At 75.3% G+C, this 459,251-nt stretch carries 401 protein-coding genes, 11 tRNA genes, 3 rRNA genes, 13 pseudogenes and 2 riboswitches (2 of these 430 running past the window's edge); of the genes and pseudogenes, 144 read left to right on the top strand and 284 right to left on the bottom strand.

Annotation, left to right across the window (positions count from 1 at the left end; all coding sequences use genetic code 11):
- Both FKM96_RS17395 and FKM96_RS17390 read right to left on the bottom strand, forming a co-directional pair.
- On the bottom strand, nt 1-1,542 hold the 5' portion of the coding sequence (locus tag FKM96_RS17395) for an AlkA N-terminal domain-containing protein (protein ID WP_147796300.1). It extends 174 nt beyond the left edge of the window; only the first 1,542 of its 1,716 coding nucleotides appear in the window; its start codon is at nt 1,540-1,542; the stop codon falls past the left edge of the window.
- Nucleotides 1,539-2,432 (bottom strand): isocitrate lyase/phosphoenolpyruvate mutase family protein, encoded by an 894-nt coding sequence (locus FKM96_RS17390; protein ID WP_147796299.1) that lies wholly within the window; start codon nt 2,430-2,432, stop codon nt 1,539-1,541. Before FKM96_RS17390 ends, FKM96_RS17395 begins: the two co-directional genes overlap by 4 nt.
- A 202-nt stretch (nt 2,433-2,634) precedes the next feature.
- Between FKM96_RS17390 and FKM96_RS17385 the strand changes: the two genes are divergently transcribed.
- The 3 genes from FKM96_RS17385 to FKM96_RS17375 are packed head-to-tail and all read left to right on the top strand — an operon-like array spanning nt 2,635 to nt 6,276.
- Nucleotides 2,635-3,459 (top strand): ATP-binding cassette domain-containing protein, encoded by an 825-nt coding sequence (locus tag FKM96_RS17385; RefSeq protein ID WP_147796298.1) that lies wholly within the window; start codon nt 2,635-2,637, stop codon nt 3,457-3,459.
- Nucleotides 3,460-3,491: 32 nt separating this feature from the next.
- Nucleotides 3,492-5,648, top strand: coding sequence for a YhgE/Pip domain-containing protein (locus FKM96_RS17380; RefSeq protein ID WP_147796297.1), 2,157 nt, complete (start codon nt 3,492-3,494; stop codon nt 5,646-5,648).
- A gap of 13 nt (nt 5,649-5,661) precedes the next feature.
- Nucleotides 5,662-6,276 (top strand): TetR/AcrR family transcriptional regulator, encoded by a 615-nt coding sequence (locus FKM96_RS17375; RefSeq protein WP_147796296.1) that lies wholly within the window; start codon nt 5,662-5,664, stop codon nt 6,274-6,276.
- A 162-nt stretch (nt 6,277-6,438) separates the two neighbouring features.
- On the opposite strand, the gene FKM96_RS17370 is transcribed toward FKM96_RS17375, so the two are convergent.
- The 6 genes from FKM96_RS17370 to FKM96_RS17345 form a co-directional block, all read right to left on the bottom strand.
- A complete protein-coding gene (locus tag FKM96_RS17370) occupies nt 6,439-6,663 on the bottom strand; it encodes a BldC family transcriptional regulator (protein WP_147796295.1) in 225 nt (74 codons plus the stop codon).
- Between the two features lie 16 nt (nt 6,664-6,679).
- A riboswitch (cyclic di-GMP riboswitch) is annotated at nt 6,680-6,754 on the bottom strand.
- A 412-nt stretch (nt 6,755-7,166) separates the two neighbouring features.
- Nucleotides 7,167-7,889, bottom strand: coding sequence for a response regulator (locus FKM96_RS17365; RefSeq protein WP_147796294.1), 723 nt, complete (start codon nt 7,887-7,889; stop codon nt 7,167-7,169).
- Nucleotides 7,886-10,423, bottom strand: coding sequence for a DUF4118 domain-containing protein (locus FKM96_RS17360; protein ID WP_147796293.1), 2,538 nt, complete (start codon nt 10,421-10,423; stop codon nt 7,886-7,888). Before FKM96_RS17360 ends, FKM96_RS17365 begins: the two co-directional genes overlap by 4 nt.
- Before the next feature lie 434 nt (nt 10,424-10,857).
- Nucleotides 10,858-13,539, bottom strand: coding sequence for a hypothetical protein (locus FKM96_RS17355; protein ID WP_147796292.1), 2,682 nt, complete (start codon nt 13,537-13,539; stop codon nt 10,858-10,860).
- 142 nt (nt 13,540-13,681) lie between these two features.
- Nucleotides 13,682-14,596 carry a hypothetical protein gene (locus FKM96_RS17350; protein WP_147796291.1) on the bottom strand — a complete coding sequence of 305 codons (915 nt, stop codon included), beginning with the start codon at nt 14,594-14,596 and terminating at the stop codon, nt 13,682-13,684.
- Nucleotides 14,597-14,876: 280 nt separating this feature from the next.
- Complete coding sequence (locus FKM96_RS17345; protein WP_147796290.1) at nt 14,877-15,383, bottom strand: hypothetical protein; 507 nt, start codon at nt 15,381-15,383, stop codon at nt 14,877-14,879.
- A gap of 416 nt (nt 15,384-15,799) precedes the next feature.
- Here FKM96_RS17345 and FKM96_RS17340 point away from each other — a divergent pair, with 416 nt between their 5' ends.
- Both FKM96_RS17340 and FKM96_RS17335 read left to right on the top strand, forming a co-directional pair.
- A complete protein-coding gene (locus tag FKM96_RS17340; protein WP_147796289.1) occupies nt 15,800-16,426 on the top strand; it encodes an Lsr2 family protein in 627 nt (208 codons plus the stop codon).
- Between the two features lie 137 nt (nt 16,427-16,563).
- Nucleotides 16,564-17,355, top strand: coding sequence for an A24 family peptidase (locus FKM96_RS17335; protein WP_147796288.1), 792 nt, complete (start codon nt 16,564-16,566; stop codon nt 17,353-17,355).
- Between the two features lie 165 nt (nt 17,356-17,520).
- Here the strand turns inward: FKM96_RS17335 and FKM96_RS17330 are convergent, their stop codons facing one another.
- The 16 genes from FKM96_RS17330 to FKM96_RS17260 all read right to left on the bottom strand — a co-directional run bounded on the left by FKM96_RS17330 (nt 17,521) and on the right by FKM96_RS17260 (nt 34,747).
- Nucleotides 17,521-19,527 carry a hypothetical protein gene (locus FKM96_RS17330; protein WP_147796287.1) on the bottom strand — a complete coding sequence of 669 codons (2,007 nt, stop codon included), beginning with the start codon at nt 19,525-19,527 and terminating at the stop codon, nt 17,521-17,523.
- Nucleotides 19,524-20,180, bottom strand: a complete 657-nt coding sequence (locus tag FKM96_RS20840) for a type II secretion system protein J (RefSeq protein WP_168217029.1) — start codon at nt 20,178-20,180, stop codon at nt 19,524-19,526. Before FKM96_RS20840 ends, FKM96_RS17330 begins: the two co-directional genes overlap by 4 nt.
- On the bottom strand, nt 20,177-22,045 hold the full coding sequence (locus FKM96_RS20835; protein ID WP_168217028.1) for a prepilin-type N-terminal cleavage/methylation domain-containing protein: 1,869 nt from the start codon (nt 22,043-22,045) through the stop codon (nt 20,177-20,179). The genes FKM96_RS20840 and FKM96_RS20835 overlap by 4 nt, the downstream gene beginning before the upstream one ends.
- Nucleotides 22,042-22,647, bottom strand: a complete 606-nt coding sequence (locus FKM96_RS17320) for a hypothetical protein (protein ID WP_147796286.1) — start codon at nt 22,645-22,647, stop codon at nt 22,042-22,044. Before FKM96_RS17320 ends, FKM96_RS20835 begins: the two co-directional genes overlap by 4 nt.
- On the bottom strand, nt 22,644-23,366 hold the full coding sequence (locus FKM96_RS17315) for a hypothetical protein (protein WP_147796285.1): 723 nt from the start codon (nt 23,364-23,366) through the stop codon (nt 22,644-22,646). Before FKM96_RS17315 ends, FKM96_RS17320 begins: the two co-directional genes overlap by 4 nt.
- On the bottom strand, nt 23,363-24,373 hold the full coding sequence (gene pilM, locus FKM96_RS17310) for a pilus assembly protein PilM (RefSeq protein ID WP_168217027.1): 1,011 nt from the start codon (nt 24,371-24,373) through the stop codon (nt 23,363-23,365). The genes FKM96_RS17315 and pilM overlap by 4 nt, the downstream gene beginning before the upstream one ends.
- Before the next feature lie 127 nt (nt 24,374-24,500).
- Nucleotides 24,501-25,013 (bottom strand): type IV pilin protein, encoded by a 513-nt coding sequence (locus FKM96_RS17305; RefSeq protein ID WP_147796283.1) that lies wholly within the window; start codon nt 25,011-25,013, stop codon nt 24,501-24,503.
- A 133-nt stretch (nt 25,014-25,146) separates the two neighbouring features.
- Nucleotides 25,147-25,710, bottom strand: a complete 564-nt coding sequence (locus FKM96_RS17300; protein ID WP_246855048.1) for a prepilin-type N-terminal cleavage/methylation domain-containing protein — start codon at nt 25,708-25,710, stop codon at nt 25,147-25,149.
- A 26-nt stretch (nt 25,711-25,736) separates the two neighbouring features.
- Complete coding sequence (locus FKM96_RS17295; RefSeq protein ID WP_246855047.1) at nt 25,737-26,945, bottom strand: type II secretion system F family protein; 1,209 nt, start codon at nt 26,943-26,945, stop codon at nt 25,737-25,739.
- 11 nt (nt 26,946-26,956) lie between these two features.
- Complete coding sequence (locus FKM96_RS17290; protein ID WP_168217026.1) at nt 26,957-28,168, bottom strand: type IV pilus twitching motility protein PilT; 1,212 nt, start codon at nt 28,166-28,168, stop codon at nt 26,957-26,959.
- Nucleotides 28,165-29,835, bottom strand: coding sequence for a GspE/PulE family protein (locus tag FKM96_RS17285; protein ID WP_147796279.1), 1,671 nt, complete (start codon nt 29,833-29,835; stop codon nt 28,165-28,167). Before FKM96_RS17285 ends, FKM96_RS17290 begins: the two co-directional genes overlap by 4 nt.
- The gene (locus FKM96_RS17280; protein ID WP_147796278.1) at nt 29,832-31,223 is read right to left on the bottom strand and encodes a PAS domain-containing protein; all 1,392 of its coding nucleotides are present in this window, start codon (nt 31,221-31,223) and stop codon (nt 29,832-29,834) included. Before FKM96_RS17280 ends, FKM96_RS17285 begins: the two co-directional genes overlap by 4 nt.
- A complete protein-coding gene (locus FKM96_RS17275) occupies nt 31,216-31,905 on the bottom strand; it encodes an ATP/GTP-binding protein (RefSeq protein WP_246855046.1) in 690 nt (229 codons plus the stop codon). The genes FKM96_RS17280 and FKM96_RS17275 overlap by 8 nt, the downstream gene beginning before the upstream one ends.
- Complete coding sequence (locus FKM96_RS17270; protein WP_147796277.1) at nt 31,886-32,278, bottom strand: DUF742 domain-containing protein; 393 nt, start codon at nt 32,276-32,278, stop codon at nt 31,886-31,888. The genes FKM96_RS17275 and FKM96_RS17270 overlap by 20 nt, the downstream gene beginning before the upstream one ends.
- 4 nt (nt 32,279-32,282) lie before the next feature.
- On the bottom strand, nt 32,283-32,729 hold the full coding sequence (locus tag FKM96_RS17265) for a roadblock/LC7 domain-containing protein (protein WP_147796276.1): 447 nt from the start codon (nt 32,727-32,729) through the stop codon (nt 32,283-32,285).
- Complete coding sequence (locus FKM96_RS17260) at nt 32,726-34,747, bottom strand: ATP-binding protein (protein WP_168217025.1); 2,022 nt, start codon at nt 34,745-34,747, stop codon at nt 32,726-32,728. The genes FKM96_RS17265 and FKM96_RS17260 overlap by 4 nt, the downstream gene beginning before the upstream one ends.
- Before the next feature lie 520 nt (nt 34,748-35,267).
- Between FKM96_RS17260 and efeU the strand changes: the two genes are divergently transcribed.
- The 3 genes from efeU to efeB all read left to right on the top strand — a co-directional run bounded on the left by efeU (nt 35,268) and on the right by efeB (nt 38,847).
- Entirely contained in the window at nt 35,268-36,146 is an 879-nt protein-coding gene (efeU, locus tag FKM96_RS17255; RefSeq protein WP_147796274.1) for an iron uptake transporter permease EfeU, read from the top strand.
- Between the two features lie 72 nt (nt 36,147-36,218).
- The gene (efeO, locus tag FKM96_RS17250; RefSeq protein ID WP_147796273.1) at nt 36,219-37,418 is read left to right on the top strand and encodes an iron uptake system protein EfeO; all 1,200 of its coding nucleotides are present in this window, start codon (nt 36,219-36,221) and stop codon (nt 37,416-37,418) included.
- 91 nt (nt 37,419-37,509) lie between these two features.
- Nucleotides 37,510-38,847, top strand: coding sequence for an iron uptake transporter deferrochelatase/peroxidase subunit (gene efeB / locus FKM96_RS17245; protein WP_147796272.1), 1,338 nt, complete (start codon nt 37,510-37,512; stop codon nt 38,845-38,847).
- A gap of 57 nt (nt 38,848-38,904) precedes the next feature.
- On the opposite strand, the gene FKM96_RS17240 is transcribed toward efeB, so the two are convergent.
- A complete protein-coding gene (locus FKM96_RS17240; RefSeq protein WP_147796271.1) occupies nt 38,905-39,477 on the bottom strand; it encodes a hypothetical protein in 573 nt (190 codons plus the stop codon).
- Between the two features lie 178 nt (nt 39,478-39,655).
- Between FKM96_RS17240 and FKM96_RS17235 the strand changes: the two genes are divergently transcribed.
- Nucleotides 39,656-40,165, top strand: a complete 510-nt coding sequence (locus FKM96_RS17235) for an ASCH domain-containing protein (RefSeq protein ID WP_147796270.1) — start codon at nt 39,656-39,658, stop codon at nt 40,163-40,165.
- Nucleotides 40,166-40,180: 15 nt separating this feature from the next.
- Here the strand turns inward: FKM96_RS17235 and FKM96_RS20830 are convergent, their stop codons facing one another.
- Entirely contained in the window at nt 40,181-40,318 is a 138-nt protein-coding gene (locus tag FKM96_RS20830) for a hypothetical protein (RefSeq protein WP_168217024.1), read from the bottom strand.
- A gap of 104 nt (nt 40,319-40,422) precedes the next feature.
- Nucleotides 40,423-41,301: an SseB family protein gene (locus tag FKM96_RS17230; protein ID WP_168217023.1), complete on the bottom strand. Its 879-nt coding sequence runs from the start codon at nt 41,299-41,301 to the stop codon at nt 40,423-40,425.
- 77 nt (nt 41,302-41,378) lie between these two features.
- Here FKM96_RS17230 and FKM96_RS17225 point away from each other — a divergent pair, with 77 nt between their 5' ends.
- On the top strand, nt 41,379-41,591 hold the full coding sequence (locus FKM96_RS17225; RefSeq protein WP_168217022.1) for an ANTAR domain-containing protein: 213 nt from the start codon (nt 41,379-41,381) through the stop codon (nt 41,589-41,591).
- 77 nt (nt 41,592-41,668) lie between these two features.
- Here the strand turns inward: FKM96_RS17225 and FKM96_RS17220 are convergent, their stop codons facing one another.
- Nucleotides 41,669-42,145 carry an ATP-binding protein gene (locus FKM96_RS17220; protein WP_168217021.1) on the bottom strand — a complete coding sequence of 159 codons (477 nt, stop codon included), beginning with the start codon at nt 42,143-42,145 and terminating at the stop codon, nt 41,669-41,671.
- 249 nt (nt 42,146-42,394) lie between these two features.
- On the opposite strand from FKM96_RS17220, the gene FKM96_RS20825 reads away from it, so the two are divergent.
- A complete protein-coding gene (locus FKM96_RS20825; protein WP_168217020.1) occupies nt 42,395-42,820 on the top strand; it encodes a GAF domain-containing protein in 426 nt (141 codons plus the stop codon).
- 90 nt (nt 42,821-42,910) lie between these two features.
- Here FKM96_RS20825 and FKM96_RS17210 read toward each other — a convergent pair.
- The 7 genes from FKM96_RS17210 to FKM96_RS17180 all read right to left on the bottom strand — a co-directional run bounded on the left by FKM96_RS17210 (nt 42,911) and on the right by FKM96_RS17180 (nt 50,358).
- A tRNA-Asn gene (locus tag FKM96_RS17210) sits at nt 42,911-42,983 on the bottom strand.
- A 75-nt stretch (nt 42,984-43,058) separates the two neighbouring features.
- Entirely contained in the window at nt 43,059-43,574 is a 516-nt protein-coding gene (locus tag FKM96_RS17205) for a hypothetical protein (RefSeq protein WP_147796266.1), read from the bottom strand.
- Nucleotides 43,575-43,642: 68 nt separating this feature from the next.
- Complete coding sequence (locus tag FKM96_RS17200; protein ID WP_371300445.1) at nt 43,643-44,767, bottom strand: LacI family DNA-binding transcriptional regulator; 1,125 nt, start codon at nt 44,765-44,767, stop codon at nt 43,643-43,645.
- An 18-nt stretch (nt 44,768-44,785) separates the two neighbouring features.
- Nucleotides 44,786-47,107, bottom strand: a complete 2,322-nt coding sequence (locus FKM96_RS17195; RefSeq protein ID WP_147796265.1) for a hypothetical protein — start codon at nt 47,105-47,107, stop codon at nt 44,786-44,788.
- An 86-nt stretch (nt 47,108-47,193) separates the two neighbouring features.
- Nucleotides 47,194-48,060 carry a carbohydrate ABC transporter permease gene (locus tag FKM96_RS17190; protein WP_147796264.1) on the bottom strand — a complete coding sequence of 289 codons (867 nt, stop codon included), beginning with the start codon at nt 48,058-48,060 and terminating at the stop codon, nt 47,194-47,196.
- Entirely contained in the window at nt 48,057-48,986 is a 930-nt protein-coding gene (locus FKM96_RS17185; protein WP_168217019.1) for a carbohydrate ABC transporter permease, read from the bottom strand. Before FKM96_RS17185 ends, FKM96_RS17190 begins: the two co-directional genes overlap by 4 nt.
- Nucleotides 48,987-49,044: 58 nt before the next feature.
- Nucleotides 49,045-50,358: a sugar ABC transporter substrate-binding protein gene (locus tag FKM96_RS17180; RefSeq protein ID WP_147796262.1), complete on the bottom strand. Its 1,314-nt coding sequence runs from the start codon at nt 50,356-50,358 to the stop codon at nt 49,045-49,047.
- Between the two features lie 139 nt (nt 50,359-50,497).
- On the opposite strand from FKM96_RS17180, the gene FKM96_RS17175 reads away from it, so the two are divergent.
- A tRNA-Ile gene (locus tag FKM96_RS17175) sits at nt 50,498-50,571 on the top strand.
- On the opposite strand, the gene FKM96_RS17170 is transcribed toward FKM96_RS17175, so the two are convergent.
- Nucleotides 50,569-51,372, bottom strand: coding sequence for a hypothetical protein (locus FKM96_RS17170; RefSeq protein ID WP_147796261.1), 804 nt, complete (start codon nt 51,370-51,372; stop codon nt 50,569-50,571). The two genes, FKM96_RS17175 and FKM96_RS17170, sit on opposite strands and share 3 nt — an antisense overlap.
- Nucleotides 51,369-52,781 (bottom strand): glutamate decarboxylase, encoded by a 1,413-nt coding sequence (locus FKM96_RS17165; protein ID WP_147796260.1) that lies wholly within the window; start codon nt 52,779-52,781, stop codon nt 51,369-51,371. The genes FKM96_RS17170 and FKM96_RS17165 overlap by 4 nt, the downstream gene beginning before the upstream one ends.
- 219 nt (nt 52,782-53,000) lie before the next feature.
- Here FKM96_RS17165 and FKM96_RS17160 point away from each other — a divergent pair, with 219 nt between their 5' ends.
- The gene (locus tag FKM96_RS17160) at nt 53,001-54,521 is read left to right on the top strand and encodes a peptide MFS transporter (protein ID WP_147796259.1); all 1,521 of its coding nucleotides are present in this window, start codon (nt 53,001-53,003) and stop codon (nt 54,519-54,521) included.
- 63 nt (nt 54,522-54,584) lie between these two features.
- Here the strand turns inward: FKM96_RS17160 and FKM96_RS17155 are convergent, their stop codons facing one another.
- The 9 genes from FKM96_RS17155 to FKM96_RS17115 all read right to left on the bottom strand — a co-directional run bounded on the left by FKM96_RS17155 (nt 54,585) and on the right by FKM96_RS17115 (nt 64,168).
- Entirely contained in the window at nt 54,585-55,343 is a 759-nt protein-coding gene (locus FKM96_RS17155; RefSeq protein WP_147796258.1) for an SDR family oxidoreductase, read from the bottom strand.
- Between the two features lie 194 nt (nt 55,344-55,537).
- Nucleotides 55,538-56,857 (bottom strand): aspartate aminotransferase family protein, encoded by a 1,320-nt coding sequence (locus FKM96_RS17150; protein ID WP_147796257.1) that lies wholly within the window; start codon nt 56,855-56,857, stop codon nt 55,538-55,540.
- A gap of 74 nt (nt 56,858-56,931) precedes the next feature.
- On the bottom strand, nt 56,932-58,092 hold the full coding sequence (locus FKM96_RS17145; protein ID WP_147796256.1) for an ABC transporter substrate-binding protein: 1,161 nt from the start codon (nt 58,090-58,092) through the stop codon (nt 56,932-56,934).
- Between the two features lie 110 nt (nt 58,093-58,202).
- Nucleotides 58,203-58,967, bottom strand: a complete 765-nt coding sequence (locus FKM96_RS17140) for an ABC transporter permease (RefSeq protein WP_147796255.1) — start codon at nt 58,965-58,967, stop codon at nt 58,203-58,205.
- Complete coding sequence (locus FKM96_RS17135) at nt 58,964-59,821, bottom strand: ABC transporter ATP-binding protein (protein ID WP_147796254.1); 858 nt, start codon at nt 59,819-59,821, stop codon at nt 58,964-58,966. Before FKM96_RS17135 ends, FKM96_RS17140 begins: the two co-directional genes overlap by 4 nt.
- Nucleotides 59,818-60,801 carry an ABC transporter permease gene (locus tag FKM96_RS17130; protein ID WP_147796253.1) on the bottom strand — a complete coding sequence of 328 codons (984 nt, stop codon included), beginning with the start codon at nt 60,799-60,801 and terminating at the stop codon, nt 59,818-59,820. The genes FKM96_RS17135 and FKM96_RS17130 overlap by 4 nt, the downstream gene beginning before the upstream one ends.
- Nucleotides 60,798-61,829, bottom strand: coding sequence for a TIGR03842 family LLM class F420-dependent oxidoreductase (locus FKM96_RS17125; protein ID WP_147796252.1), 1,032 nt, complete (start codon nt 61,827-61,829; stop codon nt 60,798-60,800). Before FKM96_RS17125 ends, FKM96_RS17130 begins: the two co-directional genes overlap by 4 nt.
- A 43-nt stretch (nt 61,830-61,872) precedes the next feature.
- Nucleotides 61,873-63,306, bottom strand: a complete 1,434-nt coding sequence (hydA, locus tag FKM96_RS17120) for a dihydropyrimidinase (protein WP_147796251.1) — start codon at nt 63,304-63,306, stop codon at nt 61,873-61,875.
- A gap of 13 nt (nt 63,307-63,319) precedes the next feature.
- Nucleotides 63,320-64,168 (bottom strand): nitrilase-related carbon-nitrogen hydrolase, encoded by an 849-nt coding sequence (locus tag FKM96_RS17115; protein WP_147796250.1) that lies wholly within the window; start codon nt 64,166-64,168, stop codon nt 63,320-63,322.
- Nucleotides 64,169-64,371: 203 nt separating this feature from the next.
- Between FKM96_RS17115 and FKM96_RS17110 the strand changes: the two genes are divergently transcribed.
- From FKM96_RS17110 to FKM96_RS17085, 6 genes are all read left to right on the top strand, one after another.
- A complete protein-coding gene (locus FKM96_RS17110) occupies nt 64,372-65,829 on the top strand; it encodes a PLP-dependent aminotransferase family protein (RefSeq protein WP_147796249.1) in 1,458 nt (485 codons plus the stop codon).
- A 499-nt stretch (nt 65,830-66,328) separates the two neighbouring features.
- Nucleotides 66,329-67,393: a putative F420-0 ABC transporter substrate-binding protein gene (locus tag FKM96_RS21710; protein WP_371300444.1), complete on the top strand. Its 1,065-nt coding sequence runs from the start codon at nt 66,329-66,331 to the stop codon at nt 67,391-67,393.
- 8 nt (nt 67,394-67,401) lie between these two features.
- The gene (locus FKM96_RS17100) at nt 67,402-68,538 is read left to right on the top strand and encodes a putative F420-0 ABC transporter permease subunit (protein ID WP_147796247.1); all 1,137 of its coding nucleotides are present in this window, start codon (nt 67,402-67,404) and stop codon (nt 68,536-68,538) included.
- Nucleotides 68,529-69,344, top strand: a complete 816-nt coding sequence (locus FKM96_RS17095) for a putative F420-0 ABC transporter ATP-binding protein (protein WP_147796246.1) — start codon at nt 68,529-68,531, stop codon at nt 69,342-69,344. Before FKM96_RS17100 ends, FKM96_RS17095 begins: the two co-directional genes overlap by 10 nt.
- Nucleotides 69,341-70,372 (top strand): 2-phospho-L-lactate transferase, encoded by a 1,032-nt coding sequence (gene cofD, locus FKM96_RS17090; RefSeq protein WP_147796245.1) that lies wholly within the window; start codon nt 69,341-69,343, stop codon nt 70,370-70,372. Before FKM96_RS17095 ends, cofD begins: the two co-directional genes overlap by 4 nt.
- 140 nt (nt 70,373-70,512) lie before the next feature.
- On the top strand, nt 70,513-70,848 hold the full coding sequence (locus FKM96_RS17085; RefSeq protein ID WP_147796244.1) for a hypothetical protein: 336 nt from the start codon (nt 70,513-70,515) through the stop codon (nt 70,846-70,848).
- 11 nt (nt 70,849-70,859) lie between these two features.
- Here FKM96_RS17085 and cofC read toward each other — a convergent pair whose 3' ends face one another.
- Nucleotides 70,860-71,534: a 2-phospho-L-lactate guanylyltransferase gene (gene cofC, locus FKM96_RS17080; protein ID WP_168217018.1), complete on the bottom strand. Its 675-nt coding sequence runs from the start codon at nt 71,532-71,534 to the stop codon at nt 70,860-70,862.
- A gap of 62 nt (nt 71,535-71,596) precedes the next feature.
- Nucleotides 71,597-71,962 carry an iron chaperone gene (locus FKM96_RS17075; RefSeq protein ID WP_210417293.1) on the bottom strand — a complete coding sequence of 122 codons (366 nt, stop codon included), beginning with the start codon at nt 71,960-71,962 and terminating at the stop codon, nt 71,597-71,599.
- A gap of 163 nt (nt 71,963-72,125) precedes the next feature.
- Between FKM96_RS17075 and FKM96_RS17070 the strand changes: the two genes are divergently transcribed.
- Nucleotides 72,126-72,344: a hypothetical protein gene (locus tag FKM96_RS17070; protein WP_147796243.1), complete on the top strand. Its 219-nt coding sequence runs from the start codon at nt 72,126-72,128 to the stop codon at nt 72,342-72,344.
- Nucleotides 72,345-72,350: 6 nt separating this feature from the next.
- Here the strand turns inward: FKM96_RS17070 and FKM96_RS17065 are convergent, their stop codons facing one another.
- The gene (locus tag FKM96_RS17065) at nt 72,351-72,914 is read right to left on the bottom strand and encodes a hypothetical protein (RefSeq protein ID WP_147796242.1); all 564 of its coding nucleotides are present in this window, start codon (nt 72,912-72,914) and stop codon (nt 72,351-72,353) included.
- A gap of 116 nt (nt 72,915-73,030) precedes the next feature.
- Between FKM96_RS17065 and FKM96_RS17060 the strand changes: the two genes are divergently transcribed.
- On the top strand, nt 73,031-73,603 hold the full coding sequence (locus tag FKM96_RS17060) for an HhH-GPD-type base excision DNA repair protein (protein WP_147796241.1): 573 nt from the start codon (nt 73,031-73,033) through the stop codon (nt 73,601-73,603).
- 123 nt (nt 73,604-73,726) lie between these two features.
- Here the strand turns inward: FKM96_RS17060 and FKM96_RS17055 are convergent, their stop codons facing one another.
- The 3 genes from FKM96_RS17055 to FKM96_RS17045 all read right to left on the bottom strand — a co-directional run bounded on the left by FKM96_RS17055 (nt 73,727) and on the right by FKM96_RS17045 (nt 75,492).
- Nucleotides 73,727-73,969: a DUF4190 domain-containing protein gene (locus FKM96_RS17055; protein ID WP_168217017.1), complete on the bottom strand. Its 243-nt coding sequence runs from the start codon at nt 73,967-73,969 to the stop codon at nt 73,727-73,729.
- 273 nt (nt 73,970-74,242) lie between these two features.
- Entirely contained in the window at nt 74,243-75,001 is a 759-nt protein-coding gene (locus FKM96_RS17050; RefSeq protein WP_147796239.1) for an SDR family oxidoreductase, read from the bottom strand.
- A 98-nt stretch (nt 75,002-75,099) separates the two neighbouring features.
- Complete coding sequence (locus FKM96_RS17045; protein ID WP_147796238.1) at nt 75,100-75,492, bottom strand: hypothetical protein; 393 nt, start codon at nt 75,490-75,492, stop codon at nt 75,100-75,102.
- A 139-nt stretch (nt 75,493-75,631) separates the two neighbouring features.
- Between FKM96_RS17045 and FKM96_RS17040 the strand changes: the two genes are divergently transcribed.
- On the top strand, nt 75,632-76,012 hold the full coding sequence (locus FKM96_RS17040; RefSeq protein WP_147796237.1) for a YbjQ family protein: 381 nt from the start codon (nt 75,632-75,634) through the stop codon (nt 76,010-76,012).
- 31 nt (nt 76,013-76,043) lie between these two features.
- On the opposite strand, the gene FKM96_RS17035 is transcribed toward FKM96_RS17040, so the two are convergent.
- The 5 genes from FKM96_RS17035 to FKM96_RS17015 form a co-directional block, all read right to left on the bottom strand.
- A complete protein-coding gene (locus FKM96_RS17035; protein WP_147796236.1) occupies nt 76,044-76,634 on the bottom strand; it encodes a GTP cyclohydrolase II in 591 nt (196 codons plus the stop codon).
- Entirely contained in the window at nt 76,631-77,818 is a 1,188-nt protein-coding gene (locus tag FKM96_RS17030; RefSeq protein ID WP_168217016.1) for an MFS transporter, read from the bottom strand. The genes FKM96_RS17035 and FKM96_RS17030 overlap by 4 nt, the downstream gene beginning before the upstream one ends.
- Nucleotides 77,819-77,874: 56 nt before the next feature.
- The gene (locus FKM96_RS17025) at nt 77,875-78,576 is read right to left on the bottom strand and encodes a 7-cyano-7-deazaguanine synthase (RefSeq protein WP_256375958.1); all 702 of its coding nucleotides are present in this window, start codon (nt 78,574-78,576) and stop codon (nt 77,875-77,877) included.
- Between the two features lie 251 nt (nt 78,577-78,827).
- Nucleotides 78,828-79,661 (bottom strand): coenzyme F420-0:L-glutamate ligase, encoded by an 834-nt coding sequence (locus FKM96_RS17020; protein WP_371300443.1) that lies wholly within the window; start codon nt 79,659-79,661, stop codon nt 78,828-78,830.
- Between the two features lie 2 nt (nt 79,662-79,663).
- Nucleotides 79,664-80,635, bottom strand: coding sequence for a TIGR03557 family F420-dependent LLM class oxidoreductase (locus FKM96_RS17015; RefSeq protein WP_147797194.1), 972 nt, complete (start codon nt 80,633-80,635; stop codon nt 79,664-79,666).
- A gap of 209 nt (nt 80,636-80,844) precedes the next feature.
- Here FKM96_RS17015 and FKM96_RS17010 point away from each other — a divergent pair, with 209 nt between their 5' ends.
- Nucleotides 80,845-81,789 (top strand): nucleoside hydrolase, encoded by a 945-nt coding sequence (locus tag FKM96_RS17010; RefSeq protein ID WP_147796233.1) that lies wholly within the window; start codon nt 80,845-80,847, stop codon nt 81,787-81,789.
- 74 nt (nt 81,790-81,863) lie between these two features.
- Complete coding sequence (locus tag FKM96_RS17005) at nt 81,864-82,505, top strand: hypothetical protein (protein WP_147796232.1); 642 nt, start codon at nt 81,864-81,866, stop codon at nt 82,503-82,505.
- A gap of 1 nt (nt 82,506) precedes the next feature.
- On the opposite strand, the gene FKM96_RS17000 is transcribed toward FKM96_RS17005, so the two are convergent.
- A complete protein-coding gene (locus FKM96_RS17000; protein WP_147796231.1) occupies nt 82,507-83,355 on the bottom strand; it encodes a LysR family transcriptional regulator in 849 nt (282 codons plus the stop codon).
- Nucleotides 83,356-83,549: 194 nt separating this feature from the next.
- Between FKM96_RS17000 and FKM96_RS16995 the strand changes: the two genes are divergently transcribed.
- Both FKM96_RS16995 and FKM96_RS16990 read left to right on the top strand, forming a co-directional pair.
- The gene (locus FKM96_RS16995) at nt 83,550-85,022 is read left to right on the top strand and encodes an MFS transporter (protein ID WP_147796230.1); all 1,473 of its coding nucleotides are present in this window, start codon (nt 83,550-83,552) and stop codon (nt 85,020-85,022) included.
- Nucleotides 85,023-85,371: 349 nt separating this feature from the next.
- The gene (locus tag FKM96_RS16990) at nt 85,372-86,073 is read left to right on the top strand and encodes a 4'-phosphopantetheinyl transferase superfamily protein (protein ID WP_147796229.1); all 702 of its coding nucleotides are present in this window, start codon (nt 85,372-85,374) and stop codon (nt 86,071-86,073) included.
- Between the two features lie 45 nt (nt 86,074-86,118).
- Here the strand turns inward: FKM96_RS16990 and FKM96_RS16985 are convergent, their stop codons facing one another.
- Together FKM96_RS16985 and FKM96_RS16980 are read right to left on the bottom strand one after the other, a co-directional pair.
- Entirely contained in the window at nt 86,119-87,462 is a 1,344-nt protein-coding gene (locus FKM96_RS16985) for a M1 family metallopeptidase (protein WP_147796228.1), read from the bottom strand.
- On the bottom strand, nt 87,459-91,355 hold the full coding sequence (locus FKM96_RS16980) for a Pls/PosA family non-ribosomal peptide synthetase (protein WP_246855045.1): 3,897 nt from the start codon (nt 91,353-91,355) through the stop codon (nt 87,459-87,461). Before FKM96_RS16980 ends, FKM96_RS16985 begins: the two co-directional genes overlap by 4 nt.
- A 180-nt stretch (nt 91,356-91,535) precedes the next feature.
- On the opposite strand from FKM96_RS16980, the gene valS reads away from it, so the two are divergent.
- From valS to FKM96_RS16955, 5 genes and pseudogenes are all read left to right on the top strand, one after another.
- Nucleotides 91,536-94,244, top strand: coding sequence for a valine--tRNA ligase (gene valS / locus FKM96_RS16975; RefSeq protein ID WP_147796226.1), 2,709 nt, complete (start codon nt 91,536-91,538; stop codon nt 94,242-94,244).
- Nucleotides 94,245-94,535: 291 nt separating this feature from the next.
- Entirely contained in the window at nt 94,536-95,360 is an 825-nt protein-coding gene (locus tag FKM96_RS16970) for a transporter substrate-binding domain-containing protein (RefSeq protein ID WP_147796225.1), read from the top strand.
- 1 nt (nt 95,361) lies between these two features.
- Entirely contained in the window at nt 95,362-96,204 is an 843-nt protein-coding gene (locus FKM96_RS16965) for an amino acid ABC transporter permease (RefSeq protein WP_147796224.1), read from the top strand.
- Nucleotides 96,201-96,977 (top strand): amino acid ABC transporter ATP-binding protein, encoded by a 777-nt coding sequence (locus FKM96_RS16960; protein ID WP_147796223.1) that lies wholly within the window; start codon nt 96,201-96,203, stop codon nt 96,975-96,977. Before FKM96_RS16965 ends, FKM96_RS16960 begins: the two co-directional genes overlap by 4 nt.
- Nucleotides 96,978-97,168: 191 nt before the next feature.
- Nucleotides 97,169-98,984 (top strand): annotated as a pseudogene (locus tag FKM96_RS16955) (long-chain fatty acid--CoA ligase).
- A 92-nt stretch (nt 98,985-99,076) separates the two neighbouring features.
- Here FKM96_RS16955 and FKM96_RS16950 read toward each other — a convergent pair.
- The 8 genes from FKM96_RS16950 to FKM96_RS16915 form a co-directional block, all read right to left on the bottom strand.
- Entirely contained in the window at nt 99,077-100,279 is a 1,203-nt protein-coding gene (locus tag FKM96_RS16950; RefSeq protein WP_147796222.1) for a hypothetical protein, read from the bottom strand.
- Nucleotides 100,280-100,443: 164 nt separating this feature from the next.
- On the bottom strand, nt 100,444-100,809 hold the full coding sequence (locus FKM96_RS16945; RefSeq protein ID WP_147796221.1) for a chorismate mutase: 366 nt from the start codon (nt 100,807-100,809) through the stop codon (nt 100,444-100,446).
- A 31-nt stretch (nt 100,810-100,840) separates the two neighbouring features.
- Entirely contained in the window at nt 100,841-102,127 is a 1,287-nt protein-coding gene (clpX, locus tag FKM96_RS16940) for an ATP-dependent Clp protease ATP-binding subunit ClpX (RefSeq protein ID WP_147796220.1), read from the bottom strand.
- Nucleotides 102,128-102,384: 257 nt separating this feature from the next.
- Nucleotides 102,385-103,095: an ATP-dependent Clp protease proteolytic subunit gene (locus FKM96_RS16935; protein WP_147796219.1), complete on the bottom strand. Its 711-nt coding sequence runs from the start codon at nt 103,093-103,095 to the stop codon at nt 102,385-102,387.
- Nucleotides 103,096-103,136: 41 nt separating this feature from the next.
- On the bottom strand, nt 103,137-103,757 hold the full coding sequence (locus tag FKM96_RS16930; protein ID WP_147796218.1) for an ATP-dependent Clp protease proteolytic subunit: 621 nt from the start codon (nt 103,755-103,757) through the stop codon (nt 103,137-103,139).
- A gap of 180 nt (nt 103,758-103,937) precedes the next feature.
- Nucleotides 103,938-105,329 (bottom strand): trigger factor, encoded by a 1,392-nt coding sequence (tig, locus tag FKM96_RS16925; protein WP_147796217.1) that lies wholly within the window; start codon nt 105,327-105,329, stop codon nt 103,938-103,940.
- Between the two features lie 185 nt (nt 105,330-105,514).
- Entirely contained in the window at nt 105,515-105,952 is a 438-nt protein-coding gene (locus FKM96_RS16920; RefSeq protein ID WP_147796216.1) for a hypothetical protein, read from the bottom strand.
- Between the two features lie 31 nt (nt 105,953-105,983).
- Nucleotides 105,984-106,802, bottom strand: coding sequence for a TetR/AcrR family transcriptional regulator (locus FKM96_RS16915; RefSeq protein WP_147796215.1), 819 nt, complete (start codon nt 106,800-106,802; stop codon nt 105,984-105,986).
- A 121-nt stretch (nt 106,803-106,923) separates the two neighbouring features.
- Between FKM96_RS16915 and FKM96_RS16910 the strand changes: the two genes are divergently transcribed.
- Nucleotides 106,924-107,880, top strand: coding sequence for an NAD-dependent epimerase/dehydratase family protein (locus FKM96_RS16910; protein ID WP_147796214.1), 957 nt, complete (start codon nt 106,924-106,926; stop codon nt 107,878-107,880).
- Between the two features lie 103 nt (nt 107,881-107,983).
- Here FKM96_RS16910 and FKM96_RS16905 read toward each other — a convergent pair whose 3' ends face one another.
- The 5 genes from FKM96_RS16905 to FKM96_RS16885 form a co-directional block, all read right to left on the bottom strand.
- Nucleotides 107,984-110,191 carry an MMPL family transporter gene (locus tag FKM96_RS16905; protein WP_147796213.1) on the bottom strand — a complete coding sequence of 736 codons (2,208 nt, stop codon included), beginning with the start codon at nt 110,189-110,191 and terminating at the stop codon, nt 107,984-107,986.
- A 176-nt stretch (nt 110,192-110,367) separates the two neighbouring features.
- Nucleotides 110,368-111,006, bottom strand: a complete 639-nt coding sequence (locus FKM96_RS16900) for a hypothetical protein (RefSeq protein ID WP_147796212.1) — start codon at nt 111,004-111,006, stop codon at nt 110,368-110,370.
- Nucleotides 111,007-111,031: 25 nt separating this feature from the next.
- Nucleotides 111,032-113,434 (bottom strand): glycoside hydrolase family 3 C-terminal domain-containing protein, encoded by a 2,403-nt coding sequence (locus FKM96_RS16895; protein WP_147796211.1) that lies wholly within the window; start codon nt 113,432-113,434, stop codon nt 111,032-111,034.
- 84 nt (nt 113,435-113,518) lie between these two features.
- On the bottom strand, nt 113,519-116,467 hold the full coding sequence (locus FKM96_RS16890; RefSeq protein WP_147796210.1) for a glycoside hydrolase family 3 protein: 2,949 nt from the start codon (nt 116,465-116,467) through the stop codon (nt 113,519-113,521).
- 205 nt (nt 116,468-116,672) lie between these two features.
- A complete protein-coding gene (locus FKM96_RS16885; RefSeq protein ID WP_147796209.1) occupies nt 116,673-117,380 on the bottom strand; it encodes a LytTR family DNA-binding domain-containing protein in 708 nt (235 codons plus the stop codon).
- A 106-nt stretch (nt 117,381-117,486) separates the two neighbouring features.
- On the opposite strand from FKM96_RS16885, the gene FKM96_RS16880 reads away from it, so the two are divergent.
- On the top strand, nt 117,487-118,122 hold the full coding sequence (locus FKM96_RS16880) for a TetR/AcrR family transcriptional regulator (RefSeq protein ID WP_147796208.1): 636 nt from the start codon (nt 117,487-117,489) through the stop codon (nt 118,120-118,122).
- 15 nt (nt 118,123-118,137) lie between these two features.
- Here FKM96_RS16880 and FKM96_RS16875 read toward each other — a convergent pair whose 3' ends face one another.
- The 4 genes from FKM96_RS16875 to FKM96_RS16860 all read right to left on the bottom strand — a co-directional run bounded on the left by FKM96_RS16875 (nt 118,138) and on the right by FKM96_RS16860 (nt 121,833).
- A complete protein-coding gene (locus tag FKM96_RS16875) occupies nt 118,138-118,551 on the bottom strand; it encodes a hypothetical protein (RefSeq protein ID WP_147796207.1) in 414 nt (137 codons plus the stop codon).
- A 167-nt stretch (nt 118,552-118,718) separates the two neighbouring features.
- Complete coding sequence (locus FKM96_RS16870; protein WP_147796206.1) at nt 118,719-119,387, bottom strand: response regulator transcription factor; 669 nt, start codon at nt 119,385-119,387, stop codon at nt 118,719-118,721.
- A gap of 39 nt (nt 119,388-119,426) precedes the next feature.
- The gene (locus tag FKM96_RS16865; RefSeq protein WP_147796205.1) at nt 119,427-120,440 is read right to left on the bottom strand and encodes an SDR family NAD(P)-dependent oxidoreductase; all 1,014 of its coding nucleotides are present in this window, start codon (nt 120,438-120,440) and stop codon (nt 119,427-119,429) included.
- Nucleotides 120,441-120,576: 136 nt separating this feature from the next.
- Nucleotides 120,577-121,833, bottom strand: a complete 1,257-nt coding sequence (locus FKM96_RS16860) for a sensor histidine kinase (protein WP_168217014.1) — start codon at nt 121,831-121,833, stop codon at nt 120,577-120,579.
- 311 nt (nt 121,834-122,144) lie between these two features.
- On the opposite strand from FKM96_RS16860, the gene FKM96_RS21875 reads away from it, so the two are divergent.
- From FKM96_RS21875 to FKM96_RS16850, 3 genes are read left to right on the top strand one after another with little or no spacing between them, the layout of a single operon-like run.
- Nucleotides 122,145-122,270, top strand: a complete 126-nt coding sequence (locus FKM96_RS21875) for a hypothetical protein (protein WP_256375928.1) — start codon at nt 122,145-122,147, stop codon at nt 122,268-122,270.
- The gene (locus FKM96_RS20820) at nt 122,267-122,818 is read left to right on the top strand and encodes a hypothetical protein (RefSeq protein WP_168217013.1); all 552 of its coding nucleotides are present in this window, start codon (nt 122,267-122,269) and stop codon (nt 122,816-122,818) included. The genes FKM96_RS21875 and FKM96_RS20820 overlap by 4 nt, the downstream gene beginning before the upstream one ends.
- Nucleotides 122,819-122,820: 2 nt before the next feature.
- On the top strand, nt 122,821-124,530 hold the full coding sequence (locus tag FKM96_RS16850) for an Mbeg1-like protein (RefSeq protein WP_168217012.1): 1,710 nt from the start codon (nt 122,821-122,823) through the stop codon (nt 124,528-124,530).
- Nucleotides 124,531-124,573: 43 nt separating this feature from the next.
- Here the strand turns inward: FKM96_RS16850 and FKM96_RS16845 are convergent, their stop codons facing one another.
- The 7 genes from FKM96_RS16845 to FKM96_RS16815 form a co-directional block, all read right to left on the bottom strand.
- Nucleotides 124,574-125,962, bottom strand: a complete 1,389-nt coding sequence (locus FKM96_RS16845; protein ID WP_147796201.1) for a GH1 family beta-glucosidase — start codon at nt 125,960-125,962, stop codon at nt 124,574-124,576.
- A 30-nt stretch (nt 125,963-125,992) separates the two neighbouring features.
- Nucleotides 125,993-127,516 carry a glycoside hydrolase family 43 protein gene (locus FKM96_RS16840; protein ID WP_210417292.1) on the bottom strand — a complete coding sequence of 508 codons (1,524 nt, stop codon included), beginning with the start codon at nt 127,514-127,516 and terminating at the stop codon, nt 125,993-125,995.
- On the bottom strand, nt 127,513-128,427 hold the full coding sequence (locus FKM96_RS16835) for a carbohydrate ABC transporter permease (RefSeq protein WP_147796200.1): 915 nt from the start codon (nt 128,425-128,427) through the stop codon (nt 127,513-127,515). Before FKM96_RS16835 ends, FKM96_RS16840 begins: the two co-directional genes overlap by 4 nt.
- A complete protein-coding gene (locus FKM96_RS16830) occupies nt 128,424-129,362 on the bottom strand; it encodes a carbohydrate ABC transporter permease (RefSeq protein WP_147796199.1) in 939 nt (312 codons plus the stop codon). The genes FKM96_RS16835 and FKM96_RS16830 overlap by 4 nt, the downstream gene beginning before the upstream one ends.
- On the bottom strand, nt 129,359-130,642 hold the full coding sequence (locus tag FKM96_RS16825) for a sugar ABC transporter substrate-binding protein (protein ID WP_147796198.1): 1,284 nt from the start codon (nt 130,640-130,642) through the stop codon (nt 129,359-129,361). Before FKM96_RS16825 ends, FKM96_RS16830 begins: the two co-directional genes overlap by 4 nt.
- A 121-nt stretch (nt 130,643-130,763) precedes the next feature.
- Nucleotides 130,764-131,810 (bottom strand): LacI family DNA-binding transcriptional regulator, encoded by a 1,047-nt coding sequence (locus FKM96_RS16820; protein WP_147796197.1) that lies wholly within the window; start codon nt 131,808-131,810, stop codon nt 130,764-130,766.
- A 116-nt stretch (nt 131,811-131,926) separates the two neighbouring features.
- A tRNA-Pro gene (locus tag FKM96_RS16815) sits at nt 131,927-132,000 on the bottom strand.
- A 136-nt stretch (nt 132,001-132,136) separates the two neighbouring features.
- Here FKM96_RS16815 and FKM96_RS16810 point away from each other — a divergent pair.
- Nucleotides 132,137-132,210 (top strand) — tRNA-Gly (locus FKM96_RS16810).
- Here FKM96_RS16810 and FKM96_RS16805 read toward each other — a convergent pair.
- Nucleotides 132,199-132,621 carry a hypothetical protein gene (locus FKM96_RS16805; protein WP_147796196.1) on the bottom strand — a complete coding sequence of 141 codons (423 nt, stop codon included), beginning with the start codon at nt 132,619-132,621 and terminating at the stop codon, nt 132,199-132,201. The two genes, FKM96_RS16810 and FKM96_RS16805, sit on opposite strands and share 12 nt — an antisense overlap.
- Nucleotides 132,622-132,673: 52 nt before the next feature.
- Nucleotides 132,674-133,906, bottom strand: coding sequence for a TIGR03862 family flavoprotein (locus tag FKM96_RS16800; protein WP_246855043.1), 1,233 nt, complete (start codon nt 133,904-133,906; stop codon nt 132,674-132,676).
- An 81-nt stretch (nt 133,907-133,987) separates the two neighbouring features.
- Here FKM96_RS16800 and FKM96_RS16795 point away from each other — a divergent pair, with 81 nt between their 5' ends.
- The 4 genes from FKM96_RS16795 to FKM96_RS16780 all read left to right on the top strand — a co-directional run bounded on the left by FKM96_RS16795 (nt 133,988) and on the right by FKM96_RS16780 (nt 136,638).
- On the top strand, nt 133,988-134,707 hold the full coding sequence (locus FKM96_RS16795) for an MSMEG_4193 family putative phosphomutase (RefSeq protein WP_147796195.1): 720 nt from the start codon (nt 133,988-133,990) through the stop codon (nt 134,705-134,707).
- Nucleotides 134,708-134,716: 9 nt separating this feature from the next.
- Nucleotides 134,717-135,277 (top strand): DUF3090 domain-containing protein, encoded by a 561-nt coding sequence (locus FKM96_RS16790; RefSeq protein ID WP_147796194.1) that lies wholly within the window; start codon nt 134,717-134,719, stop codon nt 135,275-135,277.
- Between the two features lie 122 nt (nt 135,278-135,399).
- A complete protein-coding gene (locus FKM96_RS16785) occupies nt 135,400-135,798 on the top strand; it encodes a hypothetical protein (RefSeq protein WP_147796193.1) in 399 nt (132 codons plus the stop codon).
- Nucleotides 135,799-135,864: 66 nt separating this feature from the next.
- A complete protein-coding gene (locus tag FKM96_RS16780; protein ID WP_147796192.1) occupies nt 135,865-136,638 on the top strand; it encodes an SCO1664 family protein in 774 nt (257 codons plus the stop codon).
- A 28-nt stretch (nt 136,639-136,666) separates the two neighbouring features.
- Here the strand turns inward: FKM96_RS16780 and FKM96_RS16775 are convergent, their stop codons facing one another.
- Both FKM96_RS16775 and FKM96_RS16770 read right to left on the bottom strand, forming a co-directional pair.
- Nucleotides 136,667-137,395 carry a tyrosine-protein phosphatase gene (locus tag FKM96_RS16775; RefSeq protein ID WP_147796191.1) on the bottom strand — a complete coding sequence of 243 codons (729 nt, stop codon included), beginning with the start codon at nt 137,393-137,395 and terminating at the stop codon, nt 136,667-136,669.
- A gap of 84 nt (nt 137,396-137,479) precedes the next feature.
- Nucleotides 137,480-138,445 carry an alpha/beta hydrolase gene (locus FKM96_RS16770; RefSeq protein WP_147796190.1) on the bottom strand — a complete coding sequence of 322 codons (966 nt, stop codon included), beginning with the start codon at nt 138,443-138,445 and terminating at the stop codon, nt 137,480-137,482.
- A 468-nt stretch (nt 138,446-138,913) separates the two neighbouring features.
- Between FKM96_RS16770 and cysK the strand changes: the two genes are divergently transcribed.
- Nucleotides 138,914-139,849: a cysteine synthase A gene (gene cysK, locus FKM96_RS16765; protein WP_147796189.1), complete on the top strand. Its 936-nt coding sequence runs from the start codon at nt 138,914-138,916 to the stop codon at nt 139,847-139,849.
- Nucleotides 139,850-139,854: 5 nt separating this feature from the next.
- The gene (epsC, locus tag FKM96_RS16760; protein WP_147796188.1) at nt 139,855-140,568 is read left to right on the top strand and encodes a serine O-acetyltransferase EpsC; all 714 of its coding nucleotides are present in this window, start codon (nt 139,855-139,857) and stop codon (nt 140,566-140,568) included.
- Between the two features lie 122 nt (nt 140,569-140,690).
- Here epsC and FKM96_RS16755 read toward each other — a convergent pair whose 3' ends face one another.
- The gene (locus FKM96_RS16755; protein WP_147796187.1) at nt 140,691-141,137 is read right to left on the bottom strand and encodes a methylglyoxal synthase; all 447 of its coding nucleotides are present in this window, start codon (nt 141,135-141,137) and stop codon (nt 140,691-140,693) included.
- A 297-nt stretch (nt 141,138-141,434) separates the two neighbouring features.
- Between FKM96_RS16755 and FKM96_RS16750 the strand changes: the two genes are divergently transcribed.
- The 10 genes from FKM96_RS16750 (at nt 141,435) to FKM96_RS16710 (ending at nt 152,460) form a co-directional block, all read left to right on the top strand.
- Nucleotides 141,435-142,226 carry a class E sortase gene (locus tag FKM96_RS16750; RefSeq protein ID WP_246855042.1) on the top strand — a complete coding sequence of 264 codons (792 nt, stop codon included), beginning with the start codon at nt 141,435-141,437 and terminating at the stop codon, nt 142,224-142,226.
- A complete protein-coding gene (locus tag FKM96_RS20815) occupies nt 142,226-142,387 on the top strand; it encodes a hypothetical protein (protein WP_168217011.1) in 162 nt (53 codons plus the stop codon). The genes FKM96_RS16750 and FKM96_RS20815 overlap by 1 nt, the downstream gene beginning before the upstream one ends.
- 93 nt (nt 142,388-142,480) lie before the next feature.
- A complete protein-coding gene (locus tag FKM96_RS16745; RefSeq protein ID WP_147796186.1) occupies nt 142,481-143,515 on the top strand; it encodes an LLM class F420-dependent oxidoreductase in 1,035 nt (344 codons plus the stop codon).
- Between the two features lie 156 nt (nt 143,516-143,671).
- Nucleotides 143,672-144,889 carry a benzoate/H(+) symporter BenE family transporter gene (locus FKM96_RS16740; protein WP_147796185.1) on the top strand — a complete coding sequence of 406 codons (1,218 nt, stop codon included), beginning with the start codon at nt 143,672-143,674 and terminating at the stop codon, nt 144,887-144,889.
- Nucleotides 144,890-145,476: 587 nt separating this feature from the next.
- Nucleotides 145,477-146,394 carry an ABC transporter ATP-binding protein gene (locus FKM96_RS16735; RefSeq protein WP_147796184.1) on the top strand — a complete coding sequence of 306 codons (918 nt, stop codon included), beginning with the start codon at nt 145,477-145,479 and terminating at the stop codon, nt 146,392-146,394.
- 35 nt (nt 146,395-146,429) lie between these two features.
- Nucleotides 146,430-147,506 carry an aliphatic sulfonate ABC transporter substrate-binding protein gene (locus FKM96_RS16730; protein WP_147796183.1) on the top strand — a complete coding sequence of 359 codons (1,077 nt, stop codon included), beginning with the start codon at nt 146,430-146,432 and terminating at the stop codon, nt 147,504-147,506.
- Nucleotides 147,507-147,585: 79 nt separating this feature from the next.
- The gene (locus FKM96_RS16725) at nt 147,586-148,464 is read left to right on the top strand and encodes an ABC transporter permease (protein ID WP_147796182.1); all 879 of its coding nucleotides are present in this window, start codon (nt 147,586-147,588) and stop codon (nt 148,462-148,464) included.
- The gene (acs, locus tag FKM96_RS16720; RefSeq protein WP_147796181.1) at nt 148,461-150,527 is read left to right on the top strand and encodes an acetate--CoA ligase; all 2,067 of its coding nucleotides are present in this window, start codon (nt 148,461-148,463) and stop codon (nt 150,525-150,527) included. Before FKM96_RS16725 ends, acs begins: the two co-directional genes overlap by 4 nt.
- Nucleotides 150,524-151,966, top strand: coding sequence for an O-acetylhomoserine aminocarboxypropyltransferase/cysteine synthase family protein (locus FKM96_RS16715; RefSeq protein WP_147796180.1), 1,443 nt, complete (start codon nt 150,524-150,526; stop codon nt 151,964-151,966). The genes acs and FKM96_RS16715 overlap by 4 nt, the downstream gene beginning before the upstream one ends.
- Entirely contained in the window at nt 151,966-152,460 is a 495-nt protein-coding gene (locus FKM96_RS16710; RefSeq protein WP_147796179.1) for a CoA-binding protein, read from the top strand. Before FKM96_RS16715 ends, FKM96_RS16710 begins: the two co-directional genes overlap by 1 nt.
- A gap of 240 nt (nt 152,461-152,700) precedes the next feature.
- Here FKM96_RS16710 and FKM96_RS16705 read toward each other — a convergent pair whose 3' ends face one another.
- The gene (locus tag FKM96_RS16705; RefSeq protein WP_147796178.1) at nt 152,701-153,381 is read right to left on the bottom strand and encodes a TetR/AcrR family transcriptional regulator; all 681 of its coding nucleotides are present in this window, start codon (nt 153,379-153,381) and stop codon (nt 152,701-152,703) included.
- 138 nt (nt 153,382-153,519) lie between these two features.
- Between FKM96_RS16705 and FKM96_RS16700 the strand changes: the two genes are divergently transcribed.
- Nucleotides 153,520-155,055 (top strand): MFS transporter, encoded by a 1,536-nt coding sequence (locus FKM96_RS16700; RefSeq protein ID WP_147796177.1) that lies wholly within the window; start codon nt 153,520-153,522, stop codon nt 155,053-155,055.
- Between the two features lie 36 nt (nt 155,056-155,091).
- Here the strand turns inward: FKM96_RS16700 and FKM96_RS16695 are convergent, their stop codons facing one another.
- Both FKM96_RS16695 and FKM96_RS16690 read right to left on the bottom strand, forming a co-directional pair.
- Nucleotides 155,092-155,421, bottom strand: coding sequence for an MGMT family protein (locus tag FKM96_RS16695; RefSeq protein WP_147796176.1), 330 nt, complete (start codon nt 155,419-155,421; stop codon nt 155,092-155,094).
- A gap of 3 nt (nt 155,422-155,424) precedes the next feature.
- Nucleotides 155,425-156,522, bottom strand: a complete 1,098-nt coding sequence (locus FKM96_RS16690; protein WP_246855041.1) for a PP2C family protein-serine/threonine phosphatase — start codon at nt 156,520-156,522, stop codon at nt 155,425-155,427.
- 108 nt (nt 156,523-156,630) lie between these two features.
- On the opposite strand from FKM96_RS16690, the gene FKM96_RS16685 reads away from it, so the two are divergent.
- The gene (locus FKM96_RS16685) at nt 156,631-157,908 is read left to right on the top strand and encodes a GNAT family N-acetyltransferase (protein ID WP_246855040.1); all 1,278 of its coding nucleotides are present in this window, start codon (nt 156,631-156,633) and stop codon (nt 157,906-157,908) included.
- 129 nt (nt 157,909-158,037) lie between these two features.
- On the opposite strand, the gene FKM96_RS16680 is transcribed toward FKM96_RS16685, so the two are convergent.
- Entirely contained in the window at nt 158,038-158,490 is a 453-nt protein-coding gene (locus FKM96_RS16680) for a ribose-5-phosphate isomerase (protein ID WP_147796174.1), read from the bottom strand.
- A 160-nt stretch (nt 158,491-158,650) separates the two neighbouring features.
- On the opposite strand from FKM96_RS16680, the gene FKM96_RS16675 reads away from it, so the two are divergent.
- Complete coding sequence (locus FKM96_RS16675; protein ID WP_147796173.1) at nt 158,651-160,627, top strand: M13 family metallopeptidase; 1,977 nt, start codon at nt 158,651-158,653, stop codon at nt 160,625-160,627.
- A gap of 70 nt (nt 160,628-160,697) precedes the next feature.
- Here FKM96_RS16675 and FKM96_RS20810 read toward each other — a convergent pair whose 3' ends face one another.
- Together FKM96_RS20810 and FKM96_RS16660 are read right to left on the bottom strand one after the other, a co-directional pair.
- Nucleotides 160,698-161,255 carry a hypothetical protein gene (locus FKM96_RS20810; RefSeq protein WP_168217010.1) on the bottom strand — a complete coding sequence of 186 codons (558 nt, stop codon included), beginning with the start codon at nt 161,253-161,255 and terminating at the stop codon, nt 160,698-160,700.
- 62 nt (nt 161,256-161,317) lie between these two features.
- Entirely contained in the window at nt 161,318-161,869 is a 552-nt protein-coding gene (locus FKM96_RS16660) for a DsbA family protein (protein WP_147797189.1), read from the bottom strand.
- Nucleotides 161,870-162,178: 309 nt separating this feature from the next.
- Here FKM96_RS16660 and pepN point away from each other — a divergent pair.
- A pseudogene (gene pepN, locus FKM96_RS16655) lies at nt 162,179-164,820 on the top strand (aminopeptidase N).
- 254 nt (nt 164,821-165,074) lie between these two features.
- On the opposite strand, the gene FKM96_RS16650 reads toward pepN, so the two are convergent.
- The gene (locus FKM96_RS16650) at nt 165,075-165,656 is read right to left on the bottom strand and encodes a toxin (RefSeq protein ID WP_147796170.1); all 582 of its coding nucleotides are present in this window, start codon (nt 165,654-165,656) and stop codon (nt 165,075-165,077) included.
- Nucleotides 165,657-165,732: 76 nt separating this feature from the next.
- Complete coding sequence (malQ, locus tag FKM96_RS16645) at nt 165,733-167,886, bottom strand: 4-alpha-glucanotransferase (RefSeq protein WP_246855039.1); 2,154 nt, start codon at nt 167,884-167,886, stop codon at nt 165,733-165,735.
- Between the two features lie 130 nt (nt 167,887-168,016).
- Here malQ and FKM96_RS16640 point away from each other — a divergent pair, with 130 nt between their 5' ends.
- Complete coding sequence (locus FKM96_RS16640) at nt 168,017-170,245, top strand: prolyl oligopeptidase family protein (RefSeq protein ID WP_147796169.1); 2,229 nt, start codon at nt 168,017-168,019, stop codon at nt 170,243-170,245.
- A 113-nt stretch (nt 170,246-170,358) separates the two neighbouring features.
- Complete coding sequence (locus FKM96_RS16635; RefSeq protein ID WP_246855038.1) at nt 170,359-171,366, top strand: mechanosensitive ion channel family protein; 1,008 nt, start codon at nt 170,359-170,361, stop codon at nt 171,364-171,366.
- A gap of 87 nt (nt 171,367-171,453) precedes the next feature.
- Here the strand turns inward: FKM96_RS16635 and FKM96_RS21870 are convergent, their stop codons facing one another.
- Entirely contained in the window at nt 171,454-171,831 is a 378-nt protein-coding gene (locus tag FKM96_RS21870; RefSeq protein ID WP_147796168.1) for a glucose PTS transporter subunit EIIB, read from the bottom strand.
- A 154-nt stretch (nt 171,832-171,985) separates the two neighbouring features.
- Here FKM96_RS21870 and FKM96_RS16625 point away from each other — a divergent pair, with 154 nt between their 5' ends.
- From FKM96_RS16625 to FKM96_RS16615, 3 genes are all read left to right on the top strand, one after another.
- Nucleotides 171,986-172,330, top strand: coding sequence for a globin (locus tag FKM96_RS16625; RefSeq protein WP_246855408.1), 345 nt, complete (start codon nt 171,986-171,988; stop codon nt 172,328-172,330).
- 75 nt (nt 172,331-172,405) lie between these two features.
- Nucleotides 172,406-173,293: an acyl-CoA thioesterase II gene (locus FKM96_RS16620; protein WP_147796166.1), complete on the top strand. Its 888-nt coding sequence runs from the start codon at nt 172,406-172,408 to the stop codon at nt 173,291-173,293.
- A gap of 87 nt (nt 173,294-173,380) precedes the next feature.
- Nucleotides 173,381-174,376 carry a DNA topoisomerase IB gene (locus FKM96_RS16615; RefSeq protein WP_147796165.1) on the top strand — a complete coding sequence of 332 codons (996 nt, stop codon included), beginning with the start codon at nt 173,381-173,383 and terminating at the stop codon, nt 174,374-174,376.
- 5 nt (nt 174,377-174,381) lie between these two features.
- Here FKM96_RS16615 and FKM96_RS22335 read toward each other — a convergent pair whose 3' ends face one another.
- Nucleotides 174,382-174,639, bottom strand: a complete 258-nt coding sequence (locus tag FKM96_RS22335) for an O-methyltransferase (protein ID WP_371300537.1) — start codon at nt 174,637-174,639, stop codon at nt 174,382-174,384.
- Nucleotides 174,640-174,757: 118 nt separating this feature from the next.
- Nucleotides 174,758-175,066, bottom strand: a pseudogene (locus tag FKM96_RS22330) (O-methyltransferase); the annotation flags it as partial.
- 95 nt (nt 175,067-175,161) lie between these two features.
- On the opposite strand from FKM96_RS22330, the gene FKM96_RS16605 reads away from it, so the two are divergent.
- Nucleotides 175,162-176,862 (top strand): SDR family oxidoreductase, encoded by a 1,701-nt coding sequence (locus FKM96_RS16605; RefSeq protein ID WP_371300442.1) that lies wholly within the window; start codon nt 175,162-175,164, stop codon nt 176,860-176,862.
- Nucleotides 176,863-177,085: 223 nt separating this feature from the next.
- Here the strand turns inward: FKM96_RS16605 and FKM96_RS16600 are convergent, their stop codons facing one another.
- The 7 genes from FKM96_RS16600 to FKM96_RS16570 form a co-directional block, all read right to left on the bottom strand.
- A complete protein-coding gene (locus tag FKM96_RS16600; protein WP_147796164.1) occupies nt 177,086-177,619 on the bottom strand; it encodes a thioesterase family protein in 534 nt (177 codons plus the stop codon).
- 224 nt (nt 177,620-177,843) lie between these two features.
- The gene (locus FKM96_RS16595; RefSeq protein WP_147796163.1) at nt 177,844-179,481 is read right to left on the bottom strand and encodes a GTPase; all 1,638 of its coding nucleotides are present in this window, start codon (nt 179,479-179,481) and stop codon (nt 177,844-177,846) included.
- Nucleotides 179,478-181,619 (bottom strand): GTPase domain-containing protein, encoded by a 2,142-nt coding sequence (locus tag FKM96_RS16590; protein ID WP_147796162.1) that lies wholly within the window; start codon nt 181,617-181,619, stop codon nt 179,478-179,480. Before FKM96_RS16590 ends, FKM96_RS16595 begins: the two co-directional genes overlap by 4 nt.
- 176 nt (nt 181,620-181,795) lie before the next feature.
- Nucleotides 181,796-183,478, bottom strand: coding sequence for an energy-dependent translational throttle protein EttA (ettA, locus tag FKM96_RS16585; RefSeq protein WP_147796161.1), 1,683 nt, complete (start codon nt 183,476-183,478; stop codon nt 181,796-181,798).
- A gap of 150 nt (nt 183,479-183,628) precedes the next feature.
- On the bottom strand, nt 183,629-184,204 hold the full coding sequence (locus FKM96_RS16580; RefSeq protein ID WP_147796160.1) for a single-stranded DNA-binding protein: 576 nt from the start codon (nt 184,202-184,204) through the stop codon (nt 183,629-183,631).
- 288 nt (nt 184,205-184,492) lie between these two features.
- Nucleotides 184,493-185,977, bottom strand: coding sequence for a GTPase (locus FKM96_RS16575; protein ID WP_147796159.1), 1,485 nt, complete (start codon nt 185,975-185,977; stop codon nt 184,493-184,495).
- The gene (locus FKM96_RS16570) at nt 185,974-187,665 is read right to left on the bottom strand and encodes a dynamin family protein (RefSeq protein ID WP_246855037.1); all 1,692 of its coding nucleotides are present in this window, start codon (nt 187,663-187,665) and stop codon (nt 185,974-185,976) included. The genes FKM96_RS16575 and FKM96_RS16570 overlap by 4 nt, the downstream gene beginning before the upstream one ends.
- 164 nt (nt 187,666-187,829) lie before the next feature.
- On the opposite strand from FKM96_RS16570, the gene FKM96_RS16565 reads away from it, so the two are divergent.
- Nucleotides 187,830-187,902: transfer RNA gene (locus FKM96_RS16565), tRNA-Arg, on the top strand.
- Nucleotides 187,903-188,173: 271 nt separating this feature from the next.
- Here FKM96_RS16565 and FKM96_RS16560 read toward each other — a convergent pair.
- The 7 genes from FKM96_RS16560 to FKM96_RS16530 form a co-directional block, all read right to left on the bottom strand.
- Nucleotides 188,174-188,554: a hypothetical protein gene (locus tag FKM96_RS16560; RefSeq protein ID WP_147796157.1), complete on the bottom strand. Its 381-nt coding sequence runs from the start codon at nt 188,552-188,554 to the stop codon at nt 188,174-188,176.
- 220 nt (nt 188,555-188,774) lie between these two features.
- Entirely contained in the window at nt 188,775-191,117 is a 2,343-nt protein-coding gene (locus tag FKM96_RS16555; protein WP_147796156.1) for a glycoside hydrolase family 3 N-terminal domain-containing protein, read from the bottom strand.
- The gene (locus FKM96_RS16550; RefSeq protein WP_147796155.1) at nt 191,114-192,091 is read right to left on the bottom strand and encodes an ABC transporter permease; all 978 of its coding nucleotides are present in this window, start codon (nt 192,089-192,091) and stop codon (nt 191,114-191,116) included. The genes FKM96_RS16555 and FKM96_RS16550 overlap by 4 nt, the downstream gene beginning before the upstream one ends.
- 3 nt (nt 192,092-192,094) lie before the next feature.
- Nucleotides 192,095-193,162 carry an ABC transporter permease gene (locus FKM96_RS16545; RefSeq protein ID WP_147796154.1) on the bottom strand — a complete coding sequence of 356 codons (1,068 nt, stop codon included), beginning with the start codon at nt 193,160-193,162 and terminating at the stop codon, nt 192,095-192,097.
- On the bottom strand, nt 193,159-193,956 hold the full coding sequence (locus tag FKM96_RS16540) for an ABC transporter ATP-binding protein (RefSeq protein WP_147796153.1): 798 nt from the start codon (nt 193,954-193,956) through the stop codon (nt 193,159-193,161). The genes FKM96_RS16545 and FKM96_RS16540 overlap by 4 nt, the downstream gene beginning before the upstream one ends.
- Nucleotides 193,953-194,774: an ABC transporter ATP-binding protein gene (locus FKM96_RS16535; RefSeq protein ID WP_147796152.1), complete on the bottom strand. Its 822-nt coding sequence runs from the start codon at nt 194,772-194,774 to the stop codon at nt 193,953-193,955. The genes FKM96_RS16540 and FKM96_RS16535 overlap by 4 nt, the downstream gene beginning before the upstream one ends.
- A gap of 62 nt (nt 194,775-194,836) precedes the next feature.
- Nucleotides 194,837-196,510, bottom strand: coding sequence for an ABC transporter substrate-binding protein (locus tag FKM96_RS16530; protein WP_147796151.1), 1,674 nt, complete (start codon nt 196,508-196,510; stop codon nt 194,837-194,839).
- Between the two features lie 219 nt (nt 196,511-196,729).
- On the opposite strand from FKM96_RS16530, the gene FKM96_RS16525 reads away from it, so the two are divergent.
- Both FKM96_RS16525 and FKM96_RS16520 read left to right on the top strand, forming a co-directional pair.
- Nucleotides 196,730-197,404 carry a TetR/AcrR family transcriptional regulator gene (locus FKM96_RS16525; RefSeq protein ID WP_147796150.1) on the top strand — a complete coding sequence of 225 codons (675 nt, stop codon included), beginning with the start codon at nt 196,730-196,732 and terminating at the stop codon, nt 197,402-197,404.
- 82 nt (nt 197,405-197,486) lie between these two features.
- Complete coding sequence (locus tag FKM96_RS16520) at nt 197,487-197,888, top strand: PGPGW domain-containing protein (protein ID WP_147796149.1); 402 nt, start codon at nt 197,487-197,489, stop codon at nt 197,886-197,888.
- A 164-nt stretch (nt 197,889-198,052) separates the two neighbouring features.
- Here the strand turns inward: FKM96_RS16520 and FKM96_RS16515 are convergent, their stop codons facing one another.
- The gene (locus tag FKM96_RS16515; protein ID WP_147796148.1) at nt 198,053-198,577 is read right to left on the bottom strand and encodes a MarR family winged helix-turn-helix transcriptional regulator; all 525 of its coding nucleotides are present in this window, start codon (nt 198,575-198,577) and stop codon (nt 198,053-198,055) included.
- 102 nt (nt 198,578-198,679) lie between these two features.
- Between FKM96_RS16515 and FKM96_RS16510 the strand changes: the two genes are divergently transcribed.
- The 5 genes from FKM96_RS16510 (at nt 198,680) to FKM96_RS16490 (ending at nt 201,253) form a co-directional block, all read left to right on the top strand.
- Complete coding sequence (locus FKM96_RS16510; protein WP_147796147.1) at nt 198,680-199,297, top strand: NADPH-dependent F420 reductase; 618 nt, start codon at nt 198,680-198,682, stop codon at nt 199,295-199,297.
- A 2-nt stretch (nt 199,298-199,299) separates the two neighbouring features.
- Entirely contained in the window at nt 199,300-199,962 is a 663-nt protein-coding gene (locus FKM96_RS16505) for an alpha/beta hydrolase (RefSeq protein ID WP_147796146.1), read from the top strand.
- 187 nt (nt 199,963-200,149) lie between these two features.
- A complete protein-coding gene (locus FKM96_RS16500) occupies nt 200,150-200,353 on the top strand; it encodes a hypothetical protein (protein WP_147796145.1) in 204 nt (67 codons plus the stop codon).
- 167 nt (nt 200,354-200,520) lie between these two features.
- Nucleotides 200,521-201,123 carry an oligoribonuclease gene (gene orn, locus FKM96_RS16495; protein WP_147797185.1) on the top strand — a complete coding sequence of 201 codons (603 nt, stop codon included), beginning with the start codon at nt 200,521-200,523 and terminating at the stop codon, nt 201,121-201,123.
- Between the two features lie 54 nt (nt 201,124-201,177).
- A tRNA-His gene (locus FKM96_RS16490) sits at nt 201,178-201,253 on the top strand.
- Nucleotides 201,254-201,401: 148 nt separating this feature from the next.
- On the opposite strand, the gene FKM96_RS16485 is transcribed toward FKM96_RS16490, so the two are convergent.
- Nucleotides 201,402-202,319: a RimK family alpha-L-glutamate ligase gene (locus FKM96_RS16485; protein ID WP_371300441.1), complete on the bottom strand. Its 918-nt coding sequence runs from the start codon at nt 202,317-202,319 to the stop codon at nt 201,402-201,404.
- A gap of 10 nt (nt 202,320-202,329) precedes the next feature.
- Nucleotides 202,330-203,379: an ABC transporter ATP-binding protein gene (locus tag FKM96_RS16480; protein ID WP_147796144.1), complete on the bottom strand. Its 1,050-nt coding sequence runs from the start codon at nt 203,377-203,379 to the stop codon at nt 202,330-202,332.
- A gap of 155 nt (nt 203,380-203,534) precedes the next feature.
- On the opposite strand from FKM96_RS16480, the gene FKM96_RS16475 reads away from it, so the two are divergent.
- The 3 genes from FKM96_RS16475 to FKM96_RS16465 all read left to right on the top strand — a co-directional run bounded on the left by FKM96_RS16475 (nt 203,535) and on the right by FKM96_RS16465 (nt 206,081).
- A complete protein-coding gene (locus FKM96_RS16475) occupies nt 203,535-204,179 on the top strand; it encodes an ABC transporter permease (protein WP_246855406.1) in 645 nt (214 codons plus the stop codon).
- Nucleotides 204,180-204,182: 3 nt separating this feature from the next.
- Nucleotides 204,183-204,935, top strand: a complete 753-nt coding sequence (locus FKM96_RS16470; protein ID WP_147796142.1) for an ABC transporter permease — start codon at nt 204,183-204,185, stop codon at nt 204,933-204,935.
- 144 nt (nt 204,936-205,079) lie between these two features.
- Entirely contained in the window at nt 205,080-206,081 is a 1,002-nt protein-coding gene (locus tag FKM96_RS16465; RefSeq protein WP_147796141.1) for a glycine betaine ABC transporter substrate-binding protein, read from the top strand.
- Nucleotides 206,082-206,165: 84 nt separating this feature from the next.
- On the opposite strand, the gene FKM96_RS16460 is transcribed toward FKM96_RS16465, so the two are convergent.
- Nucleotides 206,166-207,680, bottom strand: coding sequence for an NAD(P)/FAD-dependent oxidoreductase (locus tag FKM96_RS16460; RefSeq protein ID WP_147796140.1), 1,515 nt, complete (start codon nt 207,678-207,680; stop codon nt 206,166-206,168).
- 229 nt (nt 207,681-207,909) lie between these two features.
- Between FKM96_RS16460 and FKM96_RS16455 the strand changes: the two genes are divergently transcribed.
- Nucleotides 207,910-208,122: a hypothetical protein gene (locus FKM96_RS16455; RefSeq protein ID WP_147796139.1), complete on the top strand. Its 213-nt coding sequence runs from the start codon at nt 207,910-207,912 to the stop codon at nt 208,120-208,122.
- 118 nt (nt 208,123-208,240) lie between these two features.
- Here the strand turns inward: FKM96_RS16455 and FKM96_RS16450 are convergent, their stop codons facing one another.
- The 5 genes from FKM96_RS16450 to FKM96_RS16430 form a co-directional block, all read right to left on the bottom strand.
- Complete coding sequence (locus FKM96_RS16450; RefSeq protein WP_147796138.1) at nt 208,241-209,857, bottom strand: methyl-accepting chemotaxis protein; 1,617 nt, start codon at nt 209,855-209,857, stop codon at nt 208,241-208,243.
- 127 nt (nt 209,858-209,984) lie between these two features.
- Nucleotides 209,985-210,356, bottom strand: coding sequence for an STAS domain-containing protein (locus FKM96_RS16445; RefSeq protein ID WP_168217008.1), 372 nt, complete (start codon nt 210,354-210,356; stop codon nt 209,985-209,987).
- Nucleotides 210,357-210,486: 130 nt separating this feature from the next.
- Nucleotides 210,487-210,559, bottom strand: a tRNA-Lys gene (locus FKM96_RS16440).
- A gap of 78 nt (nt 210,560-210,637) precedes the next feature.
- Nucleotides 210,638-210,958: a hypothetical protein gene (locus FKM96_RS16435; protein WP_147796136.1), complete on the bottom strand. Its 321-nt coding sequence runs from the start codon at nt 210,956-210,958 to the stop codon at nt 210,638-210,640.
- 80 nt (nt 210,959-211,038) lie between these two features.
- Complete coding sequence (locus FKM96_RS16430; protein ID WP_246855405.1) at nt 211,039-211,335, bottom strand: co-chaperone GroES; 297 nt, start codon at nt 211,333-211,335, stop codon at nt 211,039-211,041.
- Between the two features lie 133 nt (nt 211,336-211,468).
- Between FKM96_RS16430 and bcp the strand changes: the two genes are divergently transcribed.
- The 3 genes from bcp (at nt 211,469) to FKM96_RS16415 (ending at nt 213,877) form a co-directional block, all read left to right on the top strand.
- Nucleotides 211,469-211,939, top strand: coding sequence for a thioredoxin-dependent thiol peroxidase (bcp, locus tag FKM96_RS16425; RefSeq protein ID WP_147796134.1), 471 nt, complete (start codon nt 211,469-211,471; stop codon nt 211,937-211,939).
- 34 nt (nt 211,940-211,973) lie between these two features.
- A tRNA-Leu gene (locus tag FKM96_RS16420) sits at nt 211,974-212,056 on the top strand.
- Between the two features lie 210 nt (nt 212,057-212,266).
- Nucleotides 212,267-213,877 (top strand): methyl-accepting chemotaxis protein, encoded by a 1,611-nt coding sequence (locus FKM96_RS16415; protein ID WP_246855036.1) that lies wholly within the window; start codon nt 212,267-212,269, stop codon nt 213,875-213,877.
- Between the two features lie 69 nt (nt 213,878-213,946).
- On the opposite strand, the gene trxA is transcribed toward FKM96_RS16415, so the two are convergent.
- Nucleotides 213,947-214,318 (bottom strand): thioredoxin, encoded by a 372-nt coding sequence (gene trxA / locus FKM96_RS16410; RefSeq protein WP_147796133.1) that lies wholly within the window; start codon nt 214,316-214,318, stop codon nt 213,947-213,949.
- Between the two features lie 144 nt (nt 214,319-214,462).
- On the opposite strand from trxA, the gene FKM96_RS16405 reads away from it, so the two are divergent.
- Nucleotides 214,463-215,017 carry an NUDIX hydrolase family protein gene (locus FKM96_RS16405; RefSeq protein ID WP_147796132.1) on the top strand — a complete coding sequence of 185 codons (555 nt, stop codon included), beginning with the start codon at nt 214,463-214,465 and terminating at the stop codon, nt 215,015-215,017.
- 10 nt (nt 215,018-215,027) lie between these two features.
- Complete coding sequence (locus FKM96_RS16400; protein WP_147796131.1) at nt 215,028-215,720, top strand: Pr6Pr family membrane protein; 693 nt, start codon at nt 215,028-215,030, stop codon at nt 215,718-215,720.
- Between the two features lie 132 nt (nt 215,721-215,852).
- Here the strand turns inward: FKM96_RS16400 and FKM96_RS16395 are convergent, their stop codons facing one another.
- From FKM96_RS16395 to clpS, 7 genes are all read right to left on the bottom strand, one after another.
- A complete protein-coding gene (locus FKM96_RS16395; RefSeq protein WP_147796130.1) occupies nt 215,853-217,469 on the bottom strand; it encodes an ABC-F family ATP-binding cassette domain-containing protein in 1,617 nt (538 codons plus the stop codon).
- Nucleotides 217,462-218,094, bottom strand: a complete 633-nt coding sequence (gene rdgB, locus FKM96_RS16390; protein ID WP_147796129.1) for an RdgB/HAM1 family non-canonical purine NTP pyrophosphatase — start codon at nt 218,092-218,094, stop codon at nt 217,462-217,464. The genes FKM96_RS16395 and rdgB overlap by 8 nt, the downstream gene beginning before the upstream one ends.
- Nucleotides 218,091-218,924: a ribonuclease PH gene (rph, locus tag FKM96_RS16385; RefSeq protein ID WP_147796128.1), complete on the bottom strand. Its 834-nt coding sequence runs from the start codon at nt 218,922-218,924 to the stop codon at nt 218,091-218,093. Before rph ends, rdgB begins: the two co-directional genes overlap by 4 nt.
- A gap of 29 nt (nt 218,925-218,953) precedes the next feature.
- On the bottom strand, nt 218,954-219,757 hold the full coding sequence (locus FKM96_RS16380; protein WP_147796127.1) for an MBL fold metallo-hydrolase: 804 nt from the start codon (nt 219,755-219,757) through the stop codon (nt 218,954-218,956).
- 168 nt (nt 219,758-219,925) lie between these two features.
- The gene (murI, locus tag FKM96_RS16375) at nt 219,926-220,741 is read right to left on the bottom strand and encodes a glutamate racemase (RefSeq protein ID WP_147796126.1); all 816 of its coding nucleotides are present in this window, start codon (nt 220,739-220,741) and stop codon (nt 219,926-219,928) included.
- Nucleotides 220,742-220,751: 10 nt separating this feature from the next.
- Entirely contained in the window at nt 220,752-221,477 is a 726-nt protein-coding gene (locus FKM96_RS16370) for a DUF2017 family protein (protein ID WP_147796125.1), read from the bottom strand.
- Entirely contained in the window at nt 221,478-221,765 is a 288-nt protein-coding gene (clpS, locus tag FKM96_RS16365; protein WP_371300440.1) for an ATP-dependent Clp protease adapter ClpS, read from the bottom strand. It abuts the gene before it with no gap.
- 59 nt (nt 221,766-221,824) lie between these two features.
- Between clpS and FKM96_RS16360 the strand changes: the two genes are divergently transcribed.
- Complete coding sequence (locus FKM96_RS16360) at nt 221,825-223,162, top strand: nicotinate phosphoribosyltransferase (protein WP_147796123.1); 1,338 nt, start codon at nt 221,825-221,827, stop codon at nt 223,160-223,162.
- Between the two features lie 109 nt (nt 223,163-223,271).
- On the opposite strand, the gene FKM96_RS20805 is transcribed toward FKM96_RS16360, so the two are convergent.
- From FKM96_RS20805 to FKM96_RS16310, 11 genes are all read right to left on the bottom strand, one after another.
- Complete coding sequence (locus FKM96_RS20805; RefSeq protein WP_168217007.1) at nt 223,272-223,427, bottom strand: hypothetical protein; 156 nt, start codon at nt 223,425-223,427, stop codon at nt 223,272-223,274.
- A 187-nt stretch (nt 223,428-223,614) separates the two neighbouring features.
- Nucleotides 223,615-225,420, bottom strand: a complete 1,806-nt coding sequence (locus tag FKM96_RS16355) for a DEAD/DEAH box helicase (RefSeq protein ID WP_147796122.1) — start codon at nt 225,418-225,420, stop codon at nt 223,615-223,617.
- On the bottom strand, nt 225,417-225,800 hold the full coding sequence (locus FKM96_RS16350; protein ID WP_210417289.1) for a DUF3039 domain-containing protein: 384 nt from the start codon (nt 225,798-225,800) through the stop codon (nt 225,417-225,419). The genes FKM96_RS16355 and FKM96_RS16350 overlap by 4 nt, the downstream gene beginning before the upstream one ends.
- Before the next feature lie 57 nt (nt 225,801-225,857).
- Nucleotides 225,858-226,640, bottom strand: a complete 783-nt coding sequence (locus FKM96_RS16345; protein WP_147796121.1) for a hypothetical protein — start codon at nt 226,638-226,640, stop codon at nt 225,858-225,860.
- 328 nt (nt 226,641-226,968) lie between these two features.
- Complete coding sequence (locus tag FKM96_RS16340; protein ID WP_246855403.1) at nt 226,969-227,307, bottom strand: DUF2200 domain-containing protein; 339 nt, start codon at nt 227,305-227,307, stop codon at nt 226,969-226,971.
- A 71-nt stretch (nt 227,308-227,378) separates the two neighbouring features.
- Complete coding sequence (gene nagB, locus FKM96_RS16335) at nt 227,379-228,173, bottom strand: glucosamine-6-phosphate deaminase (RefSeq protein ID WP_147796119.1); 795 nt, start codon at nt 228,171-228,173, stop codon at nt 227,379-227,381.
- Nucleotides 228,173-229,267, bottom strand: a complete 1,095-nt coding sequence (locus FKM96_RS16330; protein WP_246855035.1) for an ROK family protein — start codon at nt 229,265-229,267, stop codon at nt 228,173-228,175. Before FKM96_RS16330 ends, nagB begins: the two co-directional genes overlap by 1 nt.
- 1 nt (nt 229,268) lies before the next feature.
- Entirely contained in the window at nt 229,269-230,240 is a 972-nt protein-coding gene (locus FKM96_RS16325) for a carbohydrate ABC transporter permease (RefSeq protein WP_147796118.1), read from the bottom strand.
- The gene (locus FKM96_RS16320) at nt 230,237-231,208 is read right to left on the bottom strand and encodes a carbohydrate ABC transporter permease (protein WP_147796117.1); all 972 of its coding nucleotides are present in this window, start codon (nt 231,206-231,208) and stop codon (nt 230,237-230,239) included. The genes FKM96_RS16325 and FKM96_RS16320 overlap by 4 nt, the downstream gene beginning before the upstream one ends.
- Before the next feature lie 71 nt (nt 231,209-231,279).
- The gene (locus tag FKM96_RS16315; RefSeq protein ID WP_147796116.1) at nt 231,280-232,575 is read right to left on the bottom strand and encodes an extracellular solute-binding protein; all 1,296 of its coding nucleotides are present in this window, start codon (nt 232,573-232,575) and stop codon (nt 231,280-231,282) included.
- 103 nt (nt 232,576-232,678) lie between these two features.
- Nucleotides 232,679-233,866: an ROK family transcriptional regulator gene (locus FKM96_RS16310; protein ID WP_147796115.1), complete on the bottom strand. Its 1,188-nt coding sequence runs from the start codon at nt 233,864-233,866 to the stop codon at nt 232,679-232,681.
- Between the two features lie 375 nt (nt 233,867-234,241).
- On the opposite strand from FKM96_RS16310, the gene FKM96_RS16305 reads away from it, so the two are divergent.
- The 3 genes from FKM96_RS16305 to pgi all read left to right on the top strand — a co-directional run bounded on the left by FKM96_RS16305 (nt 234,242) and on the right by pgi (nt 237,324).
- Nucleotides 234,242-234,442, top strand: coding sequence for a hypothetical protein (locus tag FKM96_RS16305; protein WP_147796114.1), 201 nt, complete (start codon nt 234,242-234,244; stop codon nt 234,440-234,442).
- A gap of 64 nt (nt 234,443-234,506) precedes the next feature.
- Nucleotides 234,507-235,553, top strand: a complete 1,047-nt coding sequence (locus FKM96_RS16300) for an LLM class flavin-dependent oxidoreductase (RefSeq protein ID WP_147796113.1) — start codon at nt 234,507-234,509, stop codon at nt 235,551-235,553.
- Between the two features lie 88 nt (nt 235,554-235,641).
- Nucleotides 235,642-237,324 carry a glucose-6-phosphate isomerase gene (gene pgi, locus FKM96_RS16295; protein WP_147796112.1) on the top strand — a complete coding sequence of 561 codons (1,683 nt, stop codon included), beginning with the start codon at nt 235,642-235,644 and terminating at the stop codon, nt 237,322-237,324.
- A gap of 238 nt (nt 237,325-237,562) precedes the next feature.
- On the opposite strand, the gene FKM96_RS16290 is transcribed toward pgi, so the two are convergent.
- The 7 genes from FKM96_RS16290 to FKM96_RS16260 all read right to left on the bottom strand — a co-directional run bounded on the left by FKM96_RS16290 (nt 237,563) and on the right by FKM96_RS16260 (nt 246,490).
- Complete coding sequence (locus FKM96_RS16290) at nt 237,563-237,919, bottom strand: hypothetical protein (protein ID WP_147796111.1); 357 nt, start codon at nt 237,917-237,919, stop codon at nt 237,563-237,565.
- A gap of 116 nt (nt 237,920-238,035) precedes the next feature.
- Nucleotides 238,036-239,112 carry a glycosyltransferase family 1 protein gene (locus tag FKM96_RS16285; RefSeq protein ID WP_246855034.1) on the bottom strand — a complete coding sequence of 359 codons (1,077 nt, stop codon included), beginning with the start codon at nt 239,110-239,112 and terminating at the stop codon, nt 238,036-238,038.
- Nucleotides 239,109-241,766: a sodium-translocating pyrophosphatase gene (locus FKM96_RS16280; protein ID WP_210417288.1), complete on the bottom strand. Its 2,658-nt coding sequence runs from the start codon at nt 241,764-241,766 to the stop codon at nt 239,109-239,111. The genes FKM96_RS16285 and FKM96_RS16280 overlap by 4 nt, the downstream gene beginning before the upstream one ends.
- A 105-nt stretch (nt 241,767-241,871) precedes the next feature.
- On the bottom strand, nt 241,872-242,639 hold the full coding sequence (locus FKM96_RS16275) for a 16S rRNA (uracil(1498)-N(3))-methyltransferase (RefSeq protein WP_147796109.1): 768 nt from the start codon (nt 242,637-242,639) through the stop codon (nt 241,872-241,874).
- Between the two features lie 2 nt (nt 242,640-242,641).
- Nucleotides 242,642-243,775 carry a molecular chaperone DnaJ gene (gene dnaJ / locus FKM96_RS16270; protein WP_147796108.1) on the bottom strand — a complete coding sequence of 378 codons (1,134 nt, stop codon included), beginning with the start codon at nt 243,773-243,775 and terminating at the stop codon, nt 242,642-242,644.
- A 95-nt stretch (nt 243,776-243,870) separates the two neighbouring features.
- Entirely contained in the window at nt 243,871-244,902 is a 1,032-nt protein-coding gene (hrcA, locus tag FKM96_RS16265; RefSeq protein WP_147797179.1) for a heat-inducible transcriptional repressor HrcA, read from the bottom strand.
- Nucleotides 244,903-244,948: 46 nt separating this feature from the next.
- Complete coding sequence (locus FKM96_RS16260; RefSeq protein WP_246855033.1) at nt 244,949-246,490, bottom strand: MFS transporter; 1,542 nt, start codon at nt 246,488-246,490, stop codon at nt 244,949-244,951.
- Between the two features lie 49 nt (nt 246,491-246,539).
- Here FKM96_RS16260 and FKM96_RS16255 point away from each other — a divergent pair, with 49 nt between their 5' ends.
- Nucleotides 246,540-247,391, top strand: coding sequence for a DUF3097 domain-containing protein (locus FKM96_RS16255; RefSeq protein WP_246855032.1), 852 nt, complete (start codon nt 246,540-246,542; stop codon nt 247,389-247,391).
- A 25-nt stretch (nt 247,392-247,416) separates the two neighbouring features.
- Here the strand turns inward: FKM96_RS16255 and FKM96_RS16250 are convergent, their stop codons facing one another.
- Together FKM96_RS16250 and FKM96_RS16245 are read right to left on the bottom strand one after the other, a co-directional pair.
- Nucleotides 247,417-247,890: a hypothetical protein gene (locus tag FKM96_RS16250; protein WP_147796106.1), complete on the bottom strand. Its 474-nt coding sequence runs from the start codon at nt 247,888-247,890 to the stop codon at nt 247,417-247,419.
- Nucleotides 247,824-248,300, bottom strand: a complete 477-nt coding sequence (locus FKM96_RS16245; protein ID WP_147796105.1) for a hypothetical protein — start codon at nt 248,298-248,300, stop codon at nt 247,824-247,826. Before FKM96_RS16245 ends, FKM96_RS16250 begins: the two co-directional genes overlap by 67 nt.
- A 63-nt stretch (nt 248,301-248,363) precedes the next feature.
- On the opposite strand from FKM96_RS16245, the gene FKM96_RS21700 reads away from it, so the two are divergent.
- Nucleotides 248,364-248,912 carry a DUF4870 domain-containing protein gene (locus FKM96_RS21700; protein ID WP_246855031.1) on the top strand — a complete coding sequence of 183 codons (549 nt, stop codon included), beginning with the start codon at nt 248,364-248,366 and terminating at the stop codon, nt 248,910-248,912.
- A 90-nt stretch (nt 248,913-249,002) separates the two neighbouring features.
- Here the strand turns inward: FKM96_RS21700 and hemW are convergent.
- From hemW to FKM96_RS16225, 3 genes and pseudogenes are all read right to left on the bottom strand, one after another.
- Nucleotides 249,003-250,249 (bottom strand): annotated as a pseudogene (gene hemW / locus FKM96_RS16235) (radical SAM family heme chaperone HemW).
- On the bottom strand, nt 250,246-252,126 hold the full coding sequence (gene lepA, locus FKM96_RS16230; RefSeq protein ID WP_246855030.1) for a translation elongation factor 4: 1,881 nt from the start codon (nt 252,124-252,126) through the stop codon (nt 250,246-250,248). The pseudogene hemW and the gene lepA overlap by 4 nt, the downstream one beginning before the upstream one ends.
- A 112-nt stretch (nt 252,127-252,238) precedes the next feature.
- Nucleotides 252,239-253,072: a bifunctional 2-polyprenyl-6-hydroxyphenol methylase/3-demethylubiquinol 3-O-methyltransferase UbiG gene (locus FKM96_RS16225; protein ID WP_147796103.1), complete on the bottom strand. Its 834-nt coding sequence runs from the start codon at nt 253,070-253,072 to the stop codon at nt 252,239-252,241.
- 282 nt (nt 253,073-253,354) lie between these two features.
- Here FKM96_RS16225 and rpsT point away from each other — a divergent pair, with 282 nt between their 5' ends.
- Nucleotides 253,355-253,615 (top strand): 30S ribosomal protein S20, encoded by a 261-nt coding sequence (gene rpsT, locus FKM96_RS16220; RefSeq protein WP_147796102.1) that lies wholly within the window; start codon nt 253,355-253,357, stop codon nt 253,613-253,615.
- Between the two features lie 297 nt (nt 253,616-253,912).
- On the opposite strand, the gene FKM96_RS16215 is transcribed toward rpsT, so the two are convergent.
- Both FKM96_RS16215 and FKM96_RS20800 read right to left on the bottom strand, forming a co-directional pair.
- Nucleotides 253,913-255,244, bottom strand: a complete 1,332-nt coding sequence (locus FKM96_RS16215) for a helix-turn-helix transcriptional regulator (RefSeq protein ID WP_147796101.1) — start codon at nt 255,242-255,244, stop codon at nt 253,913-253,915.
- Nucleotides 255,245-255,366: 122 nt separating this feature from the next.
- On the bottom strand, nt 255,367-255,504 hold the full coding sequence (locus FKM96_RS20800) for a hypothetical protein (protein ID WP_168217006.1): 138 nt from the start codon (nt 255,502-255,504) through the stop codon (nt 255,367-255,369).
- Between the two features lie 209 nt (nt 255,505-255,713).
- Between FKM96_RS20800 and FKM96_RS16210 the strand changes: the two genes are divergently transcribed.
- On the top strand, nt 255,714-256,466 hold the full coding sequence (locus FKM96_RS16210; protein ID WP_147796100.1) for an EAL domain-containing protein: 753 nt from the start codon (nt 255,714-255,716) through the stop codon (nt 256,464-256,466).
- 102 nt (nt 256,467-256,568) lie between these two features.
- Here FKM96_RS16210 and holA read toward each other — a convergent pair whose 3' ends face one another.
- From holA to FKM96_RS16170, 9 genes and pseudogenes are all read right to left on the bottom strand, one after another.
- Nucleotides 256,569-257,606: a DNA polymerase III subunit delta gene (gene holA / locus FKM96_RS16205; protein WP_147796099.1), complete on the bottom strand. Its 1,038-nt coding sequence runs from the start codon at nt 257,604-257,606 to the stop codon at nt 256,569-256,571.
- A gap of 4 nt (nt 257,607-257,610) precedes the next feature.
- On the bottom strand, nt 257,611-259,242 hold the full coding sequence (locus FKM96_RS16200; protein ID WP_147796098.1) for a ComEC/Rec2 family competence protein: 1,632 nt from the start codon (nt 259,240-259,242) through the stop codon (nt 257,611-257,613).
- A complete protein-coding gene (locus FKM96_RS16195) occupies nt 259,239-260,138 on the bottom strand; it encodes a ComEA family DNA-binding protein (RefSeq protein ID WP_246855029.1) in 900 nt (299 codons plus the stop codon). Before FKM96_RS16195 ends, FKM96_RS16200 begins: the two co-directional genes overlap by 4 nt.
- A gap of 150 nt (nt 260,139-260,288) precedes the next feature.
- Nucleotides 260,289-260,969 (bottom strand): DegV family protein, encoded by a 681-nt coding sequence (locus FKM96_RS16190; RefSeq protein ID WP_256375926.1) that lies wholly within the window; start codon nt 260,967-260,969, stop codon nt 260,289-260,291.
- Between the two features lie 103 nt (nt 260,970-261,072).
- Nucleotides 261,073-261,210, bottom strand: a pseudogene (locus FKM96_RS21865) (DegV family protein); the annotation flags it as partial.
- A 191-nt stretch (nt 261,211-261,401) separates the two neighbouring features.
- A complete protein-coding gene (gene leuS / locus FKM96_RS16185) occupies nt 261,402-264,365 on the bottom strand; it encodes a leucine--tRNA ligase (protein ID WP_371300439.1) in 2,964 nt (987 codons plus the stop codon).
- A gap of 63 nt (nt 264,366-264,428) precedes the next feature.
- A complete protein-coding gene (locus FKM96_RS16180; RefSeq protein ID WP_147796097.1) occupies nt 264,429-265,661 on the bottom strand; it encodes an MFS transporter in 1,233 nt (410 codons plus the stop codon).
- 151 nt (nt 265,662-265,812) lie between these two features.
- The gene (locus FKM96_RS16175; RefSeq protein WP_246855028.1) at nt 265,813-266,550 is read right to left on the bottom strand and encodes a metal-dependent transcriptional regulator; all 738 of its coding nucleotides are present in this window, start codon (nt 266,548-266,550) and stop codon (nt 265,813-265,815) included.
- 128 nt (nt 266,551-266,678) lie between these two features.
- A complete protein-coding gene (locus FKM96_RS16170; RefSeq protein ID WP_147796096.1) occupies nt 266,679-267,455 on the bottom strand; it encodes an LLM class F420-dependent oxidoreductase in 777 nt (258 codons plus the stop codon).
- A gap of 117 nt (nt 267,456-267,572) precedes the next feature.
- On the opposite strand from FKM96_RS16170, the gene FKM96_RS16165 reads away from it, so the two are divergent.
- The 3 genes from FKM96_RS16165 (at nt 267,573) to FKM96_RS16155 (ending at nt 270,589) form a co-directional block, all read left to right on the top strand.
- Complete coding sequence (locus FKM96_RS16165) at nt 267,573-268,625, top strand: hydroxymethylglutaryl-CoA reductase (protein WP_147796095.1); 1,053 nt, start codon at nt 267,573-267,575, stop codon at nt 268,623-268,625.
- A 22-nt stretch (nt 268,626-268,647) separates the two neighbouring features.
- The gene (locus tag FKM96_RS16160; protein ID WP_147796094.1) at nt 268,648-269,175 is read left to right on the top strand and encodes a hypothetical protein; all 528 of its coding nucleotides are present in this window, start codon (nt 268,648-268,650) and stop codon (nt 269,173-269,175) included.
- 214 nt (nt 269,176-269,389) lie between these two features.
- Entirely contained in the window at nt 269,390-270,589 is a 1,200-nt protein-coding gene (locus tag FKM96_RS16155) for a hydroxymethylglutaryl-CoA synthase (RefSeq protein ID WP_147796093.1), read from the top strand.
- Between the two features lie 43 nt (nt 270,590-270,632).
- On the opposite strand, the gene FKM96_RS21130 is transcribed toward FKM96_RS16155, so the two are convergent.
- On the bottom strand, nt 270,633-272,435 hold the full coding sequence (locus FKM96_RS21130; protein WP_246855027.1) for a hypothetical protein: 1,803 nt from the start codon (nt 272,433-272,435) through the stop codon (nt 270,633-270,635).
- 129 nt (nt 272,436-272,564) lie between these two features.
- On the opposite strand from FKM96_RS21130, the gene FKM96_RS16145 reads away from it, so the two are divergent.
- Entirely contained in the window at nt 272,565-273,620 is a 1,056-nt protein-coding gene (locus FKM96_RS16145; protein ID WP_147796092.1) for a glutathione S-transferase family protein, read from the top strand.
- 20 nt (nt 273,621-273,640) lie between these two features.
- On the opposite strand, the gene FKM96_RS16140 is transcribed toward FKM96_RS16145, so the two are convergent.
- The 4 genes from FKM96_RS16140 to FKM96_RS16125 form a co-directional block, all read right to left on the bottom strand.
- Nucleotides 273,641-274,552, bottom strand: a complete 912-nt coding sequence (locus FKM96_RS16140) for a VOC family protein (RefSeq protein WP_147796091.1) — start codon at nt 274,550-274,552, stop codon at nt 273,641-273,643.
- Nucleotides 274,553-274,657: 105 nt separating this feature from the next.
- Nucleotides 274,658-275,296 carry a hypothetical protein gene (locus tag FKM96_RS16135; protein ID WP_147796090.1) on the bottom strand — a complete coding sequence of 213 codons (639 nt, stop codon included), beginning with the start codon at nt 275,294-275,296 and terminating at the stop codon, nt 274,658-274,660.
- A gap of 119 nt (nt 275,297-275,415) precedes the next feature.
- On the bottom strand, nt 275,416-275,982 hold the full coding sequence (locus FKM96_RS16130) for an N-acetyltransferase (protein ID WP_246855026.1): 567 nt from the start codon (nt 275,980-275,982) through the stop codon (nt 275,416-275,418).
- Entirely contained in the window at nt 275,942-276,946 is a 1,005-nt protein-coding gene (locus FKM96_RS16125) for a DMT family transporter (protein WP_246855025.1), read from the bottom strand. Before FKM96_RS16125 ends, FKM96_RS16130 begins: the two co-directional genes overlap by 41 nt.
- Before the next feature lie 69 nt (nt 276,947-277,015).
- Between FKM96_RS16125 and FKM96_RS16120 the strand changes: the two genes are divergently transcribed.
- Together FKM96_RS16120 and FKM96_RS16115 are read left to right on the top strand one after the other, a co-directional pair.
- Nucleotides 277,016-278,017 (top strand): GGDEF domain-containing protein, encoded by a 1,002-nt coding sequence (locus tag FKM96_RS16120; RefSeq protein ID WP_147796088.1) that lies wholly within the window; start codon nt 277,016-277,018, stop codon nt 278,015-278,017.
- 84 nt (nt 278,018-278,101) lie between these two features.
- Nucleotides 278,102-279,067 carry a glycosyltransferase family 2 protein gene (locus FKM96_RS16115; protein WP_147796087.1) on the top strand — a complete coding sequence of 322 codons (966 nt, stop codon included), beginning with the start codon at nt 278,102-278,104 and terminating at the stop codon, nt 279,065-279,067.
- Nucleotides 279,068-279,146: 79 nt separating this feature from the next.
- Here the strand turns inward: FKM96_RS16115 and FKM96_RS16110 are convergent, their stop codons facing one another.
- Nucleotides 279,147-279,629: an NUDIX domain-containing protein gene (locus tag FKM96_RS16110; RefSeq protein WP_147796086.1), complete on the bottom strand. Its 483-nt coding sequence runs from the start codon at nt 279,627-279,629 to the stop codon at nt 279,147-279,149.
- A 94-nt stretch (nt 279,630-279,723) separates the two neighbouring features.
- On the opposite strand from FKM96_RS16110, the gene FKM96_RS16105 reads away from it, so the two are divergent.
- On the top strand, nt 279,724-281,652 hold the full coding sequence (locus tag FKM96_RS16105; protein WP_147796085.1) for a M48 family metallopeptidase: 1,929 nt from the start codon (nt 279,724-279,726) through the stop codon (nt 281,650-281,652).
- A gap of 213 nt (nt 281,653-281,865) precedes the next feature.
- Here FKM96_RS16105 and FKM96_RS16100 read toward each other — a convergent pair whose 3' ends face one another.
- From FKM96_RS16100 to FKM96_RS16085, 4 genes are all read right to left on the bottom strand, one after another.
- Nucleotides 281,866-282,720 carry an NAD(P)-dependent oxidoreductase gene (locus tag FKM96_RS16100; RefSeq protein ID WP_147796084.1) on the bottom strand — a complete coding sequence of 285 codons (855 nt, stop codon included), beginning with the start codon at nt 282,718-282,720 and terminating at the stop codon, nt 281,866-281,868.
- 63 nt (nt 282,721-282,783) lie between these two features.
- Nucleotides 282,784-283,320 (bottom strand): GNAT family N-acetyltransferase, encoded by a 537-nt coding sequence (locus FKM96_RS16095; protein WP_147796083.1) that lies wholly within the window; start codon nt 283,318-283,320, stop codon nt 282,784-282,786.
- A gap of 32 nt (nt 283,321-283,352) precedes the next feature.
- Entirely contained in the window at nt 283,353-284,213 is an 861-nt protein-coding gene (locus FKM96_RS16090; RefSeq protein ID WP_147796082.1) for a hypothetical protein, read from the bottom strand.
- Between the two features lie 54 nt (nt 284,214-284,267).
- Entirely contained in the window at nt 284,268-285,485 is a 1,218-nt protein-coding gene (locus tag FKM96_RS16085) for an amidohydrolase family protein (protein ID WP_210417287.1), read from the bottom strand.
- A gap of 176 nt (nt 285,486-285,661) precedes the next feature.
- On the opposite strand from FKM96_RS16085, the gene FKM96_RS16080 reads away from it, so the two are divergent.
- Both FKM96_RS16080 and FKM96_RS21690 read left to right on the top strand, forming a co-directional pair.
- Nucleotides 285,662-286,384, top strand: a complete 723-nt coding sequence (locus FKM96_RS16080; RefSeq protein ID WP_147796081.1) for a hypothetical protein — start codon at nt 285,662-285,664, stop codon at nt 286,382-286,384.
- An 824-nt stretch (nt 286,385-287,208) separates the two neighbouring features.
- Nucleotides 287,209-287,418: a hypothetical protein gene (locus FKM96_RS21690; RefSeq protein WP_246855426.1), complete on the top strand. Its 210-nt coding sequence runs from the start codon at nt 287,209-287,211 to the stop codon at nt 287,416-287,418.
- Here the strand turns inward: FKM96_RS21690 and FKM96_RS16070 are convergent.
- Genes FKM96_RS16070 through FKM96_RS16055 form a run of 4 tightly spaced genes read right to left on the bottom strand, consistent with a single transcriptional unit; the run spans nt 287,361 to nt 292,538 of the window.
- Entirely contained in the window at nt 287,361-288,413 is a 1,053-nt protein-coding gene (locus FKM96_RS16070) for a carbohydrate ABC transporter permease (RefSeq protein ID WP_371300438.1), read from the bottom strand. The genes FKM96_RS21690 and FKM96_RS16070 overlap by 58 nt on opposite strands.
- Nucleotides 288,410-289,549, bottom strand: coding sequence for a carbohydrate ABC transporter permease (locus tag FKM96_RS16065; RefSeq protein ID WP_147796080.1), 1,140 nt, complete (start codon nt 289,547-289,549; stop codon nt 288,410-288,412). The genes FKM96_RS16070 and FKM96_RS16065 overlap by 4 nt, the downstream gene beginning before the upstream one ends.
- 10 nt (nt 289,550-289,559) lie before the next feature.
- Nucleotides 289,560-290,870: an extracellular solute-binding protein gene (locus FKM96_RS16060; RefSeq protein ID WP_147796079.1), complete on the bottom strand. Its 1,311-nt coding sequence runs from the start codon at nt 290,868-290,870 to the stop codon at nt 289,560-289,562.
- A gap of 27 nt (nt 290,871-290,897) precedes the next feature.
- Nucleotides 290,898-292,538, bottom strand: coding sequence for a beta-xylosidase (locus FKM96_RS16055; protein ID WP_147796078.1), 1,641 nt, complete (start codon nt 292,536-292,538; stop codon nt 290,898-290,900).
- 188 nt (nt 292,539-292,726) lie between these two features.
- Between FKM96_RS16055 and FKM96_RS16050 the strand changes: the two genes are divergently transcribed.
- Nucleotides 292,727-293,764, top strand: coding sequence for a LacI family DNA-binding transcriptional regulator (locus FKM96_RS16050; protein WP_147796077.1), 1,038 nt, complete (start codon nt 292,727-292,729; stop codon nt 293,762-293,764).
- A 30-nt stretch (nt 293,765-293,794) separates the two neighbouring features.
- Here FKM96_RS16050 and FKM96_RS16045 read toward each other — a convergent pair whose 3' ends face one another.
- Complete coding sequence (locus tag FKM96_RS16045; protein ID WP_147796076.1) at nt 293,795-294,835, bottom strand: LacI family DNA-binding transcriptional regulator; 1,041 nt, start codon at nt 294,833-294,835, stop codon at nt 293,795-293,797.
- A 155-nt stretch (nt 294,836-294,990) separates the two neighbouring features.
- Here FKM96_RS16045 and FKM96_RS16040 point away from each other — a divergent pair, with 155 nt between their 5' ends.
- From FKM96_RS16040 to FKM96_RS16030, 3 genes are read left to right on the top strand one after another with little or no spacing between them, the layout of a single operon-like run.
- Complete coding sequence (locus tag FKM96_RS16040; RefSeq protein WP_168217005.1) at nt 294,991-296,967, top strand: right-handed parallel beta-helix repeat-containing protein; 1,977 nt, start codon at nt 294,991-294,993, stop codon at nt 296,965-296,967.
- Between the two features lie 5 nt (nt 296,968-296,972).
- Complete coding sequence (locus FKM96_RS16035; RefSeq protein WP_147796075.1) at nt 296,973-297,866, top strand: dihydrodipicolinate synthase family protein; 894 nt, start codon at nt 296,973-296,975, stop codon at nt 297,864-297,866.
- Entirely contained in the window at nt 297,863-299,830 is a 1,968-nt protein-coding gene (locus FKM96_RS16030) for a YjhG/YagF family D-xylonate dehydratase (protein ID WP_147796074.1), read from the top strand. Before FKM96_RS16035 ends, FKM96_RS16030 begins: the two co-directional genes overlap by 4 nt.
- Before the next feature lie 85 nt (nt 299,831-299,915).
- Here the strand turns inward: FKM96_RS16030 and FKM96_RS16025 are convergent.
- From FKM96_RS16025 to FKM96_RS15975, 12 genes are all read right to left on the bottom strand, one after another.
- A tRNA-Ala gene (locus FKM96_RS16025) sits at nt 299,916-299,988 on the bottom strand.
- 87 nt (nt 299,989-300,075) lie between these two features.
- Nucleotides 300,076-300,771: a histidine phosphatase family protein gene (locus FKM96_RS16020; protein ID WP_147796073.1), complete on the bottom strand. Its 696-nt coding sequence runs from the start codon at nt 300,769-300,771 to the stop codon at nt 300,076-300,078.
- The gene (gene rsfS / locus FKM96_RS16015; protein ID WP_147796072.1) at nt 300,768-301,163 is read right to left on the bottom strand and encodes a ribosome silencing factor; all 396 of its coding nucleotides are present in this window, start codon (nt 301,161-301,163) and stop codon (nt 300,768-300,770) included. Before rsfS ends, FKM96_RS16020 begins: the two co-directional genes overlap by 4 nt.
- Before the next feature lie 41 nt (nt 301,164-301,204).
- Entirely contained in the window at nt 301,205-301,933 is a 729-nt protein-coding gene (locus FKM96_RS16010) for a hypothetical protein (protein ID WP_147796071.1), read from the bottom strand.
- Between the two features lie 1,045 nt (nt 301,934-302,978).
- Nucleotides 302,979-303,581: a nicotinate-nucleotide adenylyltransferase gene (gene nadD, locus FKM96_RS16005; RefSeq protein WP_147796070.1), complete on the bottom strand. Its 603-nt coding sequence runs from the start codon at nt 303,579-303,581 to the stop codon at nt 302,979-302,981.
- A 28-nt stretch (nt 303,582-303,609) separates the two neighbouring features.
- Nucleotides 303,610-303,765, bottom strand: coding sequence for a hypothetical protein (locus FKM96_RS20795; protein WP_168217004.1), 156 nt, complete (start codon nt 303,763-303,765; stop codon nt 303,610-303,612).
- Between the two features lie 72 nt (nt 303,766-303,837).
- Nucleotides 303,838-305,175, bottom strand: coding sequence for a glutamate-5-semialdehyde dehydrogenase (locus FKM96_RS16000; protein WP_147796069.1), 1,338 nt, complete (start codon nt 305,173-305,175; stop codon nt 303,838-303,840).
- A gap of 63 nt (nt 305,176-305,238) precedes the next feature.
- On the bottom strand, nt 305,239-306,387 hold the full coding sequence (gene proB / locus FKM96_RS15995; RefSeq protein ID WP_147796068.1) for a glutamate 5-kinase: 1,149 nt from the start codon (nt 306,385-306,387) through the stop codon (nt 305,239-305,241).
- A 151-nt stretch (nt 306,388-306,538) separates the two neighbouring features.
- Nucleotides 306,539-308,050, bottom strand: a complete 1,512-nt coding sequence (gene obgE, locus FKM96_RS15990) for a GTPase ObgE (protein ID WP_147796067.1) — start codon at nt 308,048-308,050, stop codon at nt 306,539-306,541.
- An 88-nt stretch (nt 308,051-308,138) separates the two neighbouring features.
- Nucleotides 308,139-308,393: a 50S ribosomal protein L27 gene (rpmA, locus tag FKM96_RS15985; RefSeq protein WP_147796066.1), complete on the bottom strand. Its 255-nt coding sequence runs from the start codon at nt 308,391-308,393 to the stop codon at nt 308,139-308,141.
- Nucleotides 308,394-308,456: 63 nt separating this feature from the next.
- Complete coding sequence (rplU, locus tag FKM96_RS15980; RefSeq protein WP_203670265.1) at nt 308,457-308,765, bottom strand: 50S ribosomal protein L21; 309 nt, start codon at nt 308,763-308,765, stop codon at nt 308,457-308,459.
- A 266-nt stretch (nt 308,766-309,031) separates the two neighbouring features.
- Nucleotides 309,032-312,658 (bottom strand): Rne/Rng family ribonuclease, encoded by a 3,627-nt coding sequence (locus FKM96_RS15975; protein ID WP_246855024.1) that lies wholly within the window; start codon nt 312,656-312,658, stop codon nt 309,032-309,034.
- 447 nt (nt 312,659-313,105) lie between these two features.
- Between FKM96_RS15975 and FKM96_RS15970 the strand changes: the two genes are divergently transcribed.
- The 7 genes and pseudogenes from FKM96_RS15970 (at nt 313,106) to FKM96_RS15940 (ending at nt 323,606) form a co-directional block, all read left to right on the top strand.
- Complete coding sequence (locus FKM96_RS15970; protein WP_147796063.1) at nt 313,106-314,590, top strand: cytochrome ubiquinol oxidase subunit I; 1,485 nt, start codon at nt 313,106-313,108, stop codon at nt 314,588-314,590.
- 12 nt (nt 314,591-314,602) lie between these two features.
- A complete protein-coding gene (cydB, locus tag FKM96_RS15965; protein ID WP_147796062.1) occupies nt 314,603-315,685 on the top strand; it encodes a cytochrome d ubiquinol oxidase subunit II in 1,083 nt (360 codons plus the stop codon).
- 15 nt (nt 315,686-315,700) lie between these two features.
- A complete protein-coding gene (gene cydD / locus FKM96_RS15960) occupies nt 315,701-317,581 on the top strand; it encodes a thiol reductant ABC exporter subunit CydD (protein ID WP_147796061.1) in 1,881 nt (626 codons plus the stop codon).
- Entirely contained in the window at nt 317,578-319,626 is a 2,049-nt protein-coding gene (gene cydC / locus FKM96_RS15955) for a thiol reductant ABC exporter subunit CydC (RefSeq protein ID WP_147796060.1), read from the top strand. The genes cydD and cydC overlap by 4 nt, the downstream gene beginning before the upstream one ends.
- Complete coding sequence (locus FKM96_RS15950) at nt 319,611-321,548, top strand: GAF domain-containing sensor histidine kinase (RefSeq protein WP_147796059.1); 1,938 nt, start codon at nt 319,611-319,613, stop codon at nt 321,546-321,548. Before cydC ends, FKM96_RS15950 begins: the two co-directional genes overlap by 16 nt.
- A 137-nt stretch (nt 321,549-321,685) precedes the next feature.
- Nucleotides 321,686-322,477: pseudogene (locus tag FKM96_RS22325) on the top strand (DUF222 domain-containing protein); the annotation flags it as partial.
- A gap of 43 nt (nt 322,478-322,520) precedes the next feature.
- The gene (locus tag FKM96_RS15940; RefSeq protein WP_147796058.1) at nt 322,521-323,606 is read left to right on the top strand and encodes an HNH endonuclease signature motif containing protein; all 1,086 of its coding nucleotides are present in this window, start codon (nt 322,521-322,523) and stop codon (nt 323,604-323,606) included.
- Between the two features lie 90 nt (nt 323,607-323,696).
- Here the strand turns inward: FKM96_RS15940 and FKM96_RS15935 are convergent, their stop codons facing one another.
- Nucleotides 323,697-324,326 carry a response regulator transcription factor gene (locus FKM96_RS15935; protein WP_147797172.1) on the bottom strand — a complete coding sequence of 210 codons (630 nt, stop codon included), beginning with the start codon at nt 324,324-324,326 and terminating at the stop codon, nt 323,697-323,699.
- 197 nt (nt 324,327-324,523) lie between these two features.
- Here FKM96_RS15935 and FKM96_RS15930 point away from each other — a divergent pair, with 197 nt between their 5' ends.
- Both FKM96_RS15930 and FKM96_RS15925 read left to right on the top strand, forming a co-directional pair.
- Entirely contained in the window at nt 324,524-325,471 is a 948-nt protein-coding gene (locus FKM96_RS15930; protein ID WP_147796057.1) for a phosphoglycerate dehydrogenase, read from the top strand.
- A gap of 84 nt (nt 325,472-325,555) precedes the next feature.
- Nucleotides 325,556-326,305: a hypothetical protein gene (locus FKM96_RS15925; protein ID WP_147796056.1), complete on the top strand. Its 750-nt coding sequence runs from the start codon at nt 325,556-325,558 to the stop codon at nt 326,303-326,305.
- 30 nt (nt 326,306-326,335) lie between these two features.
- On the opposite strand, the gene mutM is transcribed toward FKM96_RS15925, so the two are convergent.
- The 11 genes from mutM to FKM96_RS15870 all read right to left on the bottom strand — a co-directional run bounded on the left by mutM (nt 326,336) and on the right by FKM96_RS15870 (nt 336,645).
- Nucleotides 326,336-327,259, bottom strand: a complete 924-nt coding sequence (mutM, locus tag FKM96_RS15920) for a bifunctional DNA-formamidopyrimidine glycosylase/DNA-(apurinic or apyrimidinic site) lyase (RefSeq protein WP_147796055.1) — start codon at nt 327,257-327,259, stop codon at nt 326,336-326,338.
- Between the two features lie 7 nt (nt 327,260-327,266).
- Nucleotides 327,267-328,064 carry a ribonuclease III gene (gene rnc, locus FKM96_RS15915; RefSeq protein ID WP_147796054.1) on the bottom strand — a complete coding sequence of 266 codons (798 nt, stop codon included), beginning with the start codon at nt 328,062-328,064 and terminating at the stop codon, nt 327,267-327,269.
- Between the two features lie 60 nt (nt 328,065-328,124).
- Entirely contained in the window at nt 328,125-328,319 is a 195-nt protein-coding gene (rpmF, locus tag FKM96_RS15910) for a 50S ribosomal protein L32 (RefSeq protein ID WP_147796053.1), read from the bottom strand.
- A 2-nt stretch (nt 328,320-328,321) separates the two neighbouring features.
- Entirely contained in the window at nt 328,322-328,900 is a 579-nt protein-coding gene (locus FKM96_RS15905; RefSeq protein ID WP_147796052.1) for a DUF177 domain-containing protein, read from the bottom strand.
- Between the two features lie 127 nt (nt 328,901-329,027).
- Nucleotides 329,028-329,528 carry a hypothetical protein gene (locus FKM96_RS15900; protein ID WP_147796051.1) on the bottom strand — a complete coding sequence of 167 codons (501 nt, stop codon included), beginning with the start codon at nt 329,526-329,528 and terminating at the stop codon, nt 329,028-329,030.
- The gene (gene coaD / locus FKM96_RS15895; protein WP_147796050.1) at nt 329,525-330,028 is read right to left on the bottom strand and encodes a pantetheine-phosphate adenylyltransferase; all 504 of its coding nucleotides are present in this window, start codon (nt 330,026-330,028) and stop codon (nt 329,525-329,527) included. Before coaD ends, FKM96_RS15900 begins: the two co-directional genes overlap by 4 nt.
- An 18-nt stretch (nt 330,029-330,046) precedes the next feature.
- The gene (gene rsmD / locus FKM96_RS15890) at nt 330,047-330,655 is read right to left on the bottom strand and encodes a 16S rRNA (guanine(966)-N(2))-methyltransferase RsmD (RefSeq protein ID WP_147796049.1); all 609 of its coding nucleotides are present in this window, start codon (nt 330,653-330,655) and stop codon (nt 330,047-330,049) included.
- Complete coding sequence (locus FKM96_RS15885; protein WP_246855023.1) at nt 330,652-332,322, bottom strand: DUF6297 family protein; 1,671 nt, start codon at nt 332,320-332,322, stop codon at nt 330,652-330,654. The genes rsmD and FKM96_RS15885 overlap by 4 nt, the downstream gene beginning before the upstream one ends.
- The gene (locus tag FKM96_RS15880) at nt 332,319-333,011 is read right to left on the bottom strand and encodes an ABC transporter ATP-binding protein (RefSeq protein ID WP_147796048.1); all 693 of its coding nucleotides are present in this window, start codon (nt 333,009-333,011) and stop codon (nt 332,319-332,321) included. Before FKM96_RS15880 ends, FKM96_RS15885 begins: the two co-directional genes overlap by 4 nt.
- 55 nt (nt 333,012-333,066) lie before the next feature.
- The gene (locus FKM96_RS15875) at nt 333,067-335,037 is read right to left on the bottom strand and encodes an ATP-dependent DNA helicase RecG (protein ID WP_371300437.1); all 1,971 of its coding nucleotides are present in this window, start codon (nt 335,035-335,037) and stop codon (nt 333,067-333,069) included.
- A gap of 273 nt (nt 335,038-335,310) precedes the next feature.
- Nucleotides 335,311-336,645: a DAK2 domain-containing protein gene (locus tag FKM96_RS15870; protein ID WP_168217003.1), complete on the bottom strand. Its 1,335-nt coding sequence runs from the start codon at nt 336,643-336,645 to the stop codon at nt 335,311-335,313.
- Nucleotides 336,646-336,998: 353 nt separating this feature from the next.
- On the opposite strand from FKM96_RS15870, the gene rpmB reads away from it, so the two are divergent.
- Both rpmB and FKM96_RS15860 read left to right on the top strand, forming a co-directional pair.
- The gene (gene rpmB, locus FKM96_RS15865; RefSeq protein WP_135974635.1) at nt 336,999-337,190 is read left to right on the top strand and encodes a 50S ribosomal protein L28; all 192 of its coding nucleotides are present in this window, start codon (nt 336,999-337,001) and stop codon (nt 337,188-337,190) included.
- A gap of 132 nt (nt 337,191-337,322) precedes the next feature.
- Nucleotides 337,323-337,844: a GNAT family N-acetyltransferase gene (locus tag FKM96_RS15860; protein ID WP_147796046.1), complete on the top strand. Its 522-nt coding sequence runs from the start codon at nt 337,323-337,325 to the stop codon at nt 337,842-337,844.
- 61 nt (nt 337,845-337,905) lie between these two features.
- On the opposite strand, the gene FKM96_RS15855 is transcribed toward FKM96_RS15860, so the two are convergent.
- On the bottom strand, nt 337,906-338,925 hold the full coding sequence (locus FKM96_RS15855; protein ID WP_246855022.1) for a thiamine-phosphate kinase: 1,020 nt from the start codon (nt 338,923-338,925) through the stop codon (nt 337,906-337,908).
- Nucleotides 338,926-339,174: 249 nt separating this feature from the next.
- Here FKM96_RS15855 and FKM96_RS15850 point away from each other — a divergent pair, with 249 nt between their 5' ends.
- Complete coding sequence (locus FKM96_RS15850) at nt 339,175-339,837, top strand: DUF3515 family protein (protein ID WP_246855021.1); 663 nt, start codon at nt 339,175-339,177, stop codon at nt 339,835-339,837.
- Between the two features lie 33 nt (nt 339,838-339,870).
- Here FKM96_RS15850 and FKM96_RS15845 read toward each other — a convergent pair whose 3' ends face one another.
- The gene (locus tag FKM96_RS15845) at nt 339,871-341,025 is read right to left on the bottom strand and encodes a D-alanine--D-alanine ligase family protein (RefSeq protein ID WP_147796044.1); all 1,155 of its coding nucleotides are present in this window, start codon (nt 341,023-341,025) and stop codon (nt 339,871-339,873) included.
- Between the two features lie 70 nt (nt 341,026-341,095).
- On the opposite strand from FKM96_RS15845, the gene FKM96_RS15840 reads away from it, so the two are divergent.
- Nucleotides 341,096-342,262, top strand: a complete 1,167-nt coding sequence (locus FKM96_RS15840) for a PLP-dependent aspartate aminotransferase family protein (protein WP_246855020.1) — start codon at nt 341,096-341,098, stop codon at nt 342,260-342,262.
- A 4-nt stretch (nt 342,263-342,266) separates the two neighbouring features.
- On the opposite strand, the gene FKM96_RS15835 is transcribed toward FKM96_RS15840, so the two are convergent.
- On the bottom strand, nt 342,267-343,268 hold the full coding sequence (locus tag FKM96_RS15835; protein ID WP_147796043.1) for an NAD(P)H-dependent glycerol-3-phosphate dehydrogenase: 1,002 nt from the start codon (nt 343,266-343,268) through the stop codon (nt 342,267-342,269).
- On the bottom strand, nt 343,265-343,993 hold the full coding sequence (locus FKM96_RS15830) for a 1-acyl-sn-glycerol-3-phosphate acyltransferase (RefSeq protein WP_147796042.1): 729 nt from the start codon (nt 343,991-343,993) through the stop codon (nt 343,265-343,267). Before FKM96_RS15830 ends, FKM96_RS15835 begins: the two co-directional genes overlap by 4 nt.
- Before the next feature lie 718 nt (nt 343,994-344,711).
- On the opposite strand from FKM96_RS15830, the pseudogene FKM96_RS22320 reads away from it, so the two are divergent.
- The 4 genes and pseudogenes from FKM96_RS22320 to FKM96_RS15815 all read left to right on the top strand — a co-directional run.
- Nucleotides 344,712-344,867 (top strand): annotated as a pseudogene (locus FKM96_RS22320) (ANTAR domain-containing protein); the annotation flags it as partial.
- Nucleotides 344,868-345,096: 229 nt separating this feature from the next.
- Complete coding sequence (locus FKM96_RS15820) at nt 345,097-345,360, top strand: STAS domain-containing protein (RefSeq protein WP_168217002.1); 264 nt, start codon at nt 345,097-345,099, stop codon at nt 345,358-345,360.
- 25 nt (nt 345,361-345,385) lie between these two features.
- On the top strand, nt 345,386-345,562 hold the full coding sequence (locus FKM96_RS20790) for a hypothetical protein (RefSeq protein WP_168217001.1): 177 nt from the start codon (nt 345,386-345,388) through the stop codon (nt 345,560-345,562).
- A gap of 3 nt (nt 345,563-345,565) precedes the next feature.
- Nucleotides 345,566-346,360, top strand: a complete 795-nt coding sequence (locus FKM96_RS15815) for an ANTAR domain-containing protein (protein WP_147796040.1) — start codon at nt 345,566-345,568, stop codon at nt 346,358-346,360.
- A 239-nt stretch (nt 346,361-346,599) separates the two neighbouring features.
- On the opposite strand, the gene FKM96_RS21125 is transcribed toward FKM96_RS15815, so the two are convergent.
- The 10 genes and pseudogenes from FKM96_RS21125 to leuC all read right to left on the bottom strand — a co-directional run bounded on the left by FKM96_RS21125 (nt 346,600) and on the right by leuC (nt 355,690).
- Nucleotides 346,600-346,809, bottom strand: coding sequence for a substrate-binding domain-containing protein (locus FKM96_RS21125; RefSeq protein ID WP_210417462.1), 210 nt, complete (start codon nt 346,807-346,809; stop codon nt 346,600-346,602).
- 64 nt (nt 346,810-346,873) lie between these two features.
- Nucleotides 346,874-347,521: pseudogene (locus tag FKM96_RS22315) on the bottom strand (LacI family DNA-binding transcriptional regulator); the annotation flags it as partial.
- 65 nt (nt 347,522-347,586) lie between these two features.
- Nucleotides 347,587-347,946 carry a family 43 glycosylhydrolase gene (locus FKM96_RS21860; RefSeq protein WP_256375924.1) on the bottom strand — a complete coding sequence of 120 codons (360 nt, stop codon included), beginning with the start codon at nt 347,944-347,946 and terminating at the stop codon, nt 347,587-347,589.
- A 91-nt stretch (nt 347,947-348,037) separates the two neighbouring features.
- A pseudogene (locus FKM96_RS21855) lies at nt 348,038-348,451 on the bottom strand (family 43 glycosylhydrolase); the annotation flags it as partial.
- A 203-nt stretch (nt 348,452-348,654) separates the two neighbouring features.
- The gene (locus FKM96_RS20785) at nt 348,655-349,224 is read right to left on the bottom strand and encodes a carbohydrate ABC transporter permease (RefSeq protein ID WP_168216821.1); all 570 of its coding nucleotides are present in this window, start codon (nt 349,222-349,224) and stop codon (nt 348,655-348,657) included.
- A 442-nt stretch (nt 349,225-349,666) separates the two neighbouring features.
- Nucleotides 349,667-350,194: pseudogene (locus FKM96_RS21685) on the bottom strand (carbohydrate ABC transporter permease); the annotation flags it as partial.
- Between the two features lie 311 nt (nt 350,195-350,505).
- Complete coding sequence (locus FKM96_RS15795; protein WP_246855019.1) at nt 350,506-351,855, bottom strand: ABC transporter substrate-binding protein; 1,350 nt, start codon at nt 351,853-351,855, stop codon at nt 350,506-350,508.
- 192 nt (nt 351,856-352,047) lie between these two features.
- A complete protein-coding gene (murA, locus tag FKM96_RS15790) occupies nt 352,048-353,364 on the bottom strand; it encodes a UDP-N-acetylglucosamine 1-carboxyvinyltransferase (protein WP_147796039.1) in 1,317 nt (438 codons plus the stop codon).
- A 155-nt stretch (nt 353,365-353,519) separates the two neighbouring features.
- Nucleotides 353,520-354,185 carry a 3-isopropylmalate dehydratase small subunit gene (gene leuD / locus FKM96_RS15785; protein ID WP_147796038.1) on the bottom strand — a complete coding sequence of 222 codons (666 nt, stop codon included), beginning with the start codon at nt 354,183-354,185 and terminating at the stop codon, nt 353,520-353,522.
- A 52-nt stretch (nt 354,186-354,237) separates the two neighbouring features.
- Nucleotides 354,238-355,690: pseudogene (gene leuC / locus FKM96_RS15780) on the bottom strand (3-isopropylmalate dehydratase large subunit).
- 97 nt (nt 355,691-355,787) lie between these two features.
- Here leuC and FKM96_RS15775 point away from each other — a divergent pair.
- On the top strand, nt 355,788-356,507 hold the full coding sequence (locus FKM96_RS15775; protein ID WP_147796036.1) for an IclR family transcriptional regulator: 720 nt from the start codon (nt 355,788-355,790) through the stop codon (nt 356,505-356,507).
- 243 nt (nt 356,508-356,750) lie between these two features.
- On the opposite strand, the gene FKM96_RS15770 is transcribed toward FKM96_RS15775, so the two are convergent.
- The 6 genes from FKM96_RS15770 to FKM96_RS15745 form a co-directional block, all read right to left on the bottom strand.
- Nucleotides 356,751-356,823 (bottom strand) — tRNA-Glu (locus FKM96_RS15770).
- Between the two features lie 102 nt (nt 356,824-356,925).
- A tRNA-Gln gene (locus FKM96_RS15765) sits at nt 356,926-356,997 on the bottom strand.
- A 186-nt stretch (nt 356,998-357,183) separates the two neighbouring features.
- Nucleotides 357,184-357,927 (bottom strand): HAD family hydrolase, encoded by a 744-nt coding sequence (locus FKM96_RS15760; protein WP_147796035.1) that lies wholly within the window; start codon nt 357,925-357,927, stop codon nt 357,184-357,186.
- On the bottom strand, nt 357,924-359,429 hold the full coding sequence (gltX, locus tag FKM96_RS15755) for a glutamate--tRNA ligase (protein ID WP_147796034.1): 1,506 nt from the start codon (nt 359,427-359,429) through the stop codon (nt 357,924-357,926). Before gltX ends, FKM96_RS15760 begins: the two co-directional genes overlap by 4 nt.
- A 57-nt stretch (nt 359,430-359,486) precedes the next feature.
- A complete protein-coding gene (locus tag FKM96_RS15750) occupies nt 359,487-360,269 on the bottom strand; it encodes a fumarylacetoacetate hydrolase family protein (protein ID WP_147796033.1) in 783 nt (260 codons plus the stop codon).
- Nucleotides 360,270-360,283: 14 nt separating this feature from the next.
- Nucleotides 360,284-361,105, bottom strand: coding sequence for a methyltransferase domain-containing protein (locus FKM96_RS15745; protein ID WP_147796032.1), 822 nt, complete (start codon nt 361,103-361,105; stop codon nt 360,284-360,286).
- 135 nt (nt 361,106-361,240) lie between these two features.
- On the opposite strand from FKM96_RS15745, the gene FKM96_RS15740 reads away from it, so the two are divergent.
- The gene (locus FKM96_RS15740; RefSeq protein ID WP_147796031.1) at nt 361,241-362,296 is read left to right on the top strand and encodes a heparan-alpha-glucosaminide N-acetyltransferase domain-containing protein; all 1,056 of its coding nucleotides are present in this window, start codon (nt 361,241-361,243) and stop codon (nt 362,294-362,296) included.
- 6 nt (nt 362,297-362,302) lie between these two features.
- Here FKM96_RS15740 and FKM96_RS15735 read toward each other — a convergent pair whose 3' ends face one another.
- The 5 genes from FKM96_RS15735 to FKM96_RS15715 form a co-directional block, all read right to left on the bottom strand.
- Nucleotides 362,303-362,965 (bottom strand): pyridoxal 5'-phosphate synthase, encoded by a 663-nt coding sequence (locus tag FKM96_RS15735; RefSeq protein ID WP_147796030.1) that lies wholly within the window; start codon nt 362,963-362,965, stop codon nt 362,303-362,305.
- 82 nt (nt 362,966-363,047) lie between these two features.
- Nucleotides 363,048-363,512, bottom strand: coding sequence for a PTS glucose transporter subunit IIA (locus FKM96_RS15730; protein ID WP_147796029.1), 465 nt, complete (start codon nt 363,510-363,512; stop codon nt 363,048-363,050).
- Nucleotides 363,512-363,742, bottom strand: coding sequence for a PTS transporter subunit EIIB (locus tag FKM96_RS15725; protein WP_147796028.1), 231 nt, complete (start codon nt 363,740-363,742; stop codon nt 363,512-363,514). Before FKM96_RS15725 ends, FKM96_RS15730 begins: the two co-directional genes overlap by 1 nt.
- Before the next feature lie 82 nt (nt 363,743-363,824).
- Nucleotides 363,825-364,070: a glucose PTS transporter subunit EIIB gene (locus FKM96_RS15720; RefSeq protein ID WP_147796027.1), complete on the bottom strand. Its 246-nt coding sequence runs from the start codon at nt 364,068-364,070 to the stop codon at nt 363,825-363,827.
- Nucleotides 364,067-364,888 carry a GntR family transcriptional regulator gene (locus FKM96_RS15715; RefSeq protein WP_246855018.1) on the bottom strand — a complete coding sequence of 274 codons (822 nt, stop codon included), beginning with the start codon at nt 364,886-364,888 and terminating at the stop codon, nt 364,067-364,069. Before FKM96_RS15715 ends, FKM96_RS15720 begins: the two co-directional genes overlap by 4 nt.
- Before the next feature lie 255 nt (nt 364,889-365,143).
- Here FKM96_RS15715 and FKM96_RS15710 point away from each other — a divergent pair, with 255 nt between their 5' ends.
- The gene (locus FKM96_RS15710; protein ID WP_147796025.1) at nt 365,144-366,526 is read left to right on the top strand and encodes a PTS transporter subunit EIIC; all 1,383 of its coding nucleotides are present in this window, start codon (nt 365,144-365,146) and stop codon (nt 366,524-366,526) included.
- Nucleotides 366,527-366,621: 95 nt separating this feature from the next.
- Here FKM96_RS15710 and FKM96_RS15705 read toward each other — a convergent pair whose 3' ends face one another.
- Nucleotides 366,622-366,891 (bottom strand): HPr family phosphocarrier protein, encoded by a 270-nt coding sequence (locus FKM96_RS15705; protein WP_147796024.1) that lies wholly within the window; start codon nt 366,889-366,891, stop codon nt 366,622-366,624.
- Nucleotides 366,892-366,994: 103 nt separating this feature from the next.
- The gene (gene rnhA / locus FKM96_RS15700) at nt 366,995-367,459 is read right to left on the bottom strand and encodes a ribonuclease HI (RefSeq protein ID WP_147796023.1); all 465 of its coding nucleotides are present in this window, start codon (nt 367,457-367,459) and stop codon (nt 366,995-366,997) included.
- Here rnhA and FKM96_RS15695 point away from each other — a divergent pair.
- Nucleotides 367,458-370,098, top strand: a pseudogene (locus tag FKM96_RS15695) (DEAD/DEAH box helicase). The gene rnhA and the pseudogene FKM96_RS15695 overlap by 2 nt on opposite strands.
- Before the next feature lie 115 nt (nt 370,099-370,213).
- Nucleotides 370,214-370,870 carry a VIT1/CCC1 transporter family protein gene (locus tag FKM96_RS15690; RefSeq protein WP_147796022.1) on the top strand — a complete coding sequence of 219 codons (657 nt, stop codon included), beginning with the start codon at nt 370,214-370,216 and terminating at the stop codon, nt 370,868-370,870.
- Nucleotides 370,871-370,976: 106 nt separating this feature from the next.
- Here the strand turns inward: FKM96_RS15690 and FKM96_RS15685 are convergent, their stop codons facing one another.
- Genes FKM96_RS15685 through FKM96_RS15670 form a run of 4 tightly spaced genes read right to left on the bottom strand, consistent with a single transcriptional unit; the run spans nt 370,977 to nt 374,730 of the window.
- The gene (locus FKM96_RS15685) at nt 370,977-371,717 is read right to left on the bottom strand and encodes an energy-coupling factor transporter transmembrane protein EcfT (protein WP_147796021.1); all 741 of its coding nucleotides are present in this window, start codon (nt 371,715-371,717) and stop codon (nt 370,977-370,979) included.
- The gene (locus FKM96_RS15680; RefSeq protein WP_147796020.1) at nt 371,714-373,453 is read right to left on the bottom strand and encodes an ABC transporter ATP-binding protein; all 1,740 of its coding nucleotides are present in this window, start codon (nt 373,451-373,453) and stop codon (nt 371,714-371,716) included. The genes FKM96_RS15685 and FKM96_RS15680 overlap by 4 nt, the downstream gene beginning before the upstream one ends.
- The gene (locus tag FKM96_RS15675; protein ID WP_246855017.1) at nt 373,446-374,075 is read right to left on the bottom strand and encodes an ECF transporter S component; all 630 of its coding nucleotides are present in this window, start codon (nt 374,073-374,075) and stop codon (nt 373,446-373,448) included. The genes FKM96_RS15680 and FKM96_RS15675 overlap by 8 nt, the downstream gene beginning before the upstream one ends.
- Entirely contained in the window at nt 374,068-374,730 is a 663-nt protein-coding gene (locus FKM96_RS15670; protein WP_147796019.1) for a YkoF family thiamine/hydroxymethylpyrimidine-binding protein, read from the bottom strand. Before FKM96_RS15670 ends, FKM96_RS15675 begins: the two co-directional genes overlap by 8 nt.
- Before the next feature lie 55 nt (nt 374,731-374,785).
- Nucleotides 374,786-374,894, bottom strand: a riboswitch (TPP riboswitch).
- Between the two features lie 46 nt (nt 374,895-374,940).
- Between FKM96_RS15670 and ybaK the strand changes: the two genes are divergently transcribed.
- Nucleotides 374,941-375,438 carry a Cys-tRNA(Pro) deacylase gene (ybaK, locus tag FKM96_RS15665; RefSeq protein WP_147796018.1) on the top strand — a complete coding sequence of 166 codons (498 nt, stop codon included), beginning with the start codon at nt 374,941-374,943 and terminating at the stop codon, nt 375,436-375,438.
- Between the two features lie 29 nt (nt 375,439-375,467).
- Here ybaK and FKM96_RS15660 read toward each other — a convergent pair whose 3' ends face one another.
- Nucleotides 375,468-376,289 (bottom strand): ABC transporter permease, encoded by an 822-nt coding sequence (locus tag FKM96_RS15660; RefSeq protein WP_147796017.1) that lies wholly within the window; start codon nt 376,287-376,289, stop codon nt 375,468-375,470.
- The gene (locus FKM96_RS15655) at nt 376,286-377,278 is read right to left on the bottom strand and encodes an ABC transporter ATP-binding protein (RefSeq protein ID WP_147797166.1); all 993 of its coding nucleotides are present in this window, start codon (nt 377,276-377,278) and stop codon (nt 376,286-376,288) included. Before FKM96_RS15655 ends, FKM96_RS15660 begins: the two co-directional genes overlap by 4 nt.
- Nucleotides 377,279-377,364: 86 nt before the next feature.
- On the opposite strand from FKM96_RS15655, the gene FKM96_RS15650 reads away from it, so the two are divergent.
- From FKM96_RS15650 to FKM96_RS15635, 4 genes are read left to right on the top strand one after another with little or no spacing between them, the layout of a single operon-like run.
- Complete coding sequence (locus tag FKM96_RS15650) at nt 377,365-378,411, top strand: YafY family protein (protein ID WP_210417286.1); 1,047 nt, start codon at nt 377,365-377,367, stop codon at nt 378,409-378,411.
- 50 nt (nt 378,412-378,461) lie between these two features.
- Nucleotides 378,462-379,235, top strand: a complete 774-nt coding sequence (locus tag FKM96_RS15645) for a YggS family pyridoxal phosphate-dependent enzyme (protein ID WP_147796016.1) — start codon at nt 378,462-378,464, stop codon at nt 379,233-379,235.
- Complete coding sequence (locus tag FKM96_RS15640; protein ID WP_147796015.1) at nt 379,232-379,603, top strand: YidH family protein; 372 nt, start codon at nt 379,232-379,234, stop codon at nt 379,601-379,603. The genes FKM96_RS15645 and FKM96_RS15640 overlap by 4 nt, the downstream gene beginning before the upstream one ends.
- Nucleotides 379,600-379,983, top strand: a complete 384-nt coding sequence (locus tag FKM96_RS15635; protein ID WP_147796014.1) for a DUF202 domain-containing protein — start codon at nt 379,600-379,602, stop codon at nt 379,981-379,983. Before FKM96_RS15640 ends, FKM96_RS15635 begins: the two co-directional genes overlap by 4 nt.
- 21 nt (nt 379,984-380,004) lie before the next feature.
- Here the strand turns inward: FKM96_RS15635 and FKM96_RS15630 are convergent, their stop codons facing one another.
- The 15 genes and pseudogenes from FKM96_RS15630 to FKM96_RS15560 all read right to left on the bottom strand — a co-directional run bounded on the left by FKM96_RS15630 (nt 380,005) and on the right by FKM96_RS15560 (nt 394,799).
- The gene (locus FKM96_RS15630) at nt 380,005-380,403 is read right to left on the bottom strand and encodes a YccF domain-containing protein (RefSeq protein WP_147796013.1); all 399 of its coding nucleotides are present in this window, start codon (nt 380,401-380,403) and stop codon (nt 380,005-380,007) included.
- 99 nt (nt 380,404-380,502) lie between these two features.
- Nucleotides 380,503-381,578, bottom strand: a pseudogene (locus tag FKM96_RS15625) (biotin/lipoate A/B protein ligase family protein).
- Between the two features lie 10 nt (nt 381,579-381,588).
- Complete coding sequence (gene erm, locus FKM96_RS15620; protein ID WP_147796012.1) at nt 381,589-382,398, bottom strand: 23S ribosomal RNA methyltransferase Erm; 810 nt, start codon at nt 382,396-382,398, stop codon at nt 381,589-381,591.
- Between the two features lie 220 nt (nt 382,399-382,618).
- A complete protein-coding gene (locus FKM96_RS15615; RefSeq protein ID WP_147796011.1) occupies nt 382,619-382,879 on the bottom strand; it encodes a type II toxin-antitoxin system RelE/ParE family toxin in 261 nt (86 codons plus the stop codon).
- A 4-nt stretch (nt 382,880-382,883) separates the two neighbouring features.
- Nucleotides 382,884-383,156 (bottom strand): type II toxin-antitoxin system Phd/YefM family antitoxin, encoded by a 273-nt coding sequence (locus FKM96_RS15610; RefSeq protein ID WP_147796010.1) that lies wholly within the window; start codon nt 383,154-383,156, stop codon nt 382,884-382,886.
- 126 nt (nt 383,157-383,282) lie between these two features.
- Complete coding sequence (locus tag FKM96_RS15605; protein ID WP_147796009.1) at nt 383,283-384,161, bottom strand: NAD(P)-dependent oxidoreductase; 879 nt, start codon at nt 384,159-384,161, stop codon at nt 383,283-383,285.
- A gap of 74 nt (nt 384,162-384,235) precedes the next feature.
- Nucleotides 384,236-385,108: a sensor domain-containing protein gene (locus FKM96_RS15600; protein WP_147796008.1), complete on the bottom strand. Its 873-nt coding sequence runs from the start codon at nt 385,106-385,108 to the stop codon at nt 384,236-384,238.
- A 39-nt stretch (nt 385,109-385,147) separates the two neighbouring features.
- Entirely contained in the window at nt 385,148-386,308 is a 1,161-nt protein-coding gene (locus tag FKM96_RS15595) for a glycerate kinase (protein WP_147796007.1), read from the bottom strand.
- Nucleotides 386,309-386,412: 104 nt separating this feature from the next.
- Entirely contained in the window at nt 386,413-388,068 is a 1,656-nt protein-coding gene (cimA, locus tag FKM96_RS15590; RefSeq protein WP_147797164.1) for a citramalate synthase, read from the bottom strand.
- A gap of 268 nt (nt 388,069-388,336) precedes the next feature.
- Complete coding sequence (locus tag FKM96_RS15585) at nt 388,337-389,446, bottom strand: branched-chain amino acid aminotransferase (RefSeq protein ID WP_147796006.1); 1,110 nt, start codon at nt 389,444-389,446, stop codon at nt 388,337-388,339.
- A 102-nt stretch (nt 389,447-389,548) separates the two neighbouring features.
- Nucleotides 389,549-390,592 (bottom strand): 3-isopropylmalate dehydrogenase, encoded by a 1,044-nt coding sequence (locus tag FKM96_RS15580; protein ID WP_147796005.1) that lies wholly within the window; start codon nt 390,590-390,592, stop codon nt 389,549-389,551.
- A gap of 44 nt (nt 390,593-390,636) precedes the next feature.
- Nucleotides 390,637-391,206 (bottom strand): ASCH domain-containing protein, encoded by a 570-nt coding sequence (locus FKM96_RS15575; protein ID WP_147796004.1) that lies wholly within the window; start codon nt 391,204-391,206, stop codon nt 390,637-390,639.
- Between the two features lie 109 nt (nt 391,207-391,315).
- Nucleotides 391,316-392,344 (bottom strand): ketol-acid reductoisomerase, encoded by a 1,029-nt coding sequence (gene ilvC / locus FKM96_RS15570; RefSeq protein ID WP_147796003.1) that lies wholly within the window; start codon nt 392,342-392,344, stop codon nt 391,316-391,318.
- 42 nt (nt 392,345-392,386) lie between these two features.
- The gene (ilvN, locus tag FKM96_RS15565) at nt 392,387-392,911 is read right to left on the bottom strand and encodes an acetolactate synthase small subunit (protein ID WP_147796002.1); all 525 of its coding nucleotides are present in this window, start codon (nt 392,909-392,911) and stop codon (nt 392,387-392,389) included.
- A gap of 10 nt (nt 392,912-392,921) precedes the next feature.
- Nucleotides 392,922-394,799 carry an acetolactate synthase large subunit gene (locus FKM96_RS15560; RefSeq protein ID WP_147796001.1) on the bottom strand — a complete coding sequence of 626 codons (1,878 nt, stop codon included), beginning with the start codon at nt 394,797-394,799 and terminating at the stop codon, nt 392,922-392,924.
- Nucleotides 394,800-395,162: 363 nt separating this feature from the next.
- Between FKM96_RS15560 and FKM96_RS15555 the strand changes: the two genes are divergently transcribed.
- On the top strand, nt 395,163-395,834 hold the full coding sequence (locus FKM96_RS15555; RefSeq protein WP_147796000.1) for a hypothetical protein: 672 nt from the start codon (nt 395,163-395,165) through the stop codon (nt 395,832-395,834).
- A gap of 15 nt (nt 395,835-395,849) precedes the next feature.
- Here the strand turns inward: FKM96_RS15555 and FKM96_RS15550 are convergent, their stop codons facing one another.
- From FKM96_RS15550 to FKM96_RS15525, 6 genes are all read right to left on the bottom strand, one after another.
- A complete protein-coding gene (locus FKM96_RS15550) occupies nt 395,850-397,571 on the bottom strand; it encodes an alpha-glucosidase (RefSeq protein WP_147795999.1) in 1,722 nt (573 codons plus the stop codon).
- A gap of 41 nt (nt 397,572-397,612) precedes the next feature.
- Entirely contained in the window at nt 397,613-398,689 is a 1,077-nt protein-coding gene (locus tag FKM96_RS15545) for an ABC transporter permease subunit (RefSeq protein WP_147795998.1), read from the bottom strand.
- Nucleotides 398,686-399,681 (bottom strand): ABC transporter ATP-binding protein, encoded by a 996-nt coding sequence (locus FKM96_RS15540; RefSeq protein ID WP_246855016.1) that lies wholly within the window; start codon nt 399,679-399,681, stop codon nt 398,686-398,688. Before FKM96_RS15540 ends, FKM96_RS15545 begins: the two co-directional genes overlap by 4 nt.
- A 114-nt stretch (nt 399,682-399,795) precedes the next feature.
- Entirely contained in the window at nt 399,796-401,511 is a 1,716-nt protein-coding gene (gene ilvD, locus FKM96_RS15535; RefSeq protein WP_147795997.1) for a dihydroxy-acid dehydratase, read from the bottom strand.
- A gap of 78 nt (nt 401,512-401,589) precedes the next feature.
- Nucleotides 401,590-403,407: a dihydroxy-acid dehydratase gene (ilvD, locus tag FKM96_RS15530; protein WP_246855015.1), complete on the bottom strand. Its 1,818-nt coding sequence runs from the start codon at nt 403,405-403,407 to the stop codon at nt 401,590-401,592.
- Nucleotides 403,408-403,595: 188 nt separating this feature from the next.
- Nucleotides 403,596-404,279 carry a VOC family protein gene (locus FKM96_RS15525; RefSeq protein ID WP_147795995.1) on the bottom strand — a complete coding sequence of 228 codons (684 nt, stop codon included), beginning with the start codon at nt 404,277-404,279 and terminating at the stop codon, nt 403,596-403,598.
- A 116-nt stretch (nt 404,280-404,395) separates the two neighbouring features.
- On the opposite strand from FKM96_RS15525, the gene FKM96_RS15520 reads away from it, so the two are divergent.
- From FKM96_RS15520 to FKM96_RS15505, 4 genes are all read left to right on the top strand, one after another.
- On the top strand, nt 404,396-405,199 hold the full coding sequence (locus FKM96_RS15520) for a MerR family transcriptional regulator (protein WP_147795994.1): 804 nt from the start codon (nt 404,396-404,398) through the stop codon (nt 405,197-405,199).
- 259 nt (nt 405,200-405,458) lie between these two features.
- On the top strand, nt 405,459-406,820 hold the full coding sequence (locus tag FKM96_RS15515) for a deoxyribodipyrimidine photo-lyase (protein ID WP_147795993.1): 1,362 nt from the start codon (nt 405,459-405,461) through the stop codon (nt 406,818-406,820).
- 276 nt (nt 406,821-407,096) lie between these two features.
- Nucleotides 407,097-407,663 (top strand): DoxX family protein, encoded by a 567-nt coding sequence (locus tag FKM96_RS15510; protein ID WP_147795992.1) that lies wholly within the window; start codon nt 407,097-407,099, stop codon nt 407,661-407,663.
- Between the two features lie 321 nt (nt 407,664-407,984).
- Nucleotides 407,985-408,548, top strand: coding sequence for a DoxX family protein (locus FKM96_RS15505; protein WP_147795991.1), 564 nt, complete (start codon nt 407,985-407,987; stop codon nt 408,546-408,548).
- Nucleotides 408,549-408,662: 114 nt separating this feature from the next.
- Here FKM96_RS15505 and FKM96_RS15500 read toward each other — a convergent pair whose 3' ends face one another.
- The 6 genes from FKM96_RS15500 to ligA form a co-directional block, all read right to left on the bottom strand.
- The gene (locus FKM96_RS15500; RefSeq protein WP_147795990.1) at nt 408,663-409,208 is read right to left on the bottom strand and encodes a GNAT family N-acetyltransferase; all 546 of its coding nucleotides are present in this window, start codon (nt 409,206-409,208) and stop codon (nt 408,663-408,665) included.
- A gap of 163 nt (nt 409,209-409,371) precedes the next feature.
- Nucleotides 409,372-410,880, bottom strand: coding sequence for an Asp-tRNA(Asn)/Glu-tRNA(Gln) amidotransferase subunit GatB (gene gatB / locus FKM96_RS15495; RefSeq protein ID WP_147795989.1), 1,509 nt, complete (start codon nt 410,878-410,880; stop codon nt 409,372-409,374).
- Nucleotides 410,877-412,391 carry an Asp-tRNA(Asn)/Glu-tRNA(Gln) amidotransferase subunit GatA gene (gene gatA / locus FKM96_RS15490; protein WP_147795988.1) on the bottom strand — a complete coding sequence of 505 codons (1,515 nt, stop codon included), beginning with the start codon at nt 412,389-412,391 and terminating at the stop codon, nt 410,877-410,879. The genes gatB and gatA overlap by 4 nt, the downstream gene beginning before the upstream one ends.
- 1 nt (nt 412,392) lies before the next feature.
- Nucleotides 412,393-412,689 (bottom strand): Asp-tRNA(Asn)/Glu-tRNA(Gln) amidotransferase subunit GatC, encoded by a 297-nt coding sequence (gene gatC / locus FKM96_RS15485; protein WP_147795987.1) that lies wholly within the window; start codon nt 412,687-412,689, stop codon nt 412,393-412,395.
- Between the two features lie 242 nt (nt 412,690-412,931).
- The gene (locus FKM96_RS22310; RefSeq protein WP_371300436.1) at nt 412,932-414,710 is read right to left on the bottom strand and encodes a GNAT family N-acetyltransferase; all 1,779 of its coding nucleotides are present in this window, start codon (nt 414,708-414,710) and stop codon (nt 412,932-412,934) included.
- Nucleotides 414,707-417,160 carry an NAD-dependent DNA ligase LigA gene (gene ligA / locus FKM96_RS15470; protein ID WP_147795986.1) on the bottom strand — a complete coding sequence of 818 codons (2,454 nt, stop codon included), beginning with the start codon at nt 417,158-417,160 and terminating at the stop codon, nt 414,707-414,709. Before ligA ends, FKM96_RS22310 begins: the two co-directional genes overlap by 4 nt.
- Before the next feature lie 141 nt (nt 417,161-417,301).
- Between ligA and FKM96_RS15465 the strand changes: the two genes are divergently transcribed.
- Both FKM96_RS15465 and FKM96_RS15460 read left to right on the top strand, forming a co-directional pair.
- Nucleotides 417,302-417,526 carry a helix-turn-helix domain-containing protein gene (locus tag FKM96_RS15465; protein ID WP_147795985.1) on the top strand — a complete coding sequence of 75 codons (225 nt, stop codon included), beginning with the start codon at nt 417,302-417,304 and terminating at the stop codon, nt 417,524-417,526.
- 114 nt (nt 417,527-417,640) lie between these two features.
- Complete coding sequence (locus FKM96_RS15460) at nt 417,641-418,027, top strand: hypothetical protein (protein ID WP_147795984.1); 387 nt, start codon at nt 417,641-417,643, stop codon at nt 418,025-418,027.
- A gap of 51 nt (nt 418,028-418,078) precedes the next feature.
- Here FKM96_RS15460 and FKM96_RS15455 read toward each other — a convergent pair whose 3' ends face one another.
- The 5 genes from FKM96_RS15455 to FKM96_RS15435 are packed head-to-tail and all read right to left on the bottom strand — an operon-like array spanning nt 418,079 to nt 422,324.
- Nucleotides 418,079-418,408, bottom strand: coding sequence for a helix-turn-helix domain-containing protein (locus FKM96_RS15455; RefSeq protein WP_147795983.1), 330 nt, complete (start codon nt 418,406-418,408; stop codon nt 418,079-418,081).
- A 58-nt stretch (nt 418,409-418,466) separates the two neighbouring features.
- Nucleotides 418,467-418,916 carry a hypothetical protein gene (locus FKM96_RS15450; RefSeq protein ID WP_147795982.1) on the bottom strand — a complete coding sequence of 150 codons (450 nt, stop codon included), beginning with the start codon at nt 418,914-418,916 and terminating at the stop codon, nt 418,467-418,469.
- Nucleotides 418,913-419,947 (bottom strand): hypothetical protein, encoded by a 1,035-nt coding sequence (locus tag FKM96_RS15445; RefSeq protein WP_371300435.1) that lies wholly within the window; start codon nt 419,945-419,947, stop codon nt 418,913-418,915. The genes FKM96_RS15450 and FKM96_RS15445 overlap by 4 nt, the downstream gene beginning before the upstream one ends.
- Nucleotides 419,948-419,952: 5 nt before the next feature.
- A complete protein-coding gene (mnmA, locus tag FKM96_RS15440) occupies nt 419,953-421,098 on the bottom strand; it encodes a tRNA 2-thiouridine(34) synthase MnmA (protein WP_147795980.1) in 1,146 nt (381 codons plus the stop codon).
- Complete coding sequence (locus FKM96_RS15435; protein WP_147795979.1) at nt 421,098-422,324, bottom strand: cysteine desulfurase family protein; 1,227 nt, start codon at nt 422,322-422,324, stop codon at nt 421,098-421,100. The genes mnmA and FKM96_RS15435 overlap by 1 nt, the downstream gene beginning before the upstream one ends.
- A 39-nt stretch (nt 422,325-422,363) precedes the next feature.
- Here FKM96_RS15435 and FKM96_RS15430 point away from each other — a divergent pair, with 39 nt between their 5' ends.
- Nucleotides 422,364-423,359 (top strand): phosphotransferase family protein, encoded by a 996-nt coding sequence (locus FKM96_RS15430; RefSeq protein WP_147795978.1) that lies wholly within the window; start codon nt 422,364-422,366, stop codon nt 423,357-423,359.
- 29 nt (nt 423,360-423,388) lie between these two features.
- On the opposite strand, the gene FKM96_RS15425 is transcribed toward FKM96_RS15430, so the two are convergent.
- Together FKM96_RS15425 and FKM96_RS15420 are read right to left on the bottom strand one after the other, a co-directional pair.
- The gene (locus FKM96_RS15425) at nt 423,389-424,378 is read right to left on the bottom strand and encodes an electron transfer flavoprotein subunit alpha/FixB family protein (RefSeq protein WP_147795977.1); all 990 of its coding nucleotides are present in this window, start codon (nt 424,376-424,378) and stop codon (nt 423,389-423,391) included.
- Entirely contained in the window at nt 424,378-425,211 is an 834-nt protein-coding gene (locus tag FKM96_RS15420) for an electron transfer flavoprotein subunit beta/FixA family protein (protein ID WP_147795976.1), read from the bottom strand. The genes FKM96_RS15425 and FKM96_RS15420 overlap by 1 nt, the downstream gene beginning before the upstream one ends.
- 122 nt (nt 425,212-425,333) lie before the next feature.
- Between FKM96_RS15420 and glgX the strand changes: the two genes are divergently transcribed.
- Nucleotides 425,334-427,571 (top strand): glycogen debranching protein GlgX, encoded by a 2,238-nt coding sequence (glgX, locus tag FKM96_RS15415; RefSeq protein WP_147795975.1) that lies wholly within the window; start codon nt 425,334-425,336, stop codon nt 427,569-427,571.
- A gap of 187 nt (nt 427,572-427,758) precedes the next feature.
- On the opposite strand, the gene glgP is transcribed toward glgX, so the two are convergent.
- The gene (gene glgP / locus FKM96_RS15410) at nt 427,759-430,341 is read right to left on the bottom strand and encodes an alpha-glucan family phosphorylase (protein WP_147795974.1); all 2,583 of its coding nucleotides are present in this window, start codon (nt 430,339-430,341) and stop codon (nt 427,759-427,761) included.
- A gap of 122 nt (nt 430,342-430,463) precedes the next feature.
- Between glgP and FKM96_RS15405 the strand changes: the two genes are divergently transcribed.
- The 5 genes from FKM96_RS15405 (at nt 430,464) to glgB (ending at nt 438,938) form a co-directional block, all read left to right on the top strand.
- Entirely contained in the window at nt 430,464-432,710 is a 2,247-nt protein-coding gene (locus FKM96_RS15405) for a maltotransferase domain-containing protein (protein ID WP_371300434.1), read from the top strand.
- Nucleotides 432,711-432,766: 56 nt separating this feature from the next.
- Nucleotides 432,767-434,539 (top strand): maltose alpha-D-glucosyltransferase, encoded by a 1,773-nt coding sequence (gene treS, locus FKM96_RS15400; protein WP_147797160.1) that lies wholly within the window; start codon nt 432,767-432,769, stop codon nt 434,537-434,539.
- On the top strand, nt 434,536-435,966 hold the full coding sequence (locus tag FKM96_RS15395) for a phosphotransferase (protein ID WP_147795973.1): 1,431 nt from the start codon (nt 434,536-434,538) through the stop codon (nt 435,964-435,966). Before treS ends, FKM96_RS15395 begins: the two co-directional genes overlap by 4 nt.
- 67 nt (nt 435,967-436,033) lie before the next feature.
- Nucleotides 436,034-436,690 (top strand): GDSL-type esterase/lipase family protein, encoded by a 657-nt coding sequence (locus FKM96_RS15390; protein WP_246855013.1) that lies wholly within the window; start codon nt 436,034-436,036, stop codon nt 436,688-436,690.
- A 64-nt stretch (nt 436,691-436,754) separates the two neighbouring features.
- Nucleotides 436,755-438,938: a 1,4-alpha-glucan branching protein GlgB gene (glgB, locus tag FKM96_RS15385; RefSeq protein WP_147795971.1), complete on the top strand. Its 2,184-nt coding sequence runs from the start codon at nt 436,755-436,757 to the stop codon at nt 438,936-438,938.
- A gap of 988 nt (nt 438,939-439,926) precedes the next feature.
- On the opposite strand, the gene rrf is transcribed toward glgB, so the two are convergent.
- From rrf to FKM96_RS15355, 6 genes are all read right to left on the bottom strand, one after another.
- A 5S ribosomal RNA gene (rrf, locus tag FKM96_RS15380) occupies nt 439,927-440,043 on the bottom strand.
- A 98-nt stretch (nt 440,044-440,141) separates the two neighbouring features.
- Nucleotides 440,142-443,250: ribosomal RNA gene (locus FKM96_RS15375) — 23S ribosomal RNA — on the bottom strand.
- A gap of 372 nt (nt 443,251-443,622) precedes the next feature.
- Nucleotides 443,623-445,142, bottom strand: a 16S ribosomal RNA gene (locus FKM96_RS15370).
- Together the 16S, 23S and 5S rRNA genes form the textbook arrangement of a ribosomal RNA operon.
- A 694-nt stretch (nt 445,143-445,836) precedes the next feature.
- A complete protein-coding gene (locus FKM96_RS15365) occupies nt 445,837-446,775 on the bottom strand; it encodes a tetratricopeptide repeat protein (protein ID WP_147795970.1) in 939 nt (312 codons plus the stop codon).
- Between the two features lie 36 nt (nt 446,776-446,811).
- Nucleotides 446,812-447,846 (bottom strand): hypothetical protein, encoded by a 1,035-nt coding sequence (locus FKM96_RS15360; RefSeq protein WP_246855012.1) that lies wholly within the window; start codon nt 447,844-447,846, stop codon nt 446,812-446,814.
- A complete protein-coding gene (locus FKM96_RS15355) occupies nt 447,843-449,603 on the bottom strand; it encodes a hypothetical protein (protein WP_147795969.1) in 1,761 nt (586 codons plus the stop codon). The genes FKM96_RS15360 and FKM96_RS15355 overlap by 4 nt, the downstream gene beginning before the upstream one ends.
- A 220-nt stretch (nt 449,604-449,823) precedes the next feature.
- Between FKM96_RS15355 and FKM96_RS15350 the strand changes: the two genes are divergently transcribed.
- On the top strand, nt 449,824-452,001 hold the full coding sequence (locus tag FKM96_RS15350; RefSeq protein ID WP_210417285.1) for a hypothetical protein: 2,178 nt from the start codon (nt 449,824-449,826) through the stop codon (nt 451,999-452,001).
- On the top strand, nt 451,998-452,486 hold the full coding sequence (locus FKM96_RS15345; protein ID WP_246855011.1) for a hypothetical protein: 489 nt from the start codon (nt 451,998-452,000) through the stop codon (nt 452,484-452,486). The genes FKM96_RS15350 and FKM96_RS15345 overlap by 4 nt, the downstream gene beginning before the upstream one ends.
- Before the next feature lie 11 nt (nt 452,487-452,497).
- On the opposite strand, the gene FKM96_RS15340 is transcribed toward FKM96_RS15345, so the two are convergent.
- The 6 genes from FKM96_RS15340 to FKM96_RS15315 all read right to left on the bottom strand — a co-directional run.
- Nucleotides 452,498-453,274, bottom strand: coding sequence for an alpha/beta fold hydrolase (locus FKM96_RS15340; RefSeq protein WP_147795968.1), 777 nt, complete (start codon nt 453,272-453,274; stop codon nt 452,498-452,500).
- A complete protein-coding gene (locus FKM96_RS15335; RefSeq protein WP_147795967.1) occupies nt 453,271-454,101 on the bottom strand; it encodes an alpha/beta hydrolase in 831 nt (276 codons plus the stop codon). Before FKM96_RS15335 ends, FKM96_RS15340 begins: the two co-directional genes overlap by 4 nt.
- 24 nt (nt 454,102-454,125) lie before the next feature.
- Nucleotides 454,126-454,437: a hypothetical protein gene (locus FKM96_RS15330; protein WP_147795966.1), complete on the bottom strand. Its 312-nt coding sequence runs from the start codon at nt 454,435-454,437 to the stop codon at nt 454,126-454,128.
- 100 nt (nt 454,438-454,537) lie between these two features.
- Entirely contained in the window at nt 454,538-455,992 is a 1,455-nt protein-coding gene (locus FKM96_RS15325; protein ID WP_147795965.1) for a glycoside hydrolase family 1 protein, read from the bottom strand.
- A 208-nt stretch (nt 455,993-456,200) separates the two neighbouring features.
- A complete protein-coding gene (gene yicI / locus FKM96_RS15320; RefSeq protein ID WP_147795964.1) occupies nt 456,201-458,474 on the bottom strand; it encodes an alpha-xylosidase in 2,274 nt (757 codons plus the stop codon).
- 16 nt (nt 458,475-458,490) lie between these two features.
- Nucleotides 458,491-459,251, bottom strand: the 3' portion of a protein-coding gene (locus FKM96_RS15315; RefSeq protein WP_147795963.1) for a carbohydrate ABC transporter permease. The gene runs 163 nt beyond the window's last position; 761 of the gene's 924 nt are visible here — the last part of the coding sequence; its start codon lies off the right edge, out of view — the gene reads right to left on this strand; its stop codon occupies nt 458,491-458,493.

Below are 459,251 nucleotides of genomic sequence, written 5' to 3'. Positions count from 1 at the left end.
GTCCGGGTCCCCGAGCACCCGCATCGCCACGTACGCCGCGGTCCACGGGCCGACGCCCGGCAGCGCGACCAGCCGCTCCCGCAGCGTCACCGGGTCGGCGCCGACGTGCGCGGGCAGCGACCCGTCGACCAGCGCCTCCGCCGCCGCGAGCACCGCGGCCACCTGGCGCGCGGGGAGCCGCAGCGGCCGGTCCGGGTCGGGGTCGGCGCCCGGGACCGGCACCGGGACGGCGGCGAGCACCTCCTTCGACGTCGGGAACAGCCGCTCCAGCCCGGGGATCGCCGACGCGTACGGGGCGCCCGCGACGGCGGCGAGCCGCCCGAGGTGGCCCCGCGCGGCGGCGACGGAGATCTGCTGCCCGACGATCGCCCGGACGACGAGCTCGGCGGGGTCGACGGTGCCCGGCACCCGGATCCCCGGCGTCGCGGCGACCATCGGGGCGAGCACCGGGTCCAGCCCCAGGGCGGCGTCGACCGCCGTCGGGTCCGCGTCCAGGTCGAGCAGCCGGCGCACCCGCGCCACCGCCGTCCCGACGTCGGCGAGCGAGGCGAGCTCCAGCCGCGCGGACAGCCGCCACCCGCCGCGGCGGTCGGGCGTCGCCACGACCTCGACCGCGCCGGGGCCGTGCGGCAGCGACAGCGTGCGGGCGTACCGCAGCGGGCCGCCGTCGGGCAGGTCCGCCACCTCGACGCCGTCGACGGCGCGCACCGCGAGGAAGCCGAGGACCCCGCGCGCGTCGTACGGCTGCCGGACCGGCAGCGCGAGGTCGAGCCGCACCTGCGGGGCGACCCCGAGCGCACGGGCGGACTCGTCCGACGCACCGGCCCGCTCACCCGGTGCGCGGCCGGGGCCACCCGGCGACCCGGCGGCGCCCGCGGACCCCGACGACCCCTCGGCCCCGGCCCGTGCCCGGGCCGCACCCGCGGGCAGTGCCGCGCCCTCCGCCCGCCGCGCCCGGGCGCGGAGCTCGGTCGGTTGCACCGCGAACACCTCGCGGATCGTGTCGTTGAACTGCCGGACGGAGCCGAACCCCGCCGCGAACGCCACGTCGGTCACCGGCAGCGTCGTCCCGACCAGCAGCGCCCGCGCGGTCTGCGCGCGGCGCGCCCGCGCGAGCGCCTGCGGTCCGGCCCCGAGCTCGGCGACCAGCATCCGGTGCACGTGCCGCGGCGTGTACCCGAGCTCGGCGGCGAGCGCGTCCACCCCGCCGCGGTCGAGCAGGCCGTCGCCGATCAGCCGCATGGCGCGGCCCACCGCATCGCGGCGCAGGTCCCACTCCGGCGTGCCGGGCGTGGCCTCAGGGAGGCAGCGCTTGCAGGCGCGGTAGCCCGCCTCGTGCGCCGCCGCGGACGTCCGGTAGAAGGTCACGTGCTCCCGCCGCGGGGTGCGGGCGGGGCAGGACGGGCGGCAGTAGATGCCCGTCGACGACACCGCGGTGACGAACTGCCCGTCGAACCGGGTGTCCCGCGCGTCGATCGCCCGGTACCGCTCCTCGAAGCCGGGATCGCCGGGGGCCCAGCGCGCGTGCGCGGCCTCGGTCACGGCCGGTCCGCCCCGCCCGACGACGCCGCGCCCGACGACCGGTCCGACGACGCCGCGCCGGCGGCGACCAGCGCGTCGAGCTCCCGGTAGTCGACGCCGTCCGCGAGCACGCCGTAGGTGCCCGGCCCCGCGAGCTCGACGGCGGCCCGGCGCGCGACCGCGTAGGCCGCCTCGGCGACGGACGACCCGAGGCTGACCCTGGCGACGCCGAGCCGGCCGAGCTCCGCGACCGGTGGCAGGCCCGGCACCGCCATCACGTTGAGCGGCACCGGGATCGCGGCGGCGAGCTCGGCGATCGTCGCGGGGTCGGCGACCCCGGGCACGAAGATCCCGTTCGCGCCCGCCTCGACGTACCGCCGGGCCCGGGCCACGGCCTCGGCCCCGCGGCCCTCCGGAGCCCCGAGCCCGCGCAGGAACACGTCCGTGCGGGCGTTGACGAACAGCGCGACGCCGGCCCGGTCCGCGGCCGCGCGGGCCGCCGCGACGCGAGCGGCGAGCTCCTCCGGCGCGCGCCCGCCGTCCTCGATGTTCATGCCGACCGCCCCCGCGTCGAGCAGCCCGGCGACGGTCGTCGCGACGTCGGCCGCCTCGGCGGCGAACCCGCCCTCCGCGTCCACCGTCACGGGCACCGCGACCGCGCCGGCGATCCGGGCGACGGCGGCCAGGAGCGCGTCGCGGTCGAGCCGGTCCCCGTCCGGCAGGCCGAGCGACCACGCGACGCCCGCGCTCGTCGTGGCGACCGCGGGGGCGCCCGCCGCCTCCACCACCCGGGCGCTGGCGACGTCCCACGCGTTGGCGAGGGCGAGCGGCGCGGCCGGGTCGTGCAGCGCGTGCAGCCGGCGGGCCCGGGCGTCGAGGACGGGCGCGGCGGGGTGCGAGGTGCTGGTCATGGACCCATCCCACCCCTGGGCGGTGTGGGAGTCCAGCGGCGATCGGACATGGCCGTCCGGCTCCGGTCGCCGCTCCGCCGTCCTGCCGCCCGCCCGCGCCGGGCGCGGTGTGACGCGCGAGACGCCGGTGCCGGCGTGACGCCACGCGGCGGCCGTCCTATCTTTGTACTGACCAGTCAGTGCGAAACGATCAGAGGCGACAGTGTCTTCGGAGCCCACCCCGACCCGCGAGGCCGAGCAGCAGCGCGTCGCGCACCCGCACGCCGAGCAGCAGGCCGGCGCCCGGCCCGACGCCGCCGCGCCGGACCCCGAGGTCGCGCCCACCCCGCCCCCGTCGGCCGTCCGCGCCCGCGGCCTCGTGCTCACCGGCACCCGCGGCCCGGTCTACGGCCCGGTCGACCTCGACCTGCCGACCGGCGCGCTCACCGTCGTCCAGGGCCCGCAGGGCGCCGGCCGGTCCAGCCTGCTGCTCACGCTCGCCGGCCGGATGGTCCCCGACCGCGGCACCGAGCTCACCGTGCTCGGCGAGGACCTGCCCCGCCGCCGGTCCGTCGTGCAGCGCCGCGCCGCCGTGGCCGGCTTCGCCGGGGTCGACGAGCTCGACGACTCCGTGACGGTCGGCGACGTCGTCCGCGAGCGGTTCGCCTGGCTGTCACCCTGGTACCGCTGGACCGGCCGCGTCTCCCAGGAGCGGTTTGCCGACCTGGCCGGGCCGGTGTTCGGCGAGCGCCCGCTCCCCCGCGTGCAGACCGTGATCTGGGACCTGGACGAGGTCGACGCGATGCTGCTGCGGGTCACCCTCGCCCTGGCCCAGGAGCCCGACCTGCTCGTCGTCGACGACGTCGACCAGGTGCACGACTCCGGCCGCCGGCAGACGGTGTGGACCCGGCTCGAGGCGCTCGCCGCCGCCGGCACCACCGTGATCGCGTCGGTCGCCTCGCTGGACGAGGTCGCCCGGATGCGCTGGTGGGCCGCCCCCGAGGTCGTGAACCTCGCCACCGGCCCGCACGCCGTGCCCGCCGCCTGAATTCTCCCGCTTCTCCTTCCCGAGGACCCCGAATGCTCTCCTCCCTGTCGACCGGCACCGAGCTGCGCCGGTTCCGCCGCGGCGTGCTGCCGAAGCTCGCCGTCGTGGCGATGCTCGCCATCCCGCTGCTCTACGGCGCGCTCTACCTCTGGGCCTACTGGGACCCGACCGGCAACCTCGACCGGCTGCCCGTCGCCCTGGTGAACGCCGACGAGGGGGCGACCCGGGACGGCGAGCCGCTGCGCGCCGGCGACGACGTCGTGGACGAGCTCCTCGGCTCCGACGCCCTCGACTGGCGGCAGGTCGACGCCGACCAGGCCGCCGCGGGCGTCACCGACGGCACCTACTACTTCGCGGTGACGCTGCCCGGGGACTTCTCGACCGACATCGCGTCGATCGGCGGCGACGCCCCGACGTCCGCGGAGATCGACGTCACCTACAACGACGCCAACTCCTACCTGGCCTCGACCCTGGGCCGCAGCGCGATGACGCAGATCCGCGCCGCGGTGTCCGCCACCATCGGCGAGCAGGCCGCGGACCAGGTGCTCGTCGGGCTCGGCTCGGCGCGGGACGGCTTCGCCCAGGCGTCCGACGGCGCCCTGACGCTCACCGCCGCGAGCGGCGACCTGTCGACCGGCGCGCACCAGGTCGCCGACGGGGCCACCTCGGCCGCCGACGGCGCGGCCCGGCTGTCGTCGGGGGCCGCGGACCTCGCGAGCGGCGCCGGCCGGCTGGACTCGGGGGCCGCGACGCTGGCGAGCGGCGCGGGCACGCTGTCGTCGGGCGCGGGCACCGCGGCCTCGGGCGCGGCGGACCTGGCGGACGGCGCGCAGCGGCTGGCCGCGGGCGCGTCCGACGCGGCGACGAAGTCGGGGCTGCTGGCGGCGGGCGCGCAGCAGCTGAGCGACGGCGTCGACAAGGCGGCCACGACCCTCGGCCGCCTGTCCGGCGCGAGCACGGGGCTCGGGTCCGTCGCCACGAACCTGACCGCGCTCGCGCAGGAGCAGGCCGCCGCGGGCGACACCGACGCCGCGCATCGGATCCAGGCCCAGCTCCAGGCGATGCAGACGACCCTCGCCGACCTCGGCCTGCCCACGACCGCCGACGGCCAGACGAAGGCCGCGGCCGACCTCCAGGCGCTCGTCACCGGCGCCCACGACCTCCGGGACGGCTCCGCCGCCCTGTCGTCCGGCCTCGGCACGCTGTCCTCGTCGACGGCGGAGCTCGCGTCCGGCGCCGGCACCCTCGCGTCCGGGACCGCGCAGGTCGCCGCCGGCGCGTCCGACCTCGCGGGCGGCGCGGGCACCCTCGCCTCCGGCGCGTCCGACCTCGACTCCGGCGCGCGCACGCTCGCGTCCGGCGCCGCCGACCTCGCGTCCGGCACCGGCACCCTCGCCTCGGGCGCGACCCAGGTCGCCGACGGCTCCGACCAGCTCGGCGACGGCAGCCAGGAGCTCGCCGACAAGCTGGCCGACGGCGCCGCGCAGATCCCGGACGACTCCGACGCGACCCGGTCCGACCGGGCGAGCGCCCTGAGCACCCCCGTCGGGCTGTCGAGCACCGACGTCGCCGCGGCCGACGGCTACGGCGAGGGCTTCGCGCCCTTCTTCGTGCCGCTCGCGCTGTTCGTCGGCGGGCTGATCACGTGGCTGCTGCTCCGCCCGCTGCCGCCGCGCGGCCTCGCGACCCCCGCCCGCGGCTGGCGGATCGCGCTCGCCGGCTACCTGCCGGCGCTGGCGATCGGCGTCGGCCAGGTCGTGATCCTGCTGACCGTCGTGCACTTCGGGCTCGGCCTCGGCTGGTCGACGGCGCTCGGCACCGCCGCGTTCACGGTGCTGGTCGCGGGCGCGTTCCTGGCCGTGCAGCAGATGCTCATCGCGGTGCTGGGCGCCGCGGCGGGCAAGGTCGCGATCATCGCGCTGCTGATGCTGCAGCTCACCGCCGCCTCGGGCACCTACCCGGTCGAGACGACGCCCGCGTTCTTCCGGGCGCTGCACCCCGCGCTGCCGATGACCTACGCCGTCACCGGCCTGCGCGAGCTCACCACCGGCGGCACCGACGCGCGGCTGTGGACCTCGGTCGCGGCGCTGGCGGCGTTCCTGCTCGGCTCGCTCGCGATCACCTCGTGGCGCGCAGCGCGGCAGCGCACGTGGACACTGTCCCGTCTGCACCCCGCCCTGTCGATCTGAGAGGCTGGGTCCCATGCCAGCCGCCGCCGACGCCGTCCCCGCGCCCTCCGGGGCCGTCGACTCCCCCGGCACCGGCCGGCGCGACACCCGCCGGGCCATCATCACGGCGACCGTCGCGCTCATCGCCGACCGCGGGTTCTCCGCCACCTCGGTCGACGACATCGCCGACCGCGCCGGAGTCGCCAAGGGCAGCGTCTACTACAACTTCGGGTCCAAGGGCGCGCTGTTCGAGACCGTGCTCACCGAGGGCCAGCAGGCTCTGACGACCGCGCTCCGCGGCGCCGCCGAGGGGCGCGAGGGCCGGGACGCGGTCGGCGCGCTGGTGCACGAGCTGCTCGCGCAGATCCAGGGGCACCCCGACTTCGCGAAGGTGCTGGTGGCCGAGGTGTTCCGCACCGGGCGCGACTGGCAGGACTCGATCCGGCAGGTGCGCGACGAGTCGTTCGCGGTGTTCGCCGAGGTCGTCGAGGCGTCCTGGCCGCACCGGGACCCCTCGCTCACCGCCGCGGCGATGTTCGGGGCGACGCTCGTCGCCGGGCTGGAGTGGCTGGCGTTCCAGCCCGACCGGCCGGCGGCGGACGTCCGGCGCGCGGTCCTGGCGACGGTGCTCGACCCGCTGCCGGGCTGAGGTCCGGGCGGGGCACGTCCGGTGGACCATCTGGCCGGACACGCCGCGCGCGTGTCGGGCCAGACCTTCCACCCGACCCGCGGTCGGTCCTCCCCGGAACGCGGAACGGGCCCCCGAGCGTGTGCTCGGGGGCCCGTTCGCGATGCTGCGGGGTGCTGCGCCTCAGAGGCGGCCGGCCTGCTGCGGCACGCCGCCGAGCAGCTCCATGACCTCGGACTCGAGGAACCGGCGGTGGCCGCCGAGGGTGCGGACGGCGGAGAGCTTGCCGGCCTGGGCCCAGCGGGTGACCGTCTTCGGGTCGACCCGGAACATGACCGCGACCTCACCCGGCGTGAGCAGGGAGGCGGAGGCCTGGGTCGGGATCTGGGCCTCGAGGGGGTACGTCATGGTGACTCCTAGTCGGTTCGGTAGCCCGGCTGTCCCCTTGGGACCCGTGGCTTTGCGTCCCCGCCTTGCAGCGGGTTTGCCGTTGTCGCTCAACGAGGAGAACTATACAGAAATCGGACAGAACGGCAAGTACCACCCGAGAGCGGACAGAACCGCAGGTCAGCGGTGTGCGCGTTCACATCGCGGACGGGTGCCGACCGGCCCGCGGCTACCAGCGCGGCGTCGGGACCGCCACCGGGGTCAGCCGGACGATGCGCAGGTTCACCCGGGCGGGCGGACTCGCAGGCCGTCGCGGACGCCCGGACCACCCTCGCCACGCCCGCCGGGCTCGCGCGGCCGGGGCCGCTCGCTCCTGATCCCCAGCGAGAAGTCTCCCCGCCACCGGATCGTTCGGGGTGCTGGGCGACGATCGGGTGGGGATCAGGTCGGTCGAAAGGGATGAGCAGCCCGACGGGCGGCGCGGCGGCGGGGCGGCACGGCGGGGCGGCGCGACGGCCCGAGGGTCAGACCGCCGCGCCGGTCCCCGACGGGCCGCTGCCGCCCGTCGGGTCGAAGCGGTAGCCCATGCCCGGCTCCGTCAGGAGGTACCGCGGCGCGGCCGGGTCCAGCTCGAGCTTCTTGCGCAGCTGCGACAGGTACAGCCGCAGGTAGCCGGTGTCCGTGATGTGCTCCGAGCCCCAGATGTCGGAGAGCAGGGTCTGCCGGGTGACCAGGCGGCCGGCGTTGCGCACCAGCATCTCGAGGATCCGCCACTCCGTCGGCGTGAGCCGCACCGGCTCGGGCGGCGTGCCGTCCCGGGTCACGGTGGTCGCGGTAAGGTCGACGGTCACGTCGCCGATGCGGACCAGCGGCTCGGCATCGGGGCCACCCGAGGCGCGCCGGGTGAGGGCGCGGATCCGGGCCAACAGCTCGTCGACTCCGAACGGCTTGGTCACGTAGTCGTCGGCGCCCGCGTCCAGCGCCTCGACCTTGTCGGCGGAGCCGGTGCGCCCGGACAGCACGAGGACCGGCGCCGTCGTCCAGCCGCGGAGCCCCTGGATCACCTCCACGCCGTCGAGGTGCGGCATCCCGAGGTCGATGAGGTACAGGTCGGGCTTGTGCTCGATCGCCTGGTTCAGCGCCGACACCCCGTCGGTGGCGACGAGGATCTCGTAGCCGCGGGCCCGCAGCGTGATGCGCAGGGCGCGCAGGATCTGCGGGTCGTCGTCCGCGATGAGGATCTTCACGCCGCGCGCTCCCCCGGGCCGGGCGCGGCGCCGGCCTGGCGCAGCGCGATCACCATGGTCAGCCCGCCGCCGGGGGTGTCCTCCGGCCCGAGGGTCCCGCCCATCCCCTCGGCGAACCCGCGCGAGAGCGCCAGGCCGAGCCCGAGGCCGGTGGCGTTGTCCGTGTCGCCGAGCCGCTGGAACGGCACGAACAGGTCCGCCCGCCGGCCGGCGGGGACGCCGGGGCCGTGGTCGACGACGCGGATCTCCACCCGGTCGGCGAACGCGCTCGTCTGCACGCGCACCGGCACGCCCGCGGGGCTCGCGTGCACGGCGTTCGCGAGGACGTTGACGATCACGCGGCGGAGCAGCGCGGGGTCGGCCTCTACGGGCGGCAGGGCCGGGTCGAGCTCCAGGTGCACGTCGTCGGGCCCGAGGCCCAGCTCGTCGAGCGCGGGCAGGATGACGTCGTCGACGTCCGTGGGACGCACAGAGACACCGAGCACGCCCGCCTGCAGCCGGCTGACGTCCAGCAGGTCCGTGACGAGGCCGGTCAGGGTCGCCAGGCTCTCGTCCGCGGTCGCGAGGAGCTCCTCGCGGTCGGCCGGCGACCAGTCGACGTCCTGGGACCGCAGGCTGCCGACGGCGGTCGTGGCGGCCGTGAGCGGGCGGCGCAGGTCGTGGCTGACCGCGGAGAGCAGCGCGCTGCGCACCTGGTCGGTCTCGCGCAGCGGGCCGATGGCGTCGGCGGTGCGGCTCAGCCGCTGGTGGTCGAGGGCGGCGGCGACCTGCGCGACGACGACGCCGAGCAGGCGGTTGTCCGCGCCGTCGACGTCCGGCACGGCGGAGTCGGTGCCGCGCGGGACGCCGTCGCCGCGGTCGAGGTCCAGCACCGTGTGCTCGTCCACCGGGACGTGCGGCGACCCCGGCCGGACGGTGCCCGACTCCGCGAGCACCTCGTCGTCCGCGCGCAGCCGCACGCCCGCCAGCCCGAAGGCCTCCCGCGCGCGCTCGATCAGCGCACCGAGCGCGTCCTGGCCGCGCAGCACGCCGCCGGCCACCGTGGCGAGCAGCTCGGACTCCGCCCGGGCGCGGTGCGCGGCGCGGGTGCGGCGCGCCGCGAGGTCGACCACCGCGGCGACCAGCGCGCCGTTGACGACGTACAGGGCCAGGGCGAGGGCGTGCACGGGCTCGCTGACCGTGACGGTGTGGGTCGGCGCGACGAACAGGTAGTTCAGCGTCAGCCCGGACAGCAGGGCGGTCAGCAGCGCGGGCCACAGGCCGCCGACCAGCGCGATCACCACGACGAGCAGCTGGTACGCGAGCACGTCGCTGGCGAGCGAGTCGACGCTCTTGGCCGCGACCAGCCACCAGGTGAGGAGCGGGCCGAGCAGCACGCACAGCGCGAACCCGAGCAGCCGCCGCCGGACGGTCAGCGCGCCCGTCACCCGGGGCAGCGGCAGCCGCGCGCCGGCCGCCGCCGCGTGGTTGACGATGTGGACGTCGATCGGTCCGGCCTGCCGGATCACCGTGGCGCCGATGCCCGGGCCGGTGAGCGCGGCCTTGAGCCAGCCGCGTCGGCTCAGCCCGATGACGAGCTGCGTCGCGTCCCGCGCGCGGGCGAACTCGACCAGCGCGGTCGGCACGTCCTCCCCCACCACCTGGTGGTAGGTGCCGCCGAGCTGCTCGGCGAGCGCCGCCTGGGCCGCGAGCGCCCCGGGGTCGGTGTCCCGCAGGCCGGTCTGGGCGCTGACGTGCACGGCCAGCAGCTCCCCGCCGGCCGACCGGGCCGCGATCCGGGCGCCGCGGCGCAGCAGCGTCTCCCCCTCGGGCCCGCCGGTCAGCGCGACGACGACGCGCTCGCGCGCCTCCCAGGGCGCGTCGATCGCGTGCTCGGCACGGTAGGAGCGCAGCGCGGAGTCGACCTCGTCGGCGAGCCACAGCAGCGCGAGCTCGCGCAGCGCCGTGAGGTTGCCGAGCCGGAAGTAGTTCGACAGCGCCGCGTCGACGCGCTCCGCCGGGTAGACGTTGCCCTCGGCGAGGCGGTCGCGCAGGGACTGCGGGGCGAGGTCGACGAGCTCGATCTGGTCCGCCGCCCGGAGCACCGCGTCCGGGACGGTCTCCCGCTGCGGGACGCCGGTGATGGTGCGGACGACGTCGTTGAGCGACGCGATGTGCTGGATGTTCACCGTGGTCAGCACGTCGATGCCGGCGTGGAGGAGCTCCGCGACGTCCTGCCAGCGCTTGTCGTTCCGGGAGCCGGGGGCGTTCGTGTGCGCGTACTCGTCGACGAGCGCGACCTGCGGGCGGCGGGCGAGCACCGCGTCGAGGTCGAGCTCGGTCAGCGCGATGCCGCGGTGCTCGACGCGGGCGCGCGGCACGACCTCCAGGCCCTCGACCAGCGCGGCCGTGGCGGCGCGGCCGTGGGTCTCGACGACGGCGACGACCACGTCGCGGCCGTCGGTGCGCAGGTCGCGGCCCGCCTCGAGCATGGCGTAGGTCTTGCCCACACCGGGCGCCGCCCCGAGCAGCACGCGCAGCCGGCCCCGGGTCATCCGCTCACCCCTCCTGGTCGTCGAGGGCGAGGTCCGGGCGGTGCGACGACCGCCGCCGCCGCGTCCCGGGGCGCTCCAGGTCCCTGCCGTGATCGTAGCCCCCCCGGGGGCGGTGACCTGCGGCTGGGCATCGCGCCGCGGCGCACGCCGAGCACCGCGCCGTGGGGCCCAAGGAGCGCCCGCGGCACGGGCCCGGGTATCGCCCGCGGCACCGGGCCGAGCAGCGCCCGCGGCACAGCGCCGAGCAGCGCCCGCGGCACACGGCCGAGCAGCGCCCGTGGCACACGGCCGAGCAGCGCCCGCGGCACACGGCCAAGCAGCGCCCGCGGCACACGGCCAAGCAGCGCCCGCGGCACAGGGCCGAGCAGCGCCCGCGGCGCGCGGCCGAGCAGCGCCCGCGGCGCGCGGCCGGACCGCGCGCCGCGGGCGCCGGCTCACGGCGCGGGCCACCCCTCGTCGGCGGCCGTCGCGTCGAGCGCGCGCCGCAGTCGCGCCCGGTGCACCGCCACGGCCACCCCGCCCGCGACGAGGAGCAGCGCCGCCCCGCCGAGGAGCGCCGCGTCCGCGCCCGTGACCGCGAGCGGCTGCTCCGGCTCCGGTGCGGCCTCGGGCGCGGGCGCCGCGACGGTCAGCGTCTCGGCGGGGTCGCCGCACTCCCCGGTCGACAGCACGGTGCCGTCCGCGGCGGTGGTGCGCTCGACGTACCCGTAGGTGCCGGGCTCGGTCGTCGGGTACCGGCCCGTGACGTACTCCCCCGGGCCGTCGGCCAGCGGGATCGGCGCCGACGTCCAGACCGGTTCGGCGCAGTCGAGCGGCTCGCCCTCCGGCGCGTGGAACAGGTCGACGACCGTGGTCGCCCCCGCCGGGACCGTCCCGCTGACGACCACGACGTCCCAGAGCGCGTCGCCGACGACCGGCCCGTCGCCGCCCACGTCGGGCTCGCCGGAGCCCTCGGGCGCGGCCGAGCCCTGCAGCCCGTCGCCACCGGCGTCAGGCGCGACCGAGCCCTCCTGCGCACCGGAGCGCGCCTGCGTCCGGACCGCCAGGTCCGCGGTCACGAGCGTGGTCTCGTAGGGCAGCCCGCAGACGCCGGCGTGCCGGACGGACCCGTCCGCGGCGTGCAGCGTCTCGACCCAGTAGACGGCACCTTCCCGGTCGGGGGCCGGCGCGCTGCCGGAGTCGTAGAGGCCGGCCCCCGGTACCGGCACCGCCTCGGACGTCCACAGGAGCGTGTCCTCGTCGCACACCGCCTCGGCCTCCGGGTCCTGCGGGCCGTAGGCCCGGAACACCAGGTGGTCGCCGGGGTCTGTCGTGCCGGTGACCAGGGCGACGTCGTGGATCGTCGCACCCGCAGCGGCGGACGGCTGCGCCCGGGTCACGACGGACGGCGGCACCACGACCTCGGGCGGGCCGGGCACGTAGAACACCTCCCGCACGTCGTCGAACGGGCTGACGTAGGCCTCGACCCGGTCGTCCCCGGCGAAGGCGTAGACGAACACGAAGTAGTCGCCGCCGGGGTGGGTGGCCCGCACCGGCGCGAGCACCGGGTGGGCGTCGTCGTAGCCGACCTCGAACACGCCGTCCACCGCCGCGAGCGTGTCCGTCCAGTGCACCGGGGCGTCCTCGGGGACCTCCGGGCCGTCGGGCGCCGCCGCCAGCGGGCCGTAGACCGTGACGGTCGCCTCCCCGAGGTCGGGCGCCCAGCCGCCGAGCCCGCCGAACTGGCCGTGGTCGTCGGGGTAGCCGCTGATCGTGATGCGGTCGAACGCCCGGCCGCCCGGCGCGACGTTGTACTCCCGGACCTCCGACTCGTGCACGAGGTCGAACCGGTCGACCGCCGTCTCCACCTCCTCGAACCAGGGTGCCGCGAAGTCCTCGCGGACGTAGTCGGCGAACGGACCCGCGTCGGCCCGGCGGATCGTGACGACCGCGGTGTAGAAGCCCGGCCCGCTCGCGCGCACCGTGCCCGCGGTGCTGACCGTGCCCGGGCCCTCGGCGACGACCCGCTCGACCCCGGCGACCGGCGCGCCCGCGGGCGGTGCCGCGGCCTGCGGCTGCGGGCTGTCGTACGGCCCGTACCAGGTGACGTCCGCGGGCAGGGCGACCGGGACGCCGTCGAGCACGGCCCACTGGTCCCCGGGCGCCGCGGCGAACGTCACCACGTCGACGAGCGGGTCCCCGGCGCCGACCACGACGTCGCGCACGGTGGTCGTCGCGCGCGGGCGGAAGTCCCGGACCACCTCGAACGGCTCCCCGGGGACCGTCACCTCCGCCGGGTCGTGCCCGGGCCGGTTGCCGTAGGTGAGCTGGTCCTGGCGGTTCGCGGCCAGCTCGAGCACGGTAAGCGTCGTGCGCCAGGCGTCGGGGAACCGGACCTGGTACGTCACCGTGCCGTTGCCGGTCGCGGTCCAGCCCAGCGTGATCGGCGCCGCCGTGGTCGTGCCGGAGTAGGTGCGGGTGCCGGAGGCGTCCAGGGTCGCCGGACCGCTCAGGGTGACCGTGAACGGGACCCCGGCGACCAGCCGGCCCGACGCGGACCGCAGGTGGATGCCACGGATCTCGCCGGTCCGGGTGCCCTCCCCGGTGACCGCCCCGGCGACGCCGGTCCACGGCCCGGCCTCAGCCGCCGCCTGGGCCATGATCTGCGCGGCCCGGTCCTTCACCGTCTGCGGGGTCGCGGCCGCGAGCAGGCCGCGGACGGCATCGACGTCGCCGCCCGCCATCGTGCCGGGGCGCTGGTGCCGCTGGTGCACCTCGTAACCGAGCGCCGCCTGGGTCAGGTCGTCCGTCGACCAGCGGTGCCGGGCGAGCGCGGCCGCCAGCTGCGGGTCGTCCACGTGGGTCGCGCCGCGGACGGTGTCGGCGGGTCCGGACGCGGTCACCCGCGCCTGGACGCAGTACCCGTGCTCGTCGGACCCGGCCGGCCCGTCGAGCGGGCCGAGCTGGACGGGCCCGTAGCCGGACGGGGTGATGCTGATGCCGGTCGCCGGCACCGCCGCGGCGGCCGGTGCCGGGGCGGGGGCGAGCAGCAGGGCGAGGCCCGCCCCCGCTGCGAGGGTGGCGGCGAGCAGCGCCGAGGTGGCGCGGCGGGCATGCCAAGATGGCCGTGCTTGCATGTCAGGTCTCCTGAGGAACTGTCGAGCGGGCGCGAGGGTCCGGTGTGCCAGCACCGGGCCCTCTCCGCTGGGTGCGGTCGGTCGTGCGTCGTCTCGTCGGGGTCAGGCTGTGCTCAGCGGCGCCTCCCCGGGTGCGCGCCGGTCACTCGAGCTCCCAGACGTTGCCGAACTCGTCGCCGCCCCAGCCGCCGCCCTCGGTCTCGACGACCACGGTCCAGCCGTCCGGCACGGGGTCGCCCGGCGACCAGCGGGACAGCCAGCCGTCGTAGCGGCCGCCGCCCGTCCCGGTCGTCGAGCCGCCGGAGGACCCGCCGGCGGACCGCGTCCCGCCGGACGCGGTGTCCGCCGTCCCGCGCGTCCCGGCCGACGACGACGCCTGCGCCCGGGCGGCCGCGGCGCGCTCCGCCGCGAGCCGGTCCTGCTCCGCCTGCCACGCCTCCTCGGCAGACGCGACGTCCGCCCGCGCGGCCGCGAGCGCGTCGGCACAGCCCCGGGCGGTGCCGGCCGCGGCGTCCAGCTCCGCCGTGCCCTCGGGGACCGGCGAGCCGAGCGCCTCGTCCGCCTCCGCGAGCGCCGCCGCGAGCACCTCCCGGACGGCGTCGTCGAGCACGCGACCCTCGGACGCCGCCAGCGCCGCGCGAGCCTCGTCCGCGAGGCGCGACAGCGCCTGCACCGCCTCGGCGTGCGCGCCGCGCGCGCGGTCGTGCTCCCACGCGTCCTGCGCCGACCGTGCGGCCGAGGCCGCCTCCGAGATCAGACCCGCGCGGTGGGTCGCGGCCTCGGACTGCGCGAGGGCCCACGTGGTCGCCGCGGCGCGCGGCAGGTCGGGGTCGGGCGCGGTCGCGGGCAGGTCGACGAGCAGCGCGGCGAGGTGGGTCCGCACCGCGTTGTGGGCCACGCGCCCGGCCGAGCCCGCGAGCGCGGTCCGGCCCTCGTGCCGCGCGTCGCGGAGCAGCCCCGCCGCCACCGCGAGCGCCGCCGTGGCCTGGTCGTGCGCCTCGGCCGCCCGCGCGTCGCGCTCGCGCAGGACACCCCAGCCCGCCGCGACGACCGCCACGAGCAGGACGGAGACGACCCGTGCGGCGCGACGGCGCCCTGCGGATGCCGCACCGGGCGGGGGCGGATCGGAGCCCGCCTCACCGGCACGGGGCGGGGCGGGGTGGTCGTGGGCCGCGCGGGGCGGCGGGCTGTCGGGGCGTGCGCGCATCGGTGGTGCTCCCGGGTCGGGGACGGTCGTGCGCGGCTGAGCCACCGACTCTAGCGAGCCCGCCCCGTCCCGCCGCCAGCCCGCGTCCCACCCTGGGGACGCAGCCCGGCGTGTCCCGTCGCCCCGGGGCTCAGCGCTCCGACAGCACCCACGCGGGCTCGTCGGACCCGGCCGGCAGCGTGACCTGCCCGAGGTCCCCGACCTGCACGGTGAGCTCGCCGTCCGACGCGACGCCGTCCGGCAGCGCGACCACCGTCGTCGCCGGGACCCAGTCCATCGTGCACGGCCCGTCCCCGGGCTCGGGGAAGGTCACCGCGACGGTCCCGTCCCCGGGGTCGGTCGTCGTGGCGTCGGCGACGCCCGGGCAGCTGCCCGACCCGTAGGTGACGACGTAGAGCAGCGTGTCGTCCTCCGTCCGTGCCGCGCCGGCCACGGCGTCCACCGGCGGCGCGTCGAGGCCGTCGGGCAGGCCCACCACCGACGACCCCGCGACGAGCGCGAGGACGGGGGTCGGCGACTGCGTCGCGGGCCCGGTCGTGGGCGACTCGGCGTCGCCCGCGGAACCGGGCCCGGAGGCGCACGCCGCGAGGAGCACGACGGCACCGGCGGCGCCCAGGCCGCGCCAGCGTCGGGACACCTGCCTCGCCGGGCGCGTGGCCTGCGGAGAGCCGTCCGCCGCGCGGGTCGCGGCACGGTCGTGGGTCGTCGGTCGAGGGGCCATGGCTGCACTCCGATCGTCGGCTGCTGTGACGTGCGGTCCCGCGCTGAGGCTGTCGCCCGCGATCGCACGTCGAGGCTAACCGCAACCCGCGCGCCGCCCTCGGGACCCGGGGCCCAGCACCCGACGCATCCGCGCGAACAAGCCATTTGAGTAGGTATGGCCGCCATTTGCGCGCGGTTCCGGTGCGGGTACCCCTGGAAGCAGGACGTGCGCCACGCCGGACCTGCACCGGTGAACCCGCGAGCCCGGGCGGCGGCGGCGCGGCTCCCCCGACGCCGGCCACCGACCCGGCGCCGGGGACGCGCCTCCCCACCGATGCACCGGAGCGCCCGATGACCGACCTGACCGCCCTCCCGACCGACCGGGCCACGTGCGGCTGGCTGCCCCTGCCCGCCGGCCCGCCGCCCAGCCCGCCGCCGGACCGCGCCGACCACCGGCCGCCGGACCCACCGCCGGACCCGCCGGCGAGCCCGCCCGAGGACACCCGCGCGGACCCACCGCCCGACGACCCCGGCCTGCCGGAACCGGCCGCCGTGCAGGCGGCCCTGGACACGCTGACCCGCTGGCTGCGCTCGGGCGGGACGGTGGTGTGCGGGTCCGGCGGTCCGGACGCCGCGGACCACGCCGTCGACGCGGTCGACGGGGCGGACACCGACCGCCCCGGCGGGACCGGGACGCCACCCGACCCGGTACCACCGTCCCCGCCCGGCGACGCACCGGCGGCCGGGGCCCCGACCGCCCCCGGAGCCGACCCCGGGACCGACCCTGCAGCTGGCCCGGCGGCCGACCCGGCCCCGCCGTCCGGCCCCGCAGAGCGCGGGTGCCGGCACTGCCGCCGGGTCGTGGACCCCGTGCGGGTCCGCGCCTGGGCGCGCGAGCGCGGCCTGCGCGTCGCCGACCGGGGACGCCTCCCGGCCGCGATCGTGGCCGCCTACCTCGCCACCCACCCGCACGCCTAACGACCCGCACGCCTGACGACCAGCACGCCTGACGACCTGCACCAGGACCGCCCGCCGCCCGGACCTCCGCGCGTGCGCACCGCCGCACCGGTCCTCCGACGTACGTCCCGCCCCACCCCGCACCCGCGAGGAGCCCCGTGCCCGCTGCCCCGCTCGTCCTCACCACCGCCGTGCTCGGCCTCGCGATCGGCTCGTTCCTCAACGTCGTCGTCTGGCGCGTGCCGCGCGGCGGGTCGGTCGCCCGGCCGCCGTCGGCGTGCCCGCGCTGCAGCCACCGGATCCGCGCGCGGGACAACGTCCCGGTGCTGTCCTGGCTGCTGCTGCGGGGGCGGTGCCGCGACTGCGACGCGCCGATCGCGCGCCGGTACCCGCTGGTGGAGGCGGGCACGGGGCTGCTGTTCGCGGTCGTCGCCGCGTCCGCCGGCGTCGCGTGGACGCTGCCCGTCCTGCTGTACCTGGCGGCGCTCTCGGTGGCGCTCACGCTCATCGACCTGGACGTCCACCGGCTCCCCGACGTGCTCGTGCTGCCCGCGTACCCGGTGTGCGCGGCGCTGCTCGCGCTGGCGTCCTGGAACCCGGGCGGCGAGGCGGACTGGGCGGCGCTCGGCCGGGCGGCGGTCGGCGGCGCGGCGCTGCTCGCGTTCTACCTCGCGGCCGCCCTCGCGTATCCGGGCGGGATGGGGCTCGGCGACGTGAAGCTCGCGGGCGTGCTCGGGCTGTGCCTGGCGTGGTTCGGCTGGGACGTGCTGCTCGTCGGCGGGTTCGCGGCGTTCCTCCTGGGCGGGCTGTACGCCGTCGGGCTCGTGCTCGCCGGCCGCGCGGGCCGCCGGTCGGGGATCCCGTTCGGGCCGTGGATGCTCGCCGGGGCCTGGCTCGGGATCGCGGTGGGCGGGCGGCTCGGCGCCTGGTACCTGGGCCTGCTGGCGTAGCCGGGCGCGGCCCCGGTCGCCCCCGGCCACGCCCGCCCGGCGCGCCCGCCCCGCGAGCGGGCAACCGACGCGTCGAGCGAGCAGTCGGCGACTGCTCGCTCGACGCGTCGAGTACTCGCTCGGGCCCGAGGGGACGCCGCAACGGCGGCACCGCACGGCGGCCGCTCAGCGCGCCCCGAGCTCCGTCACCGCCCGCACCTCCCACGCCTCGCCGAGCAGCGGCGCGAGGTACGGCGGCGTCCCGCTCGTGAGCGCGGGGTCGTGCACGATCGTCGGGTAGTGCCCGCCGTCGCCGTCGACGGCCGCCCGTCCGACCGCCCCGGCGTACCGCTGCGCGAGCGAGCCGTGCACCACCACGTCGAAGCCGGGGTCCGCGGTCCAGTGGTGCTGCACCCGCAGCGTCCCGGACAGGGCTTGCACGGCGGCCTGGATCTGCAGCCCGGGGCCGGCGTCCTTCTCGGGGTGGGTCAGCCCGGTCCGGTAGTCGCTGTACCGGTGCGGCCAGGAGTCGAACCAGTCCCCGACGCGGCTCTCGGCCTCGGTGGGCGCCCGCACCGTGGTGGCCCCGATCTCGAGGCCGAACTCCCAGCGGGCGTCGTCCGCGTCCGTGCCCGACCCGACGAGGTCGGCGACCACGGGGTTCAGCACCTCGACGTCCCGCCCCGCCACGATCCCGAGCAGGCACTCGGTGCCGACGTCGGCGCAGCCGTCGCCCGGCCCGGCGCCGGTGCGGAGCACGTCGCCGGTGACGACGACCGACTCCTGCGCGACGAACGTCAGCCCGCCGCCGCCGTCGTCGGCGCCGGGCGAGAACTGCCCCTCCAGGTAGAGGTTGCCGTACCGGGCCCACTTGGTGGTGCGGGTCGTCTCGGGGTCGATCGCGCCGGTCAGCCACCCGGCGCCGAGCGCGGGATCGGGGGTCGGTCCGTAGCTCCCGATGGGCAGCCGGCCGTAGGGGCCGTCGCCGCCGATCTCCCGGGTGACGGTGTCCAGCGGGGTGTCGACGGTCCAGGTGCCGGCCGGGCCGGCGTGCTCCTGCGGCGTGGTCCAGACGACGACCGCGAGCCCGTCCGGGACCTCGACCGTCCCGGTGCCGCAGGTCGGCGTCACCCCGTCGGGGCCGGCGACCGCGACCGTCGCGCCCCGCGCCGCCGCGGCGGCGGTCCCGGGCGACCAGACGCGCATGGCCCTGCCCTCGCCGACGATCCGGGTGGCGCCGTAGTAGTGGCAGCCCGGCACGTCGGCGTACAGCGTCGCGGTGCTCGTCGGCAGCGCGGTCCAGGTCCGCTGCACCGGCGCCCAGCCGCCGAGCAGCGCCTCGGCCTCGGCCGCCGACGCGTCCCCGCCGGAGGCCGTGCCGACGCACGCCGTCCAGGTGGCGGGGTCCCCGTCGACCGGCTCGCAGGCGGCGTCCGCGGTGGCGTACTCGCCGTCCACCAGCGGGGCGTCGGCCGTCGGGTCCGTGCCGCCGACCGCCAGCCGGTCCCGCGTCAGGACGCTCCCGGTGATCGCGTCGCCGGCCGCGAGCGTCGCGAGGTTCGCGCAGTCGTCGGGCCGGTCGGCCGCGAGGAGCAGCGTGCCGGCGCCGCAGCCGTCGGCCAGGTCCGTCGGCAGCCCCAGCGCGCGCCGGCCCTCCGCCCAGGTCGTCGGCTCGACCAGGTCCGTGGCCTGGTGCAGGGCGTGGTCGGCCGTCGACGCCCGGGCGAACCGGACCTCGAGCACCCGCTCCACCGAGCCGGACCGGCCGGTGACCGTCAGGGTGAGCGAGGTCGCCCACAGGTCGTCGAGCTCGTCGGGAGCAGTCGTCACCTCGTAGTGGTACGCGGGCGACGAGGCCGGGTCGTCGCCCTCGGTCACGGGCGCCCAGCCCGTCTCGCCGGCGGCCCACGCGCAGGCGTGCGGCACCACGTCCGGGTCCTGGCCCACGAGCGCCGGGTCGTCGCAGTCCACGTCCAGCCAGGACGCGGGGTCCGCGAGCAGGCGCTGCTGGTAGTCGGCGGCACCGGCCTCGGCGGCGGCGCCCGCCTGCGTCCAGTGCGCCTGCCGGGCAGCGGGCCGGACGGCGTTCGCCGCGTACACGGCCGTGACCATCGCCAGCGCGGTGAGCGCCAGGAACGTGAACAGCACGGTCACGCTGGACAGGCCGGCGTCGGGCCGGCGGCGGCGGGTCATGGCAGCAGTCCCGAGGGTGTCAGGCGGTCGGTGAACCGGGTCGGCTCGTCGCCGGTGGTGGGGTCCTGCTGGAGGGCGAGCGAGACCAGCACCGTGCGGACGAGGTGCGGGGCGTCGGTCTCGTCCCCCGCGGCGTCGAGGTAGGTGAACAGCGGGTCGCCGCCGTCCCGGAGGGCGCGCGCGAGGACGACGGCCTGCACCCGTCCCTCGCACTCCGGCGTCGCCTCGTCGTCCGCGCAGTAGGTGGCCCGGTCGCCCGCCACGGCGCGCCGGGTGGTCTGGGTCAGCGCCCCGTCGGCCACCGCGTACTCCACCCGCGACGGCCCGGCCCCGCCGCCCGGGTTGTCGAGGTCCGCGTACACGGTGAGCGCGTCCGGCGCGAGGTCGGCGAACGCGGCCCGCTCCCGCCCGCCGACCGTCGTCGGCACCACCGCGCGCCCGATCACCCGGGACAGCTGCATGAGGGCGTACCGGCCCTCCTCGACGTCGTCGACCCGGTCCCACGCCGCGCGGTCGGAGCGCTGGATGCCCGCGGTGAGCGCCGCCACGCCGACCAGGACGATCGCGAACACGGCCATGGCGACGATCAGCTCGGTGAGGGTGACGCCGGCGTCGGCAGCGGACCGGCCCGCGCGACCTCGGAGCGCGGTCACGGCGCACCGTCCCCCGACGTCGTGACGACGCCGTCGGCGTCGCGGACCGCCAGCACGCTGCCGTCCTGGTGCAGCAGCACGTCGACGCCGCGGCCGGGCTGCAGCGGCACCGGGACCAGCGCCCCCGGCCGCGAGCCGATCCAGAGCGTGTAGTCCGCCGGCCAGAGCGCGCGCAGCACGAACTCGCGCGTCCCGGCGAACAGGGAGATGGTCGCCGGCGGCGAGACGGCGATCCCGCCCGTCCCGATGACGACCGCCCGGCACCACATCAGGTGCTGACCGGCCGTCAGCGCCGGCGTGGTCCAGGTCCACATGTCCACCTCGGCGGCGACGTCGGTCCACGTCAGGCCGCGGTCGGACGAGCACTGCCACACCACGTCGAAGGGGCCCTCGCCCTCGGCGGCGACCTCGAGGACCACCGCGTCGCCCACGGACGCGTCCTGGTCGGTCGGCGGCACCGTGATCACCGTGGGATCGGCCCGGTCCTCCTCCTCGTCCTCCTCCTCGGCACCGGTCAGCAGCACGCGCGCGGTCAGCGACACCGCGTGGCCGAGCTCGTTCGACACCACGGCGCGCACGGACATCCTGCCCAGGTCGGCGGTGCCGTCCGGCAGCACGAGACCGGGCGCGAGCTGCACCTGGGTCAGCTCGTCGCCCTGGTCGAGGTCGTACCAGGAGTAGCCGCCCGTGCTCGACACCTGCCACAGCACGTGCAGCGTCCCGTCACCGGTCGCCTCGACGTCGAACGTCGCCGTCCCGCCGGGCTCGACCTCCTGGTCGACGGGGTGCGTCGTGATCGTCACCGCGGAGGGCGACACCACGGGCGTGCCCCCGCCCTCCCACCAGGGGACCTCCGTGGCCACGTCCCGGTGCCGCATCGGGTACCGCCACGACGCCTGCGAGCGGTCGTCGGCCACCGGGGTCTCGGCGGTCTCGGCGGTGGACCGGACCTGCTCGGCCCGGCCCGCGTGCCCGTCGGTGGCGACCAGCGTGACCTCGATGTCGTCCGGCTCGCCCGTCAGGACGTCGCCGGCCGCGTCCAGCACCGTGAACCGCAGCGTCGCCTCCCGGCGCACCTCGACGACGGCGGACCGCACGATCCCGGCCTCGGCCCGGCCGAGGTACTGCGCCCCCGTGCTGAACCGCCCGTCCGCGGTCACGTACTGCGCCGAGGCCGACGAGGCGTCGCCCGCCTGCACCGCGTACCAGTAGTACGGCGCGGGGTCGGCGGCGGGGTCGACCTCGAACACGGCGCAGCCGCCGGCGCTGGTCGTCGTCGAGGAGGCCGTGGGCGTGCCGCCCGTGCGCTGGGCCGACGTCAGCAGCTCGACCTTCACGCCCGCGACCGGAGCCGTCTCGTCGTGCACCCGCACCACGACGAAGGAGTGTCCCGCGAGCGCCGCACGCTCGACCAGCCGCACCGGCGCGGACCCCGTCGACCACGACACCTCGACGGTCACCTCCACCAGCGCGGCCGCCGCGGCGGCGCCGGACAGCCCGGCCTCGCACACGTCGTCGCCGGCCGCCGTCACCGCGCGGCTCGTCCGCGTCACCTGGAACGGCGTGCCGCCCACGTCGACGACGCTCGTGCCGTCCAGGAACGTCAGGTCGATCGAGGGGGCGGCCGGCCCGCCGGCGACGACCGCGGGGCGCGCGGCGAGCTCCCGGGCCTCCGCGACGGAGCCCGACGCGAGGTGCGTCGCGGTCAGCCGGCGCTGCGTCTCCACCGACATCCGGAACGTGCCCATCACGAACGTGAGCAGCGTCGCGGCGAAGATGCCGAACAGCGTGGTGGCGACGACGGACTCGACGAGGGTGAAGCCCTCGTCGCGGGCGCGGCGCCACCGGGCGGGACGGCGGGTCACGGGGACGCCTCGCCGTCGGGGTCGGCGGCCTCCTCGGCGGGGGCGTCGGCCGCGGGGACCGCGTCGGCGTCGACCAGGACGAAGGTGTAGCCGGTGATCGTCATGCTCTGGTCGTCGCCGGGGTTGCTCCACTCGGTGACCAGGAACAGCCGGTCGTCCATCGACTGCAGGTCGCTCAGGTACTGGAGCTTCTGCTCGATCGCGCCCTCGACGTCGAGGCTCACCCGCACCTCGTACAGCCGGCCGCCGCCGACCTCGCTCGCCGCGGGATCCGCGCGCGAGACGGACCGCACGACCGCACCCGACCGGGCGGCGAGGTCCGCGAGCCGCTGCACGAACGGCTCGAGCTCCAGGGTCGTCGGGAAGCTCCGGCGCAGCTCGACCAGCTCGGCCTCCAGCGCCGGCTGGTTCTCCCGCTCCGCCGCGAGGCGCGCGATCTCGAGCCGCCGGTCCTCGTTGGTCTGCTCGGCCCGGTCCGCCGCTGCACGCGCCTCCTGAGCCTCGTCCAGCACCGGGGAGAGCGCGAGGAACCAGCACCCGGCGGTGAGCAGCAGCGCGACCGCGACGGTCGCCGCCCACCAGAGCCTGCGCGCCCCCGTCATGCCGCCTCCTCCTGCGCGTCGTCGCCGTCACCGTCGTCGTCGTACCGGTGGGACCGGACCGAGTCGTCGAGGCGGACGGTCCCCGAGACCTTGTGCCAGCCGGTCTGCTCGTCGAGGTCGACGGAGGTGAACGTCGCACCGAACAGCCCGTCGGAGGCGTCGAGGGCGCTGAGCAGCGCTCCGCTCTGCTCCAGGGTCGGCACGTGCGCCACCCACGTCACGGTGCCGATCGCGCCGCCGGGGTCGAACGGGTCGTCGTCCGCGCGGGTCTCGTACTCCGTCTCGAAGACGATGAGGATCGCCATGCTCTCCAGGTCCGCCCAGGGCGGCACGCTGAGGACGAGGCGCACGACGAGGTCCGCCCAGAGCACCTCGTTGCGCATCCCGTCCGCGATCGCGGACCGCACCGCCGTGATCTCCGACCGGAGGTTCACGAGATCCGAGTACGTCGCGAGCTGCGCGGCGAGCGTGTCCGACTCCGCCCGCGCCGCTGTGTGCCGCGACTGCGCCGACGACCGCGTGCTCCACCCCCAGGCGAGCGCCCCGACCAGGGCCAGCACCACCGCGAGCAGCAGCGCGACGCAGCGGACCCGCACGGCGCGCAGCGCGCGGCGGTTCCGCACGCCGTCGGGGAGCAGGTCGACGACCGGTCGTGCGCCCGACGGTGCTCGCGCAGCTCCCCTCTCCGGCGCACGTCCTCGCTGGAGCAGCGGGCTCACGCGGCACCACCCACGGCGAGCCCGGCGGCGACCGCCCAGGCGGGCAGGCTCCCGTCGCAGGCGCGCTCCGCCCTGCCGCCCACCGCGAACACCCCGTCCGCCCGGGGCAGCGACACCGGGACGCGCGCGAAGGTCGCGAGGTACTGGCCGAACCCGGGCAGACCCGCGCCGCGGCCGGTCAGCAGCACCGCCTCGACGGGGCGGTTGCCGCTCTGCGCGTGGAACGCGAGCGTCTCGGCGACGGTCGCGGCCATCCGCTCGGTGTGCCCGGCGACCACCGGCGCGAGGTCGCCGTGCAGCGCGCGGTCGTCGCGCAGCGCCTGCTCGGCGGTGTCCGGGTCCACCTGCAGGATCCGCGCGAGCTCCGCCACCAGCGCCGCGCCGGCGACCGCGCCGAACCGCACGAGCTGCGGCACGCCGTGCTCGGCGACCACGATCTGCATGCCGTCGGCACCCACGTCGACGACGGCGACCACGGCGTGCGGGCCGCTCGGCACGACCACGGCCCGGACCAGTGCGAACGCCGCGAGGTCCACCCCCACGACGCGCAGCCCGGCCTGCTCGACCGCCTGCACCGCCGCGGCGGTCGCCGCGTCCGGCACCGCGACCAGCAGGCCCTCGACCTGCTGACCGTCGCGGCGGATCGGGTAGAAGTCGAGCACGCAGTCCGCCACCGGCACGGGCAGGCTCTCCTGCACCAGGAACGGCAGGGACGCGCGCATCTGCTCGCGGCTCGCCGCGGGCAGCGTCATCGGGCGGACGATCGCGTGCTCCCCCGCGACGCCGAGCACGACGTCCCGGCTGCGCACCCCGGCGGTCTTGCACGCGCGACGCACCGCCGCGGACACCCGGCGGGGGTCGATCACCTCCGCGCGCTCCACGCAGCCCGGGGGCAGGGGGTGCTCGCCGAACCGCAGCAGCCGCAGCCGCTTGCCGGGCGCGCCGTCGACCTCGGCGACCCGGACGGCGGTGCGGCCGAGGTCGACGCCGATGCGTCGCTGTGTCACGTGTGGTCCCTCTCTGCTGCCTGGGGGCCGCCACCCGTCCCCGGAGCGCGTGCTCCGGGGACGGGTGGCGGTCGTGCTGCCCCCTGCGGGTCCGGGGATGCTCTCCCCGGCGGTCACCGGCCGTCGGTCACGCGCACGTGCCCGGCTCGAGGCCCCGCTGCGCGGAGTAGCGGAAGTCCTTCTCCTTGCCGGCGTCCGTCTGGACGTTCACGCACCAGTTGTGCTGGTTGACCGGGTCGGAGGAGTCGGGGTGCGGCACCAGCGCGACCTCGACCGTCGCGTCGGCGACCGCGCCCCCGGCGCCGGTCCGGAGCCTGACGGTCCCCGACACCGCTCCCAGGTCCTCCTGCGTCCCTCCGGGGGCCTCGGCGATCCAGTAGTTCACCGGGTCACCGGCGGCGTCGAACTTCATCCCGACCCGGATCCTCGTCGGGTCGCCGGTGACCAGCTGGGTCTGGATCTCCCGCCCGATGCCGGACACGTCCGTCTGGGCGGCCGAGTCGCGGGCCCGCGCCTGCTGGTTGATGTACAGCGGGACCGCGACCGCGGCCAGGATCCCGATGATGACGATGACGACGAGCAGCTCGGTGAGGGTGAAGCCGCTCTCGTCCTCACGTGCTCGCCTGAGACGTGCAGACATGTCTCTGTCCTCCGTGTTCGGTTTCAGGTGGTGCAGGGTGCGAGGTCGCGATCCGGTGTCGCGTCCTCATCCGTCGCCGCGTGGGGCACCGGTGCGGGCGGCTTCGACGGCAGGTCTGTGCGTCCGCCGGCGCTCAGTACTGACCGCAGCGGCCGTCCTCGAGCCCGCGCATCGCGGAGTACCGCCACGTGCCCCAGGGCGTCTTGCCGTTGTCCACCGACACGTGCACGCACCAGTTGGTCTCGGTCAGGACGGTCGCCGTCGGGTTGATCGGGTCGTGGACGACGAGCGGGAAGCCCGTCCAGCTGCCCTCCGGGCTCGTGATGAAGGTGCCGCCCTTGCTCTGGGCCGCGCCGCTCGCCTGGGCGAGGAAGACGTGGGCCGAGACCCGACCGAGGCCTTCCCACGACCCTGATGCCCCGTTCTCCGTGGAGATCCGGTAGGTCACGCCGGACGTGCCTCCGGCGACCAGCGGGCCGTACCCCACACGGATCCTCGTCGCGTCCGCAGTGACGAGCTGCGCCTGGATCTCCCGGCCGAGACCCGAGACGTCGGTCTGGGCTGCCGAGTCCCGCGCCCGCGACTGCTGGTTGATGTACAGCGGGACCGCGACCGCGGCGAGGATGCCGATGATCACGATCACGACCAGGAGCTCGGTCAGGGTGAAGCCGTCGTCGCACTCTTCCGGACGTCGCATTGCTCTCATTGTCATCACCATTTCCATCACATATTGCTGGTCACGGTCAGAATGGGCATGTACAGGGCGAGCAGCATTCCGCCGACGATGCCGCCGATGAGCACGAGCAGCAGCGGCTCGAGCGCGCTCGTCAGCGCCTCGGTGCCCTTCATGACCTCGTCGTCGTAGAAGTCCGCGACGTGCTTCAACATCCCGTCGAGGTCGCCGGCGTCCTCGCCGACGGTGACCATCTGCACCACGAGGGACGGCAGCACCCCGGTGCGCTCGAGGCTCTCGGCGAAGGACTCGCCGCCGCGCACGGACTCCCCCGCCTGCGCGGCCGCCTGCTCGATCACGATGTTGCCGCTGGTCGGTCCGACGACCTCCAGCGCGCGGGCCAGGGCGACGCCGCAGCTCACCATCGTCGACAGGCTCCGCGTGAACCGGGCGATGGCGAGCTTGCGCATGAGCGACCCGACCAGCGGGGCGCGGAGCAGCCGCGGCTCCACGGCCTCGCGGACCTTCAGGTCCCGGCGGTGCCGCTTCCACCACCAGGCGAACGCCCCGCCGGCGGCGGTCAGCGGGAGCGCGGCGACCGTCAGCACGTCGGACATGACGACCAGCGCCTGCGTGGGGGCGGGCAGCTCCGCGTCCAGGCCCTCGAAGATCGACGCGAACACCGGGACGATGAACGCCAGCATCACCACGGTCGCCAGCACCGCGATCCCGAGCACCACGTAGGGGTAGACCATCGCCCCCTTGATGGTCCGCCGGAGCTTCAGGTCCGACTCCATCCCCGCGGCGGCCGACGCCAGCGCCTCGTCGAGGAAGCCGCCGACCTCGCCGGCCGCGATCAGCGCGCGGGCCACGGGCGGGAACACCGCGGCGTGCCGGTCCACGGCCTCGCCGAGCGAGGCACCTCCGCCGACCTGCGTGTTCAGGTCGCGGAGCACCTCGGTCAGCGCGGGCTTCTCGGACTGCTCGGCCAGCACGTTGAGCGCCCGCGGCAGCGGCAGGCCCGCGCGGACCATCGTGGCGAGCTGCCGCACGACCATCGCGACGTCGGCCGGCTTGATCTTCTTGCCGCCGAGCGACAGCTCCTTGTTCATCCCGGAGCTCGCGACCTCGGCGATCGAGGTCGGCACGAGGTTCAGCTCGCGCAGCCGGGTGGCGACCGCGCGCTCGGTCGACGCCTCGATGCGGCCGGTGACCTGGCGGCCGTCCGGCCCGACGACGGCGTACTCGAACGTCTTCATCCCGCCGGCCATCAGCGCACCCCCGCCCCGGTGCCGTAGCCGCCGGCGCCGCGCCCGCAGAGCCGCTCGAACGCCTCGACGTCGCGGGCCTTGTCGAGCCCGGCCTCGTAGGTGATGAGCCCCTGCAGCACCAGGGCGGACAGCGCCTGGTCGAGCGTCTGCATGCCGACGTCGCCGCCGGAGTGGATGGTCGAGTAGAGCTGGTGCTGCCGACCCTCGCGGATGAGCGCGCGCACCGCCGGCGTGGTGATGAGGACCTCGACCGCGGGCACCCGGCCGCTGCCGTCGGCACGGCGGCACAGGGTCTGCGAGACGATCCCGCGCAGGGTGCCGGCGAGCTGGGTGCGGACCAGCTCCCGGCCGTCGGCGGGGAACGAGTCGACGATGCGCTCGACGCTGCGGGCGGCGTCCTGGGTGTGCAGGGTCGCGAACACGAGGTGCCCGGTCTCGGCGGCGGTGAGCGCGGTCTGGATGGTCTCCGGGTCGCGCATCTCGCCGATGAGGATGATGTCGGGGTCCTGCCGCAGCGCGTGCCGGAGCGAGGCGGCGAACGAGTCGGTGTCGTCGCCGATCTCGCGCTGGGTGATGAGGCACCGCTGGGACCGGTGCCGGTACTCGATGGGGTCCTCGACCGTGAGGATGTGGTCGGGACGGGTGCGGTTGGCCAGGTCGAGGATGCCGGCGAGGGTCATGGACTTGCCGGAGCCGGTCGGGCCGGTGACGAGCACGAGCCCGCGCGGCATCGACGCGAACGACGCGACGACCGGGGGCAGGCCCAGCTGCTCCAGGCCCTTGATCCGGTCCGGGATCAACCGCATGGCGACCGCCGTCCTGCCGCTCTGCCGGTACACGTTGACCCGCGCGGCGTACCCGGCGGCGACCTCGTGGGAGAAGTCGAGCTCGTGGTCGGCGTCGTACCGCGCGAGCTGCTCGCGGGTCGCCATCTGCTCGACGACCGCCCGGACCGCGGCGTCGGCGAGCACGCCCACGACCCGCGACGGCCGGAGCTCGCCGTGCACGCGGAGCAGCGGCGGGTGGTCGGCGGCGAGGTGGATGTCGGACGCGTCGAGCCCGATGCCCTCCTGGACGACGGCGGTCAGCGGGTCGGCCGGGGCGACCGGCTCGGGCGCGGGCCGGTACGCGACCGGCTCGGGCGCGACGGGCTCCGCCGTGACCGGCGCACCGGGCCGGACGGCCGTCGACTGGTACCAGGGCGTCGTCACACGACCACCCGCAGCAGCTCCTCGAGCGAGGTGCGACCCTCGCAGACCTTCTGCCACCCGTCCTCGCGCAGCGAGACCATGCCCTCGGCGTGCGCGGTGGCGGCGACCTCCTGCGCGGACGAGCGGGCGACGGCGTGCCGCTCGATCGGCTCGGAGACCTCCATGACCTCGTGCAGCGCCAGCCGGCCGCGGTACCCGGTGCCGGAGCACGCCGGGCAGCCGACGGGCCGGAACAGCTCGACCGGCCGCGTCGGGTCGGGCCAGGTGAAGCCCGCGGACCGCAGCTCGGCCGGGGCGGGCTCGTAGGGCTCGCGGCACTTCGTGCACAGCCGCCGGGCGAGCCGCTGGGCGACGACGGCGTCCAGCGCGGACCCGACCAGGAACGGCTCGATGCCCATCTCGACGAGCCGGGTGACGGCCGAGGCGGCGTCGTTGGTGTGCAGGGTCGAGAGCACGAGGTGCCCGGTGAGCGCCGCCTCGACCGCGATCTGCGCCGTCTCGTGGTCGCGGATCTCGCCGAGCAGCACGACGTCCGGGTCGGACCGCAGGATCGACCGGAGGGCGCCCGCGAACGTGAGCCCGGCCTTGGGGTTGACCTGGACCTGGTTGATGCCGGGCAGCCGGTACTCGACCGGGTCCTCGACCGTGATGACGTTGATCTCCGGCTTCGAGACCGCGTTCACCGTCGCGTAGAGCGTCGTCGACTTGCCCGAGCCGGTCGGGCCGGTGACCAGGATCATCCCGTAGGGCTTGGAGTACGCGCGGTGGTAGACCTCGAAGCTGCGCTCGGAGAACGACAGGTCGCGCAGGGCGAGCCGCGCGGTCGAGTTGTCCAGCACCCGCATGACGATCTTCTCGCCCCAGACGGTCGGCAGGCACGCGACGCGGAGGTCGATCTTCTGGCCCTGGTGCACCACGGACATCCGGCCGTCCTGGGGCTTGCGCCGCTCGGCGATGTCGATGTCCGACATGACCTTGATCCGGGAGAGGATCGCGGCCTGCATGCCCTTGGGGGCGGGCTGCTGCTCCTTGAGCACCCCGTCGATGCGGTACCGCACCCGCAGCTCGTGCTCGGCCGGCTCGACGTGGATGTCCGAGGCGCGGTCGGCGATCCCCTGCGTGACGAGCAGGTTCACCCAGCGCACCACGGGGGTGTCGGCGTCGAGGACGTCGCCGATCTCGGCGATCTCCCCGGTCGTGGTCTGGGTCTCCTGCATCGACTGGCTGAGGTCCGCGATCTCCGAGTCGGCACGCACCCAGCGGTCGAGGGCCGCCTCCAGCGCGCGCCGCGAGGCCACGACCGGCCGCACGGGCCGGCCGGTGAGCGAGCGCAGGTCGTCGAGCGCGAGCACGTTGCCCGGGTCGGCCATCGCGACCAGGAGAGCGCCGTCCTCGGTCCGCACCGGGAGCACCACGTGCCGCCGGCACACCGGCCCGGGGACGAGCGCGACCGCGGCCGGGTCGAGGTCGGCGGTGTCGAGGTCGACGTACGCCATGCCCGCCTGCTCGGCGAGCGCCCCGACCAGCTGCTCCTCGGTGAGCGCGCCCGAGGCCACGAGGGCCGGGCCCAGCGGCGCGCGCGTCGCGACCTGCGCGTCCAGCGCGGCGAGCAGCTGGTCCTCGTCGACGAGGCCCCGCTCGAGCAGGATCTCCGCGAGCTGCTTCACAGCGGGCCCCCCGTCGGGCTGAGCGGCGGCACCCCGGCGGGCGCGAGCCCGCGCGCGGCGGCGGCCACCCGGTCGACCAGCACGCGCAGCGGCCCGTCGTCGAACGGCTGCGCCTCGGCCGCGCACCGGTCCGCCAGGTCGCGCAGGGCGGCGAGCTGCTCGTGGCTCATCCGCAGCCGGCCGTCGATGGGCGACACGTACGGGGCCAGCTGCCGGGACACCTGATAGCGCGGCACCTGCACCCGCCAGGTCGCGAGGAACCGGTCGGTGCGGCGCAGCCGCTCGTGCGCGACCTCCAGCCCCGCACCCACCCGCCGCAGCACGGCGCCGCCGTCCGCCAGGTCCCGGCTCGCGGTCGCCAGGTCGTCGCGCAGGCAGGCGCACAGCTGCGCCAGGTGCTCGGGGCCGAGCTGGGCGCTGCCGCGGTCGATCTCGCGCGCCGCGTCGACCACCGCGTCGCCGTGCAGCCGCGCGAGCGCGATCCGGAACCGGACGCGCAGCACGGCCCGCCGCGCCGCCCCGAGCTCCGGCGCGAGGTCGGCGAGCATCTCCCCGACCTCGTCGCCCAGCGTCGACATGGCGCCCGCGGTGCTGAGCAGGACGGGAGCGGCCTGCGAGACGGTCGCGGACGCGTGCTGCGCCAGCTCGGTGACCTCGGCGAGCGCGGCCACGGCGGCCAGCGCGTCCCGCTCGACCTCCTGGAGCCGCCCGGCGAGCGCGTGCAGCCCGTCGAGCCGCGCCATCAGGCCGGCGACCTCGCGGTCGACGGCGACGCAGGTGGCGAGCACGCTGCCGACCGGGCCCGCGTGCTGCTCGGCGGGGTCGACGGGTCGCCGCCGCTCCGCCATCGCGACCACCTCCGCCGGCAGGACCGTGTGCATGAACTCCTCGGCGTCGGCGAAGCCGAGCTGGCCGATCCGCTCCGCGAGCCGCGCGCACCCGGCCTCGGCCACCGCGACGCCGCCCAGGCCCTCGGCCCGCGCCTGCCGCTCGGCCACGAGCACGTCGGCGTAGGCGCCGGCGGCGGCGCTCCAGAACGCCTCGACGCCGGGCGCGATCCGCACGGACAGGTAGCCGTCGCCCAGCGGGGTGACGGTCGCGAACACCCAGTACGCCGCGCCGTCGCCGGCGAGGTTCTGCACGTAGGCCGAGAACGGCCGCCCCGCCTGCAGGGTGTCCCACATCAGCTTGAACGCCCCGGCCGGCATCTGCGGGTGCCGGATGATGTTGTGCGGCGCCCCGACCAGGTCGGCCCACGGGTGCGCGGCGACGCGGGTGAACCCCTGGTTCGCGCTCTCGATGACCCCGCGGCCGTCGGTTGTGGAGAAGATGAGGTCGCGCGCGCCGACCGCGCGGACCGCCCCGGTGGGCTCGACGTGCTCAGCCACGGCGCAGCCCCTCCATCGCGAGGCGCACCAGCGTGAGCAGCGCCTGCTTGGTGGCGCTGCGCGACCGGGCGTCGGTGTACAGCACCGGCACGTGCGCGGGGATGGCGAGCGCGGCGCGGACGTCCTCGAGCCGGTGCTTGGCGACGCCGTCGAAGCAGTTCACGCCGACGACGAACGGCACACCCCGGGACTCGAAGTAGTCCACCGCGGGGAAGCACTGGTCCAGGCGGTCGGTGTCGACGAGCACGACGGCGCCGATCGCGCCGCGCACCAGGTCGTCCCACATGAACAGGAACCGGTCCTGGCCCGGGGTGCCGAACAGGTACAGCCACAGCGACCCCGGCAGCGCGATGCGCCCGAAGTCCATCGCGACCGTCGTGGCGGTCTTCGCGGCGGTCCGGCCGCCCGCGTCGTCCACCCCGAGCGAGTGCTCGGTCATCGCGGCCTCGGTGTTCAGCGGCTCGATGTCGGAGATCGACCCGATGAACGTCGTCTTGCCGACGGCGAACCCGCCCGCCACGACGATCTTCACGACCGTCGGCGCCTCCGCCCGGTGGGCGGCGGCGTGCCCGTTCGCGTGGGCGGCGGCGTGCCCGTCCGCGCGCGCGGCGGGGGCGCCGGCCGGCACCACGGGCTGCTCCGGACCCAGCGGGCCGGGGCCCTCAGAGGGCGGAAATGCCATCGTAGACACTCTCCAGGACGTCGAGGATGAGGTAGCGCTGCTCCTGGTCGGTCGCCGCGGCGGCGTCGAGCCCGGGCACGGCCGGGTCGTGCACCCGCACGGCCCCGGCCCGGACCAGGTCGGCGACGAGGATCCGGGCGACGCCGAGCGGCACCTCGATCCGGGCGGCGACCTCGGCCACGGTCAGGTAGGTGCCCGCCAGCCCGGCGAGGACCGCCCGCTGCTCCGAGGTGAGCGCGGGGTGCGCCGAGCCGTCCGCCTGCACGAGCGTGTCCAGGCGCACGTCATCGCCCTCCGCCCGGGTGCGGCCGCCCGTGATGACGTACGGGCGGACCTCGGGCGCGGCGCGGCGCTCGCGGCGGGGGTCGGTCACGGCGTCAGGCCTCCGTCCGTGCGGGGCTGTCCACCGGGAGCTCGCGCCGCAGGTCGGACACGAGCTGCGGGGTGAGGGTCGTCTGCGCGCGGCTGGCGAGCATCGCCATCTCGTAGCCGACGACGCCCACGTCGCAGGTGGTGTCCGCGGCGACGGCGAGCACCGAGCCGCCGGACACGTGCATGAGGACCAGGAAGCCGGAGTCCAGCTCCACGACGCACTGCGCGACCTGGCGGCCGCCCAGCTCGCGCGCCGCGCCCCGGGTCAGGCTGGAGATGCCGGAGACGATCGCCGCGAGCTGGTCGCCGCGGGTCCGGTCGACCCCCTGCGACATGGTCATCAGGAGGCCGTCGGCGGACACGACGAGGGCGAACGTCGTCCCGGGCGTGGAGCGCACGAACTCGTCGAGGAGCCAGACGAACTCCCGCCGGCGCGGTGTCGGGTCGGTCATCGCATCTCCTCGGCGAACGGGGTCGGGGCGGGGGTCGGGGTGGCTGTCGGGGTGGCGGTCGGGGTGGCGCGGTGGACCGGGTCGGCGGCGCCGTCCTCGCGGGCCCGCCGGGTCGCGGCGCGGAACGCCGTCAGGCGGGCGCGCAGGGCCTCGGCGTCGCGCACGATCGCCTCCTCCGCCGGGTCGGAGGCGGCGTCGACGGCCGCGGGCAGCCGCCGGGTGAGCGTCGGGGCGCCCGCCTCGGCGACCTGGGGCCGGTAGGACGACATCGAGCTGAGCGCGGCGAGCGCCTGCTGCTGGAGGGACGCGCGCTCCGCGAGGGGCGACTGCTCGCCGGTCCACCCCGGCGCGGCAGGCCCGCCCTGCGGCGACCAGGACGGCGCGTCGGCGGGCTCCTGGGGCAGGAACGTGCGCCCGGCCGCGACGGGGGCGGCGCCGGTCGGCCCGGGGACGCCGGCGGCGGGGGTCGGCGGCGCCGGGGCGGCGACCGGGGTCGCGGGGTGCGCCGCGACCGCGACCGGCTGGGTGGCGGCGCGCGCGGCGTGCCGGCGCGAGCCCGGGGCGTGCGGCACCTCGGGGTGGTGCTGCACGAACCCGTAGACCGGCGGGTCCGCCGGCAGGTCCGGTGCGGGCGACGTGGCGGGCGCTCCGGGTCCGCCCGGGACGCCCCCGACCGGGGTCCCGGCGAGGATCGCGTCGAACGACGGCAGCGCGGCGTGCTCGGGCGACGTCCCCACCGGTGCGCCGGGCGGCCCGTCGGCCGCGTGCGCCCGCGACCTCGCGCTGCGGCGCGGGCCGGGGACGCCGGCGGGCCGGCCCGGCTCGTCGAGGACCGTGCGCTCCGGGACGTACGGCGCCGCGGCCGGCACCGGCCCGCCGGGCCCGTCGCCGCCGGCGACCGGCGCCAGCGTGTCCGGGTCCAGCACCGGCGGCAGCAGGACGGGCTCGGGCAGCACCGGCGCGCTGTCGACGGGCGCGTCGCCCTCGTCGTCGGGGCCGGCGACGTCGAACAGCTCGCGGGCCAGCCGGAGCGTCACCTCGGTGCCCTGCCCGTCGGGGCGCGGCGCGAGCGTCACGCCGATGCCGAGCCGGTCCGCGAGGCGGCCGACCACCACGAGGCCGAGCCGGTCGGTCGCCGCGGTGACGCCGGCCCGCGACCCGAGGGCGGCGTGCGCGCGGTCGAGCTCCGCCGCGGTCATGCCCAGCCCGCTGTCGCGGACGGTGACGTGCATCGCCTCGGGGTCGCACAGCCCGACGACGTCGACCACGGTGTCCGGGGGCGAGAACACCGTGGCGTTCTCGAGCAGCTCGGCGAGCAGGTGCGCGACCGGGACGACGTGCACCGCCGCCAGGGGCGGGTCGTCCGTGAGGTCGACCCGGACGCGCTCGTAGGCCTCGATCTGCGCGCTGGCCGTGCGGACGACGTCCGAGACCGGGGTGGCGTCCCGCACCCGGCGGCCGGGCGGGCTCCCGGCGAGCACCAGCAGCGACTCCGCGCCCCGGCGCAGCCGCATCGTGAGGTTGTCGAGCAGGAACAGCTGCTGCAGCGTGTCGGGGTCGGTCTCGGTCTGCTCGAGCTCGTCGAGCGCCTGGAGCTGCCGGTTGAGCAGGGAGATGTCGCGGCGGGCGGCGACGGCGAACGCCGCCGAGGACGCGGCGAGCGGGTCCGCGGGCGGCGTGGCCGGGTGCGCCGACGGGTCCAAGGGCGGCGGGCCGCCGGCGAGGAGCACCCCCGCCGCGGGCGTCGGGACGAACGCGGGCACGACCCGGTCCGGGCCGGGGGCCTCGGGGGCGACCCCCGACCCGGCGGGTGCCGGCCCCGGCGCGGCGGTCGCCGGGTCCGGCACGGTGGCGTCGCCGGCGGCGGCGCGGCGACGGGCCGCCCGGCGACGGCGCGTCCGGAGCAGCACCAGGAGCGCGAGGGCGGCGAGCACGCCCGCCGCCGCGAGCACGAGGCCGAGCGTGGTGGGGTCCGCCTCGAACGGCAGGAGGGACGTCGCCCCGGGACGAGAGAGCACTGCACCTCCTGCTGCTGCTGAATCGATCACCGGACAGGTGACAACCATTTCAACCGGAGCGCTCCGGCCAGCGCAAAACCGGTCCTGACCTGCGGTTTCGTTGCGCGCGGCGGCATTCCGGGCACCCGCGGCCGAAATGCGGTTCGGGGAGACGGAAAAGCCATTCAGGGGGCCGGGGGCACCGATTGCGTGCCGACGGCGGCGGCACCGGCGGGCGGCGGGGCTCCTTGCGGTGACACCGGGGCCCGGCGTGAGCCGTTCGTGCGCGCGCACCGCCGCGGCAGCACCGGGCCACGCGACCCCGGCCGACCCGCAGGGACGAAAGTCCCGATTTGCCCCGATGACGTGCGACGACTTCCGCCGGGACCCCCGCGCCGCGCGATCGCCGCCCGGGACGGTGTTCCGCGGCACCCGGCGGCGCGAGTAAGGTTCGCCTCGCCTTACCGGCGGAGCCCCTCGCGGCGCCCCGCCGGCGGGGCACCCCCGTGCCGTCCACCACCACCCGCGTCGGAGCCGCCCGATGGTCGCGAACTACCTGATCGGCCTGCGTGAGGGCCTCGAGGCCGCCCTCGTCGTCAGCATCCTCATCGCCTACCTGGTGCGCACCGCGCGCCGCGACCTGCTGCCCGCGCTGTGGGCCGGGGTGGGCGTGGCCGTCGCGGTGTCCCTCGGGTTCGGCGCGCTGCTGACCTTCGGGCCGCAGGGGCTGTCGTTCACCGCGCAGGAGGCGATCGGCGGCTCGCTGTCGATCGTCGCCGTCGGGCTCGTGACCTGGATGATCTTCTGGATGGCGCGCACCGCCCGGCACCTCAAGGGCGACCTGCAGCACCGGCTGGACGACGCCGCCGCGGCCGGCCGCCGGGCCGTCGTCGTGATGGCCTGCCTCGCCGTCGGCCGCGAGGGCCTGGAGACCGCGCTGTTCCTGTGGGCGAGCGCCCAGGCGACCGCGAGCACCGGCGCCCGCGGCGGCACCGGCGCCCCCCTGCTGGGCGCCGCGCTCGGCCTCGCCACCGCGGTGCTCGTCGCGTGGGCGCTCTACCGCGGCGTCATGCGGCTGGACCTGCAGAAGTTCTTCGCGTGGACCGGCGCGTTCCTCGTGCTCGTCGCCGCCGGGGTGCTGTCGTACGGCGTCCACGACCTGCAGGAGGCCGGCATCCTGCCCGGCCTGCACAGCCTGGCGTTCGACGTCTCGGCCGCCGTCCCGCCGACCAGCTGGTACGGCACGCTCCTCAAGGGCGTCCTGAACTTCACGCCCGCGACCACCTGGCTCCAGGCGATCGCGTGGACCGCCTACGTGGTCCCGACCATGACGTTCTTCGTGCGGACCGCCTTCCGCCGCCCGCCCGCGCGCCCCGCCGCGCCGGCGCCGAGCACGACCTCCCCCCTGCCTGCCGCCTGACCCCCGAGCACCGCGCGCGGCGCCCCCGCCGCCGCCCCGGCTCGTCGACCCGTGCCCCGAGAAGGAGCCCCGATGTCCCGCACCTCCTGGAGCGCCGCCGCCGCGGTCGCCCTGCTGCCGCTGCTCGCGGCGTGCGTCCCGAACGACCCCGCCGGCGGCACTGCGAGCAGCGACGCACCCGGCGCGCTGACCGTGAGCTCGACCGCCGACGCCTGCGAGGTCTCCGCCGACAGCGCTCCCAGCGGCACCCTGACCTTCTCCGTCACGAACGACGGCAGCGACGTCACCGAGTTCTACCTGCTGGCCGACGACGGGCTGCGGATCGTGTCCGAGATCGAGAACATCGGCCCCGGCATCTCCCGCGACCTCGTCGTCCAGGCCGCGCCCGGCGACTACTACACGGCGTGCAAGCCCGGCATGGTCGGCGACGGCATCCGCGCCGCGTTCACCGTCACCGACTCCGGCCAGGACGTCGGCCCGACGGGCGACACCGCCGACCAGCTGGCCGCCGCCGAGACGTCCTACGTCGCGTACGTGAAGGACCAGGTCGGCTCGCTGATCGCCGGGACCCAGGAGTTCGCCGACGCGTACGCCGCGGGCGACGACGACCGGGCGCGCGACCTGTACGCCGCGACCCGGGTGCACTGGGAGCGCGTCGAGCCGGTGGCCGAGTCGTTCGGTGACCTCGACCCCGCCCTCGACCTGCGCGAGGCCGACCTCGAGGACGGCCAGGCCTGGACCGGCTGGCACCTGATCGAGAAGGACCTGTGGCAGCCCGCCCCCGACGCGAACGGCGGTGCGACCTACGTGCCGCTGACCGCCGACGAGCGCGCCGCCGCCGCGGACGACCTCGTCGCGAACACCCAGAAGCTCGTCGACCAGGTCACCGCCGACGGCTTCACCTTCGAGGCCTTCCAGATCGCCAACGGCGCCAAGGGCCTGCTCGACGAGGTCGCCACCGGCAAGGTCACCGGCGAGGAGGAGATCTGGTCGCACACGGACCTCTGGGACTTCCAGGCCAACGTCGACGGCGCCCGGGTCGCGTACGAGGTGCTCCAGGACGTCGTCACCGAGCAGGACCCCGACCTGGCCGCCGACCTCGACCAGCGGTTCACCGACCTCGAGGCGCTGCTCGCCGCGCAGGGGTCCGTCGAGGCGGGCTTCGCCCCGTACACCGACCTCACCGACGCGCAGGTCACGGAGCTGGCCGCCGCGGTGGACGCGCTGTCCGAGCCGCTGTCCCGGCTGACCACGACCGTGACGGGGGCCTGACACGGACGCGCAGGACCGGGTCCCGGGCGCGGCGGGGGACGCCGCGCCCGGGGAGGTCGCGCCCGGGGACGGCGCGGGTGCCCGGCGCGGGATGTCCCGCCGCGCGCTGCTCGGGCTCGGCGGCGGCCTCGTCGCGGGCGCGGCCGCCGCCGGGGCCGCGGGAGCCGTCGCGGTGGACGCCGCCCGGTCCCCCGCGCCCGCCGCGTCGCCGTCCGGCGCCGACCGCACCTACCCGTTCACCGGCGCGCACCAGGCGGGGATCGTCACCCCGGCGCAGGACCGGCTCTACCTCGCCGCGTTCGACGTGACGACCACGGACCGGGACGCGCTCGTCGACCTGCTGCGCCGGTGGACCGTGATGGCCGCCCGGATGACGCAGGGCCTGCCCGCCGGGCAGTTCGCCCCCGCCTCCGGGCCCTACGACGCGCCGCCGGACGACACCGGCGAGGCCGCCGACCTGCCCGCCGCGGGGCTCACGATCACGTTCGGCTTCGGGCGGTCGCTGTTCGTCGGGGCGCCCGGCGCCGAGGCCGACCGGTTCGGGCTCGGGGGGCGGCTGCCGCCGGGCCTGGTCGAGCTGCCGCACTTCGCCGGCGACGACCTCGACCCCGCCCGCAGCGACGGCGACCTCGTCGTCCAGGCCTGCGCCGACGACCCCCAGGTCGCCGTGCACGCCGTGCGGAACCTGTCGCGCGCCGCGTTCGGCACCGCCCGCATCCGGTGGACCCAGCTCGGCTACGGCCGGACCTCCTCCACCAGCACCGCGCAGAAGACGCCCCGGAACCTGTTCGGTTTCAAGGACGGCACCGCCAACCTCAAGGCCGAGGAGACCGCCGACGTCGAGGCGCACGTGTGGGTGCCCGCGGCCGCGGCGACCGAGGGCGGCAGCGACGCGGCCTGGCTCACCGGCGGCACGTACCTCGTCGCGCGCCGGATCCGGATGCACATCGAGACCTGGGACCGGTCGTCGCTGCGCGAGCAGGAGGCCCTGGTCGGGCGGAACAAGGGCGAGGGCGCGCCGCTGTCCGGCGGCACCGAGTTCACCGAGCCCGACCTCGACGCCACCGGCGGCGACGGCAAGCCGCTCGTCGCGCTCGACTCGCACGTCCGCCTCGCGCACCCGACCCAGAACGACGGCGTCCGGATGCTGCGCCGCGGGTACAACTTCACCGACGGCAACGACGCGCTCGGCCGGCTGGACGCGGGGCTGTTCTTCCTCGCGTTCGTCGTCGACCCGCGCACGCACTTCGTGCCGATGCAGACCCGGCTGTCGTCCCAGGACGGGCTGATGGAGTACCTCGTGCACACCGGCTCGGGGCTGTACGCCGTGCCGCCGGGCGTGACCGACGGGACGCTGCCGACCGGGCCGGACGGGACGCCGGCGCTCGCCGACGACGGGCCGTTCGTGGGTCAGGCGCTGTTCGCGTAGCCGCGGGCCCCGCGTGAGGTCGTGCCGACCTCACGCGGGGCGACCGGAGGTCGCGGGTCAGGCGAGGTACGCCAGCACGACCGGCTCGTCCTGGCCCGCCCACGTGCCGACGAGCGTCCGGGCCGTCGGCGCGGTGAGGCCCGGGCGGGGCTCGCGCACGACGACGACCTCCGGGGTCGCGTCCGTCGCGTCCGCGTCGGCGGCGCCGCTCCCCCGGACCCGCACCGTCGGCTCGCGCTCCTCCCGGCCGTCGGGCGTCTCGACCCACATCCGCACCTGGGTGTCGGCCTCGCGGACCACCCGGGCGAGCTCGTCCCGGTAGACGGGGTCACCGGGGCCGTCGTACACCCAGCGGGTGCCGAGCACCGAGTGCTCCATCGTGCCGACCAGCCACTCCTCGGCGTCCGGCAGCGGGGCCCCGCGGTAGGTCAGCGGGACGTGCAGCAGCCGGCCGCCGGCCTCGACCAGGTGCGACTCGATGCCGACCTCGCCCTCGGGGTCGTCGAACCGGTACGCGCCCACCGGCACCACCTCGGCGGCCGCGCCGCCGCACCACGGCTGCGCGGGGAGCCAGGCGGCGATGAGCTCGGCCTTGGTCGGGACGAGGGTGGCCCGGTGGATGATCGCCATGCCGCCACGGTAGCGGGGGGCGGACCCGCCCACGGCACGCCGCGGTCTCGCTGGCCCCGCCGGCCGCCGGACGCCGCCGAGCGCCTACCCGACACGTCGAGCGCCTATCCCGTGGGTAGGCGCTCGACGCGTCCCGTATCCGCTCGGCGTCGAGCGCGCCGGGCGGCAGGATGTCCGGGTGACCAGCCACCGCACCCCGCCCGGCCCGCTCGACACCGACGCGGCCGCCGCGCTCTGGAGCGCCTACGTCTCCGCCCACCCCGAGGCGGTCGCCGCCGGCGACGAGTACGTCGTCGACCGGTTCGGCGACTCCGTCGAGCTGAGCGACGAGCTCCTCGGCATCGTCCGGTACGGCACCAAGCGCGCGACCGCCGAGCTCGTGGCCGAGTTCGCGTACCGCGGCGAGGCGCTCCCCCGCATCGGCGCGCACTGGGTGGCGTGCGACGGCCGGGGCAGGCCGCAGCTGGTGCTGCGGACGACCGAGCTGCGGATCGCCCCGTTCCGGGAGGTCGACGCCGACTTCGCGTTCGACGAGGGCGAGGACGACCGCAGCCTGCGCAGCTGGCGGGAGCAGCACCGGATCTACTGGGAGCGCACCTGCGCGGCGCGCGGCGCGGTGTGGAGCGAGCAGGACGAGATCGTGCTGGAGCGGTTCCGGGTGGTGTGGCCGCCGGAGGCGGCGGACTGACCCGGCACGCCGGCGCTACTCGCTCTGCGCCGCCCGGGCCTCGGCGATCTCCTGGGCGTCGGGCGACCCGGTCCGGTGGACCGAGAGCTCCCCGCACCCGACGAGACCGAGTGCGACGACTCCCACGATGCCGGCGACGGCGATCCTGCGCATGACCCTGACTTCCTGCTGCGGCGATTCAGACGAACCGGGGCATCTTGCCAGACGGCGGGCGCGACGACGGCGGGCCGTTGGTCCCGCGGGCGTGTCCGCGCCCGTCAGCGCGGGAGCGCGGCGGCCGGGACCACGACCGGCGGGCCGGCGGGGTTGACCACGATCCCGGCCCGCGCCGCGGCGAGCGTCGCCGCGGCGACCTCCCCCAGGCCGACCCGCCGGACCTCCCCGCCGGGCCGCCACGCCCACACCTCCGCGGGCGACGTCCCCACCACGGTGTACGCGCCGCCGTCCGGACCGGTGGCGGCGGGCCCGGCAGGCCCGTCGGACCCGTCGGACCCGTCCTCGGCCCCGGCCGCGACGGGGACGAACAGCGGCCCCGCCGCCAGCGCCTCGACGTACTGCGCGAACGGCAGCGACCGCGTCGTCGTCGCCTCGGTCAGCCGGGCGACCGCCTCGGGCTCCTCGGTGAGGTGCTGCCGGATCTCCGCCGCGTACGCGATGAACGCGCCCGGCGCGCGGCCGTCGATCACGATGCCCTGGTGGTCGCGCACCGCCTGCGCCAGCACCGCCGCGGCGGGCTGCACGAGCGACCGCCCTGCCGCCTGCCGCATCCGCTGCAGCTCGTCGTGACCGGTGAACGCGACGAGCAGGTCGGCGCCGGCGTTGTCCCGGGTCGACGCGATCGCCAGCGTGTCGCCCTGCTGGAACCCCCGGGCGGGGTCGGCGAGCCGGGAGTCGGTGACGTCGAGCAGGAGCTCGCCGGACACCGCGCGGCGGAGCACGTCGGCGAACGTCCGGGCGTCCTTGCGCTCCGCCCAGGTGCCGAGCGCCTCGCGGACACGGTCGTGGCGCACGCCGGAGCCGGGCTCGGCGGCGGGCGGTGCGGCTGCAGGCGCCGACGGCGGCTCCTGGCCGGGCGACGCACCGGCCCCCGGCTGGACCGGCTCGTGCTCTCGCGACCTGCGGCTGAACAGTCCCACGGCGCACACCCTAGGCCCGCTCGGAGCACGTACCGGAGCTCCGACCGCCCGTCGGGATCGCGCGGTACGTTCGCCCTGTGCGTCAGCATCGAGGCGACGAGGGTGCCGAGGACCGGGAGGCGTTGAGCGCACTGCTCGACCACCGCTCGACCGTCGACCGTGCGATCTGCGTCCTGATGGAGACCGACCGGTGCGACTACTGGGCGGCGATGCGCGTGCTCGTCGTCGGCTCGATCGAGCGGGACGTCACGGTGCACGCCGAGGCGCTGCGGGTGCTGCGCGAGCTGTAGGGCAGCGGACCCGTCGGTCGCGGTGGACGTCGGTGCCGCCGGCGGCTGAGCGTCTCGCCCGCCCGACCGTCGGGCGGTCAGATCGAGATGGTGAACCACACGGTGTTGCCGGTCCGGCCGGTGCGGCGGCCGTGGCCCCACTCGGTCGCGAGCATCGACACCAGCCGCAGCCCCTGCCCACCGGGCGTGCCCGGGTCCGGGGGCCGGACCCGCGGCCGGCCGGCGCTGGTGTCCGAGACCTCGACCCGGACGCAGTCGCCGTCGACGCTGAACCGCACCTCGACCTCGCCCCCGGTCCCGTGGACGATCGCGTTGGCGACGAGCTCGCTCGTCAGCAGCTCGATGTCGGGCAGGGACCCGTCGGGGACCCCCGACTCGCGGGCTCGGTCGCTCGCCCAGTGCCGGGCGATCCACACCGCACCGCGGCGCGGGGGGACGTGCAGCTCCAGGACCGTCCTCGGCGGCCCGGCCCCGGAACGCTCGCGCCACCACCGCGGGCGTCCGCCGTCGAGGTCCTGCAGCAGGACGTGCACCTCGTATGCGTCGCTGCTCAACGGTGACCCCTTGTGTCCCGGCGCGCGCTGCGATGCCCGATCCGGACCGAGGCGCGACCGCCGGGAGTCGTCGAGGCTGGCGACGGTACAGCTCCAGCATCGCACGCCCGGTTCGATCCGTCCTGTCGCGCGGCCATCGGTTCTCGGCCCGGTCCGTGCCACACTGGCGAGGTCGGAGTCGACCAGGCGCCCACCGGGGCGTTCCCTCGCCGGCCGTGGCGCGGGTCGCGCCCGAGAGCCGGTGAGATCGTGCACGAGATCCTCGACGCGTTCGCCGTTGCGGCACCCTCACGGACCGGGGTCCCCGCCTGCAGCGTCATCCTGCGCACCGGCGACCGGTTCGACCAGGTCGCGAGCAGCGATCCCGCCGCCGCGGCGTGCGACCAGCTCGAGGTGGACGACGGGGCCGGCCCCTGCCTCGAGGCGATCCGACAGCTGAGCAGCGTGGTCGTGGACGATCTCGACGTCGACAGGCGCTGGCCCCGGTGGAACCGGCGCGCACGGGTCCACGGCTACCGCTCCTTCGTCGCACTGCCGGGATACGTCGACGAGGTCACCACCGTCGCGCTGAACGCCTACAGCCGTCTGCCCGCCGCGTGGACGCGCGACGAGGTCATCCGGATCGACCTGTACGTCCAGGAGCTGGCGACGACGCTGCGCGAGCAGGGCACGTGACGACATCGCCCGGCCCTGGTGCGCACCCGCACCCCGGGCACGCGAACGGCCCACCTCCTGCGCGATGCAGGGGGCGGGCCGTCGTGGTTGCTCCCTCGACTGGACTCGAACCAGTAACCGTCCGATTAACAGTCGGATGCTCTGCCAATTGAGCTACGAGGGATCGTGCGGGAAGAACTCTAGCAGCCCTCCGGGGCTGCTCCTGACACGTCCCGCGTGGTCCCGGTCACCGCCGGGATCACGCGCGCAGGCCGGCCGCCGCGCGCACCCGGGCCTCCGCGGCGTCGAGCAGTGCGGCCACGCCCGGGTCGGCGAGGTCGACGCGCCCCGTGCCGATGACCTGCGTGAACAGCTCCCCGCCGTCCCCGCGGCGCAGCGCGACCCGGACCGGCCCGGCGCCCGGCACGGTGACGGTCTCGACGTGCACGACCGAGGACTGCACCCGCTCCCGCAGGGTCTGCGCGAACGCGACCGGCACGGGCGGGTCCAGCGGCAGCACCTCGACCGAACCGGTCACCCAGTGCACGGTGATGGCGGGCGGCTCGGGCGCGAACGATGCCCGGTCGACGTCCGACCACGGGTGCCGGCGCACCGGCGCGTCGGCAGGCCCGCCGGCGACGTAGAGCGCCTGCCGGGTGGCGGCGAGCCACCGGTCGCCCGACGCGGCGACGGCGAGCACCCGGTCGCCCGCCGGGAGGTCGAGGGCGCGGCGCACGTCGTCGGGCAGGGCGTGGCGGCGGGAGAAGAGCGGCACGGTGACCCACCGTAGCCGGATCCCGGGCGACCGGACCCCGGACCCACCGGCGCCCGTACCGCCGCGGCTCAGCCGTCCGCGACGGTCGAGCCGCGCACCGCGAGCTCGACCGGCAGCAGCTCCACCCCGGCCCCCAGCTCGTCCCCCGAGAGCGCGGCGAACAGCCGGCTGGCGGCGGTCCGCCCGAGGAGCTCGAGCCGGGTGTCGACGCTGGTCAGCTCCGGCCGGGTGTTGGTCACGACGAGCGACCAGTTGTCGTGGCCCACCACCGCCACGTCCTCCGGCACCCGGCGGCCGTGGTCCCGCAGGATGTCGAGCGCGGCGCGCGCGAGCTGGTCCGACGCGGCGACGACCGCGTCCAGGTCGGGGTGCTGCGAGAGCAGGCGCGTGGTCGCCGCGCGGCCCCAGCGCTCGCTCCAGTTCCCGGAGCCGGAGCCCGTGCCGAGCAGGGTCGCGCCGTGCTCCGCGAGCGCTGCCGCCGCGCCCGCCTCGCGCTCCCGGGACGCGGCGTACGTGGGATCGCCGCCGACGTAGGCGATCCGGCGGCGGCCGAGGTCCCAGAGGTGCTCGGCGGCGATGCGGCCGGCCTGGACGTTGTCGGCGGCCAGCGACAGGTCCTGCGGGTCCTCGGAGGGTGCGTAGGCGTAGACCACCGGCACCGGGAGGTCCTGCCCGAGCGAGGGGCGCGGGTCCGTGCGCGGGCCGCCGACGACGATCAGCCCGTCGATCTGCCGCTCGAGCAGGGTGCGCAGCTGCTGCTGCTCGCGGATGGCGTCCCCGCGCGCGTCGGTGAGGATCACCGAGATGCGGCCGGCCCCGAGCGCGTCCTCCGCGCCCATGAGGATCGGGATGACGAACCGGCCCTCGAGGTCGTTGGTCAGGACCCCGACGGTGCCGGTGCGGCCGTTGGCGAGGTTCTGGGCGAGCACCGACGGCGTGAACGACAGCGCGTCGGCCGCCTCCAGCACGCGCTGACGCGTCTCGGGCCGGATCTCGCCGCGCCCGTTGAGCGCCTTGGACGCGGTGCCCTTCGACACCCCGGCACGCCGCGCGACGTCCGCGAGCGTGGCGCGGGCGGCCGGGCGCTGCTGCACGACGTCGCCGCTCTCCCGACCCATCGCCCGCGCGCTCCCGTCGTCCCCGGCGTCGCCGCCCCGCCCGGTCGACCCGGGCGGGGCGGTCGTGACGTCCACCACCTGTGTCCGCCGACCCTAGCGGGACGCGACGGCGGCGCGACGGCGGTCCTGCCAGCACGTCCGCAGGTCGGTGGTGCCGAAGCGCCGCAGGACCTCGTCGGTGGCGTCGATGCCGACGGCCGAGATCCACGGCAGGCAGGTCTTGTTGCCCTCGCCCTTGCCGCGACCGCCGAAGCCGGTGTCCACGAACATCGGGTCGTCGATCAGCCACCAGCTGACCAGCAGCCCCTCCTCCTGGAGCCCGGGCCGGGCGTACCCCCAGTCGCGCCCGGGGGTGGCGACGGTCTCGTTCGAGCCGTGCAGCACCAGGTCCGCGACCTCGGCGAGCACGTCGTCGTCGCCGATCAGGGCGGCCTCGAACAGGTCGGGCACGGCGTGCAGCTCGTACGGGTGGATGTAGCCGGCGCCCGCGGTGTCGCAGGCGCTCCAGCCGGTGCTGCGGAACCCGTACCCGGCCATCGTGCTCCCGGGCGGCAGCGGCACGTCCCAGAGGTAGACCCAGGTGGCCAGCACGCGCGCCGCGTCCACCGCGGCCGCGCGCAGGTCGTCGTCGCCGGTGAGCTCGGCGGCGGCGAGGCAGGCCCGCAGCGAGAACAGGATGCTCTCGGAGTCGACGAGCTGGGCCCGGGCGTAGATCGAGTCGTGGATGCCGCCGTTGAACTTGAGCCCCCGGACGAAGTGCTCGGCGACGAACCCGGCCGCGCGCACCGCGGCGTCCCGCCAGCGCGGGTCGCCGGTCGCCTGGAAGAGCTCGTGGAGGAACGGCACCGCGGTCGCGGTCGACGACTTCTGGTTGAGCTCCGCCCGGCCGAACCACGCGCGCGGCTCGACGAGCGCCGACCCGTCGAAGGCGTAGGCGCGGCGCCAGGACCCGTCCTCCTCCTGCGCCCCGAGCAGGAACTCCCCGAAGGACCGCGCGACCGCGAGCCACTCCTCGTGCACCGTGCCGCGTTCGCGCTCCGCGGCGTAGGCGCGGAGCAGGGCGTGGTGCTCCTCGGCGACGCACCGCAGGTACGTGCCGTCCGGCGCGCCCGACAGCGCGTCCACCGCGTAGGCCATGTGCTCCAGCACCGGGCCCATGAGGTCCCGCAGGTCGGCACCCTCCTCCGCGTACGCCAGCGGCAGCAGCAGCCCGCTCCACCAGCTCGCGTCCCGCTCGGAGTCGAAGTCGTAGAGCGTGTGCACCAGGCCCAGCGGCGAGCCACCGGCCCGCCGGACGAAGCTCTCGACCGCCCGCAGCGCCTTGTCGCGCGCCGCCGGGTCCGCGATCTGGGGGGCGTGGTTCAGCACGTGCAGGGCGTTGAGCACGGTCTGCCCCGTGAAGCCGTACTGCAGCACGTCGCCGAGCTGGCGCCCGTCCTGCGGGTGGCAGTTCGTCACGAACCCCGCCGTCGTGGCGTTCTCCCGGTAGTACGGCAGCAGCGCGTCGAGGCGCAGGGCGGTGAGGTCCTCGACGGGCACCGGCAGCTCGACGCGCCTCGGCCGCAGGTGCGCCACCCGGGCACCCCAGAGGTGCCACAGCGCGTCGGTCGCCGTCGCGCCGCGCACCACGCCGACGCCGTAGGACACGGTGAGGTCGGTGGCGTCGTCGACGGGCCAGAACGCGCCCCACGGCTCCCGGTCCCGGGCCGTCAGCGCGTGCGAGCGCGCCCGCTCCACGAAGGGGTACGCCGCCGACAGCGACCAGCCGCCGGGCCGGTCCAGCAGGCCGAGCGAGCCGATGTCCGTGCGCTGAGCGAAGGCCTGCTGACCGCGGGCGCGGTCCGGGGCGTCGTCGTGCGCCGGGACGTCCTGGCGGGACAGCCAGACCCCGAGCCCCCGGCCCGGGGCGTACGCGAGAACGGCGAGGCCGGTGAGCCGGTCGTCCCGGAACACGAGCTCGCGGGTGTCGAGGTAGTCCTCGACGCCGTCGCCGTCGACGTCGTTCAGGTCGTACAGCGCGGGCGGCGCGAACACCTGGGCCCGCTCGTCGAACCCGGTACCGACCACGTCGAGGTCGAGGACGGCGCGCACCGCGGTCCCGGGCACCGGAGCGGGCACCCGCACCCGGCGGTCGACGCGGACGCCGTCGCCCTCGGGCGCCCAGCGGTCCACGACCACGACCTCGCCGGCGGCGGTCCGGGCCCGGGCGGTGGCGAGCAGGGCGTCGCCGTCGCGGACGACCTCGGCGTAGGGCGCGGGCACGCGCTCCCCCCGCCAGTCGGCCGGGTCGCCGGTGTGGACCTCGACGACGGCGGGCGCGGGGCTCGCGAGCAGGCGCTCGGCGCCGGCGTCCGGGGCGGACCAGAGCTCGACGCCGTGGGCGCCGTCGGGGCCGGAGGTGCGGATCTCGATCACGGGGTGCTCCTGGTGGTGCTCGGGGCGCGCTCGGGGGCGCGCCGTCGGGGGGCGGTGCGGGAGGGTGCGTGCGGCGGGCGGGCGGCTCAGCCCTTGGTGGCGCCCGCGGTGAGGCCGGAGATGATGCCCCGCTGGCACAGCAGCGTCAGGACGAGGACGGGCAGCAGGTAGACGACCGCGGCCGCGGTCATGTCGCCCCACAGCGTCTGGAACTGGGTGATGTACCCGGAGATGCCGACCGGCATGGTCTGCGCGGCGGGGGTCCGGGTGAGCGACAGGGCGATGACGAGCTCGTTCCACGCCGCGAGGAACCCGAACAGGGCCGCGACCGCGACGGCGGGGGTCGAGATCGGCAGCACGATCCGCCCGATGGTGCCGAGGGTGCCGGCGCCGTCCAGCCGCGCCGCCTCCAGCAGCTCCTCGGGGAGCTCGCGGAAGAAGCCCTCGAGCATCCAGATGATCAGCGGCAGCACGATCGGCAGGTACGCGATCGCCAGGCCGAGCGGGCTGTCGATCAGCCCGAGCTGGCGGAACTGCAGGAAGAACGGCAGCGCCAGCGCCACGGGCGGGAACATCCGGGTGACCAGCACCGACCCCAGCAGGACGCCGGAGAACCGGTAGCGGAACTTCGCGAAGCCGAAGGCGGCGGGCACCCCGAGCAGCAGCCCGACGGCCGTCGCCCCGCCCGCCGCGAGCAGGCTGTTCCGGAAGAACTGCAGGACGGTCTCGTTCCCGAGGACCGACGCGAAGTGCGTCGTGGTCGGGGACTCCGGCAGCACGGTGGGCGGGATCGCGAAGATCTCGACGTCCGGCTTCAGCGACGTCGCGACCACCCAGACGACGGGCAGCAGGAACAGGAACGACGCGGCCGCGGCGACGAGCCCGGTGGCGGTGCCGCGGGCGACCCGCCGGGTGGTCCGCGGCCCGCGGGCGGGCAGGGTCAGGGTGGTCATCGCTCACCTCGCGGGCGCAGCCAGAGGAAGACCGCACCGGCGGTGACGCCGATGACGATCACGAACAGCACCGATGTGGCCGCCCCGCCGCCGAAGTCGGTGGCGGTGAACATCTGCCGGTACAGGAAGGTGCTCAGCACCTCCGTCGACGAGCCCGGACCGCCGCCCGTCATCACGTACACCGCGTCGAACACCCGGAAGGCGTCGGCGAGCCGGATCACGAGGATGATGAGGATCGAGGGCCGCAGCAGCGGCAGCGTGATCCGCCAGAAGGTCTGCCACGGCGAGGCGCCGTCCGTCCGGGCGGCCTCCTTGAGCTCGCCGGGGATGTTGGCCAGGCCCGCGAGGAGCACCAGCACGACGAACGGCACCGCGAGCCAGGCGTTGGTGACCAGGATCGTCGTCCGCGCGAACCACGGGTCGGCGAACCAGGCGGGCCCGGTGATCCCGACGAGCGCGAGCCCCTCGTTGACCAGGCCGTAGCCCGGCGAGAACAGGAACTTCCACGCCATCGACGCCACGACGGGCGCGATCATCAGCGGCAGGGCCAGCACGAGGCGCAGCACCTTGCGGCCGCGCGTCTCGCGTTGCAGGAGCAGGGCGATCGGGATGCCGATCGCCAGCTCGACGACGAGCGTGGTGACGACGTAGCCCAGCGTCTGCGTGAGCGCCGTCCAGAAGGCCGGCGAGCCGAGCACCCGGGCGTAGTTGTCGAGCCCCGCGAACGAGGGCGCGGGCCCACCGACCGCCACGCTGAACTCCTGCAGGCTGAGGGACACGGTCCACAGCAGCGGGTACAGCGCGGTCGCGGCGAGCGCGAGCAGGGCGGGGAGGGTCAGCAGCACGCCGGCGCGCCGGCGCCCGGCGAGCAGGCCGCCCCTGCGGACCGTGGCGCGGCGCCCGGGCGTCCCGGGGTCGGCGACCACGGGGCCGGCCGGTGCGTGGTGGCGGGCGGGCGTCCCCGGCCGGCCGCCACCACGCAGGTCAGCGGCCAGCTGCCCGCTCCATCTCGGACTGCGCCGCGGCGAGGGCCTCGTCGGGCGTCTGCTGCTGCGACATGACGGCGGACACGGCCTCCGCGATCGCCGTCTGGTACTGCGCGTACGCCGGGGTCATCGGCATCGTGGTGCTCGCCTCGACGGACTCGGAGAACACCGCCAGCGCGTCGCGGTCGGCCTGCGACAGCTCGTCGGACGCGGCGAGCGTCTCCATCGACGACGTGCGGGGCGCCGGGGACAGCTGCTCGATCGCCTTGCGCGCCAGGACGTCGCTGCTGGTCGCCCAGCTCACCCACTGCCACGCGGCGTCCTGCGCGTCCGAGGACGCCGAGACGCCGAAGCCCCAGGAGAACGTCGTGCTGACCTGGTCCGGGTCGCCCGGGTTGAGGGCCACCGCGACGTCGTCGGCGATCTTCGACTGCGCCGGGTCGGAGGCCTGCGCCCAGAGGTACGGCCAGATGGAGATCATGGCGACCTTGCCCTCGAGGAACTGGCCCTGCATCGCGGACAGGTCGTGCAGCCCCTGCGGGCTCGACTGGTCCTCGAACTGGATCCCGGTCATGAGGTCGAAGGCGTCGCGCGCCTCCGGGGTGTCGATGGTGGGCGCGCCGTCCTCGTCGACGATGTCGCCGCCGGTCTGCTGGACGTAGCTCTCGAACCGGGTCGCGACCTCGCCGTCCCGGTTGCCCGGCACCATCGTCCCGTAGACGCCCGCGGCGGGATCCGTCGTCGCGGCCGCGGCCGCCCGGTACTCCTCCCACGTCGTCGGCGGGCCGTCGAGCCCGGCGGCCTCGAGCAGGCTCGGGCGGTAGTACGTGACCAGGTTGTGCACGAGGAACGGCAGGCCGTAGAGCTCGCCGTCGTAGCTCACCGTGTCCAGCGTGTGCTCGACGAAGTCGTCGCGGTCCGCGTCCTCGAGCCGGTCTCCCAGCGGGGACAGGTACCCGTTCTCGGCGAACTCGGCGATCCACGGCTGGTCGACGGTCAGGACGTCGTAGGCGCCGCCGCCGGCGATCGCGTCCGAGAGGAACTGCTGGTGCATGGTGTCGTGCGGGACGCCGAGGATCTCGACGTCGATGCCGGTCTCCTCCGTGAACTCCGCCGCCAGCTCCCGGTAGAAGGCCTCGTGCGGGGACCCGGCCTCCATGCCGACGGTGATGCTGGTGGCGTCGCCGGACGCGCCGGAGCCCGCGCCCGACGGGGCGGGCGCCGACGGCGCGCAGGCGGTCAGGGCCAGGCCCGCGGTGCCGAGGACCGCGGCCGCCGTGAGGCCCCGGGACCACCGAGGTGTGCTGAACATGGCTAGCTCCCTTGCTAGATCGGTGTTTCGCAACCGGTTTCCGCAGACGCTAGTGCGGGGCGCGCGGAGGTGTCAACGCGACCCGGGGACCCGCAGGTCAGGGCGCTCGGGGCCCGCTGGTAGCCTCGGGGGTCGACGAGGGCCAGTAGCTCAGCCGGTCAGAGCAGCGGACTCATAATCCGTCGGTCGTGGGTTCAAGCCCCACCTGGCCTACGCAGCAGCGCCGCGGGCGCGCGACCGCTCGCGGACCGACCCCACCGGCAGCAGCGCCGCGCCGGCGAGGAAGCACACCGCCCCCGCGCACGTCCCGGCGTTCACCAGCGCCACGTTCGTCTCCTCGGTGGTGCCCGCGACGTACCGCGCCGCGACCGCCGCCGCGCCGAACGCCACCGACCCGGCGAGGTTCAGCGCCGCCACCCACCAGTCGACGGACCCGCGCCGCCACGCGACCCGCGCGCCCGGCGCCGCCGGCGCGCCCCGCTCGCCCGTCGCGGTGCCCGGCACGGAGCCCGGCACGGAGCCCGGCACGCCGTGCACCGCCCGCGGCCGCACCGCTCGCCGCACGGCCACGCAAGCTAGGACGCTCGCCACGAGGAAGCACACCGACCCGTACACGTCCGGCGCCCACACCAGGCGCCGGGCCGACGGCGCCGCGAGGTCCCGCGTCGCCGCGTACGTGCTGACGTTGAAGCACACCGTGCCGACCAGCTGCACCAGCGCCGCCGCGCGGTCGAGGCGGTCGTCCCGCGGCGTCCCCGCGACCTGGAACGCCGCCGCCGAGGTGAACAGCACCGACCCGACCACGAACGTCCACGCCGCCACCGCGGGCGCGACCCGCGCCGCGTACAGCGGCAGCGACCCGACGGCGAAGCACACCGACCCGAGGCCGAACAGCAGCCCGAGCCGGACGCTCGCGGCGCTGGGCCGCGGTGCTCCCGCCGGCCGCCGGGCGCGCACCGGCCGCCCGGCGCGCACCGCCCGCGCCGCGTCCCCGGGCGGCCCCGCGCCGGTCACCGCCGTAGGCCGGTCCGCGCCTTGCTCCGCGCCGCCGCGTGCGCGGGCGCGGTCCACAGGTCCGGGGCGTGGTGCGCCCGCGGCACCGGCGACTCCGCCTCGAGCGCGGTGCACGCGAGGTCGAGGTCGCGCAGCAGCTGGTCGATCATCAGCCGGCTGAGGTCCAGCCGGACGACGACGCGCATCAGGTGCACGTCCTCGGCGTCCGGCGGCAGGCTGTACGCGGGGACGATCCAGCCGTTCTCCCGGAGCCGCGCGGACAGGTGGTAGACGTCGTACCCCGGGTCTCCCGACAGCCGGAACGTCACGACCGGCTCGGCCAGCCCCGGGTTGAGGATCTCGAACCGGCCCGTGGCCTTCAGCGCCTCGTTCAGGTAGCGCGCGTTGGCGAGCATCGTCTCGACGATCGCGGTGTACCCGTCGCGTCCGAGCCGCAGGAAGTTGTACATCTGCGCCTGGATCATCGCGGAGCCGCGGGAGAAGTTGAACGTGTAGGTCGGCTGCGCGCCGCCGAGGTAGTTCACGCTGAACACCAGGTCCTCGGGCAGCCGGGACGCGTCGCGGAACACGAGCCACCCGACGCCCGGGTACACGAGGCCGTACTTGTGGCCCGAGGCGTTGATCGACGCGACCTGCTCCAGCCGGAAGTCCCAGGCCAGGTCCGGCTCGGCGAACGGCGCGATGAACGCGCCGCTCGCGCCGTCGACGTGCAGCGGGACGTCCCAGCCGCGGTCGGCCTTGATCCGCACCAGCGCGGCGTCGATGTCGGCGATCGGGTCCGCCTCGCCGATGTGCGTGGTGCCGAGCACGGCGCCCACCGCGATCGTCCGCTCGTCCACCCGCGACGCCACGTCCTCGGCGGTGATCGTGTACCGGTCCGGGCGCATCGGGATCTTGCGCATCTCGACGTCGAAGTAGTTGGCGAACTTGTCCCACACGACGTGCGTCTCGGCGCCGAACACGACGTTCGGCCGGTCGGCGGGCTCCCCCGCGGCCTGCCGCCGGTGCTGCCACGCCCGCTTGTGCGCCAGCAGGCCGAGCATGATCGCCTCGGACGACCCGATGGTCGCGACGCCGACGACCGTCGCCGGGTCGGGCGCGTGGAACAGGTCGCCGAGCATGTGCACGCAGGCCTCCTCGACGAGCGAGGCGACCGGGTACTCCTCGTGGTCGATGTGGTTCTTGCGCAGCGTGTCGTGGATCAGCGCCTCGGCCTGCGGCTCCATCCACGTCGTCACGAACGAGGCGAGGTTCAGCGTCTCGCGCCCGTCGAGCATGAGACCGGTGTGCAGCAGCTCGTAGACCTCGTCCGGGTCGAGCCCATGCTCCGGGAACTCGGTGCGGTCGATCGCCGTGCGGAAGCTGGCCCGCCCGTGGATCGGCGGGGTGGTGCGGCGGTCGCTGGACATGGGGCAGCCCCTCGCGGTCGGTGGAGACGCGGTGCGGTGCGACGGCGGGGGCCCGTCCGGACGAGGCGACCGTAGCAGCGGCGCTCGCACGGGCCGTTACCGGCGGCCGCCCGCCACCTCACGGGCCCATGGTCCTGTTGCCGTGCTGCGAGCCGGGGCCACATTCTGGATTTCGGTGTGTCGTCCGGGCGCGCCACCACGAGCGTCAGGAGCCACCCGATGACCACCGCCGCCCACGGCGAACCCCCCGCCGGCAAGCTGGCCGGCGACCGCGCGTTCTTCGGCCACCCGCGCGGCCTGATGACGCTGTTCACCACGGAGCTGTGGGAGCGGTTCAGCTACTACGGGATGCGCGCCATCCTGCTGTACTACCTGACCGACTCGGTCGCGAACGGCGGCCTGGACATCGCCGAGACGACGGGCCTGGCGCTCGTGTCGATCTACGGCACCAGCGTCTACCTGCTGTCGGTCGTGGGCGGCTGGCTCGCGGACCGCGTGATCGGCGCCCGGCGGTCGGTGCTCATCGGCGGCATCATCATCGCGGCCGGCCACGTCTGCCTGGCGATCCCGTCCGCCGGGTTCTCGTACCTCGGCATCGCCCTGGTCGCCCTCGGCACCGGCCTGCTCAAGCCGAACGTGTCGAGCATGGTCGGCGAGCTGTACGCCCGCGACGACGAGCGCCGCGACTCGGCGTTCTCGATCTTCTACATGGGCATCAACATCGGCTCGTTCACCGCGCCGTTCCTCGTCGGGGCCGCGCGCGCCTGGGGCGGGTACCACGCGGGCTTCCTGGTGGCGGCCGTCGGCATGGCGATCGCGCTGGTGTTCTTCGTGGCCGGTGCGAAGTACCTCGGCAGGGCGGGCGGCGTCGCGCCGAACCCGGTGCGGCCCGAGGAGCGCGTGAAGCTCGTCCGCGGGTTCCTCGTCATCCTCGGCGGGATCGTCGTCGTCGGCCTGGTCGCGGCGCTCGTGGCCGGCGGGTTCAACCTGGACACGTTCATCGACACGATGTCGTACCTGGCGTTCATCGCGCCGGTCGCCTACTTCATCGTGATGTACCGCTCCCCCAAGGTCACCGACGCCGAGCGGCCGCGCGTGCTCGCGTACATCCCGCTGTTCGTCGCGGCGATGCTGTTCTGGATGATCTTCGAGCAGGCGGCGACGACGCTCGCCTCGTTCGCGCAGAACCGCACCGAGCTGTCGTTCTTCGGCGTCACGATCAGCCCCGAGTTCTTCCAGTCGGTGAACCCGCTGTCGATCATCATCCTGGCGCCGGTGTTCGCGTGGATCTGGTCCAAGACGCACGACCGCCCGCCGACCGCGACCAAGTTCGCGATCGGCCTGGCGCTCGCCGCGCTGTCGTTCCTCGTCATGGCGCTCGCGTCGGCGGCGTTCGTCGACCGCCTCGCGCCCGCCTGGGTGCTCGTGGTCGTCTACGTGATCCAGACGCTCGGCGAGCTGTGCCTGTCCCCCGTCGGGCTGGCGGCGACCACGCTGCTCGCGCCCCGGGCGTTCCGGAACCAGGCGATGGCGGTGTGGTTCCTCGCGCCGGCCGCCGGGCAGGCCATCACGGCCCAGCTCATCAAGGCGACCGAGGGCTCGTCGGACACCGCGTACTTCGGCGGGATCGGCGCCGTGGCGCTGGCGTTCGCGCTGATCCTGCTCGCGCTGTCCCCGTGGGTGACGCGGCACATCCGCCGGGCGGACGAGATGGAGGGCACGGTGAGCGCCGGGGCGTGACGCCCGAGCCGGTCACGGCGCCGGGGTGGGTCGTGACGACCGCCCGGCACCGCGACCGGGTGATCAGGACCGCGCGGTCTGGGTGTTCGACACCTGGGCCCGCGGCCGGACGACCAGCGTGTCGATGTTCACGTGGTGCGGCCGGGTCAGGGCGAACGCGATGACGTCCGCGATGTCCTCGGCGAGCAGCGGCTGGTAGCCCTCGTAGACCTTCGCCGCGCGCTCCGCGTCGCCGCCGAACCGGACGAGCGAGAACTCCTCGGTCGCGACGGCGCCGGGCGCGATGTCGATGACCCGGACCGGCTCGCCGATCAGCTCGAGGCGCAGCGTGGTGGTGAGCATCCGCTCGGCGTGCTTGGCGCCGGTGTAGCCCGCGCCGCCCTCGTACGGGCCGATGGCCGCCGTCGACGTGACGACCAGGACGTCGCCCCGGCCGCTGGCCTTGAGCAGCGGGAGCAGCGCCTTGGTCACCCGCAGGGTGCCGAGCACGTTGATGTCGTACATCCGGCGCCAGCCCTCGACGTCCGCCTCGGCGACCGGGTCGAGGCCCAGCGCACCGCCCGCGTTGTTGACCAGCGACGTGAGGCCGCCGGTCTCCGCCACGTGCGCGGCCAGCCGGGCCACGTCGTCGTCGCTGGTGAGGTCGGCGACGAACGGCTCGGCGCCGGTCTCGGCGGCCAGGGCCTCGAGCCGCTCGGCCCGGCGGGCGACGGCGACGACGTCCCAGCCCTCGGCGCGGAGCCGGCGGACGGTCGCGGCGCCGATCCCGCTGGAGGCGCCGGTGACGACGGCGCGGAGGGCGGGCGTGGCGGTCTCGGACATGCGGGGTGGTCCTCTCGGTGGTGCGGGGATGGTGCGCGGGATCGCGCGCGGGACGCGCGCGGGACGGTGGCGTCGGGAGGGGCGGCCGGATCGACCCTACGACCGGTTCCCACCCGATTCTCGCCCCGCACCCCGATCGATCGGGGCACGCCGCGAGAATCGGGTGGGGACCGGGGTGCCCGCCCGCGCCGCGGTCAGAGGGTGGCGTCCAGGGCCGTCAGGACCTCGTCGTACGCCGCCAGGGCCGTCGCGACCTGGGCGTCCGTGACGACGCAGGGCGGGACGACGTGGATGCGGTTGTCCTGGACGAACGGCAGCAGCCCCCGGTCGAGCAGGCCGGCCTTGACCGCGCCCATCGCCGCGGCGCCGACGGGCTCCCGGGTCGCCCGCGACGTGACCAGCTCCAGCGCCCAGAACACCCCGGTCCCCCGGACCTCGCCGACGGACGGGTGCGCGTCCGCGAGCGCCGCGAGCCCCGGCGCCAGCACGTCGGCGCCGATCCGGGCGGCGTTCTCGACGACCTTCTCGTCCTCCATCGCCTCGATGGTCGCGACGACCGCCGCCATCGCGAGCGGGTGGCCCGAGTAGGTGAGCCCGCCCGGGAACACCCGGTCGTCGAACGCGTGCGCGACCGGGTCGGACATCAGCACGCCGCCCGCGGGCACGTAGCCGGAGTTGACCCCCTTGGCGAAGGTGACCAGGTCGGGCACCACGTCGTGCTGGTCGAACGCGAACCACGACCCGGTGCGGCCGAACCCGGCCATCACCTCGTCCAGGATGAGCAGGATGCCGTGCCGGTCCGCGATCTCCCGGACGCCCGCCAGGTACCCGGGCGGCGGCACCAGCACGCCCGCCGTCCCCGGGATCGACTCCAGCAGGATCGCCGCGATCGACGCCGGCCCCTCCGACTCGACGACCCGCGTCAGGTGCCGCAGCGCGCGCTCGCCCTCCTCCTCGGGCGTCGTGGCCCAGAACTCCGACCGGTACAGGTAGGGCCCGAAGTGGTGCACGTGCCCGCGGGCGTACTCGTTGGGCACACGCCGCCAGTCACCGGTCGCGACCACGGCCGCGCCGGTGTTGCCGTGGTACGACCGGTAGGCCGACAGCACCTTGTCCCGGCCGGTGACCAGGCGCGCCATCCGGATGGCGTTCTCGTTGGCGTCGGCCCCGGCGTTCGTGAAGAACACCTTCGAGAAGCCCTCCGGCGCGTGCCGGAGGATCGCCTCGGCGGCCCGGCCCCGCGGCAGCACGGCGTGCGACGGGGCGATGGTGGCGAGCCGCCCGGCCTGCTCCGCGATGGCCGCCACGACCCGCGGGTGCTGGTGGCCGATGTTGGTGTTGACGAGCTGGCTGCTGAAGTCGAGCAGGGTCCGGCCGTCCGCCAGGGTCACCTCGCAGCCGGACGCGCCGGCGACGACGAGCGGGGCGAGCGCGCCCTGGGCGGACCAGGAGTGGAACACGTGCGCGCGGTCGAGCTCGAGGGCGAGCGCGCCGTCGGCGTCGAGTGCGGTCATGGGTGCGGGCCTTCCGTGGGGAGGGGTGGTGGGGTCGGGACGGCGGCGCGGCGGACGCCGCCGCCCCGGCCCGGTCAGTTGCCGCCGGGCTGGAGCTCGACGGTCAGGGGCTCGAAGTCCGCCCCCTCGACGTCCACGCCCTCGGCCTCGAGCTCGTCCAGCGCCTGCTGCACGTACTCGTTGGAGTACGCGGTCTCCGGCGGGTCGGCGCTGATGATCGTCGCGCCGGTCTCGTTGGAGGTCTCCTTGGCCATCTCGACCGTGGCGTCCCAGGCGGACTCGTCGATCAGGCCGATGCCGCCGGAGGTCGACGGCCAGATGAGCTTGTTGACCTCGTTGGTCATCCAGAGCTGGTGGCTGGTGCCGAGGGTCGAGCCGGCGGCCGTGACGATGTCGGCGGCCTCCTGCGCGTTGTCCCGGGCGTAGATCCAGCCCTGGATGGACGCCTTGAGGAACGCGACCGTCGTCTCGGCGTACTCGGGGTCGTCGGCGAGCCGGCCCGCGTCCGCCCAGATCGCGTCCTGGAGCATGGCCGTGCCCTCGTCGTTCCAGTCGATGACGCTGAAGTCCTCGGGCTGGTAGAGCTCGCCGGTGTCGGGGTTCTCGGTCTCGAGCAGCTGGGCGTACTCGTTGTAGGTCATGGCCTGCGCCGCGTCGATGTCGCCGGCGAGGAACGCGTTCATGTCGAACGCCTGCTGCACGATCTCGAAGTCCGTCACGCCGGCCTTGTTGAGGCCCGCGAACAGCTCCCACTCGTTGCCGTAGCCCCAGGAGCCGATCGTCTTGCCCTCGAGGTCCGCGACCGAGTCGATCCCCGCGTCCGCGAACGACACCTGGAGCGTGGCGGACCGCTCGAAGATCTGCGCGACGTTGGTGATGTCCGCGCCCTGCTCGATCGAGCCGAGCACCTTCGGCACCCACGCGATCACGTAGTCGACCTCGCCGTTCGCGAGGGCGTCCTGCGGCACGATGTCGCCGCCGCTCGGGAGGATCTCGACGTCGAGGCCGGCGTCCTCGTAGTAGCCCTGGTCCAGCGCGGCGTAGTAGCCGGAGAACTGGGCCTGGGTCAGCCACTGGAGCTGGAGCTTCACGGGGGTCAGGCCCCCGTCGCCGCTGCTCCCCGACTCCGTCGACCCGGCCGTGTCGTCCGAGCCGCCGCACGCGGTCAGCGCGAGCGCCGCCACGACGCCGAGCGCCCCGAGCCCGAGGCGGGCCCGCCTGGTGGTGTTCCTCATGTCGTCCCCTTGTCGTCGCATCACGGGAGAGCCCTCCTGGCGCCGTCGGCAGGCGGGGTGGTGCCGGCCCACGCCGACCCCCGGGCGCGGGACGTTCTGGTGCGCGCAGGTCAGGCCCGGCGCACCCCGCGGGTCCCCCACCGCTCGACCGCGGAGGTGGCCCCGTAGAACAGCAGCCCGACGAGCACGCCGCCGAGCACGTACGCCCAGGCACGGGCGTAGTTCGACCCCGCCGCGGCCGTGGTGATGAACGACCCGATGCCGGACCGCGGGCCGCCGAAGTACTCCGCGACGATCGCCGAGATGACCGCGAGCGAGGACGCGAGCCGCAGGCCGGTGAACACGAACGGCAGCGCCGTCGGGATCGTCACCGCGCGGGTCGCCTGCCGCGGCGTGGCCGCGTAGGCGCGCATGAGGTCCCGGTGCACGGGCCGGACCTGCCGGAGCCCGCGCAGCGTGTTCACGAACACCGGCACCCCGACCGCGACGGCCACCACGATCTGCCGCCCGGTCTCCACCGAGGCGCCGTACATCGTGTAGAGCACCGGGGCGAGCGCCACGACCGGCACCACCGCGAGCCCCGCGACCACCGGGTCGAGCAGCAGGTCGACGGCCCGCACGGCGGAGGCCAGGACCGCGGCCGCGATCGCCACCACCGCGCCGATCACGAGCCCGACCAGCGCGTTCGTGCCGGTGACGAGCGCGGCCGAGGCGATCGTCGGCAGGAACTCGGCGAACTCGCCCGCGATGGCCGCCGGGCTCGGCAGCAGGAACGGCGGGACGTCGCCGAGCGTCACCACGGCCTGCCACGCGGCGACCAGCGCGGCGAGCAGCAGCAGCGGGGCGGCGCGGTGGCCCCAGGACGCGGCGCTCACCGCGTCTCCACCCCGCGGCTCGGGACGTCGGACCCGCCGTGCAGCGCCTCGCGCACCGCCGTGACCGCCTGGAAGTACGCCTCGTCCTCGCGCAGCCCGTCGTCGCGCGACCCCGACCGGCCGAGCCCGACGTCGACGATCCCCGCGATCCGCCCCGGCCGCGCCGACATCACCACGACGCGGTCGGACAGGAACACCGCCTCCGGGATCGAGTGCGTGACGAACACCACGGCCGCCTGCGTCTCGGCGCAGATCCGCACGAGCTCGGACTGGAGGCGCTCGCGGGTCATCTCGTCGAGCGCGCCGAACGGCTCGTCCATCAGCAGCAGGCTGGGCCGCTCGGCCAGCGCCCGGGCGATCGCGACGCGCTGCTGCATGCCGCCGGACAGCTGGTCCGGGAAGTGGTCGGCGAAGTCGGTGAGCCCGACCAGCGCGAGCATCTCGTCCGCGCGCTCCCGGCGGGCCGCGCGGCCGACGCCGTGCAGCGACAGCGGCAGCTCGATGTTGGCCCGGACGGTGCGCCACGGGAGCAGGCCGGCCTGCTGGAACGCGATGCCGTAGTCGTGGCCGAGCCGCGCCTCGCGGGCGGGCTTCCCGAACACGGCGATCGAGCCCGACGTCGGGGAGTCCAGGTCGGCGACCAGGCGGAGCAGGGTCGACTTCCCGCACCCCGAGGGGCCGATCAGCGACACGAACTCCCCCGCGCCGACGGTGAGGTCGACGTGCTCCAGGGCGGTGACCGAGCGGCCGCCCTCGCCGGGGAACACCCGGCCGACGCCCGAGACCTGGACGGCGGCGGCGGTGCCCGTCGGGGTGGCGCCGGGTGCGGCCCCGGTGGCGGTCGGCGCGCTCACGCCGTCGCCTCCGCCCGGCGGAACCGGCGCAGCGCGGTGCCGAGCAGCGCGACCGCCCCGGAGGCGACCAGGCCGAGCAGCACGGCCCCGAAGATGGGCGCCCACGGCTTGGCGGGGTCGCTGCTGGCGAAGTTGGCGAACTCGAGGATCATGCGTCCGATACCTCCGGGCATCCCGGTCGAGACCTCCGCGACGACGACGCCGAGCACGGCGCTCGTGGCCGCCAGGCGGAGGGCGGGCAGCAGGTGGGGCACGCTCGCGGGCAGCCGCAGCCGCACCAGCTCCTGGGACCAGGAGGCGGCGTAGCCGGCGAACAGCTCGCGGTGCAGGATGTCGGGCGAGGTGAGGCCGCGCAGGGCCCCGACCGCGACCGGGAAGAACGCCAGGTACGAGGCGATCACGGCGACCGACATCCACGGCTCCCAGGTGAAGCCGAGCTCGAGCTTGGAGCCCCAGCCCTTCACCAGCGGGGCGAGCGCGATGAGCGGGACGGTCTGGCTCAGCACGACCAGCGGCAGCACCGCGGACCGCGCGACGCGGAACCGGGTCATCAGCAGGGCGAGGCCGAACCCGACGACCACGCCGATCACCCAGGACACCGCGGCGATCCGCAGGCTGGTGCCGCCGGCGCGGAGCACCGCGAGCCACAGCGGGTCGGCGCCCGGCTGGGACGTGAGCGGCTCGCCGAGCCGGGCCAGCATCTCGGTCACGTGCGGCATCGCGAGGTCGGTGGTGCGCGGCAGGACGCGGAGCTCGCCGAGGCTCCAACCGTCCTCGGGGACGACCACCTTGACCAGCTCCCACAGCGCGGCGAGCAGGACCAGGGCGGCGAGACCGAGGGCGACCGGGCGGAGCGCGCGGAGCGGCGCGGGCAGCGTCCGGGTCCGGCGGGCGGCCGGTGCGAGCGCGGCCGCCGACGGGGCGACGACCGCCGCGTCCCCGGCCTCCGCGACGCCCGGGCCCGCGACCCCCGTCGTCATGCCGTCGCCACGACGTGCTCGGCCATCGCCGGGATGACCCGCTCGCCGTACATCCGCAGGGTCTCGTCCTTGTTGTCGTGCTGCAGGTACCCGGCGAACTGGGTGACCCCGAGCTCGCGGAGCGCCTGCAGCTTCTCGACGTGCTCGCGCGGGGAGCCGAGCAGGCAGAACCGCTCGACGATCTCGTCCGGGACGAACTGGGTGTGCGAGTTCCCGGCGCGGCCGTGCTCGTTGTAGTCGTAGCCCTGCCGGCCCTCGATGTAGTCGGTCAGCGCCTTCGGCACCTGCGACCCCTGGCCGTACTTGGCGACGATGTCCGCGACGTGGTTGCCGACCATGCCGCCGAACCACCGGCACTGCTCGCGCATGTGCGCCCGCGCCGCCGGGGAGTCGCCGTCGCCGACGTACATCGGGGCGGCCACGCAGAACTTGATGGCGTCGGGGTCGCGGCCGACGCGCTCAGCGGCGTCCCGGACCGTCCGGATCATCCACGACGCCACGTCGGGGTCGGCGCACTGCAGGATGAACCCGTCGCCGACCTCGCCGGTGAGCTTGAGCGCCAGCGGCCCGTAGGCGGCGACCCACACCTCGAGCGCCGAGCCGCGGGACCACGGGAACTGCACCTTGCGGCCGTTGTGCTCGACCGGCCGCGAGTTCGCAAGCTCCCGGATGACGTGGATCGACTCGCGCAGCGTCGCGAGGTTCGACGGCTTGCCGGCCAGGGTGCGCACCGCGGAGTCGCCGCGGCCGATGCCGCACACGGTGCGGTTGCCGTACATCTCGTTGAGCGTGGCGAACGACGACGCCAGCACGGTCCAGTCCCGGGTCGCCGGATTGGTGACCATGGGCCCGACGATCACCTTGCGGGTCGCCGCGAGGATCTGCGAGAACACGACGAACGGCTCCTGCCAGAGCAGGTGCGAGTCGAAGGTCCAGACGTAGTCGAACCCGTGGGTCTCCGCCTGGCGGGCCAGGTCGACCACCCTCGAGGCGGGCGGGTCGTTCTGCAGGACGACGCCGAAATCCATGGGCGTGCCTCCTTCTGTGCGGGGGGTCGGGTGGGGCCGGTCGTCAGATCAGGTACTGGGACAGGCCGCGCTTGACGTACTTCCCGTGGCCGGCGCGGCCCAGGAACAGGCCGCCGTCGACGACGACCTCGCCGCGCGACAGCACCGTGTCGACGTGCCCGTCGACCTCGAAGCCCTCCCAGGCCGAGTAGTCCATGGCCATGTGGTGGGACTTCCCGACGCCGATCGAGGTGTGGCCGTTCGGGTCGTAGACCACGACGTCCGCGTCGGCGCCGGGTGCGAGCACGCCCTTCTGCCCGTACATGCCGAACATCCGCGCGGGGGTGGTGCAGCAGATCTCCACCCAGCGCTCCAGGCTGATCTCGCCGGTGACGACGCCCTGGTACAGCAGGTCCATCCGGTGCTCGACCGAGCCGATGCCGTTGGGGATCTTCGAGAAGTCCCCGATCCCCATCTCCTTCTGGTCCTTCATGCAGAACGGGCAGTGGTCGGTCGACACGAGCTGCAGGTCGTTCGTGCGCAGCGAGTTCCACATCTGGTGCTGGTGGCCCTCGTGCTTCGACCGCAGCGGCGTCGAGCACACGTACTTGGCGCCCTCGAAGTCGCCCCACTGCGCGCTGGTCGCGCCGAGGTGGTCCTCGAGCGACAGGTACAGGTACTGCGGGCAGGTCTCGCCGAACACGTTCTGGCCGCGGTCCCGGGCCTGGGCGATCTGCTCGGCCGCCTGCTTCGCCGAGACGTGCACGATGTACAGCGGCGCGCCGGTGAGGTCGGCGAGCATGATCGCCCGGTGCGTCGCCTCCTCCTCGGCCTGCCAGGGCCGGGAGACGCCGTGGTAGTACGGGCTGGTCTCGCCGCGGGCGACGTGCTGCTGCACGAGGGTGTCGATGACCGACCCGTTCTCCGCGTGCATCATGATCATCGCGCCGTTGTCGGACGCCTTCTGCATCGCCCGCAGGATCTGTCCGTCGTCCGACAGGAAGACACCCTTGTAGGCCATGAACAGCTTGAAGGACGTCACGCCCTCGGCGATCAGCTCGTCCATCGCGTGCAGCGACGAGTCCTGCACGTCCGACAGGATCTGGTGGAAGGCGTAGTCGACGGCGCAGTTCCCGGCGGCCTTCTGGTGCCACAGCGCGTACTGGTCGACCGGGTTCTCGTGCGGGTACTGCACCACGAAGTCGACGATGGTCGTCGTCCCGCCCCAGGCCGCGGCCGTGGTGCCGGTCTCGAAGGTGTCGGACGCGAACGTGCCGCCGAACGGCATCTCCATGTGCGTGTGCGCGTCGATGCCGCCGGGGATCACGTACTTGCCGGTCGCGTCGATGACGCGGTCGACGGTGCTGCGCAGGTCGACGCCGAGGGCCGTGGAGCCGGGCTGCAGCAGCGCGACGATCGTCTCGCCGTCGATCAGCACGTCCGCGGCGCCGCGGCCGGTCGCGTTGACGACGGTGCCGCCGGTGATGAGGGTCTTCATCGCGATCCCCCGCTCACGGCGCCACGATGGGCCCGTAGGCGTCCGGCCGGCGGTCGCGGAAGAACTGCCACCGCTCGCGGGTCGTGCGGATCACGTCGAGGTCCAGGTCGCGGATCAGCAGCTGGTTCTCGCTCGTCGAGCCGACCTCGCCGACGTAGTTGCCGTCCGGGCCGACCGCGTACGACGAGCCGTAGAAGTTCACCGCCTCGTCGCCGTACTCGTTGTCCTCGAGCCCGACGCGGTTGTTCGCGATGACGTAGTACCCGTTCGCGATCGCCGCGGCCGGCTGCTCGACCTCCCACAGCTTGTTCGAGATGCCGGGGGCGGTGGCGTTCGGGTTGAACACGATCTCCGCGCCGTTCAGCGCGAGCACCCGCCAGCCCTCCGGGAAGTGCCGGTCGTAGCAGATGTTCACGCCGATCTTGCCGACCGCCGTCTCGAACACCGGGTACCCCTGGTTGCCGGGCCGGAAGTAGAACTTCTCCCAGAACTTCGGCAGGTGCGGGATGTGGTGCTTGCGGTACGTGCCCAGCAGGGTGCCGTCCGCGTCGATGACCGCCGCGGTGTTGTAGAGGACGCCGGGCTGGTCCTCCTCGTAGATCGGCAGCACGATCACGATGCCCAGCTCCTTGGCCAGCGCGCTGAACCGGTCGGTGGTCGGGCCGGGGACCGTCTCGGCGTACTCGTAGTACTTCGTGTCCTGCGTGATGCCGAAGTACGGGCCGTAGAACAGCTCCTGGAAGCCGATGACCTGCGCGCCCTCGGCCGCGGCCTTGCGCGTCCAGTCCTCGTGCAGCTGGATCATCGACTCCTTGTCGCCGGTCCAGGTGGCCTGGGTGAAGGCGACGCGCACGACTGACATGAGGGACCTCCGCAGTGGGTGATGCCGGGTGCTGGGACCGGGCCGCGAGGACCCGATGGGAATGTGACTGTGGGGGTTGAACGTTTCTGCGGCGTTACTGCCCGTAACGGCCCCGAGAACGTCGATGACGGGGCTGTAAACACTGGGGCGCCCGGGTCCGGGGCGGGCCGTGCACGGGGTCGGGCGGGGGCACGATGACGCCCATGGACGTGGCCCAGCACGTGGAGGACCGCAGTCCCCGGGGGATCGCCGCCGCCGTCTCGCGCCTGGTGCGCAGCGGCGACCTGCGGCCGGGCGACCGCCTGCCCACGGTGCGCCGGCTCGCCGCCGACCTGGGCGTCAGCCCCGCGACCGTCAGCGGGGCGTGGCAGGCGCTGGCCGCCGTGGGGCTGGTGGCGTCGCGCGGGCGGGCGGGCACGGTCGTGCTGCCGGAGCCGGCGTCGTGGCTGCCGCCGCGGTACCGGGACCTGGCGGCGGGCGGGCGGTCGGACGCCGGGGAGGAGCGGGTCGCCCCGGCCGCTGCCGGCGCGCCGTCGGCACGGCCGTCCGCGCCCCTCGCGCCGACCCGCCGCCCGGGCCCGGCGCTCGACCTGTCCGCCGGCACCCCCGACCCCGCGCTGCTGCCCCCGCTGGGGCGCGCGCTGGCCCGGGTCGCCGCGGCCACCCCCGCCGCGGGCACCGGGTCCTACCTGGGCGCACCCGTCGTCGAGCCGCTGGAGCGCCTGCTCCGCGCGTCCTGGCCGTTCACGCCGCAGCGGGTCACGGTCGTCGACGGCGCGGTCGACGCGATGAGCCGGACGCTGGAGCAGCTCGCGGGGTTCGGCGACCGGGTCGTCGTGGAGGACCCGTCGTTCCCGCCGATCTTCGACCTGTGCGACCAGCTCGGCCTGGAGCGCGTGCCGGTGCCGCTCGACCGCCAGGGCCTGCGCCCGGACGCCCTCGCGGCGGCGCTGCGCACCGGCGCCGAGGTGGTCGTCCTGCAGCCCCGCGCGCACAACCCCACGGGTGTGTCGATGACGTCGACCCGGGCGCGGGAGCTCGCGGCGGTGGTCCGGAAGCACCTGGCGGCGACGCCCGGCGCGGGGCTGACGATCGTCGAGGACGACCACTCCGGCGAGATCGCGTCGTCCGCCGACGTGTCGCTCGGCAGCCACCTGCCGGACCGCGTCGTGCACGTGCGGTCGTACTCGAAGTCGCACGGGCCGGACCTGCGGATCGCCGCCGTCGGCGGGCCCGCAGCGGTGCTCGACCGCGTGGTCGCGCGCCGGATGCTCGGGCCGGGGTGGACCAGTCGCCTGCTGCAGCACGTGCTGGCCGACCTGCTCGACGACGGCGAGGCGCTGGCGGCCGTGGCCCAGGCCCGTCGGACGTACTACGCGCGGCAGCGGGCGCTGACCACGGCGCTCGCCGAGCGCGGCGTCGAGGTGCAGCCGGGCGACGGGATCAACCTGTGGGTGCCGGTGGCCGACGAGGCGACCGCGCTGGTCCGGCTGGCGGCGGCGGGGATCCGCGTGGCGCCGGGCCGGCCGTTCCGCGCTGGCGAGGTCGCCGACGGCGCGGTCGGTCCGGGCCACGTCCGCGTCACGGTCGGCGCCCTGGCGGGCGGCCCGGACGAGGTCACCCGCGCCGCGACCGCCCTGGCCCTGGCCGCCGGCGCGTAGCGCCCGCGCCCGCCGCCCACGCTGCTCCCTGCCCCGCTTCGCCGAGATGGCAACTCTCGGCTGCGCCGCGCCGCCTCCGCACAGCCGAGGGTTGCCATCTCGGCGTGGTGTCGCCGAGTCTCCACTTGAGGACTCTGCGGCGGCATCGGCGTGCAGGCCGGAAGTGGAGACTCGGCGCGGCGGGCGCGGCGTGCGCGGGTGGCGCGCAGAGCGCGGCGGGGCGCGCCGCGCGGTGGCCCGCGGGCGTAGGGTGGTCGCGGACCAGGCCGGATGTGGCCTGGGTGTCGTCGCCCGCGCATGGGCGGCGCGGCCACCGGGCGCGACGTGCACCCTCCCCCGGCCCGCAGCGGCGGACGCCCTCCGGCGTCGCCCACGGGTCCGTCTCCCCCAGCGTCCACCGTCGGACCGTGCGTCCGACGCGGGCGCCCGGACCGCCGACGACGTCGCCGCGGCCCCGCCCGCCCGCGCCGTCGCCGCATCCCGTCAGGAGCCCCACCCCGTGCGCAGCACCCCTCGCACCACCGCCCGCAGCGGCGCCCCGGCCCGGCGCACCCGAACCCGCGCCACCCGCCTCGTCCTCGCCGCGCCCGCCGCCCTGGCCGTCGCGGCGCTCGCGGCCTGCGCCGGCGGCACCGCCTCCGCGGACGGCACCTCCGAGGCCCCCGGCTCGACCGCGTCCGCCGACGGATTCGCCCCGGTGACCCTCGACAACTGCGGCACCGAGGTCACCGTCGACAGCCCGCCGGAGCGGGTCGTCGCGATCAAGTCGACCTCGATCGAGATGCTGCTCGCCCTCGGCCTGGAGGACAGCCTGGTCGGCACGGCGTTCGCCGACGGCCCCGTGCCCGACGCGTACGCCGCCGCCTACGACGCGGTCCCCGTGCTGTCCGACAAGGTCCCCGGTCAGGAGGCGCTGCTCGAGGTGCAGCCCGACTTCGTCTACGCGGGCTGGGAGTCGAACTTCTCCGACGACGGCGCCGGCGAGCGCTCCGCCCTGCAGGGCCTCGGCATCGGCACCTACGTCTCCCCCGCGGCGTGCAAGGAGGAGGGGTACATGCCGGACCCGCTGACCTTCGACGGCCTGTTCGACGAGATCCGCGAGGTCGCGTCGGTGTTCGGAGTCGAGGACCGCGCGGAGGACCTCGTCGCCGACCAGCAGGCCGCGCTCGACGCCGTCGAGCCCCCGGCCCAGGAGACCACCGCGCTCTGGTACTCGTCGGGCACGGACACCCCGTACGTCGGCGCGGGCATCGGCGCCCCGCAGATGATGATGGACGCCGCCGGGCTGACCAACATCTTCGCGGACGTGCACGACACCTGGACCTCGGCCGGCTGGGAGCAGGTCGTCGCCGCGGACCCCGACGTCATCGTGCTGGTCGACGCCACCTGGAACACCGCCGAGAGCAAGATCGCGATGCTCGAGGGCAACCCGGCCACCAGCCAGCTCACCGCGGTCAAGGAGCACCGGTACCTGACCGTGCCGTTCCCCGCGGCCGAGGCGGGCGTCCGGAACGCCGACGCCGTGGTCGACCTGTCGCAGCAGCTCGCGGACCTGGAGGGCTGACCGCACCGATGACGACCACCGCGCCCCCGGGTGGACGATCCGGCCGGACACGCCGTCGGCGTGCCGGTCAGGATCGTCCACTCGACGCGCGCGCTGCCCCCGGGAACCGGCCACCGTGGCGCCCGCCGCTGCTGCCGACCCTGCTCGTCGGCCTTGCGCTGCTGGTCGCCACCGTGCTCGTGTGCGTGACGATCGGCCCCGCGGACATCGCCGTCGCCGACGTCGCGCGCAGCATCGCCGGCCACCTCGGGCTCGGCCCGGCGGCGGGCGCGGACGGCGGGGTGCCGGTGCTGACCGACGCGATCGTGTGGGAGCTGCGGCTGCCCCGGGTGCTGACGGGCGCGGCGGTCGGCGCGGGCCTCGCGCTGGCGGGCGCGGTGATGCAGAGCCTGACCCGCAACCCGCTCGCCGACCCGTACCTGCTGGGGTTGTCGTCCGGCGCGTCGCTCGGGGCGGTGGCGGTGCTCGTCGTCGGGGTGGGCCTGCTGCTGCCGGTCGCGGCGTTCGCCGGGGCGCTCGCCGCGCTGGTCGCGACGCTGAGCCTGGCCCGGGTCGGCGGCGTGCTCACGCCGGGGCGCGCGGTGCTGGCGGGCCTCGCGGTGTCGCAGCTGGCCGCCGCGGGGACGTCGTTCGTCATCTTCTGGTCGGCGACCGGCGACTCCTACCGGGAGATCCTCAACTGGCTGCTCGGCTCGCTCGCGGGGTCGACCTGGCAGAGCGTGGCGATCGCGGCCGGGGCGCTCGTCGTCGTCGGCACGGTGCTCGTCGCCTCCGCGGTGCGCCTGGACGCGTTCGCGTTCGGCGACACCGCCGCCGCCGCGCTCGGCATCCACGTCGACCGGACCCGCTGGGTGCTGATGACCCTGGTCGCGCTGCTGACCGGGGCGATGGTGGCGGTGAGCGGGTCGATCGGGTTCGTCGGCCTGGTCCTCCCCCACGCGGTGTCCGCGCTCACCGGGCCCGCGCACCGACGGCTGCTGCCGGTCGCCGCCGTCGTCGGCGCGATCTTCCTGGTCTGGGCCGACACCGGCGCCCGCACGCTGTTCGACCCGCGGGAGCTGCCGGTCGGCATCGTCACGGCGCTGATCGGCGTGCCGGTGTTCGCGGTGCTGCTGCGGCGCGGGAGGGGGTCGGCGTGGACCTGAGCATCGCGGGCCTCGGCACCCGGCTGGGCGGCCGGTGGGTCGTCGACGGCGTGGACGCGACGCCGCCGGCCGGCGCGCTGACCGGCCTGCTCGGGCCGAACGGCGCCGGCAAGACCACCCTGCTGCGGCTCATCGCCGGCCTGCTCGACCCCGAGGCCGGCGCCGTGCTGCTCGACGACGTCCCCGTGCACACCGTGCCGCGGCGCGAGCGCGCCCGCCGAGTCGCCCTGCTGGAGCAGGAGTCGTCGTCGACCGTCCCGCTCACCGTCCGCGAGGTCGTCGCGCTCGGCCGGATCCCGTACCGGACGCTCTGGGGCGCCGACGCCGACGAGGCCGCCGTCGACCGCGCGCTGGCCGCCGCCGACGCGGCGCACCTGGCCGACCGGGCGTGGTCCGCGCTGTCCGGCGGCGAGCGGCAGCGGGTGCACATCGCCCGGGCGCTCGCGCAGGAGCCCGACCTGCTGCTGCTCGACGAGCCCACCAACCACCTCGACGTCAGCGCCCAGCTGTCGCTGCTGGCGTTCGTCCGCGACCTCGGCCGCACCACGGTCGCCGCGCTGCACGACCTCAACCTGGCGGCCGCGTACTGCGCGCACGTGCTGGTGCTGGCGGACGGGCGGCTGGTGGCGGCCGGCGACCCGCGCGACGTGCTCACCGCCGACCTGGTCCGGGCGGTCTACGGCGTCGACTGCGCCGTGCTGACCCACCCGCGGACGGGGCGGCCGGTGATCGCGTTCGGCGACCCGGTGCCCGACGCGCACCCCGAGAGCACCCGGCCCGAGCCGGTCCCCGAAGGAGCACGATGAGGATCACCGTCCTGTCCGGCGGCGTCGGCGGCGCCCGGTTCACCCGCGGCCTGCTGGCCCTGCTGCGCGACCGGCTGCCCGACGGCCGGGGCGGCACGACCGCCGAGGTCACCGTGATCGCCAACACCGGCGACGACATGTGGCTGCACGGCGTCCGGGTGTGCCCGGACCTCGACACCCTCATGTACACGCTCGGCGGCGCCGTGCACGAGGAGCAGGGCTGGGGCCGGCGCGAGGAGACCAGCCGGGTCAGCACCGACCTCGCGGCCTACGGCGTCGGCTGGGACTGGTTCACCCTCGGCGACCTCGACCTCGCCACCCACCTCGCCCGGACCCAGTGGCTCCGCGAGGGCCGCACGCTGTCGGAGGCCACTGCGCTGCTGACCCGCCGGTGGGGCCTCGCCGAGCAGGGCGTGCGGCTGCTGCCCATGGCGGACGAGCCGGTCGAGACGCACGTCGTCGTCGCCGACCCCGACGGCGGCCCGGGTGCCGAGCGGACGATCCACTTCGAGGAGTGGTGGGTCCGGCACCGCGCCGCGCTGCCCGCGCTGCGGTTCGTGCAGGTCGGGCTCGACTCCGCGCAGGCGGCGCCCGGCGTGCTGGACGCGATCACGTCGGCCGACGTCGTGGTGGTGCCGCCGTCGAACCCCGTGGTGTCCGTGTCGACGATCCTGGCCGTGCCGGGGGTCCGAGAGGCACTGGCGTCGACCGCGACCCCGGTGGTGGGGGTCTCCCCGATCGTCGGCGGCGCGCCGGTGCGCGGGATGGCAGCGCAGTGCTTGGCGACGATCGGCGTCGAGGCGACGGCCGAGGCGGTCGCGCGGTACTACGGGCACCGCGACGACGCCGCGCGCTCGGGCGAGCGCGCCGGGGTGCTGGACGCGTGGCTGGTGGACACCGTCGACGCGGAGGCGGCGGAGAAGCTGGCCGCCGACGGCTGGCGTGCGGCGGCTGCGCCGACGCTGATGACGGACGTGCCGGCGACGGCGCGGATCGCGGCGGAGGCGCTGGCGCTCGTCGGGCTCTGACGCGCCCGGGCGCCCGGCGAGCCGGGCGTGAAGTCACCGCGCCGGGGCGTGCCCGACAGGACGGACCCGCCGAACCGCCCCCGCGCGGCCGAGCGCCCCGCTACCGTCGAAGCGAGAGCACCACGGACCCGGGAGGCGGCATGCGACGGCGGCGGGCGGCGGTGCGGGCGGCCGTGACGGTGGGCGGGATCGCGGCCCTGGTGCTGGTGTTCGCCGACGGCCTCCCCCGGATCCCGGTCGTCGCGGACCCCGGACCGTGGAGCGTCGTCGCCGGCCCGGACGTCACCGGCGACGCCGCGGCCTGCTGGGACGACCCGGCCGTGCTGTCGGCGATCACACCGGCCGTCTGGCCGCCGGCGGCCGTGACCGTGCAGCTGGTGGAGGGCGCGACGCGCGACGACGCGCAGCGGGTCGTGGCGTGCCTGGCCGACCGGGCGGGGTACTCGCCGATCACGGTGCTCGGGCTCGAGGACTGACGCGAGGGCCCTCAGCCCAGCGGCCCCAGCCGCCGGAGCAGCGCACCCGTCCGTCCGCCGACCCCACGCGCGACGAGGGCCGCCAGGTCCGCGGGGACGTCCACGTCGTGCCGCAGCGTCGCGTCCGCGGGCAGCGCGATCTCCGCGTGCCCGAGCGCCCGGTGCGCCGCCGCCGACCCGCCGCCGAACGCCGGCCGCAGCGCCGCCCCCGCCCGGGCGGTGAGCAGCGTCGTCCCCGTGCCCTCGGCGTCCGGCAGCACCGCGAGCGGGTGCGCCTCGGCGGCCGCGAGCGCCGCGTCGAGCTCGGCCGGGTCGAGCCCGGGCAGGTCGCCCAGCAGCACCGCGACGTGCGCGGTCGGCGCCTCACCGCGGGCCGCGGCCACCCCGGCGGACACGGCCCGGTCGAGCGACGCCCAGCCGCCTGCGGCGTCCTCGGGCGCCGGCGGCGGCTCGGGCAGCACGCGCACCCGGGGCAGCGCCGCCGCAGCCGACGTCACCTCGGGGTCGGCGGTCACCACCACGACCCGGGCGACGCGCGGGCTCGCGAGCACCGCCTCGACCGTGTCGAGGGCCATCGCCCGCACGAGCGCGGCCCGCGCCCGCGGCTCCAGCACGTCGGCCAGCCGGGTCTTGCCGCGCCGCGCGTCCTTCACCGGGACGACCAGGACCCACCGACCGAGCAGCACGGACGCACCCTACGCGGGGCCGCGACGGCGCGGCGCGCGCGTCCGACGTCCGCGCGGCATCGTCAGGCGCGCCGCCGGTCCAGCGCCGCGTCGATCTCGGCCCGGCGACCCGTGACGAGCGCTCGAACGCCCTCGCCCGGCAGCGGCCGGTCGACGGTGAACCGGATGCCGCCCTTGGTGGCGTCGAACCCGTCGAGGGTCACCAGCACCGCAGCCGTGACGTCGGAGCTGAACGGGTACGCCGTGCACCCGCGCGGTCCGACCGCCACCGCCACGAGCGGACGCCCCCGGTGGCGGTACGCGGCCATGCCGTAGCTCGTGCCCTGCTCGGCGTCGGGCACGAGCGCCGGCACCCGGTCGAGCAGCCCGGCGACGACCGCCCGCTCCGGGTCGGGCAGCGACGCGACGTACTCCGTGACCTCGGTCATGGGTGCTCCCCCTCTTCCGCGCGGGCCGTCCTCCCCCGATCCTGGCAGGGCGCGTCCGCCGGGTCAGCCTCTCGCGATCACCCGGATGCGCGCTCCACCCGGGCGGTGCGTCGCCGATGGGAGGGAGGACAGGATGTCGACGGGCCGGGCAGGAGGCGGGGCGATGAGCGTGCGGCAGCGCGTCATGTCCGTGCTCACCCTCGTGGGCTGCCTCTTCGGGGTCGTCGGCATCCCGCTGGGCTGGGGCGCGCACGAGCCCGCGCGCTTCTGCGCCACCGCGGCGGACTGCCCGGACCTGCGCTGGGCGACGGTCCTCGGCGACCCGGGCGTAGTCGACAAGGCAGTCCCGCCCGCGGCGGCCGCCGCGCCCGTCGCTCCCTGAGGGACCTCAGCAGTCGGTGTGCCCCGTCGCGCACCACTGGTGCCCGACGTCGACCACCAGCCGCGAGCCCGCGCCCGGCCCGGGCAGCACGAACGCCCGGAACGGCAGCCGCGCCCGCACACCCAGGCCGACGGTCGACACGCCCTCGAAGCTGCCCGCCCAGGCGACCTGCCGGAACGTCCGGTAGCCCGCGGTGCTCACGAGGTCGGTGCCGACGCCGACGAAGAACGCGTCGGTCGGGACGACGTTCACGCGCGCGATCACCTCGAGCCGCGCCCCGCCGCGGACCGGGACGACGGCGCCGGAGCCGTCCGCGGTGACCTGGTCGACGTACCGCACCGACCACGCGGTGAGCGGCCGGTCGACGTCCAGGACGAGCCGGTCGTAGCAGTCGTGCCGACCCGCGCGCACGTCCGTGAGCTGGCCGGCCGACATGCCCGGGACGCCCCTCGCGAGCGAACCCCAGACCTGCCCGCAGTACGGATGGGCCGACGCCGCGGGTGCCGTGAGCACGGCGGCCCCGAGCAGCAGCGAGAGGACGGACAGCAGGGCGAGCAGTCGGCGGCGCATGGCGGTACCCCCTCGTACCCCGTCCACGGTCCGCCCGCGTCGCCCTCCGGTCAACGCCCCGTGGCACCCGCGGCGGGTGAGATCGGCGGCTCGCCGCGCTCGGGCACAATGGCGCGATGACCCTGTGGCTGACCGGCGACGCCGACGCGGACCGCCTGCTCGACTCCGACCCGTTCGCCCTGCTCGTCGGGATGCTCCTCGACCAGCAGGTCACGATGGAGTCGGCGTTCGCGGGCCCGGCGAAGATCCAGCAGCGCATGGACGGGTTCGACGTCCGGCGCATCGCCGAGGCCGACCCCGAGGAGTTCACCGCGCTGTGCGCCACTCCCCCGGCCGTGCACCGGTTCCCCGGGTCGATGGCGGGCCGCATCCAGGCGGTCGCCCGCTCGGTCGCCGAGGGGTACGACGGCGACGTCACCCGGCTCTGGACCGACGGCGACCCGGACGGCACCACGGTGCTGAAGCGGCTCAAGGCGCTGCCCGGGTTCGGCGACCAGAAGGCGCGCATCTTCCTGGCCCTGCTCGCCAAGCAGCGCGGCGTCACCCCGGCCGGGTGGCAGGAGGCGGCGGGCGCCTACGCCGACGACGTGCCGCGGTCGATCGCCGACGTGCGCGACCCGGAGTCGCTGCGTCGGGTCCGGGAGACCAAGCAGGCCGCGAAGGCTGCGGCGCGCGCCGCGAAGGCCTGATCTCCGGCGGGGGGCGCTCACCTCAGCGTGTACTCGAAGGTGAAGGCCGGTGCTAGAAGTCGCCGCCTGTGGAGTGGCACCAGCACATCACGAGTCCGGGCGGATGAGACGATCAGGGATCGCTTAGCTAGGTCTGCCAGCAACCACCGTGAGCATAGTGGCGACGAGCACGAGCCAGACCAGCGAACCGAGGGCTCCGATCACGATGCCGGCGACGGCGAGTCCATAGCCACTTCGGGCGCCCGTTCTCGTCTCCTTCAGAGCGAGGATCGAGAGCACGACCCCGAGCGGAGCAAACAGGAACGCGAAGACGAAGCCGAGCGTGGCTTTCGTAGATGCGATGAGCGGTGCAGTCTGAGCGGTCACGCGGCGCAGCATACGAGGTGACCAGCGACCTCCCATGTCACCAGGAGGGTGAGGTTTCAAGACGGAGACGCATGATGTCCTCTTCGTCCGTCCAGGTGATGGGGTAGTCGTCACGGGTCGGCGGCCCGGGTCGCGTCCGACGCGCGTACCCGGCACCCCGCCCGGCCTGCCGGCGACGAGTACTCGACGCGTCGAGCGAGTACTCGCCGACTGCTCGCTCGACGCGTCGGCTGCTCGCTCGACGCACGAGCCTGCCGGGGCGGCGCGCGCGGGTCAGACGTCTCGGGCCGGCGAGCGCAGCCAGTCGTCGAACGTCAGGCGACCCCGGAGCGCCTCGGGGCCGCCGCGGAGGGCGCCCGACGCCAGGCCCGCGCCGTACCCGCCGGGCAGCCGCATCTCCAGCACCCGGCGGCCCGTCCCGTCGTGGGTCGACTGGCGGCGGATCATGCCTGCCAGGGTGTCGTCCCGCGGGCCGACCAGGTCGGGCGCGCGGCCCACCGGCCCACCCTCGGCCACCTCGACGAGGTGCTCGGCGACCTCGGCCGCCGCCACGGGGCGGGTCAGCGTCCGCGGCGCGAGCGTCACCGGCCCGAGCGACGCCCGCGCCACGATCTGCCCGGCGAACTCGTGGAACTGCGCGGCGCGCACGATCGAGTGCGGGACCGCCGCGGCGGCCACCAGCCGCTCCTGCGCCAGCTTGCCCGCGTAGTACGACGCCTCGATCCCGTCGATGCCGACGATCGACAGCGCGACGTGGTGCCGCACCCCGGCGCGCTCCTCCGCGGCGAGCAGCCGGCGGGTCGTCGCCTCGAAGAACCCGACCGCCCGCCGCGCCGACAGCGTCGTCGTGCTGAGCACGTCGACCACCACGTCGGCACCGGCGAGCGCGGCGTCCACCGCGGCATCGGGACCGCCGGCGACGTCGACGCCCGCGCTCCGGCTCAGGACGGCGACGTCGTGCCCCCGCTCGGCCGCGACGCGCACCACGTGCCGCCCGACCACCCCGGTCCCGCCGCAGACGGCGATCCTCATCTCTTGCTCCTCGTGCTCGTGCTCGCGCACGGCGGGCGCCGCGCGTCGCCCTGTCGACGACGCAGCGCACCCGGGTGTGAGGTCATCCCGGAGAACCCCTAGCCCGCGAGCCCCTTCGGCACCGACAGCCCGACGAGCCGCAGCAGCCGGACCACCGTCTCCTCGACGAACGTGTCCTCCGGCTCCTCGCCCTCGATCGCCATGAGCCGCCGGACCTCGTTCGGCTGCACGTCGAGCGCGCCCACCGACTCGGCCCACGTGGCGAAGGCCTCCGCCTCGGCCTCGACGTCGACCGGCTCGCTCTCGGACGGGTCGTCGTACAGGTCGCGCGGCTGGAACCCGAGGTAGAACCGCCCCAGGCCCTCGGGCGCCGGCCGGTAGTCGATGACCGCGATGTCGCTGTCCTGGACCTCGATCGCCAGGCTCGGGGCGGCCGCGAGGTCGCCGCCCCACCGACCGTCGCCGTACTGGAACTTCTCGGACGTGCCCAACCCGGGCCTCCCTCTCGTCGTGCCCCCCGCCGTCGGCGCGATGCTATCCGCGCCCGACCGGGTGGCGGCGGACCCGGCGGCCGGGTGATCCCGCGCGCCCGGTTCGCCGCGCCAGGTCCCGTGCTGGCACGATCGCCGCATGATCGTGGTGACCAGCAACGAGATCCCCGGCTACCGCATCCAGGCGGTGCTCGGCGAGGTCATGGGCCTGACCGTGCGCTCGACCAACATCGGTGCCAACTTCACGGCGGGCTTCCGCTCGATCGGCGGCGGCGAGATCCCCGAGTACACCAAGATCATGTACGAGTCCCGGCACGAGGTGATGCGCCGCATGACCGAGGAGGCCGCCCAGCGCGGGGCCAACGCGATCGTCGCGATGCGGTTCGACACCGACTCCATCGGGCAGTTCAGCGAGGTGTGCGCGTACGGCACCGCGGTGATCGCCGAGCCGATCCCGGCGGGCGAGCCGGGCGCGACGGGGCAGTCGGCGCAGATCGCGGGCCAGCCGCCGGCCCGCTGAGGGCCGGCGGCTTCGCCGGCCCCGGACAGCTTCAGAGCAGGTGCCCGTCGCCGCGCTTCGCCGCCAGGTACGCGGCGGACCGAGGATGAGCGGACATCACCAGCGGAATCCTCTCGACAGCGATCCCGGCATCCTTGAGAGCGTCGATCTTCCGCGGGTTGTTCGAGAGCAACCGGATCGCCGTCAGGCCTCGATCGAGCAGGAACCGGGAGACCCACGAGTAGTCGCGCGGATCGCTCGGCAACCCCATGCGAGCGAAGGCGGTGAACGTATCCACCCCCTCCTGCTCCGCCAGGCGGTGCGCCATCGCCTTGGCGGCGAGCCCACAGCCGCGGCCCTCCTGATCGAGGTAGATCACCGCTCCCACCCCTTCGTGGGCGATGCGGGCGAGACTGACTGCCAGCTGGGATCCGCAGTCACAGTCCGCCGCACCGAACACGTCGCCGTACACGCACCGCGAGTGGACGCGCACGAGACAGCCCTCGGCGAGCTCACCGAGCACGAAGGCACAGCTCTGCTCCGGCCCCTCCCGGACGAACACCGTCACCTCCCCGAGCTCGGGCAGCTCCAACCCGTGCGTCAGATAGCCGGTCGGGCCCGTACCCGGAAGTGCCCCGTTCATGCCGGCACCACCTGGCGCTCGACGGCCCGCGCGATCGGGGTCGCCGCGACCAGGATCGTCGGCAACGCGATCGCGAGCGCCAGGACCCCTGCCGCGACGGGGAGACTCGTCGACCCGGCGAGCGGTGCCGCGAGGGCGTAGCCCAGCGGGACCAGGCCGAACGACGCGACGTAGTCGTAGGACGAGACTCGGCCCAGCACGTCCTCCGGGATGAACTCCTGCATCGACGCGGCCCAGACGACTCCTGCCTGCTCCATGCAGAAGCCCGCTGCGACTGCGGCCACCGCAAGCCCGGCGAGCGGCACGTCCAGGACGATCGCGAGCGGCAGGACAGCTGTGGCGGCCTGGAAGAGCAAGGACCACACGACCGGTCGTCGCGGGCGGAACCGGATCGCGACGAGCGCACCACCCACGTACCCGGCCGCGAGGCTCGAAGCGACGAGGCCCCATGTCGCGGCCCCCTCCGGCCGCCCCGAGACGTGCAGCGGGCCTAGCACGGAGTAGGCACCTGCCCAGCTGAACAGCGCCACGGAGAACGCGCCCACGCTCGCGACGAGCCACCGGGTCGCGATGAACTCGGCCCACCCGGTTCGGAGGTCCCGGAGCACGCTGGTACGCGGCGACTCGGTCCGAGCGATCCGCGGAAGGCGCAGCAGCAGGAGCGCCGAGGCGCCGACGGCCACCGCGTTGAATGCCGTGACCCAAGCCGCCCCGTGCGCAACGACGACCACGCCCGCCACGCCGGGCCCGATCACGGAGACGCCGTTCCTGACGGTGCGCAGCACCGCCTGCGCCGACTGGAGCTGGGCCTTCTCGACGATCTCCACCGGGAAGGTGTACATCGAGGACGCACCAACGGCCTCAGCCGCACCGAGGACGAGGACGACCACGAGCACCACCGCGAGGTTGGACAGGCCGCTCGCGATCACGACCGTGACCGCCACCTGGCAGAGCGCCGACGCACCAGCCGTGAGAGCGACCACGTCGCGGCGGCTCAGGCGGTCCGCGGCCACACCCCCGAGCAGGCCCAGGACCGTCACCGGCAGCGCGCGCGCGGCGAGCACGAGCCCGGCGCCCACGCCGCCGTGCTGGGTTCCCAGCAGGGCGAAGACGAGCGCGATCGTGGTTCCCGACGATCCGACCCACTGGAGGGTCTGCCCCGCAAGCAGGGTGCGGAACCGCACGTTCCGCACCACTGCCCGCGCCGCCGCGCTGCCGGCGCCCTGCGCCGAAGCCGGCACTAGGCGCCCACGACCTCGTCGACGGACTCCGACGAAGGCCGCCGCGCCGCGTACACGGTGTCGTCGACGAGTTCGGCGGCGACGAAGGCCTCCTGACGGAGCGTGCACGGCAGGCAGGTCCCGCACTGGACGTCGCCGGCGTAGGCACAGCTCCACGTCGAGCCGAGGTCGACACCGAGCTCGGCTCCGAGCCGCAGGACCTCCGGCTTGCTCATCCCCATGAGCGGGGTCTCGACGGCGAACGGCCGCCCGAGCTCGATCGAGATCGCGGTGCTCAGAGCCGCGAAGTACTCCGGGACGTTGTCGCGGTACATCGTGTCGTCCCCGTGGACGCCGTAGTGCAAGGCGTCGCAGCCGCGGGACGCCGCGAACGACGACGCGAGCGAGAGCGCGACCCCCGACCCGAACGGCTCGACGTCGTCGTGGATCTGCGCCGCCATCCGCATGAACTGCGGGTAAGGCTTCCCGAACGACCGCCGGACGCCGTCGGCAACGTCGATGACCGCGGTTTCCAGACCGAGCTCGTGAGCGACCACGGACGCCCTCTCGATGTTCTTCGGCGCCTCTCGATCGCCGAGATTCATGGTCAGGGCGAGCGGTCGCTCCCCCTGGGACACCAGGCGGTGCGCGAGCACGGTCGAATCCGGCCCGCCGGACAGCAGCATCGCGATCACGGTGAATCCTCTCCTCGAATTCTGCACCCGCAGCCTTGCGGGGCTACGCGGAAGATATCCACGAGCGAATGCGCGGATCAAGCCCCTCTTGCCACGGAGGACATTCGTTGCATATGCACGCGAAATGAGCGCCGCGGCGCATTCATGGAGGACATTTGCTACTCATCGGTGAGCAACGGTCGCTCCACCTCGACCCGTCCGTGGGACGCAGCACGAAGGGCGCGACCCACGAGTCGCGCCCTTCGTGCTCGATGTCGACCTGCTCGGCACCAGCTCGGTCAGGCCGAGGTGGGCCCCGACGCGCCCGCCGCGTCCTTCCAGCCCCGCGCGTACGCCTCCGCCGTGCCCTCGGCGAACATGTCGTCCGGCCCGGTCCGCACCAGCACCCGCGCGCCCGGCCCGTCCTCGACGGTCACGAGGTGCGCCAGCCCGCGCACCACCGCGACGGGCCGTCCGGTCGCCTTGCCCTTGACCAGCTCGGCCGCGGCGGCGATCTCGTCGGCGGCGGCCGCCATGCTCACCTGGAGCGGACGGCCGTGGGTGTCCGTCGAGCCGCGCAGGTCGTCCAGCACCCGCACGCCCGCGGCGCCGATCGCGATGTCGGTCTGGCCCTGCCGCCAGGGCCGCCCGGCGGTGTCGCTGATCACGACCCCGAGCGTCACCCCGAACCGCTCCCCCAGCGCCGCGCGCAGCGCCCGGGCGGTGGCGTCCGGGTCCTCGGGCAGCAGCAGGACCGTGCCCTCGTCGACGTTCGACGCGTCGACACCCGCGGCCGCCATCACCAGGCCGAGCCGGTTCTCGACGATCCGCGTGACGCCGCCGGGGTGCTCGCGGGTCGCGACGACCCGCACCGTCTCGGCGGTGATCGCCGCCTCGCGGTCCGCCGCCTGGACGACACGGCCCTCGGCCTTGGACACGACCTTGCTCGTCACGACCAGCACGTCGCCGTCCGCGAGCGCCGTCGCCGGCCGGGCCGACGCGTCCGCCGCCAGGGCGTCGCCGAGCAGCGCGGCCAGGTCGTCGCCGGGGCGCACCTCGCCGATGCCGGGGACGCCCCAGGCGGTGAGCAGGTCGGCCGCGGCGGAGACCGGGCCGGCCTCGGCGTCGGTCACGGTCAGCGCACCAGCTTCGGCAGCACGTCGCGGCCGAACACGTCGATCCACTCGCGCTGGTTGCGGCCCACGTTGTGCAGGTAGATGCGGTCGAAGCCGAGGTCGACGTACTTCTGGATCTCGGCGCGGTGCACGTCGGGGTCGGCCGAGATGACCATGCGGCCCTCGAAGTCCTCGGGGCGCACGAGCTTGGCCATCTGCGCGAAGTCGAACGGGGACCGGATGTCTCCCTTGGGGAACTTCATGCCGCCGTTGGGCCACTCGACCATGGCGTTCTCGAGCGCCTGCTCGTCGGTGTCCGCCCAGGACAGGTGCAGCTGGAGCACCTTGGGCAGGTCCTCGGGGTTCCGGCCCGACTCGCGGACGCCCTCGTCGAACTTCCCGAACAGGCCGCTGATCTTCTCCAGCGGGGCGCCGACGGTGATCAGACCGTCGGCGTGCTTGCCGGCGCGCTTGGCCGTGACGGGGCCTGCGGTGGCGACCAGGATCTCCGGGGCGACCTCGGGCATGGTCCACAGCCGGGTCGACTCGACCTTGTAGAACTGACCGGCGTGCTTGACGTCCTTGCCGGCGAGCGAGGCCGTGAACAGCTTCTTGATGATGTCGATGGCCTCGAACATCCGGTTGATGCGCTCGGGCGCCTCGGGCCAGTACTGCGCCGTGATGTGCTCGTTCAGCGCCTCGCCGGACCCCAGGCCCAGCCAGTGCCGCCCCGGGTACATCGCGGCCAGCGTCGCCGACGCCTGCGCGACCATCGCCGGGTGCCAGCGGAACGTCGGCGCGGTCACGCCGGGGCCCATGTCGCCGGTGGTGCGCTCGCCGAGCGCGGCCAGCACGTTCCACACGAACGCCGACTGCCCCTGCTGCGGCACCCACGGCTGGTAGTGGTCGGCCGCCATCGTGCCGAGGAACCCCTGGGACTCCGCGTAGGCGGACAGCTCGACCGCCTCGGTCGGATGGAACTGCTCCAGCATCGCCGCGTACCCGACCTGCAGGCCCTCGGCCACCACACCCTGTGCCACGAACGCTCTCCCTCGTGCCCGGGCCGCGCGGACGCGCGCCCCACCGTCGAGCCTAACCAGCGGGTGTTACCGGGACATTCCGGCCGCGCGACGCGCGCGGGTCTTGACCCGCCCCGCCGCCCGCTGCGACGCTCCCCCGGCGGCCGACGTGAGGAGCACCGATGCCCCGCCCGATCATCCTCGACTGCGACCCCGGCCACGACGACGCCGTGGCCCTCCTGCTGGCGCACGGCAGCCCGGAGGTCGAGCTGCTCGCCGTCACGACCGTCGCGGGCAACCAGGACCTCGACAAGGTCACCCGCAACGCGCTCGCCGTCGCCCGGGTGGCCGGCCTGACGGGCGTCCCGGTCGCCGCCGGGGCGGACCGCCCGATCGTCCGGGTCCGGGACCACGCCCCGAGCATCCACGGCGAGTCGGGCCTCGACGGCCCGGTCCTGCCCGAGCCCGCGCAGGCGCTCGACCCGCGGCACGCGGTCGACCTGATCGTCGAGACGGTGATGAGCCGGGAGCCCGGCACCGTGACGCTGGTCCCGACCGGGCCGCTCACCAACATCGCGCTGGCCGTGCTGCGGGAGCCCCGCATCGTCGACCGGGTGCGGCAGGTGGTCCTCATGGGCGGCGCGTACCGGACCGGGAACTGGTCGCCGGTGGCGGAGTTCAACATCCGCGAGGACCCGGAGGCCGCGCGGGTCGTGCTGCGCGCCGGGTGGGACGTCGTGGTCGTCGGGCTCGACCTGACGCACCAGGCGCTGGCCACCCCGGAGGTCGTGCGCCGGATCGCGGACGTCGGCACCGCGCCCGCCCGGTTCGTCGAGGAGCTGCTCGCGTTCTTCACCGCGTCGTACCGGGACACGATGGGGTTCGACGCGCCGCCGGTGCACGACCCGTGCGCGGTGGCCTACGTGATCGACCCGTCGGTGATGACGGTCCGGCGGGCGCCAGTGGACGTGGAGCTCGCGGGCGAGCTGACCACCGGGATGACCGTCGTCGACCTGCGCGCCCCCGCACCGGCCGACTGCCCGACGGCGATCGCGCTCGAGCTGGACCGGGACCGGTTCTGGGACCTGGTCGTCGACGCCCTGGAGCGGATCGGCGACCCGGGCTGACTCGGCGCGGTTCCGGGCACGGCTGCACCCGTACGGCGGTTCCGCCACCTGCGGTGATCCGCGAGGTTCCGTTCATGAGCCGCACCGACCGCATGCGCCGCGTGCTCGATCCCGGGCCCGCGATGGCGTGGCTGCAGGACCGACCCGAGCACGAGGGCTCGACGGGCTACGCCCCGGAGGGGCACTGGCCGGACAGCACGTGGGTCCTGTCGGCGATCCACGAGCGACGGGGGCGCGGGTGGCCATGGCGGCGTGTGACGTGGGCCGACTACCTCGCCCGCCCCGGGAACGACAGCGGTAACCGCTCGGTGCCGCCGTGCTTCCGGTGGTTCCACGACGCCGTCCCGAGCAGGACGATCCGCTGGCCGCACGAGGGGTCGCTCGACCTGACGAGCTTCGCCGCGCTGCTGGAGGTCCTCGCAGGCGTGACGCCCGCCGACACGGAGTGCTTCGCCTTCTGGGGCGGCCTGAGCAGCGGGCAGTGGGACGTGCCGGATCTCTGGGTCGGGCCCCTCGCCGCCCTTCCGACCCTCGTGCGCGCCAACGGGGGCGATCACGACTTCACGCCGTCGAACGTCTGGCCGGCGGACCGCTCGTGGTTCGTCTGGACCGACTGGGACCTCGACGGGACCTGGGTCGCGGGGTCAGCCGAGCTGGTCGACAGCGTGCGTCGCCACCCGGTCCTCGAGACCGTCGAGTGGTCAGGGGCCGCGTAGGTCAGCGCGGCGCCTGGCCCAGGATCGCCGTCGTCAGCGCGTCGATGGGCTCGCGCGGCGACTGCGGGTTCGCCACCAGCGTGATGTCCACGTCCCCGAGGTCCGGCAGCCCGAGCGCGGCGGCCGGCAGCTGCACCAGGTCCTCCGGCAGCAGGCTCTGCGGCAGGACGGCGATGCCGAGCCCGGCCCGGAGCGCGGCGAGCACGCCGTTGACCTCGATCACCTTGCACGTCGTGCGCCACGGCCGCCCGGCCTCGGTCAGCGCCCGGACCGCGGCCTGCCGGGTGAGCGACGCGCCCTGGTAGGTGATGAGCGGCACCGGCGCCTCGGCGTCGACCGCCGTCCCGGGCACCGCGACCCACACGAGCCGGTCCCGGCGCACCAGCTGGCCCTCGGCCTGGCCGGTCGCCTCCTTGATGTAGACCAGGTCGAGCTGGCCCGCGTGCAGCCGCCGGTGCAGGGCGCCGCTCTGCGCGACGGTCAGCTCCAGGTTGATCCGCGGGTGCAGGCGGCGGAAGTCGCGGAGCACGCGCGGCAGCTGGGCGAGCGCCAGGTCGTCGGCCGCCCCGAACCGCAGCCGGCCGTGCATCGCGGAGCCCGTGAAGTACCGCGTCGCCTCGTCGTGGGCCGCGAGGATCGTCCGGGCGAACGTCGCCATCGCCTGGCCGTCGTCGGTGAGGGCGACACCGCGGGTGTCGCGGTCCAGCAGGCGGCGCCCGGCGGCGTCCTCGAGCTTGCGCACGTGCTGGCTCACCGTGGGCTGCGACAGGGACAGCCGGGCCGCGGCGCGCGTGAAGTTCAACGTCTCGGAAACGGCGAGGAAAGTGCGCAGCTGGTCGGGGTCAAACACGACGATCCTCCGGCTCGGGCGGCGGGCCGCTGACCTGCGGCGCCTCCACCACATCATTACAGAACGTGATCACAGTGATTGCCGCCATCACCTCAAGAAATCGCGGCGCGCGCCGTAGCCTAGAGGGACACGACTCGTCACGGACCTGAGTTCCGCACCGACACCTCACCGCATCGCCTCAGCAAGGAACACCTGTGCCCTCGGCTCGCCGCCACGCCCCGTCCCCGACCCGCACCCGCCGCACCGCCACCGCTGCCACGAGCCGCCTGAGCCGCACGCTGCACGGCCCGCGCCTCGCGCTGCACCGCCGCCCCCGGCCGGTGGCCGACACCCCCGCCGACGCCGCTGCCGCCGCCTCCTCGGCGCCCGCCGCGCCGAAGCCCCGGAACGCGACGCTCGCCGCGCTCGGCGTCCGCAACTTCCGGCTCTACGTCTTCTCGCAGGTCCTGACGAACACGAGCGGCTGGGCCGCCCGCGTCGCCCAGGACTGGCTCGTGCTCAGCCTGACCGGCTCGGCCGCGCTCGTCGGCCTCACGGTCACGCTGCAGTTCGTGCCGATGCTGCTGCTCGGGCTCGTCGGCGGCGTCGTCGCGGACCGGTTCCCCCGCCGGCGCGTCCTCATGGTGACCCAGTCGGTCTTCGGCCTCTCGACGCTCGCGATCGGCGTGCTCGCGCTCAGCGGGCACGTCCAGGCCTGGCACGTGCTGGTCGCCGCGTTCGTCAGCGGGCTCGCGACGGTGTTCGACAACCCGGCGCGGCAGGCGTTCGTGCACGAGGTCGCCGGCCCGCAGCACCTCCGCCAGGCGATCAGCGTGAACTCCGCGGTGTTCCAGCTCGGCGGCCTGGTGGGCCCGGCGGTCGCCGGCGGCCTGATCAGCGCCGTCGGCGAGGGCTGGACGTTCCTGCTCAACGCGGTGGCCTGCTACGCGGCGGTCGCCCTGCTGGTGGTCATGCGGACCGCCGAGCTCACCGCGACGCCCGTCGTCGCGCGCGCCAAGGGCCAGCTGCGCGAAGGGCTGACGTACGTGCGGCGCAGCCCCCGGATCCTGTGGTCCGTGGTGCTCGTCGGGTTCGTCGCGGTCACGGGCGTCAACATGGCGACCGTCCTCGCGGCCTACACCGACCAGGTGTTCCGGACCGAGGCCGGCGGCTACGCGCTGCTCACGTCGATGCTCGCGGTCGGCGCGCTCACCGGGGCGCTGCTGTCGACCCGCCGGCGCGGCAGCCGGATCACGCACCTGGTGCTGCTCGCCGGCGCGATCGGGCTGCTGCAGCTGCTCGCCGCCGCCGCGCCGTCCCGGCCGGTGTTCATCACGGTGCTGATCGCGATGGGCGTCGTGACCCTGCTGTACCTGACGGGCTCGAACACGCTCGTGCAGACGACGGTCGCCCCGCACGTCCGCGGCCGCGTCATGGCGCTCTACGTCCTGGTGCTGCTCGGCGCGCAGGCGGTGTCCGGGACGCTGATCGGCTGGGTGTGCGAGCACCTGGGCGCCCGCGCCGGCATGGTCGCGTGCGGCGTCGGGCCGCTGCTCGGCGCGGTCGTCGTCGGCCTGGCCCTGGCGCGGCGCAGCGAGGGCGGCACCCGGGCGACGTTCCACCGCTTCACGCACCGCTCCCCCGCGGACGAGGCCGCCGAGCCGGCCCGCGAGGCCGTCGCCGCCTGACGCCTCGCGGGTCCGGCCCGCGCCGGGCGGGGCACGGGTCGGTTCTGCACCCGGGTACACCGCGTACGCGCCGCCGGTACCGACTCCTCTCTCAGGCCGTGGGTGCACCGCATACGCACCACCGGTACCGACTCCCCTCTCGGTCCGCGAGTACACCGCGTACGCACCACCGGAACGAACTCGCCCTCCGCCCGCGGGTACACCGCGTACGCACGACCAGAACGAACTCGCGCTCCGCCCGCGGGTACACCGCGTACGCACCACCGGAACGAACTCCCGCTCCGCCCGCGGGCACACCGCGTACGCACCACCAGGACGGTCGCGGCCCCGATCGCGGGAGGATGGCGCCGTGCCCCTGATCCGCGTGCGCCGCGCCGGCGTCGTCCCCGCGGCGGTGCTGCGCCAGCGGCTGACCCCCGACGAGCGCGCGCGCCTCGACCGCGCCGCGCCCGCCGACCGGGACGCCGTCGCCTCGGTGCTGCTGCTCGCGCGCCGCGCCGTCGCGGAGGCGTGCAGGGTGGAGCCGGACGCCGTCCGGGTGCGGCGGCGCTGCCCCCGCTGCGGGTCGGCGGCGCACGGGGTCCCGGTCGCGGACCGCGCGGACGGCGGGCCGGTGCCGCACGTGTCGCTGAGCCGCGGGGGCGACCTGGTCGTCGTCGCGCTGTGCGATGCCGGACCGGTCGGGGTGGATGTCGAGCCCGTGCGCCCGATCGGCGACGACCTCGCGCGCGTCGTCCTCGCGCCCGGCGAGCCGCCCGCCGCCGGGTCGCACGGGCTGCTGCGCACCTGGTCCCGCACCGAGGCGGTGCTCAAGGCCGCGGGCACGGGCCTGGCGGTCGACCCGCGGGCGCTCCGGGTGTCCGACGCGGCCGGCCGGCCGGCGGTGCGGGTCGTGGACCCGGGGGCGGCAGCCGCGCTGACCCCCGCCCCCGGCACCCGTTGGTGGCTGACCGACGTCGACGCCGGCGCCGACCACATCGCCGCGCTCGCCGCGCTGCTGCCGCAGGACGCGTCGTCGACGCTCGACGACAGCTCCTCCCCCCTGGCCTGACACCCACCACCGCCACCGGGCGCCGTTCAGGTCAGCGACGCTGCGTCAGCGCCTCCGCGGCAGCGCCGGCAGCGGCGCCGCGCCCACCCACGCGCCCAGCAGCGCGCCCGGGTCCACCCCTGCCACGTCCGCGACGCACGCCGCGAACGCCGCGGTCGTCACCGTGGCGTGCTGGTGCCGCGCCGTCCACGCGCGCAGCACGTCGAAGAACGCCCCGTCGCCGAGGTCGGTCCGCAGGGCGTGCAGCGTGAGGGCACCGCGCTTGTAGAGCCGGTCGTCGAACATGAGGTCGGCGCCGGGGTCGCCGATGACGAGGTCCTGCGGCAGGCCGGCGAGCCGCTGCCGGACGGTGCGGGCCTGGGCGTCGGCGGACCGCCCGCCGGAGGCCTCCTCCCACAGCCACTCGGCGTACGCGGCGAACCCCTCGTGCAGCCAGATGTCCCGCCAGGTCGCGGCGGTCAGGCTGTTGCCGAACCACTGGTGGGCGAGCTCGTGCGCGACCAGCCGCTCGGTCCCGCGGCGGCCGTCGACGTGGTTGGCGCCGAACACGGACAGGCCGTGCGCCTCGAGCGGGATCTCCAGCGGGTCGTCGGTGACGACGACGTCGTAGCGGTCGAACGGGTACGGCCCGAACCGGTCGACGAACAGCGCCATCATCTCGGGCTGCCGGGCGAAGTCGTGCGCCTGCGCGGCCCGCAGCCGCGGCGGGGCGACGACGTCCTGCGGGACGGGCCCTCCTGCGAGCGCGGTCCGCTCGTACCGCCCGATCTGCACGGTCGCGAGGTAGGGCGCGGTGGGCTCACGCTGCTCGAACTCCCAGCGGACCCGGCTCGACCGCTGGCGGCGGGAGACGAGCGCGCCGTTGCAGACCACCTCGTAGCCGACCTCGGTGGTGACGGCGATCCGGAACGCGGCCTTGGCGCACGGCCGGTCGTCGCACGGGAACCAGGACGGCGCGCCGTCGGGCTGGCCGGCGACGATGACGCCGTCGGTCAGCTCCTCCCAGCCGACCTCGCCCCACGGCCCGCGGCGCGGGCCGGGGCTGCCGCCGTAGTGCACCTCGACGGTGACCGGCGCCCCGGCCGCGAGGGGGCGCGCCAGCCGCACCTCGAGGCGCCCGTCCCGCACGGCGAACCGCCCGGGGCGCCGCCCGTCGACCAGGACCCGGGACACCTGCAGCCCGACCAGGTCGAGGGACAGCCGGTCCAGGTCGGTCGCGGCGGTGGCGTGCACGACCGCGCGGGCGTCGAGCCGGTTGGTCGCGACCCGGTAGTCCAGGTCGAGCTCGTAGCGCGCCACGTCGAGGCCGCCGGGGCCGCGGTCGGGCAGGTACGGGTCGACGCGCTGCGCCGCGGCCGTCGCCGGGACCGCCCCCGCACCCCCCGTCACGCGGTCACCGGCGCGACCGGGTTGCCGGTCCAGCGGCTGCCCGCCGGGATGGACTCGCCGCGCAGCACGAGCGACGCGGGGCCGACGGAGGCGCCCGCACCGAGGCTCGCGGCGGGCAGGACCACGCCGTGCGGGCCGACGCTCGCGCCGTCGTCCAGGCGGACGGTGTCGATGCTCATCACCCGATCATGGAACAGATGCGTCTGGAGCACGCACCCGCGGTTCACCGTGGCCCCGTCGCCGAGGGCCACGAGGTCGGCCTCGGGCAGCCAGTACGTCTCGCACCAGACCCCGCGGCCGATCCGGGAGCCGAGCGCCCGCAGCCACAGGTTCATCGCCGGCGAGCCGACCGTCGCGGGGCCGAGCCACGGCACGGCGACCACCTCGAGGAAGGCGTCGGCCAGCTCGTTGCGCCAGATGAACCCGCTCCACAGCGGGTGCTCCCCCGCCCGGATCCGGCCGACCAGCGCCCACTTGGCGACGACGGCCACGGCGCACGCGAGGACCGCGGCGCCCACGACGACCGCCGGCGACAGCAGCGCCGCCGCGCCGAGGCCGCGCGCGTGCGCGACCTCCCCGAGCACCAGCAGCACCGCGACGCCGATCCCGAACGCCACGACCACCGCGAGCAGCCGGCACGCCTCGACGAGCGCCCGGGCGACCCGCAGCCGCACCGGCGGGTCGAACGTGCGGGACGTGTCCGAGTCCCCCGGGGTCCGGCGCAGCGGCTCCGGCGGGGAGCCGAGCCAGGACGTGCCCGGCTTGGCCCGCTCGGGCGCACCCGACAGCACCGCGACGAGCCCGCGCTTGGGGACCGCCCGACCCGGCGCGATCATCCCGGAGTTGCCGAGGAACGCCCGCTTGCCGACCTTCGCCCGCTCGACGCGCAGCCACCCGCGCCCGAGCTCGTAGGAGCCGATCAGGGTGTCGTCGGCCAGGAACGACCCGGCGCCGACCGTGGTGAGCGACGGCAGCATCAGCACCGTCGACGCCTCGACGTCCCGGCCGACCCGCGCGCCGAGCGCGCGCAACCACAGCGGCGTCAGGGTGCTCGCGTACAGCGGGTACAGCGTGCTGCGCGCGTCGTCCATCAGCCGCTGGGTGGCCCAGACCTGCCAGCCGACCCGGCTGCGCACGGGGTGGTAGCCCTCCGCGACGCCGATCCCGAGGAGCCGGACGCCCGCGAGCGTGACCAGCGCGAGCACGGCGAACGACGCCAGCGCGGCCAACGGCACGGCCAGCAGCGCGTCGTCCCACGCCCCGCCCCACGACCCCGCGTCGCGCACGCCCGCGGCGACCACCAGCAGGCCGGCCGTCGCGGCGACGACCGGCAGAGCCGCGAGCGCCGCGGCCGTGCCCCCGTACACGCCGATCCACCGGCGCCCGCGCGGCGCCCGGCCCTCGGGCCACGGCTCCGCGGCCGGCCCGACGAACGAGGCCGGCGACCCCGCCCACAGCTCGCCCGGCGCGACCCCGGAGAGCACCGCCGAGCCGGCCGCGACCTGCGCGCCCTGCCCGATGCGGACCCCCGGGGCGATCGTGCTCCGGGTGCCGACGGTCGCGCGCTTGTCGATCCGCACCCGCCCGACGTGCAGCACGTCGCCGTCCAGCCAGTGCCCGCGCAGGTCGACCTCGGGCTCGACGGCGCACCGGTCGCCGAGCGTCAGCAGGCCCGTGACGGGCGGCGCGGTGTGCAGGTCCACGTCGACCCCGACCTTGGCCCCGAGCGCCCGGGCGTAGACGGCGGTCCACGGCGCGCAGGACAGGTTCTCGGCGCCCGCGGCCGCGGCCCAGCTCTCCGCGAACCACAGCCGCAGGTGCACCGACCCGCCGCGCGGGTACCGCCCGGGCTTGAGCCCCCGGAGCAGCGTCCGCGCGACCAGGACGGTCGAGCCCATCCGGCCGAGCGGGCTGATGAGCACGAGCCAGCCGAGGGCGAGCCACCACCAGGACGCCGGCACGGGCTCGAGCCAGGGCACCGCCCCGGTGGCGGCGAGCAGCTGCTCCGCCGCGAGCAGCCAGGTGAGCCAGCGCAGTCCGACGAGCGCCGCGATCGGCACGCCGAGCAGGATCTGCAGCGCCTGCGCGCGCCCGGGGGTGGGCACGACGACCCGCTCCGTGGCGGGTGCCGCCGGCTCCAGCTCGTCCAGCCGGCGGGCGAGGTCCGCGAGCCGCGGGTACTCGTACACGTCGGCGACGGTCACGGTGCCGAACCGCTCGCGCAGCGCCGAGACCAGCTGCGCCGCGACGAGGCTGCCGCCACCGGCCGCGAAGAAGTCGTCGTCGGGACCGGACACCGGCGCGCCGAGCGCGGCCGTCCACCGCTCGGCGACCCAGGCGGCGGTCGGCGACAGGCCCACGGGCCCGGCGGCTTCGCCCGACCCGCCCCCGCCCGGGGACCCGGCCCCCGGCAGCGGCCACGGCAGCGCGTCCCGGTCGACCTTGCCCGACCCGCGGGTGGGGAGCGCGTCGACGACCCCGAGCAGCGGCACCAGCGCCGCGGGCAGCACCTCCCGGAGCCGCGCCCGCGCGTCGCCGAGGTCGAGCGTCGCGCCCTCGGCCGGCACCAGGTACCCGGCCAGCACGGCGGTCCCCGCCGGCGTGCGGCGCACGGCGACGGCCGCCCCGGCGACGTCCGGCAGCCCGCCCAGCGCCGCCTCGACCTCGCCGAGCTCGATCCGCCGGCCGCCGATCTTGACCTGGTCGTCCGCGCGCCCGACGAACAGCAGCCCGGCACGGTCCAGCCGGACGACGTCGCCGCTGCGGTACGCCCGGTCCCAGCCGAGGCCCGGCGCCGGGGCGTACTTCTCGGCGTCCTTGGCGGGGTCGAGGTACCGCGCCAGCCCGACGCCGCCGATGATCAGCTCGCCCGTCTCGCCCTCGGCGACCGGGGTGCCGTCCTCGCCGACGACCGCGAGGTCCCAGCCGTCCAGCGCCAGCCCGATCCGGACCGGGCCCTCGCCGGTCATCCTCGCGGCGCAGGCCACGACCGTCGCCTCGGTGGGCCCGTAGGTGTTCCACACCTCCCGGGTCGGGGTGACCAGCCGCGCCGCCAGCTCCGGCGGGCAGGCCTCGCCGCCGAAGATGAGCAGCCGCACGCCGGCCAGCTCCTCGGGCCGCCACAGGCCCGCGAGCGTGGGCACCGTCGAGATGACCGTGATCCCCTGAGCCACGAGCCACGGGCCGAGGTCCATGCCGGTGCGGACCAGCGCGCGCGGCGCGGGCACCAGGCAGGCGCCGTGCGCCCAGGCCAGCCACATCTCCTCGCAGGACGCGTCGAACGCCACCGACAGCCCCGCGAGCACCCGGTCCCCCGGGCCGAGCGGCGCGTCCGCCAGGAACAGCCGCGCCTCCGCGTCGACGAACGCGGCCGCCGACCGGTGGGTGACGGCCACGCCCTTCGGGGCGCCGGTCGACCCGGAGGTGAAGATGATCCAGGCGTCGTCGCCGAGCCCGGGACGGCGCACGGCCCCGCCCGCACCCGCGCCGCGCCGCCGCCCCGCCGCCACCAGCGCGCGCAGGTCGCCCTCGGCCAGCACCCGGTCGACGGCGGCCTCGGCGAACACCGTCCGCGCACGCTCGTCGGGGTCGTCGACGTCCACCGGCACGTACGCCGCGCCCGCGGCCAGCACCGCGAGGATCGCCGAGTACAGCTCGGCGGTGCCCGACGGCACCCGCACGCCGACCCGCGACCCCGGCCCGATCCCCTCGGCCGCCAGCGCCGCCGCAGCCGCCCGCACGACCGCGTCCAGCTCCGCGTACGTCAGCACCGTGGTGCCGTCGTCGATCGCCGGCGCGTCACCGTGCGCCGCGACCGTGGCCGCGAGCACGTCCGCCAGGGTCCGCGGCGCCGCCGCCAGCCCCGACCGCAGCAGCCCGTCCGGTTCGCCCACGTGTTCCTCCCGCCCGTCGGCCGCACCACGTCCCGGGCGGCCGACGGGCACTGTGACACAGCCTCGCCGCGCGGGTCGCGGCGGCCCACGACGGTTCACCGGGGCGTCGCCCGGCGTTCGCGTCCCGGTCACGTCCCGCCGCGTCGGGAAGTCCCCGGACATCTGGGAAGATGTGTGCCCATGACCGACCTGTCCCCCGCCGCCACGCCCGCCGCACCCCCGACGACCGCCGCCGCGGCCGTACGCGCGGTGCGCGAGGTACCGGACCGGGTGTCGCTCGACGGCGTCGAGGACCGCTGGGACGGCGCGTGGACCGAGCAGGGCACGTACGCGTTCGACCGGTCGAAGACCCGCGAGCAGGTGTACTCCATCGACACCCCGCCGCCCACCGTCTCCGGCTCGCTTCACGTGGGCCACGTGTTCTCGTACACCCACACCGACGTCGTCGCCCGGTACCGCCGCATGCGCGGCGCCGAGGTGTTCTACCCGATGGGCTGGGACGACAACGGCCTGCCCACCGAGCGCCGCGTGCAGAACTACTTCGGCGTGCGCTGCGACCCGTCGCTGCCGTACGACGAGGGCTTCGAGCCGCCGCACGTCGGCGGCGAGGGCAAGAGCGTGAAGGCCGCCGACCAGGTGCCGATCAGCCGGCGCAACTTCGTCGAGCTGTGCGAGCGGCTGACCGTCGAGGACGAGCAGCAGTTCGAGGCGCTGTGGCGCCGGCTCGGCCTGTCCGTCGACTGGTCGCGCACCTACCAGACCATCTCCGGCGAGGCCCGCGCCGTCGCCCAGCAGGCGTTCCTGCGCAACCTCGCCCGGGGCGAGGCGTACCAGGCCGAGGCGCCGGGCCTGTGGGACGTGACGTTCCAGACCGCCGTGGCGCAGGCCGAGCTCGAGGCCCGCGACTACCCGGGCGCGTTCCACAAGGTGGCCTTCCACCGCGGCGGTGCCGACCCGGTGTTCATCGAGACCACCCGCCCGGAGCTGCTGCCCGCCGTCGTCGCGCTCATCGCGCACCCCGACGACGAGCGCTACCAGCACCTGTTCGGCACCACGGTGACCAGCCCGCTGTTCGGGGTCGAGGTCCCGGTGCTGGCGCACCCGGCCGCCGAGCCGGACAAGGGCGCGGGCATCGCGATGTGCTGCACCTTCGGCGACCTGACCGACGTGCAGTGGTGGCGCGAGCTGCAGCTGCCGACCCGCTCGGTGATCGGCCGCGACGGCCGCCTGGTCCGGGACACCCCGGACTGGATCACCGACGAGGCCGGCCGCGCCCTGTACGGCGAGCTGGCCGGCAGGACGACGTTCTCGGCGCGCGAGGCGGTCGTGGCCGGCCTGCGCGAGTCGGGTGACCTGGACGGCGAGCCGCAGGCGACCCAGCGCAAGGCGAACTTCTTCGAGAAGGGCGACAAGCCCCTCGAGATCGTCACCTCGCGCCAGTGGTACATCCGCAACGGCGGCCGCGACGCCGACCTCCGCGAGCAGCTGCTCGCCCGCGGCACCGAGCTCGGGTTCCACCCCGACTTCATGCGCGTGCGGTACGAGAACTGGGTCGGCGGCCTGAACGGCGACTGGCTCGTCTCGCGCCAGCGGTTCTTCGGCGTGCCGTTCCCGGTCTGGTACCCGGTGTCGGCCGAGGGCGAGGTCGACCACGACCACCCGATCCTCCCCGGAGAGGACCAGCTGCCGGTCGACCCGTCGTCCGACGTGCCCGCCGGCTACACCGCCGAGCAGCGCGGCGTCCCGGGCGGCTTCGTGGGCGACCCCGACATCATGGACACCTGGGCGACGTCGTCGCTGTCCCCGCAGATCGCGGGCGGCTGGCGCACCGACCCCGACCTGTTCGAGCGGGTGTTCCCGATGGACCTGCGCCCCCAGGGCCAGGACATCATCCGCACCTGGCTGTTCTCGACGGTCGTCCGCTCGCACCTGGAGCACGGGTCGCTGCCGTGGAAGGACGCGGCGATCTCGGGATGGATCCTGGACCCCGACCGCAAGAAGATGTCGAAGTCCAAGGGCAACGTCGTCACGCCGATGGGCCTGCTCGAGGAGCACGGCTCGGACGCGGTCCGGTACTGGGCGGCCTCGGCCCGCCTCGGCACCGACGCGGCGTTCGAGGTCGGCCAGATGAAGATCGGCCGCCGCCTGGCGATCAAGGTGCTCAACGCGTCGAAGTTCGTGCTGGGCTTCGGCTCGGCCGAGCAGGGTGCCGCGGCGCTCGACCCCGCCCTGGTCACCGTGCCGCTGGACCGCGCGATGCTCGCCGGCCTGGCGGACGTGGTCGACCGCGCGACGGCGGCGCTCGAGGCGTACGACCACACCCGCGCGCTCGAGCTCACCGAGACGTTCTTCTGGACGTTCTGCGACGACTACCTCGAGCTGGTCAAGGACCGCGCGTACGGCGCGGGCGCTGCCGACGCGGACGTCACGGCCGAGACGGCGTCGGCGCGCGCCGCGCTGAACCTCGCGCTCGACGTGCTGCTGCGGCTGTTCGCCCCGGTGCTGCCGTTCGCGACCGAGGAGGTCTGGTCCTGGTGGCGCGAGGGCTCGGTGCACCGCGCGCCGTGGCCGGACGCGGACCCGCTGCGGGCCGCCGCGGGCGACGGCGACCACGCCGTGGTCGCGGCCGCGGGCTCGGCCCTGGCCGCGCTGCGGAAGCTGAAGTCCGAGGCCAAGGTCTCGATGCGGACCGAGATCCTGCGGGCCCGCCTCGAGGTCCCGGCGACGCTGCTGCCGGGCGTGCAGGTGGCGCTCGGCGACGTCCGCGCCGCGGGCCGCGCCACGGGCGAGCTCGACGTCGTCGAGGTCCCGGACGCCCCGGACGCGACGGTCGTGGCCCGGGACGCCGAGCTGCTCCCGCCCGAGCCGAAGCAGAAGCCCACGGCCTGACGGCGCCACGCGCACGACGAGGGCGCACCCCCGCGCGGGGGTGCGCCCTCGCGGCGTCTGCGGGGCCGCCCGCGCAGACGCCCCGGTCCCCACCGGATTCTCGCGCCGCCACCCGCCGGATCGGTGGGTGGCGCGAGGATCGGGTGGCGTTCACGCCCGGTTCCCGCGCGGGGTGCGGGTGCGCGCCGGCGTGGCAGTCTGGGACTCTCGTCCCCACCGGGACTGGTTATGCATACGTATCGTCGCGAATGTATAGTCTTGCGGCCGGTCTTCCCCCACCAGGAGTCACCCATGCGCACCCGCACCCTCGCCGCCCTGCCCGCCGCCGTCGCGGCGGCGCTGCTGCTCGCCTCCTGCGGCGGCAGCGGCGACGACGCCGCCTCGTCCGACGGCGGGGTCCAGCTCGTCAGCGACGGCACCCTCACCCTCTGCACGAACCCGCCCTACGAGCCGTTCGAGTACGAGGAGGACGGCGAGGTCGTCGGCCTCGACATCGCGATCGTCAACGAGGTCGCCACCGACCTGGGCGTCACGCTCACCACCAAGGTGACCCCGTTCGAGGGCATCCAGTCCGGCGCGGACCTCAACACGGACAACTGCGACGTCGTCGCCTCGGGCATCACCATCACCCCCGAGCGGCAGCAGAAGATCGACTTCTCCGACCCGTACTTCGACGCCGACCAGGGCCTGCTGGTCCCCGAGGGCTCGGACATCGACTCGGTGGAGACCCTCGAGGGCAAGACCGTCGGCGTCCAGCAGGCCACGACCGGCGAGACCTGGGCCACCGACAACGGCCTGCAGACCGTCCAGTTCGAGGACCTCGGCCTGCAGATCCAGGCGCTCAAGACCGGCCAGGTCGACGCGGTCGTCAACGACATCGCGGTGCTCGGCCCGTACGTCTCCGAGGGCTTCGAGGTCAGCGCGAACTTCTCGACCGGCGAGCAGTACGGCCTGGGCGTGAAGCAGGGCAACACCGCGCTGCTCGACCAGATCAACGCCACCCTGGAGCGGATCCGCGAGGACGGCACCTACGACGAGCTCTACACCCAGTACATCGGCACCGCGCCGATGAGCTCGGAGACCGCGTCGGCGTCGCCGAGCCCGTCGGACGGCTGACGTGACGACCACGTCCACGCCGGCGCCCGGGACGCTTCCCGCGTCCCGGCGCCGGTGGAGCCCGCGCCGGCGCGCGCGGGTCTTCCGGCTCGCCCAGTACGCGCTGCTCGTGGTCGTCCTGGTGGCGGTCGCGCTGGCGATCGACTGGGAGAACGTCGGGACGAACTTCTTCAACACCGACGCCATCGCGGCGATCGCCCCGCAGCTGCCGCGGGCGTTCCTCAACACGATCACGTACACCGCGGCCGGGTTCGCGGTGGGCCTGTCGCTCGGCACGGCCCTCGCCCTGATGCGGATGTCGTCGGTCGCGCTGTACCGGTGGATCGCGATCGTCTACATCGAGTTCTTCCGCGGCATCCCGGCGCTGCTGGTCGTGATCTCGTTCGGCTACGCCGTGCCGATCGCGTTCGGCGTGAACATCCCGTCGGTCACGACGAAGGCCGCGCTCGCGCTCGGCCTGGTCTCCGCCGCCTACATCGCGGAGACGCTGCGCGCCGGTCTGCAGGCCGTGCCGAAGGGCCAGGTGGAGGCCGCGCGCTCGCTCGGCATGTCCCACGGCCGCACGCTGCGCCAGGTGGTCGTCCCGCAGGCGTTCCGGATCGTGCTGCCGCCGATGACGAACGAGCTGATCCTGCTGACGAAGGACACCTCGCTCGTGTTCCTGCTCGGCCTGGCCGTCAGCCAGTACGACCTCACCAAGATCGGCCGCGACGCGCTCAACAGCGCGCAGGGCGGCCTGACGCCGCTGTTCCTCATCGGCGCCTGCTACCTGCTCATCACGCTCCCCCTGGGCCAGCTCGCGCGGTACCTGGAGAAGCGCACCGGCGCGAGGAGCCGCACATGACCGCCGCCGCACCGACCGGCGCCCCCGTGGTCCGGATCGCCGGCCTCCGCAAGGCGTTCGGCGAGCGCGAGGTGCTCACCGGCATCGACCTGTACGTGCACGCCGGCGAGGTCGTCTGCGTGATCGGCCCGTCGGGCTCCGGCAAGTCGACCCTGCTGCGCTGCGTGAACCTGCTGGAGGAGCCGACGGGCGGCGCCGTCGAGGTGCTGGGCGTCGACGTGACCGACCCGGACGTCGACATCGACCAGGTCCGGACGCACGTCGGGATGGTGTTCCAGCAGTTCAACCTCTTCGCGCACAAGACCGTGCTGGAGAACTGCACGATGGCCCAGCGGGGCGTGCTCAAGCGCTCCGCGGCGGAGGCGGACCGGATCGCCCGCGCCAACCTCGAGCGCGTCGGCCTGGCGGACCGCGCGGACGCGCACCCGGCGCAGCTGTCCGGCGGGCAGCAGCAGCGGGTCGCGATCGCCCGGGCGCTGTCGATGGACCCGCAGCTCATGCTCTTCGACGAGCCGACCTCCGCCCTCGACCCGGAGCTCGTCGGCGACGTGCTCGGCGTCATGCGGGACCTCGCCGACGGTGGCATGACGATGATCGTGGTGACGCACGAGATGGCGTTCGCGCGCGACGTGGGCGATCGCGTGGTCTTCATGGACGGCGGCGTGATCGTCGAGGACGGCCCCGCGGACCAGGTCATCGGGGCGCCGCGGGAGGCGCGCACGCAGACGTTCCTGCAGCGGGTGCTGGACCCGACGCACACCGACGTGGCCTGACACCCGGCGCGCCGCCGCGCCACGCACGACCCCGACCGGGTCGTCGGGATCCCACGATCCCGGCGGCCCGGTCTTGTCGTCCCGGGTCCCGGGTGGGCGCTCAGGCGGCCGATAGCATGGCGCGAACGGTCGTCGCCGCTCGTCAGCGCGGTGCGCGCCCCGGTCCCCCGACCCCCGCACCAGGAGCACCGATGCGCGAGTTCAGCGCCGACACGCCCGCCCCGCACGACCCCGCGCTCAACGTGCCCGGCCTGCTGCTGCGGCGCCTGGCCCGCGGTGCGTCGAGCGTGATCTTCGAGCGCTCGACCGGGCTCGGCGGCTCGTGGGCGCCGGTGACGGTCGCCGAGTTCGTCCGCGAGGTGACCGCCCTCGCGAAGGGCCTGGTCGCGCAGGGGCTCGAGCCGCGGCGACCGCGTCGCGATCATGTCCCGCACCCGCTACGAGTGGACGCTCACCGACTTCGCGGTGTGGTTCGCCGGCGGCGTCGGCGTGCCGGTCTACGAGACGTCCTCGGCCGAGCAGGTCGAGTGGATCCTGTCGAACTCCGGCGCCTCGCTCGTCGTCGTCGAGACCGCCGCGCACGCCGCGGTCGTCGGCCACGTGCGCGACGCCGTGCCTGCCGTGCGCGAGGTCGTCGTGGTCGACGAGGGCGGGCTCGCCGACCTGGTCGCGGCCGGGACCGGCGTCGAGGACGCCGAGATCGAGCGCCGCCGGTCCCTGGCCACCGCCGCGGACCTCGCGACGATCATCTACACCTCGGGCACGACGGGCCGGCCCAAGGGCGTCGAGCTCAGCCACGGGAACTTCGTCGACAACGCCCGCAACGGCGTCGCCGCGCTGACCGAGGTGTGCGCGACCCCGGGGTCCCGCACCCTGCTGTTCATGCCGCTCGCGCACGTGTTCGCGCGTTTCATCCAGATGGTCGCGATCGAGGCGGGCTCCCCGCTGGGCCACACGCCCGACACCCGGAACCTGCTCGCCGACTTCGCGTCGTTCCGGCCGACGTACATCCTGGCCGTCCCGCGGGTGTTCGAGAAGGTCTACAACTCCGCCGAGCAGAAGGCCGGCCACGGCGCGAAGCTCAAGCTGTTCCGCTGGGCCGCCAAGGTGTCCATCACCTACTCCCGCGCCCTCGACACCGCCTCCGGGCCGTCCGCGCAGCTCAAGGCCGCGCACGCCCTGGCGTCGTCCCTGGTGCTGCGCAAGCTCCGGGACGCGATGGGCGGCTCGCTGCGGTACGCGATCTCGGGCGGCGCCCCGCTGGGCGAGCGGCTGGGCCACTACTACCGCGGTCTCGGCCTCGTGGTGCTCGAGGGCTACGGCCTGACGGAGACCACCGCGCCGTCCGCGGTCAACCGCCCCGGGCTCATCAAGATCGGCACCGTCGGCCCCGCGTACCCCGGCACGTCGCTGCGGGTCGACGACGACGGCAACGTGTTCGCGAAGGGCCCGCACGTGTTCCGCGGCTACCACGACAACGCCGCGGCCACCGCCGAGGTGCTGGACGCCGACGGCTGGTTCGCGACCGGGGACATCGGCACCCTGGACGACGACGGCTACCTGCGGCTCACGGGCCGCGCCAAGGAGCTCATCGTCACCGCGGGCGGCAAGAACGTCGCGCCCGCCGTGCTGGAGGACCGGTTCCGCGGCCACCCGCTGGTCAGCCAGGTCGTCGTCGTCGGCGACGGCCGCCCGTTCATCGGCGCGCTGGTCACCCTCGACGCCGACATGCTCCCCGGCTGGCTGTCCATGCACGGCCTGCCGCCGATGGACGTCCGCGCCGCGGGGAGGCACCCCGAGGTGCTGGCGGCCCTCGACCGCGCCGCCGCGCGCGCCAACGAGGCCGTGTCCCGCGCGGAGTCCATCCGCAAGGTGCGCGTGCTCGACGGCGACTTCACCGAGGCGAACGGCTACCTGACCCCGTCGCTCAAGGTGAAGCGCGCGCTGGTGCTCAAGGACTTCGCGGCCGACGTCGAGGAGCTCTACGTCGACACCCGGGAGCACTGACCGCGCCTCCGCGCGCTTTCAGTGGAAGGTTCTGACCGACACGCCGTGCGCGCGCCGGTCAGAACCTTCCACTGTCCGGGGGACTCGCGGGATCAGACCACGTCGTGCAGCCGGCGCTGGTCGGCCGACTGCGTGGGCACCGCCTCGCTCGGCGTCGACCCGTCCGTGTAGCGCAGCACCGCGCCCACCCCGTCGACCGCCTCGACCTGCCCGTCGAGCGCGATCGCGAGCCCGGCGTCCTGCCCGAGCGCGGCGCGCAGCAGCGCCACGTCGGCGGGCATCCGCCGCGCGCCCTCGGTGACGCCGATGCCGGCCAGGTCGTCCTCGCTGGACGCGATCTGCAGCGGGTCCGGGCCGACCCACAGCTGCCGGTCGCCGAGCGCCGAGCCGGGCAGCGTGACGTCCTCGTGCAGGACGAGCTCGCGGACCTGGCCGCGCTGCAGCACGGTGACCACGTCGTCGACGGAGGTGACCGCCGCTCCCCCGCGGCCGAGCTCCTCGCGGTAGCGCGCGAGGGTCTCCTCGCGCCGGCGCTGCCGGAACGCCTCGAGCGCCTCGGCGACCCGCTGGTGGAACACGTCCTGCTTGACGCCGTCGGCGCGGGAGCCGCCCGGGACCTCGACGAGGACGTCCTTGGTCCGCGGCGCCACCGCGTGGCAGAGCAGCGAGACCGCACGGACGTCACCGGTGACGAGGACGATCTCGGGCTTCTTCTCGACCACCTGCTTGTCGAGCTCGGCGGCGACCGTCTCGGCGTTGCGCTCCCAGGAGTCCTCGGCGCGCATCTGCACCCGCCGGGCCTTCCAGCCGTCGCCGCTCTCCTTGACCTTGCGGAGCTCGTCGTGGTCGCCCTCGACGGACTCCTTCTGCGCGGTGCGCAGGCCCGAGCCGTCGGACCAGGTGAGGTCCGCGCCCTGCCGGTCGACCTCGACCAGCAGGAACCGCGTGGCCTGGTCCGCGGCGCGCACCGCCGGCAGCAGCACCGGCACGTCGTCCAGGTGCGCGGTCGACTGCGCCGGGGACTCCTTGAGCACGCGGTCCACGACGACGCCCTCGGCGTCCGCGATCAACACCCGCCCGTGCGGGCCGGCGACCCCGGTGGGCCGGGTCACCCGCTCCTCGATCTCGTCCAGCACGGCCGCGGCCGCCCCCGAGCGCTCCAGCTCCTTGCGCAGGGCCCGCCACCGGCCCGCGACCTCCTCGTCGCCGGACGCGTCGGCACGCGTCGCGTCGAGGTGGATGGTGATGAACGGGGCGGGACGTCCGAGCAGGGGCTTGAGCCAGTGCAGTTCCACGAGCGACCTCCGAGGGTCCGGTTGCGTGGGTCGTGCCGGCGCAGCGCCGTCCGGGCCGCACCGACCGACCGGTCCTGACCCCTCCCACCCTCTGACAGCCAGTCGCACCGCGCCACCCCGGAGGGCGGCGAGTTCCCGGCCGGGCGCCTCGCGGACCGCGGCGGTCAGTCGGTGACCGGGTCGTCCGAGGCCGTCGCCGGGGCGCGCTGGCCGTCCGGCCCTGCCGCGATCTCCTCGTGGTGCCGGATGACCTCCTCGACGATGAACGCGAGGAACTTCTCCGCGAACACCGGGTCGAGGTCGGCCTGGTGCGCGAGGTCCCGCAGCCGCGCCACCTGGCGCGCCTCGCGGCCCGGGTCGGACGCGGGCAGCCCGAGCCGGGCCTTGAGCACGCCGACCTGCTGCGTCGCCTTGAACCGCTCCGCGAGCAGGTGGACGAGGGCCGCGTCGATGTTGTCGATGCTGCCGCGCAGGCGCGCGAGCTCGGGCGGGAGCGCGGGGGTGCCGGCCGGGGTGCTGGAAGTCGTCACGCCCCCGATCGTAGGGGGCGTGACGACGAGGTCAGGCGCTCTTCTCGCGGGGCGTGCGCTTGGCGGGCGCCTGCCGCGGGACCAGCGTCGGGTTGACGTTCTCCAGGACCACGCCGCGGTTGACGACGACGCGCTCGACGTCGTCGCGGCTCGGCACCTCGAACATCACCTGCTGGAGGACCTCTTCCATGATCGCCCGCAGGCCGCGCGCGCCGGTGCCGCGCAGCAGCGCCTGGTCGGCGATCGCCTCGACCGCGTCCTGCGTGAACTCGAGCTCGACGCCGTCGATCTCGAACATCCGCTGGTACTGCTTGACCAGGGCGTTGCGCGGCTCGGTGAGGATCCGGACGAGCGCGGACTGGTCCAGCGGCGACACCGTGGTGATGACCGGGACGCGCCCGATGAACTCGGGGATCAGCCCGAACTTCAGCAGGTCCTCCGGCATGACGTCGCCGTAGACGTCCTTGTCGTCCGCGCTGTGCAGCGGGGCGCCGAAGCCGATGCCCTTGCGGCCCGAGCGGCTGGTGATGATCTCGTCCAGCCCGGCGAACGCGCCGGCCACGATGAACAGCACGTTCGTCGTGTCGATCTGGATGAACTCCTGGTGCGGGTGCTTGCGGCCGCCCTGCGGGGGCACCGAGGCCGTCGTGCCCTCGATGATCTTGAGCAGCGCCTGCTGCACGCCCTCGCCGGACACGTCCCGCGTGATCGACGGGTTCTCGCTCTTGCGGGCGATCTTGTCGATCTCGTCGATGTAGATGATCCCGGTCTCGGCCTTCTTCACGTCGAAGTCCGCGGCCTGGATGAGCTTGAGCAGGATGTTCTCGACGTCCTCGCCCACGTAGCCCGCCTCCGTGAGGGCCGTGGCGTCCGCGATCGCGAACGGGACGTTGAGCATCCGCGCGAGGGTCTGGGCGAGGTACGTCTTGCCGCAGCCGGTGGGGCCGATCAGCAGGATGTTCGACTTCGCGATCTCGACCGAGTCCTCGGCCTGCGCGGTGCCGACCGACGGGGTCGCCTCGCCCGCCTGGATGCGCTTGTAGTGGTTGTAGACCGCGACCGCGAGCGACCGCTTGGCGGGCTCCTGGCCGACGATGTACTGCTCGAGGAACCCGAAGATCTCCTTCGGCTTGGGCAGCTCGACCATCCCGATCTCGGTGGCCTCCGCCCGCTCCTCCTCCATGATCTCGTTGCAGAGCTCGATGCACTCGTCGCAGATGTAGACGCCCGGACCCGCGATGAGCTTCTTCACCTGCTTCTGCGACTTCCCGCAGAACGAGCACTTGAGAAGGTCCGCGCCGTCCCCGATGCGAGCCACGTGCGTCCCCTTCCCTCGGTGCGACCGGTCGGTCGCGAGTCACTGCGCTCCCGGGCGGGCCGACCACGGCCGACCGCCCATCGGTCCATTGCACACCACGGCGGGCCCGGTGTCAGCCCGCCACGCACCGGGCGCCGGGCGTGTCGGACGGGTTCGCCCGTCCGGCGGTGCTCGCGCGCCCCGCCACGGCCACCCTGGAGGCGGTCGCGGCGGGGCGCGCGGGGTGCCGCGGGGGCCTCAGCGGCCCCCGGGCGGCGTCACGGCTCGACGCGGGTCGCGATCGCGCCCTTGCGGCTCTCGAGCACCTGGTCGACGATCCCGTACTCGTGCGCCTGCTTGGCGGTGAGGATCTTGTCGCGCTCGATGTCCTGACGGACCTTGTCCAGCGGCTGGCCGGTGTGGTGCGCGATGGTCTCCTCGAGCCACTCGCGCATCCGGATCAGCTCGTTGGCGTGGATCTCGATGTCCGACGCCTGGGCGTAGCCGCCGCCCTCCATCGCGGGCTGGTGGATCAGCACGCGGGCGTTCGGCAGCGCCAGGCGCTTGCCCGGGGTGCCCGCGGCCAGCAGGACCGCGGCGGCCGAGGCCGCCTGGCCGAGGCACACCGTCTGGATCTGCGGCTTGATGTACTGCATCGTGTCGTAGATCGCGGTCAGCGCGGTGAACGAGCCGCCGGGCGAGTTGATGTAGAGCGTGATGACGCCGTCGGGGTCGGTCGACTCCAGGACCAGCAGCTGGGCCATGATGTCGTCCGCGGAGGCGTCGTCCACCTGCACGCCGAGGAAGATGATCCGGTCCTCGAACAGCTTGGTGTACGGGTCCTGCCGCTTGAAGCCGTACGCCGTGCGCTCCTCGAACTGGGGCAGCACGTAGCGGGACGACGGCGAGGTCGCGACGGACCCGGCGGTGCCGCCCCAGCCGCCGGCGAGGCGCCCGGCGCGGGCGATGAACTGCGACTCGGTGCTCACGAGTTCTCCTTACGAGGTCTGTTCTGGTCGGCGGGGGTCGGTCAGGCCGCGGTGCCGCCGCCGCCGGTGACGGCGCCGGCGTGGGTGACGACCTTGTCGACGAACCCGTACTCGAGGGCCTCGGGGGCGGTGAACCAGCGGTCGCGGTCCGAGTCCGCCGTGATCTGCTCGACCGACTTGCCGGTCTGCTCGGCGATCAGCTCCGCGAGCACCGTCTTCATGTGCAGGATCAGCTGGGCGTTGATGCGCACGTCGGTGGCGGTGCCGCCGATGCCGCCGGAGGGCTGGTGCATCATCACGCGGGCGTGCGGGGTGGCGTAGCGCTTGCCCTTGGCGCCCGAGGAGAGCAGGAACTGCCCCATCGAGGCCGCCATGCCCATGGCCACCGTGGCGACGTCCGGCTGGATGTACTGCATGGTGTCGTAGATCGCCATGCCCGCGGTGATCGAGCCGCCGGGCGAGTTGATGTACAGGAAGATGTCCTTGTCCGGGTCCTCCGCCGCGAGCAGCATCATCTGGGCGCAGATGGCGTTCGCGTTCTCGTCCCGGACCTCCGACCCCAGCCAGATGATCCGCTCCTTGAGGAGCCGGTTGTAGATGGAGTCGTTGAGGCCGAGTCCCCCGGACTCTGCCCGGGCGATGGCCGGCGTCTGGTCGTTCACGAACGCTCCCTCGATCAGGACTGGTTGCTTGTCAGCGACCCTAACGCCCGGCCCGCCCGGCATCAGTCCCGGTCGGGCCCCGTTTCGCTGTCGGCGCAGGGGGTGCACCCGGCCCGGGACGCGCGGAGGGCCCCGCACCGGTGACGGTGCGGGGCCCTCGCGTCGTGCGGGTGCCGGGGCTCAGGCCTTGGCGTCCTCGGCGGGCGCCTCGGTGGCCTCGGTCGCGTCCTCGTCGCCCTCGGCGGCCGCGGTGGCGGCGTCCTCGAGCGCGGTCTGCGCCGCGTCCTCCTCGTCGGTGCCGATGTACTCCGACAGGTCGACCGCCGCGCCGGAGCCGTCGACGACCGCCACGTGCCGCAGCGCGACCGCGAGGGCCTTCGAGCGCGCGACCTCGGCGACCATCGCGGGGATCTGGCCCTGCTGGTCGATGGTCTGGATGAACGTGTTCGGGTCCATGCCGTACTGGCGGGACGCGCTCACGAGGTAGTCGACGAGCTCGCCCTGGTTGACCTTGACCTCGAGGTTCTCGGCCAGGGTGTCCAGGAGGATCTGGTTGCGCAGCGCGGTCTGCGCCTGCTCCGTGACCTCGGTGCGGTGCACGTCGTCCTCCAGGCGGCCCTCGGACTCGAGGTGGCGGTGCACCTCGGCCTCGACGGCGCCGGCGGGGACCGGGATCTCGAGCTGCTCGAGCAGCTGCTCCAGGAGCAGGTCGCGGGCCTGGACGGCCTGGTTCTGCGCCTTGATCTTGGTGGCCTGCTCGCGCAGGTCCGCCAGGAGCTCCTCCACCGTGTCGAACTCCGACGCCATCTGCGCGAAGTCGTCGTCGGCCTCGGGCAACTCGCGCTCCTTGACGGAGGACGCGGTGACGGTGACCTCGGCCTGCTCGCCGGCGTGGTCGCCGCCGACCAGCGTGGTCGAGAACGTCGTGGTCTCGCCGGCCGACAGGCCGGTCAGCGCCTCGTCCAGGCCCTCGAGCATGTTGCCCGAGCCGATCTGGTAGGAGACGCCGGAGACCGTGTCGACCTCCTCGCCGTCGATCTTGGCGACCAGGTCGATCACCGCGAAGTCCTTGTCGGCGGCCGGGCGGTCGACGCCGACCAGGGTGCCGAAGCGCTCGCGCAGGGTGTCCAGGCGGCCCTGGACGTCCTCGTCGGTGATCTCCGAGTCGTCCACGGTCACGGACAGGCCGTCGAGCGACGGGATCTCGATCTCGGGCCGGACCTCGACCTCGGCGGTGAACACCAGGTCGCCGTCGGTCTCGCCGGGCACCAGGCCGGGCACCTTCGTGACGTCGACCTCGGGCTGGCCGAGCGGGCGCAGCTTGTTCTCGCGGACGGCCTCGGCGTAGAAGCCGGACAGCCCCTCGTTGACGGCGTGCTCCATGACCGCCGGGCGGCCGACGCGCTGGTCGATGATCCGCGGCGGGACCTTGCCCTTGCGGAAGCCGGGGATGTTCACCTGCTCCGCGATGTGCGAGTAGGCGTGATCGATGCTCGGCTTGAGCTCGTCGTACGGAACCTCGACGGTCAGCCTGACCTTGGTGGGCTCCAGGGTCTCGACGGCGCTCTTCACTTCAGTGCTCTCCAACTGCTCGGATTCGTCTGCGCCGGGGTGCCCGGCGTGGGCGCTGGGGCGGGCCGGTCGGGCGGTTCCCCGCTCTACCCCGAGGGGCGGCACGCTTCGGCGCGCGCGGGCATGGCTCGCCGCACCGGCCCACGAAGCCTACGCCACCGCGCCACGCCGCCGCCAAAGCAGGCTCAGGTCCGGCGGCGGCCCCGCCACGCGCGCCACGCGCCGGTCGACCACAGCGACCACGCGACCAGCAGGCCCTGGCCGGGCAGCCGGGCGAGCCGCTTGGCGTCCGTGTCGAGCCCGAAGGCGTCGGTGTGCGTGAGGTACTGCGACACGTTGCCGGGGAAGATCGCGACGAAGAACGCGGCCGCGGCCCACCCGACCTTCGCGCGGTGCCGCGCGGGCGCGACGGCGAGCGCCGTGCCGAGCGCGATCTCGACGACCCCCGAGCCGAGGACGACGAGGTCCTCGTCGAGCGGCACCCACGGCGGGACCTGCGCCCGGAACTCCTCGCGCGCGAACGTGAGGTGGCTGGTGCCGGCGAACGCGAGCACCGCCCCGAGACCGACCCGACCCACCGTCCGCGCGAGGCCGCCGCCCCGCCGCGCCTGCTGCTCCGCCATGTCCGCTCCCTGGGTAGACGAGTTCGTCTACCTATCGAAGCACAGGTGCGGGGGCGCCCGCACCCGCGGGTCGCGCACGCACCCCGGCGCGATTCAGCGACCCGGCCGCTCCCCCGGGAGGCCGAGGGCGGTCGCGGTGCGCCGGGCGACCGCGTCGAGGTGCGCGCCCGGGTCGCGCAGGACGCCGCGGTAGTGGCCGAACAGCTCGAAGCTCACGCAGCCGTACAGCTCCGTCCACGCGTCCACCACGGCGAGCGGCAGCCGCGGGTCCACCGACCCGGGCAGCGGGCACCTGGTCCGACGGGCGGCCCGCGAGGGCCAGGGCGAGCAGGGCGCCGGCGTCCGCCCGGAGCGCGTCGGGCACCCGGTCGGCGCCGGGCGCGCGGTGGCCGGCGATCCAGGCATCCACCGCGACGGCCGCGAGCAGCAGCGGCACCCGCGACGCCGGGGCGGTGGTGTCCTGGGGCGCGGCGTACCCCGGGACCGGCGAGCCGTAGATCAGCCCGTACTCGTGCGGATGGCCCAGCGCCCACCCCCGCACGCCGCGGTGCACGGCCAGCCACCGACCGAGCAGGTCGGCGCGGTCGGCGCCGCGCTCCGCGCGCTCGGCGGCGTCCGCCAGACCGGTGTACGCCTCGGTGATCAGCGCCGTGAGCAGCGCGTCCCGGTTCGGGAAGTACCGGTACACCGCCGAGGGGGCCATGCCGAGCTCGCGGGTCACGGCGCGGACCGACAGCGCCGCCGCGCCCACCTCGGCGAGCTGCGCGCGCGCCGCATCGGTGATCTCCCGCAGCAGCTCGCGCCGGGCGCGGGCACGGGCACCCTCGGCGGGCGACGGGACGGACGACATGGTGCCCAGGGTGGCACGCGCTGCGGCCCGCGCGAGCACGACGGAGCCGGGTCTTGCCAGAAACGCGAACGGTGTTCACACTTGCGATCACTGATCCGAACCCTGCAGCAGAGGAGCACCCATGGGCGTCCACGTGGTCATCGGTTCCGGCCCGGTCGGCACCGCGCTGACCGACCTGCTCGCCCGGGACGGCGAGCGGGTCGTCGTCGTGACCCGGTCGGGGGGCGGGCTCGACCACCCCGCGGTCACCCGCGTCGCCGCCGACGCGAGCGACGCCGAGGCGCTCGCCGCCGTCGCGCGCGGCGCGACCGCCCTGTACAACTGCGCCAACCCCGCGTCCTACCAGCAGTGGGCCGCGCTGTGGCCCCCGCTCGCCGCGTCGGCGCTGCGCGCGGCCGAGGGCTCGGGCGCCGTCCTGGTCACGACGAGCAACCTCTACGGGTACGGCCCCGTGGACGTGCCGCTGACCACCGACCTGCCGCTGGCCGCCACCGGCCACAAGGGCCGGCTGCGCGCCGACATGTGGCGGGACGCGCTGGCGGCGCACGCCGCGGGTCGTGTCCGCGCGACCGAGGTGCGGGCCGCCGACTACCTCGGGCCCGACGTCACCGCCGCCGGTGGGGTCCTGCGCCGGTACGCCGACGCGACGCTGCGCGGGCGGCCCGCCCGGGTGTTCGGCGACCCGGACCTCCCGCACAGCTTCACCGCCGTCGAGGACGTGGCGCGGCTGCTGCGCACGGTGGCCACCGAGGAGCGGGCGTGGGGCCGCGCCTGGCACGTCCCGAGCCCGGAGCCCGTGACCGTGCGGCGCGCGCTCACCGACCTCGCGGCGGCCGTGCCCCAGGGCGCCCCCGAGCCGCGGCTCCGCCGCTTCCCGCGCGCCGCCGTCCGCGCCCTCGCCCCCGTGGTGCCGGTGCTGCGCGAGCTGACCGAGGTGCTGTGGCAGTGGGAGCGGCCCTTCGTGCTGGACGCCCGCGCCACCGAGGCGGCGTTCGGCCTGCACCCGACCCCCTGGGCGCAGGTGGTGCAGGCGACGGCGCGGGCGTGGCGGCCCGTGCCGGGCGGCCGCGCCTCCTAGGCCTCGGCCAGCGGGAGGTGGGCCGCCGTGAGCGCCCCGTCGACCTGCGGGGGCAGAGGTCGGCCGGGGCCACCGCTGCGGCGACCCCGGCCGACGCCGCGCCCTACGGACGGACCAGCTCGGGCTCCGGCCGGCGCTCAGGCTCATCGACGGCGTCCTGCAGCGCGTGCCCCTCGGTGTCGATGCGGGGCAGCACCCTGCCGAGCCACGCCGGGATCCACCAGGCGGCCTTGCCGAGCAGCGACAGGGCGGCCGGCATGAGGATCATCCGGACGATGAACGCGTCGGCGACGATCCCGATCATGAGGCCGAAGGCGATCGACGCGGCGATGGCGAACGAGCTGGACGCGAACCCGGCGAACACGACGGTCATGATCGACGCCGCGGCGACGAGCACCGGGGCCGCCCGGGAGAAGCCCTCCACGATCGCGTCCTTCGGAGCCATGCCGTGGTCGTGCATCTCCTTGATCCGGGAGACCAGGAACACCTGGTAGTCCATGGCGAGCCCGAACAGCACGCCGACCAGCAGGATCGGCAGCAGGCTCATCATCGGGTCGCCCTGCGCGGCGGTGATGAGCGGGAACTCCCAGCCCCACTGGAACACGGCCGTGCTCGCGCCGAACGACGCCAGGACCGACAGCAGGTAGCCGGCGGTGGCGATCACGGGGATGAGGATCGAGCGGAACATCAGGACCAGCAGCGCCATCGAGATCAGGACGATCACGATCACGTACTTGATGAGGGCGGTGTTCAGAGCCGCGTCCTGGTCGATGCCGATGGCGGTCTCCCCGGTCACCTCCAGGCGCACGCCGTCGACCATCGAGTCCTCGTGGTCGCGGATCGTGTGGACGAGGTCCTGGGTGGAGACGTCGATCGGGCCACCCGTGGGGATCATGGTGATCCGGGCGACGTCGCCGCTGGAGCTGATCTCGGCGGGCGTCACCATCTGCACCCCCGGGAGCGCGGACAGCGCGTCCTCGACGGCCCCGGCGTCGGCCGCGACGTCGTCGCCCTCGGCGAGCACGATGAGCGGGCTCTGCACGCCGCCGAGCTCGTCCAGGACGAGGTTGTAGGCCGCGCGCTCGGTGGACTCGGGGTCCGCGCCGCCCGGCACGTGGAACGCCGTCTTCATGCTGAGCACGGGGATCGCGACGGTGACCAGGACCGCGGCGCCGCCGACGAGGGCGAGGACCGGGTGCTGGACGACGGTCGTGCCCCACCGGCTGAGGAAGCCGCGCTTCTCGGTCGTCCCCTCGGTCCAGATGCGGCCCTCGGCGAGCGCCCGCCGGTGCTTCGTCGGCAGCGCCTTCAGGCCCATGGTCTTGAGCAGGACCGGCAGCAGGGTCAGGGACAGCAGGACCGCGATGAGGACGGCGAACGCGGCGGCGTAGCCCATGACCGAGATGAAGCCGATGTTGGCGACCATCAGGGCCACCAGGGCGACGATCACGGTCGCGCCCGCGAACACCACGGCGGTCCCGGCGGTCCCCGTCGCCCGGCCGATGGCCTCGTCGACCGTCCGCCCCCCGCGCAGCTCGTGCTGGAAGCGGGACAGGACGAACAGGCCGTAGTCGATGCCGACCGCGAGGCCGAGCATCGCGGCGAGGATGATCGAGTTCTCGCCGATCGGGGTGATCGACCCGTACGCGAAGACGCCGACCAGGCCGACGCCGACGCCGAAGGCCGCGGTGAGCAGGTTCGCGCCCGCGGCCCGCAGGGTGCCGAACGTCAGGATCAGCACGAGGAACGCCGCGAGGACGCCGATCATCTCGCCGACGCCCTGCTCGGGGGCACCGAGCGGGACGAGGTTGCCGCCCAGCTCCACCCCCAGCTCGGCCGGCGCGGACTGCTGCAGGTCCAGGGCGGCGGCGTAGGACGTCTCCTGCTGCTCGTCGTCGAGACCGGTGTACGTCAGCGTCGAGATGGCCAGGCTCTGGTCCGGGGAGATCGACGGGTTCGCGGGGTCGAGCGGGTCGCTCACCGTCTGCACCCCGGGCAGGGACGCGGCGTCGTCGAGCACGGACTGGATCTCCCGCGCGACGGCCGGGTCGGTCACCGCGCCGGCGTCCGGGTGGAAGACGAGCTGCAGGGTCTGGGCGTCCTCCTGGGAGCCCTCGGACGGGAACTCCTCGTTCATGCGCTCGAGCGCGAGCGAGGCGCGCGAGTCGGGGATCGAGTCGTCCGCCGTCTCCCCCATCCCGTTGACCGCGAGGATGCCCGTGAGGCCGGCGAAGACGGCGACCCACGCGATCACCACCACCAGCCGACGCCGGGCGCTGAAGCGCCCGAGCCTTGCGAGGAACGTTGCCATGGATCTCTACTCTCGTTGCGGGTCCGACGGACGTCCTCGATCCTGGCGACGTGAGCGTCCCGGCGAATCGGCCGGGGAGACCGTCCTCGGTACGACGTCCGGGGTACGTGACCGGACGGCCGGTACCGCCGCGGGCGTCCACGCGGGAGCAGGGGCGCGACCCGTGCCCGCCGGGCTCACGACGAGCGCACCACCGGGTCGTCCACGGTGACGGCGGGCGCGGCCTTCGTCGGGTCGGACTTGAAGATGACCTTGAAGATCGGGAAGAACACCCAGAACGAGATCGCGCTGTTGATCAGCACGACCACGAGGTCGGCGAGGGTCTCGCCGGTGCCGCCCAGGCCCCAGGTGTCGATGAACAGGTCGTAGATCGGCGCCTTGTACAGGCCCTGCAGCGCGGCCGCCACGATCGTGATGACCACGTAGGCGATCGCGTACCAGGTGGCAGCCTTCGCCACCGAGGAGTTCGACTTGAACGTGATGCTGCGCTGGGCGAAGAAGTTGATCACCTGCGCCACCAGGATGGTGACCTGGACCGCGAGGAAGTAGGCGAGCCCGCCGCCGCCGGCCGGCAAGGCCCCGGCGGCGTAGTCGAACACGAAGTACTGCGAGCCGTCCGGGTTCGAGCCGACCGGCCAGACCTGGAACGCGGTGTCGACCAGGGACGTCATCCCGAACAGCCACTTCGACAGCGGCATCAGCGCGAGCTGCAGCACGGTGATGCCGTTGCTCAGCACGAAGAACACGACGAACTGGGCGACGCCCGGCCGCTTGGTGGCGAACCGGCCCCAGGCGTCCTTGAGACGGGTGAACATACGAGCGGGTCTCTCTTCCAGGAGGTCAGGCGTCGCCGCGCAGCTGGCGCGCGGTGGTGCGGTTGGCGCGGCGGTTGCGGAGGAACCCGCGGATCGTGGCGCCGGCGCCGGCGAAGAAGTGGCCGTTGACGATGCGGACGATCCCGTCCACCATCTCGGCGCTGACCATGCCGTTGGTCATCTTCCCGATGGCCCGGAACGGCATGTTGAGCAGGAACAGGATGTTCAGGTCGGGCTTGCCCCTGAGGTCGGCGCGGTCGCGCAGGAACGCGAGCACCCGGTAGGCGAGCCGGGCCAGCGGGGAGCGCGCGGTCTGCATCCGGCCGAGCGCGTCGTTCACGCCGAGCGGCCCGGACCAGGAGGCCGGCGGGACCGGGCGGCCGAGCAGGGCCGCGAAGTCGGCGTCGGGCACGTGCCGGACGTCCCCGGTGCGGTACCGGACCGGGACCGCGTCCTCCGCCACCGGCGGCACGGTCCCTGCCACCTCGACGGTGGCCTTCTCGGACAGGTCGGCGACGTTCGCGCCGGCGAGCACGGTCCAGGTGCCGCGCTCGACCTGCCAGGCCCCGGTGCCCACGTCGAAGTGCCGGAACGCCGCGTCCCCCAGGGGGACGGTCACGGTGGTCGACTCCCCCGGGGCGAGCTCGACCCGGGCGAACCCGGCGAGCGTGCGGTCCGGCCGGTGCACGCCCGGCGTCTCGCGCCGCACGTAGACCTGCACCACGTCCGAGCCCGCGACGGCGCCCGTGTTGGTCACGGTCACCGTGGCCGCGTCGGCCGTCGCGGTCAGACCGGAGTACGCGAACGAGGTGTACGACAGCCCGAACCCGAACGGGAACGTCACCGGCACCCCGGCGGTCGTGTAGTACCGGTAGCCGACGAACAGGCCCTCGCGGTACTCCGCGGTCCGCTGCTGCCCCGGGAACGTGTCCGCGGTCGGGGTGTCCGACAGCCGCACCGGCACGGTCTCGGCGAGCCGCCCGGCCGGGTTCGCGACGCCGGTCAGCACGTCGAGCAGCGCGCCCGCGCCGGCCTGGCCGGACAGGTAGCCGTGCACCAGCGCCTGCGCGGAGCCGAGCCACGGCATCTCCACGACACCACCGGCGGCCAGCACCACGACGGTGCGCGGGTTCGCGGCGTGCACGGCCTCGAGCAGCTCGGTCTGCGCCGCGTGCAGCATGAGGGTCGACCGGTCCAGGCCCTCGGACTCGGCGATCTCGTCCAGGCCCAGGAACAGCAGGGCGACGTCGGCGCCCCGGGCCGCCTCCACCGCCGACGCGCGCAGCGCCTCGTCGGGCCTCCCGTCGCGGCGGAACCCGCGGACGGACGCCACCACGTCGAGCTCCGTCTCGCCGATGAGGTCGAGGATCGTGTCGAGCCGGGTCGGGTTCACGGCCGAGGAGCCGGCGCCCTGGTAGCGCGGCGTGAAGGCGAAGTCGCCGATCACCGCGACCCGGGTCCCGGCCGCCAGCGGCAGCAGGGCCTCGTCGTTCTTCAGCAGCACCGCCGACCGCGCCGCGACCCGGCGGGCCAGCGCGTGGTGCGCGGCCTCGTCGACGGCCGGCGCCGTGCCCGGCTCGCGGGCCTCGGCGACCAGCCGCAGCACCTCGGCGGCGCGCGCGTCCAGGTCGGCCTCGGCGAGCCGGCCGTCGCGCACCGCGGCGACGAGCTGGCGCGCCGAGTCCAGCCCGGCCGCCGGCATCTCCAGGGTCCCGCCCGCGGCCGCCGCGGCCACGACGTCGTTCGAGCCGCCCCAGTCGGAGATCACCGCCCCGTCGAAGCCCCACTCGTCCCGCAGCACCTGCTGCAGCAGGAACGGGTCCTCGTGCGCGTACGTGCCGTTCACCCGGTTGTACGCGGACATGATCGTCCGCGGTGCGGCTTCGGTGACCACGATGCCGAACGCGGTCAGGTAGATCTCGCGCAGCGTCCGCTCGTCGACCACGGAGTCCGACGCCATCCGGCGCAGCTCCTGGGAGTTCGCGGCGTAGTGCTTGGAGCACGCCGCCACGCCGGCGGCCTGGATGCCGCGCACGTACCCGGCGGCCATCCGCCCCGCCAGCAGCGGGTCCTCGGAGAAGTACTCGAAGTTGCGCCCGCCCAGCGGGGAGCGCTTGATGTTCAGGCCCGGGCCCAGCAGCACGTCGACGTCCTGCGCCGCGGCCTCGGCGCCGAGCGCCCGCCCGACCTCCTCGGCGAGCTCGGGGTCCCAGGTGTTCGCGACCGCCGCGGCGGTCGGGAAGCAGGTCGCCGGCTGCGACTCGGCGATGCCGAGGTGGTCCGCGGCGCCGGTCTGCTTGCGCACCCCGTGCGGCCCGTCCGCCAGCCAGAGCGAGCGCACGCCGTGCCGCGGCAGGTCGTACGTCTCCCAGACCGTCTTGCCGGTGAGCAGGGCGGCCTTCTCCAGCAGGGTCAGGTTCTCGATCATGACGCTCGGTCTCTCCAGGCGGTGGGGCGTGCGGTGCGCGGTCCTGGCCGGTGCGGGTCGCACCGGCCAGGACCGGGAGGGTGGTCAGCGGGACGGCGTCCCGGCGACCTCGCGAGGGTCCGGCTCCGCGCCGGCGTCCTCGCTGTCCGCGCCACCGGAGGCACCGGGACCGCCGCGCCGCTGCCGGACGAGCTTGCGGGTCGTGACCACCAGGAGCGCCACGATCGCCAGGCCGAACAGCACGTCGAGCGCGTACAGCGCCCACTTCCACAGCGGCGTCACCGCGACCAGCTCGGACCCGGCCGAGAGCCCGTTCATCGCGTTCGACGCGGTGACGGCGTACGCGATGTTGTGCGCCGCGCGCTGCATGTTCGCGAGCACCGTCGGGGTCATCTCGTCGTCCGAGAGCTTCCACAGGGTCGCGTCCGTGTTGAGCCACAGGTCCGTGCCCGCGGCCAGGCCGGCGCGCAGGTCCTCGTAGGCGAACACCTCGAAGGACGCCTGGTCGGTCACGACCACGCCCTGGAAGCCCCACTCGTCCCGGAGCGTCGCGGTCATCAGGCCCGCGTCCGCGCCGGCCCAGGTCGGGCCGAGGCGGTTCATGCCGGCCATCGCGCCGCGCGCGCCGCCGTCGCGGACCGTGACCTCGAACGGCGCGAGGTAGAGCTGGCGCACGGCCTGCTCGCTCGCGAACGTCGCGAGACCGATCCGGTCCGTCTCCTGGTCGTTGAGCGCGAAGTGCTTCATGAACACGAGCACGCCCTTGGACTGCGCACCGTCGACCACCGCCGCGCTCATCACGCCGGAGAGCCGGGAGTCCTCCGAGAAGTACTCGAAGTTGCGGCCGCTGTACGGCGAGCGGTGGATGTTCAGCGCCGGCCCGTACCAGCCCGCGACGCCGAGGTCGAGGGAGTCCTCGCCGATCGCGACGCCGAACTCCCGCGCCAGGTCGGTGTTGAACGTGGACGCCAGCACGATCGCGGGCGGGTAGCCCATGCCCGACTGGCCGCCGACGAGGGTGTCGGAGATGCCGGCGGGGCCGTCCTTGTCGACCGTGGCCGGGAGCTGGATCGAGTCGACGCGCTTCGTGGCGTAGCCGCCGATGCGGACCAGCTCGTCCAGCTCCGTCGCGGTCATCTGCCCGAGCAGGGCGTCCCACGAGGGCGAGTCGTAGTCCTCGCCGATCATCATCGCCGCGTTCAGCTCGCCGTACGCGTCGTCGACCGTGCCGAGCACGGGCTCCTCGGCGTCGGGGTCCTCGACGTCCGGGATCTCGAGGTCCGCGATCAGCTGCTGCGGCGCGGTCCACGAGCCGTCCGAGTACGTCGTCGGCCAGGTACCGGTCCAGTCGGAGCGGCTGAGGTAGGTGAAGCCCTCGTCGTAGGTCCGCAGGTCGGCGCCCGCGAACTGGTTGGTGACCGCCTCGTCGGTGGCGGCCGACGTCGCCCACGTGGTCGCGTCGAGCTCGCCGACCGTCACCTCGTGCGCGAGGGCGGCGTCGCCGTCCGCCGTCATCCCGTCGGCGGTGCTGTGCCCCTTGGCGGCGAGGATGTTGTTCAGCGCGACGTGCGCGTCCGTGCCGGCGGCCAGGTAGTAGTCGCCCGCGTCCACCACGTACGTCCCGGCGCCGTCGGCGTCGTACGCCTTCATCAGCTCGCGCGGGACCTCGACCGTCACGGTCTCGGACGCGCCCGGCTCCAGCTCCGCGCTCTTGGCGTAGCCCGCCAGCTCGACGGCCGGCTTCTCGATGCCGTGCTCGCGGTCGTAGTCGGTGTACGGCTGCTGCAGGTAGACCTGGACGACGTCCTTGCCCGCGACGTCACCGGAGTTGGTCACCGTGACGGCGACGTCGAACGCGTCCTCGCCCTCCGTCACCGCGTAGTCCGACCAGTCGAACGTCGTGTACGACTCGCCGTGCCCGAACGGGAACTGGACCTCGGTGGCGTAGTCGAAGTCGCCGACCCCGGCTGCGCCGAGGACCGCGTCCTCGTACCGGGTCTCGTAGTACCGGTACCCGACGTACACGCCCTCCGCGTAGACCATGTACCTGTTGCCGCGGTCCACCTGGGAGTTGGTGATCTCGTACGACCCGAGGTTTGCGATGCTGGGGGCGCTCAGCGAGTCGTAGGCGTAGGTGTCGACCAGCGCGCCCGACGGGTTCACCTCCCCGCTGAGGACCTGGCCCACCGCGGCGGCGCCCGTCTGCCCGAACGCACCGACCCACAGGGCCGCACTCACCGGGTACTCGTCCAGGAACCCGAGCTCGACGGGGTTCTGCGTGTTGAGCAGGACCACCACGGTGTCGAACTCCGCGGTCACCGAGGCCAGGAGGTCGCGCTCCTCGGGCGTCGGCTGGAGGTAGGTGGCCGTGCCGGCGTCCCGGGTGCCGATCAGGTCCTTGCTCTCGCCGCCCGAGCGGCCGAGGACGACGACCGCCGCGTCCGCGTAGTCGGCGTAGGACGCCGTGACCTCGGAGGTGTAGGCGCTCTGCGGCACCTCGTTCACCGCGAACTCGCCCTCGCCGTACACGTCCGGGATCGACCGGCGGTAGTACTTGCCGGCGCCGGACTCGTAGAAGTCCCAGAGCGTGGGGTTCAGCTCGAAGCCGGCGTCCGTGAACGAGTCCTCGAGGGTGACCGCCTGGGAGGTGTCGAGCGAGCCCGCGCCGGTGCCGCCGTAGACCGGGTCGACGGCGCTCTGCCCGAAGACGCTGATCCGCGCGCCCTCGGCGAGGGGCAGCGCCCCGTCGTTCTCGAGCAGGGTGATCCCCTCGGCGGAGATCCGGGTGCCCACGTCGGCCAGGTACGCCTGACGGTCCTCGTCGGACGCGAAGTCGGAGGTGAAGTAGTCGGCGTCCTCGCCCTCGGCGGTGACGACCTTCTGGGTGGGCTGGTCGAGGTAGACCGACACGAGGTCGGAGTACTTGGTGGCGTACGCGTTGCCGACCACCAGCCCGCCGGCGAGCGCGGCGCACAGGACGTAGCTGCCGATCGCCACGGGCGTGGACAGCCGTCGTGGTTGCTTCCTGGACATCGTTGGCCTCTTCTCGTGCAGGTGCGCGGGCTCCGGTCGACCTGCGGCGGCGCTGCGCTACGCCCGCTCGCGGTTCCCGGTGCCCGTCCGCGAGGGGGTCGCGGGTGGGGGTCGTGCGGCGGTAGCCAAACACGAGTCATCTCGAATTTGGGCCGACCGCACACAACCGGGGGCCACGGAGGCACAAACTGTCGGGCGGGCGGCGTCAGCGCCGCGAGGCGAGGTGGTCGGTCAGCGCGGCGAGGAAGTCGGTGCGACGGTTTCGACCCACCGGGACCGTCGTGCCGTCGACCAGCGCGGCGTCCAGCCCGTCGACCGCGACGACGTGCGCGAGGTTGACGAGGAAGCCGTGGTGGCACCGCACGAACCCGTCGCCCGCCAGCGCCGCCTCGTACTGCTTGAGCGGGCCGCGGACCCCGTAGCGGCCGCTCAGCGTCCGCACCTCGACGTGGTGGCCGGATGCCGCGAGGACGAGGACGTCGTCCGCGTCGAGCCGCAGCTGCCGCGCGCCCGAGTCCAGGACGACCGTGCGGTGCCGTCGGCTCGCGGCGCGTGCGGCGACCCGGTCGAGCGCGCGGGCGAGCGCCGGGTAGCGCACGGGCTTCAGCACGTACTCCAGCGCGTCGACCTCGTAGCCGGCCACGGCGTGACCGGCCGACGCGGTGACGAACACGATGCCGACGGCCCGGTCGACCTCGCGGACCCGGCGGGCCACCGCGACCCCGTCCAGCCCCGGCAGCTCGACGTCGAGCAGCAGGAGGTCGGCGCCGTCGTAGCCGGTGAGCAGCGACTCGCCGTCCGGCAGCGACGTGTGCGCGAGCTCGACCCCGCGCTCGGCCGCGTAGCGGCGCAGGTGCCGTTGCAGCTCGACGGCCGCAGCGGGGTCGTCCTCGACCGAGGTGATCGCGAGCATCCCGTCCCGTCCCGTCGTGTCCCCGGAGGCGTCAGCCAAATCCTAACTCCCAACGTTTTGGCCTTCGGGGCCCGACCGGCCCTCCGGCGGCCGATACGCTCGGCGGATGTCCGGCTCGACCCCCTCTCCGCGCGGTCCCTACGCCAAGACCCGGGGCCGCGTCGAGGCGGTGCGGCGGACCGCCTTCGAGCTCGTCGTCGAGTCCGGCCACCGGAGCGTCACGATCGCGGAGGTCGCACGACGCGCCGACCTCACCGAGGCCCAGGTGCTCTACCACTTCCCGTCCCGCGAGCACCTGCTCGTCGGCGCCCTCGAGCACGCCGACCGCCGGTCGAGGGCCCACCAGCAGGTGGGCGTCGCGGACGTGCGGGCCGCCGTCGCCGCCACCGTGGAGGCGGAGCGGTCGGACCCGGAGGTGCTCCGCCTCTTCGTCGCGATGTCCGCCGCCGCGACCGACCCGACGCACCCGGCGCACGAGTGGGGCGCCCGGCGCACCCGCGCGATCGTCGCGCGCTACGCCGAGCTCCTGACCGACCTCCAGGCCCAGGGCTGGGCCGACCCCGGCGTGGACCCGCACCGCTTCGCGCGCCGGTTCATGGCGCTGTGGGACGGGCTGCAGACGCAGTGGCTCCTCGACCCCACGTTCGACCTCGGACGCGAGGTGGCCGACGGCCTCGCGGTCCTCGCCGGGCGCGCCGAGATCCCCGGTCCGCGCGGCGGTGGCCCGGCGCAGGACGCCTGACCGGTCGCGCGCCGCTCAGGCCGTCAGCTCGACGTGGCACCACAGCTGCCGCCCTCGGCCGGGCACCTGCTCCACGCCCCACTCGAACGCCGACCGGAGCACGTCCACGACGCGCGCACCGAGCCGGGGGGTCGAGGCGGGGGCGGTGACGGACAGCCGCGCGACCGGCCCGACCACGTCCACCTCGAGCCGCAGGCGCGCACCGGCGTCCGCGCACCGGACCCCCTCGCGGGCGAGCTCGGTGCACACCCGGCGCAGCTCGCCCCGCCGCCAGGGCGCCACGGCACCGTCGACGAGGACGCGGTCCACCCACCGACGCGCCGCGACCGGCGCGTCGGGCGACGCCACCAGGTCCAGCGCGGCGTAGTGGGGCTCGGTCGCGGCGGCGCGGGCGCCGTCCTGGCGTCCGCCCGGGGGCAGGTCGTTCATCGGCGCTCCTCGGTAGGGGTGCGGGAGGTGGCCGCACCCCCGCCGCAGGGGGTCGGCGGGGGTGCGTGCTCCGAGGCTGCCAGGGCGACCGCGGCGCGTCGTCAGCCCCGGGGAGCATCGGCGTACCGCATCGGGCGTACGCCGGCACGGGCCACCGGACGCCTCGCTCACCGCGACTCGTCGGCGAGCCCGCTCTCGTAGGCGAAGACCACGAGCTGGGCGCGGTCGCGGGCCCCGGTCTTGAGCATCGAGCGGCTGACGTGCGTCTTGGCCGTCGCGGGGCTGATGTAGAGGTGCTCGCCGATCTCGTCGTTCGACATGCCCCGCGCGACGAGCCCGACGATCTCGCGCTCCCGCTCGGTGAGGTCCTCGATCCCCGGCAGCGGGCTGCGGTCCCGCGCCCGCGGAGCGCTGAGCACCTGCTCGATCAGCGCCCGCGTCGCGTGCGGGGAGAGCAGCTGGTCCCCCGCCGCCACCGTGCGGATGGCGGCGATCAGGTCGGCGGGGTCCACCCCCTTGCCCAGGAAGCCGCTCGCACCCGCCCGGAGCGCCTCGACCACCAGCTCGTCCGTCTCGAACGTCGTCAGGATCAGCACCTTGACGCCGGCCAGGGCCTCGTCGGCGGTGATCCGGCGGGTCGCCTCGATCCCGTCGACGCCGGGCATGCGGATGTCCATCACCACCAGGTCGGCGCGGGTCGCGCGCGCCTGCGCCACGGCCTCCGCGCCGTCGGCGGCCTCGCCCACCACCTCCAGGTCGGGGGCGGAGTCGAGCAGGAGCCGGAACGTGGCGCGCAGCAGGGTCTGGTCGTCGGCCAGCAGGACGCGGATGGTCATCGGTCGTGCCTCTCGGGGAGTACGCGGGAGCAGGGACGGTCAGGCGGCCGACCAGCCGCCGTCCACCGGCATGATCACACCCGAGACGTCGGCCGCGTCGTCGCTCAGCAGGAACGCGATCGGGCCGGCGAGCTGCGCCGGCTCGGCGACCGGCGGCCGGATGGCCGAGCCGGTCTCGACGCGGGCGCGGCCGAGCTCGGACGCCACGACGGGGCGCATCGCGGTCAGGGTCGGGCCGGGGGCGACCGCGTTGACCCGGATCCCCGACGGCCCGTACATGTACGCCGAGCTCTTCGTGATGCCCACGACCGCGTGCTTGGACGCCGTGTACGCGACCCCGGCGGCCGAACCGCGCAGGGCGGCCTCGGAGGCGACGTTCACGATGGACCCGCGACCCGCTGCCAGCATCAGCGGCAGCACCGCGCGGCTCAGCAGGAACGTCCCGTCGACGTTCACCGAGAAGTTCCGGCGCCACACGGCGTCCGACACCTCGTGCAGCGGCGTGACGTCGTCGGTGACGCCCGCGACGTTGGCGAGCCCGTCGACGCGGTCGCCCGCCACCGCGACGATCCGGGCGACGGCCTCCGGGTCGGTGATGTCGGCGGCGACGGCCTCGACGTCGAAGGCGTCGAGCTCGGCGACGAGGGCACGCAGACCCTCCTCGGTCAGGTCGACCGCGATCACGCGACCGCCCTCGCGGGCGACCCGGGAGGCGGTGGCCCGGCCGATCCCCGACGCGGCTCCGGTCACGACGACGGTCCGCCCGTCGAACCGGCCCGGCACGATCCGCTCCCGCCACCCGGTGGTCGGCGCCTCGCTCTCCTCGGGGAGGACCCCGCCGTTCGCACGGCGCACCAGGTCGGTGACCATTTCCTGCGGGACGAGGCCCCCGCCCAGCTCGACGAGGCGCTCGAGCGGCAGCGCGCGGGCCGGCTGGAGGGCGGCGGCGTCCTTCCCGGCCGCCGCGAGCAGCTCGCCGAGCGCGGGTCCGCCCACCGGGTGGTCGAGCCACTCGCCGACGGTCGAGCGGGCGGTGATCGGGTGCGGGCTCATGCGGTTCCCCTCGTCGCGGCCCGCGGGGCGGCTCCCACGGGGCTGGCGCGTCCTCAGTCTCCTGACCCGACGCCCGTCGCGGATCCCCCGGGCGCAGTATCCGCGGCTACGCCCCCTGCCGTACGGGTCGGCCGGGTCACGCGTCCACGGGACGCCGCGCCGCCGGCAGCGTCGCGACCACCTCGAAGTCGCCGCTCGCCGTCGGCCCCGCCCGGAAGGCGCCCCCGGCGGTACCCGCGCGCTCGCGCATCCCGATCAGGCCGTGCCGGGTCCCCGGGCCGGGCGCACGCTCCGGGTCGGTGGGGTTGGTGATGCGCAGTCGCACGCCGGCGGCGGTCCAGGCGATGGTGAGCTCCACGCGCTGACCCGGTGCGTGCTTCGTCGCGTTGGTCAGCGACTCCTGCACGATGCGGTAGGCCGCGAGGTCCACGTGCTGCGCCAGGGGCACCGGCGTCCCGGACTCGGACACCGAGACGTGCGCCCCGGCGCTCGCGAGTCCGGCGACGAGCTCGTCCAGCGCAGCCAGCCCGGGGACGGGACGCAGCGAGCGGTTCGGGTCGTCGTCCGCCTCGCGGGCCTCCTGGTCGTCGCGTCGGCGCAGCAGGCCGATCGTCGCCCGGAGCTCGTCGATCGCCCGGCCCGTGTGCTGGGCGATGTCCCCCAGCGCGCGCTCGGCCGCGTCGACGTCGGTGCGCAGGAGGTACCGGGCGACCCCCGCCTGCGCGTTGACGAGCGTCAGGTTGTGCGCCAGGGCGTCGTGGAGCTCGCGGGCGATGCGCAGGCGCTCGTCCAAGACGGCGGTCTGCGTGCGCTCGGCGTTCTCGGCCTCGATCCGGAGTGCGCGCTCCCGGCGGCCGGTCCGCCAGACGCCGGCCGCCGCGGCCGTGACCACCAGGTAGAACACCAGCAGGTCGGTCAGCAGGGTGTCGCCGGTGTTCATCGTGACGCCGATGACGGCCAGCCAGGTCCCCCCGACCAGCCCGGCGGTCCACCCGACCCGCCGGGGCACGCGCGAGGCGAGCGTCGCGACCGCGAGCGTCGTCGCGAGCGGAGCCGGCTGGTAGGCGCCCATCCCGCTGTGCATCTGGGCGATCGGGTCCGGCACCGTGAGGAAGATGAGGATCATCGACTCGGCGACGAGCGTGCCGAGCAGTGCCAGGACGGGCCGGTAGGTGCGCAGCAGCAGGGGCGCCCACGCGCCGACGATCGAGACGAGCAGGCGCGTGTCGGGCGCGTCCCACTCCCCCGTGCGGACCGACGTCGTCCAGAACATGCCGCCGAGCCAGGCCAGCGTGAGGGCCAGCTGCCCCGTCGTGGGGCGCCCGCCGCTCCCGAGGCGGACGGTCGAGCGTGCGACGTCGCGGAACGACGCGCGCGCAGGTCTGGAGTGCATCCGGGTCCGCCTCGTGTCGGGTGCGGCGCCGGCCGGGAGCCGACGCGCGACGGGACCACCATGGTGCGCGAGGACCGCGGGTGCCGGCATCCGCCGCCGGGAGTATCTCGGCGGGTCCGCTGGATCGGGGGTGCGTGGGTCGGCCGACGCTCCCTGCGCGGGACGCGGCCGCGGTGGCCGCGGACGCCGGGGCGAGGCCGGTACGCCGTCGGGCGTACGGCGGGTTGCGACCGTCGTCCGACGACCGCGCGCTCCCCCCGACGGCACACTGGGCCGGGACGCCGCCCGCCGGGCAGCAGGAGGAGGCCCCCATGGCCCGGCACGTGACGATCGTCTCGGTGCTCGCCCTCGTCGGCGCGACGCTCGTCGGCGCGCGCGCGCTGCACCGACGCCGCCGCCCTCGCCGGCTGCGGTGCGGCGGCGACGCCCGCTCGTGACGGCGACCGCGGGCACCTCCGGCGACCACGTCCGGCCCGGCGCCGGGACCCGCAACCGCTCGGCGTCCGCGCTCGCCCGGTACAACGCGCGGGTGGCGGTCGACCTCGACCCCCGCGCGGCGGGGATGCTGCGTGCCCTCCTCGACCCCGGGGCCGGGGGCGCCGCCGCGCTCCGGGACCTGGTCGGGGACGACGCCCACGCGCACGCCTCTGCGCACGCGTGGTGCACCTCGGTCATCACGGTGGCCCACGACGTGGCCGGGAGCGGGACGGCGCGGCCCGGGGCCGGGGCCTCGTGCCGGCGGTGCGTCGAGGCGGCCAGGACGGCGACCGACCTGCTCGGTCGCGCCGCTTCCGTCGCCCTGCCGGCGCACGTCCAGGGGCTGGGGGCCGCGTCCGCGCTCCGCAGCGTCGTGGTGCTGGCCTGCGCCGACCTCGACCGCTGCCCCCACCGTGACGCCGTCGTCGCCTCGCTGACCGCGCCGGGGTCGGCACGCGTGCTCGACGCGGTCGCCGCCGTCCGCGGCGCCGGCGCGGCGAGGGGCTGACCGTGGAGAACCTGCGGGGGTACGTCCGGTGGCGTGGGGACCTGTCGTTCGCCGAGCGCCCGTTCAACGTCGTCGACAACCTCGTGCTGTGCGCGCTCGCGTACCTCGACCTCGACGGTCTGGTGCCGACCGGCCGCGACGGCGGGTCGGTGACGGTCGCGCACGCTGCTCGGGCCTGGCGCGACCGGGACCCGGACGACGCCTCGGAGCGGCGGCTGCGCGACCGGGACGAGCGCCGGCTCACCGTCGTCCCGATCGACTTCCTCGACGACCTCGCCGGCTCCGCGCGCTTCGCGGACGCCCGCCTCTCCGCCTACGTCGACACGGTCGACACCGCCGGAGGCATGCAGTTCGCGGCCGTCACGGCGCGCCTGGGCGACGGCTCCACCTTCGTGGCCTACCGCGGGACCGACAACACGATCCTCGGGTGGCAGGAGGACTTCACCATGAGCTTCGAGGTGATGCCCTCGCAGGAGCACGCCGCCGCCTACCTCGCCGCGCGGGTGCGCGAGACCTCCGGGCCCGTGCGGGTGGGCGGGCACTCCAAGGGCGGCAACCTCGCCGTCTACGCCGCCATGCGCCTCGAGCCGCAGCACCGCGACCGCGTCCGCCGCGTCTACAGCAACGACGGCCCCGGGCTCAGCCCGGAGGTGGCCGACCCCGAGGCCGCTCCCTGGCTCGCGCAGGTCGTCGAGAAGACGGTCCCCGAGTTCGGCGTGATCGGGCTGCTGTTCGACGACGCCGCCTCGACGCGTGTGGTCGCGAGCCGCGCTCGCGGTCTGATCCAGCACGACCTGATGACCTGGGGCGTCGAGGGCACCGACCTGGTGGAGGTCGACGCGCTGTCGCCCCGCGCGGTCCTGATCAACCAGACGTTCGACGCGTGGCTGGAGCAGGCGGCGCCCGCGGACAGGAGGGACGTCACCGAGGCGTTCTTCGGTGCCCTGCGGCACGGCGGCGCCGAGCTCGTCCTCGACGTCGGGTCCGGCGAGTACGGCAGCTACGAGTCCGTCGTCCTCGCCCTGCGCCGGTCGGGCGGGAAGGTGCGACGGTCGGCGTGGCTGGGGACCCGGGCGATGCTCCGGACCGTGCGCGGCATCGACGTCCCGGGGCTGCTCCGCCAGCGCGCCGCCGCCCGCGCGGCTCTCGCCGTCGTCGTCGGGTCGTTCTTCACGATCGTGCCGCGCGTGGCCCTGCAGGTCCTCGGGTCCCTCGCCGTCTTCGTCCTGGTCGTCGTCGCCGCGACGAGGCTCTGGCTGTACTACCGCCGGTTCCGCCGGGAGCACCGGCTCACCGTCACGCGCCTCGCGCTGTGGGTGGCGGTGCTCGCCGGCGTCGTCCTCGGGATCGCGCACCTCGGCGCGCTCGTCGCCCCCACGAACGTCCTCCTCGGCCTCGGGCTCGTGGCGAACGCCTGGGCGACCGGGCAGCGCGCGCTCCGGGTCCGGGCGGCGCACCGACGGGCCCGCGGGAGCGTCGCGCTGCTCACCACGAGCGCGGTGGTCTCCCTGCTCCTGGGTGTCGTCGCGTGGTCCACGGCCGGCCGCGTGCTGCCCCTGTTCGTCCTCCAGGTCGGTCAGTACCTGCTGCTGTCGGGACTCCTCGAGCTCTTCCTGACGTCGTACCGGCAGGCCGTGCGCGCACGGTCGGGTGCGGACGACCTCGACGAGCTCTGGACCCTCCGACCCGGCGGCGGTCGCCGCGCGACGTGACCGTGTCCGTCCCCGACCCGACAGCGGACGGTGCCCCCTGCGCTCACGTCCCCAGGTCGCGGGAGCGGATCAGGTCCGCGTACCAGAGCGCGCTGTCCTTGGGCGTGCGCTCGAGCGTGTCGTAGTCGACCCGCACGATGCCGAACCGCTTGGAGTAGCCGTAGGCCCACTCGAAGTTGTCCATCAGGGACCACAGGAAGTACCCGCGGACGTCCGCGCCCGCGTCGACGGCGTCGAGGACGGCGCGCAGGTGCCGCCGGACGTAGTCCACCCGGTCGTCGTCGTGGACGCGGCCGTCGTCGGCCACCGTGTCCGGGAACGCCGCGCCGTTCTCCGTGATGAGCAGCGGCAGCTCCGGGAACCGGGCGTGCAGGCCGGTGAGCAGCTCCGTCAGCCCGGCGGGGTCGATGTTCCAGCCCATCTCGGTGTGCGGGCCCGGCTGCTCGAGGAACTCGACGTCCTCGGCCCCGGGCCACGCCGACCCCGCGGACCGGCCGTGCCCGTCCGACTGCTGCCGCGCGCCGGTGCCGTCCCAGAGCCGCACCCGGTTGGTGTTGTAGTAGTTGACGCCGAGCACGTCGAGCGGCTGGTGGATCTGCGCGAGGTCGCCGTCGCGGACGAAGGCCCAGTCGGTGACGTCCCGGGTGGTCTCGAGCACGGCGTCGGGGTACCGGCCCTCGAGCACCGGCCCGAGGAACACCTCGTTGGCGAGCGACTCCACCTTGCGGAGGGCGTCGCGACCGGTGGGTCCGTCGGGGCGGAAGACGTGCAGGTTGAGCGTCAAGGAGACCTGCGCGTCGGCGACCACCCGCGCCCGCAGCGCCTGCACCGCCAGCCCGTGCGCCAGGTTGAGGTGGTGGACGGCGACGAGCGGCTCGACCCGGCCGACGAGGCCGGGGGCGTGCACACCGTTGCCGTGGCCGAGGTACGCGGAGCACCACGGCTCGTTCAGCGTGGTCCAGGTGTGCACGCGGTCGCCGAGCTCGTCGGCCACGACGGCGGCGTAGTCGGCGAGCGCCGACGCGGTGTCCCGCTCCAGCCAGCCGCCACGGTCCTGCAGCGCCTGCGGCAGGTCCCAGTGGTACAGCGTGGCCACCGGCCGGATGCCGCGCTGCAGCAGCCCGTCCACCAGCCGGGAGTAGAAGTCCAGGCCGCGCCGGTTCACCGCGCCGCGCCCGTCCGGGACGACCCGGGGCCAGGCCACGGAGAACCGGTACGCCTCCAGGCCGAGCCGGGCCATCAGGTCGAGGTCCTGCTCCAGCCGGTGGTAGTGGTCGTCGGCGACGTCACCGGTGTCGCCGTCGTGCACCCGTCCCGGGGTGCGGCAGAACGTGTCCCAGATCGAGGGGCCGCGGCCGTCCTCGGCGACGGCCCCCTCGATCTGGTACGAGGCGGTGGCGGCACCCAGCAGGAAGCCGGAGGGGATGCGCATGGTGGTCCTTCGGGTCGTCACGTGCGGGGGTCAGGCGGTGGCCGGGTGGGACCGGTACCGCGTCGCGAGCAGGCCGACCCGCCCGTCGAGCGCGCGCGCGCCGACGGTGCGGCCGGTGAACCCCCCGGCTACCTCGGTGGAGAGGTACCGGCCGTCGACCCGCGCGAGCTCGTGCCAGGCGCCGGCGACGACGAGCCCGAGGAGCAGGTCGTCGGGGCCGGAGGTCGCCGAGGCGACCGACCGGGCGCCCAGGGTGACCGGGGTCCCGGCGACCGGGACGGGGTCGCCGAGCGGGGCCTCGACCGGCCCGATGCGGACGACGGCGTGCGCCCGTCCCCGGCTCACCCGGACCTCGCACCAGTGGTGGTCGTCCAGCCGGACCAGGAGCGCCGCGCCGCCCTCGTCGAGGTCGAGGTCGACCTCGACGGACCAGTCGTGGTCCAGGACGCGGGTGGTCAGCGCCGCGGGCGCCCCCGCCGCCGTCGCGGCGGGCCGCAGGTCGAGCCCGCCGCCGGGCCGCGGTGCCGCGAACGCGTCCGGCGCCGCGCCCGGGCTGACCCACCGGGGGTGCAGCGGGCCGTCCGGGAAGGCGTCGGTGAACGAGTGGTCCGGGAGCGGCCGGACGTACCGGAGCTCGTCGACCACCGGCCAGCCGTCGACCCAGTCGACGCCTGCGAGGAAGGTCTCGCGGCCGTTGACGTGGAACATGGGCGTCACGCCACGCGGGCGCACGCCGAGGTACACCATCGCCCAGGTGCCGTCGGCGTTCTCCACCAGGTCGGCGTGCCCGGTGTTCTGCACCGGGTGGGTCGTGCTGCGGTGGCTGAGGAACGGGTTGCCGGGCGCCGGCTCGAACGGGCCGTCGGGGCGCTCGCCCCGGGCGATGGAGACCGCGTGACCCCGCTCCGTCCCGCCCTCGGCGATCATCAGGTACCAGGTCGCGCCCCGCCGGTAGAGGTGCGGGGCCTCCGGGAACGCCAGGCCGGTGCCGCTCCACAGCCGCCGCGGCGCGGTCAGCACCGCGCCGGTGGCCAGGTCGACCCGGGCCTGGCAGATCCCGGGGAGCCCGGGGTCGGTCGAGCAGTACGTCACGTAGCAGGTGCCGTCCTCGTCCCAGGCGAGGTCCGGGTCGATGCCGTGCAGCCCCGGGACGACCAGGGGGTCGCTCCACGGCCCCGCGGGGTCCTCGGCGTGCACGACGATCTGACCGACCGGACCGGACACGTCGGTCGTGATGAGCCAGAAGCGGCCGTCGTGGTGCCGCAGGGTGGGCGCGTAGACGCCCTTGCTGGCGCCCGCCGCGCCCGGCGCGAACTGCTCCGGCCGGTCCAGCACGTTGCCCAGCAGCCGCCACGTGAGCAGGTCCCGGCTGTGCCACAGCGGCACCGCCGGCGCGTACTCGAACGACGAGTTCGCCAGGTAGTAGTCGTCGCCGACGCGGCACACGGTCGGGTCCGGGTGGAACCCGGGGACCACCGGGTGCACGCTCGTCGCGACGCCGCGGTCGCCGGTGCTGCGGGGACCCGGGGCGGTCTCGGTCTCGGTCGTGGTCACTTGATTCCTGTCGCTGCGATGCCCTGGGTGAAGTAGCGCTGGAGCGCCACGAACAGCAGGAGCACGGGGGTGATGATGAGGACGGATCCGGCGAGGAGCACGCCGTAGTTGGTGGCGTTCTGGCCCACCGAGTAGAGGGACAGCGCGACCGGCAGGGTGTACATGTCCTCGCTCTGCGCGACCACCAGGGGCCACAGGAAGTTGTTCCACGAGCTGAGGAACGTCAGGATCGCGAGGGTCGCGAGCGCGGGTCCGCACAGCGGCATGACGATCCGGGCGAAGATCCGGACCTCGCTCGCCCCGTCGATGCGCGCTGCCTCGATCAGCGAGTCCGGGATCTCCCGGATGAACTGCCGCATGAGGAACACCCCGAGCGGTCCGGCGAGGAACGGCAGGATCAGCGCCGGGTAGGTGCTGACCATGCCGAGCTTGCTCACGACGACGAACAGCGGCACGAACGTGACGACGCCCGGGACCATCAGGGTCACCAGGACGCACACGAACAGCGCCCGCTTGCCCGGGAACTCGAGCTTGGCCAGCGCGTACCCGACCATCGAGCAGAACACGAGCGTCCCGGCCACGGTGAACACCGCGACGATCGCGCTGTTGGTGAAGAACGTCCCGAAGTCGAGCCGGGTGAACCACGCCTGGAAGTTGTCCCAGGTGGTCGACTCGGGCCACCAGGTGGGCGGCCGGCGCAGCAGCTCGGCCTGCGGCTTCACCGAGCCGAGGAACATCCACGCGAACGGCACGAGCGTGGCCACCAGCGCGAGCGCGAGGACGACGTAGACGAGGGTGCGGGCCACCGACCCGCGGCGGGCGGCGCGGCCGCGGCGCCGGGGCGCCGGTGGCGTGGCGACGACGGGGGCTGCGGCGAGCGTGGGGGCCTGTGCCGGTGCGGTCACGGTCACTCCTTCGTCCGGAACGCGCGGAACTGGATGATGCTGAGCAGCGCGATGGCGACGAACAGCACGTAGCTGGCCGCGGACGCGGTGCCGTAGTTCCCGAACCCGAACTGGTTGAAGGTGAAGTAGCTGATCGACAGGGTCGAGTCCAGCGGACCGCCCTTGGTCATCACGAAGGGCTCCTCGAAGAACTGCAGGTAGCCCACGGACAGCAGGACGGCGCCGAGCAGCATCGTCGGCCGCAGGATCGGGAGCGTCACCCGGCGGAACCGCTGCCAGGCGTTCGCCCCGTCGACCTCGGCGGCCTCGAGCACCTCCGCGGGCACCCCCTGGAGACCGGCCAGGAAGATGATCATCAGCGTGCCCATGTTCCGCCACACCGCCATGAGGATCATCGACGGCATGGACCACGCGGGGTCGCCCAGCCAGTCCGGCCCCGTGATCCCGACGGAGCCGAGGACGGTGTTCAGCAGGCCCTCGGGCTGCAGGATGAACCGCCACACGACCGCGACCGCCACGATCGAGGTGACCACCGGGGCGTAGAACCCGACGCGGAACAGGGTGCGGAACCGGGTGATGCCGTTGTTCAGGGCGACCGCCAGCGCGAGCGCCACGGCCATCGTCAACGGGATGCCGACCCCGACGAAGTACACGGTGTTGAGCAGCGAGCGCACGAACTGGGCGTTCTGGAACAGCGCCACGTACTGGTCGACCCCGACGAACCCGACCGCCAGCGGCGTGGGGATGTCGGTGCTGCGGAAGTCCGTGAAGGACATCGCCAGCGAGCTCACCAGCGGGAACACCATGAACACGAGGAAGCTCAGGATGAAGGGCGCGGCGAACAGGTAGGCGACCACCGCGGTGCGGCGCCTCCTCGCCGCCACCCCCGTGCTCCCGCCGCGGCGCGCGGCGGGAGCACGGTCGACGGTCGCGGTCGTCACTGCCCGGTGCCCAGGGAGTCGGCGGTCGCCTGCAGCTCGGCCATGGCGTCCTGCGGGCTCTTGCCCCCGCGGAAGATCTGCTCGATCTGCGTGTCACCGGCGGCCGACACCTGCGGCCAGGTGGACAGGGTCGGGGCGATCTCGACGCTCTGCAGCTGGGTCCCGAAGACCTGGACCCGCGGGTCGCTCGTCAGCGCGTCGTCCTCCCAGGAGGACTGCTGGGCCGGCAGGTCGTTGACCGTCTCGAACCACGCGGTCTGCACGTCCGGGCGGCTCAGCCACTCGACGAGCTTCCACGCCGCGTCGGGGTTCTCGGCGTTCTTGAAGACGCCGAGGTTCGCCCCGGCCGCGAACGAGGTGGAGGTCCCGTCGGGCCCGGCGGGCATCGGCGCGACGTCGAACTTGTCCTCGAAGCCCGCGCCGCCGGCCTCCTCGAGACCCGGGATGTTCCAGGGACCGCTGATGAACATGGGCACCCGGCCGCTGACCAGGTCCGCGACCTCGGACCCGGACTCGTTCTGCGGGCTCGGGTCCGCGATGCCGTCCGTGTAGAACGAGTTCAGGTACGCGAACGTGTCGACCATCTGCGGGCTGTCGAAGGTCCACGCCGACTGGCCGTCGTCCATGACCGTCGCACCGTTGGACCAGGCGAACGGCAGGTTGTTCAGGAACGAGTTCCACCCGCCCGCCGACAGGTTCATGCCGAACTCGGCGCCGGCCTTCTCCTGGTAGGCGCGCGCGAGCTCCTTGAACCCGTCCCAGTCGGTCGGGAACGCGTCGAACCCGGCCTGCTCCATGAGGTCGGAGCGGTAGTAGATCACCCGGGTCTCGACGTACCACGGCATCGCGAGGTTCTGGCCGTCGAACTCCGTGGACTCCAGGGCGAACGGGAACACCCCGGAGGTGTCCAGCTCCTCGGGCAGCGGGCTCAGCGCGTCCCGGAACGTCGGCATCCAGTCGCTGCCCAGCATCCCGATGTCCGGGGTCGTGCCCCCGGCGACGGCGGTCTGGTACTTGTTCTGCGCGGAGTCCCACGGCACGGCGGTGACGCGCACCTCCACGTCCGGGTTCTCCTCCTCGAACGGCGCGACGAAGTCCTGCAACGCCTCGCCCTCGGTGCCCTGCGCCCAGATCGTGACCGTGCCGGTGGCCGCACCCTCGGTGAGCTCGGCGGGGGCGCCGCCGGCGTCCGCCGGGGCGTCCGAGCGCCCGCACGCCGTCAGGAGCAGCGCGGCTGCGGTGGTGACGGCGAGTGCCGCCGGGATTCTGCGTCGGATCATCATCGTCCCTGTCAGAAAGGAGTGCGGGGCGGGGCGCCCCGGGGAGACCTCGCTGTGTCCCGCGGCCGAGTTTACGCGCGTAAACGCCGTGGCGACAAGCCCCTGCGCCCCGGCGATCGCCTCAGTGGGTCCCGCAGGTCCCGCCGCGCAGGAACGTGCAGGTCAGCGTGTCGGGAGCCGACTGCTCCCGGCGGCCGATCGCCGCGACGAGCGACGCCACCGCCGCCCGGCCGACCTCCTCCATGGGCTGGCGCACGGTCGTCAGCACCGGGTCCACGAGCCGCCCGGCGAGGATCCCGTCGAAGCCGGTCACGGCGATGTCGCCCGGCACCGACAGCCCGGCGGCGCGCAGGGCGTCGATCGCGACCAGGGCCGACTGGTCCGTGTCGCACACCACCACCTCGGGCCGCTCCTCGGCCCGCAGCAGCGCGGCGACGGCGCGGCGGGTGGACTCGTCGTCGCCCGGGTGGCTCGGAACCACGTCCGGCACCGGGACCCCGGCCGCGTCGAGCGCGGCGACGAACCCGGTCCGCCGCCCGACGAACTCGGGCGTCCCGAGCTCGCCCAGGTAGGCCAGCCGCCGGTAGCCGTGGTCCGCGAGCAGGTGCCGCGTCAGCGCCTCCATGCCGGAGCGGTTGTCGACGAGGACGGTGCGGGCGCCGGCCCGCTCCTCGCCGCCCAGCTCGACCACGGGGATCCGCGCGGTGACCTTCGCGAGCGCCTCCGCGGACAGCGCGCCCGCGAACACGATCAGCCCGTCCACCCGGCCGGCCACCTCGATCAGGTGCGGCAGGTGGTCCGGCACCCGGTTGCCGCCGAGCATCAGCGCGTACCCGCGGCGGCGGCACTCGAGCTGCGCGCCGCGCTGGACCTCGTCCGCGTAGAGCGGGAACAGCCGGCCGCTGGGCACCGCGCCGGCCGGAGGCGCGACGTCGTCACCCGGGTCCAGCACGTAGTCGTAGGAGTAGATGCCGATGGCCCCGGTCCGGCCCAGCGCGAGCCCCCGCGCGCTCGCGCTCGGCACGTAGCCCAGCTCGTCGGCGGCCGCCATCACCGTCCGGACCGTCTCGGGCTTGATCTTCTCCGGCCGCGTGAAGGCGAACGACACGGTCGCCGACGACACCCCGGCCCGCTGGGCCACGTCGTAGACGGTCACCTTCCGCGCCACGTCACCCTCATTCCTCGGACCTCCGGGTCACCCTAGCGGCGGGGGCCCCGGCGTCCGGGGGGAACCGGGCGGGACCGGGACCGGAGGCGCGGCCACCGGGCCGGCGGTGAGCCGAGTCGGGATGGCGGGATTCGAACCCACGACCTTCCGCTCCCAAAGCGGACGCGCTACCAACCTGCGCCACATCCCGTCGGCCGGAGTCTAGTGGCGTCGGGGCGCGCCCCCCGCGCGAGCGGTGGGCCGAGTACCCGCCGCGCGGACCGGTGGCACCGAGCCGGACCGGCGAGCCGGTACCCTGGTCCGGCGGCCCGCCCCGGCGGGCGTGCGCGGATGTAGCTCAATGGTAGAGCCCCAGTCTTCCAAACTGGCTACGCGGGTTCGATTCCCGTCATCCGCTCCATGGTGCGACCGCGGCCCGGTACCCGCCCTCGTCGAAGACGAACGGCCCGAAGCCGGCGTACGACCAGGCTCGGCGGTGCGGCTGGGCGAAGTGGGACCAGGTCACCCGGTCCCCGGTGACCGTCACGCGGGCTTCCAGCGGCCAGCAGCCGACCTCGCCGCACTGGCACCCCAGCAGGCACAGCGGCTCGCCCCGTGGCCACCCGCCCCGGCCGGTGGCCAGGAAGTAGTGCGCCAGGTCACCGAACCGGAAGCGCTCGAGGTGCAGACCCCCGTACGCCCCTGCGGGCTCGTACCCGCGCGCCGTCTCGTACTCGCGGACGAGATCGACCAGCGATCGGCCGTCGACGACCGGCAGGAGCACCCGCTCGCCGTCGATGTCCTGCGCGAGCAGCGAGAGCACGTGAGTCACCGGATGAGCATCCCACCGGCCGCCCCGCCGCGGGGCCAGTTCGCCGTCGGCCTCACCGCCGCGCGAGCCACCCCAGCATCCCCCGCGCCGCCGCGACCCCGGTGCTGAACGACGCCTGCAGCAGGTACCCCCCGGTGGGCGCCTCCCAGTCGAGCATCTCCCCCGCCACGAACGTGCCCGGCAGCGCCCGCAGCATCAGGTGCTCGTCGACCTCGGACCAGCGGATCCCGCCGGCGCTGGAGATCGCCCGGTCGATCGGCTGGGTCGCGGGCACCTCGACCGGGACCGCCTTGATCAGCGCGGCCACCGCCTCCGGGTCGTCCGGCACCGCGTTGCCGGTCGCCTCGCGCAGCAGCCCCACCGCCACCGGGTCCAGGCCGACGGAGCGCTGCAGCCACGTCGACCGGGAGTCCTTCGGGCGCCGCCGGGCCAGCCGCCCGGCCAGCCGCTCCGCCGGGGTGTCCGGCCGGAGGTCGACCTCCAGCACGCAGCCGCCCGCGTCCAGCGCCGCGCGCACCGCGGCCCCGACCGCGTACAGCGGGCCGCCCTCCAGGCCGGTGCGGGTGACCATCGCGTCGCCGCGCACCGGCGCCCGGTCCTGGCCGCGGACCGTCAGCGCCACGTGCTTCAGCGGCACGCCCTGGAACCGGTCCGCGAACCCGGGCGTCCACCCGACCCGGACGCCCACGTTGGCCGCGCGCAGCGACGCGGTCGCCACGCCGCGCGCCTCGAACGCCGGGACCCACGACCCGTCGGAGCCCAGGCGCGGCCAGGACGCCCCGCCGAGCGCGAACAGCACGACGTCGTGCTGCACCGTCCGGCGCTCGCCGTCCACGGACCCGCCGACGCCGACGAGCCGCAGCCCGGCGCCGTCCTCGGCCCAGCCGTCCCACCGCTGCCGCCGCTCGATCCGCACGCCGAGCGCGTCGAGTCGCGCGAGCCACGCCCGCACCAGCGGTGTCGCCCGGAACGAGCGCGGGAACACCCGGCCGCTGGTGCCGACGAACGTCTCCTCGCCGAGGCCGGCGCACCAGGCGCGCAGGTCGTCGGCGGTGAAGGCGTCGACGAACGGCGCGAGGCGCCCGGCGGCGTCGCCGTACCGCGGGAGCATCCGCTCCCGGCCCTCGGAGTGCGTGATGTTGAGCCCGCCGTGGCCGGCCAGCAGGAACTTGCGGGTCGGGGACGGCATCCGGTCGTAGACGGTGACCGCCACGCCGGCCCCGGCCAGCACCTCCGCGGCGATCAGCCCCGCCGGGCCGCCGCCGACCACTCCCGCCGTTCGCACCGGCCGACCGTAGCCCACCGCGCCGGCCCGGCCCGCCGCCCGCCCGGCGCCGCGCCCCCGCACCTGCCTACGCTGCACCGCATGGCCACCGTCCTCCTCGTCCGCCACGGGCGCACCACCGCCAACGCCACGGGCGTCCTCGCCGGCCGCACCCCCGGGGTGCTGCTCGACTCCGTCGGGCACGAGCAGGCCGCCCGCACCGCCGAGCGCCTGGCCGTCGTGCCGCTGGTCGCGGTCGTGAGCTCCCCGCTCGAGCGGTGCCGGGAGACGGCCGACGCGCTGCTGGCCAGGCAGACCCCGACCCCGCCGCTCCGCGTCGACGACCGGCTCACCGAGTGCGACTACGGCGCCTGGCAGGGCCGGCCGCTGCGCGAGCTCGCCGACGAGCCGCTGTGGCGCACCGTCCAGGGCCAGCCGTCCGCGGCGCTGTTCCCGGGCGGGGAGTCGCTCGCGGCGATGCAGGCCCGGGTGGTCGCGGCGGTGCGGGAGCAGGACGCCGCGGTCGAGGCCGAGCACGGGCCCGGTGCGGTGTGGGCGGCGGTCACGCACGGCGACCTGGTGAAGGCGCTGCTCGCGGACGCGCTCGGGATGCACCTCGACCTGTTCCAGCGGCTGCACGCCGGTCCCGCGTCGGTGTCGGTCGTGCGGTACGGCCCGGCGCGGCCCGAGGTCGTCGCCACCAACACCGACGCCGGCGACCTGTCCTGGCTGCGGGCGGCGGCGCCCGCGGGGGACGCGGCGGTCGGCGGCGGCGCGGGCGCCGCGGAGGCCGCACGCGACGGTGTCGGTCCGCGCTCCTAGCATGGGGCCATGGCCACCCTCCTCCACCTGCACGACTGGCCCGACCGCGCGGTCATCGGCACCGTCGGCCGGCCCGGGGCCCGCACCTTCTACCTCCAGGCGCGCACCGGGCGCCGGCTGACCTCGGTCGCCATGGAGAAGGAGTGGGCGTCGACCCTCGCCGAGAAGATCGACGAGATCCTCGACGAGCTCATGACCACCGACGGCAACCCGTACAGCGTGCCCGCCGAGGCGTTCGCCGAGCTCGTGGACGCCGACCCGGTGGAGCAGCCCGTCGAGGAGGACTTCCGCCTCGGCCAGATGCGGCTGCACTTCGACAAGGCGACGGGGCAGATCGTCGTCGAGGCGTTCCCGCTCGTGCTGGTCGACTCCGAGGAGGAGGCCGAGCGCCTGGCCGCGGAGGACCCGGAGCCCGAGGAGGCGATGGTGCTGCGCCTCCCCGTCGGCTCCGCGCGCGCGTTCGCCGAGCGCGCCCGCCGGGTCGTCGCGCAGGGTCGCCCCGCCTGCCCGCGGTGCGGCGAGCCGATGGACCCCGACGGCCACGTCTGCGGCGCGACCGACCTCCGCTGAGCGGCGGGACCCCGCGCAGCCACTCGGCGCGGGTGATGCCACCGGACCCCGCCCCTCCCTAGCGTCGGTCCCGGCAGCGGGCCCGCCGGGCCCGGTCGGCCCGGAGCGGGAGGGGAACCGCGATGAGCGAGCGTCGCAGCGGCCTGGCGGTCGGCATGACCGTCTTCGCCGGCACGATCATGATCATGATCGGCGTCATGCACGTCTTCCAGGGCATCGTCGCCCTGGTCAACGACACCTTCTACGTCGCGGGCGAGGAGTGGGTCCTCCAGCTCGACGTCACCTCGTGGGGCTGGGTGCACCTGATCCTCGGGGCGGTGGTCGCGCTCGCCGGGTTCTTCGTGTTCAGCGGCGCGGTCTGGGCCCGGACGATCGGCGTGATCATGGCCGTCGTCAGCGGGCTCGCGTCCTTCGCCTGGCTGCCGTACTACCCGGTGTGGGCGCTGGTCGTGATCGCGCTGGACGTGTTCGTGATCTGGGCGCTCACCGCGCACGGGCGCGAGATCGCCGAGCCGATGTGACGGGCCGGCGAGGCCCCGGGCCCGGCGAGCGGGCCCGGGTCCTCGCCCGCTCCTAGCATGGGCCCCATGTCAGCCGTGACCCCGCCCGACCTCGACGGCGGCCCGCTCGAGGTGCTGGGCCGGATCACGGTGGCGTCCAACGCGACCTTCCTCGCCGAGATCGGCGGGACCCGCGTCGTCTACAAGCCGGTCGCGGGCGAGAAGCCGCTGTGGGACTTCCCCGACGGCACGCTGGCGCACCGCGAGGTCGCGGCCTACCTGGTGTCGGAGGCGACCGGCTGGGGCGTCGTCCCCCGCACCTGGCTGCGGGACGGCCCCCTCGGCCCCGGCATGGCCCAGCTGTGGCAGGAGCCGGACCGCGAGCAGGACCCCGTCGACGTCGTGCCGTCCGCCGACGTGCCCGCGGGCGCCCGCACCGTCCTGGAGGGGGGCGACGAGCAGGGCGACCCCGTCACGCTCGTGCACGAGGACTCCCCCGCGCTGCGCCGGATGGCCGTGCTCGACGTCCTGCTGAACAACGCCGACCGGAAGGGCGGCCACGTGCTGCCCATGCCGGACGGCCGGCGGCTCGGCGTCGACCACGGCGTGACCTTCCACGTCGAGCCCCGGCTGCGCACGGTGCTGTGGGGCTGGCTCGGCGACGCCCTGACGGTCGAGGAGGTCGCGGGCGTCGAGCGGGTGCGGGTCGGGCTGGAGGACGACCTCGGCCGGCTGCTCGCGACGCTGCTCGCACCCGCCGAGGTCGACGCGCTCGCCGCGCGCTGCGACCGGCTGCTGCGCGAGCCCCGGTTCCCCGGCCCCGAGGGCGAGATGCCCGCGGTGCCCTGGCCGCTGTTCTGACGCCGGCGCCGCCGTCCCGGCCCCGGGGTCAGGCCGGCACGAGCAGCGTCGCGCGCAGCCGGTCCACGTCGTCCGCGCCGACGCCCACCGACGCGAGGTAGCCCGCCACCCCGCCGCGCTCGCGGTCGAGCCACGCCAGCTCGTCCCGGAGCACCGCCGCCGGGCTGCTGCCGATCATCGCCCGCAGCCGCGCGTCGGGCCGGACGCCCAGCAGGCGCAGCCGCCGGAGCATCCGGTCGGTCCACTCCCCCGCCAGGTTCCCCTCGCTCGCGGCGTAGTCCGCGACCACCTCGTCCCGGTCGGCGCCGAGGACGAGCAGCACCAGGGCCACCACGATCCCGGTGCGGTCCTTGCCGGCGGTGCAGTGCACGACGACCGGCCCGGGCGCCCCGGCGACGGCACGCACCGCCGCCCGCACCTCGGGACCGTGCCCGACCAGGATCTCCCGGTAGACGTCGCGCAGCTCCCACCGGCCCAGGAAGCTCGCCGCGGAGCCGCCGAGCATCGGGACGCGCACCACCTCGACGCCGCCGCCGAGCCGGTCCCGGCCGCCGAGCCGGCGGTCCCGGTCGGACCGCAGGTCCACCACCCGCCGGATCCCGAGCGCCGTCAGCGCGGCGCGCTCCTCGCGTCCGAGCCGGGACAGCGCGTCGGAGCGGAACAGGTACCCCGTGCGCAGCCGGTACCCGCCGCCCACGGTGGCGCGGACCTCGCGGAAGTTCGCGGTCCCCGGGATCCGCACGTCGGTGTCGCTCATGGTCGGACCAGTACACGGCCCGCGGCGGGGTGGGTGGTGCGCCCGCCGCCGCTGCGTGGGTGCTGCTCGCGGCGGGGGCGCCGGTCAGCCGCGGGCCAGCGTCACGTCCAGCCAGCCTGTGACCTCGTCGAGGTACCGGGTCCGTGCCGGGAGCGGGGACAGCGCCAGGTCGTGCGCTCCGCCGGTGATCTCCTCGTACGTGACGTCCCGCCCCAGCCGGGGCGCGAGCCGCCGCATGTCTGCCGGGTCCAGCACCGAGTCGGTGGTGAGCAGCCCGTCGTGCCAGCTGTCGTCCGGCCCCGACGCGTCGGACGCGAGCACCAGCACGGGCACGTCGATGTCGAGCCCCCGGGCGACCTCCGCCTGCCCGCGCTTGATCGCGCGGACGAACCCCGCCCGCACCGGGAAACCCGCGTACGGCTTCCAGGCCAGGTCGTACGTCCACTCGCCGCCGCCGTCCGCGTGCAGCGCGCGGCCGTAGTGCTCACCGACGTGCGACACCACCAGACGCGGTGCGACGCGGCCGACGACGTGCTCGATCGTCCAGGCGAGGACCGTGCGCTCGACGAACGAGCCGCGGACGTCCAGCCACGGCGAGTTCAGCACTACCGCGTCGACCAGCCCCCGCCCGCGCCGGTGCTGGGCCCAGAGCGCCGCGATCAGGCCGCCGGTGGAGTGGCCCAGCAGCACCACACGGTCGTGCCGCTCCCGCACCAGGCGGACCGCGGCGTCGATCTCCTCCGCGTAGACCGCCAGCGACCGGGTGTCGTTCGGCTCCCGCCCCGCGCGGATCGACCGGCCGTAGTCGCGCAGGTCCAGGGCGTACAGGTCGTAGCCGCGGTCGGCGAGCGCGTCGGCGACGTGCGTCTGGAAGAAGTAGTCGACGAAGCCGTGCACGTAGAGCACGGCGGGCCGCGCGCGATCGGCGCCGGCGTCCCGCCGGTGCACCAGGGTCGCGACGGCGTCGCCCTGGGCGTCCGGGCGCAGGTGCAGCGTGCGCTGCACCCAGTCGCCGCCGAGCACGTCCTCCGCCGCGTCGTCCACCCGCATGGCGGCGATCCTGCCACCCGCGCTCGCCGGCCGGCGGGGGCGCGCCGGGGCGTCGTCCCTGCTCCCGGTGGCGGAACCCGGGGCGGCGCCGCACGGTGGAGGGGTGGAAGCCGGCCGTCGTCCGGGCCCGCACCGGGGTCCGGGGACCACCCGATCGGGGCGCCCGGGCATCTTTGTGGGGCCGCGTGCGTTGGCGCTACTGTCGGCGCTGTCGGGTGCCGACCACCAGGGAGAGGGGACCGGGCATGCGCCTCGCGCCGAGCACCGCGCTCCTCCCGTCGCGCCCCGCCCCGCGCACCCCCGCAGCGCGTCGCTGTCGCTGTCTCTAGAGCGCTGGCCGCACCGCCGCACGCCGGCTCCCGGCCCGACCCGGGCCCACCCCGGGCCAGCGCTCGCCCTCGACCCGCGGCCGGGCGCGCGCCCGCGCCGTGCTCCCTGCACCGCCGACGAAACCAAGGACGGACTGACATGGCACGCATCTACGACGACGCGACGCAGCTCATCGGCAACACCCCGCTGGTACGGATCAACAAGCTGACCGAGGGCGTCGACGCGACGGTCGTGGGCAAGCTCGAGTTCTACAACCCCGCCAGCTCGGTGAAGGACCGCATCGGCGTCGCGATCGTCGACGCGGCGGAGCGCTCGGGCGAGCTGAAGCCGGGCGGCACCATCGTCGAGGCGACGTCGGGCAACACGGGCATCGCGCTCGCGTTCGTCGGTGCGGCCCGCGGCTACGACGTCGTGCTGACGATGCCGGAGTCGATGTCGAAGGAGCGGCGCGCGCTGCTCCGCGCGTACGGCGCCGAGCTCATCCTCACCCCCGCGTCCGAGGGCATGAAGGGCGCCGTCAACCGGGCGAACGAGATCGTCGCGGAGCGCCCGGGCGCCATCCTGGCCCGCCAGTTCGCCAACGAGGCCAACCCGGAGATCCACCGCCGCACCACCGCCGAGGAGATCTGGGCGGACACGGACGGCGGCGTCGACATCCTGGTCGCCGGCATCGGCACCGGCGGCACGATCACGGGAGTCGGCCAGGTGCTCAAGGAGCGCAAGCCCGGCGTGCAGATCGTGGGCGTCGAGCCCGCCGAGTCGCCGATCCTCAACGGCGGCCAGCCCGGCCCGCACAAGATCCAGGGCATCGGCGCGAACTTCGTGCCCGAGATCCTCGACACCGACGTCTACGACGAGATCATCGACGTGGACGCCGACACCGCCGTCGCCGTCGCGCGCCGGGCCGCGAAGGAGGAGGGCCTGCTCGTCGGCATCTCCTCCGGCGCCGCCCTGCACGCCGCGATCGAGCTCGGCAAGCGCCCCGAGAACGCCGGGAAGCTGATCGTCGTGATCATCCCGTCGTTCGGCGAGCGCTACCTCTCCTCCATCCTGTACGCCGACCTCCTGGACTGATCGCCATGACCTCGACCACGCGACCGCCGCTCACGGGCGGCACCTCCCGGCCCGGTGGCCGCGGGGTGCCGACCCCGGCGCGCGCGTCCTCCGCCCCCCGCGCGGCGGCCGGGTCCTCCGGCGCCGGCGAGCACTGGCGCAGCCTGCGCCGGTTCGCCCGCACGCTGCGCGAGGACCTGGAGGCCGCGCAGCGCCGGGACCCGGCCGCGCGGTCGCGGGTCGAGGTCGCGCTGGCGTACCCCGGCCTGCACGCGGTGTGGGTGCACCGGGTGGCGCACCGGATGTGGCGCGAGCCGGCGCTGCGGCTGCCGGCCCGGCTGCTGTCCCAGGTGTCCCGGGCGGTCACCGGGGTCGAGATCCACCCCGGCGCGACGATCGGCCGGCGGCTGTTCATCGACCACGGCATGGGCGTGGTCGTCGGCGAGACCGCCGTGGTGGGCGACGACGTCGTGCTGTTCCACGGGGCGACGCTCGGTGGCAAGACGATGAAGCGCGGCAAGCGGCACCCGACGGTCGGCGACCACGTCGTCATCGGCGCGGGCGCGAAGGTGCTCGGGCCGGTGTGGATCGGCGACGGGGCCCAGGTCGGCGCGAACGCCGTGGTCCTGAAGGACGTGCCCGCGGGCGCGGTGGCGGTGGGCGTCCCGGCGAAGATCCGGCAGAAGCCGAGCTCGGCCCCGCCGGAGCCGGAGATCGACGACCCGGCGATCTACATCTGACGACGGTCCGCGGCCGGCGCCGGTCGCGGCGCCCCACTCACGGGCCCTACGGTTTCCGGCCCCGCCCTCTGCGATCGCAGGGTGCGGGGCCGGAAACCGTAGGGCGGGTGTGCGCGGCCCCGTCAGGCGACCGGGGAGCTGCCGTCCCAGGCGCGCGGGGTGATCTCCGGGCGGCTGGTCCACTCCTCGCCCAGCATCGGCGACGAGATCAGCATGTCCGCGGTCGCGACGTTCGCCGCCATCGGGACGTTCCACACGGCGGCGATGCGCAGCAGCGCCTTCACGTCGGGGTCGTGCGGCTGCGGCTCCAGCGGGTCCCAGAAGAACACCAGCATGTCGATGGTGCCCTCGGCGATCTTGGCGCCGATCTGCTGGTCGCCGCCGACCGGGCCGGACAGCAGCCGCGTCACCGGCAGGCCGAGCTCGAACTCCAGCATCGTGCCGGTGGTGCCGGTCGCGTACAGGTGGTGCCGCGACAGGGTGCCGCGGTTGAACTCCGCCCAGCGGAGCAGCTCGACCTTCTTGTTGTCGTGCGCGACGAGGGCGATGTGGTGAGCGGCGCCGGGCATGGGCGGGGTCCTTCCGTGGAGCGGTGCATCGGTGGGCGGGCTGCGACGACGGCGGGGCGCCCGGGGCACACCCTAGGGCCCGCGGATGTCGGCCCGGTGCGGGTGCCCTGTGCGCGGACCGGTGGTCGGGGCGACCGGCCACCAGGGACGGCCGACGCGCCCACGGGGGCGGCACCGAGCCGCCCACCGGGACCGGCCGATCCCCCACCCGGACCGTCCGCGCGCCCACTCAATCCCTCGCCCGCGCACCACTCAGTCGCCGACTGAGTGGTGCTGGGCGCACCTAGCGTCGACGGCGTGACCCAGCCGCCCGCACCCGCCCCCGCGCCGCCGCGCGCCCGGCCGCGCGCCGCGGCCCGCGCCCGCCGCGCGCCCGCGCCGGTGTCGGTGGCCGGCGTCCTCGGCGAGCTGCTGATCACCCTCGGCGTGCTGCTCGCGCTGTTCCTCGTGTGGCAGCTGTGGTGGACGACGGTCACGGCCCGGCAGGACGCCGACGCCGTGCTCGCCGAGGTGCGCGCCGCGCTCCCGCCCGCCGCCGCCACGACCGCCGAGCTGCGGACCGACGACCCACCGGTCCCCGACCCGGTCGCCCACGGCGAGGTGATCGGCGTGCTCACCGTGCCGCGCTGGGAGGGGCTGACCCGGAACGCGATGCCGGTCGTCGAGGGCACCACCCCCGACCTGCTCGACCGCGCGATGGCGGGCCGCTACACCGGGACGCAGCAGGTCGGCGAGGTGGGCAACGTCGCTCTCGCCGGGCACCGGCGCACCTGGGGCGACTCGTTCCGGCACGTCGACAGGCTCGTCCCCGGCGACGCCGTCGTGATCGAGACCGCCAGCACCTGGTACGTCTACGAGGTCACGTCGCACGAGATCGTCGACCCGTCGGAGTCGTCCGTGCTCGCGCCCGTCCCGCGGCAGCCCGGCGTCGCCCCGACCGAGCGGCTGCTCACGCTCACGACCTGCCACTCGCGGACCCTCGGCGAGTTCGGCAACGACCAGCGGTGGATCACCTACGCCGCGTTCGTCGGCTGGCTCGACCGGGCCGAGGGCACGCCCGAGCCGGTCCTCGCCCTGGGAGGCGCCTGATGTACGCGTGGCTGCTCCGCCGGCTGCCGGGGCCGCTGCCGGTGCGGGTGCTGCTCGCGCTGGTCGTGCTCGCCGCCGTCCTCGTCGGGCTGTTCGGCTGGGGGTTCCCCGCCGTCGCACCGCACCTGACCTGGCTGACCGGCGACCCGTCGCTCGGCTGACGCGCGCACGACCTCCTCGCGCCGCGCGGCCGCGCACGGCAGCATGGGCCGCGGCCGCGCTCACCGGCGAGCGCGCGACGACGAGGAGGCGGCATGCGGCTCGGCTACCACACCGGCTACTGGTCGGCGGGTCCCCCGCCCGGGGCCGCGGAGGCGGTGCTGACGGCCGACCGGCTCGGGCTCGACTCCGTGTGGACGGCCGAGGCGTACGGCTCCGACGCGTTCACGCCGCTCGCGTGGTGGGGCGCCCGCACGTCGCGGGTCCGGCTCGGCACCGCCGTCGCGCAGGTCGCCGCCCGCACACCGACCGCCACCGCGATGGCCGCGCTCACCCTGGACCACCTGTCGGGCGGGCGGTTCACGCTCGGCCTGGGGGTGTCCGGGCCGCAGGTCGTCGAGGGCTGGTACGGGCAGCCCTACCCGCGGCCGCTCGCCCGGACCCGGGAGTTCGTCGCGATCGTCCGCGACGTGCTGCGCCGGGAGGGCCCCGTGCGCGCCGGGGGCCCGTTCTACCGGCTGCCGCTGCCCGAGGACGAGGGCTCGGGGCTGGGCAAGGCGCTGCGCTCGACCGTGCACCCCCTGCGCGCCGACCTGCCGATCCACCTCGCCGCCGAGGGGCCGAAGAACATCGCCCTCGCCGCCGAGATCGCGGACGGCTGGCTGCCGCTGTTCTACGCGCCGCGGCTCGACGACGAGTTCCGCGGGCTGCTCGCCGAGGGCTTCGACCGCCGGCTCGCCGGGACCCGACCGGTCGAGGAGTTCGAGGTCACCGCGACGGTGCCGGTGGTGCTCGGCGCCGACGTCGAGTCCGCCGCGGACGCCGTGCGCCCGTTCGTCGCGCTCTACGCGGGCGGGATGGGAGCGAAGGGGGCCAACTTCCACGCGAACGCGCTGGCCCGGCTCGGCTACGCGGAGGCGTGCGCGGAGATCCAGGCGCACTACCTGGCGGGCGACCGCGCGCGGGCCGCGTCCGCGGTCCCGACCGAGCTGGTGCGGGACGTGGCGCTGGTGGGCACGCCGGACGACGTGCGCGCCCAGTCGGCGGCGTGGCGGGGCACCGCGGTGACGACGCTGCTGGTCCAGGCAGCCCCGGACCAGCTGGCCCAGATCGCGGGCCTGCTGGGCTGACCGCCGAGGGCGAGGTCGTCGGTTCCGCCCGAGGTCGCCGGTTCCGCACCCCCTCGGGTGGACGGAACCGACGACCTCGGGCGCGGACGCCGGGCGCGGACGCCGGACGCGGACGCCGCAACGCGGCCGACACACCGCGGCGCTACCGTGCGGCGCGTGACCCGGCCCGATGACGCTCCCGCCGACGCGGCCGCCCCGACCGCCTCCGACCTCGCGGCACGGGACGGCGGCACGCACGTCGCCGCGGGCGTCGTCACGGCGCTCGTCGGCTTCACCAGCGCGTTCGCCGTCGTGCTCGCGGGGCTGCGCGCGGTCGGCGCCACCCCGGCGCAGGCGGCGTCCGGGCTGCTGGCCGTCACGCTGGCGATGGGCGCGGCCACGATCCTGCTGGCCTCGCGCACCCGGCTGCCGATCACGGTCGCCTGGTCCACCCCCGGCGCGGCCCTGCTCGCGACCACCGGGACCGCGGCGGGCGGGTGGCCGGAGGCGGTCGCCGGGTTCGTGCTGTGCGGCGTGCTGCTCGCCGCGGTCGGGCTGTGGCGGCGGCTCGAGCGCTGGGTGCGGCTGATCCCGGTGCCGCTGGCGAACGCGATGCTCGCGGGCGTCCTGGTCGACCTGTGCCTGCAGCCGGTGCTCGCCGTCGCGGACCGGCCGCTGCTGGTCGGGCCGGTGGTCGTCGTGTGGCTGGTGCTGCTGCGGCTGGCGCCGCGCTGGGCCACGCCCGCGGCGATCGGGCTCGCAGTGGCGATCGCCGTGGCCTCGCCGGGTGTGCGCGCGCTCGACGCCGCGGACCTCGTGCCGTCGCTGACCTGGACGACGCCCCAGCCGTCCTGGTCGGCCGTGGTCTCGGTCGCGGTGCCGCTGTTCGTCGTGACGATGGCGTCGCAGAACATCCCGGGCGTCGCCGTGCTCGCCGGGTTCGGGTACGCCGCTCCCCTGCGCCGGGTGATGCTCGTGACCGGCGCCGGGACCGTGCTCGCGGCCCCGTTCGGCGGGCACGCGATCAACCTCGCCGCGATCAGCGCGGCGCTGGCGGCCGGGCCCGAGGGCGGCCCCGACCCGCGACGGCGGTGGCGCGCGGCCGTCGTGGCGGGCTGCGGGTACGTGGTGCTGGCCGTGGCCTCGGCGGCGGTGGCGGCCGTGGCCCTGGCGGCGCCCGCGGGGCTGATCGCCGCGGCGGCGGGTCTGGCGCTGGTCGGGACCCTGGCGGCATCGCTCGGGGGCGCGTTCGGCCCGGCCGGGCACCGCGAGGCGGCCGCGGTGACGTTCCTGGTGACGGTGTCGGGCGTGAGCGTCGGCGGCGTCTCGGCGGCGTTCTGGGGCCTGCTCGCCGGCATCGCGGTCCACCTCACCCTGCGCGCCGCCCGCCGCTGACCCCGACCGCTCCCGCCCGCCCGCCGAGACGGCAACTCTCGGCTGCGCTCGGGCGACCGACGACAGCCGAGAGTTGCCATCTCGGCGAGCGGTTGACGCGCGGTGGACGCGCGGGCGGAGGGACGGCGCGGAGCGGCGGCGCTCGGGGTGGACGAGCGGAGGAGCCCGGGGCGAGCGCGCGGTGGCGGCGAGCGGGCGGGGGCGAGGGACGTAGCCCGCGCCGCGCGGCGGGGTTGTCGCGCCGCACGTCGGACGCTACTGTCGGCGGTGATCCCGAGACGTGAACACTTGCGTCTCATCAGGCGAGACAATGCGAAGGAGGCGGCCCGTGGCCCGGTCGATGCAGCGCACGACCCAGCGCCCGGGCCTGCCGATGTCCGCCTCGGCGCGCTGCTGTCGCCGCTCGGCGAGCTGTCCGCGCACCTCCCGCGCCGCCTGACCCGCGTCCCCCGACGCCCACCGGCCGCGCCCCGGCAGCACCCCGCCCGCCCGCGGCCCGTCGCCCGCGCACCCGCACCGGTGCGCGACGCGCCCCGGCCCCGCCGCCCCGCGCCGCCTCCACGTGGCCCCACGACCCGGGAACCCCCATGACCTCCGCCCCCAGCACCGCCACGGCTCCCGCCGGCACCACCGCGCGCGCCGCCACCGCGGCCGCCGCCACCCCGGGCTCCGCCGCCGATCCCGCGAGCGCCCCCGCCGCCGCCCGCCCCGTCGCGCTCCGCGGCGTGGCCCGCACCTTCGCGACCCCGTCCGGCCCGCGCCCGGTGCTCGCCGGCCTCGACCTCGAGATCGCCGCCGGCGAGATCGTCGCCGTCATCGGCCCGTCCGGCTGCGGCAAGTCGACGCTGCTGCGCCAGGTCGCGGGCCTCGACGCCCCCGACGCGGGGTCGATCCTGATCGGCGACGCCCCGGTCGCGCCGTACGACCCGCGCACCGCCGTCGCGTTCCAGGAGCCGCGCCTGCTGCCGTGGCGGACCCTGGCGCACAACGTCGCGCTCGGCGTGCCCCGCGGTACCCCGCGCGCCGAGTCCCGCGACCAGGTCGCCCGGCTGCTGGACCTGGTCGGGCTCGCCGGCTCGACGGGGCTGCGCCCCCGGCAGGTGTCCGGCGGCATGGCGCAGCGCGCGTCCCTGGCGCGGGCGCTGGCGCGCCGACCGGGGGTGCTGCTCCTGGACGAGCCGTTCGGCGCCCTCGACGCCCTGACCCGGCTGCGGATGCAGGACCTGCTGCTGGAGGTGCACGCGAGCCGCCCGACGACCGTGCTCCTCGTGACGCACGACGTCGAGGAGGCCCTGTACCTGGCCGATCGCGTCGTGCTGCTCGGCGCCCTCGACCCCGCCGCGCCGGACGCCGCCTCGGTCCGCTCCGTCATCACCGTCCCGGGCGACCGGCCCCGCGACCGCGCGGACGCCCGGCTCGCCGAGCTGCGCGCCGAGCTGCTGGACGGCCTCGGCGTGCCCTCGCACCACCCGTCGCACGACCCCGACGCGCACCACTCGATCTGACCCGCACCTCCCCCGACACCGACCTGGAGCACCCCATGACCGCCCTGACCACCGCCCCCCGTCGCCGGCTGCGCGGCCCGATCGCCCTCGGCGCCGCCGCCGTCGCCGCGACCCTGCTGCTCGCCGGCTGCGTGGCCGGCGAGGGCGAGGCCGCCCAGGCCGACGAGCCCGCGGGCGACGCGTCCGCCGCCGACGGCTGGAGCGCCGACACGCTGACCGTCGACTTCGCCACCTACAACCCGCTGAGCCTCGTCATCAAGGACCAGGGCTGGCTGGAGGAGACGCTCGGCGACGACGTCGACGTCGAGTGGGTGCAGTCCGCGGGGTCGAACAAGGCCAACGAGGCGCTGCGCGCCGGCGCGATCGACGTCGGCTCCACGGCGGGCTCGGCGGCGCTGCTGGCGCGGTCCAACGGCTCGCCGATCCGGACCATCGACATCTACGGCCAGCCGGAGTGGGCCGCGCTCGTCGTCCCGGCCGGCTCGGACATCACCGACGTCGCCGACCTGGCCGGCCGCTCGGTCGCGGCGACCAAGGGCACCGACCCGTACTTCTTCCTGCTGCAGTCCCTGGAGGAGGCGGGCGTCGACCCGGCGGACGTCGAGGTGCAGAACCTGCAGCACGCCGACGGCAAGGCCGCGCTGGAGAACGGCTCGGTCGACGCGTGGTCCGGCCTGGACCCGCTGATGGCCGCGAGCGAGGCCGAGGCCGGCTCGACGCTGCTCTACCGGAACGTCGACTTCAACACCTACGGCTTCCTCAACGCGACGCAGGACTTCCTGGACGCGAGCCCGGACCTGGCGCAGGTCGTCGTGGACGCCTACGAGAAGGCGCGCGCCTGGGCGCAGGAGAACCCCGACGAGGTGGTGAACATCCTCGCCGAGGTCGCCGGCATCGACCCGGCCGTCGCCGAGACCGTCATCACCGAGCGCACCACGCTCGACATCGACCCGGTCCCCGGCCAGGCGCAGCGCGACGTGCTCGAGGTCGTCGGCCCGATCTTCGTCGAGTCCGGCGACGTGTCGAGCCAGGACCTGGTGGACACCGCCCTGGACGAGCTGTTCGACCCGCAGTTCGCCGAGAACGCCGACCCCTCGACGATCGCGGACTGACCCCGCACCCGGGCCGGCGTCCCGCCGCGGACGCCGGCCCGGCCCCGGCACCACCGACCCCCCGACGGAAGAGCCCGCCATGTCCCCCGTCCCCGCGACGATCACCGGCTCCGCCGCGCCCGTGACGGACGCCCGCGGCCGCGCGCTGCCCGGGCTGAACCCGTTCAGCCTCGGCCTCCCCGCCCGGCCCGGCGCCGGCCCGCTCGCGCGGCGGCCCGTCCGCATCGCGCTCGGCCTGCTCGTCCCCGCGGCGCTCCTGGTCGCGTGGCACGTGGTCACGACGTCGGGCGTGGTCGCGCCGTACCAGCTGCCGAGCCCCGCGTCCGTCTGGACGGCCGCCGTCGACCTCGCGGAGCGGGGCCTGCTCGGCCAGTACGTCGCGATCTCGACCCAGCGCGTCGTCCTCGGGTTCCTCGTCGGCGCGGCGCTCGGCCTCGCGGTGGGGTCGGTGGTCGGCCTGTCCCGGCTCGCGGGCGCGCTGCTGGAGCCGGTGCTCGGCGCGATCCGGGCGGTGCCGTCGCTGGCCTGGGTCCCGCTGCTGATCCTCTGGATGGGGATCGGCGAGGACTCCAAGCTGACCCTCATCGCGATCGGGGCGTTCTTCCCCGTGTACACGACCGTCGTCGCCGCGCTGCGGCACGTCGACGCGCACCTGGTGGAGGCCGGGCGCGCGTACGGGCTCCGCGGGGCGCGGCTGCTGGGCGCGGTGCAGCTGCCCGCGGCCGTCCCCTCCGTGGTGGCGGGCCTGCGGCTCGCCCTCGCGCAGTCCTGGCTGTTCCTCGTGGCCGCCGAGCTCATCGCCTCGTCGATGGGCCTCGGCTTCCTCCTGATGGACAGCGGGCAGAACGGCCGCGTCGACCGGGCGATCCTCGCGATCGTCCTGCTGGCGCTGCTGGGCAAGCTGACCGACGCGCTGATCGGCCTGGCCGAGAAGTCGCTCCTGAGAAGGTGGGCATGACGAGCACGACGAGCGCGACCATCGCCGCGCTGCAGACCGAGACCCGCGCGTACCCGGCCCCGGCCGGCGACTGGAACGTGGGACCCGAGGAGGCCGCCCGGCTGCGGGCGCGCGCGGACGCCGACCACGTGGGCTTCTGGGAGGACGCCGCCCGCCGCCTGGAGTGGGCCGAGCCCTGGCACACCGCGCACACCTGGTCCCCCGCGGTCGAGGGCCCCGACGGCGAGCTGACCGTGCCCGAGGCGCAGTGGTTCGTCGGAGGGCGCCTGAACGCCGCGGTGAACTGCGTCGACCGGCACGTGGCCGCCGGCCGGGGCGACAAGGTCGCGATCCACGCCGAGGGCGAGCGCGGCGACCGGCGGTCGATCACGTACGCCGACCTGCAGCGCGAGGTGTCCCGGGCGGCCAACGCCCTGACCGACCTCGGCATCGGCCCCGGCGACCGGGTGGTCGTCTACCTGCCGGTGATCGCCGAGACGATCGTCGTCACGCTGGCCATCGCCCGGATCGGCGCGGTGCACTCGCTGGTGTTCGGCGGGTTCTCCGCGGAGGCCGTGCGGTTCCGGGTCCAGGACACCGGCGCCAAGCTGCTCGTCACGTCCGACGGCCAGTTCCGCCGCGGTCAGGCCGTCGAGGTGAAGTCGGCCGCCGACGCCGCGGTCGAGGGCCTGGACCACGTGGAGCACGTGCTGGTCGTCCGGCGCACCGGGCAGGACGTGGCCTGGACGGAGGGGCGCGACGTCTGGTGGCACGACGTCGTGGACACGGCCTCCGACGAGCACGAGGCGCGGGCCTTCGACGCCGAGCACCCGCTGTTCATCATCTACACGTCCGGCACCACCGGGAAGCCCAAGGGCCTGGTGCACACCACCGGCGGCTACCTCACGCACGCGTCCTGGACGCACTGGGCGATGTTCGACGCGAAGCCCGACGACGTGCACTGGTGCACCGCGGACCTGGCCTGGGTCACCGCGCACACCTACGAGATCTACGGCCCGCTCAGCAACGGGCTGACTCAGGTGATCTACGAGGGCACGCCGGACACCCCGAACCGCGAGCGCCACCTGGAGGTCATCGAGCGGTACGGCGTCACGGTCTACTACACCGCGCCGACGCTGATCCGGACGTTCATGACCTGGTTCCCCGAGGGCCTGCCGGACGGGTACGACCTGTCGACGGTCCGGCTGCTCGGCACCGTCGGCGAGGCCATCAACCCCGAGGCGTGGGTGTGGTTCCGCGAGCAGTTCGGCGCGGGCACGGCCCCGGTCGTCGACACCTGGTGGCAGTCCGAGACCGGCGCGGCCGTCATCGCCCCGCTGCCCGGCGTCACGACGCTGAAGCCCGGCTCGGCCACCCGCGCGCTGCCCGGGTTCTCGGCGAAGGTCGTCGACGACGCGGGCGCCGAGGTGCCGCGCGGCTCCGGCGGCTACCTGGTGCTCGACCGGACCTGGCCCGGCATGGCGCGGACCGTCTGGGGCGACCCGGCGCGGTTCCGCGACTCCTACTGGCGCCCGTTCGCCGCGCACGGCTACTTCCTGGCCGGCGACGGCGCGTCCTGGGACGCCGACGGCGACGTGTGGCTGCTCGGCCGGGTCGACGACGTCGTGAACGTGGCGGGCCACCGGCTGTCGACGATCGAGATCGAGTCGGCCCTCGTCGCGCACCCGGCGGTCGGCGAGGCCGGCGTCGCGGGCGTCGTGGACGCGGTCGGCGGGCAGGCGGTGGCGGCGTTCGTCGTCCCGGCCGTCGCCCCCGGCCCGGTCGAGGACCTGGCCGCCTGGCGGGCCGCCGCCGCGGCGCTGCGCGAGGACCTGCGGGCCCAGGTGCAGCGCGAGATCGGTCCGGTCGCCAAGCCGAAGCACGTCGTCCTCGTCCCCGAGGTCCCCAAGACCCGGTCCGGCAAGATCATGCGGCGGCTGCTGGCCGAGCTGCACGACGGCCGGCCGCTGGGCGACGTCACGTCCCTGCAGAACCCCTGGGCCGTGGACCAGGTCGCCGCGCTGCTGCGCGACGGCGCTAGCCTCGCCCCGATCCCCGAGGCCGAGGAGGCCACCGCCCGATGAGCTCCGAGCACCGCTTCGGCTTCCGCACCCGCGCCCTGCACGCCGGGGCCATCCCCGACGCCGCCACCGGCGCCCGCGCCGTGCCGATCTACCAGACGACGTCGTTCGTGTTCAGCGACACCACCGACGCCGCGAACCTGTTCGCGCTGCAGAAGTACGGCAACATCTACTCCCGGCTCGGCAACCCCACGGTCGCCGCGTTCGAGGAGCGGATCGCGTCGCTCGAGGGCGGCATCGGCGCCGTCGCCACCGCGTCCGGCATGGCGGCGGAGTTCATCACGTTCGCCGCGCTGGTCGGGGCCGGGGACCACATCGTCGCCTCGGCGCAGCTCTACGGCGGCACGGTGACCCAGCTCGACGTGACCCTGCGCCGGTTCGGCGTCGAGACCACGTTCGTCGCGGGCACCGACCCGGCCGACTACGCCGCGGCGATCCGCCCCGAGACCAAGGCCGTCTACACCGAGGTCGTCGCGAATCCGTCCGGCGAGGTCGCCGACCTGGCCGGCCTGGCGGAGGTCGCGCACGCCGCGGGCGTCCCGCTCGTGGTCGACGCCACGCTGTCGACGCCCTACCTGGTGCGGCCGATCGAGCACGGCGCCGACATCGTCATCCACTCCGCCACCAAGTTCCTCGGCGGGCACGGCACCACGCTCGGCGGCGTCGTCGTCGAGTCGGGCCGGTTCAACTGGGGCAACGGCAAGTTCCCGCAGATGACCGAGCCGGTGCCGTCGTACAACGACGTGAAGTGGTGGGAGAACTTCGGCGAGTACGGGTTCCTGACGAAGCTGCGCTCCGAGCAGCTGCGGGACATCGGCCCGTCGCTCTCCGCGCAGTCGGCGTTCCAGCTGCTGCAGGGCGTGGAGACGCTCCCCCAGCGGCTCGACGCGCACCTGGCGAACGCCCGGGCCGTCGCCGAGTGGCTCGAGGCGGACCCGCGGGTCACGTCGGTGCAGTGGGCCGGCCTGCCGTCGCACCCGCACCACGACCGCGCGCAGCGCTACCTGCCGCTCGGCCCCGGGTCGGTGTTCGCGTTCCGGCTCGCCGCGACCGCGGACCGCGACGGCCGCGAGGTCGGGCGCCGGTTCATCGAGAACCTGCAGCTCGCGAGCCACCTGGCCAACGTCGGCGACGCGCGCACGCTCGTCATCCACCCGGCGTCGACCACGCACCAGCAGCTGTCCGCGGAGCAGCTCGCCACGGCGGGCGTGCCGGAGGACCTGGTGCGGATCAGCGTCGGGCTCGAGGACCCGGAGGACATCCTCTGGGACCTGGACCAGGCGCTCACGGCCGCGACGGCGCCGCGCGAGGCGTCCGACGGCGCCACAGACGGGGCCGCGGCTGCCGCCGCCCGCCCGAGCGTCCCCGCCGCGCCCGTCGTCGGCGCGGCCGTGACCGGCATCGCCGGCGGCGCGTCCTGCTCTGTCCCGGAGGCGAACTGATGACCACCACGCCCGAGCGCACCTGGCAGGGGCCGAGCGCCCCCGACCGCCTCGCGCTGCTGCGCCGCACCCGGTCGATCGCGATCGTCGGCGCGTCCAACAACCCGGCCCGCGCGTCGTACTTCGTCACGACGTACCTGCTGTCCAGCACGCCGTACGACGTCTACCTGGTGAACCCGCGCGAGACGTCGATCCTCGGCCAGCCCGTCTACCCGTCGCTCGACGCGCTGCCGGTCGTCCCGGACCTGGTCGACGTCTTCCGCCGGCACGACGACCTGCCCACGGTGCTCGACGAGACCCTGGCGGTCGGGGCTCAGGCCCTGTGGCTGCAGCTCGGCTCGTGGCACGAGGAGGTCGCGGAGCGCGGCGAGGCGGCGGGCCTGACGGTCGTCATGGACCGGTGCGTGAAGATCGAGCACGCCCGGTTCCACGGCGGCCTGCACCTCGCGGGCTTCGACACGGGCGTCATCAGCAGCAAGCGCGCCCTCGCGTAGGCGCGCACCCCGCCGAGATGGCAACTCTCGGCTGTGCGCGGGAGCTCCGCCGCAGCCGAGAGTTGCCATCTCGGCGTCATGCGCGCGCGAGGCGAGCGGGCGCTGGCGGCGACAGGGGCGGCGTCGCCCGCGCAGCGCGTCAGCGCGCGTCGGCGCAGCGCGTGAGCGCGGCGCGTGGGCGCGGCGCGTGGGCGCGGCGCGTGGGCGCGGCGCGTTGGCGCGGCGCGTGGGCGCGGCGCGTCAGCGCGCGTCGGCGAGGAGGGCGTGCTCGCCCGCCGCGGCGTCGGCCGGCCGGCCTGTCGCCAGCGGCAGGATGATCGTGTCGATCAGCCGCTCGGCGAACTCCGCGTCCATCGGCCGGTGCGCCACGACCTTGCGGTAGTGCACCATCGCCGGCGCGACCGCCGCGACCATGTCGAGGTCCACCCCGGGCGCCGTGTCGCCCCGCAGCCGCGCGCGCTCGAGCACCTCGCGCGCGAGCCGGACCCGGCCCGCCACGAACTGCTCGTGGAACACGGCGCGCACCTCGGGCTCCTCGCGGACCGCCGTGAGCAGGCCCGTCATCAGGTCGTCGCTCTTCATCCGGGTGGCGCGCACGAAGATGCTCAGCAGGTCGTCGCGGATCGACCCGGTGTCGGGGACCTCGTCGATCGTCATCTGCTTCGCGCACAGCAGGCAGTCGACGGTGAGCTGCACCTTCGACGGCCAGCGGCGGTAGACCGTCGACTTGCCCGCCCCGGCGCGCTCGGCGACCGCGTCCATCGTCATGCCGTCGTAGCCGCGCTCGATCAGCAGCTCGCGTGCGGCGGCGAGGATGACCTCGTCCTTCGACTCGTCGCGGCGCCGGCCGGGCCGGCGGGCGGCGGGGGCTGTCCCGCCCGCGGGCGCGCCGACGGCCGCGGCGTCCTCGCGCGCGGCCATCCGGGCTCCTCTCGACGTCGTCATCATGCCCGCCGCGCGCCGGGGAAACAAATCGAGACTCGGGGGTTTCGAAACTGGCCGGTCCTGGTTTACCGTCGTGCCATCCCCCCACACCGTCGTCCCGACCGGAGCACCCGCATGTCCTCATCCGCCGCACCCACCACCCCGGCCGCGGCCGCCGCCGGCCCGGCCGACGTCCCGCACCGGCGTCGCTGGTTCGTCCTCGCGACCGTCGCGCTCGCGCAGCTGATGGTCGTCCTCGACGCGACCATCGTGAACATCGCCATGCCCTCCGCCCAGGCGGAGCTCGGCTTCAGCGACAACGACCGGCAGTGGATCGTCACCGCCTACGCCCTCGCGTTCGGCAGCCTGCTGCTGCTCGGCGGCCGGCTGTCCGACATGTTCGGCCGCCGCCGGATGTTCCTCATCGGCCTGGTCGGCTTCGCCGTGGCCTCGGCACTCGGCGGCGCCGCCGGCACCTTCGAGCTGCTGGTCGCGGCCCGCGCGCTGCAGGGCGTGTTCGGCGCCGTGCTCGCCCCCGCCGCGCTGTCCGTGCTGACCACCACGTTCACCGTGCCGAAGGAGCGCGCCCGCGCGTTCGGCATCTTCGGCGCGATCGCCGGCATGGGCGGCGCGATCGGCCTGCTGCTCGGCGGCTACCTCACCGAGAACTTCGACTGGCGCTGGAACCTCTACGTCAACGTCGTCATCGCCGCGATCGCCCTCGTCGCGGGCAGCGTGCTGCTCTCCCGGGCCGGCGGCGCCGCGGGGCACCGGCTGGACGTCCCCGGCGTCGTGCTCGGCTCAGCCGGGCTGTTCGCCCTGGTGTTCGGCTTCTCGCAGGCCGAGCCGCAGGGCTGGGACTCGCCGCTGACCTGGGGCCCGCTCGCCGCGAGCGTCGTCCTGCTCGTCGCGTTCGTCGTCCGGCAGCGCACGGCCGCGAACGCGGTGCTGCCGCTCGACGTCGTGCTCGACCGCGACCGCGGCGCCTCGTTCCTCGGCATCCTCGTCGCCGGGTCGGGCATGTTCGGCGTGTTCCTGTTCCTCACCTACTACCTGCAGACGACGCTCGGGTACACCCCGATGCGCACCGGCGTCGCGTTCCTGCCGATGGTGCTGTCGATCATCGTCACCGCGCAGATCCAGTCGAACCTGCTGATCCCGCGGTTCGGGCCCAAGGTGCTGGTGCCGATCGGCATGCTGCTCGCCGCGACCGCCATGCTGACGTTCACCCGGCTCGAGCTGGACAGCACCTACGCCGCGCACGTGCTGCCCGGGCTGATCCTCATGGGCATGGGGATGGCGTCGATCATGCCCGCGTCGTTCCAGCTCGCGACCCTCGGCGTCGCGCCGCGGCTCGCGGGCGCTGCCTCGGCCCTGGTGTCCACGAGCCAGCAGGTCGGTGGCGCCATCGGCACGGCGTTGCTGAACACGCTGGCCGCGACCGCCGCCTCGGCGTACCTCGCCGACCACGCGCCGGTGACGCCCGAGGTCGCGGCCGAGGCCGCGCTGCACAGCTTCGACACCGCGTACGCGTGGTCGGCGGTGATCTTCGCGGGCGGCGCCGTCATGGCGGCCCTGCTGTTCCGCACCCGCGCCGACCGCCAGGCCCGCGCGGAGCTGGCCCCGGCCCCGGCGGGCGCCCCGGCGGAGGCGCCGGTCGCGGCGCACTGACTCCGTCGCCCGGGCACCGGCGACGGGGTCGCCGGCTCAGTCGTCCGGGAACCAGATCGCCCGGCGCAGCGCGACCCGCGTGCCGTCCGCCGACAGCGGGGTCCCCTCGGCGCGCAGGTGCTCCAGCGCCGCCCGCGCGTGGTGCGCCGGCGGGGACCCCGCGGCGTTCACCACCCGCCACCACGGCACCCCGGACCCGCCGCGGGACATGATCTGCCCGACCTGCCGCGGCCCGCCGCGCGCGGGCAGCCCCTCGGCGACGAACCGGTCCGCCACCGCCTCGGCGATCGTCCCGTAGGTCATCGCGCGGCCGGACGGGATCGCGTCGACCAGGTCGAGCACCGCCTCCAGGTACGCCTCGTCCACGCCTCAGCCCCGCCGCACCAGCACGAGCGCCCGGTCGTCGCCCTCGCCGGCGCCGACCCGCGCGATCACGTCGTCGGCGTCGCCGCGCCCCGTCGACAGCACGCTCTCGACGACCCCGCAGAGCCGGTCGATCCCGAGGTCGAGGTCGCCGCCGGGGGTCTCCACCAGGCCGTCGGTGTACAGCAGCAGGACGTCGCCCGGGTCGACCCGGCCCCGCACCGACGGGAAGACCGCGCCCTCGAGGACGCCGAGCGCGGGCCCGCCGCGGGCGGGGACCAGGTCGACGGCCCCGGACCCGGCGTCCAGGTGCACCGGCGGCAGGTGGCCCGCGGAGTACACCGTGTACTCCCCCGTCGCGAGGACGAGGCTCACGTGCACCGCGGTCGCGAAGCCCTCGTCCCAGTCCTGCGCCAGCAGGTAGGCGTTCGCCGCGGGCAGGAAGTCCGGCGCGGGCAGCTGCCCGATCAGCCCGGCGAGCGCGCCGGAGAGCTGGAGCGAGCGCACGCCCGCGTCCTGCCCCTTGCCCGACACGTCGACGAGCGCGAGCTCCAGCACGGCGCCCTGCAGCCGGGGCGCCGCGACGACGAAGTCGCCCGAGAACGCCTCGCGGTGCGCGGACCGCAGCGCCGTCTGCACCGTCCAGCCGTCGGGCAGCGCCGGCACGGCGCCGTGCGCGGCGAGCCGGTCCCGCAGGTCGACGAGCATCAGCTCGCCGGGCGCGCCCTGCAGCCCGAGCCGCTCGCGGTGCGCGGCGAACGCCAGCAGCGCGCCGATCGCGATGCCCTGCAGCACGAACGTGCCCGGCGTGAAGTCCCCGAGCCCGGCGAGCGGGATCGCGACGAACTGCACGACGATCGCCGCGCACAGCACGACCATCCCCCGCATCCGGAGCAGGAACGCGCCCAGCAGCTCGATGAGGATGAACGTCGACGGCGGCACCCACGGCCGCGCCCAGACGATGCCCGCGGACGCCAGCAGGGTCAGGCCGACCAGCATCGCGGTGAGGGCGGGCTGCGACCCGACGCCGTACCGGCGCAGGCCCGCCCGGACCCGGTCGAGCACGCTCGCGGCCCGGCGGCGGCGCGGGGCGGGCGGGGTCACGCCGCGAGGGTACCCAGCACCCTGAGGGCGCGGCCAGGTGCCGCCACGGCAGGGTCGCCGGGCGAAATCGCGTGACCCGCCCCGACGGCGGCCAGCAGGATGGCGACCATGAGCGCCGCGACGACCACCGGGTACCGCCTGTTCGAGATCACCGCCGACCGCGTCGAGGAGTACCGCGCCGTGGACGCCATGGCGTTCGCCGAGGCGGCCCACGACCCGGCGCTGGACGCCGAGGTGCCGTTCGCGGTGCCGCTCGACCGCGCGGTCGCCGTCGAGACCGACGCCGGCGAGGTCGTCGCTGTGCACGGCTCGTACGCGTTCACCCTCCCCACCCCCGGTGGCGAGGTGCCGTGCGCCGGGCTGACCTGGGTCGGCGTCCGGCCGGACCACCGGCGCCGCGGCCTGCTGTCGACGATGATCCGGGCGCACCTCGACCGGTCGCTCGGCCGGGGCGAGCCGGTGTCGGCGCTGTTCGCGGCCGAGCCGGGCATCTACGGCCGCTACGGCTACGGCTCCGCCTCGGACCACGTCCGCCTGACGCTGCCCCGCGGCGCCGCGCTGCGGGACGTGCCGGGGTCGTCCGACCTGACCGTGCGGTTCGCGACGCTGGACCCGGCGGCGCACGAGGGCCTGGTCGAGGACGTGTACGCCGCGGCGGGCGCGGGCCGGCCGGGCTGGATCCGGCGCGGCTCGGACGCCCTGCGGCGCATCGCGGTCGCCGACCCGGCGGCCTGGCGGGGCGGCGGCGAGCCGGCGCGGCTGGTCACGGTGCACGCCGCCGACGGCGCGGCGCGGGCGTTCGCGATCCTGCGGCGCAAGCAGACCTGGGGCGACGGCGGGCCCGAGTACCCGGTGCAGGTGCGGCTCGCCGCCTCGGTCGACGCCGCCGCCGCGCACCGGCTGTGGTCGATGCTGCTCGACCTCGACCTGACCACGACGGTGGCCTCGAACATGCTGCCCGTCGACGACCTGCTGCTCGCGCTGCTGGTCGACACCCGGCGGCCGGTGCCGAAGGTCAGCGACAACCTGTGGGTCCGGCTGCTCGACGTGCCCGCCGCGCTCACCGGCCGCCGGTACGCCGCGCCGGTCGACGTGGTGCTCGGGGTGCGCGACGCGCTCCTGCCCGGGAACGACGGCGCGTGGCGGCTGGTCACCGGCGAGGCCGGCGCCGACGGCACCTACGCCGCCCGGGTGGAGCCGGCCGGCACGGCCGCACCCGACCTCGAGCTGGACGTCCGCGAGCTCGGCGCCGCCTACCTGGGCGGCCGCAGCCTGACGGCGCTGGCCACGGCCGGCCAGGTCACGGCGGCCCGGCCGGACGCGCTGCACCGCGCGGCGACCGCGTTCGGCTGGCCGGTCGCCCCGGTGTGCCCCTGGGTGTTCTGAGCGACCCCCGCTCGCCGAGATGGCACCTCTCGGCTGTCCGCGGCACCCGCGAGACAGCCGAGCGTTGCCATCTCGGTGGCTGTGCTCGGGCGAGGCGGGGCGGGGGCGAGGCGGGCCGAGGGTGGCGCGTCAGGCGCGCGCGGCCTCGTACGCGGCCAGCTGGTCGATCCGGCGCTGGTGCCGCGGGTCCTGGGAGAACGGCTCGTTCACGAACACGTCGACCAGCTCCAGCGCCTCGTCCACCGAGTGCTGCCGGGCGCCGATCGCGACGACGTTCGCGTCGTTGTGCTGCCGGCCGAGCCGCGCGGTGTCGGTGTTCCAGGCGAGCGCGGCGCGCACGCCGGTGACCTTGTTCGCGGCGATCTGCTCGCCGTTGCCGGACCCGCCGATGACGACGCCCAGGCTGCCCGGGTCGGCCACCACGGCCTCGCCCGCGGCGAAGCAGACGGCCGGGTAGTCGTCCTGCGGGTCGTACTCGGCGGCCCCGTGGTCGACGACGTCGTGCCCCGCGGCGCGCAGGTGCTCGACCAGCGCGACCTTGAGCTCGAACCCGGCGTGGTCAGCGGCGACATGGATACGCATGGGGCCATCCTGCCGCACGCCCGGCCGCGGCGTCGCGGGCGTCCGCGTCCCGGCCGGGCGCGGGGCTCGCGCGGGGCAGCGCGCCGTCGGCCCCGCGACCTAGGCTGGCTCCCGGTGCGCGGCCGCGCGCCGGCCCGACCGGAAGGGACCCTCCTCGACCATGACCCGCAGCGGCATCGACACCTCGGCCCTCGACCCGGCCGTCCGCCCCCAGGACGACCTGTACGCGCACGTGAACGGCCGCTGGGCCGCCGAGCACGTGATCCCCGCCGACCGGGCGATGGACGGCTCGTTCCGCGCGCTGCACGACCAGGCCGAGGAGCAGGTCCGGGACATCATCGTCGAGGCCGGCGAGGCCGCTGGCGCCACGGGCGTGCAGGCGCAGATCGGCGCGCTGTACGCGTCGTTCATGGACGTCGACGCGGTCGAGGCGGCCGGCACCGAGCCCCTGCGCCCCGACCTGTCCGCGATCGCCGCGGCCGCCACCCGCCAGGACCTCACCGACGTGCTCGGCGCGCTGCAGCGCACGGGTGCCGCGGCGGGCACCGGGTTCTGGGTCGACAACGACGCCAAGGACCCCGAGCGGTACGTCGTCTACCTGTACCAGTCCGGCCTGGGCCTCCCCGACGAGTCGTACTACCGCGACGAGCAGTACGCGTCGGTGCTGGCCGCCTACCGCCCGCACGTCGCGCGGATGCTGCGGCTCGGCGGCTGGTCCGCGGACGAGGCGGCGGCGGACGAGGCCGCGGGCCGGGTCGTCGCGCTGGAGACGAAGATCGCCGCGGGCCACTGGGACGTCGTCAAGGACCGCGACGCCGACCTCACGTACAACCCGACGACGCGCTCGGCGCTGGCGACGACCGCACCGGGCTTCGACTGGGAGGCGTGGTCCCGCGCGCTCGGCGCCCCGCAGGGCTCGCTCGACGAGCTGGTGGTCCGCGAGCCGTCGTTCGCCACCGCGTTCGCCGGGCTCTGGGCCTCGGAGGCGGTCGAGGACTGGCAGGCCTGGCTGGCGTACCACGCGATCACCGCGCGCGCCCCGTACCTGTCATCCGAGCTGGTCGAGGCGAACTTCGACTTCCACGGCCGCACGCTGACCGGCGCCCAGGAGCTCCGGGACCGCTGGAAGCGCGGCGTCTCGCTCGTCCAGGGCGTGCTGGGCGAGGCCGTCGGCGAGGTCTACGTCGCCCGGCACTTCCCGCCGTCCCACAAGGAGCGGATGGAGGTGCTCGTCGGCCACCTGGTCGAGGCGTACCGCGAGTCGATCACCGCGCTCGACTGGATGGGCGAGGACACCAAGACCAAGGCGCTCGCCAAGCTCGACGCGTTCACGCCGAAGATCGGCTACCCGGTCAAGTGGCGCGACTACTCGGGCCTGGAGGTCCGCGCCGACGACCTGGTGGGCAACGTCCGCCGCGCGTCCGCGTTCGAGCAGGACTTCGAGCTGAACAAGATCGGGAGGCCGATCGACCGCGACGAGTGGTTCATGACCCCGCAGACGGTCAACGCCTACTACAACCCCGGCATGAACGAGATCGTGTTCCCCGCGGCGATCCTGCAGCCGCCGTTCTTCGACGCCGACGCGGACGACGCCGTGAACTACGGCGGCATCGGCGCGGTCATCGGTCACGAGATCGGCCACGGCTTCGACGACCAGGGCTCCAAGTACGACGGCCAGGGCCGGCTCGAGGACTGGTGGACCGAGCAGGACCGCGCGGAGTTCGAGAAGCGCACGTCGGCGCTCATCGAGCAGTACAACGCGTTCTCCCCCGCGCAGCTGAACGGCTCGCACCACGTGAACGGCGCGCTCACCATCGGCGAGAACATCGGCGACCTGGGCGGCCTGTCGATCGCGCTCAAGGCCTACCGGATCGCGCTCGGCACGTCGCTCGACGAGGCGCCCGAGGTCGACGGCCTCACCGGCGTGCAGCGGGTGCTGCTCGGCTGGGCGCAGGTGTGGCGGGCCAAGGGCCGCGACGAGGAGGTCATCCGGCGGCTCGCGGTCGACCCGCACTCGCCGGACGAGGTCCGCTGCAACGCGGTCGTGCGCAACGTCGACGAGTTCTACTCGGCGTTCGGCGTGCAGGCCGGCGACGGGCTGTACCTCGCGCCCGAGGAGCGCGTGCGCATCTGGTGACGCACGCACGACCGCGGCGCCCGTCCCCGTCCGGGGGCGGGCGCCGCGGCGCGTGGCGGGGCGGTCGCCGTCAGGGCAGCGTCGTCAGCGCCGCCGTCGCGACCCGGAACCCGGTCCCGGTCTCGTCGACCACGCAGGACATGCCGTTCGACCCGCTCGTGCAGGTGTACGGCCCGACCGTCTGCGTCTGCCCGTACTCGAGCACCGGGGTGTCCGCCGAGGCCGGCGCCGGCGCCGGGCCCTCGACGCACGGCGTGGTGACGCCGTCGGCCTCGTTCAGCACCACGGTGTGCCCGGTGGTCCCCGTGCAGCCCTCGGAGGCCGGCACCTGGTACTGGATGTTCGCGATCGTGCAGGTCACGCCGTCGGGCGACATCGTGCAGGCGATGTTCCCCGTCGGGGACGCGAACGACGTCGCGACGTCGCTGGTCGCGCCGGACGTGGCGCCGTCCGTCGCGGCGCCGGACGCGGCCTGCGACGCGGGGGCCGAGGGGCTCGCGGCCGCGCCGCCGTCGTCGGAGCCGCCGCCGAGCACGACGATCGCCGCGACGACCAGGCCGAGGACCAGCACGACGTCGACGGCCAGGAAGATCTTGACGCCACGGCTCAGGTTCGCGAGGGCTGCCATCTGCTACCTCCGGGGGTGGGGCGGGTGCGGCGCGCCCCGGGGGCGGGTGCGCGCGCCGACGCTCAGTCGAAGACGGGGCCCTTGGTGCGGGTGCGCTTGAGCTCGTAGAAGCCGGGGACGCCGGTGATCAGCACGAAGCCGTCCCACAGCCGGCCGGCCTCCTCGCCCTTCGGCGCCGGCGTCATCACCGGGCCGAAGAACGCGGTGCCGTTGACCGCCACGACCGGGGTGCCGACCTCGTCGCCGACCAGCGCGATCGCCTCGGCGTGCGACGCGCGCAGCTGCTCGTCGAACTCGTCGGTGTCGCCGTACGCCCGCAGCGACTGCGGCAGGCCGACCTCGTCCAGCGACTCGCGGATGATCGCCCAGGTGTCCTTGCGGCCGCCCGGGTGCCGGCGGGTGCCGAGCGCGTCGTACAGCGGCTTGAGGTGCTCGGCGCCGTACAGCTCCTTGGCGGCGGTGAGCACGCGCACGGCGGCCCAGGAGTCGTCCATCAGCTCGCGGTACTCGTCGGGCAGGTCCCGGCCCTCGTTGAGCACGGACAGGCTCATCACGTGCCAGCGCACGTCCACGTCGCGGACCCGCTGCACCTCGGTCATCCAGCGCGACGTCATCCACGCCCAGGGGCACGCGGGGTCGAACCAGAAGTCGGCGGTGTCGCGGGCGGGCGCGGTCGTGTCGGTCACTGGGAGGGCTCCTCGGGCTGTCGACGTCGGGGTGCGTGCGCGCGGACGCGGGCGCCGCCGGGTCGACCGCGCCGTCCGCCATCATGCCCCGGAACCGGGGGGCCGTGTCACGTGGGGGCGGCGCCGGCGACCGGCACCGCGGACGCACGCACCCGCCGGTTGGTGGAATGATGCGGCGACGGTCAGCCAGCCTGACCACCGCAGACCTGCGACCGACGTTCCACGAGGAGACCCCGCGTGCCCGCAGAGAACCTGACCCGCGACGAGGCCCGGACCCGGGCCGCCCTGGTCGACGTCCAGTCCTACGACGTGGCGCTCGACCTGACGACGGGGCCGGTGACGTTCACCTCGACGACGACCGTCCGGTTCGCCGCCCGCGAGGCCGGCGCCGGCACGTTCCTCGACCTCATCGCCCCCACCGTGCACCGCGTCGTGCTGAACGGGACCGAGCTGGACCCCGCCGACGTCGTCGCCGACTCGCGCATCCGCCTCGACGGCCTGGCCGAGCAGAACGAGGTCGTCGTCGTCGCCGACGCCGCCTACATGAACACCGGCGAGGGCCTGCACCGGTTCGTCGACCCGGTCGACGACGAGGTCTACCTGTACTCGCAGTTCGAGGTCGCCGACTCCCGGCGCGTGTTCGCCGTGTTCGAGCAGCCCGACCTCAAGGCGACCTTCGCGTTCACGGTGACGGCGCCGGCGCACTGGGTGGTCGTGTCGAACTCCCCCGCGGTCGGCGAGCCGGTCGCGGTCGAGGGCGGCACCAACCGCAACGGCGGCCGCGACGAGGGCACCGCCACCTGGACGTTCGAGCCCACGCCGCGCATCGCGTCCTACATCACCGCCGTCGTCGCCGGCCCGTACCACCACGAGCACGGCGAGCTCACGTCGCGCGACGGCCGCACCATCCCGCTCGGCGTGTACTGCCGCGGCTCGCTCGCGCAGCACCTCGACACCGACAACATCCTCGACATCACGCGGGCCGGCTTCGCGTTCTACGAGGAGCAGTTCGACTTCCCGTACCCGTTCGCCAAGTACGACCAGCTGTTCGTGCCGGAGTTCAACGCGGGCGCGATGGAGAACGCCGGCGCGGTCACGTTCCTCGAGTCGTACGTGTTCCGGTCCAAGGTGCCGGAGGCCACGGTCGAGCGCCGCGCGGTGACGATCCTGCACGAGCTCGCGCACATGTGGTTCGGCGACCTGGTCACCATGCGCTGGTGGGACGACCTGTGGCTGAACGAGTCGTTCGCCGAGTACGCCTCCACCCTCGCGACCGCCGAGGCCACCCGCTGGACGACGGCGTGGACCACGTTCTCCTCGCTGGAGAAGGGCTGGGCGTACCGCCAGGACCAGCTGCCGTCCACGCACCCGATCGCCGCGGACATCCGCGACCTCGAGGACGTCGAGGTCAACTTCGACGGCATCACCTACGCCAAGGGTGCGAGCGTGCTCAAGCAGCTCGTCGCCTGGGTGGGCCAGGAGCAGTTCTTCGCGGGCGTCCGGCAGTACTTCGCCAAGCACGCCTGGGGCAACACCGAGCTGCGCGACCTGCTGACCGAGCTCGAGGCCACCTCCGGCCGCGACCTGTCCGCCTGGTCGGCGCTGTGGCTGGAGCAGTCCGGCGTGACCCTGCTGCGCCCGGAGATCGCGTCCGAGGTCGGCGAGGACGGCGTCGAGCGGATCACCGCGCTGGCCGTGCGCCAGGAGGTGCCCGCGACGCACCCCGTGCAGCGCCCGCACCGCCTCGTGGTCGGCGGCTACGACGTCGTCGCGGACGCCTCCGGCGAGACCCGGCTGGAGCGCGTCGTGCGCGTCGAGCTGGACGTCGACGGCGAGCGCACCGAGGTGCCCGAGCTCGTCGGCGCGAAGCGGCCCGACCTGCTGCTGCTCAACGACGACGACCTCGCCTACGCCAAGGTCCGGCTCGACGAGCGCTCGCTCGCCACCGCGATCGCGCACCTCGGCCACTTCACCGAGTCGCTCCCCCGCACGCTCGTCTGGGCGGCGGTCTGGGACGCGACCCGCGACGGCGAGACCCCGGCGCGCGACTACGTCGACCTGCTGCTCGGCAACATCGCGCACGAGACCGACTCCTCCGTCGTGCTCGTGCTGCTCCGCCAGCTGCACACCGCGCTCGACCTGTACGTGGCCTCCGAGCACCGCCCGGCCACCGAGGTCGCCGCCGCGGACGCGCTGTGGACGCTCGCGACCGACGCCGAGGGCGGGAGCGACACCCAGCTGCAGCTCGTCAAGGCGTTCGCCGCCCGGGCGTCCACCACCGAGCAGCTGGACGCCGTCGCGGCGCTGCTGGACGGCGGGACCCGCCTGGAGGGCCTGTCGATCGACACCGACCTGCGCTGGGAGCTGCTGACCTCGCTGGTCGCCGGCGACCGCGCGGGCGAGGCCGAGATCGACGCGCAGCTCGCGTCGGACCCGACCGCGACCGGCCAGCGCGCCGCCGCGGCCGCCCGCGCCGCGCTGCCGACCGCCGACGCCAAGGCCGCCGCCTGGGCCGCGGTCGTCGACTCCGACGCGCTGCCGAACGCCCTGCAGGCCGCGACCATCGGCGGGTTCGGCCGCGTGCACGACCGCACGCTGCTCCGCGCCCGTTCGTGGCCCCGTACTTCGACGGGCTCGAGCGCGTGTGGTCCGAGAAGACCAACGAGATGGCGCAGAACATCGTGACCGGCCTGTACCCGACCGAGCTGGCGGACGACGCCGGCGACGGCGCGGTCGACGTGGCCGGGGCGACCGACGCGTGGCTCGCTGCGCACCCGGACGCGGCCCCGGCGCTGCGCCGGCTGGTGGTCGAGGCCCGCGACGGCGTGCGCCGGCTCCTGGCGGCCCAGGCGGCCGACCGCCACTACCACGAGGCCTGACCCGCACCCCGGCCCGGCCTGACGCGCCCGGCGCCCGACCCTCGCCCGCGGGGGCCGGGCACCGGGCGCGTCGCCGTCCCGGGCGGCGCCGTCGTGATCGTCGAGATCGGTGGTTCTGCCCGAGATCGGTGCTTTCACGTACCGATCTCGCGCCGAAGCACCGATCTGGGCGGCGGCCCAGGGGGGGCGCTCGCCGAGATAGGGCTCCCGTGCCGAGGTAGGACCGCCCACGGCCCTATCTCGGCGCGGCGGTCCTATCTCGGCGAGCGCTCGGCGGGCGCGGCGGGGGCCGGCGCCGGGAGGGCCGCGAGCCAGCGGCGCGCCGCGCGCGGGGTGCGCAGGCGCACCACCGGGACCGTCCCCGTCGCCGCGAGGCGCCGGTACCGCTCGCGGTAGGCCGCGTGCTCGGTCCACGACCACAGCACGATGTTCTCCTCCGGGTCGGTGCGCACCAGGGACGCCAGCGACTCGGTGTTGCCGTGGTAGATCGGCCGGCGCAGCACGGACCGCGCCAGCGTCCGCCGGACGACCCGCGCCATGACGAGCGGGCGCGGGTAGTCGAGCCACACGACGGCGTCCACGTCGTCGGCGAGCCCCTGCCGGACGTCGTTCCAGTTCCCGTCGACCACCCACCCGCCGGGAGCCCCGTCGAGGAACTCGCGCAGGATGCCCCGCGCGACCTCCGGGTCCTTCTTCACCCAGTCCGGGCCCCAGAACACCTCGTCGAGCTCGCGGTGCGGGACGCCGAGGCGCCGGGCGAGCGCGCGGGCGAACGTCGTCTTGCCGGCGCCGGAGTTGCCGACGACGCGCACGCGCCGCGGGGGCCAGGTGGTCATCGGGGCAGCCTAGCGAGGGGCCCCGCGCCACCCGGGCGCGACCGGTCGTCCCGCGACCCGCCGCACCCGCTCGGCGTCAGCCCTCCGCCAGCACCGCCGCGAGCGACCGCAGCCGCGCGTTGGTGAACAGGTCGTCGAGCAGCACCAGCCGCCCGGCGCCGTCGGCCAGCGGCACCCGCCAGTTCGGGTACTCCTGGTCGGTCCCGGGCTGGTTCTGCGCCCGGCGCTCCCCCACCGCGTCCGCCAGCGACACCCCGACGAGCACGCTCGGCGTCCGGAGCACGTACCGGTGCAGGGCCTCGACGACCTCGCGCTCGCTGGGGTCGTCGCCCAGCAGCCCGCGCTCGCGCAGCACCGTCAGCATCGCCTCGCGCTCGGCCCGCGCCGCGCGCCGCACCTGCTCGACCGGCTCCGTCAGCAGACCCAGCCGCTCGCGGAGCACGACGTGCTCCTCGGCCAGGTAGCCGGCGGTGGGCGGCAGGTCGTGCGTCGTCACCGAGGACAGCGCGAGCCGCCGGTAGTCCTCGGGCGGGAGCGGCCGGCCCTCGGCGTCCTTCTCGAACCACAGGATCGAGGTGCCGAGCACGCCGCGGTCCAGCAGGTAGTCGCGGACCCAGGGCTCGACGTTGCCGAGGTCCTCGCCGATGACGACCGCGCCCGCGCGGTGCGCCTCCAGCGCGAGGATGCCGATCATCGCGTCGTGGTCGTACCGGACGTAGGTCGCCTCGGCGGGGCTGTTGCCCTGCGGGATCCACCAGAGCCGGAACAGCCCGATGATGTGGTCGATCCGGACGGCGCCCGCGTGCCGGAGCACGGTCCGCAGCATGTCCCGGTACGGCCGGTAGGCGACCCGCTCCAGCTCGGCGGGGTGCCACGGCGGCTGCGACCAGTCCTGCCCCTGCTGGTTGTACATGTCCGGCGGGGCGCCGACGGAGGCCCCGCGCGCCAGCACCGAGCCGAGCGCCCAGGCGTCCGAGCCGTCGGGGTGCACCCCGACCGCCAGGTCGTGCATGACCCCGATCGACATCCCGGCCTCGTGGGCGGTGCGCTGCGCGGTCGCGAGCTGCTCGTCGCACAGCCACTGCAGCCAGCAGTAGAACCGCACCCGGTCCGCGAGCTCGGTGCGGGCGCGCAGGGCGCCGGGCGCGGCGGGGTCGCGGAGGTCGGCGGGCCACGGCGGGGCGCCGTGCTGCTCGGCGAGCGCGCACCACAGGGCGAAGTCCTCGAGCCCGCGGCCCTCGCGCCGCCGGAAGTCGTCGAACGCCGACTGCCGGGCGGCCGACCGCGGCGCGGCGAACACGACCTCCAGCGCGGCCTTCTTGGCGGCCCACACGACGTCGCGGTCGATGGGCCCGTCGTCGGTGTCGAGCGCGAGCGCCTGCTCGGCGGACCACTCGACGAGCGCCCGGTCGGCCGACGACAGGTACGCCGTCTCGGGCACGTCCTCCACGCGCAGGTACAGCGGGTTCACGAACCGGCGGGTGGTCGGCAGGTAGGGCGACGGGGTGAGCGGCGGCACCGGCTCGGCGGCGTGCAGCGGGTTGATGAGCAGGAACTGCGCGCCCGCCTCGTGCCCCGACAGCCACGCCAGGTCGGCCAGGTCGCGCAGGTCGCCCGCGCCCCAGGACGCCCGCGAGCGCACCGAGTACAGCTGGACCATGAGGCCCCACGCGCGCTTCTCGTCGAGCGCCGCGGGCAGCTCCAGCCGGTCGGGCGTCACGGCCAGCGGGCTCGCCGCCTCGCCCGACGGCCCCGACGTGCGCAGGAGGTGCCAGCCGAGCGGCAGCCCCGCGGGCACCACGAACGTCGCGCGCCCGACCTCGCGGCCGTCGACCGTGCGCGGCTCGACCACGACGTCGGCCTGCTCCAGCTCGACCCGCTCGGTGACGGCCCCGGCGGCGCGGCGGCCGCGGCCCTCGGCGCCGTCGATCTCGACCCACGCGCGGACGGGGTCGCCGTGCGTGACGTGCACCGCCACCTGGACGTCGTCCGACTGCCGCACCACCACCACGGGCGGCAGCACCCGGCGCCAGGGGACGTCCTCGGCGTGCCGCAGCGCGACCTCGACGCGCTCGGGCGTCGAGGCGTCGACGCCCAGCGCGCCCAGCACGGCGACCAGGGTGGCGGGGGCGACGTCGCGCATCCCGCCGTTGAACTCCTGGAACTCCGTGGCGACGCCGTGCGCCCGCGCCAGGTCCAGCAGGGACTCGGGGGCGGTGTGCTCGGCCACACGCCGATCCTGCCAGAGCGGCAGCACTCACGCCGGGCAGCCGCGCTGGTGGGTGCGGGTGCGGGCGGTCGCGGCACCCGCCCGGAGCACGCGCCGGGGGCCCGTCGCCCCGGGCCGTAGGGTGGCGCGCATGACCGCCGAGCACGCCGCCGCCGCGGCCGACGCCGCCGCCACGCCCACCACCGGCTACCCCGCCGCCCGCCGGCTCGACCTCGTCGAGGACCTGCACGGCCGCGCCGTCGCCGACCCGTACCGCTGGCTGGAGGACGCCGACGACGCCGCGACCGAGGCCTGGTCGACCGCCCAGGACGACCTGTACGCCGCGTACCGCGCGCGGGTCACGGCGGGCGACCTGGCCGAGGGCCCGCTCGCGACCGGGCCGCTGACCGACCGGCTGCGGGCGCTGCTCGGCGCCGGGTTCGTGGGCGCCCCCGCCTGGCGCGGCGACCGCCGATTCTTCTCCCGCCGCACCGGCGACCAGGAGCACGGCGTGGTCGTCGTGGCCGAGCCGGACGCGGACGCCCCCGGCGGCGAGCGCGAGCGGGTCCTCGTCGACCCGGTGGTGCTGGACCCGGCGGGCACGACGACGCTCGACGCGTGGCAGCCCAGCAAGGAGGGCGACCTGCTCGCCTACCAGGTGTCGCACGGCGGCACCGAGGAGAGCGTGCTGCACGTGCTCGACGTCGCGACGGGCGAGCTCGTGGACGGGCCGGTCGACCGCGCGCGGTACTCCCCCGTCGCGTGGGAGCCGGGCGGCGGCTCGTTCTTCTACGTGCGCCGCCTCGCGCCCGAGCTGCTCCCCGAGGGCGAGAAGCAGTACCACCGCCGGGTGTGGCGCCACGTGGTCGGCACCGACGCGGCGCAGGACGTCGAGGTGTTCGGCGCCGGCCTCGACCTGACCAACTACTACGGCGTCTCCGTGTCCCGCGACGGCCGGTGGCTGATCGTGTCCGCGTCGGCCGGCACCGCGCCGCGCACCGACGTGTGGATCGCCGACCTGCACGCGACCGGGCCGGGCGCGGTGCCCGCGTTCCGCGAGGTCGCCGTCGGCTACGACGCCGAGATCGCCGCGTGGGTCGGCCGGGACGGTCGGCTCTACGTGCACACCACGCTCGACGCGGACCGCGGCCGGCTGGCCGTCGGCGACCCCGAGGACCCGGGCGTCCCGCACTGGACGACGCTGCTCGCGGAGGACCCCGAGGCCGTCCTCGAGGACGTCGCGTTCACCGACGGCGGCGGCGACGACACGACCCCGCGGCGGCTGGTCGCGGCGTGGCGCCGGCACGCGGTCAGCGAGATCACGGTGCACGACCCGGCGACCGGCGAGCGGCTCCCGGGCGCCGAGGGCACGGTCGACCTGCCCGGGCTCGGCTCGACCGGCGGCCTCGTGACCCGGCCCGACGGCGGCCCGGACGTGTGGTTCTCGTACACCGACCACACGACGGTCACCGAGGTGCACCGGTACGACGCGGAGTCCGGCACGACGACGCTCTGGGCCGCCCCGCCCGGGGCCGTGGCCGACCTGCCGGACGTCCGGGTGCAGCGCGTGGTCGCGACCAGCGCCGACGGCACCGAGGTGCGCGCGTTCGTCGTCGCCCGGGCGGACGCGCTGGACTCCGACGGCCGGCCCCTGATCCCGGCGCCGACGATCCTCTACGGCTACGGCGGCTTCCAGATCTCGCTCGACCCCGCCTACTCCGCGACCACGCTCGCGTGGGTCGAGGCCGGCGGCGTGTACGTCGTCGCCAACCTGCGCGGCGGCGGTGAGGAGGGCGAGGCCTGGCACCGCGCCGGGCGCCGCGGGAACAAGCAGCACGTGTTCGACGACTTCCACGCCGTCGCCGACCTGCTCGTCGACCAGGGCTGGACCACGACCGACCGGCTCGCGTGCTGGGGCGGGTCGAACGGCGGCCTGCTGGTCGGCGCCGCCCTGACCCAGCGCCCGCAGACCTTCGCCGCGGTCGTCTGCTCGGCGCCGCTGCTCGACATGGTCCGGTACCAGCGGTTCGGGCTCGGGACGACGTGGAGCGACGAGTACGGCGACGCGGACACCCCGCGCGAGCTCGACTGGCTGCTGTCGTACTCGCCGTACCACCGAGTGGTCGAGGGCACCGCGTACCCGGCGACGCTGTTCACGATCTTCGACGGCGACACCCGCGTCGACCCGCTGCACGCCCGCAAGCTCGGCGCCGCGCTGCAGGCCGCCACGTCCGCCCCGCTCGACGAGGCGCCGGTGCTGGTGCGCCGCGAGAAGGGCGTCGGCCACGGCGGCCGGGCGCTGTCCCGCACGATCGCCCTGACGGTCGAGCAGCTGCAGTTCGTCGCGGACCGCACGGGCCTGGCGGCCGCCGGGCGCTGACCCCGCGCCCCGCGCGGGACCGTGTGAGGGTCCCGTGCGGGCCGCGTGCGGGGGCCGGGGGCGGCCCGGCGCCGGGGCGGCGGTCGGCGCCGCGCTCCCGCTAGCGTGGACCGGTGATCTTCTCGTCCCTCCCCTCCGTGCCCGCCGCCGCGGGCGACGACCCGGGCGCCGAGCTCGCCGACAACGCGAACGCGCTCGTCGACTGGCTGCTCGGCCCCGGGCTGCGCATCGCGATCATCGTCGTCATCGGCGTGGTCGCGCTGCTGGTGGTCCGCCGGCTCATCAAGGCCGTCACCGAGCACATCGCCGACGGCACGTCCCTGCTCCAGCGCGGCATCGCCAAGCCGCTCGGCGGCACCGAGGTGGCCGCGGCGCTGCGCAAGGTCAACCCGATCGCGAACGCCCGGCGCACCCAGCGCGCCCGCACCATCGGCTCGGTGCTGCGGTCCACGGCGGGCATCGTCATCGGCACGATCGTCGTGCTGTCGGTGCTCGACCAGGTCGGGGTGAACATCGCCCCCTTCATCGCGTCGGCCGGCATCGTCGGCGTGGCGCTCGGCTTCGGCGCCCAGAGCCTGGTGAAGGACTTCCTGTCCGGCATGTTCATGCTGCTGGAGGACCAGTACGGCGTAGGCGACGTGGTCGACGTCGGCCCGGCCCAGGGCACGGTGGAGTCGGTCGGCCTGCGGGTGACCAAGATCCGCGACGCCGACGGCACGCTCTGGTACGTGCCGAACGGGTCCATGCTGCGGGTCGGCAACAAGACCCAGGGCTGGGCGAACGCCGTCGTCGAGGTGAAGGTCGACTATTTCGCCGACCTCGACCGGGTGGGCGACGTGCTGGTCGGCGCGGCCGCGCGGCTCGCCGAGGACCCGGCGCTCGGCCCGTCGATGGAGGGCTCGGCCACCGTCACCACCGCCGAGGACCTGTCGTTCGACGCCGTGACGGTCAAGCTCGTGCAGCGGACCGCCCCGGCGCGGCAGTGGGCGGTCGCCCGCGCGCTGCGCACCGCGGTCCGCGAGGCGCTGGAGGCCGCGGACATCCCGCTGGCCGGGCAGCGCGAGGCGCTGGAGGCGCACCGCGAGCGGGTCTCGGCCACGGACGACCCGACGACGGACTGACCCCGCCGGACGCGCGACGGCCCCGGCCGCACCGACCCGCTCGGGGTCGTGCGGCCGGGGCCGTCGTCGTGCGCGGGTCGGCCTGCGTCAGCGCAGGCCGTCGAGCTCCGCGGCGAGGTTGTCGGCCTCGGGGCCGACGATGACCTGCACGATGCGCCCGGAGCGCACGACGCCGAACGCGCCGGTCGCCTTGAGGGCGTCCTCGTCGACGCGCTGCGGGTCGGTGACCTCGACGCGCAGGCGCGTGATGCAGGGCTCCAGGTCGACGACGTTGCCGCCGCCGCCCAGGGCCACCAGGATCTGCTCTGCCTTGCTCAATGGAACCCCCGTCGTGCTGTTCGTGCCGGACTGCCCCCGCGGCCACCCGCGCGGGCGGTCGCCTGACCACCAGCGTAGTCCGCGCGGCGGCCCGCGACCCGGTGCGACGCCCGGACCCCGCCGCGCGCGGTGCGAGACTGTCGCCATGACCGAGCAGCCGCCGCTCCCCGCGCCCCGCCCGGCCGGCCCGACCCTCCCGCTGAGCGCCGCCGCGCCCGCGCCGTCCCCGGTCGCCCCGGCGCCCGAGGGCAGCTCCGAGGCCCGGCGCCGGGAGTCGTTCTTCGAGGCCGTCGGCGGCCACGTGACGTTCACCCGGCTCGTCGACGCGTTCTACGAGGGCGTCGCGACCGACCCGGTCCTGAAGCCGATGTACCCCGAGGAGGACCTCGGCCCGGCGAAGCGCCGACTCACGATGTTCCTCGAGCAGTACTGGGGCGGGCCGACCGCCTACTCCGAGGAGCGCGGGCACCCGCGGCTGCGGATGCGGCACCTGCCGTTCGCCGTCGACCCCGACGCGCGCGACCGCTGGCTGCGGCACATGCGCGCGGCGGTCGACACGCTCGGGCTCGCGCCGTTGTACGAGGCGACGCTGTGGGACTACCTGGAGCGGGCCGCGCACTCGCTGGTGAACACCGCCGGACGCTGAGCCCGGGGCGCGCGGGCACGCAGGCGGCACCGGCGGCGCCGTCCGGGGCGCGGCCGTCGTGAGACGCTGGCCCGCGTGACCGACGCCGCGCCCTCGACCGCCTCCGCCTCCGACCCGATCACCGCGCTGCTCGGCGTCCTCGACGTCGCCCCCGGCGCCGGCCCGGACGCCTTCACCGCGGCGAGCCTGCCGAAGCCCGGCGGCCGGGTGTTCGGCGGCCAGGTCATCGCGCAGGCGCTGGTCGCGGCCGGCCGCACCGTCCCGGACGGCCGGCTCCCGCACTCGCTGCACGGGTACTTCCTGCGCGCGGGCGAGGTCGGCACGCCGATCGAGCTCGGCGTCGAGCGGCTGCGCGACGGCCGGTCGTTCTCCGCCCGACGCACGCACGCGGCGCAGGACGGCGACCCGATCCTGTCGATGATCGCGTCCTTCCAGGAGGACCAGCCCGGCGTCGAGCACACCGAGCCCGCGCCGGAGGTGCCCGCCCCCGAGGACGTCGAGTCGGCGATGGACCGCATGGGCCACCTCGACCACCCGGTCGCCCGGTTCTGGACGCACGAGAGCGCGTTCGACGTCCGGCACGTCGGCGGCTCGCTCTACCTCGGCCCGGCCCCGACGCCCGAGGGCCGGCAGCGGGTGTGGATGCGCGCCAAGGGCGCCCTCCCGGACGACCAGCTGCTGCACCGCGCGCTGCTCGCGTTCGCGTGCGACCAGATCATGCTCGAGCCGGTGCTCCGCCGCGCCGGGCTGTCCTGGCTGACGCCGGGCCTGTCCGTCGCGAGCCTCGACCACGCCATGTGGTGGCACCGGGACGTCCGGGTCGACGACTGGCTGCTGTTCGACCAGGACAGCCCGTCGGCGCAGGGCGGGCGCGGGCTCGGCAGCACCCGGGTGTTCGACCGGTCGGGCGCGCTGGTGGCGACGATCGCGCAGGAGGGCATGGTCCGGGTCCCGGCCGCCTGACGGGCGCGGGGGCCGGTGCTGCGGCCCCTCCCTGACGGCTCAGGCGCTCCGCTGGCGGGGCCCCGCACCCCGGTGCACAGTGTCCCGGTGGTGAGGCTGCGACGGGTCAGGATCGACTCCCCGGGGTGGACCCGGCGACGTGCGGGGAAGGGCTTCTCCTACCTCGACGTCGACCGCGTCACGCGGATCACCGACGTCGAGCACCTGGACCGGATCCTCGCGCTGGCCATCCCGCCGGCGTGGCAGGACGTGTGGATCAGCCCGTGGGCCAACGGGCACATCCAGGCGGCCGGGCTCGACGACGCGCAGCGGCGGCAGTACCTGTACCACGAGCAGTGGCGCCGCCGCCGCGACCGGCTCAAGCACGACCACGTGCTCGACGTCGCCCGGCGGCTGCCGGCCGCGCGCCGGTCGGTGCGCCGCGACCTCGCGCTGCCGGGGTTCCCCCGGGCGAAGGCGCTGGCCCTGGCGTTCCGGCTGCTCGACCTCGCGTACTTCCGGGCCGGCGGCGAGGGCTACGCGCAGCGGAACGGCTCCTACGGCCTCGCGACGCTGCGCCGCGAGCACGTCCAGGTCCTGGCCGACGACGACGGCGCCGAGACCGCCGTGCGGTTCCACTACCCGGCCAAGTCGGGGCAGATCCGGGACGTCGTCGTCGAGGACGCGCAGGTCGCGGAGCTCGTCGGCACGCTGCTGCGACGGCGCGGCGGCGGGCCCGAGCTGCTGGCGTGGCGCGACGACGACGGCTGGCACGACATCACCAGCGCCGAGGTGGGCGCGGACGTGAAGCACCGGCTCGGCGACGACGCCAGCCCGAAGGACTTCCGCACCTGGCACGCGACGGTGCTCGCGGCGCGCGGGCTGGCGGCGTCCGGCGCGGCGCCGAAGTCCGAGCGCGGCCGGCGGCGGGTCGTGGCGACGGTCGTCAAGGCGGTGTCCCACGAGCTCGGCAACACCCCCGCGGTGTGCCGGGCGTCGTACATCGACCCGCGCGTCGTCGACCTGTGGACCCACGGGACCACCATCCGCCCCACGCGCTCCCAGGCGGTCGCGGAGAAGGAGACCCTGGCGCTGCTGTCCTGAGGGCGTCAGTCCCGCACGCGGGCCAGCGCGAAGCCGTCCCAGCCCTTCGCGCCGACCGTCTGCAGGGCGGTGGCGTCCAGCCGCGGGTGCGTGCCGAGCGCGTGCAGCACCTCCCGGGACCCGACGACGCGCGGGTCCTCGGACGCCGCGTCGGCCACCTCGCCCCGGCGCACCACGTTGTCGACCACGATCACCGTGCCGGGGTGGGACAGCCGCACGGCGAGGTCGAGGTAGCGCGCGTTGCTGGGCTTGTCGGCGTCGATGAAGACGAGGTCGAACGCCTCCTCGCCCTGCGCGAGCAGGCCCTCGACCGACTCCCCCCGCGGGCCCCTCGACCAGCCGCACCCGGTCCGCGACGCCCGCCCGCACGAAGTTGTCCCGCGCCACGGCGGCGTGCGCCGGGTCGATCTCCAGCGTCGTCACGTGCCCGTCCGGCCCGACCGCGTCGGCGAACCACAGCGTGCTGTACCCGGCGAGCGTGCCGAACTCCAGCACTCGGCGGGCACCCGCGATCCGGCACAGCAGCCACAGCAACCGGCCCTCCGTCGGCGCGACCTCGATGGCCGGCAGCCCGGCCGCGCGGCCGGCGTCCCGCGCCGCGACCAGCGGGGCGCTCTCCGGCACCAGCTCCTCGACCAGGTACGCGTCGACCGCGGCCCAGCCCTGCTCCCCCGACCCGTGCTCGCCCATGGTCCGATCATGCACCCGCGCCGGCCGTCGCGGACGGGGTGGGAGCACCCGCGCCCCCGGATGCGGGCGGCGCGGGGGCGTCGGAGACTGCGGACGTGCCCCAGGACCCCGCCGTGACCAGCCCGGGCGCGGACGCGCCCACCGCCGACGACCTGCTCCACGAGCCGGTCGCCCGCACCCTGACCGGGATCGTCCCCGGCGTCGGCGACGACGGCCGCCCGCGCCCCGACGCCCCGCTCGTCGCCGTGACCGGCGTGACCGGCTACGTCGGCGGCCGCCTCGTGCCCGAGCTGCTGGCCGCCGGCTACCGGGTGCGCGCGATCGCCCGGCGCCCCGAGCGGTTGCGCGGCCGCCCCTGGTACGACGCCGTCGAGGTGGCCCAGGCGGACGCCGCCGAGCCCGAGCAGATCCGCGCGGCCCTCGAGGGCACCGACGTCGCCTACTACCTGATCCACTCGCTGGGGTCGGGCCGCCGCTTCGAGCAGCGCGACCGGCATACGGCGCTCGTGTTCGGCGCCGCCGCGCGCGAGGCGGGCGTCGGCCGGATCGTCTACCTCGGCGGGCTGTCCCCCGACACCGAGGACCTGTCTCCCCACCTCGCGTCGCGCAAGGAGGTCGGCGAGATCCTGCTGGCCTCGGGCGTGCCGACGACGGTGCTGCGCGCGGCCGTGATCCTCGGCTCGGGGTCGGCGTCGTTCGAGATGATGCGCTACCTCACCGAGCGGCTGCCCGCGATGACGGTGCCGAAGTGGCTGGACAACCGGATCCAGCCGATCGCCGTCCGCGACGTGCTCCGCTACCTGGTGGGCTCGGCGTCGATGCCGCCGGAGGTGAGCCGGGAGTTCGACATCGGCGGGCCCGACGTCCTGACCTACCGCGACATGATGCAGGGCTACGCGAAGGCCGCCGGGCTGCCGCGGCGGATCATCGTCAAGGTGCCCGTGCTCACGCCGCGGCTGTCGAGCCACTGGGTCGGGCTGGTCACGCCGGTGCCGTCCGGGATCGCGCGGCCGCTCGTCGAGTCGCTGGTGCACGAGGTGGTCTGCGACGAGCACGACATCGCGGAGTATGTGCCGGACCCGCCCGAGGGGCTGATCTCGTTCCCGCGCGCGCTGCGCCTCGCGCTCGCCCGCATCCGCGAGGCCGACGTGACGACGCGCTGGTCGTCCGCAGGCGTGCCCGGGGCGCCGTCGGAGCCGCTGCCGTCCGACCCGGACTGGGCCGGCGGGTCGCTCTACGAGGACGCCCGGAGCGTCGAGGTCGACGCCTCCCCCGCGGCGCTGTGGCGGGTGCTGGAGTCGGTCGGCGGCGAGCGCGGCTGGTACTCGTGGTCGCTCGCCTGGCGGGTGCGCGGGCTGATGGACCGGGTCGTCGGCGGTCCGGGCCTGCGCCGCGGCCGGCGGGACCCGCGGCGGCTCGTCGTCGACGACGCGGTGGACTTCTGGCGGGTCGAGGAGGTGCAGCCCGGCCGGCTGCTGCGGCTGCGCGCCGAGATGCGGCTGCCCGGCCTGGCGTGGCTGGAGCTGCGGGTCGAGCCGGAGGGCGGCGAGCCCGCGCGCCCGGCGACCGGCTCCACCGACGCCGACGACCGCCCGGCCGACGTGTCGCCCGACCGCTGGACCACGCCGCCCACCCGGTTCGCGCAGCGGGCCGTGTTCCACCCGCACGGCCTGCTCGGGCAGCTGTACTGGTGGTCGGTCTACCCGTTCCACGGCGTGGTGTTCGGCGGGATGCAGCGCAACATCGCCCGCGCGGCGGAGACCGCGGAGCGCTCGCGCCGCGACCTCCCGCGCTGACCCGCCGCGAGCGCCGCGCCCGCCCGCGCCCGCCCGCCCCTGCGCCGAGATCGGACCGTGGCGGCGAGATCGGACCGTCTCCGGTCCTACCTCGCCGCGCGGGCCCTATCTCGGCGCGCGGCTGCGCCGAGGTCGGAGGTTCGCGCCGAGATCGGTGCCTGGAGGCACCGATCTCGCGCGGAAGCACCGATCTCGCGCCGAGGGCAGTCGGCGCGCGCAAGGGTCAGCGGCCTCGGCGGCGGAAGGTCGGCGGGGTCTCGACGTACGGGAGCCAGGCGGCGCGCTCGGTCTCGCCGATGCGGCGGGGCGACCCGCTCGCGGCGTCGACCAGCACCAGCGTCGTGACCGCGCGCGCGTACGGGGCCGGCGCGCCGGCGGCAGCGTCCGGGGACGCGTCGTGCACCTCGTAGCAGACGTCGATGCTCGCGCCGCCGAGGTGGCCGATCCACATGTCGACGACCACCGGCGTCCGGCGGTAGCCCAGCGGGCGCAGGTACTCGACCTCCTGGCGGGCGACCAGCGTCGCGGTCCGCGCGCCCGGGCCGGCGTCGAGCACGGCGGTCGGCCACGTCTCGCGGTCGGCGGTCCCGGTCGCGGGCGCGGCGCCCTCGCCCAGCGGGTCGGCGGGCGCGGGGTGCGCCCAGAACGCCTCGATGCGCGCCTCCTCGAGCAACCGCAGCAGCTCGACGTTGTTCACGTGCCCGTACGCGTCCATGTCGGACCAGCGCAGCTGGACCGGCACCCGGAGCCTGGTCATCCGTCCCCCGTTCCTCGGTGCGGCGCCGCGGGGTGGCGCCCCCAGCATCCTGCCCCTCCCGCCGGGGCGGGCGGGTGCGGCGCGCGTGTGGCGTCGGCCGCACCCGGTCCCGGCACGCCGCCGGGTCCGCCGGCAGGGCTCCGCCCGGCTCGACGGCCCCGGTCCGCCGCAGCGCCGCGCGGGTGCGGGCACGGCGCCGGGCCCCCGAGCGCCGACCCGCCCGGTCAGCGCCCCCGGTCGCCCGCCGCGCGGAGCGCCTGCTCCCGGCACGCCGCCAGGTCACCCAGCACCGCGGCGGCCGGGTCGGCGACCCGCTCCCGCGCGACCCGCGTCACCGCCGCGAGCAGCCGCGCCCGCGCCGCGCGCGCCCGGCCCCGGGCCCGCAGGCGCGCGAGCCCTGACGCCAGGAGCGCCAGCAGCGCGCCCGCGAGCAGCCCGCCGACGAGCAGGACGGTCGGCGCCGGGAACGGGCCCCACTCCGGCGTGCGCGGCACCGGCAGCTGCAGGTACGCCAGCCCCGCGAGCGCCGCGAGCCACAGCGCCCCCGCGACGGCCGCCGCGAGCAGCAGCCACTGCAGCCACCCGGCGACCCGCACCCACGCCCCCGGGCGGTCGGGCAGCAGCGTCGTGCCGCCGACGGCCCGGTCGAGGTCGTCGGCCAGGTCGGCCACGCCCACCGCGTCCCGGACGGCGAGCGCCCAGGCGTCCGGGGCGTCCGCGGTGGCGCCGTCGACGTACCGCCGTACGGCCGACGACGCGGCGGCGCGCGCGGCGAGGCCCGCGGGCGGGACCGAGGTCCGCTCGACCGCACCCGGCTCGGTCTCGTCGGCGGGCGCGCCCCGGCCCCGGCGGCCTGCGCCCGCGCCCGTCGCCAGGTGCAGCCGCCGCAGCGGGTCGGGCCGCAGCCGGGCGAGCCAGCGCACCGGCGGCCAGCCCGCCCTCGCCACCGCCCGGCGCACCGCCGCCCGCCGCACGGCCTCGACCACCACCGGCACGCCCGCGGCCTCGGCGAGCGCGTCCGTGAGCGCCGGCAGGTCGCCGTCGTCCCGGCCCCGCCGCCGATCCGGCGCCGCACCGCACGCGTCGAGCACCCGTCGCGCGGCCACCTCGACGTCGGCCGTCATCCGCGCGACGGCGACCCGGCGGCGCTCGGCGGCGTCGTCGAGCAGGTCGCGCAGCGCGGGCACGCCCTCGCCCGTGCGCGCCGACGCGGCCAGCGTCCGCACGCCGGGCAGCCCGTCCGCGGCCGCCAGCCGGCGCAGGTCGCCGAGCACGGCGTCGACCTCCGCGGGCGCGAGCCGGTCGGCCTGGTTGAGCACGAGCACGACCACCTCGGCGTGCCGGGCGAGCGGACGCAGGTAGCGCTCGTGCAGGGCCGCGTCGGCGTACTTCTGCGGGTCGACGACCCAGACCAGCAGGTCGACCCGCTCGATCAGGTGCTCGGCGCGCAGCCGGTGCGCCTCGACGACGGAGTCGTGGTCGGGCAGGTCGAGCAGCACCAGCCGCGAGCCCGCCGCGCCCGGCCCCGCGGGCAGCCCGTGCCGCCGCCGCACCCCGAGCCAGTCGAGCAGCGGCTCCGCGCCCGGCCCGCGCACGGCCGCGAGCGCCTCGCCGGTCGTCGGCCGCTGCACCCCGGGCCGGGCGATCTCCTCGCCGACCAGGGCGTTCACCAGCGACGACTTCCCCGACCCGGTGGCGCCCGCGAGCGCGACGACGGTGTGCTCGGCGGACAGCGCCGCCCGCTCGCCGACCCGCGCCAGCACCGCGCGGCCGTCCGTGACGGCGTCCGCGGGCAGCCGGCCCTCCCCCGCGTCCAGCGCCGCGCCCAGCGCGGCGACGCGGTCGTGCAGCGGGAGGCTCATCCGCGGTCCTCCCGGCCGAGCAGCCGCCGCCAGAACCCGCCGCGGTGACGGTCGCCGGGGTCGGCGGTGCCGGGCGTCCCGGCGCCGCCGGCGGCGTCCGGTCCCGCACTGCCCCGGCCGCCGGCTCCGGCCGGGGCGGTCGCGGCGGACCAGGTCCCGCCACCGGCGCCCGGGGTCCGGCCCGGTCCGGCACCGCCGGACACCGCGCGCCACCGGTCCGCGCCCCGCAGGCTCGTCGTCCCGGCGAGCGCGGCCGTCGTCCCGCCGACGGCGGCGTCGCCGGGCACCGGACGCGCACCCGCACCCGCGGCGTCGGCGCCACCCGGCCCGGGACCCGCAGGGCCGGCGCCCGTCGCACCCGCCGCACGGCCCGCGCGCTCCGCCCGTGCCGCGTCCGCCACCGCGGTCGCCGCGCCCCGCAGCGCCTCCCCGCCCGTGAGGACGAGCGCGTCGAGCTGCGCCGTGTACCGGGCCGCCTCCCCGGCCAGCAGCCCGCGGACCCGGGCGTCGAGCCGCTCCCGGGCCTCCGCGGTCAGCCGGCGCACGGCGTCGTCGCCGAACACCGCCTCGAGCAGCTTCTGCGCGACCACGGCCGTGCCGCCCGCGATGCCGACCTCGACCCCGGTGAGCCCGCCGGTCGAGGCGAACGCCAGCACCATGAGGCTCACGCCCAGCGCGTTCACCCCGAACGACAGCGCCCGGGCGGTGCCGCGCCGCTGCGCGCCCTGCTCGCCGACGAGCGCGAGCACGTCCGCCTGCCACGCGCGGATCTCCCGGTCCACGTCGGCCCGCAGCGTCGCGGACGACCGGGACAGCCCGAGGTCCGGCAGCAGCCCGGCGCCGGACGGGTCGCCGCGCCACGCGGCGTGCGTGCGCTCGGCCGCCGCGTCGGCGGCGTCCAGGACGACGGCGGCCAGGCCGTGCGCGATCGCCTGCTCCACGGGCGCCGGTGCGGCGGGCCGGCCCCGCAGGAACCCGACGACCGCGTCCCGCACGCGCCCCACCCCGCGCTCGACCGAGCGCAGCAGGTCGCCCGTCCCGACGAGCTCCTGCCAGCGGGCCAGCACCTCGCCGCGGAGCATCGCGCCGTCCGACGTCGCCGCGCCGACCTGCGCCGCCGCCTCGGCGTAGGCGCGCGCGACCGCGTCCCGCAGCCGGGCCGCCGCGATCACCTGCTCGCCGGCCGCCCGCGCGAGCGCCAGCCCGCGACCGGCGAGGTCGTCGACCACCCCGTCCCGGGTCGCGACCGCGACCGCGCGCCGGGCGGCCGCGTCGCCGCCGAGGTCCGACAGCCACGCCGCGACCGGCCCGACCGCGTCCTCCGGCAGCAGGCCGTCCGAGCCCACGCCCTCCGCGACCGCGAACAGCGGGGCGGCGAACAGGCCGTTCGCGTCCAGCATCCGGCGCAGGTCCTCGACCGCCGCCTCGGACCCGGGGTCCACCCGGTCGACGACGAGCGCGACCTGGGCGTGCCGCTCGGCCGCGGTGTGCAGCAGGTCCCACGGCACCGCGTCCGCGTACCGGGCGGCGGTCGTGACGAACAGCCACAGGTCCGCCGCGGCGAGCAGCTGGGCCGCGAGCCGGCGGTTCGCCTCCTCGACGGAGTCGACGTCCGGCGCGTCCAGCAGCGCCAGCCCGCGGGGCAGCGCCGGGCTGGGGGCCAGCCGGACCGCTGCGGCCCCGGGCTCGGCCGCCCCGGGGTCCCCGGCCGCGCTCTCGTCCGCCCCGCGGTCCCCCGCCAGGCGCGCGAGGCCCGGCAGCACCCGGTCGCCGGCGAACCAGCCCGCGTCGAGCGGGTGGTGCACCAGCACCGGGGAGCGCGTCGTGGGTCGCAGCACGCCGGGGTCGCTGACCCGCTCGCCGAGCAGCGAGTTCACCAGCGTCGACTTCCCGGCGCCGGTGGAGCCGCCGACGACGACCAGCAGCGGCGCCCCGGCCGAGCGGAGTCGCGGCAGCAGGTAGTCGTCGAGCTGGTCGAGCGCGGCCCGGCGGTCGCCGCGGGCCTGCGCGGCGCCGGGGGCGTCCAGCGGCAGCGCGAGGTCGCGCAGCCGGGCGCGGAGCCGGTCGAGGGCGTCCGCGAGCGCGGCGTCCGCGCCGGTCACCGCGCCGGCGGCGGGCGGGGGCGTGTCGTCGGCCATGGCGCCCATCCTGCCGTCCGCCGACCCTCCCCGCCCTCCCGCCGGGCACCCACACACCGGGACGACGAGTCGGCCGGGCGGGGCGGGCGTCCCGGGCTGGACCGCCGGGACCCGGCACAGCAACGGCCGCCGCCCCGGGAAGGGGACGGCGGCCGCTGCGGGTGGTGCAGAGTCGCTCAGTCGCGCGTGAGCTTGCGGTACGTCACGCGGTGCGGGCGGGCGGCGTCGGCGCCGAGCCGGGCCACCTTGTTCTCCTCGTAGGAGGCGAAGTTGCCCTCGAACCAGTACCAGCTCGCCGGGTTCTCCTCGGTGCCCTCGTACGCCAGGATGTGCGTCGCCACCCGGTCGAGGAACCACCGGTCGTGGGACACCACGACGGCGCAGCCGGGGAACTCCAGCAGGGCGTTCTCCAGCGACCCGAGGGTCTCGACGTCGAGGTCGTTGGTGGGCTCGTCGAGCAGCAGCAGGTTGCCGCCCTGCTTGAGGGTGAGCGCGAGGTTCAGGCGGTTGCGCTCACCACCGGACAGCACGCCCGCAGGCTTCTGCTGGTCCGGGCCCTTGAAGCCGAACGAGGCGACGTACGCGCGGGACGGCATCTCGACGTTGCCGACCTTGATGAAGTCGAGCCCGTCGGACACGACCTCGAACAGCGTCTTCTTGGGGTCGATGCCGCCGCGCGACTGGTCGACGTAGGACACCGACACCGTCTCGCCGACCTTGAGCGAGCCGCCGTCGAGCGGCTCCAGGCCCACGATCGTCTTGAACAGCGTGGTCTTGCCGACGCCGTTCGGGCCGATGACGCCGACGATGCCGTTGCGCGGCAGCGTGAAGCTCAGGCCGTCGATGAGGACGCGGTCGCCGAAGCCCTTCTCGAGCTTCTCGGCCTCCAGCACGACGCTGCCCAGACGCGGGCCCGGCGGGATCTGGATCTCCTCGAAGTCGAGCTTGCGGGTCCGGTCGGCCTCCGCCGCCATCTCCTCGTAGCGGGCCAGGCGGGCCTTCGACTTGGCCTGGCGGCCCTTCGCCGAGGAGCGCACCCACTCGAGCTCGTCCTTGAGGCGCTTGGCGAGCTTGGCGTCCTTCTTGCCCTGCACCTCCATGCGGGCGGCCTTCTTCTCCAGGTAGGTGGAGTAGTTGCCCTCGTACGGGTACAGCCGGCCGCGGTCGACCTCGCAGATCCACTCCGCGACGTGGTCCAGGAAGTACCGGTCGTGGGTGACCGCCAGGACGGCCCCGGGGTAGGTCGCCAGGTGCTGCTCGAGCCAGAGCACGCTCTCGGCGTCGAGGTGGTTGGTGGGCTCGTCGAGGAGCAGCAGGTCGGGCTTCTCGAGCAGGAGCTTGCAGAGCGCGACGCGGCGGCGCTCACCACCGGAGAGCACGGTCACGTCGGCGTCCGGCGGCGGGCATCGCAGGGCGTCCATCGCCTGCTCGAGCTGGGCGTCGAGGTCCCACGCGTCGGCGGCGTCGATGGCCTCCTGGAGCTGACCCATCTCGGCCAGCAGCGCGTCGAAGTCCGCGTCGGGCTCGGCCATGAGGGCGGAGATCTCGTTGAACCGGTCGATCTTGCCCTTGATCTCGGCGACGCCCTCCTGGACGTTGCCGAGGACCGTCTTCTCCTCGTTCAGCGGCGGCTCCTGCTGGAGGATGCCGACCGTGAAGCCGGGGCTGAGGCGCGCCTCGCCGTTGGAGGGCTGGTCGAGCCCGGCCATGATCTTGAGGATGGTCGACTTGCCCGCGCCGTTCGGCCCGACGACGCCGATCTTGGCGCCGGGCAGGAAGTTCAGCGAGACGTCGTCGAGGATGACCTTGTCGCCGTGCGCCTTCCGCGCCTTGTACATGCTGTAGATGAACTCAGCCACTGGCTTCTCGTCCGCCTCGGGGTCGTCGGTTCCGGTGTCGCGCGCGCCGGGCGACCTCGCGGTGCCGGGCGACGGCGCGATCCCCCAGCCTAGGCGATCCCGGCCCGTCGGACCGCGCCGTCGCCGTGAGCAGCCGCCCGGCGGTGCGCCTCAGGCCGTGAGCCGCTCGGCCCGGGCGAGGTCGTCGCCCAGCGGGTCGTCGTCCGGCAGCTCGACCGCCAGGCTGAGGTCGACCGGGGCGGGCTCGCCGGCAGGCGTCCCCGACGCGTCGACCACTCCGTCCCTGTCCTCGTCCGCATCGCCCGGTCCGCCGTCCTCGTCCGGCCCGCCGGGCCCGCCCGGAACGCGCGTCGCGTGCACCGTCCGCGTGAACCGCGTCGTCCCGCGGGACAGGTCGTGCCCCACCGCGTCCGCCGTCAGCTCGGCCGTCGTCCGCGGCCGGCCGTCGGGTGCCACCCAGTCGACCAGCCGGAGCCGGCCGTGCACGACCACGGGCTCCCCGCGACGCACCGCGTCCGCGACGTTGAGCGCGAGGTGCCGGAACGTCTTCACCGTGAACCAGCTGGTGTCGGCGTCGACGTACCCGTCCTGGTCGCGGTCGTACACGCGCGGGGTGCTGGCCAGCCGGAACTTGGTGAACGGCACCTGCCCGTCGTCGCCGAGGTAGCGGACCGGGTCGCTGCCGACCCAGCCGACCACCGTGACCGTGAGCTCGTTGACCGCCATGCGTCCTCCTGGTGCCCGGGGCCGGCGCCCGTGCGGGCCGGCCGTGGACACGACGCTGCCGGGTCCCGCGCCGGCCGCGCGCGGCACCCGTGCCGGACCTGGGGACGACGCACGGCACCGGGGCCTGTGGTCGGCTCGGCACCCCGTGATCCCGGGGCTGCACCGCCGCGACCGGCCGGCACCGCCCTGGCCCTCCGGCACCGCCCCGGCCCGCCGGCACCGCCCCGGCCCGCCTCCGGCCCATCGCCGCCCGGGCGTCAGGCCTCCCGGGCAGACCGCGCGCAGCCCTCAGGCCTCGCGGGCCCCCGCGGCCAGCTCCCGGACCCGCCGGTGCTCCGCGAGCACGGCCGTCGTCGGCTCCGCCAGGCACCGCCGCGCGACGCCCTCCAGCGCCTCGCGCCCGTCCCGGCGCACCCGCTCGGCGCGCCGGGTCGCCGCCGCGCGCCGAGCGCGTACCGCGAGCCACGCGCACAGCACCGCCAGCACCGCGAGGCCCGCAGCGAGCGGCCAGCCCAGCCGGAGCAGGTCCTCGGGGCCGGTGCCCGACCCCCACGTGCGCCACGCGCCCGCGCCGGCCGCCGCGACTGCACCGACGCCGAGCACCACGGCCAGCACCAGCAGGGTCACCGCGAGCCGCGACCGCCGGGTCACGACCGCCACCCGGGACAGCGCCTCGTCCGCCGCCGACCGGACCTCGTCGGTCGGGGCGAGCGCGCCGCGCACCGCCTCGACCCAGCGCCGCGGCAGCCGGGCCGTGACCGCGTCGGTCCACTGGCTGCGCGCCAGCGCGACGGCGCCCTCCTGCACCGAGACGAGCTCGGGCACCGTCGTCGCGCTGCCCCGCACCACCGCGGCCACCGCGTCGGCGAGCGCCGGCAGCCCCGCCGCGTGCGCCAGCGTCACCGCCACGGGGGTCACGTCGAGCGCGTCGGCCGGAGGCTCGGCGTCGCCGACCTCGCCCTGCACGAGCCGCGCCGCGTCGGTGATCTCCGCGGACGCGCGCCGCGCCGCGAGGCTCTGCCGCCCGACGACCTCGGCCAGCGTGTCCCGCATCTCCGCGACGCCCTCGCCGGTGCGTGCGGACGTCGTGCGCACCTCGACGCCCGTCAGCCCGTCGGCCGCGAGGAGCCGGCCGACGTCGGTCGCCAGCGCCTCCCGCTGCTCGGGCGGCACCGTGTCGACCTGGTTGAGCACGACGAGCATCGCGCCCTCGTGGCCCACCAGCCCGCGGAGGTAGCCGGAGTGCAGCGAGTCGTCGGCGTACTTCTGCGGGTCGACGACCCAGATCAGCAGGTCGGCCATCGGCAGCAGCCGGTCGACGGCCTCGCGGTGCGCGTCCTCGATCGAGTCGTGGTCCGGCAGGTCGAGCAGCACGAGGCCGCGCAACGGCGCCTCGGTGTCCCCGTCGAGGGCGCTCTCCCGCTCGATCCGGCGGTCCTCGGCGACCTCCAGCCAGTCGAGCAGCTTCTCGCCGCCCCCGCCCCACACGCACGCCGTCGGCTGCGAGGTGGTGGGCCGCTTGACGCCCACCTCGGCGAACTCGAGGCCGCAGATCTCGTTGAACAGGCTCGACTTCCCCGAGCCGGTGCCGCCGAGCAGCGCGACGACGGTGTGGTCGACGCCGAGCGCGAGCCGGGTCCGCACCTGGTCGCCGATGCCCCGGACCCGGGTCGCGACGGCCGGGTCGACGCGGTCGCCACCCACCGCGAGCGCCTCGTCCAGCCGGGTCAGCCGCTTGGTGAGCGCCGCGGTGTCGCTGCGCGGGTCGGTCATGTCAGCCCCTTGATCACGGCCAGCCGCAGCCGCAGCGTCGACGCGGCGTCGGGTGCGAGCGCCGGGCGGTCGAGCACGGCGACGGCCGCGTCCCGCTCGCGCGCGGCCTGGTCGGCGGCGTGCTGCGCGAGCCGGTCGCGGAGGGTCGCCGCGACGGCGGTGCCGCGGTCGCCGAGCAGGTCGACCAGCATCCCGTCGGCGGGCTCCAGCCCCGCGGCCGAGGCGAGCGCGAGCGCCGCCAGCCCCTCGTCCCCGAGCGCGCGCTGCGCGGCGGCGGCCCGCTTGGCTGCCTTCCCGGCGGCGCGCTTCGCGGCGCGGTCGTCGGCGGCGTGCGCCGGCGCGGTGTCGTCGGCGGTCAGCACCTCGACGGCGCCGCCGACCCAGTCCCGGGCGGCGCGCTCGACCTCGCGCGGCCGGTCCGCGGCGCGGTCCGTGGTCGACCAGTCCCCGGCGAGCGTCGTGGCGCCCGCGGGTCCCGACGCCAGCGCGTCGCGCAGCGCGGTCTCGGTCGCGGCGCCGACCGCGGCGAGCGTGGAGCTCGCCGACGACACCAGGTCCTGCACCAGCGGCATGACCGCGGCCGCGCGGTCCCGCCCGGCACGTCGCGACCGGTCGACCCGGCCGCCGCCCTTGAGCACGTCCGCGAGCGCCGCACCGGGCGCCGTGAGCTCGGTCCAGCGCGCCTGGACCGTGCCCTGCGCGACGGCGCCGCGGGTGATCGTGCGCCGCGCGTCCTCGGCCGGCGCGCGCACCGCGTCGTCCAGCGTGGTGCGCACCGCCGTCGCGGCCTCGGCCTGGCGGTCGACCGCCTCGATCAGCTCGTCGACCCACGGCCGCAGGGCGGTGAACGACCCGCGCAGCGTCCGGGCCACCACCGTCCGCGCCCGGTCGGCGCCCGCGAGCATCGTCAGCCAGCGCGTGATCGGCGCGACGAGCGGCGGGTCCATGAGGCCCTCGTGCGGACCGAGGTCCGGGACCACGAACAGCGGGGACCCCTGCATCCCGTGCGAGCGCAGCCGGTCGAGCAGGTCGCCGCGCACCGTGGGCAGCGAGGCCGGGTCGACGCGGTTGAGCACCATCGCCACGGACGCGCCGCGCTCGGTCGCGCCGGTGAGCACCCGCCACGGGAGCGCGTCGCCGTACCGGGCCGCAGTCGTGACGAACAACCACAGGTCCGCCGCCTCGAGCAGCCGGTGCGCCGAGCGCCGGTTCGCCTCCTCGACCGAGTCGACGTCCGGCGCGTCCATCAGGGCGATGCCGCGGGGCACCTGCTCCGAGGCGACGATCTCCACCGCGTCGGTGACGGGGTGCTCGCGCACCAGCTCGGCGTCGTCCGGGTGGTGCACCAGGACCGGCCGCCGGGTGGTCGGCCGCAGCACGCCGGCGGTCGTCACCTCGGTGCCGACCAGCGAGTTCACCAGCGTCGACTTGCCCGCCCCGGTCGACCCCGCGACCACGACGATCGCCGGCGCGGACAGCTGCCGCAGGCGCGGGACCAGGTGGTCCGCGAGCTGGTCGACCAGCCGGGTCCGGGACGCGCGCGCCGTGCCGACGCCGGGCACCTCCAGGGGGAACTCGGTGGCCCGCACGTCGCGCAGGAGGTCGGTCAGGGCGTCGAGCAGGGACGTCGCGGCGAGCGGCCGGTCGAGGACGTCCCGCGCCGCCGAGCTCTCCGCCTGCACGTTCACACCGTCATCCTCTCGTGTGAACGGGGAGGCGGCCAAACGTCCGCGCCGTGTGACCTGCGGCGACTTCTGCACGTGGCCCGCCGTGGGGCGCCGGACCGGGCCGCGGCGGGCGCGTACCCTGGGGTCCGCCCGGTCGCGCGCCCCGTCGCGCGGCGGCCGGCGACGCCTCCATAGCTCAATGGATAGAGCAACGGCCTTCTAATCCGTCGGTTGCAGGTTCGAGTCCTGCTGGGGGCACCCCGGGGCCCGCCCAGCGCGTGCGCGCCCGCCGGGCAGCGGGTCGTCACGCCCCACCTCGTGCGACCGGCGGGAGACCGCCGCCCGGTGCAGGAGACCGGTGACGAGCGGGAGCCGCCGGCTGGACCGGGGCGTCGTACGCGGTCGCTGCGGGGTACCGCGCGTCGTCGCGGTGGTCGCGTCGATCCGCGACCGCCCGGTGCCCCGAGCCACTCACCCGTGGGACGTGCAGGCACCGGTCACGCTCCCGGCGGGGGCACGGCGCGCCCGCTCACCACCGCCGCGGCGGCTCGACCCTCCCCGGTGAGGCCTCGATGCCGGCCCGACGCCGCATCGAGCTCGGGCACCCCCCCCGCGCCTCGCCGCTCGGCCGAGCGGCACCGAGGTCCTCGATCCGCTGGGTGTACGGCCTGGCGGCGCGGCTGCGTCGCCAGGCCCGCGCGACGACCCACCCCACGACCAGCAGGTACAGCCCCAGATGGACGAACCACCAGGCGCCGCGCGCGTGCACGTCCGGCTCCTCCGACCGCGCGGCCCCGTAGACCTGCAGGGCGAACCACACGGCCGGGAACGGCGCGAGCACCGTGAGCACGCGTGCGCGCCGGCGCAGCCGGAGGTAGGCCAGCCGGTCGACGGGCAGGGGTAAAGGCACGCCCGACCCTTCGGCCCCGAACGGCGCGACCTGAGGCGTCCGCCCGCCCGTGCCCCGTGGCCGCGCGCCGGCGCCCCAGCGCACCTCGGACGCCGCCCCGCGTCCCGCCCGGCGAGCGTGTACGAGACGCGTCGAGCGAGTATCCGCCACCTGCTCGCTCGACGCGTCTCCTACACCCTCCGTGCGCCGGCGAACGCCGGCGCACGGAGGTCGCGCGCCCTCAGCGCACCTCGAACGCCGCCCGCAGCAGGTCCGCGTCCCGCGAGGAGCGGCCCACGAGGACGTCGAACCGCCCCGGCTCCACGACCCGCCGCCCCGCGGCGTCGACGATCGTGCAGTCCGCCACCGCGAGCTCCACGGTCACCTCGACCGACGCCCCGGGCGCGACGTCCGCCTGCGCGTACGCCTTGAGCTCCTTGTCCGCCCAGGACACCGAGGTCACCGCGTCGGAGACGTAGAGCTGCACGGTCTCCCGCGCGGGCCGCGTCCCGGTGTTGGTGAGCGTCACCGTCGCCCGCACGGTGTCCCCGACGCCCGCGACGGACCGGTCCAGCCGCAGGTCCGCGTACTCGACCGTGGTGTAGGACAGCCCCTCGCCGAACACGAACGCCGGCTCCTGGGTGAGGTCGGCGTACCGGTCGCCGTGCTGGCCGCGGATCTGGTTGTAGTACGTCGGCTGCTGACCGGCGTGCCGGGCGAACGAGATCGGCAGCCGCCCGGACGGCTCGGTGAGCCCGAGCAGCACCTCGGCGACCGCCTGCCCGCCCTGCATGCCGGGGTTCGCGACCCAGAGCACCGCGTCGGCCGACGCGACCGACGGCGGCAGCACCAGCGGCTTGGACGCGAGCAGCACCACGACGAGCGGCTTCCCGGTGGCGGCGAGCGCGTCGAGCAGCGCGTTCTGCCCGCCGACGAGCTCCAGCGTGGCGGTGGACCGGCCCTCGCCGACGAGCTGGATCTGGTCGCCGACGACGGCCACCACGTAGTCCGCGTCCTCGGCGGCGGCGACCGCCTCCGCGATGAGCGCCGCGTCCGGCTCGACCGGCACGCCGATCTTCGGCCGCGGCTGGCCGTCCGGGTAGAGCTCCCCCGCCGGGTCCGGCACCAGGTCGAGGATGTCGGCGCCCCGGCTGTGCGAGACGGCCCAGCCGACCGGCGCCGCGGCCCGCAGGCCGTCGAGGATCGTCACGATCATGTCCCGCGGGTGGCCGTCGGGCAGCCAGTCGGCCTGGCCGGAGTTGCCGGCCCAGTCGCCGAGGTGCGCCTCGTGGTCGTCCGCGAGCGGGCCCACGACCGCCACGCGGCGCGGGGTGTCGTCGCCGCCCGAGGCCCGCAGCGCACCGGGCGCCGGGACCCCGCCGCCGTCGGCCGCCCGCGCGGCAGCCCCGGGCACGCCCGCGAAGCCGCCGGCCAGCGGCAGCACGCCGGAGTTCCGCAGCAGCACCAGCGAGCGTCGCGCGACGTCGAGGTTGAGGTCCGCGTGCTCCGCCGCACCCACGACGCTCGCCTGCGCCGACGCGGACGGCCGGCGCGGGTCCTCGAACAGCCCCAGCCGGAACTTCAGCGTGAGGATGCGGCTGACGGCGGCGTCCAGCTCGGCCTCGGCGAGCAGCCCGGACTCGATGGCCTCGAGCGCGCCCGCGAAGAAGCCCGGCGTCGTCATCACCATGTCGTTGCCGGCCTTCACCGCCGCGGCCGCGGCGTGCGCGTAGTCGGGCTGGACCTTCTGCTCCCAGACCATGCGGCCGACGTTGTCCCAGTCGGTGATGAGGGTGCCGGTGTAGCCCCACTCGCCGCGGAGCACGTCGTTCAGCAGCCAGTCGTTGACCGTGATCGGCACGCCGTCCATCGTCTGGTAGCCGAGCATGAAGGTGGCGCAGCCCTCCCGGGCCACCCGCTCGAACGGCGGCAGGAACCAGGACCGCAGCTTGCGCCGGGAGATGTCCGCCTCGGACGCGTCCCGCCCGCCCTGGGTCTCGGAGTACCCGGCGAAGTGCTTGGCGGTCGCGAGGATCGCCGTGGGGTCGTCGAGGCCGGTGCCCTGGTAGCCGCGGACCATCGCGGAGGCGAGCTCGCCGATGAGGAACGGGTCTTCGCCGAACGTCTCGTCCACCCGGCCCCAGCGCAGGTCGCGGGCGATGCAGAGCACCGGGCTGAACGTCCAGTGCACGCCGGTGGTGGCGACCTCGCGGGCGGTGACCCGGGCGACCTGCTCGACGAGGTCGACGTCCCAGGACGCCGCCATGCCGAGCTGGGTCGGGAAGATCGTCGACCCCACGAAGAACGAGTGCCCGTGGATGCAGTCCTCGCCGACCAGCAGCGGGATGCGCAGCCGGGTCTCGGCCGTCAGGTCGTGGGCGTGCGCGAGCCGCTCGGGCGACGCGTGCAGGATCGACCCCACGTGCTTGTGCAGGATGTCGTCCGCGTAGTCGCCCCGGGCGTCGAGCTGGAGCATCTGCCCGACCTTCTCCTCGACGGTCATCCGCGCGAGCAGGTCCTGCACGCGGTCGGCGACGGGGAGGCTGGCGTCGAGGTAGCGGACGTCGAGGGACGTGGGGTTCATGAGGTGGTCGATCCTTGCGTCGTGTGCGAGGTGACGGCGGTGACGCCGTCGGTGGTGTCGAGGCCCTTGCGCCGCATGGCGCGGGCCAGCTCTCCGGCCGAACGCAGCCGGGGGTTGATGTACTCGTCGATGCCGAAGTTCAACAGTGCCAGGGCGACGCCGATCGCCGCGATGCAGAGCCCGGGCGGCAGGAACCACCACCACTGGTTCTGGGTGAAGGCGCCCTGGGCCGAGGCCCAGTTCAGGATGGTGCCCCAGTTGTACGCGTTGACCGGGATGACGCCGATGTAGGACAGCGTGGTCAGGCCGAGGATCGCCGCGGTGACCGACCCGACGAACGACGAGGCGATCAGGGCGGTGAGGTTCGGCAGCATCTCGACCCCGATGATCCGCCGCAGCGGTTCGCCGTTGAGCTTCGCGGCCTGCACGAAGTCGCGGTTGCGCAGCGACATCGTCTGGGCCCGCAGCACCCGCGCGCCCCAGCCCCACCCGAGGATGCCGAGGATCGCGGCGACGACCCACAGCGGCGGGTTGGTGAACCGCGAGGCGATGATGATGAGGATCGGGATGCCCGGGATGACGAGGAAGACGTTCGCCAGGGCCGACAGCGCCTCGGACCGCCACCCCGGGAGGTAGCCGGCGAGGACGCCGACGACCAGGGCGATCGCCATCGAGATGAGCGAGGTCAGCGCGCCGACGACGACCACGCCGCGGGTGCCGTAGATGACCTGGCTGAGGACGTCCTCGCCGAGGTGGGTGGTGCCGAACCAGTGCGTGCCGCTCGGCGGCTGCAGCCGGGCGGTCGCGTCGATCTGCGTCGGGGAGAACGGGGCGAGCTGGTCGGCGAAGACCGCGACGAGCACGAACACCGCGAGGATCGACAGGCCGGTGAGCGACTTGGCGTTGCGGAACATCGCGAACGACGCGCCGAGCCGGGCGCCGCGGCCCCGCGGGGTGAGCTGGGTGGTCGTCATCTCTCAGGCCTCCGACTGGCGGGTACGGGGATCGAGGACCGCGTAGGCGACGTCCGCCAGGATGTTGGCGACCAGGACGGCCAGCACGATCACCAGGAAGCCGCCCTGCATGAGCGCGTAGTCCTTGGCGTTCGTGGCGTCGAGCAGCATCTTGCCGACGCCCGGGTAGGAGAAGACCTGCTCGACGATGATCGCGCCGCCGACGATGAAGCCGATCGACAGGGCGAACGACTGGATCTGCGGCAGGACGGCGTTGCGCGCGGCGTAGCGCCACAGGACCCGCCGGTTCGGCATGCCCTTGGCCTGCGCCACGGTGACGTAGTCCTCGTCGAGGACCGTGAGCATCATGTTGCGCATCCCGAGCATCCAGCCGCCGAGCGAGGCGACGACGATCGTGGCCAGCGGCAGCGCGCCGTGCCTGATCACCTCCCCGGCGAACTCCAGCGACAGGCCGGGCGTGGTGCCGATCCCGTAGGCCTTGCCGATGGGGAACCAGCCGAGCGTGACGGCGAAGACCGAGATCGCCATCAGCCCGATCCAGAAGTACGGGACGGTCGACAGGAAGGTCGTGACCGGGATGAGGGCGTCCAGGCGCGACCCGCGCCGCCAGCCGACGACCGCGCCGCCGACCGTGCCGATCAGGAACGAGATCACGGTCGCCAGCCCGATCAGGCCCACGGTCCACGGCAGCGCGTTCGCGATGACCTGGCCGACCGGCTGCAGGCCGTGGGTGATCGCGATGCCGAGGTCGCCGCGGGCGAGCATCCCCAGGTAGTCGACGTACTGCTGCCACAGCGACCGGTCCGAGTCCAGACCGAGCAGGGCGCGCAGCGCGTCGGCCGCCTCCGGGGACATCCCCCGGTTGCGGGCGAGGTAGTTGTCGACCGCGTCGCCCTTCATCAGGCGGGGCACGAAGAAGTTGATGGTGATCGCGGCCCACAGGGTGAACAGGTAGAACGCGACGCGTCGGCCGATGAACCGCCAGGGGACCCGGGGCCGGGACCGCTCGGCCCGGGTCGCGGTCGTCCCGTCGGCGACCACGTCGGTCTGCGGGCTGGTGGTCGTGGTCATCGCGCACCTCCGGCGCTGTCGACGAAGAAGCGCTCGGGGTCGGGGGACGCCTCGCGGAGCTCCCGGGTGTACGGGTGCTGCGGGCGCAGGATGACGTCGTCGGCCGAGCCGTGCTCGACGATCCGCCCCTGGTTGAGCACGATGATCTCGTCCGAGAAGTACCGCGCCGTGGCGAGGTCGTGGGTGATGTAGAGCACCCCGAGGCCGTCCTCGGCCTGGATGTCGGACAGCAGGGACAGCACCCCCATCCGCAGGGACACGTCGAGCATCGAGACGGGCTCGTCCGCGACGAGCAGGGCCGGGCGCGGGGCCAGGGCCCGGGCGATCGCGACCCGCTGCCGCTGGCCGCCGGACAGCTCGTGCGGCCGGCGGTCGACGACCGCGGCGTCGAGCTGGACCTTGTCCAGCAGGCGGTGCACCTCGGCGTCGACCTGGTCGGGCGGGACGACCCCGGAGAGCGCGAGCGGGCGCTCCACGTGGTGCCGGATCGAGTGGTACGGGTTCAGCGACGCGAACGGGTCCTGGAACACCATCCGCAGCCGCTGGCGGTAGGCGCGCAGCGCCGCGCCGCGGGTCGGGACCGGCCGGCCGTCGAGGAGCACCCGGCCGCTGGTGGGCCGCTCCATCTGGGTGAGGATCTTGGCGACGGTCGACTTGCCGGAGCCGGACTGGCCCACCATGCCGATGGTCTGCCCGCTCGACAGCGTGAACGACACGTCGGACAGCGCGTCGATGGATCCCGCGCCGCGGACGCGGTAGGTCTTCGAGACGCCCTGGACGTCGATCGAGGTCATCGGTTCACCGCCCGCTCGGCCGTCAGCCGGGGGAACGACGACAGCAGGGTCTTCGTGTAGTCGTGCTGCGGGCGGAACCAGATGTTCGCCGCGGTGTCGAGCTCGACGATCTGGCCGGCGCGCATGATCGCGATGCGGTCGGAGATCTCGAGCAGCAGCGGCAGGTCGTGCGTGATGAAGACGACCGAGAACCCGAACGCCTCGCGCAGGCTCGTGATCTCCCGCAGGATCTCCCGCTGCACCAGCACGTCCAGCGCCGTCGTCGGCTCGTCCATGACGACGAGCTGCGGGCGCAGCGCGAGCGCCATCGCGATCATGATGCGCTGGCGCATCCCGCCGGACAGCTCGTGCGGGTAGCTCCTGCTGCGGGCCGCGCCGACCTTGACGATCTCGAGCAGCTCGGCGACCGCGGCGGTGCGCTCGGCCCGGGACATCGCGGGGCGGTGCACCTCGAACACGTCCGCGAGCTGGGCGCCGACCGTCGCCACCGGGTTCAGGGCGCTCATCGCGCCCTGGAACACCATCGAGATCTTGTCCCACCGGAACGCCCGCAGCGCGGCGGCGTCGAGGGCGAGGAGGTCGGTGTCGGCGCCGTCGGCGTCGTGCCAGGTGACGGTCCCGCCGGGGATGACGGCCGGGGGCTTGAGCAGGCGCTGGACGCCGTAGGCGAGGGTGGTCTTGCCGCAGCCGGACTCGCCGGCGAGCCCGAGGACCTCGCCCCGGTGGACGGTGAGGGACACGTCCCTGACCGCGTCCACGGGTGCGGCGGTCTCGTACCGGACCGAGAAGTCCCTCACCGACAGGAGGGGGTCGCTCATCTGGGGGGTCTCCTTGCGTGGGGGCGTCAGGGGGCGGCCGAGGGCCGCCCCCTGACGCGGGGTCACTCGGTGGGCTCGAGGGTGCTCAGGACGAGGGCGACCTCGGGCTGCGTCGGGTCGGCCGAGGCGTACATGTCGTCCTCGGTCGGCCAGCCGGTGTAGCTGCGCTCGTTGAACAGGCCCAGCAGCGGGTGCGAGCCCAGCGGGATCGCGGGGACGTCGCGGACGAACGCCTGCTGCAGCGTGGTCATCGCGGCGGCGCGGTCGGCGTCGTTGTCGGTGCTGGCGTAGGTGTTCAGCGCCGCGTCGACCTCGGGGTCGCTGTACCGCCCGAAGTTGAAGTCGGCGTTCTCGACCCCGGCGTCGTCGGTCGCGATCCAGCGGGTCCCCATGATGGAGTCGTAGACGCCCCAGGCGCCCTCGCCGTCGAGCCAGTGGATGATCGCGTCGAAGTTCCCCGTCTTGCGGGCCTCGTCCCAGCCGCCCCAGTCGGGCTGGTCGATCGTGACCTCGATGCCGAGCTCCTTCAGCTGCTCGGAGATCAGCGCCTGCTCGGTGTTCCAGTCGGTCCACCCCGCGGGGACCGAGATCGAGAAGGTCACCGGCTCGCCGTCCGGGTCCACCAGCTTGTCGCCGATGCCCGTGTAGCCGGCGTCCTCCAGGATGGACTCCGCCTTGTCGAGGTCCACCTCGTAGGTCTCCCCCGCGAACTCGTCGACGACGTCCGGCTCCAGCGACGGGCCGAGACCGGTCACCGAGTCGACGACGGCCGAGGCGCCCTCCCGGGCGATCTCGACGTAGGCGTCGCGGTCGATGGTCCACGCGAGCGCCTCGCGCAGCGCGACGTCGTCGAACGGCTTGCGGGTGAGGTTGAGGAACAGCGTCCCCGCACCGGCGGTCGGGGTGACCAGGTAGCGGTTGGCCGGGTCCTTGTCGAGGAAGGTCTCCTGGACCTGCGGCAGGAACGCCTGCGCCCAGTCCGCCTCGCCGGTGGTGAGGGCCGTGGCCAGGGCGGAGTTGTCGCCGTACGAGACGTAGTGCAGCTCGGGGACCGCCAGCTCGCCGTCCCAGTAGTCCGGGTTGGCGGTCAGCGTCACCGACTCGGTCGACCAGCTCGACAGCACGTACGGGCCGGTCCCGATGGCCTCGCCCTCGCCGGTGAGCGCCGCGGTCGACGGGTCGTCGAGGGTGTCCCAGATGTGCTTCGGGACGATCGGGACGTGCAGCACCGTGCCGCGCTTGACGAACTTGGAGTTGCCGAACTTCAGCGTCGCCGAGTCGCCGTCGACCTCGGCGCCCAGGTAGTCCAGCGCGGCGGTGTCGGTGAGCCGCCCGTCGAGGTACATGTCGAACGTGCCGACGATGTCGTCGATGGTGAACGGCTCGCCGTCCTGCCAGGTGACGCCCTCGCGCGCCGTGACCGTGAGCTCGGTGTAGTCCGCGTTCCACTCCACGCTCGAGGCGAGCCGCGGGGTGACGACGGTCGGGTCCGCGGTGTTGACCAGCGCCATGGTCTCGAACATGGCGTAGCGGTAGCCGTACATGCTGGCCGAGCTGTCCCCGAGGAACGGGTTGTTCGACTCGGTGGTGATGGCGCCGTCGGGCTTGGCGATGGTCAGCGCGGCACCGGACCCGCCGGTCGAGCTGCTCTCCCCGCCCCCCGATTCTCCGGAGCAGGCCGTCAGCGCCAGCGCGGCGGCCAGGCCGAGCGCGATCGCCGGGAACTTCACCCTCATGGTTTCTCCTTCGAAACGAGACGCCCGCACGGGCGTCTGTGAGGTCGCGCCGCGTCGTCGCGATCGCGCTGGCCGGAACGTTACTACACTGTCAGTAAGTTCTTTCCAGCCCTCCGGAGGAGCCGTGACCAAGTCGTGACCCGGGGGGTCGGGGCCGCGGTCGGCGCCACTAGGGTTGGCCGCGCGCCGAGGGGCGTGACACGAGGATGTGAGGAACGGATGAGCACGACGAGGCGCGCCCCGCGGGCCCGGCCGGAGACCCTGGCCAAGCGCACCGAGATCCTCCGCGCCGCCACCGCCACCTTCGGGGCCAAGGGGTACAACCGCGGCCCGCTCACGGAGATCGCCGACCAGGTCGGCATGACGCACGCCGGGATCCTGCACCACTTCGGGTCCAAGGACCAGCTCCTCGTGGAGGTCCTCAAGTACCGCGACCGCACCGACGTCGAGGGGTTGCAGGACCAGCGGATGCCGGACGGGCTGGACCGCTTCCGGCACCTCGTGCGCACCGCGTTCGCCAACGAGAGCCGCCACGGCATCGTCCAGGCGTACGCGGTGCTGTCCGCGGAGTCGGTGACCGACGGCCACCCCGGGCGGGCGTACTTCGAGGAGCGGTACCGCACGCTGCGCCAGGACCTCCGCGACGCGTTCGAGGACGTCTGCGCCGAGCGCGGGATCACCGTGCCCGAGACGGTCGACCGCGCCGCCGCGTCGATCCTGGCGGTGATGGACGGGCTGCAGGTGCAGTGGCTGCTGGCGCGGGACGACGTGGAGCTCGCCGAGGCGAGCGCGTTCGCGATCGAGGCGCTGGTCTCCGCGGTGCTGGACCCGCGGCCGTCGCTGCTGGGCGCGGGCGGGGTCGGCGGGGGCGCTGCGGCCGGCGCGGACGCCTGACCGCCGGGGGCGTGGCCGCGCCGCCCGAGGAAGCACCCGCGCCGCCGGGAACAAACCGGGCGGCCCGCTCGTCGTTGCTGGCATGACGACACCGACCCCCGCCGGCGCCGGCCCCGCGGCCCCCGCGCCGACCGAGGGCCTCGCCGCCGAGATCGCCGCGGGCGAGCGCACCGACACCGGCGCGCACCGCGCCCTGGCCCGGCTGCGCGCGCGGCTGGACAGCCGGCCGTGGCTGCGGCTGACCTACAAGGTCGTCGTGACCGTCGTCGGCGCGACCGTCGTGCTCGCGGGCATCGCGATGCTCGTGCTGCCCGGGCCGGGCTGGCTCGCGATCTTCCTCGGGCTGGGCATCCTCGGGACCGAGTTCGCGGTGATCCAGCGGTTCAACCACCGGCTGAAGGCGCTGGTGCTGCGGTACTGGCACGCGTTCCGCGAGCGCCGGGCCCGCCGCGCGGCCGCACGCCGCGGGGCACCGGCCGCCTGACCGCCGCGGCACCGGGGCGCCCCGCGCGCGAAACCCACCCGATCCTCGCGCCGACCACCGATCGATCGGGCATCGGCGCGAGAATCAGGTGGGGACCAGCCGGCCCGTCGCGCGTCGCGCAGCCGCCGGGGGCCGGGTGAGCCGCCGGGCGCCGCGGCGCCGGGTCAGCCCGCCTCGTTGCCGCAGGCGTTTGCGGGGTCGACGACCGGGTTCTGCGCCTGCAGCCGGTTCTCCGGGTCCAGGGCACCGAGGACCGCGAGCGCGATGGCGTCGAGCTGCTCGACCTGCTCCGCCGTGAGCCGGTCCACGACCAGCCGGCGCACCTCCCCCACGTGCGACGGCGCCGTGGCGACGACCTTCCGCCAACCCTCCTCGGTGAGCGTGGCGAGCGTCGCGCGCCGGTCCCCCTCGTCGCGGGTGCGGGTGAGGAACCCGCGCGCCTCGAGCCGGGCGGCGACGTGCGACAGCCGCGGCAGCGTGGCGTTGGTGCTGGCCGCGAGCCCGCTCATCCGCAGCGTGCGGTCGGGCGCCTCGGACAGCTTGGCGAGCACCAGGTAGTCGTAGTGCGACAGGTCGGCGTCGCGCTGCAGCTGGTGGTCGAGCGCGGCGGGCAGCAGCTCCGCGACCGCCTCCAGGCGCATCCAGGCCTGCAGCTCGCGTGCGCTCAGCCAGCGGGTGTCGTCGGTCATGCGGGACATCCTACCGAATGGTTGACGCTTCAACCTGCAAGTCGTACGTTGGTTGAAGCGACAACATGTCGGTTGTCGCGGAGCGACCGTCGAGGAGCAGACATGACCAGCGTGACCATCATCGGGGCGGGCAACATCGGCGGCGCGGTGGCGCGCCTGGCGCTGAAGGCCGGCGCCGATGTGCAGGTGCTCGCCCGGGACGCCGCCAAGGCCGCCGCCGTGGACCCGGCCGTGACCGCCGGCACCGTGGGCGACGCCGTGACCGGCGACGTCGTCGTCCTCGCCCTCCCCTACCCGGCGCTCGCCGAGGTGGCGGCGCAGTACCCCGACGGCTTCGCGGGCCGCGTGGTCGTCGAGACCACCAACCCCGTCGACTTCGCGACCTTCGACTCGCTGGTCGTCCCCGCGGGCTCGTCCGCGACCGCCGAGCTCGCCGCGCTGCTGCCGCAGGCTCGCGTGCTCAAGGCGTTCAGCACCAACTTCGCGGCGACGCTGGCCTCCGGCACGGTCGGCTCCCTGCCGACGACGGTGCTGATCGCGGGCGACGACGCGGACGCCAAGGCCGCGCTGGCCGGGGTCGTCGAGGGCGGCGGCCTGCGCGCCGTCGACGCGGGCTCGCTGAAGCGGGCGCACGAGCTCGAGGCGCTCGGCTTCCTGCAGATGACGCTGGCCGCCGCGGAGAAGACGTCCTGGACGTCCGGCTTCGCCCTGGAGCGCTGAGCGTGACCGACGACGCGCTCGCGGTCGACCCCGCGGCGGCGCGGTGGGCGCACACCCCCGGCGCCGCCCCGGGGCCGGGTGCGCCGCTGCTCGTGCTGCTGCACGGCTACGGCTCGCACGAGGGCGACCTGCTCGGCCTGGCCCCGCACCTGCCGGCCGGGCTGGCGCTGGCCGCACCGCGGGGTCCGCTGCTCGGCGGCCCCGGGTTCGCCTGGGCGCCGCTGGCGACGCCGGGGCGGCCGGAGCCCGCCCGCGTCCGGGCGGGCGCCGACGCGCTGCTGGCCTGGCTCGACGCGGACGCGCGGGTCGGGGCCCGCCCGGTCGCGCTGCTCGGGTTCTCCCAGGGCGGGCTGATGGCGACGCAGCTGCTGCGCGCGCGGCCCGACCGGTTCGCGGCGGCGGTCGTGCTGTCGGGGTTCTCGCTCGACGCCGAGGAGCCGGGCGACGCGGCGCTGGCCGCGCGGGACCCGCGGGTGCCGGTCCTGCTCGGCCACGGCGACGCGGACCCGGTGATCCCGCCGGATGCGACGACGCGGACGGCCAGGTGGCTCGCGGCGCACGCCGCGCTGGAGCACCGCGAGTACCCCGGCCTGGCCCACGGCATCGACGCCCGCGTCCTGGCGGACGTCGCGGCGTTCCTCTCCCGCACCCTGCCGGTGGACTGACGCCGAGGTCGAGGGTTTCCGCCGAGGTCGAGGGTTCCGGGCGGCTCCGGGCGGGCGAACCCTCGACCTCGACGTCCGATAAACGCGTGACCCGCGGGCGGTGGGGGTGGGAGCGTTCTGGCTACCGCGCGGTGAGTCCCGGGGCCCGGCCAGGCCCCTCCCGGAACGTTCGAAGGACCCACCCACCATGCACCCCACCCTGACGTTCGACCTGATCCAGGCCGACCACCGCGAGCGCATCGAGACCGCTCGCCTCCTGTCCCGGCACGCCGCCCGGCGCGCCGCGGTCAGACCCGACGGCGAGACCCGCGGTCGACCGCCGGAACGCCTCCGGCAGCTGCGCCTGCGGGCCCTTCTGCCGGCGACCACCACGGTCGCCGCCATCCGCTGACCCGGGGACGCCCCCGTGGCCGGTTCCCGGCGCCCGCCGCGCCGCCCGCACGACCCGGTGAGCCCGTCGGACACCCCGTCCGGCGGGCTCACCCGTACCCTGAGCGGGTGAGCACCCTGAACAACGGCAACGGCAAGGCCGACCGGATCGTCTGGATCGACTGCGAGATGACCGGCCTGGACAGCGTCCAGGACGCGCTCGTCGAGGTCGCCGCCGTCGTCACCGACTCCGAGCTCAACGTCCTCGGCGAGGGCGTCGACGTGATCATCGCGCCGCCCGCCGAGTCCCTGGCGCAGATGGGCGACTTCGTCCGCGACATGCACACCAGCTCCGGCCTGCTCGACGCGCTCGCCACCGGCACCACGCTCGAGGACGCGCAGGCCCAGGTGCTCGCGTACGTCCGCGAGCACGTGCCCGAGGCCGGCAAGGCCCCGCTCGCGGGCAACTCGGTCGGCACCGACAAGGTGTTCCTCGACCGGGACATGCCCGAGCTGGTCGGCCACCTGCACTACCGGATCATCGACGTCTCCTCGATCAAGGAGCTCGCGCGCCGCTGGTACCCGCGGGTCTACTTCTCCTCCCCGAAGAAGAACGGCGGGCACCGCGCGCTCGCCGACATCCTGGAGAGCATCGACGAGCTGCGGTACTACCGCGCGGCGCTCCTGGTCCCCCAGCCGGGCCCGGACTCCAAGGCCGCGAAGGCGATCGCGACGCAGATCGAGGCCACCTCCGTGGCTGCGGCGCACCGCGGCAGCACCGCCACGTCCTGAGGACCCTCGAACACCCGGTATGCTTGTCGACGGCCCCGGAGCTCCGAGGTCGTGGTGGCTATAGCTCAGGTGGTAGAGCGCCTGGTTGTGGTCCAGGAGGTCGCGGGTTCAAGTCCCGTTAGCCACCCCAGCGCGAAGGGCGCCGCTCCCCCGGGAGCGGCGCCCTTCGCCGTTGCTGCAGCAGGTCGTTCGCGCCGAGGTCGTCGGTTCCGGCCACCGCGGGGGTTGCGGAACCAGCGACCTCGGGCGCAACCGACGACCTCACCGGCCGTCGACCGTCAGAGGCGGCGCGTGATCGCGTCCGCGAAGCGGTCGACCGCCTCCGGCGCCTGCGCGAAGAAGAAGCTCGGCTCGATCAGCTCGAGCTCCAGGACGACCGGGTTGCCCTCGTCGTCCGGGATGAGGTCGACCCGGGTGTACGCGAGCGGCTGCTCGAGGCCGGGCAGCAGCTGCGGGAGGGCGTCGACGACCCGCTGCCCGAGGGCGAGCTCCGCCTCCGAGGCGTCGCGCGGGGTCATGACCTCCTCCTTGTAGAGGACGCCGTCGGTGTCGCCCGCGCGGTACGGGCCCTCCAGCAGCGGTGCCTTGCGCACCGCGTGCGACAGCTCGCCGTCGAAGTAGACCAGCGCCGTCTCGCCGACGGTGTCGACCTGCTTGAGGTAGCGCTGCACCATCACGTGCCGGCCGTCGTCGAGCAGGTGCTTCACGTGCTGGATCGCGAGCGCGCGCGAGGGCGTCTCGTCGGCGGCGTACCGGCCGGTGTCGCGGGAGCCGGCGCTGACCGTGGGCTTGATCACGAACTCGCCGAAGGCCGGGAACCGGGTGTGGATCGCGCGGGCGTTGAAGTTGCGGGCCGGGTCCATCCAGATCGTCGGGACGATCGGCAGGCCGGCCGCCTCCAGCGCGCGCTGGTAGATCTTGTCGATGTTCCAGGTGAGCGCCTGCGCCGGGTTGATGAGCCGGGACGCCTGGGCGACGCGCTGGGTCCACCAGCGGAAGTCGCGCGGGCGCTCGGTGTAGTCCCAGGTGGAGCGGACCACGACGGCGTCGTACGACGACCAGTCGACGTCGGCGGCGTTCCAGACGGGCGTCTCGACCTCCAGGCCGCGGTCCCGCAGCGCCGTCACGAGGGGCGCGTCGTCGGGGTCGAGGTCCGGCAGGGCGGCGCAGGTGGCGAGCGCGAGGCGAGTGGTCACCCTGGGCAGACTACCCACGCGCTCCGGCGGACGGCTCGGGCTGCCCGGCGGCCGGGCTCGGGACCGCGTCCTGCGCCCTGTCGACCAGCCGCTGCAGCGCGGCGAGCACGCCGGGGGCGTCGAGCTCCCCGACGACCTGCTCCCCCTCGTGCACCGGGACGCGGCCGGTCGGCTCGGCCGCCAGCGCGGCGAACGCGGTGTCGAGCGGGTCGCCCACGTGGAGCGCCGCCGCCCGGGCGCGGCCGTTCGCCGAGGCCGGGCCGGCCCCGCTCACGGGGCCGAGGTCGCGCCGCTCGACGCGGCCCAGGGCGAGCAGCCGGACCGCCGCCCCCGTGCCGACCAGGTCGGCGACGGCCGGGCTCGCGGGTGCGGCGAGCAGCCGCACCGGGTCGGACAGCTGCTCGAGGTGCCCGCCGCGGCTGAGCACGGCCACCCGGTCCGCCAGCCGCACCGCCTCGTCCACGTCGTGGGTGACGAGCATCACGGTGGTCCCGAGCTCGTCCTTGATCCGGCGGAACTCGGCCTGCAGCCGGCGGCGGCCGACGGGGTCGACCGCGCCGAACGGCTCGTCCATGAGCAGCACCGGCGGGTCCGTCGCCAGGGCGCGGGCGACGCCGACGCGCTGCCGCTCGCCGCCGGACAGCTCGTGCGGGTAGCGCCGGGCGTACCGGTCCGGCGCGAGGCCGACGAGCTCCAGCAGCTCGGCCGTGCGGGCCCGGGTGCGCCGCTTGTCCCAGCCCAGCAGCCGCGGCACCGTGCCGACGTTCTGCTCGACGGTGCGGTGCGGGAACAGGCCGACGTTCTGGATGACGTAGCCGATGCGGCGGCGCAGGGCGACGGCGTCCACGTCGGTGACGTCGTCGCCGTCGAGGAAGATCCGGCCGGACGTGGGCTCGACCAGGCGGTTCGCCATCCGGAGCGTCGTCGACTTGCCGCAGCCGGAGGGCCCGACGAGCGCGAGCAGCTCGTGCTCCTGCACGTCGAGCGACAGGTCGCCGACCGCGACGGTGCCGTCGGCATACGCCTTGCGGACGTGGTCGAACGCGATCGCGGTGGCCATGCCGACGACCGTACCCGCGCCCACCCACAGCCGCCCGCGCCGGGCACGTGTCGGGGGTGCCCGGTAGCGTCTGGCCGGTGACCAGCCTCGAGACCACGGGGACGACCGCCGCCCACGTCGCGGCGGCCGCCGGCGACCCCGCGGCCAACCCCTGGCTGTCCTGGGACTACGTCCAGCGGAACTGGGGGGACATCTCCCGCGCGCTGGAGCAGCACGCGAGCCTGACGGTGCAGGCGGTGCTCATCGCGTGCGCGATCGCCGTCCCGCTCGGGATGCTCGCGCACCTGCGCCCGCGGCTCGCCGCCCCGATCGTCGGCACCAGCAGCGTGCTCTACACGATCCCGTCGCTCGCCCTGTTCACGGTGCTCGTGCCGTGGACCGGGATCGGGCGGACGCCGGTGCTGATCGGGCTGGTGGTGTACGCGCTGCTCGTGCTGGTGCGCAACGTGCTGGTCGGCCTGGGCGGCGTGGACGAGAGCGTCCGGGACGCCGCGCGCGGCCTCGGCTACGGGCGCCTGCGGCTGCTGCTGACCGTCGAGCTGCCCAACGCGGTGCCCGCGATCATCGCCGGCGTCCGGCTCGCGACGGTCACCACGGTGGCGCTCGTGACCGTCGGCGTCGTCGTCGGCTACGGCGGCCTGGGCCAGCTCATGTTCCGCGGGTTCCGCAACAACAAGTACCACGCCGAGATCCTCACGGCGACGCTCCTCTGCCTCGCGCTGGCGCTCGTGCTCGACCTCCTGCTGTGGCTGGTCGGCCGCGCGGTGACGCCGTGGGCCCGGCGCGGACGGGAGGCCTGAGCCGTGGACGTGCTGCAGGACGCCTTCACCTGGCTGAACGACCCGCTCAACTGGACCGGGCGCGACGGCGTGCTCGCGCTGGGCGCGGACCACCTGCGGATCAGCGCGCTCGCCGTGCTGCTCGCGGCGCTCGTCGCGCTGCCGCTCGGCGTCTGGCTCGGCCACCGCCGCCGCGGCGGCGTCGTCACGGTGGTCGCCGCCAACACCTCGCGCGCGCTGCCGACGTTCGCGCTGCTGACGATCTTCGCCTCGACCGGCCTGTTCGGGGCGACGGCCACGGTCCTCGCGGTCGCGGTGTTCGCGGTCCCGCCGATCCTCAGCAACACGTTCACGGGCCTCATGGAGGTCGACGCGGACGTCCGGGACGCCGCGCGCGGCGTCGGGATGTCGGGCGGCCGTTCGCTCGCGCTGGTCGAGCTGCCGCTCGCGCTGCCGCTGGTCGGCGCGGGCCTGCGCACGGCCACGACCCAGGTGCTCGCCACGGTGCCGCTCGCGGCGCTCGTCGGCGGCTCGAGCCTCGGGTCGATCATCGTCCAGGGCATGGCCCTGCAGCGGTACGGCCAGGTCGTAGCCGGCGCCCTGCTCGTCGCCGGGCTGTGCCTCGTCGTCGAGGGCGTGCTCGCCGCGGTGCAGCACGCGCTCACGCCGGCCCCGATGCGCGCCACCTCGGGCCGCCTGCGCCGCCGCCGGCCCCGCGCCGCCGCCGAGCCCGCCGCGGCCGCCGCCCCCGACCAGCAGACCGTGACCCGATCGTGACCGCGACGACCGCCCGCAGCGGTTGCCGCACCCGGACGACCTCGGTCGAATGATCGACGGCCACCCGACGCCCACCGACCCACCCGCCCGGTGCCCCAGCCGCACCGCACACCGTGTGCCCACCCGAGACCAGAGGACCCGCACATGAACGCACGTCGCACCACCCTCCCCGCCGCAGCGGCCGGCCTGCTCCTCCTGCTCGCGGCCTGCGGCGACCCGGGCTCCGGCGGCGGGACCGCCGAGACCTCCGCGAGCGGCTCCGGCGGCACGGTCTGCGAGCCCGTCGCGGGCGACCAGCTGGTCGTGCTCGAGGACGACCAGGGCCTGCAGAACGCCGACAACGTCATCCCCGCGGTGAACGCCGCGGCGGCGCAGGCGGACCCGAACCTCATCCCGCTGCTCGACACGGTGTCCGCGGCGCTCGACACCGACAAGCTGATCCAGCTGAACAAGGCCGTCGACATCGACCGGCAGACCTCGACCGAGGCGGCGCAGCAGTTCGTCGAGGACGAGGGCCTGGCGGCGAGCGACGCCGCCGCGGGCAGCGGCAAGAGCGTCGTCATCGGCGCCGCGAACTTCTCGGAGAGCGCCACGCTGTCCGAGATCTACGCCGACGTCCTGCGCTCCGCCGGCTACACGGCCGAGGTCCAGACGATCGGCAACCGCGAGACCTACCTCCCGGCCCTGCAGAGCGGTCAGATCACGCTCACCCCGGAGTACGCCGCGACGCTGGCGGAGTTCCTCAACACCTCCGCCAACGGCGCGGACGCCGAGCCGGTCGCGAGCGGGGACCCGGACGACACCGTGGCCGCCCTCACCGAGCTGGGCACCACCGCGGGCCTGACCTTCGGCGCGGTGTCGGAGGCGCAGGACCAGAACGCGTTCGCCGTCACCTCGGAGTTCGCGGACGAGCACGGCGTGTCGACGCTGTCCGACCTGGCCGAGGCCTGCGCCGGCGGCGTGGTGCTCGCCGGCCCGGCGGAGTGCCCGGAGCGGCCGTTCTGCCAGATCGGGCTCGAGGACACCTACGGCATCACCGTGAGCGAGTTCAAGAGCTACGACTTCGGCCTGATCGGCGACGCCGTCCGCCAGGGCGAGGCCTCGATCGGCCTGGTGCTGTCGAGCGACGGCTCGCTCGCGAGCTGACCTCGTACGACCGACGACGAGAGGGGCGGGACCGCACGGTCCCGCCCCTCTCGTCGTGCGCGGCCCTGCACGGGCCGCCGGCCCTCAGAGCCCGGCGGTCTCCAGCAGCCGCAGCCAGACCTCGCTGACCGTCGGGTACGCCGGCACGGCGTGCCACAGCCGGTCCAGCGGCACCTCCCCCGTCACCGCGACCGTCGCGGCCTGCAGGAGCTCCGCGGCGTCCGGCCCGGTGAACGTCGCCCCCACGAGCACGCCCCGGTCCTCGTCGATGACGACCTGCGCCGTGCCGGAGTACCCGTCGGCCGCGACGGAGGCGCCCGCCACGGACCCGATCGGGTAGGACACCGCCCGCACCCGCAGGCCGGCGTCGCGCGCCTGCTGCTCGGCCAGCCCGACCCAGGCGACCTCGGGCCGGGTGAACACGACCTGGGGCACCGCCACGTGGTCGGCGGACGCGCGGTACCGGCTGAAGGCGCCGGCGTCCCGCTCCGCGGCGTGGGCCTCGGCGGCACCCTCCCCCGGCTCCGCGACGTCCGCGGAGAACCGTGCGGCCACGACGTCGCCCACGACCCGGGCGTCGTACTTGCCCTGGTGCGTGGTGGCGGTGCGCCCCGTGACGTCGCCCACCGCGAACAGCCAGCCGTCCGGGACCCCGGTCGCCTGCAGGGCGTCGTCGACGGCCACCGGCGCGCCCGGCTCCAGCCCGAGCACGTCCAGCCCGAGGTCGGTGGTCCGCGGCCGCCGGCCCGTGGCCACGAGCACCTCGTCGGCGTGCAGCTCGTCGGCGCCCTGCGGGCCCTCGACCGTCAGGTGCACGCCGCGCTCGTCGCGGTCCACCCGCGTCGCGTTCGTCCCGAACCGCAGGTCGACGCCCAGCTCGCGCAGCCCCGCCGCCACCTCCTCGGCGGCGAACGGCTCGGCCTTGTCGAGCAGCCGGTCCCCGCGGACGAGCAGCGTGACCTCGGCCCCCAGGTCGCGGTAGGCGACCGCCATCTCGACGCCGACCACGCCCCCGCCCAGGACCACCAGGCTCGACGGCACGTCCTTGACCGCCGTCGCCTCGCGCGAGGTCCAGGGTTGCGCCTCGGCCAGGCCGGGGATGCCGGGCACCGTCGGCTCGCTGCCCGTGGACACGATCACGGCGTGCCGCGCGATGACCCGGGTGTCGCCGTCCTCGCTCTCCACGAGCAGCTCCTTCGGGCCCGTGAACCGCGCGGTGCCGCGCAGCAGCGCGATGCCGGCGGAGTCCAGCCACTCGACCTGGGAGTGGTCGTCCCAGTGCGAGGTGAACTCGTCGCGCCGGGCCAGCACGGCGGCGGGGTCGAGGAGGCCCTGCACCATCTCCGCCGCGCCCGGCACCGCCCGCGCCGCGGCGAGCACCGCGCCCGGCCGCAGCAGGGCCTTCGACGGCATGCACGCCCAGTAGGAGCACTCCCCGCCGACCAGCTCGTGCTCGACCACCAGCACGGACAGCCCGAGCCGGCCGGCCCGGTCGGCGGCGTTCTCGCCCACCGCGCCCGCGCCCAGGACCACGACGTCGTACGTCACGGTGTCGCCGGGGGCGCCGTCCCCGTCCGTCCGCTGGGTGCGCTCGGTCATGTCGTCGCTCCGTTCCTCCGGGGTGCCGCGGTCCGCGGTGCCTCCATCGTGGCCCGGCGGGGCGCTTCCGGCAGGTCGGCGTGCGGGCGAGCCGCTCACTCCAGCGGCACTTGAAGGATGGGCGCGATCGACCGGCTATCAGGTGAATTGAGCCCTTCACCCGCCCCGTCGCCGGGTGAAAGTCGGGAGAAACCGGTCTTTCCGCCGATCGCGGTGGGACCTTGTACTCATGAACGAGGACCCCTGGCGCGTCGAGGTCACGGACGCCGACATCCGCGCCGCCAAGCGCGCGTGGATCGCCACGCGCGACAGCGACGCGACCGACGCCGAGGTCGACCGCCGCTACGACGACCTCCGCCGCCTCGTCAGCGCGCAGGCGCAGCAGATCGCCGACGTGGTGCGCGCCCGCGCCGCCGCCCGGCGCAAGGCGCAGGCCGACTGACCCCGCGCGCGGCCCGCCGCACGCACCGCGACCCCCCGCGCACGCCGCTCGCGTGCACGGGGGGTCGCTGCGTCCGGCCCCCTGCTCCGGACCGCCCGGTGGCGTGGGCCGCCGGGAGTCAGTACCGGAACCGCGACACCTGGCCGCGCAGGTCCTCCGACATCCGGGCGAGCTCCGCGACGGCCGAGCCCATCTGGTTGAGGGTCTGGGAGGACTGCGTCGCGGCGGACGCGACACCGGTGATGTTGGTGGCGATCTCGCCGGAGCCGGTCGCGGCCTCGGCCACCGACCGGGACATCTCCGTGGTCGTCGCCGTCTGCTCCTCGACCGCCGACGCGATCGTCAGCTGGTAGTCGTTGATGCTCGCGATGATGTGCGAGATCTCGCCGATCGCGCCGACCGCGCCGCTGGTGTCGGCCTGGATCGCCTCGACCCGGCGCGCGATGTCCTCGGTCGCCTTCGCCGTCTCCTGCGCCAGCTCCTTGACCTCCCCGGCCACGACCGCGAAGCCCTTGCCCGCCTCACCCGCCCGCGCCGCCTCGATCGTCGCGTTCAGCGCCAGCAGGTTCGTCTGCTCCGCGATGCTCGTGATGACCTTGACGACGTTCCCGATCTCCTGCGACGAGGTGCCCAGGCGGGCGACCTGGTCGTTCGTGACCGCCGCGGCATCGGTGGCCTGCCCGGCGACCTTGGCCGCCTGCGACGCGTTCTGCGCGATCTCCCGGATGCTGGCGCCCATCTGCTCCGCGCCCGCCGCCACCGTCTGCACGTTGCGCGACACCTGCTCCGCGGCCGCCGCGACCACGCCCGCCTGCGCACTCGTCTCGTCCGAGCCCGCCACGACCTGCTGCGACGCGGCGGCCAGCTCCTCCGCGGCCGCCGCCACCGTCTGCGCCGTGTGCACCACGCCGCTCATCAGGGCGCGGAGCGAGCCCTGCGCCTCGTTCAGCGAGCCCGCCATCCGGCCGAGCTCGTCGCGGGAGTCGAGCGGCACGGAGACGGTGAGGTCGCCGTCGCCGATGCTCTGCACCGTGCGCTGCACCGCCGCGAGGTCGCGGACGATCCGCCGGACCAGCAGAATGCCGAGCGCCGCGGCGAGCAGCACGCCCACCACGCCGACCGCGATCATCTGCACCGTCGCCGACCGGGCGTCGGCGGAGGCGTCCGCGACGCCGTCCGCCGCGTTCGCGGACACGGAGTCGGTCAGCGCCTGGAGCGCGTCGCCGATCTCGGTCGTGATCCCGCGCACCTGGTCCGCGTACGCGTCGTGGTACGCCGTGGCGCTCTCGTCGGCCAGGGGCTCGATCGCGTCGGCGGCGGCCTGGTAGCGCCCGTAGGCGTCCTCGAGCGCGGCGTACGCGGCGTCGTCCAGCACGTACGGCTCGTAGTCGGCCACGTTCTGCAGCGCGTCCGCGTCGAAGCCGGCGCGGTCGTCGACGATCTTGGCGCGGTCCTCCGGCGCCACCATCCCGTACTCGAGCACCCGGGCCCGGCTGGCCTGGAACCAGCGCTGCGTGTTCACCAGGTAGGTCTGCGGCTCGATCGCCTCGCGGCCGAGCCGGTCGATCGACGACTCGAGGCCGCCGAGCCGGGCGATGCCCAGGCCGGCGACGACGCCGACGGCGACGGCGAGCAGGCCGAGCACCGCGCCGATGCGGGCGCCCACGGGGGCGTCGGTCACGAGCCGGCGGCGCCGGCCGGTGTCGGGCGCTGCGGGTGCGGCGGGTGCGGGCATGCGGAGGTCTCCGTCCGTCGGTGGGGGGCGGGCCTCGACTCGGCCCGCCGACTCCATCGGACGGGGCCCGCCGCGGGTGAGCGCGCGGACGGGTGAAAGGTAGGACCTTTGTCGCGGGGGTGCCCGCTCAGCCCTCGACGACGAGGTGCGGCAGCAGGCCCGTCACCTCGAGCAGCGTCTCGACGGTCGGGCCGATCCCCCGCACCGTCAGCGACGCACCCTCCGGCTGCAGCGCCATGACGAGCCCCGCGAGCAGGCCGACGGCCGACGAGTCGGCGAACGTCACCTCGGACATGTCGACCGCCCGCACCTGCGGCAGCACCGCCGCGAGGTCCGTGCCGCGCGCGCTGACCGCGCCCAGCTGGTCGCGCAGCTCCTCCACCACGGCGACGTCGACCTCGCCGCGCATCCGGAGCAGGGCGGGCTCCGCGTCGTCGAGCCACACGTGGCCGCGCTCGGGGAGCGGCGGGGTCGGGTCGGCGGCGGCGGTGTTCGGCACGGTTCCAGTATGCGTGCCGCCGACCGCAACCGGGGGCAGGACGGCCGGGCGAGGCGCGCCGGACCGCACCCCGCGCGAGCGCGAGAAAGGCCCCCGCCCAGCGTCTCCGCTGGTCGGGGGCCTTCTGAAGTGCGCCATCAGGGACTCGAACCCCGAACCCGCTGATTAAGAGTCAGCTGCTCTGCCAATTGAGCTAATGGCGCAACGAGGAGAAACGTTAGCAGCCCGGTGGCGCCGGACGCTAATCGGATCCCCCGCTCAGGGGCCCGACGTGGCGTACGTCACGCCGGCCGTGGATCACCGGCCGCGTCGGGGTCGACGGGGACGTCGTCCTCGGCGCGCGGGCCGGTCGCGGGCGGTCCGTCGCCGCCCTCGTCCTCGCCCTCCCACCAGGCGTCCTCGGGCAGCCCCTCGGCCGCGAGGATCGCGTCGGACCGCGGCTCCGCCACGGCCAGGTCGGCGAGCAGCGTGAGCGGCACGTGCTCGGCCAGAAGATCCATGACGACGCCCGTCGCGTCGTCCCCTGCTCCGCGCTCGTCCTGCACGGCCGTGTGCGTCTCGTCGTCCATCGCGGCCACCCCCGGGGTCGTTCCTGCGCTCATGGGAACACCGTCCGGACGGACCACGCAACACGTGACGCCGAGGGCGAACAACCCTCCCGCCGCGGCAGGTGGAGGGCCCCCTACAGGTACAGCCCCGTGCCCTGGCCGCCGTCGCGCGGCTCCGCCACGGCGTGCACGTCCTTCTCCCGGAGCAGCAGGTACGTCTGCGCCTCGAGCTCCACCTCGGCCCGCTCGTCGGGGTCGAACAGCACGCGGTCGCCGACGGCCACCTGCCGCACGTGCTGGCCCGCCGCGACGACGGAGCCCCAGGTGAGCCGCTTGCCCACCGCGGCGGTGGCCGGGATCACGATGCCCGCGCTCGACCGCCGCTCCGAGGCGTCCGCGTCGAGCTGGACGAGCAGCCGGTCGTTCAGCATCCGGATCGGCAGCTCGGGTCGGGTCGGGCTCTCGGGGCGCTGTGCACTCACGGGGCAGACGCTACCGCCCGGCCGTCGTACGCTGACGGCGCCCGCCGCGCGCGGGTGCCGCACCCACCAGCCAGGAGACGCCATGCCCCGCCTCGCCGCCGGCGACACCGCCCCGGACTTCACGCTGCCGACCGCCGACGGCGGCTCGCTGACCCTGTCGGACCTGCGCGGCCAGGGCGTCGTCGTCTACTTCTACCCGGCGGCCGGCACCCCGGGGTGCACCAAGCAGGCGTGCGACTTCCGCGACTCGCTCGCGTCGCTCCAGGCGCACGGCTACGCGGTCGTCGGCGTCTCCCCCGACTCCCCGGAGAAGCTCGCCCGGTTCGCCGAGGAGGAGGCCCTGACCTTCCCGCTGGTCTCCGACCTCGAGAAGCAGGTGCTCGAGGCCTGGGGCGCCTGGGGCGAGAAGTCGCTCTACGGCAAGACCGTCACCGGCGTCATCCGGTCGACCGTCGTCGTCGACCCCGAGGGCGCCGTCCGGCTCGCGCAGTACAACGTCAAGGCCACGGGGCACGTCGCCAAGCTGCGCCGCGACCTCGGCATCGACGGCTGAGCCGAGCTCGACCCCCGGCGCCGCCGGGGCGTCGGCGGGAGTGGTGAAACGGCAGCCACGCCAGGTTTAGGTCCTGGTGCCCGAGAGGGCGTGCGGGTTCGAATCCCGTCTCCCGCACCCCGCGCGACCAGGCCGGACGCCCTCCGGCCCGGTGTCACCCGCCCGGCCCGCCGGCCACCCGGATGCCCGCCGCCGCGCACCCCGTCCGGGTGACCGCCCGGCGGACCCCTCAGGCCGCGTCTCACCCGCTCGACGGGGAGACGGGACCCCGTGACGGTGTCCCGCGCGGGCGCGCCGCCCGCGCCGCGCGCGACGAGAGGCCGACGGATGACCGGGACCAGGGGTGCGACGGGTCGGGACGACGGGGCGACGGCGGCCGTCGCGACCACCGCGGGCCGCGGGCGGGGGCTCGGCTTCACCGGGAAGATCCTGCTCACCGTGTCGGCGGCGATCGCCATGACCGGCCTGCTGGGCTGGATCTCGATCCTCACGCTGTGGCAGAGCACCGAGCGCACCGAGCGGATGTACTCCGACCACGTCACGGGCCTGGCGCTCGCCAGCCAGGTGGCCTCCCACCTGAACGACGCGCAGTCGATCGGCACCGACATGCGCGCGGCCCGCGACGCGGGCGACCCGTTCCGGGCCGACGGCCTGGCGGACGACCGAGGCGAGGCGGTCGGCGCGGCGCTCGGCGCCCTGGACGAGTACGCCGCGATCCCGGCCCTGACCGACGAGCTGGGCACCGCGGCCGCGGACCTCCGCACCGCGCTGACCACCTACCAGAACCTCGTGGGCTCCAGCGAGGGCGCGGACAGCGCGGCCCGGGGTGCCGCCACGCGCGTGGACGCGCTGATCCAGGCCCAGACGGCCGCCGCGGCCGACGCCGCCCGGGAGGCGACCGGCGCCGGCGACCGCGCCGTCCTCCTGGAGCTCATCGCCCTGGGCGTGGCGGCCGTCGTGCCGGCCGTGGCCGGCGTCGTCGTGGCCCGCCGCCTCAGCCGCCGCCTGAACCGGGTGGCCGACGCGGCGCAGTCGCTCGCCGGGGGTGACCTCACGGTGGCCAGCGGCGTGACCGGCGCCGACGAGATCGGCCGCACCGCCGCCGCGCTGGACCGCGCGACCGCCGCGCTCCGCGAGACGGTCTCCGGCATCGACGGGACGGCGCGCACCGTGGCCGACGCCGCGGGCCGGCTGGAGCGCTCGGCGGGCCACGTCGTGTCGGGCGCCGACCGCACCTCGGAGCAGGCCGTCGTCGTCGCCGGCGCGGCCGAGCAGGTCAACCGGGACGTGCACACGGTCGCGGCTGGCGCCGAGCAGATGGGCGCGTCGATCCGGGAGATCGCGCGGAACGCGGCCGAGGCCGCCGCCGTCGCCGGCAAGGCCACCGAGGCCGCCGCACGCACGAACGAGCAGGTCACCCGCCTGGGCACCTCGTCCCAGGAGATCGGGAACGTCGTCAAGGTCATCACGAGCATCGCCGAGCAGACCAACCTGCTCGCCCTGAACGCCACCATCGAGGCCGCCCGGGCGGGCGAGGCGGGCAAGGGCTTCGCCGTCGTCGCCGGCGAGGTCAAGGAGCTCGCGCAGGAGACGGCCAAGGCCACCGAGGACATCGCGCGCCGCGTCGAGACGATCCAGGCGGACACCGAGGGCGCCGTCGCGGCCATCGGCGAGATCGGCACGATCATCGCGCGGATCGACGACTACCAGACGACGATCGCGTCCGCCGTCGAGGAGCAGACCGCCACCACGACCGAGATGAGCCGCTCGGTCGGCGACGCGGCGGCCGGGTCCGGCGAGATCGCCGCCACCATCACCGGCGTCGCCGACGCCTCCGCCGGGAGCACCGAGGAGCTCGGCCGGATGGGCGAGTCGATCGCCGAGCTCGCGCGGATGGCCGACGACCTGCGGACCCGGGTGGCGCAGTTCCGGCACTGAGCCCGGACGCGACGACGCCCCCGCACGCTGCTCGCGTGCGGGGGCGTCGTCGGATGCGGTGCGCTCGGGTCAGCTCTGCGCCGCCCGGGCCGCGTCGATCTGCGCGCGGACGTCGTCCATGTCCAGCGCCTTGACCGCGTCGACCACCTGCTCCAGCGCCGGCGCCGGGAGGGCGCCCGCCTGGTTGAACACGAGGATGCCCTCGCGGAAGGCCATCAGGGTCGGGATCGACGTGATCTGCAGCTCGGCCGCCAGCTGCTGCTCGGCCTCGGTGTCCACCTTCGCGTGCACGACGTCGGTGTGCGTCTCCGACGACTGCTCGAAGATCGGTCCGAAGCGCTTGCACGGCCCGCACCAGTCCGCCCAGAAGTCCACGAGCACGATGTCGTTCTCGGTGATGGTCTTCTGGATGGTGTCGGCCGTCAGCTCGGTCGTTGCCATCAGTCGCCTCCTGTTGTCGGTGTGGCCAGTAGAGCGCCCGGACCCCGTCCAGTATTCCCGGGCGACCAGGGCCTCGCCCGCGGGGAAGCGCTGCACCGCGCGTCGGGCTGTCGCCCGGCCCCCGGACCGGGGTACAACTGCCGGGTGACCGACACGGCTGACCTGCCCCGCGAGCCCGAGCGCCCCTCCGGGTGGCTGAGTCCCGAGGGCATCGCGGCGGCCCGCCGCTCGCTCCCCCTGCTCTACGTCGACGCCGTGCCCGTGCGGGTCGACGACTCCGGCGACGTGGTCGCCGTCGGCCTGCTGCTGCGGGTCACGCCCGAGGGCGTGATGTCCCGCGCGCTGGTCTCCGGCCGCGTGATGTACCACGAGCGGGTGCGCGACGCCCTGCTCCGGCACATCGAGAAGGACCTCGGCCCGGTGGCGCTGCCGCAGGTGCCGCCGACGCCGCAGCCGTTCACGGTCGCCGAGTACTTCCCCACCCCGGGCGTCACGCCGTACCACGACCCGCGCCAGCACGCGGTGTCGCTCGCCTACGTCGTGCCCGTGACCGGCGACTGCCGGCCGCAGCAGGACGCGCTCGACCTGGCCTGGCTCACGCCCGAGGAGGCGTGCAGCGAGCAGGTGCAGGTCGAGATGAACGGCGGCCAGGGCCTGCTGCTGCGCCAGGCGATGGCGCACGTCGGCCGGATGCCCTGAGGCGGCAGGCGTGACCGCCGAGGCGCGGACCCCGGGCGCGCCGGGCGCGCGGACCGGGGGCGCCGGGCTCGCCGTCGCCCGCGTGCTGCACGCGCTGCTCGCGCTGGCGGCCGCCGGCGGCGTCGCCCTCGAGGTGTCCCGCGCGCTCGCCGAGGGCCCCGGCGACGCCGGGACGACCACCGAGCGGCTGGTCCGGCTGTTCTCCTACTTCACGATCCAGTCGAACCTGCTCGTGCTCGTCGCGTCGGCGCTGCACGCCGCCCGGCCCGCGCGCACCGGCCGGCTCATGGCCGTGCTGCACCTGGACGCGCTGCTGTGCATCGCCGTGACCGGCGTGGTCTACCACACGGTCCTCGCCGACGCGGGCGTCGACCTGACCCCGTCGGGCGACCTGGCGAACTTCCTGCTGCACACCGTGACGCCGGTCGGCACCTGGGTGGTGTGGCTGCTCGTCGGCCCGCGCCCGCGGTTCGGCGGCGCGACCGTCGCCTGGTCGGTCCTCTACCCGCTGGCGTGGATCGCGTACACGTTCGTCCGCGGGGCGGCGACGGGCTGGTACCCCTACCCGTTCCTCGACGCCGGCGCCCTGGGGCTGGCGACGGCCGCGCGCAACACGGCGCTGGTCGCGGTGGCGTTCCTGGTGCTCGCCCTCCTGGTCCGCCTCCTGGAGCGCGTCCTCCCGGCCACGCCGCGCGCCCGCTGACGCCGGCGCGTCGAGCGCGGCGCGTCGAGCGCGGGAGATCGCGCCGAGCGCGGTAGCAGGAACGACCGCGCTCGACGCGCAGCACCGCGCTCGGCGCGCGGGCACGTGGGTGCGCGGCACCGCGCGGCCGCGCTACAGCTCGATCGCCGGCCAGTCCGCCAGGTCCGCCCGCATGGCGCGGTCGTGGGTCGCGACGACCACCGCCGCCGACGTCAGGCGCAGGGCCTCCGTCAGCTCGTCCACCAGGGCGATCGACAGGTGGTTGGTCGGCTCGTCCAGGAGCAGCACGTGGGGGGCGGCCACCAGCGCGGCCGCGAGCTCGAACCGCCGCCGCTGCCCGACGGACAGCTCGCCGAGCGGCCGGTCCAGGTCCTCCTCCTCGAGCAGGCCCAGCGCCGCCACCGGCAGCACGTGCGCCGGGTCGAGGGCCCCGGACCGCAGCAGGTCCAGCGCGCGCCGCGCGGCGGCCTCGAACCCCGTCGTCGCGAGCCGCGCAGGGCTGTCGTCGTCCTGCACCAGCACGCCCAGCCGCACGCCGGGCGCGACGGCCCGGTGCCCCCGGTCCAGCGGGGTGCGTCCCGCCAGTGCGCCGAGCAGCGTCGACTTCCCGGCCCCGTTCGCCCCGGTCACCAGCAGGCGGCCCGCCGGCGGCAGGTCCACCCGCACGCCCGGCAGGTCCAGCCGGCCCGCGACGCGCGGCGCGCGCAGCTCCAGCAGCGGCCCGCCGGCGTAGTCGGCGGGGATGCTCGGCAGGTCAGGGAACGCCAGGGCGGGCGGCGGCACCGGCACCTCCACCGCCTCGGCCTCGAGCTTCTGCACCAGCCGGTCGGCGGCCTTCACGTGGATGCGCGCGCGGGTGCCGCGGCGGTGCTTCTGCGAGCCCTTGGGCGGGCGCCACTCGTCGGACAGCCCCTCGTAGGACTCGTCGAGCCGCTGGGCCAGCTTCGCCGCGCGCTTGCGCTCCTGGGCGTACCGCGCGCGCCAGCGACGCAGCGCCTGGTCCTTGGCGAACCGGTAGGTGGCGTACCGGGTCGCCCCGTACAGCACCGGGCGGCCGTCCATCGACGGGTCCAGGTCGAGGATCGCGGTCATCACGTCGTCCAGCAGCCGCCGGTCGTGCGTGACGATGACGACGACCCCCGGCCACTGCTGCAGCTGGGCGGTCAGGTAGTCGATCCCCCCGACGTCCAGGTGGTTGGTCGGCTCGTCCAGCAGCAGGACGTCGGCGCGCTCGGCGACGTGGCAGGCCAGCCGCGCGCGGTACGCCTCCCCCACGCTCAGCGTGTCCAGCCGGCGGTCCGGGTCGCGCGGGGCGCCGAACCGGGTGAGCGCCTCGTCCACGCGCCGGTCGACGTCCCAGGCCGCGAGCCGGTCGACCGCGGCGATCGCGTCGGCCAGCGCGGCGAGGTCGCCGCCCTCGTGGTCGAAGCCCGCGACCACCTCGTCCAGCCGCGCCGCGGCGGCGCGCACGTGGGACGCGGTCCGGCGCACCAGGTCGCCGATCGTCGACCCCGGCGGCACGTCGAGCTCCTGCTGCACGACCGACACCGACCCCGACCGCCGGACCTCGCCCGCGGTGGGGGCGAGGTCGCCGGCGAGCAGCCGGAGCAGCGTCGTCTTGCCCGCGCCGTTCTCGCCGACGACGCCGACCCGGTCGCCCGCGGACGCGGACAGGCCGACGCCGTCGAGGACCGGCCGCCCCGGGTACCCGAAGGTCAGGCCGTCCGCGACCAGGTGGACGTCAGCCACGCGGCTCCCGGCCCAGCACGGCGACGACGGCCGGCACCAGCGCGCGGAACGCCTGCCCGCGGTGCGAGATGCGGTTCTTCTCCTCCGGGGCGAGCTCGGCGCAGGTGAGGTCGCCGCCCGCGGGCACCAGGATCGGGTCGTAGCCGAACCCGTGCTCCCCGCGGGGCGCGGTCGCCAGCGTGCCGGCCAGGTGGCCGAGCTCGACGTGCTCCTCGCCGTCCGGCGTGACCAGCGCGGCGGCGCAGGTGAACCGCGCGCCGCGGTGCTCCGGCGCGATGTCGGACAGCTGCGCGAGCAGCAGGTCGAGGTTGGCGCGGTCGTCGCCGTGCCGGCCGGACCAGCGGGCCGAGAAGATGCCGGGCGCGCCGCCGAGGACGTCGACCGACAGGCCGGAGTCGTCCGCCACGGCGGGCAGGCCGGTGTGCGCGGCGAGCGCGCGGGCCTTGATGAGCGCGTTCTCCGCGAACGTCACGCCGTCCTCGACCGGCTCGGGCGCGCCGACGTCGCGGGCGCCGACCACCGAGTCCGGGTCCAGCCCGGGCAGGGCCGGCACGAGGATGGCGCGCAGCTCGCCGAGCTTGTGCGCGTTGTGGGTGGCGAGGACGAGCCGGGCCGGGCCGGTCACGCGGTCACCGCCTGCGCGCCCCCGCGGACCGTGACGGTCTGCCCCGCCGGCAGGGCCAGCACCTCGCGCTGCACGCGCGCCAGCTCCGACGTGCCGACCAGCGCCAGGTCGAGCAGCGAGTCCAGCTCGGCGCGGTCGAACGGCGCGTGCTCGGCCGTGCCCTGCACCTCGACGAAGCTGCCCGAGCCGGTGACGACGACGTTCATGTCGGTGTCCGCGCGCACGTCCTCCTCGTACGGCAGGTCCAGCACCGGCCGGCCGCCGACCACGCCGACGCTCACGGCCGACACCGAGTCGCGCAGCACGACCTTGCGGGCGTCGACCGAGCCCTGGGCGATGCCCCACGCGACGGCGTCCGCGAGCGCGACGTAGGCGCCGGTCACGGAGGCGGTGCGGGTGCCGCCGTCGGCCTGCAGCACGTCGCAGTCGAGGACGATGGTGTTCTCGCCGAGCGCCGCGACGTCGATGATCGCGCGCAGCGACCGGCCGATCAGCCGGGAGATCTCGTGCGTGCGGCCGCCGACCTTGCCCCGGACCGACTCGCGGTCCGAGCGGGAGGACGTGGCGCGGGGCAGCATCGCGTACTCGGCGGTGACCCAGCCCTCGCCGGAGCCCTTGCGCCAGCGCGGCACGCCCGCGGTGAACGACGCCACGCACAGCACCTTGGTGCCGCCGAACTCGACGAGCACGCTGCCCTCGCCCGCGTCCAGGTAGCGGCGGGTGATCGCGATCGGGCGGAGCTCGTCGACGGCGCGGCCGTCGCCGCGGGAGGCGGCCGCGCGGCCGGTCGCGGGCGCGGCGGAGGTGGTGACGGTGGGGTCGGAGGTCATCCCCCGAGCCTAACGACCCGCGCCGGGCCTCAGAGCGCGACGACCGTCCCCGGCCGGGCCAGGTCCAGCGGCCCGTCGTACGCCGCGGCCGCCTCGGCGAGGCTCTCGGCCGGGTCGTTCCACGCGACCAGGTGCGTGAGCAGCAGCCGGCGGGACCCGTTGCGCTGCGCCGCCAGGCCCGCGCGCCGTCCTGTCAGGTGCACGCCGCGCGGCGCGCCGGGCGTCGACTCCAGGTAGGCGGCCTCGGCGAGCAGCAGGTCCGCGTCCGCCGCCAGCTCGTCCAGGCCGGGGCACTCGTCGGTGTCGCCGGTGTACGCGAGCGTCACCGTGCGCGCCGGGTCGGCCTCGGAGGGCCCGGTGACCCGGAAGCCGAACGCGGGCACCGGGTGCTCGACGGGCACCGGCTCGATCGTCAGCGGCCCGACCCGCACCGGCTCCCCCGCGCGCCAGGTGCCCAGCGCGAGGTGGTCCGCGGTGCTCGTCGCCGGGTCGTGGCCGGACAGCTGCGCCAGCCGCTCGCGGACGCCCTCGGGACCGTGCAGCGGCAGCGGCGTCGGCCGGGCGCCGCGGGGGTCGTACCGCAGCATGACGCCGAGCACGACGACGTCCGCGACGTGGTCGGCGTGCAGGTGGCTGATCGCGACCGCGTCCAGGGCGGCCGGGGCGAGGTGCCGCTGGAGCGGGCCCAGCGCCCCGTTGCCGAGGTCGAGCAGCACGTTCCAGGTCCGGGTGCCACCCGCGCCGTCCGGCCCCTCGGCCTGCACCAGGTAGCACGACGCCGCCGAGTCCGGGCCGGGGAACGAGCCCGCGCTGCCGACGACCACGAGCCTCATCCGCGGGTGCCCCTTCCGCTGCGTGTCGGCGCACCGACGTCCGACGGCGGCCCAGGGAGCCATGATGCCGTGCGGGGCGCCGCGGCGGGCGGCCGTCGGTCCCCGGGGTGACGTGTCGCTCGTCACGGGACGGCGGGGCCCCGACGGGCGTCGCGGCCGCGCCCCGGCTCAGCGCAGCGCGCCGCGCGCCTCCACGTGCCGCACCTCGGGGCCGAGGAACCGCCGGGCCAGCGTCGCGAACGAGTCCGGGTCGCCCGTCGCGAGGAACCGGTGCTCCGGGGCGCCGGCGGCCGGGTCCCGCTCGAGGTCGTGCGCCACGAGCTGGCGGTACACGTCCTTGGCCGTCTCCTCCGCGGACGACACCAGCGTCACGTCCTCGCCCATCACGTAGGAGATGACGCCGGTGAGCAGCGGGTAGTGCGTGCAGCCGAGCACCAGCGTGTCGACGTCGGCCTCCTTGACCGGGCGCAGGTACTCCTCGGCGACGCTCAGCAGCTCCGGCCCGGAGGTGACGCCCGCCTCGACGAACTCCACGAACCGCGGGCACGCCTGGGTGGTCAGCTGCACGCCCGGGGCCACGGCGAACGCGTCGTCGTACGACTTCGACTCCACGGTCGACTTCGTGGCGATCACCCCGATCCTTCCGGTGCGGGTCGCGGCGACCGCGCGGCGCGCGGCCGGCAGGATCACCTCGACCACCGGCAGGCCGCGGCGCAGCGTGTACCGCTCGCGGGCGTCGCGCAGCACCGCGGACGAGGCGGTGTTGCAGGCGATGACCAGCATCTTCACGCCGGCGTCGACCAGGTCGTCCAGCACCTCGAGCGCGTGCGCGCGGACGGCCGCGAGCGGCTTGGAGCCGTACGGGGTGTTGAGGGTGTCGCCGATGTAGAGCACCGACTCGTGCGGGAGCTGGTCGATGATCGCCCGCGCGTTGGTGAGCCCACCCACCCCCGAGTCGAAGATCCCGATGGGTGCGTCGTTCACGGCACCGATCCTAGTCCCGGCCGGCGGGGGCGTCCGGCAGGTCGGCGAGCAGGCACGCCATCAGCGTCTCCTGCCACCAGCCGAGCGCCAGGAACACCGAGCCGAGGTACTGCCGGGCCTGACCCTCCGCGTCGCCGGGGCGGCCGCGGACCACCTCGTGCTCCAGCCGCTCGCTCGCCTCCTCGTCGACGACGCCCAGCCGCTCGCCCAGCACCAGGCGGACGTCGGTGAGCGTGGCCGCGAGCGCCGGGGCCTGCTCCTTCGTGACGCGCACGACCGCGACGGCCTCGTGCCGGCCCCGGGGCCGGCGGCGGCGGTGCGGGTGGTCGTCGTCGGTGGGCTCGTCGACCCCGTGCCCCAGCGCCTCGACCGTCAGCGCGTCGAACAGCACCGCCAGCCGGTCGATCTTCTGCTGCCGCAGGTCGTCCTCGGTGAGCCGGCGGAACTCCGCCGCCACCGCGTCGTCGTCCCGCGACGCGTCGGGCAGCAGCCGGTGCACGGCCGGGTCGTCGGGCGCGGGCAGCGGGTCGAGCCGCAGCCGCACCCCGAGCGCCGCGGCGTCGTCGGGCGCGGCGCCGCTCCCCGGCCGCGCGCTGCCCGTCTCCCGGGCGCGGTCCTCGAACCGCCCGCCGCCCAGCAGCTCCGCGACGTCGGCGACCACGGTCGCGAGCACCTCGCGCTCGCCCGGGTCGACCTCCGCGACGAGCTCGTCGCCCTCCCGCCGGAACGCCCGCACCTAGGCGTCGCTCCGCTGCAGGGTGGCCCACAGGCCGAACGAGTGCATGGCCTGCACGTCCACCTCCATCTGCTCGCGGTTGCCCGTCGACACCGCGGAGCGCCCCTCCTCGTGCACCTCGAGCATCAGCTTCTCCGCCTTCTCCTGCGGGTAGCCGAAGTACGACCGGAAGACGTAGGTCACGTAGGACATGAGGTTCACGGGGTCGTTCCAGACGATCGTGACCCAGGCGTCGGCGAGCTGCCCGTCGGCGCGGGCGGTCTCCTCGGGTGCGATCTCCACGGACACCCGACCACTGTAGGTCCCGGCACGACGCGGACCCGCAGGTCGGCGCCTACCGTGGGCACATGACCGCACCGAGCGCGCCGAGCACGGCCCTGCTGACCGACCGCTACGAGCTCACCATGCTCCAGGCCGCCCTCGCGGACGGCACCGCCGGCCGCCGGTGCGTGTTCGAGGTGTTCACGCGGCGCCTCCCCCACGGCCGCCGGTACGGCGTGCTCGCCGGGACGGGGCGCGTCCTGGAGGCGCTCGCCGACTTCCGGTTCGGCCCCGAGGAGCTGGACTGGCTGGCCCGGGAGCGGGTCGTCGACGACGCCACGCTGGCGTACCTCGCGGACTACCGGTTCACCGGCTCGGTCCACGGCTACGCGGAGGGCGAGATGTTCTTCCCGCACTCCCCCGTGCTGACCGTCGAGGGCACGTTCGCCGAGGCCGTGCTGCTCGAGACCGTCGTGCTGTCGGTGCTCAACTACGACTCCGCGATCGCGTCGGCCGCGTCCCGGATGACCTCGGCCGCGATCGGCCGGCCGGTCCTGGAGATGGGCGCCCGCCGGGCGCACGAGCAGGCCGCCGTCGCCGCCGCCCGCGCCGCCGCGGTCGCCGGGTTCGCCGGGACGTCGAACCTGGAGGCCGGCCGCCGGTACGGGCTGCCGACCATCGGCACCGCCGCGCACGCCTTCACGCTGCTGCACGACGACGAGGAGGCCGCGTTCGCCGCGCAGGTCGCCTCCGCGGGCGCCGGCACGACCCTGCTGGTCGACACCTACGACGTGCGGACGGGCGTCGAGCGGGCCGTCGCCGCGGCGGGCCCCGGTCTCGGGGCGGTGCGGCTCGACTCCGGCGACCTCGGGGTGCTCGCGCAGGAGGTGCGGGCCCAGCTCGACGGCCTCGGCGCGCGGGGCACGAAGATCGTCGTCACCTCGGACCTGGACGAGTACGCGATCGCGGCGCTGGCGGTCGCCCCCGTCGACTCCTACGGCGTCGGCACCTCGCTGGTCACCGGCTCCGGCGCGCCGACCTGCGGCATGGTCTACAAGCTCGTGGCCCGCGAGGGGTCCGACGGCCGGCTCGCGCCGGTCGCGAAGGCGTCGAAGGCCAAGGAGTCGGTCGGCGGGCGGAAGTCGGCGGCCCGGCGGCTCGACGGCGACGGCCGGGCGGTCGAGGAGGTCGTGGTCGACGGCCCCGACGAGGCGGTCGCGGCGTGGGCGCCGGCCGACGACGACCTGCGCGCCCTGGTGGTGCCGCTGGTGACCGACGGCGAGGTGCTGCCCGGCCTGACCGGGGCGGAGGGCGTGGCCGCGGCGACGGCCCGGCACGCGGCGTCCCGTGACGAGCTCCCGCGCGGCGCACGGCGCCTGTCGGCCGACGAGGCCGCGATCCCGACGGTGACGCTCACGCTCTGAGGGCCGCGGGCCGCGGGGCTGAGGGCCGCGGGCCGCCGAACCCCGGACACACGACGACGCCCGCGCTCCAGGGGGGTGCGCGGGCGTCGTCGTGCGTGGTGCGGTGTTGCTACACGCGGGCCTTCCCCCGACGCAGCAGCCCGAGGATCAGGCTCACGACGAGGACGGCGATACCGATCCAGATGAGGATCTTGGCGGCCTCGACCGCCACGCCGACGATGAGCAGCACGGCACCGATGATGATGAGGATCAGCCACGTAGGCATCTGACGGCTCCCTTTCGTCCTACGGCATCGCGCCCACCGGGTTTCTCCCGGTGAACGCGCTGTTCACGGGGATGACGATGGCACCGATCCTGAGGTTCGGCACGTCGAGCGCACGGGTTGCGGATCCCGCGTCGGGTGGTACACGTCGACCCGCTGACCTGCGGGTCCGGGCCGGATGTGACGTCGGTCAGCGCTTGCCGACGAACCACCCGCGCAGCATCGCCACGCGCGCCTCGAGCTGCTTCGGGTCCGCCAGGGCCACCTCCGGCCCGCCGCACCGGCGCCGCAGCTCCGTGTGCACTGCGCCGTGCGGCTGGCCGCTCTTGCGGGACCAGGCGCCCACCAGCTGGGCGAGCTCCTTGCGCAGCTCGGCCTGCTTGCGGTGGTCCATCTCGGCCCGGTCCTCGGCGGGCTGCGCCTTGGACCGCTTGGCGCTCTGCTGGCTCGCCTGGCGCTGCCGCAGCAGCGTCGTCACCTGGTCGGGGTCGAGCAGGCCGGGCAGGCCGAGGAAGTCGAGCTCCTCGTCCGAGCCGACGTCCGCGCCCGTGCCGAACTCGCCGCCGTCGAACAGCACGCGGTCGAACGACGCCTGCGCCTCCAGCGCCTCGAACGTGCCCTGCAGGGCGTCCGACCCCTTCTCGGCGCGGTTCGCCTGCGCGACCAGCGCGTCCTCGGGGTTGTAGCCCTCGCCCTGCTCCTCCGCGGTCAGCGGACGGTCGAGGGCGTGGTCCCGCTCGACCTCCATGCTGTTGGCCAGCGCGAGCAGCGGGGCGACGCTCGGCAGGAACACCGACGCCGTCTCGCCGCGCTTGCGGGCACGGACGAACCGGCCGATGGCCTGGGCGAAGAACAGCGGCGTCGACGTGCTGGTGGCGTAGACGCCGACCGCGAGCCGCGGGACGTCGACGCCCTCGGACACCATGCGGACCGCGACCAGCCAGCGCTCGTCGGAGGCGGAGAACTCGTCGATGCGGGCGCTCGCGCCGTCGTCGTCGGACAGCACCACCGTCGGCGACTTCCCGGTGAGCCGGGCGATGTGCCCGGCGTAGGCGCGCGCGTCGGTCTGGTCGGTCGCGATGATCATGGCCCCGGCGTCCGGGACCGTGCGGCGGACCTCGGTCAGCCGGCGGTCGGCCGCGGCGATCACGGACGGGATCCACTCGCCGTCGGGGTTGAGCGCCGTGCGCCACGCCTGCGCGGTCATGTCCTTGGTCAGCGGCTCGCCCAGGCGGGCGCTGACCTCGTCGCCGGCCTTGGTGCGCCAGCGCATCGACCCGGAGTACGTGAGGAACAGCACGGGGCGGACGACGTGGTCCCGCAACGCCTCGGAGTACCCGTAGGTGTAGTCGGCCTTGCTGCGGCGGATGCCGTCGACGCCGCGCTCGTACTCGACGAACGGGATCTGCGCCGTGTCGGACCGGAACGGGGTGCCGGTCAGGGAGAGCCGGCGGGTGGCGCCCTCGAACGCCTCGTGCACGGCGTCGCCCCAGGACAGCGCGTCGCCGCCGTGGTGCACCTCGTCGAGGATGACCAGGGTGCGCGCCGCGGTCGTGCGGGCGGCGTGCAGCGCGGGCTTGGACGCGACGCCGGCGTAGGTCAGCGCCACGCCGTCGAAGCCGTGCCCGTGCCGGCCCTGGGAGTTCTTGAAGTTCGGGTCGAGCTTGATGCCGACCCGCGCGGCGGCGTCCGCCCACTGGTGCTTGAGGTGCTCGGTGGGCGCGACGACGGTCACGCGGCGCACGATGCCGGCCTGCAGCAGCTCGGTCGCGATGCGCAGCGCGAAGGTCGTCTTGCCCGCACCCGGCGTCGCCACCGCGAGGAAGTCCCGCGGCTCGGTGGTCAGGTACTGCTCGAGGGCCTCGGCCTGCCAGGCGCGCAGCTTGCCCGCCGTCCCCCAGGGCGCACGCGCAGGGAACGCCGGGGGCAGCTGCGATGCTGCCGACGGCGAGGCGTGCGTGCTGGGTGCGGAGGCGGGGCGGTCCGCGGCGCTCACTGTCCGCCGGAGGAGTCGCCGGACCCCTTGCCGCGGCCGAAGCCCCAGCGGCGTCCGCCGCCCGAGCCCTTGCCGGAGTCCCCGTCGCCGCCGTCCTGCGGCTCGCGGAGGCCCTCGTAGATCTCCTTGCACACCGGGCACACGGGGAACTTGTTCGGGTCCCGGCCCGGCACCCACACCTTCCCGCAGAGCGCGACCACGGGCTTGCCGGACATCGCCGACTCCATGATCTTCTCCTTGCGCACGTAGTGCGCGAAGCGCTCGTGGTCCCCGGGCTCGGCGGTCTGCTCGGCGGGCCGCTCGAGCAGCCCGGTCCCGGCGCCGGTGCCGGGGTCCGAGAGTCGGTCCGGCTCGGTGCTCGGCGGCAGGGGCTCACTCATGCCGACAACTGTACGCGGCCCCTCCGACGCCCCCGGGCCTTCGCCGAGGTCGAGCGTTTACCGGCGAAGGCCGCTCTGAACCGCTCGACCTCGGCGAAAACGCTCGACCTCGGCAGATGCCTGCCGCAGGGCGCGAGCGATCCGGGTGGCGAGCATCACCGGAGTGCGCAGGTCGTCCCACGTGGCCCGGAGGATGCGCCAGCCCTCGTCCTCCAGGGCGTCCTGGCGCTGCTTCTCGGCGAACACCGCTTCCGGCGCCGTGCTCCCGAACGCACCCGTGTACTTCACGAACCCGTCGAACTCGACTCCCACCCGCGGCACGACCCAGCCGAGGTCGAGCAGGAACCGCCCGCGGCGCGTGCGGACCGGGACCTGGAGGTCCGGGGCCGGCAAGCCGTGGTCGTGCACGGCCAGCCGCACGAGCGACTCCCCCGGCGACTGGGCGCGGCCGTCGGCGAGCGCGAGCACGGCCCGCGCCCGGGACACCCCGCGGCGCCCCGCTCTCGCGCCGAGCATCCGGTCGATCCCGTCGGCGTCGGCCCCGCGGCGCAGCGCCGAGTCCGCGATGACGAGCGCCCTGTCGGGTGTGAGCGACGAGGCGCAGTCGAGCACGGTGCGTTCCGGGCTCGTCACCGGTAGCCCGTGCACCTCCGCCCGCTCCGACCCGGGCACACCACCGTGGTGCCGGATGACGGCGTCGCGGCCGCGTCGGGCCGGGCGGCCGTCCTGGGTCAGGTGCACGGCCTCCGACAGCCGGACAGTATCGCAGCCCCACATCACCGCGGCGGACTCGTGGCTGAACCAGTGCGGCACCACCAGCTGCGCGTGGACCGCCTCCACCCTCGCGAGCATCCGGCGCCGGGCATCCCGGGCCGGTCCCTGCGTCGGGGCGGAGGGGAGGTAGGCGCCCCACCGCACGCGCTCGACCTCGCCGCGCCGGTGCCGTGCCGCGAGCCCGTGGGCGTCGTGACGACGCGCGAGGACCACCTCCCCGAGCCCAGCCCCGTCATCCGCCATGCCGCCGACCCAACCCGACCAGCACGCCGTGACGAAACCCCTCCCCGCGCCCCCTGTGGACAGCGCGCGCCGAGGTCGAGGGTTCGCCCGCAGAACACCGCGGGAAACCCTCGACCTCGACAGAAACGCTCGACCTCGGCCGGCGACGGCCCTACGGGGAGCGGAGGATGCTCTGGAGCTTCTTGCCGCGGGCCAGCTCGTCGACCAGCTTGTCCATCCAGCGGATCTGCTGCATGAGCGGGTCCTCGATCTCCTCCACCCGCACGCCGCAGACCACGCCCCGGATCAGCGCCGTGTTCGGGTTCATCGCCGGGGCCCGCTCGAAGAACTCCGCGAGCGTCCGGTCGTCCGCCAGGGCCGCGGCCAGACCCGCCTCGTCGTAGCCGGTCAGCCACTCGAGGACCTCGCCGAGGTCGGCGACGTCACGGCCCTTGCGCTCGACCTTCGTCACGTAGTGCGGGTAGATCGCCGCGAACGGCGTCCCGAAGATCCGGTGCCCTCCGGGTGTACCGGCAGCGCCGCCCGCGCCGGCAGCGCCCGGACCGCCCGCCCCCGCCACGCTCAGATCCCCTGCCAGCCCGGCTTCGCGTCGAACGTCTCCCGGTAGTACGACGCGAGCTGCAGCCGCCCGGCGGCGGCCTCGTCGACCAGGACCGTCGCGTGCGGGTGGTGCTGCAGGATCGTGCCGGGCCACATGGCGCTGACCGAGCCCTCGACGAGCTGGTGCACGGCCTCGGCCTTGTGCTTCCCGCTCGCCAGCAGGACGACGTGCCGCGCGGACATGATCGTCGCGAGGCCCTGGGTGAGGCAGTGCGTCGGCACCTGCGAGACGTCGCCGCCGAAGAACCGGGCGTTGTCCTCGCGGGTCTGCCGGGTCAGCGTCTTGATCCGGGTGCGGGACGCCAGCGACGACCCGGGCTCGTTGAACGCGATGTGCCCGTCGGTGCCGACGCCGAGGATCTGCACGTCCACGCCGCCGGCGTCCGCGATGGCCGCCTCGTACGCCGCGCACGCGCCCGGGATGTCCGACGCGAGGCCGTCGGGCCCGTGCACGTCGGCCGGGTCGATGTCGACGCGGGACGCGAACTCCTTCTCGATGACGTTCCGGTACCGCTCGGGGTGGTCGGCGGGCAGGCCGACGTACTCGTCGAGCATGAAGGCGCGCACCCCGGCGAAGGACAGCCCCTCCTCCGCGTGCCGGCGGGCGAGCTCGTCGTAGACGGCCAGCGGGCTGGACCCGGTGGCGATGCCGAGCACCGCGTGCCCGCCGTCCGCGGCGCGCCCGCTCACGACCCGCTCGATCGCGTCGGCGGTCAGCCGCGCGAGCTCCGGGCCCGGGGCGATGACGACCTCCATCAGGACTCCTTCCGTCCGACCAGCGCGGCGCCCACGGCACCCACCGGCACTCCGCGCGGCGCGAGGGTCACCCGTTCCGCCATGTGCATCGCGGCCAGGAACGCGGAGTCCCGGGCCTCGTCGTCCAGCCGCGCGCGCACCATCCGCAGCAGCGGGTCGCCGAGCTCGGCGACCCCGCCCCCGACGACGACGTGCGCGACGTCGGTGGTGAGCAGGAGCACGCGCACCGCGGCGGCCACGGCCCCGGCGAACCGGTCGCGCACCGCCACGGCACCAGCATCCCCGGAGTCGGCCGCCTCGAACAGGGCCACCGGGGCCGGGCGGTCGCCGGGACCGGGCCACGCGGCGGACAGCGCCCCGCCGGACGCGTACTGCTCGAGGCAGCCGCGCTGCCCGCAGGGGCACGGCAGCCCACCGGGGACGTGCACCATGTGGCCGATCTCGCCGGCCACGCCCGAGGCGCCGCGGCGCAGCCGGCCGTCCAGCACGAGGCCCGCGGCCAGGCCGGTGCCGAGCGCGAGGAACGCGAGGTCGGGCGCCGGGTCGGGCAGCAGGTGCGCCGCGCCGAGCGCGGCCACGTTGAGGTCGTTCTCGAGCCGCACCGGCACCCCGTCGAGCGCGGCCGACACCTGTGCCGCGAGCGGTACCGCCGACTCGATCCCGAGGTTCACCGCGTGCTCGACGCGACCCGTCGCGGGGTCGACGATCCCGGGCAGCCCGATGCCCACGCCCGCCAGCGCACCCGCGGGCAGGCCGGCCTCCGCGACCAGCGCCCGCACGGCCTCCGCGGCGGTCCCGGCGACGCCGTCGCCCCCGGACCGGGCGGCGAGCCGCACCGACGGGCCCACGGCGCCGTCCGGCGCGACGAGCACGCCGAGCGTCTTGGTGCCGCCCACGTCGAGCCCGACGGACCACCCGGCGGCGAGGTCCGGACCGCCCTCGACGGTGGTGGCCACCCCGGCGGCGACCACCGGTGCTCCCCCGAGCGGCGCGACCGCCCCGGGCCCGGCGGCCACGGCCCCGGCCGGCGCCGGCACGCCCGACCCCTCCGGCCCCGCGGACGCGCCGCGCGGCCAGGTCATCAGCTCGTCCACGTCAGCCCTTCACCGCTCCGGACACCAGCCCCGACGTCATCCTGCCCTGCACCAGCAGGAAGAAGACGATCACGGGGACGGCGATGAGTGTCGACGCGGCCATGACCTCGCCCCAGTCGACGCCGCGGTTCGCGGACGACGCGAGGAACGACCGCAGCCACAGCGGCAGCGTGCGGGCGGACTCGGCGGGGAGCGCGACGAGCGCGACGGTGAACTCGTTCCACGCCTGCAGGAACGCGTACACCCCCGACGCGACCAGGCCGGGCGCGAGCAGCGGGAACGTGATCCGCAGGAACGCCTTCACCCGGCTGAGCCCGTCGACCATGGCGGCCTCCTCGAGCTCGATCGGCACGCCGGCGACGAACCCGCGCAGCATCCAGATCGTGAACGGCACGACGGCCGCGGTGTACAGGACCGAGACGCCGATGACGCTGTTCAGCAGGTTGACCGAGGACAGCATCTTGTACTGCGCGATGAACAGGCCCTCGGCGGGCAGCATCTGCACGAACAGCACCGCGATGACGAACGTCAGCCGCCCGCGGAACCGGAACCGGCTGATCGCGAGCGCCGCGAGGAACGCGAACACCAGCACGGCCACGACGGTGACGGCGGTGATCGCCAGGCTCATCCGCAGCGCGGTGCCGAAGCCGGCGCCGTCGAGCACGGACCGGAAGTTCGCGAGGGTGGCGCCGGTGGGCAGGAACGTCGGCGTCGTGGACCGCAGCCGGGAGCCCGGCAGCACCGAGGACAGCACCATCCAGTAGACGGGGAACGCCCACACGACGGCGATGACGACGGCCAGCAGCCCGAGCAGCGCGCGGCGGACCCGGCGGCCGACCCGGCCCCCGGCGGCTCCCCGGCGCGGTCCGGGCCCGGACGCGCTCGGCACGGCCGGTGTGCCGGCGCGGGCCGGCGGGGCGGCGACCGGGTCCACCGACCCGGCGGGGCCCGCGGGGGACGTGGTGGCGCTCATGCGTCCTCCTTCAGCAGGTTCCGGACGTACGGCCAGCTCAGCAGCACGGTCAGCGCGAGCACGAAGATCGACACGGCGGCCGCGCCGGCGAAGTCCTGCCGGCCGATGCCGAGCTCGAAGATGAAGTTGCCCAGCAGGTTGGTCTCGCTGACCGGCGCGCCGCTGTCCTGCAGCAGCCGGATCTGCGCGAACACCCGCAGGTCCCAGATGATCTGCAGCAGCAGCACGATCGACAGCACGGGGCGGATCAGCGGCATCGTGATGTGCCAGAGGATCCGGGTCGGGCCGGCGCCGTCGATGCGGGCGGCCTCGAGCACCTCGTCGGACACCTGCGTCAGCGCGGCGTAGACCGACAGCGCCACGAACGGCACCGACATCCACACGATGATCACGGTCGCGACGAAGAAGAACGACAGCGGCTGGGCGAGCCACGCGTGCCCGCTGTACTGGTCGAAGCCCAGCTGGACGAGCAGCCAGTTCACGACGCCGGTGCGCCAGTCGAACAGCCACTTCCACACGGTGACGGCGGCGACCATCGGCATGGCCCAGGCGAGCAGCAGGGCGACCTGCAGCACGATCCGGACGACCGGGTGCACGGCCTTCATCAGCAGCGCGAACAGCACACCGAGGATCACCGTGGCGAACGCGTTGACCAGGCAGAACACGATGGAGCGGGCGACGACGGCCCACAGCCGGTCGTCGGTGAAGATGCGCGCGTAGTTGTCGAGCCCGACGAACGTCGGCGGCTGGCCGAACTGCTGCGCCAGGCCGAACTCCTGCATCGACGTGACGACCTGCCAGTACAGCGGGTACCCCATGCCCGCGAGCAGGACGAAGACGGCGGGGACCAGCAGGACGTAGGCGGTGAGGCCGGGCCTGCGGCGGCGGGGCCGGTGCGCGGCGGGCGCGGGGGCCGCCGGCGGCGCGGGCGGGGTGGCCGGCCCGGGGCGGGCCGCGGTGGTGGACATGGCACCTCTCCTGACGAGCGGTGGCCGGACGGTCCCGGCCGCGGGGCGCGTGCCCTGCGGCCGGGAGGACGTCACTGGCCGTTGAGCATCGGCGTGATCTTCTCGTCGTACTGCGCGGCGAGCTCGGTCACGTCACCGCCCTCGGCGATCGCCTGGAACAGCTCCTCGTAGACGAACGCCGCCTCGACGGCCGCCCAGCCCGGGGCCGCCGGGGTGAGCTTGGAGGCCGCCGCGGTCTCGATCATCGTGGTGGCGAACTTGTCGTCGCCGAGGGCGTCGACGTACTGCGCGTTCGCCGGGCCCAGACCGCTCTGGCCGAGCATCTCCTGGTAGTCCGGCGAGAAGATGATGCGCAGGAGGTTCTCGGAGAGCTCCGGGTGCTGGGACTTCGCCGAGATGGCGATGTTCGACCCGCCCGCGAACACCGGCGCGATGCCGCCGTCCACGCCGGGGAGGGCGAAGATGTCGAACTTCGACTCGTCCTCCATGCCGTCGCGGACCTCCTCGCCGGCGTCGTCCGTCTTCAGGTCGCCGATCGACCACCGGGCCCAGCCTGGCGCCATGATCGTCGCGGCGGCCGGGGCGGCGCCGTCGGTGCCGTCGTTCAGGAAGTCCCAGTACGCCACGTCGCGCTCGGTGGCCGGCACGTTGGACGAGCCCGCGTAGACGTCCTGCCACTGCTCGAGGCCCTTGATCGTGTTCGGGTCGGACAGCGTCGAGGTCCACTCTCCGCCGTCCTCGGTGGCGAGCTCGCCACCGTTCGCGAACACCCAGGAGATGCCGTTGCGCCAGTCCTGGCCGCCGATCGCGAAGCCCGACTGGCTGTCGGTCTTGAGCGCCGCGACGTCCTGCGCGAACTCGTCGAGCGTCGTGGGCTTCTCCAGGCCCGCCGCCGCCCAAAGGTCGGCCCGGTAGAACATGTAGCGCGAGCCGAAGTAGTAGGGCAGCGCGTAGTTCTTGCCGTCGGCCTTGCCCACCTCGACGAACGACGGCAGCAGGTCGTCGCCGCCCAGCTCGTCGTAGAGCGGGGTGAGGTCGCGGAACGCGCCGATGGTGGTGAACGTCGGCGACTGCGTGTTGCCGATCTCGACCACGTCGGGCGTGTTCGCCTCGTCCGGCAGCGCCGTCGTCAGCTTGGTGACGACGTCGTTCCAGTCCTGCTCCTCGATGACGAGGGTCGACCCGGGGTTCTCCTCCTCGAAGGTCGTCTTGAGGTAGTCGCGCAGCTCGTCGGGGGTGTCCGCCCCGTTGAGCCAGAGCGTGATCTCCGCGGCCTCGGGGGTCCCGTCGGACCCGGTCGAGCCGCCGTCGTCGCCCGACGAGCAGGCGGTCAGCACGAGCGCCGCCGCCACACCGACGGCTGCCATCCGTACGATCTTCACGTTGGTGTTCCTCCCTGATGCGAGGCGGGGCCTGCAAGCCCCGCCGGGGGTGGTGGTACCGGCACTGCAAGCGGTCGGCTCGGGGTCGTCACGTGACCCCGAGCTGACCGGACAGCACGAGGGCCGCGGCGCCGGAGAGCGCCCCGTCCTCGTCCAGCGAACCCATCCGCAGCACGAGGTCCTGCCCCAGCAGGGGCAGGGTCCGGGCCCGGAGCGTGGCGAGCGCCTCGACCCTGAGGGCTCCGTCCAGCAGCTCCGGGGGACCCGAGAGCAGGACCTCGGCGAGGTTGAGGGCACTGACGACGGGAGCGAGGGCCACGCCCAGCTTCCGTCCGACCGACGCGAGCACCGCGTCGGACTCCTCGGGGCTGCGGCCGGCGGTGGCGCGGCGCAGCGCGGGCAGGGAGAGCAGCGTCTCCAGGCAGCCGGCGCGCCCGCACGCGCACGGCCGGGGCTCGGGGTCGCCTGCTCGCACGTCGCGGTCGTCGACCACGGTGACGTGCCCGATCTCCCCGGCGGCGTGCGCGCGGCCGCGCACCAACGCGCCGTCCAGCACGATCCCGGCGCCGAGGCCCTGGCCGACGGTGACGACCATGAGGCCCGCGCCGGACGCGCCCCCGTAGGTGTACTCCCCCAGCGCGTGGGTGTTCGCGTCGTTGGCGACCTGCACCGGCACGCCGAGCCGCTCGGCGAGCAGCGCGGCCAGCGGCAGGTCGTACCAGCCGCGGTTGGGCGCCTCGACGACGACCCCCGCGGCGTCGATCACGCCGGGCGATCCGATGCCGACGCCGACGACGGGCCGGTCCGCGGCGGCGAGCAGCTCGCGGCACAGGTCCTCGAGCACCGCGACCGCGGCGTCGCCGGTCCGGCCGTCGAGGGAGACGGTGCGCCGGGCGACGACCGCGCCGGTGAGCGTCATGACCGCGCCGCGCAGGCTGGCGTCGTCCGCGAGGTCGACCGCCACGACCTGGAACTCCTCGGTCCGCATCCCGACGAGCGTCGCCGGCTTGCCGACCCTCCCCTCCGGGCGGACGCCGAGCTCGGCGACCAGGCCCTCGGAGATGAGCACGGACACCAGGTCGGAGACCGTGACCCGGGTGAGGCCGGTGCTGCGCGCGAGGTCGGCACGGGACGACGGGCCCTGGTGGAACAGGTGCTGCAGGACGAGCGACCGGTTGTGCGCCCGGGCGTGCTCGGGGAGCACCTTGCCCGTCGGGCGGAGTGTGCGCCCGACCCCCCGGTGGCCCGAGGTGGCGGACGGCGTCGTCGTCGTCATGTTTGTTAGTAGACCTTCCTTACTAATCCACCGTCAAGGAGTTCGTGTGACCGTGACCACTTCGTGACCGGGCGTTCACGAGGCCGACATCCGGCGCGGTCGGCCTGCTCCACCCGCCCTCCACTCAGCTGGCACTCATTGTTGGACTGAGTCCACGTATGCGGGTCCCTGTTCTCGGCCCCGGAGGTCCACGGGACCGGTTTCGCACGGTGAGTACCCGGTGCGCTGCGCACGGACCGCCCTCGGGCCTCGTCAGGCTGGGAGGACCGGGCGGCGCCCCGCCACCGGACCGACGAAGGAGTCGACCATGAACACCCCGCTCGAGATCGCGGTGGCCCGGGGGTACACGTGCGTCCGCTAGAGATCCGGCACCCCGTGCGGGCGCTCGCCGCGACGGTCACCTTCGTCCTGGTCGGCGCGACCACGGCGGCACTGAGCTCTCCGACGACCGCCCGGGCGTTCTGGGGGGCCGTGCTGCTCGGCGCCGTGGCGCTGCTCGTCGTGCCGTTCACGATCGCCACCGTGGTGCACGTCCGGGCCCGTCGGCGCCGCGTCCGCGAGCACGACGCCCCGTGACCCGGGCGCCACCCGACCCCGGTCGTCAGGGAATGCCCCGCCCCTCCCCCGCGCTGCACCGGGCATGGAGCTCGGCCTGTACACGTTCGGCGACATCCACCCCGACCCGGTGTCCGGCGCGGTCACCTCCCCCGCGCAGCGCCTGCGCGACGTGCTGGAGCGGGTCCGCCTCGCCGAGGAGGTCGGCCTGGACCACGTCGGCATCGGCGAGCACCACCGCCCCGACTACGCCATCTCCTCCCCCGCGACCGTGATCGCCGCGGCGCTCGCCCAGACCGAGCGGATCAGCGTCGGCAGCGCCGTGACCGTGCTGTCGACCGAGGACCCGGTCCGGCTCTACCAGCAGTTCGCGACGATGGACCTGCTGTCCGGCGGCCGCGTGGAGCTGCTCGCGGGGCGCGGGTCGTTCATCGAGTCGTACCCGCTGTTCGGCGCCTCGCTCGACGACTACGACGACCTGTTCGACGAGAAGATCCGGCTGCTGCTCCGGATCGACCGCGGCAACCCGGTCACCTGGTCCGGCCGGTTCCGGCCGCCGCTGCACGCCGCCGAGGTGCTGCCGCGCCCGCTCGACAAGCCCGGGCTCGGCGAGCACCTGCGGATCGCGGTCGCCACCGGCGGCAACCCGGCGTCCTCCGACCGGGCGGGCCGGCTCGGCCTGCCCGTGTCCTACGCGATCATCGGCGGCCGGCCCGCGGACTTCGCCCCGCTGGTGCGGCTGTACCGGGCCGCGCACACGGAGGCCGGCCACGACCCCGCGACTCAGCGCGTCGAGGTCGCGGGCATGGGGTTCGTCGCCGACGACGCGAAGCAGGCGCGGGAGTTCTTCTTCCCGTACTGGCTCAGCACGATGCGCCGGATCGCCGCCGAGCGCGGGTTCGCGATCCCGAACCGGATCGCGTTCGAGTCCCAGGCCGCGAAGGGCGGGGCCTACTTCGTCGGGTCGCCGCACGAGGTCGCGGACCGCATCGTCGCGCTGCACGCCGCGCTCGGGCACGACCGGCAGATCTTCCAGATGGACCTGAGCGGCGTGCCGCAGCGGGAGAGCCTGCGCGCGATCGAGCTGCTCGGCACCCAGGTGGCCCCGCTCGTCCGCGAGGCCCTGGGCTGACCCGGGCGGGCCGCACGTCCCGCTCGCCCACCGCCCCGGCCTCGATACGGTGTGACCTGTTGGATCTTGCTTCCGAGAGGGACTCGCCGTGACTGCACCCGTCGACGCCACCACCACCGGCGCCTGGACCGCCCTGACCGCGCACGAGGAGGCGTTCCTCCCCGACCTGCGGGGCTGGTTCGACGCCGACCCCGAGCGCGCGACGCGCCTGACCCGGCAGCTGGCCGACCTCACCGTCGACCTGTCGAAGAACCTCGTCACCGACGAGACCCTGTCCCTGCTCGTCGCCCTCGCGGACCAGGTCGGCCTGAAGGCCCGGCTCGACGCGATGTTCGCCGGCGAGCACATCAACGTCACCGAGGACCGCGCCGTGCTGCACACCGCGCTGCGCCGCCCGGCCGACGCGGAGCCCACCCTCGTCGTCGACGGCCAGGACGTGGACGCCGACGTGCAGGAGGTGCTCGCGAAGATCGCCGCGTTCGCCGACAAGGTCCGCTCGGGCGAGTGGACCGGCGTCACCGGCGAGCGCGTCGCGACCGTCGTGAACATCGGCATCGGCGGCTCGGACCTCGGCCCGGTCATGGCGTACGAGGCGCTCAAGCCGTACGTCCAGGACGGCCTCGAGGTGCGGTTCGTGTCGAACATCGACCCGACCGACATCGCCGAGAAGACGAAGGACCTCGACCCGACGACGACGCTGTTCGTCGTCGCGTCCAAGACCTTCGGCACGCTCGAGACGCTCACCAACGCGCGGCTCGCCCGCGACTGGCTGTGGCGGGAGCTCGTCGCCGCCGGCGCGATCGAGGACACCGAGGAGGCCCGCACCGGCGCGGTCGCCAAGCACTTCGTCGCGGTGTCGACGGCGCTCGACAAGGTCGCCGCGTTCGGCATCGACCCGGAGAACGCGTTCGGGTTCTGGGACTGGGTCGGCGGCCGCTACTCGGTCGACTCGGCGATCGGCACCTCGCTGGCCATCGCGATCGGCCCGGACGCCTTCGGCGAGTTCCTCGAGGGCTTCCACGCCGTCGACGAGCACGTCCGCACTACGCCGTTCGACCAGAACGTGCCGGTCCTCATGGGCCTGCTCAACGTCTGGTACGTCAACTTCCTCGACGCGCACACGCACGCCGTCCTGCCGTACGCCCAGTACCTGCACCGGTTCCCGGCGTACCTGCAGCAGCTCACCATGGAGTCGAACGGCAAGTCGGTCCGCTGGGACGGCACCCCGGTGACGACGGAGACCGGCGAGGTGTTCTGGGGCGAGCCCGGCACCAACGGCCAGCACGCGTTCTACCAGCTGATCCACCAGGGCACCCGGCTGATCCCGGCGGACTTCATCGCGGTCGCCAACCCGGCGCACCCGCTGAAGGACGGCGACACCGACGTGCACGGCCTGTTCCTGGCGAACTTCTTCGCGCAGACCAAGGCGCTGGCGTTCGGCAAGACCGCCGACGAGGTCCGCGCCGAGGGCACCGCCGAGGAGATCGTGCCGGCCCGGGTGTTCCCCGGGAACCGCCCGACGACGTCGATCCTGGCCCCGTCGCTGACCCCGTCGGTGCTCGGCCAGCTCATCGCGCTGTACGAGCACATCACGTTCGTCGAGGGCGTCGTGTGGGGCATCGACTCGTTCGACCAGTGGGGCGTCGAGCTGGGCAAGAAGCTCGCGCTCGAGATCGCCCCGGCGGTCGAGGGCGACGCGGACGCGCTGGCGGCCCAGGACCCGTCGACCCGCTCCCTGATCGCGCGCTACCTGGACCTGCGCCAGGGCTGACCCGCACCCCGACCGGGCACGCACGGGCCCGCCACGACCACGGTCGCGGCGGGCCCGTCGCCGTCCCGGGCGGCCTCCGCCGCGCCGGCGGGCGCGCCAGCGTCCGCGCCGAGCAAGTAATCGACACGTCGAGGGAGTAGTCGGCGACTACACGCTCGACGTGTCGACTACCCCCTCGGCGGCCCGGGGGGAGCGGGGAGGGCTGCGCGCGGGGCCCGCGGCGCGTTTGCGGGCGCGATCAGGCGACCGGGCGCGGGCGGCGGCGGCCCAGGAGGTCGTCCACGGGGTCGCCCCGGTCCTCCACCTGCGTCGGGACCGGGGGCGACCCCAGGCCCGCGTCGACCGGCGGGAGCACCGGGCCGCCGACGAGGACCGTCGGCTGCGCGACCGCGATCCCGTCCGCGTCGGGCCACCGGGCCGCGTCGGCGGGGTGCCGGCGGCGTCGCGCGCGCACCGAGGCGCGCAGGGCGACCCCGACGAGCACGGCGGCGAGGACGGCGGCCTCGTAGGCGAGCACGACCTGGGCGTAGAGCGTCAACCACACCTGGAGCGCCAGCACGGCCACGCCGGCCAGCACGACGGCCACCCGTCCCATGAGACCCCCCTCGGCTCATCAGCGCTGCGGTGCGTGCGGCAGGCCAGCGTCCCGCCGATCGCGGACCGGGTCAAGACCCGCCGGGTGAGGCCTGGTCAGCGGCTGCCGCGCACGGCTCACCCGGCCGCCGGCACGTCGCCGAACCAGTCCCGGACCCGGGCCACGACGGTGCGGTCGAACGTGTCGTCGTCGTGGTGCGCGGACAGCCAGCGCACGAACGAGCCGCCGGCGACCGCGTCGAGCTCGCGCCGGCAGGCGGCGGTCCGGGTCACCGCGAGCTCGAGCTGGTCGGCGGCCTCGTCCGGCGTGCGGTACAGGTACGGGTAGCCGGCCGGCAGCAGCGCCCGCGCCCACGGCAGGTCCGGGAACACCCCGACGGCGCCGGCCGCGAGCGCCTCGACGTACTCCAGCCCGTAGGACTCCTCGGTGGCGGTCGCGAGGAACGCCGTGGTCCGGCCGAGCGCCTCCCAGTAGGAGTCGCGGGTCGCGGTGAGCGGGCCGACCCAGCACCACGGCCGCTCGGACATCCGCATGGCGGTCTCGGAGACCAGGTGCGACTCGTGCAGCCGTGCCTCGACGCGGATCGGGGTGCGACGCTGCACGCGGTCGACGACCTCGAGGAACAGCCGCGGCTGCTTGCGCTCGGAGACGTAGATCGCGGGGTACAGCACGACGGGGACGTCGGGCTCGTGCCGCGGCCGGACGTGGTCGACCCGGAACCCGAGGTTGACCCACCCGGTGCGGGCCCGCTCCCCCAGCGCCGGCACGGTCAGCCGGGCGATCAGCTCCCGGATCTCGGAGGCGGTGCGCGCCGAGTTGGCGAACGTCGGGAACAGCGCGCAGGACAGCGCGAGCGCGGCCTGCTCGACCGGGTGCGGGTACCGGGTGGCGTCCCACCACACGAAGTTCATCACCCGCGGGTCCGCGCACCCGCCCGCGCGCAGGGTCTGCCACACCTGCACCGAGTCGAGCACGTCCATCGTGATGACGACGGTGCCGTCGCCGTCGACGAACTCGAGCGGCAGCAGGTCGAACCCGTCGCAGCGCCGCGGCCCCGGCCCGATCAGGACCGAGCCGGGGAAGACCCGCAGCAGCCGGCGGACCAGCGTGGCGGCCGCGTCGTGGCCGGCGACCCGGCCGTCGGCGTCGACCAGGACGTCGTCGTGCTTGATCGCGACGCGCACGTCGCTCACCGCCCCTCGGCGTCGACGAGGGTGCCGGCGTCGTCCGCTCCCGCGCCCGCCCCGCCCTGGCGCGGCAGCACGCCGCCCGCCGGCGCCCCGGGCTCGGCCGGCTCCTCGGGCTCGGGCTCGGCCGGGTCCTCCTCCCCCGCGGGCGCCCCGCCGATCCGCATCCCGTAGAACGACCGGTAGACGAACACGGCCGACGTCACGAAGAACACGCCGGCCAGGACGTGCACGAGCGTCCCGCGCCCGTCGCCGGTCAGGCTCACCGCGAGCTCGACGGCCAGCAGCCCGAACAGCGTCGTGAACTTGATGACCGGGTTGAGCGCGACCGAGGACGTGTCCTTGTACGGGTCGCCCACGGTGTCGCCGACGATGGTCGCGTCGTGCAGCGCGGTGCCCTTGGCGTGCAGGTCGACCTCGACGATCTTCTTGGCGTTGTCCCAGGCGCCGCCCGCGTTGGCCATGAAGATCGCCTGGTACAGCCCGAACACCGCGATCGACACCAGGTAGCCGATGAAGAAGAACGGCTCGACGAACGCGAACGCCAGCGTGGCGAAGAAGATCGCGAGGAACATCGTCAGCATGCCGCGCTGGGCGTACTGGGTGCAGATCTCCACGACCCGGCGGGAGTCCGCCTCGCTGGCCCGCTCGCTGCCGTCGAGGTGGATGTTCGCCTTGATGAACTCGACCGCCCGGTACGCGCCGGTGGTCACGGCCTGGATGGACGCGCCGGTGAACCAGAAGATCATCGCGCCGCCGGTGACCAGGCCGAGCAGGAACGGCGGGTGCAGCAGCGACAGGTTGTCGAGCCCCGTCGTGAGGCCCTCGGTGAGCGCCATGATGATGGAGAAGATCATCGTGGTCGCCCCGACGACCGCCGTGCCGATGAGCACCGGCTTCGCGGTCGCCTTGAAGGTGTTGCCCGCGCCGTCGTTCTCCTCGAGCATCCGCTTGGCCGGCTCCCACCGCGGGGCGAACCCGTGCTCGGCCTCGATCTGCTCGGCCGCGCAGGGCAGCTCCTCGACCAGGGACAGCTCGTAGACGCTCTGCGCGTTGTCGGTCACCGGGCCGTACGAGTCGACGGCGATGGTGACGGGCCCCATGCCGAGGAACCCGAACGCCACCAGCCCGAACGCGAACACCGCGGGGGCGACCATGACCTGGTCCAGCCCCTGCTCGCTGATCAGGAACGCCCCGCCCATGAGCGCCACGACCGTCATGCCGAGCCAGTACGCCGAGATGTTGCCGGCCACCAGCCCGGACAGGATGTTGAGCGACGGGCCGCCCTCGCGGGAGGACGTGACGACCTCGCGGACGTGCCGGCTGTTGGTGGAGGTGAACACCTTGACCAGCTCGGGGATGAGCGCCCCGGCGAGGGTGCCGCAGGAGATGATCGTCGCGACCTTCCACCACAGCCCGCCGCCGACGCCGTCGAGGTGCCCGAGCACCGCCCAGGTCGTCAGGTACGTCAGCGCGATGCTCACGACCGAGGTCAGCCAGACCAGGGACGTCAGCGGCTTCTCGAAGTCCATCCGCTCGGCGGCGGCGTACCGGCGGCGGGTCCACGCGTCGTTCGCGAGGTACGACACGGCCGAGGCGATGACCATGACGGCCCGCACCACGAACAGCCAGACCAGCAGGGTCGCCTGCATGAGCGGGTCGTCGACCGCGAGCAGCACGAACGTCACGAGCGCGACGCCGGTGACGCCGTAGGTCTCGAAGCCGTCGGCGCTCGGGCCCACCGAGTCGCCCGCGTTGTCCCCGGTGCAGTCGGCGATCACGCCGGGGTTCCGGGCGTCGTCCTCCTTGATCTTGAACACGATCTTCATCAGGTCCGAGCCGATGTCGGCGATCTTCGTGAAGATGCCGCCCGCGATCCGCAGCGCCGACGCGCCCAGCGACTCGCCGACCGCGAACCCGATGAAGCACGCGCCCGCGACGTCGGCCGGGAGGAACAGCAGGATGACCAGCATCATCAGCAGCTCGAGGCTGATGAGCACCATGCCGATCGACATGCCGGACTGCATCGGGATCCGGTGCACCGGCAGCGGCCGGCCCGCGAGCGACGCGAAGGCGGTCCGGGAGTTCGCCAGCGTGTTGACCCGGATCCCGAACCAGGCGACGGCGTACGACCCGGCCATGCCCAGCAGGCTGAACGCGATGATCGTGGCGACCCGGCCCCACTCGAACCCGACCAGCGCCCGGTAGTAGACGACGATCACCGCGGCGATGAACACCCACAGCACGACGAGGAACCGACCCTGCCGGGTGAGGTACGTGCGGCAGGTCGAGTAGATGAGCTCGGAGATCTCCCGCATCGCCGCGTGCACGGGGAGCCGGCGCAGCTGCACGTAGGTGGCGACGCCGAACGCGAGGCCGAGCACGCACACCAGCAGCCCGAGGCCGAGCAGCAGGCGGCCCGAGACGGACCCGAGGACCGTCACGGCGCCGAGGTCCGGCAGCACGAGGCTCGCCTCGCCGCCGTGCACGGAGCCCTCGGCGGAGGCGGAGCCGGGCGCGCACCCGGCGAGCACGGTCCCGAGGGCGGCGGCCGCAGCGGCGGCCACGGGCCACCGTCGCCGTCGGCCGGTCGGGGGCCGGTCGGCGGGAGCCGCCGGTGCGCGCGAGGAGGTGGTGCCGGTCCGGACGTCTGTGTTCACGGTCGGGTCCCTGGTGAGAGCGCCTTCGCTGTCACCCTCGACGCTAGGACCGGCCGCGGTCCCCCGGATGAGACGTACGGCCCAGGTGGGCGGTACCCACCGGCGTCAGCCCCAGCGCCCCAGCCGCTGCGCGAGCAGCGCGAGCGCCACCGGGCCGGCCGTGGAGGTCCGCAGCACGTGCGGCCCCAGCAGCACCGGCTGCGCCCCGGCGTCGACCAGCTCCGCCAGCTCCCGCTCCGCGATGCCGCCCTCGGGCCCGACGACGACGAGCACGTCCGCCGTCGCACCGGCCGCGGGCAGCACCGCCGCCGCGAGGGGCGTGGTCGCCTCCTCGTGCAGCACCAGCACCGCGCCGCCCGCCTCGACCACCTCGCGCGCCCGGCGCACGAGCGCCGCGGTCGCGAGCGCCAGGTCGACGCCCGGCACGTGCGCCCGGCGGGCCTGCTTGGCCGCGGTGCGGACCGTGCCGAGCCACCGGGCCCGGCTCTTGGCCGCCCGGTCGCCGCGCCAGACCACGATCGACCGCTCGGCCTGCCAGGGCACGACGCCGTCGGCGCCGACCTCGGTGGCGGCCTCGATCGCCATCTCGTCCCGGTCGCCCTTCGCGAGCGCCTGCACCAGCACCAGGCGGGGCGCCGGCACGGGCTCGACGACGACCTCGCGGACGCGCAGGTGCACGCCCTCGGGCCCGGCCGCCTCGACCTCGCCGACCAGCCGGGTGCCGGCGCCGTCGACGACGTCGACCCGCTCCCCCGCGGTCTTGCGCTGCACGACGCCCGCGTGCCGCCCCTCGGCGCCGCCGAGCAGGTAGGTGGCCCCGGCCGCGAGCGCGTCGAGGTCGCCCGGCTCGGCCAGGAAGACCGGAGCGGTCACGCTCAGCGCCCGGCGAGCTTGTCGCGGAGCTTCGCGAACACGCCGCCGCCGGAGGCCGACAGCCGCGCCTCGGGCCGCTCCTCGCCGCGCAGCCCGGCGAGCTTCCGCAGCAGCTCGGCCTGCTCGTCGTCGAGCGACGTCGGCACGTGGACGTCCACGTGCACGTGCAGGTCGCCGCGGCCGCCCGCGTGCAGGTGGCCGACGCCGAGGCCGCGCAGCGTGACGACCTGCGCGGGCTGGGTGCCGGGGCGCAGGTCGACCTCCTGCGGGCCGTCGAGGGTGTCGAGGGTGAGCACGGTGCCGAGCGCCGCCGCGGTCATCGGGACCTCGAGGGTGCAGTGCAGGTCGTCGCCCTCGCGGACGAAGGTGTCGTGCTTGCGCTCGCGCACCTCGAGGTAGATGTCGCCCGCGGGGCCGCCGGCGGGGCCGACCTCGCCCTGCGCGGTGAGCTTGATCCGGGTACCGGTGTCCACGCCCGCCGGGACGTCGACCTCGAGCGTGCGGCGCGAGCGGACCCGGCCCTCGCCGGCGCACTCGGTGCAGGGCTCGGGGATGACGGTGCCGAAGCCGTGGCACGCGGCGCACGGCTGCGAGGTCATCACCTGGCCGAGGAACGACCGGGCGACCCGCTGCACGGACCCGCGGCCGCCGCAGACGTCGCAGGTGCGCGGCGAGGTGCCCGGACGGCAGCAGGAGCCGTCGCAGGTCGGGCACACCACGGCCGTCTCGACCGGGACCTCGCGGTGCGTGCCGAACGTCGCCTCGGCGAGGTCGATGTCGAGGCGCAGCAGCGCGTCCTGGCCGCGGCGGGCGCGCGGGATGGGGCCGCGCTGCGCGCCCGCGCCCGCGGCGGCGCCGAAGAACGTCTCGAAGATGTCCTGGAAGCCGAAGCCGCCCTGGCCGCCCATGCCGCCGCCCGGGGCCGACGGGTCGGCGCCCAGGTCGTACATGCGCCGCTTCTCGGGGTTCGACAGCACCTCGTACGCCCGCGACACGTCCTTGAACCGGTCCTCGGAGCCCGCGTCCGCACCCGCCACGTCGGGGTGCAGCTCGCGCGCGAGGCGCCGGTAGGCCTTCTTGATCTGCTCGGGCGTGGCGTCACGCTCGACGCCGAGCACCTCGTAGTAGTCGCTCACTCGTCACTTCCTGTGCGTGTGGGGGCCGCGCGCGGGCGCGGGCGGGGCGTTGCCTGTCGAACGTGCGCGGGACCGCGTCGGTGCCCGGCGGCCGGTCATCCGGCGAGGATCCGGGACAGGTACCGGGCGACGGCGCGCACCGACGCGATGGTCCCGGGGTAGTCCATGCGGAGCGGCCCGACGGAGCCGATCCGCGCGACGGCCGTCCCGCCGCCGTCCGGGCCGCCGTAGCCGGTCGTCACGAAGCTCGTCTCCAGCAGACCCTCGTGCTGGGTCTCGCGGCCGATCCGGACGGAGACCGCGGCCTCGTCCTCGGCCATCTCGCCCAGCAGGCGCAGCAGGACGACCTGCTCCTCCAGCGCCTCCAGGACGGGGCTGATGGTGTGCGCGAAGTCCGCGCCGCCACCGCGCACCAGGTTCGCGGTGCCCGCCAGGACGACGCGCTCCTCGCTCTCCTGGGCCAGCGTGTCCTCGACCACCGCGACGACGCCGCGCACGAGCGGTCCGTCCGCGGGGGCGAAGTCGTCGGCCAGGTCCGACAGTGCGGTACCGAGCTCGGCGAGCCGTCGGCCCGCGGCGGCCGTGTTGAGCCGGATCCGCAGCCGCGCCACGGTCCCGGCGTCCAGCGGGTCCGGCACCTCGATGGTGCGCTGCTCGACGCGGCCGTGGTCCGTGATGATGACCACGAGCAGGTGCCGGTCGCCGACCGGGACCAGCTCGACGTGCCGCAGCGCCGTGCGGCGCAGCGACGGGTACTGCACGACGGCGACCTGGTGGGTCAGCTGCGCGAGCAGCCGCACCGAGCGGTCGACGACGTCGTCCAGGTCGGCCGCGTCCTCGAGGAACGTCTCGATCGCGCGGCGCTCCGGCGCGGACAGCGGCTTGATGGTCGCCAGGCGGTCGACGAACAGCCGGTAGCCCTTGTCGGTCGGCACCCGGCCGGCCGAGGTGTGCGGCTGCACGATGAGCCCGGCGTCCTCGAGGGCCGCCATGTCGTTGCGGATCGTCGCGGGCGACACCCCCAGGGAGTGCCGCTCGACCAGGGCGCGGGAGCCGACGGGCTCGCGGGTGGCGACGTAGTCCTCCACGATCGCCCGCAGCACGTCCAGCCTGCGGTCCTCGCTCATCGCCACCTCCCGACGTCCTGGCACTCGCTGGAACCGAGTGCCAATTCTACGCGTCCGCGGACGCGGACGCGGTGCCGGTCCCCGCGCCGGCCTCCGCGTCGTCCTCCTCCTCGGTCCCGCGCCGCCGCGCCCGCAGGTCGAGCAGCCCGACGAGGAGGGCCACGGCGACGAGCGCGACCGTGAGCAGCAGCGCACGGCCCGCGGCCGCCGAGCCCTCGACCCCGGACGCCAGGGCGGAGTAGTACGTGGACAGCGCCACGGCGACGCCGAGCGCCGACCCGATGCGCTGCCCGACCTGCAGCATGCTGCCCGCCACGCCGGCCCGCTCGACCGGCACGGGCGCCAGTGTGAGCGTCTGGTTGGGCGCGATCACCAGCCCGCTTCCGGCGCCCGCGACCATCTGCGTCGCGGCCATCACGAAGCCGACGGCGGGCGGGTCCACGAACCGGATCGCCAGGTCGGTGCCGATCAGGCCGAGTACGACGAGCACCAGGCCGATCACGACGAGCGCCCGGCCGCGGGTCGCCACCAGCCGGCCGGACCGCTGCGCGGACACCGCGGAGGCGATCGCGAACGGCATGTTGACGAGCCCGGCCTGCAGCGGCGTGAACCCGGCCACCTGCTGCAGGTACAGGGTCGCCACCAGGAACACGGACGTGAACCCGGCGAAGTAGGCGATGCCGAGCAGCGCGCCGTTCCGGAACGCGGGCTCGCCCAGCACGCGCGGGTCCAGGACGGCCGCGCCGGTGCGCCGCTGGTACCGGCGCTCCCAGACCACCGTCGCGACGCCGAGGACGGCGGCGACCGCGAGCCACCACCAGCGGGCCGGGTCGTCGCCGCCCTCACCGGTCGTCGTGACGAACGGCACCATGACCGCGGCGGCGGTCAGGGCGACGCCCGCCAGGCCGACCACGTCCAGCCGCGGCCGACCGCCCGGCCCGGTCGCGGTCGCCCGGCCGACCGCGCCGCGCGGCAGGAACTTCAGCGCGAACGGCAGCACCACCGCGATCACCGGGACGTTGACGAAGAACACCCAGCGCCAGCCCTCCTCGGCGCCGAACGCCTGGATGATCAGCCCGCCGAGCAGCGGGCCCAGCGCCGTCGACACCCCGATCGTGGCACCGAAGTACCCGAACGCCTTCCCGCGCTCGTACCCGGTGAACAGCTGCTGGATCGTGCCGACCACCTGCGGGTTCAGCAGGCCCGCGCTCATCCCCTGGAGGAGCCGGGCGACGGCGAGCAGCTCGTCGGAGGGGGCCAGGCCGGCGCCGAGGCTGGTGAGCGCGAAGCCGGTGAGGCCGAGCAGGAACAGCGCGCGGCGGCCGCGGGCGTCGCCGAGCCGGCCCGCGGGCACCAGGACCAGGCCGAACGCCAGCGTGTAGCCCGCGACGATGAGCTGCAGCTGGCTCGCGCCCGCGTCCAGGCTGCGCTCGATCGACGGCAGCGCGACGTTGACGATCGAGACGTCGAGCATCGTGATGAACCCGATCGCCAGGCACACGCCCAGCGCCCGCCACCGGTGCGGGTCCGGCTCCGGACGGGTCGCGGTGCCGGGGCGGTCGGGGTGCTGCGCGGGGCTCGACGTCACCGTCGTGTCGTACCACGCGGGCGAGCGGTCGGCACCTAGGCTGCCGCGGGTGACCGACCGCTACGGAACCGACGTCCTGTCCGCGGGCTCCTCGAGCGCGCACCGCCGGCCCACCTCGACCCCGACGCCCGCCGAGCGCGGCCTGGTCGTCGAGGAGGTCACGACCGGCTGGGTCGGCGCCGTCGTCCGGGTCGAGAAGTCGGGCGGCGAGCACGTCGTCGTCCTGGAGGACCGGCGCGGGCGGACGCGCACCTTCCGGCTCGGGCCGGGGTTCTGGGTCGACGGCAAGCCGGTCGAGCTGGTGCCGCCCCGGCCGACCGCACCGACCGGGCCGAAGCGCACCGCGTCCGGGTCCCTCGCGGCGGCCGACCAGCGCGCGCGGGTCGCGATCGGCAGCCGGATCTGGGTCGAGGGCAAGCACGACGCCGAGCTCGTCGAGAAGGTCTGGGGCGACGACCTGCGCGCCGAGGGCGTCGTGGTCGAGCTGCTCGACGGCGTCGACAACCTCGTCGACGCGCTGCGTGACTTCCGCCCCGGGCCGGGCAAGAAGGTCGGCGTGCTCGTCGACCACCTGGTGCCCGGGTCGAAGGAGCAGCGGATCGCCGACGAGGCCGCGCGCACCGTGCCCGCCGGGACGCTGCTCGTGCTCGGGCACCCCTACGTCGACGTGTGGCAGGCCGTGAAGCCCGCGCGCGTCGGGCTGACCGCCTGGCCGACGATCGAGCGCGGCACCGAGTGGAAGCGCGGCATCCTGCGCGAGCTCGGCTGGCCCGCCGACGAGCAGGCCGACGTCGCCCGCGCATGGCAGCGGATCCTGCGCTCCGTGCGGTCGTACGCCGACCTGGAGCCGTCGCTGCTGGGGCGGGTCGAGGAGCTGATCGACTTCGTGACGGCGCCCTGAGGCGGCCGCGGTCGGGGCCGCGGGCTCAGGGGGCGACGGGCTCGTCCTGCAGCCGGCGGTACATCCAGGTCGTCGCGAGCAGGCCGACCGGGAACGACACCAGCTGGCCGATGCCGCACAGCGCCGAGCCGACCAGGTTCGCCGCGTAGACCGCGAGGAACAGCAGCAGGACGGTCCCGAGGTTCCGGCTCACCAGCGTGAAGCTCGACCGGATCGCGTCCACGGGCGCCATCCGCTTGTCGATGACGTAGAACAGCGTGAACTGCGCGAGGAACGCGAACACCAGGCCCGGGATCACGAACAGCAGCGTGCCGACCGCGGTGCCGAGCCCGACGAGCAGCGCCGCCACGACGACCTTCCCGAAGTCGTCGAACCGGAAGAACGTGCCCACCTCGATCCGGCGCCCGTCGGCGACCTCGAGCGTCGCGCGGGTCACCCCGGCCTGCATGAAGGCGGACAGCAGGACGGCGACCGCGGCCACCAGCAGGTAGCCGAACACCAGGCCGACGCCCGCGCCGTTGCGCAGCTCCTGGGTGTGTCCGGGTCGACGCTCGCGACGGTGCCGCCGAGGATCACCGCGAACAGCACCGCGGAGACCACGACGATGACCGCCAGGTAGGCGAGGACGCCGAGCAGGAACGGGCCGACCTGCTGGGTGAACTTGGTCCAGCCCCAGCTGAACGCGTCGCCGACGCTCGTCCCGGCGGTCGGGGCGCCGTAGGGGGCGCCGGAGGGCTGCTGGGCGTAGCCCGGCTGCGGGTAGGGCTGCTGCGGCGGGTACGGCTGGCCGGGCGGCGGCTGCTGGCCGTACGGCTGCTGCGGGGCGGGCGGAGGGCCGGCCGGCGGCTGCCCCTGGGACGGCTGCGGCTCGTCGTCGCGCGGCGGGGTGGTGCCCGGGTTCTCGGTCATCGCGTGCCCTCCTGGTCGGACGCCCGTCGCCCGTCCGGCCAGCGAACCGAAGGCGACCCACGGGTGTCAAGGAGTCCACCGCAGGGGCAAAGGGGACGAAAGACCCGGTCACACCGCTACGCTTCGACCGCCGTAGCCCCGCAGCACCCACGAGGAGACTCATGTCGTACGACCAGCAGCCGCCCCGCGGGCGGTCAGCAGCAGCCGCCGTTCGGCGGTCAGCCCCAGCAGCCGTACGGCGGCCAGCCGCAGCAGCCGTACGGGGCCCAGCCGCAGCAGCCGCTGCGCCCGGACGAGGAGAAGACCTGGTCGCTGCTCGCGCACCTGGGCGGGATCATCTTCTCGTTCATCGCGCCGCTCGTGATCTGGCTGGTCTTCAAGGGCCGCGGCCCGTTCCTGGACGACCAGGCCAAGGAGGCGCTGAACTTCCAGATCACGGTCGTGATCGCGTACATCGCCGCCGCGATCCTGGGCACCGTCACGCTGGGCATCCTGGCGTTCCTGCCGTTCGTGGTGGGCGTCGTCGCGCTGGTGTTCTCGATCCTCGCGGCCGTCGCCGTCAACAAGGGCCAGTGGTACCGCTACCCGGTCACCCTGCGCCTGGTGAAGTGACCACCCCGCGCTAGCCGCACCCCCGAGTGGAGCGTCCCGCCCGACACGCCTCGGCGTGTTCGGGGGGACGCTCCACTCGTCTTCGCGGGGTCAGTCCGCGAGGGTGCGGACGACCGAGTCGGCCAGCAGCCGGCCCCGGCGCGTGAGCCGCACCCGGCGGCCCGGCCGGCCCCCGGCGCCCAGCGCCGCGCGCGCGTCGACCAGCCCGTCGGCCACCAGCCCGGCGACCCGGGCACGTCCGGCGGGGCTCAGCACCTCGACGGGCAGCCCCTCGTCGAGCCGCACCCCGAGCATCACGCGCTCGAGCCGCGCCGACGCGTCCTCGACGGTCTCCCGCCCCGCGGCCGGGCTCTGCCCCGCGGCGAGCCGCGCCGCGTACGCCCGCGGGTGCTTGACGTTCCACCAGCGCACGCCGCCGACGTGGCTGTGCGCCCCGGGCCCGACGCCCCACCAGTCGTCGTTCCGCCAGTAGGCGAGGTTGTGCCGGCACGCGTCCGCGGGGGTGCGCGCCCAGTTGCTGACCTCGTACCAGTGCAGGCCGGCCTCGGTGAGCAGGTCGTCGGCGAGCTCGTACTTCGCCGCCTGGTCGTCCTCGTCGGGCAGCGCCAGGTCGCCGCGGCGCACCTGCACCGCCATCTTGGTCCCCTGCTCGACGACGAGCGCGTACGCCGACACGTGGTCGACGCCGGTGGCCAGCGCCGTCTCCAGGGAGGTCCGCCAGTCGGCGAGCGACTCCCCCCGGCGTGCCGTAGATGAGGTCGAGCGACACGGCGAGCCCGGCGTCCCGCGCCCAGCGCACGACGTCGGGGATCCGGCGCGGGTCGTGGGTGCGCTCCAGCGTCGCGAGCACGTGCGGCACCGCCGACTGCATGCCGAACGACACGCGCGTGAACCCGCCGCGCGCCAGCTCGGCCAGCGACTCCGGGGTCACCGAGTCCGGGTTGGCCTCGGTCGTGACCTCGGCGTCGTCCGCGAGGCCCCCAGGCGCCGCGGACGCCGTCGAGCATCCGGACCAGGTCGGACGCCGGCAGCACCGTGGGGGTGCCGCCACCGACGAACACCGTCGAGGCGGGCCTGGGCGGCAACCCGGCCGCGGCCGTGACCCGGGCGCCCAGCGCGATCTCCGCCAGCGCCGTGTCCGCGTAGGCCACCTGGGAGGCGCCGCCGCCGAGCTCGGTCGCCGTGTACGTGTTGAAGTCGCAGTAGCCGCAGCGCACCGTGCAGAACGGGACGTGCAGGTACACGCCGAACCCGCGGTCGCCCGCGCCGTCCCGCACGCCCGGCGGGAGGGCGCCGTCCGCGGGAGCGGCGTCACCCTCCGGGAGCGCCGGGCTCACTTCTTCTTCGCGTCCTTGGCGTCCTTGGCGCCGCCCGCGTCGGACGACAGCGCCGCGATGAAGGCCTCCTGCGGCACGTCGACCCGGCCGATGGTCTTCATGCGCTTCTTGCCCTCCTTCTGCTTCTCCAGCAGCTTGCGCTTGCGGGTGATGTCGCCGCCGTAGCACTTGGCGAGGACGTCCTTGCGGATCGCGCGGATGGTCTCGCGGGCGATCACGCGGGAGCCGACGGCCGCCTGGATCGGCACCTCGAACTGCTGGCGCGGGATGAGGTCCTTGAGCTTGGACGCCATCATCACGCCGTAGGAGTACGCCTTGTCCCTGTGCACGATCGAGCTGAACGCGTCGACCTGCTCGCCCTGCAGCAGGATGTCGACCTTCACCAGGTCCGCGACCTGCTCGCCGACGGGCTCGTAGTCGAGGCTCGCGTAGCCGCGGGTGCGGGACTTCAGCTGGTCGAAGAAGTCGAACACGATCTCCGCGAGCGGCAGCGTGTAGCGCATCTCGACGCGGTCCTCGGACAGGTAGTCCATGCCGAGCAGGTCGCCGCGCTTGCCCTGGCAGAGCTCCATGATCGCGCCGATGAACTCGCTCGGGGCGAGGATCGTCGACTTCACGACCGGCTCGCGCACCTCGCGGATCTTGCCGCCGGGGAACTCGCTCGGGTTGGTGACGGTGACGACCTGGCGGTCCTCCATCGTCACCTCGTAGACCACGTTCGGCGCGGTCGAGATGAGGTCGAGGTTGAACTCGCGCTCCAGCCGCTCCCGGATGATCTCGAGGTGCAGCAGGCCGAGGAACCCGACGCGGAACCCGAAGCCCAGGGCGACCGAGGTCTCGGGCTCGTAGTTCAGCGCGGCGTCGTTGAGCTTGAGCTTGTCGAGCGCGTCGCGCAGCACCGGGTAGTCCGAGCCGTCGATCGGGTACAGACCCGAGAACACCATCGGCTTCGGGTCGGAGTAGCCGCCGATCGCCTCGGTGGCGGGCTTGCTCGCGTTCGTGACGGTGTCGCCGACCTTCGACTGGCGGACGTCCTTCACGCCGGTGATGAGGTAGCCGACCTCGCCGACGCCCAAGCCCTTGGTGGGGACGGGCTCGGGCGAGATGACGCCGATCTCCAGCAGCTCGTGCGTGGCCTTCGTCGACATCATCGCGATGCGCTCGCGCGGGTTGAGGTTGCCGTCCTTGACCCGCACGTAGGTCACGACGCCGCGGTAGGTGTCGTAGACCGAGTCGAAGATCATCGCGCGCGCCGGGGCGTCGGGGTCGCCGGTCGGGGCGGGGACCAGCTCGACGATCCGGTCCAGCAGCGCCTCGACGCCCTCGCCCGTCTTGCCCGACACCTTGAGGCAGTCGGCCGGGTCGCCGCCGATGAGGCTCGCGAGCTCCTCGGCGTACTTCTCGGGCTGCGCCGCCGGCAGGTCGATCTTGTTCAGCACCGGGATGATCTGGAGGTCGTTCTCCATCGCCAGGTACAGGTTGGCCAGCGTCTGCGCCTCGATGCCCTGCGCGGCGTCGACCAGCAGCACGGCGCCCTCGCAGGCGGCGAGCGACCGGGACACCTCGTAGGTGAAGTCGACGTGGCCCGGGGTGTCGATCATGTTGAGCGCGTACGGGGTGTCACCCATCGCCCACGGCATGCGCACGGCCTGGGACTTGATCGTGATCCCGCGCTCGCGCTCGATGTCCATGCGGTCGAGGTACTGCGCGCGCATGGCACGCGAGTCGACGACGCCGGTCAGCTGCAGCATGCGGTCGGCGAGCGTCGACTTGCCGTGGTCGATGTGCGCGATGATGCAGAAGTTGCGCAGCAGCTCGGGCGGGGTCGCCGCGGGGATGATGCGCCGGGACTGCTCGGCGCTCGGGATCGGGGACACGTGCTCCCTCGGTTTCGCAGGGTCGGGACTACCCCCCATGGTCCCATGCCCGCGCCCGGCACCCGAGCCGGGCGCCGAGCCGCGCCGCGCAGCGGGTCCCGGGCCGGGCGCGTCAGGCCGGCTTCGTCGCGGTCAGGGCGAACGTCAGCGGCAGGCGGTCGCCGTTCTCCGGGAGCGCCCAGCTGCCGTCGCCGGTCGGCACCATCCCCGGCAACGCGCGCCACGGGATCGTCCGGTGCTCCGCGATCGCGACGAGCCGCAGCCCGGCGCCGAGCAGCGCCTGCACGACCTCGGCCAGCCCGTGCTGCCACTCGTAGGTGTCCCGCGCGTCCTCGGGCACCGCTCCCCCGGCGTACGTCGACGCGTGCCGGTGGTGCCGGGGCGCGCCGCCGAAGTACGGCTGCGTCAGCACGAGGGCGCCGTCCGTCCGCTCCGCGTCGAGGGCGTAGAGCACCGGGTGCGCCTCGCGGACGTAGAACGTCCCGCCCGGCCGGAGCAGCCCCGCGACGGTGCGCGCCCAGGCGTCGAGGTCGGGCAGCCAGCAGAGCGCGCCGATCCCGGTGTAGACGACGTCGAACCGGTCGGCGCACACGTCGAGGGCGTGCGCCACGTCGCTCTCCAGGAAGGTCGCCGCCAGCCCGGCCTGCTCCGCGAGCTGCCGCGCCGCGGCCGTCGAGGCGCCCGACAGGTCGATCCCCGTCACCCGGGCCCCGAGCCGCGCCCACGACAGCGTGTCGAGCCCGATGTGGCACTGGAGGTGCACCAGGTCGAGCCCCGCCGGCGACCCGTCGGGCAGGTGTGGCGCGAGCGCGGCGAGGTCGTCGCGGACGACCGAGGTGATCCGGCCGTCCTCGGCGGTGAAGGCGTCGGCCCCGTAGGCGAGGAGGTGGGCGGGGACGACGGCGTCCCAGCTGCGCCGGTTCACCGCCGCGGCGTCGCTGCTCATGGGCGGCACCCTAGGGTGGGCCACAGGGCGCCGACGAGGACTTACGGGCCCGCTGGCCCCTGCGGCACGGCGCGGCAGCCCGTGGAGGCGCGGGTCACGCCCGCGGGCTTCGTCCGGCGGCTGCTCGCCTGGTAGGCTTGTCAGTCGCGTGTCCGCCCGGGTCGGCGGGCACAAGTCCGGTTCCTCTCCGCGGGTGTCCCCACGCCCCAGTCCCGGCGCCGGACGCGCCCTCTACGACCTTGTTCCTCTCGCTCCGGCGAACACACGAAGAGAGTCCACACCGTGGCCAACATCAAGTCCCAGATGAAGCGCATCCGCACCAACGAGAAGGCGCGCCTGCGTAACAAGGCTGTCAAGTCCGAGCTGAAGACGTTCGTGCGCCGCGTGCGCGAGGCCGTCGCCGGTGGCGACAAGGACGCCGCGGGCGTCGCGCTCGTCGCCGCGTCGAAGAAGCTCGACAAGGCCGTCTCGAAGGGCGTCATCCACGCCAACCAGGCCGCCAACAAGAAGTCGGCGCTGGCGAAGTCGGTCAACGCGCTCTGACGCGACCGTAGCCTTCACGAAGGGCGCCACCCTCTCCACGGGGTGGCGCCCTTCGTCGTCCCCGCGGCGAACCCCCTCCCGCCGAGTGGGCAGTAGATGTCCCCTCGTCGGCCGACGAGGGGACATCTACTGCCCACTCAGCGAGGCGGGCGGGCTCAGCGAGGCGGGCGGGCTCGGCGAGGCGGTGGGCCCGGCGAGGCGGGCGGGCCCCCGGACGCGCCGAGGGCGTCACCCCCCCTGCGGGGTGACGCCCTCTGTGCGGTCGGGCCGCGGCCCTTCCGTGGGGAACGCGGTCGCTCAGTCCTGAGCCACCGCGCTCCACGCCTCCCACAGCACCGCGGGCACGGCGGGCCGGAAGCCCGCCTCCCGCAGCGCGCGGTCGAACGCCTGTGCCGCCCCGGTCACGTCGCCGTGCCCGAGGAACCGGTCGCCGAGCTCGCGCCACACCGCGGCGGACTGCCGGGACGCGGACATCATGCCGAGCATGTCGGCCGCCCAGCGGTACGCCCGGGACGCCGCCTCGACCTCGCCGCGGGCGTGCAGCGCGTCGCCGATCGCGAGCTGCGCCGCCGCGCCGTCGAGGCGGGGCTGGTCACCGAGGCGGTCGAGCGCCGCGCGGCCGTACATCTCGGCCGCGATCGGGTCGCTCTGCATGAGGTGCGCGCGGGACCGCTCGACGTCGAGGCGCGCCATCTCCACCTCGGAGCCCGAGACCTCGAGCTCCGGAGCGGCGCGGTCGAGCTGCTCGAGGGCGGTCGCCGGCTCCGCGGGGTCGCTGCGGAGCAGCAGCCACGCGTAGTTGAGCCGCAGACGCGGGATGTCGCGGCTGACCTCGCCCTCGCCCAGCAGGGCGAGCGCGCGCTCGGTGTAGCGCTTGGCCAGGGCGTAGTCGTGCCGCTGCTCCGCGACGAGCGCCGCGTTCCAGTAGACGGAGCCGCGACCGCGCGGGGTGCCGAGCGACTCCGCCTGGCGGATCAGCTCGGACGCCCGGTGCGTCGCGTACAGCAGGTCGCCGCGCTCGACGTACGCCCACAGGGTCGTGGAGCCGAGCCGCAGGTGCTCGTCGGTGCCGGTGAGGCCGGCCTCCTCGAGCTCGACGAGCTGGCGGTCGCCGACCTCGATGGCGCGGCCGAGGTCACCGGACTCCACGTAGGAGGCGACGAGGGCCGTGGCCGCCGCGGCCGCGTCGAGGTGGTGCTGCTCGGCGCGCGCCTGCGTGAGCAGCGGCTCGAGGACGCCCACGGCGGACTCGAGGTCGCCGAGCATCTCGTGCGCCTGCGCGAGCGCCAGCAGCGCCTCGACCCGCACCTGCCGGGTGACCGGCTCCAGGTCGAGCGCCAGGATCCGGTCGCGGGCCGACGAGGCCTCCCCCGACACCAGGTCGAGGCGGGCGTAGTCGAGCGCGAGCTTGGCGCGCGCCTCGGCCGGTCCCTCGTCGCCGTGCTTGAGATACTCGACGGTGGACCCGAGCCGCTCGGCGATGACGCCCAGCGCCGCGTCGGTCGGCTCGCGCCGACCGGACTCGATCAGCGAGATGTAGCTCGGCGAGAGCGCGTCTCCTGCGAGGGCCGTCTGGGAGAGCCCAGCGGCCAACCGCGCCTGGCGGACGCGGTCAGCAATGGTCGTCATGGGTGTCACTGTACCTATGACGCCTCGTGACGGCGAGCCTGTCACCCATCCGCCACGCCCCGGGCCCGGCGCGCAACGCGCCCCGGCGGCCGGCTGCATCAGCCGCGAGGCGCCGAACGGGCTCAGACCACGATCCGGCAGCAGCCCGTCGCGCCGCTCTGGATGGTGAAGCCGCCGGCTGCGTTGGCGGCGCCCGACGCGCCCAGCGTGAGGGTCAGGGCGAGAGCGGCGGTGGCGATGGCCTTCAGCGAAGTGCGCATGGGGGGTCTCCTGTCACAGAACGTTGACTCTCTGTCACGACGAGCATGACTGATGCGAAGCGCTTCGCACCACCTCCTGAGGGGTTCTGCCGGAGTTCCGCCCGATCGGGTGAATCCGACGTCACTGCGGCCCGTGTTCGCGCGATATCACCCCCGGTCGGGGGCTCGACCTCGTGTCATATGGCGCTGACTGTGGTGTCATAGATGGCATGACGAGGGGACAGGGCGACGTGGAGCGGCGGCTCGCGGACGAGATCGACGCCGCGATCCCGGATGTGCTGCGCCGGGAGTGGGACCGGCACGTCGCGACGGAGCGCGTCCTGGTCGGGCGGCAGGGGATCTTCTCTCCCCGCCTGCACCCCTTCGGGTACGAGCTCGCGTTCCGGGCACCCGGCGCCACGTCGGCGGACGCGGGTGCGTGGAGCGAGCTCCAGCACGAGCGTGCCACCAGTGCTGTGCTGCGCGCCACGTTCGGGCGTGCGGACGTGGACGAGGTCGGCCACGGCCGCTGGCTGTTCGCCCGCTGCCCGCGGGCCTTCCTCACCGGCGAGCTGCACCTGCCGAACCGTCCGGACCGCCTCGTCGTCGAGATCACCGGCACCACCCGCATCGACGGCGACGTCCTGCGCGGCGTCCGCCGGCTCCGGGAGCAGGGCTTCCGGATCGCGATGGCCGGGTTCGTGTCGCGTCAGGACCAGCGCGCCCTGCTCCCCCAGGCCGACTTCGTGAAGATCGACGCCCGGGACCTCGACCTCGAGGGCGAGCCGGTCGTCGACCTGGCGCGGTCGCACGGCGCGCTGCTCGTGGCCGAGTTCGTCGAGACCAGCGCCGAGCTCAAGGCCGGCCGACGCCTGGGGTTCGACCTCTACCAGGGCAACCTGCTGGAGCGCAGCCTCCTGGTCGACCGGTCGTCGGCGCCGCTGCTGCGGCCCGGGAACACCCTGGGGCAGCACTACATCTGATCGGCGCGGACCCGGGGCGGCGACGGTGCCGTCGGCGGCGCCCGTCGTCGGGTCGGCGCGGTTCGCGCGGTCGGTCCGGCGCGTCGCCGCCCGGCGGGCCCGTCAACGCCGGACGGCCGCCGCGATCCGCAGCACCGCACGCTCGACGGCGAACCGCGGGTCGCGGCTCGCGCCCTTCACCTCGGCGTCCGCCTGCGCCACGGCGGTGATCGCCGCCGCCAGCGCCTCGGGGGTCCACCGGGACAGCTCCTTGCGGGACCGGTCGACCTGCCAGGGTGCGAGGCCGAGGTCGCGCTCGGCGCCCGGCCCGCGGCCGCGCACGGCCGACACCTTGGCGAGCACCCGCAGCCGGGCCGCGAGCGCGGCGACCAGCGGGACCGGGTCGACGCCCGTGGCGAACGCGTGCCGCAGCAGCGCGACCGCCTCCCCCGCGTTCCCGTCGACCGCGGCGTCGGCCACCCGGAACCCGGTCGCCTCGATCCGGCCGCCGTAGTACCGCTCGACCACCTCGACGCTGATGACTCCCGTGGTGTCCGCCACGAGCTGGGAGCACGCGGCGGCGAGCTCGCGCAGGTCGCTCCCCACGGCGTCGACCAGCGAGCGGACCGCGCGCGCCTCCATCCGGCGGCCGGCGCGGCGCAGCTCCTGCGTGACGAACGAGGCCTTGTCCGCGTCGCGCTTGATCGTCTCGCACGTCGCGACGGGGTGACCCGCGGCCCGGACGGCGTCGAGCAGCCGCTTGCCGCGCTGTCCGCCGCCGTGCCGGAGCACGAGCACGACGTCCTCCTGCGGCGCGGCGACGTACGCGGTCGCCTCGAGGATCAGGTCGTCGGTGGCCTTCTCGACGTTCTCGACCACGACGACCCGGTCCTCCGCGAACAGCGAGGGGCTGGTGGCGAGCGTCAGCTCCCCCGCCCCGTACGCGGCGCCGTCGACCCGGGTGACCTCGACCTGCGCGTCCCGCTCGCGCGCGAGCCCGACGACCCGGTCGACGGCGCGCTCCGCCAGCAGCTCCTCCGGGCCGGTCACCAGGACGACCGGGGCAAGCCCCACCTCGTCCCACGCGAGGCCGGCGGGGGCGGACGACCCGCGACCGCCGCCCCGGGCGGGTCGGCGCGCGGCGGAGGTGGAGGCAGGCACCCGCCTAGGGTGCCACGGCGCGCCGACACCGGAGCACCAGGACGAGCGCGGCCCCGCACGCGCAGGCGAGCAGCACCTGGCCCGGCGGGCCGGCGACCCAGGCGACCTGGGCCCCGGGGAGGCCGGCCGTCGTGCGGGCGACGGCCGCGATCCACCAGCACGCGGCGCCGGCCACCTGTGCGCAGCACGCGGCGGCCGCGGGCCACCAGGGACCGACGACGGCCGCGACCAGGCCGCCGACGGTGGCCGGGGCGACCGCCGGGGCTGCGGCGACGTTGGCCAGGACGCTGTAGACGGGGACGGCCGGGGTGAGCACGAGCAGCACCGGCGCGCACGCGGCCTGGGCGGCGACCGGCACCGCGAGCGCGGTGGCCACGGGGCCCGCCGCCGGGCGGGGGTCGTCGCCGGGGCGTGGGCGGCGGCCCGACGCGGACCTTCCGCGGGCCCCGTCGCGCGGGCCCGACCAGCGGCGCGCCAGCGGGCCGGCGAGCAGCGCGATGCCCGCGGTCGCGACCACCGACAGCACGAACCCGACGTCCCGAGCCAGCCAGGGGTCGGCCACGAGCAGCACGAGCACCGCGGCCGCCAGCGCCGGCACCGAGCGCGACGGCCGCCCTGCGACGAGCCCGAGGATCCCCACGGCGCCCATCACCGCCGCCCGCACGACGCTCGCGCCCGGCTGGACCACCGCGACGAACCCGCCGAGCACCACCGCGAGCGGCAACCAGCGCCACCGCCGCGGCACGCCGCCGCGCGTGAGCACGGCCCGCACCACGGCCCCGAGGATCGAGAAGTGCGCCCCGGACACCGCGGTGATGTGGGCCAGCCCGGACACCCGCATCGCCTCGTCGAGATCGCCCACGCCGCGGGTGTCGCCGACCGCGACGGCCGGCAGCAGCCGACCCGCGTCGCCCGGGACCCCGGCCGCCGTGGTCACGAGGCCCGTCCGCAGCCGGTCCGCCGCCCGCAGCACGGCCGGGGGCGGCGCGCGCACCGTCGGGTCGGCGTCGGTGCGGGCGCGGGCGACCGCGCGCCGCGAGCCGTCCGGGACCGGGGACAGCCGCCCCTCGACGACGACCTCGGTGCCGTACGCGAGGTGGGCCGCGGCGGCGGGCGCGTACACCTCCACCGCGGCGCCGGTCGGCCGGCCCGCTCCCGCCCCGTGCGCCGCGCCTCCCGCCACCCCTGCGACGCTGCCGCCCGCGCCGAGGACCTCGACCGACGTCGCGGCCAGCAGGAACCGCACCACCCGGGTGCCGCCCGCGCCGCCGGGTGCCTGCGGCGTGGTGCGGACGGTCCCGACGATGCGCACCCGCACCCGCTCCTCGGCGAGCCCGCGCACGTCGCCGGCCTCGCGGAGGAGCACCTGCAGCGCGGTCGTCAGCAGCAGGACCGCGACCGCCCCGAGCGCCAGACCCGCCTGCGCCCGGCCGGCGAGCCGCACGGGGATCCGCTGCGGGCGCGGGGCCGGCGCACGCCGCGCCGACCCGGCGAGCGCGCCCACGGCCGCGAGCCCGACCACCGCGGCACCCGCCGCCAGCGTCCCGGGCGACCCGCCGACGACCACCGCCGCCGCGCCCCACACCGCCGACGCCGCGGGCACCAGCCGCACATCGACCGCCTCGTCCGCGCTCACACCCGCACCAGCTCCCGGATCTGACCGAGTACCGCGGGCCCGATCCCGGACACGTCGAGCAGGGCGTCCACGCTCCCGAACGGGCCGTTCGCCTCGCGCCACGCGACGATGCGGTCGGCGAGCACCGGCCCGATGCCGGGAAGGCCCTGGAGCTCGGCGCTGCCGGCGGTGTTGACGTCCACGACGCCGCCCGAGCCGTCCGCTCCCGGAGCCCCGGCGACCCCACCAGCACCGCCGACGTCGGCGGCCGGCTCCTCCCCCGGCGCCGGCACCCGGATCTGCGCCCCGTCCTGGACGACGGCCGCCAGGTTCAGCCCGGCGAGGTCCGCGTCGGGCAGCGCGCCGCCGGCCGCGGCGACCGCGTCCGCCACGCGGGAGCCCGCGGGCAGCGCCACGACGCCCGGGGAGGCCACCTGTCCGACGACGTGCAGCCAGCCCGTCGCCTCCTCGGCGGGCGCGGTCTCGTCCGCCGCGGCGGTGGCGGGGGCGGTGACGGCGGGCTCCTCGACGGCGACGGGGTCCGCCGTCGGCTGCGCCGCCGACCGCAGCGCCACGGCCCCGCCGACGAGCAGCAGCGCGCCCAGCGCGACCGCCGCGGTCCGCGGCGCCAGCCGCCACCGCACGAGGCCCGCGAGCCGCAACCGCTCGCCCGGTGCGGGCTCGGCCTCGTCCTCCATCGGCCCCGGCCCGGCGTGGTCCACCGGGACGCCCGGCGCCGCGGAGCGTGCCGCGTCGCGGAGCCGGGCCCGACCCGCCGCCACCGGTCCGGGCGCCGCCGTGACGTCCTCGGGCGGGGCCTGAGCCGCCACCACGGGCGCCGGACGGTCGTCCCGCGCGCCGCGGGGCGGACCGTCGTGGCGGGGGTCGGGCGCCGGGCCGCCGTCGTACCAGGTCATGCCGCGACGCTAGGGCGGGCCCCCGCTCTCGGACCGATCCCGGCGGCGGGACCTGGGGACGACGCACCGCCGACGACCTGTGGAGGGCTCGACGCCCGCTCGTGAAGCCGGGCGGGGACCCCCCGGGTCCGGGACGCCCACCGGTCGCGCTCACCGGTCGGTGACGGTCACCGCCAGCGCCCCGACCCCGAGGTGCCCGCCGAGCACGGCCCCGACCTCGCGCACCAGCACCTCGTCGAGCCCGAGCGCCGCGCGCAGCCGCGCGGCCACCTCCTCGGCCGCCTCGGGCCGCCCGAGGTGCTGCACGCCGACGCGCACGACGCCGTCCGCGGCACCCGGCACGCCCGCGCCCCGGTCCGTCCCCCGGTCCGGCCCCGCCCCGGCGGTCGCGCCCGTCCCCGCCTCGACCCGCCGGGCCACCTCGGCGACGGCCAGCGCGTGCAGCCGGTCCCGCGCCGCGCGCCGGGTCCGCACCCGCTCGGCGACCTCGATCCGCCCGTCCCGGAGCGTCAGCACGGGGCGCAGCCCGAGCACGGTCCCGAAGGCCGCCGCCGCGGCGGACAGCCGGCCGCCCCGCCGCAGGTGGTCGAGCGAGTCCACGACGAACCACGCGGCGGTCGACCGCCCGACCTGCTCGGCGGTGCCGGCCACGGTCGCGCCGTCGGCCGGGCCCCACACGGTGCCCCGCGCGGCCTCGGCGGCGGCGAGCGCGGCGAACCCGAGGCCGAGGCCCGCGCTCCTCGAGTCGACGACGTGCACCGGCAGCGGCGCGAGCTGCGCGGCGAGGCCGGCGGCGCGCACGGTCCCGGACAGCTCGCCGGACAGGTGCACGGAGACGACCTCGGCGGCCCCGCGCGCGGCGGCGGCCTCGTAAGGCGGCGGCGAACGCGGCGGGCGGCGGCTGCGACGTCGTGACCCGCCGGCCCGACTCCAGCGCGGCGGCGAGGCCCTCGGGCGTGAGGTCCACGCCGTCCCGGAACCGCTCGCCGTCGGCCGCGACGTCGAGCGGGACCACGTCGATCCCCCACGCCGCGGCGTCGGCCGCCGTGAGGCAGGACGTCGAGTCGGTCACGACCGCGACGCGCGGCGGCGCGGCGGGCGCGGGGTCCGGGTCGGCCGCGCGCGACACCCGCCGCAGCCGGCGCGCGACGCGCTCGGCCCACGCGGCGGGCACGACCGCGATCCGCAGCCCGGCGGGCGCAGCGCCGCGCCCCGCCCCCGCGCCGCGCGCGGTGGACGGGGCGTCGGCGCCCTCCGGCACCGTCAGGCCGGCACCACGTTGACGAGCTTCGGCGCCCGCACGATCACCGTGCGCACGTCGCGCCCGGCCATCGCGCGCTGGACGCCGGGGTCGGCCAGCGCGAGCTCGCGCAGCGTGGCCTCGTCGGCGTCGGGCGCGACCTCGGCCCGCCCGCGGACCTTGCCCTGCACCTGGAACACGCAGGTCACGGAGTCCTGCACCAGGTACTGCGGGTCGACGGCCGGGAACGGCTCGTGCGCGAGCGACCGCTCGTGGCCCAGGCGGGACCACAGCTCCTCGGCCAGGTGCGGCGCGACGGGCGCGGTCATCAGCACGAGCTGCTCGGCGACGGTCCGCGGCACGGCGGGGAGCGACGTCAGGTGGTTGTTGAGGACGATGAGCTTGGCGATGGCGGTGTTGATCCGCATCGCCTGCATGTCCTCGCCGACCTCGGCGATCGTCCGGTGCAGGACGCGCAGCGTCTCGACCGCCGGCTCCTCGTCGACCACCGTGACCGCGCCGGTCTCCTCCGAGACGACGTTGCGCCACACGCGCTGCAGGAACCGCTGCGCGCCGACGACGGCCCGGGTCTCCCACGGGCGGGACAGGTCGAGCGGACCCATCGACATCTCGTAGACGCGCAGGGTGTCCGCGCCGTACTCGGCGTACATCTCGTCCGGGGAGACGGCGTTCTTCAGCGACTTGCCGATCTTGCCGTACTCGCGGAACACCTCCTCGCCGTTCCAGGTGAAGCCGGACTCGACCGACTCGTCCTCGACCACCTCGGCGGCCGGGACGTACACGCCGCGCACGTCGGTGTAGGCGTACGCCTGGATGTAGCCCTGGTTGAACAGCTTGTAGAACGGCTCGCGGCTGGACACGTGGCCCAGGTCGTACAGCGCCTTGTGCCAGAACCGGGCGTACAGCAGGTGCAGCACCGCGTGCTCGACGCCGCCGACGTACAGGTCGACGCCGCCCGCGCCGTGGGTGTCGCCGGGGTTGTGGCCCGGGCCCATCCAGTACTGCTCGAGCGCGGGATCCACGACCTGGCCGGTCGCGTGCTGCGGGTCCAGGTAGTGCAGGTAGTACCAGCACGACCCCGCCCAGTTCGGCATGGTGTTGGTGTCACGCCGGTAGACCTTCGGGCCGTCGCCCAGGTCCAGCGTGACGTTGACCCAGTCGTCGTTCCGGCTCAGCGGCGCCTCCGGCGAGGAGTTCGCGTCGTCGGGGTCGAAGGTGCGCGGCGCGTAGTCCGGCACGTCCGGCAGGTCGACGGGCAGCGACTGCTCCGGGATGGCGATCGGCAGGTCGTTCTCGTCGTAGACGATCGGGAACGGCTCGCCCCAGTACCGCTGCCGGCTGAACAGCCAGTCGCGCAGCCGGTAGGTGGTGGTCCGGGACCCGGCGCCGCGCTCGGCCAGCCAGTCGACGATCCGGGTCTTGGCCTCGGCGACCGACAGCCCGTCCAGGCTGATCTCGTCGTTCGATGAGTTGATGATCGCGCCGTCGCCCGTCCAGGCGCCCTCGTGGCCCTCCGGCGGCTGGACGGTGTGCACGACGGGCAGTCCGAACGCCTCGGCGAACGCGAAGTCGCGGGTGTCGCCGCCGGGGACGGCCATGATCGCGCCGGTGCCGTAGCCCATGAGGACGTAGTCGGCGATGAACACGGGCAGCTGGGCGCCGTTCACCGGGTTCAGCGCGTAGCCGCCGGTGAACACGCCGGTCTTGCGACCGGCGTCCGCCTGCCGCTCGACGGCGGTCTTGGCGGCGGCCTCGCGGCGGTACGCGGCGACGGCCTCGGCCGGGCTCGACGCACCCCCGCGCCACGTCTCCGGCACGTCCTCGTCCCAGGACGGCTCGGACTCCGCGACGATCGCGTCCACCAGCGGGTGCTCCGGCGCCAGCACGACGTAGGTCGCGCCGAACAGCGTGTCGGGGCGGGTGGTGAAGACGGTCAGCGGCTCGTCGGCGTCGGTGACCTCGAAGTCGACGTGCGCGCCCTCGGACCGGCCGATCCAGTTCCGCTGCATCGCGGTGACCTTCTCCGGCCAGTCGATCAGCGACAGGTCGTCGGCCAGGCGGTCCGCGTAGGCGGTGATCCGCATGTTCCACTGCCGCAGCGTGCGCTGGAACACCGGGAAGTTGCCGCGCTCGGAGCGCCCGTCGGAGGTGACCTCCTCGTTGGCCAGCACCGTGCCCAGGCCCGGGCACCAGTTGACCGGGGTCTCGGACACGTAGGCCAGGCGCTGCCCGTCGACGACCCGGCGGCGCTGCACCTCGTCCAGGTCGGCCCAGGCGGCACCCGCCTCCACGCCCTCGACGCCGTCCGGCACCGCGCGGGCGCCCGACTCGTACGCCTCGACCAGCGTCGACACCGGCCGGGCGGCGCCGCGGCCGCCGTCGGGCCGCACCGCGTCCTCGTCGTACCAGGACTCGAAGATCTGCAGGAAGATCCACTGGGTCCAGCGCACGTAGTCCGGGTCGATCGTGGCGAACGACCGGCGCGGGTCGTGCGCGACGCCCAGGCGCTTGAGCTGGCGCGCCATGATCTCGATGTTCGCCTCGGTGGTCGTGCGCGGGTGCTGGCCCGTCTGCACCGCGTACTGCTCGGCGGGCAGGCCGAACGCGTCGTAGCCCAGCGCGTGCAGCACGTTGTCGCCCTGCATCCGGCGGAACCGCGCGACCACGTCGGTGGCGATGTAGCCCAGCGGGTGGCCGACGTGCAGGCCCGCGCCCGAGGGGTACGGGAACATGTCCATCACGAAGAACGGGCGCGCGCCCTCGCGGGCCGAGGCGCCGTCGCCGTCGGTCAGCGCGCTGCCGGCCGGGTTGGCCGCGAAGAACGTGCCGCGCTCGACCCACTCGTCCTGCCACCGGAGCTCGATCTGCTGGGCGAGCTCGGCGGTGTACCGGAACGGCACGTCCTGGCCGCCGGCGGTGGCCGGGACGGAGGCGGGATCGGGCTGGGTGCTGGCGGGCGACGTCACCGGGGAAGTCTATCGACGCCCGCGGGCGTCGCCGGACGCCGCCGGGACGCCCGTCCGCCGGGGTCAGGCGGTGCGCCGCCGGGCGGCCCCGCCCAGCACGATCCCCGAGATGACCAGGCCGACCACGGTCAGCCCCGCCCCGACCCACGCCGGCGCGACGTAGCCGAGACCGCCGGCGATCACGAGGCTCCCGACCCAGGCCCCGAACGCGTTCCCGGCGTTCAGCGCGGAGTGGCACAGCGCGGCGCCGAGCGACGGCGCGGTCGGCGACAGGTCCATGAGCCAGGCCTGCAGCGAGAGCCCCAGGACCTGCGTCGTCACGCCCAGCAGCACGATCGCCAGCACGCCGGGGACGACCCACTGCGCGAGCACCGCGATGAGCACGAGCGCGACGATCGTCGACGCGAAGCCGAGCAGCACGGTCCGGGCGACGGAGCGGTCGGCCAGCCGCCCGCCGAGCAGCGTGCCGGCCGTCATGCCGACGCCGAACAGCGCGAGCACGATCGGCACGGTCGCCTCGGCCAGCCCGGTGACGTCGGTCAGCAGCGGGGACACGTAGGAGTACACGGCGAACATGCCGCCGAACCCGATCGAGCCCGCCGCGCACGCCACCCAGAGCCGCCCGTTGCGCAGCGCGCCGAGCTCCGCGCGCACCGTCGCGCCGTCCCGCACCGGCAGCCCGGGCAGGAACCGGAGCAGCGCCAGCAGGGTCAGCGCCCCGAGGACGCCCACGGCGACGAACGCCACCCGCCAGCCGAACACCTGCCCCAGCACGGTCGACAGCGGCACGCCCACGACGTTCGCGATCGTCAGGCCGGCCATCATCGTCGCGACGGCCTGACCGCGGCGGCCCGGTCCCGCGACGTGCGCGCCCATCACGGCGCCGACGCCGAAGAACGCGCCGTGCGGCAGACCCGCGACGAACCGCGCCGCCACCAGCCAGCCGAGCGACGGCGCGAGCGCCGAGAGCACGTTGCCGACGGTGAACGCCGCCATCAGCAGCAGGAGCAGCCTCCGGCGATCCATCCGGGCGGCGATCGTCGTCAGCAGCGGTGCGCCGACGACGACGCCGAGCGCGTACGCGGTGATCGCGTGCCCGGCCTCGGGGATCGTGGCGTCGAGGTTCTCCGCGATGAGCGGCAGCAGGCCCATCGTCGCGAACTCGGTGGTGCCGATCGAGAACCCGCCGAGCGCGAGGGCCAGCAGCGGCAGCCGCGCGCGGCGGCGGACCAGGCTCGGGTCCAGGACCACGTCGGTGTCGACGGCGGGCCCGGTGCCCGGCGTGCTCGTGTGCATGTGCGGCTCCCGCGGTCGTCGTCGGTGGACCGCGTGGAACCCGGCGGCTGGCGCGCCGACGGGTGCGGCGGCCCGTCCCGGCAGACCGCGTCGGCGAGGAGTCCGGTGCCGCCCAGCCTACCGGCCGGTCGGTCGCGGACCGCGGGGCGGGTCAGGCCGGGTCGAGCAGCACCCAGATCGCCCGCGCGGCGACCTCGCCGAGCTCGACCGGCCGCGCCTCGGCGGCGGCGCCCACGGCCTCGGCCGCCGCGTCCGCGAGCGACCCGCCGTCGAGCGGGGGCAGGACGCGCACCGCGGTCATCCCGGCGAAGTCCCGCCGCTCGACGACCTCGACGCGCGCGTCCAGCACGACGCCCACCGAGGCGAGGTACCGCAGCAGGCCGGGGTCGGCGTCGGAGATCCGGGCGATCCGGCCGGACCCCGAGGTGAGCTCCCAGAGCATGTCCGCGGCGGGCGTCGGCACGGTGCCGTCGGGCGCGGGGATCGGGTCGCCGTGCGGGTCGCGCGTCGGGTGGCCCAGGCGCGCGTCGATCCGCTCGACCATGAGGTCCGACACGGCGTGCTCGAGCACCTCCGCCTCGTCGTGCACCTCGTCCCAGGCGTAGCCGAGCTCGCTGACCAGGAACGTCTCGATCAGCCGGTGCCGGCGGACGACCTGCACCGCGTGCCGGACGCCCTCCTCGGTGAGCGTGATCGCCGCGTACGGCGCGTGCTCCACCAGGCCCTGGTCCGCGAGCCGGCGCACGGTCTCCGACACGGTCGACGCACCGACGCCCAGCCGCTCGGCGAGCATCTTGGTGGTCACCGGGGCGGACGACCACTCGCGCGCGGTCCAGACGACCTTGAGGTAGTCCTGGGCCACGGGGGTCAGGTCGCTGGTCTCGCTCACGCCGACAAGGTTAGGGCCCGCGGCCGCCACCCCATCCGCGTCGCGCCCGCCGAGGTCGTCGGTTCCGTCCGCCACAGGGGGTGCGGAACCGACGACCTCGGGCGGAACCGACGACCTCGCGGCCGCGGTCAGCCCTGGGCGTCGCGCCAGGCCACCCACTGCTCGACCAGGCCCAGGTCGTAGTCCGGGCCGCCGACGCCGACCGTGAACAGCGTCACGCCCGCCTCGACCAGCGGCGCGGCCACCTCGGCGGGCGGCGCGCTGACCCCGACGCTGCGCTCGACCAGCGCCGCGGTGTCCCGGCCGACGGCCTCGCCGTGCTCGTCGAGGATCGCGCTCTTGCGGGTCAGCGTGTCCAGGTCCCCGAACGAGTGCCACACGTCGGCGTGCTCGGCGACGACGCGCAGCGTCTTCCGCTCGCCGCCACCGCCGATGAGGATCGGGATGTCGCGGGTCGGCGCCGGGTTGCCGGCCGCCAGGCGCGCCTTGATCCGCGGCAGCGCCGACGCCAGCTCGGCGATCCGCGTGCCCGGGGTGCCGAACTCGTAGCCGAACTGGTCGTAGTCCTTCTCGAACCAGCCGGCGCCGACGCCCAGGATCAGGCGGCCGCCGCTGATGTGGTCCACGGTGCGGGCCATGTCGGCCAGCAGCTCGGGGTTCCGGTACGAGTTGCAGGTCACCAGGGCACCGATCTGCACCCGGCTGGTCTGCTCGGCCCAGGCGCCGAGCATGGTCCAGCACTCGAAGTGCTTGCCGTCGGGGTCGCCGTAGAGCGGGAAGAAGTGGTCCCAGTTGAAGATCACGTCGACGCCCAGGTCCTCGGCGCGGCGGACCGCGTCCCGGATCTGCGCGTAGTCGGCGTGCTGGGGCTGGATCTGGACTCCGATGCGGAGCGGTCGCGTCATGGACAGACCGTACGTCCGCGCGGACGGGCGTGCGCCCGGCGTCTACGCTGGCCGGGCGCGCCGCCCGCGCACCGCCGCGCCCGGCCGCGCGCCCGCACCCGATCCCCGGAGGTCCCCATGCCCGCCGCAGACACGTCCGCGCCGATCCCCCTGCGCTGGGTCGGACCCCTGCGGATCAGCGGCAACGTGATGTCCGGCGAGACCGAGGTGCCGCTCGCGACGTACGAGTCGCCGCTGTGGCCGTCCGTCCGCCGCGGCGCCCGGCTGTCGACGATGGTCGAGGGCGGGATCAAGGCCACCCTGGTCGACGAGCGGATGTCCCGCTCCGTGCTGCTGGAGGCCGACGACGCCCAGGCCGCGCTCGCCGCCTGGCAGCACCTGTCGTCCCGGCGCGAGGAGCTGGCGGCCGTCGTCGCGACCAGCAGCCGGTTCGCCCGGCTGATCGACCTGCACGTCCAGATCGCCGCGAACCTGCTGTTCGTGCGGTTCGAGCTCACCACCGGTGACGCGTCGGGCCACAACATGGTGACCAACGCGGCCGACAAGCTGATGGACCACGTGCTCGCCACCGTCCCGGGCGTCCGCTACGGCTCGATCTCCGGCAACTTCTGCTCCGACAAGAAGGCGACGGCGGTCAACGGCATCCTCGGGCGCGGCAAGAACGTCGTGACCGAGATCGTGCTCCCCCGCCGGCACGTCGAGCGGTTCCTGCACACGACGCCCGAGGCGGTCGTCCAGCTGAACATCCGCAAGAACCTCATCGGCACGATGCTCGCGGGCGGCCTGAGGTCGGCGAACGCGCACTACGCGAACATGCTGCTGGCGTTCTACCTGGCGACCGGCCAGGACGCGGCGAACATCGTCGAGGGCTCCCAGGGCCTCACCCACGCCGAGGTCCGCGACGGCGACCTGTACTTCTCCTGCACGCTGCCGAACCTGATCGTCGGCACGGTCGGCAACGGCAAGGGCCTGGACTTCGTCGAGGAGAACCTGGTCCGGCTCGGCTGCCGCGAGGAGCGCGAGCCCGGCGACAACGCCCGCCGGCTCGCGGTGCTGTGCGCGGCGACGGTGCTGTGCGGCGAGCTGTCGCTGATGGCGGCGCAGACGAACCCGGGCGAGCTGATGGCCGCGCACCTCACACTGGAGCGGGGCGCCCCGGCGAAGGGCTGACACGGACGGCGGGAGGCCGGCGATGACGAGGAGCACCGACGACGAGGGCGCCCCCTGGGCCCCGCTCGCGTACACCCCCGTGCTGGACGACGAGCCGCTGCACTGCCTCGAGGTCACCCGCACCGGCACGGCCGGCGCCCCGACCGGCGTGCTGTCGCGGTGGGGCGCCGACCCCGGGCCCGAGTCCCTGCCCGACCTCGTCGTCGAGTCGGCGGTGCTCGACGCGGACGACCCCGCCGACGACCCGGCCCGCGCCGTCGCTGCCCTGCGGGCCTGGCTGAGCCACGCGCGGGCGACGCTCGGCGACTGGTCCCGCGAGGGCTTCGCGAGGGACGACGCCGCGCTCCCGGACACCGTCGAGCACGTCCCCGACGCCCTGGTGGTCGACGGCTCGCGCGTCCCCGGCGCGCTGGCCCGGATGGGCGACCTCACGGCCCGCGCGGCTCGGCGCGACGGCCACGCGCTCGTCGTCGTCCGTCGCGGCCCCGCGGGAGCCGCCCCCGCGCGCGTCGTCCCCGGGATGCCGCGCCTCGCACCGCCCGCCATGTGACCATGTTCACGAACCGGAAGAATCCGGGCGCCCCGCGCGTTCCGTGTGGAGCAGGTGAAGAGTCCCGGCGCTCGCTGGTCGGTGCTCGCACGCAGGGCTACAGTCGTCCGGGCCTCGCGTGACCGCCGATGACGGCGGGCCGCACCCGTGGCCCGTCGGACGCCGGGTCACCCGCCCGCGGACGACGTCCAGCCGGAGAGGATCCCACCCCGACATGCAGCTCGGCATCGACGACCTGGCCTTCGCGACCGCGGGCCGGTACCTCGACCTGGCGAACCTGGCGCCCGTGCACGGCGTCGAGCCGGCGAAGTACACGGTGGGCCTCGGCCAGGACCGGATGAGCGTGTGCGCCCCCGACGAGGACGTCGTGACGCTGGCCGCCGCGGCCGCGCTCCCCCTCGTGGAGGACCTGTCCGACGACGAGCGGGCCGCGATCCGCACCGTCCTGCTCGCGACCGAGAGCGGCATCGACCAGTCGAAGTCGGCCGGCGTGTACGTGCACCACCTGCTCGGCCTGAACCCGGCCGCGCGCGTCGTGGAGCTCAAGCAGGCCTGCTACTCCGGCACGTCCGCGCTGCAGATGGCGCTGGCGCTCGTCGCCCGGAACCCGGAGCAGAAGGTGCTCGTCATCTGCTCCGACGTGGCCCGCTACGACGTCGGGTCCTCCGGCGAGCCGACCCAGGGCTGCGGCGCCGTCGCGATGCTGGTCACCGCGAACCCGCGGCTGGTCGCGATCGAGCCGGTCTCCGGCCTGCACACCACCGACGTCATGGACTTCTGGCGGCCGAACTACCGGACCACCGCGGTCGTCGACGGCCGGCTGTCGCTCCGCGCGTACACCGACTCGCTGACCGGCGCGTGGCAGGACTTCCGCGCCCAGGGCGGCGCCGAGTTCGGCGAGATCGACGCGTTCGTCTACCACCAGCCGTTCACCAAGATGGCGGTGAAGGCGCACGCGCACCTGACCCGCCTGGCCGGCGCCCCGCGCGACGCCGACGTGATGGACGCGCAGATCGCCGACACCCTCCGGTACAACCGCGAGATCGGGAACTCCTACACCGCGTCGATGTACATCGGCCTGGCGTCGCTGCTCGACCACGCGGCGGACGACCTGGGCGGCTCGCGCATCGGGTTCTTCTCCTACGGCTCCGGCGCCGTCGGCGAGCTGTTCACCGGCGTCGTCCAGCCCGGGTACCGCGCGCACCTGCGCGCCGCCGCGCACCGCCGGCTGCTCGACGAGCGCGACGAGGTGTCGCACGCCGAGTACCTGCGGATCGTCGCGCCGGTGAACCCGGTCGACGGCGGCGACCACGACGTCGAGCGCCTGACCCGCGGCCCGTTCCGGCTCGCGGCGATCACCGGGCACCAGCGGCTGTACGAGCGCACCGAGGCGGCGGCGACCGCGGTCGCCTGACGACGCGACGCCGCCCGGACCGGGCGGCGGTCGTCGTGCCCGCCTACTGGTACGTCACCAGGTCCGGGACCGGCTGCACCGCGTAGGTCTGCGCCGGGTCCAGCATCGGCGTGTCCTCGTCGTAGAAGTTCTTCCAGCCCCAGTGCACGTCCGGCGCGCCCTGGTGCAGCGTCGCCCAGGTGCCGGCCTTCGCGGGCTGCGACCCCTGGCCGTCGGCGTGGATGATCATGGCCAGCTCGTCGTGGCCGGTGTGCAGCCGCTCGCGGTCGGTGATCATCCGGAGCGAGAACTGGTGCAGCAGGAACATCTTCTGCGGCAGCTGCCGGTCGCGGGTGTACGTCGCGAGCCAGTCGGCGGTGGCGTTGACCTCGTCGATGCCGACCGACCCGATCTGGCGCAGGTGCACCTGGTCGGGCGCGAGCCGCCACTCGGGGTCGAGCGCGAGCCCGACGTGCGGGTAGGCGAGCAGCTCGGCGTACTGCTGCGCCTGCGTCAGGAAGTCGGTGCGGCCGGGCTGCAGGTCGATGACGACCGCCTGCCCCGCCGCCTGCGCGGCCTCGACGATCGGCCGCAGCTCGTCGACCGACCGCGCGCGCGAGTACGAGCCGTCCGGCTCCGGCGCGGCCGACGCGATGGTCGCGATGACCTCGAGCGTCGGCACCACGGTGTCGGCCGTGAGCGAGCGGTACGGGGCGGCGGTCTGCTCGGCGCGGGCGATGGTCGCCGGGACGTCCTGCTCCCCCAGGACGCCGAGCGCCGGGGTACCGGGCGTCCCGTACAGCGCGACGTAGCGCTTGCCGTCCACGCCGGGAGCCGACGCGGGGTCGGGGAACACCAGCTGGCCGCCGCCCGGCAGCTCGACGCCGGTCGAGGCGCTGGCGACGCGGGGGCCGAGCCGGGCGGCGTCGCCGAACGACGACCCGACCGCGACGACGGTGTCCACGCCGGTGAGCGCCTGCACGGCGGCGGAGGTGGCGCGCGGGTCTGCGCCCGGGACGTCGACGACCGGCAGGCCCGCGGCCCGGGCGGTCGCGGCGGCCACGGCGGTGCCCGCGGGCGCGGCGTGGGTGTCGACGAGGAGGGCCGCGGCGTCCGCGGCCGCCGGGGGCTCGATGGTCGTGGTGGGCAGGCCCAGCACGTCCTCCTGGCCCGGGGCGGAGCTCGCGTCCGCCGACCCGGTGGCCGGGGTCCCGGAGGGCGACGCCGTCGGGGCCGTGGCGTCGTCGGACCGCGCCGCGGCCCGCAGCAGCGCCGGCTCCGGCCCGGTGAGCGCCGCGACGGCCGCGACCAGCCCGCCGGCGTCCACCTCCTGCTCCTCCCCCACGGCCAGCCCGAGGTCGGCCGGCGCGGGGTCGGCGGCGTCGATCCCGTAGGTCCGCAGCCCGTCCGGGAGGTCGGCGGCCAGCGCGGCGCGCCCGTCGGCGTCGTCGTCGACCACGACCACGTCGGTGGTGCCGAGGCGGTCCAGCTCGTCGGCCACGCCCGCGCCCGCGACCAGCACCGGCGAGCCGAGCGCGACGGCCGCCGTGGCGGCGGGGGCGACGACGCCCGGGGCCTCGTCGGGGACCAGCACCGCCACTTGCGCCTCGGCGAACAGCGCGGCGCTCACCGCGAGCGCCGTCCCGGCCGCGGTCCCGTCCGGGACGACCGTGGTCGGGGCGTCCGGCAGCGTCACGGCCGACCGCAGCGTCACGGCCGACGGCGTCGGGTCGGGGGTGGCGCCGTCGGTGCCCCCGCCGGTGCAGGCGGCGAGCAGCCCGAGGGCGGCCAGCGCGGCGACGGGGCGCCACGGGCGGAGCCCCAGGGGCCGGTGCGGACGGGTCGGGCGGGCGGGTGCGGCAGGCACGGCTCTCCGGGGCCGGGGACACGGGGACCCCGCCACTGTAGGCACCCCCACCGACGCCCGGCGAGGCCGCGGGCCGCCCGGGCGACCCGCGGGGCGGCGCGGGCGCTGCGGGTCGGGGATGATCGGGGCATGACCCCCGAGCCCACCCAGCAGGAGTTCAGCACCGCCGGCGCGTACGTGACCAGCGGCGAGGAGTTCGTCCGCGACCAGAGCTACATCACGACGCGGATCACCGCCGACGGCCGGGACGGCTACCCGGTGGAGCCCGGCCGGTACCGGCTCGTGGTGTCGCGGGCGTGCCCGTGGGCGAACCGGGCGATCATCGTCCGCCGGCTGCTCGGGCTCGAGGACGCGATCTCGCTGGGCGTGTGCGGGCCGACGCACGACTCCCGGTCGTGGACGTTCGACCTCGATCCGGGCGGCGTCGACCCCGTGCTCGGCATCCCGCGGATCCAGGACGCGTACTTCCGGCGGTTCCCGGACTACCCGAAGGGCATCACGGTCCCGGCGATCGTCGACGTGCCCTCGGGGGCGGTCGTCACGAACGACTACGCACAGCTGACCCTGGACCTGTCGACCGAATGGACGGCGTACCACCGCGAGGGCGCGCCCGACCTGTACCCCGAGCACCTGCGGGACGAGATCGACCAGGTCGCGCGGAAGGTGTTCACCGACGTGAACAATGGCGTCTACCGCTGCGGGTTCGCCGGGTCGCAGGAGGCGTACGAGCGCGCGTACCGCCGGCTGTTCTCGCGCCTGGACTGGCTGTCGGAGCGGCTGTCGACCCAGCGGTACCTCGTCGGCGACACGATCACCGAGGCCGACGTCCGGCTGTTCACCACGCTGGTCCGGTTCGACGCGGTCTACCACGGGCACTTCAAGTGCAACCGCTCCAAGCTGACCGAGATGCCGGTGCTCTGGGCGTACGCCCGGGACCTGTTCCAGACCCCGGGGTTCGGGGACACGATCGACTTCGACCACATCAAGCGGCACTACTACGTGGTCCACGAGGACATCAACCCGACGCAGATCGTCCCGGCCGGCCCGGACCTGCGCGGCTGGCTGACCGAGCACGGCCGGGAGTCCCTGGGCGGCCGCCCGTTCGGCGACGGCACCCCGCCGGGCCCGGTCCGCGAGGGCGAGCGGGTGGACCCGGCCCACACCGCGGAGGCGATGGCGGGCTGACCCCGGGGGCCGCCGGCGCGTTACGCCACGACCGGGCGCACCCGGACCACGTTGCGCCACGGGTCGTCGAACGTCACCGTCGCGCCGTCGTCGCGGACCGGGACGCCGTGCGCAGCCAGCCGCTCGCGCAGCGCGCCCACGTCGTCCGTCCCGGGCACCACCAGGGTGACCTCGCCCAGGCCCAGGCTGCTCGCCCGCGGCCCGGCGCCGGCCGAGTTCCAGGTGTTCATCGCCATGTGGTGGTGGTACCCGCCGGCCGACACGAACAGCGCCCCGTGCCACTCCGCCATCACGTCGAAGCCGAGCGCGTCGACGTAGAACGCCCGCGCCCCGGCGACGTCGCCGACCTGCAGGTGCACGTGCCCGACCACCGGCTTCCCCGCGGGCGCCGCGAGCGCGGCGTCGGTGACGTGGCCCTGGATGAACTCGTTCGGGTCGAGCCGCAGCGAGTCCATGAGGACCCGGCCGTGCTCGTCGTAGCCCCACAGGTCGCGCGAGCGGTCCCAGTACAGCTCGACGCCGTTGCCCTCCGGGTCGGTCAGGTAGAACGCCTCGGACACGAGGTGGTCCGCGCTGCCGACGTAGGTGCGGGGTGCCCGGGCGGCCACCGACGCGAGCGTCGCGGCCAGCGCCTCCTGGGTGTCGAACAGGATCGCGGTGTGGAACAGGCCGGCCTGGCCGCGGCTGGTCGGCGGCAGGTCCGGCGTGTGCCGGAGCACCATCAGCGGCTGGGTCCCCCGCCCGAGGACGACGACGTCGGGGCGGCCGACACCCTCGATGCGCTCGTCCGGGCGCTCGACGACCTGCAGGCCGAGCACGTCGCGGTAGTACCGCAGCTGCAGGTCGAGGTCGCCGACCAGCAGGGTCACGGGGCCCATGGCGGTGTCGGCGGCGAGGCGGTCGAGGGCGGGGCGCGGGTCGGCGGTGGTCATGCGGAGAACAATAGTTGAGCCTTCAACCGTTGTCGAGACACACGTCGACATCCGGGCGCGCAGGGGCCGCACGACCGGGCGCCGGTCGTGCGGGGGTCCGAGCCGTCAGCCCCGGCGCTGCAGGTCGTTGCGGCCGAAGTCCGTGAGGAACCGCGGCCCGCGCTCGCGCAGCTCCGCCTCGTAGTCCCCCGCCCAGCCGCGGTACGGCACCCGCGCCAGGCCGTCGTTCGCGAACCGGGCGTCGTCGGTGACCTCGGACTCGCAGAACGCCGGGATCTGCAGGTCGGTCACCGGGCCCGAGCGCTCGCACTCGGCGACGACGAGCGGCGCGTTCGCCCCGCCGAACACGTCGACCACCCAGCCGTCGGCGCCCAGCCACACGGAGTACCGGTTCTTCACGATCCGGTGCCCGCCGCGGCGGATCATCTCGGTGCCGACGACGACGTCGATCTCCCGCTCGGCCTCGTACCGGGTGCCGACGTTCATCGGGCCCTTGAGCGTGACGGCGCAGAACTCGAACCGGTCGCCGACCTCCTCGAGAACGTCCAGCGGGTCGGCGTCGGGGCCGAGCGGCAGCCGCAGCCCGGAGGCCTGCACGCGGAGCCGGAGCGCGTAGCCGTCCTGGGCGAGGAAGTACGACTGCACGATGAGCACCGGGTCGGGCTCGGACAGCAGCTCCATGGGCGGCGTCCGCACGAAGAACCGGCGCTCGAACTCGAAGTCGCCGTACCCGGTGTCGCTCACCACGCCCTCCTCGCGCCGGCGCCCGGCGGGGGTCCCGCCGCTGGTCCGCTGCGGGTCACGGTACGCGACCGGCCCCCGCGCGCGGCGGAACCGGGCGCGGACGCGGCGCGCGGGTGGGATCAGGCCGCCGCGCCGAGGTCCATCCCGAGCGTCCGGCCCCACGCGTGCGCCTCGACCTGCCGGAACCCGACCCGGTCGTAGAACGCGATCGCCCCGGCGTTCTGCTCGGCCACCCCGAGGTGCAGCCCGGGCACGCCGCGCTCGCGCAGCGCCCCGGCCAGCGTCTCGATCAGCGTCCGCCCGAGGCCGCGGCCCTGGGCACGCGGCAGCAGGTCGATGTGCAGGTGCGCCGGGTACCGGTCGGTGACCGCGGGGTCGTACCGGCCCCCGTCGTGCACGGTGCCGAGCAGCTCGTGGTCCCGGTAGCCGGCGACCTCGGGGCGCCGCGGGTACCGCTCCCGCAGCGCGGGCCACCACGCCTCCTCCTGCCAGCGGGCGAAGGCCTGGGAGTCGGCGGTGCCGACGACGTAGCCGGCGACGCCGTCCTCGTCGGTGACCACCCAGGTCAGCGACGGGTCTGCGACCGGGTACGGGCCCGCGTACACGTGCCCGAGCAGGTCGGGGTCCCGGTACACGGGCGTGGCGTCAGTCCCCGCGTCGCCCGTCAGCAGGCACACGCGGTACATCCCCGGCAGGTCGCACGTCGCGAACGGTCTCACCCGCATGGCCAGCGACCCTACCGGCCGGGTCCGACGCGGTGGGAGACGCGGCGCGCGGCGCGCGGTCCCGGACCAGCAGCACCCCGCCGAGCACCAGCACCCCGCCGACGACCTGCGCCGCGCCGAGCGCGTACCCCGTGGCGGCGCTGATCAGCACCGTGAACACCGTGATCAGGTTGAGGTACGACCCGGCCTCGGCGGGCGGCACCCGGCGCAGCGCCAGGTTCCAGAGCAGGTACGACCCCACCGACGGCAGCACCGCGATGACGACCAGCGCGACCGTGGCCTCCCGGCCCGACGGCCAGTGCACGTGCCCGGTCGCGGCGAACGGGGCCATCACCACGGCGGCGATCGCGGCCTGCACGGCGGTCGACGCGATGGGCGGCACCCCCGCCAGCCCGCGCCCGCCGATCGTGTACACGCTCCACACGACGATCGCCCCGACCATGAGCAGGTCGCCGACGTTGAGCTCCAGCGAGGTCAGCGCGCCGAGCCGGCCGCCGGTGAGCACCACCAGCACGCCGACCAGCCCGACCAGCATCCCGGCCACGGCGCGCCCGGACGGCGCCCGGCGCACCACGGCGGCGCCGAGCAGCGCGATCAGCGCCGGGTTCAGCGCGTTCACGAGCGACGCGTTCACGGACGAGGTGTGCTGCAGGGCGGTGTAGACGAACAGGGCGTACCCGACCATGCCGAGCAGCGCGAGGACGACCTGCCGCGGCCAGGTGCGCAGCACCGCGCGCCAGTCCGGCCGCTCCACGACCTGCGCGATCACGGCGAGCGGCACGGCCGCGAGCGCCCAGCGCAGCGCGGTCAGGCTCACCGGGGTCATCTCCTGCACGGCGACCGCGCCCAGCACGTAGTTCCCGGCCCAGAACAGCGTGGCCCCGACGAGGGCGAGCACGGGTCCGGTGCGGGCGGGGAGAGGCACCCGCGGAGGATACGCGGCTCACCCGCCCGCCCGGTCATCTCCGGCGGCGCGCGTGCCGACACCCTCGGCATGGGCAGGTCCGAGGCGCGGGCACCCCGGCTCTACGCGACCCGGGCCCACCTGGCCTGCGCGCTGGGGCTCATGGCGGTGCTCGTCCTCGGCGGCGGGCTGTTCCCGCTGAGCCCGCGGTCGCCGGTGGGCCTGTGGTTCGCGGCGTCCGGGCTGCTCGGGGCGCTGGCGGTCGGCGTGCTCGCGCTGCCGGCCCGCCGCTGGACGATGCCCGCCGCGCTGGCGGTGGGCCTGCTGGGGGCGGGCGTCCTGCTCGCGTCCTGCCAGACGGCGGAAGGGCTGGTCGTGCTGTCCATCGGCGTGATGACCGCCGCGCAGTACGCGGCCTACGCGTTCCGCACCCGGGTCGCCGCGCTGCTCGTCGCCGAGGCGATCGCGGCCGTGACCGTCGGGATGGTGCTGGCGCCCGCGCCGTTCCACGCGCTCACCTGGCTGGTCGTCGTCATCATGACGGTCGCCAGCACGTCGCTGCTCGGGAACGTCACGCACTGGCTCCGCCGGCACGCGACCACCGACGACCTCACGGGCGCGCTGACCCGGGCCGCCGTCCTCGAGCGCCTGGAGACCCGGCTGCGCGAGGCCCGCCGGACGGGGGCACCGCTGGCCGTCGTGTCCGCCGACGTCGACGACTTCAAGGCCGTGAACGACACCCGCGGCCACCTCGCGGGCGACGACGTGCTGGTCGAGCTCGTCGCCTCCTGGCGGGGACCGGCGGCGGGCCGCGCGGTGGTGGGCCGGGTCGGGGGCGACGAGTTCGTGGTCGTGCTGCCCGGCCTCGACGCCACGGCGGCGCAGCGCTGGGTCGCCGACGCGCGCACCCGCTGCGCGACCCCGTGGAGCGCGGGGATCGCCGACGCCCGCCCCGACGACACCGTGCGCGACCTGCTCGCCCGCGCCGACGTCGCGCTGTACGGGGCCAAGCGGGACCGGCACGTCGGTCGCCGGCCGACGGACCCACGCCCCGACCCGCGCCCCGACCCGCTCCCCCACCAGGGCCGCTGACCTTCCGCGGGCGGCCCCGCCGGTCGCATACTGCACCGGGGTGGGGGCCGACCGCCCGAGGCACGGACCGAGCGGAGCAGGCGCATGGGGGCCGGACCCGGCACGCCCGAGGTGACCGTCGTCGTCTGCACCCGCGACGGCGCGGGCCGGCTGCGCCCGACGCTGGACCACCTCGGCGCGGCGCTCGACGAGGCCGCGCGGGCCGACCTGCCGGCGGAGGTCGTCGTCGTGGACAACGGCTCGACGGACGCGACCCCCGCGGTGCTCGCGGACGCCGCCCGTCGCGACCCCCGGCTGCGCGTGGTCGCGGAGCCGCGCCCCGGCATCGCCCGCGCACGGAACGCGGGCGTCGCCGCGGCGGCCGCGCCGGTCGTGCTGTTCACCGACGACGACGTGCACGTCCCGCCGCACTGGGTCCGGCGGATGGCCGAGCCGCTGCGTCGCGGGGAGGCCGACCTGGTCGGCGGGTCCGTCGCCCTCGCGCCGCACCTGGACCGGCCGTGGCTGAGCCCCGCGCTCGCGTCGGCCTACTTCGCCGTCGTGCCCGAGCCGCCCGCCGTCGGCCGCGAGTTCGCCGCCGCCAGCATCGGCACCACCCGCGCGGTGCTGGACGCCGTCCCGTTCGACGAGTCGCTCGGCACCGCCCGCTACCCCGGCGCCGAGGACACCGTGTTCCGGCTCGACGTGCTCGCCGCGGGCTTCCGGCAGGGCGCCGTCGCCGGCGCGACCGTCGAGCACCACCCCGAGCCCGAGCGCCTCGACCCCGCGCGGCTCGCGCGGCAGGCCACCGGGCGCGGGCGGGGCGAGGCGTACCTCGCGCACCACCTGCTCGGGAAGCGGCCGGCCGCGGCGGAGTCGGCGGCGAAGCTGGCGGTGACGTGGGGGCTCCTGGCGGGGCGGCGGCTGCGCGCGGCGCTCGCCGGCGCGGGCCGCCCGGGCGGCGCGGGCGCCGAGGTCGACGAGGAGCTGCTGCGCCTGCGCCGCCGGGTCGCGTTCCACCGGGAGCTGCTGGCCCTGCGCCGCGCGACGCGCCGCCGCGTCCCGTCCTGAACCCCACCCGGTTCTCGCGCCGGCACCCGATCGATCGGGTGGCAGCGCGACGATCGGGTGGCGATCAGGAGCCCCGGCGTCAGACGACGAAGCGGGTCGGGCCCTCCGGCGCCAGTGCGTGCGCGACCCGCGCCACCATCTCGTCCGACATCGCCGGCATCGCGTCCACCGGGAACCACCGCGCCTCGGTGTTCTCGCCGTCGCCCGGTCCCGGCTCCCCCGACACCCAGCGGAACCGGAACGTCAGGTCGAGGTACTGGGAGCGGTCGCCGTTGGCGTACTCCATCGGCGGCAGCGTGTGCACCCACGCCAGCCGCTCCGCGACCGCCACCACCTCGGTCTCCTCGAGCACCTCGCGGGCGCCCGCGACCGCCGGCTCCTCGCCCGGGTCGATGATCCCGGTGACCGGCGTCCAGGCGCCGTCGTCGGCCCGGCGGACCAGCAGCACCTCGTCGCGGCCGTCGGCGTCGGGGCGCACCACGACGGCGCTCACCCCCGACAGCCAGAGCAGGTCGTGCCCGATGCGGGCGCGGAGGTCGAGGACGAAGTCAGGGGTCGGCACGCCCCCGATGCTAGGTGCCCGGGGCCGCCACCTGGGTGGACGTGGCGGTCCCACCGGGCGCGCGCGGCGCGGCCGGTGCTAGCGTCCGGCGCCGATGATCACCACGCTGCGCGCCGCGCTGTCCCTCGTCATGCTCGCCGGCTTCTACGTCGTCGCCGTGGGCCTGGCGGTCCTCCTGGGCTGGCTGAGCGTGCTCGCGTTCAGCACCGACCACGTCCGGGGCGCGGGCTACCTCGCGATCTTCGCCCTGGTGCTCGTCTTCGGCATCGTCTCCGCCCTGTGGCAGGTCGCCCGCGCGAAGGCCGCCCCGCCGCACGGCGTCGAGGTCCCGCCGCAGTCCGCGCCCGAGCTGTGGACCGTCGTGCGCGAGCTGTCGGCCGCCGCGCACACCCGCGCGCCCGACGAGATCCGCCTCGTGCCGGAGGTCAACGCCGCGGTGTCCGAGGAGGCCCGGCTGCTCGGCCTGGTCGGCGGCCGGCGCCGGATGTACCTCGGCGTGCCGCTCGTGCAGGGGCTCGACGTCGCGATGCTGCGCTCGGTCCTCGCCCACGAGCTCGGCCACTACTCGCGGAACCACACCCGGCTCGGCCCGCTCGCCTACCGCGGGCGCGCGGTCGTCATGGCGACGGTGCAGGCCACGGCCGGCTCGATCGTCGGGTGGCTGCTGATGGGCTACGCCTGGCTGTACATGCTGGTGTCCGCCGCCGTCAGCCGCCGCCAGGAGCTCGAGGCCGACGAGATCAGCGTCGCCGTCGCCGGGCGCGCCGTCGCGCAGCAGGCCCTGCGCGAGGTCGAGGTCGTCTCGGCCGCCTGGGCGCACTACACCGGGGTCTACGTCGCGCCGGCGTTCGAGGTCGGGCTCGCCCCCGCGGCACCGGCGTTCTTCGGCGGCTTCGACGCGCTGCTGGCCGCCCGCTCCGACGAGCTCGCCGACCTGCGCCGTCAGGACCCCGACGCGACGCAGTCCCGGTGGGACAGCCACCCGTCGCACGCCGCCCGGATCGCCGCGATGGACCGGATGCCCGACGTGCACCGCGCGCGGGACACCCGCCGCGCCACGCTGCTGGTCCCGGGCTTCCCGGACGCCGCCGCGATGGTCGCCGAGGGCTCGCTGCGGTTCGAGGACCGGCCGCGGCTCGACTGGCCCGCGCTCGGCGCCGCGGCCACCACGCGGAACCGGCAGCGCGTGGCGGACGGCGTGTACCGGGCGGCGGCGCGGCTCGCCGGCCTGCCGCGGGCGACGCTGGCGACGGTCCTCGGCCTCGTGGCGCAGGGACGGGGGCCGGAGCTGGCGCTCGAGCTGGGCCTGGCGCCGTCCGCGCCTTCGCCCGCGCCGGGCCCGGTCGGCGCGCCGACCGCGCAGCCCGCTCCCGGCACCGACGCCGACGACGCCGGCACGCTCGTCGACGCGCTCGAGGTCGTCGTGCGCTCCGCCGCGGTCCAGGCCGGCATCGCCCGCTGGGAGCAGCCCTGGCTCGGCGGGCCCCGCCTCGTCGACCCGGCCGGCGAGCCGATCGACCCGCGCCCGCTCGCCGTGCTCGCCGCCGACCCGGCCACCGTCGCCGACGCGCGCCGGCACCTCGCGGCGCTGCGCGTCGACGTGGACCGCGCGGGCCAGGAGTCGGCGCAGGCCGACGCGCTCGGGGCGTCGCTGCTCGCGGGTGTCGCGTCGATGTCCGTCGACGGCGCCCGGCACGACGTGCTCGTGCTCGACGAGGGCCTCGTCCTGGTGCCCGCGCCGCGGCGGGGCTCGGGGCGCAAGCGGCTCGCCGCGCTGGTCGAGGGCGCGTCCGTCGGCGAGCTCGCCGCCCGGTACCGCTACCTGCCGTTCGAGGAGGTCGCGACGGCGAAGGTCCGGGGCAAGGTCCCGCTCCGGGCGACGCTCGTGCTGAAGCGCGGCGGCACCGTGCGGCTCAAGGGCCGGTACGGCGCGGACAAGCTCGCGGACAACTCCGAGGCCGTGCTCGCCGCAGCGGTCCTGTCCGTGCGCCGCACCCCCGCGAAGACCCCGACCCGCGCCTGACCCGGCGCGCCCAGCAGGGCGCCGCGCCGAGCTCGGTGCTCCCGGCCGAGTTCGGTCCCTGCACGCACCGAACCGGGCGGGACCCATCGAAGCCGACGGCGCCGCCGCCCGCCGAGATCGGTGCCTCTGCACGAGATCGGTGCTTCCAGCCACCGATCTCGCGCCGGACCACCGATCTCGCCGCGGCGGCGCGCGGGCGTGCACCGCCGGAGGTCAGCCCCGCGTGACCTCGTCGCGCCAGGAGTGCTGCGGCTCGAAGCCGAGCAGCGCCCGGGCGCCGTCGATCGCCAGCAGCGTCTCGTGCGTCCCGAGCTCCTTGCGCACCGGCACGCCCGGGAACTCGGCGGCCAGCAGGTCGGCGGACGGGGTGTCCATGATCGTGTCGGCCGCGGCGACGATGACGTTCTGCGAGCCGGTCGTCTCCACCTCGAGCGCCAGCCGGAAGGCGGTCGCCGCGTCCCGCGCGTCGATGTACCCCCAGAGGTTCCACCGCCGCGCCGCCGGGTCGTCCTGGAACGACGGCACCCCGGCGTACGCCTCGGCAGGGAACACGTTCGACAGCCGGAGCCCGACGAACGGGATGCCCGACCACTCGGACACCTGCGCGGCGAGGTCCTCGCTCAGCACCTTCGACAGCGCGTAGGTCGTCGTCGGGTGCGGGAAGTGCGCCTCGTCGACCGGGGCGTACCGCGGCGGCACGTCGAACGGCAGCCCGAGCGTCGTCTCGCTGGAGGCCCACGCGACCTTGCGCAGCCCGAGCCGCTGGGCAGCGAGGAACACGTTGGCGTTGGCGGCCATGTTGCGGTTGAAGGTGTCGGGCGGCGACTCCATGCCCGGCTGCGGGATGTTGGCCAGGTGCACGACCGCGGAGCAGCCCGCGAGCGCCTCGACGGCCTGCCCGTAGTCGGTGAGCTCGGCGCGGAGCACGTCCACACCCAGCCCGGCGCGCTCCCCGAAGGGGCCCTGGGCGTCGGACGCCTGCACCCGGTACCCGTGCGCGAGCAGGTCCTGCACCACCGCGCGGCCCACCTTGCCCAGCGCGCCGGTCACGGCGACGGTCTCGGTCATGGCGGCATCCTCGCCCGGCCCGGCCGCGCCGTCCACCGCGGGGCCGCCCGCGGCGCCGCGGCGTCACCGCACGGGCAGCCCGACGACCTCCGGCGCCGGGTCCGTCGCGAGCCGCGCGTGGGTCTCCACGTCGAACCGCTCGTCGCCGTACCGGAGCTTCGCCCGCTCGACGCCCTCGGCCGGGTAGCCGGCCCGGGTCGCGACGCGGCAGGACGCCGGGTTGTTCACGCGGTGCCCGAGCTCGAGCCGGAACGTCCCCAGCTCGCGCACCGCCCACGCCGAGGCCCCGACGAGCGCCGCGGTCGCGAGGCCCCGGCCGCGGGCCTCCGCCGCGAGCCAGTAGGACAGCCACGCGGTGCCGTGCACGTCGTCGACGGCGCCGATCCCGACGTGGCCGACGGCGCGCCCGGCGACCGCCACCGCGAACCCGTACGACCCCGGCCCGCGCGGCGCGAGGTGCCGGCGGATGTGCTCGACCGCGGCGGCGTCCGTCGACAGGTCGGCACCGCCGGTCTGCCGGACGAGGTCGGGGGCGGCGGCCACGGCGGCGCGCAGCGCGCCCGCGTCGGCGGGGGTCCAGGGACGGAGCTCGGCGGTCATCGGGTCGATGGTCGCAGCGGCGCGGCCCGGCGTCACGGGGTTTCGGGAGTCCTGCCCCGCGGGCCCCGGTCGACCTCGCCCAGCACGCGGCGCCGCCCCGCCTCCCCGGCCAGCTCCGCCCGAGCCGCCGGTGTCGCGCGGTAGTGCTCGAGCGCCGCGATCACGGCGGAGGGGTCGACCGGGAGGGCCGGCCCGGGCACGTCGACGCACGGCGCGCCGACCGCCGTCACCGGCAGGAACCGCGCGCGCCGCCGGTGCCGCCACGACGCCGGCCGGGGCACGGGCAGCACCCGCACCACCGCCCACTGGTCGTCCTGCACCACCGCGATCTCGCGCACGTCGTCCCAGTCCAGCCAGGCGTCGCCGTCGAGCGCGGTCGTGCCGAGGCCCGCGGGGGTCAGCACCAGCCGCAGCGGGCGGGCCAGCTCGAGCAGCCGGTCCGGGAGCCCGAGCAGGACCGGCGCGACGACGAGCAGCGGCACCCACCACGCCCAGTGGTCGAGCGCGACGAGCGCGGTCGTCCACGCCCCGCCCGCCAGCACCACGACCACGGAGACGAGCAGGGGCTGCCGGCGGAACACCGTCCGCCACACCACGACGACCGCCGGTCCGCCCCCGACCTCCTCGACCCGCACGAGGTGCGGCGCCGGTCGCGGGACGTGCAGGTAGTTCCGGTGGAACGACCACGTCACCGCCAGCCACACCGCGCCGCCGGCCAGCGCGCCCGCGCTCGCGAGCGGCGCCCAGGCGCGCGGCGCGTCCGGGTCCAGCAGCATCCGCGCGCCTGCCACGGCGAGGCAGACCGCGAGCGCCCCGCTGACCACGAGCACGCCCCAGTACACGGCGCGCGACGAGGCGCCCACCGCGTCCAGCCGCCGCTCGTCCTCCCGCATCGCCCCCTCAGGGTGCCTGACGCGGCAGGCAGGACGGAAGCCCGCGGGCCGCCGTCACTCCCACGGGCGAGCCGCGAGCGCCGCGAGGTCGACGACCCGGCCTCCGGCGACGACCGCCGCCCGCGGCACCCGCCGCACGAGCGCGTCCATCGGGTTCTCCGCGTCCAGCAGCACCACGTCCGCGCGGGCCCCGGGCACGAGGTCGTGCACCTCGTCGGTGACGAACGTCGCGCCGTCGCGGGTCGCGATCTCGACCACCCGGACCAGGTCCTCGTCCCGCACCACGCCGCCGGCGCGCGCGTACTGCCAGGCGATGCCGAGCAGGTCGCCGTCGCCGTACGGGCTCCACAGGTCGCGGATGCCGTCGGTGCCGAACCCGAACCGCACGCCGGTCGCGTCCATCTCGGCGAGCGGCAGCTGCCGCATCCGCACCGGCGCGACCGTCGTCATCGTCACGCCGAGCGCGCCCATCCGGTCCAGCAGGTCGCGGCGCCGCGCCGGGTCGACGTCGACGACCGCGAACCCGTGCGCCACGTTGACCTTGCCCGGGGCGATCCCGTCCCGCTCGACGCGGTCGAGGACCAGCTCGATCTCGAACGCGCCGAGGTCACCGGGCTCGTGCAGGTGGATGTCGAGCCCGCAGCCGTGCTCCGCGGCGATCCGGAACAGCCCGTCGAGCTGCCCCACCGGGTCACGGTCGATCAGCGCCGGGTCCAGGCCGCCGACGTGCTCCGCGCCCGCGGCGGCGGCCCGGTCCAGCAGCTCCAGGACGCCCGGGCGCCGGAGCACGCCGTCCTGCGGGAACGCGACGACGGTCAGCTCGACCGCCCCGTCCAGCGCCGCGGCCGCCTCGCGGACCGCCTCGATGCCGCGCAGACCCACGCCCAGGTCGACGTCCACGTGCGTCCGGACGCGCGTCGTGCCGGTGCGCAGGTACTCCCGGAGCACCCGCTCGGCGACGGGGGCGCTCGGGATGCCGAGCTCGTCGCGGCGGGCGCGCTCGTGCGCGATCCGGCCCTGCGTCCCGCCCTCCCCGCCGTACGACTGCCAGGGCAGGCCCCACCAGCTCTTGTCGGCGTGCGCGTGCGTGTTCACCAGGCCGGGCAGCGCGAGCAGCCCGCGCCCGTCGACCACCTCGGTGCCCGGGGCGGGCTCGGCGGTCCCGGTCGCCCGGACCCAGGCGATCCGGTCCCCCGCGATCCCCACGTCGGACGGCGCACCGCCCCACGGCCGCACGTCCCGGATGATCAGCGTCGCGTCGTCGTGTGCCACCGCGCCATGGTGCCACCGCCCCGCCGGTTCCCCGGCCACGGCCCCGTCCCTGCGGTCGCGCGCGCCCGCGGGCCGACTTACCTTGCCCGCATCGAGGCCGGTCGAGCCCAGCACCGGGCCGGCCAGGACCGTCGACCGGCGAGCGCCGGGCGACGCCGAGACGAGGAGCACCCCCGATGAGCACCTCCGACGACCCCCGCACCACCCCCGACCGCCCGGCCGACCGCCCGGCCGACCACCCGGCCGACCACCCGGCCGAGGGCGCCCACGTCGCCCCCGCCCCGGACGGCGACCGCACCGTGGACGCCCCGGCCGTCGCCGAGGCCCGGGCCCGCGACCGCCAGGCGGTCGTGGCCCGCGAGAAGGAGGAGTACGGCGGCATCAAGGTCGGCTCGGCGTTCTTCGGCTGGCTCACGGCCACCGGCACCGCCGTCCTGCTCACGGCCGTCGCCGCGGCCGCGGGAGCCGCGGTGGGCGTGGCGAACGACACCTCCGTCGGCGAGGCCGCCGACCAGGCGGCGTCCGACCCCACGTCCATCGGGGTCGTCGGCGCGATCGTGCTCGCGGTCGTCCTGTTCGTCGCCTACTACTGCGGCGGGTACGTGGCGGGCCGGATGGCGCGGTTCAACGGCGCCAAGCAGGGCCTCGCCGTCTGGCTGTGGGCGGTCGTCATCGCGATCGTCGTGGCCGTCGCGGCCCTGGTGGCCGGCGACCAGTACGACGTCCTCGGGCGGCTGGACAGCTTCCCGCGCATCCCCGTCGGCGAGGGCGACCTGACCACCGGTGGCATCGTCGCGCTGCTGGTCGTGGCCGTCGTGAGCCTCGCGGGCGCGGTGCTGGGCGGGATCGCCGGCATGCGGTTCCACCGCCGCGTCGACCGGGCCGGGCTCGGGGGCTGACGACCGCGCGGGGTGCGGGGTCCCAGGTCAGGGGCCCCGCACGCCGTCTACGCTGCTCCCCGTGCCCGACGACGCCACGCCCCGGACCCTGACCGCCGACGCCCTGCGCGCCCTCGTGGCACCGGTGGGCACCCTCGCGACGGCGGAGCGCCTCGAGGGCGGCCAGTTCGCCACCACCTACCGCGTCGGGCTGGCCGGCGGCGGGCGGGTCGTCGTGAAGACGGCGCCCGCGGACTCCCCCGGCCTGCTCACCCACGAGCGCGACCTGATCCGCACCGAGGCCGCGGTGTACGCGCTGGCGGCCCGCCGTCCCGACCTGCTCATGCCCGCCCTGCTGCACACCGACTTCAGCCGCGAGGTCGTGCCGGGCGACGTCGTCGTCGCCGCGCACCTCGACGGCGTCCCGTGGGCGGCCGCCGGCTTCGGGGCGCCGGCGGAGGACCCGCGGGCGGCGCGCGCCCAGGCCGACCTCGGGGCGCTGCTGGGCCGGATCGGCACGGTGACCGGCGAGCGGTTCGGCTACCCGCACCAGCCGCTGCTCCAGGCCACGACCTGGCGCGCGGCGTTCACCGCGGTGGTCGGGGCGCTGCTCGCGGACGCCGAGCGCGGGGCCGTCCCCGGCATCCCGGCCGACCGGGTGCGCGCGGCGCTCGCCGCGCACGCCGGGGCGCTCGACGAGGTGACCGTGCCGCGGCTCGTGCACACCGACCTGTGGCCCGGCAACCTGTTCGTCGACCCCGCGACCGGGGCGCTGCTCGGCGTGATCGACCCGGAGCGCGCGCTGTGGGGCGACCCGGCTGCTGGACCTCGTCGGGGCCGACCCGATGTGGGACGGGCTGCCCGCCGCCCTGGTCGGCGCCCGGGACGTGACCTCGCCCGGTGCCGCCGCCCGGCTGCTGCTCGCCCGGATGTGGCTGGGCCTGGTGATGACGATCGAGGCCCCGATCCGGGGGTACCAGGGCGACTGGGTGGCGGGCTACGACGCGGCGAACCGCCGCTCGCTGGCCCGGGCGCTGGACGAGCTCGGGGTGTGACGGGCGGGGCGGCCGCGGCACCCCGCGACCCGCCCCGCCCCACGACCCGCCCCCGCCCCGGGCGTCAGCCCTTGACCGCCCCCGACATGACGCCGGACACCAGCTGCTTCCCGGCGACCACGAACACCACCAGCAGCGGCGCCGCGACCAGGAACACCCCGGACATCACCAGGCCGGTGTCGCTGGTGAACGCGCCCTTGAGCTGCGGCACCACGAGCGGCATGGTCAGCTGCGAGCGCATCACCACCGACGGCCAGAAGAAGCTGTTCCAGGACCCGACGAACGTGAACAGCGCCAGCGTGGCGGCCGCCCGGCCGCGCCGCGGGCATCGCGATGGACCAGAACGTGCGGAACATCGACGCCCCGTCCACCCGGGCCGCCTCGACGAGCTCGAACGGCAGCGCCTCCTGCAGGTACTGGGTCATCCAGAACACGCCGAACGCCGTGACCAGCGTGGGCACGGTCAGAGCCGCCAGCGAGTCGATCCAGCCGAAGTCGTTCATCATGATGAACATCGGGATGGTGCCGACCTGCGCCGGGATCGCCATGGTGGCGATCACGGTCACGTAGAGGACCTGCCGCCCCCGGAAGGTCAGCTTGGCGAAGCTGAACCCGGCGAGCGTCGAGAAGAACACCGTCGACGCGGTCACCGCGACCGCGACGAGCACGGAGTTCGCGAACGCCGTCCAGAAGTTGAACTGCGAGGCGGTGACCACCTCCCGGAAGTTCTCCAGCAGGACGAGCGTCGGGAACCAGGTCGGCAGGTCGCCGACCGCCCGGGCGATCTCCTGGCTGGTCGACGAGCCGTACATCGCCGCGGCGTACAGCGGGAAGACCGACACCACGAAGACGACGAGCAGGAACAGGTACGACGCCCACCCGGGGCGGCGCCCCGCGGTGTCGTGCTGCCGGACGGGCCGGCCGCGGGCCGCGCGTTTCTGCGCGTACCGCACCGCCCCCTTGCCCGCGGTGTTCCCGATGTACCCGGTGCTCATCGGCTCGCTCCTTCCTGGACGTCGGCGTCGTGGACCGGCGCGTCGGGTGGTGGTCCGTCCCTGCCGGGTGCGGCGACCGCAGCCGCCTCGGGCCGGGTCGACGCCGCGGCGACCGCCCGCGCCCGCGCGACGGCGGCCCGGTGCTGCGCGCGGGTCACCCGCGGCGCCCGGGACCGCGACGACGAGATGGACCGGGTGAGCAGGAAGTTCACCAGGGAGAACACCGCGATGATCACGGCGAAGATCCAGCCGACCGCCGCGGCCTGTCCCAGGCGGTCCTGCCAGTCGCCGAACCCGAGCTCGTAGAGGTAGAGGACGACGGTGGTCCACTGGTTGTCGGCGCCGCCCTTGCCCCCGCCCGTCCCTCCGCCGTCGTAGAGCCGGACCTCGTCGAAGATCTGCAGCCCGCCGATGGTCATCGTCAGCGTCACGAAGATCATCGTCGGCCGGATGCTCGGCATCGTCACGGAGAAGAACTGCCGGAGCCGGCCGGCCCCGTCCACGGTGGACGCCTCGTAGAGCTCCCGGGGCACGGCCTGCATCGCGGCGAGGAAGATCAGAGCGTTGTAGCCGGTCCACCGGAACACCACCATCGAGCCGATGGCCATGTGCGACAGCAGCCGGTCGGAGAAGAACGGCGAGTCCGACCCCGTGAGCAGGCCGAGCTCCTGGAGGTTCGGCACCAGCAGCCCGAACTGCCCGAACACCTGCCCGAAGATCATCGCGGTGGCGACCGGCATGACGACGAACGGCACGAGCACGCTCATCCGCCAGAACGTCCGCACCCGCAGGTTCTGGTCCAGCACGGCCGCGATCAGCAGCGCGAGGACCAGCTGCGGGACGGCGCCCCACAGGAAGATCAAGAACGTGTTCTCCAGCGACCGCCAGAACAGCGGCTGCCGGAGCACCCAGGTGAAGTTGTCGAGCCCGACGAAGTCGCCCATGCCGGCCCGGCGGTGCCAGTCGTGCACCGCGACGACCACGTTGAACAGGAGCGGGAAGGCCCCGAACACCGCGAACAGCAGGAAGAAGGGCGAGACGTAGAGGTAGGGCGAGACCTTGATGTCCCACCGCGAGAACCGCTGCCCCCACCCGACGCGGCGCGCGTCGGGTGGGACGGCCGACCTGGTCGACACGGTCGGCCGCTCAGTCCGCGGTCTCGAAGCCGAGCGCGTCGAAGTCCGCGACCACCGACGCCCAGGCCTGCTCCGCGGTGGCGCTGTCCGACTCGACGAGCCGGATGCCGTCCGTGACCAGCGTCTGGATGCCCGCGAAGTTCTCGCCGCGGTACCCGCCGGCCGCCGCGTCCCCCGCGGCCGCGGCCAGGTCGCCGTAGATCTGCCCGACGCGCTGGTCGCCGAAGAACGGGTTCTCGGTCTCCGCGATCTCGGGTGCGGACATCGCCTCGAGCTGCGACGGGAACTGCCCGGTCTCGTCGAACCAGTCGATCGCCGCGTCCGGGGTGGTCAGGTAGTCGGCGAGCTCGATCGCCCAGGCGGTGTTCGGGCCGGTCGACGGCACCGCGAAGAACGAGCCGCCCCAGTTGCCGCCGCCCTCGGGGAACGTGCTGGCGATCCGCCAGCCGTCGACGCCGTCGGCGTTCTCCGCGATGATCCCGGTCATCCAGGCCGGGGTGACGACGCTCGCCCACTGCTTGTTCTGGAACCCGGCGCCCCAGTCGGCGTGCCCGATCGCGATGCCGGCCGAGATGTCGTCCTCGGCGGCGTCGGCGAACATCAGGAACAGGTCCTTCACCTCGGTGTTGTCCGCGAGGTCGTACGGCAGGCCCGACTCCGGGTCCTCGAACGCGGCCGGCAGCAGGTTGATCGCCGCCTGGAACGCGTTGGTCAGCGAGTCGACGAAGTAGTTGTCGCTGGTCGCCACGTACTGGCGGCCCGCGTCCAGGAACGATTGCCAGGTCGCGTCGTCCCCGCCGATGAGCTCCCCGAACGACTCGGGGTCGGTGGCCAGCCCGCTGCCGGACAGCATGTCCTGGTTGAACGCGATGGCCAGCGGGCCGATGTCGGTGCCGTAGCCGGTGATCGTGCCGTCGACCGAGCCCTGCGCGACCTTCCAGTCGACCCAGCGGTCCGGGACCTCGGGCAGCTCGGCCCAGTCCTCGGGCACGGCCATCATCTCGGTCCACCAGTCGAGCTCGACCAGGTGCACGTCCGACAGCCCGGCGCCGTCCGAGGACAGCCCGTTGCGGAGGACCGTCTGCGCCGACGCCCCGTCGGGGAACCGGTTGACGACGACCTCGATGCCGGTCTCCTCCTCGAAGGAGTCGAGCAGCTCGGCGGGGAAGTCCATCCAGGCGGCCACGGTGAGCTTGTCGGGCTTGTTGTCCTCGCCGGCCTCCTCGGACGCCCCGCCGCCTCCCCCGCCGCACGCGGCGAGGGCGAGGGCGGACGCGGCGGCGAAGGCGACAGCGCCGGCGGACTTCGCGGTGATCCTCATGTGAGGGTCCTCTCGGTTTCTCCCGCGTCAGCGGGTGGTGGGAGCGGGGCTGATCGAGGCGACGGCCCAGGCCGGCAGCTCGAGGTCGATCGTCAGGACGCCGTCGTCGGCGACGGCGAGGGTGCGGCGGTCCAGGGCGTCGGCGACCGCGGCGAGCTCGACGACGTCGCGGCGGCTGAGGTTGAGCGGCTCGCCGCGGCGGTGCCACTCCTCGGCGACGTTGCCGTGCTCCCAGTCGAGGACCTCGACGCGGTACTCGGCGCCGGGTCGCAGGCCGGACACGGTGTGCGCGACCCGGCGCGCGGGCCCCTCGCCGAGGTGGCGGCGGGCGGCGGCGTAGCTGGTCGCGCCGCCGACGGACCGGTCGCCCATCGAGCCCGGGTAGTTGAAGAACACCCCGGCGACGCCACCGTCCGCGGTCGCGGTCAGGACGCCGTGCTCGTGCTGCGCGAGGATGCGGTCGCCGAGCCGGTTCAGCATCGCCATCGCGTGGAAGGTCGGCTTGTGCAGGCCCTGCTCGTTGACGAAACCGAAGCCGCCGTGGAACGGCCCGATGCCGCCGCCGCCCTCCTCGAAGACGTCGGTGAACGTCCAGTACGCGATGGAGTCCGCGAGGTCCTGGCACTGCAGGAACGCCCGGGTGATGTAGGTCGCGGCGAACAGCGTGTCGTGCATGTGGTCCCGGCTGGACGGCGACGTCGACCACTCGGTGACGTGCACCTCGGCGTCCGGGAACGGGCTCGCGGCGAGCAGCGCGCGCAGGTGCAGCAGGTCGTCCCGGGTGGCGTCGCGGTTCCGGCTGATGGGCCGGCCCACGCCCTGGGTGTCGAACGCGAAGTCCGTCGGGTACAGGTGCGTGGACAGGAAGTCGAGAGGCAGGTCGCGCTCGGCGCAGAACGCAATGAGCTCGTTGATCCACACCGGCTTCCAGGGCAGCGCGTCCGGGTCGTCGGCCTCGGCGGTCGCGGCCTCGACGGACTTGTCGTGGTACTCGCCGTCGTACCGGGCGTCCGCGACGAACACCGACGACGACGGCCCGCCGACGCGCAGGGCCGGGTCGATCGCCTTGAGGGCGCGCGCGGTGGCCTCGTACAGCGCGAAGTACTCGGACCGGGTGCCGGTCCAGAAGTGCGGGACCAGGTTGGGCTCGTTCCAGACCTCGAACGGCCACCGCCGCACCTCGTCCAGGCCGTAGCGGTCGATCCAGTGCCGGACGGTCGTCGTGACCAGCTCGACCCAGGCGCCCATGTCCGTGGGCGGGCTGCCGTGCGCCTTCCACCAGAACAGCGTCTCGGTGTCCCGGGCGAGCTCGCGGGGCATGAACCCGAGCTCCACGAACGGGCGGGCGCCCGCGTCGAGGATCGCGTCGAACACCTTGTCGACGTACGCGTAGGTGTACACGGGGCTGGCCAACGGCGTCGGCGGGCCGAAGCCGCCGCCGTTCGAGGCGCGGTACACGAACATGTCGTCGTGGAACACGCCGTGGAACCGCACGTGGCGGGCGCCCAGGACGCGGACCGCCTCGCGGAACTGGTCCTGCCAGTCGACACGGAGCGCCTCGTTGGCGCGGCCCGCGCCCAGGCACTCGCTCCAGACGTGCCGCAGCGGCAGGTCGGACGGCGGGCGGTGGTCGATCAGCAGGGTCGACGGCGGTGCCTCGACAGACACGCGGACCTCCTTCGGTCGGCGCGGGCGGCTCCGGTGCCACCCGCTGGCGTCGAAACGGTTTCGCAACCTGTATCGTGAGGCGACCGTAGGAGATGCACTGCGCCGAGCGCAACACCCCGGCGGTTCCCACCGCCACCGTGACAGGACCGTTGTAGGATCGCGAAACAGTTTCGGATCGAGGGAGACCCATGACGAGTGCGGCCGGGCGGCGCGCCACCCTGTCCGACGTCGCCACGGCGGCGGGCGTGTCCAAGGCGACGGTGTCGAAGGCGCTCAACGGGCGCGACGACGTCTCGGACCAGACCCGTGAGCGCGTCCTCGCGGCGGTCGCCGCCATCGGCTACCGCCCCGCACCGGGTCCGGCCCACCCGCACGACCGCCGTGCGCTCGCCGTCGTGTTCGACCTGCCGGCGTCGCCGTACATCCTCGGGGTGTTCCAGGGCTCGCTCGCGGCCGCGACCGACGAGCGCGTGGACCTGCTGACGCGGCTGGCCCCCGACCGGGACACCCGCACGCAGCCGGCGGTCGCCCGCGACTGGGTGGCCGACCTGCTCGCGGTCGGCGTCGGCGGCGTCGTCGGGCTCACGCTCTCCCGGCCGGACGCCCTCATCCGCGCGGCGGCCGCCGCGTCCCTGCCGTTCGTGATGGTCGACCCGGTCGGGACGCGGGACCGCCACCTGGTCAGCGTCGGGTCGAGCAACTGGGACGGCGCCCGCGCGGCGACCGAGCACCTGATCGGCCTCGGCCACCACCGCATCGGGTGGATCGGCGGCCCCGAGGACTCCGACGCGGCCCGCGAGCGCCTCTACGGCTACCGGGCCGCGCTCGACGCGGCGGGCATCGCACCGGACCCGACCCTCGTCCGCTCGGACCAGTTCACCGTGGAGAACGGCACCCGGTACGCCCACGAGCTGCTCACGTCCGCAGACCCGCCGACGGCGATCATGGCCGCGGACGACGAGATCGCCGTCGGCGTGCTCGGCGCCGCGCACACGCTGGGCGTGCCCGTGCCGGAGCGGCTCAGCGTCTCGGGGTTCGACGACACCCCGCAGGCGGCGTGGACGACGCCCCCGCTCACGACCGTGCACCAGCACCTCGGCGACATGGGCCGGATGGCCGTGCAGACGGTGCTCGCGATGGCGGAGGGCCGGCACCCCGCGTCCCCGCGGGTCGAGCTGGCCACGTCCCTGACCGTCCGCGCCAGCACGGGCCCGGCACCCGCCTGACGGGGCGCGGGGCCGCCGCCCGGCCCGACGTCACCCCGCCGGCGGCGCCGTCGACTCCCGCACGACCAGCGCCGTCGACAGCTGCACGTGGTGCGAGTCGACCCGCTCCCCCCGGGCCAGCTGCAGCAGCGTGCGCAGCGCGACGCGCCCCATCTCCACCACCGGCTGCCGCACCGTGGTCAGCGGCGGCGCCGCCGACGCCGCCGCGGAGCTGTCGTCGAACCCGACCACGGACAGGTCCTGCGGCAGCCGCAGGCCGTGCCGCTGCGCGGACGCGAGGACGCCGAGGGCGATCGAGTCCGACGCGGCGAACACGGCGGTCGGGGGCTCGGGCAGCTCGAGGAGCTCGTCGCCGATCGCGAGCCCGGCCTCGAAGGTGTGCGCGCGGGACCGCACCAGGGCGTCGTCCACCTGCCCGTCGCCGGCGCGGACCATGCTCAGGTACCCCTGCAGCCGCTCGGCCGAGGGCAGGAACTCCGGGGCACCGCCCGCGAACGCGATCCGGCGGTGGCCGAGCTCCAGCAGGTGCCGGGTGGCCTGCACGCCGCCGGAGAAGTTGGTCGACCCCACCGACACGGTCGAGTCGTCCATGGGGTTCACGGGGTCGATGTGCACGGTGGGCACGCCGAGCGAGCGCAGCAGGTCGCGCTGCGCGACCGTGGGCTGCGTCGTGACGAGGACGACCCCCGCGCGGTCGCCGGCGGCCTGGCGCCGGATCCAGGCCGGCGACAGCGGGGCCGCGTCTCCGGTGGGCGGGCCGGCGTCGAGCACGTCGACGACGACCTCGATCCCCTGCTCCCGCGCCGAGGCGACCACGCCCTCCAGCACCCGCAGGGCGTACACGTCCGCCAGCGTCCGGAACACCACGGTCACGCCGAGCGGGGCGGCACCCGCGCGCGGGCCGGTCGTCGGCGCGTAGCCGAGCGACTCGATCACCTCCTCGACCCGCCGCCGGGTGGCCCGCGAGATCCCGGGCCGGCCGTTCAGCACCTTCGACGCGGTGGAGGTGGACACGCCCGCGGCGCCGGCCACCTGCTCGAGCGTGGGCCTGCGGGGTCCGGTCGTCGGCATGCCTGCCACGGTAGCGAAAGTCTTTCCGCCACGGAAGCGCCGTCTTGGCCTTCCGCACGCCCGGAACAGGCCCTAGTGTCGGCAGACCGACGCACCGGAGCGGAAAGTCTTTCGCGCGGCGCGCCCCCGCCCGCCCCGACCGAAGGACGCCCCTGTTGACCACCCTGCACGTCGCCGTGACCGGCTCCGACCGCGCGGACGGGAGCCCCGGCGCTCCGTTCCGCACCGTCCAGCGGGCCGCGCGCGCCGCGCGCCCCGGCGACACCGTGCGCGTGCACGCGGGCACCTACCGCGAGTGGGTGCGCCCGCCGCGCGGCGGCGTCGCGGACGACCGCCGGATCACGTTCGAGGCGGCGCCGGGGGAGCACGTGGTGATCTCCGGCGCCGAGGTCGTCACCGGCTGGGTGCGCGAGCGGGGCGACGTCTGGCGGACGGAGATCCCCCGCACCCTGTTCGGGGACTTCAACCCGTTCGACGAGCCGGTCGCCGGGGACTGGCTGCACACGCGCCCCGGCGAGCCGCTCGCGCACCGCGGGGCCGTCTACCTGGCCGGGCGGGCGCTGGACGAGGTGCACGACCGCGCCGCCGTCGACCGGCCCGTGCGCCGCACGCACGTCCGGTACCAGTGGACGGCGCTCGACACCCCGCTGGTCGACCCCGACCGCACCGTCCTGGTCTGGTACGCCGAGGTCGGCGAGGACGCCACGACCGTCTGGGCGAACTTCGGCGGCGCCGACCCGACCGCCGAGCTGGTCGAGGTCAACGTCCGCCCGTCGGTGTTCACCCCCGAGCGCGCCCACGTCGACTACGTCACCGTCCGCGGGTTCGAGCTCGCGCAGGCCGCGACCCCGTGGGCCCCGCCCACGGCGGACCAGCTCGGGCTGATCGGGCCGCGCTGGGCCAGGGGCTGGGTCATCGAGGACAACCTGATCCGCGACTCGACGTGCGCCGGGGTGTCCCTCGGCAAGGACGCGGCGAGCGGCGACAACGAGTCGTTCGTCCTCGGCGACAAGCCGGGCTACCAGTACCAGCTCGAGGCGGTGTTCACCGCCCGGCACCAGGGCTGGGAGCGCGAGCGGGTCGGCTCCCACGTCGTGCGCCGCAACGAGATCCGCGACTGCGGGCAGAACGGCGTCGTCGGCCACCTCGGCTGCGCGTTCTCCACCATCGAGGACAACCACATCCACCACATCGGGACCCGGCACGCGTTCTCCGGGTACGAGATCGCCGGCATCAAGCTGCACGCGCCGATCGACGTCACCATCGCGCACAACCGCGTGCACGACACGACGCTCGGGCTCTGGCTCGACTGGCAGGCGCAGGGCGCGCGCGTCACCCGGAACCTGCTCTACCGCAACATCCGGGACCTGTTCGTCGAGGTCGCGCACGGGCCCGCGGTCGTCGACCACAACGTGCTGGCCTCCCCCATCGCGATCGAGCTGCTCAGCCAGGGCACCGCGTTCCTGCACAACCTGGTGCTCGGTGTGCTGCGGGTCCAGCCGGTGCTGGACCGGGCCACGCCGTACCACGTGCCGCACTCGACGCAGGTCGCCGGGTACGCGTTCGTCTACGGCGGCGACGACCGGTACGCCGGCAACCTGTTCGTCGGCGCGCGGCACGGCGTCTACGGGGCGGACGCCCCGATGCTGCTGCCGGACTTCCCCCCGGAGTCGAACGGCACGCACGCCTACGACGGGGCGCCGGGGTCCTGGGCGGAGTACATCGAGCGCATCGGCGTCGGCACCGGCGCGGGCGACCACTCGCGGTTCCACCTGGAGCGGCAGCCGGCGTACGTCTGGTCGAACGCGTACGCCGACGGCGCCCGCCCGGCCGCCCACGAGACCGGCGCCCGCGTCGTCGAGGGACCGGCCGCCGTGCGGGTCGTGGACGAGGGCGCGGAGGTGCACCTGGAGCTCGACCTGCCCGCCGCGCTCACCGCGCCCCTCGTCGACGTCGTGCACCCGGACCTCGGGCACGTGCGGATCGTCGGCGCGGCCTACGAGCACCCCGACGGCACCCCCGTCGTGGCGGACCTCGACCTGGTCGGGCACCGCAAGGAGCCCGGCTCCCCCCACCCGCCGGGCCCGCTGGCCCTCCTCCACGACGGCGCCGCGCGCGTCCGGGTCTGGTGATCGCGATGGCGCAGTTCCACGCCCCCGCCGTGACGGCGCTGCACGCCGACGGCACCCTCGACCGCGAGGGCAACCTCGCCGTCTGGGAGCACATCCTCGACGGCGGCGTCGACGGCATCGTGCTGCTCGGCAGCACCGGCGAGTTCTTCGCCCTGCGGCCCGAGCAGAAGCGCGAGCTGATCGACCTCGCCGTCGAGCACGTGCTGCCGCGCGGCGACCTGATCGTCGGCACCGGGTGCCTCCGCGTCGACGACACCGTCGAGCTCAGCCGGTACGCGCTCGACGCCGGGGCGCCCGCCGTCATGGTCGTCAGCCCGTACTACTTCGCGCTCGAGGACGCGGTCGTCGAGGCGTACTTCTCCGCGGTCGCGGAGCAGGTGCCCGGGGACCTCTACCTGTACAACTTCCCCGCCCGCACCGGGTACGACCTGAGCCCCGAGGTGACCCGCCGGCTGCTGCGCCGGCACCCGAACGTCGTCGGCTACAAGGACACCGTGCTCGAGGTCGGCCACACCCGGCGCCTGCTCACCGAGCTGCTGCCCGAGTTCCCGGACTTCCGGGTGTTCGCCGGGTTCGACGAGAACCTGCACCACGTCGTGACGTCCGGCGGCGCCGGCGCGATCGGCGGACTGGCGAACCTGTACCCCGAGTACTGCGCCGCGTACGTGCGGGCCGTCGACTCCGGGGACGCGGCGGCGATCGCCACGGCGCAGCGCCGCATCGACGTGCTCATGGGCGTGTACGCGCTCGGCGCGCCGTTCTTCCCGCTGCTCAAGGAGGGCATGGTGCGGCGCGGTGTCCGGATCGAGCCGCACTCGACCGCCCCGCACCTCCCCGCGACGCCGGAGCAGGCCGAGGCGCTCGCCGCGCTGATGGCCGCCGTCGAGGACCTGCCGTGACGTCCTGGGAGCAGCTGCTCGAGCCGCACGACGGCATCTACGCCCTGCGCTCGCACGCCGACGGGCCGTCCGGGCGGCTGCCGCTGACCGCGCAGACGCTGCGGGACTCGCCGAGCGGCGACGTGTTCGGCATGACGCAGAACGCCGGCATGGGCTGGCGCCGGGCGAACCTGCTCGGCCCGCAGGTGATGATCGTGTCCACCGCCGGCGGGCTGCGGTCCGAGTCCGGGGAGCCGATCGCGCTCGGCCTGCACTCGGGGCACTTCGAGCTCGTCGACCAGGTGCGGGCCGCGGCGGAGACCGTCGCCGCGGAGGGCGGGCTGCCGTTCGCCACGTTCGTCTCCGACCAGTGCGACGGCCGCTCGCAGGGCACCACCGGCATGTTCGACTCCCTGCCGTACCGGAACGACGCCGCGACCGTCATGCGCCGCCTCATCCGGTCGCTGCCCACCCGGTCCGCCGTCCTGGGCATCGCCACCTGCGACAAGGGCCTGCCCGCGACGATGATGGCGCTGGCGTCGCAGCACGACCTGCCGACCGTCCTGGTGCCCGGCGGCGTCACGCTGCCCCCGACCCGCGGCGAGGACCTCGCGCGCGTGCAGACGATCGGCGCCCGGTTCGCCAACGGCGAGCTCTCCCTGGAGGACGCCGCCGAGGCCGGCTGCCGCGCCTGCGCCTCCCCCGGCGGCGGCTGCCACTTCCTCGGCACCGCCGGCACCAGCCAGGTGGTCGCCGAGGCCCTCGGCCTGGCGCTCCCGCACTCCGCCCTCGCCCCGTCCGGCGAGCCCGTGTGGGCCGAGGTCGCGCGGCAGTCGGCGCTCGCCGTGCTGCGGCAGCGCGCGCTCGGGCTCACCACCCGGGACGTCCTCACCCCCGAGGCGTTCGAGAACGCGATGGCGGTGCACGCGGCGATCGGCGGCTCGACGAACCTGCTGCTGCACCTGCCGGCCATCGCGCACGCCGCGGGCGTGGAGCGGCCGTCCGTCGCGGACTGGCTGCGCGTGAACCGCGCGGTCCCCCGCCTGGTCAGCGTGCTGCCGAACGGCCCCGTCCAGCACCCCACCGTCCGGATGTTCCTGGCCGGCGGCGCCCCGGAGGTCATGCTGCACCTGCGCGACCTCGGCGTCCTGCACCTCGACGCGCTCACCGCCACCGGCGAGACCCTCGGCACCGTCCTGGACTGGTGGGCCGGCTCCGAGCGCCGCGCCCGCCTGCGGCAGGTCCTCCGGGACCAGGAGGGCGTCGACCCGGACGACGTGATCATGAGCCCGCCCGCCGCCCGCCGCCGGGGGCTCATGCCGACGACCGCCTTCCCCACCGGCAACCTCGCGCCCGAGGGGTCGGTCATCAAGTCCACCGCGATCGACCCGGCGCGCCTCGACGGGGACGTGTTCGAGCACGTCGGCCCCGCCCGCGTGTTCACGTCCGAGGCCGCGGCGATCGCCGCGATCAAGGCGCGCGAGGTCGCCCCCGGCGACGTCATGGTCGTCATGGGCGGCGGCCCGCTCGGCACCGGCATGGAGGAGACCTACCAGGTCACCTCCGCCCTCAAGCACCTGAGCTACGGGCGGGACATCTCCCTGATCACCGACGCCCGGTTCTCCGGCGTCTCCACGGGCGCCTGCCTCGGGCACGTGGGCCCCGAGGCGCTGGCCGGCGGGCCGATCGGGCGGCTCCGGGACGGCGACCTGGTCCGGATCCGCGTCGACGTCGCCGGGCTGGAGGGCAGCGTGGACTACGTCGGGGCCGCCGACGCCCCGCTGTCCCCCGAGCAGGGCGCCCGGGTGCTCGCGGCGCGGGAGCCGCACCCCGGGCTCGCGCCGCACCCGCAGCTGCCCGACGACACCCGGCTGTGGGCGGTGCTGCAGGAGGCCAGCGGCGGCACGTGGGGCGGGGCGGTGTACGACGTGGACCGGATCGTCGAGGTGCTGCGGGCGGGGACGGCGGCGCTGGCGGAGCGGTAGGCCGGGGCCCCGCACGCCAGAGCGCCTCCGTGGTCCCAGGAACGACGAAGCGGGCGAGAGCTTCTGCTCTCGCCCGCTTCTGTTGTGGAGCTGAGGGGACTCGAACCCCTGACCCCCTGCATGCCATGCAGGTGCGCTACCAGCTGCGCCACAGCCCCGTGATCAGGCCTTCCGGCCGTCTTCCGTCCCGCTGAGCGGGCGTCCTGAACTCTAATCGAACCTGGCGGAAGATGCGAATCGGCTGGTCAGGCCGGATCGCGGACCTCCTCGTCCAGGCCGCGGTCGACGCGGTCCGGGCCGGCGTTCCAGTCGGACGACGCGTGCACCGGACCGACGTTCAGGGCCTCCAGCCGCCACGCCAGGCCCGAGCCCGGGCGGCCGGGCTGGACCTCCGCCCAGTGGGCGTTCGACATGCCGGAGACGCCCTTCCACTCCGCCGGCAGGCCGAGCAGGCCGACCAGGCCGAGGGTGATCGCGGCGCCGTGCGACACGACGACCAGGGTGTCGTCGGCCTCGAGCGCGCCCGCCTGGTCCTCGATCGCCCGGACCATGCGGGCCTGGACCTCGGCGCGGGTCTCGGCGCCCACGCGCTCCGGCTCGCGGCCCGCGCGCCAGGCGGCGTGCTGCTCGGGCCAGCGCTCGGCGATCTCCGCCGAGGTCATGCCCTCCCAGTCGCCGAACGACCGCTCCCGGACCCGCGGGTCGGTGTGCACGGGCAGGCCGGTGCGCGCGGACAGCGCCTCGGCCGTCGACCGCGCGCGGCCGAGGTCGGAGGCGATGATCCGCGTCGGGGCGTACCGGCTGGCGAGGGCGGCCGCGGCCGTCTCGGCCTGCCAGACGCCCACGTCGTCCAGCGGGATGTCCGACTGACCCTGCAGGCGCGCCGCGGCGTTGTGCGCGGTGCGCCCGTGCCGCCAGAGGACGACGCGCCCGGCGGTCACTCCCCCGCCCCGTCGCCCTCGGGCGTCCCGTGCACGTCGGCCGGCAGCTCGATGACGGGGCAGTCCTTCCACAGCCGCTCGAGGGCGTAGTACGTGCGGTCCTCGGCGTGCTGCACGTGCACGACGACGTCGCCGAAGTCGATGAGCACCCAGCGGCCCTCGGACTTGCCCTCGCGGCGCAGCGGCTTGGCGCCGAGCTTGTGCAGCGACTCCTCGACGGCGTCGACGATGGCGCCGACCTGCCGCTCGTTGGTGCCGGAGGCGATCAGGAACGCGTCGGTCAGCACGAGCTGCCCGCTGACGTCCAGGGCGATGATCTCCTGGGCCTTGAGGTCGGCGGCGGCGCGGGCCGCCGCCACGGTGAGCTCGATCGCGCGGTCGGTGGCCGACACGGGTCTCCTCGGGGTGGTTCGGGTGGGTCGGGTGCTGCAGGTCAGGGTGCGGGCGCGGCGTCCGGCGCCGTCGCCGCGGCGGCGGGCACGTCGGGCCCCGCGCCGTTGGTCGCGGTGTTCGCGACGAAGATGATGAGGAAGCCGAGCACGAACGCGACGACCGCCAGGATGACCCACTGCAGCCAGGTGTACGGCAGGGGCTTGCGCAGCCGCTCGGGCTGCTCGTCGATCTCGTCGATCTCCTCGTCCGCGTGCACGCCGCGGAGCATGTCGCCGGTGGCGTCGGTGATCTCGGCCTCGTCCTCGGGCAGCGGCGCGGGCGCCATCGCGCGCAGCAGGCTCTGCCACTGCGGGACGGGGGCCTCGTCGTCGTCCTCGGCGGTCGTCTGCGGCGCGGGGGCCGCCGGGGCGGTGGCGGCCGACGCGGCGGGCGCCGTGCGCGCGGGGCCGGCGTTGGACCGGTCCTGCTTCGCCGGGGCGACCGGTGCCGCGGTGCTCGAGGTGGCGGCGGACCCGGTCGTCGGCAGGGCGGTGGTCCCGGTGCCGGCCGACGCGGCGTCGCCGGGCACCGGGCGCCAGGACGCGCCGGAGGCGGTCCACGAGGAGGCCGCACCGGCGCCGCGCTGCTGCCCCGGGGCGGCCGGCGTCGTGCCGGGCGCGGCGGACGCGCCCGCGGCGGCGGTCGCCGACGCGGCGGGCGGCCACGCGCGGCCGGGTGAGCTCGTCGCGCTGCGGCGCGCGGGCTGCTGGTCCGACGGCGGAGTGGCCACGGGCCGGTCGGTGCCCGGCGCCTGGCCGGGGACGGCCGGAGCCGGGCGCGTCTGACGACCCGCGGCGGCGCCCGGGGCGGCGGGAGCGGGATCGGCCGCACGGGCCGCGGTCGGTGCGCCGGGTGCAGTCGAGGCGCCGGGCGCGCTCGGGGCACCGGGCGCGGCACCGGACGCAGCAGCGGCACCGGACGCCGCACCGGTCGCACCCGTGCGGGCCCACGGCGCGGGAGCGCCCGACGGCGCGGCACCGGCCGTACCAGCGGCGGCCGGCGAGTCGGCGGACGACGCACGGTCCCCGCGTCCGGAGACACGCGACGGCGCGGCGCCGGGCCGGGCCGAGCCGGCCGCGGGCGACGAGGACGCGGAGGCGCCCGCCGAGGTCGAGGGCGCGGCAGGCGACGGCGCACCGGACCCGCCGGCGTCCCGCTGGGCCGCTGCCCACAGGTCGGGCACGCGCGGCGGCGCCGCGGGCGACGACGGTCGCGGCGCGGCGGCCGCACCGGCGCCCGCGGCACCGGCACCCGCGGCACCAGCACCCGCACCGGGCGCGGCAGCCGCGCCGCCGTGCGGCGCGTCGGACGTCCGGATCGACCGCCGGGTGCGCGCGGGCTGCTCGGGCTGGAGGCCGGGCACCTGGTACGGCGCGGCGGACCCGTCCGGGCCGACGGCGGAGACGGGCGGGTTGCGCAGCGCGCGCCGCGAGGACGGCGACGCGGTGGAGGGCGCCGAGCCGGCCGGGGTCGGGGGCGCCGCCGGGGTCACAGGCGCAGCAGGCGTCGCAGACGCAGCCGGGGTCGTCGACGCAGCAGGCGTCGCACGCGCAGCCGGGGTCGCAGGCGCGGCCGCACCGCCGGACGCCCGGCCGACGCCGCGGGGCGGGGTCGCCTGACCGGCCTCGGGCGCGGCGGCCGCCGAGGCGGCGCGCTCCTGCTCCGCGAGCCGCGCGGCCTCGCGCTCCCGCAGCTCCCGTCGGGTCAGCGGGCTGCCGGACGAGCTCATCTCGGGGCCTCCTCGGGACCGGGGACGCAGCGGGCGATCTCGTGGATCACGACTCGCTCCCCCGGTACAGACCGTGCTTCGCGATGTACTGGACGACGCCGTCCGGCACCAGGTACCAGACGGGCTTGCCGCCGCGCGCGCGGGCGCGCACGTCGGTGGACGAGATGGCGAGCGCCGGGATCTCCCACTGGCTCACCCGGTCGGCGGGGAGGCCGTCGGTGGTGAGCGTGTGCCCGGGCCGGGTCACGGCCACGAACTGCGCGCGCTCGAAGAGCTCGGGCGAGTCCTTCCAGGTGAGGATCTGCTCGATGGCGTCCGCGCCGGTGATGAAGTACAGGTCGGCGTCGGGGCGCTCGTGCGCGAGGTCCCGCAGGGTGTCGACGGTGTACGTCAGGCCGGGCCGGTCGATGTCGACCCGGCTGACGGTGAACCGCGGGTTCGACGCCGTCGCGATGACGGTCATGAGGTAGCGGTGCTCGGCCGGCGTGACGTCGACGTCCTGCTTGAACGACGGGGCGCCGGTCGGCACGAACACGACCTCGTCGAGGTCGAACCGCGCGGCGACCTCGCTGGCGGCGACGAGGTGGCCGTGGTGGATGGGGTCGAAGGTGCCGCCCATCACGCCCAGCCGGGCTCGTCGCTGCGTCATCGGATGCGGGTCCCCGTCTGCTGCCGGCTCAGTCGTGGCGCGTGCCGACGCTCCGGAACGCGAAGGTCACGAGCAGCAGGGCGAGAAGGACGCCGAAGGCGGTGATGCCGAACACCACGGGCGAGAACGGCAGCTCGGTCGTGTGCTCGGCGGCGGTCTCGGCGACGCGCAGCGCAGCGTTCACGTGGTCCTCCCGGACGGGTCGAAGTGAGGGTCAAGTGTCGCACGTCCGGCGGGTCGCCCGCCGGACGCGGGGTCAGGGCCGCACGTGCCCGTCGCCGTGGACCACCCACTTGGTGGTGGTCAGCTCGCCGAGGCCCATCGGCCCGCGGGCGTGCAGCTTCTGGGTCGAGATGCCGATCTCGGCGCCGAGGCCCAGCTGGCCGCCGTCGGTGAACCGCGTCGAGGCGTTGACCATGACGGCGGCGGAGTCGACCTCGGCGACGAACCGCTCGGAGGCGGCCAGGTCGCGGGTGACGATCGCCTCGGTGTGGCCGGAGCTCCAGGTGCGGATGTGCTCGAGCGCCGCGTCCAGGTCGTCGACGACGCGCACCGCGAGGTCGAGGGACAGGTACTCCGTCGCCCAGTCCTCGTCGGTGGCGGGCACGACCTCGACGCCGGCGGGGGCGGCCTCGGCCGTGGCGGCGTCGCCGTGCACCGTCACGCCGGCCTCGGCCAGCGCGGTGAGCGCGGACGGCAGGAACGCGTCGGCGGCGGCGCGGTGCACCAGCAGCGTCTCGGCGGCGTTGCACACCCCCACGCGCTGGGTCTTGGCGTTGAGCAGGATCGGCAGCGCGACGGCCGGGTCGGCGGTGGCGTCGACGTAGACGTGCACGTTGCCCACGCCCGTCTCGATGACGGGCACGGTCGCCTCGCGGACCACGGTCCGGATGAGGCCGGCGCCGCCGCGCGGCACCAGGACGTCGACCAGCCCGCGCGCGTGCATGAGGGCGACGCCGCCCGCCCGTCCCCAGGCGTCGACCGACTGCACGAGGTCCGCGGGCAGACCCTGGGCCTCGAGCGCGGCGCGCAGCACGTCGACGATCACCGCGTTGCTGCGGGCCGCCGCCGAGCCGCCGCGCAGCACGACCGCGTTGCCGCTCTTGAGCGTCAGGCCCACGGCGTCGACCGTGACGTTGGGCCGCGCCTCGTAGATCATCCCGACGACGCCCATCGGCACCCGCACCTGGCGCATCCGCAGGCCGTTCGGCAGCGTCGAGCCGCGCACGACCTCGCCGACCGGGTCGGGCAGCGCCGCGACCTCGCGCAGCGCGCCGGCGATCGCCTCGATCCGCGCGGGGGTCAGGGCGAGCCGGTCGAGTAGACCGTCCGAGATCCCGTCGGCGCGGCCGCGCTCCAGGTCCTCGGCGTTGGCGGCCACGATCGCGTCCGCATGCGCGACGAGGGCGTCGGCGAGCGCGTGCAGCGCCGCGTCCTTGGTGCCGCGGGTCGCCACGGCCAGGGCGCGGGACGCCTCCTTGGCGCGCCGGGCCACGGCGAGCACCTGGGCGGTGACGTCGTCGGCCGACGGCGCGGCGGGCACGGCGGAGGGCTGGGCCCCGTCCGTGGCCGGGGCGTCGAGCGAGGTGGTCATCGCGCCAGCCTAGTCCCGGACGCGGGGACGCCCTGCGGGCGTCTCAGCGCCGGCGCGACCGGCTCAGCGCCGGCGCCGCACCAGCACCAGGTCGTCCCGGTGCACGAGCTCGCGGTCGTACCCCTCCCCCAGCTCGGCGCGGAGCTCGGACGTGCTCCGGCCCAGCAGGTCGGGCGCCTCCTGCGACGAGTACGCCACCAGCCCGCGCGCCACCACCGTGCCGTCGGCGGCGACGATCTCCACCGGGTCGCCGGCCTCGAACTCGCCGTGGACGGCCGTCACCCCGGCCGGGAGCAGCGACGTGCCCCGCTCGACGACGGCCTTCACCGCGCCGTCGTCCAGCACGAGCCGCCCGTGCGTGCGGGCCGCGTACGCCAGCCACATCAGCCGCGTCGAGGCGCGCTTGCCGGTGGCCGCGAACCAGGTGCCGACGTCCTCGCCGGCCAGCGCCGGGGCGACCTGGGCCGCCGACGTCAGCACGACCGGCACGCCGGACGCCGTCGCGATCGCCACCGACTCGAGCTTGGTCACCATGCCGCCGGTGCCGACCCGGGACCCGCGCGCGGACACGTCGATCCCGTCCAGGTCCTTCGGGCCGCGCACCTCGGCGATCCGCCGCGAGCCCTCGCGGTCCGGCGGCCCTGTGTACAGCCCGTCGACGTCCGTCAGCAGCGCCATCGCGTCGGCGTGCACCAGGTGCGAGACCAGCGCGGCCAGCCGGTCGTTGTCGCCGAACCGGATCTCGTCCGTGGCGACGGTGTCGTTCTCGTTGACGATCGGCACGATGCCGAGGTCGAGCAGCCGCTCCAGCGCCCGCTGCGCGTTGCGGTACTGGGTGCGCCGCATCGTGTCGTCGGCGGTGAGCAGCACCTGGCCGACCCGGAGACCGTGCTCGTGGAACGCGCGGGTGTAGTGCGCGACCAGCAGCCCCTGGCCCACGGACGCCGCGGCCTGCTGGGTCGCGAGGTCCCGGGGCCGCCGCGCGAGCCCGAGCGGGTCCATGCCGGTCGCGATCGCGCCGGACGACACCAGGACGACCTGGTGCCCGCCGTTCACCCGGGCGGCCAGCACGTCGACGAGCGCCCGCAGCCGCGCCGGGTCGAGCTTGCCGGTGCCGTCCGTGAGCGACGAGGAACCGACCTTGACCACCACGCGGCGGACCTCGGGCAGCAGGCGGCGGTCGGACAACGCGGCGGCACTCACGGGGAGCATCATCCCCCGGGCGCGGACCGGGACGGCGTCGCGTTCGCGGACCGGGACGCCTCACACCTCCCGACAGTGGAACGTCGTGACGAACACGCCCTCGGCGTGTCGGTCACGACGTTCCACTGCCGACCGGGCGCAGCCCCGGGAGCGGTGCGGGTCAGTCCTCGCGCCAGAGGCCGGCCTCGCGCTCGGTCCACAGCTCCGCGCGCGCCTCCGCCTTCGCGTCCATGCGCTCCTTGTACTCCTGGCGCTTCTGCCCGCGGGTCGGCCGGCTCTGGTCCTCCAGGCGGGCGTCGGACCCGCGGGGCCCGCCGAGCAGCTCGGACCCGGTCAGCAGCGTCGGCTCCCAGTCGAAGACGACCGCGCTCGGCCCGTCGCCGATGACGACCTCGGCACCCGCGACGGCGCCGGCCTTGAGCAGCTTCTCCTCGACGCCGAGCCGCGCCAGGCGGTCGGCCAGGTAGCCCACGGCCTCGTCGTTGGCGAAGTCGGTCTGCCGGACCCAGCGCTCGGGCTTGCTGCCGCGGACCTGGAAGTACTCGTGGTCGCCGTCCTGCCGGCGCGCGACCGTGAACCCGGCCTCGTCGACGGCCTTGGGCCGCAGCACGACGCGGGTGGCCTCGGGGGCGGGCGCGTCGCGGCGGGCCTGCTCGACGACCTCGGCGAGCGCGAACGTCAGCGGGCGCAGGCCCTCGTGGCTCGCGGTCGAGATCTCGAACACCCGCAGCCCGCGCGCCTCCAGGTCGGGGCGCACGAGGTCGGCGAGCTCGCGGGCCTCGGGGACGTCGATCTTGTTCAGCACGACCATGCGCGGACGCTCGGTCAGCGGCACCCGGCCGCCCTCGATGCCGATGTCCCCCGCGTACGCGGCGAGCTCGGCCTCGATGACGTCGAGGTCGGTGAGCGGGTCGCGGCCCGGCTCGAGCGTCGCGCAGTCGAGGACGTGCACCAGGACGGCGCACCGCTCGACGTGCCGGAGGAACTCCAGGCCGAGGCCCTTGCCCTCGCTCGCGCCCGGGATCAGGCCCGGGACGTCGGCCACGGTGTACCGGGCGTCGCCGGCCTGCACGACGCCGAGGTTCGGCACCAGGGTCGTGAACGGGTAGTCGGCGATCTTCGGCCGGGCGGCGGACATCGCGGCGACGAGCGACGACTTGCCCGCGCTGGGGAAGCCGACGAGCGCGACGTCGGCGATCGTCTTGAGCTCGAGGACCACGTCGCGGGCGTCGCCGGGCTCGCCGAGCAGCGCGAAGCCCGGGGCCTTGCGGCGCGGGGAGGACAGCGCGGCGTTGCCGAGCCCGCCGTGGCCGCCCTCGGCGACGACGAACGTGGCGCCGGCGCCCACCAGGTCGGCCAGGACCTCGCCGTCGGCCGACTTCACGACGGTGCCGTCCGGGACGGGCAGGACAAGGTCCTGGCCGGTCGAGCCCTGCCGGTGGTCGCCCATGCCCTGGGTGCCGGACGGGGCGTGCCGGTGCGGCGCGTGGTGGTAGTCGAGCAGGGTCGTGACCTGCGGGTCGACGACCAGGATCACGCTGCCGCCGTTGCCGCCGTTGCCCCCGTCGGGGCCGGCGAGCGGCTTGAACTTCTCGCGGTGGATGGACGCGCAGCCGTGGCCGCCGTCACCGCCGCTGGCGTGGAGGACGACTCGGTCGACGAACGCGGCCATGTGCGGGTGGTTCCTTCCTGGACGGACGAAGGGGCGCACCGCGTCGTGCGGTGCGCCCCTCCGGCCAGCGTGCTGGGGTGCGGCGGTGTCAGCCCGCCGTCACGATGTCGATGACCTTGCGGCCACGACGGGTGCCGAACTGCACCGCACCGGCGGCGAGCGCGAACAGGGTGTCGTCGCCGCCACGGCCGACGTTCACGCCGGGGTGGAAGTGCGTGCCGCGCTGGCGGACGATGATCTCGCCGGCGTTGACGACCTGGCCGCCGAAGCGCTTGACGCCGAGACGCTGGGCGTTGGAGTCACGACCGTTGCGCGAGGAGCTCGCGCCCTTCTTGTGTGCCATCTCAGGCCTGCTTTCCTGCGGTGCTGTCTACGGGAGGAGTCACGGGCCGGCAGGCCCGCGAGGTCACTTGATGCCGGTGACCTTGAGGCGGGTGAGCGCCTGACGGTGGCCCTGGCGGCGGCGGTAGCCGGTCTTGTTCTTGTACCGCAGGATGTCGATCTTCGGGCCCTTCTCGTCCCGGACGACCTCCGCGGTGACCTTGATCTTGGCGAGCGCCGCGGCGTCCGACGTCACGGCGGTGCCGTCGACGAGGAGGAGCGCGGGCAGCTCGACGGTCTCGCCGGCCGCGGCCGCGAGCCGGTCGACGACGACGACGTCGCCGACGGCGACCTTCTCCTGGCGGCCGCCGGCCTTCACGATCGCGTACACCACGTTGCTGCTCATCTCTGCTCGTCGAACTTCAGGTTCAGGGGCGCCCCGCCCTGCTGCCGGTCCCGGCGCGCCACCGCGGTGGCCGCGGAGCTCGGGAGGTCGGCGCCGCTGGGGCGTCACGCACGAACGGTGCCTCTGCGCAGCGACCCGGGGTCAACCGGGCTCACCATCAGAGCGCACCGACGTTCAAGGATACGCAGACCCTCCGAGAGGGTCAAACCGCCTCCCTGCGACCCCGCGCGGTGGGCGCGGGGCCGCCGGAGCGGTCAGGACGCGTCGTCCTCGGGGTCGGACTCGGTGCCGGACAGCTCGAACAGGCCCGGGTCGACCGGCGTCAGCTCGAGGTGCGGCTCGCCGGCGGCCGGGGCCGTGGCGGGCTGCTCCGGGGACCGCGCGGCGAGGTCGCCGAGCGCCGCGAGCACGTCGAGGGCGGGCTTCGCCTCGGCGGGCGCGTCCGTGGCGGCCTCGACCGGGGCCGGGGCCTCGGCGGGCGTCTCGGCCGGAGCCTGCGCGGCGGGGGCGGGCTGCTCCCCCGCGTCGCCGTGCGCCGCGTGCTCCTCGCCGTCGTGCGCGTGGGCGTGCGCCGCGGCCGCCGCGATGGTCGCGAGCGTGGCCTTGACCGCGTCCCGCGCCTCCGGCAGCACCGGGACGGCCGGCGTCGCGGCCGGCGCGGGCGCCTGCTCCTTGCTGCCGCCGCGCTTGCGACGCGCCTTCTTGGCCTCGCCGCCGCCCTCGGCCGGCTGCTGGGGCGCGCCCGCCTCCGGCTTGTGGTTGTGCTTCTCGACCGGCTCGGCGTGCACGATGAAGCCGCGGCCGTTGCAGTGCTCGCAGGTCTCGGAGAACGCCTCGACCAGGCCCTGGCCGACCCGCTTGCGGGTCATCTGCACCAGGCCGAGCGAGGTGACCTCGGCCACCTGGTGCTTGGTCCGGTCCCGGCCCAGGCACTCGACGAGGCGGCGCAGCACCAGGTCGCGGTTCGACTCGAGCACCATGTCGATGAAGTCGATGACGATGATGCCGCCGATGTCCCGGAGCCGGAGCTGGCGGACGATCTCCTCCGCGGCCTCCAGGTTGTTCCGGGTGACGGTCTCCTCGAGGGTGCCGCCCGCGCCGGTGAACTTGCCGGTGTTGACGTCGACGACCGTCATGGCCTCGGTGCGGTCGATGACCAGCGAGCCGCCGGACGGCAGCCAGACCTTGCGGTCCATGCCCTTGGCCAGCTGCTCGTCCACGCGGTGGTCCGCGAACACGTCGCCGGTGCCGGTGTACTTCGACACCTTCTCGGCCAGGTCCGGGGCCAGCTCGCCGATGTAGCCGGAGATCGTCGACCACGCCTCGTCGCCCTGGACGACCAGGGACGAGAAGTCGTCGTTGAAGATGTCGCGGACCACGCGGATCGCCAGGTCCGGCTCGCCCTGGAGCAGCGCCGGCGCGTTCGCGGTCTTCGACTTCTTCTCGATGGCCTCCCACTGCGACTGCAGGCGGGCGATGTCGGCGCGCAGCTCCTCCTCGGACGCCCCCTCGGCGGCCGTGCGCACGATGACGCCGGCCGAGTCGGGGACGACCTCGCGCAGGATCTTCTTCAGCCGGGCGCGCTCGGGCTCGGGCAGCTTGCGGCTGATGCCGGTCATGCCGCCGCCGGGCACGTACACGAGGTACCGGCCGGCCAGGGTGATCTGCGACGTCAGGCGGGCGCCCTTGTGGCCGATCGGGTCCTTGGTGACCTGGACCAGCACGGAGTCGCCGGACTTGAGCGCCTGCTCGATGCGGCGCGGCTGGCCGCCCTCGAGACCCGCGGCGTCCCAGTTGACCTCGCCGGCGTACAGCACGGCGTTGCGGCCCTTGCCCACGTCGACGAACGCCGCCTCCATGCTCGGCAGCACGTTCTGCACGCGGCCGAGGTAGACGTTGCCGGCCATCGAGACCTGCGCCTGCCGGGACACGTAGTGCTCGACGAGCACGCCGTCCTCGAGCACCGCGATCTGGGTCTTGCCGTGCGCCTCGCGCACGACCATCGACCGCTCGACCGACTCGCGGCGGGCCAGGAACTCGGCCTCGGTGATGATCTGGCGGCGACGGCCCGCGTCGCGGCCCTCGCGGCGGCGCTGGCGCTTGGCCTCCAGGCGGGTCGACCCGCGCAGCGCGGTGACCTCGTCCCCGCCGCGCGACGACGACCGGCGCGACGACTGCTGCGGCTGCTCGCCCGCGTCGTCCCCGCCCCCGCGGCCCGAGCGGCGACGCCGACGACGGCGGCGGCTGCTGCCGCCCTGCTCGTCGCCCTCGCCCTGCTCGTCGGCCTCGTCCTCGCGGTCCTCGGCGTCCTCGGCCTGCTCGTCGCCCTCGTCGGACGGCTGCTCGGCGTCGTCCTCGCCCTGCTCGGCGTCGGAGCCCCCGCGCGAGCGACGGCCTCGGCCGCCCCGGCGACGGCGGCGGCGCGGGGCGTTCTCGTCGCCCTCGTCCTCGGCGCGCTCCGCGGCGGCCTCCTCGGCGTCCTCGTCGGCCTCGTCGGCGGCGGCGGCGTCCTCCGCCTCGAGGGCGTCGGCGGTCTCCTCGGCGGGGACGTCGGCGCGCTCGGCGCGCGAGCGGCCACGGCGGCCGCGACGGCGCGACGGCGCCGCCTGCTCCTCGGCGGGCGTGTCCTGCGACGCCTCGGCCTCCGCAGCGGCGGCCTCGGCGGCCTGCGCGGCCTCGAGGTCCGCCTGCGCCGCGGCGGAGATCGCCTCGGGCGAGCCGGACGGGGCCTGGGCGCGGCGCCGGCGGCGCGGGGCCTCGGGCGCCTGGAACAGCAGCGCGGTCGTGGCGAGGCGCGCCGAGGCGGCGCGGTCCTGGTCCGCCTTCTGGCCGGCGGGCTGCTTCGCGGCGGGCTTCTCGACGGGCTTGTCGGCGGCGGGCTTCTCGGCCGCGGGCTGCTCGGCGGCGTCCTGCTGCTCGGCGGCGTCCTGCTGCTCGGCGGCCTCCGACGCGGCGGCGTCCGGCGCCCCGGCCTTGCGGGAGCCCGACCGACGACCACGGGACCGGCGGGCCGGCTCGCGCTCGCCGGCGGACTGGCTGCGGCCGAGCTCGGCGAGCACGTCCAGGCGGCTCTCCGGCGCGGCGGCCGAGGTCTCCTCGGCCTGCTCGACGGCCTCGGCGACCTGCTCGTCCTCGGGCTGCTCGATGACGGCGTCCTCGTCCGCGTCCTCGACGGCCTCGGGCGCCGGGGCGGCGGGCACCTCGACGACGGGCGCGGCGACCGGCTCCGGGGCGGCCGCGGCGGCCGGCTCCGGCGCGGGCGCGGCGGACGACGCGGCGGCGCCGGCCCCGGCGGGGCGGGTGGCGCGGCGCGACCGCCGGGCGGGGGCGGCGGAGGCCTCGGGGGCGGCGGGGGCCTCGGCGGCGGCCGGCTCGGCGGGGGCCTCCGCGGCGGCGACCGTGGCGGGCGCGGCGTCGGTGTCGGCGACCGGCGGCTCGGCGGGGGCGGCGGCCTTGCGGGTCGCGCGGCGGCGCTTCGGGGCGGCGGGCGCCTCCTCGGCGGCGGGCGCGGCGGGGGTGCCCTCAGCGGGGGCAGCCGGCGCGACCTCGGCGCCGGCCTCGACCTCGGCGGACGCGGCGTCGGCGGCAGGCGCACCGGCGTCCTCCGCGGCGGCGGCCTCGGCCGCCTTCTGCGCGGCGGTCTTGCGCGGTGCCCGGCGGCGCACCGGCTTGGCGGGCGCCTCCTCCGCGGGTGCGGCGGCCTCCGCGCCGTCGCCGACCGTGAAGTCCAGCGTGTCGGCCGCGGGCTCCGCGGCCTTGGTGGCCCGCGTGGCGCGGGTCCGGGTGGTGCGCTTGCGGGCGGGCGCGGCGGACTCGGCCGGCGCGTCACCACCCGTCTGCGCTGCGGTGGTGGTGCTGTCCGAGGTGTTGTCGAGCGTCACGCGCGGTGCTCCTGCACGCCCGGGTACGCCGGCCACACGCTCGGCGCCCTCGGGCCGTCGGTCGTCGCTCGCGGATCCGCGGCGACGGAAGTCGTCGGTGTCGGCCGCTGCACGGGCGTTCGGCGCCATCGCCTGCCTGGCCGCGCGATCCCCTGGGTCGGGGTCGGCCGGCCGGCGGCGCCTGGCAGCGCGATGCGCTGGTGCGGCGAGCACGGTGGCGCCCGGGGTGTGTGGATCCCGGGAGACCGGAGCCAGTATCGCACAGAGGTCCGCGGGACGTGCGGTAGGTCACGCTCGTGAAACCAGTCACAACGAGACGACATCGCGTCAGATCACGGGACCTTTGTCCTACGCTTGTGAATCGGGGCGCAATACCGTCGACGAACGGCCGCGACCTGGGCCGTTCGGCCCCCCACCACTCGCCTCAGCACCTGGACGGACACCCCCGTGGAAGCCCTCGACCTGGCACGCTGGCAGTTCGGTGTCACCACCGTCTACCACTTCATCTTCGTCCCGCTGACGATCGGCCTCACCCCGCTCGTCGCGATCATGCAGACCATCTGGGTCCGCACCGGCAACGAGACCTGGCTCCGCCTCACCAAGTTCTTCGGCAAGCTCATGCTGATCAACTTCGCGATCGGCGTGGCCACGGGCATCGTGCAGGAGTTCCAGTTCGGCATGAACTGGTCCGAGTACTCCCGGTTCGTCGGCGACGTCTTCGGCGCCCCGCTCGCCATGGAGGCCCTCGCCGCCTTCTTCGTGGAGTCGACGTTCCTCGGCCTGTGGATCTTCGGCTGGGACAAGCTCCCCAAGAAGATCCACCTGGCGTCGATCTGGGCGGTCGCGATCGCGACCAACCTCTCCGCCTACTTCATCCTCGCCGCGAACTCGTGGATGCAGCACCCGGTCGGCACGACGTTCAACACCGAGACCGGCCGCGCCGAGATGACCGACGTCGTCGCGGTGCTCACCAACAGCACGCTGCTGGCGGCGTTCCCCCACACCGTCACCGCCGCGTTCCTCACCGCCGGCACCTTCGTCGCGGGCATCGCCGCCTGGTGGATGGTCCGGCTCGTGCGCAACGGCGACAGCGAGAAGGCCCGCACGGTCTACCGCCCCGCCGTCATGCTCGGCGTGTTCACCATGCTCATCTCGGGCGTCGGCCTCGGCATCACCGGCCACGCTCAGGGTCAGCTCATGTTCGAGCAGCAGCCCACCAAGATGGCCGCCGCGGAGGCGCTCTGCGAGACCGAGGACGGCGCGGCCTTCTCGATCCTCGCGATCGGCGACCTCACCAACAACTGCGACGGCGTCGCGCACCTCATCAGCATCCCGGGCCTGACCTCCTTCCTCGCGAACAACGACTTCTCGTCGCGCATCGAGGGTGTCAACGACCTGCAGGAGCGCTACGAGGAGCAGTACGGCGAGGGCGTCAACTACATCCCCGACCTCACCGTCACCTACTGGGCGTTCCGCCTCATGATCGGCCTGGCCGCCGGCTCCGTGGCGCTCGCGCTCGCCGCGCTGTGGTTCACCCGCAAGGGCCGGGTCTCGGACAACAAGTGGCTCGCCCGCATCGCGATCTGGGCGATCCCGACCCCGTTCCTGGCCTCGTCGTTCGGCTGGATCTTCACCGAGATGGGCCGCCAGCCCTGGGTGGTCTACCCGGCGCCGGGGGGCGTGGACGGCGTCTGGCTGCTCACCGAGCGCGGCGTCTCCGAGGTGGTCAGCCCGACCACCGTGGTCATCTCGATGGTCGCGTTCACGCTCGTCTACGGCGTGCTGGCGGTGTTCTGGTTCCGCCTGATGAAGCGGTACGCCGTCGAGGGCGTCGCGGACACCGAGAAGGACTACAGCACAGACAACCCCGACAACCAGCCCGACCCGAGCGACCCCGACGCGGCCGAGCGCCCGCTGTCGTTCGCGTACTGAGAGGAGGCGGCCATGGATCTCCCGCTCATCTGGTTCGTGCTCATCGCGGTCCTGTGGACCGGCTACCTCGTGCTCGAGGGCTTCGACTTCGGCGTCGGCATGCTGCTGCCGTTCCTCGGCCGCAAGGACAAGGACCGCCGGGTCATGATCAACACCATCGGCCCCGTCTGGGACGGCAACGAGGTGTGGCTCATCACCGCTGGCGGCGCGACCTTCGCCGCGTTCCCGGAGTGGTACGCGACCCTGTTCTCCGGCTTCTACCTGCCGCTCCTGCTCATCCTGGTCGGCCTGATCTTCCGGATCGTGTCGTTCGAGTGGCGCGGCAAGATCAACACCGACACCTGGCGCGCCTGGGCCGACCGCGGCATCATGCTCGGCTCGTACATCCCCGGCATCCTCTGGGGCGTGGCGTTCGCCAACCTGGTGCGCGGCGTCGAGCTCGACGCGAACCACCAGTACGTCGGCGGCTTCTGGGCGCTGCTCAACCCGTTCGCCCTCCTGGGCGGCGCGGTGACGGCCCTGCTGTTCGTCACGCACGGCGCGATCTTCCTGGCGCTCAAGACCTCGGGCGACATGCGCGAGCGCTCCGGCGTCCTCGCCGCCCGGCTGGCGCCGATCACGCTCGTGGTCGCCGCGGCGTGGGCCGTGTGGGCGCAGCTCGCCTACTCGGTCACCTGGACCTGGGCCGCGGTGGCGCTCGCCGCCGTCGGGCTGCTCGCGGTGGTCGTCACCACCCGCGCGCGCCGCGAGGGCTGGGCGTTCGTGTGGTCGTCCGTGGTCATCGTCGCGGCCGTCGTGCTGATCTTCGGCTCGATGTACCCGGACGTCATGCCGGCGTTCGACCCGGAGAACTCGCTGACCATCCGGAACGCGTCCTCGACGGACTACACGCTGACGATCATGACCTGGGTGGCCGTGATCCTCACGCCGGTGGTCCTGCTCTACCAGGGCTGGACGTACTGGGTGTTCCGCAAGCGCATCTCGGCCGAGCACATCCCGGAGCACACCGGGCTGACGTTCGCCGCGGTGCTGCCGACGACCGGCGCGTCCACGGCCCACGGGGGCACCTCCCCCGACGGCTCGACCCGCGCCTGAGGGACGATCGACCGCGTGAAGCCGCTCGACCCGCGCCTGCTCCGGTACGCCCGCGCCGCCCGGGGTTACCTGGCCCTGACCGTCGCCCTCGGGCTGGTCACGGCCGGCCTGGTGATCGCCCAGGCGATCCTGCTCGCGCAGGTGCTCGCCGCCGCCGCGCACGACGGGGCCACGCTGCCCGACCTGCTCCCGCGGGTCGGGTGGCTGGCCGCCGTCGTCGCGGCGCGGGCCCTCGCCGTCGGCCTGCAGGAGCGGTACGCGCACCGGGCGGCGACCCGCGCGGTCGCCGAGCTGCGCGAGCAGGTCGTCGCCCGCGCCGCCGCCCTCGGCCCGCGCTGGCTGGCCGAGGGCGAGGGCGCGCGGGTCGTCACGCTGGCGACCCGCGGGCTCGACGCCCTCGAGCCCTACTTCGTGAAGTACCTGCCGCAGCTCGTGCTGTCGGCCACCGTCACCCCCGCGGTCCTGGTCGTGATCCTCGACCTCGACTGGGTGTCCGCCGCCATCGCCGCGGGGACGATCCCGCTGGTGCCGATCTTCATGGTCCTCATCGGGCACCTGACCCAGGGCCGCTCCGAGCGCAGCCTCCGGGTCATGCAGCGCCTCGGCTCCCAGGTGCTCGACCTCGTCGCCGGGCTGACGACGCTCCGCGCGTTCGGCCGCGAGCGCGGCCCGGCGAAGCGGGTGCAGGCGCTCGGCGACGCCCACCGGCGCGCCACGATGGGCACGCTCCGGGTCGCCTTCCTGTCCGGCATGGTGCTGGAGCTCCTCACCACCCTCGCCGTCGCCCTGGTCGCCGTCGGCATCGGCCTGCGGCTGGTCTACGGCCACCTCGACCTGACGACCGGGCTCGCCGTGCTGGTGCTCGCCCCCGAGGTGTACCTCCCCCTGCGCCAGGTCGGCGCGCAGTTCCACGCGTCCACCGACGGCGTCGCCGCAGCCGACCAGGTGTTCCGGGTCCTCGAGACCCCGGTCCCCGCAGCGGGCACCACCCCCGCCCCCGACCTGCGCGGCGCGACCGTCCGGCTGCGCGGCGTCACCGTCCGCGCCCCGGGCCGCGACCTGCTCGCGCCCGCCGGCCTGGACCTCGAGCTCGCACCCGGCCGCACCGTCGCCGTCACCGGCCCGAGCGGCGCGGGCAAGTCCACCACCGTCGACGTGCTCCTCGGCCTGCTCCGGCCGGACGCCGGCGCCGTCGAGCTCGTCGGCGCCGACGGCCGCGTCGTGCCGCTCGCCGACGTCGACCCCAGCACGTACTGGCCGCAGGTCGCCTGGCTGCCGCAGCGGCCCGTGCTCGACCCGGCGTCGGTCGGCCGGCTCGTGTCGGGCGCCGAGGACGCCGGGCTCGACCCCGCCGCCCGCGCCCGTCGCGACGAGGCCGCCGCCCTCACCGGGCTGGACGCGGTCGTCGCGGACCTGCCCGACGGCTGGGACACCGACCTCGGACGCGGCGGGGCCGGGCTCAGCGTCGGCCAGCGCCAGCGTGTCGCCCTGACCCGGGCCCTGCTGTCGGACGCGCCGCTGGTCGTCCTCGACGAGCCCACCGCGCACCTCGACGCCGCCGGCGAGCGCGTCGTGCTGGCGACCGTGGGGGCGCTGAGGGCCGCCGGGCGCACCGTGCTGCTGGTCGCGCACCGGCCGTCGCTGATCGCGCTCGCCGACGAGGTGGTCACGGTGCGGTCCGCGCCCCTGCCCGCCACCGACCGGGCGGACGCGGACGAGGCGGACGCGCACGATGCGGGTGCGGACCGGGCGGACGCCGACCGTCCCGCCGGCGACCCGGGCCGAGCCCCGAGCGCCGGCGCCGCCGTCGCCCGTCTCGGCGCCGCCGAGTCCGCCCTCGTCACCACCGCCGGCGTGTCCGGCACCGCCCCGGCCCCCGGGGAGGGCGACCGATGAGCACCGCGACCACCGACCCGCGCCCTGCCACCGATCCCGCCGCCGGCGCGCCCGCGGGTGCCGCCCCGCGCGGCCCGCTCGCCCGCCGCCTCGCCGCCGACCCGCTGTGGCGGGCCGTCCGCCTGCTCGACGTCGATCCCCGCCGGGTGGCGCTTGCCGTCGTCCTCGGCGTGGCGGCCCTCGGCTCGGCGGTCGCGCTGGCCGCCGTCTCCGCGTGGCTCATCACCCGCGCCGCGCAGATGCCGCCCGTGCTCGAGCTGTCCGTGGCGACGGTCGCCGTCCGCGCGTTCGGCATCGGCCGCGGCCTGTTCCGCTACCTGGAGCGGCTGGTCTCGCACGACGTCGCCCTCCGGGGCATGGCGCGGCTGCGCACCACGCTGTACGAGCGGCTCGCCGCGGGCCGGCCCGGCGCCACGCTCGGCCTGCGGCGCGGCGACCTGCTCGCCCGGGTGGGCGCCGACGTGGACGCCGTCGGCGACGTCGTCGTCCGGGGCCTGCTGCCCGCCGCGGTCGCCGCCGTGCTCGGCCTGGGCACCGTCGTCGCGATGGGGCTGTTCCTGCCCGCCGCCGGCCTGACGCTCGCGCTGTGCCTCGTCCTGGCCGGGGTGGTCGCGCCGTGGCTCGCCCAGCGCGCCGCCCGGGCGACCGAGCAGCGCGCCGCCGACGCGCGCGCCGAGATGGCTGCCACCTCCCTGGGCCTGCTCGAGGACGCCGGCCCGCTCGCGGTGCAGGGCCGCACCGGCACGGAGCTCGACCGGCTGCGCGCCGCCGACGCCGACCTGGCGCGCGCGACCGACCGCGGCGCGGGACCCGCCGCGCTGGCCGCCGGCCTCGGCAACCTCGCCGTCGGGATCGCCGTGCTCGCGGCGCTGCTCGTCGGCGTCCCGGCCCTGGCCGCCGGCCACGTCGCCGAGGTCGACCTCGCGGTGATCGTGCTGACGCCGCTCGCCGCGTTCGAGGCGACGAGCGTGCTGCCGGCCGCCGCGATCCAGCTGCACCGCTCCCGCGTGGCGGCGGCCCGGCTGATGGCCGTCCTCGACGACGCGGCGACGCCGGACGAGGGGGCAGGGACCGCGGCGGTTGCGGGCGCGGTCGCGCGCGCCGCCGAGACGCCCGCCACGGCGACCCCAGATCGCCCCGCCTCGGAGGCCCCCACGACCGACGCCCCGGCTGCCGAGCTCCCCCGCCCTACCCTCGCCGGCCCGACCGCCCCGCCGGCCTCTCCCCGGCTCACCGCCCGCGGCCTCGCCGTCGGCTGGCCCGGCCGCGCCCCGGTCGTCACCGGCCTCGACCTGGACCTGGCGCCGGGCCGCAGCGTGGCCGTCGTCGGCCCGTCGGGCGTCGGCAAGACCACCCTGCTGCTGACGCTCGCCGGCTTCCTGCCGCCGCGGGCGGGCGAGCTGCTCCTCGACGGCATCCCGCTGGCCGACGTCGACCCGACCGTCCGGCTGGCGCGGCTCGCACTCACCACCGAGGACGCGCACGTCTTCGAGACCACCGTGCTGGAGAACCTGCGGGTCGCCCGCGGCGACGCTACGCCGGAGGACGCCCGCGCGGCGCTGGTCCGCGCGGGGCTCGGCGACTGGCTCGCGGGCCTGCCGGACGGCGTCGGCACCGCGCTCGGACAGGACGCCCGGAGCGTGTCCGGCGGCGAGCGCCGGCGGCTGCTCCTGGCTCGCTCGCTGCTCGCGACGGCGCCGCTGCTGCTCGTCGACGAGCCGGCCGAGCACCTGGACCCCGCGACCGCCGACCGCCTGGTGGGCGACCTGCTGGCGGCCCCGCGCGAGGCGGGCCCGCGCGAGGCGGCCCCCTCCGCGACCGGCGCCCCCGCGCCGGTCGACGAGGCGGCCGCGCGCGGCGTCCTCGTCGTCACGCACCGGCTCGCCCCGCTCGCCGCGGCGGACGAGGTGCTGGTCCTCCGCGAGGGCCGGGTCGCGGCGCGCGGGACGCACGCGCACCTGCTGGCCACCGACGCCCAGTACGGTGAGGCGCACGCCAGCGAGCAGGACGAGGGTGGGACGACGAGCACATGGCCGACGAGCTGACCGGACGCCAGGACGCGGCGCCCCACGACGCCGCACCGCGGGACGCCGCACCGCAGGACCCCGAGCTCCGGGGCACCGCGCCGCACGACCCGCACGCCCCCGTCCGGCGCGAGCCGGGCCCCCGCCCGCAGGACGCGGCCGCCGCCGAGCAGCGCGCCGCCGCGCTCGGCGTCGCCGCCCCGACCTACGGCCCCGGCCCCACCACGACGATCCACGTCCGGGAGCCCGGCGGTCGCTCGCACCTGGAGCTCGGCACCGCGTCCGAGACCGGCGACGAGCTCGCCGACCTGCTCGACGCCGTGCTCTCCGTGGCCTCGGGCCTGGACCTGCCGGGCGTGCTCGAGCGGTTCGTCCGGGTCTCCGTCGAGCTGACGGGCGCGACGTACGGGGCGATCAACGTCCTCGACTCCCGCGGCGAGTCCACGACGTTCGTGCAGACCGGCGTCCCCGCGGCCGCCGCCGCGATGATGGGCCACCCCCCGCACGCCCGCGGCGTCCTCGGGCACATCCCGGTCCACGGCGTCCTCAAGCTCGACGACCTCACGCAGCACCCCGCATTCCAGGGCTGGCCCGCCGGTCACCCCTCGATGGGGTCCTTCCTCGGTGCCTCGGTGCGCGTGCGGGACCAGGTGTACGGCTACCTGTACCTGTCCGAGAAGGACGGCGGCTTCACCGACAAGGACGCCACCACCGTCATCGCGCTCGCCGCCACGGCCGGCGTCGCCGTCGCGAACGCCCAGCTGTTCGCCGAGGGCGCCCGCCGCGAGCACTGGCTCCGCGCGGGCCAGGACATCACCACCATGCTGCTGTCCGGCGCCGACGAGGAGGACGCGCTCGCGCACATCGCCGCGACCGCGCGCGACGTCGCCGACGCGGACGCCGCCGCGCTCGCCCTGCCCGGCGTCGGCGGCGAGCTGCTGATCGAGCTCGCCGACGGCCACAACGCCGACGCGCTCGTCGGCGCGCAGCTCACCCCGGGCGGCCCGACCTGGTCGGTCATGGAGGAGGGCCAGGGGCTCATCATCGACTCCCTCGCCCGGTCCAGCCGGATCACCGTGCCGGCGATGCGCGCGTTCGGCTCCGCCCTGTTCGCGCCGCTGCAGACGTCGGGTCGCGGCGTCGGCGTGCTCATCCTGCTCCGCAAGGTCGGCACCCTGGCCTTCGACGGGGGCGACCTGGCGACCGCCGAGTCGTTCGCCTCCCAGGCCGCGCTGGCGTTCGTTCTCGCGGAGGCCCGGCACGCCCAGGACCAGGCGGCGCTGCTGGACGAGCGGGAGCGGATCGCGCGTGACCTGCACGACCTGGCGATCCAGCAGCTGTTCGCCACCGGCATGCAGCTCGAGACCGTGCGCCGCCGGTCGTCCCGCGGCGTCGACCCGTCCGAGCTGACCAGCATCGTCGAGGAGGCCCTCGACAACGTCGACGCCTCGGTGCGGCAGATCCGGCAGATCGTCTACGCGCTGCGCGACCCGGACGCCGCCACCGGCATCGTCGAGCGGCTGCGCCGGGAGGCCTCGCTGGCCCGCACCGGGCTCGGGTTCGCGCCCTCGCTCATCGTCCTGCTCGACGGCGAGTCCGTGCCGGACGGCGACTACATCGTCGCGGACCTCATCGACGAGCGGATCGGCCCGGACCGCACCGACGACGTCGTCGCCGTCGTCCGCGAGGGGCTGGCGAACGCCGCCCGGCACGCGCACGCGTCGTCGGTCGCCGTGCGCGTGACCGTCCGCGGCGCGGGCCCGCTCGGCACCGTGCACGTCGAGGTCGAGGACGACGGCGTCGGCCTGCCCGCGACCCGCGACCGCCGGTCCGGGACGGGCAACCTGGCCGCGCGCGCCCGGCAGCACGGGGGGACGTTCTCGCTCGGGGTGGCCCCGGGTGGGCAGGGGACGCTGCTGTCCTGGGAGGTCCCCCTGGGCTGAGCCCGTCCTGGGTGCGCCCGCTCGTGCGGGCGCTCGTGCGGGCGCCGAGTCGTCCACAGGTGCGATGGCCGTGCTCCGTCCCCAGGGCAGGGGTCGGTCGCCGGGGTCGTGTCGGTGGGCGTCGGTAGTGTCGTTCCATGGCATCTGACCTGCAGGAACACCCCGACGGCGACCCGGTCGCCGCCGTGGTGCTGCCGGTCTACGGGCCCGACGGGACCTGCCTGACGCACTTCGGCCCGGACCCCGTCGTGGCGGCCGGTGGGGCGCCGCGCACGGGTGAGCAGCGGCAGATCGAGGCGATCCGGTCCTGCGAGCCCGGACCCGAGCTGGACGCGTGGTTGCGGGGGCTGGATGCGAGCGTGCTGCCCTCGGCGATCGTGGTCGAGGTGATCGCCGCGCAGACCCGGATCGAGTCCTACCAGCACGCCCGGACCCTCGGCCTGATCGCCGAGCTCGCCTCCCGGGAGGAGATGAGCCCCGAGTGGTCGCCGCTGGCCGGTGCGCCCCCGACGCAGGCGTGCGTGGCCGGCGACGAGCTCGCGATGCGCCTGGGCTGGTCGCGGGTCGCGGCGTCGAAGACCGTGCACCGGGCCCTGGTGCTGGACGGGATGCTCGGCGCGACCCGCGAGGCGTTGGAGGTCGGTCACCTCGACGCCGCCAAGGCCCAGGTCCTGACGGCCGGGTTGGCGGACCTGTCGTTCCAGGTCGCGCACGCCGTCGAGGACGCGGTGCTGCCGGACGCCGACCAGTGCTCGGTCGCCGAACTCCGGCAGCGGGTGGCGCGGGAGATCCGGTTGGTCGACCCGGAGGGGGCCGCCGCCCGCCGCGAACGCGCCCGCTGCACCAGGAGGGTCTCCCACCCCCGCCCGCAGCCGGACGGCATGGCCTCCATGTGGCTGGTCCTCGACGCGGCGGACGCGCTCCGGGTCGACGGGGTCCTCACCCACGCCGCCAAGACCGCCAAGGCCCTCGGTGACGACCGCACCCCTGGACCAGCTGCGCGCCGACGGCCTGCGGGACCTGGTGGTCGGCGACGTGCCGGAGTCCGACGGGCCGGCGTTCGAGGTCCACCTGTCCCCGGGCCTACCCGTGCCGCCGGAGCCGCGACGGTCGTGGAGCGGGGAGACCTCCACCGACCGGGACGGTGTGGTGCTCACCCGCCCGGTCGAGCCGATCCCGATCGCCACCCTCACCCCGCTCGGTCCCGCCACGCACCCCGAGCCCGGGCCGACCGACACCGGTTCGCAGGCCGCGACGGTCGCGACCGCGCCCGCGACGGCGGCGACGACCTCGACCGCGACCCGGACCGCGACCGGTCCCATGACGACCGCGACCACGGCCGGCTCCGTCACGACCGGGACCACGGCCGGCACCGACGCCACCGTGCCCGGCGCACGCATCGGAGCCACCTCGCCCGGCGCACCGGTCCGCGCGACCGGGCCCGTTCTCGCGCCGGGCCCGGTCGCGCCCGCACCCGCACCCGCGCATCGCGGCTGCACCCGCTGCTCCGGCCGCCCCGGCGCCGAGGTCCGCATCACCATCCCCGCCTCGACCCTCCTCGGCCTGGACGACCAGCCCGCCCACCTCGACGGGCACGGCCCCATCGACGCCGTCCAGGCCAGGGCGCTGGCGATCGGCGGGGTCTGGCAGCGGGTCGTCACCGACCCCGTGACCGACCGAGTCCTGGACGTCGGCCGCGAACGCTACCGACCACCCGCTGCCCTCGCCGACCTCATCCGCACCCGCGACAAGACCTGCGCCGCACCCGGCTGCCGGGTCCCCGCCTGCGGCTGCGAGCTCGACCACACGAAGGAGTTCCACCCCCAACCCGGCGGTGACCCCGACGCGCCCCTGGGTCGCACCGACGCGGACAACCTCGGACCGCTGTGCCACCGGCACCACCGGCTCAAGACCGACGGCGGGTTCCGACTGCGCCAGGTCAGCCCCGGGCTCTACGAGTGGCTCACCCCGACCGGGCACCGCTACCTCACCCGGCCGGGCACCGGGCAGTGCCACGACGCGACAGCCGACCCCGACGACGAGCCGCCGCCGTTCTGAGGCGGGCCCGTCCCGGTCCGGCAGCCCTGCCGGCTCGAGCGGCTCACGGGAGCCACGCGCGCCAGGAGAAGCGCACCGCCCGTGCCGTCGTCAGGAGTGGTTGGTCTCCGCGCGCCAGCCGGAGTGCCGCCGCGCCGCGACCCAGGCCGCGACCTGCGTGCGGCGCTGCAGGCCCATCTTCGCGAGCAGCGACGTGATGTGGTTCTTCACGGTCTTCTCGGCGACGCCCAGGCGCTCGGCGATCTCCCGGTTCGACAGGCCGTCGCCGATGAGGTCGAGCACCTTGAGCTCGCTCGGCGTGAGGTTCTCGGTCGGGTCCTCGTGGCCGGCGCGCCGGCGCGTGACGGTCCGCTCGTCGAGCAGCGTGCGGCCCGCGGCCACCGCGCGCACGACGTCGGTGATCTCCGCGCCGCGGACGCTCTTGAGCAGGTACGCGGCGGCGCCGGCCTCGAGGGCGGCGGCCAGCGCGTCGTCGTCGTCGAACGACGTGAGCACGATCGCCCGGGCGCTCGGCAGGGTGGCCCTCACCTGCGTCATCAGGTCGATGCCGGTGCCGTCGGGCAGCTGCAGGTCGACCAGCAGGACGTCGGGGTGCACCAGGCCGGCGCGGCGGACACCGTCGGCGACGGACCCGGCCTCGGCGACGACCTTCATGCCGTCGGCGCGCTCGACGACCTCGGCGATGCCGCGCCGCACGACCTCGTGGTCGTCGACGATCATCACCGAGATCTCCCCGGAGCGGGCCGGCTGGACTGCGCTGTTCGTGGCGGACACGCGGTCATCGTATCCAGCCCGGGCGGCCGCGTCGGGCAGCGCCGCACCGGTCCGCGGAGAGTTCGCCCGCTCGCGGGCGCGCGGCGGGTCGCGCGGGGCGCGTCCCCTGGCGCGACGGCGCCGGGTGCGCCACGCTCCCGTCCATGACGACGGTGCTGCTGCCCTCCTCGATCCCCCTGTCCCCCACGCTCCCCGAGGGTGTCCGCGCCGCGACGTACGACGTGGAGCAGCCGGTCCCGGAGCACCTGGTGGACGCCGACGCGCTCGTCGCCTGGGGGAACCCGACCGCGCAGCTCGCCGACGCCGCGCGGCGGATGGGCCGGCTCCGCTGGGTGCAGACGCTCGCCGCCGGCCCCGACGCGGTGCTGAGCGCCGGGTTCCCGCCGCACGTCACGATCACGTCCGGCCGGGGCCTGCACGACGGCCCGGTCGCGGAGCACACCCTCGCGCTGGTGCTCGCCGCGGCCCGCCGGCTGCCCGAGCTGGTGCGCGCGCAGGACCAGCACCGCTGGGCGGACGAGCTCGGGGGCATGCAGCGGCTGCCGCACGAGGGCGGGGAGTTCCGCTCGCTGTCCGGGGCGCGGGTGCTGATCTGGGGGTTCGGCTCGATCGCCGCCCGGCTCGCGCCTCTGCTCACGGTGCTCGGCGCGCAGGTCGTCGGGGTGGCGTCGCGCGCCGGGGAGCGGGCGGGCTACCCGGTCATCACGCCCGCGGAGGTGCCGCAGGCGCTGCCCGGCACCGACGTGCTCATCGGCATCCTCCCCGCCACCTCCGCGACCCGGCGCGCGCTCGACGCCGCGGTGTTCGCGCGGCTGCCCCGGCACGCGTGGGTGGTCAACGTCGGGCGCGGGTCGACCCTGGACGAGGAGGCGCTGCTGGCGGCGATCGCGGGTGGTCGCATCGCGGGGGCGGCGCTCGACGTGTTCGAGACCGAGCCGCTGCCGGCGTCCTCCCCGCTGTGGGACGAACCGCGGGTGCTCATCACCCCGCACGCCGCCGGCGGCAGGCCCGTGGGCGCGGACACCCTGCTCACCGACAACATCGGCGCGTTCGAGCGCGGCGAGCCGCTGCGGAACGTCGTCCGGCGCTGACCCCGGGGGGCGACGGGCCGGGCCCTCGGCGCCGAACCGTCCAGTTGGTACAGTGGATCGCTCCCCGAGAAGAGGAGCACCTCGATGACCACCGCCGCGCCCACCCTGCGCGACCGCGTCGACCTGCTGCCCGTCGGCCCGGGCGACCCCGCCGGGACCGATCCGCGCGAGACGGTCGCCGCCCTCGCCGTCGACGGCTGCCTGCTGGGGTTCTACGCCGGGGTGCACCCGCCGGACGACGGCTGGTGGGGCCGCGCGCTCACCGCCGTGGCCGACTACGCGGGCCTGCCGGCGCCCCACCAGTGCGCGTCGAACCTGGACCTCGCGCTCGAGGCGGAGCCCTTCCGGGACGCGTCGCCGCTGACGGACGCGGTGCTGCGCCTGGTCCGCGAGGGCGGCACCGAGGCGCTGACGCTGGACCGGGTCGCGGAGGAGAGCGGCCGGGACCCCGACTGGATCCTCAGCATGCACGGCTCGGTGCAGGAGCTGGTCGACGCCCTGGTGAGCCGGATCGTCGAGGAGGCGTTCGACGACCTGCTGCCCGCGCACGACGAGCCGGAGCTCCCGGAGCTGCTGGCGGCCTGCGCGAGCTCCGAGCGGGTGGTCGCGATGGTGCGGTTCCTCGCCCTGACGGGCGTCGAGCTGGCGCCGGGGGCGGTCGACACGACCCGTGCCGCGTCGCCGGTCGCGCGGGGCGAGCAGCTGCCGGACCCCGGGCTGGTCGCGGCGCTGGCGCTCGACGGCTGGACGCTCGGGTCGACGGCGCGGCGCTATCCCTGGCCGGAGGCCGTCAGCGCGGGCGTGGCGGCGGAGCTGCGGGCGCTGGCGGGCTGAGGCCGCGGCGCCGGGCCACGGGCCCGACGGTCAGCCCGCGGGGGCCGGCTGGCAGACCGGGCAGAAGTGCGAGGAGCGGTTCATGAACGGCTCCCGCACGACCGGCGTCCCGCACCGCGGGCACGGCTCGCCCGCCTGCCCGTAGACCGCGAGCGACCGGTCGAAGTACCCGGACGCGCCGTTGACGTTCACGTACAGGGCGTCGAAGCTCGTGCCGCCCTGGGCGAGCGCGTCCGACATCACCTTGGCGACGCCGTCGAGCACCCGCAGGGCGGTCGCCTGGTCGAGGTCGGCCGTCGGCGTCGCGGGGTGCACCCGCGCGCGCCACAGGCCCTCGTCGGCGTAGATGTTGCCGACCCCGGACACGACGCCCTGGTCGAGCACGGCGCGCTTGATCTGCGTCCGGCGGCGGCGGATCGCGCGGGCGACGGCCTCGCGGTCGACGGCCGGGTCGAGCAGGTCGCGGCCGATGTGCGCCGCTGGTGCCGGCACCAGCGGGAGGTCCGAGCCCGCGCCGCCCGGGCGCGCATCCGGCGTGGGCAGCAGGTCGACGACGGACAGGTGGCCGAAGGTCCGCTGGTCGACGAAGTCGAGCGCACCCCCGTCGTCGAGCAGCAGCCGGACCCGCAGGTGCGTGTGCGCGCCGCCCTGCTCGACGTCGGCGGGCGTGCCCCGCACCAGCAGCTGGCCGCTCATGCCGAGGTGCGCGAGCAGCGCGTCGTCGGGGATGGCTCCGGCCGCGCCGGGGTGGTCGAGCGGCAGCCACAGGAACTTGCCGCGGCGCACGGCGGCGGTCAGCGTGCGGCCGGCCAGGCGCCCGGCGAGGTCGTCGGGGCCGGCGAGGTGGCGGCGGACGCTGTACGGGCGGCGGACCTCGACGGCGCGGACCGAGCGGCCCACGACGTGCCGCTCCAGGCCGTCCCGGACGGTCTCGACCTCGGGGAGCTCGGGCACGCGGGGGTCAGTCCGCGGCGGGCGCGGTGGCGGGGACGGCGGCGGATCCGGCGGGCTCGCCGTCGGCGGCCGCCCCATCGGCATCCGTCCCGTCGGCGGCCGTCCCGCCGGCGGCGGCCTCGGCCCCGTCCCGCAGCGCGGTCCAGGCCAGCTCGGCCGCCCGCTGCTCCGCGAGCTTCTTCGCGGTGCCCGTCCCGGTGCCGTAGACGTCGCCGGCGACGACGGCGTCGGCGGTGAACACGCGCGCGTGGTCCGGGCCGGCGCTCGTCACCTGGTAGGTGGGCGCGCCCATGCCGAGCGTCGCGGTCAGCTCCTGCAGGCTCGTCTTCCAGTCCAGCCCCGCGCCCAGGTCGGCCGCCTGGGCCAGCCGGGGGCCGACCAGGCGCATGACGATCTCGCGGGAGGTCTCGAGCCCGTGCGACAGGTAGACGGCGCCGAACAGCGCCTCGAGGGTGTCGGACAGGATCGAGTCCTTGTCCCGCCCGCCGGTGGCGAGCTCCCCCTTGCCGAGCAGCACGTAGGACCCGAGGTCGAGCGTGCGGGCGACCTCGGCGAGCGCCCGCTGCGACACGGTCGCCGCGCGCATCTTGGCGAGCTCGCCCTCGGACTGCGAGGGGTGCCGGCGGTACAGGTCCTCGGTGACGACCAGGCCGAGCACGGTGTCCCCGAGGAACTCCAGGCGCTCGTTGGTCGGGATGCCGCCCGCCTCGTGGGCGAACGACCGGTGCGTCAGGGCGAGCACCAGCAGCTCGGGGTCCAGGTGGACCCCGAGCTGCTGGGCGAGCTGTGCTGCGGTGGTGCTCATCGTGCGGCAGCCCGCGCCCTCCGGTGCGTCACCGGGGCGCCGGGCCTTCGGCGCGTCGGCTCAGCCGGCGTGCTCGGTCCGCATCGCCTCGGCGTAGCGCCGACCGGCGTAGGCGCCGCACGTCGGGCACGCCTGGTGCGGGCGCATGTTCGACTTGCACTGCGGGCAGGTGCTGAGCGTCGTGGCAGTGGTCTTCCACTGCGACCGACGCGCACGGGTGTTGCTGCGCGACATCTTGCGCTTCGGAACAGCCACGGCTAGCTCTCTCTCTTCTCGTCAAGCGTGCTCTGCAGACCACCGAGGGCGGCCCACCGAGGATCAAGGGTCTCATGGGAATGCTGCGGGTCGTCCGCGAGGTGCGCCCCGCAGATGGAGCACAGCCCGGGGCAGTCGTCCCGGCACAACGGCTGGAACGGTAGCGCAGTCACGACCGCGTCCCGAACCAGGGGCTCCACGTCGACCAGGTCGCCGTCGAGCTCGGGGAGGTCCTCCTCGTCGTCACCGCTGTCCTTCGCGGCCTCCGCGCGACCGGGGTAGACGAACAGCTCCTGGACGCGGACGTCGAGATCCTCGACCACCTCGTCCAGGCAGCGCACGCACTCCCCGACCGCCCGGGCCCGCACGGAGCCGGAGACGAACACCCCCTCCATGACGGCCTCGAGCTGGAGGTCCAGCTCGACGTCGTCGCCGACGGGGACGCCGATCACGTCGGTACCGAGGTCCTCGGGAGCCGGCACCGTGGCGTGGGCACGACGCATCGATCCCGGACGTCGGCCGAGCTCGTGGGTGTCGAGCACGAACGGCGAGCGGGGATCGAGGTGGTTGGCGCGCTCCACGGTCCCTGTTCCTGTCGTGAGGGGTCTCGGTCACCGCCATGACCGGCAGGACCAACGGACGATCTTACGGCACGGGCCGCGCTCCGCCCAATCGCCCGACGGGCGGCCTGGGTCACACCGGCGCAGGTCAGCCCTCGCCGTCGTCCAGGCGGTCCGCGAGCTTCGCCCGCCCGGCCTGCACCTGCGTCAGCACCTTGCCGAGGTCGATCTCGAAGTCGGCGAGCCGCCGGTCGCAGTAGTCGTCGGCGTCCCGGCGCAGGCCCCGGGCGGTCTCCTCGGCCTCCCGCACGATCTGCGCGGCCCGCTCGGTCGCCTGCGCGACGACGGACTCCTGCTCGACCAGCTCGGCCGCCCGGCGGCGCGCGGCCGCCTCGATCCGCTCGGCGTCGGCGCGCGCGGCGGCCCGCTCGGCGTCCGCGGCGGCCAGCACCTCGTCCGCGCGCCCGATCTGGGTGGGCAGCGCCGCGCGGGCCTGGTCCACCAGGTCCAGCAGCTCGGCGCGGCTCACGAGCACCGAGGCCGACATCGGCACGGCGCGCGCGGCCTGCACCGCCTGCTCCAGGGCGTCCAGGACGGCCGTGAGGCCCTCGTGGCGGGGCTGGGGCCCGGTGGCGGTCGACTCGGTCATGCGCGGCTCCCGTCGGCCGTCGTGGGGGTGCTGAGCGCCGCGCGGACGGCCGCGGCCACCGCCGGCGTCACCAGGTCGTCGATCGGGCCGCCGTGCCGGGCCACGTCCTTCACCAGCGACGAGGCGACGTGCGACAGCGCAGGGTCGCCGACGACGAACGCCGTCTCGACGCCCGACAGGTGCCGGTTCATCAGGGCCATGGGCAGCTCGGCGTCGAAGTCCGCGCCGCCGCGCAGGCCCTTGACGACGAGGTCGGCCCCGAGCGCCCGGAGCTCGTCGGCCAGCAGGCCGGACGAGGACGCCACGCGCACGCCCGGGAGGTCGGCGACGGCGTCCTCGATCAGCGCCACGCGGGCGTCGACGTCGAGCAGCGGCCGCTTGGCGGCGTTGTGCGCGACGAGCACGACCACCTCGTCGGCGAGACGCCGGGCGCGGCGCACCACGTCCAGGTGGCCGAGCGTGAAGGGGTCGAAGGAGCCGGGGCAGACCGCGAGAACCACGCGCCCCAACCTACGCCGTCAGGCCGGGGCGTCCTCGTCGGCGGGGCCGCCGGGCGCGTCGGCCGGCTCGTCGTCGACCGGGCTGCGCGCGCCGAGGTGCACCGCGGTGTCGCCGTACGTCCGGGTGTCGAACCCGTGCATCGCGGTCGGCCAGGGCGGCGGGCCGCTGCGCGTCGACCGCTCGACGACCACCACCGACTCGACCGTCAGCGCCGGCACCAGCGCGGCCAGCACCTCGGCCAGCGTGGCGTCGGGGACGTCGTACGGGGGGTCCAGCAGCACCAGGTCCCACGGCTCGGCGGGCCGCGCGACGTAGGCCTCGACGCGCTCGCGCACGACGTCCACCCGGTCGCGCAGGCCGAGGGCCGCGACGTTCTTCCGGCACACCTCGGCGGCGGCCTTCCCCCACTCGACGAGCACGACGTGCGCCGCCCCGCGGCTCGCCGCCTCGAGGCCGAGCGCGCCCGAGCCGGCGTAGCCGTCCAGCACCCGCGCGTCCTCGACGGCGTCCAGGTGCTCGAGCCGGGAGAACAGCGCCTCGCGCACCCGCTCGCTCGTCGGGCGGGTCCCCGACGGCGGCACCGCGAGCGTGCGCCCGCCGACCGACCCGGCCACGACCCGGGTCACCGGCCGGCCCGCTTCTTCTCGGCCTCGGCGGTCTCCTGCATGTCCGTCATGCGCTCCATCATCGTCTTCGTGCTGGTGCTCGACCCGACCAGCAGCGCGATCGCCGACACCGCGGCCTGCACCACCACGACCTGCGGCAGCACCGTGCCGAGCGCGACGGACAGGACGACCGGCACCATGCCGAGCACCGCGACGTCCGGGCCGCGGGCCAGCACGGCCGCGACGCCGCCGGGCAGCGCGCCCATCGGCGTCGCCACCAGCGGGCCCTCCCAGTTGGGCGACGGGCGGTACGCGGCGCGCAGCGCGGCCCCGGCCCACACCGGGGCCGACACGACGCCGAGCAGCAGCCACGGCCCGACCTCGCCCTCCCAGCGGCCGACCGCGGCGAACGCGGCGGCCGACCAGAGCAGCATCGCCACGCCCGGCACGATCAGCCGCGCGCGGCGGACCGCCTTGGCCGACATCGGCAGCAGCCGGTCGACGATCGGGGCCATCTCGGCGCGTCGCGCGCCCTCCCCCGTCGCCAGCATCCCGACGTAGCCGCTGACCAGCACCGCGAGGATCACGCCGAGCACGCCCGCGAGCTGCGGCGTGATGACGACGACCACCGGCACGAGCGCCGACACGACGAGCTGCACCAGGTGCCGCGGCGAGCGCAGCAGCACCGTCACGTCCGCGACCACCACCGCCGACACCGGGCCGCGGACCAGCCGCATCCGGCGCACGCGGCGCCGCCGCGGCCGCGCGGCCGAGTCCGACAGCGCGCGGCCGAGCTCGCGCGAGTCCATGGACACCAGCGCGCCGGCGGCCTGGGTGGCGACCGAGCCGCTCTCCCGCAGGTCGCGGCCGCGGATCCGGCCGAGCCGGGTGTCGAGCCACCACCACCCGCCGGCCACCGCCACGGCGAGCACGACCAGGACCCACCAGGGGACGTCCGGCAGCGCGGCGACCCGCCAGCCCGCGAGCGCCGCGACGAGCGCGAGCACCGGCGCCACGCCGATGACCGCGTCGCCGGCGAGCGCCGTCACCCGGCGCGGCACCCCGCGGCTCTGCAGGTGCCCGGCCAGCAGCGCCAGCCCGGCGCACACCAGCGCGGCCGTGCCGCCCAGCCGCAGGACGTGGCCGACGCCGTGGTCCGCGAGCAGCCCGCCGTCCAGCAGCGCGAGCACCACGCCGCCGATCAGGCCGGACGCGATCGGCAGCCGGAGCGAGGCCGGGCGGAGCAGCCCGCGGCGGTCCACCGGCATCCCGAGCCACCAGGTCGCCTCCGCGCCGCCCGCGCCCACCGGCCCGAGCCGGGCGCTGAGCGACAGCACGACGCCCGCGACGACGAACGCGGCCACCGCGACGACCGTCGGCAGGCTGATGCCCGAGCGCAGCGCCTCGTCGGGCACGTGCGGCAGCGTCGAGCGGAGCTGCCCGGCGAGGCCGAGGGCGACGCCCAGGCCGATCGCCGCCATGACCACCGCGTAGTAGACGTCGCCCAGCACCTCGCCGATGCCCGCGCCCGACCGGCGCTTGGCGACCTGCGCGGTGTACCGGCGGATCGAGCGGGCGCCCGGGACCGGCGTCCGGCCCTGCGTCGGGGCGACGGCGGGCTCGGGGACGTCGTCCCAGCCGGCCGCGGGTGCGGGGGCGTCGTCGGCGGTGGCGGCGAACTCGCTCACAGCACGCCCGGCCGCAGCGCCTCGACGGCGTCCGCGGTGCTGAGCAGGCGCGAGTGGTCGTCCGCGACCAGCACCGCGCGGTCCGCCACGACGCGCAGCAGCTCGGGGTCGTGCGTCGCCAGCAGCACCGAGCCGCCCGCGCGCTTCTCGTCGACCAGCCGCTGCGCCAGGTGGTCGCGCATCGCGACGTCCAGGCGCTGCTCGGGCTCGTCGAGCACCAGCAGCGACCGCGGGCGCACGAGCCCGGCGGCGAGCAGCAGCCGGCGGCGCTGCCCCGAGGACAGCGCGACCGGCAGCGCCGCGGCGTGCTCGGTCAGCCCGAACTCGTCCAGCAGCTCGTCCACCACCGCGTCCGCGCCCTGCACCCCGTGCCCGCGGGCCGTGAGGTACAGGTGCTCGGCGACCGTCAGCGCCGGGAAGTACGCGTCGTCGTCCAGCACGCTCGACACCCGGGTGCGGAACCCGACCTCGCGCTCGTCCACGGCGCGGCCCAGCACCTCCACCCGGCCGCCGACCGGCTCCAGCAGGCCGAGCACGGCGCGCAGCACCGTCGACTTGCCCGAGCCGTTCGCGCCGACGAGCGCGAGGGCCTTCCCGGGCGGGAGGGTGAACGAGACGGGGGCGCACACGGGCTCCCCGCCGTACCCGACGAGCAGATCGACGGCACGGATCACGGGCTGCTTCGACACGGGCAGCAGCGTACGCACCGCGGCTGGTGCGTCCGACGGGACCGACGGCCCGCGGTCAGGTCCGGTCGAGGAACTCCTCGCGCTCCCCCGCCAGCATCCGCCGGATCGCCTCGGCGAGCGCCGGGTGCTCCTCCAGGTCCGGGTCCGCGTCGACGAGCTCGCGCGCCGCGACCCGGGCCCGCTCGATCACGTCCGCGTGCTCGGTGACCTGGAGCAGCCGGAGCGACGAGCTCCCGCCCGACTGCGCGGCCCCGAGCACGTCGCCCTCCCGGCGCAGCGCCAGGTCCACCGCCGCGAGCGCGAACCCGTCGCGGGTCTCCGCCAGCGTGCCGAGCCGGGTCGCCGCGTCGGTGCCCTCCGGGGCGTCCGCGACCAGCAGGCAGACGCCGGGCTTCGTGCCGCGGCCGATCCGCCCGCGGAGCTGGTGCAGCTGCGAGATGCCGAACCGGTCCGCGTCGAGCACGACCATCACGGTGGCGTCCGGCACGTCGACGCCGACCTCGATCACGGTCGTCGACACCAGCACCGGCACCGCGCCCGAGGCGAAGTCCGCGAGCGCCCGGTCCTTGTCCTCGGGGGTCATCCGGCCGTGCAGCTCCCCGACCGCGACGCCACGCAGCGCGGGCGTGCCGCGCAGCTGCTCCGCGACCTCCAGCACCGCGTGCAGCGGGCGCTGGGGGCGGGCGTCCTCGTCCTCCGGCGGGTCGTCGGTCACCAGGTCCGCGCCGTCGACGTCGGCCTTCTTCGCGTCGCCATCGATCCGTGCGCACACCACGTAGGCCCGGCCACCGCGGTCGACCTCCTCGCGGATGCGCTGCCACGTGCGCTCGAGCCAGGCGGGCTTGTCCGCCGGGACCACGTGCGTCACCACGTCCGCGCGGCCCTTCGGCACCTCGCGGAGCGTCGACGTCTCCAGGTCGCCGAACACCGTCATCGCGACCGTGCGCGGGATCGGGGTCGCCGTCATCACGAGCAGGTGCGGCACACCCCCGGCCTTGGCCCGCAGGACGTCCCGCTGCTCCACGCCGAACCGGTGCTGCTCGTCCACCACCACCAGGCCGAGGTCCGCGAACTGCACGTGCTCGGACAGCAGCGCGTGCGTGCCGACCACGATCCCCGCGGCCCCGCCCGCGATCTCGCCGAGCGCCCGACGCCGGGCCGCCGAGCCCTGAGAGCCGGTCAGCAGCGCCACCCGCGTCGCCACCTCCGCGCCGCCCAGCATCCCGGCCTCGGCCAGGTCGCCCAGCAGGGCCTGCAGCGTGCGGGCGTGCTGCGCCGCGAGCACCTCGGTCGGGGCGAGCAGCGCCGCCTGCCCGCCGGCGTCGACCACCTGGAGCATCGCGCGCGCCGCCACCACCGTCTTGCCGGAGCCGACCTCGCCCTGCAGCAGCCGCTGCATCGGGCTGCCCGCCGCGAGCTCCGCGGCGATCTGCGCGCCGATCTCCCGCTGGCCTCCCGTCAGCTCGAACGGCAGCCGCGCGTCGAACGCGTCCAGCAGCCCGCCCGCGCGCGGCGGCCGCGCGACCGCCGCCTGCGCCGCGAACCGGGCCTTGCGGCGGGCCAGCTCGGCCTGCAGGACGAACGCCTCCTCGAACCGCAGTCGAGCCAAGGCCCGGTCCTTCTCCGTGTCGTCGAGCGGGTGGTGCACCCCTTGGAGCGCGTCCACGATCCCCGGCATCCGGCCGCGCACCTCGTCGGGCAGCGGGTCCGGGATGTCGGCCGGGGTGAGCAGGCGGCGCACCATCTCGACCGCGGAGACCACCGTCTCGTTCCGCAGGCCCGCGGTCAGGCCGTAGACCGGCCGGGGCCGCCGCGACTCGATCATGCGCTGGGCCTCGTCCTCGAACGACATCGGGTCGTCGACCTCGAACTCGGGGTGCAGGAGCTGGAGCTGGCCGCGGTATTCCTTGACCGTGCCCGAGAACAGGCCGGTCACACCCGGCTTGAGCTGCTGCTCGAAGTGCCGCAGCGCGCCGGGGTGCTTGGCGAACCAGGTCAGGAGCAGGGTCTGCGGCCCGTTCCGCACCCACCACCTCGAGGATCACACCGCCCCGCGAGCGCATCGTGCGCGTCGTCGAGCGGTCGACCACCGCGTCCACCGTCACGTGCTCCCCGACGCGCAGGTGCCCGATGGTCGCCGGGTCACCCCAGTGGGACCACCGGCGGGGGTAGTAGCGGAGCAGGTCGCCGACCGTGCGCAGCCCGAGCTTGGCGAGCTTCTTGGCGGCGCCCGGGACGTACGTGCCGAGGTCCTGGTCCAGGTACGGCGGCGGCTGCACGACCGCGTCGTGGGGGACGGTCACGGGCGCGCCTCCGTCGGGGTCGTGGGGGTGGTGGGGGTGGTGGGGGTCGGGGTGGTGGGGGCCGCGGGCGTCGCGGTGTCGCCCGCGCTCGTGGGGACCGCGAGGGCGGCGAGCGAGGCGAGCACCCCCGCGTCGTCGGACGCCCCGGCCGGGACGACCCACCCGGGGTCCAGGGCGGCGGCGTCGAGCCGGTCCCCGGGCAGCACGACGACCGTCCCCTGCCCGGCGGCCCCCGCCGCCCTGGCGTCGCCCGCCGCGTGCACCGGGACCTGCGCCTCCTGGGTCGCGCGGCGGACGGCGTCGCGCGCCTCGCCGGCGGGCGTCCCGTCCGGCAGCAGCACGGCGACCGCGCCGCCGTCCGCGAGCGCGGCGGCGACCGCGCCCGAGGCGGTGCACGCGACCACGGGCCGCGCCGCGCCGAGCAGCGTCCGCACCGTCGCCGTCCAGCGCGCGCCGGAGGCCCCCAGTGCCGCCGCGGCGTCGGCGGGCGCGGCCGTGTGCACGTGCGCCGTCACGAGCCCCTCCCCGGGCACCACCGCGACGGCGTCGCCCACCGCGGCCAGCGCGTCCGCGAGCCCGCGAGCGACCCGCTCGGCGCCGCCGGCGTCCCCGTCGACCCGCAGCAGCGCGACGACCTCGTAGCCGTGCGCGCCGGCGGCCCCCTCGGCCCCGGCACCCGCCGGCTCCGCGGCGTCGTGGGCGTCCAGCCACGCGACGTCCACGGGCCCGGCGGAGCCCGCGAGGGCTGCGGCCAGGGCGTCGAGCAGCACCAGCAGGGCGCAGGCCCCGGCGTCGACGACCCGGGCCGAGCGCAGCACCGGGTGCCCCGCGCTGATCCGCGCGAGGTCCGCGCGCCCAGCGGCCACGCCCGCGCCGAGCGCCGCCGTCTCGCCCTCGCCCAGCGCCGCCTCCTGCCGCGCCGCCTCGGCCACCACCGCGGCGACGGTCAGCACCGTCCCGTCCTCCGGCTCGGCCACCGCCGAGCGCGCCGCCGCCGCGGCGGCCGCCAGCGCGTCCGGCAGCGACGCGGACGCCGCGCCGGCCAGCCCGCCGAGGTACCGGCTGAGGATCACCCCGGAGTTGCCGCGTGCCGACAGCAGCGCCCCGCGCGCGAGCGCCCGGAGCACCGTCGCCCCGTCGGCGCCGGCAGGCAGCGCCGCGACCTCGTCGGCCGCTCCGCGCAGCGTGAGCAGCACGTTCGTCCCCGTGTCGCCGTCGGGCACCGGGAACACGTTCACCGCGTCGATCCGCTCGCGCGCCGCCTCCAGCGCCGGCACCGCGCGGTCCAGCCAGTCGCGCAGCACGCCGCCGTCCCCGAGTCGCCCAGCCACGTCCGCGCGCAGTCCTCTCGTCGTCCCGGTCGTCCGTCCGGCACCCGGCCCGCCGACGACCGCGCGAGCCGCTCGCCCGCGCGTCCCCTACTCTGCCGCACGCGACCCACAGGACCCCGGTCGTCCCCCGGCCGGGCCCCGCCACCGGTCCGCCCGCGAGGTGTGACGGACGTCGTTTTGAGGGTCACGGCAGTCGTGGGCTAGTCTTGTCCGGTTGCCTGGCCACTGCCGGGCACGGGTGTGCCCCTCGGAACGGTCCTCGGACCGCCGGTGCGGGCCCCACCGACCAACCAGGACTTGCCGCCCGGGGCTCCTTCCCGAGCGGCGTGCAATGACCGGATCAGGAGAAGACCGTGGCTGCCAACTGCGACGTCTGCGCCAAGGGCCCGAGCTTCGGGCACAGCATCTCGCACTCGCACGTGCGCACCAAGCGCCGCTGGAACCCGAACATCCAGCGCGTGCGCGTGGTGGTCGCGGGCACCCCGAAGCGCCTCAACGTCTGCACCTCGTGCCTCAAGGCCGGCAAGGTCCAGCGCGCCGTCTGAGCGACCTCTCTCGAAGGCCCGTGCGGTTCGTCCGCGCGGGCCTTCGTGCTGCCCGGGGGCGATCCGGGCCGACCACCGGGCGACCGGGAGAACGCCCTGTGGCGGCGCCGCCGGGTGTGGCACGCTGAGCGCATGAGCGAGCAGCGCCGCGAGCACACGGTCCGGCCCGCCGAGCCCCGGGACGCCGCCGGCATCGCCGCCGTGCACGTCCGGACGTGGCAGCACGCGTACGCGGGCCTCGTCCCCGACAGCTACCTCTCCTCCCTCGACGTCGACCGGCGCACCGAGGTCTGGCAGCGCGACCTCGCGCACGGGAGCCGGCTGCGCGCGTGGGTCGCGACCCTCGAGCCCGAGGAGGTCGTCGGGTTCATCTCCCTCGGCCCCGCCCTCGACGAGGACGCCGAACGCTCCGCGCTGCAGGTGTACGCCCTCTACCTCGACCACGGGATGTGGGGGTCCGGCGTCGCGCGCGAGCTCCTGCGCACCGCCATGCAGGACGTCCCGCCGCGCATCCCCGTCACGCTCTGGGTGTTCGCCGACAACGAGCGCGCCCGGCACTTCTACCGCCGGCACGGCTTCCAGCCCGACGGCACCGAGCGCACCGAGGACGTCGGCGGCGCCGACCTGCTCGAGGTCCGCTACCGCCGGCGCTGACCGATGCCGACACCGGCGGACTCGATCGCCACGCTCTGCCGGATCGGCCACGACCGACTCACTAGCGCCGGAAGTGCTCCCAGCCGGTCGCGACCACCGGCCGCGCGCCGCCGACGAGCACCGTGCCCGCCGCGCCGTCCGCGCCCGCACCGGCCTCGGCCACCACGCCGATCCGACGGAACTCCTCCGGCAGCGCGGCCGCCGCGGGGAACGTCGCGAGCAGGCCGTGGTCCTCGCCCCCGCCCAGCACCCAGCCGACCGGGTCGGTGCCGAGGGCGGCGGCGGCCACGGCCAGGGCGTCGAGGTCGTCGCCGAGGGCGTCCGCCGGGTCGTCGAGGTCCAGCACGACGCCGCTCGCCGCGGCCAGCCGCTCGCCGTCGCGCAGCAGCCCGTCCGAGACGTCGAGCATCGCGGTGGCGCCGCCTGCCGCGGCGGCTGGGCCCGCCGCGAGGGGCGGCTGCGGGCGGCGGTGGACGGCGACGACCGCCGGGTCGGCGTCCGCGCACCCCGCGTCGAGGAGCGCGAGCCCCGCGGCCGAGCGGCCCACCGTCCCCGCGAGCGCGACGACGTCCCCGGGCCGGGCGCCGGAGCGCAGGACCGGGTCGGCCCCCGCGAGGTCGCCGTGCACGGTCACCGCGACGACGACGGACGCACCCCCGGACAGGTCACCGCCGACGACGCCGGCCCCGACGGTCGCGCACGCCGCGCCGAGCCCGCGCGCCAGGCCCTCGACCCACGCGACGGGCAGGTCGCCGGGGACGACCAGCGACACGACGATCGCGGTCGGCCGGGCGCCCATCGCGGCGACGTCGGCGAGGTTCTGCATGGCGGCGCGCCAGCCGACGTCCTCGCCGCTGGACCACGCGCGCCGGAAGTGCCGGTCCTCGACGAGGACGTCGGTCGACACGACGAACCGCCCGTCCGGGGCGGCGAGCACGGCGGCGTCGTCGCCCGGCCCGAGCAGCGTGCGGTCGCCGGCGGGGAGGTGCGGGAAGATCCGCGCGAGCAGGCCGTCCTCGGACAGGTCCGCCACGGTGGGGCCGGCGGCGTCGGACAGGTCGGGGGCGGCGCGGTCGGTCACGCCCGCCACGGTAGCGCCCGTGGCACCGGCACCCCGCTCGCGGCCGCACGCCCCGCGCCCGACCGGCGCCCCGCTCGCCGCCGCACGCCCCGCGCCCGGCCGCACTGCGGCGCGCGGCCGACCCGCGAGTGAGCAACCGACACGTCGAGTGCCCATCCCCTGGGTAGGCACTCGACGTGTCGGCTACCCCCTCGGCGAGGAAGCCCCCCGGTTCCGGACCGCCGCCCGCGCCGGGTTACCGTGGCTCCCGTGAGCCGCTCCCCCCGCCGACGCCCCGTCCGCACCGCCGCCGGGACGGCCGCGCTGGCGCTGGCCGGCGTCCCGCTCCTCGCGGGGTGCGCGTCGACCGTCGGGGTCGCGGTGGCCCCCGACGCGGCGGACCCGGCGTGCGCGCGGGTGGTGCTGGCGCTGCCCGAGCAGCTCGGCGACGGGCTGGCCGAGCTCCGCACGACGAGCCAGGCGACCTGGGCGTGGGGCGACCCGACGGACCCGGTGACGCTGCGCTGCGGCGTGGCGGTGCCCGGCCCGACGACCGAGCAGTGCGTGACGATGGAGACGGCGAGCGGGACCAGCATCGACTGGCTGGTGCGGGCCGACGCGGAGCCCGCGGACGCCGGCGCCGGCCCCGACGACGAGGGCGCCGACGACGGCGACGGAGCCGGCCCGGCGACCGCCGACCCCGGCGCGACGGCCGACCCCACCGCGGACCCGTCGTCCGGCGAGGACCCGTCGTCCGGCGCGGACGCGCTGCTCGACCCCGGCTCGTCCGACTGGACGTTCCTGACCTACGGCCGCGACCCCGCGGTGGAGGTGCACGTCCCGGCGGCGGTGGTCGCGGAGCGGTCGACGTCGTTCCTTGACGCGCTCAGCCCCGCGATCGCCCAGGTCGAGGCGACCCGCGCCTGCCTCTGACGCCCGCAGACGCCCCCGGCGCCCGCGACCGCCTCAGCGCAGCCCGGTCGGCCGCTCGAGCGCGAGCTGCAGCAGCTCGTCCAGCAGGTCGGCGTAGGACAGCCCGCTCTGCTGCCACATCCGGGGGTACATCGAGAACGGCGTGAACCCCGGCATGGTGTTGATCTCGTTGACGACCACCTCGCCGCCGGGCGTGACGAACACGTCGACGCGCCCGAGCCCCTCGCCGTCGACGGCCTCGAAGGTCCGCACGGCGACGTCCTGCACGCGGGCGATGACGTCCTCGGGCAGGTCGGCGGGGCACGACAGCTGGACCGCCGCCTCGTCGAGGTACTTGGCCTCGAAGTCGTAGAACCCGTGGGTCGCGTCGGTGACGACGATCTCGCCCGGCAGGGACGCCCGGGGGCGCGCGCCGCCGCGGCCGCCGAGGACGGCGCACTCGATCTCGCGCCCGACGATGCCGGCCTCGACCACGACCTTCGGGTCGTGCTCCTGGGCGGCGGCGACGGCGGCGGGCAGGTCGGCGGGGTCGACGACCCGGGTGATGCCGATGCTGGACCCGGCGCGGGCCGGCTTGACGAACAGCGGCAGGCCGAGCGCCTCGATCCGCGCCCGCACGCCGTCCCGGTCGGTCTCCAGGTCGTCGCCGCGCAGGGTGACGAACGGCCCGACGGGCAGGCCGGCGCCGGCGAGGACGACCTTCATGAAGTGCTTGTCCATGCCCACGGCGGAGGCCAGCACACCCGCGCCGACGTACCGGACGTCGGCGAGCTCGAGCATGCCCTGGAGCGTCCCGTCCTCCCCGAACGGGCCGTGCAGCAGCGGCAGGACGACGTCGACGGCGCCGAGGTCGACGGCGGGCGACCCGGGCTCGATGACCTGCAGCTCCCGCGAGCCGACCTCCTGCGGGAGCAGGACCTGCTCGGGCACGGCCTCGACCTCGGGCAGCCGGCCGTCGACGATGGCCCAGCGGTCCGGGTCGTCGGCGACGCGCACCCACCGGCCCTGCGGGGTGATGCCGATCGGCAGCACGTCGTACCGCTCCCGGTCGATCGCGCGGAGCACGGCCCCGGCGGTGGCGCAGGAGATGGCGTGCTCGCTCGAGCGGCCCCCGAACAGCACGAGCACCCGGGGGCGGCTGGCGGCGGACGCGGCAGGCCCGGACACGGGCTCAGGGAGGCTGGACATCGCCCGGCAGCCTAGCCGCTGGGTGGGACGGGACCGTCGACGCCGCGCGCGTGCGCGTAGCCTGCGGCCCGTGACCCAGCACGAGCACGACGCCGACCTGTCCCGCGAGACCCTCGCCGTGACGGCGGGCCGCCCCGCCCGCGCGCAGGGCGCACCCGTGAACCCCCCGGTGGTGCTGTCCTCGACGTACGTGTCGCAGGGCGTGCCGCAGCCCGGCGAGATGATGTACGCCCGCGGCGACACCGAGACCTGGGGCCCGTTCGAGGCGACGCTCGGCGCGCTGGAGGGCTCGGCGCACCCGGCGCTGGTGCTCGGCTCCGGCATGGCCGCGATCGCCGCGGCGCTGTCGCTCGTCCCGCACGGCGGCCGGCTGGTCCTCCCCCGGCACGCGTACCAGGTGACGCTGGGCTACGCCCGCGACCTGGCGGAGCGCTCCGACGTCGAGGTGCAGCAGGTCGACATCGCGGACACGGACGCCGTCGTCGCCGCGCTGGACCCGGCCGCGTCCCCCACGGGCCGCGCCACGTCGCTGCTCTGGGTGGAGTCGCCCACCAACCCGATGCTCGAGGTGGCGGACCTGCCGGCGCTGGTCGCCGCGGGCCACGCCGCCGGTGCGCTGGTGGCCGTGGACAACACGTTCGCGACGCCGCTCGTGCAGCGCCCGCTGGAGCACGGGGCGGACGTCGTCGTGCACTCGGTGACCAAGTGCCTCGCGGGGCACAGCGACGTCGTGCTCGGCGCGGTGCTCACCGACGACGCGGCCCTGCGGGAGCAGCTGCACGGCTACCGCACGGTGCACGGCGCGATCGCCGGCCCGTTCGAGGTCTACCTGGCCCTGCGCGGCATCCGCACCCTCGCGCTGCGCGTCGAGCGCGCGCAGCGCACCGCCCTCGACCTGGCGCAGCGGCTCGCGGCGCACCCCGGCGTCGTCGAGGTGCGGCACCCCGGCCTCCCCGGCGACCCCGGCCACGAGCGCGCGACCGCGCAGATGGCGGGATACGGCTCGATCATCGGGCTGCGCCCGGCGGGCGGGGCGGCCGGCGCGGACGCGGTCGTCGCCGCGCTGCGGCTGTGGGTCCCCGCGACGAGCCTCGGCGGCGTGGAGTCGAGCATCGAGCGCCGCCGCCGGTTCGCCACCGAGTCGCCGACGGTGCCGGAGGACCTGCTGCGGCTGAGCGTCGGCATCGAGGACGTCGAGGACCTCTGGCGGGACCTGGACCGCGCGCTGCGGGGCTGACGGGCTAGACGCCCTCGGCCTTGCGGGGCCGGCCGAGCAGCAGCGGGGCGAGCGCGTCGACGGGCAGCCCCTCGTGCAGCACCTGCACGACGGCGGCGGTGATCGGCATCTCGACGCCGACGCGCTCGGCCAGGTCGAGCACGGACCGGGACGACTTCACGCCCTCGGCCGTGCCGCCGGTCGCCGCCACGGCCTCGTCGAGCGACAGCCCGCGACCGACGGCCAGGCCCAGCCGGTGGTTCCGCGAGTCGGGGGAGGCGCAGGTCGCCATCAGGTCGCCCATGCCCGCCAGACCGGGGAAGGTCTCGGCCTTCGCGCCCAGCGCCAGGCCGAGCCGCGTGATCTCCACCAGGCCCCGCGTGATCACGGTCGCCATCGTGTTGTAGCCGAGCCCGCGCCCCTGGGAGATGCCCACGGCCAGCGCGATGACGTTCTTCACGGCGCCGCACAGCTCGACGCCCACGACGTCGTCGTTCGTGTACGGCCGGAAGTACCCCGACGCGCACGCGGCGGCGACCCGCTCGGCGGTGCCGGCGTCCGCCGAGGCCACGACGGTGGCGGTGGGCTGGCGCGCGGCGATCTCGGCGGCCAGGTTCGGCCCGGACAGGACGGCGAGGCGCTCGGCAGGCAGGCCCAGCGCCTCCCCCATGACCTCGCTCATCCGCCGGTCGGTGGTGAGCTCGACGCCCTTCATCAGCGACACGGCGACCGCGCCCGGCGCGAGCACGTCGGCGAGCGGGGTCAGCACGGCGCGCGCGGACTGGGACGGCACGGCGACCGCGACGACGTCCGCCCCCGCGACGGCGGCGGCCGGGTCGGCCTCCCCCGTCACGCGCTCGGGCAGGTCGATCCCGGGCAGGTAGCGCTCGTTGCGGTGGTCGCGGGCGATGGCCTCGCACACGGCCGCGTCGCGGCCCCAGACGGTGACGTCGCACCCCGCGTCGGCGAGGACGGCGGCGAACGTGGTGCCCCAGGCGCCGGCCCCGAGGACGGCGGCGCGGGTCACGTGAGGTCCGTCGACGCGCCGCCCGGGCGCCGCATGTCGTACGGCTGCGCCGGCGGCGTCCCGCCCCGCACGTCGGCGAGCAGGGCGGTGATCGCGGCCATGACGCGGCCGGTGGCCTCGCGGAGCGTCGCGGCGTCGAGCGGCCGGTCGTAGAGGTCGGACAGGTCGACCGGGGGTCCGGCGACGACCGTGACCTTCTTGGGCGGGATCGGCTTGAAGAGCTTCTTGTACCGCCCGAGCAGGTCCTGGGCGCCCCACTGGGCGATCGGGACGACGGGCACGCGCGAGGTGAGCGCCAGGCGAGCGACGCCGGTCTTGGCCACCATCGGCCACAGGTCCGGGTCGCGGGTCAGCGTGCCCTCCGGGAACACCGCGACGCACTCACCCGCGGCGAGGGCGGCCTCGGCGGCGCGCAGCGAGTCGCCCGCCTTCGAGGTGTTCCGGTAGACGGGGATCTGCCCCGACGTGCGCAGGACCCAGCCGAGGACCGGCACGCCGAACAGCGACGACTTCGCGAGGATCTTCGGCGCCACCCCGTTGTCGTAGAGGTAGTGCGCGAACGTGACCGGGTCGACGTTCGTCATGTGGTTCCCGGCGGCGATGAAGCCGGTTCCGGCCGGCAGGTGCTCGGCGCCCCGCCAGTCGCGCCGCGTGATCGCGTACAGCACGGGGCGCAGCACGCGGGCGATGTTGCGGTAGGACCGGTTCGCACGGGGGGGATGCACGGGAGCCGATGCTACCCGGCGGGGCCGCGGCGCCCGCCGAGGGCCCGGCCCGCGCGAAGGGGTGCCGGGCGCGACGGGGAGGCCAGAGTAGGGGGCGGGGACGCGAGTGCAACCGGGGATGCGGGGCCGACGTGCGCCGGGCGCTCCGATTTGGCACTATCGACCCCGGTTCCCTCGGCTCAGCCCCAGGGCCGCCGCGCATCGTTGGGACGAAGCGAGCTGCGCGAGAAACCTGGTGCGACGTGCGCGAACGTCGTCGCACCTCGGCTTCGGAGCACCACATTGTCCGTTTCCTCTCGTCCTTCGACCACGTCGACGCAGCCGCGGTCGGTAGCCCCGGGAACCTTCCACGTGCTCGGGGAGGGCGACGCGCTCGCCTGGTCCGAGCCGGTCTACCGGCTGCACGGCTTCGAGCCCGGCGACGTCGTCCCCTCGACCGCCCTGATGCTGGCGCACTGCCACCGCGAGGACCGCGCGGCCCTGGAGGCGGTGCTCCGTGCGACGCCCCGTCCCCGGCGGGGACGGCGACAGCGTCCGCTACCGCCTCCTGGACACCGCCGGCACCGAGCGCTCGGTGCTCGCGGTGCTGGCGCCGGGCGTCGACCCGCGGCACGTCCACCGCGCGGCGGACGGCGACGGCCGGCCCGAGCCCGACCACGACGGGGCCTCGGTCGCGGACGGCGCCGTGCACGACGGACGGCCGGTCGAGCGGCTCGGGATGCTGATCGACCTCGGCGCGGAGATCGGCGCGACCGCCGCCCGCCGCGCGGACGACATGCTCGCCGCGGCGATCGCCTCCCGGGAGGTCATCGACCAGGCCAAGGGCGCGGCCATGCTCGCCTACGGCCTGGACGGCGAGGCGGCGTTCGAGTTCCTGCGCTGGCACTCCGAGCACCTCAACGTGAAGGTCCGGGGCGTCGCGGAGCGCCTGCTCCGGTCCCTGCCCGGCCGGCCGACCGACCGCGACCCCCGCGACGTCCTGGACGCGGCCCTCGCCGACCTCGGTGTCGCGCCCCGGCACGGCGCGCGACCTGACGGGTCACGGCGACGGCCCCACGCTCCCCGCGTCGCTCACGGTCCGGCACGTTCCCGAGGGCCGCGCGGTGGTCGCGCACCTCGAGGGCGAGGTCGACGCCGCCACGGCCCCGACGCTGGTCGCCGGGCTGAGCGAGGCGCTGAAGGCCGTCCCGCCGCGCGGGACGCTCGTCGTCGACGGCTCCGGCCTGCTGCGGCTGGGACCGGTGGCCGCGCTGCACATCGCCCGGCTGCGGCGGCGCGCCGAGAACGCCGGAGTCCAGCTCCGGGTGGTCCCGCCCCGGGACGGCCGCCCCGAGATGCGCGCGGAGGTCGCCGGCACGAGCATGTGAGGGACCCGGCACGAGGAGGACCCGCATGACCCAGGACCCGGACGAGCGCCCCGACGGCCTGCTCCCCGACGGCGACCCCGACGACCAGGCGGAGCAGAGCACGCCGGGCTCCGACGGCGACGGACCCGAGGCGGGCTACACGGGCGCCCAGGACGCGGACGACGACGCGCCGGAGGGTGCTGCGCCCGCAGACGGGCGCTGAGGGATGAGCGCCGTGGCGCAGCCCGGCACGCCCGACGACCCCGTGCAGGTCACGGGGTCGGGGGCGTGGCGTGCCGGGGCCCTCGACGAGATCCAGGAGCTCCTGGTCTCGTCGGTGCCCGTCGACTCCCTGCTCGACGCCATCGTCGGGCACGCCGCCCGGCGCGCCGGGGGCTCGGCCGCGATCACCGTCCGGCTCGGGCGCACGACGGCCGTGGCGGCGGCGTCGGACGCGCTCGCCGCGGCGTGCGACCGTGCGGAGCAGGAGGCCGGCGAGGGGCCGTGCCTCGACGCCTCCCGCGAGCAGCGCCGGATCACCGTCCCCGACGTCCACGACGACGCGCGGTGGCCGGCCTGGCGCGAGGCCACCCTCGCCGCGGGGTTCTGCGCCACGGCCGCGCTCCCGGCCGCCCGGCACGCCGAGGTCGACGTGGACCTCGCGATCGACCTGTACCACCCGCAGCCGCCGGGCGAGTGGGACGAGGACGTCCTCGGGGACGTCGCCCGGTTCGCGGACGACGCCGCCCGGGCGGTCGCGGTGGCGGCGCGCGCCCAGGAGCAGCGCCGCACCAACGAGGACCTCCGCAGCGCGATGGCGGCCCGCGCCGTCATCGACCAGGCGCTCGGAGTGGTCATGGCCCAGAACCGGTGCGGGCCCGAGGAGGCGTTCGACATCCTCCGCCGGGCCTCGCAGACCCGGAACCAGAAGATGCGCGACCTCGCCGCCGCGATCGTCGCGTCGGTCTCCGGCCAGGAGCCGCACAGCCCGCACGACTTCCAGGAGCGGCCGCGCCGCTGACCCGCCGGGGCCGCTGCGGCCACCGCCGGACGGGACGAAGGCCGCGGTCGGCGCGTCCCCCTGCGGCGCGCCGACCGCGGCGCTGTCCGGAGGGGCGCCACCCGTGCCGCCGCGTCGGGCGTCGGGCCGGTGCCTCGGGGCGTCCCCGGCCCCGGACTCGTGATCCGGGCCGTCGCTGGACCCGCGCCCCACGCTAGGGGCATCCGCGCGGGTCGCAACCCGGGAGAGCCGGCGCCGCCCTACCCCACCGTGCTCGCGCGGACCCGCAGCCGGAACGGGACGACGACCTGCGCCGGCGCGACGGCCGGGTCCTCCACCCGCCGCACCAGCAGCCGGACCGCCTCCCGGGCGAGCAGCCCGAGGTCCGGCGCGACGGACGTGAGGCCCACGTACCGGGACTCCTCGACGTCGTCGAACCCCGCGACCGCGACGTCGCCCGGGACCGACAGGCCCGGCGCGCAGGGCGTGCCACGCGCCGAGCGCGAGCAGGTCGTTGAAGCAGAGCACCGCGTCGGGTCGCACCCCGGCGGCGAGCAGCTCGCGCACCGCCCGGACGCCGTCGTCGCGGCGGTAGGCGCCCACCCGGGGCACGAGGGCCTCGTCGGGCGCGAGGCCGGTGGCGGCGAGCGCCTCGACGTGCCCGCGCCACCGCTCGCCGCCCGTGCTGCCCGGCTCCTGGCGGCCGAGCACCGCGATCCGCCGCCGCCCCGTGGCCAGCAGGTGCTCGGTGAGCTCGCGCGCGGCGCGGACGCTGTCCATCGCGACGTGGTCGGCCCCCACGTCGTAGCGGTGCTCGCCGAGCATGACGATCGGGGTGCGCCCGATCCGCCGGACCACCGCCTCGCGCGGCGTGACCAGCGGCGACAGGATCACCCCGTCGACCAGCCGCGAGGTGAGGTCCACCAGCGCGACGCGCTCCCCCTCGAGGTCGCCGCGCGTCTCCTCGATGACCAGGACGCGGCCGTGCTCCTTCGCCGCCCGACCCGCCGCGGACGCGAGCGCCGCGAAGTACGGCGAGGTGAGCTCGGGCACCGCCAGCGCGAGGATCCCCGACCGGCCGTGCCGCAGGCTGCGCGCGGTCTGGTTGGGCCGGTACCCGAGCAGCTCGATCGCGGCCAGGACGCGCGCCCGGGTCACCTCGCTGACGTGCGGGTGGCCGTTCACGACGTTCGACACGGTCTTGAACGAGACCCCGGCGCGCGCGGCCACGTCCCGGAGCGTCACGGTCACGGGTGCCGGCCCACCGCGACCGCGGGCCCGTCCAGCACGGGCACGCCGTCCCCGTCCCAGTCCAGCGGGGTCAGCCACATCTGCCGGCCCGGGAAGGTCGAGCCCACCGCGTCCGGCGGCCAGGCGTGGTGCACGTACCAGGTCGCCCCGTCGTCGGCCGTCACGACGCACCCGTGCCCGGGTCCCGCCGCCTCGGGCGACGAGCGCATGAGCGGCTCGTCCCGCGGCTTGGTCCACGGCCCGATGAGCGCGTCGGCGACCGCCCAGCCGACGCCGTAGTCCGCGGACCCGTAGTCGTTGGCCGAGTAGAGCAGGTGGTAGCGGCCGTCGCGGGCGACCACGGTCGGGCCTTCCACGAGGTGCCCCTCCCACGGCTGGTCGTGCGTGAGTCAGGTCGACGGGTCCGTCCCCGACGAGGGCGGCGCCGTCGGGGCTGAGCTCCTGGACCCGGATCCAGGACCGCACGCCGACGTGGTTGCCGTCGTTCTTCCACAGCAGGTACGGCGTGCCGTCGACGTCGACGAACGGCGAGGCGTCGATGGACCCGCCCTCCGCGTGCTCGCAGACGAACGGGGCCCCGGCCTCGTCGACGAACGGACCCGCCGGGTGGTCCGCGAACGCGACGCCCACGCACTGCTGCTGGGTCTCGCGCTCCATCGCGGTGTAGTACGCGACGTACCGCCCGCCGAGCTCGACCACCTCGGGCGCCCAGTGCCGCCCCGCGCCGGACCACGGGGCGAGCACCGGCATCCCGTCGCCGACCACCTCCCAGCGGACGAGGTCGTCCGACCGCAGCACCGGCAGCGTGCCGAGCCGTCCCTGGGTGCCGTACGCGTACCAGGCACCCTCGGCGCGCAGCACGAAGGGGTCGGGCAGGTTGCCGTCGTAGACGGGGTTGGTGAAGGCCACGTCGGTCTCCTCGGTGGTCGCGGTCGAGGTCGCGGGGTCGGGGGTGCCGGCGCCGCCGCAGCCGGCCACGAGCGCCGCGGCGACCAGCGCCGCCACCGCCGCCGCGCCCGCCGGCGCCACCCGGGTCGTGCCGGATCGCCCTGGTCGCACGCCGCTCACCCCTTCAGCCCGCTGCGCGCGACGCCCTCGATGACGAACCGCTGCGTCAGGACGAACAGGACGATGACCGGGACCGACGCGACGACCGCGCCGGCCATGATCGACGGGTAGTCCGTCACGTAGGCGCCCTGGAGCAGCCGGAGCCCCGCGGGCAGGGTGAGCCGTTCCGGGCTGAACAGCACGTAGACCGGCCAGATGTAGTCGTTCCAGTTCCCGAGGAACGCGAGCACGGCGAGCGTCGCGAGCGCGGGCCGGGTGTTCGGCAGGACCACCCGCCGGAATACGGCCCACTGGTTGGCGCCGTCGAGCGCCGCGGCCTCCTCCAGCTCGACCGGCAGGTTCACCATGAACTGCCGGAGGAAGAACACCCCGAACGCCCCCGCGGCGCCCGGGACGACGAGCGCCCACACCGAGTCCGTCCAGCCGAGCCGGTCGATCATCAGGTAGTTCGGCATGAGGAACACGAACGCCGGCAGGAACAGCGTCGACACGATGACGCCGAACACCAGGCCGCGCCCCCGGAACGGCATCCGCGCCAGCGCGAACGCCGCCGTCGAGGCGACCACCAGGACGAGGGCGGGTGTGCAGGACGCCCGCGAGCAGCGAGTTGAGGAACCAGCGCAGCACCGGGTAGGGCCCGTCGAGGCTGAGCAGCTGCTCGTACGCGGACAGGTCCACCTCGTGCGGCCAGAGCGTCGGCGGGGACGCCGTCGCCTCGCCGTAGGACTTGACCGACGTGAGGCCCATCCAGAGCAGCGGACCCACGAACGTGGCGACCAGCACGAGCACCAGCGCCCAGACGGCGCCCGCGCCGAGCCCGCGGCGCGCGCGCCCCGTGCGCCCCGCGCTCACGACGCGCTCCCGGCGCCGCGGGCGGCCGGTGCGGCCACCCCGCCGGCGACCGCCGCGCCGGTCCCGGTCGCGCAGGGCCCAGAAGTTCGCGATCGACACGAGCCCGAGCCCGATCGACAGCAGGTACCCCATGGCGGCGGCCGAGCCCATCTTGTACTGGCCCAGGCCGGTGTCGAGGATGACCATGAGCGCGGTGCGGGTCGACGTGCCGGGTCCGCCGCTGGTCATGAGGTCGGCCTGCCCGAACATGTTCGCCGACGCCAGGAACGTCATCGTGAGCACGAACGCCAGCACCGGCCGCAGGCCCGGGAGGGTCACGTGCCGGAACCGCTGGCCCGCGGAGGCCCCGTCCACCTCGGCGGCGTCGTAGAGCTCGCGCGGGACGTCCTGCAGCCCGGCCAGGTAGATGATCGTGTTGAACCCGAGGGTCCACCAGACCGTGACCCCCACCAGCGACACCCAGGTCCACGGCTGCGCGGTCAGCCACGGGACCGGGTCGCCGGCGCCGAGCGCGTGCAGCACCCGGTCCAGGCGCGTCAGCCCGAGCAGGTGGTTGAGGACGCCGAGGTTGGGGTCGAGCACGAACCGGAACAGGACGCCGACCACGGCGACCCCGAGCACGTACGGCAGGAACACCACGGCGCGCAGGAACGTCCGCCCCGGGAACCTCCGGTTGAGCGCCATCGCCAGCAGCAGCGGCAGCGTGAGCAGGAACGGCACCGACGCGACCACGAAGACCCCCGTCGCGGCCATGCCGTCCCAGAACCGCTGGAACACCACGCTGGTCGGGTCGAACAGGTCCGCGTAGTTGCCGAGCCCCACGAACGGCTTGCTCGGCATGAGGTAGTCCCAGTCGTGCAGGGACATCCAGATCCCGCGGACCGCCGGCAGCGCGACGAACGTGCCGAACACGAGCACGAACGGGGCCAGGAACGCCCAGGGCGTCCACCACGCGCCCCGGCGCAGCGGGCGCCGGGGCGGCGGGAGCGCGGCGCTCATGCGCCGTAGCGGTCGCGGTTGTCGGCCAGCACCTGGTCCGCGCGCGCCGCCGCGTCCGCCAGCGCCTCGCGCGGCTCCTTCACGAGGAGCACCGCCTCGTTCAGCGCGGTGTAGAGCTCGCCGATCGCGTCGCCGATGCCGGGGATCGACGGCGGGAACCGCAGGTCGTCGGCCTGCTCGGCGATCGCCGCCTGCGGGGCGAGGGCCCGGAACTCCGCCGACTCCCGCGCCGAGCGCCGCGCCGGGACCTGCCCGCCGACGGCCCACGCCGCGGACTGCTGCGACACCCAGTTCACGAACGTGCGGGCGGCCTCGAGCTGGTCGTCCGTCGTGCCCTTCTGCTTGGTCAGCACGAAGTTGTGCGACCCGGCCCACGCGGCGTCGACGCTCCCGATCCGGGGCAGCCGCCGGACGTCCCACTCGAGGCCGCTGATCTCGTCGAGCGTGTTGATCGACCAGATGCCGTTCCAGTTGAACGCGGCCTGCCCGTTCTGCAGGGCGATGATGTCGGCGTCCTGCCCCACGTCGCGGGCGCTCCAGCCGCGGTGCACGGCGTCGACCATCCAGGACAGCGCCTCGACGCCCTCGTCCTGCGCCCAGGCGGCGGTGGCGCCGTCGGCGTCGAGCAGGTCGCCGCCGAACTGCCAGATGAGCGACTGCAGGGTCTGCCCGCCCGTGAAGGTGTGCGGGCTCATCCAGTGCCCCGCCACCCCGTGCGCCAGGAGCGCATCGAGCGCCGCCTCGTACGACGCGCGGTCCATCGGCGGGTCCGCGGGGTCGAGGCCGGCGTCGGCCATGACCGCGGTGTTGCAGAAGAACCCGAGCGGGTGCACGTCCAGCGGGATGCCGTACCGCTCCCCCGCGTAGATGCCGGCGTCCCACACCGGCCGGATGAAGTCGTCCGCGGTGAGCGCGAGGTCCTCGGCGAGGTCGTCCAACGGCAGCAGCAGCCCGCGGGCGGCGGACGTGGGCAGCGAGTCGAGGTGCTGGATCGCGATGTGCGGGCCCTGCCCGGAGGTGAGCGCGGCGGGCAGCTTGGCGTGGAAGTCGGCCCACTCCATCGTCGTCATCTTCACCGCGACGCCCTCGTGCTCCGCGTTGAACCGGTCGACGAGGTCCTGCATCACGGGCCCGTCGCCGCCCGTGAAGCCGTTCCAGAAGGTGAGGTCGACGACCCCGCCGCGCGCGGTGCCCGACGGCGACGGGCTGCCGCTCGAGCAGGCGGCGACGGTCGCGCCGAGGCCGACGGCGCTCAGGCCGGCGAGGAAGCCGCGGCGGGACAGGCCGGCGGGTCGGGGCTGTGCACCCGGACGCGGGCGCGCGGGGGCAGGGACGGGCTGGCTCACGGTGGCTCCTTCGCCATCGGGGCCAGGGGGCGGCGGCTGAGCGCCACCCGGCCGTTACAACGGATAACCGTGGCCTCTGTCTAGCGAAGCCGTTCCTCCGTTGTAAACCCCCACTTCGCCCGCCCGGGGACGACGACGCCCGCCCGGCCGGGGAGGCGGGGCGGGCGTCGTGGGGCCGCGGGCGCGGCGGCGTCAGTCGCGGTCGAACTTCGCGCCGAGCGCCTCGAGCTTCGCGGTGAAGTTCTCGTAGCCCCGGTCGATCAGGCTGATCCCGCGCACGGCGGACGTGCCCTGGGCGGTCAGCGCCGCGATGAGGTGGCTGAACCCGCCGCGCAGGTCCGGGACCTCGATGTCGGCCGCGGTGAGCGGCGTCGGTCCGGAGATGACCGCGGAGTGCGAGAAGTTGCGCTGCCCGAACCGGCACGGCCGGCCGCCCAGGCACTCCTTGTAGACCTGGATGGTGGCGCCCATGCCGCGCAGGGCGTCGGTGAAGCCGAACCGGTTCTCGTACACGGTCTCGTGCACGATCGACAGGCCCTTGGCCTGCGTCAGCGCGACCACCAGCGGCTGCTGCCAGTCGGTCATGAACCCCGGGTGCACGTCGGTCTCGAGCACGATCGACCTCAGGTCGCCGCCCGGGTGGAAGAACCGGATGCCCTCGTCGTCGATCGCGAACTCGCCGCCCACCTTGCGGAAGGTGTTGAGGAACGCCGTCATCTCGGGCTGGGTCGCGCCGCGGACGTACACGTCGCCGCCGGTCGCCAGCGCGGCCGACGCCCAGGAGGCCGCCTCGATGCGGTCCGCCAGGGCCGTGTGCTGGAAGCCCACCAGCCGGTCGACGCCCTCGATCCGGATGACCCGGTCCGTGTCGACGGAGATGATCGCGCCCATCTTCTGCAGGACGTTGATCAGGTCCATGATCTCGGGCTCGATGGCCGCGTTGGTCAGCTCGGTCATGCCCTCGGCGCGCACCGCGGTGAGCAGCAGCTGCTCGGTCGCGCCGACGCTCGGGTACGGCAGCGTGATCTTCGTGCCCTGGAGGCGGCGCGGCGCGCGGATGTGGATGCCGTTCTCGCGCTTGTCCACCACGGCGCCGAACTGCCGCAGGATGTCCAGGTGGTAGTTGATCGGCCGGTCGCCGATCCGGCAGCCGCCCAGGTCGGGGATGAACGCCTCCCCGAGCCGGTGCAGCAGCGGGCCGCAGAACAGGATCGGGATGCGGCTGGAGCCCGCGTGCGCGTCGATGTCGGCCACGTGCGCGGACTCGACGTCGGTCGGGTCGAGCCGCAGGACGCCGCCCTCGGCGTCGGCGGACACCCGCACGCCGTGCAGCTCCAGCAGGCCGGTGACGACGCCGACGTCGCGGATCTGCGGCACGTTGCGCAGCTCGCTCGGGGTCTCGCCCAGCAGGGCCGCCACCATCGCCTTGGAGACGAAGTTCTTGGCGCCCCGCACGGTGATCTCGCCCGAGAGGGGCGTGCCGCCGTGGACGTAGAGGAGATCGGTCATCCCCCCATCGTGGCGCACGCGCGGGGCGGGCCACGCACCCGCGCCGCGCGGGCCGCACAGCGCGCGCCAAACCTCCACATATGGGACGCCCGGGTCGCGCAGGATGCTGCGCGACCCGGGCGGGGTCCCAGGTGCCGGGAGGGCCGGCGGACGGCTCAGAGGCCGGGGCGCTTCCCCAGGCTGAGCTCGACCGGGCGGGCGGCCTTGATCTCGACCGGCGGCAGGTGCTTGGCCGGCAGGGTCCTCGGGCGCCAGGCGTCGCGGGTGGCCTCGAACGCGGTGATCTCGTCCTCGTGCTGCAGGGTGAGGCCGATGTCGTCCAGGCCCTCCATGAGGCGCCAGCGGGTGTAGTCGTCGATCTGGAACGGCACCACGACGTCGTCGCAGGTGACGGTCTTCGCCTCGAGGTCGACGGTCACCTCGGTGCCGGGCGCGGTCTCCAGGACCTTCCAGATGAGCTCGACGTCCTCCTGCGCCAGCTGGGCCGCGACCAGGCCCTGCTTGCCGGAGTTGCCGCGGAAGATGTCGGCGAACCGCGAGGCCAGGACGACCTTGAAGCCGTAGTCCTTGAGCGCCCACACGGCGTGCTCGCGGGACGAGCCGGTGCCGAAGTCCGGGCCGGCCACGAGGACCGAGCCGGTGCGGTAGGCGTCCTGGTTGAGGACGAACGACGGGTCGCCCCGCCAGGCCGCGAACAGCGCGTCCTCGAAGCCCGTGCGGGTCACGCGCTTGAGGTAGACGGCCGGGATGATCTGGTCGGTGTCGACGTTGCTGCGGCGCAGCGGGACGCCGACGCCGGTGTGCTGGGTGAACTTCTCCACGAGCGTGCTCGCTCTCTCGGTCAGAGGGTCTTCGGGGCGGCGGTGCGGCGGCTCAGGCCGGCTGGAGGTCCAGCGGCGAGCCGTCCGGGACCGCCACGTCCGGGCCCAGGTCGGAGACGGACGACAGCGTGCCGCGGATGGCCGTGGCGGCGGCGACCAGCGGTGACACCAGGTGCGTGCGGCCGCCCTTGCCCTGCCGGCCCTCGAAGTTGCGGTTCGACGTCGACGCCGACCGCTCCCCCGGGGCGAGCTGGTCCGGGTTCATGCCCAGGCACATCGAGCAGCCGGCGTTGCGCCACTCCGCCCCGAAGTCGAGGAAGATCTTGTCCAGGCCCTCGGCCTCGGCCTGCAGCCGCACGCGGGCGGACGACGGGACGACGAGGACGCGCAGCGTGTCGGCCTTCTTCTGGCCCTGCATGAGCTTGGCGGCCGCGCGCAGGTCCTCGATGCGGCCGTTGGTGCAGGAGCCGATGAACACGGTGTCGACCGCGATCTCGCGCAGCGGCTGGCCGGGGGTCAGGCCCATGTACTCGATGGCCCGCTCGGCGGCGACGCGCTCGTTGGCGTCGGCGATCTCCTCCGGCACCGGCACGGCGCCCGACAGCGGCAGGCCCTGGCCGGGGTTGGTGCCCCACGTGACGAACGGCTCGAGGTCCGCGGCCTCCAGGACCACCTCGGCGTCGAACGTCGCGTCGTCGTCGCTGCGCAGCGTCTCCCAGTACGCGACCGCGGCGTCCCAGTCCGCGCCCTCGGGGGCGTGCGGGCGGCCCTTCAGGTAGTCGAACGTCGTCCGGTCCGGGGCGATCATGCCGGCGCGGGCGCCCGCCTCGATCGACATGTTGCAGATCGTCATGCGGCCCTCCATCGAGAGGGACCGGATGGCCTCGCCGCGGTACTCCAGGACGTAGCCCTGGCCGCCGCCGGTGCCGATCTTCGCGATGACGGCGAGGATGATGTCCTTCGCCGTCGCGCCGATCGGCAGGGCGCCGTTGACCGTGATCGCCATCGTCTTGAACGGGGCGAGCGGCAGCGTCTGCGTGGCGAGCACGTGCTCGACCTCGGACGTGCCGATGCCGAACGCCAGCGCGCCGAACGCGCCGTGCGTGGACGTGTGCGAGTCGCCGCAGACGACCGTCAGACCCGGCATCGTCAGGCCGAGCTGCGGGCCGACCTGGTGCACGATGCCCTGGTCCGCGTCGCCGAGGGAGTGCAGCCGGATGCCGAACTCCTTCGCGTTGTTCCGCAGCGTGTCGATCTGCGTGCGCGACGTCGCGTCGGCGATCGGCAGGTCGATGTCGAGCGTCGGGGTGTTGTGGTCCTCGGTGGCGAGCGTGAGGTCCGGGCGGCGGACGGGACGGCCGGCGAGCCGGAGCCCCTCGAACGCCTGGGGGCTGGTGACCTCGTGCACGAGGTGCAGGTCGATGTAGAGCAGATCGGGCGCGCCGTCGGCGCCGCGCCGCACGATGTGGTTCTCCCACACCTTCTCCGGCCAGTGTGCCGGCCATGTTCGGGCGTCCTCTCCTCCGTCGGTCGGTGGGGGGCCGACCGGGGTCTTCGTGGTGCCGACTTGCGTCTCAGTGTGCGAGACGGCAATATCGACCTATGGACAACTCTAGCGGAGTCGGCGTGCTGGACAAGGCCGCCTCGGTCCTCAACGCCCTCGAGGCCGGACCCGCCACCCTCGCGCAGCTGGTCAACGCCACCCATCTTGCCCGCCCGACGGCCCACCGGCTGGCCGTCGCGCTCGAGCACCACCGCCTGGTGGGGCGCGACATGCAGGGCCGGTTCGTCCTCGGTCCGCGGCTGACCGAGCTGGCGAGCGCGGCCGGCGAGGACCGGCTGCTCGCCGCCGCCGGCCCCGTCCTCGCGGCGCTGCGCGACCACACCGGCGAGAGCGCCCAGCTCTACCGCCGCCAGGGCGACCAGCGCATCTGCGTCGCCGCCGCCGAGCGGCCGATCGGCCTGCGCGACTCCATCCCCGTGGGCGCCACGCTGACCATGGGCGCGGGCTCCGCGGCGCAGATCCTGCTCGCCTGGGAGGAGCCGGACCGGCTGCACCGCGGCCTGCAGGGCGCCAAGTTCACCGCGACGATCCTGTCCGGCGTCCGCCGCCGCGGCTGGGCGCAGTCGGTGTCCGAGCGCGAGGTCGGCGTGGCGTCGGTGTCCGCGCCGGTGCGCGGGCAGTCGGGGCGCGTCGTCGCGGCGGTCTCGATCTCGGGCCCCGTGGAGCGGCTGTCCCGCCAGCCGGGGCGGCTGCACGCCGCCGCGGTCGTGTCGGCGGCGAACCGCCTGACGGAGGTCCTGCGCCGCACGGCGGAGTGACCCGACCCGCTGAGCGAGGCCGCCACTCCCCTCGGGGGGTGGCGGCCTCGCGGCGTCCCGTCTGCCGCACCGGCCCGAGGTCAGCACGTGCGCCGAGGTCGGCGGTTGCGCCCGAGGTCGGCGGTTGCGCCACCCCTCGGGTGGCCGGAAGCGACGACCTCGCGCCGCACACCCGCCGCGCCCCGCCTGCGCCCCGGACAGCAGAAAGGCCGGCCGCCTGCTGGCGACCGGCCTTTCCTGATGTACCCCCAAGGGGATTCGAACCCCTGTTACCGCCGTGAGAGGGCGGCGTCCTAGGCCACTAGACGATGGGGGCCTAGTTGATCTCACCACCGGAGCGGCTTGACCGGGACTTACTGTACTGCATCCTGCTCGGCCTCTTCAAATCGGCCTTTCAGGGCCGTTCTGCGAAACCTTGCTGGGGTACCAGGACTCGAACCTAGACTAAGTGAACCAGAATCACTCGTGCTGCCAATTACACCATACCCCAATGGCACTTCCGGCCATTCCTCCGGCCCCGCACCCAGCGCCGACCGGCGCACGGGGCGCCTGATGGAGCGGGTTGGAGGACCGGCGTTCTGGACGCCGTGCCGACCGAGAACATTACCGGAGGAACGGGCCTGCTCCAAACCGGCCGCTCGCGACGCGCGTCACACGGCGTCGCGAGCGGGTCCGGTCAGAGCCCCAGGACCCCCGGCAGCTCAGCGAGCGTGGTGATCACCACGTCCGTCGGCAGCGCCTCGGTGTCGTTCGCGTGCTTGGCCCCGAGCTGCGGCCGCGCGAGCCACACGCCGCGCAGCCCGGCCGCCGCCGCGGCGCGCGCGTCGACATCGAGCTCGTCGCCGACGTAGGCCGTCCGCCCCGGGGAGGTCCCCAGCCGGCGGCAGGCCTCGGCGAACACCCGCGGGTCGGGCTTGCCGAACCCGAGGGTGTCGACGCCGACCAGCAGCGGCACGTCGTCGGCCAGGCCCGCGCGGGTGAGCTTGCGCACCTGGTACTCGGTCGCGGCGTTGGTCAGGGCGCCGACCCTGATCCCGGCGTCGAGCAGCCGGCGCACCACGCCGGCGGCGTCGTCGTGCGCGGCCCACGAGCCGGTGAACCGGTCCTCGAACAGCGTGTTCCACCGGTCGTAGGCCGCGTCGTCGAGCACGGGCCCGCCGAACGCCGCGTGCAGGTCGTTCGCCCGGCCCATCCGCTGCTCGCGGTACGACACCTCGCCGAGGGTGTACCCGCGGTACCGGCCGTGGGCGTCCGCGCGCCAGTGGTCGAGCACCTCGGTGTCCCGCGCGGGGTCCAGCCCCGGCAGCCACTCCCGCGAGACGGCCGCCAGGGCCGCGGCGAACGCCCCGTGCGTGTCGACCAGCGTGTCGTCGACGTCGAACAGGACGCCGTCGACGGCGCGCTCCCCCGCGGCCGTCACAGCGACGCGCGCAGCGCGGCGATCCGGGCGAGCGTCGAGGCCCGGCCCAGGATCTCCAGCGACTCGAACAGCGGCGGCGACACCCGGCGGCCGGACACGGCCACGCGCAGCGGCGTGAACGCGAACCGCGGCTTGATGCCGAGCCCGTCGACCAGCGCCGCCTGCAGGGCCTCCTGGACGGCGTCGGTGGTGAACCCGTCCTCGGGCAGGGCCGACAGCGCCTCCGTGGCCGCGTCGAGCACCTGGGCGGTGGTGTCCTTCAGCGCGCCGCGGGCGTCGTCCTCGACCACGAGCGCGTCGTCGGCCGTGAACAGGAAGCCGAGCATCCCGACGGCCTCGCCGAGCAGGGTGACGCGGGTCTGGATCAGCGGCGCCCCGGCGTCGAGCAGCGCGCGGTGCTCCGGGGACAGGTCGGCGTAGGAGTCGGCGGGCACCAGGCCGGCGCGGTGCAGGTACGGCACCAGGCGGTCCCGGAAGTCGTCCGCGTCGAGCAGCCGGACGTGCTCGGCGTTGATGGCCTCGGCCTTCTTGAGGTCGAACCGCGCCGGGTTCGGGTTCACGTCGGCGACGTCGAACGCCTCGACCAGCTCGGCGACCGAGAAGATGTCCCGGTCCGGCCCGATCGACCAGCCGAGCAGCGACAGGTAGTTCAGCAGGCCCTCGGGCGTGAAGCCGCGCTCCCGGTGCAGGAACAGGTTCGACTCGGGGTCGCGCTTGGAGAGCTTCTTATTGCCCTCGCCCATGACGTACGGCAGGTGGCCGAACGCCGGCATCACGGTGGCGACGCCGATCTCGAGCAGCGCCCGGTAGAGCACGACCTGGCGCGGCGTGGACGACAGCAGGTCCTCGCCGCGGAGCACGTGCGTGATGCCCATGAGCGCGTCGTCGACCGGGTTCACCAGCGTGTAGAGCGGGTGCCCGTTGCCGCGGACGATCACGAAGTCCGGGACGGAGCCGGCCTTGAACGTGACCTCGCCGCGGACCAGGTCGGTGAACGTGACGTCCTCGTCGGGCATGCGCAGGCGCAGCACGGGCTCGCGGCCCTCCGCGCGGTACGCGGCCTTCTGCTCGTCCGTGAGGTCGCGGTCGTAGCCGTCGTAGCCGAGCTTCGGGTCGCGGCCGGCGGCGCGGTGCCGGGCCTCGACCTCCTCCGGCGTCGTGAACGACTCGTAGGCGTGGCCGCCCTCGACCAGCCGGCGCGCGACGTCGGCGTACAGGTCCATCCGCTGCGACTGCCGGTAGGGCTCGTGCGGCCCGCCGACCTCGACGCCCTCGTCCCAGTCCAGGCCGAGCCAGCGCAGCGCGTCGAGCAGCTGCTGGTAGGACTCCTCGGAGTCGCGCGCCGGGTCGGTGTCCTCGATCCGGAACACGAACGTGCCGCCGACGTGCCGCGCGTACGCCCAGTTGAACAGGGCGGTGCGGATCAGGCCGACGTGCGGCGTACCGGTCGGGGACGGGCAGAAGCGGACGCGCACCGGCGTCGCGGGGGCAGCAGCACTCACGCGCTCCACCCTAGCGAGCGCGGCGGGCCTCCCCCGCCGCGCTCCGGCCCCACGACCTCAGGAGCGGCGCAGCACCGGGTTGCGCAGGGTGCCGATCTCCTCGACCTCGACCTCGACGACGTCCCGCTCGGCCAGCAGGCCGACGCCCGCCGGGGTGCCGGTGAGGATGATGTCGCCCGGCAGCAGCGTGAACACCTCGGAGATGTACGAGATCAGGTAGGCGACGTCGAACACCATCTGCGACGTCCGGCCGTCCTGCTTGGCCTCGCCGTTGACCCGGGACCGCACGGCCAGGTCCTCGACATCGAGCCCCGGCACGACCCACGGGCCGATCGGGCAGGACGAGTCGAAGCCCTTGGCCCGGGTCCACTGCGAGTCGGACCGCTGGGCGTCGCGGGCGGTGACGTCGTTGGCGACGGTGTAGCCGAACACCTTGCTGAGCGCGTGCTCGGGGGCGACGTCCTTGGTGACCTTGCCGATGACGACGGCGAGCTCGGCCTCGTACGAGACCTCCTCGGTCCAGTCGGGCAGCACGATCGGGTCGTCCGGGCCGACGACGGCGGTGTTGGGCTTGAGGAACAGCAGCGGCGACGCCGGCACCTCGTTGCCCATCTCGGCGGCGTGGTCGACGTAGTTCCGGCCGACGCCGATGATCTTGGACCGCGGGATCACCGGGGCGAGCAGCCGGACGCCGTCGCCGAGCGGGATCCGCTCGCCGGTGGGCTGCACCGGGGTGTAGATCGGGTCGCCGCTGATGACGACGAGCTGCTCCTGACCCGGCTCCCCCTCCACGAGGGCGTAGCGGGGGTCGTCTCCGTTGGTGAACCTGGCGATGCGCACGGCCCCAGCCTAGGTCAGACGCGCGCCAGCACCTCGCCGTGCAGCACCGCGAACCAGCCGTCCGGGTGGGTGCCCCACTCGCGCCAGCCGGCGGCGAGCTGCTCGAGCCCCACCTCGTCGGCGAGCCCGTGCTCGACGGCCTGCCGGGCGAAGTCCGACACGACGCAGCGCTCGGCCCACAGCTCGGCCCACCAGGTGCGGTCCTCGTCCGACGCGTAGCTCCACACCCCGGCCGTGGCGACGAGGCCGTCCGGGTCGAACCCGGCCGCGAGCGCCCAGAAGTGCAGCCGGCGGCCGGCGTCGGCCTCGGCGCCGTTGGCCTGGGTGACCTCGTGGTAGAGCGCGGACCACTCGTCGAGCACAGGCGACGCGGGGAACCAGGTCATGCCGGCGTAGTCCGCGTCCCGCACGGCGACGACGCCGCCGGGCCGGGTCACGCGGCGCAGCTCGCGCAGGGCGGCGACCGGGTCGGTGAGGTGCTGCAGCACCTGGTGCGCGTGCACGACGTCGAACGACGCGTCCGGGAACGGCAGCGCGTAGGCGTCGCCGACCTGGAAGGTCACGTTCTCCGCGCCGGCCTTCGCGGCCTCCTCGCGGGCGAGCTCGAGCACCTTCTCCGAGCGGTCGAGGCCGACGACGGCACCGGGCGCGACCCGCGACGCGAGGTCGACGGTCACGGTGCCGGGGCCGCAGCCCACGTCGAGCAGGGACTGGCCGGGCTGCAGGGCCGGCAGCAGGTAGGCCGCCGAGTTCTCCGCGGTGCGCCACCGGTGGGAGCGCAGCACGCTGTCGTGGTGGCCGTGGGTGTAGATGTCGGCCTGGTGCGTGTCGGTCACAGTCCGACGGTAGCCCGGTCAGGGACGGGCATTCCAGTACCCGGTACGTCGCGTCCCGACCCGCGAGACGATGCGGCCGACGTCACGTGGGCGGGGGCACCCGCGCCCGGACGGCCGCCCGGCTAGCGTGGCGCCATGCAGCGGATCACCGGGGTGGACGTCGCCCGCGGCCTGGCGGTGCTGGGCATGCTCACCGCGCACGTCGGCCCCGGCGGGCCGGACGACCCGTGGCCCTGGTCGCTCGCGCAGGTCGTCGACGGCCGGTCGGCCGCGCTGTTCGTGCTGCTGTCCGGGATCTCCGTCGCGCTGATCTCCGGCGGCTCCGCGCCCGTGACCGGCGTCCGGCGGGTGCAGGCCCGCGCGAAGATCCTGGTCCGCGCGTTCGCCGTGCTCGGGATCGGGGTGGCGGTGATCCTGCTCGGCACGCCGATCGCCGTGATCCTGCCGACGTACGCGGTGCTGTTCGCGTGCGCGACGCCGCTGCTGGGCGTGCCGCCGCGGCGGCTGCTCGGCGGGGCGGTGGCCGTCGCCGCGTTCGGGCCGCTGCTGCACCTCGCGCTCCAGCCGGTGCTCCTGCGGCTCCCGGGCCGGGAGTTCACGGACCTGCTGGTCGGCGACTTCTACCCGGCGGTCGTGTGGTTCGCGTACGTGCTGGTGGGCCTCGCCGTCGGGCGGATGGACCTGCGGGACCGCGGCGTGCGACTCCGGCTGCTCGGCGCCGGGGTGGCGCTGGCGGTCGTCGCGCACGCGGCGTCCGCGCTGCTGACCCGGACGCTCGCCGGCGACCCGACCCTGGTCGCGCTCGTCACCACCGAACCGCACTCGTCGTCGGGCCTGGAGGTGGCCGCGAACACCGGCGTCGGCCTCGCGGTGCTGGCCCTGTGCCTGATCGTGGCCGACGCGGTCCCCGCCCTGGTGGCGCCGCTGGCCGCGACCGGCGCGCTCGCGCTCACCGCCTACACCGGGCAGCTCGTGGTGATCGCCCTGCTCGGGGAGTCGGTGGTGTGGGAGCCCGAGGCCGGCACCTGGATCGCGTTCCTGGTCGTGACGGTGCTGGCGTGCTGGGTGTGGCGCGCGGCGCTGGGTCGGGGCCCGCTGGAGCGGCTGCTGCACACGCTGGCGGCCCGGGCGGCCGACGTGTCGCCGGACGTGCTGCCCCCGCGCGACGCGGTGCCCGCGGCTCGGGACTGAGGCCGCTCAGGGCCAGTCGAGGTGCCGGTCCCACCGGTCCTCGGCCCGGGTGTACCGGACCCGCACGTGCGCCCGGTCCGAGTCGCCCTGCCACAGCTCGACCTCGTCCGGCTCGACCGCCCACAGCTGCCAGGTCGGCAGCACCAGCCCGGGCTCCCGGTCGACCCGGGCGCGGGCCTGCTGCACGGCGGCGTGCAGCTCCTCGGCGGACAGCAGCCGCTCCCCCGGCCGGGACGCGAGCGCCGCGGCGCGCGAGCTCGGCGACCGGCGCAGGAAGTCGGCCGCGCAGGTCGCGGCATCCAGCGCCCGGGCCCGCCCGACGACCCGCACCTGCCGGCCCAGCGGCTGCCAGTAGAACGTCAGCGCCGCCCGCGGCTCGGCCGCGAGGTCCTGAGCCTTGCCGGCCCGCGCGTCGCTCGCGAACACCCACGCCCCGTCCGCGACGTCGGCGAGCAGCACGACGCGCGCGTGCGGTGCCCCGTCGGGCCCGACCGTCGACAGGCAGAGCGCGTGCGGCTCGGGCACGCCGGCGGCGACGGCGGCGGCGAACCAGTCCTGGAACGCGTCGACCGGGTCCGCCGGCAGCGCGTACGGGTCGACCTCGGGCAGGTCGCCGGTGAGCGCGGGCAGCGACCGCAGCAGGTCGCGGGTGCTCGGGCGGGGCAGCATGCCGTTCAGTATCCGGCCGGGGCTCGCGCCGCGTCCGGGACACCGGCCGGGACCTTCGCGGGTCCCGGCCGGCGACGGGGGCTCAGCCCAGCTGCAGCAGCGGGTCGCCCGCCGCGACGCGGCTGCCCGGCTCCGCGATCCGGGTGAGCGAGTCCGGCTGCGCCTCGAGCCCGACGACGGGGCAGATCGCCGACCGCCCGCCGGCCTCGACCGCCGCCGGGTCCCACTCGACCAGGAGCTGGCCCTGCTCGACGGCGTCGCCCTCGGCGACGTGCAGCGTGAAGCCCTCGCCGCCGAGCTGGACGGTGTTGATGCCGAGGTGCACCAGCACGCCGCGGCCGCCCTCGGCGAGCAGCACGAACGCGTGCGGGTGCAGCTTGGCGACGGTGCCGGCCACCGGGGCGACGACCGAGCGGCCGGCGCCGGACTCCGCGTCCGGCTGCACGGCCAGACCCGGGCCGACGATCTCCTGGGCGAACACCGGGTCGTCCACGTCCGCGAGCGCGTGCACCACCCCGGCGACCGGCGCGAGGACGGTCAGCGCCATCAGCGCAGGTCCTCGATGTCCGAGGCCAGCGTGTCCGCCTCGGGCCCGACGATGACCTGCACGACCGTGCCGGACTGCATCACGGCGATCGCCCCGGCCGCCTTGAGGACGGACTCGGTCACCTTCGACGGGTCCTCGACCTCGACGCGCAGCCGGGTGATGCAGGGCTCGAGGTCGACGATGTTCGCGTCGCCGCCGAGTCCGGCGAGGATCTGCTCTGCCTTGCTCATGATTCTTCTCCTTCGTGCTTCCCGCCGGTGCGGTGCGGCGGGTCGGTGCTGGCGTGCGGCGGCCCCGCGCGGGCCGCGGCTGTCACATGAGGTCCTCCAGGTCGGAGGCGAGGGTGTCGACGCTCGGGCCGATCACGACCTGCACCACCCGGCCGGACACCATCACGCCGAACGCGCCGGCGGCGCGCAGGGCGGCGGCGTCCACCCGGGACGGCTCCTTCACGAGCGACCGCAGCCGCGTCGTGCACGGCTCGATCTCGTCGATGTTCCCCACCCCGCCCAGGCCGGCGAGGATCGCCTCGGCCTGGCCGGTGCCCCGCGCGCTCATCCGGTCCTCCCGTCGTCCAGGGCCGCGCCCACGGCCTCCCGCTGGTCGCGCCGCTCGTCCTCGTCCCGCTCGCGCAGCCGCGGCACCAGCGCCGGTGCCGGCGCGCTGAGCGGCACCCACACGCTGTACCGGTCCCCGCGGTAGCAGGCGTTCGAGTACATCGCGGGGGTGTCGGCGCTGAACGTCCGCCGGGTCGCGCGCAGCACCGCGCGCGTCGCGCGCAGGTCGAGCAGCGCGGCCTCCTCGTCGGTCGCCTCCGCGGCGGTCAGCGTCTCCTCGCCCCACGACGGGTCGAGGCCGACGGCGCGCAGGGCGTCGTGCATGCTCGGCGGCGGGCCGTCGGCGAGCAGCCCGGGCACCAGGCCGACCGACACCCAGTGCTGCTCGATGCTCATCGGGGACCCGTCGGCGTACCGGACGCGGCGCAGGTGGTGCAGCGGGGCGCCCGGCTCGGTGCCGAGCGCGTCCGCGGCCTCCGCGGAGGCGGGCACGGTGCCCATGCCGAGCACCCGGGTCTCGGGCCGCATCCCGCGCCGGCGCATCTCCTCGCCGAAGGTCGTCAGCCGCATCTCGAAGTCCATGCGCTGCGGCGCGACGAACGTGCCGCGCCCCTGCTCGCGCACCAGCACGCCCTCGCCGACGAGCGCGTCGACGGCCTGGCGCACGGTCATCCGGGAGACGCCGAACCGCTCGCACAGCGCCCGCTCGGACGGGATCGCGTCGCCGACGTGCAGCTCGCGCTCGACCAGGCCGACCAGGTAGGCGCGGACCGCCTGGTACTTGTGGGCGCCGGGGGCGGCGGACTGCTTCGCGTGCACGCGCTCACCCTCCCACCTCGGTCGCCGTCGTCCGCACCACCGGGTGCCCGTCCGGGCGCTCCGCGGGCGGTCATGTGGTCCTTGACACATACTCCGGTCTAGACCACTCTGACCGCAACTGGTCCAGACAACTTGCCGGCTCGACGGCGACCACGCACGTCCCGCACCGAAGCGCACCGCGTGCCCACACCTCCCCCCGACCCGCGCGCACCCCGCACCGGCGGCGCCCGCGACCCGAACCCACGAGGAGTGACCATGACCGCCACCACGGTCGATACCCCCAAGCGGGGCATCCCCGGACTCGCGCAGCTGCAGCGCGTGGGTCGATCCCTCATGCTCCCGATCGCCTCCCTGCCCGCCGCCGCGCTCCTCCTGCGGCTCGGCCAGGCGGACATGCTCGGCGCCGACGGCCTCGGCGCCCGCGCCGACTGGCTGCTGCCGGTGGCCGACGTGCTCGCCGCGGCCGGCAACGCCCTGCTCGGCAACCTGCCGCTGCTGTTCGCGCTCGGCGTCGCCATCGGGTACGCCCGGAAGGCCGACGGGTCGACGGGCCTCGCGGCGCTCGTGGGCTACCTCGTGTTCAAGGGCGTCACGGACGCCCTGTCGCCCTACATCCTCGGCGAGGCGGCCGAGGGCGAGACGCAGGAGCTGATCAACTACGGCGTGCTCGGCGGCATCGTCATCGGCCTGACCGCCGCGCTGCTCTACCAGCGGTTCTACCGGATCAAGCTGCCCCCGTACCTGGCGTTCTTCGGCGGCCGCCGGTTCGTCCCGATCGTCACGGCGGGCGCCGCGGTCCTCATCGCCGTCGTCGCGTCCCTCATCTACCCGGCGTTCGACGCGGGCTTCACCGCGGTCGGCGAGTGGGTCACCGGCTCGACCATCATCGGCGGCTTCGTCTTCGGCACCCTGAACCGGCTGCTGCTGCCCTTCGGCCTGCACCACCTGCTGAACTCGCTGCCGTGGTTCCAGTTCGGCTCCTACGAGGCCGACGGCCAGGTGTGGAACGGCGACATCGCCCGGTTCCTGCACGGCGACCCGACCGCCGGCACCTTCATGACCGGCTTCTTCCCGATCATGATGTTCGCGCTGCCCGCCGCCGCCCTGGCGATCGTGCACACCGCGAAGAAGAAGAACCGCAAGGTCATCGCCGGCATCATGGGCTCGGCCGCGCTGGTCGCGTTCGTCACCGGCGTCACCGAGCCGCTCGAGTTCGCGTTCGTCTACGTGGCCTACCCGCTGTACGCGATCCACGCCGTGCTGACCGGCACCTCGCTCGCGCTGGTCAACGCGCTCGACATCCGCAGCGGGTTCGGGTTCTCCGCGGGCGCGATCGACTACCTGCTGAACTTCCGGATCGCCGAGCAGCCGCTGCTGCTCATCGTGATCGGCCTGGTCTACGCGGTCATCTACTACTTCCTGTTCCGGTTCATGATCCTGAAGTTCAACTTCAAGACGCCGGGCCGGGAGGACGACCCCGTCGCGGAGGGCGCGGGCGACGAGGCCGCCCGTGCCGCGGACACCGCCCCGGCCGAGGTCCCGGCGACGGCGTCGGTCCCGGCCGCCAGGGTCGAGTCCCGCGCGGACGACCCGGGCCGGCGTCCGGGCGACAGCACCTCGGGCGAGTCCCCGGCCTGACGCCGGCGCCTCGAGGCGGAGACGAGTGGAGCGTCCTGCCCGACACGCGCGGCGTGTCTCGGCAGAACGCTCCACTCGTGCGTCCTCGCGGTGGGTCAGGCGATCTCGACCTGGCTCAGGAACTTCTCCAGCGCGTCCAGGCTGGCCTCGGCGTCCGGGCCATCGGCCTCGGTCGCGAGCACGACGGTCTCGCCCGCGGCGGCGCCCAGGGTCATCACCCCGAGGATGCTCGCGGCCTGGACCGGGGCGGCGTCGCCCTTGCGGACCGTGACGGGCACCGGCTGCTTGCCGGCCTCCGCGACGAACAGGGCGGCGGGGCGGGCGTGCAGACCCTCCGCGATGGCGACGACGACGGACCGTTCCATGCCTGACCTCCGGTGCGAGCGGGATCGTGCCCGGCGTTGGGCACGCCCCGACTGTAACTGGTCTGGACCAGCCGCGGGGAGGCGCGCCCGCGCGCCGCGGGGGTCAGCCCGCGCGCACCTCGTCGACGCCCTTGTTCGCCAGCTGGTCCGCCCGCTCGTTCCCGGGGTCGCCGGCGTGGCCCTTCACCCAGTGCCAGGAGATCGCGTGCCGGGCGACCTGCTCGTCGAGCGCCTGCCACAGGTCCTGGTTCTTCACGGGCTTCTTGTCGGCGGTGCGCCAGCCGTTGCGCTTCCACCCGGCGATCCACTTGGTCACGCCCTGCATGACGTACTGCGAGTCGACGTGCAGGTCGACGCGGCACTGCTGGTTGAGCGCCCGCAGCCCCTCGATGACGGCCGTGAGCTCCATGCGGTTGTTCGTCGTGACGGCCTCGCCGCCGAACAGCTCGCGCTCGTGCCCGTTCGAGCGCAGCAGCGCGCCCCAGCCCCCGACGCCCGGGTTGCCCTTGCAGGCACCGTCCGTCCACATCTCGACGGCGGGCGGGGTGCTGCTGGGGGCGTCGCTCATGGTCGCCCACTGTAGGGCCGCCGAACCGTGGAAGGATCGGCCGGTGCCCCCCACCGACCGCCGGACCCTCGCCGACCGCGTCCCCGCGAACCCCCGGGACCCCGACGCGCTCTACGAGGCGTTCACCGGGTGGGCCACCGACCAGGGGCTCGCCCTCTACCCGCACCAGGACGAGGCGCTGCTGGAGCTGGTGACCGGCTCGCACGTCATCCTGTCGACGCCGACCGGATCCGGGAAGTCGCTGGTCGCGACCGCGGCGCACTTCGTCGCCCTCGCCCAGGGCCGCCGCACCTACTACACCGCCCCGCTCAAGGCGCTGGTGAGCGAGAAGTTCTTCGCGCTGGTCGAGGCGTTCGGCTCCGCCAACGTCGGCATGATGACCGGCGACTCCGCCGTGAACCCGGACGCGCCGATCATCTGCTGCACCGCGGAGATCCTGGCCAACCAGGCGCTGCGCCAGGGCCCGGGCGCGGACATCGGCCAGGTCGTGATGGACGAGTTCCACTTCTACGCCGACCCGCAGCGCGGCTGGGCGTGGCAGGTGCCGCTGCTGGAGCTGCCGCGCGCCCAGTTCCTGCTCATGTCGGCGACGCTCGGCGACGTGTCGTTCTTCGTCGACGACCTCGAGCGGCGCACCGACGTCCCCGTCGCCGTCGTCGCGGGCGCCGAGCGGCCGGTGCCGCTGACGTTCTCCTACGAGGTCGAGCCGCTGCACGAGCTGCTGGAGATGCTGGTGCAGACCGGCCGCTCCCCCGTGTACGTCGTGCACTTCACGCAGAAGGAGGCCGTCGAGCGCGCGCAGGCGCTGCTGTCGATGACCCTCGCCTCCCGGGAGCAGCGCGACCGGATCGCCGACGAGCTGGGCGACTTCCGGTTCGGCCCGGGCTTCGGCAGGACGCTGTCCCGGCTGCTGCGGCACGGCGTCGGCGTGCACCACGCGGGCATGCTGCCCAAGTACCGCCGGGTCGTCGAGCGGCTGACCCAGAAGGGCCTGCTCCGGGTCGTCTGCGGCACCGACACCCCTCGGCGTCGGGATCAACGTGCCGATCCGCACGGTGCTGCTCACCTCGCTGGTGAAGTACGACGGCACCCGGATGCGGCACCTGTCCGCCCGCGAGTTCCACCAGATCGCCGGGCGCGCCGGCCGCGCCGGGTTCGACACCACGGGCGAGGTGTACGTGCTCGCGCCCGAGCACGTCATCGAGAACCGCAAGGCCCTGCAGAAGGCCGGCGACGACCCGAAGAAGCTCAAGAAGATCGTCCGCAAGCAGGCCCCGCCCGGGATGGTCAACTGGACGGACAAGACGTTCGAGCGCCTGCGCGACGCCGAGCCCGAGCCGCTGACCTCGTCGTTCGGCGTCTCGCACGCGATGGTGCTCAACGTGCTGGCCCGCCCGACCGGCGACCCCGTCGAGACGATGAAGCACCTGCTGCTCGACAACCACGAGCCCGAGGCTTCGAGGGGCCGGCTGGTCCGGCAGGCCATCGCCATCTACCGGTCGCTGCGCACGGCCGGCGTGGTCGAGCGGGTCGTCGAGGACGGCCCCGGCCCGGAGCGGCTGCGCCGGACGGTGCGGCTGACCCTCGACGTGCCGCCGACGTTCGCGCTGAACCAGCCGCTGTCCCCGTTCGCGTACGCGGCGCTCGACCTGCTCGACATGGAGGACCCCGGCTACGCGCACGACGTGGTGTCGGTCATCGAGGCGACGCTGGACGACCCGCGCCAGGTGCTCGCGGCGCAGGAGAACCGCGCCCGCGGCGAGGCGGTCGCGGCGATGAAGGCGGACGGCATCGAGTACGAGGAGCGGATGGCGCTGCTCGAGGACGTGTCCTACCCGAAGCCGCTCGCCGAGCTGCTGGGCGCGTCGTTCCAGATCTACAAGCAGACCAACCCGTGGGTCGCCGACCACGAGCTGTCCCCGAAGTCCGTCGTCCGCGACATGCACGAGCGCGCCGCGACCTTCGCCGAGTACGTCTCGCTCTACCAGCTCGACCGGACCGAGGGCGTGCTGCTGCGCTACCTCGCGGACGCGTTCCGGGCGCTGCGGCAGACCGTGCCCGACGACCTGCGGACCGAGGAGCTGCACGAGATCGTCGAGTGGCTGGGCGACCTGGTGCGCCGCACCGACTCCAGCCTCCTCGACGAGTGGGAGCGGCTCGCGCACCCGGAGGACCTGGACGACGCCACGGTCACCGAGTCGCGGCCGGAGGACGACGCTCCCCCGCCGATCACCGTGAACAAGCGGGTGTTCCGGGCGCTCGTCCGCGGGGCGCTGTTCCGCCGGGTCGACCTGGCCGCGCGCGAGGCGTACCCGGCGCTGGCGGCGCTCGGCGACCAGGACGCCGCGGACCAGCCGTGGACCGCCGACCGGTGGGGTGACGCGCTCGACCCGTTCTACGACGACCACGACGAGATCCTCACCGGCCCGGCGGCCCGCGGGCCCGCGCTGTTCCAGGTCGACGAGCGACCCACCGGGCACGGCGACGCGGGTGCGCGCGGCGACCTGTGGTTCGTGCGCCAGCTGCTCGACGACCCGGCCGGCGACCACGACTGGCGCATCGACGCGCTGGTCGACCTGCCGGCCTCGGACGCCGCCGGCGAGGTCGTGCTGCGGGTGCTCGCGGTGGGGCCGCTCTGACCTGCGGGAACGGCTTGATCGATTCCAGATAAGGACAGGCAAACCTGCGTTTCCGCAGGTCAGGGCAGCCTTTCCTGTGATGACAGGACGTCATCTCGGGCCTACCGTGGCTGCCATGAGCGCCCTGTCGACCCACCTCCTGGACCGTGACCGCACCGCCGACCCGGCGCCCCGGCGCGCCTCCGAACCGGGCGCTCCGGGCTCCGTCGACCCCGGTCCCGGCGCCCTGTCCGCGGTCGTCCTGCCGACCGCGGAGCGGCTGAACTGGCTGCGCGCCGGCGTGCTCGGCGCGAACGACGGCATCGTCTCCGTCGCCGCGACCGTGGTCGGCGTCGCGGGTGCGGCGACCGGGCTCGCGACCCTCGCGGTCGCCGGCGTCGCCGCCCTGGTCGCGGGCGCGCTGTCGATGGCGGCGGGTGAGTACGTCTCGGTCAGCAGCCAGCGCGACGCGGAGAAGGTGCTCCGCGCGCACGGCGTCCGGGACGCCGAGGAGTCGCTGACCAACCCGTGGCACGCGGCGCTCGCGTCGCTCGTGGCGTTCGTGGTCGGCGGCGTCGTGCCCCTGCTCGCGATGCTCGGCCCGTGGGGCGGCGAGGCGCGCGTGGTGGCGACGTTCGCGGCGGTCGTCGCGGCGCTCGTGGTGACCGGCACCGTCAGCGCCCGCATGGGTGGCGCCCCGGCCGGCCGCGCGGTGCTCCGCAACGTCGTGGGCGGCAGCCTGGCGATGGCGATCACGTACGGCGTCGGCTCCCTGGTCGGCCTGGCGCTCTGACCCACCGGGCTCTGCGCCCCCGAGGTCGACGGTTCCGCCCCGGGTCGTCGGTTGCGCCGGGGCCTCCGTGGCCGGAACCGGCGACCTCGGCAGCGGGCGGGTGGCGTCAGAGACGGGCGGCCGCCAGCACGACCAGCGCGAGGACGCCGAGCACGCCGGCCGCCAGCAGGGCGTCGGCGGCGCCCAGCGGGACCGGGCGCCAGACCGTGCGCGGCCCGGCGGCGAGCCCGCGCGACTCCAGCGCCAGCGCGACGCGCTCGGACCCGCGGATCGACGCGACCAGCAGCGCGAACGCCGACCGAGCCAGACCGCGCCAGCCCTCGCGCGGCCGGCCGTCCCGCCCGAGCGGGGCGCGGACCAGCTGCGCCGCCCGGATCGTCGCCCACTGCCGCGGCAGCCCCGCGAGCATCCGGTGGCCCGCCAGCAGCGCGTACGCGTACCGCGGGCTGAGCCTCGCGTGCCGGACCAGGCTCACCATCAGGTCCCGCGGCGGCGTGCTCGCGAGGAACGCGACGGTCGCGACCCCGATCACGCACCCGCGCAGGGCGAGCGCCGCGCCGACCACCAGACCCTCGTGCGTCACCCGGAACGGCCCGCCGGCGACCAGGACCGCCCCCGGCCGGCTCATCGCGTTGACCAGCAGCACCCCCGCGCCGAACGTCCAGAACGGCACCTGGGCGAGCAGCAGCCGCCGGCCGCCCACCCCGGCGCCCCACCTGGCCGACATGAGCCCGAGCAGGTACAGCGCGGCGAGCGCGGCCGGGTCCAGCAGGGCGAGGGTCGCGAGCGACACCGCGACGACGAGCAGCAGCTTGACGGTCGGGTTCCGGGCACCGAGCGCCGTCACGGGACCGGCACCTCCGTCGGGTCGGGCGCGCCGGCCGGGTCGGGCGCGCCGGCCGCGCGCAGGGCGCGGGCGTCCAGCGCGGCGAGCGCGTCGCGCAGCCGGTCCGCGTCGCCGACCACCTCCACGAGCCGTCGCAGGAGCCGCGACGGCCGCAGCCGCGCGGCGCCGAGGAGGCGCGGCTCCCGCAGGAGCGCGAGCGGGTCCACGTCCGCGACCAGCCCGCCGTCGGCGACGACCAGCACCCGGTCCGCGACCGACGCCACCGCCCGCAGGTCGTGGCAGGTGAGCAGCACGGCCCGCCCGGCGCGGGCCTGGTCCGCGAGCGCCCGCAGCACGGCCGTGGTGCCGTGCCGGTCGAGCCCGAACGTCGGTTCGTCCGCCAGCAGGACCGGGCGGTCGTGGACGAGCATCGCGGCCAGGCTCAGCCGGCGCTGCTCGCCGCCGGACAGCCGGTGCGGGTCCCGGTCGGCGAGCGCGGTGAGGCCGGACCGGGCGAGCGCGGCGGCCACCCGCGCGTCCGTGGCGGGGCCGGGCGGCAGCCCGACGGCGACCTCCGCCGCCACCGTGCGCCCCGCGAGCTGGTGCTCGGGGTTCTGCACGACCAGCCCGGGGCGCGCGCCCTCGACGACGCCCGCGAGCGGGGGCAGCACGCCCGCGAGGGTGGCGACGAGCGTGGACTTGCCCGAGCCGTTGGCCCCGACGACCGCCACGACCTCGCCGGCCCGCAGCCGGAGGTCCACGTCGCGGAGCACGGGCTCCGCGGCTGGCCGACGGCGGGCCGCTCGACCCGCGGGCCGCCGGCCGACCGCCAGCCCCCGGGCGGCCAGCAGCACCTCCCCCCGTCCGGCGGCCGGGGCGCGCGCCGGCGGCGCCTCCTCGGCCAGCCCCGGCAGCAGGTCGAACGCCCCCGGCTCCCCCACCGCGCCCCCGAGCGCCACCGCGAGCTCGACGTCCTCGGGCAGCCAGCAGCCGCGGGCGAGCAGCTCGTGCCCCGCCTCCCGCGCCACGTCGGCCGCGGGACCGTCGTGGGTGACCCGCCCGTCGGCGGACAGCACCACCCACCGACCGGGCAGGCCGGCCACGCCCGAGTCCCCCGCGAGCGCGTCCAGCCGGTGCTCGACCAGCACGCACGCCGCGCCCGTCGACGCCCGCGCCGCGGCCAGCGCCGCCCGCACCGCCTCGGCGCCGTCGGCGTCCAGCATGGACGTCGGCTCGTCGAGCAGCAGGAGCCGGGGGCGGGTCACCACCGCGGCCGCGAGCGCGACCCGCTGCAGCTCGCCGCCGGAGAGCGCGTCCGTGCGGCGGCCGGCCAGGTGCGCGGCGCCCGCGGCCCCGAGCGCCGCCGCCACCGCCGGCCCGATCGCGCCGGGCGGCGTCCCGAGGTTCTCCAGCGGGAAGGCGACCTCGTCCGCGACGTCCGCCAGGCAGACCCCGGTCTCGGGGTCCTGCGCGAGCACCCCGACCACGTCCGCGAGCGCCGCGACGCCGTGCTGCGCGACGGAGCGGCCCGCGACCACGACCCGTCCCGAGAGCCGCGCGGGCACCGCGTGCGGGACGGCGCCGTGCAGGCACCGCAGCAGCGTCGACTTGCCCGCGCCGGACGGGCCGAGCACGAGCACCTGCTCCCCCGGCGCCAGCCGCAGGTCGACGGGGCCGACGCCCGCGCCGCCGTCGAGCACCGCCTCGAGCCCGGCGACGTCGAGCACGGCTGCCGGACCCGCCGCCTGCTCAGCCACGCCGCGCCACGGGCTCGCGTCCGACGGCCGCCGCGCGCCCGATCGCGAACCCGTCCAGCACCCCGGTGCGGTGCAGGGCGTCGACGACCACCTTCGCCAGCAGCCCGCCGAGGACGACGCCCGACGCGGCCTGCAGCACGAACCGCAGGACGAGCACGTCCTGCCCGTACCAGCCGAACCGGAACGCCGACCACCCGAACACGAGCGTCGCGCCGAGCAGCCCCGAGACGGCGAACCGGGTCCAGCCGAACCGCCGGTACCGCCCGAGCGCGAACGGGATCTCGCTGCCGAGGCCCTGGAGCAGCGCGGCGACGACCAGCAGCGGCCCGACCGGCGACCCGAGGAACACCACCTCGACCACGGAGGCCAGCACCTCGGCGAGCACGCCGACGCCGGGCCGCCGGATGATCGCGACCGCGATCGGCGCCACCAGCAGCCAGCCGCCGAGCAGCACGTGCTGCGCGAGGTCGCCCGCGGGACCCATCAGCACCGCGAGCCCGTTCCACGCCTGGACCAGCGCCCAGTACAGGAACCCGAAGACCACCCCGAGGACGACCATGAGCACGATGCCCTTCAGCGCGAGCGGCTCGCGCAGCCGCCCGCCCGGGACGCGCTCAGCCACGGGACCGGGTCGGGCTGTTGAGCGAGAAGGTGACGTGGCTGGTGACGTGCTGGACGCTGCGGCCGACCCGCGCCCACGCGCCGACGACGGTCTCCACGAGCGCGCCCACGTCGCCCTCCAGCCGCGTGACGAAGTGCTCGGAGCCGCGGAAGGTCCCGTTCCCCCGCGCCAGCTCGATCGCCGCCTCGATGTCGCGCATGTGATCGGGCTCCACCCCGGCCCGGACGTCGTCCGCGAGCGGGTACAGCGCCCACTCGGCCGCGCCCGACCGGCCGGTGCGCCGGCCCGGCGGCAGCGCGACCGCGCGCGGGCCCGCACCTCCGGGCAGCGCGCACCGCACCTCGCCGGGGCAGCCGCGGGACAGGTGCAGCGTGACCGCCGCGTGCTCGCCGGTGGCGGCCACCGCGTCGACGAGGTCCGTGACGTACCGGAGCAGGTCCGCCTCGGCGCCGCCGACGTAGGTGCTCACGTCGCCGGTCTGCACGACCAGGCCGTCCGTGGCCACGGAGCCGAGCACGCCGAGGATCGTCTCGGCGTACCGGTCGGACATCACCGCGACGGTGACGCGGGCGCCGACCCCGAACCGGAGCGGGTCGGCCACCAGGTCGGCGGCCTCCGCGGGCCGGGCGGGCGTCGACGGCGGTGTCGGGATCATGCGTCCTCCTGTGCTGGTCGGATCAGCACGGGAGGACGGCGGACGGGTGCCCGGCATCCTGCGAGATGTCGCTCCCTGCGCTGGCATGATCCAGATCAGGTTCTACGGTCGGAGTTCGAGTACTCCCTCTCAGCCCGGCTCACCGGACTCCCGTGCTCACCCGCACGCTAGCAGCCCCGGGACGCCCGGGCGGCGTCCTAGGCTGACCCCGTGAGCAGGTCCAAGAACGCGCCGTCTGGGACGCCCGCGCTGGTCGCGCTGGCCGCCGCCGGGGTCCCGCACACGGCGCACGCGTACGACCACGACCCCCGCAGCACGGTCGGCTACGGCCTGGAGGCCGCCGAGGTGCTCGGCATCGACTCCGAGCAGGTCTACAAGACCCTGATGGCGTCGGTCGACGGGACGCTCACCGTCGCGGTGGTGCCCGTCGCGGGGAAGCTCGACCTCAAGGCGCTGGCCCACGCGGTCGGCGGCAAGAAGGCCGTGATGGCCGACCCCGCCGCGGCGGAGCGCGCCACGGGGTACGTGGTCGGCGGCATCTCCCCGCTCGGCCAGAAGACCGCGCACCCGACCGTCGTCGACGAGACCGTGCAGCTGTTCGACACGGTGTTCGTGTCGGGCGGCCGCCGGGGCCTCGACGTCGAGCTGGCCCCGGACGACCTGATCCGGCTCACCTCGGCCACGGTGGCGGACATCGCGCGCGGCTGACCGCCCGCGCGTCCGCCACCGGACCGCCGCTACCGCGCGCTCCGCGCCAGCGTCCGCACCCCCACGAGCAGCCCGAGGCCGGCGGTCAGCACCGCCGCCACCGCGCCCCACGCGACCGTCGAGGACGCCAGGTCCCCGGCGAACAGCGCGCGCTCGGCGTCCACGACGTACCGCAGCGGGTTCACGTCCGCCGCGGCCTGCATCCACTGCGGCCCCGTCTCCAGCGGCAGCAGCATCCCGGACAGGATGAGCAGCGGGAACAGCAGGGTCTGCTGCACGGCCCAGAACATCCAGTCCTGCTTCCGGACCGCGATCGCGAGCGCGTAGGACAGCGACCCGATCCCGACGCCGAACACCGCGAGCAGCACCAGCCCCAGCAGCGCGCCGGCCGGGCTGAACGAGAACCCGAACGGCAGCATCACCGCCACGACGACGACCGACTGCGCCACGATCGGCACCATCTCCTTCCAGGACCGGCCGACCAGCTGCGCCGACCGGGCCAGCGGGGTGACCAGCAGCCGCTCGTGGGCGCCGGTCTGCATCTCGAACAGCAGGTTCGCCCCGGTCGTCGACGTCCCGAACAGCGTCGTCATCACGAGGATCCCGGGCACGAACCAGGCCCAGACGTCCCCGCCGGGCAGCCCGTCGCCGACGGACCCGGCCAGCAGCGGCCCGAACAGGCCGAGGAACACGACGGGCTGGATCAGCCCGAACACGACGGAGAACGGGTCGCGCACGGTCGGCAGCAGCTCGCGGGTCATCACGAGCCAGGCGTCGCCCCACCAGGACCGGGTCGCCTCGCGCGCGGGCAGGGTCTCGGTGGGCAGGGTCGGAGCGGTCGTCGCGGTCATGCCGCCACCTCCACGGGGTCGGTCGAGCGCGCGGCCCCCTCCTCGCGGAGGCTGCGGCCGGTGAGGGTCAGGAAGACGTCGTCGAGCGTGGGCTGGTGGCCCTCGGCCCGGGCGACGGCGAGGCCGCGCGCGCCGGCGGCGGCGAGCACAGCGGGCAGCGCGGTGGGGGCGTCGGCGACGCGGGCGCGGACCTCGGCCCCGTCCACCTCGACGTCGCGGGCGCCGGGCGCCCGGGCGGCGACCTCCGCGAGCGCCGGCGCGTCCGCGGGGTCGGCGACCGCCAGCACCAGCCGGTCCCCCGCGAGCGTGTGCTTGAGCGCCGCGGCGGTGTCGTCCGCGATCACCCGGCCCTCGTCCACGACGACCACCCGCTCGGCCATCTGGTCGGCCTCGTCCAGGTAGTGCGTGGTGAGCACGACCGTCATCGCGTGCCGCTCCCGCAGCCGGAGGATGTGCTCCCACAGGTTGGCCCGGTTGTGCGGGTCGAGGCCCGTCGACGGCTCGTCCAGGAACAGCAGCCGGGGCGCGTGCACCAGGCCGAGCGCGACGTCGAGCCGGCGACGCTGCCCGCCGGACAGGTCGGACACCTTGCGGCGGGCGAGCGGCTCCAGGTCCAGCTGGTCCATGAGCTCGGCGGCCCGGCGGCGCGCGTCCCGGCGGTCCAGCCCGTAGATGGTGCCCTGCACGACGAGCTCGTCTGCCGCGCGCTGCGCGTGGCCCGCGCCGTTGCCCTGGCCGACGTAGCCGATCCGGCGGCGCACGGTGCCGGGCTCGCGGGCGACGTCCGCCCCCGCGACCTCGGCGGTGCCCGAGGTCGGTGCGATCAGCGTGGTGAGCATCCGGATGGTCGTGGTCTTGCCGGCCCCGTTCGGGCCCAGCACGGCGACGAGCTCCCCCGGCGCGATGTCGAGGTCCAGGCCGCGCACGGCGTGCACGGTCGGCCCCTTGCCCCCGGCGAAGTCCTTGGTCAGTCCCCTGGTGCGGATCATGGCGGGTTCCCCTCTGCTGGTCATGGCACCACCGTGGCGCGGGTAGCGGTCAGGTCCTGTCCGCTACCTGGAGCAGACTGTGCGGCATGACCGCGCTCCCCGACCTGGCCGACGCCCCGGCGACGCCGTCGTCGCGGCTGCTCGCCCTGCTGTCCCTGCTGCAGACCCGGCGCGACTGGCCGGGCGACGTGCTCGCGGGCCGCCTCGGCGTCAGCCCGCGGACGGTCCGCCGGGACGTCGACCGGCTGCGCGCCCTCGGCTACCCGGTGCACGCCACCAAGGGCCCCGACGGCGGGTACCGGCTCGCGGCCGGCACCGCGATGCCGCCGTTGACGCTCGACGACGAGCAGGTGGTCGCCCTCACCGTGGCCCTGCAGACCGCGACCACGGGCGTCGACGGGCTCGACGAGGCCGCGGCCCGCGCGCTGGCCACCCTGCGCCAGGTGCTGCCCGCGCGGCTGCGGGCCCGGGTCGAAGGGCTCGACCTCACCGCCGTGCGCCGGCCGCCCGACCCCGCTGAGGAGCACGTGGACACCGAGCGGCTGACGGCGGTCGGCGCCGCCATCCGGGCGCGGGAGGTGCTGCGGTTCGACTACGCGGCGCCCGCGGCCGACGGGAGCGGGACCCGCGACGCCCCCGACGGACCGCCGCGCCGGGTCGAGCCGCACCACCTGGCCACCCGCGGCCGCCGCTGGTACCTCGTCGCCTGGGACCTGGACCGCCGCGACTGGCGCACGTTCCGGGTCGACCGGCTGCACCCGCGCACCCCGACCGGGCCGCGGTTCGAGCGGCGGGACCTGCCCGCCCCCGACGTGGCGGCGTACCTGCAGCAGCAGTTCGCCGGCGTGACCCAGCCGTGCCGCGGCGAGGCGGTGCTCGACGCGCCGGCGTCGCTGGTGGCGCGCTGGGCGGGGCCCGCGGACGTGGTCGAGCCGCTCGACGCCGAGCGGTGCCGGGTCGTCGCCGGGTCGTGGTCCTGGGTCGGGCTGGCGGCGTGGCTGGGGATGTTCGACGTGCCCCTGCGCGTCGTCGGGCCGCCGGAGCTGCGGACGGCGGCGCGGGAGCTCGCGGGGCGGTACGCGGCGGGGGCGGACGCGCCGGCGTCTGGCGAGCCGGCGCCGGACCCGGCCTGACCGCCGGTCGCCCGCCGTCGGCCGGCCCACGAGCGATTAGGGTCGGGCACATGACGACCGGGGCGACCGAGCTGGCGGAGCGGCTGGCGCGCGTCCGGTCCCGGATCGCGGCCGCCGAGTCCGCGGCGGGTCGCCCCGCCGGCTCCGTCCGGCTGCTGCTCGCCACCAAGACCCAGGACGCCGCCACCGTGCGCGCCGCCGTCCTCGCAGACATCGCCGGCGCCGCCACCACCGCAGGCGCGGCCCGCCGGGTGCTGCTCGGCGAGAACCGGGTGCAGGAGCTCGTCGCCAAGGGGCCGGAGCTCACCGACCTCGCGCCCGAGCTGCACCTCATCGGCCCGCTGCAGTCCAACAAGGTGAACGCCGCCCTGCGCTGGGCCACCTGCGTGCAGAGCGTCGACTCGGCGGCCCTGGCCGACCGGCTCGCGCGCCGGTGCGCCGACGACGACCGGACGCTGGACGTGCTGGTGCAGGTCAACGTCTCCGGCGAGCCGACCAAGCACGGTGCCGCGCCGCAGGACGCGCTCGACGTCGTCCGGGCCGTCGCCGGGCACGACCGTCTGCGGCTGCGCGGCTTCATGACCGTCGGCGCGAACACCCCCGACGAGCGGGCCGTGCGCGCCGGGTACGCCGCGCTGCGCGACCTGCGGGACAAGGTCGCGGGCAGCGGGGAGGCCGGCACCGGCGACGCCCTGGAGCTCTCCATGGGGATGAGCCGCGACCTGGAGGCCGCGGTGGCCGAGGGCGCGACGATCGTCCGGGTGGGGACGGCCGTGTTCGGGGCCCGTCCGGCCCCCGTGGCACCCACGGGCCCGGACGCGTGAGCGCCCCCGCCGACCGCCGGTTCCCCCGGCGCGTCTACGCCCGCGGCACCGAGCCTGACGGCCGGTTCTCGCTCGCCAACGAGCGCACGTTCCTCGCCTGGGTCCGCACGGCGCTCGCCCTGCTGGCGGGCGGCGTCGCCCTGGAGGCCCTGGACCTGCCCGTCGAGCCGCACCTGCGCCTCGCCGCGGCGGTGCTGCTGATCCTCCTCGGGATCGCGGCCCCGGCGCAGGCCTGGTTCGGCTGGGCGCGGGCGGAGCGCGCGCTGCGTGAGCGGCAGCCGCTGCCCGCGCCGGCGTTCAGCGGCCCGCTCGCGGCGGGCGTGGCGCTGGCCGGGGTGCTGGTGCTCGTCGGGCTGCTGCTGCGGTGAGCGCCGGCACCCCGGCGCACGCCGCCCCGCCCGGAGCGCAGCCGGAGCGCACGGCGCTGGCCTGGCGGCGCACCTCGCTCTCGGTCGCGGTCGGCTCCCTGGTCGCCGGCCGGGTGCTCGAGCCGTGGGCCGGGCCCGCCGTGTGGGTCCTCGTGGTGCTCGGCCTGCTCGGCGCCCTCGCGCTCGACCGCGCCGGCGCGCACCGGGCCGCCTCCTGGGCGGGGGTCGTCGACGACGCGCACCCCGACCGCGGGCCCGGCGCCCCGGCCCCCGACGGCGCCCGCACGCCGGGCGGCGGGGCGCTCGGCGCGACGGCGCTGGCCGCGGCCCTGCTCGGCGTGGTCGCGCTGGTCGCGGTGCTGCGGCACGCCGCGGGCTGACGCGCCGGGCAGGCGCCGGGCTCAGTGCCCGTACGCCACGAACGCCCGGTCGGTCGGCACGATCTCCTTGCCGAGCGGGACCAGCGACACCGGGATCATCTTGAGGTTCGCGATCGCCAGCGGGATCCCGACGATCGTCACGGCCTGCGCGAGCGCCGTGGTGAGGTGCCCGAGGACCAGCCACCAGCCGGCGACGAGGATCCAGACGACGTTGCCGATCGTCGACATGGCGCCGGCGGTCGGCCGGTCCACGATCGTGCGGCCGAAGGGCCACAGCGCGTAGGACGCCATGCGGAACGACGCGATGCCGAACGGGATGGTCACGATCAGCACGCAGCAGATGATCCCGGCCAGGACGTAGCCGAGCGCGAGCCAGATGCCGCCGAACAGCAGCCAGATGATGTTGAGGAGCGCCTTCACCCGTCCAGCGTGGCAGGCCGCGACCCGCCCGCGCATCCGGGGTTCCCCCGACCCGACCCTGGTCCTGCGGCGGCCCGGGCCCGGATCGGGCCGGGCGCGTCACGGCACGCGCGCGGTCCACTCCGGGTTGCCGAACTTCTCCTCGACGAGCTGCTGCGCCCGCTCCAGCTCCTCGGGACGCAGGTCGCCGTCGACCGTCCGGTACCGCGACCGGAAGTGCGCGACGAACGCGTCGATGACCTGCTCGCGCGGCAGCCCCGTCTGGGACCGCACCGGGTCGACGCGCTTGTTCGCGCTGGTCGTGCCCTTGTCGGACAGCTTCTCGCGGCCGATCCGCAGCACCTCGAGCATCTTGTCGGCGTCGATGTCGTAGCCATCGTCATGTGGTGCAGGACGGCCCCGCCGGCCAGGCGCTTCTGCGCGGAGCCCGCGATCTTGCCCGCCGGGGACGCGATGTCGTTCAGCCCGGAGAACGTCGCGGTGACGCCCACGTCGGCGAGGGCGCCGATCACCCAGTCGTCGAGGAACCGGTAGGACTGCTCGAACGACAGGCCGTCGACCAGCGACGCCGGCACCACGAGCGAGAACGTGATGCAGTTGCCGGCCTCCATGAACATGGCCCCGCCGCCGGAGATCCGCCGGACGACGGTCACCTCGTGCTTGGCCACGCCCTCGGGGTCGACCTCGTTGCGCAGCGACTGGAACGAGCCGATGAACACGGCGCGCTCGTCCCACTCCCAGAACCGCAGCGTCGGACCGCGCCGGCCGGCCGCGAGCTCCTCGGTCAGCACCTGGTCCAGCGCCCCCAGCACGGCGGGCGGCAGCGGGCCGGGGTGGATCAGCTCGAACGTGTGGTCCTGCCAGGACGTCGCGTGGCCGAGGGCGCGCCGCACGGCGATCGCCACGGCCTCGGGCGTGAACCCGACCATCTGCACCGGGGCGTCGAACCGGCCGTCGGCCTCGGCGCGGCGCAGGCCGTCCTCGATCGCCGTCGTCAGGTCGGCGACCCGCGCGTCGGCGGGCCGGCCGCGCAGGGACTCGTCGATGACCGCCAGGGCGGCGTCGGGCTCGAGGAAGAAGTCGCCGCTGACGCTCACCTCGGTGAGCGCCCCGCCTGCCACCTCCACGTCCGCTGCCACGAGCTTGCCGCCGGGGACCTTGTACTCGCCACGCACGGTCCCGATCCTAGGCCCCTGACCGGCGTGGTCGCCGGTGGACGGAGGTCCCGGCCCCACGCCGGGCACCGAGCGCCCGCCACAGGGCCGCCCACTGCTCCGGGCGCAGGTCCCGCGGCAGCGCGCGCGGCGGCACCCCCGCGTCCGCCAGCGCCCGCCGGGCCGTCGCGCCCGGGACCCGCGCCGCCCGCGCCAGCACCTGGTCGAGCCCCCGGCCCGCGCCGGTGAACACGGCCCCCACGAAGCGCTGGTAGCCGTCGCGCTCGCCCGGGTCGACCAGCGGGCGGTCGCGCCGGGCGACGGTCAGCAGCCCGCCGTCGACCGAGGGCCGCGGCCGGAACGCGTCGGCGGGTACCCGGCCGTGCAGCGCGACCTCGAACCACGGGTCGGTCTGCGCCGTGAGCAGCGTCCGCCCGCCGACCCCGGCGCGCTTGCGGGCCACCTCCCACTGGGTCAGCAGCACCGCGTGCCGCCACCGGCCGTGGTGCAGCAGCCGGCGCAGCAGCGGCGTCGTCAGGTGGAACGGGATGTTGCCGACCACCACCGGCCGGTCGAGCGGCACCCGCAGGGCGTCCGCGCACAGCACGGTGGCGCCGGGCGCGCGGGCGCGGAGCCGGTCGGCCCGGCGCGGGTCGACCTCGACCGCGAGCACGTCGCGGCCGAGGCCGGCGAGCGGCCGGGTCAGCGCGCCGTCGCCGGCGCCGATCTCGAGGACGGGCCCGTCGGTCGCGCCGGCCAGGCGCACGACGGCGTCGACGGTCGGACGGTGGTGCAGGAAGTTCTGGCCGAGCTCGTGCCGGCCGCCGTGGGGGTGTCGCACGGGAGGTGCTCCAGTCGCAGGCAGGACGGAGCACCCGGAGGGGCGGAAGCGAAGGTTCGGCCCGGCTCCGGGTGCTCAGGGCATCCGGAGGTGGCGACCGGTGTGACGTCCGGCCGCGCTCAGGCGGACCGGGGGCGTGCGACGGCCGCGGCGGCCGTGCTGCTCAGCGTTCCCATGCGGGCGACGGTACGGCGCGCCCGGGCGGGGGCGCACGGTGTTTTCAGCGGTAGACGCCCGCGCGGGGCCCCATCCGCAGCACGTGCACCTGCCGGCTCTCCTCGTCCACCCGGACGATCACGCGGAACCCGATGCCGACGTAGCCGCTCCGCTCGCCGGCGAGCCGACCGGTCAGCGGCTTGGTGAACCGCTGGGGATTCTCCGCGAGCCGCTCCCGGCAGAACCGCAGCACGGCGTCCGCCAGCTTCGGAGGCAGCCGGTCGACCGCGCGGACGGCCGGCGGGGCGAACCGGACCTCGTACACGGACTCAGCGTCGCCGGGCCAGCCGCGCCTCGACCTCGTCGAGACCCAGCGTCTCGCCCGCCGCGACCGCGGCGTCGGCCTCGGCCATCTCGGCGGCGTGGTCGCGGTCGGACAGCCACGCGAGCGTCTCGAGCAGCGTGTCCATGTCGTCGGCCGAGACCAGCACGCCCGCCGGCTTCCCGTGCCGCGTGATCGTCACGGGCTCGTGCGAGGACTGCACCTCGTCCAGCACGGCGGAGAGGTTGGTCTTCGCCTCGTTCAGGGGAAGCATCCGCATAGGGAGGAGTCTAGTCGGAAGTATGACCATTTCGGCAGCAGCGACGGCACCCATGGCGAGGACCCTAGGGCGCCCCTCGCAGCACTCACCGCACCGGCCGCGGGCCGCTGGGCGGTGGCCCCGGCGTCAGTCCGCCGCGGAGGTGTAGTACGTCGCCGCCATGTCCTCGTCGGTGCGGCCCTGCGCCGCGGCGCGGTCGAGGCGGGCCGAGAACGCCTCGGCGCCGTCCAGGTGCAGCCCGCGCTCGCGCGCCGCCGCCACGATCAGGCGCGCGTCCTTGCCGGACGTGCCCACGGCGAACGCCGCCGGGCTGAGCCGGTCCTCGCGGATCAGGTCGGCCTTGACCCGGAGGAACGGGGTGTCGAGCGGGCCGCCGTCGAGCACCTCGAAGAACCGGTCCGGCTCCACGCCCAGCGCCTCGGCGAGCGCCAGCACCTCCCCCGCGGCGTTGGCCACGGTGATGACCCAGCTGTTCACGACGAGCTTGAGCCGGGTCGCGGACCCCGCCGCGGCGTCCTCGCCGGTCCACACGGTCCGCGCGCCGACCGCGTCGAGCACCGGGGCCACGACGTCCCGCGCGGCGGGCGGCCCGGCCGCGATCACGACCAGCTTCCCCGCCTCGGCGGGCTGCCGGGTGCCCGACACCGGCGCCTCGACGAACGTGACGCCGAGCTCGTCGGCGAGGGCCGCGAGCGCCGGGGTGTCGTCGACGCCGACCGTCGTGGACTGCAGCCACACCGCGCCCGGACGCAGGCCCGGCGCGGCCTGCCGGACCACCTCGGCCACCGCGGCGCCGTCGTGCAGCATCGTCAGCACGACGTCCGCGCCGTCGACGGCCTCGGCGGGCGTGCCCGCGACGACGGCGCCGTCCGCGGCCAGCGGCTCGGCCCTCGCCGCGCTCCGGTTCCACACCCGGACGGTGTGCCCCGCCCGCAGCAGGTTGCGCGCCATCGCCGCGCCCATGATCCCGGTGCCCAGCACCGCCACCGTCCGTGCGTCGCTCATGGGGCCATCCTCGCCCCGGCCGGGGCCGCGGCCCAGCCGAGCGCGACGGGGCGGCGCCGAGCGCACCCCTTGGGTCAGCCCAGGCCGGCCAGCGCGCGCTCGGCGCTGCTCCGGGCGACGCCCGCGAGCGTGGCCGGGTCCGCGGGCTCGGCCGCCGGGTCCACGCCCGAGGCCGTCGTCGTCACGAGCGCGTTGCCGGCGAGGGCGGTCACCTCGACCTCGGGGCTGGTCGCGCCCTCGGCCGTCAGGGTCAGGGCGCGCACGACGGTCGGCACGGTGCCGCGGTCGGTCGTCGGCGGGTCCGCGGTCCACGCGCCGCCGTCCGTCCCGGGGTTGGTCTGCTGGTAGGCGTCGCAGTCCTCGAGCGTGCCGACCAGCGCGTCGAACGCCTCCTGCGCGGCCGCGTCGTCGGCGAGCACCAGGACGGACTGGATGACGGTCACCGCGTCGTCGCTGGCGAACCGGCGCAGGAACACGTCGGGCTCCCGCTCGGTGGTCGTGACCGCGGGCGTGCACGCGGACGGGTCGACCGTCGAGCGCTCGGGCAGGCCCCACTGCGCCTCCGGCGCGTCCGCGAGCGACTGGCCCGCGGCCATCGGCACCGCCTCGGCGAGCTCGGCGTCCGTGAGGAACAGCGCGGGGGCGGAGTCGGCGTCGAACGCGCCGGTGCCGGACGCGGCTCCGGACGTCGCCGTCGCCGACGGCTCCGCGGTCGACGTCGGGGAGGCCGACGCCGTCGCGTCCGGGGCCGCCGCACCCGGCTCGGGCGCCGGCGCCCAGGGCCGCCAGGCCAGCAGCACGCCCGCGGCGAGCGCCAGGACCAAGGTCAGCAGCCAGGGCCAGGCCCGGTCACGCGGGAGCCGGGTCTTCGCGGGCGGCTCCCCCGGCGGGCGTCCGGCGGGCCCGGGCCGGTCGGCGGGTGCGGGCGGGCGCGCGGGCTCCGTCATCGGGTTCTCCCTGGGCCGGGGGCGCTGTCCCGCGCCACGCTATTGCGGGCCGCCGCCCGGCGCGAGGGGGCGGCGTGCTGCGGCGACGAGGCGGGTGACCTGCGCGGCCATGGCGGCGAGGTGCGCGGCGGTCGTCTCGGGGTCGAGCGCCTCGGCGAGCGGGAGCGGCCGCGGGTGCACGGGCAGCACCGCGTCGAACGGGCCGGCGGGGTCGTCGGGGTCGAGCTCGACCGCACCCGCGAGCGCCACGACCACCGCCCCCGCTGCACGCCCGAGCGCCGCCACGCCCGCCGGGGTCTTGCCGCGCGCCGTCTGCGCGTCGAGCCGGCCCTCCCCGGTCAGCACGAGGTCCGCACCGGCGACCGCGTCCGCCAGCCCGACGGCCCGCGCCACGTGCCCGAACCCGGGCTCCCGCTCCGCGCCGAGCGCCAGCAGCGCCGCGCCCAGCCCGCCCGCGGCCCCGGCGCCCGGCCGGTCCGCGACGGGGTGCCCGTGCGCCGCGAGCGCCGCGCCCCACGCGGTGAGCCGGCCGTCCAGGTGCGCCACCTGCTCCGGCGTCGCGCCCTTCTGCGGCCCGAACACGTGCGCCGCGCCGTCGGGGCCGTGCAGCGGGCTGTCGACGTCGGTGAGCACGACCAGGTCGACCCCGCCGAGGTCCGGCAGCGCGTCGAGCGTGCCGAAGTCCCACAGGGGGTTGGTGCCGGGCGCCCCGAGCGGCGCCCCGTCGCGGTCGTGGGCCGACGCCCCCAGCGCGATCAGCAGCCCCAGCCCGCCGTCGGTGCAGGCCGTGCCGCCGAGCGCGGCGACCACCCGGCGCGCGCCGTGGTCGACCGCGTGCCGGACCAGCAGGCCCAGCCCCGCCGAGCCCGCGCGCGGGGGCAGGTCGGGGCCGAGGTCGACCTGGGCGAGACCGACGCACGAGGCCGCCTCGACGACCGCGGTCGGTCCGGGCGCCTCGTCCAGCAGTGCGTACACGGCGTCCACCGGCCGCCCGACCGCGTCCACGACCCGCGCGACCACCCGGCGCCCGGGTCGCGCGGCGAGCAGCGCGTCGACGGTCCCCTCGCCCCCGTCGGCGACCGGCAGGACCCGCACCGCCCCACCGGGATCCGCGGCACGCACCCCGGCGGCGACCGCCTCCCCGGCCTCGGTGCTGGAGAGGCACCCCTTGAACGCGTCCACCGCGACGACGACCCTCACGGACACCACCATGCCCGCCACCCCCGCCGAGATGGCAACTCTCGGCTGTCCTGCGGCGTCTGCGCACAGCCGAGAGGTGCCATCTCGGCGAGACACCGTCCCGGTCAGCGCGGCGTGATGCCCCGGTTCCGCAGGCCCCAGATCGCCGAGTCCGTCAGCGCCTCCCAGGACGCCTCGATCAGGTTCGGCCCCACGCCCACGGTGCTCCACGCGGTCTGGCCGTCGCTCGTCTCGATGAGCACCCGGGTCACCGCGTCGGTGCCGTGCATCGCGTCCAGGATGCGCACCTTGAAGTCGATCAGCTCGAAGGCCGCCAGCTCGGGGTACACCCGCTGGAGCGCGAGCCGCAGCGCGTGGTCCAGGGCGTTGACCGGGCCGTTGCCCTCGCCGGTGGCGACGATCCGCTCGCCGCCGGCGTGCAGCTTCACGGTGGCCTCGGCCGTGGCCGGCGTGCCCCGGGAGCCCGCGCGCTCGATGATCGTCCGCCAGGACTCGACCCGGAAGTACGCCGGGCGGGAGCCGTCGACCTCCTCGGCGAGCAGCAGCTCGAACGACGCGTCGGCGGCGTCGTAGGTGTAGCCCTGCGCCTCGGCGTCCTTGACCCGGTTGGTCACGCGGGTGAGCACCTCGTCCTGCCCGGCCAGGTCGAAGCCGAGCTCGCGGCCCTTGAGCTCGATCGACGCGCGGCCGGCCATCTCGGACACCAGCATCCGCATGTCGTTGCCGACGGCCTGCGGGTCGATGTGCTGGTAGAGGTCGGGGTCGACGCGGATCGCGGAGGCGTGCAGCCCGGCCTTGTGCGCGAACGCGCTCGCGCCGACGTACGGCTGGCGGGCGAACGGCGCGATGTTCGTGATCTCGCTGATCTGGTGCGCGATCCGGGTCATCTCGGCGAGCCCGCCCGGGCGGTCGGCCGGCGGGACCAGCACGCTGCGGCCGGTCTTCAGCTCGAGGTTGGCGACGGTCGCCAGCAGGTCGGCGTTGCCGGTGCGCTCGCCGTAGCCGTTGACGGTGCCCTGCAGGTGCACGGCGCCGGCCTCGACCGCCGCGAGCGAGTTCGCGACCGCGCAGCCCGAGTCGTTGTGCGCGTGCACGCCGAGCCGGGTCAGGGCGTCGGCGGTGCCGAGCGCGGCGCGCAGGTCGCGGACCACCTCGGTCACCTGGAACGGCAGCATCCCGCCGTTGGTGTCGCAGAGCACGACGGTCTCCGCGCCGGCCTCGACGGCCGCGAGCACGACGTCGCGCGCGTACGCCGGGTCGAACCGGAAGCCGTCGAAGAAGTGCTCGGCGTCGACGACGACCCGGCGACCCTCCTGCACGAGCAGCCGCACGGAGTCGGCGACCATCGCCAGGTTCTCGGCACCCGTGGTGCGCAGCGCGCGCTCCACGTGCCGGGAGTCCGACTTGGCGACGAGCGTGACCACCGGCGCCTCGGAGTCGAGCAGCGCCCGCAGCTGGGGGTCGTCCCACGCGCGCACGCCCGGCTTGCGGGTCGCGCCGAACGCGGCGAGCACCGCGTGCCGGAGGTCGAGCTCCTTGGCGGCCCGGGCGAAGAACTCGGTGTCCTTGGGGATCGCACCGGGCCAGCCGCCCTCGATGTAGCCCACACCCAGGTCGTCGAGCAGCGGCGCGATGGCCAGCTTGTCGGCGACCGAGAGGTTCATGCCCTCCTGCTGGGCGCCGTCGCGCAGCGTGGTGTCGTACACGTCGAACGCCGCGGGCCCGCCGGTGGCGGGGTGGGCCGCGCCGCCGCGGGGCAGGGTGGCGGGGGCGTCGGGGGCGGTGGGCTCGGTCACGGGAAGTGCTTCTCTCGGCGAGGGGACGAGGCGAGCTGCCGGGGTGCGGGCCGGGTCGGCGCGCGGGTCGAGCAACAAAAAGACCCCCCGGGTTCGGGAGGTCGGCGCGTCCGCGGGGGTGGGGCGGACGCGCTAGGCGATGACGATCGGGAGGGCCATGGGCTCATCGTGGCACACGTCACGCCCGGCGTCAGCCCCGTCCACCTCGCGGGACGGGGCCGACGCGCGGTCGTCAGACCAGGCGGTGCATCCAGCCGTGCGGGTCGGCCGCGCGGCCGTACTGGATGTCCGTCAGCCGCTGGCGGATGCTCTGCATGACCGGGCCGGCCTCGCCGTCGCCCACGGTGACGTCGAAGTCGCCGCCCGCGAGCCGGCCGATCGGGGTCACGACCGCGGCGGTGCCGCAGGCGAACACCTCGGCGACGCTGCCGTCGCGCAGCCCGTCGAGCAGCTCGGCCAGCGGGATGTCCCGCTCGGTGACCTCGCGGCCGTCCTCGGTGAGCAGCTGCAGGATCGAGGAGCGGGTGACGCCCTCGAGGATCGAGCCGGTGAGCCGCGGGGTGGACACCGAGCCGTCGGCGCCGACGACGAACACGTTCATGCCGCCGAGCTCCTCGAGCAGCGTGCCGGTCGCGGCGTCCAGGAAGCACACCTGCTCGCAGCCGCGGGCGTAGGCCTCCTGCTGCGGGAGCAGGCTCGCGGCGTAGTTGCCGCCGCACTTGGCGGCGCCGGTGCCCCCGGCCGCGGCGCGGGAGTAGTCCTCGGACACCCAGATCGACACCGGCTTCACGCCGCCGGCGAAGTACGAGCCGACCGGCGACGCGATCACGAGGTACTCGGCCTGCATCGACGGCCGCACGCCCAGGAACGCCTCGGACGCGTACATGAACGGCCGCAGGTAGAGGCTGGTCTCCTCCCCCGACGGGACCCAGGCCTCGTCGGTCCGGACCAGGGCGGTCACCGACGCGAGGAAGTCCTCGGTCGACAGCTCCGGCAGCGCGAGCCGCCGGGCGGAGCGCTGCAGCCGCTCGGCGTTGGCCTGCGGGCGGAACGTCCACACGGAGCCGTCGGCGTGCCGGTACGCCTTGAGGCCCTCGAAGATCTCCTGGGCGTAGTGCAGCACCGCGGTGGCGGGGTCGAGCAGCAGCGGGCCGTACTTCTCGACCCGGCGGTCGTGCCAGCCGAGGCCCTGCGTCCAGGAGACGCGGGCCATGTGGTCGGTGAACACGGTGCCGAACTTCGGCGTGGCGAGCAGCGACTCCCGCTCGGCGTCGGGCGTCGGGGTGTCGGTGGGACGGACCTCGAAGGTGGAACCGAGGTCCGTCGTGTCGGAGATGCTCATGTGTCTGCGGCCTTTCACCAGGAGTCTGATCTGACGGTACCTGGGCGACGGCCGGGGTGGGACGGGCGCGGGACGCAGCGCTGCGCCCCGAGCGGGCGGCGACTAGCCGGCGATGCGCGCGGCGAGGTCCTTGCCCACCTCGGCCGTCGACCGTACTCGGCCCCCGCGCTCCGCGACGTCCGCCGCGACGGCGGCCTCGACGCGGGCCGCGGCCTCGCGCTCGCCCAGGTGCTCGAGCAGCAGCGCGACGGACAGCACCGTCGCGGTGGGGTCGGCCTTGCCCTGCCCGGCGATGTCCGGGGCGGAGCCGTGCACCGGCTCGAACATGCTCGGGGCGGTGCGGTCCGGGTTGATGTTGGCGGACGCGGCCAGGCCGATGCCGCCGACGATCGCGCCCGCGAGGTCGGTGAGGATGTCGCCGAACAGGTTGTCCGTGACGATCACGTCGAACCGGGCCGGGTCGGTGACCAGGAAGATCGTCGCCGCGTCCACGTGCAGGTAGTCGACCGTCACGTCCGGGAACTCGGCGTTCACGGCCTCGACGGTGCGCCGCCACAGGTGGCCGGCGTGCACGAGGACGTTGTGCTTGTGCACGAGCGTGAGCTTCTTGCGCGGGCGGGCGGCAGCGCGGGCGAACGCGTCGCGCACCACCCGCTCGACGCCGAACGCGGTGTTGACGCTGACCTCGTTGGCGATCTCGTGCGGGGTGCCCACGCGGATCGCGCCGCCGTTGCCGACGTACGGGCCCTCGGTGCCCTCGCGGACGACCACGAAGTCGACGTCGCCCGGGTCCGCCAGCGGCGAGGCCACGCCCGGGTACAGCCTGGCGGGGCGCAGGTTCACGTAGTGGTCCAGGGCGAACCGCAGCTTGAGCAGCAGGCCCCGCTCGAGCACGCCGGACGGCACGCTGGGGTCGCCGATCGCGCCGAGCAGGATCGCGTCGTGCGAGCGGATCGCCTCGAGGTCCGCGTCGGTCAGCGTCTCGCCGGTCGCGTGCCAACGGCGCGCGCCCAGGTCGAAGTCGGTCGTGGTGACCGTGCTGCCCGAGCCGGACAGGGCCGCCTCCAGGGCGAGGAGACCCTGCTCCACGACCTCGGTGCCGATGCCGTCACCCGCGACGACGGCCAGGTTGATGCGCTGCGCCATGCCCTCCACCCTAGTGAGTCGTCTTACGAACCGGGACGACCGTCTCAGGCCTCGGACGGGACGGTGGACGGGCCCCGGTCGCCGGGACGCGGGAACAGCAGCTCGAACCGCTCGACGACGACCGGCGTCGCGTCGGTGAGCTCCGCGCCCAGCGCCGCCAGCACCGGACCCCAGGACTCCTCGCGCTCCACCCGCCAGGAGGCGAGCGTCCCGTCGCCCTCCCCCTCGGCCGCCGCGACGTCCTCGTCGACCTCGCCGAACGGCACCGTCTCCACCCGCGTGGTGCGGATCAGCGCGCCCGGCCGGCCGGCCGCGTCGGTCACGATCGACAGGTCCCCCTTGACCGGCAGCGGCTCGTCGGCGTGCTCGAACTCCGGCAGGGCGGTCGACGTGGCGGTCTTGGTGCCGTCGAGCACCAGCGCGAGGGCCGCGTCCGCGAGGGCGGGATCGTCCCCGAACGCCCAGGACGGCGGCACCAGCGACCCCGCGATCCCCGGCCCGGTCACGGCGGCGACGCGCATCACCCCGGCCCGGACCCGGGCGACCTCCCAGAACCGGAGGACCTCGTCGGGGTGCGTGCTGTCGGCGGCGGGCGTGGCGGCGTCGTCGGTCATGCCCCGATCCTCCCCCAGATACGGCGAGTGGAGCGTCCTGCCGGGACACGCCGTGCGTGTCGGGCAGAACGCTCCACTCGGTGCCACTCGTGTCGAGGACGCGCGCGGGTCAGCGCGCGGCGGAACCCTCGACGTAGTCCGTGTCGGACGGCTTCACCCAGGCGAACAGCTTGCGCAGCTCGCGGCCCACGGGCTCGATCGGGTGGTTCTGGCCCTTCTCGCGGAGCTCCTTGAACTCCGGCGCGCCCGCGTCCTGGTCCGTGATGAACCGCTCGGCGAAGGCGCCGTTCTGGATGTCCGCGAGGACGGCCTTCATGTTCTCCTTCACGTCGGGCGTGATGACCCGCGGGCCGGAGACGTAGTCGCCGTACTCGGCCGTGTCGGAGACCGACCAGCGCTGCTTGGTGATGCCGCCCTCGAAGATGAGGTCGACGATCAGCTTCAGCTCGTGCAGCACCTCGAAGTACGCGACCTCGGGCTGGTAGCCGGCCTCGGTCAGGGTCTCGAAGCCGTACTGGATCAGCTGGGACACGCCGCCGCAGAGGACGGCCTGCTCGCCGAACAGGTCGGTCTCGGTCTCCTCGGTGAAGGTGGTCTTGATGCCGGCGGCGCGCAGGCCGCCGATGCCCTTGGCGTAGGACAGCGCGAGGTCCCAGGCGGAGCCCGACGCGTCCTGCTCGACGGCGACGATCACCGGCACGCCGCGGCCGTCGACGTACTCGCGGCGCACGAGGTGGCCCGGGCCCTTGGGGGCGACCATGACGATGTCGTGGCCGGCCTCGGGCTTGATGTAGCCGAACCGGATGTTGAAGCCGTGGCCGAAGACGAGCGCGGCGCCCTCGGTCAGGTTCGGGGCGATCTCGTCGCGGTAGATGTGCCGCTGCACCTGGTCCGGCGCGAGGATGACGACGACGTCGGCACCCTGGACGGCCTCGGCCACCGTGGCGACCTTGAGGCCCTCGTTCTCCGCCTTGGCGCGGGAGGCCGAGCCCTCGCGCAGGCCGACGGTCACGTCGACGCCCGAGTCGCGCAGGTTCAGCGCGTGCGCGTGCCCCTGGCTGCCGTAGCCGATGACGGCGACCTTCTTGCTCTGGATGATCGACAGGTCGGCGTCGTCGTCGTAGAACAGCTCAGCCACGATGGTTCTCCTTGTGTGTGCGGGGTCGTGCGGACGGACGGATCAGGCGGACCGGCTGACGCGCTCGAGCGCGCGGTCCGTGATGGAGCGGGGCCCGCGGCCGATGGCCACGATGCCGGACTGGACGATCTCGCGGACGCCGAACGGCTCGAGCGCCGCGAGCAGCGCCGTGAGCTTGCCCGGGCTGCCGGTCGCCTCGATGGTCACGGTGTCCGGCACGACGTCGACGACGTGCGCCCGGAACAGCTCGACCACCTCGAGCACCTGGGTGCGGACCGGGCCCTCGGCGCGGACCTTCACCAGCAGCAGCTCGCGCTGCACGGAGGCGGCGTCCTCGAGCTCGACGATCTTGATCACGTTGATCAGCTTGTTCAGCTGCTTGGTGACCTGCTCGAGCGGCAGGGCGTCGACGTCGACCACGACGGTGATCCGGGAGATCTCGTCGTGCTCGGTCGGGCCCACCGCGAGGGAGTGGATGTTGAACGACCGGCGGGCGAACAGGCCCGCGACGCGGGTCAGCACGCCGGGCTTGTTCTCCACGAGGACGGAGAGGGTGTGACGGCTCATGTTCTCTTCCTCAGTCCTCGCGGTCCCACGCCGGGGAGATGCCCCGGGCGTACTGGATGTCGTCGTTGCTCACGCCGGCGGCGACCATCGGCCACACCATCGAGTCGCGCGACACCGTGAAGTCCACGACGACGGGCTGGTCGTCGATCTCCATCGCGCGCTTGATCGTGGCGTCCACGTCGGCGGTGGTCTCGCAGCGCAGGCCGACCGCGCCGTAGGCGTCGGCGAGCTTCACGAAGTCGGGGACGTGGATGGTGCCGTGGCCGGTGTGCAGGTCGGTGTTCGAGTACCGGGACTCGTAGAACAGCGTCTGCCACTGCCGGACCATGCCCAGCGAGGAGTTGTTGATCACCGCGACCTTGATCGGGATCTCGTTGATCGTGCAGGTGGCGAGCTCCTGGTTGGTCATCTGGAAGCAGCCGTCGCCGTCGATCGCCCAGACCGTGCGGTCAGGGGCGCCGACCTTCGCGCCCATCGCGGCAGGCACCGAGAAGCCCATCGTCCCGAGGCCGCCGGAGTTCAGCCAGGAGTTCGGCCGCTGGTACTTGATGAACTGCGCGGCCCACATCTGGTGCTGGCCCACGCCGGACACGAAGATCGACTCCGGGCCGGACAGCTCGCCGATCCGGGAGATGACGTGCTGCGGCGCCAGGTGGCCGTCGGTCGGCTCGTCGTAGCCCAGCGGGAAGGTCTCGCGCCAGGAGTCGATCTGCTGCCACCAGGCCTCGAGGTCCGGCTTGCCGTGCTGCACCTGCTCGCGGGCGAGCTCCGGCAGCAGGTCCGCGATGACCTCGCGCAGGTCGCCGACGATCGGCACGTCCGCCGCGCGGTTCTTGCCGATCTCCGCGGGGTCGATGTCGGCGTGCACGATCGTCGCGTTCGGGGCGAACGACGACAGCTTGCCGGTCACCCGGTCGTCGAACCGCGCGCCGAGCGCCACGACCAGGTCGGCCTTCTGCAGCGCGGCGACCGCGGCCACCGTGCCGTGCATGCCGGGCATGCCGAGGTGCTGCGGGTGGGTGTCGGGCAGCGCGCCGCGGGCCATCAGCGTGGTCACCACGGCGGCGCCGGACTCGTCGACCAGGCGGCGCAGCTCGGCGGACGCGCCGGAGCGGATCACGCCGCCGCCGACCATCAGCACCGGGCGGCGGGCCGTCGCCAGCAGCCGGGCGGCCTCGCGGATCTGCTTGCCGTGCGGCTTGGTCACCGGGTGGTAGCCCGGCAGGTCCAGCTGCTGCGGCCAGGTGAACGTGGTGTCGGTCTGCATCGCCGACTTGGCGATGTCCACGAGCACCGGGCCCGGGCGGCCGGTCGACGCGATGTGGAACGCCTCGGCGATCGTCCGCGGGATGTCGTCCGGGTCGGTCACCAGGAAGTTGTGCTTGGTGATCGGCAGCGTGATGCCGACGATGTCGGCCTCCTGGAACGCGTCCGTGCCGATCAGCGACGCGCCGACCTGGCCGGTGATCGCGACCAGCGGGATCGAGTCCATGTTCGCGTCGGCGATCGGGGTCACCAGGTTGGTCGCGCCCGGGCCCGAGGTCGCCATCGTGACACCGACCTTGCCGGTGGCCTGGGCGTAGCCGGTCGCCGCGTGGCCGCCGCCCTGCTCGTGCCGCACGAGGATGTGCCGGAGCCGGGTGGAGTCCATCAGCGGGTCGTACGTCGGCAGGATCGCGCCGCCGGGGATGCCGAAGACGACCTCGGCGCCGGCCTCCTCGAGCGAGCGGACGATCGACTTCGCGCCGGTGACCTGCTCGGTGACGACGGGGCGCGGCTGCGCGGCGGGTGCGGCGAGACGCGCCGGCTCGCGCGCCTCGGTGGCGCCGGCGGGCGCTGCGGCCGCGGCCGCCCTGCGGGGCGGTGCCGGGTGGGGGCCCTGGACCATCGGTGTCTCCTGCGTCTGTGCGGGTGGAGCGGGTGCTGCTGCGGCCGGGGCCGCGTGGGTGCCGCGCGATGCCTCGCCGGCACGAAAAAACCCCTCGGGCCCGGGGAGCCGGGTCGGTCGAGGGGTGCGCGCGGGCGATGCCTTCCGTGCGTGGCGTCAGCCGGCGCGCTCGGGAAGTACTACGAGGAGGAGGTTCGTCCGCATGGCACGTGACACTACGCCGCGCGTCGTGCGGTGTCACGCCCGCCCTGGTCCGTCTCACATCGTGGTGCACGAGTCCAGCAGATGATCGGTACCGAGTCGTGACCGGCCGCGCCGCCCGCGTCCCGGCGCGTCGGGTGCGCGGCTCCTAGCCTCGTGCGCATGACGCGAACCCGCACCGCCGGCCGCACGCTGCCCGCCGGCGCCGCCGTCCTGGCGCTCGCCCTGGTCGCCGCGTGCGGTTCGGGCGACGGCACGGCGGGCGACCCGGCGACCACCGGCGCATCCCCGTCCGCGCCCGCCGCCACGACGACCGCCACGCCCGCCCCGTCCGCCTCGCCCACCGGGGGCACCCGGCCGGACGACGCGCAGGCCGACGACGCCGCGCCGCCGTTCCCGGCGGACACGGCCCCCGACACCACGGACCCGTCCGCCGACGCGACCCTCACCGTCACCGACGTGCGCGTCGGCCACCACGCCGGCTACGACCGCGTCGTCTTCGAGCTCGGCGGGACCGGGACGCCCGGCTGGCGCGTCGAGTACGTCGACGCGGCCGTCGAGGACCCGACCGGCGAGACCGTCGACGTCGCCGGCGACAGCCCGCTGCAGGTCGTCCTCACCGGGACCGCGTACCCGCACGACACCGGCCAGACCGAGTTCCCGCTGCGGGAGCCGGTCACCGCCGCCGGCACCACGGCGGTCACCGAGGCCGTGCTGCTCGGCACGTTCGAGGCGCAGACCCAGGCGTTCGTGGGCGTGACCGGCGAGCCGCGCCCGTTCCGGGCCTACCTGCTCCCCGACCCGGTGCGCGTGGTGGTCGACGTCCAGCAGTGACGGGAGGCGGCGGGCTCACGCCCGCCGCACCACCCGGGCCTCCCACGGCCGCAGCGTCGTCGGCTCCCCGGCGTCGGCGTGCGTCCCGAGCACCAGGTCGCCCCAGCCGCCGTCGTCCGCGAGCGGCCAGGCGTCCCCGAGGTCGACGACCCGCTCCTCCCCCGACACGTTCACGACGACCAGCAGCGCGTCGCCGTCGAGCTCGCGGGTGTACGCGTACACCTGCTCGTCCTCGGGCAGCAGCATCGTGAAGTCGCCGAGCGCCACGACCGGGTCGGCGTGCCGGAGCTCGATCAGCCGGCGGTGGTGGTGGAACACCGACCCCGGGTCGGCGCGCTCGGCGGCCGCGTTGATCTCGACGTGGTTCGGGTTCACCGCGAGCCACGGGGTCCCGGTGGTGAACCCCGCCTGCGGCGAGTCGTCCCACTGCACCGGCGTGCGCGCGTTGTCCCGGCTCATCGCCGCCAGGCCCGCGAGCAGCTGCTCGTCCGTCGCCGACGCGAGCGTGCGGGCCTGGGCGACGTGGTTGACCGACTCGATGTCCCGGTACTGGTCGAACCGCGTGAAGTGCGCGTTCGTCATCCCGAGCTCCTCGCCCTGGTAGACGTACGGCGTCCCGCGGTGCAGGTGGAGCAGCGTCGCGAGGGCCTTCGCCGACTCCCGGCGGTGCTTCCCGTCGTCGCCGAACCGGGACACCACGCGCGGCTGGTCGTGGTTGTCCCAGTACAGGCTGTTCCAGCCCGCGTCCGCGAGCCCCGCCTGCCAGCGCCCGAACGTCGCCTTGAGGTCGGTCAGCCGCAGCGGCCTCGGGTCGAACTTGCCCCCGGGGCCGTGGTCCAGGCCGACGTGCTCGAACTGGAACACCATGTCGACCTCGCGCCGGTCGGGGTCGGTGTACTTCCGCGCCTCCTCCAGCGTGACGCCCGGGGTCTCCCCCACGGTCAGCAGCCGGTCCGCCCGGCCCTCGAACACCTCGCGGTGCATCTCGTGCAGGTACTCGTGCACCCGCGGGCCGTCCGTGTAGTGCGCGCTGCCATCGCCCCACACCCCCGCGACCACCGGCCCGTCCGGGAGCGCGGTGTCCTTCGAGATGAGGTTGATGACGTCCATCCGGAAGCCGTCGACCCCGCGGTCCAGCCACCAGTGCATCATCGCGTAGACGGCCTGCCGGACCTCCGGGTTCTCCCAGTTGAGGTCGGGCTGCTTCCGGCTGAACAGGTGCAGGTAGTACTCGCCGGACGCGTCGTCCAGCTCCCAGGTCGAGCCGGAGAAGAACGAGTGCCAGTTGGTCGGCTCCGCGCCGGGCTGCCCCGGCGCCATGCCGTCGCGCGGCGGCCGCCACCAGTACCAGTCCCGCTTCGGGCTCGCCGGGCCGCTCCGGCTCTCCAGGAACCACGGGTGCTCGTCGGACGTGTGGTTGACCACCAGGTCCATGAGCAGCTTCATGCCCCGCGCGTGCAGCCCGGCGATGAGCTCGTCCAGGTCCGCGAGCGTGCCGAACGACGGGTCGACGTCCTGGTAGTCGCTGATGTCGTACCCGTTGTCGTCCTGGGGCGAGCGGTAGATCGGCGACAGCCACACCACGTCGACGCCCAGGGCGCTCAGGTGGTCGAGCCGGGAGATGATCCCGCGCAGGTCGCCGACGCCGTCGCCGTCGGAGTCCTGGAACGACCTCGGGTAGATCTGGTAGACGACGGCTCGGGTCCACCACGGCGCATCTTCGACGGTCCATGCCATGCGTCCACCCTGGCACGCGGCGCGGCGGCGCGCAGCCGACGTCAGTCCACGTCACCGCGCCGGAACGCGAGCGCGCCGAGCGACACCAGCACCACCGTGACCACCCCGAGCAGCAGCCCGCCGTGCAGCATCGACACGGTCCGCTCGGCCGTGCACATCCCGGCCTGCGGGACGCCGTCGAGCGGCGCGCAGGGCACGCTGACCCAGTAGGTCAGGCCGCCCTCCAGCCAGGCGCGCAGCGACGAGCGCACGGTCCAGGGGGACAGCGCCGGGAGCAGGCCGGCCAGCACGCCGTCGACCAGCAGCAGCCAGCCGATGCCGAGCCCGAGCGCCCCGGCCGCGCTGCGCAGCAGGAAGCCGAGGGCGGCACCCACCGCCCCGAGCGCCGCGGCGGCCGCCAGCGCCCGGAGCACCTGCCAGCCGAGGTCGGTCCACCACACGGCGGTGAGCTCACCCACGGCGTCGTGCACGGACGCCGCGACCCACGCGCCGCCGACGGTGAGCGCGAGCGCCGCCGCCGTCGGCACCAGCACTCCGGCCGCGGCGACGGTGACCTTGCTCGCGTAGACCCGGCCGCGCCGGGGGACGAACGTCAGCCAGGTGCCGAGCGCCCCCGAGCCGATCTCGGCGGTCACGAACGTCACCCCCGACGCGAAGGCGAGCAGGATCAGGAAGGTCGTCACCCCCGACACCCAGCCGGGGCCCGAGTCCGCGAGCGTCGGCTGGAGCGGCAGGTACGCGTCGAGGCGGGGCTCCATGTCGTCGCAGGCCCAGTCCGCGCCGGGGTCCGTCTCCTGCGCGAGGGCCTCGCCCTCGCGGCACTCGGTCACGTACTGCTCGCCGTTCTCCGCCCAGTCGTCCTGCGCGAACGCGAGCTGCTGCTCCGCGTCCGCGATCGCGCGCTCCGACGGGGGCCGGGCCGCGGCGAACACGCTCGCGACGACCACGAGCGCCGCGACGACCGCGAGCAGCGCCAGCCACCGGGTGGCCGCGCGGTAGCGGAACCGGCGCGCCTCGACCCGCACCAGCCTGCCGCGCGCCGGGCCGGAGGCGGCGCGCCCGGTGCCGGTGGCGGTGCGCGCGTCAGCGGCGCGCACGGTGCCCTGCGGGGCGCTCACGCGCGGACCCGCCGTCCGTGCGGCGCCGGCCGGCCCTGGTGCGCGGCGGCGGTGCCGTCCGCGCCCGTGCCGGTCAGGGCGAGGAACACCTGCTCCAGGTCGGCGCGGCTCGGCGCGAGCTCGTGCAGGTACAGCCCGTGGTCGGCCAGCGCCCGCGTGATCTCCGCGGGCGCGGCGCCGGCGACGAGCAGCCCGCCCGCGCCGTCGGGCCGCACCGCCCAGCCGCGCTCGCCGAGCACCGCCGCGGCCTCGGCGGGACGCTCCACGCCCACGCGGGCCTCCCCCGCGCCCGCCGCGGCCAGCAGGTCCTCGACCCGGCCGCCCGCGACGAGGCGGCCCTGCGTCACGATCGACACGGTGTCGGCCACCTGCTGCACCTCGGCGAGGATGTGGCTCGACACCAGGACCGTCTTCCCCGCCGCCGCGAGCTCCCGCATCGTCTGCCGCACCTCGTGGATGCCGGCGGGGTCGAGGCCGTTCGTGGGCTCGTCGAAGATCACCAGCTCGGGGTCCTTGAGCAGCGTGGACGCGATCGCCAGCCGCTGCTTCATGCCCAGCGAGTAGGTGCGGAACGCGCTCGACGCCCGGTCCGCGAGGCCGACGTCGGCGAGCACCCGGTCGACCTGGGCGGCGGGCGCCCCGATCGCCGCGGCGAGCAGCTCGAGGTTCCGCCGCCCGGAGAACGCCGGGAAGAACTTCGGCGACTCGACGATCGCACCGACCCGGGCGACGACCTCGGGCAGCGCCGCGGGGACGGGACGGTCGAGGACGCGCACGACGCCCGAGTCCGGCCGGATGAGCCCGAGCAGCATCCGGATCGTCGTCGTCTTGCCCGCGCCGTTCGGGCCCAGGAACCCGTGCACGCCGCCGAGCGGCACGTCCAGGTCGAGGCCGCCCACCGCGACGACCTGCCGGCCGCGGTGCCGGTAGGTCTTCCGCAGGCCGCGGGTGCTCACGGCGGTGGTCCCCGCCGGCGCCGGCTCCGTCGTCACGCTCGCCCCCCGTTGCGTCGGGGCACCCGTCCGGTGCCCCGACGCGACCCTAGCGGGCGGGCCCGGTGCCGGGAGGCCGTTCGCGCAGATCAGCGCCGTCGGCCCGGTCGGGCCTCAGATCAGCACCGCCCCCGTCGACGCCGACTGCACGAGCTTCGCGTACTTCGCCAGCACGCCGCGGGTGTACCGCGGGGGCAGCGGGCCCCAGCCGACCCGGCGGGCGGCGAGCTCCTCCTCGGGCACCAGCAGGTCGAGCGTCGCGTTGGCGACGTCGAGCCGGATCCGGTCGCCGTCCCGCACGAACGCGATCGGGCCCGCGTCCACCGCCTCGGGCGCGACGTGCCCGACGCACAGGCCGGTCGTGCCGCCGGAGAACCGGCCGTCGGTGAGCAGCAGCACGTCCTTGCCGAGCCCGGCGCCCTTGATCGCGCCGGTGATCGCGAGCATCTCGCGCATGCCCGGGCCACCCTTGGGGCCCTCGTACCGGATGACGACGACGTCGCCGGCCGTGATGGTGCCGTCCTCCAGCGCGTCCAGGGCGGCGCGCTCACGCTCGAACACCCGGGCGGTGCCCTCGAACACGTCGGTGTCGAAGCCGGCCGACTTCACCACGGCGCCCTCCGGGGCCAGCGAGCCGTCGAGGATCGTGATGCCGCCGGTGTGGTGGATCGGGTTGTCCAGCGCGCGCAGGATCTTGCCGTCCGGGTCGGGCGGGGCGACGTCGGCGAGGTTCTCCGCGACGGTCTTGCCGGTGACCGTGAGGCAGTCGCCGTGGATCAGGCCGGCGTCGAGCAGCGCCTTCATGATCACCGGGACGCCGCCGATGCGGTCGACGTCGGCCATGACGTACCGGCCGAACGGCTTGAGGTCGCCCAGGTGCGGGACCTTCGCGGCGACGCGCTTGAAGTCGTCCAGGGTCAGGTCGACCTCGGCCTCGTGCGCGATGGCCAGCAGGTGCAGCACGGCGTTCGTCGAGCCGCCGAACGCCATGACCACGGCGATCGCGTTCTCGAACGCCTCCTTGGTCATGATCTGCCGCGCGGTGATGCCCTTGCGCAGCAGCTCGACGACGGCCTCGCCGGAGCGCATCGCGAAGTTGTCCCGGCGGCGGTCCGCGCTGGGCGGGGCGGCGGAGCCCGGCAGGGACATGCCCATCGCCTCGGCCACCGAGGCCATCGTGTTCGCGGTGTACATGCCGCCGCAGGCGCCCTCGCCCGGGCAGATGGCGCGCTCGATGCGGTCCAGGTCGCCCTTCGACATCAGGCCGCGGGCGCACGCGCCGACCGCCTCGAACGCGTCGATCAGCGTGACGTCCTTCTCGGTGCCGTCCTCGAGCTTCACCCAGCCCGGCATGATCGAACCGGCGTAGAGGAACACGCTGGACAGGTCGAGGCGCGCGGCCGCCATCAGCATGCCGGGGAGCGACTTGTCGCAGCCGGCCAGCAGCACGGAACCGTCCAGCCGCTCGGCCTGCATCACCGTCTCGACGCTGTCCGCGATGATGTCGCGGCTCACCAGCGAGAAGTGCATCCCCTCGTGGCCCATCGAGATGCCGTCCGACACCGAGATGGTGCCGAACTCCAGCGGGTAGCCGCCGCCGGCGTGCACGCCGCTCTTCACGGCCTGCGCCAGCCGCTGCAGCGACAGGTTGCAGGGCGTGATCTCGTTCCAGGAGCTCGCGACGCCGATCTGGGGCTTCACCCAGTCGTCGTCGCCGAGCCCGACGGCGCGGAGCATGCCGCGCGACGCCGTGGCCTCGATGCCGTCGGTCACCTGCCGGGAGCGCGGCTTGATGTCGATGTCCGGGGTGTTCCCGCCCGTGGTCGTCATGTGCCGACTGTAGGCGCGCGCGGCGCGACGCGCCCTGACGTGCCGGGGCGCGCCGCGCGGCGCTCGGGTGGTCCTGCGTCAGCCGCGCCGGAGGCGGCTCACGTCGCGGACCGCGCCGCGGTCGGCGCTGGTCGCCATCGCGGCGTACGCCTGGAGCGCCGGGGACACGTAGCGGTCGCGGTCGACCGGCTGCCACGGGTTCTCGCGCGCCTCCATCTTGGCCCGGCGGTCGGCCAGCACCTCGTCGGGCACGTTGACCCGGATGAGACGGGTCTCGACGTCGATCTCGATCTCGTCGCCGTCCTCGATCAGGCCGATCGTGCCGCCCGCGGCCGCCTCGGGGCTGATGTGGCCGACCGAGATGCCGCTCGACCCGCCGGAGAACCGGCCGTCGGTGATGAGCGCGCACACCTTGCCCAGGCCGCGGCCCTTGATGAACGACGTCGGGTAGAGCATCTCCTGCATGCCGGGGCCGCCGGACGGGCCCTCGTAGCGCACGACGACGACGTGGCCCGGCTCGACCTCCTTGCGCAGGATCTTGTCGACGGCCTCGTCCTGCGACTCGCACACCAGCGCGCGGCCGACGAAGTGGAACACGTCCGGGTCGATCCCGGCGGTCTTGATGATGGCGCCGTCCTCGGCGAGGTTGCCGCGGAGCACCGCCAGGCCGCCCTCGACGGTGTAGGCGTGCGCGACGTCGCGGATGCAGCCGCCCGCGCCGTCGGTGTCGAGGGACTCCCACACGTTCGACGTCGAGAACGCCTGCGTGGTGCGGACGCCGCCGGGGGCCGCGTGGAACAGGGCGGTGGCGCGCTCGGTGGCCTTGCCGCCGCGCACGTCCCAGTCGTCCAGCCACGCGCGCAGCGTCGGCGTGTGCACGCTGGTCACGTCGTGGTCGAGCAGGCCACCGCGGTCGAGCTCGCCGAGCAGCGCGGGGATGCCGCCCGCCCGGTGCACGTCCTCCATGTGGTAGTCCGGGTGGTTCGGCGCGACCTTGGCCAGGCAGGGCACCCGGCGGCTGATCGCGTCGATGTCCTCGAGCGTGAAGTCGACCTCGGCCTCCTGCGCCGCGGCGAGCACGTGCAGCACCGTGTTGGTCGAGCCCCCCATCGCGACGTCGAGCGCCATGGCGTTGGCGAACGCGGCTCGGGTCGCGATGCCGCGGGGCGCCGCGGTGTCGTCCTCGTCGTCGTAGTACCGGCGGGCCAGGTCGACGATCGTGCGGCCGGCCTCGAGGAACAGCTCCTTGCGGGCGGCGTGCGTGGCGAGCGTCGAGCCGTTGCCCGGCAGCGACAGGCCGAGCGCCTCGGTCAGGCAGTTCATCGAGTTGGCGGTGAACATGCCGGAGCAGGAGCCGCAGGTCGGGCAGGCGTTCTCCTCGACCGTGGCCAGCGCCTGGTCGGAGACGTTGTCGTCCGCCGAGTAGTTGATCGCGTTGATGAGGTTGAGGTGCGTCTTCGCGACGCCGTCCGCGATCACGGCCTTGCCGGCCTCCATGGGGCCGCCGGACACGAAGATCACCGGGATGTTCAGCCGCAGCGCCGCGTTGAGCATGCCCGGCGTGATCTTGTCGCAGTTCGAGATGCACACCAGGGCGTCGGCGCAGTGCGCCTGGACCATGTACTCGACCGAGTCGGCGATCAGGTCGCGGCTGGGCAGCGAGTAGAGCATGCCGGCGTGGCCCATCGCGATGCCGTCGTCGACCGCGATGGTGTTGAACTCCTTGGCGACGCCGCCGGCCTCCTGGATCGCCGACGCGACGAGGTCGCCCATGTCCTTGAGGTGCACGTGGCCCGGGACGAACTGCGTGTACGAGTTCGCGATCGCGATGATCGGCTTGCCGAAGTCCTCGGACCCCATGCCGGTGGCGCGCCACAGGGCGCGGGCGCCGGCCATGTTGCGGCCGTGGGTCGAGGTACGAGAGCGGAGAGGACGACTCACGCTGGGGCTCCTTCGGACGAGCAGGGCGCCACCGCGGCGGCGGCGTGGCGGTCACGGTACGTCCGCGCACGTCACGGTGCGTCGGGCGTCCGTCCTGTGATCGACCGAGGGGCGAGACGACGGTCCCTCGGGGACCGCCCCGCTCAGCCCTTCCCGCGAGCCTGCCAGGTGCAGACGCAGGCCTCGTTGCCCTCGGGGTCGGCCAGCACCCAGAACGCGGGCGCTCGCCGGTCGGACAGCAGCGTGCCGCCGGCCGCGAGGGCCGCCGCGACCCGCGCCTCGGCCTGGTCGTGCGGCACCGTGACGTCGACGTGGATCCGGTTGCGCTGCGGGCGCGGGGCGTCCATCTGCTGGAACCAGTACCCCGGCCCGAGCGCGCCCGGGTCGGCGAGCGCCGGGTCGTCCGGGTCGGTCCCGGGCTCCGGCTCGTACCCCAGCACCGCGCGCCAGAACGGGGCGACGCGCGGGATGTCGAGCGCGTCGATCGCGATCTCCTGCGAGGTGAGCGAGGCGGGGTCGCCGCTGACCCCGAGCTCGTCCGCCGCTGCCGACACCGCGGCCGCGAGCGCCAGGTCCGCCTCGGTGAGCCCGTGCACCGACCACGTGGTCGTGCGCACCTGGACCACGCCCGGCCGCAGCGTCACGTCCGGGGCGGCGCCGACCCGCTCCGCCGCGGCGGCCACCCGGGCGACGAGCGCCGCGCCGGTCGCGAGGTCGGGGACCCGGAAGGCGGCCTGCAGCCACAGCAGCAGCACCCGCCAGTGCCGGGCGTCGACCCGCTCGGTGGCGGCGCCGGGGCCGATGACTCGCTGCTCTGCGCTGTCCATGTCCCGACCCTCCCACGCCCTACCGACACGGGGTTGCGGTTGACGCTGCGTCAACGCCTACCGTCGAGCAGCGACGGCGGAACGACCGCCGTCGGCGACAGGACGGGGCGGACGGGATGACCGGCACGACGGGCACGGAGCGGTGGACCACCGCCGAGGTGGTCCGGCTGTCCGGGGTGACGTCCCGGACGCTGCGGCACTACGACGCGATCGGGCTGCTGCGCCCGGCCGGCACCGCGCCGGGCGGGCAGCGGGAGTACGGGCGCGCGGAGCTGCTGCGGCTGCAGCAGGTGCTCGTGCTCCGGGAGCTCGGCGTCGGGCTGGCGGTGATCGGGGACATCCTCGACGCGGCGGCGCCCGCCGGGAGCACCCGGGGCGCGGGCCCGGCGCGCGTCCAGGCCGACCGGCTGCGCGAGCACCACGCCGCGCTGCTCGCCGAGCGGGACCGGCTCGACCGGCTCGCCCGCACCGTCGCCGCCACCATCGAGTCCCTGGAAGGGGGCACCGACATGCCTGCCGAGGAGATGTACGAGGGCTTCGACCACCGCCGGTACGAGGCCGAGGCGCGCGAGCGCTGGGGCGACGCGGCCGTGGACCGCAGCACCCGCGCGTGGGAGGACCTGTCCGTGGACGAGCGCGAGGCGCACCGCCGCGAGGGCGAGGCCGTGAGCACGGGGCTGGCCGCGCTGCTGGCGGCGGGCACGCCCGTCACCGACCCGGCCGTCCGTGACCTGGTCGCCCGGCACCACGCCTGGGTGGCGCTGTTCTGGACGCCGGACGCCGAGGCGTACCGGAACCTGGCGGCGATGTACGTCGACGACCCGCGGTTCGCGGCCACGTACGACGCGGTCGCGCCCGGGCTTGCGGTCTACCTGCGGGACGCCGTCGACGCGCACGCCGACGCCGTCGCGGGCGGCTGATCGGGCTCGCGAAGGTCGGGACCAACGGCCCATCCGCGGGCCGGGCCGCGGGGGCAGGCTGGTGCGCACGGACCACCGGTCGTCTCTCCCCCGGGGCGACCACCGGGCTTCCCGCCCGCGGTCCGCTCCGGTCACCTGATGACGACGACCCGTCAGCAGGTACCCCCAGTCGAGGCACCATCGGCTCATCGCCCGGGCCGGTGGTGCCTCGACGCAGGTCCGGGTCGCGACCGCCGACGCCGCTGGCTACCGTCGCCGGGTGACCGCCCTCCACTGGTTCCGCCGCGACCTGCGGCTCGGCGACAACCCCGCGCTGCACGCGGCGGCCGCGCAGGGCGACGTGCTCGCGCTGTACGTGCTCGACCCGCGCCTGTGGGCGTCGTCGGGCGCTCCCCGCCGCGCCTACCTGGCCCGGAGCCTCGCCGCGCTCGACGAGCAGACCGGCGGCCGGCTGCTGGTCCGGCACGGCGACCCGCGCGAGGTGGTCCCGGCGGTGGCCCGCGAGGTCGGCGCCGAGGCGGTGCACGTGGCGGCGTCGACCGAGCCGTTCGGCCGGCGGCGGGACGACCACGTCGAGTGGACGCTCGAGGAGGACGGCCGCGCGCTGGTCCGGACCGGGTCGCCGTACGCGGTCACGCCGGGTCGGGTCCGCAACGGCTCCGGCACGCCGTACAAGGTGTTCACCCCGTTCCGGCGCGCCTGGGCCGAGCACGGCTGGCACTCCCCCGCGCCGGACGCCACCACGACGGCCCGCGCGGTGACGTTCCTGGACGGCGGCCGGTCCGACGCGGTGCCGGACGCGCCGGTGCCCGACGGCCTCGCGCTGCCGGAGGCCGGCGAGGCGGCGGCGCTCGCCCGGTGGGCGGAGATGCTCGACGGCCCGCTGTCGCACTACAAGGCGGAGCGCGACCGACCCGACCTCGACAGCACCTCGCGCCTGTCCGTCCCGCTCAAGTGGGGCGAGATCCACCCCCGCACGATCCTCGCGGACCTCGCGCAGCGCCGGGGCGAGGGCGCCGACACGTTCCGCGGCCAGATCGCGTGGCGCGACTTCCACGCCGACGTGCTGTTCCACAACCCCCGCGCCGCGCACGAGTCGCTGACCCCGGTCATCCCGGAGAACGCCTGGCTGGACGGCCGCGCGGAGGTGGACGCCCTCGCCGCCTGGGCCGAGGGCCGCACCGGCTACCCGCTCGTCGACGCCGGGATGCGGCAGCTGCGCGGCGAGGGCTGGATGCACAACCGGGTGCGGATGGCCGTGGCCTCGTTCCTGGTCAAGGACCTGCACGTGCGCTGGCAGCGCGGGGCCGACCACTTCATGGCGTGGCTGGTGGACGGCGACATCCCGCAGAACCAGATGAACTGGCAGTGGGTCGCCGGGACGGGCCGGGACGCGGCACCGTACTTCCGGGTGTTCAACCCGGTGACCCAGGGCGTGAAGTTCGACCCGCACGGGCACTACGTCCGGCGCTGGGTGCCCGAGCTGCGCGACATCCCCGGCAAGGCGGTGCACGAGCCGTGGAAGCTCCCCCGCTCCGCCGCGCCGGACTACCCCGAGCGCATCGTCGACCACGCCCACGAGCGCGCGGTCTCGCTCGGCGCCTACCAGTCGATGCGCTGAGCCCGGGCGGCCCAGCGCTCCCAGATCGGCGCTCCCGCGCGAAGTCGGTGCTTCCGCGCGAGATCGGTGCTTGCAACCACCGATCTCGGCCCGAACCACCGATCTCGGCACCGGCCGGCGCCGCCCCGGGACCGAGGTCCCAGGGCGTGGGCCTGCGAGGCCCGAGCGCGCACGCAGTCGGCGAAGTCGGGACCTTCGACCCCTCCCTCCGAGCGGACATAGCGGGACATTGAGCGCGTCGTCACAAAGCCGTGATCCCGACCGGAGGCAGCCGCCATGTCCGCACCCACCGTCTCGCGCCCGTCCACCGCACCGGCCCCGCTGCCGGCCCAGGAGGACGTCGTCACCTCCCTGAACGCGCGCCGCGCGCTCGCCGCGACCCGGCTCGCCACCGGGTTCATCTTCCTGTGGGCCTTCGTCGACAAGACGTTCGGCCTCGGCTACTCGACCCCGTCCGAGCGCGCCTGGATCAACGGCGGCACGCCGAGCCAGGGCTTCCTCACCAGCGAGGCCGTGGTCGGCCCGTTCAAGGACCTGTTCCGGTCGATCGCCAGCCCTGCCACCGACGTGCTGTTCATGCTCGGCATGCTCGGTGTCGGCCTCGCGGTGATGCTGGGCATCGGCCTGCGGGTCTCCGCCTGGGCGGGCTCGCTGATCATGGTCCTGATGTGGGCCGCGGAGTGGCCGCTCACCGCCGGGTCGACGAACCCGCTGGTGGACTACCACATCATCTACGCCCTGGCCCTGATCGCCTGCGCGGCCTGCCTGGCCGGTGACACCTGGGGGCTCGGCCGCGTGTGGCGCGAGCTCCCGGTGGTGCGGTCGCAGCGCTGGCTGCGCTGAGGACGCGGCCGCGGCGGACGGAGACCGCCGCGGCCGGCAGCACGCGCGAGGCGCCCGTCCCGTTCCCGGGGCGGGCGCCTCGTCCGTGCGCGGGAGCACCCCGGCGCCTCCGGGGCCTTGGGCTGGGACCGAGGTCCCGGACCAGGCCCTCCCAACCCCGGGACGGAGGTCCCGGGTGACCGGCATCCGGGTGACGCGGAGCGCTTTCCAGCAGCCGCACGCAGGGAGTTTGGGACTTCCGTCCGGGGTGCAGGGCCTTCGACGGGAGGACATTGGGAAAGTCATCACAAGGTGAACCCCACAACAACGAAGGCACGGATCATGACCACGATCACCACCCCCCGCACCGAGGCGGCCCCCGCGACCTCGCGGACCCAGGAGGACGTCGTCACCTCGGTGGCCGCCCGCCGCGTGCTCGCCGCTCTCCGCCTGTCGACGGGGTTCATCTTCCTCTGGGCGTTCCTCGACAAGACGTTCGGGTTCGGCTACTCGACGGCCTCGGACGCGGCCTGGATCAACGGCGGCGCGCCGAGCCAGGGCTTCCTGCAGTTCGCGGCCCAGGGCCCGCTGACCGGCTTCTTCAACGGCATCGCCAGCCCGGTCTCGGACGTCCTGTTCATGCTCGGCATGCTGGGCGTCGGCCTGGCGGTCATGCTCGGCATCGGCACCCGGGTCGCGGCCGGCGCCGGCTCGCTGATCATGGCGATGATGTGGCTCGCCGAGTGGCCGCTCATCTCGGGCTCGACCAACCCGGTCATGGACTACCACATCATCTACGCGCTGGTGCTGGTCCTGGTGGCCCTCACCGCCGGCGGCGACACCTGGGGCCTCGGCCGCTGGTGGAAGAGCCTGCCGGTCGTGCAGAAGAACCGCTGGCTCATCTGATCGACCAGCACCCCTGAGCGGCCCGGTCGCTCACCGCAGGCGCGAGGCGCCGGTCCCCACCCTCCCGGGGACCGGCGCCTCGTCCGTGCGCCCGGGCGGCGCGGACCACGTCGGTCAGGCCGCGCGCAGCGCCCGGTACTCGTCCTCGAGCATCCCCATGTCGATGCCGTCGCACCAGCCGTCGCCGTCCCGGTACGCGTCCCGGCGGCGCCCCTCGACCCGGAAGCCGATGTTCTCGTAGAGCGACCGCGCGCGGGCGTTGATGCTCAGCACGTCCAGCCCGACCCGGTGCAGGCCGATCCCGTCGAAGGCCAGGCCGAGCACGAGCTCGATCGCCTCGGTGCCGTAGCCGCGGCCGCGGTACGCCGGCCGCATGACCAGGCGCATGTTCGCCGAGCCGACCACCTCGTCGATGTCGTTCAGCACGATCTCGCCGAGGTACTCGTCGGACCCGTTCGCGGTGATGGCGAGGTCGATCCGCCCGTCCATGCCGGAGACCGTCGCGCACCACGCGTCGATCTGGGCGCGGGTGAACACCGTCGTGGTGCCGGTGGTCCGCATCCCCTCGGGGTCGTTGACCATGTCCCACATGGCCGGCGCGTCGTCGGCGCGGATGGGGCGCAGGTGGATCATCTCGCCCTCGAGCGTGGGCTTCTCCATGGGGCTGCCTCCTCGTCGACCCGAGCCTAGGCACTGCGGGTGACCGTCGTGTTTCGCCGCGCGGTCGGGCGCGTTCCGGGGCGGGCGCCGGAACGCGTGCCGGCCCGCGCGCCACGGCGGCGCGGCCCCGGTCCCGCCGGGTGCCGCGCCGCCGTCGTGCTGCTCAGGCCTGGACGCGCTCCAGGACCAGCTCGCGCACGCGGCCGGCGTCCGCCTGGCCGCGGGTCGCCTTCATGACCGAGCCGATGATCGCGCCGACCGGGCCGAGGTTGCCGCCGCGGATCTTCTCCGCGATGTCCGGCTGCGCGGCCAGGGCCGCGTCGATCGCCTCGAGCAGGGGGCCGTCGTCCGAGACGACCTCCAGGCCGCGCGCGACGACGACCGCCTCCGGGTCGCCCTCGCCGGCCAGCACGCCCTCGAGGACCTGCCGCGCCAGCTTGTCGTTGATCCGCCCCGCGTCGACGAGCTGCTGCAGCTGGCCGATCTGCGTCGGGGTGATCGGCAGGTCGGCGAGCTCGACCTCCTGGGTCTTGGCGGTGCGGGCGAGCTCGCCCATCCACCACTTGCGCGCGGCGGCCGGGCTCGCGCCCGCGGCCACGGTCGCCTCGATCAGCTCGACCGCACCCGCGTTGACCACGTCGCGCATCTCGGCGTCGGCGTAGCCCCACTCACCCTGCAGCCGGCGCCGGCGGGCGGCGGGCAGCTCGGGAAGCGCGGCGCGGATCTCCTCGACCCACTCCCGCGACGGGGCGACGGGCACCAGGTCGGGCTCCGGGAAGTACCGGTAGTCCTCGGCGTCCGACTTCACGCGGCCGGCCGTGGTGATGCCGGTGTCCTCGTGCCAGTGGCGGGTCTCCTGGGTGACCGAGCCCTGGGCGTCGAGGATCGCGGCCTGGCGGCTGATCTCGTACCGGACGGAGCGCTCGACCGAGCGGAACGAGTTCACGTTCTTCGTCTCGGTGCGGGTGCCCAGCGGCGCGGTCGGCGTCGGGCGGAGCGAGACGTTGACGTCGGCGCGGACGTTTCCGCGCTCCATCCGCGCCTCGGACACGCCGAGCGCCCGGAAGATGTCGCGCAGCGTCTGCACGTACGCCCGCGCGACCTCGGGGGCCCGCTCGCCGGCGCCGGTGATCGGCTTCGTGACGATCTCGACCAGCGGGATGCCCGCGCGGTTGTAGTCGACCAGCGAGTACTCCGCGCCCTGGATGCGGCCGGTGGCGCCGCCGACGTGGGTGTTCTTGCCGGCGTCCTCCTCCATGTGCGCGCGCTCGATCTCGACGCGGAACACGGTGCCGTCCTCGAGCTCGACGTCCAGGTACCCGTCGTGGGCGATCGGCTCGTCGTACTGCGAGGTCTGGAAGTTCTTCGGCACGTCCGGGTAGAAGTAGTTCTTCCGGGCGAACCGGCAGGTCTCCGCGATCTCGCAGTTCAGCGCGAGGCCGATCCGGATCGCGTACTCGACCGCGGTGCCGTTGACGGCGGGCAGCGCGCCGGGCAGGCCCAGCGACACCGGCGTGACCGCGGTGTTCGGCTCGGCGCCGAACGTCTGCGGGGCGCCGTCGAACATCTTGGTCGCGGTGCCGAGCTCGACGTGCACCTCGATGCCGATGACCGGGTCGAACCGGGCCACGGCCTCGTCGTAGTCGACCAGGTCGACGGTCTGGGTGCTCACTCGCCCACCTCCAGCTCGGGAGCCTTGGCCAGCAGCGGGCCGCCCCAGTTCTTCTCCAGCAGCGCCTCGAGCGCGGCGCCCACGCGGTACAGCCGGTCGTCGGCCTTGGCCGGGGCCAGCACCTGGAAGCCGACGGGCAGGCCGTCGTCCGACAGGCCGTTCGGCAGCGACATGCCGGGCACGCCGGCGAGGTTCGCCGGGATGGTGGCGACGTCGTTGAGGTACATCGCCAGCGGGTCGTCCAGCTTCTCGCCGAGCTTGAACGCCGTGGTCGGCGCCGTCGGGGAGACCAGCACGTCCGCCTGCTCGAACGCGTTCGCGAAGTCGCGCTGGATGAGCGTGCGGACCTTCTGCGCCGAGCCGTAGTAGGCGTCGTAGTAGCCCGCCGACAGGGCGTAGGTGCCGAGGATGATCCGGCGCTTGACCTCGTCGCCGAAGCCGGCGCCGCGGGTCGCGGACATCACGCGCTCGGCGGTCACGGGGCCCTCGGAGGGCTCGACCCGCAGGCCGAACCGCATGCCGTCGAACTTCGCCAGGTTGCTCGACGCCTCGGACGGCAGGATCAGGTAGTACGCGCCGAGCGCGTACTCGAAGTGCGGGCAGGAGACCTCGACGATCTCGGCGCCCGCGCCGCGGAGCAGCTCCAGCGACTCCTCGAACCGCGCGAGCACGCCGGGCTGGTAGCCCTCGCCCTGCAGCTCGCGGACCACGCCGACGCGCACGCCGGTGAGGTCGCCGGACGCGCCCTGTCGGGCCGCGGCGACCAGGCCGGGCAGCGGCTCCGGGATGGACGTCGAGTCGCGCGGGTCGTGCCCGCCGATGAGCTCGTGCAGCAGCGCCGAGTCGAGCACGGTGCGCGTGACGGGGCCGGCCTGGTCGAGCGACGAGGCGAGCGCGATGAGCCCGTACCGGGACACCGAGCCGTAGGTCGGCTTCACGCCGACGGTGCCGGTGACGGCACCGGGCTGGCGGATCGAGCCGCCGGTGTCGGTGCCGATGGCCAGCGGGGCCTCGTAGGCCGCGACCGCCGCGGCCGAGCCGCCGCCGGAGCCGCCGGGGATCCGGTCCAGGTCCCACGGGTTGTGCGTGTTGCCGTACGCCGAGTGCTCGGTCGACGACCCCATGGCGAACTCGTCCATGTTGGTCTTGCCGAGGATCGGCAGGCCCGCGGCCTTGATCCGCTCGACCAGGGTCGCGTCGTACGGCGGCACCCAGCCCTCGAGGATCTTCGAGCCGGCCGTGGTCGGCAGGCCCTGCGTGACGACGACGTCCTTGACGGCGATCGGCACGCCGGCGAGCGGGTGCAGCTCCTCGCCCGCGGCGCGGCGCGCGTCGACGTCGGCGGCGGTGGCCAGCGCCTCCTCGGCGGACACGTGCAGGTACGCGTGCACGGCGGGCTCGACGGCGGCGATGCGGTCCAGGTGCGCCTGCGTCACCTCGACGCTGGTCACCTCGCGCGCGGCGAGCTTGTCGGCCAGCTCCGCGGCCGAGAGACGGGTCAGGTCGGTCATCTCACTCCTCCCCGAGGATCTGCGGGACCAGGAACTTGCCGTCCTCGGACGCGGGGGCGCCGGACAGCGCCTGCTCCTGCGTCAGCGGCTGCTCGGGCACGTCCGGGCGGAACACGTTGGTCATCGGCAGCGGGTGGCTGGTGGCCGGCACGTCGGGCGTGGCGACCTCGCTGACCCGGGCGACCGACTCGACGATCACGTCGAGCTCGCCCGCGAGGCGGTCGAGCTCCTCGGGGGTCAGGTCGATCCGCGCCAGGCCCGCGACGCGCGCGACCTCGTCACGAGAGAGGGAGGACATACCCCGGAGTCTAGACGTGGTGCCGTGCCGGGAGGTCGGGACGCGTCACGCCTGCTCGCCCCGCGTGTTCCGGCATCGGCGGGACGTCGTCCCGGCCGACGAGCAACGGCGGCGTCGACCCGGCGGTCGGACGGAACGGGTTGCGTCGCGGCATTTGGACTCCTTTGGAAGTCCGGCGACGCTAGCCGCGCGCATCCAGCACGCAGCCGCGCTGCGGCACCACCCAGGTGGTCCCGGCCGGGTCAGACCCGCGCCGCCGAGACCAGCGCCAGCACCGCGTCCGCGTACGCGTCCTCGGCCTCCTCGGCGGCGAACGCGCGCTCCGGCTGGCCCGGCAGCTCGACGACCACGAGGTACGAGCCGTCGAGCGCCCGCGCCAGGCTCCGGAACGTGCCGCCGAGCAGCTCGCGCAGCTGGTCCTCGCGCGGCAGCCACACGGCGTCGTCCTGGGTCACGGAGTCGAGCGCCCACTCGGTGGTGCCGTTGAAGCCGAGCACCGTGCCGCTCGGGTAGGCGTGCGGCTCGATGGTCATCTCGCTGATGGTGAAGACCTCGCCGGCCAGCGCGGGCTGGCGCAGGGCGAACCGGTCCCCGGACGTCGGCGTCCAGCGCAGGCCCGCGGCCTGCAGGAGCTCCGCGCGCTCGATGGCGATCATCGCGCCAGTATCGTCCGGCGCGTCACGGCGCGCTCGGCGGCGCCCCGCGGTGGGTGAGCCGCGCGGCCCGGGGCCGGGCACGTGGCCGGCGCCGTCAGCGCTCCCAGTACGCGTACCGCTCTCCGCCGGCCGGAAGCCCTCCCCCGCGTACAGGTCGGCGGCGCCGGGGTTGCCGACCTCGACCTGGAGGAACGCCCGCCGCGCGCCGCGGTCGGCGGCCGCGCGCAGCCCGGCGCGGGTGAGCAGCCGGCCGAGGCCCCGCCGGCGCGCGGCCGGCTCGACCATCAGGCAGGACAGCCCGGTCCAGCCGTCGGCGAGCGCGGCGCGCAGCACGGCCAGGGTCGCCCCGTCCGCGCCGGTCGCCGTCAGGTAGAGCGCCGGGGAGCCGGCGACGACGGCGCGCGCGGTCGTGGGGTCGACCGCTCCGCCCGCCGCCTTCACGCCGAGCCAGCCGGCCAGCCAGGTGTCGTCGGGCTCGTCGGTGAGGGTCACGCGGACGTCCGGCGGGACCGCGGCGCGCTCGGGCGGCAGCGCGGCGAGGTCGCGGACCAGCACGTCGGTGGCCGCACGCTCGGCGTACCCGCGCGCGGCCAGGGCGGCGGCGAGGCCGTCGGGGGCACCCGAGCAGACCCGCACCACCGACGGCTGCCCGGCCGCGGCGTAGACGGCCTCGACCCGGCCGAGCGTCGCCGCCAGGTCCTCCGGCGCGCCGAGGGGCAGGGCGCTGTTGGCCCGGCGGGTGAACCCGCCCGACAGGCCGACCCGCCAGCCGTCGACGTCACGCGTCGCGACCGGGACCCAGGTCGCGGCCTCGACCAGCACGCCCGGCGCGACGGGCGGGGCCCACGTAAGGGCCCGGAGGTGCACGCCCTCGTGGCCCCAGTCGCGGTCGGGCGCGGCGGCGAACCCCAGCCGGTCGTACAGCCGGCGGGCGGTCGCCATCTCGGCGAGCGTCGACAGCACCACGCCGCGGGCGCGCCGTGCGACCGCCTCGCGCAGGGCGGCGGTGACCAGCCGGGCGGCGACGCCGCGGCCGCGCGCGCCGGGGGCGACGGCGAGCATCCGGAGCTCGAGCTCCCCGGGCTCGGCGATCTCGGCGTACGAGGTCGCGTACGGCGCGAGCGTGAGCGTGCCGACGACCTCCTCGGCGGGTCCGTCGTCCCGACCGGCCGTCGTCGCGACCAGGAGCACGGCCTCGCGGGCGCGGCGCGCGGCGTCGTGGAGCTCGACCTCGTACTCGTCGTCGACCTCCAGCAGCCCGTCGGCGCGGTAGGCCTCCGCGGTCAGGGCGCCGACGGCGGCGTGGTCCTCGGGGCGGGCGAGGCGGATGCGCACCGGGCCGACCGCGGCGGCCGCGGCGGTCACGACGCGCCCGCGTCGTCCGGGCCCTCGCCCGTCGCGGTGTCGTCGGCGGCCGGGGTCTCGGCCGCGTCGTCGTCCTCGCCCGGCCCGTCCCCCACGGCGGCCGGCCCGCCGGCCAGCAGCGCGACGAACCCGTCCTCGTCCAGGATCCGCAGCCCGAGCTCGATCGCCTTGGCCTCCTTCGACCCGGCGTTCTCCCCCACGACCACATAGTCGGTCTTCTTGGACACCGACCCGGACGCCTTGCCGCCGCGGGACAGCACCGCCTCCTTGGCGCCGTCCCGGCTGAACCCCGCGAGGCTGCCCGTCACGACGACCGTCAGGCCCTCGAGCGTGCGGGGCGCGGACGCGTCGGCCTCGTCGGCCATCACCACGCCGGCGTCCCGCCAGCGGTCGACGATGTCGGCGTGCCAGTCCTCGGCGAACCAGTCGAGCACGGAGTCGGCGATCGTCGGGCCGACGCCGTCCACGCCCGCCAGCGTCGCCCGCGCCCCCTCGACGTCGGCGAGCGCCGCACGCAGCGCGTCCATCGAGCCGAAGCGCTGGGCGATCGCGCGCGCCGCGGTGGGGCCGACGTTGCGGATGCTCAGCGCGACCAGCACGCGCCAGAACGGCTTGGTCTTGGCCGCGTCGAGCTCGTCGAGCAGCTTCTTGGCCTGCTCCGACGGGACGTCCTCGTACTCGGGCAGCGGCTCGCCGGCGGCCTCGGCGTCGCGCCGGGCCTTCACGCTGTGGGTCACGCGGCGCCGGAACGGGGTCCGGCGCCGCACGGTGCCGTCCTCGTCGACGCGCGGCTCGCCCGTCTCGGGGTCGCGCACGACGACCTGGACCTGCTGCAGCCGGGCGAAGCTGCGCGCGCGCACGCGCTCCTTCTCCTCCTCCGGGGCGTCCGCGGGCCACCCGACGAGCTCGAACAGGTCGGCCTCGTTGACCACCGGCGGGACCTCGGGGATCTCCGGCTGGGTCAACGCGGCGGCCGTGACCTCGCCGAGCGCCTCGATGTCGAGCGCCCCGCGGGACCCGATGTGCTCGACGCGGCCGCGCACCTGCGCCGGGCAGGTGCGGGCGTTCGGGCAGCGCAGGTCGACGTCGCCCTCGCGCATCGGCCGGAGCGTCGACCCGCACTCGGGGCACTCGGTCGGCATCGTCCAGTCGGTGCGCGGGTAGCCGTCGTCCGCCAGCGCGGTGACGGGGCCGACGATCTCCGGGATCACGTCGCCCGCCTTGCGGAGCACCACCATGTCCCCGGGGCGCACGCCCTTGAGCGCGACGACGTCCTTGTTGTGCAGCGTCGCCATGGCCACCGTCGACCCGGAGACCTTGACCGGCTCCATCACCGCGTACGGGGTGACCCGGCCGGTGCGGCCGACGTTCACCTCGATCGCGAGCAGCCGGGTGTTCACCTCCTCCGGCGGGTACTTGTACGCGATGGCCCAGCGGGGCGCGCGGCTGGTGGCGCCGAGCCGGCGCTGCAGCGCCAGGTCGTCGACCTTGACGACCACGCCGTCGATCTCGTGCTCGTAGGAGTGCCGGTGCTCGCCGATCTCCTCGATCCGCGCGGTGACGTCCGCGAGCGCGGGGACGACCCGGTAGTGCGGCGACGTCGGCACGCCCCAGCCGGCCAGCAGCTCGTACACCTGGGACTGCCGCTCGAGCGCGACCGCGCCCGGACCCCACCGCAGCGCGCCGATGCCGTGGGCGTACATCCCGAGCGGCCGGCCCGCGGTCACGCGCGGGTCCTTCTGCCGCAGCGAGCCGGCGGCGGCGTTGCGCGGGTTGGCGAACGGGGCCTTGCCCGCCGCCACCTGCGACTCGTTCAGCCGCTCGAACGCCTCGACCGGGAGGAACACCTCCCCGCGGACCTCGATCTGCTCCGGGTGCGTCGCCGGGTCCCCCGCGAGCACGTCCGGGATGCTCGCGATCGTGCGGACGTTCAGCGTGACGTCCTCGCCCGTGCGCCCGTCGCCGCGCGTCGCCGCGCGGACGAGCCGGGCGGGGCCGTCACCGGTGCGCTCGTAGAGCAGCGCGATCGCGAGGCCGTCGATCTTCAGCTCGGTGAGGTAGCCGACGTCGGCGCCCGCCGGGAGCTCCAGGTCGCGGTGCACCCGCTCGGCCCAGGCGGCGACGTCCTCGGCGGAGAACGCGTTGTCCAGCGACAGCATCCGCTCGACGTGGTCGACCGCGCGGAACTCGGTGGAGAACGTCCCGCCGACGTTCTGGGTGGGCGACTCGGGCGTGCGGAGCCCGAACTCCGGGTACGCGTCCTCGAGCGCCTCCAGCCGGCGCAGCGTCACGTCGTACTCGGCGTCGCTGGCGGCGGGCTCGTCCCGCACGTAGTAGGCGAACTGGAGCTCCCGGACGCGGTCCGCCAGCTCGGTCCAGCGCTGGCGTGCGGCGGCCTCGTCCAGGCCGGCGTCCTCGGGGTTCGTCGTCTCGGGTCGTGTCGCGTCCACGCGGACATCATGCCGCGCGCCCCCGACACGGCACCTGCGGGGCGCGCGGTGCGCGGGGGTTCCCGCCGGGCGGCCGGCGCCGCTAGGCTGCTACTCATCAGTCTGTAGACAGAGAAGTAGCACGACCTCGACCGTGGGACCGTGATCGGTGAGCTGCAGGTGACGGTGGGGCGGCGCGTGCGCCGGCTCCGGATCGAGCGCGGGATCAGCCAGGAGGCGCTCGCGCGCGACGTGGAGATGCACCGCACCTACCTGGGCGGCGTCGAGCGCGGGGAGCGCAACCTCACCCTGCGCTCGGTCGAGCGGCTGGCGGAGCGCCTTGGCGTGCCGGTCCGCGAGCTGATCGGCGACGCCCCCGAGGCCTGAGCCCGAGCGGCCTGTGGACGACGGAGCCCCCGTGTCGGTGGTCGTGCCCAGAGTGGGTGGGACGAGGGGCGCGGCCGCGCAGGAGCCCCTCGGCAGGCCGACCGAGGAGGATCCGTGACCACCGAGCAGGACCGACCGACCTGGCAGGTGGAGCCCTGCCCCGACTGGTGCGTGGTGCTGCACGCGCAGGACGACGACGTGCGCGACCGGGCGCACGTCAGCAGCTCGATGTCCGTGGCCTCCCGGCAGCTCCTGGGCGGACCGGGCGCCGCGGTCTCGCCGTTCGCGGAGCGCGAGCCGGGCGCCGCGCCGGGGACCCCGGACGCGCTGGACCGCACCGCGGCGGCCGAGCTCGCGGTCTGCGTGCACCGCCGCGACGGCGCCCGCACCACGTGGGTGTACGTGGGCGACGGCGCGGTGCAGCACCTGGAGCTCAGCGCCGAGTCGTGGCACCGGCTGATGCCGGCGCTCGACCGGGTGCTGGACCTGGCTCGCGCCTGACCGGTCCGCGCGGGGGCGAGCCGCACCCCCGCGCGGGCCCCGGTCGCGCGCTCAGGAGGGGGCGGGCCCGTCGGGGTCGCCCGGCCCGTCGGGGTCGCCCGGCCCGTCGGGGTCGCCCGGCCCGTCGGGGTCGCCCGGCCCGTCGGGGTCGCCCGGCGCGGTCGGGACGACCGGCGCCAGCAGGGCGCCCGGGTCGACGCCCAGGCTCGTCGCCAGGCGCTCCAGCGAGCGCAGCGACAGGTTGCGCTCACCCCGCTCCACGGACCCCACGTACGTGCGGTGGTGCCCGATCCGGTCCGCCAGGTCCTCCTGGCTCAGGTCACCCGCCGTGCGGATGCGCCGGATGTTCCGTCCCACGGTGCGCTGCAGCTCTCCGTCCACACCGCGAGCGTCCCGACGCGCTCGCCGGGGGTCCACACCCTCATGAGTAGCACCGCGGTCATCCCGCGGGCGCGACCTCCGGGCGGCGCCGGGCCTGCCACGCCGCCACCGCGCCGCCGGCCACGAGCAGCACGCCGACGCCGACGGCCCCGACCGCGGCGCCCGCGAGCGCCGCGGGGCGCTCCGCCAGCACGGTCTCGGTCGCGCGGCCGTCGACGGTCCACGTGCACACCGCCCGCGGCGGGAGCAGCGACGAGGACACCGTCGCTCCGTCCTCCCCCGCGGTCGCGGCGGCGACGCAGGTGTCCTCCGCGCCGAGCCCGGTACGCAGCGTCGACGTCACCAGCCCCACCCAGACGACGAGCAGCACCACCAGCCCGACCACCGCGAGCCCGGCCCCCGCGGCGAGCACCGCCGCGTGCCGCCGCGAGAGCCACGGCCGCCGCCGGACCGGGACACCCGCGGCCCCGGCACCCGGCCCGCCCGCAGGCCCCACGCCCCCGCTCACGACTCCGCCCGCTCGGCCACGACCGCCGCCGCCCGCGCCACGGTCGCGAGCGTCGCCCGCGCCACCGCCGGGTCGACCCGCGGGCCTGCCGGGCCGCCGGGCACCGTCGGCCCCGCGGGCGCGAGCAGCACGACGTCCCGCAGCCCCGCCCGGGACAGCCCGACCCGCTCCCAGCCGCGGAGCACCGCGTCCGCGACCCCGCGCACGTCGGGGCCCGCGCACTGCGACGTCTCCGGCTGCGGCACGGACGCCCACAGCGCGAGGCCGTCCTCGACGGACTCGGCGACCGACTCCCACCGGCGCTCGTCGAGCCCGGCGACCTCCAGCCCCACCGCGTCCGCCCCGGCGCCGCGCGCGGCCCCGACCGCCGCCGCACCGGCGCCGACGTGCAGCACCACGCGCTCGGCCCCGCCGGCCCGCACCCCGGCGACGACGGTCCCGAGCCGCTCCGACGCCACGGGCGCCGCCACGGACCGCAGCCGGGCGTAGCCGGAGAACGACGGCAGCACGCCCGCGACCACCTGCGTGAGCAGCGGCTCGTGCAGCAGCACGGTCGGCCGCGCGCCGGGGACCGCCCGGCGGATCGCGTCGAGGTGCTCGGCGACACCTGCGGCCAGCGACTCCGCCAGCTCCGCGACGGCGCCCGGGTCGGCGACCGCGCGGTCGCCCCGCGCCAGGTACACGCTCGCGGCCAGCGTGAGCGGCCCGGCGACGGGCACGACCAGCGGGCCGTCCCAGCCGTGCGCGGCGACCGCGAGCGCGTCCAGGTCCTCCCGGCGCAGCGCGGCGAGCCGGGTCGCGTCCGCACCGGGCCGGTCGGCGAGCCGCCAGCCGTGCGGCCCGAGCTCCGCGGGCAGCTCGACGAGCAGGCCCAGCGCCTGGGCGGCGAGGCTGCCGAACGGCCCGCGCTCCGGGAGCCGCACCGTCCAGGGCAGTCCGTCGACGCCGGACGGCGCCGCCGCGACGTCGCCGAGCACGGTGGTCTGGGCCTCGAGCGGCTCCGAGCCCGGCCAGGGCCCGGTCCCGCTCACCGCCGTCACGCGGTCGCCCCGGCGCGGCCGGCGACGGCCCCGTCCTCGGCGCCAGCGGCAGCCCGCTCCGTCCGCTCGACCGTTCCCTGACCCAGCACCACGTCCCCGTCCGTCCCGCCGTAGAGCACGGCCGACTGCCCCGCGACGACCCCGCGCAGCGACCCGTCGACCCGCACCTCGATCCCGCCCGCCGCCGTGGCGCGGGCCCGCACCGGCACCGCCGCGCCGTGCGCCCGCACCTGCAGCAGGCACGCCGTCCAGTCCGCCGGCGCGGCGCCGAACCACACCGCGTCCCGCGCCTCGACCGCCCCGACCTCGAGCGCCTCCGCGCCGCCGACCACGACCCGGTTGCTCACCGGCTCGATCGCCAGCACGTACCGCGGCTTCCCGTCGACCGCGGGGCGCCCGAGCTGCAGACCCTTGCGCTGCCCGACGGTGTACCCGTAGGCCCCGTCGTGCGTGCCGAGCACCGTGCCGTCGGCGTCGACGACCTCGCCCGGGCGCGAGCCGAGCCGGCCCCGGAGGAACCCGCGGGTGTCGCCGTCGGCCACGAAGCAGATGTCGTACGAGTCGGGCTTGGCGGAGACGCTCAGCCCACGCGCGGCCGCCTCGGCGCGGACCTCGTCCTTGGACGCGACGTCGCCGAGCGGGAAGATCGCCCGCGCCAGCCGCTCGGGGCCCATGACCGCCAGCACGTAGGACTGGTCCTTGGCCAGGTCGCGCGCGCGACGCAGCACCGGCGCGCCGTCCGGCCCCGCGGTGGCGGAGGCGTAGTGCCCCGTGGCGACCGCGTCGAAGCCCAGCGCCAGCGCCTTGTCGAGCAGCGCGTCGAACTTGATGTGCTCGTTGCACCGCACGCACGGGTTGGGCGTCCGGCCCGCCTCGTACTCGGACAGGAAGTCGGCGACGACGGTGTCCTCGAACCGCTCGGACAGGTCCCACACGTAGTACGGGATCCCCAGCACGTCGGCCGCGCGCCGGGCGTCGCCGGCGTCCTCGATCGAGCAGCAGCCGCGGGAACCGGTGCGCATCTGCGCCCGGTTGCGCGACAGCGCCATGTGCACGCCGACGACGTCGTGGCCGGCGTCGACCGCGCGGGCGGCCGCCACCGCGGAGTCGACGCCGCCGGACAGCGCCGCGAGCACCCGCATCAGACCGCCCCCGCCGTCGACCGGGCACCGGCCGCGCCCGCCGACCGCCCGCCGCCCGCGAGCCCCGCGGACCGCGCGCGGTCCACGACGCCCGGCAGCGCCGCGAGCAGCGCGTCCACGTCGTCCCGCGTCGACGGCCAGCCGAGCGAGAACCGCAGCGCCCCGCGCGCGTCCGCCTCGTCCAGCCCCATCGCGAGCAGGACGTGGCTCGGCTGCGGCACGCCCGCCTGGCAGGCCGACCCGGTCGAGCACTCGACGCCCGCGGAGTCGAGCAGGTAGAGCAGCGAGTCCCCCTCGCAGCCGGGGAACGTGAAGTGCGCGTTGGCCGGCAGCCGGTCCGCGGGGTCGGCCGGCCCGCGCAGCACCGCGTCGGGCACCGTCGCGCGCACACCGGCGACCAGCGCGTCCCGGAGGCCGGCGAGCCGCGCCGCCGTCGCCTCGCGCCCGCGCACGGCCGCGTCGACCGCCACCGCGAACGCCGCGATCGCCGGCACGTCGAGCGAGCCCGAGCGCACGCCGCGCTCCTGGCCGCCGCCGTGCAGCACCGGCACCAGGTCGAGCTCGCGCCGCGCGAGGAGGGCGCCGACGCCGACCGGGCCGCCGAGCTTGTGCCCCGTGACGGTCATCGCGTCCAGCCCCGAGGCGGCGAAGTCGACCGGCACCTGCCCGACGGCCTGCACGGCGTCGGCGTGCACCGGGACGCCGTGGGCGTGCGCGAGCGCGACCACCTCGGCGAGCGGCTGCAGGGTCCCGACCTCGTTGTTCGCCCACATGACCGACACCAGGGCGGTCTGCCCGGCGTGCTCGGCGAGCTCGTCGCGCAGCGCGTCGAGGCGCACCCGGCCCTCGTCGTCGACGGGGAGCAGGACGATCTCCGCCCCCGCGTGCTCGGCCAGCCAGAACGCCGGGTCCAGCACCGCGTGGTGCTCCACGGCCGACACCAGGACGCGGCGCCGCGCCGGGTCCTGGGCGGTGCGGGCCCAGAACAGGCCCTTCACCGCGAGGTTGTCGGCCTCGGTGCCCCCGCCGGTCAGCAGCACCTCGCTGGGCCGCGCGCCGAGCGCCGCGGCCAGCGTCTCGCGGGCCTCCTCGACGGCGCGCCGCGCCGCCCGCCCCGCGGTGTGCAGGGACGAGGGGTTGCCGGTGCGGGACAGGTGCTCGACCAGGACGGCAGCCGCCTCCGGGAGCACGGGCGTCGTGGCCGCGTGGTCCAGATACGCGCTCACCCGCAGAAGTCTACGAAGGGTTCTGCCAGGATGTGGCGCGTGAGTGCCGACGACGCGACGACGCCTCCGCTGGCCTTCAGCGGGCAACGGCTGGACTGGCGGGACCTCCCGCGGTCCGTCCGCACCCGGATCTCCGAGCTCGCGGGTGCCCAGGTGAGCGCCGAGACCAGCGCGACCACCGGGTTCAGCCCGGGGTTCGCCGCGGTCCTCGAGCTGGCCGACGGGCGCGGCGTGTTCGTCAAGGCCGTGTCGCCCGAGCAGAACCCGGAGTCCCCGGAGCTCGCCCGGGCGGAGGTGCGCGCGGCCGCCGCGCTGCCGCCCCAGGTGCCCGCGCCCGCGCTGCTGTGGTCGGACGACGACGGCGACTGGGTGCTGCTGGGCTTCGAGGTGGCGCCCGGCCGGCCGCCGCTGCTCCCCTGGCGCCACGACGAGCTCGCCCTCGTGCTCGCGGCGCTGGACACGCTGGCCGAGGCCGAGCCGCTCCCGGGGCACGAGCTGCGTCCGAGCGCCGAGACGCTGGCCGGCGACTTCACCGGCTGGCGGACCATCGCGGGGCGCCCGGGCGCGGACCTCGACGCGCTCGCCGCCCGCACGGGCGAGGCCGGCGCGTGGGTCCTCGCGCACCTCGACGCGCTGGTCGCCTGGGAGGACGACGCGCTCGACGCCTGCGCGGGCAGCGCGCTCGTGCACGGCGACCTGCGCGCGGACAACGTCATGGTGGACCACGACCACGAGGGCGGCCGCGTCGCGCTGATCGACTGGCCGCACGCCGGCGTCGGCGCCCCGTGGCTGGACCTGGCGTTCATGCTGCCCAGCGTCGCGATGCAGGGCGGCGGGGAGCCGCAGGACCTGTTCTGGGACCGCCCGGCGTCGAAGGGCGTCGAGCCCGAGCGGCTGCGCGCCGCCGTGGCGGGCCTGGCGGGCTACTTCGTGCACGGCGCGCTGCAGCCCGCGCCGGTCGGGATCCCGAACCTGCGCCGGTTCCAGGGGGCCCAGGGCCGGCACGCGGTGGAGTGGCTCCGCGCGCTGGCCTGAGCCCCCGGCCGTCCCGGCCCGGGTCGGCCTCAGCCCTGCCGCAGCCGGCGGAGCTCCTCGGTGACCTGCGGGAGCACCGTGAACAGGTCTCCGACGATGCCGTAGTCGGCGATCTCGAAGATCGGCGCCTCCGGGTCGGGGTTGATCGCCACGATCGTCCCGGACGCCTGCATGCCGCCGCGGTGGTGCACCGCCCCGGACACGCCGGCGCCGATGTACAGCCGCGGCGACACGGTCACGCCGGTCTGCCCGATCTGGGTCTCGTGCCCGATCCAGCCCTCGTCGGTGGCGACGCGCGTCGAGCCGACCGCGCCGCCGACCTCGTCCGCGAGCGCCTCGATCGGCGCGAAGTCGCCCTCGGTCCCCCGGCCGCCCACGACGACCACGTCCGCGGACGACAGGTCGGGCCGGTCCGACGGCGCCGCGGGCGTGCGCCGCACGAGGGCCGCGCGGGTCGCCCGCTCGGAGACGGCGAGCGCGCGGGTGCGCAGCTCGGGCGCGAGCGGCGCCTCCTCGTCGACGTGCCGGGAGACCACGGCGCCGGCCTTGAGCAGGACGACGGCGAGGCCGGTCCGCACGGCGCACCGGGTGGTCCAGGTGCCCGCGAGCACGGTCTTGGACGCGACCACCCGGCCCTCGGCGTCCCGCTCGACCGCGGCGGCGTCCGTGACGACGCCCGCGCCGGTGGCGACGGCCAGCCGCGCGGCCGCCTCCTTGTTCTCGAACGTCGACAGCGCGAGCAGCACGGTCGCGCCGGTCTCCCGCACGGCGTCGGCGAGCACCTCGGCGAGCACGGGGGTCAGCCGGGCGTCGACCGCGCCGGTGGACACCTGGTGCACGACGGCCACGCCGTGCCGGCCGAGGACGGGCAGCGCCGGGTCGACCGGCTCGTCGCCGACCCACAGGCCGTGCACCTCGCCGCCGTCGGCGAGGTCGCGGGCCGCCGTGGCGAGCTCCAGCACGCTGCCGCGCAGGGCGCCGGTCTCGGCGTGGTCGAGCAGGACGAGGACGGTGGCCATCAGAGGACCTCTCCGGTCGCGGGGGTGGTGCGGACCAGGTCGCGCTCCAGCAGCCACGCGGCGAGCCGCGCGCCCGCCTGGCCGTCGTCGGTGACCAGCACCCGGTCGGTGCGCGGCGGCCGGGGCGCGGCCTCCAGCACCTCGGTGCGGGCCCCCGCGGCGCCCACGGTGGCCGGGTCGACGCCCAGGTCCGCCAGCGTCAGGGTCTCCACCGGCTTCTTGCGGGCGGCCATGATGCCCTGGAAGTTGGGGTAGCGCGGCTCGTTGGCGCGGTCGGTGACCGAGACCAGCGCGGGCAGCGGCGCGGTGAGCTCCTCGACGGCGTGGTCCAGGTCGCGGCGGACCGTGACGGCGCCGTCCGCGAGCGTGACCTCGGCGGCGAGCGTGAGCTGCGGCAGGTCGAGCGTGGCCGCGAGCGCCGCCGGCAGCAGCGAGGTCAGCCCGTCGAGGCCCGCCATGCCGGTCACGACCAGGTCGACCGGCGCCTGCTCCCCCAGCCGGCGCAGCACCGCGGCGAGCACGGCGGCGGTGCCGAACACGTCGGAGCCCGCGACGGCGTCGTCGAGCACGTGCACGGCCGCGTCGGCGCCCAGCTGCAGGCCGCGGCGCACCGCGTCCTCCGCGTCGTCCGGGCCGACCGTCACCACGACGACCTCGGCCTCGTCGCCGGCGTCGCGCGCCTGCTCGGCCAGGACGACCGCGGCCTCGACCGCGTTCTCGTCCAGCTCGTTGATGGTGCCGTCGCCGCCGTCGCGGACGAGGCGGCCGTCGGGCCCCAGCGCGCGCTCGGACTGGATGTCGGGCACGTGCTTCACGCACACCACGATTCTCACCCCGGGAACGTTACCCGCCCCGCGGGAGCCGGTGCACGGGACCCGGTCCCCCGGGGCGCCGCGCGCCACGCGGCACCGGAGTCCCAGGTCGCGGCCCCGTGCCGCCCCTCCGCCGGGCCACAATGGGGCGCGTGACCCCCGCCGCCCCGCACCCCGGCCCGCCGCCCCGCCTCGGGGTGCACGCGACCGACGACGGCGTCGAGGTCGGCGTGCTCGCGCCGCACGCGGACGCGGTCGACCTGTGCCTGCTCGACCCCGACCCGGCCGCACCGACCGGCTGGGCCGAGCGCCGCGTCCGGCTCGACGGCCCGGACCTGGGCGTGTTCAGCGCGCGGGTCCCCGGCGTCCGGCCCGGCCAGCGGTACGGCCTGCGCGCGCACGGCCCGTGGGACCCGGGCGCCGGCCTCCGGTACAACCCGGCGAAGCTGCTGGTCGACCCGTACGCCCGCGGCCTGGTCGGCGAGGTGGACCACGGCCCGGCGACGTACGGGCACGTCGTCGACGACGCGCTGCGGGGCGACCCCGCCGGCGAGCCCGACCCCCGGGACTCGGTCGCGCACGTGCCGCACGCCGTCGTCCTGGACCGCCGCCCGGGACGCCGGGGCTCAGGGGACGCGGTCGACCCCGCCGCCAACCGGCCGCACACGTCGTGGACCGACACCGTCGTGTACGAGGCGCACGTCAAGGGCCTCACCGTCCGGCACCCCGAGCTGCCCCCGCACCTGCGCGGCACCTACTCGGCGCTCGGCCACCCCGCCGTCGTGGACCACCTGAGGGCGCTCGGCGTCACCGCCCTCGAGCTGCTCCCGGTGCACGCGTTCTCCGCGGAGCCGCACCTCGTGCAGCGCGGCCTCACCAACTACTGGGGCTACAGCACGCTGGGCTTCTTCGCCCCGCACGCGCCCTACGCCACCGCCGCCGCGCGCGCCGCCGGGCCCGCCGCGGTGCTCGACGAGCTGCGCACCGCCGTGCACGCGCTGCACGAGGCGGGCATCGAGGTGCTCCTCGACGTCGTCTACAACCACACCTGCGAGGGCGGGCTGCCCGGTCAGCACCTGTCCTGGCGCGGCCTCGACTCCGCGGTGTACTACCTGCACGACGGCGCCCACCCCGCGGCCCTGGCGGACGTCACCGGGACGGGCAACACCCTCGACTTCCGGCGCCCCGAGGTCGTCCGGCTCGCGCTCGACTCGCTCCGGTACTGGGCGCAGGAGGTCGGCGTGGACGGCTTCCGGTTCGACCTGGCGGTGACCCTCGGGCGCGGGCACACCGGCTTCGACCCCGACCACCCGTTCCTGGTCGCGGCCGCCACCGACCCCGCCCTGCACGGGCTCAAGCTGGTCGCGGAGCCCTGGGACGTCGGTCCGGGCGGCTGGCGGACCGGGCAGTTCCCGCCGCCGTTCGCCGAGTGGAACGACCGGTTCCGCAACTCCGTGCGGTCGTTCTGGCTCGCCGACCCGGCGCGCGCCGCGCACGGCCTGCCCGAGCACCGGGTCCGGGACCTCGCGACCCGGCTCGCCGGGTCCGTCGACCTGTTCGGGCGGTCCGACCCGCCGCTCGCCCGCGGCCCGCGCGCCTCGGTCAACTACGTCACCGCGCACGACGGGTTCACCCTCGCCGACCTCGTCGCCTACGAGCACAAGCACAACGAGGCCAACGGCGAGCAGAACCGCGACGGCTCCGACGACAACCGGTCCTGGAACCACGGCGTCGAGGGGCACGTCGCCGCCGACTCCGTGGCCGCGGACATCGTGCCGCTGCGCCGCCGGTCGATCCGGAACCTGCTCGCCACCCTGCTGCTCGCCGCGGGCACGCCGATGATCACGGCCGGCGACGAGCTCGGCCGGACCCAGCGCGGCAACAACAACGCGTACTGCCAGGACTCGCCGCTGTCCTGGGTGTCCTGGGACCTCGCGCCGTGGCGCCGGGACCTGCTGGCGACGGCCCGGCACCTCACCGCACTGCGGCGGGCGCACCCGGCGCTGCGCAGCGCCCGGTTCTTCACCGGCCGCGCCGGTGCGGACGGGCGGCCGGACCTGGCCTGGTTCGACCCCGCCGGGGCGGTGTTCACCCACGAGCGGTGGCACGACGCGGACCTGCGGACGCTGCAGATGCTGCGCACGGCCGACGGCGACGCCGTGCTGCTGGTGGTGAACGGGTCGCTGGACCCGGTCGACGTGGTGCTGGCGGACCCGGACGCAGCCGCGGACGGCGGGGAGACCACCTGGGAGCTCGCGTGGGACTCCACCTGGGAGCACCCCGGCGAGTCCGCCACGGCCGACCTCAACGGCGCCCTGCACCAGCAGGCGGGCACCCGCGCGACCGTGGAGCCCCTGAGCCTCCGCGTCTACGTCGCCTGACCCAGGCCGCGCCCGGTCCCTCCCGGCCCCCGCCGTCGAGGTCGGTGGTTCGCGCCGAGGTCGGTGCCTGCAACCACCGATCTCGGCCGGAACCACCGACCTCGACGTACCCAGGGACCGCCCCCGGACGCGCCACGAGCCCCCGCGCCGGATCGTCCCGGGGCGGGGGCTCGCGTGGGTGCGCGGGTCAGCCCGCGTTCGCGACCAGGCCCACCTCGGCCACCGACGCCAGGCCGTCGTGCCGCGGGACGACGCGGACGCTGTACCCGAACGGGCCGGACGCGTCGAGGACCAGGTCCCCGGCGAACCCGTAGCGGCCGCCCTCGTAGGTGTCCGCGAGCGCCAGCGGGTCGACGGTGAAGCCGTGCAGCTCGTCGGCCTCGGAGACCTTCCCGTGCACGACCTGCACCTCGACGTCCTCGGGCTTGAGGTCGCCGAGGGCGACGTAGGCCTTCACGTGCAGGGTGTCGCCGACCTGCGGCACCTCCCGGACGCCGCCGGACTCGACGTGGTCGACCCGCACGTGCTGCCAGCCGGACCGCACGCGACCCTTCCAGGCGGCGAGCTCCCGCGCCCCGGCGTACGCCGAGTCGCCCGCGAGCGCCCGGCCGGCGACCGCCGCCGGCGCGTACAGCCGCTCGACGTAGTCGGCGACCATCCGGGTGGCCTGGACCTTCGGGCCGAGCGTGGCCAGCGTGTGCCGCACCATCTCGAGCCAGCGGCCGGGCAGCCCGCGCTCGTCGCGGTCGTAGAACCGCGGCGCCACCTGGTGCTCGATCAGCTCGTACAGCGCGGCGGCCTCGAGGTCGTCGCGCCGGTCGGGGTCCTCGACGCCGTCGGCGGTCGGGATGGCCCAGCCGTTCTCGCCGTCGAACCACTCGTCCCACCACCCGTCGAGGATGGACAGGTTGAGCCCGCCGTTGAGCGCCGCCTTCATGCCGGAGGTGCCGCAGGCCTCGAGCGGGCGCAGCGGGTTGTTCAGCCAGACGTCGCAGCCCGGGTAGAGGGTCTGGGCCATCGCGATGTCGTAGTTCGGCAGGAACACGATGCGGTGCCGCACCCCGGCGTCGTCGGCGAACCGGACGAGCTGCTGGATGAGCCGCTTGCCCTGGTCGTCGGCGGGGTGCGACTTGCCGGCGATGACCAGCTGCACGGGCCGCTCGGGGTGCGTGAGCAGGGCGCGGAGCCGCTCGGGGTCGCGCAGCATGAGGGTGAGCCGCTTGTAGGTCGGCACCCGGCGCGCGAACCCGATGGTCAGCACGTCCGGCGACAGCACGTCGTCGACCCAGCCGAGCTCGGCCGGGCTGGCGCCGCGCTGCGCCCACGAGTGCCGCACCCGGCGGCGGGCGTCCGCGACGAGCTGCGCGCGCAGCGTCCGGCGCATCCCCCAGAGCTCCTCGTCGGTGATCGCGTCGGCGCGCAGCCAGCCGACGCCCGCGGCGATCTCCTCGCCGGACAGCCGCTCGGCCGCGAGGTCGGACAGCCGCCGGTCGACCCAGGTCGGGGCGTGCACGCCGTTGGTCACCGAGGTGATCGGCACCTCGACGTCGTCGAAGCCCGGCCACAGGCCGTTGAACATGCCGCGCGAGACCTCGCCGTGCAGCAGCGAGACGCCGTTGGCGCGCCCGCCGAGCCGCAGGCCCATGACGGCCATGTTGAACATCGTCGGGTCGCCGCCCGGGTAGTCCTCGGCGCCGAGCGCGAGCACGCGCTCCACCGGGACGCCCGCCGCGGCGTTCGCCCCGCCGAAGTACTGCTGCACCAGCCCGGCCTCGAACCGGTCGATGCCGGCGGGCACGGGGGTGTGCGTGGTGAACACCGTGGCCGCGCGGACGGCCTCGAGCGCCTCGTCGAACCCGAGACCCGCGCCGGTCACCAGCTCGCGGATCCGCTCCACGCCGAGGAACCCGGCGTGGCCCTCGTTGGTGTGGTAGACCTCCGGCTCCGGTGCGCCGGTCAGCCGGGACCACACGCGCAGCGCGCGCACGCCGCCCACGCCGAGCAGCAGCTCCTGCTGCAGCCGGTGCTCGCCGCCGCCGCCGTACAGCCGGTCGGTGACCTTGCGGGCGGCCTCGTCGTTCTCGGGCACGTCGGAGTCGAGCAGCAGCAGCGGCACCCGGCCGACGGTCGCCGTCCAGACGTGCGCGTGCAGCGTGCGGTCGCCCGGCAGCGCGATGGACACGACCGCGGGGGTGCCGTCGTGCTCGCGGACGAGGGTGAGCGGCATGCCGTCGGGGTCGAGCAGGGGGTAGGTCTCCTGCTGCCAGCCGTCCCGGGTGAGCGACTGCTTGAAGTAGCCGGCGCCGTACAGCAGCCCGACGCCGATCACCGGCACGCCCAGGTCGGACGCGCTCTTCAGGTGGTCGCCGGCCAGGATGCCGAGGCCGCCGGAGTACTGCGGCAGCACGGCGGTGATGCCGAACTCCGGGGAGAAGTAGCCGATCGCGGCGGGCAGCGACGGGTCGGAGGCCTGCCGGCGCTGGTACCAGCGCGGCGCCTCCAGGTACTCGTGCAGGTCCGCCGTCGCGGCACGCACCGCGGCCACGACGTCGGGGTCGGCGGCCAGCTCGGCCAGCCGCTCCGGGCGCAGGGCGCCGAGCAGCGCGACCGGGTCCCCGTGCACCTCGTCCCACAGCGCGGGGTCGATGCGGGCGAACAGGTCGCGGGTCGGCGCGTGCCAGGACCAGCGCAGGTTGTGGGCGAGCTCGTCCAGGTCGGCGAGCTCGGCGGGCAGCGAGGTGCGGACGGTGAAACGGCGGATGGCTCTCACGCGACCGAGCCTATGCACGGCGGGGCCGCCCGGAACAGCACCTGGGTCCTATTCGTGCACGCCACCCACGAGGTCGGCCGTCCGGATGGCTGGGCCCGGCACCAGTGGATAGGTTCGGACCCGTGACGTCGACACCCTCGCCGCGCCAGCCCGCGTCCCGTCCCGCCCGGCCGTCGCGCGCGACCTCCGCGGCCACCGACGTGCCGCCCCCCACGACCACCGCACCGGTCCCCGGACCCGCGCCCGCCGCTGCGGCCGCGGCCGACCCGGCCCCCGCGCCGACCCGCCGCGCCCGCAAGGCCGCGAGCCCGGCCAAGGCGGTCGCCACCGCCGAGGCGGTCGCGGAGGCGGCCCGGCCCGACCACGCGCCCATCGGCCGGATCCCGGTCGTGGACGTCTCCCCCGTCGCCGAGGCCGGCCGCTGGCCCGCCAAGGCGACGGTCGGCGAGGCGGTGCCGGTCCGCGCCACCGTGTTCCGCGAGGGGCACGACGCCTGCGCCGCGACCGCGGTGCTCGTCGGTCCCGACGGCACCGACCGCGCCCGGGCGACAATGGTGGACATCGCCCCCGGCCTCGACCGGTACGAGGCCCACCTGGTGCCCGACGAGGCCGGGGCCTGGGGCTTCCGCGTCGAGGGCTGGTCCGACCCGTTCGGCACCTGGGCGCACGACGCGCCGCTCAAGGTCGGCGCGGGCGTGGACGTCGAGCTCGTCCTCGAGGAGGGCGCCCGCCTGCTGTCCCGCGCCGCCGACCGCACCGCCGACGACGCCGGGGCCGCGATCCCCGAGGCCGACGCGCGGGTGCTCCGGGACGCCGCCACCGCGCTGCGCGACGACTCCCGCCCCGCGGAGGCCCGGCTCGCCGCCGGCCTGTCCGCCGAGGTGCGCGCCGCGCTCGCGGCCCACCCGGTCCGCGAGCTGGTCAGCCCGTCGCCCACCTACCCGCTGGTCGTCGACCGCCCGCTGGCCCTCGCCGGCTCCTGGTACGAGATCTTCCCGCGGTCGATCGGCGCCACCTACGACGACGCCACCGGCACCTGGACCACGGGCACGCTGCGCACCGCCGCCGAGGACCTGCCGCGGATCGCCGGCCTCGGGTTCGACGTCGTCTACCTGACGCCGATCCACCCGATCGGCACCACGCACCGCAAGGGCCGCAACAACACCCTCGACGCGCGGCCGGGCGACCCGGGCTCGCCGTACGCCATCGGCTCCCGGGACGGCGGGCACGACGCGATCGACCCGTCGCTGGGCACGTTCGAGGACTTCGGCGCGTTCGTCGCCGCCGCCCGCGACCAGGGCCTGGAGGTGGCGCTCGACCTCGCGCTGCAGTGCTCCCCCGACCACCCGTGGGTCGCCGAGCACCCGGAGTGGTTCACCACCCGGCTCGACGGGACCATCGCCTACGCGGAGAACCCGCCGAAGAAGTACCAGGACATCTACCCGCTGAACTTCGACAACGACCCGGAGGGCATCGCGCGGGAGATCCGCCGCGTCCTGCAGGTCTGGATCGACCACGGCGTCACCGCGTTCCGCGTCGACAACCCGCACACCAAGCCGCTGTCGTTCTGGCAGTGGCTGCTGGCGGACGTCCGCGCCGCGCACCCCGACGTGGTGTTCCTGTCCGAGGCGTTCACCCGCCCCGCGATGATGCTCAACCTGGCGCGGGTCGGCTTCCACCAGTCGTACACGTACTTCACCTGGCGGAACACCAAGGAGGAGGTCGCCGAGTACCTCGCGGAGGTGTCCGGCGAGCAGGGCTCCTGGATGCGGCCGTCGTTCTGGCCGACGACCCACGACATCCTCACGCCCTACATGCAGACCGGCGGCACCGCCGGCTTCGCGGTGCGGGCGGTTCTCGCGGCGCTCGGGTCCCCGACCTGGGGCATCTACTCCGGCTACGAGCTCGTCGAGGACGTCCCGCGCCCCGGGGTCGAGGAGCAGATCGACAACGAGAAGTACGAGTTCAAGCCGCGCGACTGGGCGGCGGCGGAGCCGCTCGGCATCGCCCGGCTGCTGCGCTCGCTCAACGAGATCCGCCGGGCGCACCCCGCGCTGCGCCAGCTGCGCAACCTCACGGTGCACCCGACGTCGGACCCGTCGCTCGTCGCGTTCTCCCGGCACCTGCCGGCGCACCTGTCGCCGACCGGCGCGGACGACACCGTCCTGGTGGTCGTCAACCTCGACCCGCGGTCGGCGCACGACGGCGTGGTCGACCTGGACCTGGCCGCGCTCGGGCTCGACCCGGACGCGCGGTTCGTCGCGCACGACGTGCTGTCCCAGGAGGTCTACGCCTGGGACGCCCACCCGTGGGTGCGGCTCGACCCGTACAGCCGGGTCGCGCACGTGATCCAGGTGGAGCGGGTGTGACCCCGGCGGGGGCGACGGGCGGCACGCCGGTGCCGTCCGCGACGGGGGTCGTCCCGATGGTGACGGGCGCGGGCGGCCACGTGCCGCACGGCGCCGCGGGGGCACCGGCCACGGGCGCCATCGCCACGACCGCGCTGCCCGCGCGCCGGCAGCCGCCGGTGCCGGGCGCCGAGCACGGCGGGCTCGGCGACGACCCGGAGTGGTACCGCACCGCGGTGTTCTACGAGGTGATGATCCGGTCGTTCTCCGACTCGGACGGCTCGGGCTCGGGCGACCTCAAGGGGCTCACGGCGCGGCTCGACTACCTGCAGTGGCTCGGCGTCGACTGCCTGTGGCTGCCGCCGTTCTACCCGTCCCCGCTGCGCGACGGCGGCTACGACGTGTCGGACTACACCGCGGTCGCCGCGCAGTACGGCACGCTCGAGGACTTCACGGACCTGGTCGCCGCGGCGCACGAGCGCGGGATGCGCGTCGTGGTCGACCTGGTGATGAACCACTCCTCCGACCAGCACCCCTGGTTCCAGGCGTCCCGGTCCGACCCGGACGGCCCCTACGGCGACTTCTACGTGTGGTCCGACGACAACACGAAGTACCAGGACGCGCGGATCATCTTCGTCGACACCGAGACGTCCAACTGGACGTTCGACCCGGTCCGCCGGCAGTACTTCTGGCACCGGTTCTTCAGCCACCAGCCCGACCTCAACTTCGACAACCCGCGGGTCGTCGAGGCGATGTTCGACGTCGCGCGGTTCTGGCTGCGCGTCGGCGTCGACGGCTTCCGGCTGGACGCGGTGCCGTACCTGTTCGAGCGGGACGGGACCAACTGCGAGAACCTCCCGGAGACCCACCGGTTCCTCCGCGACCTGCGCGCGATGATCGACCGCGAGTTCCCGGGCCGGATCATGCTCGCCGAGGCCAACCAGTGGCCCGAGGACGTCGTGCACTACTTCGGCACCGAGGCCGAGCCCGAGTGCCACATGTGCTTCCACTTCCCGGTGATGCCGCGCATCTACTACTCCCTGCGCGACCAGCGGGCGACGTCGATCGTCGACATCCTCGCGGACACCCCGGCCATCCCCGGCGGCGGCCAGTGGAGCACGTTCCTGCGGAACCACGACGAGCTCACGCTCGAGATGGTGTCCACCGAGGAGCGCGCGTCGATGTACGGCTGGTACGCGCCCGACTCCCGGATGCGCGCCAACATCGGCATCCGGCGGCGGCTCGCGCCGCTGCTCGACGACTCCCGCAAGGAGATCGAGCTCGCGCACGCGCTGCTGCTGTCCCTGCCCGGGTCGCCCTGCCTGTACTACGGCGACGAGATCGGCATGGGCGACAACATCTGGCTCGCCGACCGCGACGCCGTGCGCACCCCGATGCAGTGGACGCCCGACCGGAACTCCGGCTTCTCGACGTCCGACCCCGGCAAGCTCTACCTGCCGGTGATCCAGTCGCTCGTGCACCACTACAACAACGTGAACGTCGAGGCGCAGCTCGCCCAGACCACGTCGCTGCTGCACTGGGTGCGCGGCATGCTCATGGTCCGGCGGCAGCACCCGGCGCTCGGCCGCGGGTCGTTCGAGGTCGTGCCCGGGGACAACGACGCGGTGCTGTCGTTCCTGCGCCGGGACGCCGAGGAGACGCTGCTGTGCGTCGCGAACCTCGCCTCGACCGCGCGGGCGTCGACGCTGCGGCTGCCCCCGGAGCTCGCCGGCGCGACGCTGCAGGACGTGTTCGGCGGCGCCAAGTTCCCCGACGTCGGACCCGACGGCACCGCGACGTTCACGCTCGGCTCGCGCGACTTCTACTGGCTGGCGGTGACGACGGCATGACCGAGCGACGGGTGGCTCACGAGGACCGGGACGACGCGCTGGCGGCGCTGCTGGCGCCCTGGCTCCCGGGACGGCGCTGGTTCCCGATCAAGGGGGTCGACGCGCGGGTCACCGCGATCGGCGGCCTGACCCTCGCCGACCCGGAGGGCGCCGCGGACGTGCGCCTCCTGCTGCTGCGCGCCGAGGGCGGCGGCACCGGCGCCGTGCTCCAGGTGCCGGTCGTGCTCGGCGGTGACGTGGTCGACGGGGACGCGGCGCTGATCGGGCGGCTGCCCGACGGCACCGCGGTCGTCGACGGCGCCGGCCGGCCGGAGTTCGAGCGGGCGTGGCTCGCCGCCGCGGACCGCCCCGAGGGCGCGGCGCCGGCGGACGGCGACGCGCTGGGCGCGCTCGGCGACCCGAAGGTCGTGCCGGGCGAGCAGTCCAACACCTCGGTGATCCTGCCCGGGGCCGGCCCCGACGGCAGCACGGCCATGCTCAAGGTGTTCCGCGGCCTCACCGAGGGCGACAACCCGGACGTCGACGTCCCGCGCGCGCTCGCCGAGGTCGGCTGGACGCACGTGCCGCGGCCGCTGGCCTGGCTCGGCGCGGAGTGGCCGGACGGCGACGGCACCGCGCACGGGCACCTCGGCGTGCTGAGCGCGTTCGTCCCGGGCGCGCACGACGGGTTCGAGCTGGCGTGCGACTTCGCGCGGCGCGGCGAGTCGTTCGCCGACCTCGCCGAGGACCTCGGGGAGGTCGTCGGGCAGATGCACCGGGCGCTGGCACGGGCCCTGCCGGACGACGTGCTGCCGGCGGACGGGGCGGGGGCGGACGGGCCGCGGGCGCCGGACGCGGGCATCCCCGCCGCCGGGTCGTCCGCGGGCCGGCACGCCGCCGACCCCGAGCCGGGCCTGTCCCCCGCCGCCGCCCGGGTCGCCGACGCGCTCGCCGCGCGGTTCGCCTGGGCGAGCGGGATCGTGCCGGAGCTCGAGGGGTTCGCCGACCCCGTCGCCGCGCTGGCCGAGCGCACCCGGCTGCTCGGCGAGGTGCCGCACCGGCAGCGCGTGCACGGCGACCTGCACCTCGGGCAGGTGCTCCGGGGCGACGACACCTGGTACGTCCTCGACTTCGAGGGCGAGCCGCTGCTCCCCGTCGCGCAGCGCACCCGACCCGACCTCGCGCTCCGCGACGCCGCGGGCATGCTCCGGTCCTTCGACTACGCGGCGGCCGTCGGCGACGCGCCCGCCGCGTGGACCGAGGTGGCGCGCGCCGCCTTCCTCGCCGGGTACTCGGCGGAGAGCGGCGACCTCGACCCGGGCACCCGCGCGCACCTGCTCCGGGTGCTCGAGCTGGACAAGGCGCTGTACGAGGCCGTGTACGAGGCGCGGAACCGCCCCGACTGGCTGCCGATCCCGCTCGCGGGGGTGCAGCGGCTGATCGGCTGACGGGTCGGGGCGGCGCGCTCGGTCGACCATGCCCCGCCGGGGTGGCCCGCCTGGCAGACTGCCCGGCGTGAGCCCCGCGACCCCGGCCGGCCTGCCCGGCGTGCCCGAGCCCGCGCCGACGCACGTGCTGCTGGTCGGCGACTCCGTCACGGACTGCGGCCGCCGCGCCGACCCCGAGGGCCTCGGCGACGGCTACGTCCGGCTGCTCGCCGAGGGACCGCTGCGCGGCTGCCGGGTCACCAACCGCGGCGTCGGCGGCGACAAGGCGGTCGACCTGGCGGTCCGGTGGCAGGCGGACGTCCTCGCCGAGCGTCCCGACGTGCTGTCCGTCGCCGTCGGGATCAACGACACCTGGCGCCGCTACGACCGCGGCGCGACGACGCCCGCCGAGGCGTTCGAGGCCACGTACCGCGGGCTGCTCGGGTCCGCCCTGGCCGCCGGGGTGCGGCGCCTCGTCCTCGTCGAGCCGTTCGTCGTGCCCGTGACCGCGGAGCAGGAGCGCTGGTGGGACGAGGACCTCGGCGCGAAGGTCGCCGTCGTGCACCGGCTCGCGGCCGAGCACGGCGCCGTCCTCGTCCCGGCGGGGACGCACCTCGCCGCTCTCGCGGCGGAGCACGGCGCCGCGGCGCTGGCGGCCGACGGCGTGCACCCGACGCCCGCCGGGCACCGGGCGCTGGCGGACCTGTGGTGGGCCGCGGCGGGCGGGGCGGTCCTCCGGGACTGACCGCCGCCGCCCGGCTGCGCCACGTCTGGCTGCGCGAACGCTCGGGTGGTGGTTGGGTGGGGACATGAACCGCCCGGCCGAGACGTCGCCCGTCACCGTCGACCACGACACGCTGCGCGCCGTCGCCTCCGGCACGCACCACGACCCGCACTCCGTGCTGGGTGCGCACCTCGCCCCGAGCGGTCTCGTCGTGCGGACCCTGCGCCCGCTCGCCGACGCCGTCGAGGTGGTGACCACCACCGGCAGCACCCCCGCCGAGCACGAGCAGGACGGCATCTGGGTCGCGCTGCTGCCCGAGACGCAGGTGGTCGACTACCGCCTCGACGTCACCTACGGCGCGGACACCCAGCGGGTCGACGACCCGTACCGCTACCTGCCCACGGTCCAGGAGCTCGACCGGCACCTCATCAAGGAGGGCCGGCACGAGCAGCTGTGGACCGTCCTCGGCGCGAACGTGCACCGCTACCCCGGCACCCTCGGCGACGTGGTCGGCACCGCGTTCGCCGTCTGGGCGCCGAACGCGCGGGCCGTGCGGGTCGTCGGCGACTTCAACCACTGGCAGGGCGCTCAGCACGCGATGCGGTCCCTCGGCGAGTCCGGGGTCTGGGAGCTGTTCGTCCCCGGCGTCGGCGCCGGCACCCGGTACAAGTTCGAGATCGTCGGCGCCGACGGCACCTGGCGGCAGAAGGCCGACCCGCTCGCCAAGGGCACCGAGGTCCCGCCGGCCACCGCGTCGGTCGTCGTCGAGTCCGACTTCACCTGGGGCGACCAGGACTGGATCGACCAGCGCCGCTCGCACGACCCGCACTCCGGCCCGATGAGCATCTACGAGGTGCACCTCGGCTCGTGGCGGCAGGGGCTGTCCTACCGCGAGCTCGCCGACCAGCTCACCGCGTACGTGCTCGAGATGGGCTTCACCCACGTCGAGCTCCTGCCGGTCTCCGAGCACCCGTTCGGCGGCTCCTGGGGCTACCAGGTCTCGTCGTACTACGCGCCGACCTCCCGGTTCGGCCACCCCGACGACTTCCGGCACCTCGTCGACACCCTGCACCGCGCCGGCATCGGCGTCCTGCTCGACTGGGTGCCCGCGCACTTCCCCAAGGACGAGTGGGCGCTCGCGCGGTTCGACGGCACCCCGCTCTACGAGCACCCGGACCCGCAGCGCGGCGAGCAGCTCGACTGGGGCACCTACGTCTTCAACTTCGGCCGCAACGAGGTGAAGAACTTCCTCGTCGCGAACGCCACCTACTGGCTCGAGGAGTTCCACGCCGACGGCCTGCGCGTCGACGCCGTCGCCTCGATGCTCTACCTCGACTACTCGCGCGAGCCCGGCCAGTGGACCCCGAACGTGCACGGCGGCCGCGAGAACCTCGAGGCGATCGCGTTCCTCCAGGAGGCCAACGCCACCGCCTACCGGCGGACCCCGGGCGTCATGATGATCGCGGAGGAGTCCACCGCGTGGCCCGGCGTCACCACGCCCACGAGCGGCGGGGGCCTCGGCTTCGGCCTGAAGTGGAACATGGGCTGGATGAACGACACGCTGCGCTACCTCGCGGAGCTGCCGATCAACCGCCGCTACCACCACCACGAGGCGACGTTCTCGCTCGTGTACGCGTTCTCCGAGCAGTTCGTCCTGCCGATCAGCCACGACGAGGTCGTGCACGGCAAGGGCTCCGTCATGCGCAAGATGCCCGGCGACGACTGGCAGCAGCGCGCCGGCGTCCGCGCCCTGCTCGCCTACCAGTGGTCGCACCCCGGCAAGCAGCTCATCTTCATGGGCACCGAGTTCGCGCAGGGCACCGAGTGGGCCGAGTCGCGCTCGCTCGACTGGTACCTCCTCGACCACGCGCCGCACCGCGGCGTCCAGGCGGCCGTCAGGGACCTCAACCGGTTCTACCGCTCGCACTCCGCGATGTGGGCGCTCGACCACTCGCCCCAGGGGTTCGAGTGGATCGACGCGAACGACGCCGACCGCAACGTCCTCGCGTACCTGCGCCGGGACGACCGCGGCAACGTCGTCGCCGTCGTCGTGAACTTCTCCGGGGTGCCGCACGAGGACTACCGCCTGGCCCTCCCCCAGGGCGGCACCTGGATCGAGGCCGTCAACACCGACGCCGAGGAGTACGGCGGCTCCGGCGTCGGCAATCTCGGCCAGGTCCAGGCCCGGCCGGAGCCGCACCACGGGCGGGCGTTCTCGACGACCCTGCGCGTCCCGCCCCTGGGCGTCCTGTACCTGGTCCCGGCGTAGCGCGACGCGGTCGGGCCGGCGGCGGTGCCCGCCCCATCGGGCCCAGGCGCACGGCGACGACCTCGCGCCGGGCGAGGCGGCCGCGCGGCGGTGTCGCTGGGCCCGGGCTGCTGCGCGCCGCGGGAGACCCGGCTGTCACCTCGCGACGCGCCGTCCCGTCGAGAAGACGACTCCCGGCTGTCGGTGGCCTGCGTCGCACAGCCGAGAGCTGCCCTCTCGGCGCCTGAGCTCGCCGGGTGCGCCGAGTATCCAGCTCGGGGCTGCGCGCGGCGGCGCTGCGACAGTCCCTCGGACGAGACTCGCCGAGCCCCCGGCTGATCCGCAGAGCCTCAAGTTCGCCGAGTGGGCAGCAGATGCTGCTCGCGACGCGCGAGTAACGACATCGAGTGCCCACTCGGCGGGAGCGTCGGGACCGCGCACGGCGGCCCCCGCCGGCTGACCTCGCCCGGGGTGTCGAGACCGGCTCAGTCGCTGAGTCGGCGCCGCGCGCCCAGTCGATGCTGAGCACGCCGAGATGACAACTCTCGGCTGTCTGTTCGCGTGCGGGCACAGCCGAGAGTCGCCATCTCGGCGGTGGGCGATCCCGCCCACACGCGCGCTCGCGTCTGAAGGACCAGCCGCGCGGCGCCGGTCGAGCGGGCAGTAGATGCTGCCTTCGAGGCGTGGAAGGCAGCATCGACTGCCCAGTCGGCGCAGGGCCAGATCGCGCGCGGTGCGGAATCGCTGTGCGCGACCGGCGTCATCTGAGTGCGCGGGTGCGCCGCCGGAGTCAGCTTGCTGCGGAAGTGTGCGCGGCCGGAGACGGCAGGTCACGCGGGTGGGCGCGGCCGGAACTGGCACGTCCCGCTGCTGTGCGAGCTCTCCGGGCCCCGCGGCGGTGCGAGGACGGCGTGCGGCGACCGCACCGGGCGCACTGCGCTGCCGTCCCGGGAGCTTCCGGGGAAACAGAAAGAGCCACCCCCGAAGGGATGGCTCTTTCTGAAATGATGTCCGGCGGCGTCCTACTCTCCCACACCCTGGCGAGTGCAGTACCATCGGCGCTGAAGGGCTTAGCTTCCGGGTTCGGAATGGGACCGGGCGTTTCCCCTTCGCTATGACCGCCGTAACTCGGTCGAACAAGCGAGACAGGACACCCCTCAGATCTCGAGGGGTGCGTGTTCGTGGTTCGGGAACCGCACAGTGGACGCGTAGCAAAAAGTATGGGTGGTGAAGTTGTCGGCTTATTAGTACCGGTCAGCTGCGAGGGTCTTGAGTCCCCTCTTCCACATCCGGCCTATCTACCCGGTGGTCTAGCCGGGAGCCTCTCGGGGCAAGCCCCGTGGAAACCTCATCTTGAAGCAGGCTTCCCGCTTAGATGCTTTCAGCGGTTATCCCTTCCGAACGTAGCCAACCAGCCGTGCTCCTGGCGGAACAACTGGCACACAGAGGTTCGTCCGTCCCGGTCCTCTCGTACTAGGGACAGCCCTTCTCAAGTTTCCTGCGCGCGCAGCGGATAGGGACCGAACTGTCTCACGACGTTCTAAACCCAGCTCGCGTACCGCTTTAATGGGCGAACAGCCCAACCCTTGGGACCTACTCCAGCCCCAGGATGCGACGAGCCGACATCGAGGTGCCAAACCATGCCGTCGATATGGACTCTTGGGCAAGATCAGCCTGTTATCCCCGGGGTACCTTTTATCCGTTGAGCGACGGCGCTTCCACAAGCCACCGCCGGATCACTAGTTCCGACTTTCGTCCCTGCTCGACCTGTCAGTCTCACAGTCAAGCTCCCTTGTGCACTTGCACTCGCCACCTGATTGCCAACCAGGCTGAGGGAACCTTTGAGCGCCTCCGTTACATTTTAGGAGGCAACCGCCCCAGTTAAACTACCCACCAGGCACTGTCCCTGATCCGGATCACGGACCGAGGTTAGATGTCCAGAGCGACCAGAGTGGTATTTCAACGTTGACTCCACCGACACTGGCGTGCCGGCTTCACAGTCTCCCACCTATCCTACACAAGCCGCACCGAACACCAATACCAAGCTATAGTAAAGGTCCCGGGGTCTTTCCGTCCTGCTGCGCGTAACGAGCATCTTTACTCGTAGTGCAATTTCGCCGAGTTCGCGGTTGAGACAGCGGAGAAGTCGTTACGCCATTCGTGCAGGTCGGAACTTACCCGACAAGGAATTTCGCTACCTTAGGATGGTTATAGTTACCACCGCCGTTTACTGGGGCTTAAATTCTGAGCTTCGCCTTGCGGCTGACCCGTCCTCTTAACCTTCCAGCACCGGGCAGGCGTCAGTCCGTATACATCGTCTTGCGACTTCGCACGGACCTGTGTTTTTAGTAAACAGTCGCTTCTCCCTGGTCTCTGCGGCCCTCCACGCTTCCCGGGCAAGCCGGTACACGCTTCAGGCCCCCCTTCTCCCGAAGTTACGGGGGCATTTTGCCGAGTTCCTTAACCACGATTATCTCGATCGCCTTGGTATTCTCTACCTGACCACCTGAGTCGGTTTAGGGTACGGGCGGCTAGAACCTCGCGTCGAAGCTTTTCTTGGCAGCATAGGATCACCCTCTTCCAGCATACGCTGTCACCATCGGCTCTCAGGCTATGTGAGTGGCGGATTTGCCTACCACTCGCCCTACGACCTTGGACGTGGACTACCATCGCCACGCCGGGCTACCTTCCTGCGTCACTCCTGTTAATACGCTTACCTACTACCGGTTCGGGTCACGTGCTCCATGCGGCGGTGACTCCCGAAGGAGTCGGTGCCGCACTTCGGACGTTTAGCATCACCGGGCTCGGTATGGGCGGTTCTTCGCCGGTACGGGAATATCAACCCGTTGTCCATCGACTACGCCTGTCGGCCTCGCCTTAGGTCCCGACTTACCCAGGGCGGATTAGCCTGGCCCTGGAACCCTTGGTCATTCGGCGGACGGGTTTCTCACCCGTCATTCGCTACTCATGCCTGCATTCTCACTCGTGTAGCGTCCACCACTGGGTCACCCCGCAGCTTCACCCGCCACACGACGCTCCCCTACCCATCCACACGCCTGAACCACGAAGGCTTAGCGCAATGTGTGAATGCCACAGCTTCGGCGGTATACTTGAGCCCCGCTACATTGTCGGCGCGGAATCACTTGACCAGTGAGCTATTACGCACTCTTTCAAGGGTGGCTGCTTCTAAGCCAACCTCCTGGTTGTCTGTGCAACTCCACATCCTTTCCCACTTAGCATACGCTTAGGGGCCTTAGCTGGTGGTCTGGGCTGTTTCCCTCTCGACTACGGAGCTTATCCCCCGCAGTCTCACTCCCGCGCTCTCACTTACCGGCATTCGGAGTTTGGCTAACGTCAGTAACCTTGTGGGGCCCATCGGCTATCCAGTAGCTCTACCTCCGGCAAGAAACACGCGAGGCTGCACCTAAATGCATTTCGGGGAGAACCAGCTATCACGAAGTTTGATTGGCCTTTCACCCCTAACCACAGGTCATCCCCCCGGTTTTCAACCCAGGTGGGTTCGGTCCTCCACGCGGTCTTACCCGCGCTTCAACCTGCCCATGGCTAGATCACTTCGCTTCGGGTCTAGAGCACGCGACTACGGTCGCCCTATTCGGACTCGCTTTCGCTACGGCTTCCCCACACGGGTTAACCTCGCCACGTACCACTAACTCGCAGGCTCATTCTTCAAAAGGCACGCCGTCACCCCTGCTAGGGAGGCTCCGACGGATTGTAGGCACACGGTTTCAGGTACTATTTCACTCCCCTCCCGGGGTACTTTTCACCTTTCCCTCACGGTACTTGTCCGCTATCGGTCACTAGGTAGTATTTAGGCTTAGCAAGTGGTCTTGCCAGATTCACACGGGATTTCTCGGGCCCCGTGCTACTTGGGATCCCCCTCGGGAGGCCACGTGATTTCGTCTACGGGGGTACCACCCTCTGTGCCGGGCCTTTCAATGCCCTTCGACTATCACGAGACTTTCTGACTCCCTGCTGGTTCGGCAGAACCAGCTGAAGGGTCCCACAACCCCGCATGCGCAACGCCTGCCGGCTATCACACGCACACGGTTTGGCCTGATCCGCTTTCGCTCGCCACTACTCACGGAATATCTCTTCCTGCCGGTACTGAGATGTTTCACTTCCCGGCGTTCCCTCCACACACCCTATATATTCAGGTGCGGGTCACGCGACATGACTCGCGCGGGGTTTCCCCATTCGGACATCCTCGGATCACGGTTCGTTTGCCAACTCCCCGAGGCTTATCGCAGGCTACCACGTCCTTCTTCGGCTCCTAGTGCCAAGGCATCCACCCTGTGCCCTTAAAAACTTGACCACAAAGACATACTTTAAAGATGCTCGCGTCCACTGTGCAGTTCTCAAACAACGAACGATCCCCGAGTCGCGTACGCCGGCGCCTACCAGCTCCCCGAAGAGGAGTCAGCGGTTCGTCCGACCGACCGGGCCCGTCATGAAGCAACCTCCCTTGCGGGCTGTTCCCTCAGGACCCAACAGCGTGCCTAGGCGACCGTCGTCTGCCGGCTGTGCGCGTTCCGTCCCCGACAAGTCGAGGTGTACTGGCGCGATGCCGACCGATGATGGCCGCCGTAGTTGATGTTCCACCCTTGAGCACCACCCCGAACGCGTACGGCTCGGGCCTGGTCTCTGCACACACCCACCTCAGGTGGGCGCGTCAGAAGCTCCTTAGAAAGGAGGTGATCCAGCCGCACCTTCCGGTACGGCTACCTTGTTACGACTTAGTCCCAATCGCCAGTCCCACCTTCGACGGCTCCCCCTGCGAACAGTTGGGCCACCGGCTTCGGGTGTTACCGACTTTCGTGACTTGACGGGCGGTGTGTACAAGGCCCGGGAACGTATTCACCGCAGCGTTGCTGATCTGCGATTACTAGCGACTCCGACTTCATGGGGTCGAGTTGCAGACCCCAATCCGAACTGAGACCGGCTTTTTGGGATTCGCTCCACCTCGCGGTATCGCAGCCCTTTGTACCGGCCATTGTAGCATGCGTGAAGCCCAAGACATAAGGGGCATGATGATTTGACGTCATCCCCACCTTCCTCCGAGTTGACCCCGGCAGTCTCCTATGAGTCCCCGGCATGACCCGCTGGCAACATAGGACGAGGGTTGCGCTCGTTGCGGGACTTAACCCAACATCTCACGACACGAGCTGACGACAACCATGCACCACCTGTACACCGACCTTGCGGGGCAACCATCTCTGGAAGTTTCCGGTGTATGTCAAGCCTTGGTAAGGTTCTTCGCGTTGCATCGAATTAATCCGCATGCTCCGCCGCTTGTGCGGGCCCCCGTCAATTTCTTTGAGTTTTAGCCTTGCGGCCGTACTCCCCAGGCGGGGCACTTAATGCGTTTGCTGCGGCACGGAACTCGTGGAATGAGCCCCACACCTAGTGCCCAACGTTTACGGCATGGACTACCAGGGTATCTAATCCTGTTCGCTCCCCATGCTTTCGCTCCTCAGCGTCAGTTGCGGCCCAGAGACCTGCCTTCGCCATCGGTGTTCCTCCTGATATCTGCGCATTCCACCGCTACACCAGGAATTCCAGTCTCCCCTACCGCACTCTAGTCTGCCCGTACCCACTGCAAGCCCGAGGTTGAGCCTCGAGTTTTCACAGCAGACGCGACAAACCGCCTACGAGCTCTTTACGCCCAATAATTCCGGACAACGCTTGCGCCCTACGTATTACCGCGGCTGCTGGCACGTAGTTAGCCGGCGCTTCTTCTGCAGGTACCGTCACTTGCGCTTCTTCCCTGCTGAAAGAGGTTTACAACCCGAAGGCCTTCATCCCTCACGCGGCGTCGCTGCATCAGGCTTGCGCCCATTGTGCAATATTCCCCACTGCTGCCTCCCGTAGGAGTCTGGGCCGTGTCTCAGTCCCAGTGTGGCCGGTCGCCCTCTCAGGCCGGCTACCCGTCGTCGCCTTGGTAGGCCGTTACCCCCCACAAGCTGATAGGCCGCGAGTCCATCCCTGACCGATAAATCTTTCCAGACGCATCAGATGCCTGAGCGTCACGTATCCGGTATTAGACCTCGTTTCCAAGGCTTATCCCAGAGTCAGGGGCAGGTTACTCACGTGTTACTCACCCGTTCGCCACTGATCCACCCAGCAAGCTGGGCTTCACCGTTCGACTTGCATGTGTTAAGCACGCCGCCAGCGTTCGTCCTGAGCCAGAATCAAACTCTCCGTAGATGTCTCATTGGCAACCACCACCCGAAGGCGGCGATCCACCGACACACGAAACGACCCCCACCCGCTGGCGAGCGGAGATCAGTCAATTCGGCTGCTAAAGAAGCCGCCCGACGGGGTCGGGAACGACTTCCGTATCAACCAAGACCCACCGACACCGAACAACCAACCCCGAACGGGGCGGCCACCCGAGCCGATGAACCATCTTGGCATCAACTACTAGGCACACTGTTGAGTTCTCAAAGAACAGACGCGCATCCCTCGTTCGCTCTTGCGAGCTCCTGACCGGAGGCAACCGTTCAAACTTATCCGACCCGCTCCGGCCGGTCAAGTCCGTGTGGACCGTCCCGACCCTCGTGGATCGTCCCGCCGCGCGGCGATGTCCGGGCTCATGCGTCCCGTTCAGGCCGTACCAGGGGGGTGGTCGTCCGCGGGACCAGCCACCGGGTTGATCCTCGGTGTCCGTTCCTCCCTGCCGGGCGACGAAGAAGAACATTACGCACGCCCCGGAGGGACCGTCAACTCGGGATGCCGTGACGGCGGTCACCCTCGATCCCCGCCCCCACCTGCGACGTTCCTCCGGCCGGCCCGCCGCGCGGTGCCGGCGGGACGACGCGGGCCCGCCCGACCACGGAGGTCGGACGGGCCCGGTCGGCGGTCGTCGCGCTCCCCCGCCCGGAGGAGCCGGCGGCCCACGTCAGTACAGGGCGCTCGCCAGCGCGCGGCGTGCGGCCGCGACCCGCGGGTCCTCGGCGCCGACGACGTCGAACAGCTCGACGAGCCGCACCCGGATCCGCTCGCGGTCCGGGCCGAACGTGACCCGGACGGTGTCGACGAGCCGCGCGAACGCGTCCTCGATCTGGCCGCCCAGCACGTCGACGTCCGCCACCGCGAGCTGCGCGTCCACGTCGGACGGCGCGTCGGCGGCCGCCTTGCGCACCTCGGCGAGGTCGAGGTCCCGGGTCCGGCTCAGCAGCCCGACCTGCGCCAGACCCGCGCGCGCCATGTCGTCCCGCGGGTTCTCCTTGAGCGCCTGCTCGTAGGCGGCGGCCGCGGCGGGCAGGTCGTCGCGCTCGATCGCGTCGTACGCCTCCTGGTGCAGCGGCGGGAGCGGCGGCTCCTCGGGCTCGGCCGGCGCCGGCTCCGCCTCCTGGGCCGCGACCGTGCCCGTGATGCCGTTGGCCGCGGCCGCCTCGAGGACCTGGTCGAGCACGCCCCGCACCTGGTCGGCCGGCGGCGCTCCCTGGAACAGCGGCAGCGGCTGGCCCGCCAGCACGGCGACGACGGCCGGGACCGACTGCGTCTGGAACGCCGCGGCGACCTGCGGGTTGGCCTCGGAGTCGATCCGCGCGAGCAGGAGGCGTCCGCCGTACTGGTCGGCGAGCGCCCCGAGGTCGCGGGCGAGGTTGATGCTGGTCTCGCTCCACGACGCCCACAGCAGGACGACTACGGGGTGCTGGGTCGAGGACTGCACCAGGGCCGGGAAGCCCTCGGTGTCGACGTCGACCGTGTACGGCCCCGGCGTCGGCAGCCCGCCCGGGGTGCCGGGCGCGGGGGTGGCCGGGCGCCCGAGCCCGGAGAGGTCGACCGCCCCGCGCACGTTGAGGCGCGGCTCGTGGGCCGGGTTCTGGCTCATGCCGAAGTGCTCCTGCTCTCGCGTGCTCTCACGTCATCACTCACCGGTGACCGCCGTGCGGGCGTGCTCCGCCGCCAGCACGGTCACCTGCTGCGCGCCGCCCGCCGGGGGCACGTACATCGCTACCACGTCGGTCCACGTCCGGACCAGGTTGCTCGACACGCTCCCCTTGCCGGCGAGGGCGGCGTCGAACGGGTCGTTCAGCGTGATGCTGCCCTGGGACAGCGTCACGGTGGTGACCGTCGTCAGCTGACCCACCACGATCGCCCCGCCGTCGGCGGTCCGCAGCGCGGTCACGGCGCCCGCCTCCGGAGAGACGGTCTCGGCGACGCTCGCGACCGCCTGCAGGCTCGCGGCGGTCTGGTTCCGCGCCTCGGTGATCGCGGTGCGGAAGAAGTCGGCCGGGAAGGTCGCCGCGGCCGCGGACGCGTCGCCGTTCGTGAGCACGTCCGCGTACTGCGCCATCGCCTCGGTCGGCGACAGCAGCAGCGACGTGCCGTCGTCGGCGGCCACCGGCTCGCTGCCCTCCTCGGGCGTGGCGGTCGGCGGCATCTGCACCGACGGTCCGAGCCGTGCCCAGCTCCACAACCGGTACGGGTCCCGCGGGCCGTCCTGCATCAGGACGAGCAGCAGCGGCGCCTGCAGGTCGTCGGGCTGCGTGGTCACGACCATCTGCGTCCGCGGCCAGCTCGTCGTGTCGGGGGTGATCGTCGTCTGCGCGGTCGTCGGGATCACGACCGGAGGACGCTCGCCGTTGGTCGCGGTGGCGCGGACGTACTCGGCCGAGCGGATCGCGAGCGCGGGCCCGACGAGCCGGGCGCCGAGACCCGAGGCGTCGAGCGCCTCGTCCCCGGCCGCGAGGACCGTCCCGACCTGGTCGAGCACGTCCGTCGACTGGGCGACCGTCAGCGCCGGAGGCGGGACCGCCGGCACGGCGTCGGGCGTCGGCTCCGGCACCGGGTTGGCGCAGGCCGCCAGCCCCAGGGCCGCGACGACGGCGACCGCCGTGCCGGCCAGACGGCGGCGCAGCCGCGCGGCGCCGGGGCGGTGCCCCGTGGTGCGTGCGGTCATCGGCCCTCCTCCGGGGTGTCGTCGGCGTGCGGGGTGGTGCCGGCCTCGTCGGTGCTGGGGAAACCCCACATGCGACGCCAGGCGTCCGCGCGCTGGGCGCGGGTGGCGGCGTCGTCCTCGGCGGCGGCACCGGGCCCGCCGGGCGCGGCCCCCGGACGCGACGCCGGCGCGGAGGGCGTCGGAGCACCCGGGCCGCGGGGGGCGGCGGGCGGCGACGCCTCACCCGCACCGGGCGGGGCGGACGGCGCGGGTGCCGGGGACCCGACCGGACCGGAGACCGGGCGGGCGGAGGGGCCGGGTGCGGGCACCGGGGCCCAGGACGCCCTGGGCGCCGGATCGGCCGACGAGCCCGCGGCCGCCCCGGAGCCGGTCGCCGCCGGGCGCGCCGGCGACGTCGCGTCGACGTCCGTCCCCGAGGGACCCGGCTCGCTCGCCCCGGCGCGGCCGCGGCGCCACGGCAGGCGGTCGGCGAGTGCGCGACCGGCCCTGCCCGGGCGGGCGTCGGCGCCGTCGTCCGCGGCGGGCGGGGCAGCCGGGGACGACGGCGCACCGGCAGCGCCCACCGGGGCTCCCGGCGTCACCGGCAGGGTCGTGGTCGCGTCGTCGCGCGGCCCGGACCGGGGCGGGGCACCGGCCGGCCCGCTGCCGGTCTTCTCGGGCGCGCCCGGGGTCGGCCCGGGGACGGCCGGGGCCGCACCGGTGCCCGCGGGGGTCGCACCCGGCGCAGCCGGGGTCCCCCCGGTCACCACGGGCGTCGCCCCGGTCACGGCGGGCGTCGCCCCCGTCACCACCGGCGTCGCCCCGGTCACCACGGGCGTCGCACCCGTCACGGCGGGCACGGACCCGGTGGGCGTGCGGCCACCCCGCTTGCGGGCCGCCGCCGCGGCGGCCTCGGCCTCGCGGATCTGCCGGCGGGTGAGCGGCGCGCCGGCCGTCACCGTGCCGAGGGGGATCGCGTCGGCGGGGCCGCTCTCGGGAGCACCCGCGGGTGTCGCGCCCGCGGCGGGGAGCGGCACGGTGGCGAGCGTCCCGGTGCTCACGTCGGTCCAGCCGGCGTCCGGGCCCTCGCGCCGCTCGCGCAGGATGCGCACGAGCAGGATCGCGGAGACCGCCAGCAGCAGCACGCCGAGCGCGACGCCCGGCCACAGCCACGGCGTGGTGACGGTCTGCGGCCAGGACAGGTCCAGCACCGGCGCGCTGTCGCCCAGGCTCACGGCGAGCAGCGACCAGCGGCCCTCCTGGGCCGGCCACTCGAGCGTCGCGGTGCCGTCGCCGGCGACCTCGGCGACCCACATGTCGTTGCCGGTCGGGTCGGCTGCGGTCGCCGCGGCCGCGCCCGCGTCCTCGCTCGCCGTCGGCGACGGGGCCGCCTCGGCGGCGGCCTCCTCGGTCGCGGACGCGGACGGGCTCGCGGACGGCTCCGCCGCGTCCTGGCGGGACGTGGTGGCGAGCGTGTGCCAGTCGGACAGGCCGGTGACCCGCTCGTACGGGTCGGCGCCCACCCAGGCGGTGACGTCCGTGTCCCGGCCGACCGCGAGCACCACCGGCGCGCCGTCGGCGCGCACGGTCACGGTGACGGGGTCGCCGGCGAGCTCGAGCACCCCGGGGTCGGTCACGAGGGTCCGGGTCTGTCCCCCGGGCGCGGCCGTGGCCACCAGCGGGTCGTCGGCCCGCCAGACGGTGGCGGAGGCGACGCCGAGCCCGATGGCCGCGACCCCGAGCACCCCGAGGACGGCGGCGATCAGTCGTTGGAGCACGCATCTTCCTCTCGAACGTGACGTCCCAGGATAGGCGGACCACCTCGGGGTCCGGGCAAATCGGGCCTGCTGCGGGCCAGGTGCGTGCCCGGCCGACGGGTGTCCCGGGCCGTGGCGCTGCCGATACCCTGGACGGCGGACGCGGGCCGACCGACGCCCCGAGCCTCCCGCCCGGAGGCCGTCCCCACAAGCGCTCGCGCGCGCTCGCAGGAGGAACTTCGTGGCAGAGGACCGTACGCCCTTCCCCGTGGTCAACTTCCGTGGTTACGACCGCGGACCCGTCGACACCCGGATGCAGGAGCTCGAGCGCGCGCTGCAGGACGCCCGCAGCCAGGTCGCCTCGATGGACGAGCGCGTGCTGCAGATCTCGGGCGAGCTGTCCGAGGCGCACCGCCAGCTCCGCGAGGCGGAGCGGCCCACGTACTCGGGCCTGGGCTCCCGCATCGAGATGCTGCTGCGGTCCGCCGAGGAGCAGTCGTCCGACGTCGTGCAGCAGGCGAACGCGCAGGCGTCCGACGCCCTCGCCCGTGCACGGCTCGCGGCCGGCCAGCTGCGTGCCCGCGCCGAGAACGAGGTCGCCGAGCTGCTCGCGACCGCGCGCCGCGAGGCGACGGAGGAGCGGTCGACGGCGCACACCGAGGCCGAGAGCGCGCTGACCGGCGCGCAGCGACGCGCGGAGGAGCTGGTCGGGTCGGCGGAGCGCGAGGCCGCCCGGATCCAGACCGCCATCCAGACCGAGGAGAGCGAGCGCCGCGCGACGCTGGAGCGCGAGCTCGGCACGCTGCGGGCGACGGTCGAGCGCGAGACGACCGAGCTCCGGATCAGCACCGAGCAGGCCGCGGAGGAGCTGCGCACGCGCACCGAGTCGGAGACGACGACGATGCGGGCCGAGGCCGAGCGGTACGACCAGGACCTGCGCCAGGCCGCCGACGCCGAGACGACGGCGCTGCGCCAGCGCGTGACCGCGGAGCTCGCCGAGCTGCGCACCGAGGCCGAGCGCTGGGCCGCGATGCAGCGGTCGGTGGCCGCGACGGAGATCGCCGAGGCCCGGCAGGCCGCGGCCGAGGAGTCCCGCGCCGTGCGCGCCGACGCCGCCGCCCAGGCCGACGCCGTGCGGTCGGCCGCCGAGCGGGCCGCCGCCGAGACCCAGCAGCGGGCGACCGCCGAGACCACCGCCCTGCGGGCCGAGGCCGAGCAGTACTCGGGCTTCGTCCGGGCGACCGCCGACCGCGAGACCGGCGAGCTGCGCGCGGCCGTGGCCGACGAGATCGCGGCCGCCCGCCAGGACGCCGAGCAGTCGCTCGCCGCCCTGCGTGCGGAGTCCGAGCAGTACGCGAGCGAGCTCCGCGCCGCCGCCGAGCGCGAGACCACCGAGCTGCGCGAGCGCACCGAGCACGAGGCCGCCACCGTCCGGGCGCTGGCCGAGCGCGAGACCACCGAGCTGCGCGAGCGCACCGAGCGCGACGCGGCCGAGCTGCGCGAGCGCACGGAGCGCGAGGTCGCGGAGCTGCGCGAGGCCACCCGCCTCGACGTCGAGCGCCAGCTCACCGAGGCGAACCGCGCCGCCGACGAGGTCCGGTCGACCGCCCGCGCCGAGGCCGACGCGCTCACCGCGCAGGCCCGACAGCAGCTCGCCGACGCCAAGCTGCAGATCGCCGCGCAGCGCGAGGCCGCCGAGCGCGCCGACGCCGAGCGGCACGCCACGGCCCGCGCCGAGACCGAGAAGCTCGTCTCCGACGCCGAGGCGCACGCCGCCGACGCCGAGCAGCGGGTCGCCAAGGCGCTCGAGCAGGCCGAGAAGATCCGCGTCGACTCGCAGAACCACTCCAAGGAGCTGCTGTCGAACGCGCGTGCCAACGCCGACCGCGTCGTCGCCGAGGCGCGTGAGCACGCCGAGAAGACGCTGTCCGAGGCGATGGCCGAGTCCGAGCGCGAGCGCACCACGTCCCAGCGGCAGGTCGAGGACCTGAACCGGCAGCGCGAGTCGATCACGTCCTACCTGGACGAGCTGCGCAACCTGCTCGGCCACGACCCGGCGCCGAACCGCACGACGCTGGAGAAGGCCGACGCCGCCCAGGCGCAGTTCGACGCGAAGCAGGCGGCCCGCCCGGCCGCCCGCCCGGCCCGCGGCAAGGGCCGGCCCGCCCCGGTGTCGGCTGCGACGCCCGCGGTCCCGGCACCCGCCGAGGCGAAGGACGACGCGAAGCCGGACGCGGCGGCGGACGGGGCGAAGGACGCCGCGGACGCGACGGCCCCGGCCGAAGCCCCCGCCGCCCCGACCGCGCAGGACGCCGAGCGCCCCGCCGCGGCGAAGGAGGCGGCGCAGGCCGCCCAGCAGCCCGCCGACGGCGCCGAGACCTCCGAGGACGAGGCCGCGGCCGCGCCGGCCGAGAAGTGAGCGAGCGCGACGCGTCGTCGGTCCCGGCCGGGGCCGACGACGCGGGTGCGCCCGACGCGCCCGACCAGAGCGCCGCCGACTGGCGGTCCCGCCGCCGCGAGGCCGCCGACGCCCACGAGGCCGCCCTCCGCGCCCGTCGTCAGGCCGAGTCCGCCCGCGCCCGCGAGCTCATCGCGCGATTCGTCGCCGACGCCCGCGACCGGGGGGTCGCCCCCGAGCCGCTGCACGCGCAGGGCTACGGCGGCCGTGGTCGCTACCGCACGCCGCTGGAGGGCTGGTACCTGCGCCGGGACCGGACGGTCGCGGTCGGCACCGACGGCGGCTTCTACGTGCTGACCGTGCCACCGTCTCTGGCCGCGCGGCTGCGCGGGGTGCGGCCGGAGCCGCAGGACCCGCCGCTCGTCATCGGCGCGGGCGGCAAGGACGGGGAGTCGCTGGACCTGCCGGTCGCGCTCGCCCGCGCGCTCGGCGACGACGCGACCTGACGCCGCGCCGTCTAGCGGCGGGCGCGCCCCAGCAGCTCCCCCAGCGCGGCCGCGACCGCGCCCGGCGCCTCGACGGCGGTGAGGTGCCCGGCGCCCGGCACGACCACGGCCTCGACGCCCAGCGCCGCCGCCATCCCCCGCGCCTCGGCGACCGGCGTCGGCTTGTCCTCGTCGCCCACGAGCACGAGCGCCGGCCCGCGGTACCCCGCGAGCACCGCGGTGCGGTCCGGCCGCGCGGCCATCGCGCGCTGCGACCAGGCCACCCCGGCGGCCGGCTGCCCCCCGATGAGCGCCTCCAGCCGGGCGACGAGCTCCGGGCGCTCCCGGGACGCCGCGCCGAGCAGCGCGGTCGCCATGGGCAGCACCTCGTCGACGGTGCCGCTCGACTCCACCGCGTCGGCGACCCGCAGCCGGTTGGCGCGGGCCTCGTCGGTGTCGGCGGTCGCCTTGGTGTCCAGCAGCCCCAGCCCCGCGACGAGCCCGGGGTGCCGCTCGGCCAGGGCGAGCGCGACGTAACCGCCCATCGACAGCCCCGCGACGACCGCGCGCCGGTGCCCCGCCTCGGCGAGCACCGCGGCCACCGCGTCGGCCGCGGCCTCGAGCGACGGCTCCGGCAGCGCCACCCCCTGCGCGGCGCCCAGCCCCGGCAGGTCGACCGCCAGGACCGGGCCGTCCAGCCGCGGGGCGACGTCGGCCCACATCCGGGAGTCGAGCGGGAAGGCGTGCAGCAGGACCAGCGGCAGCCCGGTGCCGGGTCGCAGCGCGTGCAGCGTGACGGTGGCGGTCATGCGTCCTCCTGGTCGGATCCGGCGAACGCCTCGCCGTCGGGCGACTGCGCGACGGCGGGCGCCTCGGCCTGCTCGCTCGGCCCGTCCCAGGTGGTCGGCAGCGGCACCGGCAGGCCCGGGCGCACGTGCCGGACGATCTCGTCGAGCACGCGCCGCACGTACGGCTCCCCGACCCACAGGTGCTTGGCGCCGTCGACGCCGATCACCTCCGCCTGGTGCACCCGGGCGAACCGCTCGCGGGCCTCGGCGGGGCGCAGGTAGTCGTCGTGCTCGGGGACCAGCACGACCAGCGGCTTGCCGTCGGCGTCCCAGGCGTCCAGGTCGGCGACGGTCGCCCGGTGCAGCGGCGGCGACAGCAGGACGGCGCCCTCGACCGCGGGGTCCAGGCCGTGCATGAGCGCGAGCTCGGTGCCGAACGACCAGCCGACGAGCCACGGGTGCGGCAGGTCGCGGAACTCGGCGAGCTCGATCGCGGCGTGCACGTCGAACTTCTCGGCGACGCCGCCGTCGAACGCGCCCTCGCTGGTCCCGCGCGGGCTCGACGTCCCGCGGGTGTTGAACCGCAGGACCGCGACGTCGGCGAGCGCCGGCAGCCGCCAGGCGGCCTTGCGCAGCACGTGCGAGTCCATGTAGCCGCCGTGCGTCGGCAGCGGGTGCAGCGTCACGAGCGTGGCCGCGGGGGTGCGCGGGGTGCCGTCGGCGTCGACGGGGAGCGCCAGCTCGCCGACGAGCGTGAGGCCGTCGGCGGTGTGCAGCTCGACCTCCTCCCGGTGCGCGGGCAGGACGGTCAGCGACCGGATGGGCGTGGGGGCGGCTGCGGTGGTCATCGCGGTCGAGCGTAGTCCGGGCGGTCAGCGCCGCGTCGGTCCCCGCCGGTGCCGCGCCGACCAGCACGCGGAGTGCCAGTGCCGGCGGTCCGCCAGCGCGGAGTCGGCCCCGAACAGCCCGTCGGACCGCCAGGCGACGACGTGCGGCGTGCCCGGCGCGATCTCCTGGTCGCAGCCCGGGCACCGGAACGTGCGGTCGGACCCGCCGACCTGCTGCACGGTCCACGCGCCGTCGGCCGCCTCCTCGGACGTGCGGCCGCCGCGCACCCGGTCGAGGTCGAGCGGGACGTGCTCGGCGGCGTAGGGACGCTTGCCGGAGCGGCGGGAGGACGGCACGCCCCCGATTGTCCCCCGGCGCGCCGGAGGGCGGCCACCGTGCGGTGGCCTCCCTCCGGCGTGCGTGCGGTGCGGGCGCCCGACGGCGCCGGGCCCGGCGTCAGGACAGCCCGGCCGCCGACTCCGCGGGCGCGATCGTCCGCGTCGCGACGAGGTCCCGGTACCAGAGCGCCGAGTCCTTGAGGGTCCGCTCGAGGGTGTCGTAGTCGACCCGCACGATGCCGAACCGGCGGTCGTAGCCGTACGCCCACTCGAAGTTGTCCATCAGCGACCACACGAAGTAGCCGCGCACGTCCGCGCCGGCGTCCATCGCGGCGCCGACGGCGTCGATGTGGTCGTGCAGGTACTCGACCCGGTCGAGGTCGTGCACCCGGCCGTCGGCGGACACCTCGTCGGCGAACGCCGCGCCGTTCTCGGTGACGGCCAGCGGGATCGACGGGTACCGCTCGTGCATCTCGAGCAGGAGGTCGGTCAGGCCCTGGGGCTCGATGTTCCAGCCCATCGCGGTGTGCGGGCCCGGCTGCGGCAGCCACTCGACGTCGTCGCAGCCCACCCACGGGCTGACCACCGACGACTTGTGCCCGTCGACGCCGGGGCTGCCGTCGCCGACGACCGGCTCGCCGTGCAGCCGCTGCACCCGACCCGTCGAGTAGTAGTTGATGCCGAGCAGGTCGATCGGCTGCCGGATGAGCTCCAGGTCGCCGTCCTGCACGAACGACCAGTCGGACACGGCGGCCGTCTGGGCGAGCACGTTCTCCGGGTACCGGCCCTCGAGCAGCGGCTGCAGGAACACCTCGTTGGCGACGGTGTCCACCTGGCGCTTCGCCTCGACGTCCTCGGGCGCGTCGGACGCGGCGCGGGTCACGTGCAGGTTGAGCGTGATCGACACCTGCGCGGCGTCGCCGAGCACCTCCCGGATCGCGAGGGCCGCGAGGCCGTGCGCGAGGTTGAGGTGGTGCACGGCGGCGAGCGAGGCGCCCTGCTCGGTGCGGCCCGGGGCGTGCACGCCGGAGGCGTAGCCCAGGTAGGCGGAGCACCACGGCTCGTTGAGCGTGGTCCACACGGTGACCTTGTCGCCCAGCACCTCGGCGAGCTTGCGGGCGTAGTCGGCGAACCGGTACGCGGTCTCGCGGTTCGTCCAGCCGCCCTCGTCCTCCAGGGCCTGCGGCAGGTCCCAGTGGTAGAGCGTGACGACGGGCTTGATGCCGGCGGCGATGAGCCGGTCGACGAGGTCGGTGTAGAACGCCAGACCCTCGGCGTTCCACTCCCCCGACCCGGTGGGCTGCACCCGCGGCCAGGCGATCGACAGCCGGTAGGCCTGCAGACCGAGGGACTGCATGAGCGCGACGTCCTCGGGGACCCGGTGGTAGTGGTCGGCGGCGACGGCGCCGGTGTCGCCGTTGAGCACGGCGCCCGGGCGCGCGGAGAACGTGTCCCAGATGGACGGCGCGCGGCCGCCCTCGGAGGCGGCCCCCTCGATCTGGTACGAGGCGGTGGCGGACCCCCACAGGAAGTCGGCGGGGAACGTACGCCCGGAGGGGCGGGAGGTGGTCATCAGGAGCTTCCTCGGTTCAGGTGGGTGAGCCGCGGGACGGCGATGTCGAATCGATACGATACACGAACGTGGGAGCGCTCCCGCGCCCCCTGCGCCCAGACGCGCCCGCCGAGATGGCAACTCTCGGCTCTGCGCGGCGGGAGCCACGCAGCCGAGAGTTGCCATCTCGGCGACGGGTGTCGCCCCGGGTGGGCGAGCAGCGGCGGGGTCAGGCGGGGAGGGTGAGCTCCGCGCGCGGGCCCTCGGCCGCCTGCGGCGTGCCCAGGGCCGCAGCGACGTGCCACGCGGCCGGGACGGCGCCCGTGGCCTCGACCGTGACCGTCGACCCCGCGCGCCGCGCGACGAACTCCACGTCCCCGCCCGCGCCGCGGACCGTGGTCCGCGCCTCGGCGCCGTCCGCCAGGCCGAACACCCGGAGCGTGACGCCGTCGGCGTGGTCGTAGTCCGGGCGGTCGGTGCGCGCACCGACCGGCAGCAGCGTGCCGGGCCGGACCAGCACGGGCAGCGAGTCGAACCCGTGCCGCTGCCGGTGCCACCGCGGGCCGGACACCGTCGAGCCGTCGAGCAGCGACGTCCACTCGCCCTCGGGCACGTAGACGTCCACGTCGCCCTCGGCGTTGAACACGGGCGCGACCAGCAGCGACGACCCCAGCGCGTACTGGGTGTCGACCGTCGCGGCGCCCGGGTCGTCCGGGAACTCGAGGAACAGCGGCCGCATGACCGGCAGGCCGTCGGTGTGCGCCTCGCGGCCCACCGCGGACAGGTACGGCATGAGCGACAGCTTGAGCTCGGTGAACCGCTGCGTGACCTTGACCGACTCCTCGTCGAACGCCCACGGCACCCGGTACGACGACGAGCCGTGCAGCCGGGAGTGCGAGGACAGCAGGCCGAACGCGAGCCAGCGCTTGAACACCGCGGCGTCCGGCGTGCCCTCGAAGCCGCCGATGTCGTGCGACCAGTACCCGAACCCGGACGACGCCAGCGACAGCCCGCCGCGCAGCGACTCCGCCATGGACACGAACGTCGACTCGCAGTCGCCGCCCCAGTGCACGGGGAACTGCTGGCCGCCGGCGGTGGCCGACCGCGCGAACAGCACGGCCTCCCCCTCGCCCTTGACCTCCTCGAGCAGCTCGAAGACGGCCTTGTTGTACAGGTGCGTGTAGTAGTTGTGCATCCGCTCGGGGTCCGCGCCGTCGTGCCAGACGACGTCCGTCGGGATCCGCTCGCCGAAGTCGGTCTTGAAGCAGTCGACGCCCATGTCGAGCAGGGCCCGCAGCTTGCCCTTGAACCACGCCGTGGCCTCGGGGTTGGTGAAGTCGACGAGGCCCATGCCGGCCTGCCACATGTCCCACTGCCAGACGGAGCCGTCGGCGCGCTTCACGAGGTAGCCGAGCTCGGCGCCCTCGGCGAACAGGTGCGAGCGCTGCGCGATGTACGGGTTGATCCAGACGCACACCTGCAGGTCCCGCTCGTGCAGCCGGGAGAGCAGGCCCTCGGGGTCCGGGAACGTCGCCGGGTCCCACACGAAGTCGCACCAGTGGAACCGGCGCATCCAGAAGCAGTCGAAGTGGAACACCGACAGCGGCAGCCCGCGCTCGGCCATGCCGTCGATGAACGACATGACGGTGGCCTCGTCGTAGTCCGTGGTGAACGAGGTCGACAGCCACAGGCCGTAGGACCAGTCCGGCACGGCGGCCGGGCGCCCGGTGAGCGCGGTGTACCGGCGCAGCACGTCCTTGGGATCCGGGCCCGCGATGACGTAGTAGCGCAGCCGCTGGCCGGCGACGCTGAACTGGGTGCGGGACACGACCTCGGAGCCGATCTCGAACGAGACGTGGCCGGGGTGGTCGACGAACACGCCGTAGCCCGCGTCGGTCAGGTAGAACGGCACGTTCTTGTACGACTGCTCCGAGGAGGTGCCGCCGTCCGCGTTCCAGATGTCGACGGTCTGGCCGTTCTTCACGAACGGGGTGAACCGCTCGCCGAGGCCGTAGACGTGGTCGCCCACCCCGAGCCCGAGCTGCTCGCGGACGAACGGCCGGCCCTCGGCGTCGGTGACCACGCCGACGCCGCGCGAGGTGGCACCGGTGACGACCCGGCCGTCGACCTCGACGTCGAGCGCCCACTCCCCCGTCGTCGACACCCGGGCGGTGAGGTTGCCCGTGGTCAGGGAGGCGCGGGGGTCGTCGTCGGTCGACCCGGCGACCACCACGTGCGGCGCCGCGTCGGCGAGGCCGAACGCCGGCCCGTGGTCCACGCCGCCCTGGTGGTGCTCGATCGTCACGCCGAGCACCCCCTCGGCGGGCGAGTCCAGGGTGATCGTGATGAGCGGGTGGTTGAGCGTGTCGCCGCGCGTGGCGAGGCGGCCGGTGCCGGCGTAGGCGGTGAGCGATCGCTCGCCCAGCACGACCTCGTCGACCGCGCGCGGGCGCTGCACCGTGACGCCGGGGAGGGTCTGCCAGTAGCCGTCGGTGAACTTCATGGATGCTGCCCTTGCCTTACTTGACCGCGCCCGCGGTGATCCCGCGGGTCAGCGTGCGCTGGAAGATGAGGAAGAAGACGATCGCCGGGATCATCGAGACGAGGGCGCCCGCGTTGGTCGTGGGGGCGTCCATCATGCGGTCGCCCTGCAGCGAGGCGAGGGCCACCGGGATCGTCTGGGTGGCGTTGGTCGTGAGCATGACCAGCGGGATGAAGAACTCGTTCCACGTCCAGATGAAGAAGAAGATCAGCAGGACGCTGAGCGTCGGCCGGACCACCGGGAACACGACGCCCCACAGGGTCCGCCACCGGCCCGCGCCGTCGAGGGACGCCGCCTCGAGCAGCGCCTTCGGGAACGTGCCGAGCACCGACGACAGCAGGTACGTGCCGAACGCCGCCTGGATGACCGTGAAGATGATGATGACCGACCACTGGTTGTTGGACAGCCCCACCTCCTGGGCCATCTGGAACAGCGGGTAGACCAGCACCTCCTGCGGCAGCATGTTCGCGAGCAGGAACAGCGTGACGATCCACATCCGGCCCCTCACCCGGCCGACGCCGAGCGCGTACGCGCTGAACAGCGACAGCACGACGGCGAAGAGCGCGACCGCGCCCGAGATCCAGACGGAGTTGACCAGCTTCTCGGGGAAGTTGACGCGGGTCCAGAAGTTGCGCAGGCCCTCGGTGTAGAACTCCGCCGGCCAGGACAGCGGGCCGTTCTGCGAGTAGTCCGCGGGAGCCTTGAACGCGTTCAGCACCATGATGACGAACGGCACGA

Source organism: Cellulomonas sp. Y8, assembly GCF_008033115.1.
Lineage (GTDB): Bacteria > Actinomycetota > Actinomycetes > Actinomycetales > Cellulomonadaceae > Cellulomonas.
Note: the sequence above shows the minus strand (reverse complement) of the source record. Positions and strands in the feature narration are given on the sequence as shown.

Excerpts from the sequence above, each read along its gene's own strand:
- FKM96_RS17390 (WP_147796299.1), bottom strand. The coding sequence starts at position 2,432 with ATGACCAGCACCTCGCACCCCGCCGCGCCCGTCCTCGACGCCCGGGCC.
- FKM96_RS17380 (WP_147796297.1), top strand. The coding sequence starts at position 3,492 with ATGCTCTCCTCCCTGTCGACCGGCACCGAGCTGCGCCGGTTCCGCCGC.
- FKM96_RS17375 (WP_147796296.1), top strand. The coding sequence starts at position 5,662 with ATGCCAGCCGCCGCCGACGCCGTCCCCGCGCCCTCCGGGGCCGTCGAC.
- FKM96_RS17370 (WP_147796295.1), bottom strand. The coding sequence starts at position 6,663 with ATGACGTACCCCCTCGAGGCCCAGATCCCGACCCAGGCCTCCGCCTCC.
- FKM96_RS17360 (WP_147796293.1), bottom strand. The coding sequence starts at position 10,423 with ATGACCCGGGGCCGGCTGCGCGTGCTGCTCGGGGCGGCGCCCGGTGTG.
- FKM96_RS17355 (WP_147796292.1), bottom strand. The coding sequence starts at position 13,539 with ATGCAAGCACGGCCATCTTGGCATGCCCGCCGCGCCACCTCGGCGCTG.
- FKM96_RS17340 (WP_147796289.1), top strand. The coding sequence starts at position 15,800 with ATGACCGACCTGACCGCCCTCCCGACCGACCGGGCCACGTGCGGCTGG.
- FKM96_RS17330 (WP_147796287.1), bottom strand. The coding sequence starts at position 19,527 with ATGACCCGCCGCCGCCGGCCCGACGCCGGCCTGTCCAGCGTGACCGTG.
- FKM96_RS17320 (WP_147796286.1), bottom strand. The coding sequence starts at position 22,647 with ATGACGGGGGCGCGCAGGCTCTGGTGGGCGGCGACCGTCGCGGTCGCG.
- FKM96_RS17305 (WP_147796283.1), bottom strand. The coding sequence starts at position 25,013 with ATGTCTGCACGTCTCAGGCGAGCACGTGAGGACGAGAGCGGCTTCACC.
- FKM96_RS17300 (WP_246855048.1), bottom strand. The coding sequence starts at position 25,710 with ATGCGACGTCCGGAAGAGTGCGACGACGGCTTCACCCTGACCGAGCTC.
- FKM96_RS17295 (WP_246855047.1), bottom strand. The coding sequence starts at position 26,945 with ATGAAGACGTTCGAGTACGCCGTCGTCGGGCCGGACGGCCGCCAGGTC.
- FKM96_RS17275 (WP_246855046.1), bottom strand. The coding sequence starts at position 31,905 with ATGGCATTTCCGCCCTCTGAGGGCCCCGGCCCGCTGGGTCCGGAGCAG.
- FKM96_RS17265 (WP_147796276.1), bottom strand. The coding sequence starts at position 32,729 with ATGACCGACCCGACACCGCGCCGGCGGGAGTTCGTCTGGCTCCTCGAC.
- efeU (WP_147796274.1), top strand. The coding sequence starts at position 35,268 with ATGGTCGCGAACTACCTGATCGGCCTGCGTGAGGGCCTCGAGGCCGCC.
- efeO (WP_147796273.1), top strand. The coding sequence starts at position 36,219 with ATGTCCCGCACCTCCTGGAGCGCCGCCGCCGCGGTCGCCCTGCTGCCG.
- efeB (WP_147796272.1), top strand. The coding sequence starts at position 37,510 with ATGTCCCGCCGCGCGCTGCTCGGGCTCGGCGGCGGCCTCGTCGCGGGC.
- FKM96_RS17240 (WP_147796271.1), bottom strand. The coding sequence starts at position 39,477 with ATGGCGATCATCCACCGGGCCACCCTCGTCCCGACCAAGGCCGAGCTC.
- FKM96_RS20830 (WP_168217024.1), bottom strand. The coding sequence starts at position 40,318 with ATGCGCAGGATCGCCGTCGCCGGCATCGTGGGAGTCGTCGCACTCGGT.
- FKM96_RS17190 (WP_147796264.1), bottom strand. The coding sequence starts at position 48,060 with ATGACCACCCTGACCCTGCCCGCCCGCGGGCCGCGGACCACCCGGCGG.
- FKM96_RS17180 (WP_147796262.1), bottom strand. The coding sequence starts at position 50,358 with ATGTTCAGCACACCTCGGTGGTCCCGGGGCCTCACGGCGGCCGCGGTC.
- FKM96_RS17165 (WP_147796260.1), bottom strand. The coding sequence starts at position 52,781 with ATGTCCAGCGACCGCCGCACCACCCCGCCGATCCACGGGCGGGCCAGC.
- FKM96_RS17160 (WP_147796259.1), top strand. The coding sequence starts at position 53,001 with ATGACCACCGCCGCCCACGGCGAACCCCCCGCCGGCAAGCTGGCCGGC.
- FKM96_RS17155 (WP_147796258.1), bottom strand. The coding sequence starts at position 55,343 with ATGTCCGAGACCGCCACGCCCGCCCTCCGCGCCGTCGTCACCGGCGCC.
- FKM96_RS17150 (WP_147796257.1), bottom strand. The coding sequence starts at position 56,857 with ATGACCGCACTCGACGCCGACGGCGCGCTCGCCCTCGAGCTCGACCGC.
- FKM96_RS17145 (WP_147796256.1), bottom strand. The coding sequence starts at position 58,092 with ATGAGGAACACCACCAGGCGGGCCCGCCTCGGGCTCGGGGCGCTCGGC.
- FKM96_RS17130 (WP_147796253.1), bottom strand. The coding sequence starts at position 60,801 with ATGACGACGGGGGTCGCGGGCCCGGGCGTCGCGGAGGCCGGGGACGCG.
- FKM96_RS17125 (WP_147796252.1), bottom strand. The coding sequence starts at position 61,829 with ATGGATTTCGGCGTCGTCCTGCAGAACGACCCGCCCGCCTCGAGGGTG.
- hydA (WP_147796251.1), bottom strand. The coding sequence starts at position 63,306 with ATGAAGACCCTCATCACCGGCGGCACCGTCGTCAACGCGACCGGCCGC.
- FKM96_RS17115 (WP_147796250.1), bottom strand. The coding sequence starts at position 64,168 with ATGTCAGTCGTGCGCGTCGCCTTCACCCAGGCCACCTGGACCGGCGAC.
- FKM96_RS17110 (WP_147796249.1), top strand. The coding sequence starts at position 64,372 with ATGGACGTGGCCCAGCACGTGGAGGACCGCAGTCCCCGGGGGATCGCC.
- FKM96_RS17100 (WP_147796247.1), top strand. The coding sequence starts at position 67,402 with ATGACGACCACCGCGCCCCCGGGTGGACGATCCGGCCGGACACGCCGT.
- cofD (WP_147796245.1), top strand. The coding sequence starts at position 69,341 with ATGAGGATCACCGTCCTGTCCGGCGGCGTCGGCGGCGCCCGGTTCACC.
- FKM96_RS17085 (WP_147796244.1), top strand. The coding sequence starts at position 70,513 with ATGCGACGGCGGCGGGCGGCGGTGCGGGCGGCCGTGACGGTGGGCGGG.
- FKM96_RS17075 (WP_210417293.1), bottom strand. The coding sequence starts at position 71,962 with ATGACCGAGGTCACGGAGTACGTCGCGTCGCTGCCCGACCCGGAGCGG.
- FKM96_RS17070 (WP_147796243.1), top strand. The coding sequence starts at position 72,126 with ATGAGCGTGCGGCAGCGCGTCATGTCCGTGCTCACCCTCGTGGGCTGC.
- FKM96_RS17065 (WP_147796242.1), bottom strand. The coding sequence starts at position 72,914 with ATGCGCCGCCGACTGCTCGCCCTGCTGTCCGTCCTCTCGCTGCTGCTC.
- FKM96_RS17060 (WP_147796241.1), top strand. The coding sequence starts at position 73,031 with ATGACCCTGTGGCTGACCGGCGACGCCGACGCGGACCGCCTGCTCGAC.
- FKM96_RS17050 (WP_147796239.1), bottom strand. The coding sequence starts at position 75,001 with ATGAGGATCGCCGTCTGCGGCGGGACCGGGGTGGTCGGGCGGCACGTG.
- FKM96_RS17040 (WP_147796237.1), top strand. The coding sequence starts at position 75,632 with ATGATCGTGGTGACCAGCAACGAGATCCCCGGCTACCGCATCCAGGCG.
- FKM96_RS17035 (WP_147796236.1), bottom strand. The coding sequence starts at position 76,634 with ATGAACGGGGCACTTCCGGGTACGGGCCCGACCGGCTATCTGACGCAC.
- FKM96_RS17015 (WP_147797194.1), bottom strand. The coding sequence starts at position 80,635 with ATGCTGGAGCAGTTCCATCCGACCGAGGCGGTCGAGCTGTCCGCCTAC.
- FKM96_RS17010 (WP_147796233.1), top strand. The coding sequence starts at position 80,845 with ATGCCCCGCCCGATCATCCTCGACTGCGACCCCGGCCACGACGACGCC.
- FKM96_RS17005 (WP_147796232.1), top strand. The coding sequence starts at position 81,864 with ATGAGCCGCACCGACCGCATGCGCCGCGTGCTCGATCCCGGGCCCGCG.
- valS (WP_147796226.1), top strand. The coding sequence starts at position 91,536 with ATGACCGACCTGTCCCCCGCCGCCACGCCCGCCGCACCCCCGACGACC.
- FKM96_RS16970 (WP_147796225.1), top strand. The coding sequence starts at position 94,536 with ATGCGCACCCGCACCCTCGCCGCCCTGCCCGCCGCCGTCGCGGCGGCG.
- FKM96_RS16960 (WP_147796223.1), top strand. The coding sequence starts at position 96,201 with ATGACCGCCGCCGCACCGACCGGCGCCCCCGTGGTCCGGATCGCCGGC.
- FKM96_RS16920 (WP_147796216.1), bottom strand. The coding sequence starts at position 105,952 with ATGGCGGAGCAGCAGGCGCGGCGGGGCGGCGGCCTCGCGCGGACGGTG.
- FKM96_RS16915 (WP_147796215.1), bottom strand. The coding sequence starts at position 106,802 with ATGTCGTCCGTCCCGTCGCCCGCCGAGGGTGCCCGTGCCCGCGCCCGG.
- FKM96_RS16910 (WP_147796214.1), top strand. The coding sequence starts at position 106,924 with ATGGGCGTCCACGTGGTCATCGGTTCCGGCCCGGTCGGCACCGCGCTG.
- FKM96_RS16905 (WP_147796213.1), bottom strand. The coding sequence starts at position 110,191 with ATGGCAACGTTCCTCGCAAGGCTCGGGCGCTTCAGCGCCCGGCGTCGG.
- FKM96_RS16900 (WP_147796212.1), bottom strand. The coding sequence starts at position 111,006 with ATGTTCACCCGTCTCAAGGACGCCTGGGGCCGGTTCGCCACCAAGCGG.
- FKM96_RS16895 (WP_147796211.1), bottom strand. The coding sequence starts at position 113,434 with ATGATCGAGAACCTGACCCTGCTGGAGAAGGCCGCCCTGCTCACCGGC.
- FKM96_RS16890 (WP_147796210.1), bottom strand. The coding sequence starts at position 116,467 with ATGTCCAGGAAGCAACCACGACGGCTGTCCACGCCCGTGGCGATCGGC.
- FKM96_RS16885 (WP_147796209.1), bottom strand. The coding sequence starts at position 117,380 with ATGCTCGCGATCACCTCGGTCGAGGACGACCCCGCTGCGGCCGTCGAG.
- FKM96_RS16880 (WP_147796208.1), top strand. The coding sequence starts at position 117,487 with ATGTCCGGCTCGACCCCCTCTCCGCGCGGTCCCTACGCCAAGACCCGG.
- FKM96_RS16875 (WP_147796207.1), bottom strand. The coding sequence starts at position 118,551 with ATGAACGACCTGCCCCCGGGCGGACGCCAGGACGGCGCCCGCGCCGCC.
- FKM96_RS16870 (WP_147796206.1), bottom strand. The coding sequence starts at position 119,387 with ATGACCATCCGCGTCCTGCTGGCCGACGACCAGACCCTGCTGCGCGCC.
- FKM96_RS16865 (WP_147796205.1), bottom strand. The coding sequence starts at position 120,440 with ATGAGCCCGCACCCGATCACCGCCCGCTCGACCGTCGGCGAGTGGCTC.
- FKM96_RS16860 (WP_168217014.1), bottom strand. The coding sequence starts at position 121,833 with ATGCACTCCAGACCTGCGCGCGCGTCGTTCCGCGACGTCGCACGCTCG.
- FKM96_RS21875 (WP_256375928.1), top strand. The coding sequence starts at position 122,145 with ATGGCCCGGCACGTGACGATCGTCTCGGTGCTCGCCCTCGTCGGCGCG.
- FKM96_RS16845 (WP_147796201.1), bottom strand. The coding sequence starts at position 125,962 with ATGCGCATCCCCTCCGGCTTCCTGCTGGGTGCCGCCACCGCCTCGTAC.
- FKM96_RS16825 (WP_147796198.1), bottom strand. The coding sequence starts at position 130,642 with ATGATCCGACGCAGAATCCCGGCGGCACTCGCCGTCACCACCGCAGCC.
- FKM96_RS16795 (WP_147796195.1), top strand. The coding sequence starts at position 133,988 with ATGGCCACCGTCCTCCTCGTCCGCCACGGGCGCACCACCGCCAACGCC.
- FKM96_RS16790 (WP_147796194.1), top strand. The coding sequence starts at position 134,717 with ATGGCCACCCTCCTCCACCTGCACGACTGGCCCGACCGCGCGGTCATC.
- FKM96_RS16785 (WP_147796193.1), top strand. The coding sequence starts at position 135,400 with ATGAGCGAGCGTCGCAGCGGCCTGGCGGTCGGCATGACCGTCTTCGCC.
- FKM96_RS16780 (WP_147796192.1), top strand. The coding sequence starts at position 135,865 with ATGTCAGCCGTGACCCCGCCCGACCTCGACGGCGGCCCGCTCGAGGTG.
- FKM96_RS16775 (WP_147796191.1), bottom strand. The coding sequence starts at position 137,395 with ATGAGCGACACCGACGTGCGGATCCCGGGGACCGCGAACTTCCGCGAG.
- FKM96_RS16770 (WP_147796190.1), bottom strand. The coding sequence starts at position 138,445 with ATGCGGGTGGACGACGCGGCGGAGGACGTGCTCGGCGGCGACTGGGTG.
- cysK (WP_147796189.1), top strand. The coding sequence starts at position 138,914 with ATGGCACGCATCTACGACGACGCGACGCAGCTCATCGGCAACACCCCG.
- epsC (WP_147796188.1), top strand. The coding sequence starts at position 139,855 with ATGACCTCGACCACGCGACCGCCGCTCACGGGCGGCACCTCCCGGCCC.
- FKM96_RS16755 (WP_147796187.1), bottom strand. The coding sequence starts at position 141,137 with ATGCCCGGCGCCGCTCACCACATCGCCCTCGTCGCGCACGACAACAAG.
- FKM96_RS20815 (WP_168217011.1), top strand. The coding sequence starts at position 142,226 with ATGTACGCGTGGCTGCTCCGCCGGCTGCCGGGGCCGCTGCCGGTGCGG.
- FKM96_RS16745 (WP_147796186.1), top strand. The coding sequence starts at position 142,481 with ATGCGGCTCGGCTACCACACCGGCTACTGGTCGGCGGGTCCCCCGCCC.
- FKM96_RS16735 (WP_147796184.1), top strand. The coding sequence starts at position 145,477 with ATGACCTCCGCCCCCAGCACCGCCACGGCTCCCGCCGGCACCACCGCG.
- FKM96_RS16730 (WP_147796183.1), top strand. The coding sequence starts at position 146,430 with ATGACCGCCCTGACCACCGCCCCCCGTCGCCGGCTGCGCGGCCCGATC.
- FKM96_RS16725 (WP_147796182.1), top strand. The coding sequence starts at position 147,586 with ATGTCCCCCGTCCCCGCGACGATCACCGGCTCCGCCGCGCCCGTGACG.
- acs (WP_147796181.1), top strand. The coding sequence starts at position 148,461 with ATGACGAGCACGACGAGCGCGACCATCGCCGCGCTGCAGACCGAGACC.
- FKM96_RS16715 (WP_147796180.1), top strand. The coding sequence starts at position 150,524 with ATGAGCTCCGAGCACCGCTTCGGCTTCCGCACCCGCGCCCTGCACGCC.
- FKM96_RS16710 (WP_147796179.1), top strand. The coding sequence starts at position 151,966 with ATGACCACCACGCCCGAGCGCACCTGGCAGGGGCCGAGCGCCCCCGAC.
- FKM96_RS16705 (WP_147796178.1), bottom strand. The coding sequence starts at position 153,381 with ATGGCCGCGCGCGAGGACGCCGCGGCCGTCGGCGCGCCCGCGGGCGGG.
- FKM96_RS16700 (WP_147796177.1), top strand. The coding sequence starts at position 153,520 with ATGTCCTCATCCGCCGCACCCACCACCCCGGCCGCGGCCGCCGCCGGC.
- FKM96_RS16685 (WP_246855040.1), top strand. The coding sequence starts at position 156,631 with ATGAGCGCCGCGACGACCACCGGGTACCGCCTGTTCGAGATCACCGCC.
- FKM96_RS16680 (WP_147796174.1), bottom strand. The coding sequence starts at position 158,490 with ATGCGTATCCATGTCGCCGCTGACCACGCCGGGTTCGAGCTCAAGGTC.
- FKM96_RS16675 (WP_147796173.1), top strand. The coding sequence starts at position 158,651 with ATGACCCGCAGCGGCATCGACACCTCGGCCCTCGACCCGGCCGTCCGC.
- FKM96_RS20810 (WP_168217010.1), bottom strand. The coding sequence starts at position 161,255 with ATGGCAGCCCTCGCGAACCTGAGCCGTGGCGTCAAGATCTTCCTGGCC.
- FKM96_RS16660 (WP_147797189.1), bottom strand. The coding sequence starts at position 161,869 with ATGACGTCGCGCTGGATGACCGAGGTGCAGCGGGTCCGCGACGTGGAC.
- FKM96_RS16650 (WP_147796170.1), bottom strand. The coding sequence starts at position 165,656 with ATGACCACCTGGCCCCCGCGGCGCGTGCGCGTCGTCGGCAACTCCGGC.
- FKM96_RS16640 (WP_147796169.1), top strand. The coding sequence starts at position 168,017 with ATGACCGCCGAGCACGCCGCCGCCGCGGCCGACGCCGCCGCCACGCCC.
- FKM96_RS21870 (WP_147796168.1), bottom strand. The coding sequence starts at position 171,831 with ATGGCGACAGTCTCGCACCGCGCGCGGCGGGGTCCGGGCGTCGCACCG.
- FKM96_RS16600 (WP_147796164.1), bottom strand. The coding sequence starts at position 177,619 with ATGACCAGGCTCCGGGTGCCGGTCCAGCTGCGCTGGTCCGACATGGAC.
- FKM96_RS16595 (WP_147796163.1), bottom strand. The coding sequence starts at position 179,481 with ATGAGCCTCCCGCTGCACGACCGCGTCGCCGCGCTGGGCGCGGCGCTG.
- FKM96_RS16590 (WP_147796162.1), bottom strand. The coding sequence starts at position 181,619 with ATGGCCGACGACACGCCCCCGCCCGCCGCCGGCGCGGTGACCGGCGCG.
- FKM96_RS16580 (WP_147796160.1), bottom strand. The coding sequence starts at position 184,204 with ATGGCGGTCAACGAGCTCACGGTCACGGTGGTCGGCTGGGTCGGCAGC.
- FKM96_RS16575 (WP_147796159.1), bottom strand. The coding sequence starts at position 185,977 with ATGACCGACCCGCGCAGCGACACCGCGGCGCTCACCAAGCGGCTGACC.
- FKM96_RS16555 (WP_147796156.1), bottom strand. The coding sequence starts at position 191,117 with ATGAACCCCACGTCCCTCGACGTCCGCTACCTCGACGCCAGCCTCCCC.
- FKM96_RS16550 (WP_147796155.1), bottom strand. The coding sequence starts at position 192,091 with ATGACGACCACCCAGCTCACCCCGCGGGGCCGCGGCGCCCGGCTCGGC.
- FKM96_RS16545 (WP_147796154.1), bottom strand. The coding sequence starts at position 193,162 with ATGACCACGACCACCAGCCCGCAGACCGACGTGGTCGCCGACGGGACG.
- FKM96_RS16540 (WP_147796153.1), bottom strand. The coding sequence starts at position 193,956 with ATGACCTCGATCGACGTCCAGGGCGTCTCGAAGACCTACCGCGTCCGC.
- FKM96_RS16535 (WP_147796152.1), bottom strand. The coding sequence starts at position 194,774 with ATGAGCGACCCCCTCCTGTCGGTGAGGGACTTCTCGGTCCGGTACGAG.
- FKM96_RS16530 (WP_147796151.1), bottom strand. The coding sequence starts at position 196,510 with ATGAGGGTGAAGTTCCCGGCGATCGCGCTCGGCCTGGCCGCCGCGCTG.
- FKM96_RS16525 (WP_147796150.1), top strand. The coding sequence starts at position 196,730 with ATGAGCACGACGAGGCGCGCCCCGCGGGCCCGGCCGGAGACCCTGGCC.
- FKM96_RS16520 (WP_147796149.1), top strand. The coding sequence starts at position 197,487 with ATGACGACACCGACCCCCGCCGGCGCCGGCCCCGCGGCCCCCGCGCCG.
- FKM96_RS16515 (WP_147796148.1), bottom strand. The coding sequence starts at position 198,577 with ATGACCGACGACACCCGCTGGCTGAGCGCACGCGAGCTGCAGGCCTGG.
- FKM96_RS16510 (WP_147796147.1), top strand. The coding sequence starts at position 198,680 with ATGACCAGCGTGACCATCATCGGGGCGGGCAACATCGGCGGCGCGGTG.
- FKM96_RS16500 (WP_147796145.1), top strand. The coding sequence starts at position 200,150 with ATGCACCCCACCCTGACGTTCGACCTGATCCAGGCCGACCACCGCGAG.
- orn (WP_147797185.1), top strand. The coding sequence starts at position 200,521 with ATGACCGGCCTGGACAGCGTCCAGGACGCGCTCGTCGAGGTCGCCGCC.
- FKM96_RS16480 (WP_147796144.1), bottom strand. The coding sequence starts at position 203,379 with ATGGCCACCGCGATCGCGTTCGACCACGTCCGCAAGGCGTATGCCGAC.
- FKM96_RS16465 (WP_147796141.1), top strand. The coding sequence starts at position 205,080 with ATGAACGCACGTCGCACCACCCTCCCCGCCGCAGCGGCCGGCCTGCTC.
- FKM96_RS16460 (WP_147796140.1), bottom strand. The coding sequence starts at position 207,680 with ATGACCGAGCGCACCCAGCGGACGGACGGGGACGGCGCCCCCGGCGAC.
- FKM96_RS16455 (WP_147796139.1), top strand. The coding sequence starts at position 207,910 with ATGAACGAGGACCCCTGGCGCGTCGAGGTCACGGACGCCGACATCCGC.
- FKM96_RS16450 (WP_147796138.1), bottom strand. The coding sequence starts at position 209,857 with ATGCCCGCACCCGCCGCACCCGCAGCGCCCGACACCGGCCGGCGCCGC.
- FKM96_RS16435 (WP_147796136.1), bottom strand. The coding sequence starts at position 210,958 with ATGAGCGCAGGAACGACCCCGGGGGTGGCCGCGATGGACGACGAGACG.
- FKM96_RS16430 (WP_246855405.1), bottom strand. The coding sequence starts at position 211,335 with ATGCTGAACGACCGGCTGCTCGTCCAGCTCGACGCGGACGCCTCGGAG.
- bcp (WP_147796134.1), top strand. The coding sequence starts at position 211,469 with ATGCCCCGCCTCGCCGCCGGCGACACCGCCCCGGACTTCACGCTGCCG.
- FKM96_RS16415 (WP_246855036.1), top strand. The coding sequence starts at position 212,267 with ATGACCGGGACCAGGGGTGCGACGGGTCGGGACGACGGGGCGACGGCG.
- trxA (WP_147796133.1), bottom strand. The coding sequence starts at position 214,318 with ATGGCAACGACCGAGCTGACGGCCGACACCATCCAGAAGACCATCACC.
- rph (WP_147796128.1), bottom strand. The coding sequence starts at position 218,924 with ATGACCTCCGACCCCACCGTCACCACCTCCGCCGCGCCCGCGACCGGC.
- FKM96_RS16380 (WP_147796127.1), bottom strand. The coding sequence starts at position 219,757 with ATGAGGCTCGTGGTCGTCGGCAGCGCGGGCTCGTTCCCCGGCCCGGAC.
- FKM96_RS16360 (WP_147796123.1), top strand. The coding sequence starts at position 221,825 with ATGACCGCACCGAGCGCGCCGAGCACGGCCCTGCTGACCGACCGCTAC.
- FKM96_RS20805 (WP_168217007.1), bottom strand. The coding sequence starts at position 223,427 with ATGCCTACGTGGCTGATCCTCATCATCATCGGTGCCGTGCTGCTCATC.
- FKM96_RS16350 (WP_210417289.1), bottom strand. The coding sequence starts at position 225,800 with ATGAGTGAGCCCCTGCCGCCGAGCACCGAGCCGGACCGACTCTCGGAC.
- nagB (WP_147796119.1), bottom strand. The coding sequence starts at position 228,173 with ATGGAGGTCGTCATCGCCCCGGGCCCGGAGCTCGCGCGGCTGACCGCC.
- FKM96_RS16325 (WP_147796118.1), bottom strand. The coding sequence starts at position 230,240 with ATGAGCGCCACCACGTCCCCCGCGGGCCCCGCCGGGTCGGTGGACCCG.
- FKM96_RS16320 (WP_147796117.1), bottom strand. The coding sequence starts at position 231,208 with ATGTCCACCACCGCGGCCCGCCCCGGGCCGGCCACCCCGCCCGCGCCG.
- FKM96_RS16315 (WP_147796116.1), bottom strand. The coding sequence starts at position 232,575 with ATGGCAGCCGTCGGTGTGGCGGCGGCGCTCGTGCTGACCGCCTGCTCG.
- FKM96_RS16310 (WP_147796115.1), bottom strand. The coding sequence starts at position 233,866 with ATGACGACGACGACGCCGTCCGCCACCTCGGGCCACCGGGGGGTCGGG.
- FKM96_RS16300 (WP_147796113.1), top strand. The coding sequence starts at position 234,507 with ATGGAGCTCGGCCTGTACACGTTCGGCGACATCCACCCCGACCCGGTG.
- FKM96_RS16290 (WP_147796111.1), bottom strand. The coding sequence starts at position 237,919 with ATGGGACGGGTGGCCGTCGTGCTGGCCGGCGTGGCCGTGCTGGCGCTC.
- hrcA (WP_147797179.1), bottom strand. The coding sequence starts at position 244,902 with ATGAGCGAGGACCGCAGGCTGGACGTGCTGCGGGCGATCGTGGAGGAC.
- FKM96_RS16245 (WP_147796105.1), bottom strand. The coding sequence starts at position 248,300 with ATGACCGAGAACCCGGGCACCACCCCGCCGCGCGACGACGAGCCGCAG.
- FKM96_RS16225 (WP_147796103.1), bottom strand. The coding sequence starts at position 253,072 with ATGAGCAGCGACGCCGCGGCGGTGAACCGGCGCAGCTGGGACGCCGTC.
- FKM96_RS16215 (WP_147796101.1), bottom strand. The coding sequence starts at position 255,244 with ATGACGACCATTGCTGACCGCGTCCGCCAGGCGCGGTTGGCCGCTGGG.
- FKM96_RS20800 (WP_168217006.1), bottom strand. The coding sequence starts at position 255,504 with ATGCGCACTTCGCTGAAGGCCATCGCCACCGCCGCTCTCGCCCTGACC.
- FKM96_RS16210 (WP_147796100.1), top strand. The coding sequence starts at position 255,714 with ATGACGAGGGGACAGGGCGACGTGGAGCGGCGGCTCGCGGACGAGATC.
- FKM96_RS16195 (WP_246855029.1), bottom strand. The coding sequence starts at position 260,138 with ATGACCTGGTACGACGGCGGCCCGGCGCCCGACCCCCGCCACGACGGT.
- FKM96_RS16180 (WP_147796097.1), bottom strand. The coding sequence starts at position 265,661 with ATGCACACGAGCACGCCGGGCACCGGGCCCGCCGTCGACACCGACGTG.
- FKM96_RS16170 (WP_147796096.1), bottom strand. The coding sequence starts at position 267,455 with ATGACGCGACCGCTCCGCATCGGAGTCCAGATCCAGCCCCAGCACGCC.
- FKM96_RS16165 (WP_147796095.1), top strand. The coding sequence starts at position 267,573 with ATGCCCGCCGCAGACACGTCCGCGCCGATCCCCCTGCGCTGGGTCGGA.
- FKM96_RS16160 (WP_147796094.1), top strand. The coding sequence starts at position 268,648 with ATGACGAGGAGCACCGACGACGAGGGCGCCCCCTGGGCCCCGCTCGCG.
- FKM96_RS16155 (WP_147796093.1), top strand. The coding sequence starts at position 269,390 with ATGCAGCTCGGCATCGACGACCTGGCCTTCGCGACCGCGGGCCGGTAC.
- FKM96_RS16145 (WP_147796092.1), top strand. The coding sequence starts at position 272,565 with ATGACCCCCGAGCCCACCCAGCAGGAGTTCAGCACCGCCGGCGCGTAC.
- FKM96_RS16140 (WP_147796091.1), bottom strand. The coding sequence starts at position 274,552 with ATGACCACCGCCGACCCGCGCCCCGCCCTCGACCGCCTCGCCGCCGAC.
- FKM96_RS16130 (WP_246855026.1), bottom strand. The coding sequence starts at position 275,982 with ATGTACCGCGTGTGCCTGCTGACGGGCGACGCGGGGACTGACGCCACG.
- FKM96_RS16120 (WP_147796088.1), top strand. The coding sequence starts at position 277,016 with ATGGGCAGGTCCGAGGCGCGGGCACCCCGGCTCTACGCGACCCGGGCC.
- FKM96_RS16115 (WP_147796087.1), top strand. The coding sequence starts at position 278,102 with ATGGGGGCCGGACCCGGCACGCCCGAGGTGACCGTCGTCGTCTGCACC.
- FKM96_RS16105 (WP_147796085.1), top strand. The coding sequence starts at position 279,724 with ATGATCACCACGCTGCGCGCCGCGCTGTCCCTCGTCATGCTCGCCGGC.
- FKM96_RS16100 (WP_147796084.1), bottom strand. The coding sequence starts at position 282,720 with ATGACCGAGACCGTCGCCGTGACCGGCGCGCTGGGCAAGGTGGGCCGC.
- FKM96_RS16095 (WP_147796083.1), bottom strand. The coding sequence starts at position 283,320 with ATGACCGCCGAGCTCCGTCCCTGGACCCCCGCCGACGCGGGCGCGCTG.
- FKM96_RS16090 (WP_147796082.1), bottom strand. The coding sequence starts at position 284,213 with ATGCGGGAGGACGAGCGGCGGCTGGACGCGGTGGGCGCCTCGTCGCGC.
- FKM96_RS16080 (WP_147796081.1), top strand. The coding sequence starts at position 285,662 with ATGAGCACCTCCGACGACCCCCGCACCACCCCCGACCGCCCGGCCGAC.
- FKM96_RS21690 (WP_246855426.1), top strand. The coding sequence starts at position 287,209 with ATGTGGGACGGGCTGCCCGCCGCCCTGGTCGGCGCCCGGGACGTGACC.
- FKM96_RS16070 (WP_371300438.1), bottom strand. The coding sequence starts at position 288,413 with ATGAGCACCGGGTACATCGGGAACACCGCGGGCAAGGGGGCGGTGCGG.
- FKM96_RS16060 (WP_147796079.1), bottom strand. The coding sequence starts at position 290,870 with ATGAGGATCACCGCGAAGTCCGCCGGCGCTGTCGCCTTCGCCGCCGCG.
- FKM96_RS16050 (WP_147796077.1), top strand. The coding sequence starts at position 292,727 with ATGACGAGTGCGGCCGGGCGGCGCGCCACCCTGTCCGACGTCGCCACG.
- FKM96_RS16045 (WP_147796076.1), bottom strand. The coding sequence starts at position 294,835 with ATGCCGACGACCGGACCCCGCAGGCCCACGCTCGAGCAGGTGGCCGGC.
- FKM96_RS16035 (WP_147796075.1), top strand. The coding sequence starts at position 296,973 with ATGGCGCAGTTCCACGCCCCCGCCGTGACGGCGCTGCACGCCGACGGC.
- nadD (WP_147796070.1), bottom strand. The coding sequence starts at position 303,581 with ATGACGCAGCGACGAGCCCGGCTGGGCGTGATGGGCGGCACCTTCGAC.
- FKM96_RS16000 (WP_147796069.1), bottom strand. The coding sequence starts at position 305,175 with ATGACCACCTCGCTCGACGCCCCGGCCACGGACGGGGCCCAGCCCTCC.
- proB (WP_147796068.1), bottom strand. The coding sequence starts at position 306,387 with ATGCTCCCCGTGAGTGCCGCCGCGTTGTCCGACCGCCGCCTGCTGCCC.
- obgE (WP_147796067.1), bottom strand. The coding sequence starts at position 308,050 with ATGGCCGCGTTCGTCGACCGAGTCGTCCTCCACGCCAGCGGCGGTGAC.
- rpmA (WP_147796066.1), bottom strand. The coding sequence starts at position 308,393 with ATGGCACACAAGAAGGGCGCGAGCTCCTCGCGCAACGGTCGTGACTCC.
- cydB (WP_147796062.1), top strand. The coding sequence starts at position 314,603 with ATGGATCTCCCGCTCATCTGGTTCGTGCTCATCGCGGTCCTGTGGACC.
- cydC (WP_147796060.1), top strand. The coding sequence starts at position 317,578 with ATGAGCACCGCGACCACCGACCCGCGCCCTGCCACCGATCCCGCCGCC.
- FKM96_RS15950 (WP_147796059.1), top strand. The coding sequence starts at position 319,611 with ATGGCCGACGAGCTGACCGGACGCCAGGACGCGGCGCCCCACGACGCC.
- FKM96_RS15935 (WP_147797172.1), bottom strand. The coding sequence starts at position 324,326 with ATGATCGTCGACGACCACGAGGTCGTGCGGCGCGGCATCGCCGAGGTC.
- FKM96_RS15930 (WP_147796057.1), top strand. The coding sequence starts at position 324,524 with ATGACGACGGTGCTGCTGCCCTCCTCGATCCCCCTGTCCCCCACGCTC.
- FKM96_RS15925 (WP_147796056.1), top strand. The coding sequence starts at position 325,556 with ATGACCACCGCCGCGCCCACCCTGCGCGACCGCGTCGACCTGCTGCCC.
- rnc (WP_147796054.1), bottom strand. The coding sequence starts at position 328,064 with ATGAGCACCACCGCAGCACAGCTCGCCCAGCAGCTCGGGGTCCACCTG.
- FKM96_RS15900 (WP_147796051.1), bottom strand. The coding sequence starts at position 329,528 with ATGACCGAGTCGACCGCCACCGGGCCCCAGCCCCGCCACGAGGGCCTC.
- FKM96_RS15860 (WP_147796046.1), top strand. The coding sequence starts at position 337,323 with ATGAGCGAGCAGCGCCGCGAGCACACGGTCCGGCCCGCCGAGCCCCGG.
- FKM96_RS15845 (WP_147796044.1), bottom strand. The coding sequence starts at position 341,025 with ATGTCCAGCCTCCCTGAGCCCGTGTCCGGGCCTGCCGCGTCCGCCGCC.
- FKM96_RS20790 (WP_168217001.1), top strand. The coding sequence starts at position 345,386 with ATGACCCAGGACCCGGACGAGCGCCCCGACGGCCTGCTCCCCGACGGC.
- FKM96_RS15815 (WP_147796040.1), top strand. The coding sequence starts at position 345,566 with ATGAGCGCCGTGGCGCAGCCCGGCACGCCCGACGACCCCGTGCAGGTC.
- murA (WP_147796039.1), bottom strand. The coding sequence starts at position 353,364 with ATGACCGATCTCCTCTACGTCCACGGCGGCACGCCCCTCTCGGGCGAG.
- FKM96_RS15775 (WP_147796036.1), top strand. The coding sequence starts at position 355,788 with ATGGACAACTCTAGCGGAGTCGGCGTGCTGGACAAGGCCGCCTCGGTC.
- FKM96_RS15740 (WP_147796031.1), top strand. The coding sequence starts at position 361,241 with ATGCAGCGGATCACCGGGGTGGACGTCGCCCGCGGCCTGGCGGTGCTG.
- FKM96_RS15735 (WP_147796030.1), bottom strand. The coding sequence starts at position 362,965 with ATGCTGCCCCGCCCGAGCACCCGCGACCTGCTGCGGTCGCTGCCCGCG.
- FKM96_RS15730 (WP_147796029.1), bottom strand. The coding sequence starts at position 363,512 with ATGGCGCTGACCGTCCTCGCGCCGGTCGCCGGGGTGGTGCACGCGCTC.
- FKM96_RS15725 (WP_147796028.1), bottom strand. The coding sequence starts at position 363,742 with ATGAGCAAGGCAGAGCAGATCCTCGCCGGACTCGGCGGCGACGCGAAC.
- FKM96_RS15720 (WP_147796027.1), bottom strand. The coding sequence starts at position 364,070 with ATGAGCGCGCGGGGCACCGGCCAGGCCGAGGCGATCCTCGCCGGCCTG.
- FKM96_RS15710 (WP_147796025.1), top strand. The coding sequence starts at position 365,144 with ATGACCGCCACCACGGTCGATACCCCCAAGCGGGGCATCCCCGGACTC.
- FKM96_RS15705 (WP_147796024.1), bottom strand. The coding sequence starts at position 366,891 with ATGGAACGGTCCGTCGTCGTCGCCATCGCGGAGGGTCTGCACGCCCGC.
- rnhA (WP_147796023.1), bottom strand. The coding sequence starts at position 367,459 with ATGAGCGACGCCCCCAGCAGCACCCCGCCCGCCGTCGAGATGTGGACG.
- FKM96_RS15690 (WP_147796022.1), top strand. The coding sequence starts at position 370,214 with ATGAGCGCCCTGTCGACCCACCTCCTGGACCGTGACCGCACCGCCGAC.
- FKM96_RS15670 (WP_147796019.1), bottom strand. The coding sequence starts at position 374,730 with ATGATCCCGACACCGCCGTCGACGCCCGCCCGGCCCGCGGAGGCCGCC.
- FKM96_RS15660 (WP_147796017.1), bottom strand. The coding sequence starts at position 376,289 with ATGACCGCGACGACCGCTCCGACCCTGCCCACCGAGACCCTGCCCGCG.
- FKM96_RS15655 (WP_147797166.1), bottom strand. The coding sequence starts at position 377,278 with ATGATCCGCACCAGGGGACTGACCAAGGACTTCGCCGGGGGCAAGGGG.
- FKM96_RS15650 (WP_210417286.1), top strand. The coding sequence starts at position 377,365 with ATGACCGCGCTCCCCGACCTGGCCGACGCCCCGGCGACGCCGTCGTCG.
- FKM96_RS15645 (WP_147796016.1), top strand. The coding sequence starts at position 378,462 with ATGACGACCGGGGCGACCGAGCTGGCGGAGCGGCTGGCGCGCGTCCGG.
- FKM96_RS15610 (WP_147796010.1), bottom strand. The coding sequence starts at position 383,156 with ATGCGGATGCTTCCCCTGAACGAGGCGAAGACCAACCTCTCCGCCGTG.
- FKM96_RS15605 (WP_147796009.1), bottom strand. The coding sequence starts at position 384,161 with ATGAGCGACGCACGGACGGTGGCGGTGCTGGGCACCGGGATCATGGGC.
- FKM96_RS15600 (WP_147796008.1), bottom strand. The coding sequence starts at position 385,108 with ATGACGGAGCCCGCGCGCCCGCCCGCACCCGCCGACCGGCCCGGGCCC.
- FKM96_RS15585 (WP_147796006.1), bottom strand. The coding sequence starts at position 389,446 with ATGAGCATCTCCGACACGACGGACCTCGGTTCCACCTTCGAGGTCCGT.
- FKM96_RS15580 (WP_147796005.1), bottom strand. The coding sequence starts at position 390,592 with ATGGCGCAGCGCATCAACCTGGCCGTCGTCGCGGGTGACGGCATCGGC.
- FKM96_RS15575 (WP_147796004.1), bottom strand. The coding sequence starts at position 391,206 with ATGACCGACGACGCCGCCACGCCCGCCGCCGACAGCACGCACCCCGAC.
- ilvN (WP_147796002.1), bottom strand. The coding sequence starts at position 392,911 with ATGAGCCGTCACACCCTCTCCGTCCTCGTGGAGAACAAGCCCGGCGTG.
- FKM96_RS15560 (WP_147796001.1), bottom strand. The coding sequence starts at position 394,799 with ATGGTCCAGGGCCCCCACCCGGCACCGCCCCGCAGGGCGGCCGCGGCC.
- FKM96_RS15555 (WP_147796000.1), top strand. The coding sequence starts at position 395,163 with ATGACGCGAACCCGCACCGCCGGCCGCACGCTGCCCGCCGGCGCCGCC.
- FKM96_RS15550 (WP_147795999.1), bottom strand. The coding sequence starts at position 397,571 with ATGGCATGGACCGTCGAAGATGCGCCGTGGTGGACCCGAGCCGTCGTC.
- ilvD (WP_147795997.1), bottom strand. The coding sequence starts at position 401,511 with ATGACGACCACGGGCGGGAACACCCCGGACATCGACATCAAGCCGCGC.
- ilvD (WP_246855015.1), bottom strand. The coding sequence starts at position 403,407 with ATGGCCGGCGCCCGCGCCCTGTGGCGCGCCACCGGCATGGGGTCCGAG.
- FKM96_RS15525 (WP_147795995.1), bottom strand. The coding sequence starts at position 404,279 with ATGGACAGCGCAGAGCAGCGAGTCATCGGCCCCGGCGCCGCCACCGAG.
- FKM96_RS15520 (WP_147795994.1), top strand. The coding sequence starts at position 404,396 with ATGACCGGCACGACGGGCACGGAGCGGTGGACCACCGCCGAGGTGGTC.
- FKM96_RS15510 (WP_147795992.1), top strand. The coding sequence starts at position 407,097 with ATGTCCGCACCCACCGTCTCGCGCCCGTCCACCGCACCGGCCCCGCTG.
- FKM96_RS15505 (WP_147795991.1), top strand. The coding sequence starts at position 407,985 with ATGACCACGATCACCACCCCCCGCACCGAGGCGGCCCCCGCGACCTCG.
- FKM96_RS15500 (WP_147795990.1), bottom strand. The coding sequence starts at position 409,208 with ATGGAGAAGCCCACGCTCGAGGGCGAGATGATCCACCTGCGCCCCATC.
- gatA (WP_147795988.1), bottom strand. The coding sequence starts at position 412,391 with ATGACCGACCTGACCCGTCTCTCGGCCGCGGAGCTGGCCGACAAGCTC.
- gatC (WP_147795987.1), bottom strand. The coding sequence starts at position 412,689 with ATGTCCTCCCTCTCTCGTGACGAGGTCGCGCGCGTCGCGGGCCTGGCG.
- mnmA (WP_147795980.1), bottom strand. The coding sequence starts at position 421,098 with ATGCGGGTGCTCGCGGCGCTGTCCGGCGGCGTCGACTCCGCGGTGGCG.
- FKM96_RS15425 (WP_147795977.1), bottom strand. The coding sequence starts at position 424,378 with ATGGCCACCGTCCTCGTCCTGCTCGACCACGCCGAGACCGGCGCCCTG.
- glgX (WP_147795975.1), top strand. The coding sequence starts at position 425,334 with ATGGGGCGCGTGACCCCCGCCGCCCCGCACCCCGGCCCGCCGCCCCGC.
- treS (WP_147797160.1), top strand. The coding sequence starts at position 432,767 with ATGGTGACGGGCGCGGGCGGCCACGTGCCGCACGGCGCCGCGGGGGCA.
- FKM96_RS15395 (WP_147795973.1), top strand. The coding sequence starts at position 434,536 with ATGACCGAGCGACGGGTGGCTCACGAGGACCGGGACGACGCGCTGGCG.
- glgB (WP_147795971.1), top strand. The coding sequence starts at position 436,755 with ATGAACCGCCCGGCCGAGACGTCGCCCGTCACCGTCGACCACGACACG.
- FKM96_RS15365 (WP_147795970.1), bottom strand. The coding sequence starts at position 446,775 with ATGAGCCAGAACCCGGCCCACGAGCCGCGCCTCAACGTGCGCGGGGCG.
- FKM96_RS15360 (WP_246855012.1), bottom strand. The coding sequence starts at position 447,846 with ATGACCGCACGCACCACGGGGCACCGCCCCGGCGCCGCGCGGCTGCGC.
- FKM96_RS15340 (WP_147795968.1), bottom strand. The coding sequence starts at position 453,274 with ATGACCGCCACCGTCACGCTGCACGCGCTGCGACCCGGCACCGGGCTG.
- FKM96_RS15335 (WP_147795967.1), bottom strand. The coding sequence starts at position 454,101 with ATGACCACCGCAGCCGCCCCCACGCCCATCCGGTCGCTGACCGTCCTG.
- FKM96_RS15325 (WP_147795965.1), bottom strand. The coding sequence starts at position 455,992 with ATGACCACCTCCCGCCCCTCCGGGCGTACGTTCCCCGCCGACTTCCTG.
- yicI (WP_147795964.1), bottom strand. The coding sequence starts at position 458,474 with ATGAAGTTCACCGACGGCTACTGGCAGACCCTCCCCGGCGTCACGGTG.